We start from the raw sequence: 461,373 nt of genomic DNA, 5'->3' as shown, positions 1-461,373 counted from the left end.
TTTATACGAGGTTCAGTTTTTGCAGGCTTTCCGCGATTTGGACTGAGTTCCAAGCGGCGCCTTTTAACAGGTTATCAGAAACAACCCACAAATGAAAACCGTTTGCTCTGTCCAAATCTTTCCGGATTCTTCCTACAAATACATCGCGTTTGCCGACGCAATCAGCAGGCATCGGGTAAAGCTGCTCCGCCGGATCATCCTGAAGCGTAACACCCGGAGCTTCTTTTAAAAGCTGTTTAATATCTTCAACGGTTGCGTCATCACGGTCAAGCTCAATGTAAACAGATTCTGAGTGCCCTGTTTCAATCGGCAGTCTGACACATGTCGCAGCCACTTCCAGCTTCGGCATATGCATGATTTTTTTCGTTTCATTAATCATTTTCATTTCCTCAAACGTATAGCCGTTGTCTTGGAATTTATCAATTTGCGGAATGGCGTTAAATGCGATTTGATAATGCTTTTTGTCGCCTTTAACCGGCATAATAGACGGTTCTGCGGGTTCATTGTTTAAAATCGCCTTTGTCTGGCTGTACAATTCCTTCGCCGCTTCATTGCCGGCCCCGGACACAGCTTGGTAAGTAGATACAATGACTTTTTTCAAACCGTACGCTTTGCGGATCGGTTCAAGCGCAGCCACCATCTGAATCGTTGAACAGTTAGGGTTGGCGATAATGCCGTTATGTTTGTGCAGATCACCTTCGTTCACCTCAGGCACCACGAGCGGTGTATTTTCGTCCATCCGGAATGCGCTGGTATTGTCAATCACGATGGCTCCCCGTTTTACAGCCTCAGGCGCCAAGCTTTGTGATACGCTTCCGCCGGCGCTGAATAACGCGATATGAACGCCTTCGAAGCTTTCAGGAACAGCTTCCTGCACTGTATATTCTTCGCCTTTAAACATTACTTTCGTACCAGCAGAACGCTTTGAGGATAGTAGTGTGAGTGTTTCGATTTCAAAGTTTCTGTCTTCCAGTGTTTTCAGCATTTGCTGTCCTACGGCTCCCGTCGCTCCGACAACTGCTACGTGTAATCCTCTTCCCATCTGTAAAACTCCTTCCGCCAATTAAGCATCATTTATTGAATTGACTTTGCATTTTACGTTTTATTTTACCATAGAATAGTCACGGATTGACCGAATTTTTTTATTCCGGAATGATTTTCTGTCATCATTCATGATGGTGTACGAGCACCGGCTGAACCTGCTGGTGCAAAAGAGCTTTTTCTACCGTAATCGGAAGAAGATCCATTCTTGCGACGAGCGATGTCGGTTTTTTCACGTGGTCATCCTGGCCGAACGGGATGAAATATATGTTTTTTGCGGACATCAGCCTCATTAAATTCGTTCCGTTTAAACCGAGTCCGTCGTTTGTCGAAATTCCGAGCACGACCGGGCGGCCGTTGCGGATCGTGGCTTTCGCAGCCATAAGGACGGGGCTGTCAGTCATCGCATTTGCGAGTTTGCTCATTGAATTTCCGGTTAAAGGGGCGATGACCATGCAGTCGAGCGGAAGTTTCGGCCCGAGAGGCTCCGCTTTTACGATGGAATCAATCGCCTCAAAGCCTGTTGCTTCTTCAATTTTTCTGACCCAATCTCCCCCCTCCCCAAAGCGGGTATCGGTCGATTGAACGGTTGACGTCACGACCGGCCGGACTTCAGCTCCTTGACTGATAAGCGCCTCTATTTGCGGAAAAACTTCCTCATATGTGCAATGCGAGCCGGTTAATCCGAATCCGATTCTTTTCCCTTTCAGAGACATGGTTATTCCCCCTCTTTCTTTAAGTCTGCCAAAAGCTTGCTCAATACGTTCGCAATAATCTGTCCGGCTGTTTTCGGGGCCACAATTCCCGGAAGACCCGGGGCAAGCAGCGCTTTAATGCCTTGTTTTTCAGCATATTTGAAATCCGTTCCGCCCGGGCGGGATGCTAAATCCAAAATCAAGGTCTTCGGCGTCATGCGCGATAAAACGCTTTGATTCAGAATCAAGCTCGGTACGGTGTTAATGCAGATATCAATATCATTTACATGTTCAGTAAGCTCTTCAAGTTGAAAAGGAGAAAGCCCCATTTCCGTTATACGGGCCAAATGAGCCGAACTCCGCGCGCCCACTTTTACCTTCGCCCCTAACGCCGCAAACGTCCGGGCGATCGTCATACCGGTGCGCCCCATGCCGAGAACGGCGACATTTGATCCGTGAATGGTATAATCCGTATGCTGAATCGCCATCATGATTGTTCCTTCAACAGTGGGAATCGAGTTGAATATCGCGATATCGTCCCGTTCAAATAATTTCACAAGTTTGCGGCCCGCTTCGCTGGCGATCCCCTCAAGATACGCGTTGGAGATGCCTGAATAAATGACGCAATGCTCCGGTGTCCGCTCAAGATAGCTCTGCTTTAATATCACTTCTTCATTTGAAAAAACCGTGGAAACAACGCCTTCTCCGGTCGTTGCCGATACGGGCAGGATGATACTGTCTATTTTTTTAAAGGGAATCTCATCGATTTTGCATTTGACAGTTCCTGTAAAACCGTCATCCAATTGGTCAAACCCTGCAAGATAAATATCGGCATGCTGTTCTGTCAGCTTTCTTATAATCTCAAGCTGTCTTGCGTCACCGCCAATGATCGCAATTGTCAATCCGGTTAACATCTGAAACGTTCACCTTCTTTACAGTTACTGGATCTTTTAAGTGTCATCCTCCTCTTCATCGTATGTGCGAAGAGAAAGGGCGGTGAATGTACAGCGTCTTTTTCATAAAAAAAGCACCGGCTGTATGAGCCGGTGCTTGCAACAATTGAATAAGATCTACTCTTCGGGAGGCGTGATCTCCCCCGGAACGTCTAAAATGATCATGTCTGACCCGATTTTTTGGATATGGTTCCAGGGGACGCGGATGTCGTGGCCTTGTTTTCGCAATCCGAACCATTTTACCGTCGGTATCAACAGCGCGGTAATTTGTCCGTCCTGTTCATTAATTTCCAAATCGGTCTGGCCGAGCACGCCGAGCCGCTCTGCCCGTTTAATGTCCACAATTTCTTTACCTGACAGTTCACTGAGCCTCATGATAGCCACCCCCTTGTACTATATGACCCGGAGCAAAAAAAAATGCCTGCCCCGTATAGAGGCAGACTGCTTTTCCGCTTAAGATGAAGCCGGCATATTGCCGGTCGGGCTGATGAGCGATAGTGCGTAATCATCCGTAAATAAGCGGCGGCTGAGGCCGTTGACGCTTTCCAGGCTGACCGCATTTAATTCAGTGATAATTTCATCCATGGTCTTATGCTTTCCGAGCAGGAGTTCGTTTTTCCCGTTCCGGCTCATTTTGCTGTTTGTGCTCTCTAAGCTGAGCATTAAGCTCCCCTTCATTTGCTCTTTGCTGTTTTCCAGCTCTTTCGGGGTGATACCATCACGTTTTAGAACCGATAACGTTTCCTGAATGGTTTCAGACAGAAGTCCGAGCTGATTCGCGCCGGTGCCTCCGTAAATCGTCAGCATACCGCTGTCTTCATAGGAACTGTGATAGCTGTATACAGAATAGGCCAGTCCTTTATCTTCGCGCACATCCTGGAAAAGACGGCTGCTCATGCTTCCGCCCAGCACGTTGTTTAAGACGATCAAATCGTAAATGTCCGCATCTCCGACTTTCAGGCCTTTGAAACCGAGACAGAGATGCGCCTGTTCGGTGTCTTTTTTTCTGGTCAGCTTTTCATAATGAAACTCAGGCTCGCTGATGCCGCTTGCTTTGCCCTTCGCTTCGTATGTACCGAACCATTTCTCCACGTCTTTAATGAATTGTTCCGTTACATTTCCGGCGACAGAAATGACGACGCGGTCCGGCGTGTAAAAGTCATCCATATGCTGTCTGAGAGAATCACCGTTAAATGACGAAAGCGTTTCCTCCGTCCCGAGAATCGGGTAGCCGAGCGAATGATTGCCGTATGTCGCTTTGCTCAGCAGATCGTGGACAATGTCATCCGGCGCGTCTTCATACATTTTGATTTCTTCATATACGACGTTCTTTTCTTTTTTGAGCTCATCTTCGTCAAAAGCAGAATGAAAGAACATATCAGCCAGCACATCAAGTGCGTAGTTTGCATGCTCATCCAGAACTTTGGCGTAATAGCACGTATATTCTTTTGAAGTGAAGGCATTCACTTGGCCGCCTATCCGATCGAAGGATTCTGCGATTTCCCGTGCGGACCTGGTATTTGTTCCTTTAAAAAACATATGCTCAAGAAAGTGCGAAATACCGTTTGTCTCCGGCGTTTCATGACGTGACCCCGTCCCGATCCAGACGCCGATTGCCACAGACCGCACCGTTGGATTATTTTCAAGCACAACTCTTACACCGTTTTGGCATGTATAGCGTTTTATCAAGTCTGTTCCTCCTATTCAAAGACAGGCAAACTGCCGCCTGCTACTTCATCAGCCTGTTTTCATCCATTAAGTCAGACACTGAGCCGAGCGCGTAGCCTTTTTCTTTGATTTTTGCAATCAGTGTATCCAGGCTTTTCGCAGTCGGATCAGTCGGATGCATTAAAATCATGGCTCCGTTATGTATTTTGCTCAACACCCTTGTTTGTAAAACAGCCGGAGACGGTTTTTGCCAGTCAATGGTGTCAACGGTCCACATGATGGTGCCCATTCCTTTTTCCGCCGCAAGGTCGACCACAGCTTTTCTGAAGCTGCCGCTTGGCGGCGCAAACCATTTTGGCTTTATGCCGAGCGTCTCGCTGATTTGTGCATTGGTTTTGTCAAGCTGTTCGGAAATGCTTCCTGAAGTCAGTTTGCTCATATCAGGGTGATTGTATGAATGATTTCCGATTTCATGTCCGTCTGCCGCTATTTTTTTCCCAAGTTCCTGATTGTTTTTCAGCCATTTCCCTTCAAGAAAGAAAGTTGCTTTGACCTGGTGCTGCTTCAGAATAGGCAGCATTTGCTCCACGTATTCATTTCCCCAGGCGACATTTATCAGGAAAGCGACCATCGGTTTGTCGGGATTTCCTTTATAAATGGGTTCGGGCGCGAGAGAATCAAGATGGACTTTCGGTTTCACCTGCTCATAGACAAGGTCGTCTTCGTGAAATTCTCCGTCCTTTTTCATTTGCTTATAGGATTTTTCCACATTGACTTTTAAACCGTTATATCCTGGTATACTCTTCCATATTTTATCAATCCGCGCGTCTTGCGGCTTTACTTCATACTCTGACGCTTTTTGCAGTAATTCTTCATAGAGCGGATCTTTTGATGCTGACACTGTTACAGCGTCTTTTTTCATTGCGTCTATGTAATCAACTGTATACGGATTTTTTAACATTTCAAACGAAACAAAAAAAAGAAATAAAAAAACGGCAAACGGCACGAATTTTTTCAACATGTCCTTCCCCCCTCATCACACATTATGTATGAGGAGGACAAGGTAGAACCCGTCTGTTGTCTTTCTCAAAATAAAGAAGCCGGGTCTCCCAGGCTCCTTGTTAGGTTTTCATTTAAGATTGTTGTTGTTCCTGTTCTTTTTCTTTCTCTTCGCGCAGCACTGCTTTACGCGACAGATTCACTCGTCCCTGTTTGTCAATTTCAGTTACCTTCACAAGGATTTCGTCACCGATTTTCACAACATCCTCAACCTTGCCGACCCGTTCGAGCGCTAGTTCAGAGATGTGAACGAGACCGTCTTTTCCGCTGAAGATTTCAACGAAAGCGCCGAATTTCTCAATCCGTTTGACTTTACCGAGGTAAAGCTGGCCGACTTCGACTTCTCTGACAAGATCTTCGATGATTTTTTTCGCTTTTTGGTTGCTGCTTTCATCAGTAGAAGAAATAAAGATGGTGCCGTCTTGTTCAATGTCAATTTTAACACCGGTATCTTCAATGATTTTGTTGATTTGTTTACCGCTCGGTCCGATAACGTCACGGATTTTATCCGGATTAATGTTCATCGTTAAAATTTTCGGCGCATATTGAGAAAGTTCTTTTCTTGATTCACCAAGCGTGCTGAGCATGCTGTTCAAGATTTCCATTCTTCCTTTTTTCGCCTGCTGAAGCGCTTCTTCAAGAATTTCTCTTGAAAGGCCTTCAATTTTAATGTCCATTTGCAGCGCTGTCACGCCTTTTTCCGTGCCGGCTACTTTAAAGTCCATGTCACCGAGGGCGTCTTCCATCCCTTGAATATCCGTTAATACCGTATAGTACTCGCCTGATTTCACAAGTCCCATCGCGATACCTGCAACAGGGGCTTTAATCGGAACACCTGCGTCCATCATGGCAAGCGTGCTCGCGCAAATGCTGGCCTGTGAAGTGGAACCGTTTGATTCAAGCACTTCGGATACGAGGCGGACCGTATACGGGAAGTCTTTTTCATTCGGAATGACCGGCTCAAGCGCACGCTCTCCAAGAGCGCCGTGACCGATCTCACGGCGTCCTGGTCCGCGCATCGGGCCTGTCTCCCCAACGCTGAACTGCGGGAAGTTATAATGATGCATAAAGCGTTTTGATTCTTCCACGCCTAAACCGTCAAGAATCTGAACGTCCCCAAGGGCGCCTAATGTACAAACGCTGAGCGCCTGCGTCTGTCCTCTCGTAAACAGCCCGGAGCCATGCGTTCTCGGCAGAAGGCCGACTTCTGAAGAAAGCGGGCGGATCTGATCAACGCCGCGGCCATCCGGACGGACTTTTTCTTCTGTGATCAAACGGCGCACTTCGTTTTTCACGAGTTTAGACAGTGTCTGTTTCACTTTTTTAATCGTATCTTCATCATGCTCTTCTTCTTCGAATTTCGCGACAACTGCATTTTTCACTTCATTGATCGCGTCTTCGCGAGCATGTTTTTCGTGAACCTGAATGGCGCTGAGAAGATCCGGCTCCGCAAGGCTTTTTACTTTTTCGCTGAGCTCTTCGTCAATTTCATACAGTTCGATTTCTGTTTTTTCTTTGCCGACTGCTGCGACGATTTCTTCTTGGAATGCGATCAGGCGCTTAATTTCTTCGTGACCGAACATAATCGCCTCAAGCATGATTTCTTCAGGAACTTCATCTGCTCCGGCTTCCACCATGTTGATGGCGTCTTTTGTGCCTGCAACGATGAGGTTGATATCACTTTTTTCAAGCTGGTCAACCGTCGGATTGATGACGAATTTCCCGTCAATGCGGCCTACCGTCACACCCGCGATCGGGCCTTCAAACGGGATATCGGAAACGCAAAGAGCGAGTGATGAACCGAACATTGCAGCCATTTCAGATGAGCAGTCCTGATCAACACTCATGACAATGCTGATGACTTGTACTTCGTTACGGAATCCGTCTGCGAAAAGCGGGCGGATCGGACGGTCGATCAGACGGCTGGCTAAAACGGCCTTTTCACTTGGACGGCCTTCTCTTTTAATAAAACCGCCCGGAATTTTACCTACTGCGTATAATCTTTCTTCATAGTTAACGGTAAGCGGGAAAAAATCTAGCGGTTTCGGTTCTTTTGATGCGGTTGCTGTGCTAAGCACTGCGGTATCGCCGTAGCGGACCATGACAGCGCCGTTTGCCTGTTTGGCAAGCTGGCCGGCTTCTACTGTAAGCTGTCTGCCGGCCCAATCTATGGTAAAGACATGTTTCTCTTGTCCCATTCGATTACGAGCTCCTCTCTTAATGTGTGAAATAATCAATTACTCCTATTATGAACGAAATGAATTGAACATATCAATGTCAAAGTAGTATGTAAAAGGATTTCATTGTTTTTTTATCATTATTTTTTTCGCTTTAATACGATAAAAAAGCGGGAATCCTCCCGCTTTTTACGATTATCGACGTAAGCCTAGTTTGTTAATTAACTCACGGTAACGAGTTACGTCTTTATTACGCAGATACGTAAGAAGATTACGACGTTTACCTACCATTTTAAGAAGACCGCGACGTGAGTGGTGATCTTTCTTGTGAGTACGCAAATGCTCGTTCAAGTTGTTAATTGAGTCTGTTAGGATAGCGATCTGAACTTCTGGAGATCCAGTATCAGATTCGTGTGTTTTGAACTCGCTGATGAGTTGATTTTTACGCTCTTGAGTAATTGCCATCCTGTTTCACCTCCATATCATAATTAGCCCCAGTTACCTAGCAACCGTCGGTGACTTCGGATTGCCAAGCAATGGTTTTAAGACTACGAAACATATGATACTAAAAATCGCGCCCATATGCAAATCTTTTAGAAGAAAATTTGTGTACTTTTGATGTTTTTTCCGTTATTTGCTGAAAAAACGGATCGCTTCTTGTTTGTCTTTCCCGATCTGAGCCGTCAGTTCATCGATGCCGTTAAACTTCCGTTCGCTTCGGATTCGTTTGTACCACTCGATTTTAACGTCTTCTCCGTATACATCCTGTTGAAAATTAAACAAATGCACTTCAATTGACGGCTGATCGGGACGCTTTTCATAAAAGGTCGGTTTGTAGCCGATGTTGCAGACGCCTTCATACACCTCGCCTTTTATTTCGGCTTTCACTGCATACACGCCTGTCGGCGGCACGATATAGCTGTTGTGCAGGCCGACATTCGCGGTCGGAAAACCGATGGTGCGGCCTCTTTTGTCTCCGTGAATCACAGTGCCCCGGATAAAATACGGCTGGCCGAGAAGAGTGTGCGCCAGTTCAACGTCACCATCCTGCAGCGCTGACCGGATATAAGTGGAGCTGATCTTTCTGTCCTGCTCGGTCTGTTTCTCGACAGTCGTGCATCCGGCCTTGCCGTTTAAATCGTCCGGCAGCGTCTCCATCGTGCCTTTTCCGTATTTTCCGTACGTAAAATCGAAGCCTCCCACAGCGTGCCGCGCGTTTAACCCTAAAATATACTCCTCGGCAAACTGTTTTGGAGACAGAGACGCAAACGCTTCATCAAACTTTACGACATACAGCACATCAGCGCCTAAACGTCCGATCTGGCTGATTTTATCTTCAAGCGGCGTAATCAGATCCTTTGGCTCTTTGTCCCTGCCCAATACATGGGAAGGGTGGGGATGAAACGTCATAACGGTCAGCGACAGGCCTTTTTCTTCGGCAATTTGTCTGGCTGTTCCGATTACTTTCCGGTGTCCCAAATGAACGCCGTCAAAGTAGCCGAGCGCCATGACAGACGCCGGCTGCTCTTCTTTTTGTAAATGATGCGGATGAGAAATATGTATCGTCTTCACAGAACGGTCACCTTTTTTCTTATTGTTCGCTTTTTTGCATGAGCACTTTAGCCGGTTTCAGCAGTCCTTTTTTTGAAGGATGCGGCATATAAATGGCCACACATTCTCCGTCTTCAGTACAGACCGCTATACGGGCGTCAGCTGTCATTGCAGAAAATTCCGCCGGGATGTCAAACACTGACCCGTTTTCAGCTTTCTTAGCTAATGTATCACTTATGACCCATTTCGGCAAATGATTGAGCGCTCTTTCAATCGGCACGGTATGCTCTGCAACCGTTCCGTCTGAAACCTGCTGTTCAAGTTCCTCAAACGTGAAACACTCATCAAGGCTGAAATCGCCGGAAGCGGTGCGGATGAGATGAGACATATGCGCGGGATAGCCGAGTTTTTCACCGATTGTCACTGCCAATGTTCTCACGTAAGTGCCCTTTGAGCACTTGACTGTAAAGCGGAATGATGCTGTGTCTTCTTTATAAGTGACAGGGGAAGTGAGCGCGATATCTTCAATCGTGATATTCCGCTTCGGCCGCTCCACTTCAATACCCGCCCTGGCGTATTCATAGAGCTTTTTTCCGTTGACCTTTACAGCGGAATACATCGGCGGCACTTGCTCCTGCGGTCCCTTCAGTTCGTCTAAAACGGCTTTGATATACGCTTCTTTCAGCGGCTCCTTGACAGGTTTTACGCTGACCGTTTCTCCAGTCTGGTCTTCGGTCGATGTGGAGAAGCCGAGAGTGATCTCAGCATCGTACGTTTTTGACTTGTCGGTGACGTACTCAACGATCTTTGTAGCCCGTCCGACACAGATCGGCAGTACGCCTGACACTTCCGGATCAAGCGTTCCCGTATGCCCGACTTTCTTTGTTTTTAACAGTTTTCTTATTTTCATTACACAGTCGTGAGAAGTCATGCCGACCGGTTTATGTAAAAGGAGAACTCCGTTAACCATCTGTCTTTCGCTCCTTTGTTATCAATTGTATCCCGTAAAACGCAGAAAAGAGGACAGACGACACTCGCCCATCCTCTTTCCTTGTTATTCAGACGGTTTATCTGAATGCAGTTCGTGAATCAATGTTTCGATACGGTTGCCGTACTCAATTGATTCATCAAATTCAAATTCAAGCTCAGGCGTTTTGCGGAGTCTGATTCGGCTGCCGATTTCAGAACGGATAAATCCTTTCGCTTTCTCAAGCCCTTTCAGCGCCTCCTCTTTCTTTTTCTCACCGCCGAGAACGGAGATATACACCTTCGCTATTTGTAAATCACCTGAAACACGTACGTCTGTTACAGTGAGAAATCCGATTCTCGGGTCTTTCAGCTTTCGGCTGATAATATCCCCAAGCTCTTTTTTCATCTGCTCGCCGACACGGTTTGCTCTCATACTCAATTCAATCACCTCTAAGTTAAAACCACTCTGTTCTAGTGATCGTCCGTTCTATTTCGGGAAAGGAGTCAATAAACGCGAGTACGCGCTGGATCTCCTTTTCCGCCTGAACGTGAGAGGAGGAGACGACGGCGATTCCGAAGCTGGTCCGCTGCCAAGTGTCCTGATAGCCGATTTCTGCGGCCGACACGTTGAACTTATTCTGAACCCTCGTTATAATCCGCTTCAGAACGGCTCGTTTCTCCTTTAATGATCCCGCATCATAAATGATGCATTCACATTCCGCAAATCCGATCACTTTCTTTCGATTTCCTGCATGACATACGCTTCAAGGATGTCGCCTTCGCGAATGTCATTGTATTTCTTAATTGTAATACCACATTCATATCCTTGTGAAACTTCTTTCACATCATCTTTGAAGCGTTTCAGAACGTCTACTTCCCCTTCGAAGATGACCACGCCGTCACGGATCAGGCGGAGTCCGCTGTCACGTGTAATGTGGCCGTCTGTTACATATCCGCCGGCAATCGTGCCGATTTTCGACACTTTGAATGTTTGGCGCACTTCAACCTGGCCGATGACTTTTTCTTCGTATTCAGGATCAAGCATTCCTTTCATCGCCGCTTCAATTTCTTCGATGACTTTGTAAATGATACGGTGAAGACGGATATCTACATTTTCAGCTTCAGCCGTGCTCTTAGCATTTCCGTCTGGGCGCACATTAAACCCGATAACGATTGCATTTGAAGCAGATGCGAGAATGATGTCTGATTCCGTAATCGCACCGACGCCTGTGTGAATGATTTTCACTTTTACGCCTTCTACTTCAATTTTTTGAAGAGCGGCTGTTAACGCTTCGGCTGAACCTTGAACGTCAGCTTTTACGATTAAATTGATGTCTTTGACATCGCCTTGTTTAATTTGTTCAAACAGATCATCGAGGCTCAGCTTCGCTTTGTCGCTGCGCTGTTCTTCCAGTTGCTTGGAAGCGCGTGCTTCACCGACAGAACGGGCTGTTTTTTCGTCTTTAAAGACGAGGAATTGATCGCCAGCCTGCGGTACGTCGTTTAAGCCCGTGATTTCTACAGGTGTGGACGGTCCGGCTGTTTTCACGCGGCGGCCGAGATCATTAACCATGGCCCGCACGCGGCCGAATGTATTTCCGACAACGATTGGATCTCCGACATTCAATGTTCCCGTTTGAACGAGAAGTGTCGCGACAGATCCTCTTCCTTTATCGAGCTCAGCTTCAATAACCGTTCCTTTTGCCTGACGGTTCGGATTGGCTTTCAGCTCTTCCACTTCACTGACAAGCAGAATCATTTCGACAAGCTCGTCAATTCCCTTGCCTGTAAGAGCGGACAGAGGAACGAAAATCGTTTCTCCTCCCCATGCTTCAGGAACGAGTCCGTATTCAGTCAGCTCCTGCATGACACGGTCAGGGTTCGCGCTTTCTTTATCCACTTTATTCACGGCAACGATAATCGGAACCTCAGCCGCTTTCGCATGGTTGATGGCTTCGACTGTCTGCGGCATAACGCCGTCATCAGCCGCTACGACTAAAATGGTAATATCAGTTACTTCCGCACCGCGCGCCCGCATTGTTGTGAACGCCGCGTGTCCCGGAGTATCTAAGAACGTGATTTTTTTGCCGTTTTCTTCGATCTGGTAAGCCCCGATATGCTGGGTGATTCCGCCGGCTTCACCTTCAACAACTTTTGTTTTTCTGATGCTGTCAAGGAGGGTCGTTTTCCCGTGGTCAACGTGGCCCATGATCGTCACGACAGGCGGACGGATTTGAAGATCTTCTTCTTTGTCAGCCTCTTCATATTTTTCAAGCTCAGTTTCTTCAAGCACAATCACTTCTTCTGTTTCTACACCGTATTCAGATGCGATCAGTTCGATTGTGTCTTTGTCAAGCTCCTGGTTAATGGTAGCCATTACGCCCAGAAGCATCAGTTTTTTAATGAGTTCAGACGGCTCTTTGCCCAGTTCCTCGGCTAAAGCTCCGACTGTTAAAGAGCCGGAAAACGTAATTTTCTCAGGAAGCTCTTTTTTCGGCTTCAGCGGTTTTTGCTGATACTGATTTTTGTTGTTATGATTGCGTTTGTTTTTGTTTTTGTTGTTGTTGTTATTCTTCTTGTTTTTGTTAAATTGATTATTCTGCACGTCATTCTTCTTTCCGTCTCGAATTTTGTTTGGTTGATTCCCAGCAGGCTGCTGATTAATCCCTTGCGGCTTGTTTTTGTTCGTTTCCGCAGGCTTCTGAGATGTAACGCCGGCGCCGCCTTTTTTAAATTTCGCATCAAGCTGCTTAATGGTCTTTTCTTCAAGCATTGCCATATGGTTATTTACTACTATATCCATGTTTTTCAGCGCAGTCAAAATTTCCTTGCTTGAAACATTGATGGCTTTTGCATATTCGTAAACTCTCATTTTAGCCATTCGTTCACCCCCAAAAATATTAATCGAGCAAGCTGATCAGCTTATTCGCAAAACCTTGGTCAGTGACGGCGACAACGACACGTGATTCCTTGCCGATAGAGCGGCCGAGATCCGCGCGGCTTTCGACTTTTTTATAAGGCACTTTATAATAATTGCATTTATCGGATACTTTTTTTGCAGTATTCGCAGATGCATCTTCTGTCAGCAGAACAAGTTTTGCACGCGCATTTCTAATTTCTTTTATAACCAAGTCCTCGCCCGACACGACCTTACGAGCTCGATTGGCCAGACCCAGCAAGGGAAACCATTCCATTCCAGACATGTTATTTTTTCACCTTTTCCGCCAGTTCCAGCAATTCTTCGAAAATCTGGTCATCGATTTGTGATTGAAATTGATTTTGCAATGTGTTTTTCTTTTTCGCAGCTAAGATGCATTCTTTCTCAAGGGTGATATAGGCACCCCGCCCGTTCTTCTTTCCGGTCGGATCGACTGAAATCTCTCCTTCTTTAGAACGGACAATTCGGATCAGTTCCTTTTTAGGCTTCATTTCCCCCGTTACCACGCATTTGCGCAGAGGAATTTTTTTTCGCTTATTCACCTAAAGTCACCTCTTATTCATCCGATTCGGCTGTTTCAGGCTCCATAAAGAGCGGCTCTAAATCGTCATCTTCTTCATGCTCTCTCGGATAGATGCCAAGGTCTCTTGCATCCGTTTCACTTTTGATATCGATTTTCCAGCCTGTCAGTTTCGCGGCTAAGCGGGCGTTTTGCCCTCTTTTTCCGATTGCCAGAGAAAGCTGGTAATCAGGAACGATGACAGTCGTGGCTTTTTCTTCTTCGCTGACGATGACATCCAGCACTTTAGACGGGCTGAGCGCATTGGCAACAAATTCAACCGGATCATCAGACCAGTTGACGATATCAATTTTTTCGCCTTTCAGTTCATTGACGATCGCCTGCACGCGCTGGCCTTTGGGACCGACGCATGAACCGACCGGATCAACGTCAGGATCATCAGTGCGGACGGAGATTTTAGAGCGGTCGCCCGCTTCTCTGGCAACGGATTTCAGTTCGACCGTTCCGTCATAAATTTCCGGCACTTCGATTTCAAAAAGACGCTTCAACAGACCAGGATGCGTTCTTGATACATAGATCTGCGGCCCTTTTGTCGTTTTTTCGACTTTTGTGATAAATACTTTAATCCGATCGTGCGGTTTATAGCTCTCATTCGGCATTTGTTCATTGACGGGCAGCAGCGCTTCAATCTTGCCGAGAGACACGTAAATAAACTTGCTGTCTAAGCGCTGTACAATTCCCGTCATGATGTCTTCTTCACGATCGATAAATTCTGAGTAAATCACGCCGCGCTCAGCTTCACGGACACGCTGCGTCACCACTTGTTTCGCCGTCTGCGCAGCAATGCGGCCGAAGTCTTTCGGCGTTACTTCTATTTCAACGACATCTCCGACAAGGTAGTTCGGATGGATGTGCTGGGCGTCGTCAAGCGAGATTTCAAGTCTTGAATCGTATACCTCGTCTACGACATCCTTTCTTGCGAACACGCGGATCGTGCCCGTCTCACGGTTCAGATCGACCCGTACGTTTTGCGCCTGGTTAAAATTTCGCTTATACGCGGAAATTAAGGCAGCTTCAATTGCTTCGATGATAATGTCTTTACTGATGCCTTTTTCTTTTTCAAGAATAGTGAGAGCATCTAATAGTTCACTGCTCATGTTAGCGGTCTCCCCCCTTAAACACTAATACTTCATTCATTAAAATGTTACAGCTAATCTTGCGTTAGCTATTTTTTCATACGGAATATTGACCCGTTTCTTTCTTGTTTTGACCGTCATCTCTATTGTAACAGTTTGTCCATCAAATTCAGCCAATTTGCCTTCAAACACTTTTAAACCGTCAATCGGTTCGTACGTTTTCATGTACACATTTTTGCCCAGTGATTTTTCGAAGTCGGCTTTTTTCTTTAATGGACGCTCGGCTCCAGGAGAAGATACTTCAAGAAAGTAGTTCTGGGTGATCGGATCGGCCTCATCCAGCTTTTCGCTTAACGCTTCGCTGACTTTGGCGCACTCCTCAATATCAACACCGTTCTCGGAATCAATAAACACGCGAAGGAACCAGTTTTGACCCTCTTTGACAAATTCAATGTCTACGAGTTCAAGCTGAAGGTCATCCAGTATGGGCTGAGCCATTTCTTGAACGGTATCAGTCACTTTTTTGCTCATGTTTTTCCTCCTTGTGCTGTCGATATCATATCAGCCGTTCCTCTGCATAAAAACCCTGCTTCAAAAGAGCAGGGGCATTGAGAAAACGATGGACATGTCGAGGCAAAATTGCCTGTTCAATACAAAAGAGCGGGTTTCCCCACTCTTTGCCTCGGTAATCGTTAGCATTTCCAATAAAACTATACCATAACCATATATTTAATGCAAATCAAACTCCGCTCGGAGGCTGTGCACAAAGCTTAAAACAGAGACAGCTGATTTTGGTCCGGAAGCGACTCAAGACAGCCGTGACGGTCTAAATACTCTAAAATGGTTTTTGACACTTTTCCGCGTTTTTGAAGATCCTCTTTTGAAAGGAACTCTCCTTCTTCCCGCGCTTTCACAATATTGAGAGCGGCGTTGGTTCCCAGTCCCGGAATTGAGTTGAACGGCGGGATGAGACTGTTGCCGTCAATGATAAATTCCGAAGCGCTCGAACGGTATAGATCGACCTTCTGGAAGGAATAGCCGCGCTCACACATTTCAAGAGCAAGCTCTAACACGGTAAGGAGGTTTTTCTCCTTCGGCGAAGCATCAAGCCCTTTAGAGCTGATATCATCCATCACCGCTCTGATAGCGGTCGAGCCTTTAATCATTGTATCAATGTCAAAGTCATCTGCGCGGACGGTAAAATACGCAGCATAATATAAAAGCGCGTGATGCACTTTAAAGTATGCAATCCGCACCGCCATCAGCACGTATGCGGCGGCGTGGGCTTTCGGGAACATGTATTTGATTTTTTTGCATGAATCAATATACCAGTTCGGCACATTGTTCTTTTTCATTTCTTCTTCCCATTCCGGCGTCAGGCCTTTGCCTTTACGGACGAATTCCATGATTTTAAAGGCCAGTGAAGGCTCAAGGCCCTGATAGATCAAGTAAACCATAATGTCATCACGGCAGCCGATCACTTCGCTCAGTTCACACGTATTGTTGTGTATCAGTTCCTGCGCATTGCCGAGCCATACGTCCGTTCCGTGGGAAAGCCCGGAAATCTGGACAAGCTCGGAGAACGTCGTCGGCTTCGTATCCTCAAGCATCTGCCGCACAAATCGCGTCCCGAATTCAGGAATGCCGAGCGTCCCCGTTTTACAGCCGATCTGCTCTTCAGTGACGCCTAGCGATTCTGTACCTTGGAAAATCTTCATAACTTCCGGATCATCTGTCGGAATCGTCTTCGGATCAATTCCGCTTAAATCCTGAAGCATCCGGATGACTGTCGGATCATCGTGCCCCAATATATCAAGCTTCAGCAGGTTGTCATGAATGGAGTGGAAGTCAAAATGAGTCGTTTTCCATTCAGACCCCGTCGCATCTGCCGGGAATTGTATCGGTGAAAAATCGTAAATATCCATGTAATCCGGGACAACGATAATCCCCCCCGGGTGCTGGCCGGTCGTTCTCTTAACGCCGGTGCAGCCTTGCACCAGACGGTCGATCTCCGCGCCGCGCATGTGTAGGTTGTGATCGCCCGCATAGCCTTTCACATATCCGTAAGCCGTCTTTTCCGCGACGGTGCCGATCGTTCCCGCGCGATACACGTTATCTTCACCGAACAATACTTTCGTGTAGTTATGGGCATGCGGCTGATACTCACCTGAGAAGTTCAAGTCGATATCGGGTACTTTGTCACCTTTAAAGCCTAAGAACGTTTCAAACGGGATATCATGTCCGTCCTTTTTCAAAGGCGTGCCGCAAGACGGGCAGGTTTTATCCGGAAGGTCAAAACCGGAACCGACTGATCCGTCATTAAAGAATTCGGAATATCGGCAGCTCGGGCACACATAGTGCGGAGCGAGCGGGTTCACTTCAGTGATTTCCGTTAAGGTCGCCACAAGCGATGAACCGACGGACCCCCGGGAGCCGACGAGATAACCGTCATCCAGAGACCGTTTTACAAGCTTATGAGAGATGAGATAAATAACGGCGAATCCATGGCCGATGATACTTTTTAATTCTTTTTCTATTCTCGCTTCCACAATTTCGGGAAGCTCTTCACCGTAAATGCTTCTGGCGCGCTGATAGCTCATTTCACGGATTTCTTCATCAGCCCCGTCAATTTTCGGCGTGTACAGATCGTCTTTGATCGGTTTGATCTCATCGATCATCGAAGCGACTTTCTGCGTATTGTCAACCACGATTTCTTTCGCTTTTTCTGCACCAAGGAAGGAGAAAGCCTCCAGCATTTCATCTGTCGTTCTGAAGTGCACTTTGGGCAGTTCGTGTCTGTTTAACGGGTTGGCGCCGCCTTGGGAAGATATTAAGATCTTCCGGTAAATTTTATCCTCATCGTTTAAATAGTGGACATTTCCCGTAGCCACGACCGGCTTATTCAATTTTTCTCCGAGCTTCGTAATGTTGGCGATGATTTCTTTCAGCGCTTTTTCATCCCGGACGAGCTCAAGCTGCAGAAGGTGTCTGTATACTTCCGGCGGCTGCACTTCAAGATAATCATAGAAGGATGCGATATCTTCAACCTCTTCAGGAGATTTTTGCATCATGCCTTCAAAGACCTCACCCCTGTCACAGGCAGAGCCGATTAACAGACCTTCTCTGTATTTATTAAGCTGCGACCTCGGAATGCGCGGCACTCTGTAGAAATATTGAATATGAGAAATGGACACGAGCTTAAACAGATTTTTAAGGCCGGTCTCATTTACGGCAAGCAATGTAGCGTGATAAGGCCTTGATCTTTGATAAGCATTGGATTGTCCCATATTCTCATTCAGCTGATCATGATAAAAAATGTCTTTTTCAGCGGCATCTTTGAGCATTTTCAACAGCAGGTAGCCCGTTGCTTCAGCGTCAAAGACCGCTCGGTGATGCTGGGTTAATTCGATATCAAACTTCTTACATAACGTATTTAAGCGGTGATTTTTAAACTCAGGATACAGGAAACGCGCGAGTTCCAGCGTATCAATGACCGGATTTTTCGCTTTTTCCGTTTTCAAAAGACGCTTGTACGCCACATTTAAAAATCCCATATCAAAGCTGGCGTTATGAGCCACAAGCACTTCATCGCCGATCCATTCTTTAAAATCCCGGACGACGTCAACGACATCGGGAGCGTCGCGGACCATGTCGTCCGTAATCCCGGTAAGCTCTATCGTCGTTGCTGACAGCGGATGGTGCGGATTGGCGAACGCTTCGAATTTATCGATGATTTCTCCGCCTCTTATTTTGACTGCGGCAAGCTCAATGATGGTGTCATACACTGCGGACAGACCTGTCGTTTCAACGTCAAAGACGACGTATGTGTCTTCTTCCAGGAGACGGTGAGCTGGATTGTATGCGATCGGAACACCGTCATCTACGATATTGGCTTCCATTCCGTAAATCATTTTAATGCCGTGTTTTTTCGCGGCGGAATAGGCATCCGGGAAAGACTGCACAACGGCATGATCAGTTAACGCAATCGCTTCATGTCCCCATTTTTTCGCCTGTTCGACAAGCTTTCCGATGCCCGTTACAGCATCCATTTGGCTCATCGGAGAATGCAGATGAAGCTCAACCCGTTTTTCGCCTTCAGGAGCGGAGTCTTCACGGGTTTTGGCTTTTATTTCATTCACGTCATTTGCAATCATGACGAGGTCTCTGACGAATGTATCGTTTTGAATGCTTCCCCGCGCCTTCACCCACATGCCTTTTTTCAGCGTTTTCATCAAAGCGGCGTCTTCTTTTTCTCTGGCGAACATTTTTACTAAAATGCTGTTTGTATAGTCCGTGATTTTGAAAATGCAGAGCGTGCGTCCGCTTTTCAGCTCGCGTGTTTCAGCATCAAACACAAACCCCTGCACCGTAATTCTTCTTTCTTCATCCATGATGCTGTCAAGCGTCCGGATTTCTTCGTTCTCTTTAATTTGATAGCCGATGACAAGCGGTCCGGACGGTGCCTGATCCTCATCGCCCTCTTTTTCCTTCTTCTCCATCTCGATAAGCGCCTGCATCGCCCGCTCCTGATCTTCAGCAAGCTTTTGCTCGCGGAATTTCTGGACTTCTTGGTCAGATACGAAAATTTCGGTATCCAGCTGCAGTTCCGGAAAGCCGAATTGGCGATAGCTGTGCTGAATCAGTGCGCTGTATTTATTTTTGAGCGCAGATGCTTCTGTATCTGTTTTTGTTTTCACGATCAGCTTGTTTCCCTTGAGCTTCGGCTTCTGCTGATTCAAAAGAGCCACCATCGGCGGCGAGGTTCCTTCAAGCTCTTCAATACAGCGTGTCCAATAATCCTGTACAAGCTCCTCTGTCACTGTGGGGTCAATGACCTGAACAGACGATGTGACACGGGCGATGTGAGCAAACGATTGTGTTAACCTCATCATGAATGAGTCATATATTTGATACGGCAAAAGAGCCTTAAAGCGAAATTGGAAATGCCAGGCTTTTTCTGCTTTATGGATTGTCAGTTTATCAATCTCTCCGTCTTCAAAGTATGTCATGAAGGTATCATCTGTCATATTAAGCTGCTGCAGAAGAATCTGAAACTGTCTTCTGTTTACTGATAACTGTTCCATTCAGACAGTATCCCTCCCTTAAAACATCATAAGTGAAGGTACCTCCGCAGGTGATGAGGTACCTTCTTTTTTCTCTATTTTAACATGATTTTGTGTGATTCGTTATGGTGATTACTTCGTCTTGATAAATTCAGAAAGCTCATCCACTGAAACTTCGGCAGATTCACCGGTTTTGCGGATTTTCACTTCTACGATGCCTTCGTCGGCACGTTTTCCGACAGTAATGCGGATCGGAAGGCCGATCAGATCAGAATCAGCAAACTTCACGCCTGCGCGTTCAGCGCGGTCATCGTATAATACCTCATAACCTTCCGCCTGGAATTTGCCGTAAAGCTGTTCAGCAAGCTCTTTTTGCGCTTCGTTTTTCATATTCAGCGCCAAAATATGAAGATCATACGGAGCAACGCTTTTCGGCCAGATCAAGCCTTTTTCGTCGTGATGCTGTTCAGCGATGGCTGAAAGCGTTCTGGACACGCCGATTCCGTAACATCCCATCAGCATCGGCTGCGCACGCCCGTTTTCATCAAGGTATGTCGCATTCATCGCTTCAGAGTAACGCGTGCCGAGTTTAAAGACTTGTCCGACCTCAATCCCTTCAGCGAAACGGATCGTGCCTTTTCCGTCAGGTGACGGATCGCCTTCCTGAATGATTCGAAGATCGGCATACGCTTTTACAGACGCGTCACGTTCGATGTTTACGTTTCGGTAATGACGGTCTCTTTCATTCGCGCCGCTAACAGCGTTTACCATTACTTTCACGGCTTGGTCGGCATAAATCTCAATGTCGCCGGCAGCGCCGATCGGCCCCGCAAATCCCGGCTCCGTGCCAAGTTTCTCCGCTACTTCTTCATGAGACGCAAGCTCAACCACTTCCGCGTTCAGAAGGTTTTTCACTTTCACGTCATTGACCTCATGATCGCCTCTCACTAACACGAGAACAAATCGGTCATCAGCTTTAAACAGCATTGATTTGATGCAGGCGCTCGGCTCGATCTGCAAGAACGAAGCGAGCTCTTCAATGCTTTTGACATTCGGCGTATCAATTTTCTCCAATGCCTCGGGTGTTTCATCTGACGGCTCGCTGTTCATGACAACTTCCGCCATTTCTGTATTGGCTGCGTAAGAGGATCCATCGGAATAAGCGATGGTATCTTCCCCTATTTCAGAAAGAGCCATAAATTCATGCGTATCTTTTCCGCCCATCGCGCCTGAGTCGGCAATAACGGGACGGACGTTTAATTCACAGCGTGCGAAAATGCTGCTGTATGCGCCGTACATGTTTTGGTATGTTTCCTCCAGACTTTCTTCAGAAGCATGGAAAGAATACGCATCTTTCATGATGAATTCGCGTCCGCGCAATAACCCGAAACGCGGGCGTTTTTCATCTCTGAATTTAGACTGGATCTGGTAAAGAGTGAGCGGCAGACGCTTATAAGATTTCACCTCATCGCGCACGAGAGAAGTAATGACTTCTTCATGTGTCGCGCCTAAAGCAAATTCGCGGCCGTGGCGGTCTTTCAGACGCATTAATTCAGGCCCGTACGTATACCATCTGCCTGATTCCTGCCATGTTTCAGCCTGCTGAAGGGCCGGCATCAGCATTTCCACCGCGTTGATTTTTTCCATTTCTTCACGCACGATCTTCTGAATGTTTTGAATGACCCTGTAAGCCAGGGGCATGTAGCTGTAAACCCCGCTCGTATTTTGTCTGATAAATCCCGCTCTCAGCAGAAGCTTATGGCTTTTTGCTTCAGCATCAGCCGGCACTTCTCTCAGGGTCGGAATAAGCGTCAAACTTTGTCTCATGTCTTCGCACCTCTGATTTTTTACTAGTCAATTATAAGAATAAACGCTGGATATCGTTCCATGTGACAACCAGCATAAGAAGCATTAAGAAAGCTACGCCGATAAATACGACAAATGCTTCCTTGTCACGGTTTATCGGCTTGCCGCGGATTGCTTCAATGAATAAAAACAGCAGCCGCCCGCCGTCAAGCGCCGGTATCGGCAGCAGGTTGACGATTCCCAGGTTGATGCTTAAAAACGCCGCAAACCGCAATAAGTTGATGATGCCGGTTTTTGCAACTTGATCGGTCATATCATAAATGCCGACAGGACCCGAAAGCATATCAAGCTTAAACTGGCCTGTCACAATTTTGCCCAGATTGGTCAGAATCGCTTTTGTGACATCAACGGTAGATGTCGCGCCGTAGGCGATCGCTGCAAGCGCGCCTTTTTCAGTCGGCGCATAAGAGCCGAAGCGGCCGATTGTTTTTTTATTTTCATCTTTTACAGCTTCAGGTGTAACCGAGATATGAAACGATTTGCCGTCCCGTTTGACGGCGACATCGATTTTTTTCCCGGGATTTTCTTTTACCGCTGTCACGATGTCGGTCCATGACCTCATTTTTTCACCGTTAATGCTCTGGATATAGTCGCCTTCTTTTAAACCGGCAGCCGCTGCGCGTCCATTGTCTGTCAGCTTCCCGAGCTCAGGCTGATTCGAAGGCACGCCTTGAATGAATCCAAGCATGACGAGAATGACATACGCTAAGATGAAGTTCATTATCGGACCGGCAGCAATCGCCTTAATCCGCTTCCATACGGGTTTAGACCCGAATTGTCGATTGTAAGGCGCAATCTGCACTTCTTCTCCGTCTACGATAAAAAAAGAGGTCTGACTGACAGTAAAGCCTGCCAGTTCATCTTCTTTCCCCTGCTCGTACCCGGTAATCTTCATTTCGTGCTCAAGATCAGCCGTCTCCACCTCGATAATTAAAGCGTCGGGATATTTTTCCTTTTGATTAATGATGACTTTTTCCACTTCGTCATCTTTATTAAAAAGAAGTCCGACGGTATAACCGGGTTTAACTTCGATCATCTCCGGGTCTTCACCGGCCATGCGGACGAACCCGCCGACCGGAAGGAGTCTGATCGTATACACGGTTTCATTCTTTTTAAATGAAAAGATTTTAGGGCCGAAGCCGATCGCAAATTCACGGCAAAGGATTCCCGCTCTTTGGGCGAGCAATAAATGCCCCAGCTCATGGAAAAAAACGAGCGTTCCGAAAATAATAATAAACGCGATAACTGTATTCACGAACATACCACCTTATGTGAGTATTGAATTAACGTATCCCCGGGTGTCTTTGTCCACTTCTTGGATATCCGCAAGACTCGGATCCTGAATTACGCTGTGGCGGTCCAATGCTTTTTCAATCAGGTCCTCAATCGATAAGAATGAAATCCGTCCGGCAAGAAAAGCGGCAACGGCTTCTTCGTTGGCCGCATTTAAAACCGTCGGCATTGTTCCCCCTATTTTACCTGATTCAAAGGCAAATTGTAAGCAGCGGAACCTTTCAAAGTCAGCTTTCGCAAAATGAAGGCTTCCGATCTCCCATAATTCAAGCCTTTTTGTTTCAGGCAGAGGCAGCCGGTCCGGATATGTCAGCGCATATTGAATCGGCACCCTCATGTCCGGATTTCCGAGCTGGGCGATGACGCTTCTGTCGTGAAATTCAACCATCGAATGAATGATGCTCTCCTTATGTAATACAACGTCAATCTGTTCATACGGAATGTCAAACAGCCAATGCGCCTCAATAACTTCAAGTCCTTTATTCATCATTGTAGCCGAGTCAATCGTAATTTTTGCGCCCATCGACCAGTTCGGGTGGTTAAGGGCGTCGGCAATCGTTACAGACTCAAGCTCCTGCCGCGTTTTATCTCTGAAACTGCCGCCGGATGCCGTAATGATCAGGCGCTCGATATTTTTGCTCTGTTCGCCTTGCAGCGCCTGAAAAATAGCGGAATGTTCGCTGTCGACCGGAAGAAGAGGAACACCGTATCGTTTTGCGTGTCCTTTCACTATATGCCCGGCAGTGACAAGAGTTTCCTTATTTGCAAGCGCAATTGTTTTTTTCTGTTCAATCGCTTTCAAAGTCGGGATTAAACCGACGCTTCCAAGCAGCGCATTGACCACGATATCCACTTCGTCCATGACTGCCGCTTCAATCAGGCCTTCTTCTCCGATGCCGATTTGACATTCATGAGAAAAAGACGCTTCTTTCACTTTTTGATATGTATCCATGTCGCCGACTGCTACATATTTCGGCTGAAACGTTCTGATCAACGGGATCGCTTTCTCGGCGTTTTTACCGAAAGTCATCGAGACGAGACGGAACTGATCTTGATGCATGCGCAATACGTCTAACGTCTGCTCCCCTATTGATCCTGTTGCTCCTAAAAGACAAATATTCTTCAAAATGCCACTCCCATTCTATGCGTCCAGATCGGTCTTATTTTCATATTAGCCTTTCTCATGAAAAAAGCGCAAGCAGAAAGTATAAGAACGGCATGACAAACAAAAAGCTGTCAAATCGATCTAAAATGCCGCCGTGCCCGGGAAGGATTTTTCCCGAATCCTTCACATCATAGTGCCGCTTAAGCGCTGATTCAACCAAATCCCCGATCTGTCCGAACACAGACAAAACAAGCGTGATGACCAAAAGAACCGGGTATGAAATCGGAAGGTGCGCAAACAGCTGAAAAACAGCCGTAAAAATAAGGGCGATGACAATACCGCCGAGAAACCCTTCCACTGTTTTGTTAGGACTGATTTCGGGCCACAGCTTCCGCTTCCCGAGCGACTTTCCGACGAAATATGCGCCTGAGTCCGTTGACCATATGACAACGCAGGCATAAAAGATATACAAAAGCCCGTTTGTTTCAATGTTTCTGATTTCAATAAAATAATGAAAACACAGTCCGATATATACCGTCGCGAGAACGATAAACCCGACTTCGTCAAACGTAAAGGTGTTTTTCACGAGCACCGTATAGCTGAGCAGAATCAATACGGCGAAAATCGTTACTTCCATTTTCGCATCGAAAAAATGATACTTGTCCGGCATCATATACAGCCATAACAACAAGAGGCTGATCAGACCCGGAAAAGAAAAAAATCTGAGCTTTTTCATCCGCAAAAGCTCAAAAAGCGCTATACTTCCCATCACGTAAACAAATACGGTGAACGGCAATCCTCCGAAAATAACCAAAAATAAAAATAGTGCCGCTGCCAGAACACCTGTTAACAATCTTTGTTTCATTTCCACCATCCTCTAAATTCCGCCAAACCTCCGGCCCCGCTGCTGAAATTCTCCCACTGCCTGCAGAAAGTGATCTTCTTTAAAATCGGGCCACAGGACATCTGTAAAAACAAATTCACTGTAAGCCACCTGCCAAAGCATAAAGTTGCTCAATCTGATTTCTCCGCTCGTTCTGATGAGCAGCTCCGGGTCCTGGATTGATTCCGTCATTAAATGCCCGGAAAAGAGCGCTTCATCAATGTCTTCGATATTCAGCGTGCCGCTTTTCACCTGTTCGGCCAGTGCTTTTGCCGCATTGACGATTTCCGTGCGTCCGCCGTAGTTCAAAGCGAAATTGAGAATCATCCCGTCATTTTGTTCTGTATCTTTTACGGCTTTCTCAATCGCCCTGTACGTATGAGAAGGGAGCGCGGATTCATCTCCGATAATTTTCACCTGTACATTTTCCTCTATCAATTCAGGAAGATACGTATTCAGGAACTCTTCCGGAAGCTTCATCAAAAAGTCGACTTCCATCTTCGGGCGCTTCCAGTTCTCCGTTGAAAACGCATAAAGAGTCAGAACTTTAACGCCGAGCTGACTTGCGAGCTTTGTCACCCTTTTTACCACTTTCATTCCTTCATGATGTCCGGCAATCCGAGGGAGTGAGCGCTTCTTCGCCCAGCGTCCGTTTCCGTCCATAATAATAGCAATGTGTGCGGGAATTTCACCCTTCAGTATGTCTTCTTTTGTATACCGTTCTAAGTTGGAAGCCGCATTCTGCTGATTCTTCCAATTTTTGAGTATGTTGAGCATGAGATTCCTCCGTCACCCAAAAAGGTTGCGTTGCTGATGATCAATGTAATCAACAGTATTAACAAAAAAACCCCCTGTAAACATGAGAGGGTCTTTTCACATTATCTATTGTACATAGTTTTTCATTAAACTTCCATGATTTCTTTTTCTTTGTCCTTTGTGACGCTGTCAATTTTTGACACATATTCATCTGTCAGCTTTTGAACGTCTTCACTGGAAGCACGAAGCTCGTCTTCTGTAATGTCTCCGTTTTTCTCAAGTTTTTTGAGGTCATCGTTGCTGTCACGGCGGACATTACGGACTGCTACTTTCGCCTCTTCCGCGTATTTTTTCACGACTTTGACAAGTTCTTTACGTCTTTCTTCCGTCAGAGCCGGGATCGCGATGCGGATAATTGTGCCGTCACTTGTCGGCGTTACGCCAAGATCAGCTTTCAGGATCGCTTTTTCAATATCGCCGATTGCCGTTTTGTCATACGGTGTGACAACAAGCATACGCGCTTCAGGCACATTGATGGAAGACAGCTGGTTTAAAGGTGTTTGGGCACCGTAGTATTCTACTGTCACTTTATCCAATAGAGATGGGTTGGCACGTCCTGCGCGGACTGACGCCAATTCGCGTGAATAAGCGGCAACCGCTTTTTCCATGCGTTCTTTTGTTTGTGTTAATACTTCGTTTGACAACGTTATTTCCCCCTTACGATCGTTCCGATTGATTCGCCGATTACGGCACGCTTAATATTTCCTTCTTCCATAATAGAAAAGACGATCAGCGGAATATCATTATCCATACATAATGAAGAAGCCGTAGAATCCATGACTTCCAGCCCGTCTTTTAACACATCGAGATAAGATAATTTTTCGTATTTAACGGCTGACTCATCTTTTCTCGGATCAGCATTATACACACCGTCGACATTATTTTTCGCCATTAAAATCACGTCCGCTTCGATTTCAGCGGCACGCAGCGCTGCGGTTGTGTCCGTAGAGAAATAAGGATTTCCTGTTCCCGCGGCAAAAATAACAACGCGTTTTTTCTCCAGGTGGCGGATGGCTTTTCTTCTGATGTAAGGCTCAGCGACCTGACGCATTTCAATTGATGTCTGCACTCTGGACTGAATTCCGAGCGTTTCCAGGCTGTCCTGCAGGGCAAGTGAGTTCATGACAGTAGCAAGCATGCCCATATAATCGGCCGTCGCACGGTCCATTCCTAAGTCACTGCCTGTTTTTCCGCGCCATAAGTTGCCGCCGCCTACGACTACGGCCACTTCGACGTCAAGCTCAGCGATTTCTTTTACCTGTTTAGCGATGGATTGGATGACAGTCGGATTAATGCCGTTTCCCTGCTCTCCTGCCAATGCTTCTCCGCTAAGCTTTAAAACGATACGATTGTATTTTGGTTTTTCCATAATAACCTCCAAGTGTAAACATTGCCGTTTCCTATTATGCAAGAGAAAAAAAGGTTTGTAAATATAGTTTTAAAAATAGGGAACACAAGTAGTGTCCCCTATACTGCCTGAAAAGCCGCGAAAGATTCGCCAAGGCTTTCCGCCATTATTTTTTCACTTGGTTCATAACTTCTTCAGCAAAGTTTTCTTGGCGTTTTTCAATACCTTCTCCAACTTCGTAGCGGACGTAAGTTTTAACAGATGCGTTTTTCGCAGCCACAACTTGTTTCACTTTTTCGTCTGGGTTTTTAACGAAAGCTTGGTCTAATAAGCAAATTTCTTCGAAGAATTTGTTCAGACGGCCTTCAACCATTTTAGCTACGATGTTTTCCGGTTTGCCTTCTTGAAGAGCTTGCTGAGTCAGGATCTGACGCTCATGGTTTGCTTCTTCTTCAGACACTTGGTCGCGGGAAATGTAACGAGGATTTACCGCTGCAACATGCATCGCGATGTCTTTTGCAAGATCTTCGTCAGTTGTTCCGCTAAGAACGGATAATACGCCGATGCGGCCTCCCATGTGAAGGTAAGCACCGAACGCTTCGCTGTCTTCTTTTGAAATAACAGCAAAACGGCGAAGAGTGATTTTCTCTCCGATTTTAGCAACGTTGCTTGTGATGTATTCTTCAACAGTAGAACCGTTTTCCATCTTTTGACCCATTGCTTCTTCAAGATCAGCAGGAGCGTTTGCAAGAAGGTGGTCAGCAAGCGTGTTCAGAAGCTCTTTGAAGCCTTCGTTTTTCGCAACGAAATCAGTTTCAGAGTTTACTTCTAAGATAACGCCTTTGTTGCCGTCAGTTTTAATAAGAGTAGAACCTTCAGCAGCGATACGGTCAGCTTTTTTAGCCGCTTTCGCAATTCCTTTTTCTCTCAGAAGGTCGATTGCTTTGTCCATATCTCCGTCAGTTTCAGTCAATGCTTTTTTACAGTCCATCATACCAGCGCCTGTTTTTTGACGCAGTTCTTTTACCTGCTGTGCAGTAATAGCCATTTGAATTCCTCCTTATATGTGTAAACAAGATATGTATAGATACATTTTTCTTGAAAAAAGGTGATAAAAGGCAGTCCCTTCTATCACCTTTTGATTAGGTTACGCAGTTGTCGTTTCTGTTTCAGGTGCAGTCTCTTCAGCAGCTTCCGCTTCTTCTTCGCCTTGCTTCGCTTCAAGAATAGCATCTGCCATTTTAGAAGTAAGAAGTTTAACAGCGCGGATTGCGTCATCGTTTGCAGGGATTACGACATCAATTTCATCAGGATCACAGTTTGTATCTACGATTCCGATGATAGGAATGTTCAATTTGCGAGCTTCCGCAACAGCGATGCGCTCTTTGCGAGGATCGATGATGAATAATGCATCAGGAAGATCCTTCATGTCTTTAATTCCGCCGAGGAATTTTTCAAGACGCTCTAATTCTTTTTTCAATTGAACAACTTCTTTTTTCGGAAGTACTTCAAATGTACCGTTTTCTTGCATTTTCTCGATGTCTTTCAGACGCTTAATGCGTTTTTGGATTGTTTCGAAGTTTGTCAGTGTACCGCCCAACCAGCGTTGGTTGACATAGTACATGCCAGAGCGTACAGCTTCTTCTTTAACAGAATCCTGAGCTTGTTTTTTTGTGCCGACGAAAAGGATTTTTCCGCCTTCAGCAGCAAGGTTTTTCGTGAAGTTGTAAGCTTCCTCTACTTTTTTCACTGTTTTTTGAAGGTCAATGATGTAGATTCCGTTACGCTCCGTGAAAATGTAACGCTTCATTTTTGGGTTCCAGCGGCGTGTTTGGTGGCCGAAGTGAACACCAGCTTCAAGCAATTGTTTCATAGAAATAACTGACATGTGATTTCCTCCTAATAAAATGGTTTTTTTCCTCCGCTTAGGTCATTTTTGTGCAGAACTGCCGTTTGCAGCACCCTCTGCATAAATCGTTAAGCGTGTGTATTTAACACCAAGAAATAATATAACACAGCTTTATGCGACAATCAAGAATCCTTTACAGCTTTGCCGCGAAATTTTAAAAACAGCTCGATTTCTGTCTTTCCGCTCTGCATCCGTTTGGCAATTTCCGCGGGGGTGAGCCCTTGTTCATATAATTCTGAAACACGTTCTTCAAACGAATGCGCGCCGCTGTTTTCGTCACTTTCAGCCCGTTCCGTTGCACTGATGAGCTTTTCCATGTGGTCCGGAATATCAGGCTCTTCTTTCGGTTCCGGCCGGGGTTCGGCGTCTTCTGCGTCCGGCGCTTGATCATTCCGGCTTTTTGCGTCTTCGAGTCTTTCATTTTCTTCTTTCAGCTCAAGCAGAAACGCTGCAAGGGTGTTTTCCGTCTCTTCAAGAATCTTCTTCTGCTGGCGCTCCGTCTCCTTGAGGGCTGAAAACCTCGTGTACAGAATAATGACGGCATAAAGCAGTACGCCGTGAAGCACAAAGCTTAAAAGCCATAATAGTGTTGACATGTTTTTCACTCGCTAACCATGAGTTCATTATTGAATTACTTTTTCAAGCAGGTGCTTTAATTTGAACAGCGCCTTTGAATGAATCTGTGAAATCCGCGACGTCGAAAGGTTCAGGACTTGTCCGATTTCGGTCAAAGTCAGTTCTTCTTTATAGAATAAACTGACGACAAGCTGCTCTTTTTCAGAGAGCTCGTGAATTTTGCCCGCAAGCTGAGCGATCAGCTCGTCCTTCATGATTTTTTCTTCCGGCGGCACATTTTTGTCATCTCTGATCATCACTTGAATATTCTCACCGTCATCCTGGTCGTGAAGCTTTTCATCAATGGATAAGAGATTGGCAAAAAATCCTTCATTCATCGTTGATACTACGTCCTGCTCCGTCATCCCCAGCTCTTCTGCGATCTCTGAAGGCGTCACATTCCGAAGGTAGCGCTGTTCAAGTTTTTCGATCGCCGCTTCGACTTTTTTTGTCTTCTCCCGTGAAGTTCTGGGCAGCCAATCTTCTTTACGCAGCCCATCGATGATTGCACCGCGAATTCTAAACGAGGCATAGGTATCAAATTTTAAATCCCGGCCGGGGTCAAATTTTTCTAGGGCATCATATAAACCAAGCATACCAAGGCTCATTAGATCGTCTTTATGCACCGATTTCGGCAGTCCGACGGAAATTCTGCCGACATGATATGTGACCAGCGGCATGTAACGGCGCATTAAATCATCACCGGCTTTAGGATCTTTCCACTCTTTCCAGCGCGACCAAAGCACCTGATCTTCATAATTCAAGGATTGCATTGTTATCCCCCTACCTCATACCTTTATTAAATCGTTGTTTCACCTTGTTTAACAGTTCGAATGTGCAGCATGCAGGACTTTGGCTCAAATTCAATCGTCCGGCCGCTTGAGCCGCCCGTATCTTCACTGATGACCGGAATGTTATACAATGAAAGCTGCTCTTTGATGGCCGCTACATTCCTCGGACCGATTTTCATCAGGTCATTTGTCATTTTAAACTTAAACATCTCCGCTCCCCCGGCGAGTTTTGCCTTCAGGGCAAACTTGCGGCAGCCGGCTTTCAAAAGCATATCAATCGTCATCTTAACGGCGGTGTCCGCGTATTTTGCACGGTTGAGCTCCGCCGTTTTTGATAAACCGGAGTCCGGCAGCATGACATGAACGAGTCCTGCCGTTTGTTTGTCTTTATCGTATAAAACCAGCCCCACGCATGAACCGAGTCCCGAGGTCCGGATTTTATCCGGGTAACGCGCGACTTGAACATCCGCAATCCCCACTTTAACGACTGCGGCTTCCGCACGGCTCATAAAGCCGCACCCAATGAGACGAAGAGCTTTTCAAAAGAATCATAGTCCGGGAGCATAAACATGTGGGCTTTGAGCTCCTGCCGGCTGCCCTGGTCAAAAATAGAAGTATCCACGACAATGGCATGCTCTCCGACTTGACTGAGCTCCATCAGCCCTTCACTGATAACTGCGCCGAACATATCAAGTGAGATTTCCGGCACGCTCGGGTAAATCTCAAGCTTTGTCAAATCAGCCAATGCCGTTAAATAGGAACCAGCTAAAATATTGCCGAACTCATGTAAAGCAGAAGAACTCAAATGATCTTCGCCCAGCTGGTCAATATCAAAATCCGGATTTCCGATCAGCTCTCTGATAAACTGTTCCGCCTGATCAAAAGGCATGATGAGAAAGATAGAGCCGGTCATGTCGCCTTCCATTCTTAAAAAGATACTGGCGACCGGCGTTTCAGCCCCTCCGAAAAAATCAGCGAGCTCATCAAATGTCAATAAAGTCGCAAACGGCACTTCCATGTCTATCTTTCTGTTCAGCAGCTGAGCCATTGCAGAAGCCGAGTGACCCGCCCCGATATTTCCGACTTCCCGCAAAATATCCATCTGCTCTTCTTTGATCGCTTCAAACTTACTCATGTTGTCTTTTCCCCTTTAAGCATTAGGCTCTCCGGACGCAGATGCCGAAGCACCTTTATCCAGCACCGCATGCGCATCGATAATATTGAGGAGCCTGTTATCTTGCTTAACGATCTGTTTAATCCACACATCCGTTTCCTTTGTCTGGCTTTCAGGCGCGGATTCGATTTCATTTTCATGCACGGTGATGACGTCATTGGCCTCATCCACGACCCATCCGACATCAGCGTCACGGTAAGAAATGATGATAATCCGAGTCTCTTCTGTGATGTCCTGTTCAGGCTGGTTCAGACGTTTTCTTAAATCAAGAACCGGGGTAATCACTCCGCGCAGATTGATAACCCCGCGGATATAAGATTCCACACCCGGGACCCTCGTCGGTTTTTGCCACTTTTCAATTGATTTCACCTGGGAAACTGAGATAGCGTATTCTTTCCCGTTTATCATAAACACAATCATTTTTTCACCTGTTTTGATTTCAGCAGTCATTCGGGCACCTCCTCGTGTCGTTTTAGTAGATCAGCGCATTACAATCAATAATCAGCGCCACTTCTCCGTTTCCGAGAATCGTAGCGCCGGAAATCGCAAAGACGTTCGTCAAATAGTCGCCGAGTGATTTCAGTACGACTTCCTGCTGTCCGATAAAAGAGTCCACGACAAAAGCAGTGGATTTATCGCCCTTTTTCACGACGATTACATGGAACTGATCGGCATCCTGTTTTGAATCCGTAATGCCGAATTCTTTTTTCAGATAGACGATCGGAACGATTTGGCCTCTGAAATCAATCACTTCTCTGTCATGCGTCTGCAGGATATCTTTCTTATCAATAACAGCCGTCTCTATAATAGAAGAAATCGGTATCGCAAACGTCTCTTCTTCCAGTTTAATGAGAAGAACAGATATAATTGAAAGTGTCAGCGGAAGCTGGATACTGAAAAGAGAACCTTGGCCTTCCGCGGATTTGACACTGACAGAGCCGCCGAGTGATTCGAGTTTATTTTTCACAACATCCAGACCGACGCCCCTCCCTGAAATGTCAGAAATTTGATCGGCAGTCGAGAAGCCCGGAGCAAAAATAAGCTCGTAAATCTCATTATCTTCAAGCGTTTCAGCATCACGTTCGGTGATTACACTCCGTTCGAGCGCTTTTTCAAGAATTTTCTTTCTGTTCAAGCCGGCCCCGTCATCTTCAACCTCAATAAAGACGTGATTGCCGCTGTGATATGCCTTAAGCACCACATGACCTGATTCCGATTTTCCTTTATTCACCCGCACTTCAGGCGATTCAATGCCGTGATCGATGCTGTTTCTGATTAAATGGACAAGCGGATCGCCGATTTCATCAATCACCGTACGGTCCAGCTCCGTTTCAGCTCCGATGATGGACAATTCGATTTTCTTGTTTAATTCCTTTTGAAGCTGGCGGATCATTCTCGGGAAACGGTTAAAGACGGTTTCTACCGGCACCATCCGCATATTAAGAATAATAGACTGAAGGTCGCCCGAGATTCTGGTCAGGCGTTCAACGGTTTCAGTCAGCTCATTGTGGTCAAGCTCCTTGGCGATCTGCTCAAGACGTCCGCGGTCAATGACAAGTTCTTCAAAAAGGTTCATTGAAGAATCCAGTCTTTCAATGTTGACGCGAATCGTTTTCGAGCCGCTGTGATGCTTCGGCTGTTCTTCCGTTTTCGCTTGCGGCTTTGGCTGTTTCTCAGCCTTTTTAACCGGAGCTTCCTTCACCGGTTCAGCCGCTTGCGGTTTTTCGGCCGTTTTTAACGGCTCACCGGCAGAAATTTCGACATTCTCCACTTCTGAAATGCCGCTGATGAGTTCTTTAATTTCTTCAGCAGGCTGCTTTGTCAAGAAACACACCTGAAAATCCGTTCCGAAATCTTCCGTCTCAAGCACTTCCGCGGCAGGTATCGTTTTTGCGACTTCTCCGGCTTCATTCAGCTTTTCAAAAATCATGTACACCCGCACGGCTTTCAGCATGCAGCTTTCATTCAGGGAAACCGTTATTTCATAGCGGCTGAATCCTTGCTCTTCCGCCTCTTCAATAACAGTCCGTTCGAACTCATCATAATTCCATTCAGTTGAAGCCTGTTGTTTTGAAGCCGGCGGTTCTGCTGTTTCGGCTGAAGCCGCAGTCTCATGCACCGCATTTACGTCGAGCTTCGCACTCACTTCAGAAATATCACGTTTGCCGTCTCCTCCGTCAATAATGGACTGCACCATCTCTTCAAGATGATCAAGCGCTTCAAACAGCACATCCAGCCAATCTGATGTAACGGGCATTTCTCCGTTGCGGATGGCGTCCAGCACATTTTCCATCAGGTGGGTTAAATGCGCCAGATCTGTATATCCCATCGTTGCGCTCATGCCTTTCAGCGTATGGGCAGCTCTGAAGATGTCATGCACAAGCTGAAGGTCTGCCGGATCTTTTTCCAACAGCAGCAGCTTTTCGTTACATGTCTGTAAGTGCTCTTTACTTTCATCAATAAAGACATCTAAATATTGATTCATATCCAATTGATTCACACCCTCTCTTTTTTCACACATCCGGTGATGGATGCCGCGATATCTTCCACATGTTTAATCTCATGAATGAGGCCCGCCTTTATCGCTGACTTCGGCATTCCGAACACAACACAGGATTCGTCCGATTCCGCAATCGTTTTAACGCCGCCTGTTCTGAGCATTTCTTTTACGCCTTCGGTTCCGTCGCTGCCCATGCCGGTCATAATGACGGCTACCTTTTCGTAATCGGATAAGCGGCTTGCCGACCGAAACAAATAATCGGCTGACGGTTTATGCCGGCTTTCCGTATCATGAACGTCAAGAATGATGCGGAGCCTTCCGCCTTCCTCTGCAACCGTCATATTTTTTCCGCCGGGCGCGATGTACACCCATCCGTCTTTCGCTTCTTCACCGTTTTCCGCTTCTTTGACCTGAATATCTGACAAATGGTTGAGTCTGTCTGCAAGTGAAGCGGTGAAGCCTTCAGGCATGTGCTGAACGACAAATACAGGCGCCTTTAAATCCTTCGGCAGTTTCGGAATCACCTTTTGCAGAGCCCGCGGTCCGCCTGTAGAGGTCGCGATGAATACGGCCTGCTTGGCGGATTTTGCTTTCGGTCTTTCAAATCCCACTAAAGCCGGACGTTCCGGGATAGAAGACTCTTTCACTGCCGCCTCAGGTTTTTGTTCGCGGGACAGCCCGGCTGCAATCACCCTCTCAATCAGCTGCTCTTTAATTTTATAAAGATCAAGTGAAATCGCTCCGGAAGGCTTGGTGATAAAATCAAAAGCGCCCATTTCCAGGCAGTTGATCGTTCGGTCCTTCCCTTGCTGTGTCTGGCTCGATACCATGATTACGGGAAGTTTATATATGCTGATGATCTTCCGCAATGTATCCGTTCCGTTCATGACCGGCATTTCAATATCAAGCGTGACAACATCCGGTTTGAGAAGCTCTATTTTCTTCAGCGCCTCTTCCCCGTTTCTGGCTGTCCCGATGACTTCTATCTGCACTTCCGCAGCCAGAAAATCGGTAATCATCTTTCTCATAAAAGCTGAGTCATCAACGACAAGCACACGAATCACTGTAAAGTCCTCCTCAATAAAAAAGAAGATAATCTCTCAATAAATGCCGGTTTCTCTTCTCTTGGTTTGTTTTCTTCCGTTTGAAACAAGACATCCGTCAGAAGACGGACGGACCTGCTGGCTTTTGCTTGAGGACTTTTTATTAAAAAAGGCACCTGGTCAATGACGGCTTGACTTACTAGCGGGTCATCGGGTATGGAGCCGGCGAAACGCACTTCCGCGCCTAAAAACGTGTGAATCGCATGAGAAAGGCGGTTGTACGTGTCCAGCGCCTGTTTTTGGGAGCGGGCGCGATTGACGGCAATGTTTACGGTCAGCCGTTCATCCGCGAGCAAAAGATGTTTGATCGCGCTGTAGGCATCCATAATGGCCGTCGGCTCAGGCGTTGTCACGGCGAGAATGTCTTCCGTCGATAAAATAAACGGCAGCTGTTCTTTTGAAAGTCCCGCTCCCATATCAAACAGAACGTAATCAAAATCGCTTAATACAGCGGAAAGACCATTCATAAAAGCCGCCCACTTCTCTCCGTCAGCTTGATAGATCGCCTCAAGCCCCGTTCCTCCGGATATGTAGCGAAGGCCTTTCGGACCGGAGGACAGTGATTGCGCCAATGCGTGCCGATTCTCCATCACATCAATAATGGTGCGGGAAGAAGCAGCGCCGATCAGCACATCAATGTTGCCCATTCCGATGTCAAGATCAATGATGAGTGCTTTTTTCCCTTTCTCCTGCAGGGCAACTGCCATGTTTAATGTTAGATTAGATTTTCCGACGCCGCCTTTACCGCTGATGACGGCTAATGTCTTCGCTTTTTTCTCATAAAGCTCCGGCTTGATCATTTGCCGCTCTCTCATTTTCCTTCTTAATGACTCTGCCTGATCGGGTTTCATGTCAAAAGCATCCTTACAAACTCTTTTGGTGAAGCCGATAGGATGTCTTCAGGCACATCCTGTCCATTTGTCAAATAGGCGGCGCCGATTCTTGATTCCGACAGCACTTGAAACACGGAGCCGAGTGAGGCGGTTTCATCCGTTTTCGTGAAAATGAATTGACTGACCGGCACACCGGAAAAACGTTTCAGCACCTGTTTCATATCTTCATATTTTGCAGATGCCGATAATACGAGAAAGGATTGTAAGCCTGATTCAAACGGAATCATCTCTTGTAATTCCGTAATATACTGCTCTTCTTTAAAGTTTCTACCGGCTGTATCAATGAAAACATGGTCATATTCAGCGAATTTTTCCAGTGCCTTCAGACATTCTTCCTTTGAATAGCATACTTCAAGAGGAGCCTGAAGCAGCTCCGCATATGTCTTCAGCTGCTCGACCGCGGCAATCCGGTAAGTATCCGTCGTCATAAATGCAATTTTTTTATGCTCTGTCAGCATTGATGAGGCCGCGAGTTTCGCAAGTGTAGTCGTTTTGCCGGCCCCGGTTGAACCGAAAAGCACGACGTATTTTGATTGAATCCCTTCCTGCCACCTGTCTGCCGAAGGGAGTTTTTTCACTAACAAATCCTGCAGTTTTGAGCTGACATTATCTTCAGTTAAATCTCCGGAAACAATTGAAGAACGGAGCAATTCACTGAGCACGGCGTTTTGCGTATGATCAGGAAGCCCGGCTTGCTTCAATAGTCTCTCGGCTTTTTTTAATGGTTCAGGGAGCACTTCTTTATAATGCGCCAGTTCGCCGGAAATGCTTTGATCCGGAAGACGCGGCGGCTGAACAGGCTCAGCTTTCTCCGCCGTTTCCGTCTTTTTCATTTCTTCAGCGGCAGCCGGCGGCGTTTTTCTCGCTTCCCTGACGTCACGATCTAAAACCGCTATCACTTCAACGGCCTGCTGCGGCCGCAGCCCCAGCCATTTTCGTTTCTTTACTTGTTTGGAATGTAAAATAACGGCATCATTGCCGAGTTCCTTTTTGATTTGCTTCGCGGCATCCTGCATTGAAGCGGCTGTAAATTTTTTTATTTTCATTAAATATCCACCACTCCAATGCTCTGTACTTCAACATTTGCTTCCAGCTCATTATAAGAAAGAACCGGAAGATCAGGGAAATACCGTTCTAACAGCTGTTTAACATACATTCTGACAGCAGGCGAGCAAAGAAGAATCGCTGACTCCTGACGGATGGAAAGCTGCTCGGCCTCTTTAGCGACAGAACGGATGATGCTGTCTGAAACCTCAGGGTCGAGTGACAGGTAATTGCCCTGTTCAGTCTGCTGTACCCCGTCTGCAATCGCTTTTTCCACCCGGCCTGAGCATGTGATGACCTTCAGCGTTTCATGCTCTCTCGCATATTGTGCCGTGATTTGTTTGGCAAGCGACTGTCTCGCGTATTCTGTCAAAAGGTCTGAATCTGTCGTTAATCTTCCGTAATCGGCAAGAGTTTCAAAAATGGTCACCAAGTTTCTGATTGACACTTTTTCTCTCAGCAATTTGGCAAGCACCTTTTGAATATCGCCGACAGAAAGAGGGTTTGGCGTGACTTCCTCAACAAGCACAGGATAATTTTCCTTCAGATGATCGATCAGCTGCTTTGTTTCCTGTCTGCCGACCAGTTCATGGGCATGCTGCTTAATTTTTTCTGTAATATGCGTAGATACGACTGACGCCGGGTCAACAACTGTATACCCCAGCATGTCCGCTTCATCTTTTGCAGCTTCGCTGATCCATTTTGCGGGAAGTCCGAACGACGGTTCAATCGTTTCAATTCCTTCAATGACGTCATCTTCAGGCGTCGGTGACATCGCTAAGTAATGATCCAGCAGGAGCTCTCCTTTAGCGACTTCATTGCCTTTAATTTTCAATCTGTATTCATTCGGCTGGAGCGCGATGTTATCCCTGATGCGCACAACCGGAATGACAAGTCCCAATTCAAGCGCAAGCTGACGTCTGATCATGACGATGCGGTCAAGAAGATCACCGCCCTGCCCCGCGTCTGCAAGCGGCACGAGTCCGTATCCGAACTCAAATTCAATCGGATCAATATGTAAAAGCTGCACGACGCTTTCCGGGCTTTTCAGTTCATCCGCCTGAGCCTCTTCTTCAAGAATTTCTTCCTCTTCTTCGCTCGGCTTATCCGTTTTGGACAGCATGTAAGCGCCGAATGCAAGCAGACCGGCGATCGGTCCCGTCAGCAGAATGCCGATCGGTGTAAGAAGACCGAGCAAAAGTACAGTTCCCGCGGCTACATACAAGAGCTTCGGATAAGCAAACAGCTGGCCTGTAATATCATGACCGAGGTTTCCTTCAGATGCCGCTCTCGTCACGACAATCCCCGTAGCCGTTGAGATGAGCAAGGCCGGCATTTGAGAAACGATACCGTCACCGACCGTCAGCATTGTAAAGTGAGACGCAGCTTCTTGTATGCTCATCCCCTGCTGCAGCATGCCGATTACAATTCCGAAAATAATATTGATCATCACGATGATGATACCCGCGATGGCATCTCCTTTGACGAATTTGCTCGCACCGTCCATGGCGCCGTAAAAATCGGCTTCCCGGGCGACTTTTTCACGTCTGTGCTTTGCATCCTGCTCCGTAATCATGCCGGCATTTAAATCCGCGTCAATACTCATTTGCTTTCCGGGCATCGCATCGAGCGTAAATCTCGCCGCCACTTCCGATACCCGCTCGGCGCCTTTTGTAATGACGATAAACTGAATAATAATCAAGATAATGAAGACAACAAGCCCTACCAGCACATTTCCGCCGACAACGAAATTCCCGAATGTCTCAACAACCTTTCCTCCTTCTCCGTTAGAAAGAATCGAACGTGTCGTCGACACATTGAGCGCAAGCCGAAACAGCGTCAATAACAGCAGTAATGACGGGAATATCGAGAATTGCAGCGGTTCTTGCATATTCATTGTGGTGAGAAGCACGATCAACGCAAGAGAGATATTAATGATGATCAAAATACTTAACAACCATGGAGGGAATGGAATCACCAGCATTGCCACAATGAGGACAACACTTATTAAAACCGATAAATCTCTTGTTGACATGCTGTTTTTCTCTCCTTTTGAATCTGAAATTCACTATACTTTTTGTTTCGTTTTATATACATAAGCCAAAATTTCCGCAATGACTTTGAAAAACTCTTCCGGCACAGCCTGGTCAATGTCAACCTGATCATATAACGCACGCGCGAGCGGCCTGTTTTCAATCGTCATGACATCGTGTTCTTTGGCGATCTGCCTGATTTTTAATGCGAGATGGTCGACCCCTTTGGCAACAATGTAAGGGGCGTCCATTTTCTTTTCATCATATTTTAAAGCTATCGCATAATGGGTCGGGTTGGTAATGATGACATCCGCTTTCGGCACTTCCTGCATCATCCGCCTCATCGCCATTTCCCGCTGCTTCTGCTTAATTTTGGACTTGATTATCGGATCACCCTCCGATTTTTTGTATTCATCTTTTATATCCTGCTTTGACATTCTGATATTTTTCTCATAGTCAAAACGCTGATATAAATAATCAAGCCCGGCCAGCAGCATTAAAGCCCCTGATCCCGCAAGCCCCATCCAAAGCGTGAGCTTAGAAACGAAAGTGAGCACTTCCGCAGGCGTTAAAAGCGGAAGGCGAAGAATATCGCCATAATGAAGCCAGAGCACCATAAAGGCGGCAAAACCGACCACAGTAATCTTCAAAATGGATTTGACCAGTTCAACAATCGCCCTCATGCTGTAAATCCGCTTAAATCCTTTCAGCGGGCTGAGCTTATTCAAGTCAGGCTTGAGGACTTCCGCAGAAAACAGAAAACCCACCTGCATGTAATTGCTCACGACACCTGCCACAAGCGCGACCAGCATAATCGGCGCGAGGATGAGGCTGATATCTTTCACCGTATCCACGAACAGTTCATGCACGGCAGATGCTGACAGGTGTAATGTTATCGATTTCGTATAAAACGTTTTAATAAAGGACAGCAGCCTGTCCCGCATATAAGGACCGAGCGCGATCAGCGAAAGAAAGATAATCAGTAAAGAAACGGCTGTATTCACATCCGTACTTTTCGCGACCTGTCCTTTCTTTCTTGTATCCTTCCGTTTTTTCGGAGTGGCTTTCTCCGTTTTTTCACCGGCAAAGAATTGCAGATTCAGTCTGAGTCTCATCATGTCACACCGACCAATGCCAATAGATTCCGCATGGTTTCAACGGTAAGGCTGAAGATGTTGCGGACGACGACAAACATCACCGACATACAAACGATCAGCATAATAAAGCTCACGGCTATTTTCAGAGGAAGCCCGACAACGAAAACATTCAGCTGCGGCACCGTTCTCGCTACAATACCGAGCGCCAAATCAACTAAAAACAGACTGGCCACAACCGGCGCAGACATTTGAAAAGCGATAATAAACATGGCATTGAAGCTTTTTGCGATAAAAAGTCCAAACTGATCATTTCCAAACGACGGAAATGCCTGGTCAAGCGGGATATACTGAAAGCTGTAATAAATCCCGTCCAATAAAAGATAATGGGCGTTTACGCTGAGCATAAATAACAGCGCAAGCGTATAAACGAATTGTCCGATCAGCGGGCTTTGCGTTCCTGATTGCGGATCAATGACATTGGCGATGGAAAAGCCCATCTGAAAATCAATAAAGGAACCTGCTATCTGAATGGCTGTCATCATCATGAAAGCGATCAGCCCGAGGCTCAAGCCCACAACGGCCTCTTTTATGACAAGCAGCATATACTGTTCCCCTATTTCTATTTCCGGCGCATGTTTCAGCGTGCTGAAGCAGATCACCGAAAGAAAAAAAGCAAAGCCGATTCGGTGAACCGCCGGCAGATTCCGATGTCCGAACACCGGCACCGTTACAAAAAAAGCAGAGATTCTGATAAAGACCAATAAAAAAGCGGGAAATAAATCAATGATGGAATTCATTTGATTCTACCCTGCAAATCGGTTCAGATGAGAAAACAGATCAGTTGTGAACGAAAGAATCGTCGACAGCATCCAAGGACCGAAAAAGATCAGTCCAAGCATCACCGCCACGATTTTCGGAATGAACGCAAGCGTCTGTTCCTGTATTTGAGTTGTCGCTTGAAAGATACTGACGAGCAAACCGACGATCAGCGCGATCGCAAGCAGCGGCCCACTGATCATTAGTGTTACATATACGGCTTTTTCCGCCATGGAAATTACAAATTCTGAACTCACAATTAGCACCTACCCTAAAAGCTGTCAAGCAAAGATTTCACGATTAAATACCATCCATCGACCAAAACGAAAAGCAATATTTTAAAGGGCAGAGAGATCATAACCGGCGGAAGCATCATCATTCCCATTGACATTAAGACGCTCGCCACGACCATATCGATAATTAAAAACGGAATAAAAATCATAAAGCCCATTTGAAAAGCGGTTTTGAGTTCTGATATCGCATAAGCGGGCACCATCGTCGTCAAAGGAATATCCTGAATCGATTCAGGTTTTTTCATCTTGGCATAGTTCATAAACAGCGCCAGATCCTTCTGCCTTGTATGCTTGCTCATATACTCTTTAATCGGCTTCTCGGCTTTTGTATATGCTTCATCGAGACTGATTTTGTTGTCCATCAGCGGCGTTAAGGCTTCCTTATTAATCTCTGAAAAAGTCGGCGCCATAATAAAAAACGTCAAGAACAGCGCAAGGCCGATTAAAACCTGGTTGGGAGGCATGTTCTGCGTCGCCAGTGAGGTTCTCACAAAAGACAGGACGATGACGATTCTCGTAAAGCAGGTCATCAAAATCAGAATCCCCGGCGCCACTGAAAAGACAGTCAAAAGCAGCAGTAATTTAACAGTGGAGCTGACTTCGGTCGGACTGCTTGAATTAAAAAGATTAATAAATTCATTCATGATGATAAGGGCCTTTCTTCTTTCCTTCAGAACGGCTTTGTTTCAGCTCGTTCAACTGTTCTTTCAGCGCTTTTGAAAACGACGGAAGCATCGTTTGCGGCTTTTTTTCTCCATCCTTACGCGGATTTACGAGCTTGGTCCATTCCACTTTTGAAGACATCGACTCTTCGTATTGGCTCAGAATCGCCTCGCGCTCTTTTTCATCTTCAATTTCTTTTAAAAGCTGTATCGTTTCGCCCACACCGACTACGAGAACGCTGTTTCCCACTTTAATCAGCTGCACGGAACGGTTTTGGCCGACTGACGTTCCGCCGATATTTTCTACATATTGAAACGGCTTCAGCAGACGGTTTCTTCTATTCATCAGTTTGACAAATCCATAGATCAGCAGAATGACGAATAATAACGCCCCAATCATCTTTACAAAATCAAAAGCGGAGACAGAAGATGCAGAAGCATCCCCTATCTCTTGATCAGCCGTTTGTTTCGATGTATCGCTTTTTTTCTCTGTTTTGTTTGTTGATTGTTTGTCAAACCATTCGTTGACGGTGGAATTGTCAGACTCCGCCGCAAAAGCAGGGAACGGATGTACATTGAGTAAAACGAAACAACAAATCAAAGCTAGTAAACCATGACTCTTTTTCAACAGTCGTACACCCTTTAGCTTAATGTTTTATTAATGGCTTCGAGCACGCGGTCCGCTTGGAACGGTTTCACGATAAAGTCTTTTGCGCCGGCTTGAATCGCGTCAATAACCATTGACTGCTGGCCCATAGCCGAACACATGATGATTTTCGCCTGCGGATCGATTTGTTTAATTTCCTTTAGAGCTGTAATCCCGTCCATTTCAGGCATTGTAATATCCATTGTCACAAGGTCGGGGGAATGCTCTTTGAATTTTTCGACCGCCTGCGCTCCGTCTGAAGCTTCAGCTACAACGTCAAAACCGTTCTTCACTAAAATATCTTTGATCATCATTCTCATAAATGCTGCATCGTCTACAATTAAAATTCTGTGTGCCATAATCTGTTTCTCTCCTCTATGTTCGCTTATTTTAAATTGTTAAGGCGGTCTGCCTGACTTAAAATATCAGTGACTCTCACGCCGAAGTTTTCTTCTATAACAACGACCTCGCCCTTTGCCACGATCCGCTGGTTGACCAGGATGTCAACGGGTTCACCAGCCAGCTTGTCAAGCTCAATAATACTTCCCGCAGAAAGTTCAAGGATTTCTTTGACGCTTCTCTTCGTTCTGCCGAGCTCAACCGTAACGGAAAGCGGAATATCCATCAGCATATCAAGGTTATTCCTTGATCCTTGCGCCGCTTCGTTATGATCAAACGCCTGGAATTCCACCGGAGCGACTTGAACAGGAGCAGCTTTTTTGGCGGTTCCCTGTCTCTTCGGAAGCTCGGGTTTTGCCTGCGGCTCCGGCTGCATGGCAGGTTCCGGCTGCGGCGTTTCGTATGTTTCCTGTGGTTCTGATACGGTTTCTGCGGCCTCGGACTCATGCTGGTCCGCAGTCATTAGTTCTGCGATCAGATCTTTCGCAAACGTAATCGGATAAAGCTGCATGATGCTCGAATCGATTAATTCACCGACTTTCAGACGGAATGACACTTTTACGAGCAGGTCATCCTCAGGTATTCTGTCGGTCCCTTTTTCTTCTGTCACATCCAGAAGTTCAACCCTTGGCGGAGAAATGTCAATCTTTTTACTGAACACGGTCGACATTGACGTCGCAGCCGAGCCCATCATTTGATTCATTGCTTCCTGCACGGCGCTCAGGTGGATTTCACCGAGTGACGGATCGGCGCCCAGGCCGTCTCCGCCGATCATCAAATCCGCGATGATGGCCGCGTCGCTTTGTTCGACGACGAGCAAATTGCTGCCGTCAAAGCCTTCTGTGTAGTTCACTTCAATGGCAACATACGGATGAGGAAATTCATCACTGATTTTGCTTTTTGAAATGACGGTCACACTCGGCGTCGTAATGTCCACTTTTTGATTTAAAAGAGTGGACAGCGCCGTAGCCGAGCTGCCGAACGAAATATTCCCGATTTCTCCGATCGCATCGCGCTCAAGTTCAGACAAGTTCGCCTCTTGAGGCTGTTCTGTATCCTCTGATTGACTGCTTGTGCCGTTAAGAAGAGCATCGATTTCATCTTGAGATAATCTATTGTTCATCTTGTTCACCTCTTATGTCGTGATCTAAAATTTGCACTGCCTGTCTTCGATTCACCCGGCCGGCCTGCCCTAAAAACTTCGGTTTGTTTCCGACCAATACAGTAAGAGGATCAGTCACTGATTTGTCCAGAGTTATACAGTCCCCGACTTCCAAACTTAAAAATTCTTCTATTGTCAGTTCAGAAGCGCCCAAGAGAGCCACAACGGGAATTTGAGCCGTCATGATGCGCTTTTCAAGCAACTTCGTTTCTTCGGGCTTCGCTTCATTCCGGTCTGATTGCATCCAATAATGTACGGAAAGCTTAGGGATAATCGGCTCAAGTACGACATGGGGAATACAAAGATTAATGACACCGCTGATTTCACCTATCTGTGTATTGAGAGAAATGACAACGACTGTTTCATTTGGGGAAACCATCTGTACAAACTGAGGATTCACTTCAAATTCAGTCATTTCAGGGTCAATATCAGCAATCGATTGCCACGCTTCTTTGTAGTTGCCCAGTGCATTTTCAAATAAGTTAGAAATAATATTCGTTTCAATTTCCGTAAGGCTGTCAGCTTTGTTATGAGTGATGCCGATGCCTCCCATGACGCGGTCAAGCATTGCGTATGCGATGGTGGGATTAACCTCCATCATGATTCTGCCTTCCATCGGATGGACATCGAATAAATTTAAAATCGTCATGTTCGGTATGGAACGGATAAATTCTTCATACGGCACCTGATCAACTGAGCTGACGGATATATGAATATACGTTCTGAGCTTGGCGGAAAAGTGTGTTGTGAGAAGCCTCGCAAAGTTATCATGTATCCGGGTTAAACTGCGTATCTGATCTTTCGAGAATCTGAGAGCCCGTTTAAAATCATATACCTTTACTTTTTTCTCTTTTACTTCCTTTTTCAGCTCTTCCGCATCCGCCTCACCCGTGGAAATGGCGGAAAGCAGTGCGTCTATTTCATTTTGGGAGAGAACTTCTCCTGACATTTTCTTCACCTCCGTATTCTGTCAAATTTGTTTTTATTGCAGATTAAAGGAGGTAATGTACACTTTCTGAACTTTTCCTTCTTGGAGATAGCTGTTTACTTTCTCTTTTAATGATTGTTTAAACGCTTCTCTTCCTTTATCTCCCTCAATCTCTCCGGCGCTTGTGTCGGCTAAAATGGAAATGATGTTGTCTTTCACCTGAAAATCGCGTTTTTCAAGTTCTTCCTTCGCTTTAGCCGAGTCGGTTTCAAGCTTGATGCCGATACGGATGATGCTGTCAGACTTTAAGTTTGTCGTAATATCGTCGACAGACACAGTGGCTGCAACGACTTCGTCAATTGTCGGCTTTTTATCTTTGCCGGAATTTCCGCTGACGACAAAATATGCTGCCGTTCCGAGGCCGGCGATGACAATTAAAATAATCAGCAAAATGATGACTAATTTTTTCTTCATTCTTCTTCCTCTATTCCCTGATCCAGTGAAAATATTTGTATGCTATGGTAAAACGATATGACTTTTTTGAGAACTGCTTCTTCCGGTTCTTTCACTACGAACTTTTTACCGTTGGACAGTGTAATCGTCGTGTCGGGGAAGCACTCAATCTGTTCGATAAACAGCGCGTTCAGCGTAAAAGGCTGGCCGTTTAAACGGGTGACTTGAATCATGCAATCCGGAGAAGCGGCCTAACCGCCTCTCCTCCCTCCTTACCGTTTCAGATTAACCAGCTCCTGAAGGATTTCATCTGAAGTCGTAATGATTTTTGAGTTTGATTGGAAACCCCGCTGAGCAACGATCATTTCGGTAAATTCATCTGTCAGATCTACGTTTGACATTTCAAGATAGCCTGCCAAAAGCTTACCCGTTCCGTTTTCGCCCGGAGTGGTGACTGCGCTCGCAGCTCCTGAACTTAATGATTCTCTGTAAAGGTTGCCTCCGATTTTTTCCAGACCGGCGCTGTTAGGGAACGTGACCAGACCGATTTGTCCGGCATCATGAACTTCATCCCCTGCATCAGTGTATGTAACGGTTCCGTCTGCACCGATGCTGTAATCTTTCGCATCAGTCGGAATATTGATTTTGCCGCCGCCGATTTTTTCAAGGTAGTACCCGTCAGTCGTAACAAGGTTCCCTTGATTGTCCTTTCCGAAATTCCCCGCACGTGTGTAAACAATTCCCGCACCTGTATTAATCTGAAAGTAGCCGTCTCCGTCAATGGCTAGGTCGGTTTTATTCTGTGTAGCCTGCGGGGCGCCGGTTGAATGAACGACATCAATGGAAGAAGTCGCGGCACCCAAGCCGATTTGTTTTGAATTGGTCACGTTTGAACCGCCGGCGACTGTCTGGCTGATCATATCTTTAAATGTAACGCGGCTTTTCTTAAATCCCACTGTGTTGACGTTGGCGATGTTATTGCCGATTACATCTAGTTTTGTCTGAAAGTTTTTCATGCCGCTGATACCGGAATATAATGAACGTAACATGTTAAATTCCCCCTGGGTTTCTTTTTATTTAGATGTTTCGCTGACGGCCGTGACATTCCACGGACTGACCTCTTTGCCATTTTCAAGCACGAGCACGTAATTGCCGTTTGAATGCTTGACTGAATTGACCGGGCTTGTCTGATCCTTCCCGTCGCTGTCGCTGAATGTGACATTTTTGCCGATCCAGTTCACATACATCGTAAACGGATCTTGATTTTCTACAAATTTAGTCATCGTCGTATTCATATTCATCATTTGCTCCAATGAAGAAAATGTCGCCATCTGGCTGATGAATTCTTTGTCATCAACCGGATTGAGCGGGTCCTGGTTTTGAACCTGTGTCATTAAGATCTTCAGGAATTCGTCTTTCCCTAAATTCGTGCTGCTGTTTACTGCGGAGGTGCTCTTCGCGCTTGAAGTGGCTGAAGCGCCCGCCGCGGCATAATCCGAGTTTACTGATGTCAACTATTCTTCCTCCATTTCATTGAGAGAAAGCTCCTCCAGCATATCTCCGAAATCGCCTGACTGCTGCTGGTTCTTCTGCTCTCTCTGTCCCTGATGCTGCTGTTTATTGTGATCGGCCGTCTGTCCGTAAACAGGCTGCTGATCCCCGCTTTGAAGCGGGACTGTAAAACGGTCGACTTGGACCGCCATATTCGGAAGCGACTGTTTCAGCTGAGGAAGATGCTGTTCCAGCAGCTCTTTCGCAGACTGGCTGGATGCGATTATTTTGCTTTGAAACATCCCGTTTTCGTTTGTCACCTTAATTGTGACAAATCCGAGGTTCTCGGGATTAAGACGAATCGTAAAGCTTCCGGTTGTTTTCCCGAAAGGCGTGTATTTCATCTGTTTCCAGCCGCTGATGACCTGATCCGTTAACGGTTTATTTTCTGCCGGCTGCTGTTCAGCTCCTGCGGACGTTTGCTGAATGCCGGCAAGGCTTCTCGTTCCCGAAAACAGTATATGTGCAGACAATTTGCTGTCAGGCGCATTTGCGTGAGAAACCGTGCCGCCGTTTTGCTGTTCTGTTTTCCCGGCTGACTCTTGGGATGATTCAGATGATTGAGATAACACAAAAGCTTTCAGCTCAGTTTCAGCCATATCCCAATCCTTTGTTCCCTTTTGAGAAAGGCCCGCAAGCTGCTCCGTGACGCTTTGAAAGCTCTTCAGCTCAGCGGCTGTCATGGAGTAAAGTTTAGATGCAGATTCGTTTTTCGGAAAAAATGTCTGCCGCAGGTCTTGAATCACGCGGTCCGGGACACCTTGTTTTTTCAATGCCTCTAATAAACGGGCGCCTTCCTGGTAAACCGCCTTTGCCTGCGCGCTGTCAGGCAGTTCCTGCTGAGATGTGAAGAGCTGGGATACGGCTTCTTGAATGAACAGCAGCCCCTTCTCAAGCGCATCCTTGACGGAATCCCCGTCTTTTGCGGAAGAATCCGGCTCATCCGTTTCAGGCTTCTCCCCATGCTGTTTTCCCGCTAACATGTCTTCAACAGATTCGGCAAGCTGTTTCAATAAAGGAAGAGCTGTTTCAGCCGTCTGCTTTCCTTCAAGAGCTTTTACCGCCTCAAGCAGCTGTTTCAGCTGCAATTCTTTATCTTCCGGGCCGGCTTTCAGCCAATCACCGATTTTCGATAGGGCATCATTCAGCTCTGCGTCACTTGTTTTTGTTTCATCTCCGGGCTGCCGGGGACAAGTGATTTCCGACAGGAGCCAGTTCTGAAATAGACCTAAGCTGTTTACATTCATCTTCACATTGCTGTTTTGCGCAGTCTGCGTACGATTACCCGTTAATTCAAGCAGCTTCAACTTACATCACTCCTTATTTCCGTCAGCGGATAGTTTTTCTGTATATTTAGCCGCTTGTTCAGGAGTCATTTTCGTCAAGATTTCAGCAAGCTGCTTTTTACTTAATCCGTTTAAAATATCGAGGGCTTCTTTTTCTTTCAGCTTTACGATAATGCTTGCCGCTTTACCGCTGTCCATACTTTTATAGATGTTGATCATTTTATCTTTTCCGGCTGAATCCGAAGCGTCTTTTTTCGTTTCATCCGTCTTCGTTTTCTGCTGCTGTTCAGCTTCCTGTTTCAGTGAACGGATTTTCTGATTTAGATTATCGATTTCGGACTTGCTTGTGTCTAAATCTTTATTCAAAATGTTAATTTCACTTTTTTGTTCCTTTATGGTCTTTTCAAGAGAAGCCGTTCTGTCTTCCTTCTGCTTTTCCGCCGCGCTTTTCATTTCTTTCGTTTCGGGAACCAATTCTTTTAAAACAGGCGTTTTAGCGGCTGTTTCCTGAATCGGCTTCATCACATCAACGCCGGCAGCCCAAAGGATGATGCTTGCGACGATGATCAGAAAAATCAGCGGGATCATGATAAAAAGCAGGATTGAACCGAACTTTCCAGATCTCTTTTCTTTATCGGCCATTTCATTCGCTCCTAATGCCCCTGAATCATAAACTGCTTGATTGAAATGTCGTCCATTTCCCTCATCTCTGCAGCTTTGTCTTCAAGTGCGAACATATTAAATTGTTTTTCCCGCATTTTTTCAAATTTCTTTACTTCAATGTTTTTTTCGGTGAGCTGTTCCTGCTTCTCATTCATTTCATTTCGTTTCATGATGACAAGCTTTTGATAATGATAGATGGTGTTCTCAAGATTGGAAACGAATTGCTGATAATGTCTCATTTCCTGAACGCTCATCCCGCATTTCAGCTTTGATTCTTTGTCTTTTTCGAGCAATTCTTTTTTGCTCATATTTTCATATAGTTTTTCAGCCACTGTCTCAAATTCAGAAACCGATTGTCTGTATTCAGTCAATGTTTGGTCTTTTTCATTTTCTTTTAATTCCAGCAGCTTTTGAAATCTGAATTGGTATGCCACGATGTTTATTCCTCTTTTCCTGTCAGACTCGTCAATGCCGCAATGCTGTCTTCCAATTGAGCAGGTTCTTCCGTTCCTTGTTTTAAAAATTGAATAAGCTGCGGATAAAACTGAATCGCTTCATCAATTTCTCTTGATGACCCTCTTTTGTAAGCTCCGATATTAATGAGATCTTCAGAGTTTTGATAAGTTGACAGAAGATCGCGGAATTTGTTGGCCGCCTCTATATGCGATGTGTCTGAAATATTAGACATGACCCTGCTGATGCTTTTCAGGATATTCACGGCCGGGAACTGCCCTTTGTTGGCAAGCGCCCGATCGAGAACGATATGCCCGTCTAATATTCCGCGCACCGTATCGGCAATCGGTTCGTTCATATCATCTCCGTCAACGAGAACCGTATAAAAAGCGGTTATCGTTCCTTGTTCATTCGCGCCCGTTCTTTCCAGCAAACGGGGCAAAATAGCGAACACGGAAGGTGTATATCCTTTTGTTGTCGGCGGTTCTCCCGCTGCCAGGCCGATTTCCCGCTGAGCCATCGCGACCCTCGTGACGGAGTCCATCATGAACATCACATTCCGGCCTTTATCGCGGAAGTACTCTGCAATGGCGGTGGCCGTATACGCCGCTTTCAAACGCATTAAGGCGGGCTGATCAGAGGTCGCGACTACGACGATCGAGCGTTTCAGGCCTTCTTCGCCTAAATCCTTCTCGATGAATTCACGCACCTCGCGCCCCCGTTCACCGACGAGTGCGATAATGTTTAAATCAGCTTCAGTCTGCTTCGCGATCATTCCCATCAGGGTGCTTTTTCCGACCCCGCTTCCGGCAAAAATCCCGATTCTCTGCCCTTTTCCTACCGTCAGCAGACTGTCAATCGATCTGACGCCGACACCCATCTTTTCCCGTATCGGCGGGCGTTTCATCGGGTTTGGAGGCGGCTGTTCCGTCGAAACGGGGGACAAACCTTTCGGAAGCGCCCGGCCGTCAAGAGGTTCGCCGAACGCGTCGACAACTTGTCCGATTAAACCCGCGCCTACTTTGATGCGGAGCGACTCCCCAGTGGCCTCCACAATACTGCCCGGCGCGATGCTGGCCGCTTCCAGATAAGGCATTAACAGAATGTTTTCATCCTGGAAGCCTACAACCTCAGCTTTAATCGCTTTTTTCGCATGGCCTTTCGGATAAATGAGACAAACATCTCCGATTGAGCTTTCGGGCCCTTTTGATTCAATCATCAGCCCGATGACCCGTTTAACCTTGCCGTAGCGTTTGTACGGATCCGCTGTTTCAATTGAGTCTATTAAATACTGTGTCTTCATTGCTCCGCTCCCGCCTCAAGCGCCGTTAAAAGTTTTTGCTTTAATTGCATCAGCTGGGTGTCTATGCCTGCATCGACACGTCCGAACGGAGTTTCTATCGAGCACGTTCCCTTCGCGGCTTTTTCATCGGCATATAAGCTTAATCTGCATTCTTTGTATAACAGCTGCTGAATTTCGTCCATATGCTGATGAACCGTCTCATAATATTCAGGGTCCACATAGATGGAGATGTCATCATAATCTTTTACTTCGGCTACTACCTGTTTGACCAGCAGAAGGAAAGCCTCTTTATCATCACTTTTTTGCCGCCATACTTTTTTAGCGAGCGCAACGGAAAGCTCAATGATTTCTTCCTCAGCGCTTTCCAGTTTTTCCTCGACTGACTGTCTTGCCATTTCCATAACGGCATTGGCCCGGCTGATGAGATTAGCGTATTCAGCTTGAGCCTCGGCTTTTCCCAATGCCATGCCTTCTTCATATCCTTCTGCCTTTGCTTCTTCTATCAATCTTTGTTTTTCTTCCGCCCAGCGGTTTTTCTCTTCTTCAATCTGCCGAAGAGTGTGCTCTAATTGATTTTTCGCTTCTTCAGACACCCTGTCGGCTTCGGCCTTGGCAAAAGCCATGAGAGCCTCTGGATTTTCGGGTTCCTCCCGGTCTGGCTGGGAATGTGTTTTCCTGACTTCCTGCAAGGAAAGCTTGCGCCGTTTTTGTTCAGGAGAAAATGATGATTGCTGTTTAATGATATTAGACAATAATATCGTCTCCTCCGCCTCGCGCGATTACAATTTCTCCGGCTTCTTCCAGCTTGCGGACGACGCCCACGATTCTTGATTGCGCCTCTTCCACATCACGCAAACGCACAGGCCCCATAATTTCCATTTCCTCTTTAAACGTTTCAACCATACGCTGTGACATATTGCTGAACACGATTTCTTTGACTTCCTCGCTTGCAACCTTCAACGAAAGCAGGAGGTCGTCGTTTTCAACGTCTCTGATCACGCGCTGAATCGCACGGTTATCAAGGGTGACAATATCTTCAAAGACAAACATCCGTTTTTTGATTTCATCCGCCAACTCAGGATCTTGGATTTCTAATGAATCAAGAATCGTTTTTTCCGTTCCTCTGTCTACGCCGTTTAACACTTCAACAACGGCTTCTATGCCGCCGGTCTGCGTATAGTCCTGCGTAAAGGAGGAGGACAGCTTTTGTTCAAGGACCCGCTCCACTTCATTTATGATTTCAGGAGACGTTCTGTCCATAACCGCAATCCTTCTTGCCACCTCAGCCTGAACGTCCGGGTTCAGCTCAGACAAAATCTGTCCGGCCTGCACCGGGTCAAGGTAGGATAAAATCAGCGCCATCGTTTGCGGATGTTCCTGCTGAATGAAATTTAAAATCTGTTCGGGCTCCGCTTTTCTCGCGAAATCAAACGGCTTTACCTGCAAAGAAGAGGTGAGCCTGTTTAAAATGCTTACCGCTTTGTCTTCTCCGAGCGCTTTTTCAAGCACTTGGCGGGCGTAATTTAAACCGCCTTGTGAAATATAGTCCTGAGCGATTGCGATATTATGAAATTCTTCAATGATTTCATCTTTTCTTTGATGATCGACGCTTCTGACTCCCGAAATCTCGAGTGTCAATCTTTCAATTTCTTCTTCAGACAAATGCTTGTACACAGAAGCTGATACATCAAGGCCTAAGGAAATCATGAGGATGGCTGCTTTTTGTTTTCCTGTAAGCTTGTTCTGATCACGTTTCGCCATTTTCCATTCCCCCTAATCCTCGTCCAGCCAGCTTCGAAGCAATTTAGCAAAGTCTTCCGGTTTTTCTTTAGCCATTTTTTCAAGCTGTTTTCGTCTGACTGTTTCTTCCGTTTCAATTTTCTCTTCGTTGATATCAGGCAATCGAACCGGCTCCGGCGGTGTTTCATATTCATATTCTTCGTATTCATCCTCTTGTGAGCGTTTCTTTCTGATAAGGAGAATAATAAGCAGAATAATGGCCGCAAGCAGTACGCCGCCTGTAATGTATACCCAGATCGGAAGACCTGAAGATTGTGCCGAATCTGTGTTCAGGCTTGTTTTTCCGTCAAACGGCTGAACGGATACAACGATTTTATTGTTGATATCATTGTCTGTCAGGTTTTGATTTTGCGTTTCGTTTTTATCAAGAGACGTTCTGACGACCGTTCCTAAAATCTTCTGTATATCAGCCTGTCTCTGTGCTGATAAGGAAGCGGCATTTTTCGGATTAGGCGGCTCCACCATGACCTGAATGCCTAAATCACGCACTTTATACGGGCTTTCAGCGATTTCTTTATGAATGCGGTTGACTTCATAGTTGATTTTATTGCTGCTTTTTTCGTAGTCCCCGCTGTTTGAACCGTCATTTGTACCTGCATAATTTTTGTTCGCGATATCATCGCTTCCCGTTCCGGCCGTGCCGCCGTTGGCCGCACCGTCGCCTTTATACGTTTCCGCAACTTTTTCGGCGCTTACCGCTATGCCTTCCATGTTATCTTTATCGACAGGTTCGACAGTGTCTTCAGTGCGTTTTTCCTTCGTGAAGTCAATATCCGCCGTCACGGAAACAACGACCTTATCCTGCCCCATCATTGTGCCGAGCAGTGACTGAACATGTTTTTGAACGTCCTTTTCGACCTGCGACTTAATACCTTGCTGAGAAGCATAACTGTCAGAAACGGACCCTGCACCGCTGTCACTTTTGTCATAATATGTAGAATTTTGATCCATTATGACGATATTATCTTCTTTTAAGTTCGGAACACTTTTAGAAACGAGATGGTACAGCCCGTTGATCTGGTTTTGATCAAGCGAGTAGCCCGGTTTCATCTGCAAAACGATTGAAGCGGACGCTACCGGCTGATCTTCACCGACGAACACGGCTTCTTTCGGCATATTGATCATGACCTTCGAGCTTTTAATACCGTCCATTTCATTTATCAGGTTTGACAATTCGGTCTGAGTCGCCTCAACCTTTAAAACGTCAAACTCATTATCCGTCAGGCCGAAGCCCGCATTTTGTCCGAAAAACGAATAATCAATTGATCCCGTTTTCGGCAGGCCTTCTGCGGCAAGCTGGACTTTAAGCGAATCCACTTGGCTCTCAGGAACCTTAATGACCGTGCCGCCGTCAGCAAGTTCAGAAGACACCTTTTTCGTATCGAGCTCTTCTTTAATCTTCCCCGCTTCTTCCGCGGACAAATCTTTATAAAGAGGCACCATCTTTTCAGACGAAGTAAAAATAATAACGACGATGAGTAAAATAATGAATGCGGCCAAGCCGCTTACCATGAGTATCTTCTGTGTTTTTGATCTGTTGTTCCAAAACGCTGCCGTTTTGGTTTTCATTTGCATTAGAGTACGATTCATGTTAACCCCCGGTCATTCCAGTCATTCTCTTCAATCTGACCACTACATCTGCATTCTCATGATCTCCTGATAGGCTTCCACGGCTTTATTGCGGAATTCGGTAGCGGCCGTCAGAGAAATATTTGCTTTTTGGGCAGCGATCATGACCTCGTCAAGGTTTACATCCTTTCCTGCAGCCAGTTCGTTCGTTATTTGGTCAGATTTCACTTGTGACTCATTTAACGAATCAATAGAGTTTTTTAAAAGCTCCGAAAAGCTTGTTTGGTTTGAAGAATCAGTTTTTTGAGTTTGGTTTAATTGATTCGTTACGTTTTGAGTGTTTTGGGTTTGTTGAAGCTGAAAAGGAGTAATAGCGTTAACCACTTACATCACCTTACTTTCCGATTTCTAAAGCCTTCAAAAGCATGCCTTTGGAGGCGTTTAATGCAGTTACGTTTGCTTCATATGATCTCGTGCTGCTGACAAGATCCACCATTTCCTTTAATGGATCTACATTTGGTTTTTGTACATATCCGTCTTTATTCGCATCAGGATTCTCCGGATCATAAACGAGGTTAAAAGCGGACGGGTCTTCCGTAACACCAGATACCTTTACGCCATTTCCCGCGCTTCCTGTTCCGTTCATCTTGGAATGTAAAAGGGACGAAAATGATTCGCCTCCGGATTGGAGAGATACCAGCTTTCTTCTGTAAGGCACCCATTCGCCATTTACCTGCTTCGCTCTCGTTGTATCCATATTGGCCAGGTTGGACGATACGACGTCCATCCGGACACGCTGTGCAGTTAAAGCGGAACCCGAAATATTTAAGCTTTGAAAGCCACTCATTATTTTCCTCCTGTCAAGACGGTTTTCAGAGAATTGAATTTGCCGCTCATTCTTTCAACCAAAGCCTGATAATTAATTTGGTTTTCGGCTAAATCTGTCATTTCTTTGTCGATATCGACATTGTTTCCGTTTTGCTGGTACGATGTATCACTGCTGGACACGATAGAATAATCGTCCCCCGAACCCGTAAAGTCAACGTGCCGATAGTCGGTTTTTACAGCCTCAAGATTGGATGTTTCCTGATCTAACAAATTTCGGAAAGAGACTTTTTTTGCCTTATAGTTCGGTGTATCTATATTGGCGATATTATTAGTTAAGACTTTTTGCTTAATGTCCGCTCTCCCCAAGGCATTCTCAAGATTTTGTATAGTTCCAGAAAATAAGTCCAAATCCACTTACCTCCATTTCAGATATTTTTCTCCTAAAAATCCTTGTCGAGAATTGTAAAACCATATGCTTATTGTAAGAAATAACAGGCTTAAAGTCTATGAAGTTAGGCTAAAAAAAAGTGCTCAATTATATCTATTTTGCATGTGGGTATTAAGTCCTAGAATATTTGTACTACAAGGATTTGTTTAATATAAGACTGAAAATAGCAGAATTTCTGTATCTTCCTCCTTTTTTCACACAGCAAGATGGATTATCTCAGATCAGATTCCAATAAGCAACTTTAAACTGCAACTTTTCACCTATTGTCCATAAAAAAAGCAGGACCCCCATTTTCAGGGATCCTGCTTTTGTCTTAATGAGATTTAAGGTTTTCCAATTCAATAAGGAATTTGTTGTTCAGAACTTTAATGTACGTTCCCTTCATTCCCAGTGATCTGGATTCAATGACGCCTGCGCTTTCCAGTTTTCTCAGCGCGTTAACGATTACTGAACGCGTAATGCCGACACGGTCCGCAATCTTACTTGCCACAAGCAAGCCTTCGTTTCCGTCAAGCTCTTCAAAGATATGCTCAATCGCTTCAAGTTCACTGTAAGACAGAGAACTGATCGCCATTTGAACAACTGCTTTGCTTCGCGCCTCTTCTTCGATTTCTTCCGCTTTTTCTCTTAAAATCTCCATTCCTACAACGGTTGCTCCGTATTCAGCAAGAATGAGATCATCATCTTCAAATTGATCCTGCAGACGGGACAGAATCAGCGTGCCCAGTCTCTCTCCTCCGCCGATGATCGGCACGATCGTTGTTAAGCCCGCTTGGAACAGGTCTCTGTTTTCCACAGGAAACGCCGTGTATTCGCTGTTGATATCAAGGTTTGAAGACGTCTCCGGAACATTGAACAGATTTCTCGTGTACTCTTCCGGGAACTGGCGGTCTTCAAGCATTTTTTTCATGCGTTCATTTTCAATCTGCTGATTAATAGAGTAGCCCAAAAGCTTTCCTCTGCGGCTGACGACGAAAATATTAGAATCAATGACGTCACGAAGCGTTTCAGCCATTTCTTTAAAGTTTACGGGTTTGCCTGCCGCAGCCTGCAGCATGCTGTTAATAATTCGTGTTTTTTGTAGTAAAGCCATGATAAATAATCCTCCTAGAATTCCTCTTATTAAATTTTCACAATATAAATTGACTTAGATCTTTGTTGTTTGCAATCGTTCCGAGCTTTTCTTCAACGTATTGCGGCGTGATGGCTACTTTTTCCATCGTTACGTCCGGCGCTTCAAACGACAGGTCTTCCAAGAGACGTTCCAATATCGTGTGAAGCCTTCTCGCTCCGATGTTGTCCGTATCCTGATTCACATGATAAGCCACTTCGGCGATCTTACGAATAGCTTCGTCAGAAAATTCAAGAGATATACCTTCTGTCTGCAATAAAGCCTGATATTGTTTTAACAGCGCGTTATCGGGTTCGACGAGAATCTTCACAAAATCATCTACCGTCAGTTTGCTCAATTCTACACGAATCGGAAAGCGGCCCTGCAGCTCCGGAATCAGATCAGACGGTTTGGCCATATGGAATGCCCCGGCTGCGATAAACAGCACGTGATCTGTTTTGACGGAGCCGTATTTCGTGACGACGGTAGATCCTTCGACAATCGGAAGGATATCTCTTTGAACGCCTTCTCTCGATACATCTGCTGAGGAAGAAGCCCCTCCGTTTTTTGCGATTTTATCTATTTCGTCAATAAAGATAATGCCGCCCTCTTCAGCTCTTAACACGGCCTCTTGGCCGACTTCATCCATATCGATTAATTTGCCTGCCTCTTCATTGGTCAGAACCTTCCTTGCTTCTCTGACCGTCATTTTGCGGCGTTTTTTCTTTTTTGGCACCAGATTGCTCAGCGCATCCTGCATATTCATGCCCATCTGCTCCATCCCGGAGCCTTGCAGCATGTCAAACATCGACGGCTGCTGCTCTTCCACCTCTACGGAGACGTAATGGTCTTCGAGCTCTCCCAATGCGAGCTGATGCGCCATGCGCTTTCTTTTCTCTTCAAGGCTTGCTTCTTCCTGCTGGTCGGTTTCATCATCATTTGCCGCCTGGCTTCCTCCGAAAAGCATTTCAAACGGATTTTTCACACCCGCTTGTTTTTTCTTTCCCGGAACGAGAAGCCGCACTATACGTTTGTTTGCATTTTCTTCAGCCTGTTCTTTCACTTCGCTGATTTTTTCTTCTTTAATGAGCCGCACGGATGTCTCAACGAGGTCTCTGACCATTGATTCAACATCTCTGCCTACATAGCCGACTTCTGTAAATTTTGTCGCTTCAATTTTTATAAATGGCGCACCGGTAAGCTTGGCGATCCGTCTGGCGATCTCTGTTTTCCCCACCCCGGTCGGGCCCATCATCAGGATGTTTTTGGGAACGATCTCGTCTCTCAGTTTTTCATCAAGAAGACTTCTGCGATAGCGGTTTCTTAATGCCACGGCGACAGCTTTTTTCGCATCCTGCTGTCCTACAATGTATTGATCCAACCGATCTACGATTTGTCTCGGTGTTAACGGTTTGTTTTCCATGCGCCTCAAGTCCTTTCTATTCAAGTTCTTCCAAAATGATCTGATCGTTTGTGTACACACAAATCTCGCCCGCGATTTTCAAAGCGGCTTTTGCAATATCTTTGGCGGACAGATTCTCTCCGGCATAGGTTTTCAGCGCTCTTCCTGCTGACAGGGCGTAGTTTCCGCCGGAGCCGATTGCCAAAATGCCGTCATCCGGCTCAATCACTTCACCTGTTCCCGATACGAGAAGCAAGGTATCCTGGTTCATGACAATCAGCATGGCTTCCAGCTTACGCAGCACTTTATCGCTGCGCCATTCTTTCGCAAGCTCAACCGACGCACGTTTTAAATTGCCGTTGTATTCTTCAAGCTTCGCCTCAAACATTTCAAAAAGTGTGAAAGCGTCTGCAACAGATCCCGCAAATCCGGCCAGAACCTTTCCGTTAAACAGCTTTCTCACTTTTCTCGCGGTATGTTTCATGACTACAGCCTGACCGAATGTGACCTGGCCGTCTCCTGACATAGCGCTTTTCCCGTTATGCCGGACGGCAAAAATCGTTGTCGCATGAAAAGATGACATGAGAAGGGCCTCCTTTTAATTTTCTTTAAAAGCTCTCGGGTGGTGGGACATATATGTGTTTCTCAGCATTTCCTTCGATACATGCGTGTATATCTGCGTAGAAGACAGATTGGAATGGCCCAAAAGCTCCTGGACACTTCTTAAATCAGCCCCTTCATTCAGCAGATGAGTCGCAAACGTGTGCCGAAGCATATGCGGGTGTATATGTAAAGTGCCGGATGCTTTTTTTACAAGCCCGCTTAAAATATACCGGATTCCTCTGGCGGTCAGCGGGCCGCCTCTTTGATTGACAAACAGCACATCATGAGGCTCTTTTGCTTTTTCAAGCAGGCACTGCCTTCCGCTGTTGATATACAGCTCCAGCGCATCACGGGCATATGAGCCGAACGGGATATAGCGCTGCTTCTTGCCTTTCCCGTGAACGAGCACCGTATCCATGAACAGGTCAAGATCGCCGACAGTAAGCGTACAGCACTCACTGACCCTCATTCCGGTCGCATAAAGAAGCTCAAGCAGGGCCTGATCGCGCATCCCTGACGGCTGACTTCTGTCTGAAACAGCGAATAGTTCCTCAAGTTCTTTTTCATAAAGAAACTTCGGAATCCGTTTCTCTTGTTTCGGCAGATGAACAAGCTGAAACGGATTCTCTTCAACAAGCTTTTCCCTCATTAAAAATTTATAGAAGCTTCTCAAAGCTGAAATTTTCTTGCTGATTGTTTTTCTTGACAGGCCTTTTTCATAAGCCTCTGTCAAAAATATTCTCACATCATGATATGCAGCTTCTTTCATTCCATTTATATTTTGAGCATGCAGAAACATCCCAAATTCTTCAATCGAATTAACATAATTCACAATAGTATATTGTGAATAATTTTTTTCAATTTGTAAATATTCAACGAATAACTTTAAAAAAAAGTTAACATTCTCAGTCATTATGAAGACCTCCCTCTCCGAAGGGCTTTTAAATGGTATCATATAATGCATCGAAGTTGCAATGAAAAGCTATATCGTTTTCGAAATAGTTTGAATAGTCTCAATTGCGCGTTTAGCGTATTCTTCATTTCGTTCTTTTTTGTTTTTAATTTTTACAGGCAATTCTTTTAAGAGGCCGAAGTTTGCATTCATCGGCTGGAAGTTCTTCTGATTTGTCGTCGTAATGTAGTGAGCCATGCTTCCGATCGCCGTCTCCTGCGGGAATGTCACAAGATCCTGACCGAGCACAAGTTTGGCGGCATTGATTCCCGCTACAAGACCTGAAGCGGCAGATTCAACATAACCCTCTACGCCGGTCATTTGGCCCGCGAAAAACAGATCGTTCCGCTGTTTAAATTGATATGTCGGGTTCAAAAGGCTCGGCGAGTTGATAAATGTGTTTCTGTGCATGACGCCGTATCTGACGATATCAACATTTTCAAGGCCGGGGATCAGTTTAAGCACTTCTTTTTGATCTCCCCATTTTAAATGTGTCTGAAAACCTACAATATTATAAAGCGTTCCCGCCGCATCATCCTGTCTGAGCTGAACGACTGCATAAGGGCGCTTGCCTGTTTTCGGATCTTCCAGTCCGACCGGTTTCATCGGTCCGAACAGCATTGTTTTCTTGCCTCTTTTCGCCATGACTTCAATCGGCATGCAGCCTTCAAAGAAGATTTCTTTCTCGAATTCTTTTAAAGGTACCGTCTCAGCAGTCGTCAATGCTTCATAGAAACGGTCGAACTCTTCCTCTGTCATCGGGCAGTTTAAGTACGCCGCTTCTCCCTTGTCATAACGGGATTTTAAGTACACTTTCTCCATATCAAGACTGTCTTTTTCGACAATCGGCGCCGCCGCGTCATAAAAATACAGATACTCTTCTCCCGTGAGCTCTTTCAGCTGCTGTGAAAGCGATTCTGACGTAAGCGGTCCGGTCGCGATAACCGTCGGGCCTTCCGGAATCTCTGTTACTTCCTCAGTAAGAACCGTTACGTTCTGATGGTTTTTCACGAGATCCGTCACGCTTTGCGCAAATTCATGACGGTCAACGGCAAGCGCTCCTCCGGCCGGAACCGAGCATTTATCAGCAGATTGAATGATTGCCGAGTCAAGCGCCCGCATTTCTTCTTTTAATACGCCTACCGCATTGGCGAGTGTATTTGAACGGAGGGAGTTGCTGCATACCAGTTCGGCGAATTTATCAGTATGATGGGCTGCCGTCTGCCTGACGGGCCGCATTTCATATAGTTTCACTTGAATTCCTCGTTTTGCAAGCTGCCATGCCGCTTCACTTCCGGCAAGGCCTGCTCCGATTACATTAACTGTTTGCTGGTTCATTTCTTTTCATCTCCTGTTGTTTGTCCCTTCCACACAAAGAAGGTGAGCAAGGCTCTGCTCACCGCTACTTCTGTGGTTCTTCCTTATAATCGCATTCGACGCATTGGACTTGTATGCCTTTTTTAAGCTTTTTCTCTACGAGCATATTTTCACATTTCGGGCATTTTCGTTCAATCGGTTTGTCCCAAGATACGAAGTCGCATTCAGGATAACGGTCACAGCCGTAAAAGACGCGTTTCTTTTTTGATTTTCGTTCGACAATGTTTCCTTCATGGCACTTAGGACATTTTACGCCGATTTGTTTGACAATCGGTTTTGTATTCCGGCAGTCAGGGAAGTTGGAGCACGCCATAAATTTGCCGTATCGGCCCATTTTATAAACCATCCGGGAGCCGCATAATTCACAATCTTCATCGGCGTATTCAGGTTCGATTTCCACTTCTTTCATTTCGGCTTCCGCTTTTTTCACGCGTTTTTCGAAGTCGGTGTAGAAGCTGTCAATGATTTGAACCCATTCTGTCTGGCCATCTTCAACATGGTCAAGGTCTCTTTCCATTTTAGCCGTGAATTCAACATTGATGATTTCCGGGAAAAACTCCATGATAAGATCCAGCACGATCTGCCCAAGCTCAGTCGGCACAAACCGTTTATTGTCTAATCCCACGTAACCGCGGCGCTGGATGGTGTCAAGAGTCGGCGCATATGTCGAAGGACGGCCGATCCCCAGTTCTTCAAGTGTTTTAACCAGGCGCGCCTCTGTATAACGCGGAGGCGGCTGAGTAAAGTGCTGCTCAGGCTCAATATCTTTCGATAAAACCGTATCTCCCTCTTTAAGGTCCGGAAGCATGCGGTCTTTTTCTTCCAGCTGATCGTCTTTACCCTCTACATAGACTTTCATGAAGCCGGCGAATTTGACTTTACTTCCGTTTGCCCGGAATGTCAATCCGTTATTGCTGAGATCGACGCTCATCGTATCAAGGACGGCAGGCGCCATCTGGCTTGCAACAAAGCGCTCCCAAATCAGCTTGTATAATCTGAGCTGGTCTCTTCCAAGCACCGCTTTTAAGTCGGCAGGTTTTCTGAGCACCGAAGTCGGGCGGATTGCTTCGTGGGCATCTTGAGCGTTTTCATTTTTCTTTGCCGGTTTCCGTTTTCCCGCTAAGTACTCTTTTCCGTACGCCTGATCAATAAAAGCTGACGCTTCTTCAACGGCTGTATTGGAAATCCGCGTTGAGTCCGTTCTCATATACGTGATGAGCCCGACTGTTCCTTCTTTGCCGAGATCAATTCCTTCATATAATTGCTGAGCGATCATCATCGTTTTCTTCGCTCTGAAATTCAGCTTCCTGGCAGCCTCCTGCTGCAGAGTGGACGTTGTAAACGGCAGAGCGGGATTTCGTTTGCGCTCTTTTTTCGTAACCTTGTCAACTGTATACTTATTCCCTTTCAGCTGAGCAAGGACGGCTTTTACGTCTTCTTCACTTTTTAAAGGAAGCTTTTTGCCGCTTTTCCCGAAAAATCCGGCTTCAAACGTCTCTTTTCCCTTTAAAAATGAGCCGGTAATCGTCCAGTACTCTTCAGGTTTAAAGTCGTTGATTTCCTTTTCCCGGTCGATGATCAGCCGGAGCGCAACGGATTGCACACGGCCCGCACTGAGGCCTTTTTTTACTTTTTTCCAAAGAATCGGGCTTATTTTGTATCCGACGAGTCTGTCTAGTATGCGGCGCGCCTGCTGCGCATCGACAAGATCCATATTAATCATGCGCGGATGTTTAAATGATTCTTTAATGGCGTCTTTCGTTATTTCATTAAAGACGACCCGGCAGTCCGAGCTGAGATCCAGATCAAGGCTGTGTGCGAGATGCCATGCAATCGCTTCCCCTTCTCTGTCGGGGTCGGCCGCGAGATAGACTTTTTTTGCTTTCTTTGCCGCTGTTTTTAATTCTTTTAAAACAGGGCCTTTTCCGCGGATCGTAATATATTTCGGTTCAAAGTTCTGTTCGATGTCAACTCCCATTTGACTTTTCGGAAGATCCCGGACATGTCCCATTGAAGCTTTGACTTTATATTTCTTCCCTAAATAACGTTCAATCGTTTTCGCCTTTGCCGGCGATTCCACGATGACTAGATAATCAGACATTTTCATCCCCCTCAAGAGGTGTTCTCTCTCTTTTCAAGTATCAATTCATTTTAGAGCTGCCTTTTTATGGCTTTCAACATTTCATTCTTTATGATGAACGTCATTTTATACATGAAAATAATGTGCAACTTTAAATCCTCACTATTATTAAATATTACAATACCGTTTGTCAAACGATATTTCAAAAGGGTTCCGTATACTGAACGCATCGGGCGGTCAGCTCTCCGTCAATATCCTCTGCGCATAATACAGCTTTCGCCCCTTCTTGAATGAGTTTTATAGGTCCTCCGGAATATGGATTAAATATGGAACCCGGAACGGCAAATACCTCTCTGCCTTGATCGAGGGCCTGGTAAGCTGTGATTAATGAACCGCTTTTTTCTTTTCCCTGCACGACCACAATTCCTTCACTTAGTCCGCTGATTATGCGGTTTCTCATCGGAAAGTGCCATTTTTTCGGCTTTGTTTCAGGAGGATGTTCTGAGAGTAGGAGATGGTGTTCAGCCATGTATTCTGCTAACAGGAGATTTTCCCGGGGATAGATATGATGGAATCCGCCGGCTATCACGCCGATCGTAAGCCCTTTTGCCCTGATGCTCGCCTTATGAGACAATCCGTCTATACCGGATGCAAGCCCGCTTACAATGACCCAGCCTTTTTTTGAGAGTTCGGCGGAAAGATGCCCAGCCGCTTTTATTCCGTCTTCCGTCGGTTTCCGCGTTCCTACAATCCCGATTTTTCTGCCTTTTTCAAGAAGCAGCGTGTTCCCTTTTGCATACAAGACAGCCGGCGGATCATAAATCGCTTTAAGCCATGTTGGATAACGGCTTGATGAAATCGGAATGACAGTAATGCCTTTGCGGCGGTAATCGGACAGAACTTCATCAAGTTCCGGTTCCTTGCGCTCTATTTCCCGAAAAATTGCTTCCGGGGCTGTTTTCCCTTCTGATAAAACAGTTAATGGATGCGGATCCGGTAAAAAAGACAGAGAGTGATCAGCTTTCCACCATTTTAATAGAAGAGACGGGGAAATGATTTGATTAATACTGCAGACCATTAAACAGCGCAATGCTTGATCCAAATCTGGCAACCTCCTCTTTTTTCAGCAAAAACAGGAACAGCCGTTACGGCTGCCCCTGCTTCGATCAGTGCGTTTTGCACGTTTCAAATAAGTCTTTTTCTTTCAACACCTTAATCAGCGTTTCACCCATTACAGAAGGGGTTTCCGCGACTTCAATTCCGCAGGCGTTCATCGTTTTGACTTTTTCTTCTGCCGTGCCTTTTCCTCCGGAGATAATGGCGCCCGCATGGCCCATGCGTTTTCCCGGAGGCGCGGTTTTACCGCCGATAAAGCCGACAACAGGCTTCGTCATGTTCGCTTTCACCCACTCAGCCGCTTCTTCTTCAGCTGTGCCGCCGATTTCTCCGATCATGATGACGGCATGTGTTTCTGGATCTTCATTGAACGCTTTTAACACGTCAATAAAGTTCGTGCCGTTGACCGGATCGCCGCCGATCCCTACAGCGGTAGATTGGCCTACGCCGGCTTCTGAAAGCTGATGGACGGCCTCGTATGTCAATGTTCCTGAACGGGATACAACGCCTACATGGCCCTTTTTATGAATGTATCCCGGCATAATGCCGATCTTGCATTCTTCAGGTGTAATAACACCCGGGCAGTTCGGCCCTATTAATCTCGTTTTCTTGCCTTCCATAAAGCGCTTCACCTTCACCATGTCCAAAACCGGAATGTGCTCAGTGATACAAATGACAAGATCAATTTCCGCGTCAACCGCTTCCATAATTGCGTCCGCCGCAAACGGAGCCGGCACGTAAATAACTGACGCATCAGCGCCCGTTGTATGAACCGCTTCTGCGACCGTATTGAATACCGGTACGCCTTCCGCTTCCGTTCCGCCTTTTCCAGGTGTTACACCGCCAACGATATTCGTGCCGTATTCCAGCATCTGCTTTGTATGAAATAAAGCGGTAGAACCTGTAATCCCCTGTACAATAACTCTTGTATCTTTATTGATAAAAACACTCATTATCTGGTCCCCTGCCTTTCATTCTTTCCTAAACTAAGGATACGATTTTCTGTGCGCCGTCTGCCATTGATTCCGCAGATGTGATGTTTAAGCCTGATTCATTCAGGATTTTCTTTCCTAAATCTACGTTTGTCCCTTCAAGGCGCACGACCAGCGGCAATGTCAATCCGACTTGTCTCGTCGCTTCAACAACGCCCTCGGCGATGACATCACACTTCATGATGCCTCCGAAAATATTAACGAAAATTCCTTTTACGTTTTGATCGGAAAGAATGATTTTAAAAGCTTCCGTCACTTTTTCTGCGGTTGCGCCGCCCCCGACATCAAGGAAGTTTGCAGGTTCTCCGCCGTAGTGTTTAATGATATCCATTGTAGACATTGCAAGACCCGCGCCGTTTACCATGCAGCCGATATTTCCATCAAGGGAAATGTAGCTTAAATCGTATTTTGACGCTTCGATTTCTTTCGGATCTTCTTCATCTAAATCTCTGTATTCCATAATGTCTTTTTGTCTGTATAACGCATTGCTGTCGAAGTTCAGCTTAGCATCCAGCGCCATGACGTTTCCGTCCCCCGTAACGACGAGAGGGTTGATCTCGGCGATGGAGCAGTCCTTCTCAACAAATGCTTTATATAAGCCGAGCATAAATTTAGCGGCTTTGCCGACAAGCTCTTTCGGGATGTTAATTGCGAATGCAATTTCCCTTGCCTGATAGCCCTGAAGGCCGACAGCCGGATCAATTACCGCTTTTTTAATTTTTTCAGGTGTTTTTTCCGCTACTTCTTCAATCTCCGTTCCGCCTTCTTCAGACGCCATTAAAACGATTCTTGAAGTAGCGCGGTCAAGTACAAGCCCGACATAGTATTCCTTTTTAATATCGCAGCCTTCTTCAATAAGTAAGCGTTTTATTACTTGTCCGTCCGGACCCGTTTGATGTGTGACGAGCGTCTTGCCTAACAGTTCTTCGGCATACTCTTTCACTTCATCTTTTGTTTTTGCAATCTTTACCCCACCAGCTTTGCCGCGGCCGCCAGCATGGATTTGCGCCTTTACGACATAAACCGAGCTTGACAGGCTCTCTGCTTTTTCAACTGCTTCCTCTGCTGTAAAAGCCACTTTACCTTCAGGAACAGACACCCCGTATTTTCTGAGGACTTCTTTTCCCTGGTACTCATGGATATTCATTTCCCATCCTCCTAACTTATGTAGCAAAACTAAAAATAGACTGCGCTTTCATTCTATATAATACTGGAAGAATTGTCTAGGGTTCAAAACAAAATCTTTATATCCTTCCAAACATTCTAACTTTTATTTTATTGAAAATATAAATTTAAACGGAGTCCGGGAAATGAATGGTCCTTATTTTTCGTTTTTCAGGGTTTCGTCCAGTCTGTAAACAAATGAAAAAATTTCGGCAACGGTTTCATAAAGCGCCTCCGGTATCTGATCGTCAACCGTCAAATGGCGCATTAATTCGACAAGGGTTCTGTCTTCCTGAATGGGGACCCCAGCCTTCTCAGCTTCTTTTATAATATTTTCCGCCACGTGCCCTCTGCCTGTTGCGACAACCTTTGGAACTTGGTCTTTCTGCCGGTCGTAATGCAGGGCGACAGCTCTTCTTAACGGCGTTTGCTCTTTCATATTTTCACATCCACTTTTCTTCCGCCGTCTTTTTCTATAAACTCTTCCACAAGAGCGCTCTGGTCTTTCGGGCGCCGTTTTTTAGCCGTGACGCCTGACAGGCTGAAGCCCGTTTCTTTTACGGCTTCTTTTAAAGCCGGTACGAGAGGGTCGATGGCCGCCTGAAGCTCAAAATCAGTCTCAACCGTAATGGTCATTACATTTTGCTGAATCATGCAGTCCACAACGGTTTCTTGCAGTGTTTCAAGATGCAGCAAAAACAGGAGCCTGCAATGTGACGGATCGAGTTTTCCGTCCGGCTTCTTCCGTCCTTTAAAGAGAACTGTGATGTCATTCTCATACGCGGACGCTCCCAGCGGAAATGACAGTACCATCTGCGTAAAAGAAGGGTTATGCTGCTCAATAAACAGCTGGCCGTTTAATTTATGAATAAGCGGTTCCGCCTCTTGTTTAACGGATTGGGGCGCTTCTTGAAGCGTCCGGACGGCTTGGAGGGCTGTTTTCAGCGCTTGTTTCTCCGGCTGCGGAGACATGCCTTTTTCAAGCGCTGTAATAAATGATAATTCATCACGCGTGCCCAGTCCTTTTTTGATTTTCTGCAAAAGGCTTAATACATCATGTTTTTCCGCATATTTCAATTCGGTGAGCTGAACGGCTTTTTCGAAAACAGCCGCCTCCTGTTCTGTCAGACGTGCGTTTTGAAGAACAGGTGCTGTTTTAAATGTTTTTTCTTGAGAAATGAAAGCCTTAATGATCTCCGCCGTTACTTTTACGGGACGGTTTTCAGTTTTTTCTGCCGATGTCATTAATTTCTCTATAATCTGTTTTGCCGTTTTTTCAGGCAGTTCCGGATCTGTCCGTGCACTCGGAGGAGAAGGTTGGCTTGAGACTGCCTTTCCGTTTTCACGAGTCTCTCGGACAAATAGTGATTGTTTTGATTCCGTCCGTTCTCCTTCATCCATCAGCCCGGTTTCTGAGATCGGCATGCGTGCAGCCTCGGCAAGCTTCTTCAAGAGACGTTCTGCATGTAGATCCGTTTCCGCGTTTAACACGTCAGAAACCGCCTCTTTGAGCACAGACAGCTCTTTTGCCGATTGCGGAGCCTGATTGATTGCCTGAAGCAGTCCTGAGAGGAGGCGACGGGCCGGAACCGGATATTTAACGGCATGAATGGCTGACAAGACTTCCGGATGTGCGGGCAGTTCCCGTTTCAGCGCAAATACGATTGTTTCCGCCGCTTTTTTCAATTCGGCGGCCGGAAGCGATTCAGCCCAGCGGATGCAAGCTTTGAGGCTGTTTTCCGTCATCGGCAGCTTCTGCTGCATAAATGTTTCGGCAATCTGCAGAGACACAGGGCCCGGTTTGACAGAAAGAGCGTTTAACAGTCTTCCCGCCGCTTCCTGAACGGTTTTCGGGCTTCCTTCGAATTGGTCAATGACATGAAGCCGGCCCGTTTTTTCCGCCGGCTGTTTGTCATAAGAAAACCAGTAATACGCCTGCGGACGAAGGGCGGTTTCAAGTTTTCCCTGCATCGTCCGGCCGCCGATTTGGATAAGGGCGCTTTGATCGTCCAGCAAACGGAGAACCTTCCCTAACAGCAGCCTTTGAGCGCCGCTGTCTTTACCGCCGTCTTGCCGGTCCGGAGGGATTTCCGCCGTCAGCTGTCTGAAAGCCGCTTGGATTTCGCCGCTTATGTTCATGTCTTAAGCCTCTTTTCTAACAATAAGATTGAACGGGAGCGAACGTTTTTCGGTGAATAGTTGTCGGTCCGTATGCCTGAAGAGCTTCAAGATGTTCTTTCGTTCCGTAGCCTTTATTTTTTTCAAAGCCATACATGGGGTAGGTTTTGGCGTACTCAGCCATGAGACGGTCCCGCGTTACTTTTGCTATGCAGGCTCCGGCGGCAATTGACACACTTTTGGCATCCCCTTTTATAACTGATGACTGCGGAATGTCAAGCGGAAGGGTCATGGCATCAACAAGCAGATAATCAGGTGTTTCCGTTAAAGCATTGACGGCTTTTACCATCGCCAGTCTCGCGGCCTCATAAATGTTGATCCGGTCAATGACGTCCGCATGGACAATGCCGACTCCTACAGCCGCCGCTTCTTCCGTGATCCGGCTGTAATACTCCTCGAGCTTCTTTTCCGACAATTTCTTCGAGTCCGTGAGACCGAGAATCTCGCATTCTGCCGGCAAAATGACGGCGCCGGCGACAACCGGTCCGGCAAGCGGCCCTCTTCCGGCTTCGTCAACACCCGCAATCAGGCGGAAGCCCTTTTTGGATGACAGTCTTTCGTATGCCGTCATGTTCAGCCATTGCTCTTTAAGAGCTTTTTCCTTCGCGTGCTTTTTCAGCCATTGCTCTAAAAGCGTCTGTACGCTTTTTCTCGGGTCTTTCTCACATTGGGCAAGGAAGGGGTCGCTTTCGTCCCTGACCTCTTGCAGGCGTTCTTTTACGCTTTTTACGGTTAATGTATTCACGTTCTCTTCTCCCTTACATTATGTATATCGGTATTCTGCGGAAAAAATAAAGACCCGCATCGCTGCGCGTCTTTATTCTGATGGTGTTTCAAATGAAAGCCTGCCGAATTTTTCCGTCCGGATGTCCCGAATGATGACTTCCGTTGTTTTATCATAGTCAACCATTCCGCCGCCCATCAAACAGCCGCGTTTTTCACCGATCGCGTCGAAAAGAGCGGCGATATCCTCAGGGATTTCCTGAAGTCCGTAGCGCTCCTTCAAGCGGTCGGGATAATGCTCTTCCAGAAAGCGCAGCCCGAAGACGGCCACATCCTGCAGGTTGATAATCGTATCTTTAATCGCCCCGGTGATCGCCAGGCGCAAGCCGACAAGCTCATCTTCAAATTTAGGCCATAAAATTCCCGGTGTATCGAGCAGCTCTAATTCCTTGCCTACCTTTACCCACTGCTGTGAAGTGGTAATGCCGGGCCTGTCTCCCGTCTTGGCAATGTTTTTCTTGGCCAGCCGGTTAATGAGCGTAGATTTGCCGACATTCGGAATGCCGATGATTAATGCGCGGATTGCTCTTGGCCTAATGCCTTTTGCTTTCATTTTATCGAACTTATCTTTCAGCAGCTCTTTCGAGGACGGCACGATTTGATGCAGTCCCTGCCCGTTAACGGAGTTTATTGAAAGAGAGGGAATGCCCTGTTCCTGAAAGTGGTCCTTCCACTGGGCAGTCACAGCCGCATCCGCCTTATCGGCTTTATTTAAAAGCATAATGCGCGGCTTATTTTTTAAAATCTCCTCAATCATCGGATTTCTCGATGACATCGGGATTCTCGCATCCACCAATTCGTATACGATATCAATTAATTTCAGTTTTTCTGTTACTTCCCGTCTCGCTTTAGCCATATGGCCCGGGAACCATTGAATGGTCATGTGACTTCGACACCTGCCTTATTTACCGGAACCGGATGTTCCGATGATCTCTTATGTATTTTACGTTGCTTGTTCTGCTTTTACAAATTTCATATAAAAAAAGAGCCTGTTACGGGTAACAAGCTCTTTTCGTTCGTTATCATTATCGTCTGATTTCTTTAATACGAGCCGCTTTTCCGCGAAGTTCACGCAGGTAGTAAAGCTTAGCGCGACGTACTTTACCGTAACGTACAACTTCGATTTTCGCGATTTTTGGTGTGTGTACAGGGAATGTACGTTCAACGCCAACACCGTAAGAAATCTTACGAACTGTGAACGTTTCGCTGATTCCACCACCACGACGCTTGATCACAACACCTTCGAAGATCTGGATACGCTCACGGTTACCCTCAACAACTTTTACGTGTACACGTAAAGTGTCACCAGGACGGAACGCAGGAAGATCAGTGCGAAGCTGTTCTTTTGTGATATCTTGAATTAGTTTTTGCATCGTTTTCAACTCCTTCCAACAGATGCTCTTGGCCACAACTGCAAGGCACAGCGGAACATCGTTTTCAAGCTTCTGAAGGATAAGCCTCCTTAAGCCACAAGTAGTATCTTATCATATCTTCATCGCCTGCGCAATAGAATCTATTCGTTTTCCCACTCGGAAATCCATTTTCTTTGCTCATCAGTGAGAGGATAGTTTTCAAGAAGATCCGGACGTCTTAAAAAGGTTCTTCTGATTGATTCTTTATTGCGCCATTCTTGTATTTTGGCATGGTTGCCGGACAGAAGGGTCTCAGGCACTTTTAAGCCTCTATAATCTGCAGGCCTCGTATAGTGCGGATGCTCTAAAAGCCCCGTGCTGAAGGAATCCTCCACGTGGGATGCTTCTTTTCCGAGGACGCCCGGCAAAAGCCTGACAACGCTGTCGGCGATCATCATGGCAGGGAGCTCTCCCCCGGTCAGCACAAAATCCCCGATGGAGATTTCATCAGTGACAAGATGTTCCCGGATCCGTTCATCATACCCTTCATAATGTCCGCAAATAAACATGAGATGTTCCTCTTCCGCCAGCTCCTCGGCTTTCTTCTGCGTATAACGCTCACCTTGCGGGCAGACGAGAATAATGCGCGGCTTGGCGTCCGTACCGGCTGTCAGCTTTTCAACCGCATCAAATACGGGCTGCGGCTTTAACACCATCCCGGCTCCCCCGCCGTACGGGTAATCATCAACCGTTTGGTGTTTATTATCCGAAAAAGCCCGGAAATTGATGACGTCAAAACGGACAGCCTCTTTTTCCTGTGCTTTTTGCAGAATGGATGAGCCGAGCACCCCTTGAAACATTTCGGGAAACAGTGTTAAAAAGTCGATTTTCATTCGTCTATTAACCCTTCCATTACATGAATCTTAATTTTCTTCTCATTTATATTAATATCCTTTACCACAGAAGCAATATACGGAATGAGCGCATCTTTTTTGCCTTTTCTTGCAACCACCCATACGTCATTAGCCCCGGGCGTCAAGATTTCCTTCACTGTGCCGATCAGTTCCCCGTCTTCTGACACAACCTCGCAGCCGATGATTTCATGAAAATAAAATTCATCTTCTTCAAGCTCTCCCAAGTCTTCTTCAGGGACTTTGATCACCATGTTTCTCAGGTGCTCGACTTCATTGAGACTCGGCATTTCTTTGAATTGCAGCAGGTGAAACTGCTTGTGAAGCCTGTGGGCGCTGACCGTTACTTTGACAGGCTCCGCAGCCCCTTCCGCAAACAAATAAAGCGTATTGCCGGGCTTGTACCGTTCTTCGGCAAAGTCCGTTTTAGAAATGACCCGCACTTCGCCTTTAATGCCGTGGGTATTTACAATTTTGCCTACATTAAACCATCTGTTTGTCATATTATCACCTCGGGCGGATTTCAATTACTACCCCGTCTTTTATGACGATGGTATTTGCCGCTGTTTTTTCATGCCAGTTATCACCGACGTTGATTGAAAGCAGCGCATCGATCTCCTTTTCCTTCACTTCGCTTCCAAGCGGGAGCGACTCTGTCTGGCTTATTTGGAAATCGATCATTTTGATTTTGTCTTGTCTTTTTTCAATGGCTTTTTTAAAAGATTCCGCTACATCGGGATTCTGCTGATCTTTTTCATGTTTTCTAAGCTGAAAATAGAGCTGGCTGCATTCTCGTTCAAGCGTTTGCTTTTTTTCTGCAAAAGAGGCCAAAAGCTTTTCCTTGCTTTGCTCGGTCAGAACCTGCATAACGGTTACCCTGTGAATAATCTGCATAGGACCAGACTCCCCACTCTTCCAACATATTTCTGTTCATTTGCCTTTTTTACGTGTAAAAAAAGGGGAGGTGCCGGCCCTCTCCCTTTTTCAGTCAAATATTTCAAATTGAACTTTCTTAGAAGACTGTGCGCCAGCTGCAAAAACGACGGTTCGAATCGCTCTTGCAGTCCGGCCTTGCTTTCCGATAATCTTACCGGTATCTGACTTATTGACAGATAAGCGCAGCGCAATCTTTTGATCAGTCTCTTCCTTTGTGACCATTATGTCTTCCGGATGGTCGACAAGCGGAGCCACAATGCTGACAATCAAATCTTCCAAGTTCTGATCAGTCATTACTTGCCTTGTTTAGCGTTGTGGAATTTTTCCATAATTCCTTGGCTTGAGAACAAGTTGCGGACTGTGTCAGAAGGTTTAGCTCCTGTTTGAAGCCATTTAAGAGCAAGCTCTTCGTTGATTTTCACTTCAGCCGGCTTTGCAACCGGGTTGTATGTGCCGACTGTTTCGATGAAACGGCCGTCACGCGGTGAACGAGAATCTGCTACAACAATACGATAGAAAGGAGATTTTTTTGCTCCCATACGTTTTAAACGAATTTTTACTGCCATTTTACTAGCACCTCCGAAAATATTTCAACAAGATAGTATATTAACAATGATAAAAGTGTTTGTAAAGTGTTTTTTCTTAACAACGGTTTTATCATGTATAACCGATTACATAAAAGGTAATTTAAAGCCTTTTTTCTTCCCTTTTGTCATGTTGGTCATCTGCTTCATCATTTTTTTCATTTCCTCAAACTGCTTTAAAAGACGGTTGACTTCCTGAACGGATGTTCCGCTTCCTTTGGCAATCCGCTTCCGCCGGCTGGCGTTAATGATATCCGGCTGTTCTTTTTCAAGAACAGTCATTGATTTAATGATCGCTTCCACATGATTCAGCTGTTTTTCATCGACTTGGATGTTTTTTAAGCCTTTCATTTTGCCTGCGCCGGGCATCATTTGCAGCAGTTCGTCAAGAGGCCCCATGTTTCGGACCTGGCCGAGCTGCTCCAGAAAATCATCCAATGTGAAGCTCATCGTTCTCATTTTCTGCTCAAGCTCTTTGGCTTTGTCTTCATCAACGGTCGCCTGAGCTTTTTCAATCAGCGTCAGCACGTCACCCATTCCGAGAATCCGGGATGCCATCCGTTCAGGATGGAACGCTTCAAGAGCATCGAGCTTTTCTCCCATTCCGGCGAATTTAATCGGCGTTTCGGTGACCGCGCGGATAGAAAGCGCCGCACCTCCGCGGGTATCCCCGTCAAGCTTTGTTAAAATGACACCCGTTAAACCGAGCTGGTCATTAAAGCTTTTGGCGACGTTTACCGCATCCTGACCGGTCATTGAGTCGACGACAAGGAAAATTTCCTCAGGATTTGCGACTTCCTTTACGCCGGAGAGCTCATCCATCAGTTCATGATCGATATGCAGCCGTCCGGCGGTATCTAAAATCACATAATCATGATGCTCTTCCTTCGCTTTTTCAATCGCCTGTCTGGCAATTTCCACCGGGCTGACCTGATCGCCAAGCGAAAAGACCGGCATATCAAGCTGTTTCCCCAGTGTTTCCAGCTGTTTAATCGCGGCGGGGCGGTAAATATCCGCAGCCACGAGCAGCGGTTTGCGATTATGTTTTTTGCGCAGCAGGTTGGCAAGCTTCCCCGTGGTTGTCGTTTTACCGGCACCTTGGAGCCCGACCATCATAATAACGGTCGGCGGGCGTTTGGCGACGGCAATTTTGCTTTCTTCGCCGCCCATCAGCTCGGTAAGCTCTTCTTTTACGACTTTAATAACCTGCTGACCGGGTGTCAGACTCTGCATGACGTCCTGTCCGACAGCCCGTTCACTTACTTTTTTCACAAAATCCTTTACGACTTTAAAGTTAACGTCAGCCTCAAGAAGCGCAAGACGAACTTCACGCATCATCTCTTTTACGTCTTGTTCGCTGACTTTTCCTTTTCCGCGGATTTTTGAAATCGTCTTTTGCAGTCGGTCGGCTAATCCTTCAAATGCCATTGTTTGCCGCCTCCTAATCTAATTTCTCAAGCGCTTCAATCAGAGCCGTCATTTTTTCCTCTTCCTGCAACCCGGAAGCAAGCTCTTTCAGCTTTGTAAACATTTCTTTACGCTCCTGAAACTTTTTAAAAAGGAGCAGTTTTTCTTCATATTGTTCAAGCATCGCTTCAGTCCGTTTGATGTTATCGTAAACGGCTTGCCTTGAAACGTCATACTCTTCGGCTATTTCACCAAGGGAGAAATCGTCCAGATAATAAAGCGACATATAGCTCTTTTGTTTTGACGTCAGCAACGACTGATAGAAGTCAAATAAATAGTTCATTCTCGTCGTTTTTTCGAGCGACATTTGAGCTCTCCCCTTTGTTAAGTCAAATCCCTTTACAAAAACTTAGTTTACATGGTTTCAGAGCGTGTGTCAAGTTTTTATCTTGTCAAAGCATGATGCTCTTTTTACATCATAAGTTTTTTCAAAAAGATTCATATAGACCGTCGTTAAAATACTCGAATTCTTGTTTTGATACACGGTAGCGGCAATAGCCTTCGTAAAAAGCATTGAGGCATGCTTCATTTGTGACAAAATGACTGATCGCTAATGATTCATCATATCGCGGATCTCCCGCCGATATTCCCGCAGCATCGATAAACAGATAGACCTCTCCGTCTTTCACCAGCACATTATCAGTCGTGCAGTCACCGTGAATCATTGTCTGCTGAACAGGAACAGGCCTGTACCTGTCCAATTCCTTCAAAAGCTCTGCACTTCCTTCAGCCTGTCCTTTTTTGACATATTCTCCGGCTCGTTTGATTTGCAGATCGAGCCAGTCTGTTTCCGGCTGTAAACCAGGGACCATTTCGGTTTCATGCAGCCGTTGCAGAAACCGGCCGAAACTTTTGATCAGCTTTTTCTTTTCAGTATTCCCTTTTGCTTTTCTTAAAGCCGAAGTCAGGGTGATTCCATCCTCAAATGACATGATGATATGGCTGGCATGCTGTTCCTGTATCATCCCATAATAAACAGGAACAGGCAGACGACGAGTTTCCGTCAGTTTTTGTAAAACGAAGGCTTCTCTCATTAACCATTCCCGATACTTCTGTTGAAAAGAACTTTTCAGCAGAAATGCGTCTTGACCGGTCACTATTTTTCGAACGGTTGAAGTGCCTCCCTGTTCATCCAACAGCGACATATGGTTTATTGCGCCGATCTTACTTTCCAATTCAGCTTTCAGCCATTTGTCCAACAATTGCCCCCTCCATTCCGATCTATCAATGCGTATAAAAAAACGAGTATAAAACCGTCCATTTTATACTCGTTTTTTATTCATTAATCCTCGGCTTTTTCAACTAAATCAGAAAAGAGACCGTATACGTAAGATTCTGCATCAAACCGCTGGAGGTCGTCAACCTTTTCTCCGAGGCCGACAAGTTTCACGGGGATGTGAAGCTCATTGCGGATTGCCAGGACGATACCGCCTTTTGCGGTGCCGTCAAGCTTCGTTAACGCGATACCCGTCACATTCGTCGCTTTGGAGAATTCTTTCGCCTGCGCCATCGCATTCTGGCCTGTCGTCGCGTCCAGCGCAAGGAGAACCTCATGCGGAGCCTCAGGCACTTCGCGTTCGATGACGCGTTTGACTTTTTCAAGCTCTTTCATTAAGTTAACTTTATTCTGAAGGCGGCCTGCCGTATCACAAATCAGCACATCCGCTCCTCTTGCTTTAGCCGCGTGTACGGCATCATAAATAACCGCCGCAGGGTCGCTTCCGGCAGCCTGCTTAATGACAGGCACGCCTGTACGCTCCCCCCACACTTCAAGCTGTTCAATCGCCCCGGCTCTGAAGGTGTCTCCGGCAGCGAGCACAACGGATTTGCCTTCATTCTTCAGCTTATGGGCAAGTTTTCCGATCGTTGTCGTTTTTCCGACGCCGTTTACCCCGACAAGCAGAATAACGTTCAGGCGCCCGTCCTGAATATTTAATTCAGAAATCTGTTCGTCGCCGCTGTTATAAATGTCGACAAGCTTTTCAGAAATGACGGACTGCACTTCCTGAGGATCCTGGATGTTTTTCAGCTTCACTTCTTTTTTGAGCTCATCAATCAGCTCCATGACGGTTGTAAAACCGACGTCAGCGCCAATCAGCACTTCCTCAAGCTCCTCGAAGAAATCCTCGTCGACTTTCCGGTAGCGGGAGACGAGTTCGTTCACTTTATTCGAGAAGGAATTTCTTGTTTTTTCAAGACCATCTTTAAATTTTTCAGAGACGGAGTCTGTCTGTTTCGTGATTTTCTCTTTTAATTTTTTAAAAAAGCTCATCTTTCAACCTCTTTCCTCGTTACTGAACGAATTCTTTTGTTTCTTCCAGTTTGACCGAAACCATTCGGGAAACGCCGGATTCCTGCATCGTAACACCGTAGAGGACATCCGCTTCTTCCATGGTGCCTTTTCTGTGGGTGATGACGATAAACTGGCTGTCGCTGCTGTATTTTTTTAAATATTGCGCAAACCTGAATACATTGGCTTCATCAAGCGCAGCTTCCACTTCATCAAGGACGCAGAACGGCACGGGCCTTACTTTCAGAATGGAGAATAAAAGGGCAATGGCAGTCAGCGCCCGTTCTCCCCCTGACAAAAGATTTAAGTTTTGCAGTTTTTTGCCCGGAGGCTGCGCGATAATGTCCACCCCGGAGTTAAGAAGATCATTCGGCTCAGTCAGCTTCAGTTCAGCCCGTCCTCCTCCGAATAAAGAACGGAACACGTCGTTGAATTGAGAACGGATCTGGATAAACGTTTCATGGAATCGCTTCGTCATTTCAGAATCCATTTCTTCAATGACTTGAAACAGTGTGTTTTTCGCTTCCGTCAGGTCATTTTTCTGCTCTGTTAAAAACTGATACCGTTCGTTTACTCTTTCAAATTCATCGATGCTGCCGAGATTGACCGTTCCGAGCTCTTCAATTGAAAGCTTGATCAGTTTGACCCGTTTTCTCGCCTCTTCAGGCTCGAGTTCGAGCTGATATTGTTCTTTTGCCCCTTCAAAGGATAAGCTGTATTCCTCGCGTAAATATTGCAAGAGATTATCAAGCTCAACTTCCATCCGGCCGAGTTTTACCTCTTCATCTTTCAGAATTTCTGTTTTTTGCTTGTAGAGACGCTTCATCTCTTTCAGCTCAAGTTCGTTCGTATCAAGCGCCCGCTGGAGCTTCACACGCTGGTCGCGCCTGCTGGCGATCAATTCAATCGTTCTCGTTTTATCGTGAAGCTTGTGATGGGCTGCTTCTTCAAGCTGCTCCTCACCGCTTGTGCTGGACGTCATCTCTGAGGTCAGGAGGCTTAAATCTTCCCGTGTTTCTTTCAGAGCGAGCTGCGTTTCCTCAAGCTCTTTTTTCAGCCTTTTGAGGTTGTCTTCTTCACTCGAGCACGCCTGTTCTTTTTTCGCAGCGGCCACTTTACATTCCGTCAGTTCATGAGAGAGCGTTTCTTTTGTTGAGGATAGGGTCTGCTTTTGTTTTGTCAGCCTTTCCATCTCTTCCTCAAGCTCTTTCAGCTGGCCGGATGCCTCACTCAGCTGTTCTTCCAGAGCTGATTTGCGCGTCTCTTTTTCCCGGCTGCTTTCCGTCAGTGATGCTTTCTCCTGATCGTAAAGCTCCAGATGGGTATTGATGTTCTTTTCAGCGACTTCGAGTTCATACAGCCTGCCTTTTACATCCTGCTGCTTTGTTCTGAAAGCTTCACCGTCTTCACGGAGACCGCTCAGCGTATGTTCAAGCTCTTGAATGGCCTGCTTCAGCGTTTTGACCTCTTTTTCGAGCAGAGCTGTTTTTTCTTCCATTTCGGCAAGCCGCGCAGTCACCGTCTCAAGCTCACGGCTTCTGCCGAGCAGAGAATTGTTTTTCTTTTTGACCGCGCCGCCTGTCATTGATCCGCCTGGATTGACGACATCGCCCTCAAGCGTCACGATGCGGTAGCGGTGCCCGAGAAGCTTGGCCAGTTCATTCGCGCCTTTTAAATCTTCAGTGATCAGCACGGTGCCGAGAAGGTTTTGAATAACATTCCGATATGCCGCATCATATGTGACAAGCCCGCTCGCTGTGCCGAGGAAAGACGGATGCTTCTGAGCCGTCTGTTCATCACGGGTTTGGAGCTGGCGCGGTTTCATAACCGTAAGCGGCAGGAACGTCGCGCGGCCGAAGGAATTCTGTTTTAAATATTGAATCGCTTTCCGCGCCGCCTGCTCATCGTCTGTGACAACGTGCTGCGCCGCTGCGCCGAGTGCAATCTCGATCGCCGTTTCATATTTTTGTTCGGTGGCAATCAGTTCGAGAACGGCGCCACGGATGCCGCCAAGCTGCTCTTTCTGTTTCAGCACTTCTTTTACGCCTTGGTAAAATCCTGAAAAATCGCCTTGCATCGTTTCAAGCATATCTTTTTTGGATCTGGCCTGCTGGACGAATTGATATGCCTGATACAGCGCAGATTCTTTCTTTTCATATTGGCGTTTTTTCTGTTCATATGCTGTCTGGACTTCACGAAAGCGGACGACCTGATTGTGAATATCCTCTTCAACGGAGGCCAATTCTTCTTCGCACGCCGCTTTGCGGACTGCAATATCGTTACGTTCTTCAAGGTATTTTTCATTGTTTGCTGTCAGTCTCGCCTGCTGGACCGCAGATTGGGACATCTGGTCATCTAAAAGCTGCAGCTCGTTGCGAATCGACGCCTGACTGTTTAACAATTCAAAGTAATCGCTTTTTAATTGTTCGATTTTCTCATCTACATTTTCATTATGCAGACTGAGAGCCTGCTGCTTTTCTTTCACCTGGGCGTTTAATCGCTTCACTTCCGCACGAAGTTTATCATAGACGGCAGACTGTTTTTCAATGTCCGCTTTCAGTTCGGCTTCTTTGTTCGTGTAATGTGTAACGGATTCCTCAAGCTGTTCCCGGTTTTGCGCGGCGTTTTTTTTACGCTCTTTCAGCACTTCTTTCCGGCCTTCCAGCTTTTCCAGCTCTTCACTTGTCACGAGCAGAACCTGCTGCAGTTCGTTGACGGATTCATCAAGCGCGTGGATTTTATCTCTCGTCTCTTCTATCATCGCTTCTTTTGCGGACAGAGCCGATGATTCCGCCAATTCTTCTTCTTTTGCCGCCTGCACCTTTTCTTTTAAACCCGACCATCTGCCATGCAGTTCTTCGATGTCAAAGGCGGTAAGGGCGATTTCGACATGTTCAAGCTCTTTCTTTTTTTCTAAGTAGTCTTTGGCGATTGAAGCCTGGATTTTCAGCGGTTCGACCTGATCTTCAAGCTCGTGGAGAATATCTTCCACCCTGTTTAAGTTATCCTGCGTCTCAAACAGTTTGTTTTCCGCTTTTTTCTTTCTTGTTTTATATTTCAGCACGCCGGCCGCTTCTTCAAAAATACTGCGGCGGTCTTCCGCTTTGCTGCTGAGAATCTCTTCGACTTTCCCCTGGCTGATAATAGAGAATGCTTCTTTCCCGAGCCCGGAGTCCATAAATAAGTCAATGATATCTTTCAGGCGGCACTGCTGATTGTTGATGAGAAATTCACTTTCTCCGGAACGGTACACCCGTCTCGTCACGCTGACTTCGTGGTAATCGATCGGGAGAAAATGATCTTCATTATCAAGCGTTAACGTGACTTCGGCAAGGTTCAGCCGCTTGCGCGAATCACTTCCCGCAAAAATGATATCTTCCATTTTTCCGCCCCGAAGCGAGCGGGCTGATTGTTCGCCGAGCACCCAGCGGATGGCTTCGGTAATGTTGCTCTTTCCGCTGCCGTTCGGACCGACAACGGCCGTGACGCCTTTTACAAAGTCAACGGATATCCGTTCTGCAAATGATTTAAATCCTATAACGTCTAAACGTTTGAGGAACATCCCAGATCCTCCTTATCGTATAAGTATCTCAATATTATCATAATCACCCGCTTATATCAGGCGCAGACATACTGAAATCCCCCTAGGGAAACAGGGGGATTTTATTGTTTCGTATGATGTTTTTGCATTTTTGCAAGAGCTTCCTGTGCCGCATGCTGCTCGGCTTCTTTTTTGGAACGTCCGTTCCCGATACCGAGCGCCTCACCTTTAAGAGAGACAAGCGCCTCGAATTCCCGGTTGTGGGCAGGCCCTTTTTCATTGAGAATTTTGTACTCAAGCGATCCTTTTCCGTCCCGCTGTACAAATTCTTGAAGCTGGCTTTTGAAATCCATCACATGAGAAAAAGCACCATCGTTTATTTTAGGGAACACGTACACTTTCAGGAATTGCTGAACCGGCTCAAGGCCCTGATCCAGATACAGTGCGCCGATAAACGCTTCAAACACATCCGCTAAAAGCGCAGGACGCTTTCTGCCGCCCGTCATTTCTTCTCCTTTTCCCAAGAGAACAAGGTCGCCGAATGACAATTCATGGGCAAGTGAGACGAGTGACGGCTCGCATACGATAGCGGCTCTCAGCTTCGTCAAATCTCCTTCACTCATGGCCGGATATTTGGCAAATAAGAATTGGGAGATCGTCAGTTCCAAAACAGCGTCACCTAAAAATTCAAGCCTTTCATTGTCTTCATACGGCTTTTTCCGATGCTCATTCACATAAGATGAATGTGTAAATGCTTGATACAAAAGTTTCTCGTTTTGAAAATGAACCGAAATCCGTTCTTGGAACTCTTTAAATTGCTCTATTTTTTTATAGAACTTTTTTTTATCTTTAAAATGTGAGTGTTTTGACATAGTAACCTCCATAGGCACATCAGGTTCACCGCGCTCCCCGCCGTAAACGGAATCGGCAGCGCGTACAGCGTCAGACGCCGGTAACCGAACGATTAAAGGGCTAAAGCCCCGCTGTCAGGCGGGACTTTTAGCATCAGCTTATTGCTGGTTTTGTATGTAGTTCACAGCGTCGCCGACTGTTGCAATCTTTTCAGCATCTTCGTCAGAAATCTCCATATCAAACTCGTCTTCAAGTTCCATAACAAGCTCAACTACATCTAGGGAATCAGCACCTAAGTCTTCCTTGAAAGAAGCTTCAAGTTTGACGTCAGCTTCATCAACGCCAAGGCGGTCTACGATGATTTTCGTTACACGCTCTAATGTATCTGCCATAGCAATTCACCTCCCCTCAAGTATTATAGTGGATTCGTTTTTAAAAAACTAGAGAAACTAGGATGAAATTTTAAAAACAAATCTTTACATCACCATTCCGCCGTCAATATGAAGGGTTTGGCCCGTCATATAACGCGATCCTTCAGAAGCAAGGAACGTAACAACGCTGCTGATATCGGAAGGATCACCGAAACGCGCGAGCGGAATCTGCTTCAGCATTTCATCTTGGACTTCTTTAGAAAGCTTGTCCGTCATATCCGTGGAAATAAAGCCCGGAGCAATGGCATTAACCGTAATATTGCGGCTCGCAAGCTCTTTGGCTGATGACTTCGTTAAGCCGATTACACCGGCTTTTGCCGCCACGTAGTTCGCCTGGCCGGGGTTTCCGCTGACGCCGACGATTGATGATACGTTGATAATCCGGCCGGAGCGCTGTTTCATCATCTGTCTTGTAACGGCTTTCGTGCAGTTGAATACACCTTTTAGGTTAATGTTAATGACATCATCCCATTCATTTTCTTTCATTCTCATCAGAAGATTGTCTTTTGTGATCCCCGCATTGTTCACGAGAATGTCGATTGAAGAAAATGCAGCGACAGCCTCTTTCATCATGTTTTGTACTTCTTCGGAATTTGATACATCGGCTTTTACCGCGATCGCGTTTCGGCCCAAAGATTTGATTTCATCTACGACTTCGTTCGCTTTCGCTTCATTCCCGGAGTAGTTGACTACTACGTTACAGCCGTTTTTCGCAAGATCAAGCGCGATCGCCCGCCCGATTCCGCGGGACGCTCCCGTTACCACTGCTGTTTTTTCATTAAGCATCCTGATTCTCCTCCTTCAGCGTTTGAATCGCCAGTTCGATGGTTTCATGGTCAGAAACCGCGATTGTTTTAAGGCGGCGGTTCACTTTTTTCACAAGGCCTGAAAGCACTTTTCCGGGCCCGATTTCAACAAACGTCGTGACACCTTCGTCAATCAGTTTGTTAATGGTTTCTTCAAAGCGAACAGGTGAATACAGCTGTTCGATCAGTTTTTTCTTGATATCGTCTTTTTCTGTCATAACGTCAGCCGAAACGTTTGAAATCACGGGAACAGCCGCATTTTTCAACTCACAGGCGCTGAGCACCTCCTCGAGTTTTTGCGCTGCCGGCTTCATTAATTCAGAATGGAACGGTCCGCTTACTTCTAATGGGATTGCCCGTTTTGCTCCGTTGTTTTTCGCTTCTTCTGAAGCCAGCTCCACGCCTTTTGCCGTTCCGGAAATTACGATCTGGCCGGGGCAGTTCAGGTTTGCAAGCTGTACGAGATGACCGTTTTCCGTCACTTGATCCGTTACCTTTTTCAAGGACTCTGCATCCATTCCGAGAATCGCTGCCATGGCGCCTTCTCCGGCCGGCACGGCTTCATTCATGAATTCTCCCCGTTTTCTTACCGTGTAAACGGCATCTTTAAATGTCATCGCTCCCGCCGCAACAAGCGCCGAATATTCTCCGAGGCTGTGGCCGGCGGTGAAATCAGGGGTGATGCCGGATTCTTTAAACTTTTCCAATACGGCGATGCTCGTTGTCAACAGCGCGGGCTGCGCATTGTATGTAAGGGTCAATTCTTCGGCGTCACCTTCAAAAATGAGCGAGCTCAGCTTTGTTTCAAGCGTTTCATCCGCTTCATCAAAAATACGTTTTGACGCTTCTTCGCGTTCGTACAGGTCTTTTCCCATACCGATATATTGTGATCCCTGTCCGGGAAATAAAAATGCAATCTTACTCATGATGCGGTAACCTCCAGACTACTCATCTGTTTTTTCTTCTTTTACTTCTTCTTCTATAAATGCGGCCACGTTTTGGCTGACCATTTCTCTCGCCTGGCGCAGCGCATGGTAAACAGCGCGTGCGTCAGAAGAGCCGTGCGCTTTAACGACGGGCGCTTTCAAACCGAAAAGACTCGCCCCGCCGTACTCAGAATAGTCCATTTTCAGTTTCATTTCCATCAGCTTCGGCTTCAGCACTCCCGCTGCGAGCTTAGTAACAAAACTTGAAGTCAGTGTATCTTTCAGCATTTTGAAAATCGATAACGCTGAACCTTCCAATGTTTTCAACGTGACGTTGCCCGTAAAGCCGTCTGTGACGATGACGTCAGCAGCGCCTTCGAGCAAGTCTCTCGCCTCAACGTTTCCGACAAAATTCACGTTTGTTTCTTTTAATAATTCAAACGTCTTTTTTGTCAGGTCGTTTCCTTTCTTTTCTTCCGTGCCGACATTTAACAATCCGACGCGGGGCGAGCTGATTCCGAGAACCTGCCGGGCATATACAGATCCCATAATTCCGTACTGGACGAGATGCTCCGGTTTGGCATCGACATTGGCTCCCACGTCCAAAAGAAGGAAACCGTCGCCTGAAACGGTCGGAAGCGTCGGCGCAAGCGCAGGCCGGTCGATTCCTTTAATTCTGCCGACGATAAACAGTCCCGCTGTCATGAGTGCGCCTGTATTCCCCGCTGAGATGCAGGCGTCCGCTCTGTTTTCAGCCACTTCCTGCGCCATCAGCACCATAGAAGAGTTTTTCTTTCTGCGTACGGCGCGGACCGGTTCATCCGTCGGTTCAATCACTTCATCGGCGTGCAACACAGTGATGCGGTCTGATGTTGTTGGCAAGTGTGATTCTATCGTTGTCTTGTCACCGACCAGCGTAATATGAAGATCGTCAAATGCCTCAATACTCTTCATTACTCCGTCAATAACAGCTTTGGGTGCGTTGTCGCCTCCCATTGCATCTACAGCTATTCTCATGCATGCTCCACCTTTATGATTGTTTTGAACGGTACATGTCAAAGCTGCCGGAGAACACGACTTCTTCTCCCACATAGCTGTTGACTTCAACTACCGTTCTGCCTTTTTCTTTTTCGACTGCCGTCACTTTGGCTTTCGCAACGACGCGCTCGCCTTCTTTCACCTGTCTTGTAAAGCGGATATTTGCGCTTGCGGTCAGCGCCAGCTCATCATCAATGACGGCTACGGCGAGTGAGTTCGCCTGCGCAAACAAATGATGCCCCCGCGCAATTTGATTGCGGCTGAAGACATGTTCGCGTCTTACTTCTAATATGGAAATGGCCTGGCCGTCAAGCTCCAGATCAATAATTTCACCGATCACTTCGTCTAACGACAGTGATTTCACTTCATCATCAAGCGTTTGTTCTGCCACGTTTTTAATTCTTTCCCTCAGCTCCGGTATTGAGAGCTCTAAGCGGTCTAAACGGATCGTCTGAATGCTGACGCCGAATTTCCCCGCTAATTCTTCATCTGTGATGAAGGGTGTCGATTTGATCGTCTGCTGCAATAATTTTTGGCGTTCTTTCTTGCTTCTTCTCATCTGTAAACACCATCCGGACAATTAAGACTAGGTACTAATAGTAGTATATAATCTCATAGATTGGAATGCAATGATTGTTTTTTGAAAGCCGCCGAATTTTACAGAATCAGCTTAATTTCTCCCCTTCTAGGACGCCGCTTGAAAGTAATTGACCGCGCAGCATGCGGTATTCGTCATCTTTCCAAAAAGCCTCTGAAGACACCAGATTGGCCGCATCCTGGCGGGCCGTTTCCAAAGCTCTGTAGTCATGAACCATATCCGCCACCTTGAACTCGGGCATACCGCTCTGTTTTTTTCCGAAGAAATCCCCGGGGCCGCGCAGTTCAAGGTCCTTTTCAGACAGCTCGAAGCCGTCGTTTGTCTCCGACATGATTCTCATCCGTTCCTTCCCGGTTTCGGATTTCGGATCGGCCATCAAGATGCAGAAAGATTGGTGGTCTCCCCGCCCGACCCGGCCGCGGAGCTGATGAAGCTGAGATAATCCGAAACGGTCGGCGTCATAGATGACCATAATCGTCGCATTCGGCACGTTCACCCCGACTTCTACGACGGTTGTTGACACAAGTACCTGACATTGATTGGCGCTGAATTCTCTCATCACCTGATCTTTTTCATCAGAATGGAGCTTCCCGTGCATCAGGCCGACATTCCATTTACCGCGGTAAACGTCAGACAGCATGTTATATACGTCAATCGCATTCTGCACATCCAGTTTATCCGACTCTTCAATGAGCGGGCAGATAATATAGGCTTGCCTTCCCTGTTTCAGCTCTTTTTCTATAAAAGCCAAAATCCGCTCCAGCATGTCGTGTTTCACCCAATACGTTTCGATTTGTTTTCGCCCCGCGGGCATTTCATCTATCACGGAAACATCCATTTCTCCGAAGACGGTAATGGCCAACGTTCTCGGAATCGGGGTGGCTGTCATAAACAGCACATCCGGATCCTGACCTTTATTCTTGAGTTTTTTGCGCTGTTCGACCCCGAACCGGTGCTGCTCGTCCGTAATGACAAGACTCAGCGCTTTAAATTCCACTTCGTCCTGGATTAAAGCATGGGTCCCTACTAAAATATCAATCTCTCCGAGAGCAAGCCGCTCCAGAAGCTCCCTGCGCCGCTTTCCTTTTACAGAACTCGTCAAAAGCGCGATATTTACATCTTCATTTGCAAACAACGATACGAGAGAATCTGCATGCTGTTCGGCCAGAATTTCAGTCGGCACCATTAATGCCCCCTGATACCCCGACAGAATCGCAGCGTACAAAGCGATGGCGGCGACGGCCGTTTTCCCTGAACCGACATCACCTTGCAGCAGACGGTTCATTCGGTAAGGGGATGTCATATCAGCGGTAATTTCCCGAAGCACGCGCGTCTGTGCGGTCGTGAGCGAAAACGGAAGGCTGTCTGTGAAAGCGGCGAGCTTTTCAGCAGGAAACACATGGCTGATGCCTTTTGACTGTTCCCTTTCCGCTTTACGGAACGCCTGCATTTTCAGCTGAAATAATAAGAATTCCTCGTAAACAAACCGGCGTCTGGCCTGCTGTAACGATTCCCTCGTTTCAGGCTGATGCATCGTCTGCAGGGCATGTTTGTAATCAGGCAGCTTGTAGCGGATTCTCAATTTTTCAGGAAGCGGATCGGCCGCACTGTCCAAATGATGCTGCAGCGCTTCCTTAATAAACCGTCTCATCATTTTTACGGTGACGTTTTCTTTAACGGAATAAACAGGTTCAATGCTTTTATCTTCTTGATGAGGACCGTTTTTTAATTCCTGCACGGAAACAGTCTGTCTGTGTTTATCCCATTTCCCGGATATCGTGACGACAGAACCTAACGTCAGTTTCTTTTTTAAGTAGGGACGGTTAAAGCAGACCGCGGTAATTAAATAATTGCCGACAAGCACCCTGAATGTCAGCCTGTTTCGTTTTTTGCCGTAATAGGTAAGAGAAGGTTCTGAATGAACCTTCCCTTCTACCGTCACTCTTTCTTCATGTTTTACTTCTTCTAAATCCCTCAGCTCATAGTCGTCATAACGGTAAGGGAAATAATTCAGAAGATCAGAAATGTCACAGATACCAAGTTCGTGCAATGTTTTTTCTGTTTCCGGCCCAATGCCCTTAATCTCCGCTATACTAGTTTGCTGATGGTGTGTCACTTGATTTCAGCGCTCCTCCGAAAATTTTTTTCTCTAATTCTCTTCCCGTCGGTGTCGCGGCTAAACCGCCTTGTCCCGTTTCACGCAGTGCTGTCGGCATTGTCTGGCCGATTTTGTACATCGCGTCAATCACCTCATCGCAAGGAATGCGGCTTGTAATCCCGGCCAGCGCCATATCCGCCGCGATCATTGCGTTGGATGCTCCCATTGCGTTTCGTTTGACACACGGCACTTCTACCAATCCGGCGACCGGGTCACATACGAGACCGAGCATATTTTTCAGTGTAATCGCCATTGCTTCCGCTGATTGCTGAGGCGTTCCGCCCGCCATTTCCACAATCGCAGCCGCTGCCATGCCTGATGCTGACCCGACTTCCGCCTGACAGCCTCCTGCCGCTCCTGAAATACTCGCATTGTTTGCTACGACAAAACCGAACGCGCCGGCTGTAAACAGAAAACGGATCATTTGTTCTGTCGTAGGGTTCAGCTTATGCTTTACGGCGAATAACGTTCCCGGCACGACCCCGGCAGAGCCGGCGGTCGGTGTAGCGCAGATCGTTCCCATCGCCGCATTGACTTCATTTGTCGCCACAGCTTTAGAAACGGCGTCTAAAATCAGATTGCCCGACAGGCTTCTTCCCGATTGGATGTATGCCTGAAGTTTCACGGCATCTCCGCCTGTTAAACCGGTCTGGCTCGTGACGCCCTTCAGCCCTTTTTCAACAGCTGCTTCCATGACGGAGAGATTGCGCTCCATTCCTTGAAAGATTTCTTCCCGCGTTTTTTGCGTCACTTCCATCTCTTGCGTGATCATCACTTCCGAAATCGGAATTTGTTTTTCTCGAGTGATTTCTATTAATTCTTTTACATTACGAAACATGTCATTTTCCTCCTGACTTTTTAGTCAGCTATCTTAGTAACCTGTATAATATTAGGAAGTGTTGAAAGCTCGTCAAGCACTTCTTCTTCAATATTCTGATCGACCTCAATCGTCATCAGCGCAAGCTGGCCGACGTCCTTACGCGCCACTTCCATATGTCCGACGTTGATGGAGAATTTCGCCAGCACATTGGCGACGCCTGCAATCGTGCCGAATTTATCATTGTGAACGACTAAAATAGCCGGATGGTTTCCGGAAAGACGCAGCTCAAAGCCGTTGAGCTCCGTGATTTCTATTTTTCCGCCGCCGATGGAAATACCGGTAAGGGCAAGCTCTCCCTCATCATCAGAAATGACGATACGCGCCGTATTCGGATGAACGGGCACGGCATCCTCTGTACGGAACTCTACATATATGCCCTTCTCTTCCGCAATTTGAATCGCTGTTTTAATCCGTTCATCAAATGTATCAAAATCAAGCAGGCCGCCGATAATCGCGACATCAGTGCCGTGACCCTTATACGTCTCCGCAAATGATCCGTAAAAAGACACAATGATCCGGCGGGGCTCCCGCCTGAATAGGCTTCTGGCCACTCTGCCGATCCGGGCGGCGCCTGCGGTATGTGAACTGGACGGACCGATCATTACCGGGCCGATAATATCAAAAACGCTTCTATACTTCATGCTGGTTTGTTCCTCCTTAACATCACTTCATTCAGCGCTTTTCTTTAGACTAATTGAACATTTCTCAATTGGCAAGCAGGCACACTGCCGCACTGCCGCAGGTAAATAAAGACATAAGAATAGAAGGGCCTGATAAGCCCTTCTATTCTGCCGCAAATATATATGGATACAGAGGCTGTCTGCCGTTATGGATTTCAACCTCGATATCTTCACAGACGCTAGCAATATACTCAGCGAGTTTCTCAGCTTCTTCTTCCGGCGCGTCCTCTCCGTACAAGATGGTGACAATTTCATCTTCTTCCCCGATCATTTCATCCAGCAGCAATTTCGCCGCACTTATCCGATCTTCGGCGCTGCCGATAATTGAACTGTTTAAAATGCCGATAAAATCACCTTTTTTAATATCTTTGCCGTCAATATGGGTGTCTCTGACTGAATATGTCACCTGTCCGCTTTTCACATTCCGGATGGCCTCAAGCATATTGGCTTCATTTACGTCAGCCGGCTGGTCAGGGTTAAACGCAAGCAGGGCGGTCATGCCTTGAGGGACCGTTTTTGCCGGAATGACAATGACATTTTCTTCAGCCACGCTCGCCGCCTGATTGGCAGCCATCACAATATTGGAATTGTTCGGAAGAATGAAAACCGTCTCCGCATTGACAGACTGAACGGCTTCAACAATATCTTCCGTGCTCGGATTCATTGTCTGGCCGCCTTCGGTTACGTGTGAAGCGCCGATGCTCGTAAACAATTCAGAAATGCCCTCTCCCATTGCCACAGTCACGATGCCAAAAGGCTTGCGGGCTTCTTTCATAACGCCGGCCGGCTTTTTTTCATCATGTTCTTGGCTGATGATTGAAGTATGCTGTTCCCTCATGTTTTCAATTTTAATTTTAACCAAATCGCCGTAACGCTGTGCGAGATTGAGTACGTTCCCTGGTTCTTCGGCATGAATATGGACTTTCGCCAGCGTATCATCAGCCACGACCAGCAGTGAATCGCCGAAACGGCTCAGTTCGTTTCTGAACGTCTCTTCCTTGAACGTCCGTTTATCTTGATCCAGCTTCACCATCACTTCCGTACAAAATCCGAATTCAATGTCTTCTGTACTCAGCATGCTCTGCGCGCTTTTATGATGCTCGGCATTCACCATATCATCGAGTGCCGGAAGAACCGCTTTTTTCGGTACGGCCTCTCCTTTTAAAGCAGCCAAAAAGCCTTCATATACACAAAGCAGACCTTTTCCGCCGCTGTCAACGACACCGACGTCCTTTAAAACAGGAAGCAGATCCGGCGTACGGTTCAGCGACGCTTCCGCTTCTTCAATAACGGCCTCCATGACCGAAATAATATCGGTTTCTTCTTTGGCCGAGGCGACCGCTTTTTTAGCCGCATCCTTGGCCACGGTTAAAATCGTTCCTTCAACCGGTTTCATGACCGCCTTATATGCCATATCCACTCCCGCTTGGAGTGCTGCGGCAAATTCTTGGGCGTCTATTTGGTTTTTGTTTTCAATGCTCTTTGTGAAACCTCTGAACAATTGGGACAAGATCACCCCTGAGTTTCCTCTCGCTCCCATAAGCAGGCCTTTTGACAGGGCGATGCCGACTTTGCCGATGTCGGGTGAGTCAATGTGCTCTACCTCTCTTGCACCGGATGACATCGATAAATTCATATTTGTTCCGGTATCGCCGTCAGGCACGGGAAACACGTTCAGTGCATCCACCGCGGATGCGTTTTGAGACAATGTCTCAGCCCCCGCCAGAATCATTGCCGCAAAAGCTCTCCCATCTAAGTTTCGTCTAGACAATACTCATCCTCCTCACTACGGGTTCGTTACTCGTACGCCTTGGACATAAATATTTACAGAATCAACTGCAAGTCCGATTGTTTGATTTACTGTGTATTTTACCTTCGTCTGAACATTGTGGGCTACTTCGGATATTTTAGTGCCGTAGCTGACAATAATGTACATGTCGATATGTATTTGTTCGGCTTCCTGACGGACATGTACGCCTTTTGCGAAGTTCTCTCTCCGGAGGATTTCAGACAAACCGTCTTTAATCTGGTTTTTTGAGGCCATCCCCACTATTCCGTAACAGTCAATGGCAGCGCCTCCGGCAACCATTGCGATGACTTCGTTGGATATATCAATCTGTCCGTATTTTGTCTTCATTTCAATGGACACACAGGTTCCTCCTTCAGGTGCATAGAGTTATCATTATTCTACTATATGTATCCCATTATGAAAAGAAAAGATACAGACAGCGGCCTTCAGCGCGGAAATGTGATTGGTTTTACATGTCAAGTGATTTTTCTTGAAAGTAAGGGAAACAATAGTTGCAAACGGTTTTTAGCTGTGGTAAATTATTTAAAGTATTGTATAACGAAAGCATCTGAGAAACTATGTTTGAAAAGATGTTTCGCGCAGTTAGGAGGGAAACAAATGGCACGTAAATGTTTTATTACAGGTAAAAAAACAAAAGCCGGAAACAACCGTTCTCACGCAATGAACGCTTCTAAGCGTACTTGGGGCGCCAACCTTCAAAAGGTCCGCATCCTCGTTGACGGCAAACCTAAAAAAGTGTATGTATCTGCCCGGGCTTTAAAATCCGGTAAAGTTGAGCGTGTATAAGCAAAAATGAACGCCTGCCCTTTTATGCGGCAGGCGTTTTTTATGCGTTCAAAGAGGGCAATTTCAGCTTCTTGGGCTTATTCTTTTCTAAATGAGCCCAGCATCGCCCGGACAATTCCTCCTAAAAACTTCGGCAATTTAATGGTATAAAATTTCATTTTGTCCCCTCCTATAAGTCCCGTATCCGCTGCGTTCATCACTTTAGGATTCATGGTTTTTTCCGCATATGGCAGAAGCCGCTTTTCTAATCCGCGCTCCTTACCATTATTAATATGCCTTTTGCAAACGAAAAAGTACCTCGTGAATGAATGAGTTCGTTACTAATACATAGTGTTGAACCCAGAGGAATATGACAATTTTCAAGGGGATATTTAAAACCGTCGAGTGTCAGGCCGTCTGCCGCTTCCGTAAACGGAATGAAAGAAATATAGCGTCTGCGCGCTTTTTCTTCAATTGTATAACGGCCGGATCCGAACATCTGAATGTCATTCTGCCGGTCGATCAGCACGACATCGGTATTCTTATGTAAGGCTTTATACAGCAGCTGGATGTTCCCTAAAAAGTGATCGGCTCTTCCGCCCGTCACACCGAACATCCGAATGGTTTCCGGTTCTTTTTGTAAAGCCCAGTCAAGGGCGAGTTCAAGATCGGTATAATCTTTTTCCGCCTGATACACATGGAGGGCCGGCGCCGCTTTTTGAATCTGCATGAGCTCCTCTTCCGTAATGCTGTCAAAATCACCGAAAGCTTCCTGCGGAATGATTCCGGCTACCAAAAGAGAAACCGTCCCTTTATCGACTCCGACCCACGTCGTATCTCCGTCTGTGTATTCGGATAGATCGGGAATAAGTTCCCGCGGGCCGCCCGCAACGATATTGATTGTCTTCATATGTTTTCCTCTCTCTTAGACGCGAAAAGAGCCGGCGGCTTTCACCGGGCTCTTTTTCAGCATGTTTATTACGCGTTTCGGATGTCAGCGATGGCTTTTTTCCGATCCGGCTGATTATATACGGCAGACCCGGCAACAAGCAGATTGGCGCCCGCTTCAGCGCATAAAGGGGCTGTTTCTTTATTAACGCCTCCGTCCACCTCGATTAAAAGCTCAGACAGGCCTTTCTCCTCAGCCAGCTGTTTGACCTGACGGATTTTCGGCAGAACCGAATGAATGAAGCGCTGGCCGCCAAAACCGGGGTTAACCGTCATTAACAGCACAAGGTCAAGCTCCTCGATCACATGTTCAATCATTTGGACGGGCGTATGCGGATTGAGCACAACTCCCGCTTTTACCCCCTGCTCTTTTATCAATTGAATGGTCCGGTGAAGATGCGGACACGCTTCAGCATGAACGGAAAGGATGTCCGCACCGGCTTTTGCGAATGCCGGGATGTAGCGGTCCGGGTTTTCAATCATAAGATGGACATCCAGCGGCAGATCAGTCACCGGACGGACGGCTTCAACGATAAGCGGCCCGATTGTAATGTTAGGGACGAAATGGCCATCCATGACATCAATATGGATATAGTCCGCCCCTCCTTTTTCCACGTCTTTAATTTCCTCGCCCAGTGAAGCAAAATCGGCGGAAAGAATTGATGGCGCAACCTTAATCATATTAATACCTCGGCTTTCTCTCTTTTATTTCCTGCATAAATTCTTTGTAATGTTCATAGCGGTACGGCTGAATCTCTCCTTCTTCCACCGCTTGCTTTACCGCGCATTTCGGCTCCTTAAGATGCAGACAGCCTCTGAATTTGCAAGAGGCGCTTATTTCTCTGATCTCAGGGAACGTGCTGCCCAGCTCATCTTCCTCAATGCCGGTAAATTCAAGCGAACTGAACCCCGGAGTATCCGCAACCAGACCGCCTGATGTATGAATGAGCTCCACATGACGCGTCGTATGTTTTCCGCGTCCCAAATGCGCGGAAATCTCGTTTGTTTTCAGCTCAAGCTCCGGGCTGATCGCATTTAAAAGCGAAGATTTTCCGACTCCGGACTGACCGGCAAACACCGTCGTTTTGTTCTCGAAGTGTTTCACAATGCCTGTTAAACCGCTGTTTTCTTTTGATGACGTCACATATACGTCATAACCGATCCCCTGATAGTCTTTCACGTAAGAAAGTATCGCCTCTTTCGATTCCCCGTCTGCAGCTAAGTCCATTTTGGTTATGCAGATGATCGGGTGAATGCCGTTGGCTTCCACAAGGACGAGAAAACGGTCCAATAAAGACGTGCTGAACGCCGGCTGAACGGCAGAAAAGACGAGAACGGCCTGATCGACATTTGAAATCGGCGGCCTGATCAGCTCGTTTGTTCGTTCTTTGATTTCCAGCAGGTAGCCTTCTTTATCATTTTCAGCCTGATAAACGGCATAATCGCCGACCAGAGGCGTTATTTTATTTTTTCTGAAAATGCCCCGGCCCCTGCATTGAATGATCTTGTCCTGTGATTCATCCAAGACATAATAGAATCCGCTTAACGCTTTTATAATTTTGCCCTCAGGCATAGGGTCCCTCCTTGTCAGTCATTATCTTTCGGGTATTCAATCGTTTTGTAGCTGACGACTTTATGATCGACCATCACTTGATAATACCCCTTCTGTCCCTGATCAATCTTCAGTTCAATTGTTTTTTCAGTCGGCTCTTTTATTTTAAACGAGTCATACGTATCAGAGATGCTGTGATCCTTATCATCGATGGCGATTTGCACTTCAAGCTCGTCCCCTTCATGTTCGGGTTCGTAAGGGATGCTGATTTTTTCTTTTACCGTTTTCGCCGGTTTTTCTTCAGGTCCGAGCGAGAACGTCACTTCAACATTACTTCCCGGCTTAACCGCAGTGCCGGCTGCCGGCTCTTGCTTCATGACTTGTCCTTTTGGCACGTCATCTGAATGGGCTTGTTTTTCAACAAGCTGCAGGCTGTTATCTTCAAGATACCCTGAAGCCGCTTCTTTGCTGTAAGTCTTTAAGTCCCTCAGCGTAACGTCCGCCGGGCCGAGGCTGACCGTTAGATTGACTTCATCGTCGCTTGCGACCATGTCGGTGCCGGCTGACGGGTCCTGATCAATTACGGTGCCGGCCTCGCTGTCATCGTTCTCTTCTTTGACATTGACATGTTTGAAGCCTTTTTCCTTCAGCGCTTTTTTTGCGTCGCCGATCTGCCGCCCTTTCACGTCGATCAGCTGGGTTTTCGGTTTTCCGATGCTTTTGTACAGTTTTACAGAAGAGCCTTCTTTAACGGTAGACCCCGCTTTTGGGTCCGTTTTGACCATTAATTCCTCTTCTATTTTGTCATCTTCAATGTCCGTTATATCAGGATCCGCCCGGAGCCCGTTCTTTTCAAGCAGGGCTTCCGCTTTTTCGTACTTCATGCCCCGTACGTCGGGGACGCTTACATCTTTAGGCATAAACAAAGACGGGAACACGGTGACCGCAAGAACAGCCGCCATAATGAAAATGAAACAGACGGCCAGCAAAACCCACGGCCATTTCCGTTTTTTCTTTTTGGCGGGCTGCTGTTCCTTATCGTCCGTCTCCCCCGGCGTTTCCGCCTGAGGCGCGGCTTTTGCGCCGTCAGTAATAACGGGAATGGCTTTTGTCATTTCCTCATCATCCTGAACGGAAAATTTTTGTTCATTCAGCCTGCCGGCGTCAAAAGCCGTTCTGATGTCCGCTTCCATGTCCTCGGCGCTTTCATAGCGGTGAAACGGGTCTTTGGCGGTTGCCTTTAAAATAATGTTTTCGACGCTCTGCGGAATGGAAGGGTTCCACTTTCTGGCGGAAGGCGTTTCTGTTTGCAGATGCTTTAGCGCTATGCTGACGGCTGATTCTCCGTCAAAAGGAATTTTACCTGTTAAAAGCTCAAACAGCACGATGCCGAGCGCGTAAATATCTGATTTTTTCGTTGCCAGACCGCCTCTCGCCTGCTCCGGAGACAAATAATGAACCGAGCCCAGCACAGAATTCGTATGTGTGATTGTCGTAGACGTAAGCGCTGTGGCGATGCCGAAATCCGTCACCTTGATATGCCCTAAATGATCTATCAATATATTGTGCGGTTTAATATCCCGGTGCACGATATGGTTTTGATGGGCATGGGCGATGGCCGAGACGATCTGCTCCATAACGGACAGCGCTTCTTTCGGATGAAGCGGCCCGTGTGCGGTTATGTATTCCTTTAATGTCATGCCTTCCACATATTCCATGACAATGTAATAAATATCGCCTTCCTCCCCGATATCGTAAATACTGACGATATTCGGATGATCGAGGCTTGATGCCGACTGTGCTTCTCTTCTGAAACGCCTGATAAAATCAATGTCATTCACAAAGTCAAACCGCAGAATTTTAATTGCGACTTCACGTTCGAGAATGATGTCCTCAGCTAAAAAAACGTTTGCCATTCCGCCGCCGCCAATGGGCCGGAGGATATGATAACGCCCGCTGATCCGCTTGCCGGTTAGCACTTGTCTTCACCCTCTTTTGCATCTGCGGAAAACTCAATCAACACAGCCGTGATGTTATCTTCGCCGCCGTTTTGATTCGCTTTGCTGATGAGAAGGTCTACTTTTTCCTGAGGATCAGATTCGGCTTGAAGCATTTGTTTGATCTCGTGATCTTCTATTTTATTTGACAATCCGTCAGAGCATAAAAGCAGCTGATCGCCGTCAGACAGTTCAAAAGAACGGGCGTCGGGACTGATGGTTTCATCTGTCCCCAGCGCTCTCGTCAATACATTTTTCCGCGGATGGTGCTCGGCGTCCTCTTTCGAAATTTCCCCCGTCTTGACCAGCTCATTCACAAGCGAATGGTCTTCAGTCAGCTGAGTGAATTCCCCATCTTGAAGCAGGTAGCACCGGCTGTCTCCGATATGAGCCACAGTGACAAACCTCCCCGTGAATAAGGCGCAAACAACGGTGGTGCCCATTCCCCGGCATTCTTCATTCGCTTTAGCGTGGTCATGTACTTTGACATTCGCCTCATGAATCCGGTCTTTCAGCCAATCCTCGCAAGCAGACGGCAGAGAAGGAACCGTTTCGGTCCGGTTCCACTGCTCTTCCATCGCCGCAACCGCCATCCTGCTCGCTACATCTCCGGCAAGATGACCGCCCATGCCGTCGGCGACAACCGCAAGCACCGCGTCTTCTTTTGTGAAAATGCCCGCCGCATCTTCATTATGCCGGCGGACTTTACCTGTATCTGTTTTCAAGGCTGTAATCAACCTCTTCACCTCGTCTCGTCTTGACGCTCCTTCGCGCGAAGCTGACCGCAGGCCGCGTCAATGTCATGGCCTTGCTCTCTTCTGATCGTGACATTTACACCGCGGGATTTTAACGTTTTTTCGAATGCGAAAATCTGATCTCTCGGTGTGCGGACGTAATCCCGTTCAGGCACATAGTTTACCGGAATTAAATTGACATGGCATTTCACGTCTTTTAACAGTTCTGCAAGCTCTTCTGCATGTTCGACCTGATCATTTACGCCGCCGAACAGCCCGTATTCAAAGCTGATCCGTCTGCCTGTTTTCTCGATGTAATATTTGACGGCCTCCATAAGGTCAGGAAGCTTATAGGCTTTGTTAATCGGCATCAGACGGCTTCTGATTTCCGTATTCGGAGCATGCAGAGAAATCGCGAAATTGATCTGCATTTTTTGATCGGCGAAATCGTAAATCTTCGGAATGATTCCGCTGGTGGAAACTGTGATGTGACGCGCTCCGATGTTCAGCCCTTTATCGTGGTTAATGATTTTCAAGAAAGCGAGCATTTCGTTAAAGTTATCAAAAGGTTCACCGATTCCCATGATCACGACTGAGCTGACGCGTTCATCCGTTTCATCAAGCGCCTTTTGCACTTTCACGACTTGAGCGACGATTTCTCCCGCTTCAAGATTCCGTTTCAGACCGCCGAGCGTTGACGCGCAAAATGTGCAGCCGATCCGGCAGCCGACCTGTGTCGTTACACATACAGAATTACCATACTCGTGTCTCATTAAAACCGTTTCGATCGTATAACCGTCATGAAGCTCAAATAAAAATTTCATCGTGCCGTCTTGAGATGTCTGTTTTACAGCCGTTTTCAGCGTTGTCAGCACAAAATGGCTCTCGAGTTTTTCACGCAGGCTTTTTGAGAGGTTTGTCATTTCATCAAATGAAGAAACCCGCTTTTCATAGAGCCATTCAAAAATCTGTGCCGCGCGGAACGGCTTTTCGCCATTCTCGGTCAGCCATTGTTTGATTTCATCTAATTCAAAAGAGTAAATGGACGGCTGCTCAGTCCGCAGCTCTTTCCGTACGCTTGTCTTTTTTAATTGTGTCATTTTTTATCCCTTCTTTCTCATGCTGCTAATAAAGAAACCGTCTGTTCCGAAATAATGCGGAAGAATTTGAAGGCTTCCATCCTGAACAAAGGGTCTCGCCTTTTCAGGCAGCCGCTTTTCAAGAGACAAATCGGGTTCAAACTCAGGGTGTTCTTGTATAAACGCATGCATAACTTCTTCATTTTCTGTCCGGTCCATTGTACACGTACTGTATACGAGTGTGCCACCTTTTTTTACTAATGGGGCGATTTCCCTTAAAATGCCGAGCTGGATTTCTGACAGCCGTCTGCTGTCCTCCGGCGTCTTCGTATATTTCATATCGGGTTTTCTTCTGATGACGCCGAAACCTGAGCAAGGGGCATCAACGAGAATACGGTCAAACCGTTCTGCGCCAAAGGCCTCTCCCGCTTTCCGCGCATCCATCGTTTGTGCGTCGATGATCGTAAGTCCGAGCCGTTCTGCGCCCTCTTTAATCAGCTTCACTTTATGGCGGTGAAGATCAAGCGATGTGAGGCTCCCCTCGTTCTCCATCAGTTCCGCAATGTGAGCCGACTTTCCGCCCGGTGCGGCGCATGCGTCTAAAACGGTTTCGCCCGGCTTCGGGTCCAGCGCCCGCGCGACAAGCATTGAGCTTTCATCCTGTATGGATACCCGGCCGTTTTGGAAAAATGCCGTGTTCGCGATGCTTCCTTTTAAAAGCTTAATCGCATCAGGAGAAAGGTCTCCGGCTTCTGCTTCCAGACCGGCATTCTTCATCTCATTCAGCACCGTTTCCCTGTCGCTCTTTATGTGATTGACACGGAGCGTCTGCTTCGGCGGAATGAGATGAATCCGGCAGATCTTTTCAGCCGCCTCAAAGCCGTACGCCTCGACCCACTCTTTTACGAGCCATTCGGGATGGCTTGTCTCTGTAGAAAGACGGAGAACCGGGTCTTCAATTTCAGCGAATGACGGCGCCCCCTCACGCTGCAGGGAGCGGAGGATGCCGTTGACAAAGGACGCAATGCCCTTATGCCCGCGTTTTTTGGCGATTTCAACCGCTTCATGGATGGCGGCGCGATCCGGAATTTTTTCTAAATACTCCATTTGATACGCGGACAGACGAAGCAGCTGAATCACCCACGGCTTCACCTTATTCGGCTTGCGGATAAAAGGCTTCAGCATATAGTCTAAGGCGATTTTATTTTGCAGCGTTCCGTAGACAAGCTCTGTCAGCAGCCCTCTGTCCTGATCGCTGAGCGTGTTCGTTTTGATAACCGATGTAAGAAGCAGGTTGCTGTATGCCTGATTTTGCTCAAGCTTCTCAAGCGCTTCAAGGGCGAGCTCCCGGACATTAATTTTCTTCATTTGCTTCTCCTAACACGTCACCGGGCTGCACATTTTTGCCTCTTACAAAATCTTCGCCCTTCATCCGTTTTTTTCCCGCCGGCTGCAGCTCAGTGATTAAAAGGGCTGTGCTGTTTCCTGATGCGACGACAATGCCGTTTTGCTCCGTGCGGATGACTGTTCCGGGCGCAGCTTCAGTTTTTGCCGCAACTTTTTCAGAAGCCCATACTTTAATATTTTGACCGTTCAAAGTTGTATAGGCGACAGGCCAAGGGTTTAAACCTCTGATCTGGTTGTAAATCTCTTCTCCGGGCTTTGCCCAATCAATCCGCTCCTGATCACGCTTAATGTTAGGCGCGTAAGTCGCTTTTGATTCGTCCTGTTTGATCGGTTTAATATTTCCGGAAATGACGTTCGGAACGGTCTCTGACAAAAGCTTTGCCCCCGCTATGCTTAATTTGTCGTGAAGCGTGCCGACGTTATCCGCTTCATCAATTTCCACTTCGATTTTAGAAATCATATCGCCCGCATCAAGCTTTTCAACCATATACATGATCGTCACGCCCGTTTTCTTCTTGCCTTGGAGAATCGAATAATGTATCGGCGCTCCGCCTCTTAATTCAGGCAATAGCGACGCGTGTACGTTGATACAGCCGTATTTCGGGCCGTCCAGCAGCTGCTTGGGCAGGATCTGTCCGAATGCCGCCGTAACAATCAGGTCCGGCTTCAGGCTGAGCACTTTTTCTATTTCTTCTTCGAGCCTTACTTTTTCGGGCTGAAGTACGGGAATGCCGTGACGTTCAGCTTCAGCCTTTACAGGAGGGGGCGTCATGATTTTTTTTCTGCCTTTCGGGCGGTCAGGCTGCGTAACGACACCAACCACTTCATACCCGTCTTCAATAAGCGTGCGCAGGACGGGAACTGAAAAGTCGGGCGTTCCCATAAAAACGATCCTTGTCATCCAATCATCCTTCCATTTCTGCCAGTTCTTCTTCAGTGTAGTAAGCCGTAATTTTTGATGTGAATAAAATGCCGTCTAAATGATCCATTTCATGCTGAACGGCTCTGGCCAAAAAACCCTCCGCTTCTAAAATAAACGGTTTTCCTTTACGGTCGTGGGCTTTTACCTTTACGTAATCCGGGCGGGTGACATCGCCGTAAACCCCGGGAAAGCTTAAGCAGCCCTCGACTCCGGTCTGTTCACCGCTCTTTTCAAGAATAACCGGATTTATAAGGTCGATCCGGCCGCTTTCTTCACCGATGTCCACGACGGCCGCTCTTTTTAAAATGCCGATTTGCGGCGCGGCGAGGCCGACGCCATCCATTTCGAGCATCGTATCGTACATATCGTCAAGCAGTTTTTTTAATTTTTTATCAAACACTGTCACTTCATCGGCAGGTGTTTCCAGAACCTCCGCCGGGTGTGTGACGATTTTTTTCACAGCCAAAATTTTGCCCTCCAAAAACTAATGTTACATCAGCATGTACGGATTCATATCGATTGAAATCATTACATGCTTTTGCGCAATGTCGCGTTTATAGTGCTCCAGTATCTTTTTCAACTGAATCTGCAACTCGTTTTCCTGTCTGTATTTTATCACGCATTGATAGCGATATCTATCTTTGATCCTGGCGATCGGGGAAGCCGCCGGCCCGAGAATTTTCGTGTCAGGCCCGCATCCCGCTCTTAAATAGTTTGTAATCTTTTCTGCGGTGACCGCGGCTTTTGCCGCCTCTTCATGAGAAACAGTCACCAGCGCCACGTAATAATAAGGCGGGTATGACTGGGCCCTTCTGTGCGCCATTTCCTGCTGAAAAAAAGTTTCATAGTCGTGCGTTTTCGTCAGCTGAATGCTGTAATGAGACGGTGTATACGTTTGAATGACCACCGTTCCCGGCTTTTCATGCCGCCCGGCCCGTCCGCTTACCTGCGTCAGCAGCTGGAATGTCTTCTCCGCAGCCCTGAAATCAGGGATGTGAAGCGTCGTATCTGCGCTTAATACTCCGACGAGCGTCACGTTCGGAAAATCAAGCCCTTTTGCGATCATTTGCGTACCGAGCAGGATATCCGCCTTCCCTTCACCGAACGCTGACAACAGTTTTTCATGGGCGCCTTTTCTTGAAGTGGTGTCCACATCCATCCTGATCACGCGCGCCTGAGGCAGCACTTTGGTAAGCTCCTCCTCCACACGCTGCGTGCCCGTGCCGAAAAAGCGGATATGTTCGCTGCCGCATTCCGGGCATGTTCCCGGGACAGGTTCCTCATGGCCGCAGTAATGGCATTTCAGCCTTTGTCCGTAGCGGTGATAAGTCATTGAAATGTCGCAATGCGGACATTGCGGCACATAACCGCAGTCCCGGCACATCACAAACGAGGAATACCCCCGTTTATTCAGGAAAAGGACAGCCTGCTCTTTTTTTGCAAGCTTCTCTTCCAGCTGTTCCATCAGCTCTCTTGAAAACATTGATCTGTTGCCGTTTCTCAGTTCTTCTCTCATATCAACGAGAGAAACGTCAGGCATGAGCTGGCGATTTACGCGATGTTTTAACGGTAGCAGCTCATAAACGCCTTTTTTCGCCCGCGCAAATGATTCCAATGTCGGGGTGGCGCTCCCGAGGACGACCGGACAGCTGTGATGCTCGGCCCGGCGGATGGCTACGTCCTTTGCATGATACCGCGGCATTTCCTCCTGCTTATAGGAAGATTCGTGTTCTTCATCAATAATGATCATGCCGAGATTTTCAAACGGGGCAAAGATGGCCGATCTGGCTCCGACGACAAGCCGGACTTCCTTGCGCTGAATCTTCCGCCATTCATCGTATTTTTCACCTGTGGATAATCCGCTGTGCATGACCGCAACCTGTGAGCCGAAGCGGCCTTTAAAACGGTTGACCATTTGCGGTGTCAACGAGATTTCCGGAACGAGCACGATGGCTTCTTGTCCTTTTGCCAGCACTTTTTCAATGGATTGCAGGTAAATTTCCGTTTTGCCGCTTCCCGTGACGCCGTGAAGCAGAAAGACGTGATGCACATGGTCGGCTACAGCTTGTTTAATCGGCTCAAAAGCGGCCCGCTGCTCTTCTGTAAGAGAGAGCGGCTCTGTTTTTTTGAACATTCTGTCCTGATAAGGATCGCGGTAAACCTCCTCAAAGCTTTCCGTAAGAAGCCCCTTTTTAAGAAGCGTTTTCAATGTCGCTGAACTGGAATCGGTCTTTTTGCAAAGCTCGGCCGCGGAAATCTTTGCTCCCCCGCCGATAAAATAAGTAAGCACGGCGAGCTGTTTAGAAGCCTGTTTTGTCAATGAACCTGCGTGCCGGGCGAGTTCTTCTTTGTCTGCCCCCGCTTCGATCATGCGGATCATTTTTTTATTCGTTTTTTGGGCGACTTTATATGTGACATCAATGCTTCCTTTGCGCACGAATTTCTGAAGTGACGAAAGAATGCTTTCATCGGTAATATCCGAGTACAGAAGACTTTTTTGATCCCTGAAAAGCTGTTTGATGTCCGGTGTCAGCGCTTCTTCGTCAACGACTTTCAGCTCTTTCTCGTACTTCGCCTTCAGTGCGGCGGGCAGCATTGCCTGAAGCGCCGTAATTTTAAACGACAGCGTTTTGTCAGAAAGCCATGAAGACAGCTGCATCAGTTCCTCAGTCAGAACGGGCGTCAAATCAAGAAGCTTCTCGACTTCCTTCATTGAGCCGCCGTTTAATTCAGACGAATCTTTCAAACCGGTCACAAATCCTTGAAGCTTGCGCGGGCCAAACGGGACAATCACCCGCATGCCGACTTCGATCATCCCTTTTAAATGATCGGGAATTTTGTAATCAAAGGGTCTGTCAATGTTTTTGGAGCTGACATCGACAATGACTTCTGCTACATTCATACCGGTTTTCGGTCCTCGGCTTTCAAAGCGGTCATTTCCTTCAGCATTTCAAAGGAAACGTCAAGTTTAGACATAAGCGCAAGCTCCCGTTTTCTTCCGTCCCGGAAATAGAAGGTGACGACATTCGTATCCGTGCCAAATCCGGCTCCTTCCGCTTTCACATCATTTGCAACGATCATATCAAGGTTTTTCTGTTCGAGTTTTCTGCGCGCATAGCGTTCGACGTCTTGCGTTTCAGCCGCAAATCCGACCAGCAGCTGGTGTGTTTTCCGTTCGCCGAGTTCTTTCAGTATGTCTGCCGTACGGTTGAATTCGATCACGAGCGAACCGTCTTTCTTCTTCATTTTGTGATCAGAAACAGCCGCCGGCGTAAAATCGGCCACGGCCGCCGTCTTAATCACCATGTCGCATGAATCAAACAAAGAAAGCACGGCTTCTCTCATATCGGCTGCCGATTGCACAGGAAGAAACTGATACAGCCCGACTGGCGGCTCTATTGACACCGGGCCGGAAATCAGCGTCACCCGCGCCCCGAGACGGACGGCGGCTTCAGCAGCGGCGTAGCCCATTTTGCCGGTGGATTTATTTGTGAAGAAGCGGACAGGGTCCACGGCTTCGCGCGTCGGACCGGCCGTAATGACAATATGTTTTCCTTTCAGCGGCGCATCGTCTTCAGGCTCCTTAAAATGCTCTCTGACACGCTCAACAATAAGCTCCGGCTCCTCCAGCCTTCCTTTGCCGACATATCCGCATGCCAAATAGCCTTCACTCGGCTCGATAAAGCGGACCCCGTCCTGATAAAGCACAGAAATGTTCCGTTTCACCGCCGGATGATCATACATATGGACATTCATCGCAGGCGCCACCCAGACCGGGGCCTCAGCCGCCAGCACCGTCGTTGTGAGCATATCGTCAGCAATTCCGTTGGCAAGCTTGCCGATGATATTTGCCGTAGCGGGCGCGACAATAATTAAATCCGCCCAGTCAGCGGCATCAATATGAGAAATCACCTTCGGATTTTGTTCATTAAATGTATCTGTATACACTTCATTCCGGCTCAGCGCCTGAAATGTCAGCGGAGAAACAAACTCACGCGCGGACTCAGTCATAATCACTTTGACGTTTGCGCCGGCCTGAACCAGCTTGCTCGTGAGTGCGGAAGCTTTATAAACGGCAATTCCTCCGCTTACGCATAGCAGAATGTTTCGGTTTTTCATGAAGTCTTCTCCCCTTTATGAAAGCATTGGACAAATCCCAAACGGAAAAAAATAACAACCTATGTAGAGATAGGTTGCTACGTGTGCTTGTTATTCGCTGTCTTCTCTTTCAAACGAAAGCAGGCCCGCGTCAATTTCTTCTAAAGCTTTGCCTACATATTTGTGAGAAATGGTATGTTCAATCTGCTGGTCTTTTTTGATCTGCATTTCACGCGCGCGTCTTGCAGACACGGTCACCAGCGTATATTTAGAATCTAATTTATTCATTAAAGAGTCAATTGACGGATCTAACATAAGTTATTCTACCTCCAGCATTTTCTTATATCTCGGAGCGACGCGTTCACGTTTTAAGTGCTCGGCGAGAACGATTGCGTTAATCTTATCGCAAGCCGTTTGGATATCGTCGTTTTCAACGACATAATCATACGCGTCCATCATTTCGATTTCAGCTTTTGCGGCATTCATTCTGTTTTCGATTAAATCGTCGGTTTCAGTCCCTCTTGTCACGATTCTGTTTTTCAGTTCAGAAAGACTCGGCGGCGCTAAGAAGATAAACAGGCCTTCCGGAAATGCATTCCGCACTTGGAGCGCGCCCTGCACTTCAATCTCTAAGAAGACGTCTTTTCCTTCTTGAAGCGTCTGTTCGACATAATCAACGGGCGTTCCGTAATAGTTGCCGACATATTCCGCCCACTCAAGCAGTTTGTTGTTTTCAATCATGCGTTCGAATTCATCTCTAGATTTAAAGAAATAATCGACGCCGTCGACCTCGCCCTCTCTCGGGTTTCTCGTCGTGACTGAAATTGAGTATTCAAATTTTGTGTCCTGTTGTGAAAATATTGCTTGCCGAACCGTTCCTTTTCCAACTCCGGAGGGACCTGAGAGAACGATTAATAACCCTCTTTCTTTCATGCGGCAATTACCCCTGCCCTTCATCCATAATTTCTTCTTTCACAGAAAGTCTGTGTGCAACTGTCTCAGGCTGGACGGCAGATAAGATAATGTGATCACTATCCATGACGACAACTGCACGGGTTCTTCGTCCGTATGTAGCGTCTATTAGCATTCCGCGGTCTCTTGCATCCTGGATCATTCGCTTTATTGGCGCAGACTCCGGGCTGACAATCGAAATCATCCGATTGGCGGAGATGATATTGCCAAATCCGATATTAATCAGTTTAATCGTCATCTTCTACGTTCCCCCTGTAAAATAGACGTCTCTAGTGTAACCTGAAGAGACCGTCTGTAAACAATACGCACAGTCGCTATTCTATATTTTGCACTTGTTCCTTCAATTTTTCAATAGAACTTTTCATTTCAACGACAAGCTTTGTGATTTGATGATCATTGGCTTTTGAGCCGATCGTGTTCGCTTCCCGGTTAAGCTCCTGAACAAGGAAATCAAGTTTGCGGCCGACTGCCCCGCCTTCTTTTAATATATCACGGAATTGAACAAAATGGCTCTTCAATCTGGTAATTTCTTCCGTAATATCAGAACGGTCGGCGAAAATGGCGCATTCCGTAATCAGCCTGCTTTCGTCGAGTGCGTCCTCCGTCCATTCCTTCATTCGGGCGTAAAGACGCTCGCGGTATTGAATAACAACGGCCGAAGCGCGCTCTTTCACCTGTTCGGACAGCGTCTCAAGCCGCTCAATGTGCCGAAAGCAGTCTTCCGCCAAAAGCCGTCCTTCTTTTTCCCTCATGTCACAAAGTTCCTTTACAGCCAGCTCAGCGGCTTCCCTGATGACTTCTTCAAGCTTGTCATCACGCATCTGTTCTTCGTGTATCTGCGCAATATGTTCAAATTTAAAGAAATCCATTGCATCGGGTTCTGCGGCCAGGCTGTAGCGCTCTTTCATGACGCGTGCGGCGCTCACATATTCATCAAGGAGCTCCCAATCGATGTTCAGGCTTCTTTTTATGAGCGCGTCACTGTTTACAGTGAGAAACAGCTCTACTCTTCCGCGCTGTATATGCTGCAATATCGTTTGTTTCAGCTTATCCTCTACATATAGCAAAGGCCGTGGCAGGCGGGCGTTCACTTCTTTGAACCGGTAATTGACGGATTTCAATTCAACGGTTGCCGAGAGATCGCCTTTTGTGCTGCTTGCGCTGCCGAAGCCTGTCATACTCCGTATCATATGAAACACCCAATTCTTTCCCGTTATCAAAATAAAAGGGCAATAGACATGCTATTACCCCTAAGATTATATCATATGGAATTATTTTTTTCTTGTCAAAAGTGAACCCGCCAGCAAAAAAGTAGGTATGCCCGACATACCGATAATCAGCATCCAATCGCCCGGCGTAATCGGCACTGTTTTGAAAATCGGCTGCAGCGGCGGATAATAGATGACGATGACCATCAGGAAGATAGAAGAAATGATGGCGCCGAGCAGATAGATATTTTCAAACGGATTCCGGGAGAAAACAGACGTTTCACTCCGGCAGTCAAACACGTGTATAAGCTGAGCCAGGACAAGAGTCGCGAATGCAACGGTCTGTGCGTAGGGCAGATTTTCAGGATTGCGGTGATAGACGATGATAAACGCTAAAATGGTTGCGGCTCCGATTAAAAACCCTCTTGATACGACTTTCCAGCCCAGTTTTCTCGCAAACACTCCTTCTTTCGGATGCCGCGGCTTCCGCCTCATCAGATCTCCTTCCGGCTGATCCATACCGAGGGCCATCGCCGGCAGCCCGTCAGTGACTAAGTTCACCCACAGTATCTGAATCGGAACGAGCGGCAGCGGCAGAGCGAGAAGCATCGCAAACAGCATCACTAAAATTTCACCGACGTTGGAGGCGAGCAAATACCGGACGAATTTTCTTATATTTTCATAGATATTCCGTCCCTCTTTTATGGCTGATTTAATCGTAGCAAAGTTATCATCTACCAGAATGAGAGAAGAGGCTTCCTTTGCCACATCCGTTCCCGTCACGCCCATGGCAACACCGATATCTGCCTGCTTTATGGCCGGAGCGTCATTAACCCCGTCTCCCGTCATGGCGACGACGTGTCCGTTTTCCTGGAACGCTTTGACGATTTTCAATTTATGTTCAGGCGACACGCGTGCGAAGACGTAGACATCATCGACCGTTTCGATAAGTTCTTTCTCCGTAAGCTCATTCAGCGTCTTGCCGTCCATCACACGCCCCTTTTTCGGAAGAAGACGCAAATCTTTTGCAATGGCCTTTGCCGTTTCGACGTGATCCCCTGTGATCATAACCGTTTTAATGCCGGCTTCACGGCATTCTTTAATCGCCTGTCTGACCTCCGGACGGGGCGGATCAATCATGCCTGACAAGCCGAGCATCGTCAGATTTTTTTCCGCCTGCTCCATTGTCGGCTTTTCTCCGGGCTTAAGCGGTTTATAAGCAATCGCGATCGTACGCAAAGCTTGCGACGCCAGCTCTTTCAGAACCGCTTCCGTTTCTGCTTTCTTTTCTCCTGAAAATGGCGCGCTTCTTGCGTCGTACATCAGATGTGACGAGCGGTCAATCAGCACATCGGGCGCTCCTTTAGTGATGACGAACTGCTTTTTTTCCTTATCCTCTACAATGACGGTCATCATTTTGCGGACGGAGTCAAACGGAAACTCGGCAACCACGCGGTATTGCCCGCTGAGCCAATCGTTTGAATAGCCGCCCTTTCTTGCAGCCGTCAGCAGCGCTCCTTCTGTCGGATCGCCGTCGAGTACATAATGGCCGTCTTTCAGTGCGATTTCGGATGTGTTGCACAACGCGCCGAAAACCAGCATCTGTTCAAGAATCTTCTCATCTTTCAGCTTGATTTCCCGCTCATCTCGGGTGAAAACGCCCTCCGGCTCATAGCCGATGCCTGACACTTTAAATGTTTTTCCCCCTGACCACATATGGGTGACGGTCATTTTGTTTTGTGTCAGCGTGCCGGTTTTATCAGAACAAATGACAGAGGCGCAGCCCAATGTTTCAACCGCCGGGAGCTTTCTGACAATTGATTTTTGTTTGATCATGCGCTGGACGCCGATTGATAATGCCACCGTAACAATGGCGGGAAGCCCTTCCGGAATCGCGGCGACGGCCAATGACACCCCGGCCAAAAACATGCTGTAAAGCTCATGTCCCTGTAAGACGCCGACTGCAACGACCAATACCGTTAAAAGGAGCGCGACGATAATTAAAATTTTGCCGAGCTCTTCAAGTCTTCGCTGCAGCGGTGTTGAAAGGCTTCCGGCGGATTCCAGCATATCGGCGATTTTCCCCATTGCCGTATTCATTCCTGTACCGACGACGACGCCGACACCGCTGCCGCGCGTTACGATCGTACCCATAAACGCCATATTGCTGATGTCGCCTAACGAAACATCCGGCTTTCTCAGTTTATCAGCTTGTTTAACCACCGGAATTGATTCCCCGGTCAGCGCCGATTCCTCAATTTCAAGGCTTTTCGCTTCAACGATCCGCACATCCGCGCCAATCCGGTCGCCGCTTGAAAATTTCATGATATCGCCGGGAACGAGCTCCTTGGACTGAATTTTCTTCCAGCTCCCGTCCCGCAACGCTGACACATACGGCGTTGACAGCTCTTTTAATGCGTGTAAAGACTTTTCCGCCCGCCGCTCTTGAAAAAAACCGAGAACCCCATTGACAAATACAATCGCCATAATCGCTACGGCATCTACATATTCGCCTAAAAACCCGGATATTAAGGTTGCCGCCAGCAGCACGAGCACCATAAAATCTTTAAATTGGGCGAAAAACACGGCGATCGCCGGTGTCCTCTTGCCCTCCTGAAGCTCGTTCGGTCCGTGCTTTTCAAGGCGTTTTTTCACCTCTTTTTCGGTCAACCCCTGTTTAATGGACGTATTTGTTGCTTTCAGCAAATCGGTTTGTCCCATTTCATGAAACTTCATTCTTCTCGTCCACTCCCCTGCCTCGCTTTAGAGATGTCACTCTGTAAACAAGCTTATTCTGACTCGTCCCTTTTCATGCTATAATTATCGAATGCAGGAAGAAGGAAAGGGTGTTTTATATGTCTTTTGATGGCATGTTTACATACGGAATGACACATGAATTAAACAGCCGGATTGCCGGAGGCCGGATCACGAGAGTCCATCAGCCTTTTAAGCACGATGTGATATTCCATATCCGCGCTAACGGAAAAAACCATAAATTATTATTATCGGCGCATCCGAGCTATTCACGGGTGCACATGACGAATCAGGCCTATGAAAATCCGAGCGAGCCGCCGATGTTTTGTACGCTGCTCAGAAAGCATATAGAAGGCGGATTTATTGAGAAAATAGAACAGGCCGGATTAGACCGGATTATGATATTCCGCATAAAAAGCAGAAATGAAATCGGCGACGAAACCGTCAGAATGCTGTATGTTGAAATTATGGGACGGCACAGCAATATTATTCTGACCGACGGAGAAGGAGCCATCATCGACGGGCTGAAACATTTATCTCCGTCGATGAACAGCTACCGGACCGTTCTGCCGGGCTATGATTACAAGCTTCCTCCCGCTCAGGAAAAAATTTCGCCGCTCGCCGCGGATGAAGAAGACGTTTTGCGTTATCTCAGTTTTCAGGAAGGACGTCTTGACCAGCAGATCGTCAGACATTTCTCCGGTGTTTCTCCGCTGTTTGCAAAAGAAGCCGTTCACAGAGCGGGTCTCGCTAACAAAATAACGCTGCCGAAGACGCTGATTGAAATGTTCCATGCCGTGAAAGATTGCAGGTTTACACCAAACATTACAACAGCCGGCGGAAAGGAATACTTTTATCTCCTGTCTCTCACACATGTAAACGGAGAGGAGCGCACCTTTCACTCACTGAGTGAGCTGTTGGACCGGTTTTATTTCGGCAAGGCGGAACGCGACCGCGTCAAACAGCAGGCTCAGGATCTCGAGCGGTTTGTCGCAAATGAACGGAAAAAGAACGCCAATAAGATAAAAAAGCTGGAAAAGACGCTCGACTACTCAGAAAATGCGAAGGAATTTCAGCTATACGGCGAACTGTTGACGGCGAATTTATATATGCTGAAAAAAGGTGACAAAGAAGCGGAAGTCATCAATTATTATGATGAAGAAAGTAAGACGGTGACCATCCCTTTAAATCCGAACAAAACACCGTCAGAAAACGCGCAGATGTATTTTACAAAGTATCAAAAGGCGAAGAATTCCGTCGAAGTGGTAAAAGAACAGATCCGTCTGGCCGAGGAGGAAATCGCTTATTTCGATCAGCTGATCCAGCAGCTCTCCTCCGCCTCCACAAAGGATATTCACGAAATAAGGGAAGAGCTTGTGGAAGGCAAATATCTGCGACCGAAACAGCAGCGAGGACAGAAAAAGCAGAAGCAGCACGTTCCTGTTTTGGAGCAATATGAATCTTCACGGGGATTGACGATTCTTGTCGGCAAAAACAATAAACAAAATGAGTACTTAACGACAAAAGCTGCCGCAAGGGATGATTTATGGTTCCACACGAAAGACATTCCGGGTTCCCACGTTGTGATTAAAAGCAGCGATCCGGATGAACAATCCATACTGGAGGCGGCTGCGATCGCCGCTTATTTTTCCAAGGCGAAAGATTCCGGCTCCGTTCCGGTTGATTATACAAAAATCAGACACGTGAAAAAGCCAAACGGCGCAAAGCCCGGATTTGTCACCTATGACAGCCAGCACACCGTATTTGTCACACCTGATGCCGACCTTGTCATACGGCTGAAAAAATAAACGCACCTCCAAGCTGAAACCCGCACTCAGCTTGGAGGTGTTTTTTATTACTTATAAACGGAGACGAAACTCTCCCAGCCGTCAGAACCGATCTTTACAGTATCTGATCAGTTTCCCGTCATGTCTGCCTGATCCGCCGGGGCCGTCTCTGATTAAAACGGTCACACCTGATTTGGCGGCGGATACTGTCACCTTCCCTCGCCGCACCTGAGCACATCCGGGCGGGTCTCTGACCTTTCCTTCGTATGCGGGCGGAATCCAGGCGGCATTGGGATCAGATACATATTCCGCATCACTTCGCAATCCTGACCGCTTGTCGGCATATACCATCAAACTGCCCGCTTTCGTTTTGAATTGTTCACATTCGGGGACTGTCAGGACAGTATAAAAAAACACCCTGCCTGATGACAGACAAGGTGTTTTTTATGGTCTTCTTCTTTTCTCAAATAATCGATCCACTTCTTCAGCCAAATCAGCAGTAATGAGAGGCTCTATGTCCTCAGCCAGTCTTTTCGTATGTGCCGGGCTTGCGCCGCTTGTTGATACGGATACTTGAATGCGCCCTTTGCGGATGATCTTCGGCATATACACGCTGCCCTGTTCAGCATCGCTTACACAATTGACCAGCTGCGTTTCAGAAGCGCTCGCGGCTATCTCCTGATTCACGCTGCGGTCATTTGTCGCGGCAATGATGAAAAAAGCGGGCGCGAGATCCTTCATTTCAATTTTACGGGAAACCCAGCGAATACGTCCTTCATCCGCCAGCTGTTTAATTTCAGGCAGGGCATCGGGACTGATTACAGTAATATCCGCGCCTTCCGGAAGCACCGTTTTGAGCCTTCTTAAGGCAACATTGCCTCCGCCCGCGATGATAATTCTTTTTCCGCTTAGATTAATGTGCAGAGGCAGCATACTGTCCCCCCTTAAAATCAAACTGGCCGCCGGGGTTTCGAACAGCTTCTGACACACGGTTCAAAAACGCCTGCTTAATATGCGGGTGAAAACCTAAGTATGAAGCGAGATGAACATTTTGATTGATCGTTTGAAGCTTTTGAACTTCCCGTTCAATCTCAGTCATTAAAAGCCCGGTAAACAGAAGATATGGAACGATAAAAACGGGTGCTCCGTCATCCTCTTCAAGGCCGGCAAACACTTCTTTATAGTGCGGGTCACATGCTGTTAAAAAACAAGGGATGACTTCTTTAACAGGTGTAATCGCCTCAAGTTTTCCGGCAATCTTACTGACTGCGTTTTTAACTGCCGGATCTGTGCTTCCTCTTCCGATCAGCACCACTTTCGCCTGCTCAATGGGCACTCCGGTATCTTCAATGCGATGATGCACCGCTTTTACAACTTCATCGTCCACTCCGATCGGAACACCATATGTCACTTTTATATCGGGATGCAGGGCCGCCGCACGGGCGATTTCAGCCGGAATGTCATGTTTTGCGTGGGCAGCGGTCAACAGCAGCAAAGGCACGGCCGCAATATGAGTGGCGCCTTGTCTGACACATGCTTCAAATCCCGCTTCAATAGACGGTTCCTGCAGTTCTAAAAAACAGATTTCCTGAATGGGAGCGTCAGCGTGCGGCATGCACCCTTTTAAAAACGCCGCCGACTCTGTCTGCGCTTTTTTCAGCCTGCTTCCGTGCCCGATGTATAAAATCGCCTGCTTCATTTACAACGCCTCGCTCAAATCCAGATTTTTCTGTTCAGATGCATACCAGTCCAGTTTGCAGTGATAATTGACGACATCACCGATAACAATTAAGCTCGGGTTTTTGATTTCTTCTTTTATCACTGTGTCTGAAAGCGTGCCGACGGTGCAGACGACTGTTTTTTGCCTGTCCGTCGTTCCCCAATGAATAAAGGCTGCCGGGGTGCCGGCGTCTCTGCCGTTTTCCAGCAGCATTCTTTCTATCTGCCGGATATTTTTAATTCCCATATAAATCACCAGCGTATCAATGCCCGTCGCCAGCGCTTTCCATTTTTCTTCAAAGTCGTCTTCTTGTTTATAATGCCCCGTAACGAATGCGACATTGGAGCTCGCCTCTCTGTGCGTCACGGGAATGCCGGCATAAGCAGCAGCCGCGATTCCTGATGTAATGCCGGGAACGATCTCAAACGGAATGGCGTTTTGCGCGAGAGCCTCCGCTTCTTCGCCTCCGCGGCCGAAAACAAACGGGTCGCCCCCCTTGAGCCTTACAACGGTTTTTCCTTTTTTCGCATACTTCACAAGGAAACGGTTGATCGTATCCTGTTTCATAATGTGAAAATCCGGGAGCTTGCCGCAGTAAATCAGATCCGCTTCTTCTCCGGCATACTGTAAAATCTCTTTGCTTACCAATCTGTCATATAATATAACGTCCGCTTTCTGTATGGCTTTCATTGCCTTCACCGTTAATAAGTCCGGATCTCCCGGACCGGCTCCAACGATAAATACTTTCCCCATAGCATGTCTCCCCGATCCGTTTTGAAATCTTCCCAGAACAGCCGCGAGGCCGCACTTCAGCTATTTTACCATATCCCGCCATTAGGGGGGATATCCGGCTGATTGCGCGGCCTTTTTGGACCTATTATGCTAAGCTGTTTTTCACAAAGTCAACCAGTCTTCCGGTGCATTCTTCGCGTTCACATTTGCCTGAATCAAGTACGAGCTCAGGCGCTTTCGGCTCTTCATACGGTGAGTCGATCCCCGTAAAGAACGGAATTTCACCATTTCTTGCTTTTTTATATAAACCTTTCGGATCGCGCTTTTCACATATATCGAGATCGCATTTCACGTAGATTTCATTAAATTCGCCCTCTGCCACAAGCTCTCTCACCTGATCTCTGTCCTCACGGAACGGAGAAATAAACGCCGTGATGACGATGGTTCCCTGCTGAACGAAAAGCTTCGCCACTTCCCCGATGCGGCGTATATTTTCCTTGCGGTCATCATCCGAAAAACCTAAGTCCTTGTTTAAGCCGTGGCGGATGTTATCACCATCAAGCACGATGACTTGATAGCCTTGTTCAAACAGCTCGCGCGCTGCGGCGTTTGCAATCGTGGATTTCCCTGAACCGCTTAAGCCCGTCAGCCAGAGGATAGAGCTTTTATGCTTGTTTTTCTGCTGGTATTCTTCTTTCTTTATTGAGGCTTCATGCCACACGATATCACGATTTGTCACTCTATTTTCCTCCTTAAGAAGCGCCTGCTTCTTCTTTCGTTTTCAGCCCTTTAATCAACACCTCGACAACTTCAGGACGGCTGAATTCCGCCGGCGGCATGACGCCGCTTCGCAGCATTTCTCTGACCTTTGTTCCTGACAGAATGACGTGGTCTTCTCTGTCATGCGGGCATGTTTTGGCCGTTCCCATGTTGCCGCATTTCCGGCAGAAGAAGCTGTGCTCGAATTTCATCGGTGTAATCCCGAGTTCATCCGCTGTAAATTGATCAAACAGCTCTTGCGCTTCATATGTGCCGTAGTAATCACCGACGCCGGCATGATCGCGGCCGACGATAAAATGCGTGCAGCCGTAGTTTTTGCGGACAAGCGCGTGGAAAATGGCTTCTCTCGGCCCCGCATATCGCATAGCCGCCAAAAATACGCCGAGGAAAACGCGGTCTTTCGGATAATAATGATCGAGCAGCACCTGGTAGCTTTCCATTCTGACATCCGCCGGAATGTCATCTGATTTTGTTTCACCGACGAGCGGGTTCAAAAACAGGCCGTCAACCGTCTCAAGCGCGGTTTTTTGGATATATTCGTGGGCGCGGTGAACCGGATTTCTCGTTTGGAAACCGACGATGGTTTTCCAGCCCTTTTCTTCGAAGCTTCGTCTTGTATCGGCAGGTTCAAATGTAAACTCGGGAAACTGCTTTGACGCTTTTTTAACCAATGTGATCGGCCCGCCGACATACGTATCACCGCGCGAAAATAATTTTTTCACGCCCGGATGCGCGGCATCATCGGTTTTATATACGTGAACGGCTTCTTTTTGTTTATCCGGCGTATAAATATCTTCGATGTCGACGACGCCATATGTTTCTCCGCCGTAAGTCAGTTTCACCGTGTCGCCGACGGCAAGCTCAGCCGCTTTTTCTGAATCGACCGGAAGCGTGATCGGCAGGGACCAGACAACCCCGGATGCCAGACGCATATTTTCAACGACTGACACGTAATCTTTTTCTGTGAAAAATCCTTCAATCGGGCTGTACCCCCCGATGCCGATCAGCTCTAAATCAGCGAACGAAATCAAATCAAGCTCAATTTCTTTTTGGACGGATGTAAGATCATACTGCTCATTCACCCGGTTAATTAATGTTCCTCCGTGCGGTGCTAAACTCATAATACATGATTCCTCCCAGTTAACAGATAAATAAACTCAGATTAATAGTTAAATGCCCCCGCCTTGTTCATGGACAGAGCGTTTCTCTTTTCGGATGGCTTTCATCAGACTGGCGGCTCCGCCAGCTGCCAAAAGCACGCTGGCCATCATAAAGATGGAATAGTAATCTCCTTTTAACAGCAGGGAGACAAGCAAATACGAAATCGACAGTGACAAAAACGGCGAAACGACCCATACTTTGAGCATCGTTTTCACGACTTCTTTATGAAAAACGTTCGGCCCGTTTTTGGCCATTCCGATACCGATAATTGATGATGATGTGACTTGCGCCAATGGGACCGGCAGACCGAAGACGGAACTGATAATGACAAGCCCCGCGCCGGTTCCTGAAAGCAGTATGCCTTCTCCGGCTGAAAATCTCGTAATCTTTTTCCCGTTGGTTTCAAGCACTTTACGTCCTAAAAGCAGAGCGCCGAGAGCGACAAAGATGCCTCCGTACAGCGTTCCTTTGGACACGCTGAGCACGCCCGCAGCAACCAAAGGGCCCACCGCATTTGCGACATTGTTCATTCCGGCTGAAAAAGCTTCCCAAAACCCCGCAATCAGCAGCACAATCCCCAAAATCTTCTGTTTCCGATTCGAAATGACTCGAATATTCAGAGAACTGAATACCTTCGAGACGAGAAACGTGAAACAGAACGCGACAAACGGTACAAGCACCCAAAAACTCACGATGACCAAAAGATGCTGTAAAAACAATACTTTGTATGCGACGCCGACACCGACAATCGCCCCGACAGTGACCTCACTCGTCGACAGCGGAATGCCGAGCACATTCGCCGTGAATAACGATAGCGCCGCCGATCCGATAATAATGCAGACAATGGTGAGCGTAATGGTTTGTTCGGGAATGATTCCGCCGCTGATCGTCTTAACGACTTCACCGCCGCCGATAACCGCCCCTGACAGGACTCCGGCCGCGCAGATGATCAGCGCATACGTTTTCTTTTTAACGGCGCCGGACCCGTAAGCGACTCCCATTGAAGCCGCGGCTCCGCTGGCTCCGATATTCATGGCAAAAAACAGGCAGAATAAAATAGCGGCTAATTCCATCGTGCGACTCCTTTATTCATGCAGTCCGCATTCTGTTTTCGCCATGCCGTTCCATCTGCCACTCCGCAAATCTTCCGCGGTAAATGCAGGTGAAGTGCACGGTTCACAGCCGATGCTCGGATACCCCTGATCGTGGAGGATATTGTAATCCAGCTCATGCTTGGAAGTATATCTCCAGATGTCTTTCCATGTCCAATGGATCAGCGGGCATACTTTAATCGATTGAAACTTGTCGTCTTTATTCAGGAAATTCGTATTCGCCCGGCTCGGCCCTTGATCCCGGCGAAGACCGGACAGCCATGCCGGATGCCCCGCGAGCGCTTCTCTTAACGGCAGAATTTTTCTGATGTAGCAGCACTGGTTCGGTTCTCTTTCCCACAGTTTATCTCCGTGAGCCTCGGCCTGTTCCTCAAGAGTAAGGCTTGGCTTTTTCAGGATAATGTTCAGCCCCGGGTAACGTTCTTTCACTTTTTCGATCGTTTCATATGTTTCTTTAAAGTGAAGACCCGTATCAAGAAACACGATTTCCGCGTCTTTCTTTACTTTAGAAATTAAATCGATCAGGACGATGCCTTCAATCCCGAAGCTGCACGCGTAAACAAGCTGGTCTCCGTAGTGGCCGTATGCCCATTTTAAAACGGACAGCGCGCCTTTATAGGAATCGTCTTCCGGAAATGTAATCGCCGGCTCTTCCCATGTGTCATACGTTAGCATTTTTTCTTTCCTCCTCCCGGAGACAATCAAACAGCTGTTGTTTTCTGCCGGTTGTCTTATCCCTCAATCTTTTTTCATATAAAAAACTTTCAATCCAGCGGAATGAAAGACAGTGACCCGGTATAGCCCTTATCTTCAAAATGCTGTGCATTTTTCTGGATGCGGCACCTTGCAATACACGCAGGTTGCCGGGCGTCATCGGTCCAGTCCCTCAGCCGCTCTTGATAAGCTTTTTAGATTTGTACTAAATTTTAGCACAATTCTAACAGAAGTCAACCCGAGTTTTTTGATAGGAATAATAAAACAGGCCCTGAGGCCTGTTTTTATTGTCATTATTTTTTAAACCAATCTTTTGACTCGGGATTCAATTTCCATGATTTCAGTTTTTCAATGTCAGCTGAATGAATCGTTCCGTTTGCAAGCGCGACTTCAATCAGCGTGTCATAATCCGTTAACGAGTAATAAGGAAGACCCGCTTTTTTAAAGGCTTCTTTTGCTTTCGGCAGTCCGTATGTAAAAATGGAAATGACGCCGAGGACTTCCGCGCCCTCTCTTTGAAGGGCCGCCGCAGCTTCAAGCACGCTGCCCCCGGTAGAAATCAAGTCTTCAATCACGACTGTTTTTTGTCCTTTCTTAATGGCGCCTTCTATTTGATTTCCTTTGCCGTGCGCTTTCGGTTTGCTTCTGACGTAGCACATCGGCGCGCCTGTACGATCTGCGAGAAGCGCAGCATGCGGAATGCCCGCCGTTGCAGTGCCCGCGATCATCTCCGCCTCGGGGAAATGCTCTTTCAGCAGTTTGCCGAGCCCGTCCGCCACATCATTTCTCACTTTTGGATACGACAATGTCAGACGGTTGTCACAATAGATCGGTGATAAAATGCCGCTCGCCCACGTAAACGGCTCATTCGGGCGTAAAAAGACAGCTTCAATGTGTAATAGATGTTTTGCGATAGCCTGTTTCATCGGCGAACGCCCTCCCATTCCAGTTTAATTGCTTCATATGCTTTAACGGGGTTTTCCGCTTTTGTAATTGAGCGGCCCACGACGATGGCTGACGACCCGTTTTCTTTCGCAAATGACGGAGTCGCCGTCCGGACTTGATCGTCAGCTGCGTCACTGGCCGTGCGGATGCCCGGTGTGACTGTCAGAAATGAAGGCCGGACCGCTTCATAAATGGCTTTTGTTTCATGTACCGAACATACCACTCCGTCCAGCCCGCACTCTTCCGCCATTTTGCCGTAATGCACAACCGTTTCTAACAGCGGCTTATGCAGCAGAAGCTCTTCCTTCGCCACCTGCTCTGAAGTGCTGGTCAGCTGAGTCACCGCGATTAAAGACGGTCGTTTTCTGCCTGCCGGCGTGCCTTCTTCAAGCCCCTCTAGGGCCGCGCGCATCATGCGTGCGCCCCCTGCCGCATGCACATTGACGAGATCAACGCCGAGGCCGGCAAGCCGCTTCATCGCTTTATTGACCGTAGTCGGGATATCATGAAGCTTTAAATCTAAAAATATATCACAGTTCCGTTCTTTTAATTGGTGAATGATGGCGGGGCCTTCCTGATAAAAAAGTTCCATCCCCGTTTTGACAAAAAGCCTTTCCTTTTCAAACAAGTCTAAAAACGTTAAAGTCTCTTCCCCTGATGCAAAATCAAGCGCGATGATGGGCAGGTTGTTTTTCATGTTTCCAGCTCCTTCCGATGCATTCACTTACAGATTGAAAGCCGTGTTGGCGCAGCACACGGGGGAGCTGTTCTATGATTTCCGGGCAGACGAACGGATTGACGAAGTTCGCCGTGCCGACGGCAACCGCACTCGCTCCCGCAAGAAGAAATTCTAATGCATCCTCTGCGGTCTGAACGCCGCCCATCCCGATAATCGGGATTTGAACGGCCTGGCTGACTTCGTATACCATCCGGATGGCGACCGGTTTGATCGCCGGGCCTGACAGTCCGCCCGTTTTATTTGCTAAGATCGGCCGTCCCGTCTTGAGATCGAGCCTCATCCCGATGAGTGTATTAATCATCGTCAGACCGTCAGCACCGGCCGCTTCAATCACTTTGGCAATTTCGGTTATGTTTGCGACATTAGGCGAAAGCTTCACATACACAGGCACTGCGGAAACTTCTTTCACCGCTTTTGTCAGTTCGGCCGCCATGACGGGATCAGTGCCAAAAGCAATCCCCCCCGTTTTGACATTCGGACATGAAATGTTAAGCTCAAGCGCATGCACATTCGGCGCTTGGCTGATGTGCTCGGCCACTTCTTTATAGTCGTCCACCTGAGAACCGGCGACATTTGCGATAATCGGCGTGTCAAATTGTTCGAGCCAAGGCAGCTCATGATTGAGCACATGCTCAAGCCCGGGATTTTGCAGTCCGATGGCATTCAGCATTCCCGCGCTTGTCTCCGCCACTCTCGGTGTCGGATTTCCGAAGCGGACTTCGTTCGTCGTGGCTTTAATCATAATGCCTCCGAGGCATGATAAATCGTAAAATCCGGCATATTCTTTCCCGAAACCGAAACATCCGGAAGCGGGGATGATCGGATTTTTCAATTGGAGACCCGGCAGATTCACTTCTAACATTACAGCGCCACCTCCTCAGCTTTAAATACCGGCCCGTCAAGGCAGACCTTTACATAGGATGTATCGCTTTCACCCGTGCGGCACACGCAGGCGAAGCAGGCCCCGATGCCGCAGCCCATCCGCTCTTCCATCGAAAGATAAACCTCTTTATGGCCGTACTGCTGCTTCAGAGCTTTCAGCATCGGTGTCGGTCCGCAGCTTAGCAGGACATCGAATTCGAGCTGCTTTTCACGGATGACATCGGTGACAAATCCTTTCTCTCCATATGTTCCGTCAGCCGTCGCCACATAAGTGTCTCCGTACGCACGACATTCCTGTTCGTAAAAAACATCCTTTGCTGATTGAAATCCAAGCACATGAATGACGTTTACGCCTTTTTCCGTCAGGCGCTTTGACAGTTCCTGCAAGGGCGGAACCCCGACTCCGCCTCCGACTAACAGCGCGGTTTTGCCGGGTTCAATCCGCCGGACGGGGAATCCGTTGCCGAGAGGGCCGAGAACGTCTATCCTGCCGCCCTCTTTTTTCCCGGACAAAAGACGCGTTCCCTCACCGTCAGCTCTGTAGATAACGGATACTTCATTCGCGGCGAAATTGACGTCCGCAATGCTGAGCGGTCTTCTTAATAGCGGCGTGACCGCGTCACTCACCTTCAGATGAAGAAATTGACCCGGCTCGGTAAGGTGCCGGACAAGCTCTCCTTTCAGCACCATCTTATAAATCCGGTCGGCAATCTCTAAGTTGGATTGAACAGTCAAATGCGCTTTTTTCATATCGTGACTGCCGCCTTTTGATTGGTTTCGGATGCAGGCATATGATCCGCCCGGAATGTCATGCTTTCCAGTACCCGCAAAATGGCTTCGGCCGTATCTAAAGATGTCAGGCAGGCGACTCCGTTCTCAACGGATTCGCGGCGGATTCTGAAGCCGTCTCTGGCCGGCTGTTTGCCCTTTGTCAGCGTATTGATGACAAATTGCGCTTCGCCGTTTCTGATGACATCGAGCAGATTTTTCCCTTCTTCGCCGATTTTTCCGACGACTTGAGCCGGAATCTGAGCGTCTTTCAAATAAGCCGCCGTTCCTTCCGTTGCCAAGATTTTATAGCCGATGGCGTGGAACCGCTTGGCGATCAGCAATCCTTCTTCTTTATCTTTATCGGCAACAGTCAACAGCACTGAGCCGTAGTTCGGGATTTGAATGCCAGAAGCAATCAGCGCTTTATAGAGCGCTTTTTCAAGGGTTGAATCTTTGCCCATGACCTCTCCCGTCGACTTCATTTCAGGGCCTAACGTAATATCCACTCTTCTCAGCTTCGCGAATGAGAAGACAGGCGCTTTCACGAATACCCCCTGCTGTTCAGGCTGCAGCCCCTCTTGATAGCCGAAATCAGCAAGCTTTTGGCCGAGAATGACCTTTGTCGCCAGGTTCGCCATCGGGATTTTTGTGATTTTGCTTAAGAACGGCACGGTTCTGCTTGACCGCGGATTTACCTCAAGCACATACACCTCACCTTGCGACAGGACGAACTGGATGTTCAGCAACCCGATGATGTTAAGGCCTTTTGCCAAGGCTACAGTGTATTGTTCGATTTTTTTCTTAATGTCTTCGCTTAAAGACTGAGGCGGATAGACGGCGATTGAATCCCCTGAATGGACGCCGGCCCGCTCGATATGCTCCATAATTCCCGGAATAACGACTGTTTCGCCGTCAGATACGGCATCGACTTCGATTTCTTTCCCCGTCAGATAACGGTCGATTAACACCGGATGCTGCGGGTTGATTTTGACAGCATTTTTCATATAGTGAAGCAGCTCTTCTTCGTGATAGACGATCTCCATCGCCCGGCCGCCGAGCACATACGAAGGGCGGACAAGTACCGGATAGCCGATGGAGGCGGCGATTTTGACCGCTTCGTTCACCGACACGGCGGTTTTTCCGAGCGGCTGCGGCACATTCAGCGCCTCAAGCGCCTGCTCGAACTTATCCCGGTCTTCCGCACGGTCTAAATCTTCAAGTGATGTGCCGAGAATTTTGACGCCGCGGGCGCTCAATTCTTCCGCAAGATTGATCGCCGTCTGCCCGCCGAATTGGACAACAACGCCTTCCGGCTGTTCCAAATCAATGATGTGCATGACATCTTCAACCGTCAGCGGTTCAAAATACAGTTTGTCTGATATGCTGAAATCAGTAGACACCGTCTCAGGATTGTTGTTGATAATAATCGCTTCATAGCCTGCCTGCTTGATTGCCCAGACAGAATGAACGGTCGCATAGTCAAATTCGACGCCCTGTCCGATACGGATCGGGCCGGAACCGAGGACGACGACGCTTTTTCTTGAAGTAACCTCAGACTCGTTCTCTTCCTCATATGTGCTGTAGAAGTACGGGGTTTCTGATTCGAATTCCGCCGCGCATGTATCCACCATTTTATATACAGGCTTGATGTCTGCTTCTTTTCGCATTTGATACAGCTCTTGTTCCGGCATATTCCATTCCCGGCTGATATATTTGTCGGAAAAACCGAGTTCCTTCGCTGTCTGAAGCACGGCGAGGCTGCCTTTTTCCGCTTTCAGCTCTGTTTCAAAAGCGACCAGCTTACAGAGCTTGTGCAAAAAGAATACGTCAATTGCGGAAAACTCATGAAGCTGCTCCACTGTATAGCCTCTTCTGAACGCTTCAGCAAGATAAAACAGGCGTTCATCCCCGGCTTTTCTGATCCGTTTTTCCAAAAGCCCGTCCGAAATCTCTTCCGCATCCTTCAGTTCCAGGTGATAGACATCGGCTTCCAGTGAGCGGACCGCCTTTAACAGCGATTCTTCAAGGGTGCGTCCGATGGCCATGACCTCTCCGGTGGCTTTCATTTGCGTCCCGAGCCTGCGGTTTGCCGACTCAAATTTGTCGAACGGCCAGCGCGGGATTTTAGAAACGACATAGTCAAGCGCGGGCTCAAAAGCCGCATATGTTTTTCCCGTTACGGGATTCATCATTTCATCAAGAGAAAGCCCGACTGCGATTTTCGCCGCAAGCTTTGCGATCGGGTAACCCGTCGCTTTTGAAGCGAGGGCAGATGAGCGGCTCACCCGCGGATTCACTTCGATAATGTAATATTGGAAGCTGTCGGGATCGAGCGCGAGCTGAACATTACAGCCGCCTTCAATGCCGAGCGCGCGGATCAGCTTTAATGAAACATTGCGCAAAAGCTGATATTCCCGGTCGCTCAAAGTCTGGCTCGGGGCAACGACGATGCTGTCGCCCGTATGGATGCCGACCGGATCGATATTTTCCATGTTGCAAACGACGATCGCGTGATCTCTGCTGTCTCTCATGACTTCATATTCGATCTCTTTGTAACCGGCAATGCTTTTTTCCAGAAGGCACTGATGGACGGGGCTGAGTTTTAATCCGTTTTCGACGATCTCTTTCAGTTCTGCTTCATTCGAGCAGATGCCGCCGCCCGTTCCGCCTAATGTGTAAGCGGGGCGCACGATAACCGGAAACCCGATCCGGCCGACAAATTCCTCGGCTTCCTGTAAAGTGCGGATGATCTCACTTTCCGGCACCGGTTCATTCAGCTCATTCATCAGCGTACGGAATAAGTCGCGGTCTTCCGCCTGCTGGATGGCGGACAGCTTTGTGCCGAGCACTTCCACCCCGCATTCCTCAAGAACCCCGAGTTCAGACAGCTCGACGGCAAGGTTCAGTCCGGTCTGTCCTCCCAGAGTCGGCAGGATGGCGTCCGGCCGTTCTTTTCTGATAATACGCGTGAGAAACTCCGGCGTCAGCGGCTCTATGTATACCCGATCAGCCATTTCCGTATCCGTCATAATCGTTGCCGGATTCGAGTTGACGAGAATGACTTCATAGCCTTCTTCCTTTAAAGCGAGACACGCCTGTGTGCCCGCATAATCAAATTCCGCCGCCTGTCCGATAATAATCGGGCCTGATCCGATCACTAAAATCTTTTTAATATCTACGCGTTTTGGCATACCGCTTCCCCTTCTTTCTCAGTTGTTTCGATCAAGTCAATGAATCTGTCAAATAAATGATTGGCGTCTTCCGGCCCCGGTGAAGCTTCAGGGTGGTACTGAACCGTAAATGCCGGCAATGTTTTATGCTTGAGTCCTTCGATCGTTTGGTCATTGATCGCAATGTGCGTCACTTCAAGCTCTGTCTCATCTATTGAAGAAACTGTATATCCGTGGTTTTGGGCGGTTAAAGCGACTTTCCCTGTCGCAAGCTCTTTAACCGGATGATTGGAACCCCTGTGTCCGAATTTCATTTTTTCCGTTTCCGCTCCGGATGCCAGCGCAAATAATTGGTGGCCGAGGCAGATTCCGAATAACGGCACCTTCCCGAGTATGCCTTTTATCATTTCAATGGCTTCCGGCACATCTTTCGGATCTCCGGGTCCGTTAGAAAGCATGATGCCGTCCGGCTTGAGCTGAAGCACTTCTTCCGCCGTTACATTGTACGGCACAACGATGACATCGCATTTTCTTTTGTTTAACTCTCTTAAAATGCCGTGCTTCATACCGAAATCGACGAGTACGATGCGTTTGCCGCGGCCCGGACTCGGATATGCCGTTTTCGCAGATACTTGAGCGACTTGATTTCTCGGCAGTTCCGTTTCTTTCAGCCTTGCAAGAACCTCTCCGACATTCTCCTCACTTGAAGCAAACGTTCCTTTTAATGCGCCGGCCGTGCGGATCATTCTTGTGAGCTTTCTCGTGTCAATCCCTTGTAAGCCGGGGATATTTTTCATTTTCAAATACTCGTCAAGCGTGTAAGCCGAACGCCAGTTGGAAGGCAGCTCGCACAGTTCTTTTACGATCAGCCCTTTTACAAAAGGAGTGATGGATTCAAAGTCATCTCTGTTAATTCCGTAGTTGCCGATCAGAGGATACGTCAGCGTCACGATCTGCCCGCAGTAAGAAGGGTCTGATAAAATTTCCTGATAACCGGTCATTCCCGTGTTGAATACGACTTCACCCGCGGTATGTTCCAGGCTCCCGAATGCTTCACCCTCAAATACCGCTCCATTTTCCAGCACTAGTCTTCTTTTCATTTGACGAGTCTCCCTTCTTCGTATGCAAGCTTACCGGCAGCCATCGTTGCAACAGGCCAGCCGAAGCACTTCATCTTGTTGAATGGCGTATTTTTTCCTTTAGATAAAAATGTATCTTTGTCAATGGCCGCTTCTTTTTCCAGATCAATCAGGGTGATGTCAGCAGGCGCGCCCGGTGCAAGCGTTCCGTACGGAAGGCCGAATGCCTCGCAAGGTTTTGCCGTCATGAAATCAACCAGCTGCTTCAGCGTCCAAGTCCCGTTTTTCACAAAATGTGTGTACAGAAGCGGAAAGGCTGTTTCTAAACCGACGATACCGAAAGGCGCAAGCTTCATATCCGTGTTTTTCTCTTCTTCTGTATGCGGCGCATGGTCAGTGGCGATGAAATCAATCGTACCGTCTAAAAGCCCTTCAATCAGCGCCTCTCTGTCCTCTTTGCTGCGAAGCGGCGGATTCATTTTAAAATTGGTATCAAGTCCCGGGATATCTTCGTCACAAAGCAGCAGGTGGTGCGGCGACACTTCCGCCGTCACGCGGATTCCCGCTTTTTTTGCGTCTCTTACGGCTCTGACGGATTCTTTCGTGCTGATATGACACACATGGTAATGGCAGCCCGCCGCTTCCGCCAGCAGGACGTCACGGGCGATATGTACCGCTTCACAAATGGAAGGTATGCCGTTCAGGCCGTTCGCTTTTGAAAAAGAACCTTCATGCACGCTTCCACCGTAAATCAGTGAGTTATCCTCACAATGAGCGACAATCGCTTTATTTATTGAAGCCGCCCGTTTCATGGCTTCATACATCATTCCGGCCGTCTGAACGCCGACGCCGTCATCGGTGAAGGCGAATGCGCCGGCTTCATGAAGCGCCTCAAAATCTGTCATTTCTTCGCCGGTTTGTCTGATCGTAATGGATGCGTAAGGAAGGACCCTGACAGATGAGGTTTCTTTGATCCGGTTTTGCAGCCATTCCATCTGCTCTTTCGTATCCGGCACCGGCCTTGTATTCGGCATGGCTGCGACTGTAGTAAAGCCACCCCGCGCCGCGGCTTTAGAGCCCGTCTCAATGGTTTCTTTTTTCTCGCCGCCCGGTTCTCTGAAGTGGACATGAAGGTCTACGAGCCCCGGTGAAACGAACAGTCCCTCAGCGTCGATCACCGTTTCTCCGTCTTTCGCTGTCAGAAGCCCGGTTTCCGTAATGAATTCACCCGTTACCCGGATATCCTGTGCCACTTTTTCTCCCTGTTCATTTAACATCCAGCCGTTTTTAATGAGATAAGACATAAGCCGCTTCTCCCCTTTTCACATTGGTTTGCAGTGCTCTTTTTAAGACTGCCATTCTGATATAAACGCCATTTTCCATTTGTTTAAAGATTCTTGATTTTCCGCATTCCACTAATGTTGTGTCAATTTCGACTCCTCTGTTCACCGGTGCGGGATGCATGATGATGGCATGCCGCTTCATGCTCTCCGCCCGCTTTGCGGTCAGCCCGTATGCTTCCAGATAGCCTTTTTGGTCGGCTTCTGTCTGATGCCTTTCATTTTGGATGCGGAGCAGCATGACGACATCTGAAGCTTGTATGGCTTCATCCGTCTGAACACAGGTGCCGAAGGCGTTTTTCTCATCCTGCCATTGCGGCGGACCAGAAAACAGCACACGTGCGCCGAGCCTTGTCAGCACCTCGGCATTCGACCTTGCCACCCTGCTGTGTTTGATATCGCCATGAATGGAAACCGTCAGGCCCTGAAAGGTCTCAAATTCCTCTTGAATCGTCATTAAATCGAGTAATGACTGAGTCGGGTGCTGGCCGCAGCCGTCGCCGGCGTTTAAGATCGGAATATTGACTCTGCCGGTCAGATCTTTGTAATATTCATCCGTGCTGTGCCGGATGACGCAGGCGTCCGCTCCGATTGATTCCAGTGTTTTGACCGTGTCATATAAGGACTCGCCTTTTTGAACGCTTGTGCTCGTATCGTCTAAGCTGAGCACGTTCATTCCGAGTTTCTTTTCCGCCACTTCAAAGCTGAACCGCGTTCTCGTGCTCGGTTCAAAAAACAGATTCGCAACAAATTTTCCCGCGAGATCGGGGCGGACTGTTCCCTCTTTTATCGCTTTTGCCTCACGCAGCAGTTCTGTAATTTCAGCCGTGCTCAGTTCAGACATCGCCGTTAAATGATTCATGTTTTTCTCCTCCGTTTCCGCTTGAAGGCCGTAAAAAACACCCCGGTCTATAGACTCGGGGTGCGGTTAAAGAGAGAAGCAGCGTACAGCTTCTTCCCGTTATAACCCTTCCAAGCCTCTCTGGACTTTCTTTAAAAGGTTTTACATATGATTTTGTTTTTCTGATGCAATCGCGTCTTCTTCATTTGCATGCGGCAGGATGAGGTTCAGGATGACTCCGACGATTGCCGCAAGCGCCATGCCGGATATTTGGAACCCGCCTTTTGATACTTGAATAAAAGCCCCTCCGACGCCGATCACGAGAATGACGGATGTGATAATTAAATTTCTCTTGTTTTCATAATCAATGTTGTTGTCAATCAGCATTCTTAAGCCGCTGGAGGCGATAATTCCGAAGAGCAGGAAGGAAACGCCTCCCATAACCGCGGACGGAACAGAGCTGATCAGCGCTGATACTTTTCCGATAAATCCGAAGCACAGCGCAATCACACCCGCGCCGCCGATGACAAAGACGCTGAAAACTCTCGTAATTGCCAGTACACCGATGTTTTCGCCGTATGTTGTCGTCGGCGGGCCGCCGATTAACGAAGCGATAATCGTCGCTACGCTGTCCCCCATTATGGAGCGGTGCAGTCCCGGCTTTTTAATGAAATCCTGTCCGACGACTTTACTCAGCACCATTTGGTGGCCGATATGTTCTGACATCGTCACGAAAGCGACCGGCACCATCGCAGCCGCAATGCCCAATGTCACTGACGGCGTATAGTCTTTGAAAGGGATGATAAATTCAGGAGCGGCGAACCATTTTGCATCAATGACCGGCTGAAAATTGACGATACCCTGTGTCAGCGCAAACAGATATCCGCCTATAATGCCGATCAATACCGGAATCAGGCTTAAAAATCCCCGTAAAAAGATGGCGCAGATAATGGTGATTGCCAAAGTGACGCCGGCTACACTGAAATGTTTCAAGCTGTAGACGAGTTCCTTCGCATTCGGATCAGCATACATTGCCATATTGACGGCTGTGCTTGCCAGTCCGAGGCCGATGACGATGATGACCGGCCCGACGACCACCGGGGGCAGCAGCTTCATCAGCCACCCCGTTCCAAGCTGCCTGATGAGAAGTGCGATCAGGCCGTACACAATTCCCGCCAGGAAAGCGCCGACCATGGCAGCCCCCGGCCCTCCCGTCGCCTTCACCAAGATAATCGGTGATATAAAGGCGAATGATGAGCCGAGATAAGCGGGAATCTGGCCTTTTGTCACCAAGAGATAGGCGAGTGTCCCGATTCCGCTCGTGACAAGCGCCACAGCCGGGCTCATTCCGACCAGTTTCGGCACGAGTATGGTTGAACCGAACATGGCGAATAAATGCTGCAGGCTGAATGACAGCCAGGACAATGGATTGGGGACGTCCCTGACTCCCAGGTTTACTTTTTTCTTACTCATGGCGTTTTCCTCCCGGTTGACTTTCAAATGGTATAAAAAAACCTCTTTGCTTTTTGCGCAAAGAGGCATACAAAACCCGGCCGCGTCGATCCGCCCGGCTTTGTGTTTTAAAATCCTCTTTGCAAACTCTCTGGAATGCATTTAAAAAGGGTGGTTATTCATTTTCATAAATGGCGACCATATCAGTCTGATCAACTTCGCTCAGCTGAACCATCACTTTTTCAGCTTTTGAGGTCGGAATGTTTTTCCCGATATAGTCCGCTCTGATCGGCAGTTCCCGGTGCCCTCTGTCGACAAGCACGGCAAGCTGTATCGATGACGGCCGCCCGACATCAACGAGGGCATCCATCGCAGCTCTCACCGTCCGGCCGGTATAAAGCACATCATCAACCACAATGACCTTTTGGTCTGTGATATCGGCCGGAATGTCCGCGCCTTTTACAAGCGGCTCTTCATTGCTCGTTTTTTTCGTGAGATCGTCACGGTAAAGGGTGATATCGATTTCCCCGACGGTGACCGGATTCCCTTCAATCTGTTCGATCCGCTCGGCCAGCCGCTTCGCTAAATAAATGCCTCTTGTTTTAATCCCTACAAGAATGCAGTCATTCATTCCTTTATTCCGTTCGATCATTTCATGGGCTATCCTTGTGAGCGCCCGCCTGATCGCCTGTTCGTCGAGAATAACAGCTTTTTGATTCACTCGTGACACCTCTCCATTCGTATATAAGAAGAAAAAACCCCTCCTGCCAGAGCATAGAGGGGTTCCTTTCCAGGACGAAGACACATGCGTATCTCTTCTGTCCTATCCGTTATCCTTCTCAGCCTCTCTGGACTGTGTTAAAGAATCTATTCAGCTTGTTTTTATTATTTCAGAAAAGAAACTCGCTGTCAACGGCTATTTCTTAAATCTTCAATGAGTTTTTTCATATCTTCAGGAAGGGGCGCTTCAAACTCCATGTATTCGCCCGTCCGGGGATGATCAAAACCTAATATTCCGGCATGAAGCGCCTGACCGTTAAAATCAACGGTTTTTCTCGGTCCGTATTTCGGATCGCCCGCCAAAGGAAATCCGATATATTTCATATGAACACGGATCTGATGCGTTCTTCCGGTCTCAAGACGGCACTCTACGAGCGTGAAATCTTGAAAACGCTCAAGCACGTGGAAATGCGTGACGGCGTTTTTGCTGCTTTCTCTTGTTACGGTCATGCTTTGACGGTCTTTTTTATCTCTCCCGATCGGAGCGTCAATCGTTCCGTCATCATGTGAAATCATCCCGTGGACAACCGCTGTGTACTTTCTGGTCACGGTTTTATTGACGAGCTGATTAACGAGTGATTCATGCGCCATATCGTTTTTAGCGACCATTAACAGACCGGAAGTATCTTTATCAATACGGTGGACGATTCCCGGGCGCATGACGCCGTTAATGCCGGAAAGGTCGTTGCAGTGAGCCATCAATCCGTTTACAAGCGTCCCTGTCACATGGCCGGGCGCCGGGTGTACAACCATGCCCCGCGGTTTGTTCACAACCAAGACGTCCTGATCCTCATAGTAAATGTCCAAATCCATCGGCTCCGCAAGCACGTCCAGTTCTTCCGGTTCAGGAATGGTGACGTTTACCTGATCGCCGGGCTGCATTTTGTAGTTCGCTTTTACGGATTTGCCATTAACGGATACCAGTCCCTCTTTTACCCATTGCTGCACTTGAGTGCGTGACCAGTTTTCTCCCGTTGAAGCCAAAAATTTATCAATCCGTTCGCTCTTTTGTTCAGGCTGAACGGTTATCTCAAATTGATTCATGTTATTGCTCCTTCTTTTTACCGCTGTCAAACAGCATATGAATAAATAAAAGTATTACACCGACGCACAGTGAGGAGTCCGCGATATTAAAAATCGGATAGTGATAATCCACGATGATGACATGAATAAAATCCACCACTTCCTGGCGCGCCGCCCGGTCAATAAAGTTTCCGGCCGCACCGCCCAGCATTAAGCCGAGAGAAATTCCGAGTAACATCTGCCCTTTTGCATAACGCTGTATGTAATAAACGATTCCGATAATCACGGCGATGGTAATGACGTAGAAAAACCACATTTGGCCGGCTAAAATCCCCCACGCCGCTCCCGTGTTGCGATGAGATGTGATATAAAGCACCTGATTGATGACAGGTATGCTTTGTCCCAATTCCATATGGCTGACGACAAGCCATTTGGTCAATTGGTCGGCAATAATAATAAAAAGAGCGATAAGATAATAAAGCACACACGTTCCTCCAGTATACAGTTACTTTTATCCTTTATGAATTTTATCAGTAAAAGATGCCAGAGTAAAGGCAGATCATAAGCGCATGCAAACAGACGCTGTCACTCATACAGCGCCTGATCATATGCATAATCTCCGGGTTCCCAATATGGAAGGGTTTTCTTTTCAAATTGAGCGGGATAATAAAAATCATCAGCGGTTCTGGCCGTCGGCAACACCGCAAGTTTTTCAATCGGAATGGGGGCGCCTGTTTTTTCACAATAACCGTACGTATTGTTTTCAAACTTAGACAGGGCAAGAAGAACGTCCTGAAGTTCTTCTTTTATATGATAGATCAGAGTTGCTTCTTGGTCGTTCATTGAAGGTTCAACAGATGCTGACATTTGAAAGCAAGAATATTCGAATAATCTTGATTGAAGTTCTTCTTTCATCATGAGAAGCTCCGTGTGGATTGCGGTCAGTTGATCATTCATTCATCACAACTCCTGCTCTTGATGTTATGGCTTTATTGTTGCCCCCAGAGCGCCATTTGAAGCCCATAAGATTTTTCCTGTCGTTCTAATCGATGACATTGCTGGCATGTAAAAAAGCGCCCGGCTGACACCGGGCGCTTCTCATTTATTATTTTTGATAATATTTTTCAACGATTTCCGCATTGCGCAGTGATAATGTCGGATATTTCGGATTGGCTCCGACATCTTTAGAAATGACGCGAGAACGTTCACACATCTGGCCTTCCGCTTTTTCTACGGTCATTTTTCCTGTTGTGAAACTTTGCGCGTTTTCAGGCGCTTCACTTTCGTCTTTTACTGTCAGTTCTGAGACGATAAACAGCTGCGCGATATTTTCTTTAATGGATGACAAGAGGTCGCGGTTTTCTTTGTTCGGATACAAAGTCAGGCTCGCTTCCAATGATCTTCCGATAATTTTTTCGTTACGGGCTGTTTCCAAAGCTTTCAGCACGTCGTTTCGAAGCTCCATGAAGCGGTCGAATTTTTCTTCTGTCGCTTGACTGTCCGGAACTGCAATGGTTTCCGGCATATCTGTCAGCTGCACGCTTGCTTCTTCAACAAATGATAAGTGAGACCACATTTCATCCGCCGTATGCGGGAGAATCGGCGCCGTCAGCTTCACTAACGCCAGCAGCGTTTCATAAAAGACGGTCTGCATGCTGCGGCGGTCCGGATGATCCGCATGCTCGATGTACACAACATCTTTTGCAAAATCAAGATAGAAGGAGCTGAGCTCGATCGTACAGAAATTGTGAATGCTGTGATAAACCACCGCAAATTCATATTCATCGTACGCTTTTTTCACCTTATCAATCAGCTTATTCAGCTTGATCAGCATATATTGATCCACTTCGCGGAGATCTTTTACATCAACGGCATTGACACTTGGATTGAAATCGAACAGGTTGCCGTGAAGGAAGCGGAACGTGTTGCGGACTTTCCGGTATACTTCCGCGACCTGCTTCAGAATGGCGTCAGACACGCGAACGTCCGCCTGATAATCCACTGACGATACCCATAATCTTAAGATGTCGGCACCAAGCTGTTTCATGACTTTAGCCGGAACAACAACGTTACCGATTGATTTACTCATCTTGCGTCCTTCTCCATCCAGTGCGAACCCATGGCTGAGCACACCTTTATACGGCGCTTTTCCTGTTACGGCTACTGCTGTAGAAAGAGAAGAGTTAAACCAGCCGCGATATTGGTCAGATCCCTCTAGGTATAAATCAGCCGGGCGAACGAGGTCATCACGTTCTTCAAGCACTGCTTGATGTGAAGAGCCTGAATCAAACCAAACATCCATGATATCCTGTTCTTTTGTAAATGTGCCGTTCGGGCTGCCAGGATGCGTAAAGCCTTCCGGAAGAAGATCCTTTGCTTCTTTTTCAAACCAAATGTTTGATCCGTGCTGTCTGAACAATTCAGAAACATGTTCAATGGTTTCATCTGTAATAATCGGTTCTCCGTTTTCAGCGTAAAATACCGGAATCGGCACACCCCACGCACGCTGTCTGGAAATACACCAGTCTCCGCGGTCCCGAACCATGTTGTGCAAACGCTGCTCGCCCCATTCAGGAACCCATTTGGTTTCTTTAATGGCATCCAGCAGGTCTGATCTGAAATCTTTAATAGACGCAAACCATTGCGCTGTCGCTCTGAAAATGGTTGGTTTTTTTGTTCTCCAATCATGCGGATAAGAGTGAGTAATGAATTCAAGCTTCACAAGTGCGCCTTTTTCATCGAGCTGCTGTGTGATCGCTTTGTTTGCATCATCATAGAACATGCCTTCAAACCCAGGAGCTTCGCTAGTCATTACACCTTTTTCATCGACCGGGCAAAGCACATCTAAACCGTATTTTTGGCCAATGATAAAGTCATCTTCCCCATGTCCTGGCGCTGTATGAACACAGCCTGTTCCGGCATCAGTTGTTACGTGTTCACCAAGCATAACGAGAGAGTCTCTGCCATATAGCGGGTGTTCAGCGATAATGTTCTCAAGGTCTTTTCCTTTGACCGTTCTTGTCACTTCATACTGATCAAATCCGCATGCTGAGGCAACACTTTCGACTAAGGCACTTGCTACGACAAAGCGGTCTTCACCTACTGCAATCACGCTGTACTCAAGATCAGGGTGCACTGAGATTCCGAGGTTCGCCGGAATTGTCCAAGGCGTTGTTGTCCAAATGATGATGCGCTCGCCGTTTTCAAGAACGCCTTTTCCGTCTTTTACACCAAAAGCGACGTAAATAGATGCTGAACGTTTGTCTTGATATTCGATCTCGGCTTCAGCCAGAGCAGACTCACTTGAAGGTGACCAGTTAACCGGTTTAAGGCCTTTGTAAATGTAGCCTCGTTTTGCCATTTCACCAAATACGCGGATTTGCTGCGCTTCGTATTCCGGTTTTAATGTCACGTATGGGTTTTCCCAGTCACCGCGGACACCAAGACGTTTGAATTGCTCACGCTGTCCCTCGATTTGCTTCCAAGCGTACTCTTCGCATAGTTTGCGGAATTCCGCTACTGACATTTCTTTCCGGTTTACTTTTTTGTTTTTCGTCAGAGCTGTTTCAATCGGCAGTCCGTGCGTATCCCAGCCCGGCACGTACGGTGCGTTGTAGCCGCTCATTGATTTATAGCGGACGATGAAGTCTTTCAGGATTTTGTTCAGGGCATGGCCCATGTGGATGTCTCCGTTTGCATAAGGAGGTCCGTCATGCAGCACGAATTTCGGGCGGTCTTTCGTCCGTTCTTGAACAAGACGGTAAATGTCCTGCTCCTCCCAGTCTTTTTGCATGTCCGGCTCACGATTCGGCAGATTTCCGCGCATCGGAAAATCTGTTTTCGGCATTAACAGCGTATCTTTGTAATCCATTTTCATTCCTCCACAACATTTATCAGAAAATAAAAAAAGCCCTCTCATCCCATAAGGGACGAGAAAGCTTATCTCGCGGTACCACCCTTTTAGAAAAAACGGATCATCCGTCTTTTCCTCTCGAACATCGTAACGTGATGGAACGTCCTTTCCTACTCTCGGTTCAGAAAGGAAACTAAAGGGCTGATCTGCATGATTCCGGCCATCCCGGGCTTTCACCTTCCCCGGGTCGCTTTATAGCCTGTTTTGAGTCATGCCGGTCCCTTTCAATCGTCTTTTCATCTGAATTTATGAACGTATTATATTCGAACGGGCCGGAGAATGTCAAGAAAATCAGAAAATTATTCTTTTTCCTCAAAAACCGCGTCGACTTCGTATTCCAGCAGATGATCCCAATCATCGTTCTTCAGCAGGTCGAGCTGCGCCTCAATCAGCATTTGGAAACGCGTTCTGAAGACTTTAGACTGTTTTTTCAGCTCTTCAATTTCCATTGCGATTTTTCTTGATTTGGAAAGCGACTCATTGATGATGCGATCAGCATTTTTTTCTGCTTCACGGACGATCAGCTTCGCTTCTTTCTGCGAGTTGCGCTTTACGTCTTCTGCGGCTTCCTGAGCTACGAGAATTGATTTATTCAGCGTTTCTTCGATATTGGCAAAGTGGCCGATTTTTTCGTCCAGCTCGTTCACTTTCGCCTCAAGCTCCGTTTTTTTACGGAGTGCGATTTCGTAATCTTTTCTGACCTGCATTAAAAATTCATTTACTTCATCTTCATCATATCCGCGAAAACCTTTTGTAAACGTTTTGTTATGGATATCATTCGGCGTTAATGGCATATTGCCACCTCCATTTTTACATTTCAGTACGGTTATCTAGTTCACATTATAAAACAAATACGGCACAGATGGAGAAAAAAACTGAAAAAACGACTCATTTTTGCCGTTCAAATGTAACTTTCCATTTGTCTTTTTTCGTTTTTCCGTCAACTTTTGCCAAACTGCATCGTCCGAAGCCGCGAATCGAGAGCATGTCCCCTTCAGCAACCTGATAAGACGGATCTTCAATGGCTTTCCAATTCACCTTAACGAGCCCGTTTTTCACAAGCGCCTGCGCTTTCTGACGGGATTGCCTGCTCATTGAAGCGCAGACGGCGTCGAGACGCAATGAAGAAACCGTGTCATCCCTTATTTCGACATCTGAAGCGGGAATGTGAAGAGCGGAAAGCTCGATTTTCTCAAGCTTTACCGGCGCTTTGCCCGCTTTGGTCAGCTGAGTGCTGACAAAATCGGCGATTTCACCGGAGACGATGAGCTGCACGGCTTCCTCTGAGAAAATCAGATCGCCGTATTTCTGCCGCTTTAAGCCGATCCCCATTAATGATCCGAGAAGAGAGCGGTGGTCAATGCTGACGAATTTTTCAGCGTATTGAACGTCAAAAGCCCGAAGCTCAAAATCATCCTGTTCAGGTTCCATATATTCAGGGTATAAAATCGCGCGTTTGCGCTCAGCTCTGTCATATCCTCCGAAAAACGCAAGACCGCAGGCGTCGCCGATAACGGCTTTTACAATCACCTGTTCTCTGGGATCTAAGAAATCAGTCAGCTTCATCCGATACTGGTCCAGGACAATCTGTTTCCATTCAAGCGCCTGATCAATAAAAGGCCGCTCGTCTTGTCTGAAGTGCTGGTAAATATCGCTCATGTTCTTTCCTTTCTATGTAAAGAGGCTTGGCTGGTGCCAAGCCCGTATCAAACTGTCGCATTCAAGTATACATTGCGATCATGCGGTATAGGCCCCAAAGTCCCGTCGTGGCAAACCGAAGCACGATAATCGCTACAATCGGGGATATATCCAGCATGGCAATGGGCGGAATGATCCTTCTGAACGGCTCTAAATACGGTTCGCAAATCGCTGCGAGAAACCGTCCGACCGCCGTTTCTCTCGTACTCGGCACCCATGACATAAAGATATAGATGATCAGGGCAAACGAGTAGATGTAAATTAAATAACTCAGAACGGAAAAAATTTGATAAAGAATCATCCTGCTTTACCACCTCTGATGTTCGTCTTCATTTATAAGCTCCGAAATCGTGCCGGAAACGTCGACATTATCAGGCGTGCACAGAAAAATATCTGAACCGATTCTCTGAATGTCGCCGCCGATGGCGTAGACGGTACCGCTTAAAAAGTCGACGATTCTTTTCGCCTGATCATGCTGGATGCGCTGCAGATTGACGACAACCGCCCGCCTGTTCTTTAAATGATCGGCGATTTCCTGTGCTTCCGCATATACACGCGGTTCACTCAACACCACTTTAGAGGATTTCTGAACACTTTGCAAGCTTACTACGTTCTGCTTGCCCTGCGGCTTCTGAGCGTAAGCAGGCTGTTTATCTTTCTGCTGTTCATGCTCTTCCGGATGATCCTGCTCCGTTTCAATGTATTCGTACTCGTACTCCTCCTCATCCATTGAGAAAAAGTTTTTCAGTTTATTTTTCATGCTCATTGGTTTACACCCCCCGGTTCATTTCCGACTAATGAAGAGCCGATTCTGATAAAAGTTGCGCCCTCTTCAACAGCGATTTCATAATCATTTGACATGCCCATTGACAGTTCCCGGCACGGTGCGTTTGTCTGATTCAGTTTTTGCACCTGATCCCTCAGATCACGCAATTGCCGGAAGCAGGCTCTGATCGTTTCTGTATCGTCTGTCAGGGGAGCCATCGTCATCAGGCCCTCTACAGAAATGTTTCTAAACTCAGAAAGCTCTCTGATAAAGGGGATGACCTCCTCTGTTTTCAAACCGTGCTTTGACGGCTCAAGCGAAGTATTCACCTGCACAAAACAGCGAACCGCATGCTGCGCCCGTTTTTCAATCTCTTTTGCCAATGACAGTCTGTCTAAGGAATGGATATAAGATACACGGTCAACGACGGCCTTCACCTTTCTGGACTGAAGACTGCCGATAAAGTGCCACTCCGGGCTGCCTTTGATGACTTCCTGCTTATGGATAAGCTCGGCATCCCGGTTTTCTCCCAGACTTGTAATACCGGCATCAACGGCCTCTTGAGCCCTTTCGGCTGATACGTATTTTGTAACCGCGATGACGGTAACATCTTCGGGGCTTCGGCCCGATCTGTTACATGCTTCGTTTATTCTTTCGTTTATATGTCGTAATTGATCAGCAACACGCAAGATCTTACGCCTCCTTCATTCCGATAAAGGACATCATGCGTCCCGTTTTCCCTTTGTCGCGGCGGTGTGAAAAGAATAGTTCACGCTCTCGTTCAGTGCATAAACCGCTGACTGAAATGTTTTCTTCCGGAATGCCGCAATGTATCAGAAGAAGACGGTTGACCTCTTTTAAATCAAGCTGATACTGGCCTCTTTCCGTTTCGCATATGGCGGATTCAGCCGTAAAAGGCAGCGCCCGCACTTCATTGATGACGCGGTCGTCGACTGTATAGCTTCCCGCGCTGATGGACGGACCGATGACAGCCTGAATATCTGTTAAACGGGAGCCTTCTTCGTTTACCCAGCGTTCCGTCATGATGCGTCCGATTTGTTTGACCGTCCCCTTCCATCCGGCATGGGCAGCGCCGATAATGGATTTCACCGGGTCATAAAAATACAAGGGCACACAGTCCGCAAAACAAAGGGCCAAAAAAAGATTCGCATCTTTCGTGTAGAGCCCGTCCGTCCCGCGGAATGCGGAAGAATAGTCTCTCGCTCCTTTTCCTTTATCCCCGGCTGTCACGCGCCGGACGCGGTTTTCATGTGTCTGGTCGGCGAACACCCAGGAATCCAGATCAGTACCGCATAAGGACGCTATGACTTCACGGTTTGTCACAACATCATGAGCTTCGTCCCGGACGTGCAATCCGGTATTTAATGACTCATACGGAGGATTGCTGACCCCGCCGTTTTTCGTCGTGAATCCGGCGATGACCTTTGTGTTAAGCTGATTCACACAGTTCCAGTCTTCTATCATGAGTGCCGAGGGGGTGGTAAGACTAAACGGGTGATATGTATTCATGGAGATCCAACCTTTCGACAAACATTAAAAAAGCGTAATTTCCCACTCATTTTAACACAATTTTAAGCATACGTTTAGCGGCTGATTGAAAAATGAGATAAATAAATGTGCCGGAAACATTGAGATTTCCGGCTTTTTACAAGTGAAGGGAGGATTACGCTCCCCCCTTTGGTTCATTTACACGCACTAAGATGACATCTTCCCCAATTTTAACTATATTTCGCCAAGGAATGATCATTTCCTCTTCTTTTCCGAAAAAACCGAGAACTTTTCCGCTTCCGCCTAAAATAATCGCCTGAATTTTTCCCGTTGTCACGTTAATATCAATATCACCGATGCTTCCGAGTTTTTTTCCGTTCGACACGTTTACCACATCTTTTATTTGAAATTCAGATATGCTGATCATCCGTATCACGCCCTTTGCCCGTTCTTTTTCCTATTATATGAACGGCCGGGCTGAACCTTGTCACATCGGGCAATCTTTTTTGCGGCTGCACCAGCCGAGGATAAATCTCAGCATGATTTTCGTATAGTCCATAAGCTCATCAACGGACACTTCCTCGTTTACGGAGTGGGCGTTTTTTAAATCGCCGGGACCGTATATGACGCTCGGAATCCCGGCATGATAAAGCCACCCTCCGTCAGTTACGGTTTGGGAAACATCAATGACGGGCTCCTGTTTTTTGACGGCTGAGTGTGATACAGCCAAGACAGAAACTGCCGGATGGTCCGGGTCGATTTCCAGCGCCGGAAACACCTCTCCTCTGTCTTCAATCATCGAAGATCCGCCCCATTTGAACACCGGCCTGTTTTCTTTGAGCCACAGATCACTGTCAGCGACACGATTAATATAGTCTTCGATTTCTGCGGCTGCTTGTTCGTGCGTTTCGTTCGGATAAAAGTGGACGGTGATCCATAACCGGCATTCATCGGCGACAAACGCTGCGTGTCTTCCGCCTTCAATGACGGCGGGGTTGATCGTATTGGTGCCGGGCGCAAAGCCGGGATAGCTTTTCGTTACCGCCCAGTGGCGCTCCAGCTCTCCCAAGGCAGCAATGATTTTCGCCATTTTTTCGATGGCGCTCGCTCCGAATGTGCCTCCGCCTGCATGAATCATATTGCGCCTCATGCCGTCATGAAATGTTTGTTTGCTTTTCAATTCTATCCAGCCGGTGATGACACCGCCCTGCCCTTGAATATGCAGGCTGCTCGTATCCGCGACAACCGCAAAATCCGCGTGATAGCCGCGTTTGCAGCATTCCAGCGTCCCCGCCTCACCGACTTCTTCTCCGATTACAGACTGTACAATGAGGTCGCCCGGAAGCTTAATGCCGGCATCATGGATCAGCTTCAGAGAGAAAAGAACACACGCCAATCCCCCTTTCATATCAGCGGCGCCCCTTCCGATCAGCATGCCGTCTTTTACGAGCGGCTGAAAAGGATCAGAGTGCCAGTCTTCGCCCCCGGCTTCTGCCACATCAATGTGTCCGTTTAAAATCAGGCTTTGATGCCTGCTTGAATCTGTCCCTTTTAAAACACCGACTACATTCGGGTCTTCCGGATACACATCCCACATATCGACCGAGCAGCCCGTTTCTTTTAAAAAGCCGGCCACCCACTTTTGGGCTTCTGCCGTATTTCTTGCTGGCGGGGCCGGAGTGGGAAAGGCTATCAGTCTTTCAGCAATATGTATGAAGTCGTGCCGCCGTTTCTCCGCCTGGTGTAACAGCATATCAATCTGATGCATTGGAAATCTCCCCTTTGGCTGTATCAAAAAACCCGTTCATTCATGAAATGAAACGGGTAAAAAACGGATCTTCCTCCGCTTTTTTCACCGCTTCCCTCCGCCGGCATGATCCGGATCAGGTCCGTTAAGGGTTGAGACAACGTCTCTCTCAGCCGCATGGCAGCACCCCCAGGGTGAATTTATGTTATTTTACGGATGATGCCTCTTTTGCACGTGTTAAAAACGGGCGGCCATTGTTCCATAAGACATTGACAGGCATATCGAAAAACGCTGTAAGCCGCTCGTCAGAAAGCATGTCCCTGATTTTCCCGGAGGCGAACACCTCGCCCTGTTTTAAAAGAAGCGCCTGATCAAATACCGGCAGAATTTCTTCAGCGTGATGGGTGACATAAAGGATGGACGGCGCATTTTCTTTTTCGGCGATCGACGTAATCGTGTCCAGCAGCTGCTCCCTTGCCATAAAATCAAGACCCGTCACGGGTTCGTCCAAAATCAGCAGTTCCGGATCAGCCATAAGCGCCCGCGCAATCAGCGCTCTTTGTCTTTCCCCTTGTGATAATGTTTCATACCGTCTGTCGGCGTAACCGATGGCGCCCAAATCCTTCAGAAGACCGATCGCTTTTTCCCTTACTTGCTCACTCGGAGTTTCGTACAGCCCGATTGAGGCGTACGCGCCGCTGAGGGCGATTTCAAAAGCGGAGTCCGCGGCATATAATTTGTGCTGAAGACCTGCCGAAACAAGGCCGATTTTCCTTCTGAGCCTGTCACCGAGCTCTGTTTTGCCGAATTGATGGCCGAGCACCTGCATCTCTCCTGAAGTGGGGAAGTAATAAGAGCATAACATATTCAGCAAAGCCGTTTTCCCGGCTCCGTTTAATCCGTACAGCACCCAATTTTCGTTTTTCTCGACGCGCCAGTTAATATCTTTCAAAATCCATTTCCCGTTTCTTTTTAATGACACACTGTCCAGCTGTAAAATCATTGCAGTTTCCCCCGTTTACTTTATTTAAATTTTCTAAAAACTTTTACACATTAGAATACATCACTTTTTTGCAAACGTAAACCATCGCATGAAAAAAGCCTTTAAACAAGGTTTAAAGGCTTTTTCCGTTATTGATGGATATTCTTATTCATTTGTTTAATGGCTGCCTTTTCAAGCCTTGAGACCTGAGCTTGGGATATGCCGATTTCTTCAGCGACTTCCATTTGGGTTTTCCCTTGGAAAAAGCGCTTTCGCAAAATCATTTTTTCCCGTTCGTTCAGTCTTCTCATGCCTTCTTTCAGAGCCAGCTCCTCAATCCATTGTGTATCCTTATTGCGCTCATCGCTGATCTGGTCCATCACGTAAATCGGATCGCCGCCGTCATTATAAATCGGCTCAAACAGTGAAACCGGATCCTGGATGGCGTCAAGGGCAAACACAATTTCTTCATGGGGCACTTCAAGAACTTTGGCGATTTCCTCTGCTGTCGGCTCCCTGCTTGTCTCACTGATTAACCGCTCTCTTACTTGAAGCGCTTTATATGCGATATCGCGAAGCGACCTCGAGACGCGGATCGGATTATTATCCCGCAAATATCTGCGGATTTCTCCGATGATCATCGGTACAGCGTATGTTGAAAACTTAACATTATGGCTTAGGTCAAAATTATCAATGGATTTCATTAGTCCGATGCAGCCGACCTGAAATAAGTCATCAACATACTCTCCTCTGTTGTTAAACCTCTGAATGACGCTTAAGACAAGGCGCAGATTGCCGTTTACAAGCTTTTCCCTCGCTGAATCATCGCCCTCATCCTGTAATTGCCTAAACAGCTTTCTCATCTCTTCATTCTTGAGCACCGGTAATTTGGAGGTATCCACCCCGCAAATTTCGACTTTATTTCTTGACACGTTTTTCCCTCCCACTAGGAGCTGCTGTACAACGTTAAGTATCTCCTCGGGTGGGAAAAATATGCACCGCCATTTTACAGAAATAAACATCCGGCTGCGGCAATCCTTGCAGCAGTAAGGGCTGTCAGATGGAAAAAATTTTACACCATTTTGTTAAACTCTTTTCTCAGTCTTTTGATAATCCGCTTTTCGAGCCGGGAGATATAAGATTGTGAAATCCCCATCATGTCGGCTACATCTTTTTGTGTTTTTTCTTCTTCTCCGACAAGCCCGAAACGCAGTTCCATAATCTGCTTTTCTCTTTCGTTTAATTGCTCAAGCGCTTTTTTCAGAAGTTTTTTATCCACATTGGCTTCAATGTCTTTTGTAATAATATCATCATCTGTGCCGAGCACATCCGAAAGCAGCAGTTCGTTTCCGTCCCAATCAATATTCAGCGGTTCATCAAAGGACACCTCTGAACGGATTTTGTTGTTACGGCGCAAGTACATTAAAATTTCGTTTTCGATACATCGCGACGCATAGGTGGCGAGTTTGATTTTCTTTTCCGGATTAAAAGTGTTTACCGCTTTGATCAAACCGATGGTGCCGATGCTGATTAAGTCCTCGATATTGATGCCGGTGTTTTCGAATTTGCGGGCAATGTAAACGACAAGACGTAAGTTTCTCTCAATCAGGATGGCCCGCGCCGCCTGATCCCCGCTCGGCAGCTTTAATAAGAGCACCTGCTCCTCTTCTTTAGACAAAGGCGGCGGCAGCGCCTCGCTTCCTCCTATGTAATATACTTCATCGCTTTTCAGTCCGAGTTTCATCAGCCATTTATACCACAAATATGTCAGACGCAGCTTAAGTTTTTTCATCTTCCTCCCCCTTCTAAATACAATGCATTTTGAGTATGATGAATAACAGACTTTTCGTCAGGAAACATGTTTTACAGCCTTCCCTGTCAGCATCTTCGGATGAACGATTCCGTCAAATTCACCGTCCGCGGATAATGGTTTCGTGCTGATGCCGATCAGGCATTTTTCACAAGCGATCATTTCGTCTTTTGTTAAAATCGTGACGTAATCCGGCTTTAAACAGAGTAAAAATTGATTGTCCTGGCCGACGCCCCTGTACGGAATCAGCCTCAGCTTATCCGCATGGCGGAACGAATCATCAAGCTGCTCTATCACTTCAAGCGGACTGGCGGATTTGATGAGGTCCGTTTCCTTTTCGCTGAGAATCGGAGCGAATTTGTCAATGCAAAGGATCATGACCGGCGTTTTCGTCAGCGGATCATACAGCTGATTCCCGGAATCCACCAATCCTTTCGCGCGGATTGTCTGTCCGCTGAATTCCGCCTGCACCATGACAAGTTCATCGTACTGAATGGACTTCGTCTCGATGTCTTCAATTCTCTTTTTCGAAAAAAACCATATGGCCGGAAATCCGATAACTACAAACATCCAGCTGATCGGGTCGCCGAATCCGGTCTGGCTTGTGACCATTACGCCTTGCTGCACAATTGATTCTGTCTGCAGCAGGGAATGTACGCCGATCATTCCCCCGCCGACGAGAAAAGTCGCGAAATAAAAGGCGAACAAATTTTGAAAAAAGTATCGGAACCGTTTAAAGCCAAAAGCCGTAAGCACGATGACTACTGAAAACGCCATTTTTCCCGCCGGATGCTCCACAAAGGGAGAAACAGGCGTAAACATCAGAAGCACAATGGCTGACCCGATGAAACCGCCGGCGGCCACTCTTCTTTTTTTCACCTGGCGTTTTAAAATAAAGGCGGTCAATAAAAGCAAAAGAGAATCAAAACAAAAGTTCAACAGCCAAATGACATCCAGATAGATTTTCACATCTGACCCCTTTCCTCTTTTGTCTTACTTATCTGTTTCTCTCTCTTGTTTCATAAGTATAAAGCAAGCTCTGTGGGAAAGTCTGTCAATTAATGTTGAGGGTAAAGTACAATTTTTAAGGGATAACCGTTTTATTTGTCGAGAGCCGAAAGGGTTGATTTCCTATTGTCCCCTTCAACTAAAAAAGCGCTGCCGTGATTTGGCAGCGCTCTGTTTTTACTCATTGATATAAAGTTTTCCTTTAGCCGTCTGTCTCGTTTCATTTCCGTAGTCATCTCTTGCGATAACGTCAATTTTTGCTCCGCTTGCTTTGATGGAAGAAGTCGCCGTCCAGTAACCCTCATATCGTCCCGGAGAAATTTCTCTCAGCGGAAGCTCTGTTGCGTTTTGGCTCCCTGCCCGGGCGTTTGTCAGAGGCAGACGGATCACGAAGGAAGCGTCTAATTTCTTTCCGCTTGAAAAAGCGATTTTCACTGATTCTCCGGCTTTTAATTCCTTATCCGCTCCGGGAACCAATCCGGAAATGACGGGAGCATTGTAATTGACATCGATTACCGTCTTTTTCGTTGTTTTGTTACCCGCTTCATCTGAGGCCGTGACCTTGATCTCATTGCTGCCGTTTTCCAGAAGGGTTCTCGCTTGATAAGAACCGTTATTTACTTCAGCTTTTTTTCCGTTCACCTTTACCCATTTTAAATGGGCGTCGTGCACTTTTCCTTTTACAGTCACTGCTTCTTTATTTGTTTTATCACCGTTTGCCGGACTGTCAATCGTCACATCCGGCTTATCCTCATCTAGTATGACCGTGACAGGGCGTGACTCATCGGTTGACCCGCTGTCTGTCACAGATGCCGCCGTCAGCCGATTGGCATCTTTAGTGAGTGTGACATCGGCCTGGAAATTGCCGTCTGCATCTGCTTTCGTTTCTGCGGCGGTTTTACCGTTATTGGTAAGACGGACAGCGGTTTTTGGTGAAGCCGTTCCCTTCACCGTGATTGACTTCTTGTTTGTAAATGACCGATCTTCAGGCGACGTTATGTCAGGCACAGAAGCTTCGTAGTCGACCAAAGCTCTGATCATAAAGTTTCCGTCTGATTTATCGGTTTTAGACCAACGGCCGTCGAGGTATTGCCAGTTTCTGTTCGAGTACGGACTGCCGTCATCAGATGACAGGGCAGGTGTATAAGGGTCAGGTTTCGTCTGGCGGAACACAAGATAAAAATCCTTTCCGACCTCGATTCCTTTTGAGCTGAGATCCACTTTGGTCCATTCTCCGTTTCGAAGCGCTTCAGCTTGGAACGGGCCGGCAATTTTGCTGCCCGGAGCTCCATCAGGGCCGGATGCATCATATACTTCTGCTTGAAATTCGGTACCTCCCGGATCAGGCCAGTCTGCGCCCCAAAATTTAAAAAGGCCTCCCGTCAGCATACCGTGTTCTTTTCCGTCTTTAAGCGTCATCTTAACGGCAGATTTGCTGCCGGCTTTAAAATATGACAGCGCGGCTTCTTCTGTCCCGTTATCATAGGCAATTTCCCCTTCATAACCGATATACGGCTTAAGCTTGACGTTTTTTTCAGCATCCCCTTTGATGTCAACAGAAAATTCGCTATTGTAAAAGCCTTTTGCCGCTACTTTGATTGTGTAGGAGCCTTCGTACGCCTTAAGCGAATATTCCCCTTTATCGTTTGTCACCGCCGGTTCAATTGCGGCATCCTCAGCCACATAAAGCGCAGCCCCTTTTACCGGTTTACCTGTTGACTGATTGGTGATGGTTCCTTTTAGCGTGCCGGACGGCATTTGCTCCAGTGTAAAGTCCGCCTGTGCGGTTTTGTCTGATTGAATAGAAACTTGTTTCGAAGCGGACTTAAATCCGTAAGCCTCGGCTTTCAGCGTATAGCTTCCCGCCTTATGTGACAGGCTGTAGCTTCCGCTTGCAGGGTCGGAATATACGGATTTCCCCGTCTCGGAGACACTGATTTGCGCTCTGAGCGGCAGGAGGTTTGTTTCACGTTTCACTCTTTTTCCGGGTGATTTCACTGCCGGTTTGGCCTGTTTCGGACTGACGGCTTTTTTCTTCAGGTGGCCGGGAGGTGTTTGTCTTTTGTGTTTATTTTTTTTGGCCGCCTTGCCGAGAGGGCTGCTTGAAAGCCGGACATCATCGATATACCATCCGTCTTCATTCAGTACTTCGTCTGACTGCATATTAAACATGAGCTTTATGTTTTGGCCTTTATACGCAGATAAATCAGCCTCTTCATCGTTCCATCCTGCGGAGTCACCATTGTAAACGGCCGCCTGCTCCCAATTTGATTTTCCTTCCGGCAGAACGAACACATACCCGTAATCAAAAAATTCTTCGAGCTTGTGCCAGCTTTTAAATTGCAAAAACAGCCGTCCTGTTTCCGGAACTTGAATCGGAGGCATCACCAAATTCATGTTGGCTGAATCGGCATAAGGGCCGGACAGATTCGTCGCATACACTTTATCTCCGGAAAATGCGGTGCCGGGCCCTGAACCCGGGGTACCCCATTCCCATTGGTCATGTGTCCCGTAACTGGACCAGCCCGCCGGCTGTGATTCAAAATCCTCTTTGTATCCCGCCGTAATGCTCGGTTTCACGTCAGCCCGGTACGTATCAGATTCTACAGAATGACCTCCGAAATCTTTTATGGTCCATTTATAACTTATCTTGCTTCCCGTTACATCCGGAATTTCCGCCTGGTATGTTCCCTTTTTTTCATCACCGCTTTTTTGAACGGCGGCTGTCGTTTTCCACTCTCCTTCATCAAACTGATAGGAAAGGATGACTTCAGTTACGCTTACATCGTCTTCTGCTGTAACCGTTAACGGAAGGTTTGCCCCTTTGTAAGCCACTGAGACCGGTTCATGATGAAAGCTGGGCGGATTGTGGTCTTCGCCCGCAGAAGAGACCTTGCCTTCTACGCTTCCGATTCCGTCCGTTACGGCAGAAACGGCATCAAAAGCGTTAACGAGACCGTGGCCGTAACCGTTATTCGGTGATTCCGGAAAAACGGAATCTGTCAGCTTTTCCGCGGTGCGCGTCAAAACGTCTTCCATTTCATCGACCGTAATAGAGGCGTTCGCCTGCCTTAACAAAGCCGCCGTCGCCGCCACATGGGGCCCGGCCATTGAAGTTCCGTCCCAGCCGCCTTCGTATGTTCCTCCAGGAATCGAAGAACGGATATTCACTCCCGGAGCCGAAATGTCCGGTTTTGTTTCATGATACGGTGAGGGGCCTTGAAGTGAGAAATCAGCGAGTTTCTTGTCGATGTCAGTCGCACCTGTCGCAAATGCTTCAGGATAATTGGCCGGATTTGCGATTGAACCCGGTCCTCCCGGTGTAAATAAGTCTTCATTTCCCGCAGAGAATTCCGGAAAAATCCCTGCCGCTCTCCACGCATTCACCATATCGCGGTACCACTCGTCCATTCCCGAACCGCCTGCCCAGGAATTATTAACAACATCCGGCGCCATCTCGGGATGCGGCGTGCCGTTTTTATCTTTAGGCGCGAGCACCCATTCACCGGCATCCAAAATATCGGCATCGGTTCCTCCGTCATCTGAAAATGCTTTTACTGCGATCCATTTCGCCCCCGGAGCCACACCGATTTGATTTGAGCCGTCAGGTTCTGAACCCGTCATGGTCCCTGTTACATGAGTGCCGTGTTCAAGATCATCGTAGGGAGCGTCTTTATGGGACACGGCATCATACCAGTTCATTTCATGATTCGGCGCTGCGGGATTTGCAGGATCGTAACCCCGGTATTTTTCCTTAAGCGCCGGATGATCCCACTGAACTCCCGTATCAATGGAGGCGACAACCGTGCCGGTTCCGTCGTATCCTGAGGCCCAGGCCTGCGGCGCATCAATTTGGCTGATATTCCATTCGATGCCTTCCTTTGCTTTGATCTCTTTTTGTTTTTTCTTCATTTGAAAAGGAGCTTTTGATTGTCGTTGAGTAAGCTGACGTTTTTCATTCGGAAGAACTTTTTCTACTTCAGGAAATGAGGCGGCTTTTTCCATTACCTCTTTCGAAGCAGTGACTGCCATTCCGTTAACAATATAATAGGAATGGATGTGATCAGCCTTGCCTTTCTTTTTTTGTTTTTCCAAATATGTTTTCAGATTCTGCTGCGCATCATGAGCCGCCAGTTTTAAAGAAGAAACGACGGCTGACCGCTTTTGATATTCGGTTTTTGCTGCGGAAAGCGATTGGGACTTGGCGTTTTTTTCTGCTTCTTTGACCGCTTTTTTCGTATTGGCTTTCTCTTTAAATTTGATAAGAAACGTGACTTTATCATTTTTTTCAAAACGCTTCTTGACTGAATCGGAAATCTTATGCTGAATGCTCTTAGAGGAAGAAAGATCTTTGGTGAAAGAAACTGCCCCCGGTGTGCTGTTCGCTCCGGCTGCACCCGGAAACAACAGTGAACTGACGACAATCGCGCTTAAAACGGAGCCTGTCCATCTGTTTCTCGTTTTTTTCTTCAATCGTATCCCCCCTTATTTGGTAACGCCCTATAAAATGTGTATCCCTCCTTCATAATTGGAATCGTTTGTCATTTTCGATGCTGTACGTTAAATGTAGACAATCTTCCATCCAGATATTGTCACATTCTGTAGAAAGCCGTATAAAACTAAAAAACAATCAATTCGTCATAGGTATAAAGTTTCTTTTTTCACTGTATAGATCATGGGGATAGGAAGGAAGACTGGCACAAAAAAGAAAAAGGACAAAACCATGTGGTCTTGTCCTTTTTTACATCAGCCGCGTTTGTTGCGGTTTCTTAAAAATGTAGGAATGTCGAGGGCATCATCCGCCGGCTGTGATGTATGGCGGTTCGCCGTGTTTTGATGCTGTGTTTCTTCTCGTTTCGGCTCACGTTTCGCAGCGTTTTGGCTTTGAGACTTCAATCCTTGGTTTAAAGTCGGGCGCTGCGGTTTTGAGTCATCTTTTTCCTGTTCGATAAAACCGGTCGCAATAACGGTGACGACGATTTCATCTTTCAGATTTTCATTGATAACTGAACCGAAAATCATGTTGACATCAGGGTCAGATGCAGAAGCGACGATGTCGGCTGCTTCCTGCACTTCGTAGAGGCTCAGGTTTGTACCTCCCGTAATGTTCATCAAAACACCTTGCGCTCCGTCGATTGCCGCTTCCAGTAACGGACTGGAGATCGCCTTTTTGGCGGCTTCAGCAGCACGGCTTTCGCCCGTAGCGATCCCGATACCCATCAATGCTGAACCTTTGTTGGACATGATGGTTTTGACATCGGCAAAGTCCAAGTTGATTAAACCAGGCGTTGCGATGAGGTCAGAGATACCTTGCACCCCTTGGCGAAGCACGTTATCAGCTTCACGGAATGCTTCAAGCATCGGTGTGTTTTTATCGACAATTTCAAGAATGCGGTCATTCGGAATAACGATCAGTGTGTCAACGGCTTCTTTCATTGCCGTGATACCGCCTGCAGCCTGCAGCTGGCGTTTTCTTCCTTCAAATGTAAACGGTCTTGTTACGACACCGACAGTCAAAGCGCCTAAGTCCTTTGCGATTTGCGCGATAACCGGTGCGGCTCCCGTTCCGGTACCGCCTCCCATTCCGGCTGTAACGAACACCATGTCAGCGCCTTTTAGCGCTTCTTCGATTTGTTCCTTACTTTCTTCAGCGGCTTTTTTGCCGACTTCCGGATTCGCACCCGCTCCGAGACCGCGGGTCAGCTTTTCCCCGATCTGCATTTTCACTTCCGCTTTTGACAGGTTAAGAGCTTGCGCGTCCGTGTTTACCGCAATGTACTCTACACCCTGTACTTCATTTTCAATCATTCGGTTGACCGCGTTATTACCGCCGCCTCCTACTCCGATTACTTTAATTGATGCTAAGCCGTCTATGTTTGTTTCGAAATCCAACATGCTAAATCCTCCTAATCTGCCGAATGACTATCAATCTATTCCCAAAACATGCTTAATAGTTTTTTCATTTTGCTCGGTTTGTTGTGTTCGGCTTGTGTTTTTTGTTTTGCTTTTGGACGCTGCTGCGCCTCTGGCCGCTGATGATGTTCTTCTTCGTGAGAGACCGCGATTTCCTGCACGGCTTCTTCCGGCATATGAAAGCCTATTTTTCTTCCCTGAATTCTGGCATTTCGGCAGGCAAATTGTATCAAGCCGACACCCGTCATATACTGAGGGTCTCTTACACCGATATAATTCGGGCTTGCGACCCTTACATTGTGCCTCAGCACTTCCTGTGCCAATGAAAGCACTCCGGGCATTGCGGCCTGTCCGCCGGTCAGCACAAAGCCGCCGGGCAGATCTGTAATTCCCATATGCTCAATTTCGGCTGCGGCAATCTCAAGAATCTCTTCCACTCTTGCTTCAATAATATTGGCAATTTCCTGCTGTGTAAAAGATTGCTTTTGATTCGTTCCTATGACGGTGACTTCAAATACTTCATCTTCTGAAGCCTCATCATAGAATGCATGTCCGAATTGTTTTTTTACTCTTTCAGCCTCTTCGGTGGAAGTGCGCAATCCGATCGATACATCTTTCGTGATGTTTTCGCCTCCGAGCGGAATGACGGCTGTCTCCTTCAGGTGCCCCTGTTCAAATACCGCCACCGTCGTCGAGCCGCCGCCGATATCAATCATGGCGACTCCGAGGTTTTTTTCGTCTTTTGACAAAGCCGCCGAACCGGCCGCAAGCGGCTGCAGGCAGATATCAGTAATTTCAACGCCCGCTCTCTCCACACAGCGAAGTAAATTATGTAAGATCGTTTTGGAGCCGGTAATCAGCGTGCCTTCTACTTCCAGGCGCACTCCGAGCATTTTTTTCGGATCGGTAATTTCGTCTCTTCCGTCAACGATAAACTGTTTAGGAACGACGTCTACGATCAGCTGCTCATGCGGAACTGACACGACCTGTGCCGCTTCCATTACCCTGCGGACGTCTTCAACGTGAATTTCTTTGTTTTCACTGGAAACAGCGACAACGCCGTTCGTATCTTGAATATGAATATAATTTCCATTAACGCCGACAATGGCTTTTTTCAGCGGAAAACCTACCATTCTTTCAGCTTGGTCAAACGCTTTTCTTATAGAATGAACGGTTTCATCTATATCAACGATTGAGCCTTTTTTCAACCCTTCAGACGGTACATTTCCCACTCCGATAATGTTAAGGGAATCATCTGTCATTTCTCCGACGATCACTTTTGTATTGGACGTACCGATGTCAAGACTGACGTAAAGTTCATTGTTGTTCATTCTATGGCACCTCCTCACATTTCGATCAAATTCTATTCTATTATTTGCGGAACAACAATACAATGAATGTGGCTTTACAAGTGTGTAACAAAAACAACAGCATCAACAAATTCTTATCTGATTTCTCACAATTTATGTTTAATGAAACTATTCGTTATATTCTATGTATATCCTCTTTTATATCGCATTTTTTTTATTTTTTTTAGAGACGGCCCACCTTACCGTAAGATTTCCTGTCACGGTGCCATAATGTGCAAACCAGATGCAAATATACCCGCTTTCCATTAGTCTACACTAAGATGAACCTCCAGAAAAGCTATAGATATTGCCAGAAACATCCGAAAAAAGAAGAAACAGGAGGAAAATTCCAAATGCAATGCTCATTGCAGAAGACACGCCCATTGCATTGAGAATTTTCCGCTTGTCCGGCAGCCATATCCCGGGCAAAAACAAACATAGTCATAATGATTCCGCTATCGGTTATATCGGCTGCCCCGCTGATTGTAATAGATTCTTTTGAATCACCTTTAAATTAGTTCTTTAGAACTATTAATCATTTTCTTTTTTCTTGGCGGATTTACCTTTGTTAAATTCTTCAAAATACGTAGCGACTTCTAAGTGGATAATCCCCTTTTTCCCGCCGTCCAGCTGGGAAACGATAGAAGGATAGGTCTTCATCCGGCCGGCAAACGTTTTAATAGAAGCGGTAACTACATACCCGTCGTTCATATACAGCTTGATCCGGTCCTGATCCATTTTTACCGGTGTATAATAGATTTCAGAAATCGACTGCTTAAGCGAACCGGAAAGCTTATCAAGCTGCTCCGCCATTTTGACCCGCTTTTTCGCGTTTGTCCAGTCAACCAAAATCGGGCCCGCGTCATCCGGTGTGACTTCGTTCGGCAGCACAGTGCCGTTTTCGAGCACTTCATAATACACATCATGTCGCTGCAGATACGCGATCGTCTTGTATTCTTCAATGTGAATGCTGACTTTGTTAGGAAATACTTTTGAAAGTTCCGCCTTTTTCACCAGCTTATTCTGCTCAATCTTTTCTTCTGTTTGTTTCTTGTTCAGACTCCAGAACTCGGTTTGTCCGTTATGTATATCAGAAAGCGCGTTGATCTCTTTTACAGACACGTTTTCGTTTCCGGAAACGGTGACAGAAGACACTTTGCTGATCGGCATCTGCAAGTACACGATGATCAGCACCATCATAAAAAAGAGCACAATGAATGAAATCAGCCGGCGGTTTGCTTTTTGTTTCCGCTGCTCTTTGATTTTCGGAATCCGCTCTTCAATATTTACAATTTTTTCTCTTTCATGATTTGGGTTCACTGCCTGTCCACCTCACTAAGAATGAAACAGCTTGACATTCGTCTGATTGAAAAACAAACGGCATGCTGTGATGCCGTTTGACATTTGTTAAAAGTATATCACATGAGCTCATGTAAATCAGAGAACCTTTTAACGATTCCCTCCGATGATTTCAACTTCTGTATGCATGTCAACATCATACTGCTCACGGATTGTCTTTTTCACATACTCAATCAGGTCGAGAACGTCCTTGGCAGTCGCTCCGCCGGCATTGACGATAAAATTCCCGTGCATTTCGGATACTTTCGCTCCGCCGATCTGATGTCCTTTTAATCCCGCTTTTTCAACGAGGTTTCCGGCATGATTCGGCAGCGGATTTCTGAATATGCTTCCGGCGCATGGGCTTGAATACGGCTGAGTATTTTTTCTGTAATCTTTGTTCTGCTGCATTTGCGCCGTAATGGCTTCCCGTTCCTTCTGCTCAAGCTGAAGAACTGCCTCGAGACAGACGCCGGGGCGTTTTTTCTGCAAAACAGACGTTCTGTAGCTGAAATCCATCTCTTCGTTTGTCAGCCATTCGATTGTGCCGTCTTCAAATAAGATACGGGCTTTCACAAGAATCTCACTCATATCAGATCCGTGCGCCCCGGCATTCATATAGACGGCTCCGCCGATTGATCCGGGAATGCCCGCTGCAAATTCGAGACCGGACATTCCTTTTTTACTCATGGAAGTCGCAAGCCGGACGACCGAATAGCCGCCTCCGACCGTCACTTGATCACCGTCAATCTCCAAATGATCCAGACCCGCGCCCAGTTTGATGACAACTCCTCTTATGCCTTCATCAAGCACGAGCAGATTTGAACCGCGGCCGATAACCGTCCATGGCAGATCATGTTTCTTCACAATATCCATAATATCTTTGACCGCTTCCACACGGTTGGGGATGATCAAAATGTCCGCCGGACCGCCGATTTTCATCGTTGTATGGTTCGCGAGCGGTTCTTGTTCCAGCACTTTGCCGACTTCGCGGTCTCTTAATTCCTGAATTACGTTCTCCATCATAAACCTCCGCATTCCATTTGCTCTATTTTTTTATGTCTTCCATGATACTGTACAGTCTGGCTGCCGCATCCGGAACACCGAGTGATTTTGTCCGCTCACTCATGTCTTTTAAGGTTTCTTCATTCATGACGATTTTGTCCAGCGCAGCGATCAGTTTTTCTCCGCTGAGCTCGGTTTCCTTCAGTACGATTGCAGCGTCATGCTGGCTGAGCGCCTTCGCATTGACTTCCTGGTGATTGGCTGTCACATACGGGCTCGGAATAAGCACGCTCGGAATGCCGAGAGCGGTGATCTCCGCAATCGTCGTCGCTCCGGCTCTTGCCACAATGACATCAATTGATTGTAAGTACTCCGGCATTTGGTGCAAAAACGGTTTTGTCACCATATTATCAGCGGCTTTTCCGCCTTTCAGCTCAGCCGTTACCTTCTCGTAATGCACTTCCCCGGTAATATAAAGGACTTGGTAAGGTCTCGTTTTCAATTCTTCCTGCATATCTATAACGGCACGGTTAATGGGAGCCGCGCCTCTGCTTCCGCCGAAAATGAGCACCGTTTTTTGATTGTCTTTCAGCCCGAACTCAGTTAATGAACGGCCTGTCTTAATTGAGACGACTTCAGAGGCTCTCGGGTTTCCCGTAAACACAACTTTTTCAGCAGGAAAATGCGATTTTGCCTCTTCAAAGCAAATTGCCACCTTATTAACATATTTCGAGAGAAACTTATTTGTGATGCCGGGCAGGCTGTTTTGCTCATGAATGATCGTTGGAATCCCCATTTTTGCCGCCGCGTATACAACCGGACCGCATACATAGCCGCCTGTACCGATAACGGCATCCGGTTTAAACTCTTTTAAATATGATTTGCTTTTCGTCACGCCTTTTAAGAAACGCATGACGGTTTTTACATTTTCAAAAGAAAGTTTTCGTTTGAAACCTGTAATTTCAATGGCGCGGAACGGGATATTTTCCCGTTCAACAATTTTTTTCTCCAGACCGTTCTCTGTTCCGATATACAAAAATTCCACATCCGGATGCCGGCGCTGAACTTCTTTAATAAAGGCCAGGGCCGGATAAATATGTCCTCCGGTTCCGCCTCCGCTTACTGCAATACGCATTCGTATGTCCCCCTTAATCACATAGCGATAACCCTGTTTTTTAGGACAGGGTTATTGATGTTGTCTGTTTTTTTATAGATAACGAATAGATCATGAGTGATGAGGCAAGATACAGATCAATACCTCGAGTACCGGCTGACATTTAAAAGCACGCCGACCGCTGCGAGCATCAGCGTCAGTGATGAGCCTCCGTAGCTTAAAAACGGCAGCGTAATTCCTGTTACCGGGATCAGCCCCGTCACAACGCCGATATTAATCATGACTTGAATAGCTATCATAGAAATAATACCGATGGCGACAAAGCTTCCGTATAAATCCGGCGCGCCGAGGGCAATCCTGACGCCCCGCCATAATAAAATACTGAACAGCAGCAATATGAGCGAACCGCCGATAAAGCCGAGTTCCTCAGATAAAATAGCAAAAATGAAATCGGTTTGCGGCTCCGGCAGGTAAAAAAACTTTTGCCGGCTTTGGCCCAGCCCCATCCCGAACAGTCCGCCCGGACCTACGGCATAGAGCGACTGAATGATCTGAAATCCGCTTCCAAGCGGATCCTCCCACGGGTTTAAGTAAGAGGTAATCCGTTTAATCCGATAAGGAGCGGACAGAACTAGTGCCGCAAATCCGCTTAAACCGATGAGTCCGAGGAACGCAAAATGAGCGATTCGCGCACCGGAAACAAAAATCATCACGATGCACGTGCCCACCATTACCGTCCCCGTTCCCAGGTCTGGCTGGCACATAATAATAATAAATGCAGAAAACACGATTCCGAGCGCGGGAACGAATCCGCGTCTGAATGACGTAATATTCTTCTGTTTTTCAGAAAGAAATTTAGCCAGAAACGCAATCATCGCGAGTTTCATAAACTCCGAAGGCTGAATGCTGAACGCTCCCACTCCGATCCAGCTTCTTGAACCGTTCCGCACCATTCCGACTCCCGGAATCAGCACAAGCACAAGCAGAAAAAAACAAATAATCAGAAGCAGCTTCGACCATGTGCGCCATGTCCAATAATCCACATTCATAATGAAAAACATGGCAATGACGCCGATCCCCGCAAACAGCAGCTGCCGTTTCGCGAAGAAAAACGAGTCGTCAAATTTATAATCCGCCCATACCGCACTTGCACTGTAGACCATAATTAATCCTATTGTTAAAAGCAATAACGTAATGATAACTAATAACAAATCAGGCGCTGTTTTTTTAGTAGTCAAAGCAATCGACACCCCAAGCATAAGTCATTTAGGGCTGCCGATGAACAGAGACAAGCCCTTACTTAAGCATATGCACGGCATCTATAAACATGTCACCGCGTTCTTCAAATGTTTTGAACTGATCCCAGCTTGCACACGCGGGTGACAAGAGGATGACGTCTCCTTCATTTGAGAGCGCAAACGCCGCAGATACTGCTTGTTCAACATTATCGACACGTTTGACATGTTGTATTCCCAGCTCATTGCCCAGTTTTTCTATCTTCGGCGCTGTCTGTCCGAACGTCAGAACCGCTTTGACATTGTCCATATACGGTTTCAGATCGTCAAAACCGTTGCCGCGGTCCAGTCCGCCTGCAAGCAGAATAACCGGTGCTTTGAATGCGGAGAGCGCTTTGCTTGTGGCCAAAATATTCGTCGCTTTGCTGTCATTATAAAATTTACGATTCTGGATCGCAGTTACATACTGCAGACGGTGTTTGACACCGGTAAAGCTTGTCAGCACCTTCTGAATCGCTTTATTAGACGCGCCCGCCGTTTTTGCCGCGGCTACAGCGGCCAATATATTTTCTAAATTGTGCGCGCCCGGCAGTACGATGTCATCAACAGGCAGAATCGCTTCATCGCCGAACATCAGCATTCCGTCTTTAATGAATGCGCCGCTTGACAGTTCCTGGTGAACTGAAAACGGAACGGTGCCGGCTTTTCCGCTTTCGGCAAGCCGCACGACTGTTTCATCGCTTTGATTCACGATGGCCGTATCACTCTCAAGCTGATGAAGATACACGTTCTGCTTGGCTTTTTCATAATTTTCACGGCTGTGATGGTAATCCAAATGAGCGTCGAACACATTTAAAATCAGGCCGATTTCAGGTCTGAACGCATGAGTCCCCATAAGCTGGAACGAAGAAAGCTCTGTGACGATCCATTCATCACCGTCAGCATGATAAGCCACTTCACTGGCGACAGTGCCGATATTCCCTGCGATCAGCGTCTTTATCGAATCAGCTTTCAGCATTTCATAAATCAGGGTCGTCGTTGTTGTTTTCCCGTTTGAACCTGTAATGCCGATGAATTTTGCATTGGTGATATAATACGCAAGCTCGATTTCCGTCCAGACCGGGATGCCTCTTCTTTGCGCTTCCTCCACCATGATATTTTCATACGGGATTCCGGGATTTTTGATCAGAATGGTGATGTGATGCTGATCAAAAAGTGACGTCGGATGCTCACCGCAGATGACTTCAATTCCTCTTTCTGAAAGCCTTTGGGCAGGTTCGTTCTCTTCAAAGGCTTTTTGATCATTCACGACGACGTTAACGCCTTTTTCATGAAGAATCGACGCAGCCGCATATCCGCTTTTCGCCAGTCCGAGGACCAGAAAGTTTTGTTTTTGCAAAAAAAGTTCGTTTTCCACTTATAACCACACCTCGATGTAAATTCCTAAAACGGCAAGCAGCAGTCCCGCAGTCCAGAATGTGACGACAACTCTCCATTCAGACCATCCGACCAATTCGTAATGGTGGTGAAGCGGACTCATCTTAAAGATTCGTTTTCCTGTCGTTTTAAAGCTGATGACTTGTAAGATAACAGATAAGGTCTCAATAACAAATACTCCGCCGATAATGACGAGCAGAATTTCAAGCTTCGTCAGAATGGCAACGGTCACGATCGCTCCTCCGAGCGCAAGCGAACCGGTATCCCCCATAAATACCTTGGCGGGATGGGCGTTGAATACAAGAAAACCGAGAACGGCGCCGACAACGGCAACCGAGAAAATCGCAACGTCATATTGTGACTGGTTCCACGCAAGGATGGCGAAAGCGCCGAATGCGATAGCCGCGGTACCGGACAAGAGACCGTCCAGACCGTCTGTCAGGTTGACGGCATTTGAACCTCCGACAAGCATAAAGAGAACGAGGATAAAGTATCCCCAGCCGAGATCGATTGACAGATGTGTGCCCGGCACCCTGATGCCGGTTGAAAAATGGCAATAATGATATACTCCGTAAAATACAATGGCAATAATGATCTGGCCGATCAATTTCTGCTTCGACGTCAATCCGAGATTCCGTTTCATTACTACTTTAATATAGTCATCCAGAAAGCCGAGCAGGCCGTATCCGATCGTGACAAACAGCAGAAGAAACATTTCCGCGCTCAGATGCGAAAATTTCTGCGTCATGACAATCGCCGTAATGGCGATGGATACAATAATCATGACCCCGCCCATCGTCGGCGTCCCTGATTTTTTCATATGTGATTTCGGCCCCTCTTCCCTGATACTTTGGCCGAATTTTAAACGTCTTAAAAACGGGATAAGAATCGGAGATATCAGAACACTGATTAAAAATCCCATTATTATTGTAAATAAAATCACTTGCTCAAGCATTGCTCTTTTCTCCTCCCGTTTCGTTCAAACGACATACGTATTTATCATATTCACATTGTGTCCCCGTAATTCTTTTCATTTCCCTCATTCTAACACTCTTTCCTGTTTTACTTTTTATTCAGCTCAACAATAGCTCTACCCGCTACTTCGGCGTCATCAAAGTCGAATGTTTCATTGCCGATCTGCTGATAGGTTTCATGCCCTTTCCCGGCAATCAGAACCACATCTCCCTTTTTCGCGTTGGCAATGGCAAAAAAGATAGCCTGCTCGCGGTTTGCGATACTGTGATAGTAAGTGCCTTCTACCCCTCTTTCCATATCTCTTAATATGGCCAGCGGGTCCTCGCTTCTCGGGTTATCTGAAGTGAAAATCGGTTCGTCGGCAATCCGCACCGCAATTTCGGCCATTTTCGGGCGTTTCGTTTTGTCCCGGTCTCCGCCGCAGCCGACGACGACGAAAAGCTTGCCCTCTGTCATGTCTTTACATGTATTCAGAACGTTTTCCAGACTGTCAGGCGTGTGCGCGTAATCGACGACCACAGGAAACGGCTGATTATGATTCACCAGTTCAAACCGGCCTCTGACACCTTGAAGCTCTTCAAGAGCGCTTGCGATCGTATCAAACGGCAGTCCCGCTGCGATCGCTGTCGCCGCTGCAGCCAGTACGTTATACACGTTGAAGCGGCCGACGAGTGAAACCGTGATCTGCTTTGTTCCTTTTGGCGTAACGAGTTCAAAGCTTGTGCCTTGCGCAGAGATCTCGATTTGTTTCGCCATGACATCGGCATCGTTCTCGATTCCGTATGTAAGGATGTGCGCCGCCGTCACTTTTTCAAAATAAGCACTGGCTTTGTCATCTGCGTTTAAAACGGCCCGCTTCGGCTTTTCGTGGTTAAAGGAGCCGCCCAGCTGGGAAAACAGGAGGCTTTTAGCCTGTCTGTAGTCTTCCATCGTCTTGTGATAGTCTAAATGGTCCTGCGTCAGGTTCGTGAATACGGCGATATCATAATCGCAGCCGTGAACCCTGCCGAGTGACAGAGCGTGAGAAGACACTTCCATAATAGCTGTGTCAACATGCTCATCATTCATTTTCTTGAACGTTTTTTGCAGTGTGACGCTTTCGGGCGTTGTATTTTTGACCGGGAATGTCTCATCCCCGATTTTAATGTACATCGTTCCGATTAAACCGGTCTGCCTTCCCGCTTTTTTGAAAATCTCATCAACCATGTGCGTCGTTGATGTTTTGCCGTTTGTGCCGGTGATGCCGATAAGCTGAAGCTGCTTTGTCGGCTGCCCGTAAAACGCGTCAGAAAGAACGCTGAGCGCCCGCTGTGACCGGCGGACGATAATGACAGGAACATCGACGTCAAGCTCTTTCTCGGCAACGATGGCCGCTGCGCCGTTTTCTGCGGCTTTTTGGGCGAAATCATGTCCGTCTACCGTATACCCTTTTATACATACAAAAAGACTCCCTTTTCTCACTTCCCTGGAGTCCATCTCAATTGAAGTTATGTCAGGGTCATGAAAGTCATTTTGAACAGGTTCGGCCATTAAATATGTAAGCAGCTTTGTAAGTTTCATTGTATCAAACCTCTCAGAAATTCTATTCATTCTTTTATCATGATAACCGTTTATAAAAGTCAGAATGGCTTTTAAACATACAGTTCATATTTTAGCGTAAATAAAAGGATACATCCAGTTAATCTTAAAAGTTATCTTCTTTTTTTCTCTTTATGATAAGAGGCAGCCGAAAACAATCGGCTGCCTCAAAAAGACTCATTCTTCACTCAAGTAAACACGGATCTTTGAGCCTTCTTTTACTTTCGTTCCGGCTGCAGGTGATTGTTTCACAATTTTGCTTCCTTTTCCTGAGGAGTCTATATTCAAATTGACAAGCAGCGACTCAAGATCAGAGACAGACATCCCTACAACATTCGGAACCTCTATTGTTTTTGTGTCGTTCCATTGATATTTTTTCTCGATTTGATTTTTTCGCGGTTTGACGCCGAGCTCAGGCAGACTGTCTCTCATCATATTTCCGACAATCGGCGCGGCGACGGTTCCCCCGAATTGAATCGTGCCTTTCGGATTATCAACCGCGACATATACGACAAGGCTCGGGTCATCAGCCGGCGCAAAACCGATAAAGGAGACGATATGGTTGTTTTCGAGATATTTGCCGTCTTTAACCTTTTGTGCGGTACCTGTTTTTCCGCCGACGCGATATCCTTCCACAAAGGCATTCCGCCCCGTTCCCTGAGCGACGACGCTTTCTAAAGCATATCTGATCTGCTTTGACGTTTCCTGGGAAATAACTTGCCTTTTCGCAATCGGCGATTGTTTCTTAACGGTTTTTTTCGTAACGGGATCAACCCACTCTTTGGCGATAAACGGAGTATAAAGCGTTCCGCCATTTATTGCTGCGGAAACGGCTGCCACCTGCTGAATCGGCGTGACGGAAACCCCTTGTCCGAAAGCGGTTGTCGCCTGTTCGACCGGTCCGACTCTGTCAAGCGGGAATAAGATCCCCGTTCCTTCCCCTTGCAGATCAATGCCTGTTTTCTTTCCAAAGCCGAAGTCCTTAATATATTGAAACAGCTTTTGTTTTCCGAGCCGTTCCCCCAGCTGTACAAACCCGGGGTTGCAGGAATTTTGAACGACTTCAAGATAAGATTGCGAACCGTGGCCGCCCTTTTTCCAGCATCGGAGGCGGGCGCCGTCGACCTCGGCAAATCCTTTGTCATAAAAGTGGTCTCTTTGCAAGTTTACTTTTTGCTCTTGGAGAGCCGCCGCAAGCGTAATAATCTTAAAGGTCGAACCCGGTTCATATGTGCTCCATACCGGCAGGTTCCGGTTGTAAACGGACGGATCCACCGATTGATAGTCAGCCGGATCAAAATCAGGACGGCTTGACATGCCGAGCACTTCCCCGTTTTTCGGATTCATTGCGACCGCAATCATTCCGTCCGGGTTATATTTCGCCGCTGCATTGTCGAGCTCCCTTTCTATAATCGTCTGAACCTTGGCATCAATCGTCAATTTCATATCAAGTCCGTCTTTCGGAGGGGTGTAATCATCCGCTTCATCAGGCATTTTCTTCCCCTTGGCATCCGTATAAAATTTCACAGATCCCTTGACACCTTTTAAGTCATCATCATAATAAGCCTCCAATCCGAGAAGGCCCTGGTTATCAATACCGGCAAAACCGAGAACATGGGACAAAAAGCTTCCGTACGGATAATGGCGGATGCTGTCTTCAGCCACATAAACCCCCTTTAAGTCGAGCGCTTTGATTTCTTTCGCTTTTTTATTGGAAATTTTCCGCCCCTCGGGTGAGATTTTTTCTATGGAGGTTTTCTTAGTAATGTGTTTGTAGACCTTCTCTTCCGACATATTTAAAACTGACGCGAGAAGCTTGCCCGTTTTTATGGGATTTTGGATCTGGCGCGGTACGACAAAGACGGTCGGCGCGCTTTTATTAGTAGCCAGCTTCACGCCGTTTCGGTCAAGAATCTCTCCCCGCTCAGGCTCAAACGGCAAATTCCGGCTCCAGGAATCCTTAGCCAGTGAAGTCAGCTTTTCTCCCATCACAAATTGGACATAGCCTAATCTGCTGTCAATGATCAAAAAAATGATTACGCCAAAAAGCAAAACCAGTAATAAACGTTTTCGAACCGTTACATTTGAAACGCGCAAGGGACCGTCCACTCCTTATTTAGGCTTGTTTCAATTTATGCCTCAGCTTGGACACATAGAACGGCGGCGCATAAAAAAGAAGCCCGCGGGCATCCGCGGACTTCTCTGTCCCGTTAATCAGGATTTTTAAATTTCACCTTGATCACGGTATTTTCTTTCAGTTCTTTGCCTTTTTTCACACTTTGGCTTGAAGCGTAACCTTCACCGCTCACATCAATGTGAATGCCTGATACTTTGCTGAATTGAAGCACTTCCCGTCTCGACCATCCGGACATATCCGGCATCGTCATCTTTCCGTCTGTTTTTAAGAAGATTTTCTGATTGGTGATCACATCTTCTCCGGCTGTCGGATACTGCTCTTTTACGGCAACATCGCTGCCGATGACAATCGGTGTGAGATGTTCATTTTTCGCTTCCTTCTCAGCGCTCGTGACCGTCTTATCTGTCAGGTCAGGCATCTTTTGGCTTTTCGTTTCTTCCTGACCGGAATCTGTTTTTTCCGTCGGTTCAATATTCAGGTAGTGGAGGCTGTTTTTCATCGTCGGGTTAAAGATTTCCGCGACAGGATCAGTGCTGCTTTGGCCCGCTTTTAATTGCGGCTGCTGCACGGCTACATAGATGACGAGCTTAGGGTCATTTTTCGGCGCCATGCCCATGAATGAAAACACATAGTTGCTCGTTCCCTTTAAATATCCGCCCGTCCCGGCGATTTGTGCGGTTCCCGTTTTACCCGCGACGTCAAATCCTTCAATTTTATAAGGTTTTCCCGTTCCGATGTCTGACGTCACGACTTCTCCGAGCAGATTCCGGACTTTTTTCGCCGTATCGGCTGAAATCGGCGTGCCTACTTGCTCTGGTTTTGTCTGCTTGACGACTTTTTTCGTATCGGGGTCGACAATATGATCAATGATGTAAGGTTTCATCATTTTGCCGTTATTGGCAATCGCCGTGACGGCCTGAAGCTGCTGGATCGGCGTTATCGCCGATGCTTGGCCGTAAGCCGTAGACGCTTTGTCAAAATCATATTTGTAGTTAATTTTACTTGATACTTCACCGGGCAGATCAACCCCTGTTTTTTGATAGAGCCCGAATTTGTGCAGGTACTCATTAAACCGGTCAAACCCCAGTTTTTCGTTGGCCAGTTTGGCGAAAGCAACATTCGATGACCTCATGAGGCCGTCACGGAAGCTTGTCATACCCCAGCCGGCGCCTTCGTTCCAATCTTTAACAGGTTTGCCTCCCACTTTATATGTTCCTGATTTATATTTCTCGTTTGCAGAAAACACATTTTCCTGAATCGCCGCGGCAAGCGTAAAGATCTTCATCGTTGAACCCGGTTCATACGCGTACGACACTAAGTCATTGTAATAATTGGTGACGTTTCTGATATTCGGGTCAAAACTCGGACGCTGCCCCATCGCGAGCACTTTGCCTGTTTTCGGTTCTACGACAGCCGCCATGATTTTTTTCGGTTTGTATTTTTCCGCTACTTTCGTCATGCTGTCTTCTAAAAAAGTTTGAATTTTCTGATCAATGGTTAAATATACATTGTCACCGTTTTTAGGTGCGGTGATTTTTTCTTTGCTGTTCGGAAGTTTCCAGCCGGATTTATCACTTTCGTAAGTGACGGATCCGTCGCGTTCCGTCAGATAGTTGTTCAGTATTTTTTCAAGCCCTAAAGAGCCCTGTATCTCGTTTGTTTTTTCATTCACATCGGCATAGCCGAGAACATTTGACAAAAATACACCGTTCGGATAGTAGCGCTTCGTATCTCTTAAGAAAGAAATACCCGGAAGATTCATTTTTTCGATCTTTTGTTTTTTCGCATAAGAGATATCGCGGCCGGCTGAACCGAATTCCACCTGCTTCGCGCCATCCCTGTTTAAGATGTCCAGAATCTCGCTTTTATCAAGATTGATAACGGTCGCCAGTTTTTCCGCCGTTTTCTCTTTGTCTTTGACATGCTGAGGATGCTTCTTGTCGGTCGTCATCTTTTTATCAAGCACGGCAATGAGCTTATATGTCGCCGTGTCCTCTGCAAGCACTTTGCCGTTCCGGTCAAGAATAGAGCCGCGGCTCGCTTCTATTGTCCGCTTTTTTTCGTGCTGCTCGGTCGCTTTTGTTGCAAGTTCTACACCGTTTGCTTTACCGGTTAATTGAATGTACGCCATTCTCCCGAGAATGACAAAGAAAAAGAGAGCGAAACAAATACTGAGTATCGCTGCTCCTCTGTTCATAAACTTATTTTTTTTCGGCATGGGTTATCATTCCTGTATGTTTTTCACTTTTTTATCTTTCAGATTCAAACCGTGCTTTTTGGCGATATCCATCAGGCGCTGCGGCTGGCTTAAGTCAGCAGCCGTCTTTTCGAGATCACCGATCTGCTTATTCTGCTCAGATACTTTCTCCTCCAGTTTTTGCACCTCAATATTGGATTGGTACGCCGCGTATGCCTTTGATACGATAAACATTGATGTGGAGAGAACGGCAATGGCAAACAGGACGAGCAGCACCTTTTCCCCGAGTGTAATGGAAGCCCTCTTTTTGACAATCACCTTTTTTTCGGGACTTATCACTGGCCGTTGTTGTTTTTCCTGCTGGTAAGCTAAGTTGCTCATAGGCTGATGACCTCCTTTAATGTTGTCATTTGCTGCCCGTTATTTTCGTTTCTCCGCAATGCGGAGCTTCGCTGACCGGGCGCGGTTATTTTCTTCAAGCTCCTCTTTTGATGCCGTAATGGGCTTTCTCGTAATCAGTTTTAATTCCGGTTCAAATTCTTCCGGTATCACGGGAAGACCCGGAGGCAGTTCGGGAAGTGATGATTTTTCCTTGAATGTCGTCTTGCACATTCTGTCTTCCAGCGAGTGAAAAGTGATCACAGACACCCTTCCGCCCGGCTTCAGCACCTCTATCGCTTGCAAGAGGGCCTCTTCAAATACTTGAAGCTCGTCGTTTACGGCGATTCGAATGGCTTGGAATACACGTTTGGCCGGATGACCTCCGCTTCTTCTCGCCGGAGCCGGTATCGCGTCCTTTATTAGATCGACCAGTTGGCCGGTTGTTTGAATAGGCGATTTTTCTCTTGCCTCTTCAATTTTTCGGGCGATCTGCTTGCTGAATTTTTCTTCTCCGTATTTAAAGAAAATCCTCACAAGGTCCTCATACCGCCATTCATTTACGACTTCTTTCGCCGTAAGGGCGGCCGACTGGTCCATCCTCATGTCCAGCGGTGCGTCATGATGATAGCTGAATCCCCGTTCCGGTGTATCAAGCTGCGGAGAGGATACTCCTAAATCAAATAAAATTCCGTCGACACTCGTAATGCCGTGTTCATGTAAACACTCTTTTAAATAACGAAAGTTGCTTTTCACCAGAATGAGCTGTCCTTTGTATTCGGACAATGTTTTCTTTGCGTTTTCAAGTGCTGTGTCATCTTGGTCAAAGGCGATCAAGCGTCCTTTTTCCGATAATTGCTGCAATAAATATGTACTGTGCCCGGCGCCGCCAAGGGTGCAGTCCACATAGGTTCCGTCCGGTTTGATATTTAAACCGTCGACGGTTTCACGAAGAAGTACTGTCTTATGCTGAAACATTTGTGTCGGTCCCACCTTTATCAGGAATGAATTGAATTGTCAGTTGTTGTTGTGATGCACGAAGATCCATTATATATCAAATCCAATCATGTTTTCAGCAATTTCAGCGAATGAATCTTCTTGCTCTTCTGTGTATTGTTCCCATATTACCTTACTCCACAATTCAATTCGATTGGAAACCCCGATGACAACACATTCTTTTTCCAGTTTTGCGTAATTCAGAAGAGATGACGCAATATTAACCCTTCCCTGCTTGTCCAGTTCGCATTCGGTCGCACCGGAAAAAAAGAATCGGGTAAATGCGCGGGCGTCTTTTTTGGTGAGCGGCAGAGCCTTCAGCTTTTCTTCAATCAGCTTCCATTCATTCATCGGATAGCCGAAAAGGCATTGGTCCAGTCCTCTGGTCAGCACAAACTGCTCACCGAGGCCTTCTCTGAATTTTGCGGGTACGATCATGCGGCCCTTTGCATCAACAGTATGCCGGTATTCACCCATAAACATGATAAGGACCCCCACTTTCTCCCCTAAACTCACCACTATCCGCCACTTCTCTCCACAACCTCATTTTACACTGTTTACACATAAAAAAAAACCCTGAACTATTCAGGGTTCTTTAAAACTTTATTTCAAAGTTTGACAATCTGATGTTGGTTTTGAAAAGAAAATGGCAGATGTTTGAAGGTTGTGAAGAATTTTGGACCGTAGCGGTTCAGATAATACATCACATTCCAAATCCGTTCCTGCGGAGCGCCGAGCGGTCTGATGCTGTTTTGGATTCTTTCATAGTCACGCAGCACAAAGCCTTCTTTTTCTTCAATTCTTTTCGTTACCATCCGTTCTAAAAACAAGAGCTGATCTTGAATGAAGGCGGCATTCTTCTGTAAGAGCGGCTCAAGGCTTGAATCGACCTTCAGCGCTTCGTCCCTTGCGCTTTTATGGACAGCTTCAATCTGCGACTTCGCCTGCTCCATTACAGAAGAAAACTCTTCCGGAATCTGCTCTTCAAAATAAGTGTCTTTCAGGTGTCCGGTGCCGTGTTCGATCGCTTCCTGAAGCGGGATATTCCGTTCTGAAAGCTTCTTTTCAATATGGCGCTCAAGAATCGTAATGTTCAGTCTCGGCACTACCGGCGTCATGCGAAAGCCCATTAATGAGAAAGCCTGCTTCAGCTCACCCCAATAATTGATCTCCCCCGGTCCCGCGATAAACGCCAGAGTCGGGATGAGAAACTCCTGCATAAGCGGCCTTGTCACAACGTTATTGCTGAAACATTCCGGTTTTTCTTCCATATGGGTATGAAGCTCGTCGTTCGTCCACTTCAGGTCAAGCTCTTTAATCATAAAAACGCCGTTTTCTTTTTCAATTAAGAAACGCTCTCCCTCGTGTTCGTAAAACAGATTGGCCTGATCTTTGTCCGATTCAATAATCGGGTGATAACCGGCTTCCCGCATAAAACGCTGCTGGTCTGAAACGGCTTTGGCAAGCTCATGATTGTGTTTTAAAATCTGCTGAAACATACCCGTTTCCAGCTTTTTAATCCCCGGATCTCCCGAGTTCATCAGAATAAGGCCTTCTTCTTGAAACAAGTCGGCGATCAACAGCTCAAAAAAGTCTGTGAATGTCTCTGATGAGCGTAAACATCGCTTCACGTTTTGAAGGAGTGTGTTTGTGTGATCCGTTTCCTCAAAAGCAGCGAACACTTCATCAATCCAAGCCGCGCATTTTTCCTGATCAAGCTCGGTTTTAGCCGCCGATGTTTTTTTCCAGTACGACTGCGGCAGTTTCTGTTTCACCGGACCTTTATTCTCTGTTGACGTATGCACAAAATTGATTTCTTCCAGATCGTGATCTTCACCCGCCACCCAGAAAATCGGAACGACAGGAATCTGTAACGCCTCTTCCTGCTGTCTGGCAAGTACGATAATGGAGATAATTTTATGTATGGTGTAAAGAGGCCCCGTTAAAAGACCGGCCTGCTGGCCGCCTACAACCGCTGCGCTTTTTGGATCTCTCAGTTTTTCGATGGAGGCCTGCATGGCGGCGGAGTGAAATTTTTCGTGATAGGAGGATAAATAATCCGCTAATTCCTCTCTGGCAAACGGCCGCGAAGACAAGTCATGAAGCCGCTTTTGCCATACGTCCTCTGAATGAATATCATAATCAAAAAATGAAGACATGTTTTCTCCATCTATATAGTGCTGCACAAACTTATTTTGACTTTTGATGGAAAGTTCAGTTAGCTGCATCTGTCTGGAACTTCCTTTCTCCAATAAATAGTTAGGTTTCCGAAATGAGTATAGCATGTTACCGGAAAACCTCAAAAGACTTTGTTTCAGTTTCTTTCTAACGCTTTTATGCTGCGGTGTAAAAACGTGAGATGAACGGCCGGCAATCCGCGGCTTTCCGCTTCTTTTACAAGGTAGCCGATAATCGCATCAACCTCTGTCCGCCTGCCTGCCATGATATCGACGAGCATGGAAGAATGATTTTTTTCCGTCAGTCTGCACACTTCGCAAACCTTGTTCCACGCTTTTTCTCTATCGGCGAGGCCAAGAATTGTCTCCGCTTCTTCAAATACGTTTCTCATATACTTTTTGTAAGCGTCATTTCTTAACAGCTCTCCGTTTTTCACGCGCAGCAATGCAGTTAACGGGTTGATGCATACATTTATGATCAGTTTTCCCGTTAACAGCCGATACCAGTCGTTTTCATCATATACGGGAAAATCCCGGTGCATGCCGGAAAAGATGCTTTTGATCGTTTCCGGCCGGGATGCGCTGAATACACTCCATCTTACGGCTCCCGCTCCCGTATGTTCAACGGCATGATCTGATATCTTTTTTGCTCCGTGCTCAACAGTGCCGACATAAAGCGAATGATCTGTTTGCCAATCTTTCATGTCGTGTATGTGTCCCATGCCGTTTTGCAAAAACAGCACATTCGTCTCTTTTATCGTCTCAAGATCCCGCAGCACAGCACTGAGCTGGTGCTGTTTAACGGCTGCGATTAAGAGGTCGAATCCGGAAGTGATGCCCGTTTGCGCTCTGCATGCCGCCGTACATTCTATTCCGTCTTTCACAAGCCGTATACCGCCTGAGTTAATCGCATCAGCCTGCTCCGTCCGCCGCGTAATGACCGTTACCTGATGGCGGGACGATAAGTAGTAAGCACATAAAAGGCCTACCGCTCCGCCGCCGATAATTCCGATTTTCACACTGTCACACCCTATATCTGCATTTTTCCATATTATCATAGCAGAAGCCGCCGCAAATTACTTCAATTTCGTTTTGAGCAAAAAGACTGGCAAGCATATTATAGTTGGAATTTTCAATTAAAGCGTTTACAATAATGGTAGAACACAACAAAGGGGGAGTTTGTGTTGAAAATAGAGCGACTGCTCATCAACTTTAAGACACTCGAAGAATTTAAAAGGTTTAAGGAATACGGGATGCAGGAGCTGTCGATGCTTGAAGATCTTCAGGATAATATCATTGAAAATGACAGCACCTCGCCTTTTTACGGGATTTACTTCGGGGATAAACTAGTGGCGAGAATGAGTTTATATCAGGTAAACGGAGGTGCGAATCCGTATTTTGATCAGCGTCAGGACTTTTTGGAACTTTGGAAGCTTGAGGTTCTTCCGGGCTATCAAAATAACGGATACGGAAAAGCGCTTGTTGATTTTGCAAAATCCTTCAGAATGCCGATCAGGACGAATTCACGCATGAAATCAGCGGATTTCTGGGATAAGATGAATTTTGAGCCCGTTAAATATGATATGGCGCGTGATAAAGGAGAAAATCCTTATATCTGGCATCCCGATATGGACGGTGAAATGACATCCGGAGAAACGGCATAATAAAAAACCGGCCGGGCCGCCGCCCCCAGGCCGGTTCATTTTACAGGCTCTGCGCCGATTTCCTGTCGTCTTCTTTTGAATTAACCATCCTTCTCGCTCTGTCCATAATGTCAATTAACGCTTTATAATCTTCTTCCGTCATCTCCAGCTTGTTTCTCAAGCTTTCATTTTCCTCACGCAGATCCTCGACTTCTTTTTGCAGCGCGGTCAGCTGTTCTGTGAGTTTTTCTTTTTCATGACGCACATCCGCTGCGGCCGGCGACTCTTTAAATTGCTGCAGAAACAAAATGACATCATCAATGGACAGCTCTTTTTCTCCTTCCGCCCTGCGGATCGGAGGCTGTTTGACGGTTCCCGGCAGATTGGCGGAATGCACCCCGATCTGCTTTCTTAATTCCTTCCGCTGTTTTTTCGCCAGTTCTATCCCTGACTGATATTGTTTTCTGACATAAGAATTCCATCTGAACCCGCAGGCGGCAGCCGTTCTCGTCAGCGCTCTGCCGACTTCTTCAAAAGCGGAAAGCTGGGTCCCGCCTTCCCGAATATGCCTGAGCACCACTTCGGCCAGCAGCAAATCTTCATCTTGCGTCCACGCGTCTTGTCTCGTTATCGTCAATCGTATCTCCCTCCATATTTGCTCATTTACCTCATACATATGCCGCTGATAGATTAGATAGACTACTGGCGCTCACAATTTTTTCGGCGGAAGCAGGCCGGAGGGGCAAAAAAAAGAAAAGCGCAGGAACCGAGATTCCCGCGCTTTTCTTCATACATTAATTGCTTTTAACATTTATGTCTTTGCCGTTGTATGATCCGCATGCTTTACATACACGGTGAGACAATTTCATCTCTCCGCATGACGGGCATTCTGTCATACCAGGTACATTTAGTTTGAAATGTGTACGGCGCAATCTTTTTTTCATTTTAGAAGTTCTTCTAAAAGGTACAGCCATTATTCCCACCTCCTTAAAGAGTTAAGATTCATCATCTTGTGTTAAGAGCTTTTTCAGATCCGCAAGTCTGGGGTCGATTTGATTTTTCTTGTCTTCCTCAGAAATCACTTGCCAATCCTTCCCCACTTGGGGAGCGGCTCCTTCTTTTTGTTCAGTTTCACAAAAGACTTGCATAGGAATTTCTAAAAGAATCTCTTCTTTTACGATCGGAGTTAAGTCGACGGTATCGTCTTCAGCAATATGAACGTCCTCATCTTCTATATCATCCGATTTATGAAATCTAAACAGTTCTTTTGTCGCGATTGTAAATGGATACGGCACATCAACTAAAGTTCTTGAGCACGGCAAAACCATTTCGCCTGAAATCGTAAAGTCAAACGAAACTTGCTTGGATTCAATCTCCGCGCGGCCCTTCACCCGGACGGGAGAAATGCGGCGGATGCCAGAATTCAATTTTGTCAGCTCATTTAACTCAACTGTTTCATCAAATTCAAAGCTCTTTTTCGCCATTTGATGAAGCTGATAAATCGTCCATTTCATTTGTATCACCTCAGGAAAGCAACAAACATGATTATAGCTTTTCAAAATGTTTTTGTCAATATTTTTTCTTTACAGCATAATGCCGCCGTCATGCAATCGTTGACAGCCGGATAGGCTATGCATACACTAAACGAAACGGACTAAAATATGCACTTCATTTGCAAATGTACCACACGAAGCAAAACATAGCAAGAAAGGCGGGACAAATATGAAAGCAGTCGGCCTGGTTGTTGAATATAATCCCTTTCATAACGGACACCGCTATCATGCGGAACAAGCAAAAATCAAAACGGACAGCAGCGTCGCGGCGGCGGTGATGAGCGGCCCTTTTTTGCAGCGCGGGGAACCGGCCGCCGTCTCAAAGTGGGCCCGGACAAAAATGGCGCTGGAAAACGGCGTGGATATCGTCATTGAGCTCCCTTATATATATGCCGTACAAAAAGCGGAATTATTCGCGCGCGGCAGCGTTTCGCTTCTTCATCATTTAGGATGCAGCAGCTTGTTTTTCGGCAGCGAAAACGGGCGGATCGAACCCTTTATTGAAGCGTCTGAAGCGTTCAGCCGAAAGGAAGATGACTGCAGCCTGATTCTGAAAGAGGAGCTGAAAAAGGGTCTCAGCTATCCGGCCGCCGCCTCAAAAGCTTTTTCACACATATTCAAAGGGCGGGACATGCTCGATTTGTCCAAGCCGAACAATATTCTCGGTTTTCACTACGTTAGAGCGATACACACTTCCGGTTCCGCTATGAAGCCTTATACGACAGCCAGAATCGCTTCCCAGTATCATGACGCCGAGCTTCCCGGAGATAACAGCCGGATAGCCAGCGCAACAAGCATCCGGAAAGCGCTGATAGAAAAAGGAACGGCGGCCGCAAGGAGCTTTCTCCCGGAAGCGTCTGGGCGTGAGCTGGAGGCATACAGAAATTCATACGGAATATGGCACAGCACGGAAGACTATTTTTCATATGTAAAATACAGCCTCAGCACTCTTTCCGCTGAAGAATTGAGCCGAATCTATGAAGTGGAAGAAGGCCTTGAGCACAGAATTCTGCGCACCATCAGACAAGCCCGATCCTATCGCGAAATGATGGAACGATTGAAAACAAAACGATACACGTGGACGAGGCTGCAGCGGATGAACACGCACATTCTGACACGGACGAAAAAAGAAGACATGCATCGGCTCTTGCAGCCTTCAAGCGCTCCTTATATCCGTCTTCTCGGAATGACGAAAAAAGGACAGGCGTACCTGTCGGCAAAGAAAAAAGAGCTTACCGCACCTCTCGTCAGCAAGCTCTCTTCTTTCTCTCATCCCGCTCTGGATCTGGACATACTGGCGGGACGGGTTTACAGCCTGCCGATAAAAGAACCTGAACGCACATTGTTTGAGAAGCAGGAATTTTCACAAGCGCCGATCCGCTATGATGAAGACGAAAAGCGTTTTTTGAATGCGTAAAAAAAGCACCTGACTGTATCAGGTGCTTTTTACTTTCATCTGATCCAAATAGTCAAGTGCGTCCTGCATGGTGTCGACAGGGACGATCTTCATATCGGACTTGATTGCTTTCGCCGTTTTTACCGCATTTTTGTAATCAGAATTTTCAGCTCCGTTTTGATTCGGCGCAAAGAAAATATCTTTTCCCGCTTTGTCTGCGGCGACGACTTTCTGATCGATTCCGCCGATGGGTCCGACTTTGCCGTCCACGTCGATTGTCCCCGTTCCGGCTATATTATAGCCTTTTGTTTCGTCAGGTTTTGTCAGCTGGTTGTAAATTTCTAAAGACATCATGAGACCCGCAGAAGGCCCGCCGATGTTTTCAATGCTGAAATGAAGATCCGGCTTCACTTTCACGTTCCGGTCCGTATATAACGCGACGCCGATTCCCGCTCTTTTCGGGTCGTCCGGGAATGATTTCAGCACAATGTCAACGGTCTTTTCTTTCGTGTCCCGTTCAATGTGAAACGTTACTTTTTCCCCCGCTTTTTTGCTGCTGATATAATCAATCAGCTTTTCAGCGGAATCATATGTTTTCCCGTCCGCGCTGATGATTTTATCACCGACCTCTATTTTTCCTTTTGCCGGCATGTCAGAGACGACTGAGCTGGCATAAATGCCGTTAAATGAGTATTTCACCTGTTTCCCGGCTTTTTGATAAGCGGCAATGACCGCGTTTTCTTGGGAGCTTTTCATCATTTGCAGCTGGCGCTTCATATAATCCGAGTCCGATTCGCCCTCTTCTTTTATGCTTTCGTCAGGGACGATTTCATCGTAAGGATGCACTTTCGCCCAAAGATATGTATACGGATTGGCGGGGCCTACTTTGACAGTCATCAAGGAAAGGCTTCCTTTTTCAGGATAGCCTCCGTCCACCTTAATCAGCGGTCTCAGCTCTGATGCTTCTCCCGGCTGTGTGATGTAATACGGAAGCTTAATAAATGTAACAGCGATTAATAAGATCAGGATGATAAACACCCAGCGAAAATGTTTTGCTTTCATATGAGCTAGCCCTCCCAGTTCTCTATTTCTTGTTTAATCCGGCCGATCATCCGGTCTGCGGCTTCTTCGCCCGCTGTGATCATATGATCAATGTTGGCAAAAGAACTTGAGCTGAATGATTCAAGAGAAGGGCGGATCATGACGTCTGCGGCAATGGTCTGGTGACGGACCAATTCATTTTGCAGTATATCCATACTTTGCATGATTACATCAAAAATATGTGCCGCCTTTTCCGTTTTTTTCACCCGGGATACGTCAGAGGCGATGACGATATCAGCACCCATATCTTTTACGGCGGAAACCGGTATTCTGTCGACCACCGCGCCGTCGACTAACATACGTCCGTTCATTTTTTGCGGGACGAAAACGCCCGGTATGCTGATGCTCGCTCGGACGGCTTCGGATACTGAACCTTTCGTAAAAACAAGCTTTTCGCCGGTCTGAAGGTCGCAGGCCACAATGCCGAGCGGGATCCGCAGTTCTTCTATCGGCTTGCCGTACGTATAGGCATGAACGAGCTGCCTGATGCGGTCTCCTTTTAAAAAACCAAGCCTCGGCATCGTATAATCCGCGTACAGCCGCCGCCTAAATGCTTTAGCGACTTTTTTCATCGTGGCCACGTCATGCCCGGCCGCATAAAAGCTCCCGACTAATGCTCCCATGCTGCTGCCGGCAATCATATCAATTGGAATTTGATGCTTATGTAAACTGGATAACACTCCGAGATGAGCGATGCCTCTTGCCCCTCCCGAACCTAACGCTAACCCGATTGTAGGTTTAGCCAACGCGACGAACCCCCTAATAGACATCCTATACATGAATTCTATGGTCTAAATTGAACCCCTATGCTCGTATATTAGTACAGGATGACAAATAGGTACTTGCCCGGCCGCCTTTAAGGTCTGTTCTATATTTTATCATGATATAAATGTCAGTGTGCAATTTTAGCATCGGGGAGGTAAGAATGAATTTGTCTAAGTTTCATACATTTTTGATTTCATTGTTTTTCATTTTTTTGACGGCGACGGTTATTTCACACCCTCAGGCCTCATTCGAAGCCTCCAAAACCGGTCTTTCCATGTGGTGGGAGGTAGTTTTTCCTTCATTGCTTCCGTTTTTTATTCTATCTGAGCTTTTAATCGGATTCGGCATTGTCAAGTTTGTCGGCCTTTTACTCGAACCCTTTATGCGTCCCATTTTCAGAGTGCCGGGGGTCGGCGGATTTGTACTGGCTATGGGCATGGCTTCAGGCAATCCGGCCGGCGCGAAGCTGACTGCACGGCTGCGCCAGGATAAACAAATCTCCAGAGTAGAGGCTGAACGCCTCGTCTCTTTTACCAATTCATCCAATCCGTTATTTATATTCGCTGCTGTAGCGGTCGGCTTTTTTCATAACGCGTCTCTCGGCATTCTGCTGGCATCGGCTCACTATCTCGGAAACATCGCCGTCGGCCTGACGATGCGTTCATACGGACGGAAAGAAGAAGCAGCGTATACCGGTAAAAAGACGATCGCTCTCCCTTCTCTGAAGGAAGCATTTCTGGCCCTCCACAAGGCGCGGCTTTCGGAAAAGCGGCCGCTCGGAAAAATTTTGGGCGACGCCGTCACCTCTTCTGTACAAACCTTGCTGATGGTGGGCGGTTTTATTATATTGTTTTCGGTTTTCAGCCGGTTATTATCAATCGTACAAGTCATGGATGTGCTTTCTGTATTTACAAACGCGCTGCTTTCGCTTTTTCATCTTCCGGCAAATCTGGACATCCCTCTTATCAGCGGGATGTTTGAAATTACACTTGGGAGCAAACTGGTCAGTGAAGCTGATGCCGACTTGCTGCCGAAAGCCATGATTGTGAGTTTTATTCTCGGGTTCAGCGGCCTTTCCGTACAGGCCCAGGTAGCCGGCATTTTATCGGAAACAGATATCCGCTTTAAACCGTTTTTCGCGGCGCGTATCCTTCAGGGCATTTATGCCGCACTCTTTATTCTCTTACTGTGGAAGCCGCTTTACCTTGCGTTGGACGAACCTTACCAGTCCGTATTCCTCCCTTTCCGCGATCAGGAAGCGGTATCTGCTGCCGTCAGCGGTTGGAATACACTTGTTGAAACCGGTCCCGCCATCACGCTGACAGCTCTCGCCGTATACGCATTGATTTATTGCTACAGGCTGTCAGCACGGACAAAAAAAGGATGAGACGCCAATCAGCGCTTCTCATCCTTTAAATTTCTGCTTCAGCGCCTGTTCAACTTCCGGAGGAACAAACTCTGAAACAGGCCCGTTATATTTTGCGACTTCTTTTACGATGCTTGAACTTAAAAAAGAATACTGATTGTTCGTCATCATAAAAAAAGTTTCTATTGATTCGTCGAGCACGCGGTTGACGGAAGTCCCCTGCATCTCATATTCGAAGTCAGAAACGGCTCTGAGCCCCCTGATAATCGCCTTCGCCCGCTTTTTTTTCGCATAGTCGATTAACAGTCCCTGTGACGTCTCGACCGTAACATTCGGTATGTCTTTTGTCACTTCTCTTAACAGCTCACATCGTTCCTCCACTGTAAACAGCGGCTGCTTAGAAGAATTATTGAGCACGCATACGTACACCTGCTCAAACACGTTTGCCCCCCGTCTGATAATGTCCAGATGTCCGTAGGTAACGGGATCAAAACTTCCGGGACATACAGCTATACTTGCCACATCACTACCCCCTATTTCGGTATATCGTCACTCCTGTAAGCCCGTAAATTTCCCTTCTTGTTACGGAAAGCGCGCCGACGGCTTCAGGAAGCGCAACGGCTTTATCATGCTCGGCTACGACAAAACCGTCTTCATTCAGCATGTTCTGCTCATCAATCATTTCGATAAGCGCTTTCAGCTTTTGTTCCTTATACGGAGGATCTAAGAAAATTCCGTCAAAACCTTTTTCCCGTTTCGCAGCGGCATAGAGAGCCCGCTCTGCATCATTGCGGTATACTTCCGCTGAAGACAGCAGATCAAGCGCTTTGATATTCGCTTTTACCGTTTGGATGGCTTTGAAATCACGATCCACAAAGATACAGCGGTCAAATCCGCGCGACAGCGCTTCAATCCCGAGACCGCCGCTCCCCGCAAACAAATCCAGCCCCGTTCCTCCGTCAAAATACGGGCCGATCATATTAAAAATAGACTCTTTTACTTTATCCGTCGTCGGCCTTGTTGATGTGCCCGGCACAGCCTTTAAGGCTCGTCCTTTTCTTGAACCGGAAATTACTCTCATTATTCACACCACTTTTTCTGAAAACTTTGATGTTTCTCATCGGCTGAGCCGTTATGTATCAAAACAATCCCTATCTTATCATAAAGCATTCTTTCAAACAATGAACGTGAAACCGTGTATACATATTCACATTCCTGTCAAGACTACGTGTAACAGCATCAATGAATGATGTTGTTGCCAACCGCGGAGAAGACTTACGTTTCCCCATAAGTTCTTCCTCCGGTTTCTCCTCTCCCTTTTCCTTCTCCTTAACTTGTTAAGGAATAGAAGGACCCCGCAGGTATCTGCGGGGATTTTTTTATATGCCGATTTTATAATCGTACTCTTTCGCTTTATCAAGCTTTGATTCAAATTCCAGCTTTAAAAAAGGTTTATAAGAAGGCTCTACCTTCTTCACATAAGAATAAGAAGAAATCTTTTCCATTGTTTTTTCGATTAGGTCCATATCGCAATACAGCACAACGTATTTCAGCCGCTTGGAAACATAATGAACGTTGCCGAATTTTCTCAGCATTTTGCTGTGTTTTAAAGAATGCAGATATACGATTATGCCTTGGCGCTTATTTTCCATCATGATCACCCGCCTGACTTTCTGTTCATTTTATGTAAAAGACGAGACGGCCGTCTCGTCAGGAAACTTTGCATCCGCAGCCGCCGCCGGAACCGCAGCCGCCGCCGCAGGATGACAGGCCGTCAAAATAAGGATTCCCCGTCGGAACTTTTACATGCTCCGAGACGGCCGTTCCGAGTTCAATGCTGATCTCGTCAAGCAGCGACTGAAGCTCAGTCTCCGCTTTTTTAAATTCGGCCACCTTATCGTTTAAATCCAGTTCCCGCTTCATTTCTCTCATTTTGCGGGAAATCTCTCTATAATCAGGATGGTATTTGCCAAAGCGCTGCACATCCTCATACTGCTCTTTAACGCTCATAAAAGAACGAATGATCCGCCCTGCCTCTTCATCTTCACGGAGACGCTTGTAACAATCGCGGTAATTTTCAGCCGTCTCAGACTGCAGAATCATGCCGGCAAGCTGCTCCGCTTCACTTTGAAGCTTGACGGACTCAATTGTTGCATACATAAATACGCACCTCCAGTTGCTAGTTTACCATGAAACCACCCAATTGGAAAATGCGGCGTTTAAACGCTTTTTAATCCTGTGAACGCATGGCGTGAACCATCTGCATCATCATCTGCGCCATTTGAATCCCGTTTGAGAATTGGCTTACCCGATGCGGTATCGTCTTTTCATAAAAATTCATCATGTCAAGCTGAAAGGAATTGAGATCGTCCGGTTTTCTCGCAAGTCTGCGGTACCAGACGGGACGCTGCCGTATAAACCGTTTCCGTTCCTCATCTGCGGATATGAATTCCTGAACCTCTTTTCGCATACACGATCCCCTTCTTTAATCCTTCCTGAACGAAAAAGGATGTTGTCCGGAGCCTTGCCGGGGCTGCTTCGTGCTGCTCCCCGAAAATTGGCTTAAAAGGCTTTGCAATGATGAAATGGATTGGCTCATTTTATTGATCTGCTCATTCATTTGGTTGATATCCATCTTTTTGACGGCAGTGACCATTTTTGAAACGAAATCGTTTTTTTCAGCTGGTTCCTGTTTGGTTTCCGCGTCGGAAGAAGGCTGAACGGCCTCGTCTTTAAAAGGGTCCCATATCGGATCATCCCCGCCCAGAAGAACCCAATTTTCATAGACTTCCTGCCAGCTCCTTTGTTCCTTGCGAACATTTTGGATCAGTTTGGGATGCTTTTTTACGAATTGTTTAAAATCATCGATTGATTGCCGTGATTGCTGATTCGCCACAATTCTCACCCCCTCCGAAAAGTTTTGCCTGCTATAATGTATCGGTTCATGCGCCTTAATGTTCGCCTAAATTGCGAAAAACAGCAGGTATATATAAAAATTGTTTTTTCGGCAGGAGCGCCGCTCGCGAAAAAACATAAAAAAACCGCGGGGGACGCGCCCCTCTGCGGTTTTTCACTGCCAAGGCTTAATGAAGTTTTGCGTATAATACTTCCGGTCCACGCCGACACCGAGGTGCGTATAATCCGGGCTTAACAGCGCCTTTCTGTGGCCTTCGCTGTTCAGCCAGCCCTCCACGGCGGCAGGACCGTCCACATAGTTGTAGGCAATATTTTCACCGGCCTCCCGGTATTTCACATCGCCTTTTTCTAAGCGGTCCTTCAGAGTCCCGTATTTCTTTGAAACGTGAGAGAAATACTTGTTATCCTTCATGTCCTTGCTGTGGCCGAATGCCACTTTTGCGGCGCCTTCGTCCCATTTCAGCCTTGCAAGTCCGTGTTTCACGCGGATGACATTTGTAATGTCGAGAATCTGCTGTTCACTCGCTCGTTCAATGTCGTTCCATTTTTCATCAGAAACTGGCTCGGGTTCTGTCAGCTTTCCTCTGTACATGACTTCATACGGCCTTTGTTTCACAAGCGTTTCCGCATCAAATGCCCTGATGCTTGAGAGATTCCCGTCAAATTTGTCCATGTACAGCTGAACATACATCCCGCCTATCTTAACGGTGGGACGGGTATTGATATCTTCTTCAGAAAACTCGAACCGATACGTGTTTCCCTTGTCAGTCACATTGACAAAAGGAGAAACCTGCGTCGTTTTAAAAACTTCGCCCGTCGATTCGCCGATCTTAAACGGTTTTGCGTTGATGCCGCTTCCCGAAGCGTATAAAGTCACGGCTTTATCATTCAAAATACCGACTTGTACGTATTGGTCTTTCCCCTGGTTGTACACCCACCACTCGTAATCGTAGGCAGAAGGATCTTTCCGGGACGGTTCCCCAAGTTTCTTTTTCACATCGGCGGCAGATTTCCCCATGAGAGAAAGCAGTCCGGATGACGGCATTTTCAGCCGTTTTCCGCTCTCTTCTTCATTGGAAACCTGAGGCTCCTCCTGATCCGTCTTTTTCTGAGGAGCCGATCCATATTGTATAAACAGAACATACGCTCCGTAAATAAGCAAAAGGATAACGAGAGCCCTTGCGATATTTTTCAACCTCTCACCCCCATATGTTCAAACCGTTCTGTTTTTGTTTACTCTTATACAGTACAGCCTATTTGCATCGTCCGTGATTTATGTTTAATGGATAAACCCCTCCGGACCGCCGTCTTCAGAAATGTCAGACAGCGCCCGGCCTGCTTGCTCATTTGATTGCTCGGCCAGCGAAAGATCGCCGAGCGTAACAATGCCGACCAGTTTTTTATCCTTTGTGACGGGAATTCTTCTGAGCTGATGTTCAGCCATCAAATGGAGCACCTCCTCCACAGAGGCGTCTTCTTCTGCACTGATAACCCGCTCTGTCATTGCGTCGGTTATTTTTTGAGAGTTCGGCTTTTTTGAAGCAATTCCCCGTAATACGAGATCTCTGTCTGTCACGATCCCGACAAGGGTCGCGCCGTCTTCATCCACTATCGGAACGGCGCCGACATCCGCGTCTTTCATCTTCACCGCAGCTTCATATACATTATCTAATACTGTACAATATTGCAAGTCTGACGTCATGAGCTTATTGATCTTTGTCATTGCGGAATTCCTCCTTTTTTCTGCTACTATTGTCGTCAAATTTTTCTTTTTGCATACTTTCACCGTATGAATCATTGAAAGTGTAACGCTTTCATACTATGATTGTCAGGAAAGGGCATTTTTAAAAGGAGGGGGAAGGTTTGAAGTTTGAAAACAGCGGTCTTGAAGGGGTAACAGCGGAGCTCAGCCGCTTGAATGATCTGATGGAAGGTAAAGGGCTCATTCTGGCTGGACAATGGGATTATGAAAGAGTGACTTACGACAAAAAGTTTTCAGTACCTGAGGGGACATTTTATCTGCGGATTCAAGGAACGGCAAAAGAGGGCGATGTCGGCGGCAGCCGGGCCGTGATTCAGCTGAAGGCCCCTCTTTTAGGAAAGCATTATTATCCGCACGGCGTAGAATACGGCAGTGCTGAAGAATTTCCGGAACATGTTGTCGCTGAAAGCAAAGCTTTACTGCTTGAATTGGAAGAGTCATTAAAAACAGTGCAAATGTAATAAAAAAGTACAGCATATTCTGCTGTACTTTTTTTATGAGACGGTATGCTCGATATACGGCGGCTCTGACAGCGTATCTTTTTCCCGTTCCGTTCTGACCCACTGAAAAAAGATGACAGCCAAATATGTTCCGTAGACCGCCTCTTGAATGATTTTCATCAGCACTGCCCCAAGCTGCTGATCTTCCAGAGGAGGCAGCGTGTTAAACATCTCCGGTCCGGATAAAGGAATCTCCTCCAGCAAATCTAAAGGAACGCAAAGCTTCATTGCTTCGGCCCAAGCCGCCGGATCTGTATACGTGGCATACATGGGCGCCCCGCTGAACATAATGAGCGCGCAGGCCGGCGTTAACAGAATCCCGTCTGCCATAATATACCCCAGCTTCATTAAACCGCTGAGACGGGGCAGACCGTCCACCTTATGCACAAGCGGCCACCACATAAAAAACGCCGTTACAAAGATGAGTCCGTTCATCAGCGTGTGATACAGCGAATCCGTTTTGACGAAATCAAATATAAACGGGATGTGATACAGTGAAAAAATACCGTTAAACAGCACTAATGCGATAAGCGGCATTGAAAAGAACGAAAACAGCGGCTTTACGACAGGACGGAAGATCAGTTTTTTCCATGCCCAGCCGGGAATTCCGGAAATCAACAGCGGCGGTACGACTAAAAACAGAACCGCCATCTGCGCCATATGGGCGCTGAACATCACATGGCCCAATAAATCAACCGGACTTCCCGCAGCCGCGTAAAAAAACAGCGCGGAAAGCACAAACAGCACCTTCTCCTTAGCGGCCACACGTCCTTTATGCCGGCTGCACCAGTAAAAGTAAACACCTGTTATCACGGCAGTTATACAAAACAGATACGGGCTCCACATTGCGCGAAACCCGAACATTTCCAAATTAATCAAATCTCTCACTCCCCGCCGCCCCGATTACCACCAAATAATCGTGACAAATGCAAGCACGGTGATAAACGCGACAAATATTCCCGAATACAGAAATAATGACGGCGCTTCATGCCCCTTTTGGCTCATATGCATAAAGTAAAACAGCTGAAAGATGACCTGGATGACCGCAAGCAGGATCAGAAACGGCATCGTAAACCATCCGGCAATGCCGTCAGCAGCCACCGTCAAAAACGCGACAAGCGTAAGGCCGATCATCAAACCGAAGGATATGACCTGATATTTCATCTCCTCGGCATTTTTCTTTTTTCGATATTCGAGATCCGTACTGACAGTCCCTCTGTTTTTGTTATCGTCCATCGTTATCCCACCATCCCCATCAAATATACAACGGTAAAGATAAAGACCCACACGACATCGATAAAATGCCAATATAAGCTGGCCACATAATATTTCGGCGCATTATAAAGGCTGAGCCCTCTTTTCGCATTCCGGATCATCAGCGCGCTGATCCACAACAGCCCGAACGCCACGTGTGCTCCGTGTGTGCCGACGAGCGTGTAAAACGCTGAGCCGAGCGCAGAGCTTGTAATGGTAAAGCCGAATTCGTGAGTGTAATGCATAAATTCATAGATTTCTACCCCTAAAAATCCCGCTCCCAATAATACGGTAACCAGAAGCCACACCTGCATTTTTTTAAAGGAGAAATTTTTCATATGATACATCGCATACACACTCGTTAAGCTGCTCGTTAAAAGAAGCATCGTCGCGATAAACACGATCGGCAGCTCAAACATCTCAGCCGTTGACGGCCCTCCGGCTTTAGATTCCCGTAAAGCAAGAAATGTCGCAAATAGCGAGGCGAACAGAACCGTTTCGCCGCCGAGAAACAGCCAAAATCCCAAAAACTTATTTTTCCCCTCCAGCGTTGCTTTTTCAGGAGAAGCCGGAAAGGTTTCAGCCGTCATTTTTTCCTGCAGCTGCATTACGCCTTCACCCCTTTATCATCATTCGGCAGATCTTCTTTGTGAATATGATAGCCGTAATCATCGACCACAGAGCGAAGCAGCATGGTAAAGAATGTGATGCCGAGCCCTATGAAGATAACCGGAAGCCCCCATGAATAATCGGAGTGGTATAAAAACCCAAACGCTGCGACAAACAGCCCGAAAGATATGATAAACGGCATGATGGAGCCGTTCGGCATATGAATGTCCTCTACAGGCTCTGCAGGCGCCATCCCTTCATTTCCGGCCTGCTTTTCAATCCACAGCGGGTCAAGTCCCCGGACAAACGGAAGCTGTTTAAAATTATATTCCGGCGGCGGCGAAGAGACCGCCCATTCAAGCGTACGACCGTCCAGCCACGGGTCGTTCCCGACGTATTTCCCCTTTATTGAGGTATAAATAATATTGACGACGAGTAAAGCAGCCGCGCCCGCCATGAAAAACGCGCCGATTGAACTGATCAGGTTGCCGGTATCAAGACCCTGGCCGGGCAGATATGTGTAAACGCGCCGCGGCATTCCCATCAAGCCGAGGAAATGCTGAATGAAGAAGGTAAGATGAAACCCGATAAAAAATAAGACGAATGAAATTTTCCCCATCGTTTCATGAAGCACCTTCCCGAACATTTTCGGCCACCAGAAATGCACACCCGCCAGGATGCCGAACACAACGCCGCCGATAATGACATAGTGGAAATGCGCTACGACAAAATACGTATCATGGAACTGATAATCTGCCGCTGCGGCCGCCAGCATGACACCCGTGACTCCTCCGAGTACGAAAGAAGGAATAAAGGCGACGGCATACAGCATAGGCGTCGTGAATTTGACATTTCCTCCCCAGATGGTCAAAAGCCAGTTGAAAATTTTAATGCCCGTAGGCACCGCGATCGCCATCGTCGCAACCGCAAATATCGCATTAGCGATCGGTCCGAGTCCCGTCGTAAACATATGGTGAACCCAAACCATGAACCCGAGAAAGCCGATCAGCACGATCGCAAAGACCATAGACGAATAACCGAACAGACGTTTCCTCGCAAATACGGGAATGATTTCTGAAAAAATCCCAAAGGCGGGAAGAATTAAAATGTACACTTCCGGATGCCCGAAAATCCAAAACAGATGCTCCCAGATTATCGTATTGCCGCCCAATTCAGGATTAAAGAAATTCGTTCCGAACAAACGATCCAGCATCATCAGCGCCAAACCGACGGTGAGCGGAGGAAATGCGAATAAAATGAGTGCCGACGCCACAAATGTCGTCCACGTAAACAGCGGCAATCTCATATACGTCAAACCCGGTGCCCTCATATTAATAATCGTGGCGAGAAAATTGATCCCCGCAATCAGCGTACCTAAGCCTGATATTTGCAGGCCGAGCACGAAAAAGTCTATGCCGTGCCCTTTCGAATTCAGCGCAAGTGACGCGTACGACGTCCATCCTGCATCAGGAGCGCCCCCTAAAAACCAGCTCAGATTCAAAAAGATGCCTCCGAAGAAAAACAGCCAAAATCCGAGCGCATTCAAAAATGGGAACGATACGTCACGCGCCCCGATCTGCAGCGGCACAACCGCGTTCATCAGCCCGAATAACAACGGCATCGCCGCCAGGAAGATCATTGTCGTACCGTGCATCGTCATAATTTCATTAAACTGCTGCGCACCCATAAAATCGTTCCCCGGCCTCAAGAGCTGAATCCTGATAAGCATGGCCTCAAGTCCGCCGACGACGAAGAAAAATCCCCCGGCGATCATATATAAAATCGCGATTTTCTTATGGTCAACCGTCGTCAAATAATCCCAAAGCAAAGAGCTTTTTCTTTGCTGTCCTGTAAGCGTATTCATCATTTGCGACCTCCCCCCTGATATCTCCCTGTCCTCACTTGTTCTCCGCTTTCAGCCCTTTTAAATATTCATACAGCGCATCCGTTTCAGCGTCCGAGAGCTTCGGATAAGTGCCTGTCATTTTATTGCCCGGTTTAATGCTGTCCGGATTTTTCAGCCAGGCTTTTATATTCTCTTTATTCGCATCCTTAATGCCGGCCACTTTGACCCGTTCACCGAAGGTAGCGAGGTTCGGAGCCGTTCTTGCCGCTTCAGCCCGTTTATCATTGGGCTCAACCGCATGACAGCTCAGGCAGTTTTTTTCCTTAAAGAGCTCTTCTCCTTGCGCGGCTAAACCGGAATCTGTTGTATGCTTATAATTTTTCATCGCTTTCGTCCATTGTTTAAATTCTTTTGACGGCAGCGGTTTCACTTTGAAATCCATCAGCGCATGTGAAGGTCCGCACAGCTCTGCGCATTTCCCGAAGAAATATTCTCCCGCTTCTTTGCTGCGTTTAGAATCGAAGGTCAGAAAGAAAGTATTGTCATTATCCGTATTCGTATCGATTTTCCCCCCGGCTGACGGAATCCAGAAAGAGTGTTTCACATCTGAGGACTTCAGCTTGAAATAGACGCGTTCATCTGTCGGAACGATCAGCTCCTGACTTGTCACAAACCCGTAATCAGGATACTCGAATTCCCACCAGTATAAATTCGCCCTTACATTAATCACGAGCGCATCCTCTGCTTTACGGTTTTTCTTATCCATCGGCGACGTATCCGCCAGCGCCAATGTGTCGATGACAACCGGAATGACAAGAATAATCAGAAGCAGGATCGGAATAACGGTCCAGGTGATTTCTAAAAAACGGTTCCCCTCCACCTGTTTCGGTATCGTGTCTTCCCCTACACGCGACCGTCTGAATCTCACAATGACGTAAAAGAAAATAACTGCTACGACCGCAACGACGACAACCATGATAAGTGTGCTGAGCACCGTCAGATCATATTGTTTATCAGCCACTTCGCCGGCAGGCTTGAGTGTGGACAGAAACGGTTTTCCACAGCCGCTCAATAAAAGCGGCACTAAGGCTAATAATGATAAAAGACGCCAACGCTTTAACATTTCACCCAACCCCTTTTTTGAATCAGTACGAGATGCACAAGCAGTAAATCTGCTTCCAGCCGAAATACTTCATTTCCTCATTTCTTAAAATATGAGATTTTTTACTTAAAATTCCATCTATGTATAAAAGCAAAGCCGCCTGATTAAACAAAAGGTCAAGGCGGCGTTTACTAGTTGTCATTGTTTGTTTTGGCGATCAAACAAGCTCATTATTCAATTAAAACAGCGTGAAGACCACCATCGCTACAAAATAAATGGTCATGTAATTAAGCGAATAGACAAACATAAGAGTTGCCCACTTCATGATGTTTTTCATGCGGAATCCCATCAGTCCGAGAACAAGCCATCCGACATTCAGCAAAGTGCCGAGAATGACGATCGGAAGACCGAGACTGCCGAGGAAAAACGGAAGCGGCAGCAGGCATGCGACCCAGACGATAATCTGTCTTTTCGTCACTTCAAAGCCGTGCACTACCGGAAGCATCGGAATATTCGCTGCTCTGTAATCTTCCGTCTTTTTAATCGCAAGCGCTAAAAAGTGCGGAATCTGCCAGATGAATAAAATCATGAATAAAACCCACGCGACAACACCGATGTGCCCTTCAACCGCTGTCCAGCCGATTAACGGCGGCACGGCGCCTGATACACTTCCGACAACCGTATTAATCGTATAACGGCGTTTCGTCCACATTGTATAAAGAACAACGTACGTAAACACGCCGATAAAACCGATGACTGCTGCCATCACAGTGGTCATCAAGAGCATGATAAGTCCTAAAGCAATGAGTAAAATTCCTGACCACAGCGCTTGATTCGGCTGAATCTTTCCGGTTACCGTCGGTCTTACTTTCGTGCGTTCCATTAAATGATCAATATCACGATCGTAATAGTTGTTAACCGCACAAGAACCGGCGATGATCAAAGAAGATCCTATTAATGTAAGAAGCACGGTGTTTAAATTGCCTAAAAAACTCAGACCGGATATATGTAACGCAAGCCACATGCCGGTAAAAGTCGTAATTAAATTCGAATTGACGATTCCTATTTTGATAAGCGAAAGGAAATCCTTCCATGCCGTCGTCTCTTCAATCTGTCCGTCTATAGCTGTATCGTTTAAAATTCTGGAATTAGCCATAACGTAAACCTCCCTTACAAACCTAAAGCAGGTTTTTTAAGACCTGCAACTCTATCATACAAGATAATGACCTGTAAAAAAACATCCTCTTAAATATTAAACGAGAAACAGGAATTTATTTGTGAACTTTTTATGAATTTTACCAAATCCGCCGGTTTCTTAATAAAGCGGTTACTTTATTTCTATCAGACCCATCTGGAATAATCAACCCCATTATCTAAGAAGTCCTGATTCTATTATATTTTTGTGAACAAACAGAATTGAGAATTGCCACAAAACACATATTCGCTTACACTTGGTACGTATATCATTTTGTCCAGTTTGTTAAGAAGGTGAATGTAAAATGAATAAAGCTTTGAAAGCGCTCGGCGTACTGACGACATTCGTCATGCTCGTCGTGCTGATCGGCGGCGCTCTTGTCACAAAGACAGGATCGGGTCTCGGTTGCGGAAGGCAGTGGCCGCTTTGCCACGGCCGGTTTTTCCCGGAGCTTAACGCCGCTTCTATCATTGAATGGAGCCACAGACTCGCAAGCGGTGTCTCAATCGTTCTCGTGCTGAGCCTCGCTTTTTGGGCATGGAGAAAAGTCACGCCTGTTTTCCGTGAAACAACCTTTCTCGCCATTATGTCCATTATCTTTTTATTTTTACAGGCGATTCTCGGCGCATTAGCGGTTGTTTTCGGATCAAATGCGCTCGTTATGGCGCTTCATTTCGGCATATCGCTGATTTCTTTCGCTTCTGTTCTAATTTTGACGCTGCTCATATTTGAAGCTGATAAATCAGACAAAAAGCTCGTCAAGCCGCTCAGAATCGGCAGGAAAATGCAGTTTCATATGATCGGTCTTTCGATTTACACGTATATCGTCGTTTATACGGGGGCTTATGTACGCCATACGAAATCAAGCCTTGCCTGCCCTGACGTTCCGCTTTGCAGCAGGCTGAACCACGGGCTTCCGTCCCATTTTCAGGAATGGGTGCAGATGGGCCACAGAACGGCAGCGCTGCTTCTGTTCGTATGGATTCTTGTCGCTTTTGCACATGCGGTGCGCTCCTACAAAGATCAAAAACAGATTCTTGGGGGCTGGATAGCGGCTCTTGTCTTTGTTTTATTACAGGCGCTGTCCGGAATCATGGTTGTTTATTCAGAAATGGCCACCGGTTTTGCACTTGCCCATTCGCTCTTTATTGCCGGCCTGTTCGGCGTCTTATGCTATTTCTTATTATTAATCGCCCGCTTCCGCTATGAATCAAAACAGCGGAACATCTGAGGCACATGAAAAGGCCGAAGCATTAGAGCTTCGGCCTTTTTACATATAAAAAAACCTGATCGCACACGGGGGCGGATCAGGTTTTTTATATTCATTTTACGCTTTTTCAATTTCGATCAGTAAATCACCTGTCTGAATCGGTTCACCGTTTTTCACATGAATCTGCTGTATCGTCCCGGAGAACGGCGCCTGTACCGTCGTCTCCATTTTCATCGCTTCATTAATCATCAGATGATCGCCTTTATTTACCTTTGCCCCGGTTTCCGTTAACAATTTAATGACGGTTCCCGGCATGGATGCCGCAATGTGGCTTGGGTTTGTCCGATCTGCTTTTAATTTTTCCTGTACGGACGATTTAATGCTTTCATCTTTAATGACCACCTCACGCGGCTGGCCGTTCAATTCGAAATAAACGACACGTGTCGCATCTGGCTGCGGTTCACCGATAGATACAAGCTTCACAATCAGCGTTTTTCCGCGCTCGATTTCCACTTCGATTTCTTCACCGAGCGTCATCCCGTAGAAGAAAGTCGGTGTGTCTAATACGGAAATATCACCGAAGCGTTCAGCCGTTTTAACATATTCAGTAAACACCTTCGGATAAAGAGCATACGCGATTGCGTCCTGATCACTCAATTCCATCTGATGTGTTTCTTTCCATTCTTCTTTAATACCTTCAAAAGATACCGGTTCAAGCAGCTCACCCGGTCTTACCGTGATCGGCGTCTGTCCTTTCAGAACGAGCTTTTGCAGTTTTTCCGGAAATCCGCCGTGCGGCTGGCCGATCTGCCCTTTAAAGAGCTCAACGACTGAATCCGGAAAATCAAGCATTTCGCCTTTATCATAAACATCTTGTTCTGTTAAATTGTTTTGCACCATGTAAAGCGCCATATCTCCGACGACTTTGGAAGAAGGTGTTACTTTCACGACGTCGCCGAACATGCGGTTGACGACGCTGTACATGTCTTTCACCTCATTCCAGCGATCACCGAGGCCGACTCCTTTTGCCTGCTGCTGCAGATTGCTGTACTGGCCGCCCGGCATTTCATGATTATAAATCTCAGTATGAGGAGACTTCATCCCGCTTTCAAATTCACTGTAATACTGACGGACGGATTCCCAGTATTGCGACAGTCTTTCCACCTGCCGGACATCCATTTCAGGACGGCGGCTGTTTCCTTCAAGGGCATGATAAAATCCGCTTGCGCTCGGCTGTGAAGTCAGACCCGCCATTGAGCTGACGGCGACATCCACGATGTCCACACCCGCTTCAACAGCTTTGGCATAGAGAAAGACGCCATTGCCGCTCGTATCATGCGTGTGAAGATGAACGGGAATATCAATCGTTTCCTTCAGCGCTGAGATAAGTTCGTATGCGGCTTGAGGTTTCAAAAGACCGGCCATGTCTTTAATACCGAGAATGTGTGCACCAGACGCCTCAAGCTCTTTCGCCATAGAAAGATAATACTTCAAATCATATTTCGTCCGGGTCTTATCAAGAATATCTCCCGTGTAACAAATCGCAGCCTCCGCCACTTTTCCGGTTTCACGGACGGCATCGATGGCCAGCGTCATCCCTTTTACCCAGTTCAGGCTGTCAAAGATCCGGAATACGTCAATACCTGACTCCGCTGACTGCCGGACAAATTTTTGGATGACATTGTCCGGATAGTTTGTATAACCGACGGCATTTGATGAACGAAGCAGCATCTGGAACAATGTGTTCGGCACTTCCTTGCGGAGATCTTCAAGGCGTTTCCAAGGGTCTTCTTTTAAGAAACGGTACGCTACATCAAATGTCGCGCCTCCCCACATTTCAAGGCTGAACAATTCAGGCCACAGGGCAGCCGTAGGATTCGCGATTTTTTTCAAATCATTGGATCTGATCCGTGTTGCGAGCAGGGACTGATGGGCATCCCTGAACGTTGTATCGGTCAGGAGCACGGATTTTTGCTCTTTCACCCAGTCTGCAAGCCCCTCGGCGCCTCTTTCATCAAGGATCTGTTTCGTACCGCTTGCCGGCTTTTCCCCGATATCTAACGTAACGGTCTGAGGCTTATCAAATGCAGGTTTTTCTTTTTTCCCGATTCCCGGAAAACCGTTCACCGTGACATTGCCGATATAGGAAAGCATTTTTGTTCCGCGGTCCTTCTGTTTTGGGAAAACAAACAGCTCAGGCGTTGTGTCGATAAATGATGTGTCGTATTGGCCCGTCAGAAATTTTTCATGCTTTGCCACGTTTTCAAGAAACGGAATATTGGTCTTAATGCCCCTGATCCTGAATTCCTGCAGGTTGCGGACCATTTTTGCTGATGCCTGTTCAAATGTCAGCGCCCATGTCGACAGTTTGACGAGCAGTGAATCATAATAAGGCGTGATGACGGCGCCCTGGAAGCTGTTTCCCGTATCAAGGCGGACGCCGAAGCCGCCGCCTGAGCGGTAAGCCATAATTTTACCCGTGTCAGGCATAAAGTCATTCAGCGGATCTTCAGTGGTCACACGTGATTGTATCGCATACCCGTTTGTAAAAATGTCTTTCTGCTCAGGGATATTGACGGCACGGCTGTGCAGTCCGTGGCCCTGCGCGACGAGGATTTGCGTCTGAACGATATCAACCCCCGTTATCATTTCCGTAATCGTATGCTCCACTTGCACGCGCGGGTTCACTTCAATAAAGTAAAATTCACCGCCCGCTACGAGAAATTCCACGGTCCCCGCGTTGATATAGCCGACATTTTTCGCAAGCGCCACAGCCGCTTCACAGATTTCGTCCCTTAATTCAGGCTGCAAAGATACACTCGGCGCCACCTCAATGACCTTTTGATGGCGTCTCTGAACGGAACAGTCCCGCTCATACAGATGGACGACATTGCCTTCTTTATCTCCGATCACCTGAACTTCAATATGCTTAGGATTTTCGATCAGTTTTTCAACATACACTTCATCGTTTCCGAATGCAGCTTTCGCTTCTGATTTGGCCCGCTCAAACGATTCTTTCAATTCGCTTTCGCTTCGGACGATTCTCATTCCGCGGCCTCCGCCTCCGAGCGATGCTTTAATAATAAACGGAAATCCGTGTACTTTTGCGAATTGTTCGACATCTTTTAATGTTTCAGCCGGTCCGTCACTCCCCGGAATAACGGGGATGCCGGCTTTTTCTGCCTGCTCCCTCGCCTTTACCTTATCTCCGAACATATCCAAATGCGCTGACGTCGGTCCGATAAATACGATGCCCTCTTCTTCACAGCGCCTCGCAAATTGGATATTTTCAGAGAGAAATCCGTAGCCCGGATGAATGGCATCTACGCCGTTTCTTTTTGCGATCTCAATAATCCCTTCAATATCAAGATACGCGTCAATCGGTTTTTTGCCTTCTCCCACAAGATAAGCTTCATCCGCTTTATAGCGATGATAGGAGCCCGAATCTTCTTTTGAATAAACGGCTACCGTTCTGATGTTCAATTCTGTGCACGCCCGGAAAATCCGGATCGCAATTTCTCCCCTGTTTGCTACTAACACTTTTTGGATGGATTGTTGTGACAAACTTTTCTCCCCCTTGGCCTAATAAATATGTAGTTTATAATAAAGGAATATCCGTCCTGTGTATACACTTGTTTTTTAGAGATACACAGATTTTTCCGTCTGCCGTCTTTTTACCCCCTTAGACGGAACGGGCTCCCTCTTTTTCTTCTTTTCTGAGTACTTGACATGCATGCTGACATTCACCAATATACCGGCGCTCGTTAATAACAAAAACATTGATGAGCCCCCGTAGCTGATAAATGGCAGCGGAACACCTGTGATCGGAATTAAACCGCTGACACCGCCGAGATTGATAAAGGTCTGAATCGCAATCATGCTGGATATCCCGATTGCCAAAAGGCTCCCGAACGGATCTTCACATTTTCTCGCAATATAAAAACCTTTTAACACGACAAAAGCCAGCAGCACAATGACAAACAGGACGCCGAAAATGCCGAGCTCCTCTGAAATAACCGCCATAATAAAGTCTGTATGCGATTCAGGCAGATAACCGTATTTTTGAATGCTTTCTCCAAGACCGAGACCGAAAAAACCGCCTGAGCCGATCGCATAATACGAATTTATAATCTGCAGGCCTGATGTGCTGGCATATTTAAAGGGATTTTCAAGGCTTTCAAACCGGCTCATACGCCCGGGTGTCAAAATATCGTCCCATTTCAGATAGATGATCGGGCTGACAAGGAGTAATACGATTCCCGCCATGAGAACCAGCTTGAGCAGGGTCCTTCCGCTGAATCCCGAACACATAATGACGCAAAGCGCGATCAGACCGATAATCATCGCCGTTCCGAAGTCAGGCTGAATAGCGATAAGCGCACAAATGACTACGGTGACGATCACCGGCGGCGCAACCCCCGTCAAAAGCTGATCGATATAGCTTTGTTTCTTTGCGTATACCGCGGCAAGGTACAGTATCAGGGTCAGCTTGACAAATTCCCCCGGCTGAATGGCCATTCCGCCGATTTTAAACCAGCTTTGCGCGTTTCCGGCAACATGTCCGAAAACAAACAGCGCGCAAAGCGCAGCCACTGACGCAAGCAGTATGAATTTCTGAATCTTTTGATGGGCGAACACTTTGTACGGAAAAACGGCCGCGATAATAAACAGCACAAACCCCGCGATGACGGCGAACAGCTGCCGTTTAAAGAAATAGTCGCTGCTCACGCCGTAACGCATAACGGCGGTAATCATGCTTGAGCTGTATACCATGACCAATCCGAAACTGCACAGCAGAATGATAGCGCATATCAATGAATAATCGTAAGATTTTAACATTCTTTTAAACATAACATCCTCTTTCCTGCTTAAAGCTTACGTTTAATACCTATTGCGTATTATATTTTACTATAATTCATAAACAATTTACGCAGTTTCTTTATAGTTTTTCGGATGAAATGCAGATTAAGAGACCGTCTTACGAAAAGAAGATGCAAAAAAACGGTTTACGGTTATAAAAAAACCCAAACCGTTGAATAGTTTGAGTTTGATCATTTATTTTCCTGTAAACGCGTCATGCAAAGCAGACAGTTCTCTTTCAAGTCTGTCCAGCAGCTCTTTGCCGTCGTTTTCGTCAACTAATCCCAGGCGGACAGCAAAATCGATTTCCCTCGACAGTCCGAACATCTGAGTATCCAAGACCTCTTCATACAGAGGACATTGAGGCATCGTTAAGTTATCCATTTGTACTCGGATCAGCTTCAAAATCTTCTCAGCATCTAACTTCAACAGCTCGAATGCTTTCTGCTGATGGTCAACTATAATCTCTGAAGCCAAAAGTATCCCTCCGTTCCCCAGGCGAGTACCTAATTCTTCTATTTATCATAAAGGGTATCAGGTGAAATTGCAAGAGGATTTAAGCAGATGTTATGATAAAAAATGTTTCAAAAAATACTCAGCCTGTATTTCTCAGACATGATTTCCAAAAGCTTCACACCCGCGATGCTGTTGCCTTTTTCATCAAGCGCCGGGCCGAATATACCGATTCCGAAGTTGTACGGCGAAATGCCCATGATTCCTCCCGAAACGCCGCCTTTAGCGGGAATGCCGACCTTGATTGCGAATTCCCCGCTCGCATTGTACATGCCGCATGTCACCATAAACGTCTTGCAGATTCTCGCCACATCTTTTTTAATGACCTGCTCCCCGGTTTCCGGATGCTTGCCGTCAAGGGCGAATACACAGCCGATTTTGGCTAAATCCAGACTGCTCATCTTAATCGCGCACTGTTTTGTATACAAATCCATGACCTCTTCAACATCACCTTTAAAAATGTCATACTGCTTCATGTAATAACACATGGCCCGATTAATCATGGATGAACTGAATTCCGATTCCGCGACATGGCTGCAATATGTAATGTCCTGATTATTCGCAAGTCTTCTGATGAATCCGAGCAGGTAATCCAGGCGGTCTTTCGGCGAATGCCCTTTAATTAAGCCCGTAACGACGAGAGCCCCTGCATTAATCATCGGATTTAAAGGCTTGCCCGGATTCATTGTTTCAAGCTTAATCATGGAATTAAACGGGTCGCCGGTCGGCTCCTGACCCACGCAGCTGAACACCTTTTCCTTTCCGTAATCCATCAGTACGAGCGCCAGAGAAAGCACTTTCGAAATGCTCTGCAGCGTAAATGTCCGGTCGGCGTCTCCTGCCGACAGACATGTATTTTCCGCATGATAAATCGTGACCGAAAGGCTGTCTTGTTCAGATTCAGCCAGAGCTGGAATATAGTCTGCCACTTTGCCTTCTTCGGTCCTTTTTTTCGCTTCCTGAACTAATGCGTCCAGCTCTTGGTAATGCCGGCATACCATGTCGATCACCCTCACTTCGCTGCCGTTGTATACATCTAATTTGCGACGCAAAGTGACAATTCATGCGAAAACTTTTATACTTTAAGTAAAGGGGGGCTTCACCATGAGCGTTATTCAAGTAAAAGGCAATGTTACATACCCGATTACAATTGATCCGAGTGTCTGGATTTTCGATGACCGTAAGTTTCCGTTTGAAAAAAATCAGCCCGTTCATCCGGACGGCTCTGCAGAAACCCAGGAGCATACGCTTGATTCGGAACGGGTGATCAGAGAAGGGCGCATTTCGCCGCCGACTTTAAAAAGCGAAAAACGTTATGAAAAAGAAAGACTGATGAACGGCAGCTTCGCCATGAAGCTCGGCGCTGTTTTAGCAAATGCCGAGCCGAAAGAAAGCGCTGTCCTGTGCGCATTTATTTCAAAATCAGAAAGAACCGAAGTGCCGCTCGAAAAGGCGATGGACGCAATCGCGCATTTCAGCGATGCGGGGAAACCCCTTCAAGACGGCGGCCCGGTTCATTTTTACGTGGACGGAGACTTTGAAAAACCGATAACGGGCGTCACAGAAATCGAAGTTTTATAACAAATCGGCGGCAAGCTGTGCAAGGCCGGATCTCTCACCTTTCACAAGCTTCACGCTGCCGGAGACGGTTTGTTCTTTAAACCGTTCTACAACATAAGCAAGTCCGTTGTTTAAACTGTCTAAGTATGGGTGATCTATTTGCTCCGGATCGCCCATCAGGACAATTTTGCTGCCCTCTCCCACCCGAGTCAAAAGCGTTTTGACCTCGTGCCTCGTCAAATTCTGAGCCTCATCAATAATAATAAATTGATCCGGAATGCTTCTTCCCCGAATGTATGTCAGCGCCTCCACCTGAATCGATCCGATTCCTGCCAAAATCGCTTCAAGTTCACCCGGCTTTTTCGCATTGAATAAAAATTCAAGATTATCAAAGATCGGCTGCATCCACGGCTTGAGCTTTTCCTCTTTTTCGCCCGGCAAATATCCGATATCCTTTCCCACCGGGACGATGGGACGCGCGACGATCAGTTTTTTATAAATACCGAGATCCTCCGTCTGCAGAAGCCCTGCCGCAAGAGCAAGCAAGGTTTTTCCCGTTCCCGCTTTTCCGATCAGGGTGACAAGCGGGATATCTTCCCTCAGCAGGAGTTCAAGCGCCATTGTCTGCTGGACGTTCTTCGGCCTGATACCCCATACGTGCTCATCATCGAAAACGAGTCTTTTTACGGTCTCGCCTTTCTTATCTGCCATGCCGACCGCAGACGAAGATCCTCCTAATTCATCTTTCATCAGCACAAATTGATTCGGATAAACTTGATGCTGCTGAAGCTCCTTAACTGAAATTTGTTTGTTTTTATAAAACGAGGCAAACCGCTCTTTATTCATAAATATATCTTTGTACCCGCTATATATTTCATCATGATCAACGACTCTGTCGTTTAAAAAGTCCTCCGCCAAAAGCCCGATGGCATCCGCCTTTACCCTGACAAGCACATCTTTGCTGACCAGGATGACGAGGCGGCCGTTTTCTTTCGTTTCCTCCTCAAGGCTTAAATTTTTTGCCACCGCCAAAATGCGGTTATCATTCGTTTTTTCGATAAAAATTTCTTGGAGCTGGTGAAATGACCGGTGGTTCAGTTCAATTCTGAGCGTTCCTCCGCTTTCAAGCGGAACTTTCTCGTGCAGCCTTCCTTTCTCCCTGAGCCCGTCTATCAGCTTAGATACGTGCCTCGCATTTCTCCCGACCTCGTCCATATACCGCTTTTTTGAATCAACCTCTTCCAGCACGACGGCGGGGATGACAACTTCGTTTTCTTCAAAGGAAAAAATGGCGTTAGGATCCTGCAAAAGTACATTCGTATCTAACACATAAATTTTACTCAAGTCTCAGCCTCCTGAAATAAGGATCAAAGCCCATCGTGTGCTTCTCTTTCCGCGAAAAACGGGGATGCCTGCTAAAATATATGATTTGGTGAATAAAGATAGAAGGTTAATTCAACAATAAAATAAATGAAAGCATTCAAGGAGGAAATCTGACGTGCGAATTCTTTTCATTATCATACAAGCCTTGTTTATCCTTACCGGCTGCACTGCTGTACAGGACGGCCGCGGCCGCAATATTCAGAACGAATCAGCCGATCAGCGCGATGCAAAACCGATCCATGTGAAAAATACGGCTCCTGAGACAGCTGAAAATCCCGGCCGGACAGACATCGCTAAGCATCTCGTCGAGGTAACCGAAAAAATCCCCGGCATTTCAGATGCCACCGCGGTTGTACTCGGAAGATACTCCGTTGTCGGAATCGATGTGGATGACAATTTAGAAAGAAGCAAAGTGGAGAGCATTAAATACACGGTTGCCCAGGCGTTAAAAAACGATCCTTACGGCGCCAATGCCGTTGTCGTGGCTGATCCTGATACGGTTTCCCGTCTGAGAGGCATGGGCAGCGACATTAAGGCCGGCCGCCCTGTTTCAGGCATTTTGGACGAACTTGCCGCCATCGTCGGCCGCGTCATGCCGGAAGTCCCGAATGATGTGACCGACAATGAAAAAGAATCACCGACTCAATCGAATGATGATCAGCTGAACCAAAGAGACCAGAACAAGCTGCAGAACGAACAGAACGATCAATCGGATCATCATATGAAAAACCGCCGGTAAAAAGCAGCGCCCGCTCCAAAGGAAGGGCGCTGCTTTCTTTCCCTTTGGCAGGAGGGGCATCCATGATATAATGCTTGTCATAGTGAAAGAGGTGAAAAATCAATGAGAGTAAAATGTTCCATTTGCGACAAAATCGAACAAATTGATGATGAAACACTGACAGCCAAACGCCTCCGCAATCGTCCGATTCATACATATATGTGCCGGGGATGCCATGACCGAATCAAAGTCAAAACGGAGGCGCGGCTGAATACCGGACACTTTTCCTTTCATCCCGGACAAAAAGCGAAAAAAGATAAACTGAAAAAATAAACCGAATAAAAAATGACCCGCCGGAAGGCAAGGTCATTTTTTTATTGCGGTTTAGTTGACTGGCTTTTTTTGGACTGGTGCAGACGGATTTTGTAAACGATCAAAATCAAGGCGGCGACAACCAGCCCTTCTCCGACCGGCAGAAACACACCGAAAAAAGTCAGCACGGTGCAGCCGAGCACGAGAAAGAGATAAACTGCCGCAGCCTTCAACACCGGCAGCCGTTTGGCAAAGCCGAGTTTAAATACAATCACCGAAAGCACGACGATCGTTCCGTATAACAGCCACATTCCCGTCAGCGGATGCTCATCCACTTGGTAAAGAGCCGCAAAGAACGACAGCCGTTCACTTACTTCATTCAAAAGGATCCCCCTCCCCTTTTCCGTTCGGGTTCTACCTTTTCAAATTCTGCAAGTGATTAAGACATTCCTGCTGTTTTTTTCTTTTTCGCCGCTTTTTCACGTTCGTTTTTGTTCAGGATTTTCTTTCTTAAACGGATGGATTCCGGCGTTACTTCACAGTATTCATCCTCGTTTAAGTACTCGAGTGATTCTTCAAGCGACATAATGCGCGCTTTCTTAATCGTAGTCGTTTGATCCTTCGTAGCGGAACGGACGTTTGTCTGCTGTTTCATTTTGCTGACATTGACGACAAGGTCATTGTCACGGTTATGTTCACCGACAATCATGCCTTCATATACTTCTGTTCCAGGCTCAACGAAGATGACGCCGCGGTCTTCAATACCTTGAATTCCGTAAGATGTCGCTTTTCCGTTTTCCATGGAAACGAGCACACCCTGACGGCGGCCTCCGACTTGGCCTTTTTGCATCGGCTGATAGCTGTCAAACGTGTGGTTCAGGATACCGAAACCGCGTGTCAGTGACAGAAACTCAGTAGAATAGCCGATGAGTCCGCGTGAAGGTACGGTAAAGATCAGGCGGACCTGGCCGTTTCCGTTATTAATCATATCAAGCATTTCGCCTTTTCTCGCACCCATTGATTCCATAACAGAACCGGTATGCTCTTCAGGCACGTCAATCTGCACGCGCTCAACAGGCTCGCAGCTTACGCCGTCGATTTCCTTAATGATAACTTCAGGCTTAGACACTTGAAGCTCATAGCCTTCACGGCGCATGTTTTCAATTAAAATGGACAGGTGAAGCTCACCGCGTCCTGAAACAACCCATGCGTCAGGTGATGCAGTCGGTTCGACACGGAGACTGACATCTGTTTGAAGCTGCGCGTTCAGACGCTCTTCAATTTTACGGGATGTGACATATTTGCCTTCACGACCTGCAAACGGGCTGTTGTTTACGACAAATGTCATTTGGAGCGTAGGCTCATCAATGCGCAGAACCGGCAGCGGCTCATGGTGTTCAGCCGGACAAACCGTTTCACCGACGTTGATGTCTTCCATGCCCGAAACGGCAACGAGGTCTCCCGCTCTCGCTTCTTCAATTTCCACGCGTTTCAATCCTTGGAAACCGAAGATTTTCGTTACGCGGAATGATTTTACCGTTCCGTCAAGTTTCATCAATGAAACCTGCTGACCCACTTTCATCGTGCCGCGGAAAACGCGTCCGATACCGATACGGCCGACATAATCATTGTAATCAAGCAGCGCCACTTGGAATTGAAGAGGCTCTTCGGCGTTATCAACCGGGGCAGGGACATGTTCAAGAATCGTTTCATACAGTGATTCCATATTTTCGTCCTGCTTTTTCGGATCCAGACTTGCCGTTCCGTTAATCGCAGAAGCATAGACGACAGGGAACTCAAGCTGTTCTTCGTTTGCGTCAAGCTCGATGAACAAATCAAGCACTTCATCAATGACTTCTTCCGGACGGGCGAAATCACGGTCGATTTTGTTTACGACGACAACCGGATTTAAGTTCTGCTCAAGGGCTTTTTTCAGTACAAAACGGGTTTGCGGCATGCAGCCTTCATATGCGTCAACGACTAACAGAACGCCGTCAACCATTTTCATAATCCGTTCTACCTCTCCGCCGAAGTCGGCGTGTCCCGGAGTGTCCAAAATATTAATGCGTGTATCTTTATAGTTAATCGCAGTATTTTTCGCAAGAATTGTAATACCGCGTTCACGTTCAAGATCGTTTGAATCCATTGCGCGCTCGGCAATATTTTCGTTGGCACGGAATGTTCCGGCTTGGTGAAGCAATTGGTCTACCAAAGTCGTTTTCCCATGGTCAACGTGGGCAATAATCGCGATGTTGCGAAGATCGTTTCGAAGTTTCACATTTTCATCTCCTAAAAAAATTAGATAACTTTCATATTATACCACACATCCTCTTTAAAAGCGTTACGTTTTTCTGTAAACTGAAAGTATGACGTTAAAGGGGATGGAAATATGAAAAAATTGAATTGGCTCTTATTATTATTTGCATTCGCAGCAGTCTTCAGCATGATGCTGATCGGCGTATCAATCGCTGAGAAAAGCGCATGGGGCATCATCGGAAGCATTGTTCTCGTTATCGCCATGATGGGAAGCGGTTTCACCGTAAAGAAAAAAATGCGCGAACAGGGACTGCTTGATTAAAAGCATGACCCTTTGCAAAATTCCGTAAACATGAAAAGCACAATATCTAATAAAGCCTGAATCAAAGATTCAGGCTTTTTTACATCCTCAAAACAGGCTTTAGATGTAAGGCTTATCTCCCCCGCCGCCTAGTCAGGAAGCCGGAAATGACGGCCCCCACTCTAGTTACATCAGCAGATTCCCTCAGAAAATGAAGTCTGAAATAGTCCGGCATCGTTATGCAGAAAATACCATACCTCCTATATCAATTCCATCATTGTCTTTTTATACTTGTGGCTGTAAGCAAATACACATGACAAGGAGAGAACGAAATGAAAACATCTTTTTTGAAGAAAACCGCTGTAACTGCCGCCGCAACCGCCTCAGCCGCCTTGCTTGCATTCAGTCCGCTTGATTCTGCCGGCGCAAAAACGATCCAGGCAAATGAACCGCATATCCTGCAGGCTTCCGCAGAGAAAACACCGGAAGACGCGGCAAAACTCATTGACATCATCAGCCAATCGATTTACGAAAAAGACGGTGTCTATTATTTTGACAGCGAAAAAGCGGTGGAATTGGGATTAGATCAAGAACAAGCCCAGATCATTCAAAAGCTGTGGGACAGTTCAACCGAATTTTTAACCGTTCTTTCCCAATGTATTGAGAAAACGGACGGCGAATATACATTTAATAAAGAAAAAGCGGTGGAGCTCGGCTTTACGGAAAAAGAGGCCCTTATCGTTGATCAGCTGTTCACCGCTTTTTCCCAAAGTCTTCATATCCTTCAATCTGCGCTGATTGAAGAAGACGGTGAGTATACGTTTGATCAGGACCTTGCTGAAAAAGCAGGAGCAGGAAAAAAAGAAGCAAAGCTGTGTGCCGGATTCTTTAATTCACTGCCCCAGGAATTGCTTGAAGGCATTTATACAGCCTTTCATCCGGCTGAGTAAACGGATTAAAACGCCCGGTCATTCAGCCGGGCGTTTTTTTAAATCAGCAGTTTAAGGATCAGCATGATAAAGAAAACAGCGCCGAACAAACAGGCTGCTTTTATCAGCAGCTTCCCGTAATACCGTTCCTTAAACCGCCTTTCTTCTTCTGCATAACAGGCTGGCGCCTTCATCTCAGGGCTGCCGAGGTCAAGCGGCTCCTTCATCATATGATATAAACTCCCGCACTTACCGCATGATTCAAGATGGCGGGAAATAAACCGCTCCGTTTCTGTTTCACAATCGCCTTCAATATATAAAGGGAGTAAATCTCTCACTAAACAGCAAGTCATATCTGTCCGTCCTTCCTTTTTTCCGCCAAATGCTGTTTCAGCTGCATTCTCGCCCTGTACAGGGTGCTCTTCACCTTCGAAAGACTCCATTCCAAAACATCAGCAATCTCTTCGTAAGACAGCTCTTGAAATTCCCTTAAAATTAAAACGGTCTGCTGATCGCTTTTCAGACGCTGAATCTGCCCGGTCAGCGCATTCTGAGTGTCTGTCCGGGCGACGTAATGCTCCGGCAGTTCATATGTTGTTTGCTGAAGCCCTTCATTCAGGGTGATATCTGAAAATTGATATTTTCTATCACGTCTGTACCAATTGATGAAGGTATGATGGGCAATTGCATAGAGCCACGTTCTGATAGACGAATGGCCCTTAAACGACTCAAGCCCGTTAAATGCTTTCATAAATGTATCCTGAGCGAGGTCTTTAGCGGTCTCAGCATGTTGTGTGCGTCTGTAAAGGTAATACATAATATCTTGATAATGTTCACGGTACAGCTGTTCAATTGACATCTTGTTTTTCATTTAAAAGTAAAACCACACTGTCATCCAGATTGAGAGCACAATGAAGAATCCGTACAATCCATACGTCAGGCATTTCATGTACTTAATCTGGCGGATATCGCCGGACGGCGCATTCAAACCATGTTCATTCTGCCCTTTTCTGTTTTCCGCCTCAGCTCCGAATAAAGGCTCATGTTCTTTCATCCACTGGAGCGTGCCGCCTTCGAGTTCCCCCTCCTTATATAGGTCGTATAAATCGAAGAAGACAGCCTTTTTTTCTTTATTGTTCATAAAGGTTCACCGCCTCGTAAGTATCCGCGTTCACTACATATGCGTCATGACGGTTTGAACCGAACGGCTGAATAATGACAAGCCATGCGTTATATATTACGCCGTCTTTCACCGCTATGACAGGCTTCACCCGCTTTTTGTAAATGATGCCGTTATAAGCTGCCGCCACTTTTTTGAATGCTGTTTGTCCGTCTCTGTATGTATGCGGGAATGTTTTGGCACTTCCCTGTCCGTAGAATGAGGCCTCTTTCATGCCTTCTTCATTCCGGAGCGTATAAACGAATGTGCCTTCAGAGTTTTCAAAAACGAGATTGCCTTCCGATTTATCAATTTGTCTAAGCTTTGAAGTATCCGCGTCCAGCAATGAAAAAAGCTTCTTCTGAAGTTCTGTTTTTGTTAAAACGGTACTGTCAGGTGAGACTCTGATTTTCATAAGACGTCCGGATACTGCATCAAATATCAGCTCCGTTCCGTTATTCGCAGTTACGGTCAAACTGCTGCCGATCAGGCTGTTTATATCTGTATTTGTGATTTCAAATGTCTGATCAGGCATTTGAAGCGTACGAAAGGCGGCTTTTGATGCTTTGACTATGTCTTTTTCCGTCATATGCACCTGCGGTAGTGACTCAAGCTGATAAATAGACGGATCTTCTGAAAAACCCATAATGGTGTCTTTTTCCCAGTAAAATACTGTGCCCGAATCTTCGTGTTTCGTCCCTTGTGTTTTCGGCGCAATCTCCACGACAAACTGTCCGTTTTCTTTTCTCACTGTTGTCTGAATGCCTTGTGTTTTTATTTTTCGGCCGTGTGCCGATAAGAAATCCAGCGACTTTTTCCGGTATTCCTCTTCTGTTAAAGTGCGGCCTTCCGGTTTTTTAAGATATTGATAATTTGTAATCAATCGGGAAACCTCGTCCACTTCCGCTTCGTAATCTTCCGTTTTAAAACGGTAAAAGTAATGGAGGTCCTGATTGGTTTCTGTTAAATAAATCGGATTCTCAGCCGGAAAAAATGAAGTAAGGATCCGTTCCGCTTGGTCTGAAGTGATATGTTCACCCACATTATCAACAGAATCTTCAGCTATCGGCTTTGAAACCGCAAAAGCTGCATCGCCCGCATTGTATACCGGATTCAAAAAGACAATAAAACCAGCGGCCGTTGCCGCCGCAAGAAAGCTTTTCGTCCGCTGTCTGATCCTGTCTGACCGATGAAATAAATGATGGGTCATCAGAAAACCGGCCATCGTTAAATACACCGTAAATGGGAGAAGTCTGCCGTAATCTTTTGTTACACCTGCCGAGGGCGCAGCGAGCACCCACACCAACAGCCCGATGACCCCGGCATAAAACACGCCGATAAAAACGGGTCTCGGTTTCCAATACATTTTAAAGAATAAAACATTCATAGAAATCAGCAGAAGTAAAACAACCGTAATAAAACATAGCATCGAAACTATATCCTCCCCCGCCATCGCATCGGGACTGATATTCCAGAAAGCGAAAAAGCTGAAGATCAGCTGAATGACGGGCAGTGTCACCACAGTGAGATCAAACGTATAAAACATGCCCTTTCCCCTCTGCTCCTGCGGCATGAGGATATAGTGAAACGCGGTGAGCAGCACATACCCATACATTAAGAGATGAACGATCGGCAGAAGCTCGCTTTCTTCCGATATCAAATAGTGCGCGCTAAAGTGAGTACTCTGCACCTGATGAACCAATTCAACTGTTATGCCCGCTAATAATACGGCCCTGAGCAGAGTTCCTGAATAAAACCAGACTCTCTCACGGCTGATTTTCGGATGAAAAGTCAGCGCGTATAAAACAGCAAGGCAGACGGCTGACCACTGAATGATCAACACGCTCTGTCTGCTTAAAATGAAATATCTGTCGAAATGCTGAATAAAATGACTGAAAATCTCTGACATCTGAAACAATCCTTTTCGTTTATTAAGGCCTCACCCGTTTAGACAAACGGCTATAAAAAAAGTTTTACAAATCGGAACATTTTTCCCCTATCATTTTTCCCGACTTCATTTGTCATTTTTTTCAGAATAAATCGCATCATTCGACTCATGTCTGATTCAACACGTGCCTCTCGGCTTATCCCCCGATGCTGGCCGCCGGAAGCCTTTCCGGGACGATTCTATCAATTCATCAGCGGAGTCTAGTTTTATATTGCAGAATGAGAGAATGCTGGTTTATTATAACAATATAAGTTTTCATTATTTTCAAAAAGGGGGATTTATTGTGGGTTTAGGTAAGAAATTGTCTGTTGCTGTCGCCGCTTCCTTTATGAGTTTAACCATCAGTCTTCCGGGTGTTCAGGCCGCTGAGAATCCTCAGCTTAAAGAAAACCTGACGAACTTTGTGCCGAAGCATTCTTTGGTGCAATCTGAATTGCCTTCAGTCAGTGACAAAGCAATCAAGCAATACTTGAAACAAAACGGCAAAGTCTTCAAAGGCAACCCTTCTGAGAGACTGAAGCTGATTGACCACACGACCGATGATCTCGGCTACAAGCACTTCCGTTATGTGCCTGTCGTTAACGGTGTGCCTGTGAAAGACTCGCAAGTCATTATTCACGTCGATAAATCCAACAATGTCTATGCGATTAACGGTGAATTAAACAACGATGCTTCTGCCAAAACGGCAAACAGCAAAAAATTATCTGCAAATCAGGCGCTGGATCATGCTTTTAAAGCAATCGGCAAATCACCTGAAGCCGTCTCTAACGGCAACGTTGCAAACAAAAACAAAGCCGAGCTGAAAGCAGCGGCCACAAAAGACGGTAAATACCGCCTCGCCTATGATGTAACCATCCGCTACATCGAACCGGAACCAGCTAACTGGGAAGTAACCGTTGATGCGGAAACAGGGAAAGTCCTGAAAAAGCAAAACAAAGTGGAGCATGCCGCTGCAACCGGAACAGGTACGACTCTTAAAGGAAAAACGGTCTCATTACATATTTCTTCTGAAAGCGGCAAATATGTAATGCGTGATCTTTCTAAACCTACCGGAACGCAAATTATTACGTACGATCTGCAAAACCGACAATATAACCTGCCGGGCACGCTCGTATCAAGCACTACAAACCAGTTCACAACTTCTTCTCAGCGCGCTGCCGTTGATGCGCATTACAATCTCGGCAAAGTGTACGATTATTTCTATCAGACGTTTAAACGCAACAGCTACGACAATAAAGGCGGCAAAATCGTATCTTCCGTTCATTACGGCAGCAAATACAATAACGCGGCCTGGATCGGCGACCAAATGATTTACGGTGACGGTGACGGCTCATTCTTCTCGCCTCTTTCCGGTTCAATGGACGTAACGGCCCATGAAATGACACACGGTGTTACACAGGAAACAGCCAACCTGAACTATGAAAATCAGCCGGGCGCTTTAAACGAATCCTTCTCTGATGTATTCGGATACTTCAATGATACTGAGGACTGGGATATCGGTGAAGATATTACGGTCAGCCAGCCGGCTCTCCGCAGTTTATCCAATCCGACAAAATACGGACAGCCCGACCATTACAAAAATTATCGAAACCTTCCGAATACTGATGCCGGCGACTACGGCGGCGTGCATACAAACAGCGGAATTCCGAACAAAGCCGCTTACAACACGATTACAAAAATCGGCGTGAAAAAAGCGGAGCAGATTTACTACCGTGCACTGACGGTATATCTCACTCCGTCATCAAGCTTTAAAGATGCAAAAGCAGCTTTGATTCAATCAGCGCGGGACCTTTACGGCTCTCAAGACGCTGCAAGCGTAGAAGCGGCCTGGAATGCGGTCGGCTTGTAAACAAGAAAAGAGACCGGAGAAATCCGGTCTCTTTTTTATATCTGAAACATTTCACAATGGCTTCACCATGATCATATATGTTTTTTCCCGATCGTCTTTTTCAAGCTTAAGCTGTTCAAAGCCGCATTGGCTTAAAAACAAAACCCATTCCTGCCTGTCCAGGGGAACGGCTGAAAACATCGCTTTATGCTCCCCTCTCAGCCGGCCCGCAATCTCTTCAATGACCGCGCGTCCGATTCCTTTCTCTTTTGCCTCCGGAGCGACGGCCACGGTTCCGAGCCACGGTTTTCCGTTTGAAGGCGCCCATTCCAAATGAAAACTGACGGCGGCAGGAGCGCCGTCAATCTCCCATACGAGCCACGTTCCATTGTACATGGAGTATGCAAGCATAAACTCCGCCGCATTTTTTGTTCCGAACTCTTCGCTTTTCCACACCGGGTGTGATGCCGCCAGCTGCTCCAGAAACCCGAGATCTTCTTCTTCAAAATCTCTACCTGTCAGCATGTAAATAGTCGTCAAAGATAATTTTATGTATTGCCGGATTGCCCGCAAGCACGCTGTGGTTATCTAAAAACGTAAACGGTTCGCCGTCTGTGGTCGTGTAAATGCCCCCGACTTCGTTCAGCAGCACGCAGCCGGCAGCGTAATCCCACGGCGCGAGCCTCATCGTAATGTATGCGTCAATGCGGCCGGCCGCAACACTGGCCAGCTCAAGTGCCGCCGAACCGTAGGAACGCGTTCCTCTGACCCGTTTTACGAGCGGCGCCAAAATACTCGGGTCAATCCTTCTGTTTTCCGTCACCCATGTGGCATTGATTGCAATAATGGCTTCTTCAATGGAAGCTTCTTTTAAAGGAGCAAGCGGCGTATTGTTCAGATAAGCCCCTTTTCCGCTGAATGCGTGATACAGTTCGTCCTGCATCACATCATAAATTAAGCCGATTTTGCCTTTTCCGTCTTCAAAGATGCCGATGGAGATCGCGAAATGCCGCTTTTGATGGACAAAATTCATCGTTCCGTCAATCGGATCAATGATCCAGACAATTCCGTCAAGGGAGCGGAGTTTATCCCCCTGCCCTTCTTCTCCGAGAATCCGGTGTCCGGGAAAAGTTCCCTGTATACGGTCAATGAAAAAGCGTTCCGTCTCTTTATCAATATTTGTGACTAAATCATTCGGATTTGATTTTGTTTCAATCGTCAAGCTTTCCTGCATGGATTGTCTGATTCTCGTTCCGGCTTCTTTTACCCATTTTTTTGCGATATCATCAATTTCCGTCCAATTTGTCATACCGTGTACCTCTTTTCTATGTATAGCTTATTCTATAGCATACTGATAAAGGCGATGAAAAAGCAAGGAAAATGAAAAAAATGCCTTCTCACGTAAAAACGAACCATTTCCTGCGGTTCGTTTTTACTATTCTTTATCCGTTAAGCCGAATCCATTCTTTTCTGAGACGTTCCAGTTTTCTTTTGCTGAGATCGATTTGATCTTCATTCTCTTTTTGCATGGCCTCATACAGGGTTGCCAATTCATAATCAACCTCTAGTCTCCAGACAGCTACACGGTTATTTTTTTCCTCCCTGAATCCTTCCTTCACCACTTGCCTCATTGTCTTTCGCCCCTTCCAGAGATCATTTGTTAAAAAAGCATCCCATTTTTCCAATTTATTAATGATACTTCTTATATCGTATGGAAACTTATATTCGGCTGTAACAACATTCTTAAAATTGTGTGTTTACCTATTCGTTTTTTACCCCAATCCTCTCGGCTCAAACGTTCTCAATGTTTTTGCGGCCGGCGGCGGCTGTGGTAAAATATGAATACTTACGATAAGGAGGAAAAAGATGACTCAGATGCGTTTTACAAAAGAAGACTTCGATACATTTACAATAGAAGGTTTAGATCCGCGCATGGAGGTGTTAAAAGAACAAGTCCGTCCGAAGCTGACCTTGTTAGGAGAGCATTTCGCACCGACATTGTCAGCATTGACAGGAGATGAAATGTTCCCGCATGTCGCCAAGCACGCGAGAAGATCTGTCAACCCGCCGGCTGACAGCTGGGTTGCCTTTGCCAACAGCAAACGCGGGTATAAGAAACTCCCTCACTTTCAGATCGGTTTATGGGACACCCATATGTTTGTATGGTTTGCCATCATTTATGAATCTCCGATAAAAGAGGAATACGGCAGATTGCTGGAAGCGAAGCAGGAGGACATCACAAAACAGATTCCCGGTCATTTTGTATGGTCGCCGGATCATACGAAGCCAGGTGCGTACAAGCAGTCCGACATGGATCAGGAGCAGCTGAAAACATTATTTGAACGCCTGCAGACAGTGAAAAAAGCAGAGCTTTTGTGCGGCATTCAGCTGCAAAAAGAAGACGTGATCAACATGAACAACAATGAATTCCTGCAAACCATTGAAGATGCTTTTAGGAAGCTTTCCTTTTTATACACACTGACTCAGAAAGTCTCATAACATAAAAAGCGGGCCGATTGCCGGCTCGCTTTGTCTACATTTTGATAATCGCTTGATCTGATTGTTTCGCCTGTTTCACAGTCCGATACGGGGAATAGGTGCTGTCAGCTTCAAATTGGCTGCAGATTTTCTTTTCTTCCGCTTTCCCGGGAACGATTTCTTTAAAGCGGCGGTACGCATTCAGAAGTCTGTCTCGGTCAGCTCCTTTTTCATAGGCGTTTTCCACCTGCTGAAAAAAAGCAATGACATCCACAGCCTCCTCTGTCGTCCAGTCCTCATTCATCGGATATTGATATTCCAAATGTCTTCACTCCTTTATAATCATGCTCAAAATAAGCATCTTCCATAGATCATAAATTGTTCTTTACTTTCTTTCAAGTTCATAATATAATTCATTTGTTTTACGTTTAAAAAATGGGTAATAAAACTGAATGTAATACAAACTAATCCGTAGGTATTATGATAAAGGTGGGAAAACAATTGCCGCAACATGAAACACCCCTGTACAGCGGACTGAAAAAGCACGCGGACAGACAGCCTGTCCAATTCCACATTCCGGGCCATAAAAAAGGCGCGGGAATGGACCCGGAATTCAGACAATTTATCGGAGAAAACGCGTTAAGCATAGATTTAATTAATATCGAACCTCTGGATGATTTACATGCGCCAAAGGGCATCATTAAAGAAGCACAGGATCTGGCCGCTCGAGCATTCGGCGCAGACCATACCTTCTTTTCCGTACAAGGGACGAGCGGCGCCATTATGACGATGGTCATGGCCGTATGCGGACCCGGAGATAAAATCATCATCCCGAGAAACGTTCATAAATCCATTATGTCGGCCATTGTATTTTCCGGAGCGGTGCCGATTTTTATACACCCGGAAATTGACGATGAGCTCGGAATTTCTCACGGCATTACGCTTGAGTCCGCCGAGCGGGCTTTGACGGAGCACCCTGACGCAAAAGGCCTGCTTGTCATAAATCCGACGTACTTCGGTGTGGCAGCGGACTTGAGCAGCATTGTAAAGCTCGCGCATTCTTTCGATGTGCCTGTGCTTGTCGATGAAGCGCACGGCGTGCATATTCATTTTCATGATAAGCTTCCTCTGTCCGCCATGCAGGCGGGCGCTGATATGGCAGCCACAAGCGTGCACAAATTGGGAGGCTCCCTGACGCAGAGCTCCATTTTAAATGTGAGAGAAGGCCTTGTTTCTAAAGAAAGAGTACAGTCGATTTTAAGCATGCTGACGACAACGTCAACATCCTATCTGCTTCTCGCTTCACTGGATGTCGCAAGAAAACGCCTCGCTACAGAAGGCCGCGATCTTCTTGACGATACGATTCTGCTGGCGGATCAGACACGGGAACGCCTCAATCAAATTGAAGGCATCCGCTGTGTCGGCGAAGAAATCACAGGGTCTAAAGCTGCCTTCAGTTATGATCCGACTAAATTAATCATTTCGGTCAAAAACCTCGGCCTGACGGGTCATGACGTTGAAAAATGGCTCCGCGAATCATATAATATCGAAGTCGAGCTGTCCGATTTGTATAATATTTTATGTATTTTCACCCCCGGAGACAGAGCAGGGGATGCCGACCGTCTTGTAAGCGCGCTTACAGACATTTCAAAGCAGGCTTCCGCCAATGACTATGCTCATCAGCAAACCGAAGTTCTGCTTCCTGAAATTCCTCTGTTAGCGATGACGCCAAGAGACGCGTTTTACGCAAATACGGAAGTCATTCCGTTAAAAGAATCCGCGGGACGGATCATCGCAGAGTTTGTCATGGTGTACCCGCCGGGAATTCCGATCTTTATTCCGGGTGAGATTATTACTGAAGAAAATATCAGCTACATTTTTAAAAACTTGGACGCCGGCCTTCCTGTGCAGGGTCCCGAAGATGCAACGCTTGAAATGATCAGAGTCATCAAAGAGCAAAAAGCCATCCAATAAATATAAAGAAGCCCGAAACGAAATCGTTTCGGGCCTTTTTACGCTTTTTACTCTTCTTCAAGATGACACTGGCATTGTCCGCAGCATGTTCCGTATAACGTCGTGACCTTCTCATCCTCAAAGTAATGAATCGCTTCGTTACAGTCTTGGCAAACAATTGTACCCATCTGTCATTCCCCATTTCTCAGAATTTGAAAACGCTTAATTTTTACTTGTTGTTATTATATTATTATGTCACATTTAATATGTCAACTGATAAATTGTATAACACATTTATTTTTTACGGTCTTTTTATAGCTCGAGGGTCAATCACGGTATATCCTTTATGACGCAATCCTTTTACAATGTCCGGCATGGCTTCCGCCGTCCATTTGCGGTCATGCATCAATATGTTGGCCCCGTCCCGCAGATAAGGACTGCTCAGTGTGATATCGGTAAGCGCTTTTTTGGATTGATATTTCTGATCCCAATCATACCCGAAGGTCCAGTTCATTTTCACCATACCTTCTTTTTTTATAAGTCTGTCACTGTAGTCCGTATTGCTTCCGAAAGGCGCCCTGAAAAATGCGGGTTTCTCTCCTATTACCTTTTCAACCTCTTTATTGACGCCAATGATTTCTTCCCGTTGTTTTTGTTCGGAAAGATCTTTTAAGTTTTGATGAGTCATTGTATGATTTCCGATCATAAAACCTAACTCATGAATATGCTTAAGCGCTTTCTTATTTTCATCTTTTTTCAAAAAATGTCCGTTTACAAAAAAGATCGCTGACGCATTGAGATCATGCAGTTTGTCCGCAATCTCAGCGGCATGCTGATCAGGCGCGTCATCGATCGTTACCAATGCGATCGGTTTTTTCTCTTTCTGTTCATCCATTTTTTCCACAGAAAAGGTTTTCGGATTGATATAGTAACGGGGCTCCGCCTTCTGTTTTTCCTCTTTTGTATGGTGGTTTTCCCGTTTGGCATGATTGGCCGCGGCTTGAGAATGGGGTTTGTTTGTTTGCATTTTTTCATTTGATTGGCAGCCGGCGAGTAAGCACATACATACGACGGCTGCAGCGGCTTTATACATGACAATCCCTCCTGATATGGTTTTGCCCCCAGTATAACGAAAAAACAGCGCTCTCACGAAAAACAATGTGCCTTTTTTACACATCGGCTGCGCAAGTTGTCACACGTATTATTTCTTCATTAAAAACGGTTTCAATTATATAACAATTCAGTAACAAGCCTTAGGTTTTTCACCTCTCGTGATACACTTGATATAGTCCTTATAAATGGATGAACCAATATATTATATAAAACAGAGGAGTAAGATAGATGCGCTACCGTACGGTGATTCCCTTTTTTTTGATGCTGTTCGTTCTGTCAAGCTGTTCGGTTTCTACTGTCAGTCCATTCAAAAAAAACCGGATCGACAGCATTCATCACACTCAAATCTTGTTTTTTTCCGATGAAAATCATATAGATAAAGAAGTGCCTTATTACGATGCGATCCTTGATTTAGAAAAGAAATATCCCCATCATGTCGATCAAATGAAGGTTTATGACAACAGAAAGGGATGGGAAGAGGAAATCAATACGTTCCCTGCGCTGATGGTGATCAATCATCGGCATGTGGTCATGAAGATTGAGGGATCCGTAAAGAAAAAAGAGGATATCATCAAACCTATGCAGCATGTGCTTGCACAATAAAAACAGCCCCCGCTTTTACAAACGGGGGCTGTTTCTTTGTTACATTATTATTTTACGATATGGATCGGGCTTCCGATTGCTACTTCGGCAGCTTCCATAGTGATTTCGCCCAATGTCGGGTGAGCGTGAATTGTCATTGCGATATCTTCAGCAGTCATTCCGCCTTCGATCGCCAGGCTCAATTCAGAAATCATGTCAGAAGCGCTTGCGCCGGCAATTTGCGCACCGATTACAAGACCGTCTTCTTTACGAGTGATCAGCTTCATGAAGCCGTCAGTTTCGTTAAGAGACAGCGCACGTCCGTTTGCTGCAAACGGGAACTTAGCTGCAACGACTTCAATGCCTTCTTCTTTCGCCTGTGCTTCAGTGTAACCGACAGAAGCCAGTTCAGGCTCAGAGAATACAACCGCCGGAATACCGAGGTAATCGATTTCAGCCGGCTCTCCTGAAATAGCTTCCGCAGCGATTTTACCTTCGTAAGACGCTTTGTGAGCCAATGGAGGTCCGTCAATGATGTCACCGATTGCGTAAATGTTCGGTACGTTTGTGCGGCACTGCTTGTCTGTTTTAATGACACCGCGGTCAGTCATTTCGATACCGACTTGCTCAAGGCCGAGCTCGTCAGTGTTCGGACGGCGTCCGACAGTGATTAATACGTAATCAGCATCAACCGTTTTTTCTTCGCCTTTTACTTCGAATGTAACTGTTACGCCGTCAGGTCTTTCTTCAACGCCTTTAGCCATAGCGCTTGTATGGATTTCAACGTTGCCTTTTTTCTTCAGTCTGCGGGTAACGAGAGAACTCATTTGTTTTTCGAAGCCAGGAAGAATTTCATCTCCGCCTTCTAAAATAACCAATTCAGTTCCGAAGTTCGCATACGCTGTTCCAAGCTCAGTACCGATATATCCGCCGCCGATAACAACGAGCTTTTTCGGAATTTCTTTAAGCGCAAGTGCGCCTGTAGAGTTCAGAACGCGTTCGCTATATTTGAAGTTTGGCAATTCGATAGGGCGAGAACCGGTAGCAATGATTGCGTTTTTAAATGTGTATGTTTGTGCAGAGTTCTCATCCATTACACGGACAGAGTTGCTGTCTACGAAATAAGCTTCCCCTTTTATAACGTCCACTTTATTTCCTTTTAAAAGACCTGCAACACCGCCGGTAAGCTTATTTACAACAGAAGCTTTCCATTCTTGGACTTTTGTAAAGTCAACTGTTACGTTCTCAGCAGTGATTCCCATGTCATCTGAATGTTTTGCATTCTCGTAACGATGGCCTGCATTGATGAGCGCTTTTGAAGGAATACAGCCGACGTTCAGACAAACGCCTCCAAGAGTTGCTTTTTCAACGACTGTTACTTTTTGTCCAAGCTGAGCAGCGCGGATGGCAGCTACATAGCCGCCAGGTCCCGCACCAATCACAAGAGTATCTGTTTCAATAGGGAAATCTCCTACTACCATAACATTACGCCTCCATTAAAATAAGTTGTGGATCGTTCAGTAAACGCTTGATGTGGTTTAACGCATTTTGTGCAGTTGCTCCGTCAATCATACGGTGGTCAAAGCTGAGAGAAAGAGCTAAGACAGGAGCAGCTACAATTTCACCGTCACGGACGATCGCTTTTTCAGCAATACGGCCGATACCGAGAATCGCAACCTCTGGGTGGTTGATAACCGGTGTGAACCATTGGCCTCCGGCAGAACCGATATTTGTGATCGTGCAAGAAGCGCCTTTCATTTCCGCAGGTGCAAGCTTGCCTTCACGCGCTTTTGTAGCAAGGCTGTTGATTTCATCAGAGATTTCGAAAACGGCTTTACGGTCGGCATTTTTCACTACCGGCACAAGCAGGCCTTTTTCGGTATCCGCTGCAATTCCGATGTTAAAGTAATGTTTTTGGATCACTTCATCTGTTTTATCATCAATAGATGTGTTTAAAACAGGGAATTTTTTCAAAGCGGATGTTAATGCTTTGACGACGTAAGGCAGATAAGTCAGCTTGATGCCTTGATCAGCAGCAACTTGTTTGAACTGTTTGCGGTGAGCAACAAGATTTGTTACGTCAACTTCATCCATAAGAGTTACGTGCGGTGCAGTATGCTTAGAGTTCACCATTGCTTTCGCGATCGCTTTACGGATACCGCTCATTTTTTCGCGTGTTTCAGGGAATTCGCCTTCAGGAGCCTGAGCCGCTGCAGGTTTAGCTGTTTCCTGAGGTGCAGCTGTTTCTTGCGGTGCCGCTTCTTGAGCCGCTCCTCCATTTGCAAAGCTGTCGATATCTTCTTTTACAACACGTCCGTTATTGCCTGAACCTGTTACTTTACGGATATCCACGCCTTTTTCACGGGCATATTTGCGTACGGAAGGCATCGCGATCACGCGTTTGTTCGGATCAGCTTCCGCTTGGTCCTGCTGTCCTGCGCCGGTTTCTTTTGCAGGCTCTTTAGGAGTCTCTTCTTTAGCGATATCCTGCCCTGCTTCAGCAGACGACTGAACTTGAGCTTCAGTTTTCGCATCTCCTGAATCATGGCTTCCTTTAAATTGAAGATCTTCGTAACCAGGTGCGTCAAACGTAATAATCGTTTGTCCAACAGTTGCAACTGTTCCCTCTTCAACTTTTAATTCTAATACTTTTCCTTTAACAGGTGAAGGAATTTCTACCACTGCTTTATCATTTTGCACTTCAGCCAGAACATCGTCTTCTTCTACCTCGTCGTTCGGCTTAACAAACCATTTTACGATTTCGCCTTCGTGGATACCTTCCCCGATATCCGGAAGTTTAAATTCAAATGCCACAGTTTTCGACCTCCTAGTTGATTAAGCAAATTTTAGTTATGCATTCGCAAGCATTGAACCTAGTAAACAGACTCCTTCATATAGAGAAAAGGACTCTCTTTACCGTCTTTTATGATGCCTGATTAAAATTCAAGAACTTTTTTCGCAGTTTCAAGAACGTCTTTATGATTTGGAAGCCATACGCTCTCAGCAAGCGAGAAAGGAAATACTGTATCAGGCGCCGCAACACGCAGAACCGGAGCTTCCAGGCTCAGAATCGCGCGGTCATTGATTTCAGCTACAACGTTGGCAGCGATGCCGGCTTGTTTTTGAGCTTCTTGCACGACAATTGCGCGGCCTGTTTTTTCAACAGAAGCAATAATCGTATCAATATCAAGCGGACTTACAGTGCGAAGGTCGATAACTTCAGCAGAAACGCCTTCTTTTTCAAGCTCTTCAGCAGCCTTAAGCGACTCATGAACCATCGCGCCGTATGTGATGATAGAAAGGTCAGTACCTTCGCGTTTCACATCAGCTTTGCCAAGCTCGATTGTGTATTCCTCCTCAGGAACTTCCTGACGGAAAGAACGGTAAAGTTTCATATGCTCTAAGAAAACAACCGGATCATTGTCTCTGATAGAGGCAATCAGCAGTCCTTTTGCATCGTAAGGAGTGGAAGGGATAACAACTTTAATACCCGGCTGCTGAGCGATAAGGCCTTCCAAACTGTCAGCGTGAAGTTCAGGTGTATGAACCCCTCCGCCGAATGGAGAACGGATTGTCACCGGAGAAGTCCAGCGTCCGCCGGAACGGTAGCGGAGACGAGCCATTTGTCCTGAGATTGAATCCATTACTTCATATACGAATCCGAAGAATTGGATTTCCATAACAGGACGGTAATCTTGCAGGCCTAAACCGAGAGCGAGACCGCCGATACCGGATTCAGCAAGCGGCGTGTCAAATACGCGGTCCTCACCGAATTCTTTTTGAAGGCCTTCAGTTGCACGGAATACGCCTCCGGCAACGCCTACATCTTCCCCGAAAAGCAGAACGTTTTCATTGTTTTTCAGTTCTGTGCGTAACGCATCAGTGATCGCTTGAATCATTGTCATTTGCGCCATGGCTTACTTCGACTCCTTCGCTTTGTAAATTTCAAGTTGTTCTTTTAAGTTGAACGTCGGCTCTTCAAACATATTCTCAATCAGCTCTGTTACTTTCGGTTTTGATTCGCCGTCAGCCTTTTTGATAGCTTGTTTGATTTCTTCTTTGGCCTGTTCAATCACTTTGTTCTCTTCTTCTTCAGACCATAGTCCTTTGTTTTCCAAGAACTTGCGGAAACGTACGAGCGGGTCTTTTTGCTCCCATTCATTTTCTATTTCTTTCGTACGGTATTTAGTCGGATCGTCACCGGACATTGTATGAGGTCCGTAACGGAATGTAAGAGTTTCGATCAGAGTCGGACCTTCACCGTTAATTGCGCGCTGGCGTGCTTCTGCGGTTGCAGCGTAAACGGCAAGTGCATCCATTCCGTCTACTTGAACACCTGTAATACCGACGGCAACTGCTTTTTGGGCAATTGTCTGTGCGGATGATTGCTTTTCTACAGGAGTTGAAATCGCATAGCGGTTATTCTGAACAACGAAGATCGCTGGCGCTTTAAATGCTCCGGCAAAGTTCATTCCTTCATAGAAGTCACCTTGAGAAGCTCCGCCGTCACCAGTGTAAGTAATAGCTACCGCTTTTTTACCGCGCTTTTTAAGACCTAAAGCTACACCTGCGGTTTGAATAATTTGAGCACCGATAATAATTTGAGGTGATAAAGCATTTACTCCCTCAGGCATCTGATTACCTTTAAAATGGCCTCTTGAGAACAGGAATGCCTGATGTAAAGGAAGCCCGTGCCAAATCAGCTGAGGAACGTCACGATAACCCGGAAGGATAAAGTCGTCCTGTTCAAGCGCGAAGTGTGATGCAATTTGAGAAGCTTCCTGGCCCGCTGTCGGTGCATAGAAACCTAAACGTCCTTGACGGGAAAGAGAAATTGAACGCTGGTCTAAAATGCGGATATACACCATTCTTCTCATTAATTCCTTTAACTGATCATCTGAAAGATCAGGCATTGCGTCTTTATTTACGACTTCTCCTTCAGCATTTAAAATTTGGAACGTTTCAAACTGCTTATGAATAGCATCAAATTGTTTTTTGCTATCAACAATTGAAGTTTTTGTCTTTGCAGCCATTTTTTAAACCACCTCTTCTTTTGATTTAACAGGGTTAGGATACCGTTTAGCCATCCGTATTAAAAACAGTCTTATCATGCTCTGCAATTCTAAAATTAATCATTCAGAAATTCACATAGCGCTTAAGCAAAGATAATGACGTTTAAACTGTACTAATAAAAAAAGATTTTTTATTAGTACAATATGATCAACAACCATAGTTTACAGTAATTAAACAAAGCCGTCAATTATTTATAACCTCATTTTGAAACCGCTTATAAAACTTAAGACCATATTGCGCCAAACTGTACTATAAAAGACTTTAAACTGTATTATAAAAATACTCTACTGTACTATAATTAAAAAAAATTACAAAGAGTAAATTAAGTTATTTAACTTAGGGGCAGGCTTTGAAAAGATGCCGCGGGATAAAAACGGGCAGTTAGCAATCGTCCCGCCTGCCGAACAGACGGGACGATGCTTTTGTCTAATTATTCAATACCCGCCCACACGATATTCAGCGGCGTCAGCACGGCATGAGGATGAAACTCGGAAATCGGAGTGAAAAATACATACGTAAAATCTTCGGCTGGATCAGAAAACATGCCGCACCAACCCATTCCAAGATGTGAGAAGGTGCCTTCTGTCATGAAATAATGGTCACCGGCCGGCCACAAATTAACGCCTAAACCAAAGCCGCCTTCCTCTCTGGGCGCTCCGAAGAAGTAAAAAGGAAGACCGGGCTTTATTTGATTTCTCAGCATGGCCTCGACTGTTTTTCTTCCAAGCAGCTTCTTATCTTTCAATCTGCCTTTATTTCTAAACATTTCAGCCAACTTCCAAATATCCCGCAACGAAGAGTACAGACCGCTTGTCGCTTTATTCGGAAAATACGGGTGATGACTTTTTTCCAGCTGTACGCACTCGTGTTCATTGATCACACAAACTTCTTCTTTTAAAGCATCAGGCACATAAAAATACGTTCTTTCTAATCCGAGCGCTTCAATAATATGCTTTGTTACATACTGTTCGTAGGATACGCCTGTTACTTTTGAAATAATGATGCCAAGTATAACAAAACCGGTTCTGGAATAGTTCCATGCTTCATCCACTCCGTACTCCAAAGGCGTACTGACCAGATAGTTTATCCATTCTTCCTCATTCGTTAAGTCAATGCCTTCAGCCTTTTGAATATCCAGCTCAAAACTTAATCCCGCCGTATGAGTCAAAAGGTGCAAAATTTTAATTTCTCCGAAACCCGGTTTATCAAACGCAGGCAAAATGAGCTTGACCGGCATTTTCAGATCGAGCAAACCTTTTTCGACGAGCTGCATGACGGCTACAGCGGTAAACACTTTTGTCAAAGAACCGATTTCTCTGATTGTATCAAGCTGAAATGTTTGCTTTTCGTTTTGTCCGCCGGTAAATTCCCCTAACGACTCAGCTGCAAAAACCTCACCTCCTCTTGACATCATATAACTCGCACATTGCAGATCTCCATTGTCTATCATCGTCTGATAATGGCTGTTAAGAGCGTTAATTTGTTTCATATCAAATGCCGGATTGCTTATTGTTTGTTTCATTGTTTTCTCCCCCTGTACTGTATGTATCGTTTTCATCACTTACTTACTGATTTCTTGATGAATTCTGACACCGCTTTATTAAATTCTTCCGGATGTGTGAGGTTCGGAAGATGCCCCGCTCCCTTAATTTTCTTTAATTCTGCATTGCTCAGCAGTTTCTGCAGCCTTTTTGTTTCTTTCTGATCAACTACGCTTTCCTTCTCACCCGTAAGGATAAGCGTTCTTGTATGAATGTCTTTTAAAAAGCCGGTTGTAGAATAGCCTTCTTGTTGATGTATCTTCATAAAACGTTCAATAGAAGCATTTAAAAATTGATTACTGTATAAACTTTCATATTCATGCGATTTTCCTATAGCTATAAAATCATTTTTCAGTTTTTCCTCGACACTGCTTTCAGGGTCTTCTTCGTATTCGGTGTAACTTCCGGAAAGAATGAGTGTTTTTACTTTTTCAGGGTATTCATAGGCTATCCTCTGCCCTATCATGCCTCCCCAAGAAGCTGCCGCAATGTGGATCGGCCACGCAACCCCTATCTCGTTCAGCACTTCGATAAAAGTCTGAGCCAGCCCGCTCAGTGTAAAATCGGCGCTCCCCTCACTCAGCCCGTAACCCGGTGTGTGTATGACAATTACATTAAATTGATCTGCCCACTCTTTCATTTGTTCTTTCCACATGTAAGCAGTGGTAGCAAAACCGCAAATCAGTAAAATTGTTTCGCCCTTACCGCTCATCAATATCTCCATATGCCGGGCATTTTCTGTGTTTGCCAGAAAATGAACGGTTTCCGTTTCTTCTGTCTGGTAAAAAGCGATGAGTTTTTTTGCGGCATCGCTTTGATTGTGCTGAAGGGCTCCTTTCTTCAGTCTGCTCCAATAATGCAAATAATCGTCGAGATGACGATTGGAAGCTGTGCCGAGTATTCGGAAAGGACTTTCAGCTCCTTCCGTAACGACTGACGAAGCATCAAAATCGGCTGCAATCGCTGAATCTCTTACCAGAGGCGGTGCTGAACGGGCGGATAACGGCTTGAAATCGTTTTGTATTTTTTCTTTTTCTCCGTATAACACGATCAGCTGGTGGCCTTGGCCGAGAAGCGAGTGTTCAAAAGCTTTGATTCCGGCAGTATTTTCTAATGGGTGAAGTCCGTACTCCCTTTTCATAATATCTTGGATGCCGGGATCAACTGACATGCCTCCGTCTTTCCAGAAAGGCCAATTTACAGCGATGGTTTTTCCTGATCTTCCCCCCGCCTTTCTCATACATTCCCTCCACTCGGCAAAATGCTCCAGAAAACGATTGGCGTAGGCATAATCGGCTTGACCCAGACTTCCGATTTCTGAGGAGATGGAAGAAAACAAAACAAAAAAGTCTAAAGGCATATCTCTGAGCGCTTCATCCAAATGAATCACACCATTGACCTTTGATTGCAGCACCGCTTGAGCTTCCGCGTCTGTTTTATTCATAATGAGAGAGTCTTTTAACACGCCTGCACTGTAAATGACCCCGTTGATTTCGGAATAATCAGCACGAATTTTTTCCGCTAACTTGATGACCTGCTGCTTATCTGACATGTCAGCCTGGATATAAGAAATGCTTGCCCCGTCATATCGGATGCTGTCTAATTTTTCTTCCATGTCTGCTGTCATTTTCGATCGCCCGGCAATGATAACGCTGGCTCCGTGATTTGCATAAAGAAACGCTGAAATAATCCAGCCGATGCCGCTTAACCCTCCGATGATGAGATACACCCCGTTTTTTGCAAACTTTGCGGCCTTTTGTCCTGTTTGCAGCGAAGCGTCTCTATATGCTGTCACCCACCTTTTTTGATCGCCGTCATATTTCACAGCCTGATGATGTCCGGCACTTAATTCATTGAGAAGCAAAGGTGCTTTTTCAATGGTTTGTCTTGAAGAAATCTCAACCGTTTTACACTTTATATTCGGCTGCTCCGCATTCAGCGTTTTAAAAAAGCCTCCAATCGCGGCGTAAACCGGATTTGTATATTGATCCTTGTCATGTACGTACAGAATGTTGATGTTTTCTTTTGTTTTTTGACGGATCAAAGCTTTACTTAAATAAAGGATTGAATAAAAGCTGTGAGTCAGGTCTAACGCCGCTTCAGTATAAGCTTTTTTTGACAGGTAATGAATGATTGACGCCGGAAACGCTCCGGACTTTTTAAGATCATCTAACAGTCTGGTGTAATGAGCAGACTGCTCCGGGTTAAATTTATAATGCTTTTCATTTACCATTTCATATTCAGCGGCGGCTTCCGCATAAATAACATTTTCACTGCCGGTGTAGTTGCGGATTTCATCACTCAATGAACTGTCGAAATCGAAAATCAAAGTATTTTCCTTAGACACTTCTCCGGACTTTAATGGCGACTCAATCCATTCTTTTTGTAAATACAAAGATTCAAGCATCGGCTTTTCAGACGGCTCTTTCGTTTGCGTTTTTTCTTTAAAAGCTGCAGCCGGTGTATTACGCACATCATATTTTTCTTCTAAATAAGCCGCTAAATCATGAATATTGTTATAATCAAAAAGCAATGTCGGATACAATTGTGTATCTAATCTTTCCTCGAGCATTTTCGATATATGCAGCAGCTGTTTTGAGTCAAGACCCAGTTCGTAAAAAGATTGGTGTTTGTCCGCTTTATTTGGCGGTGTGTTTGTAACCTCTCCAATAATGGATGACAGCTCATCTGTTAATGTTTTTTGACTGTCTTGGTGCAAAACTGTATCAGAGATAGAGTCTGTAATGTCAGCTCCGTATTTCTCCTGCAGATATTCCGTCAATTCACCGATTGTGGAGTAATCAAATAATAAAGTCGGGTACAGCTTTGTATCTAACATCAGTTCTAATTTTTTGGATAAGTCTAATAATTGTTTAGAATCCAAGCCCATCTCATAAAAGGAAATATCATTCTTCACTGTTTCAGCAGGTTTTTCAATCATGCCGGCTATCTCTTGGATCAAATTATTTCTGATCATTTCTTTATTGTTCGTTGCGCTGCCAACCTCTTTAGCTTTTTGGGAATGCTCCAGCCTTTGTATTGATTTTTCATTTCTGACTCTTTTCACACCGAATCGCTCATAATAAAAAGCAAGCTCTCCATCAGGCCTGTATACTTCTATGTCCGCATATAAAATGTCTTTAGAAGGCGGCTGCGTTATACTGTTTTTATCAATATACACAAAACAAGACCCAGTTGTTTTATGCAGTGCCCGGAATGTCTCAATATATATAGGGATAAACGCATTTTTTCCTTCATCCGGCAAGTCTGATGTAAGGATTCCCAACAAGCTGAGAGACCCATCCAAAAATGCGGGATGCATGTAAAAGTCATCTGTATATTCTTTTGAAAGTCCGCTTAAACTGACCTCTCCCAGAATATAATTTTCACCTTCATATACCGTACCTTCCAATTTCATAAAATCTTTATGAATCAGGCCGCCCCTGCGCAAATTACGATAGGCGGATTCAGCATCCGAAATCCGGACGGCTCCTTTCTTTAATTCTTCGATTGAAATTGTCTTTTCGTTTATCGCATTTTTTCTTATAATTTCCGCCTGCAAGTTGACTGACGCTTCACCTTCCGCCTTTTCAGCGACCCATTTCCTGCTTGTTGTTTCAACAAGCCAGCCGTTTTCTTGTTCCGTAAACTGGAAGGTGACTTTTTTATCAAAATGGACTGACGTCGCAACAGGTTCACGGAATAAAACATGTTTGATTTCAAAACTTCGGGGGGATATCCCTTTCTCAGCTAAAAATCGTGTTATTAAATCCAGATACGTTACGCCGGGTATCGTACGCACTTGATGAAGGACATGGTCTGAAACAATATAATCGTCATGTTTGACTAATACGCTGAACCTCATGCAACTCGACAACCTTTCTTCTTTTACAAAGTAAAGAAACAGAGCAGGTGCTACTCTGTTTCATCAATAATTTCAAGAAGCCGTTTTTTATTCTGTTTGATTTGTTTTTTCCGATTTGAATCCGGCCAGTACTCTTTTCTGACAAACTCGGCAGGCGGCAGCGGAGTTCTGACGGAATGATATGAATCATCCAGGCCGCTTACCAAAAGGTGGGCGTTTGTTCCGCCAAAACCGAAAGCGCTGATGCCCGCCCTCCGTTTTCCATCCTTCCAGCTTCTCAGCTCTGTATTCGGATAAAAAGGCGACTTTTCAAATTCAAAGCGGGGATTTGGCGTTTCACAATTCAATGTAGGCGGAATTTCCTTATGCCATATTGATAAAATCACTTTAATGAAACTTGCCGCTCCGGCAGCGCTTAATAAGTGTCCGATATTGGTTTTTACACTTCCTACTCCGCAAAATTGCGTTTTGTTTGTGTCTCTTCGGAATACTTTTGTCAGAGCCTGTAGCTCAATCGGATCTCCAATCATCGTGCCTGTGCCGTGAGTTTCGACGTAGCTGACTGATCCGGGAGTGATATCGGCTTTTTCAAATGCATCTTGAATAACCTGCTCTTGAAGCTTAGGATTCGGGGTCGTAATTCCCATTGTCGCACCGTCGTTATTAATAGCTGATGCTTCAATGATACCGTATATCCGATCTCCGTCCGCTTTCGCTTTCTCGAGCGGTTTTAACAGAACAGCGCCAAAACCCTCTCCGGGTACAAAGCCGTTTGCCCTTTCATCAAAAGTAAAACACTGACCGTCCGGCGAAAGAGCTCCTCCTTCTGTTAACATCAGGTAAGGAATTTCATCCAAAAGCAGATCCGCCCCTCCTGCCAGCGCCATCTCTGAATCACCGTTTTTTATGCTTTGGCAGGCTAAATGAATGCTGACTAATGAAGAAGAACAAGCGGTATCAGAAACCATGCTTGGACCGTGAAAATTAAAGAAATGCGACACATGTGAAGCAATAAAGTTTTGACTAAGCCCGACGATGTGGCTGCTGCTTTCTTTCGGCAGTTTGTGACCGTAGCCGCCCATTCTGGAACCGACAAATACGCCGACTTTTTTTCCCGATAATTCCGTTTCTTCATAACCGGCATCCCGTACAGTCTGTACACTCGTTTCTAAGAAATGTCTTATCAGCGGGTCCGTTTGGATGGCTTTCTCCTCTTCCATGCGGAAATACTCCGGATCAAAGCTGCCGATTCCATTGATAAATCCTCCCCATTTGCTGATGCTTTTTCCCTTTTGCTGCACCGGAGAGTAATTTTCTTCTATATTCCACCGGGAATCAGGTACTTCTTTAATATGATTCTTCCCTTTTCTCAGATTGTCCCAAAATTCCTCTTTATCAGCCGCTCCAGGGAACTTACATCCGATTCCGATAACAGCTATCTTTGCAGAGGAAGCCGTCTGCGGTTCTGTATTTCGGCTCGTCACAGACTGCATATCATGCTGATTGCTGCTTTGAGAATCAGTCTGTTCGATTTGTTTTTTCAACGGCGGCGCCGTCTTACCGATATATTCCGCAAGACCATGAATCGTGTTGTGTTCAAGAAGCACAGTAGGGTCAATTTTTTTCTGAATCATTGCTTCTATACGATGTATAATGCTGACAAGAAGTATAGAATCCACACCGTATTCCTGAAAATCCGTATTTGGGTTAAGCTTTTCAAGGGGAATGCTCAATTCCTCGGCAAATACGGCAGAAAGTTCACTGACAAGCCTTTCTGAACGATCAAAAGTGTCGGGAGTCTCCTGTCTTCGCACTGGAAATGAAGCTCCGCCGGTTTTATTGATATTCAGGAGACTGTCTGCATGAAACACTGTTCCTTTTTTCACGATAGGAATGATATTGGCCGATTTTCTCTCCAGTGCATGATACAAAACCGCCAGTCCTTCCCGTGTGGAAAGAGAGTCCAATCCCAATTCATCATATAAAGGACTCGTCACAGTACCCATTCCGACTTCTTTCCAGCTCGGCCAATTGATGGACGTGAAATACGTTCTCCCCTTTTGAAAATGATAAGCCGCGAAATAGTCCATATATGCGTTTGCAGACGCGTAATCAGTCATTCCTTTCGACAGTTTGGGTGACTGTGCAGCAATTGATGAAAATAGAATAAAGAAATCCAGCGGCCTATTATTAAAAATCCGCTCCAAATTCTGAAGTCCAGTGACTTTCGGCCCGTACACCGTCTTAAATTCACTCATTCTTTTATGAATAAAGGCCGGATTTCCGCCGCTGTGCAGTCCGGCACAGTGTATGACACCGCTTATATCTTTAAATTCAAGGCTTACTTGGTGAAAGAATGAACGCAGCTTCTCTTCATTTGTGAGAGAACCGCTGTAATACAGATAGTTGACACCTTTCTCTTCAAAACTTTGAAACAGTTTGATATTGCTGACTGTCTTTTCGTCCTGTCTGCCCTCTTTCAGCAAATGATCCCATTCACTTCGCAAAGGTAATGGACGCGTCCCCGTCAGCACGAGTTTTTTCACTCCCCGTTTCACCAAATCTTCAGCTATTGCTCTGCCAATACCCCCTGTCCCGCCGGTAATCACGATGGCTTTATCCGCAGGAAATGAAACAGGCCCGCCGGTATGGATTCTTTCTTCTTCAAAATACGGAACATATCTGACGCCGCTGCGGTAGCATACTTCATTCTCTCCGGTACATTGCGCCCTTTCATTCTCAAAGATTTGTTTCAGCTCATGCGTTTCTTTCATGCTGTCTATATCTATTGTTTTCACATGAACAAAGCCGTATTCCGCAGAAAGGGCTTTCAGAAAAGCCGCTGATTCCGCCCCCGTCAGCTTTGGTTTTTCCGCTTTAAATACCTGCAAGCCATTGGTGATTTGTAAAATGGATAATGGTGTTTCCTTTTTACTCCGCTTAATTATTTCTTGTATAAATAAGAATTTACCATATGGGATGCCGTTCTGATTTTCACTCTGGTTTCCGATATCTGAGAAATCAAATATATTTTCGACCTGCCGCTCACCGCCCGAGAAGATCTCACGGATAACGTCGTATGCGTGGTTTTCATCTAATAAAGAACACTCAAACATTTGATCAGAGTGTTTTATAAATGAAGAGTGATGTTTTATGACAATCAGATTCTCCTGATCTATATCCGAACAAATGGTGCGGGCAATTGATTCTGTGTCTTGATTTACAAATGCTACTGTTAGTCCGTAACCTTTTGTTTCGGATGGATTTACAAACGGATTCTCCCTCCATTTTTTTTGCAAGTGATGTTGAAAAGAATGCTGAGGGATCTCTGTCTTCTCAGTCCTGGACGGAACCCAATAACGTTCTTTTGCAAACGGATAAGTCGGAATTGAGATCCGTTTACCCGGCTGCTGTAAATGTTGATGAACGGATTTCCAGTCGATATCCGCCCCCCAAACCCATAATTGAGCCAGCTTTTCCTCTTCACCGTTCTCATTAATGGTCTTTACAAACAATTCACCTGCTCTGCCTTCCGTTAACGCCTTCATTTTTTCAGCAAATGCATCTGCTGATGGCTGATTAACATATACGCCTGGAACTTGCTTGTCACCGCGGCAAAACTCAAATAATTTATCTTTCATTTCTTTAAGAGAGGTACCGGTAATCGCCGCTCTGGCCTCCATCGCTTCTCTGCCCGATTGTGTAGTGTATGCCAGATCCCGTAAAACAACGCTTTCCGATTGGCCGGCCTCCATCACTTCATTTGGGAACATGTTTCTTATCGCTCCGGCATATTCCTTCAATAAGTATTCAGTAACCGCTTGAATGGAGGCGCAATCAGTTAATTCATACATCGTGAGTTCAATATGAAACATTTCGTTAATAAAATCCGCCATCCGGCTTAATTCCAAAGGCCCTACGCCAAATTCACTCAGGTGATCAGCAATATTAATTTCTTCCGGATGGATATGAAGCAATTCCGAAACAAACGGTTTGAGTACTTCATTCACCTTTTCTTTCATATCAGGCTGTTTATCCTTTACTTCAGTACTTAGTGAACGTTGAATAAAATCTTTCATGTTTTCGGCATACTCAAGAAGACGTTCATTGTCTTTGGCAGATAACAGGACAATATGCGGTTCGTTCTCAACATGTTCTGTTGAGACGTTTGTTTCTTCATATTCTTCTATAATGATATGAACATTCGTTCCTCCGGCTCCGAATGAGCTGATCCCCGCTCTTCTCGGAACAGTTACTGTTTTTCCGTTTTCCTGCAGTTTCGGTTTCTTCCAGTCTTGCAATGACCGCTGTACATAAAAGGGAGATGCTTTAAAATCAATATTTGGATTCAACGTCTCCGCATGTATGGAGGGAAACAGTTTTTTCAGTTTCATTTGCAAAAGAACCTTTGTCAAACCGGCAATTCCCGCTGCGGCCTCAAGATGGCCGATATTTGATTTGACAGAACCGATTGAACAATATTGAGTGTGCTCCGTAAATTCCCGAAACGCTTTTGTTAATCCGGTGATCTCAATCGGGTCTCCCAGAGAAGTTCCCGTTCCGTGAGCTTCAATATAACTAATTGTACGAGGGTCAATACAAGCTTTCTGAAGCGCGTCCTGTATCAGTTCAGACTGACCATTCGGATTAGGAACCGTAAAACCGTTTGTTCTCCCTCCGTGATTGACCGCTGTCGCTTTAATCAGCGCATAAATATGATCTCCGTCCCTTACCGCTTCCGCCGCCTGCTTTAAAAGTACGGATCCCACTCCTTCTCCCGGTACATAACCGTCACCGCCCTCGCCGAATGTACGGCACCGGCCATCACTTGCAAAGAAGCGGCTTTGATTTAATAATGTATATTTATTCGGATGAAGCGTAAGATTGACCCCGCCCGCAACAGCAAGGGTGCTTTCTCCTCTTCGTATACTTTCACAGGCTAAGTGAATGGCGTTAAGAGAGGATGAACACATTGTATCAACCGCCATACTCGGTCCCTTAAAGTTAAAGAAATATGATATTCTGTTTGCTATTGCAGAAAATGGAGACCCGACGGCCAGTTCATTTCCTTTAAGTGATTCTTCAACGCCGAAAAATTGATAGCTTCCATATGTGACGCCTGCAAATACTCCGACCTTTTTGCGGGTCAGATCTGAAGGTTTATAACCCGCATCCTCTATGGTATTGTACACTGTCTCTAAAAAGAGGCGTTCCTGAGGATCAAGAAAAGCCGCTTCTTTCGGTGATATCCGGAAAAATAAAGGATCAAACCGGTCTGGATTTTTCAGAAAACCTCCCCACTTATAGCAGCTTCCCTCCAGCATTTCCTTCCGGTCATCAGGAATTTCGCTTACGCAATCCCGTCCATTCATCAGCACATTCTGGAACTCCCTGATGTTTTCCGCACCCGGGTATCTGCCGCTGACACCGATAATCGCTATATCAGCAGAAAGGGGGTCGGCCGCAATATGCTCTTTTGAACCTTCTCCTTCAGAGCGTACCGGCGCTTTTGTTTCCACTGGTTTTCTTTTTTGCTTTTTTTGATATGAAACAAGTTCAGATCTGCCGGCCGGTTTCAGCAGTTTCATCATTCGTTCGCTGTGATGACTCAGGAAATATTCGGCTAACTGCGATATTGAATGATATTCAAAAAATAATGTTTTCGACAATCTGCCGATACTTTGCTCCAGCTTTTTGGTCAGACGCATGATCATCACTGAATCAATGCCGTATTTCTCCAGATATTGTTTTTCATCTATGAGTGAGGCCGGTAATTTCAATTCCTCTGACATTATATTTTTCAGATAACTGATTATATTTTGTCTTAATTCATCGTTTTGCAAATCGGCATCTTCCTGCTGCTCTGAATGAAAGCTGATTGTGCCGGCACGCTTCAGCACATCCTCAATCTTTTCTTTACGGCCTTTCAGGGCAATCAGCTGTTCAGATGATTGACACAAGCTGTTCTCCAGAGCCTGTATTCCGTCACTATCATCTAACGGGTCAAGACCGAGTTCCTGTTTCATGTAGGATACTCCTTCATCGTCAATATTCATCCCGCCGGAAGTCCATAGCGGCCAATTGACTGACACTACCCTTTCGGCAGACTCTTTTGCGGTCATAACTGCTGCATACTGATCCAGAAAGGCATTGGCGAAAGCATAGTCACATTGGCCGGCTGAGCCGAAGACTGCCGATGTGGATGAAAACAAGACAAGTAATTCAACTTTCATTTTTTTGATTTCTTCCGCCAGCCACAGCGTGCCATAAACTTTCGAACCTGTGACTTGATCAATTTCTTCTTTTGTCTTTCTTAAGATAAAAGAGTCACGGAGTACGCCGGCACTGTGAAATACTCCATGTAAGGTGCCGAACTGCTCTTTTGCAAAAGCAAATATCCGTTCAGCATCACTTTGTTTTGAAACATCAGATCGGATATATTCAACTGTTGAACCTGAACTTCTTAAATATTCGATCTTTTTCTCCTGCTCTTCAGTTAAATCAGAGCGCCCCGTTAATATGAGATTCGCTTTCCATTTTTCCGACAGATGTTTTGCCAGAATATAACCGAGACCGCCCAGGCCTCCTGTAATCAGATAATTACCATGATGTTTCAGCGGCTGAGTTAAATCGAATGAGCCGGCTTTATTATAGCTTTTCGTAAAACGTCTGCCGTTTTCATAGCGCACTTCAAAATGGATATCCCGTTTTTCGTCACACTCTCTCTGATATATGTCCGCTATTGCTGGAAGAGCGGCTCCCGTACCCTCTGATTGCGTGATATTGATAATCTGATAGTGAAAATTGGGGTGTTCCTGGTGAACGGTTTTCACCAATCCGCCGAGCGCATGATGCAGCGGCAGTTGTTCTTTATTCTCAGTTTGAAAAATATGCGTCAGCTTTATTATCTTTTTCCATTTTAGTTCAATCAGCGCCTGTGTAATATACAGAAGAGAAAACAATCCGTTTTCCAATTGTTTCTGTATACCTCCTTTACTCATGTCAGCCTGAGAATCAGACCACAAGTGAAGAATCTTTTCGGGCAGCTGATAATGATCATGAATGTATCGGAACAGCTTTAGATAATCGTGTTTTTTCACGTGGTTCATACAAATCGTATCATCATGTAAAACAGCAAATTCTTTTCCGCGGATGACGAACAAGAGAGTACAGCCCTTAAACAAACCGCTCAATTCTTGTATTTGCCGTTCATTTTCTGCAAAAATCAGGAGCAATCCCGTCAAGGATACGCTCTTCTTATTCGGAATGAACGATTCTGTCCATTCCGGCTTGTAATAAAAAAGCGGATGGTTCGATGCCCGTGATTTTTGATTCTGAATGGATGTCACACGGGCATAGCCTTCGTCAGCCGACATTTGTCCTGTTTGAATCAGATCAAGAATATCGCTGATTTGTTCACGTTTTCCGTTCATCATTCTTCCCCCATTAATTGTTTCAATACAGCCTTCTGATCAATATCATTGGTTTCCAATTGACGCAGGAGACGAATGAGTTCATCGTCCGTCTGAACAGTATCTTTTTCATGACCATACCTGAATCTCACATCTCTGCACTCTGCCAGAATGCTTCCGTTTCCATCTGTAAATGTCATATGACACGTTACATCACGGCTGTTCTGCCGGTTCTCTTTTTGAGTATAGACATAAAAATTTTGAGCGAGAGGCTGATAGACATCCGCCGCTCCCATTCCGATCAATTCCGGGAAGGTTTCTCCGCTGACAAAAAACGCACTGGCTTGAATCGCGGACTCAAGCGCTTCAGGAGAGATCGTAAAATTCTCTCTTTTTGCATAAAGCTCATCCGGCAATGAATGAAGCGACAGCATTCCGTCACTGTTTTTCGCTGCTTCAATGACAAAAGGCGCTTCAGCCGAATGTTCAGTCATTTCTGATTTGATTTCAGCAATATCAAGCGCTTCAGGAAGCATACCGCTTTCAGGCTTAACAATATGCGCATTTCCCCTGGCAAGACGTACTTTATTCTCACTTTTTGTGTTTGCATATATGTCAAATCGCGCAAAGTCGCGCTCAGGCGTCAGCGTAATCATCAGTTCCCGTATATCAGTCATTCCGTTCATGCTTTCGGTCCACAGTAAATCAGTTAATGTATGAACTGGTTGTCCAAATGCCTCCGCTGCATTGACGATAGCCATTTCAGCCAAAGATGCATAAGGGAAAAAGGACACGTTTCCTTCAGACAGACTTAGTGCAAACGGATGATTACGGCTGATTTTTTTCGTGAAACTGAACTGATTAAAATCGGACGTGTTACTCCCCAAGAAAGGGTGACCCGGCTTACTCACATCCGCTGAAACAAGTGCATCCCCTTTTTCCGCTATCCAATACCGCTGTTTGATCAGCGGTTGTCCCGGAATAGAAATCCTGCGAGCATTCCGATTCACCTCAAAAGTCTCCCAATCTATCTTTCTTCCATTTACCCATTTGGATGCTGCTTCGGCGTAATCTGAACAAACGTGAGGCATTTCATTGTGAACTTCTGATTCGAATGTATGACCGGTATGGCTCAAGCTGCTTTTTTCACCCCTGATATAAGCTGAAAGCTCTTCAGCAATGACCTGCCCGGAATCTGCCACTATCGCCAGCCGTTCTTCCATATGATCGCGTCCCGTCTGAAGTGTATAGGCAATATCCTGAAGACGCAGTTTATGATTGTTATCCTTCGATTCATTTTCTGATAGAAAATCAGCCATAACCTTTGCATATTTTATCAGCCGTTGTTTGTCTTGAGCCGATAAAACAAAGATCACTCGGCCGCTTTGATGATCAAAAGCTTTTGGCGGCTCATACGCTTCCAATATAAGATGCGCGTTTGTCCCTCCTGCCCCAAAAGCGCTTACCCCGGCTCTCAAAGGATGAACAGCATTGCTGTTTTGCGGAATATTCCATTCAGCCGCTTTCCGCTGCACTTGAAAAGGAACCTGATCAAAATCTATAAACGGATTAACAATATCGGAGTGCAGAGAAGGAACAAGCTGCTTATTCTTCATTTGGAGAAGCACTTTCGTTACCGCAGCGATTCCTGCCGCAGATTCTAAATGTCCGATATTTGATTTCACCGAACCGATGGCGCAAGGATGGTTCAATTGATAGGAATCTTTCAGTCCTTGAATTTCAATCGGATCGCCTAATGACGTCCCTGTTCCATGCGCTTCAATATAATTGACGGTATTCGGATCAACGTCAGCTTTACGAAGCGCTTCTGAAATGACCTCCGCCTGCGCATCCGGATTCGGTATGGAATATCCGCTCGTCTTTCCTCCGTGGTTAACGGCGCTTCCCTTAATCACACCGTATATTTGATCTTGATCTTCTATTGCTTTTTTCAATGGTTTTAACAATACGGCTCCGACTCCCTCACCGGGAACATAACCGCTTCCGTCTTTTCCAAAACTCCGGCATCTGCCGTCACTTGATAGAAACTGTCCCATGCTGAGGAACTTATATTTATTCGGATGTATTGACAAATTCACTCCGCCGGCTAATGCCATATCGCTCTCTCCGCAATGTATGCTTTGGCATGCGTAATGAATAGAGGTCAGTGATGAAGAGCACATTGTATCCAGAGCCAAACTCGGACCTTTTAAATGAAAATAATAAGACACCCGATTGGCTATTGAAGAATAGACGGAAGCCGGCGAGAAAGCCACTCCATTTTCTTCCCCTTCAAATAGTTGATATTGGCCCCACATTGCACCGACAAATACACCGACTTTCATCTTTTCCAGCATGTTTCTCGGGTACCCTGAGTCTTCAAAACAATTTTTGGCCGTTTCTAAAAAGAGCCTTTCCTGGGGATCCATAAGTTCTGCTTCCCTTGGGGAAATATGAAAGAAAAGCGGATCAAATTGATCGGCTCCGCTGATAAAACCTCCCCACTTGCTGTAAGACTTCCCTTTCATATCTCTGTCTTCGCTGAAGAAATCATCCATATTCCAGCGGTCAGGCGGGATTTCTGTAATACAATCTTTTCCGCTCTTTAAATTCTCCCAAAATTGAGATAAGTCTTCAGCCATCGGATACTTCCCGCTTAATCCGATAATGGCAATGTCCTCATGCCTTGTATCAGCTGTTTCATTTATTTGGATCTCATGGCTTTCATCCTCCATGAAGGTATCTTGAAGTGCAGATTCCAATTTTTCTTTGTCACCTTCAAACACTATCAGCTGTGATGCATTCAGAGAGAGTGAATCTTGAAAAGCTTTGATCCCATTGGTTTTACTAAGGGGAACCATACCGATTTTTTGTTTCATCCATTTTTCAGTTTGTTTATCCACTTTCATGCCGCCGTCTTCCCATAGCGGCCAGCCGATGGCTACTGAGACGCCGGAGCGTTCTTTTTTCCGCCTCATTCCTTCACGCCACTCAGCGAAAAGATCAATGAACCGGTTGGCCAATGCGTAATCCGTCTGTCCGATATTCCCGTACATCGAGCTGCTTGATGAAAACATCACAAAGAAGTCCAAAGGTTCGGTTTGCAGCAAGCTGTCCAATAAGACCGTCCCATTTATTTTCGGAGCGATCACTTCCTGAATTTCATCTTTTGATTTTTGAATCAATAAAGCGTCGTGCGTCACACCGGCACTGTGTATCACACCGTTGATTTCTCCGAATTGCCTTTTAATGGTTTTTATGATTCGCTCTGCATCGCGGCTATCTGAAAAATCACCTCTTATATATTGAACCGAAGAACCGCCTGCTTTCATTCGGCTGATTTTGTTCTTTTTGTCTTCCGTAAGTTCAGAACGGCCCGCTAAAATAATATTGGCTTTCGTTTGGGCTGCGATATGTTCTGCAAATATAAGGCCTAAGCCGCCGGCCCCTCCTGTAATCATGTATACTCCGTTTTCTTTAAAGGAGAAATCTGAGTTTGGAGCCGGTTCCGCTTCCCGTAAGGCTCGGACCCAGCGCACATTTCTTTCATAATAAAGATCGGTTTCTCCCGGATGCGCTTCCGTAGATTCGACTCTGATGATTTCAGCTGTAAGTTCCGGCAACGATGACTTGTCTGAAACTGATATCCCGATTGTCTTAAGGGCCAGTTTCGGGTTCTCAAGCAAAATAGACTGCCCTGCGCCATGGACTGAAGCGTAAAGCGGCTGATCATTTTTATGGTCCGCTGGATAAAGGAAAAGCGATACAACCTTTTTTTCCGCCTTGCTGCGCATCAATGCCCGACTGAAAAAGAATAGCGGGTAAGCCCCCTTAGAAAGCTGTTCACTTATTTTTTCCGGGCCGGCAAATGACCCTTCCGGCCACCCGTAAACCACGGTGTCGGGCATTTGCCCCCTTTTTTTCAGATCAGCTGCAAGCCTGTCAAAGTGAGCTTCCTCCCTGTGATCTATCTCATAAACACCGTCTCCGTGATAGGAGAAACGATTCCCTGATAAAACGAGAATGATCTGTGTATTTTCGAATCCATTTTCAGCATTTTCCCGCATAAAATGAAAAAGCTCTCTGTCATATTGAAACAGCAGGCATGTTCTTTTCTTTTTATTTCCGCAATTCGGGTCCCAAGCGGCAGCCTTTTGTCTCCAATGCGGCGTTAAATAGGTCAGAGCCGTATGATTCTCTCCATGATGAAGAGGGAGGTCTTTGTCAACGGAAGTCTTTTCGCCGCTCTCTGCAAAATAATTTGCAAGTTTTTGAATCGTCGGATACTCAAACAATAAAGTAGGGTACAGTTCCCTGCCTGTTTTCTCTTCCAATGCCTTTACGGCTTGCATAAGTGTTACGGAATCGAGGCCTTGTTCATAAAAACCTTTTACAACAGAGAGTGTTTCAGGAGCAGTCCCTTTGATATCTGCGATCAGCTGCTGAATGTCTCCTTCTGTTATAAGAGCGGAAAGATTTTCGTTCTTACTTTCTTTCAAGTCAGGCTTTTCAGCCGGTAGATTTCGCGTTAAGAAATAACTGGACATTTTTTGATTTTCTTTAATATACGCGGCGAGTTCCCGGATCGTTTTCTGCTCAAACAGGAGTGTAGGATACAGCTGTTCCCCTGTTTTGTTTTCAAGTTCTTTGACAATGGCAAGCAAAGAAGCTGAATCCAGGCCCTGTTCATAAAAACCAATGTCTGTCCTTATGTCACGCAGATCTATATTTGAAACCCCGGATATTAATTCTTTAAGGTGTGTCTCGATGCTTTCGCTTCGATTTATGATTGAATCTTTTCTGATCAGGCTGTCTTTTGGCTGAGAAGCCGCTTCAGTTTCCAAACGAGTCTGCTTCAGGTTTTCAATTAAATCTTTTGAGCGAATATGTTTCACAGACAGCCGCGTAAAATAAGCGATCATCTCCCCGTGTGCATCGTACAAACCGTAACTTACTTGGATGACATCCCCTGAATCATGATTTTGGTCTTGCTTCTCTATGTACACATAACACCTGTCTTCCAGGCGCTTCGTCATACGGAAAGATTCAATATGAATGGGAATATACGTTTTCATCCGGCTTGCCGGAGATCCTTGAGTAAAATATTCGGGACATGCCTGATAAAGGATCGATATGATGGTAGACGCATCAAGAAAAGTGGGATGCAATTGAAAATAGCCGGTATATTGATTGGCAATTTGGCTGAGCGTCAACTCTGCAAGTACAGAATGGTCAGACGCATAAACCTTCCCCAGACTCTTCATAAATTCAAAATGTTCTATATCGACCTTTTTTAAATAGTCATAACATATCTCCATATCGGCTTCACGGACGGAGGCATGTTTGATTTCATCAATATTGATTGAACTCATGCTTTCCGGGATTTTCGGCATGAGCCTGCAGTTCATATTCTCATCCCAGCTTTCATCCAGAATGCAGTCATCTTTTACTTTTCTGCTCTTCGCCTGAATTTCCCATCCCTGTTCCAATCCCTGAAAACGGATGCGGATTTCTCTGTCAAAGGTATCCGATGTTGCTACAGGTTCCAAATACAAAATATTCTGACACTCGAGTTCTTCAATAGGCAAACCTTTGCTCAGCGCCATACGGTATATCATATCTAAAAATGTGACACCGGGTATAATCCGGGTGCCATGCACCCGGTGATCCCTGACAATATAGTCCGTATGTTTAATTGTTAATGTGAACTGATAGTTTTGATTACTGGCCACCTGTCTCATTCCTTTTCTTTTCTTTATAATTCTTTGAAATCAAGTAAAGGAATCAGCAATTCTGACTCTTCCTTTTCTGGAGTTTCTCCATTGTCGATCCAGCATTGTTCCTTATTGAATATAACCGGAGAAAGCGGGTGTCTTTTTGTCTCTCCATATCCTAATGTGAGATGGCTGTCGCTCAATATCATATGTGCGTTCGTGCCCCCGAATCCAAAAGAACTGATTCCGGCTCTCAAAACCCCTTTTCTAGGACGCCATTCTTTTAAGGACGTGTTCGGAAAGAATGGAGACTGATCAAATTTAAAACGCGGATTTGGCGTTTTACAATGTAATGTCGGCGGGAGTATCTGATTTTTTATGGATAAGGCAACCTTTATAATACTCGCTATCCCCGCTGCGCTCATTAAATGTCCGAAATTCGTTTTTACGCTGCCTACTCCGCAAAATTGCGTTTCTTCCGTAACCTCCCGGAACACTTCAGTCAGCGCTTTTAATTCAATCGGATCTCCTATCATCGTACCGGTGCCATGCGTCTCGACATAACTGAGAGTATCTGCATCAATTCCGCCTTTTTTCAGGGCTTTTTTTATCACTGCGCTTTGCGCTTTCGGATTAGGTGTTGTCATTCCCATTGTCTGTCCGTCATTATTAACCGCGGATGAGTCAATTACCGCGTAAATTCTGTCACCTTCGGCAAGGGCGTCATCAAGTCTTTTCAAAAGGACTGCGCCGCATCCCTCTCCCGGTACAAATCCATCTGCCTTCTCATCAAATGTATGACATTTTCCTTCAGGTGAAAGCGCCCGAGCCTCACTCAGCATGACGTAAGGCTTTTGATCCAGCAAAATGTCAACCCCGCCCGCAATCGCCATATCTGACTCTTTTGACATCAGGCTTTGACAAGCGAGATGGACGCTGACCAATGAAGAAGAACAAGCCGTGTCTACAACCAGATTCGGTCCTTTCAGATTAAAAAAGTGTGAGATATGCGCGCCTATGAAATTTTGTCCTATACCCACGATCGTATTTTTTGAAGGGGAACCTATTTTGGACATAAACGTCCCGGTCCGCGAACCGATGAAGACGCCGACTTCTTTGTTTGATACTTCTTCTTTTGTATAGCCGCCGTCTCTCAATGTCTGGACGCTGACCTCAAGGCATTTTTTGATTAACGGATCAAGCTCTGATGCCTCACTTTTGTTCATATTAAAAAACGCGGGATCGAAAGACTCAATATCTTGAAGAAATCCGCCCCACTTACTGATACTTTTTCCTTTTTCATAGGTGTCAGAGTAGTATGAAGAAATATCCCATCGCGACGCCGGGACTTCGCGGACACTATTTTGTCCTTTCTTCAAATTTGTCCAGAACGTTTCTGTATCCGGAGCATCCGGAAACTCACAGCCCATTCCGATAATAGCGATTTGGTTCAGACTGGTTTGTTGTATTTGTGATCCGTTGTCCCGTATTTCGGAAGCATTTTGATTTATATGTTGCTCTTTTTTCCGAACCTCAATGTTTTCCGAATCAATTTGAGGACTGATCCCCTCACTTGCAAATAACTCGTTCAAATAGACGCCCAGTTGTGAAAAACTCGGATACTCCAGAAAAGCTGAAGGTTCAATTTTTATTTGAAATACATCTTCCGCTTTTTTGACAAGCTGAACCAGTAAGATTGAATCAACTCCGTAATCCGCAAAAGACGTATCCTGATCTAAATTCCCGTAAGGTATTTTCAGCTCTGCGGAAAAAATCTCCATTAACTTCCTGATCATAGCTTCATTGTCTCCCTGACCAGATATCACTTTTTCCTCAGCATCCGGGTTATTTTTAGCAGCTTGAATTCTTGTCTGAAGCAGCTGCTGCAGCATGAATTTCTCCGGATGTGTCTTTGCCGGTATAAGGCAGGGGTATCCGTTTATCGTCATCATTTCATCCAGCATGGCAATACCTGATTCTGTTGAGTGTGAAAGTAAACCAAGTGCCTGATATGATGGACTTGTCACCTCGCCCATCCCAATGTCCTTCCAGCTCGGCCAGTTAATTGATTGATAATATGTTCTGCCGGCTGCATGCTGATACGCCGCAAAGTAATCCATAAAAGCGTTCGCCGCGGCATAGTCACTTGTTCCGGCGCCTAATAAAGGAAAAGCGCTCGCAACAGATGAAAACAAAATGAAGAAATCAAGTTCGTCATCAATAAAAATATCATGAAGTACCTGCATCCCCTGCACCTTTGGCTCAAATACTTCTCTTATTTCTTTATCAGATTTATGAATAAAAGCCGGATTCGAATGATTGGCTGCACCAGCGCAATGAATCACCCCGCCGATTTTGCCGAACTTCAGTCTCACCTCTGAAAAGAAGCGATGTAATGTTTCTTTTTCCGTGAGCGGCCCGGAATACACTTCCACCTGAACTCCCTTTTGATCCAACTCATGCAGCAGTTGTAATTTCGAATAAAGAGGTGACTTTTCATCGGTGTCTTTTAACATGCCGGCTATTTTATCAGATTCCGGAAGGTCGGTTACTCCCATCAACACAAGTTTTTTGACTCCCTTGCCGGCATAATGTCTGGCAAGTTCTGCTCCGATCCCTCTTGTTCCCCCTGTAATAACCAGGGTTTGATCCGTACGGCATACTGGCAGACCGGATAGTTTCCGGTTTATTTCCGCTGCATGTAATTTCTCGACGTATGGAATATAACGTTCACCGTTCCGGTAGCAGATTTCACTATACAGACCGTCAGCGCAAGCTTCATCTGTGATTATCTGTCTCAGTTCCGCCGCAGTCCCGACATGCCCGTCTACATCTATTGTTTTTGATTTTATCTTTTGATACTCCGCACTCAGCATTTTATATAGTCCGGCTGTTTCGGCTCCGGCTAACGACGGCTTGTCATTCAGAAATGTCTGCAGCCCTCTGGTCACATGTAAAACAAAAAGCTGTTTACGTGTCTTTATGATTTCCTGCAGCAGTGTCAGCTTCCCGATTGTGCCGGTGCGTGCCCCGTTTTGATCACTCCGCAAATCTGACAGGTCAATCATGCCGATGATTTCCGGATTTTCTTCTATGACCGCTAGAGCCGTTTTTTTGGCTTCCCCATCCGAATGATCCCAGTTATCTGCGCAAATGACAGCGGATTCAATCAGAGGATCTGAATCAAACAATTCGAATGCAAGCCGCTCACTTTCACTATTAGCCAGGATCATCACCTGTCCTTTCGTAAAAACGGAAGGGGCAGCCTTTTGTTTTTTCCACGATTTTTTTAATACATCAAATGATAAGTCAGTCGGTGCGTGTGGCAAACTCTGCGGTACGCCTGTTTTCTGTTTCTGTGCTGCTTTTGCGGCAGGTACCCAATATCTGTTCCGTTCAAAAGGATATGCAGGAAGAGAGATAAGCTTCGGTAATTCTGAAGTGTACATCTCTTCCCATTGAACGTCTCCTCCGTTCACCCAGTGAATGGCCATTTCTCTTGCACTATTAAAGTGAGCGGCTGACAGGGCATCCTTTTGACCAGAGCCTCGGCGGGCCTTTCCCCTATATAAACCGTTTAACTTATGATCTGACCGCAAATACATCGTCAGCTTATTGCGAAGATCGTCAATGCTGCTAACCTCAACAGCGAGCCGCTCTTCCATAGCGTTTCTCCCGGTCTGCGAGGTGTACGCAGCATCAGCTAGTGACGTTTTTGGCTCCAGTTCTTTTATATATGCATCAATCAAGAGTCTGAGCCGTTCTTCATTTTTGGCAGAAAGCAGAATAATTTGCGTCTTGTTGCTCTGTACCGTTTCCATCTTTTCTTCATTCTTATACTCTTCGATGATAATGTGGGCATTAGATCCTCCAGCGCCGAAAGAACTGATGCCTGACCTTCTGGCTTGATTTTGCGGCGTCTCCCAATCGGTCAGTTCAGACTGCACGTAAAACGGTGTTTCCCCAAAATCAATATTAGGATTTAAGTGATCGGAATGAAGGGAAGGAGCAAGCTGTTTATACTTCATTTGCATCAGCACTTTTGTAATAGAAGCAATTCCCGCCGCAGCCTCTAGGTGTCCGATATTTGACTTAACCGAACCAATTGCACAACGATAATCGCTTTTCGAGCTGTGCAAAGCTTTGGTTAATCCTGAAATTTCAATCGGGTCTCCCAAAGATGTCCCGGTGCCATGCGCTTCAATATAACTTATGCTGTCTGCATCAATCCCCGCCTTATCAAGAGTTTCACTGATGACGTTTGCCTGCTCGCCCGGATTTGGCACAGTGTATCCGTTTGTTTTTCCGCCGTGATTTACAGATGTTCCCTTAATCACACCGTAAATCCTGTCCCCGTCAGCCTTTGCGGCAGAAAGCGATTTCAAAAGAACGGCCCCGACTCCTTCTCCCGGCACATATCCGTCTCCTCCCGCTCCAAAGCTTCTGCAGCGCCCATCGCTTGAAACAAAATGATTTTGTGAAAGCAAAGTATATTTATCAGGGTGTAAGGATAAATTCACTCCTCCGGCAATAGCGAGGGTGGATTCTCCCCTTTTTATACTTTCACATGCAAAATGAACAGCAGAAAGTGAAGAAGAACACATTGTATCAATTGCAAGGCTGGGTCCGTGCAGGTCAAAGAAATATGACACCCGGTTTGCGATAGACGAATAAGAAGACAGGAGCGCCTGACGTTCCTCATCATCTGAAGCACCGGCTGCAAATAACTGATAGTGGCTGTAGGTGACGCCGACAAATACACCTGTCTTATGCCGTTTCAACTTTTTCTTTGTGTAACCCGCATCTTCAAACGTGTGCCACGCTGTCTCTAAAAATAACCGTTCCTGAGGATCAATTAACTCGGCATCACGGGGCGAAATTGAGAAGAACAGCGGATCGAATTTATCAGCGTCTTTTATAAAACCTCCCCATTTGCTGTCATGACGGGCATTGTCACCTGTGTGATAATATTTCCGAAAATCCCAGCGCTCTTTCGGTATTTCCGTTATACAATCTTTTCCGGAAGAAATATTTTCCCAAAACTGTTCCACATCCTTCGCCATCGGGTAGCGGCCGGCTATACCGATAATTGCAATATCTTCCTCGGAAGGTGCGGATGGTATGCGGGAAACGGAAAGCTTCTCCCGTTTCGCCGGCGCCGAATGATCAATTCGCTGTTCGGCTGCCGGTAAAAACGCCTTCTTCAACTCATGATGATAGTGTTCAAGAAAATACTCTGACAGCTCTTCAACACTGCTGTATTCAAAGAAAAGAGTCTTAGACACTCTTCCAAAATATTTTTCCAGACGGGAGTTAAGACCTAAAATCGTTAGAGAATCAATTCCGTAACGGTCAAACGTATCCTCGGGTAAAATACTGTCCGCCTGTCTTCCCGTTTCCGCACCGACGATCTCTGTCAAAAGACGGACCGTTTGCTTTTTCAGATCTTTTTCATTTAATTGCGGCAGATTACTGTTGTTTTCAGGCACAGTCTCTATTTCTTTATGATCAGTTGAGAGTAATTCACTTATTCTATCTTTGTCTCCGCTGATAACAGCCAGCTGAGAAGCAGAGCGGCTCATACTGTCCTGAAAAGCGGCAAGCCCTGCTTGGGCGGATAAAAGTTCCAGCCCTGCATGTCTTAAAGCTTGCAGCTCTCCCGGCCCGACTGTCATATTCCCCGCATCCCATAACGGCCAATTAATAGAAAGTGTTTTCCCGGGACGTCCTTTAATGCTTCGATACTGAGTGAATCCATCCATACATCCGTTAGCGAAGGCGTAGTCGCTTTGACCCGCATTAGGCAGAACGGCCGAAAGGGACGAAAACATAACGAAGAAATCAAGAGGCTCTTCTTCAGCTGCTTTATCCAGCCAAACGGTTCCGAATACTTTAGGCGCTATAACTTCTTCTATGCTTTCTTTCGTTTTTTTTATGATAAATGCATCCTTAACAAGTCCGGCACTGTGCAAAATTCCGTTTAATTCTCCGAATGTCTGCTTAATGTGCTTAATCAAAGCGTCCGTCTCTTTTTCCTTTGAAATATCTGCCGGGACATATAAGGCTTCAGCGCCAAGATTTTCAAGAGCGCTCAATTTTTGCGCCGTTTCACTGGAGGCCGGGGAACGCCCGGTTAATACCAGCTTGACTTCTGCCTGTTTCGCCAGATATTCAGCAAACAGATACCCAAGACCGCCGGCTCCTCCCGTAATTAAATACACACCGTTCTTTTTTACACTGAAACTATGTTTCTCCCCATCTTCTTTTTTTACTCTTTGAAGCTGCCTTTTATAATAATGCCTCGGCTCATAGCAGGTAAAGTGGTCCGTTTTACATTGATTGTTCCATTCAAAAGAGATGACATCTGCAATATGCTGCTTTGTAAACGGCTCGTCAAACATTGATTTCAGCTCTGCAGCCTTACATGTGAAATTCGGATTTTCGGCCTGTACGGTCTTAAGAAAACTTTCAACCGCGTTATAAATCGGCTGAACCTCGCCCTCGGTATTTTCATACAGGTACAAAATTTCTGCTTTCGGACAAAGTTTGTTCTCCATGAAGGCCTGAAACATTTGAAACAAGGAATACAGACTTTTATTGAGCTGCTTTCTCATTGCATCTTCTGTATTTTTGAAGATCCCGGCAGCCAAAAAATGAATAATATGGCGGGGTCTTATATTTTGAGAACGCAGAACCCCGCATAACGCATCATAATCCTCACCTTTTGTAAAGTTCATTGTAAAACGACCGTTCCGGCAATCTTCGAAACGCTCGCCGGAAGTCACGTAAATGAAAGGTGCCTCATAGCCTTCAAGCTGTCTCTTCATTACGGTATACATGCTGTCGTCTTCGCAAAAAAATAAAATTGGCTCTTTCGTATGCGGGAATTTTTCACTGCCTTTAAATTCATGTCTATCCCATACCATTTCATATAGATGGGTTTTCCCCAAGCTCTTAATGAATTCCAGCCCTTCTTCAGGCGTCAGGCTGCCTTCTTTCACCTTTTTCACGATTTGCTCAATTTGCATCGTTTTTTCATTCATGGAAAAGCAACTCCTCTATCAGCTCTGACGTCTCTTTCGTATTCATCTCACCTGTTTGTGCTTTTTCAAGAAGCGACATGATTTCTCCATCTGCTGTATCTTTATTTGAGTTGTGAAGCTCAGTGTTCGAGAAAGCCTCAGCCTTCTGCGCTTCATCTTTATTTAAATGAATCCAATGTCTGTTCTTGCTGAAAGGATAAAGAGGAAGAGACAGTTTAACCGGTTTGAGTTCCTCCTCATACAAGTCTTCCCAGCTGATTTCACAACCGATCGTCCACAACTGAGCCAGTTTGGCCGGCTTGTTTTGCTGAATCAGTGATTGAACATATGCATGACCTTCGGGGCCGCCGAATAAAGGAGCGTACAGACTATCAAAATCCGTTACATTTCCTTCATAAACACCTTGCAGCCTGCTCCCCTGGATGTAACCGTTTAGTTTTTCAAGAAGATCTCCGGTATTCGAGCAAGTGATCGCAAGGCGGCATTCAAATGGTTCCCTTCCGGTTTGCAGCGTATATGCTATTTCTTCAAGACCGAATCCGGACTTTTCTCTAAAATTGCCGTTATGCGGTTTATCAGCTGATCGATTCCGGATGCGGCTGATATAGCGGCACAGCTCGCTCAGTGTCTTTAATTCCTGAAATATGTCAAGTGATATTTCTGTGCCGTACATTTGGTTTATAAAAGAGATTAATTCGGAATAAGCCAACGGATCAAATCCGAATTCCGAAAGAGGTGTCTTTGCATCTATATCTGCGGTATCTAAACGCAGGATACCCGCTGCCGCTTCCCGAACCGCCTCTTGTAAATCACGTTCCTGCACCTCTTGCTGACTGAATTGAACTGATCGTTCTTCATGTAAAAATGTTGTTAACTCTTTGGCTTTAACCATCAGCCTTTCCTTTGTTTTGGCCGATAGAACAATGATTTGTTCCCGCTCGGCAGTTACTGCTTTATCTTGGCCGTATTCAAATTCTTCCACGATGACATGAGCATTTGCCCCGCCGAATCCAAAGGAACTGACTCCGGCACGGCGCGGAATTTCATTTCCTTTTCGATCTTTTAATCTGGCCCACTTCATCGTTTTATTGACAATATGAAACGGTGTTCCGCTTAATTGAATGTAAGGGTTCAGCTCCTTGACATGAAGTGTGGCAGGCAATGTTTTATACTTCATGGATAGTAATACTTTAATCAGCCCCGGCATTCCAGAGGCGGGCTCTAAATGACCGATATTCGTTTTTACTGAACCGATGCCGCAATATTGGTCATGATTCTTTCCTGGATGCGGCTCAAAAGATCCAAACGCTTTTTTCAAGCCTTCAATCTCAATCGGATCTCCCAGTTCTGTCCCGGTTCCGTGTGCTTCAATATAAGATATCGTATCAACAGGAATACCGGCATTTTTGTAAACAGACGTTAACAGTTCAGCCTGAGCTTCCGGGTTCGGAGCGGTCAATGAAGCAGATCTTCCTCCGTGATTTTCTCCGGTTCCTCTCAGGACTCCGTAAATATTGTCTCTGTCATTCATTGCCGCTTGCAATGGTTTCAATAACAGAACAGCTGCACCTTCACCGCGGACATAACCGTCGGCAAGTTTATCAAACGTCTTACACCGGCCGTCCCTAGACAAAATACCGAGTTTATCAGTATACATATGCGTGACTGGATCTAAGAGCAGCGAAACCCCGCCTGCTACCGCCAGCTCACTTTCGCCATTTTGAATCGAGCGCACAGCTCTGTGGATTGCTGCAAGACTGCTTGAGCAGGCTGTATCAATGGACTCACTCGGACCTCTGAAATTAAAATAGTGGGATACACGATTGCTGATGAGCGCCTGGCTGTTTCCGGTTCCCGCAAACGCATGCGCCCCGTCCGAATGCCTCATCAGCAGCTGGCGGTAATCATTAAATTGAATGCCCGTAAACACCCCGATATTTTTTCCAGACAGCTTTGAAGCTTTGTAACCCGCATCTTCTATCGCTTTCCAGGTTTCCTGCAAATAAATTCTGTGCTGAGGATCCATGAGTTCTGCTTCCCGCGGATTAATATTGAAAAACGCCTCATCGAATTTATCGGCATCTGTGATAAAGCCGCCCCATTTCGAATGTACTTCGCTGCTTCCTTTGCCTTCGGCGTATTTTTTCCAATCCCAGCGATCCGGGGGAATTTCCTGAATCAAATCTTTTTCATTGATTAAATTGATCCAAAACTCATCTGCATTTTTTGATCCCGGAAAAACACAACTCATCCCGATAATGGCAACTGGCTGCTTCTCTGGATGATGGTCAGCCTGTCTTGTTGTCTTTTTTTCAAACGGAAAACTTCGCGGCGGCTTCACGGTTTTCCCGGCGGTTTTCCCAGCGTGCACTACTTTCCTTTTTTCAGAAATGTTTTTTTCTGCATCTGTATTCCCTTTTGCAACAGTACGCAGTTCACTGTTTAGAAATTCTGAAAGAGATTTTATATGGCTGTAAGTAAAGAAAACGGCAGGTGTCAGCTTAAGCTTGTATTTTTTATTCAGTCGGACAGCTAATGTTTTCAAACTGATAGAATCAAAGCCGAGATTGCCGAAATTCTCTGCCGTATCCAGCTGTTCAATGTTAATTTTCAATAATTCCGATACCATTTGCTTCAGTTCTTCCAGGACATTGTCTGCAGACACCGGTGCTGTATAAGAAATTTCCTCTTGACGAACCGGAAGCGTATTTACTTTTTGATGCGGCAGGTCTTTTTTTGCTGGTGTTGTTCCGGCATCCCCGGTAACAACCGAAATTTGCGGACAGTCACTTGCCAAAATCGTCTCAAAAGCCGCTATCCCTTCTTCCGTTTCCAAATAATCAAACCCGGATGCGGAAAGATATGCTTCTTCAGCTTCTTTGTTTAAATGCATTCCGCCTTTACGCCACAACGGCCAGTTAATCGAAATGCTCTTGCCTTGTCTCTCTTGCCGGCGGCTCTGTTCGGATCTCCAATTTATATATTGATCTTGAAAATAATTGCCCAACGCATAATTAACCTGTCCAAAATCTCCGAAGACCGCAGAAATAGAAGAAAATACGATAAAGAAATCAAGCGGCTCATCTTTCGTTAATTCATCTAAGCATACCGTTCCTTCAATTTTAGCAGTCATGCCTTCTGAAAAATCAGTCAGATTCATCTCTGTAAATAACCGATCATCGGCATGACCAGCTGAATGAATAACGCCTTGAATGGAGCCCCAAGTCCGTTTCGTTTCTTCTATGACCCGTCCCATCGTCTTTTGATCTGCGGCATCAGCTTGATAATATACCGCATCTCCTCCAAGCGCCTGCAGCCGGTCAATGTTATGTCGTTTATCAGCTGTTAACGGTGACCTTCCCGTCAATACTAATTTTGCTTGATATTGAGAGGCTAAATATTTGGCGAAAATCAGGCCCAGACCGCCCAAACCGCCCGTTATGAGGTAAATCCCTTTCTGTTTCAGCTGATGAGAGTGCTCTGTATGATTGAATACATACTCCTTTAATGTCTTAACATACCTCTTGTCATTTATATATTTAACTTCTTCCGCCTGCCGTTCCACGCCTGAAACCATTTCGTTAAGACAAAATTCAGCCATTTTTTCAATTGATATACGTTCTGAAAAACCGATTGACTTCACATTCTCTGCGGATGGCACCAACATATTTGCCGTTTTTAAACAGCCTGCAAGAGCGCCCGTATACGGATCATTCACGCCTTCTTTAAAAGAGTGAACAAGAAGCAGAGAATGAAGATAAAGAGAGGCGTCACTGCGGGCGCTCAGCGCTTTTAATAAATAAAAAATTGATTCCAGGCCGCTGAGAAGGCGGTCACCCGCGTAAAATGTTTCTCCCGTGTGCAAGATGACATCAGGAGAAAACCCCTTTTTCTCCAATTCTTCGAATAAACGAATGTAATCTGACGTCACTTCCGGGTTTATACAGAATGTCAGCAGATTTTGATCGGTCTGCCGCTGATCCGGCGTGACGAGAATGACACGGCTGTCTGATTGATTTTTCAGAGCTCCAGCCAATGCTTCATCTTTTGCAAAGACCAGAATTGTTTTAGGCTCCCTATCTTTCATTTCAATCAGAGGGTTTTTTTGATCCCACTTATGCTCATAAAAACGTACATTTTTATTAGGCTTTTCGCCAAAAACCAGTCCGCTCAGTTCCATCAAAATCCCGCCGGCATTGTCTAATATATACACATCATAAGCCGAATCGCTTTCTTCAGTTTGTTCTGCATATACATAAACGGGTTCAGTCTCATGATCAAAAATCGTACATTCTTTAATGTTTTCCGGGAGCTCGCCGGCATTTTCCCCCGCAAGGTATATGACGGCTTGATATACGCTCTCAATAACTTCCGGTTTGATTATGCACCCTTTCGGCTCGGCCTTTGCTTTTATCTTTAAAAGTACCTGTCCGTTCCTGCTGACACATTGCTCTGCGGCTTTCAGACTGTCACTGCAGCTGTATCCGAATTCGGCAAGCCGCTGATAAAACGCTTCATACGGTATGCGGTCTGCGCGCTGAGACAGAAACGGCTCAAGATGAATATTTCCGTTCTCGTACGCCCCGCCTTCTAATTCGAGCCGCCCTGAGGAATAAATGGATGAGTCGCTCTGTTTTTCTATAGAATACGATGCACCCTGATTATCCGCGGTTAATACAATCCGGATCTGCTCATTGCTTCCGCTTTGTAACATCGGTTCTCTAAAGGAGAGCTCTGTTAATTTAATAATCGGATTCCCTGAAGCCATCGCTCCGGCAGCTCTCGCCATTTCAATCTGGCTGAGAAACGGAAACATTTCCTTGTCTTGATACTTTGTTTTTATATACAAATCGGTATCGCTTACATTGATAAGAAACTTCTGTGCTTTAAAATCAGATATATTGCATGAAATGTAAGGATGCAGATCGTTATTACCGTTCATCCGGCGGCTTCCCGTATTTTGCGCATCTATTCTGCATAGCTCTTTGGCAAATGGATATCCGGGTGCTGATACCCGTCTCAGGGTGGCACCTTTATAAAGTGACGGCCAATCTACCCCGTTTCCGGCAACCCAGTATTCAGCAATCTTCACAAGATCCCTGTTTGCGGCTGCTTCTTCAATCTCAGCTTTGTTCATCCTTTTTGCTTCTGTTGTGTCTTTGCCGCTTGTAAAAATATGATCCATCGCGTTTCCGAGGGTATAGTCTGTCAGTCCTTTAAGCAATTCATCTCTTGTGGAGGCGATAACAGCCAATCTGTGCGGCATTTCTTCTCTGCCGGTTTGTAAAGTAAATGCTGTATTTCTAAGTGTTTCTAATGGATAATCTCTGGCTGCTATATGTTCTTTTGCGCGTTTTGCATATTCTGCCAGCCTGTCGGCATTTTTTGCGGAAAAAACAAATAAAAGCTGTTCAGGTTCTTCAGCCGCGAGAGGAGAGATAGCTTCATCCGCAAATTCTTCTAAAATAACATGGGCATTAGCTCCTCCTGCCCCGAAAGAACTGATTCCGGCACGCCTGGGAACGGATGACTCCCATTTTTCGGCACTGTCCGGTACATAAAAAGGTGTTTTTTGAAACGGTATATTTTCATTCAATTCAGCAGAATGAGTCAGTGACGGAACAATTGTTTTATGTTTCATTTGAAGAATAACTTTCGTAATGCCCGCTATGCCTGCAGCAGCCTCAAGATGTCCGATATTTGATTTAATCGACCCGATCGCGCATGTCTTCTTATCGCGTTCGGCACCTGAAAATGCTTTGGTCAGACCGGTGATTTCAATCGGATCTCCTAACGCGGTGCCTGTTCCGTGAGCCTCTATATAGCTGATGCTGTTTGGATCAATAAATCCTTTTTTTAAGGCTCTCGTAATGACCTCACTTTGAGCTTTGGGATTCGGCACGGTATATCCATTCGTCTTAGCACCGTGGTTGATGGCTGTTGCCTTAATAACTGAATAAATCTGATCACCGTCGGCAATAGCCTTTTTTACGGGTTTCAGCAGCACGGCACCTGTCCCTTCTCCCGGCACATAGCCGTCTCCTCCTGAACCGAAGCTTCTGCACCGGCCATCACTGGATAAAAATCCGCCTTGAGTCAGGAGTTCATATTTATGGGGATGAATGGATAAATTGACGCCTCCTGCAATTGCAATTTCACATTCATTCCTGATTAAACTTTCACAGGCAAAATGAACAGCCGTTAATGATGAGGAACACATCGTGTCCAAAGCAATACTTGGCCCGCTGAAATTAAAGAAGTAAGATACCCGGTTGGCGATTGATGCATATGAGGAAGAAACGGCCGCTTCGTGACCAACGCTGTACAGCTGATATTGGCCGTACATAACCCCTGCAAAAACACCGACGTTTTTTCTTTCAAGCGTTTTCTTTGCGTACCCCGCATCTTCTATGGTGTGCCAAACCGTCTCTAAAAACAGTCTCTCCTGCGGATCAATTAATTCAGCTTCGGCAGGAGAAATATTAAAGAACAACGGATCAAAATGATACACATCGTCAATAAATCCCCCCCATTTGCTTTGGTTTTTTACTTCATCGCCCGCTGCGGGCTGATAGTGCAGCCCCGAATCCCACCGATCCTTAGGTATCTCAGTTATACAGTCTTTACCGTTCAATAAGTTTTCCCACAGAGTATCAAGATCATTTGCCATCGGGTAACGTCCGCTGATACCGATAATCGCGATATCATTGTCATGATACTTCTCCTGCTGCTGCACCTGATTTTTCATCTGGATTTTCTGTTTCCCGTTAACTTCGGCTGTCTGTTTATTGTCTTTTTTCTTCTGAGATGGGGTGCTGCTCCTGTTTTCTCCTAACCGGAGTTTATGAAGAAGAGTATCCCTGTGCTCCTCAACGAAATACTGTGACAATTCTGCCGCAGTCTGATATTCGAATAACAGCGTTTTTGAGAGCGCGCCGAAATGTTTTTCAAGCTCATTCGTCATATTGATAATCATAACGGAATCAAGTCCGTATTTTTCCAATGCCTCTTCTGCATCTATTTTGTCCGCAGGCATCCTGAATTCTGCAGCAATCATTTTTATAATAAAATCAGATGTTTCAGCTGTCAGTTTCTCTGAATCAAATGATTCGATATTTCTCCCTGTTCCTTCATCTGCCGGAATATTGTCTTTTCGTTCATATAATTGATGAACATGATTGTCAATTTGCTCATCTCCGTAAAATACAGTAAATTGCGAAAAACCGGAGGACAATGCGACTGCAAACGCTTCTTTACCTTCTTCTTTTTCTAAAGGATAAAAACCCGCCTTTTTCATTGTCTCTACCGTGCGCTCATCCACTTGCATGCCGACTTCTTTCCACAGAGGCCAGTTCAGAGAGAGAGAAATCGTATCAGAATCCTGGGCAGAACGCATATTCATGAAATGATCCATATAACTGTTTCCAAACGCGTAATCAGATTGCCCGACATTTCCCAACACTGCGGAAGTAGAGGAGAAGCAAATGAAAAAGTCAGGATTTTCTTTCTCAACAGCATCATTCAGCCACATCGTACCCAATACTTTCGGTCTGATTACCTGATCGAATTCCTCTCGTGACTTGTTAAGAAGGAAAGAGTCACGGATGATTCCCGCGCCCTGAATGACCCCGTTTACTTTTCCATAAGAAGTTTTGGCTTTTTTGACTACATATTCGGCTTCTTCCTTATTGGTAATATCAGCCTGAACATAAACAGCTGAAGAACCGGCATCCTCTAATCGTCTCAGCTGTTTTCTTATATGATCTGAAAGCGGAGATCTCCCCGTTAAAACAAGGCAGCATTTTGTTTGAAAAGCCAAATATTCTGCAAAGGTAAATCCTAATCCGCCCGCGCCTCCCGCGATAATATATACTCCATTTTCTCTCAGCGGCACATCTCCGCTTCCGGAATTTTTTTCGGGTTCATACGTTTTGAGCTGTTTAACATAACGCTGCATGTCTTTATAACGGATCTCTACATCTGAAGGCTGGAAATCACTCAGCTCATTGCGTATGATATCAGCTGCGTGAACGGCTGCTATTGACTGCTCCATTTCAATGCTTTTTGCTGAGATTAACGGATTTTCCAGCTGCAATGTCCGCAAAAATCCGCTTGCCGCCGCGTAAAGAGGCTGTTCTCCGGAAAGATGCGAAAAATATCCATATAACAGCTTGATCGGTTTGCGGCAGTTATTTTTGAAGAGCGCCTGTTGCAGTAAAAACAAAGAATAGACTCCGCTGTCGCATTGTTCACGAATCGCTCTCTCAGTCTTTTCAAACGGCATGTCTGACCATAAATGCACCGCTTCCCGTATATCTGACTTCTCTTCTTCTATAAGCCATCCTAACAGGTTTATGTAATCTCTTTCAGAGCGGGGGTCGATTTCAAATACACCGTCCCCGGTTTTTCGAAACTCTTTCCCCGGCTTAACCAAAATAACCCTTGTATCATGCAATGCAGCAAGTTCATTTCTCACAATTTCATTTTTATCAAATAATAAAAGGCTGCCCTCACGTCGGCCGCCTTTTACATGAATGCTGAGATCTGTCCGCTGCCAGACCGTCTGATAATATATCGCCTGTCCGTTACCCCCTGCGGAATGAGAACCAAGCTGCTGTATCCGCTTTACTCCTTCTTCCAAAGAAATGATGCCGCTTTCTATGTCAGAAAGTACTTTTTTTCTAATATGACGGGCTTCTTTCATAAAAATCTTCATCCCCTTTACAAATGGCACTGCCGCAAAATGATAAACTAATCCTGCATACGCTCCAGCGCATAATCTGCTTCCTCCGCAGTCAGTTCGCCCGCTTTTAATTGTCTGAGGAGCTCTTTTACTCTCTCGTTCTTTCCATTGGAATCCGCTGTTGCACGAGTCTGTGTCTCCGCGGAAAACGTTTCTTTTTTACGAATGGTTACATCCTTCAAACCTGCAAGTCTCTCTCCGTGTTCATTAAGCAGCTGAATATCGTAAATAAGCTCGGATTGACCTTTTTGGCCTGTTTTACGCGCATAAGCCCAGCATTCTGCTGAAACTTTTTTCCGAATCGTAATCTCTCCTATTGAAAAAGGAACATAAACAGATGCCTCTTCTCTTCCGTCGGTAATTCCGAACAAAGATTGCAGAGCCCCATCAATTAAAGACGGATGCAATGTATAATTTTCAAGAGCATATGCGGCTTCTTTTGGCAGCAATAAGTGTGCAACCGCTTCCGTTCCGCCGCCCCATAAACGTTGAATCGGCTGAAAAGCGCGCCCATACAGGAACCCGTTTTCCCGAAAATACTCGTAACATTCATCTTGTTCACGGACAAAAGCACTTCTGTTTATCATCTCTTGTCTGTCGATGTTCTCTATATCATCATCACTGTAATGATGATCATAATCTAATTCCCCCGTCACAAATCCAGTCCTTACAGCAGCATCCTCGTCAGGTGACATGTTAAATAATATGCTGCTGTCTTTTACGGAAATGTGAGTGTAAATGGTCAGGCTCTCTTGCAAAAGCATGGCCGGTCTGGCAAATATCACGTTTTTTAAACGAGTGACCTTTTTCTTTCGATATGACCGCGTTCCCGCTGCGCATGCCATTTCAAGAAAAGCAGCTGCCGGGAGAATGCTCTTATTTTTTACGATGTGGTCTTTTAACCAAATCTCATTTTCTCTTAATGTCGTTTTAAAAAACTGCTGTTCCAGAGTAGATTCATTCGAATCCAGAAGCGGGTGCAGTGAAGACTGTTGCGGCAATATTTCCGGAAATACTGCACTTTGGCTTCCAGGCACCCAGTAAGACTCCTCAGCAAATGGATATAAAGGAAGCTTGACCTTTTGCGGGGTATATTCTTCATATAACTCTCTCCAGCGAATATCAGCCCCGAAAGACCATAATTTTGCAAGAAGATTCAAGTCCTTTGTCTCCATCATCACCTCGAGGAATTTATCTTTCATCTTTTGATCATGAAAGATAAAGACTTTATCAAAATCTTTCGTAACATTGCCTTTGTATACGCCCTCTCCAATTGTTCCTTCAGTACAGAAAGTTCTCAGCTTCTCCTTAAGTTTCGGCAAATCGGAAGCTACAACAGCAAGTCTGTCTTCCATCGGCTCCCTGCATGTCTGCAATGTAAAAGCGATATCAGCTGCCGAGGCCTTTGTCTCCCGCTCTGTGAATTGCAGAAGGCGCCGAGCGTATTCTTTCAGTCTGTCTTCATTTTTGGCAGAGAGAACTGCGGCAAACGGCCCGCTTATTGTTTGTGTGTCCGCATGGTTTTGATATTCTTCCACAATGACATGGGCATTTGCTCCTCCCGCTCCGAACGAACTGATTGCTGCTCTCCTGTTGGAGGCGCCTGATTCTTTCGGCCACTCTTCTTCTTTCCGCTGAACGTAAAAAGGCGTCTTTTCAAATCGGATATTTTGATTCAGCTGTTCCGAGTGAATGGATGGCGCCAATTTCTGGTGCCTAAATTGTAAAAGAACTTTTGTAAGGGCTGCTATACCTGCAGCAGACTCCAAATGTCCGATATTAGACTTCACTGAACCTATGGCACAAAATTGTTTATCGTCCGTAAATTTCTCAAACGCTTTTGTCAATCCTGCGATCTCAATCGGATCTCCGAGCGAAGTACCCGTTCCGTGTGCTTCCAAGTAGCTGACGGATCGCGGACTGATGCCCGATTTCTTGAAATTTTCAGCAATCAGCTCAGCTTGTGCATTCGGATTCGGAACCGTAAATCCATTGGTTTTTCCGCCATGATTTACAGATGTTCCTTTAATCACTCCGTATATATGATCCTGATCAGCAATTGCTTTTTCCAGAGGTTTCAACAGGACGGCTCCCGAACCTTCTCCCGGGACATAGCCGTCTCCGCCCTCTCCGAAACTTCTGCACAATCCTTCGGTGGAAACAAAATTACCTTGACTCAGCCAAAGGTATTTGCTGGGGTGTATGGATACATTAACGCCGCCCGCAAGCGCAATTTCACTTTCCCCTCTTTTAATACTCTCACATGCCAAGTGAATGGCCGTCAGCGATGATGAACACATCGTATCCAGTGCAATGCTCGGGCCGGAGAGATTAAAAAAGTATGAAACCCTGTTCGCAATAGATGAAAAGAAGGAACTGAGCGCGATCGGATTGCCCCGCGCAGTTTCTTCTGCGCCGAATAATTGATATTGTCCGTACATGGCTCCGACAAACACACCGGCTTTCATACCGTCAAGCTTCTCTTTTGTATATCCTGAATCTTCAAACGTATGCCAGGAGGTTTCGAGAAAAATTCGCTCCTGAGGGTCCATCAGCTCAGCTTCTTTATGAGAAATGTGGAAAAACAGCGGATCGAATTGATCAACACCGCTGATAAAACCGCCCCACTTACTGTTGATTTTCCCCTTCTCCATTCTGTCGGAACTGTAATTCGATCTGAAATCCCAACGTTCCTCGGGGATTTCAATAATACAGTTTTTCCCTCCGGCAATGTTTTCCCAGAACTCCTCAAGAGTATCGGAATTCGGATATCTTCCGCTCACACCGATAATGGCAATATCCTCACCCGGCGGAACCATGCTCGGTGCAGATGTATCCTTCTGCTGCCGGTGCTGTTTTTTACTCAGATTTTCTCTTTTCTTCGGCACTCTTGTTACCGGAGCTGCCCCTGCGGCCTTAAGCACTTTTTCTTTAAAAGATGTTAGGAAGAAGTTTGAAAGCTCTTCAATGTTCTGATATTCAAAAAAGATTGTTTTTGGAAGATCCCCGAAAGTATCTTCAAGCTTTGAAATAAGTGACATGATCATAAGTGAGTTGATTCCGAATTTCTCAAAAGAGTCCTTCGCATTTATTTTATGAGCTTGGATTTTCAAGACACCGCTGATGATCTTGATTAAATAGTCATTGACTTTTTCTTTCGCAGCATATTCCTCTTCTTCATCGTGTTCCGCCGTGAGTGTATCTTGATCTGCTGCAGCTGTATTTCTTTGAATCGAAAGCGCTTTTATCATTTTATCCCGCTCTCCTTCTGCAGGCATTAAGCTGGTAAATGAAGACCGCAGCATTTTCAGAAACGCTTCCAAAACAGAGGAAGTTCGCATCGGAGTCATTCCGTATTTTTCTTTTATTTGAATGATTCCACTGCTGTCGAGACTCATCCCGCCATCTTTCAATAACGGCCAATTGATTGAAAGGGTTTTTCCGTTTCGGGAGAGCTGAGATCGAAGCACTGCAAAACTGTCCATAAAATGATTTGCGTACGCATAGTCACTTTGGCCGGCATTTCCGTAAGCCGAAAAAGAAGAAAAAAGAACAAAAAAATCAAGATCTTCGTCTTTTGTCAGCTCATCCAGCCAGATTGTCCCGTAAACTTTCGGTTTCAGTACGTCCGTAAAATCACTGAGGCTTTTGTTTACAAGAAATGAGTCACGAAGGATGCCGGCAGCATGAATGACCCCGTTTATGCTGCCATACCGCTGTTTAACGCCGAAAATGAATCGCTCTGTCTCTGTTCGATCTGTTATGTCCGTCCGCTGATATTCAACAATAGAGCCGCTCTCATTAAGCTTACTGATCCGTTCTTTTTGATCAGCTGTTAAAAAAGAACGGCCTGTAAGTATAATCACGGCTTGGTTTTCTTTAGCGATGTGTTCCGCAAACAGCAGCCCGAGTTTTCCCGCTCCTCCGGTAATGATATATATGCCGCCTTTTTGATACGTTACAGATCCGTTATCGTGTTCCGGATTATCAATATGCTGCAGCCCTTTCACATAACGGGTATGTGAGTCTATTAAAACCTCACATTCATCGGATTGAAAGTGCTGTATTTCACTGATTGCAGCATCCCACACCTCGGAAACCGGAGGATTTATCTCAGAATGCTCATGGCGAATCTGTATGGTTTTCGCTTTAAGCTTGGAGCTTTCCATGTTTACCGTTTTAATGAACCCTCCGACAGCTTCATGAAACGGCTGATTCAGACCGCTTGTCCAATAAATATGCAATAACGTAACAGGTTCGTTTCTTCGCATTAAAGCTTTTGATAATAAAAAGAGCGAGTTTATCCCTCTGCGAAGAGTTTCGTTAACGGATTCTTCAGTGAATTCTCTGATTTCTCCGTTCCATAAATAAAGCACGACATCAGGTGTAAATCCGGTTTCAGCCAAATCAGACAGCAGCATTTTGACATGATTTTCATCAGAAGGATTGATTGTGCATCTATTCCGTTCAATTCTATAATCAGAATCGGGCGTTACGAGAATGACACGGTTACGTTCTCCATTCATCATCTCGGCATGCTGAAAAAGACGGTTATCCTGATCAAAAATCAGCATATTTCCTGGTGCCTGCTGATTCGGCATATCAATGTTATTTGTCCTTACCCATTCGTTCTTAAAAAAAATGGTTGGGGACGGAGCTTGTGATTCCGGCTCCGCCTTTTTTTCCATTTGTTCTTTTCTGTAAGTGCGAATTAGCTCCAGTCCTGCATCAGGAGACATTTGCTGTTCTTCAATTAAGGAAAGTATTTGTTTGATCTGCACTATTTTCCCTCCAGCAGCTGATAAACTTGGTCAGCAGAAAGTTCACCGTTTTTCAATCGTTCTAATAAGAAGAGAATTTCCTGATCTTCATTTTTACGTCCTGCGGTTAATTCTCCCCCGGTCACTTTTCTGACAGAAAAGTCTTTCATGCTCACGGCTATTTCGCCGCTCTCGTTAATAAAATCAATGTTATACGTATAAAAACCGGTTTCTTTCACCGAGACATGGCATCGGGCAGTAAGCGCCCTCTTAATGTGAAGCTCTCTAAGTGAATATGGAACAAATAAGCCCTCTTTCTCATTATCTCTTAACAAAAATGCCGCCGCTTGAAAACCGCCGTCAATTAATGAAGGATGAAGTGTAAAATGTGAAAACCCGTTCGCTAAATGAGCAGGAAGCTCCAATTCTGCCATTAACTCCATATCACCGCGATATACGGCTTTCAACGTTTGAAAACTGCTATGATATGTCAGGCCCATACGGCTGAAGCGGTGATAACACTCTTCCCGGCTTATGACCGGCTCACTGCTGCGTATGAACTGATCAATATCGACATACTCAGGATTGCTGTTTATGTCTCCGAATACTGTTTCACTTTGTGTGCAGATTTGCTGCACGCCATCCGGACCCTCTTTACATATCATTACGTTCAACTTATCTTGTTTCATTTCCAAGTCGGTATAAATGTGCAGCGTTTTTCCTTTATATAATATAGGTCTGTTCCACATCACGTCTTTTATTTTATATACTTTACTTTCTCCGCTTATTTCCGCACAAACAAGAGCCATTTCAAGCGAAGCGGCTCCTGGCAGCACATAGTCTCCTGAAACAAGATGATCAGTGACGAAAAATTCAGTTCCGGAAATAACAGTTTTAAATGCTTGTTTCTTTAATGTTGAGACATTCTCGCTGATTAATGGGTGAAGACTTTTGCTATTAACCTCGCTTTTGTTCTTTTTCGGGGTGAACCAATAACTCTCTTTTGCAAACGGATAAGTTGGCAGCGGCACTCTATTCAATTTCTTATTGCCGATTGTCTTCCATTCAAACTCGGCTCCATTGGCCCACCATTGTGCGAGCAGCTCCTCTTTTCCGCTTTGAAGAGCCTCCTGAATCATATATTCAGAAACAGCTGTGCGCTCTTCAGTGTTTTCGCTTATAAATACGCCTTTTTGCACCTTGCTGTCATCAAGAAAGCTGACGTATTTATCTCTCAGCTCAGTCAGACTCGCTGCACATACGGCAATTCTTTCGTTCATTGCTTCCCGGCCGTTTTGCAATGTAAATTCCATGTCACTGGCATTAACGGTCATGTCTCCGGCAATCACACGATCCAAGTACTGAACCATAAGCCGGATATACTCAAGTAATTGATCTTTGGTTTTTGCAGATAAAACAAAAATATGTGTGTTACCGTTGTTTTCCGGCACTTCTTTTTGAGGTTCCCTATATTCCTCTAAAACAATATGCGCGTTCACACCGCCGAATCCGAATGAGCTGACACCTGCTCTCCTCGGCAGATCGTTGTTCTCTTCATCTTTTATCGGATTCCACTTTTGAGCGGTTTCTGTGATATAAAATGGGGTATTTTCCAGTTTGATGTATGGATTGAGTTCTGAAAAATGGGCGAGTCCCGGAAGTTTGCGATATTTAAAAGCCAGTAACACTTTCAGCACTCCGGCTATTCCGGCAGCGGTTTCGAGATGGCCGATGTTTGTTTTCACAGACCCGATCCCGCAGCATTTCTGTTTCGCAAAAGGAATGTCCCATTCTTGATATAACGTTTTAAATGCCTTTATGATGCTGTTCACTTCAATCGGATCGCCAAGACTTGTCCCTGTGCCATGCGCTTCTATATATCCCGCAGTGGCAGGGCTGACCCCCGCCTTCCGCCAAGCTTCGGTTAATAAGTCCGCCTGTGCGTTCGGATTCGGAGCTGTCAAAGAATTGGCGCGGCCGCCGTGATTTATAGCTGACCCTTTAATCAAACCATATATATGATCACCGTCTGCCTGTGCTTTGCTGAGCGGCTTGAGCAATACTGCAGCCGCCCCTTCACTCCTTACATAGCCGTCAGCGCTTTTATCAAACGTTTTGCACTTTCCGTCTTTGGAAAGCATCCCTGCTTTATCAAAAGCTATAAACAGAGTAGGGCTTGTCATAATATGCACTCCGCCTGCAATCGCCATTTCAAAATCGCCTCTTTGAATCCCCTCAGCCGCACGATGAAGCGCAACTAACGAACTTGAACAGGCAGTGTCAATCGGTTCGCTCGGACCCGTCAGGTTCAGCTGGTAAGAAATACGATTTGCCAATATACAATGATTTAAACCGGTTGCGGTCTGCGCCTGAACAGAGACGCCATTTTCATTCAGACGTTCAGCATAATCCGTTGTGGCGACCCCTGCAAACACCGCGGTTTTCGTCCCTGCCAAATCAGACGGCTTATAGCCCGCATCTTCTATTGTTTTCCATACAGTCTCCATAAAAATTCTTTGCTGGGGATCCATTAATTCTGCTTCGGCGGGAGAAATCCCGAAAAACAACGGATCAAAACTGTCCGCGCCTTTGATAAATCCGCCTTTTTTTATTTTTGTTCTATTGACGTCCCTGATCGGATCGCCGTCAAACTCTTTCCAGTTCCAACGGTCTTCAGGAATGTCTGTAATCATATCCCGGCCTTTTTCAATTCCTTCCCAAAAGTCTTCCAGCGTATCTGTTTGGGGGAAACGGCCGCTTATTCCCACTATTGCCACCGGCTCATTTATATGTCTTTCCTCTTGCCTAGTTTTATTTTCAGGCTCAGGGGAATGTTCATAAGATTCCGGCGGAGGCGTGCTGTACAATGTTTTTTCGTCAGCTGCAGAAAAAGATTCTGTCTCAGCAAAAAGGATTTCTCCGTATTGCTCGATTACATAATCAGTCATTTCAGCCAGTGAATTGCATTCAAAGAAAATGGACGGCAATAATTCCGTACCATATTGTTGATTGATTTCATTTCCGAGTCTGGTAAACGTAATAGAATCAAATCCGTACTCGCCGAATGAAGTCTCTTCTTCTATTTCCTTTCTGTCAATCTTCAAAATACTTGACATCATCTTTGCGATGCCCTCAATCAGATTTTCTCTCCGGTCTTTCGCCGCAGATTCATCTGAAGAAAAAGAACCGCAGAGATGAAGCTCCTCGGAATACTCACTCTTTAAAAACTCAAGAAGTTCATTAAAATCAGTAAGACCGAAAAAATCTGACGGCATCATTGATATTCCTAATGACTCGTTTAATTCGTTGCCCAACATTGTAAACATAATTGAATCAAATCCGTATTCACTTATCGGCAGTTCAAAATCAAATTCCCGTTCTTCAATTTTTAATACGCCGGTGATGATGCGCGTCAAAGTGCTTTTTAAAGATCCAGTTATTGACAGATCTTTCGGTTCTTGATTTTCGTCGGCGATTGCCGGGTCACTTTTTCCGCTGTCAATCGTTATCATTCGTTCCAGCTTTAATTCATTACCGCTAAATACCATTATTTGATGTTCACACCCTGTCATTGCTTGATCAAATGCTGCAAGGCCTTCCCGTTTTTCCAGAGGCAGCATTCCGAAACGGTCATAAAGGAACTTTTCTGAATGAATGTCAATTTGCATACCGCCTTCTTTCCATAAAGGCCAATTAATCGAGACTGTTTTTCCAGGTTTATTTTCCGCCGCTCTCATTTCCGCAAAATAATCCATAAACCGGTTTGCATAAGCATAATCGGTTTGTCCGGCATTCCCGATTATTGCGCTGATAGATGAAAACATAACAAAAAAGTCCAGAGGTTCTCTGTCTGTATACCGGTCAAGCCATATCGTTCCGTAAACCTTGCTGGCCAAGACTGAATCGAGATCCTCTTCACGCTTATTGATGAGTAATGAATCTTTTATCACACCGGCGCTGTGAATAATTCCTTTAACAGGACCTAATTTGTTTTTGACGAGGTTTATCAGGTTATTGACATTTTCCTTATCAGAAATATCGGTTCTTACATAAAAAACCTCTGATCCGTTTTTTTCCAGCTCTTTTACATTGCTTACGGCTTCCTCAGAAAGCTCTGACCTGCCGATAAGGACAAGTTTTATTCTCCCTTTTCGCACAAGATGTCTGGCGAAAATCAGTCCCAGACCGCCCGTTCCTCCTGTAATGAGGTAAACTCCCCCTTCTTTTACTTCCATCTTTTTGGGGGGCTCGGCACTTTCAATTTCTGCAGAGTGCTTGACCTGCCTGATTCCATCTCTGTATCTGATTTCTGAAGTATCATCGCTGATGATTGTTTCTTTCACAAGGTTTTTTAATTCAGGCAGACCGGTGTTCAGCTGTAACTGAATTTCACCGCTTTGTATTTCAATATTTTTACCGGACAACATTGGATGTTCCAAATGAAGCGACCTAAAAAAGCCGCTGATTGCCATTTGATAAGGTAAGATTTGATTTTCCCTTGTGAAAAATACATGTGATATCAGGATTTTATGTCTTGGGATTGTTGCTAGCAGAGCTTTCGTTACATTGAAAACCGGCAAAACAGCCTCTTCCAGCTTTTCATGAATGTTCTGCTCAATTCCCGTTTCAGGGCTCATCCCGATTAAAATGACGCGGTCAATTGTCACTTGTCTTTCTTTAAGAATCGCCAGCAATTTCTGATAGCCGTCAAGTTTGACGCTGTTCAATTCAAAGGAATCAGCTCTTTTTTCTTGAAAACTGCCGCCATGACGGACAAAGATCATGTTCAAGCCGATATCTTTATATGCCTGGCGGATCAGCGGTTCTGATATATCCCGACGGAGTGAAATCACAAGGCAGCTGTTTAAACCGCTGGCTTCAGGCTGATGAAGCAGAGGGGCCCGCTTCCACATATCAGTGTAATACTTAACTGAATGCCGCTCATCCTGAGTCTGCGGTGCAGCCCTTAACGCCTTTAACGCTAAGTTTTTTATTTTAAGACTTACAGATCCGTTTTCATCCATAAATAATATATGAAACCTTTTGACATCATCATGTTGTCTTTCATCGGCAGCTGTAATGTAAGCATAGCCGTTTGCCGAAGGTGCATGAAGAATCTCCAGCTCACCTAATTCAAAAGGCAAATATGCGGTGTGATCTCCTTCTTGACCGGACGTAAACCCGGTTGTGGATTGAAAAATGCCATCCAATAAACACGGTTCCAGCAGCGTGCCGGATTTTTTATGAATGCTCTCAGGAAGTGATATTCGTGCAAGAACAGCATTTTCATGGATAAACAGCTGTTTTATTACCTGAAAACTGGTTCCATAGTCCAAACCGCTCTGCCGGAAATCCCTGTAACACTCAGCGCCGCTGATTAATCTTTTCTGTCCGGTTAACCAGCTGTCCAATTGAAAATGCTCTGTATGAGAGGCATCTTGATCTCCGCATGTGATAATGTTTCCTTGGCAGTGAACTGCCGCTTCAGGTTGCATATCGGTTTTTACCACAAATCTGCCGTCTTTTTGATTCGGCAGCAGATCTATCATTACCGTCTTTTCTTTCTCAACGGTTATTGGAACCGGCCATACAACCTGACTCAGTTTTATGACTGATTTTCCGTACAGCCTCTCTCCCGCTTCTCTGGCCGCTTCGATGATTGCCGCTCCTGGCAGAACCATATTCCCATGCACAACATGATCTTTTACATAATATTCAGAATCTGAAAGCGTTTTATAAAATCGGCACTCACCTGCAGAAAAATCAAATAAAGGAGCTTTATCAGCTGTTGATTTTGATTGCGCCTTATTTGACACCCACAGTCTGTTTTTTAAGAAAGGGTAAGTCGGCAGGGTAATTTTCGCCGGTTTTCTGCCAGTGCGGAAATCTTCCCAGCTTAAATTGCCTCCTGATACCCAGAATTCAGCCATTTCGGCTAATGTGGTTCTGCCGGATTTGAGCGGAAGATCCGATTGCTGCTGTCTGCGTTTATGATTCGGTTTTTTCCCTCTAAATATTTCGTGATCGTCAATTCCATTATAAAAGTGATTTAATTTCAACATCAGATCGTCGATATTATTTGAAATGACAGCAAGCCTTTCCGGCATGGCTTCACGCCCTTCAAGAAGGGTATACGCAATATCAGAAAGGTGAAGCGGCTTGTTTGTTCCCGCTTGCTGCAAAAACTCGCCCTGTTGTTGACGGGCCTTTTGAAGATATTCCTCCAGCTGTTTTGCTGATTCCCGTAAACTCAGTGAATGCTTGGCTGAGAGTACGATAAGTTCCTCACTTTCCTCACAATCCGTATGACAGTCAGCAGCAGACTCATACTCTTCCACAAGAATATGAGCATTCGCCCCGCCCGCTCCGAAAGAACTTAATCCCGCACGCCGCGGATATTTGCTGTCAGAATGTTTTTCATTCGCGGGTTTTATCCAGTCGGCGGTTTCCTGCTGAAGGCAAAAAGGTGTCTCTTCCAGATAAAGATCCGGATGCACCCGTTCAGCATGCAGTGTTGCGGCTATTTTTTTATACTTCATTTGTAAGATAATCTTTGTCAGGCCGGCAATACCCGCAGCCGCTTCAAGATGACCGATGTTAGATTTAATCGATCCGAGAGAGCAATATGAAACATCTTCGGTATGAGCTCTAAACGCCTTGGTCAGGCCTCGGACTTCAATCGGGTCACCCAGCGGCGTTCCAGTGCCGTGGGCTTCAATAAAGCTGACACTTCTGGCGCTCCAACCGGCCGCTTTAAGAGCTCCTTGGATTAAATCGGCCTGTGCGGCAGGATTAGGCACCGTATAGCCATTCGTCTTTCCGCCGTGATTAATTGCCGTTCCTTTAATGACGGCGTACACAGTATCATTATCACGTATGGCATCTTTAAGCGGTTTAAGAATTACGGCCCCGACACCTTCCCCGGGTACGAAACCGTCGCCGCCTTCTCCAAAACTTCTGCATTTTCCCGATTTTGAAAGCATCCCCATCTGACATCGGTATAAATAGTCAGAAGGATGAAGATACAAATTTACTCCTCCCGCAACCGCAACCGAGCACTCACCTTTTTTTAAACTTTGGCAAGCCATGTGAATTGCCGTTAAGGATGAAGAGCAAGCCGTATCTACAGGGACACTGGGACCTGTAAAGTCAAATGTGTAAGACACTCTGTTCGCGAGAGACCATGGGAACGAATTTGGAAGTACATCGTTTTTGTCCGTCGGTATTCTTTCGCCGAGCAGCTTGTAGGAATTGGTCGTCACTCCCGCAAATACACCGACATGTTTTTCGGTCTGCTTTCTCAACCCTTCAATGGTATATCCCGAATCTTCAAATGCTTTCCATACGGTTTCGAGAAATATTCGTTCCTGAGGATCCATCGCTTCTGCTTCTCTCGGAGATATTTGGAAAAACAAAGAATCAAATGATTCAGCATTCTTTAAAAATCCGCCCCATTTGCAATAAATTTTCCCCTCATGCGCTTTAGCGGGGTCTGGATCATAGTAGGTCTCATAATTCCATCGTTCTTTCGGAATTTCTGTGATTGCGGTTCTCTCTTTTGATAGAAGCTCCCACAATTCTTCGATATTTTCAGCCCCGGGATAACGGCCGCTGATACCGATCACCGCTATCCCGTCAAGATGTTCTTTTTCCTCCGCCGCAGGTGCAGTGATGTTTTGTTCCGGCCTGGCAGGGGTAATGCTCTGAATCTGTTTTCCTTTTTCCTCCCGTGAAAATAAACGCCCCAGCCGATCCGGATATTCCTTTACAAGATGATCTGCTAAATCTCTGATTGTATGAAATTCAAATAAAAGCGTTTTCGAAATTGCTCCCAGTGACTGCTCCAGCTTTGTGTTGCATTGATGAATCATAACCGAATCCATTCCATATTCAGCCAGATGCACATCTTGATCGATCTCTTCCCGTTCTGCACCGACCTCAGAGGAGATGATATTGGTTAAAAACAAAACTGTCTGATCCAAAATATCGCCTTGAGCCAAAGGAATGGCACTGCCTGTCTCTGTTTCGTCCGTCAAAAATCTCTGCCGCATAAATTGTTCAAAGCGCTCATGATCACCGCAGACTGCAATATTATGCAGCTGACCCGAAGTTACAATCCGCGAAAACCATTGCGTTCCGTCTTCAGCAGGAAGTTCTTCGAGCCCGGAACCATGAAAAAGAGACGTCCGCCCTTGACCTGACAGGTTCGCCCCCATTCCGATGTCTTTCCATAAAGGCCAATTGATTGTCAGCGTACGGCCGCTGCGCAGAGAATTTTGCCGTTTCCATTCCCGATATTCTGCAAAATGATCTAAAAAGCCGTTTGCATATGCATAATCACACTGGCCTTCGTTCCCTGCAATAGAGACGACTGAAGAAAAAACGGCGAAAAAATCCAATTCCAGCGACTTCGTTGCATGATCAAGATTCAACGCACCATGAACTTTTGGAGCAATCACCTCTGAAAGTTCCTGCTTTGTTTTTTGAAAAAGCAGCGAGTCTCTGATAACTCCTGCGCAATGAATGACGCCATGAAGACCTGCATGCTGATCGGTAATACCGTCAATCATTTTTTTTACCGCTTCTTTATCGGATATATTCGCCTGTATATAATAAACCTTGGCTTTAAAGCTGTTCAGGTATTCTAAATGTTTCTGCTTATCTCCGTTTAAAGCAGATCGCCCCGATAGAATAATGGTGGATCTTTCAGTTTTCGCGCAATATTCAGCGACTTTACTGCCAATCCCCCCCAATCCCCCTGTAATTAAATACACTTTATCTTTTTCAGGGTATTGAATGGCCTTTGTGTATGTTTCTCGCTGCTTCTCTAACATCCGTGCATATCTTACGCAGCCTCTGTAAGTGATATGAATATACTGATCAGGCGCTGTGTTTATTTCTTTATGAAGAATGTCAGCCCTTTCTGAAAATGAAACGGATGCAGAATCATGTTCAAAGCAAACCGTCTTACAATGCAGCTGCGGATATTCTTGTTTTACCGATTTTAAAAAACCGTTCACACCTTCAAAATACGGCAATTTTTCTTTTTGATCTGCGCTAAATGTATAAATGAACGTTACTTTGTTTATAAGGTTCTCGCTGATTAAAGCCTTAGTCAGATAAAACACGGAATAAATTCCTGATTCGAGTGTTTCTTCCAGTTCAGGCCGTTTTTCAGACCACGTATGCAAAATTGCATCAGGCGCTGCGCCTTTTTCTTTTAACAGACGAATGACACTTTGATAATCATCGGGACGCTGCCTGTTGATCGTGAAAACACTGTCGCTTATCTGCTCTAAACGGTCACCGGGCATAATAAGATATGCGGACGTATTCTCTCTTTTTTTCAGCTCTTCAAAATAGTCTTTGTTACCGGAGAACAACAAAATAGTACAGGCTTGTCCGCTGTCCGCTTCATTCTCAAGTGCGGTTTCTTTCCATACCGGCGTATAAAGTGCCTGATTCTTCTTTTCTGAAAAAGCCGCGTCTGATTTTACCTGCTGAGGGTTTAAAGAAAATTGAGAGCGCTCAAACGGATAAGGCGGAAGCGGGGCTTTTCTTTTATGATAGTCACCTAGTTTCGCCCATTCAATCTCTTCTCCTGAAAGCCACATTTGCATAAATGAATGATAAAGAGCCTCATCAGCTGCTTTGTCCGTTTCAAAAGCAGCCGCTTTGTTTAGTTTTGCTGATGGAGGGAGCGATCCGAATTGGAAAACTGAAAAATCAGAAATATCCACATCCGGCTCCGTTCCCTTTTCTTCCGTGTGATGCGGCATATGATCAGCTATCTCCTGAGACACGGCATCCATTTGATTGTATTCTGTCATCAACGGAAAACGAGTCTTATCATAAAAACCTGCCGGCTGCTCATTAATACAAACAACAGCCTGTTTAATTCCGTCTTGCTTTTTCAATAACATGCTCAGAAAAAGTTCTTTAGACAAGATTCCTTCATCAAGTAAATTTAATATTTCCAGAACATAATCATTATTAAAGAATCCATCATAATCTGTTAAATCCCATCTCTTATACAGTCTTCTCATAGAGGCAAGGATAGCCATGATCGCTGCTTCCTCATCAGCCGGCAATGCATTTCTTTTAACCGCCGTGCGATTCACAATATAAGATAAAATCTCGATTTCCTGAGTCTTCCCCGCTTTATCCCACTCTTCTAAAAACCCTTTAAACGTATATTGGTGCTCAAGAAGCAGCCGTGTTTTCCCGTACAGGCGGTCTGTAAAATCAGCCGGGAAGCTCAGACCGTTCAGCAGCATCCTTACATAATCTTCATTTAATCGAACCGGCGGGTACGTTTTTGAAGTGTACGGATTGACAAATGGAATGGACGGCGGCTCACAGGATATGTGCGAAGTTTTTTCAGCGCCTGTGATGACAGAAATGGCCTTTTCAATTTTGATGATATCCGCTGCTGCAAGAGCGACGTAATATCCGTCTCCGGCGCCTGTAATGAGGCTTGGCTTAAAACCGGATGCCAGGATACTTTTTATGATTTCCGTATTGATAACTAAAGAATACAAGCGGATTTTCTCAGGTGTCCATTTTCTTTTAAATGAACTGTGCAATGTTGGTATATCTTTCAGCACCGACCTTACGTTCTTTTCTAAATCAGGGAATACCCGTTTCAAAACGGCAAATTGTTTATAACTTTCCCATTTGAAGTCACCGATGGCAAGCGCCCATTCAGAATCTTGTTTCCTCCGAAAACTTAATCCCTCTTTAAGCTGATTTTTAAATTCCTCCTTGCTGCCTGCCAATAAACCAGCCCTGTAATCAAACGATGTCCTCCCTGTTAAAAGGGTGCTGCTGATCACTTCATTTGATATTTTGCAAAATTCCTCTGAATCATCAGAAAAGGTTCTCCAATGATGTATCATTTGTTTCATGCTTTCTTCACTTTTAGCGGAAAAAAGGAAGGGTACCCTTCCTTTTCTGTCAGATTCGTCTTTTGTATGTATAAATTCTTCGATGATGACGTGAGAGTTAACACCCCCAAAACCGAAGGAGCTGATTCCCGCCCTGAGCGGAGCCCCGTCTGCCGCCTTCCAATCACTTGAATCAAGTGCCGGCCTAAACGGTGTTTTTTCAAACTGTATAATTGGATTTACCGTATGTACATTCAGGCTTTTCGGCACCCTCCGGTGTTTCATCATCATTAGAACTTTTATCAATCCGGCCATTCCCGCTGCTGCTTCTGTATGACCGATATTTGTTTTCACACTTCCGATCCTGCAATATTGAGTATCCTCAGTATATTGCCGATACGCTTTTGTCAATGCTTCTATTTCAATCGGATCGCCCAGAGATGTTCCAGTGCCATGTGCTTCTACATAAGAAACCGTCGCAGCATCGACAGCAGCGTTGTGTAAAGCTTCTGAGATGACCCGGCTCTGCGCTTCTGCTCTGGGAGCGGTTATGGAACGGGATTTACCGCCATGATTAACAGCTGTCCCTTTTATGATCCCGTATATATGGTGACCGGCTTTTACTGCATCACCAAGGCGCTGCAGCAATACAACGCCTGCCCCTTCTCCGGGAACGTACCCGTTCGCCGCTGCGTCAAAGGTTTTACATTTGCCGTCAGGACTCAGCATTCTGGCTTTGGAAAAAGAAATATATTTTCCGGGTTGGAAATTCAAGTTTACTCCCGACGCGATTGCATACTCGCTTTCTTTTGTCCGCAATGACTTAACCGCTTCATGTAAAGCAACAAGCGATGATGCACAAGCGGCATTTACAGACATGCTTTTTCCGGTCAAACCGAATGTGTATGAAAGCCGGTTGGAAAGCATAGCTTCGAAACTTCCTAAACAGGCGTAACTGTCGATTTCCGATTCAGCATGACCTGTCTGCCGGTAGTCAGAATTCATAATACCCGCAAAAACAGAAGTGGTTTTACGCTGGAGATCCTGCAAAGAAACCCCGGAATCTTCGATGCACCGCCAAGTTTCTTCTAAAAGGATTCTTTGCTCAGGGTCCATGTTTTTCGCTTCCCGGGGAGAGATATTAAAAAACTTATGGTCGAAATGGTCAGCTTTATGAATAAAACCTCCCCACTTGCTGATTGTTTTGTTCGGTATACTGATATCGACTGAATAATAAAGATCGGGATCCCACCGTTCAATCGGCACTTCCCGGATGGAATCTTTGCCGCTATTTATGTTTTCCCAGAATTCATGATAATGATCTGCATCGGGGAATCTGCAAGCAACCCCGATTATCGCGATATCCGCACTCTGTTTATTCAAATGAACCATTGGCCTCCACCCGCCCCTTCTTTAGTGTAGAAATAACGTATCCAATCTGCGCCTCAGCAGACTTTCGGTCTCATTCATCAATTTTTCACCAATGTCATCGACATGTCTGTTTCTCCATGATTCCAAATCCGTGCCCTTTACCCAATGATTAAAAGCGCCTAAAGACGGGCCGCAATGAACTTGGAAATTCACCTTTTGTTCTTCCTGCCCTTCCAAAGCAAGCAGACATCCTCTCTGCAAATACCACTTAAATAGTAACAGCATCTTATATTTTTGATTGCGCTCAGCTTTTCGGGCCAGGTTCGGCTGTTTTTCTATTATGCTTTCGTAGATTTCATCAAAAGTCTTGTTAAAATAATCATTTTCGAGCTGAATCTTTGTCTTTTCATCTATCTCACTCAAAGACTCGTATTGTTGGTAGATTTGAAATAATTTATTTGCCCTGACCGGAAACAGCGTGCCCTTTTTCAGCACCTGAACCTTTGTTCCGAACTCAAACAGAGTCTCCGAAGGCGCATAAGCAGTATCGCATATTCCTGTCTCACTCAGCATTTCTTTAACAAAACCGCTTGTTTCGGCTTCAACTGTACATTGATTAATGGATCCCGTCATAATAAAATCAGCGCCCATTAAAAAAGCAGACGCGGCAGACTCGGGAGTCCCGATTCCTCCCGCAGCCCCGATCCTTATCTTCCTTGCGTATTTGTGTGTTTCCATCATTTCATCCCGCAGGTTAACAAAAAACGGCAGCATCGCCGTCAATGAGCCCTGTTCGGTATTACTTCCGCAATCTGCTTCAATAATGATATCGTCTGCTGCCGGAATACGGCTGAGCCACTCCGCCTGCTCTTCCGTCAGCATACCGTTCTGACACATTCTCTTTACGATACTTTGAGGAGGCGGACTCAGAAATGCGGCCGCAACTTCCGGCCGTGAAACTTTGGCAATGATCCGATTATGAGGTATGACGCTGCCGCTTTTGTCTATCTTCAACTGATGCGCTTTGTAATAAATTAATGGCGCGCTGACGGAAAGATACGAAGACGCTTCTATTACTCGTACGTCATGCTTGATATTTAAATCTATCAATTCCTTTTCTCTATCTTGATGATCCGGCTCAAATCGCAGATTCATTCCGTAGGGCTGGCCATTTTTGAGTGTCTTCTTAATAGAAATAAGGGCCTGTTCAATTTCCCTTATCGTTAAACCTGCTGTTCCAAAGAACCCCAGCATTCCTTTCTTCCCGAGGCGGATCAGCATTTCAGCGGAAGAGATCCCTCTATGCATCGCACCTGCCAAATACGCGTATGTCAAACCGTAATCTTCTTTGAAAGATTGATCACCCAACCGGGACACCGGTGAAGCTGCACCGCTCTCTATATTTTCGGCCAAGAGGCTATGCTCTTTCCCGCTTTCCGAATTGTCCTTGTTCCCTTCAGAAAAGAAGAGACTGTCTTCCGGCGCACTGATAGTAAGCGGTTCCTCATCTCTTTGTATGGTTTGAATTAATTTAGTCAGAATGTTGCCGGGACCGATCTCTTCAAACACAGTAACGCCTTGTCCCATTAGATACCTGATGCTTTCAGTCCATTTTACCGAGTTTGTTATTTGTTCAATTAAATTCCGTTTGATATCTTCTTGTTTATAAGGTCTTGCCGTGTAGTTAGAAATGACCGGGAAATTCAATTCAGAAAATTGAACCCCCTCGATAAATTCCGCAAATTCACGCTGTGCACTTTCCATGAAACGAGAATGAAAAGCCCCGCCGACCTGCAATACGATATAAGCTTTCGCCCCTTCTTTTTCAAAAAAAGAGGCTGCCCGCTTTATCTCTTCTGCAGCCCCGGCTATCACAATTTGTGAAGATGTATTGTAATTGGCGATATCTATTTGGCCGAATTCATACTTTTGAAGTATTTTTTTTATGTGATGCTCATCCAGTCCGATCACGGCAGCCATTCCGCCCTCGGAAGCCTCACTCATTAACTCGCCTCTTTTAGCAACCAGCCGGAGACCTGTTTCAAAATTAAAAACACCGGCCGCAAAAAGCGCAGTATATTCACCCAGACTATGTCCTGCAACAGCATCTGGGCGTGTATGACCTTCTTTTAAACCCTTTAAATATTGCAGTGCGCTCACTGTATAAATTGCAGGTTGTGTATACTTCGTATCAGTCAGCCTCTCTTTTTCGTCTGAAAGGCATAAATCCTTTATGGAGTATCCTAAAATATGATCTGCCTTTTTAATGAGCTCACTGAATTCATCGAATAAGTCTCTGCCCATTCCTTTAAACTGCGCTCCCTGTCCGGGAAAGACGTAAGCAAGCATTTGTTTTCCTCCTGTTCCGTATTTCTGCCGTTTCTTTTCGTTCCGATTTTGATAAACGTTTTTCACTTCAATTTTAAAATTGTCGTTTACTTTCAGCACCCTTACTTAATAAGCATTACTAAGCAAAATAAAAAAACCTTTATGCCGGATAAAGGTTTAAAAGCAAAAAGCATGTACAAATATCATATTGCCGTAAATATAGATAGATAGAATTTTCTGATAATTAAAATCGCATTTTCATTCTGTTTTATATATATATATCAATATAATAAAAACATTCCAACGTGCCGAAACAACGATTGGTTTTATGTGAATATTTCCCTAAATAAATACTATACTATGATTTACTTGTTGTCAATGGGAAACACACGTATATACCAATTCTTCAGCCGCCTTTTTACAGGCGGCTGAACTCGGTTGTTATCGGTTCATCAGCCCATGCCGATATGCCTTCACTATACTATTTGCGGAATAATAGTTCTTTCTCTTTGTTGTAGTCTTTAGTAAATTGATTGAACTCATCTGCTTGTTTATGCACCTTTTCGTAAACTGAGTTTACTTTGCTGATTTGCTCTTCCAGATCCGCTAATGTGAGCTTTTTATCTTTAATCAGTTTATAAAGGTCCTTATCAAGTGAAATGGCTTTTTCGTACTTTTTGTACAAAAGGTCATAAGATGCATACCTTTTCTCCATTAAAGCGACCGCATGACCGGCTTTTTCTTTTACTTTCTTATCCTTTATTTCTTGAGAAGTTTTTTTTGCGGATTCAAACGCTTGTTTTGAATCATCAATACTGTCTTTTTCTGCTTTCAGATGTTTTTTTCGCTGATTTGCATTGCTCAGAGCCTGATCAGACAGTGTGACAATTTTCTGGTAATCATCCATATTCAGTTTAACCGCGCTATCATATAGATGATGCTCTTTTTTCTCCAATTTTTCTAATGTTTTCTGCTCTTTTTGAAACGGTTTTTCCGCTTGAACGGCTTTTTCCATCGAGTCATGAAGCGATTCAACCGGATCTTTTCCCCCGCAGCCGGCAAGCAGCATACTTGCGGCGCCGAGCGCTCCGATTCCTGCTAATACCTTTTTTTGAATCATATTCACTTAAAATCCCCCAATCTTGACAATTTCCACTATAGAAGCCCGAACGCTTTTTGACAATAGCTGAGCTGTAATTGGCATGACCGGGTAAAGACGCTTACGGTGCTTTCAAAGAATACTTGCGTAAAAAATTGAGAAAACAGGGCGGATGACCATACATCTTTTTGGCTTTTACATAGTTTATAGTAGACGCCGGCCCTGCTGACAGAGGGTCAGCGTAATTAAAAGAGGAGGTTTTTTTATGTACGGATATGGATTTGGCGGCGGATTTGGCGGCGGTTGTTGCGGCGGCGGATATGGTTATGGCGGCGGTTACGGTTACGGCTGCGGCGGCGGATACGGCCGCACATTCGCATTAATCGTCGTATTGTTTATCTTATTAATCATCGTCGGTGCCGCTTATTTAGGCTGCGGCTGCTGACCTTATACACCATGAACATCGGCCGGCCTGCTATGGCCGGCCAATTGTTTCGTTGCGCCGCGATAAAGAAATTCGCTATAATTTACATATTAAGCTTTAGGAGTGAAGTTTCTTGATTACTATGGAAAATATTGTACGCGACGGACATCCCGCGCTCAGAGAGATCGCTGAAGAGGTTCAGCTTCCCGCTTCTGACGAAGAAAAACAGCATCTTGCTGATATGATTGAGTTTGTGAAAAACAGCCAAAATCCTGAATTAGCCGAGAAATACAAGCTTCGTCCGGGCGTCGGTCTTGCCGCTCCGCAAACAGACGTAAAAAAACGGATGATCGCCGTCCATGCAGAAGATGCGAAAGGCACTTTATACAGCTATGCTCTTTTTAACCCTAAGATCGTCAGCCACTCAGTGGAAAAAAGCTACTTGACGAGCGGAGAAGGCTGCCTGTCGGTAGACGAACCCATTCCCGGCTATGTGCCGCGCTACGCACGCATCCGCGTAAAGGCGGTGACGCTTGAAGGAGAACAGATTGACATCCGCCTCAAAGGTTTTCCGGCCATCGTGTTTCAGCACGAAATCGATCATCTGAACGGCGTGATGTTTTACGACCATATCGACAAAGAAAATCCGTTCAAAGAACCTGAAAACGCCATTGCCATTGACCGTTAAAAATAACCGGCACTTCCCAAAGTGCCGGTTTTCTCTATTTCAAAAGGCCCAGTTCTTTGACGGCCCAGCTGATTCCTTCCTCATCCACCGGCTTTGTGACGAAATCAGCGGCAGCTTTTAATTCCGGAACCGCATTTCCCATCGCCACCCCGGTGCCGACAAAACGGATCATTTCAAGGTCATTTAGTCCGTCGCCGAATGCATAAGTGTCACTTACCCCGTACGGAAGCCGCTCAAGCACTCTTTTAATGCCTTCCGCTTTTGAACCGCCTTTCGGAAGCACATCCGTTGACAATTCATGCCAGCGGACATAATCAAACTCCGGAAAAGCGGCATATGCTTTTTCTTCATGACCGCGGCAGAATAAAAGCAGCTGATAAATTTCTTTTCCTTTATAAAATGTTTCATCAACTTCGGGATAAGGCGCTTTCAGACTGCCGATTCCTTCCGAGACGTGCGGATGTCCGGGGACGGTCGTTTTCATCGTGTCTTCCGCCATAAATACGACGGGGTGCTCCCCTTCTGCCGCCTGCTTTAATAAACGCGCAACCGCATCTTCAGGAAGCGGATTTTTATAAATGACCTCACCTTCAAATACGACATACTGGCCGTTGTATGAAATAAATGATTCAATCTCAAGCTCTTCCAGAATCGGTTTTACCATAAACGGGGACCTTCCGCTGGCGATAAAAACGTGATGGCCAGCCTCTTTAAGCGCCTTCACGGCGTTTCTTGCGCTATCGGGAATATGTTTATCATGGTCATAGATCGTGCCGTCAATATCAAAAAAAATCAATTTTGGTTTCATGTCAATTTCTCCTTTTTCCCGTTTATCAGTCGTGTCTTTTTCAATATCATCATACATAAAGTTTTTCTTCCGGAAAACCGCATTGATGAAATTCCAGTTTTACCCACGAAAACAAATTCATTTTTTCCGCATACTACTGCTATAAAGGGCTTTAAAGGAGGTATACGATGCTGCGCCGATTACGGAAGAAACTCAGAAGACAGTGGGGCGGAATGCTCCGGAAAAAAGTCATCGCGTAGAAGGGATCTTTCGGTTTTTGAAAGTCCCTTTTTTGCTCGAGACTTTCCTTATAATCCGTTTTCGAATATAATAGAATAAGCGAGTCTAACATACGGCATTTAAGGAGAGATTTGGATGATTTATAAGGTATTTTATCAAGAGAAGGCTGACGAAGTACCTGTTCGGGAAAAAACAGATTCACTTTACATTGAGGGCGTTTCAGAACGGGACGTCAGAACGAAACTGAAAGATCAGAAATACAACATTGAATTTGTTCAGCCTGTGGACGGTGCTTTTTTAGAATATGAGAAGCAGAGCGAAAATTTTAAAGTATTGGAGTTATGAGCGGAATGAAATTTGTAAAAAATGACCAGACTGCCGTTTTCGCCCTCGGCGGATTGGGCGAGATCGGGAAAAATACGTACGGGGTGCAGTTTCAGGATGAAATTGTACTGATTGATGCGGGAATCAAGTTCCCGGAAGATGAACTTCTCGGCATTGATTACGTAATCCCCGATTACACGTATTTAGTAAAAAATGAAGATAAAATTAAAGGTCTGTTTATCACCCACGGTCACGAAGACCATATCGGCGGTATTCCGTACCTGCTCAGACAAGTAAATATTCCCGTTTACGGCGGTAAACTCGCGATCGGCTTACTTCGGAATAAACTTGAAGAGCACGGGCTGTTAAGACAGACCAAATTAAACATCATCGGTGAAGACGACATCGTGAAGTTCCGCAAGACGTCTGTATCCTTCTTCAGAACGACACACAGCATTCCGGATTCATACGGAATCGTCGTCAAAACACCGCCGGGCAATATCGTACATACCGGGGACTTTAAGTTCGATTTCACACCGGTAGGCGAACCGGCAAACTTGACAAAGATGGCTGAAATCGGGAAAGAAGGCGTTCTGTGCCTGCTTTCTGACAGTACAAACAGTGAGGTTCCTGATTTCACCATGTCAGAACGCCGCGTAGGCGAAAGCATTCACGATATTTTCCGAAAAGTGGACGGCAGAATTATATTTGCGACATTCGCTTCAAATATACACCGTCTTCAGCAGGTGATTGAAGCAGCCGTTTTAAACGGCAGAAAAGTTGCCGTATTCGGACGCAGTATGGAATCGGCTATTGAAATCGGACAAAATCTCGGTTACATTACCTGTCCTAAAAATACGTTTATTGAGCATAACGAAATCAATCGTATGCCTGCCAATAAGGTAACGATTTTATGTACGGGAAGCCAAGGTGAACCGATGGCGGCGTTATCACGCATCGCTAACGGGACGCACCGGCAGATTTCCATTAATCCCGGAGATACGGTCGTCTTTTCTTCCTCTCCGATTCCCGGAAACACAATCAGCGTAAGCCGCACCATCAACCAGCTGTACCGTGCGGGCGCAGAAGTCATTCACGGTTCATTGAATGACATTCATACATCCGGACACGGCGGACAGGAAGAGCAGAAATTAATGCTCCGCCTGATCAAACCGAAGTTCTTTATGCCGATTCACGGTGAGTACAGAATGCAGAAAATGCACGTCAAACTCGCGACTGATTGCGGCATACCTGAAGAAAACTGCTTTATCATGGATAATGGCGAAGTGCTGGCCCTCAAAGGCGAAGAAGCCGCTGTGGCAGGCAAAATTCCGTCCGGCTCCGTTTACATTGACGGAAGCGGAATCGGTGATATCGGCAATATCGTGCTCCGCGACCGCCGCATTCTTTCAGAAGAAGGCCTTGTTATCGTTGTTGTCAGCATCAATATGGACGACTTTAAGGTTTCGGCGGGACCTGATTTAATCTCAAGAGGTTTTGTTTACATGAGAGAATCCGGTGATTTGATCAATGACGCGCAGCAGCTCATTTCGAACCATCTGGAGAAAGTAATGGATCGGAAAACAACGCAGTGGTCCGAAATTAAAAACGAAATTACCGATACGCTTGCTCCGTTCCTATACGAAAAAACAAAACGCCGCCCGATGATCCTTCCGATCATTATGGAGGTCTAAAAAAAAACTGCACTCATTACGAGTGCAGTTTTTTTATTGCAGCGGAATATGCTGAAAGGCTTTGACATCAAACAGACCGGCCGCTGTCATTTTAATATCCGGAATCACCGGAAGCGCTAAAAACGATAATGTGAGAAACGGATTGAAATCACCGGTGAATCCCAGCAGAGGAAGCTTTTCATGAAGCACGCCCAAGCTGTCATTGACCCATTCCGCCGACTTATCAGACAAAAGCCCGGCGATCGGAAGCGGAACGGAGTGAAGCAATTCTCCGTTTTTCACGGCTGTTAATCCTCCTCCGGTGTCACGGAGCCTGTTGATTGCTTTTGCCAAATCGGCATCGTTTGTACCGACGGCGATGATATTATGGGAATCGTGAGAAATGGTTGTGGCGATGGCGCCTTCTTTTAACCCGAACCCTTGTACAATCCCGAGCCCTATCATTTTTTCGCCGCTGTGCCGCTCTGCGACGGCGATTTTTAATAAATCATTTTCTGTATCAGGACGAAACGCGTCAGCAGACGGTGCAGGCACTTCTTTTTTTCTCGTCTCCAAATGATTCGGTATCATTTCGATTACATTCATTTTCTTGCCCTCTTGAATCGGTATATGAAAATCCGATTCAGTCAGCGGCGCTTTCAGCCGCACTGTATCCAACAGCGCCTGGTCCGGCGAATAGGAACCGGCAGACTGTTCATAAACCGTGCGTCCATTCTCGGCAACGGTCCGGCCGGCGACCATGGTCTTCGTGACGGCAGCCTCCCGTACATCTGAAATGAACAGCAGATCTGCGTCAAAACCCGGCGCTACCGCCCCTTTTGTTTCAAGACCGTAGCACTCAGCCGCATTTAAACTGGCGAGCTGATACGCAAGGAATGGATCAAGTCCCGCCTTTATCGCCATTTTGACTTGGTGGTTCACACTTCCTTCTGAAAGCAGATCATCTACATGCTTATCATCCGTGCAAAAGAAAAAGCGCCGCGCGTTTTTTTCATTCACCGCCGGCAGCACATTGAGCGTATTTTTTGCCACCGATCCTTCGCGCAGCATGACATACATTCCCCGTCTGATTCTGTCCAGCGCTTCTTCTTTTGTCGTCACTTCATGATCATTTGACACCATTGCGGTTCTATATATATTGATGATATCTGAAGAGAGTCCGGCTAAATGCCCGTCGATCCGTTTTCCGTGACGCTTGGCATCAAGCAGTTTCTGAAGCATATCCTCTTGACCTTCCGCAACAGACACATAATCCATTACTTCCGCAAGTCCGAGCACCTCTTTCTCCTGATAAAAAGGCTTTAAATCCTCGGCTTTTAATACGGCTCCTGAGCGTTCAAAGCTAGCGGCGGGAACACAGGAAGGAAGCATGAAACGGATGTTCAGCGGCGCCTTTTTCGCCTGCTCTATCATAAATGAAATGCCTTTTGCTCCGGAAACGTTCGCAATTTCGTGAGGATCAGTAATGACCGTAGTCACTCCGTGTGGGAGGACGGCTTTAGCAAATTCAATCGGAGTAACCATAGAGGACTCGATATGAACATGTCCGTCAATAAAGCCCGGAACGATCATTTGACCTTCTGCATCAATGACTTCTTCCCCTTCATATTCGCCCAGCCCGACGATCACTCCGCCCGTAATGGCGATATCTGCAGAAATCCATTCCTGGTTAAATACATCCATGATTTTTCCGTTTTTAATGACGGTATCGGCTTTTTGTCTGCCGGCTGATGCATTCAGCCGTTCAGCCAGTGTTTCTTTGTTCAAAATGAGGCCTCCTCTTTTTCTTTTTATGGTACAATATGCTATCGGATCGCCTGATCATAGTCAATAAAAATCGCAGAAAATACCGCTTACACGATAAATGTCTTATTATTCTGACATAATAAAAGACCGTCCTTTTACGGACGGCTTTTCACTTTGTGTGAAGCACTCTTTTTTCAAATCGGGAAATGTCCGTAAGAGAGCCGATAACGATGAGAATATCTTCTTTTTGGATCATCTCATTCGCAAGCGGAGATACGATCACTTCTTTTTCTCTCTTGATGGCCACGATATTAATGCCGTACTTCGCCCGGATGTCCAGATCAAGCAGTGTGTTGCCCGCAAGCCTGCTGTTGGCCACGATCTCCACAATGCTGTGTTCGTCGGACAGCTCCAAATAATCAAGCACATTATTTGATACGATGTTGTGGGCGATGCGTTTTGCCATGTCACGTTCAGGGTGGACGATGTGGTCGGCGCCGATTTTCGCAAGCACTTTCTCATGATAATCGTTCTGCGCTTTAACCGTGATCGTGTTCACGCCGAGTTCCTTTAAGATCAGCGTCGTTAAAATGCTCGCCTGTATATTTTCGCCGATTGCCACAATGACGTGGTCAAAGTTGCGCAGCCCTAAGTTTTTCAGCACCGATTCATCGGTTGAATCGCCGATGACCGCGTGTGATGCGATTTTGGCGTATTCATTTACTTTATCTTCATCAATATCCATCGCCATGACCTCAAGGCCTTCTTCACTTAATGCTTTGCAAATACTTCCGCCGAAGCGTCCGAGACCGATAACGGCAAACTCTTTTCTCATAACAGTACTCCTTTAAACAATATCTCTAATAGGAATAGTATCACATTTTCGGCAATGAGTTCATATAGCGTTTAAGCTTTTCTGAAAAGGCGGGCGATAAATACAGGTCCGCTCCGCGTTCGATTTCTTCCTGATAGTGACCCGGAGGCGCAATTTCCTCAGCTTTATCAAGAACGAGAAACGTCAGGACGCCTCTGTATACACGGCCGCCGGCACACACTTCTATGAACGCGGGACGGTATGTGTGGTTATCAACACCTTCTCTTTTGTACAGATAGGTTGCCGCTTCAAACGGGAGCTTGTACAGCACGCCTTCAGTTCGTCCCCCGTCTTCAACAAGATCGGCTCTGGAACCGTCAGGACGCCTTAACGTGAATCTCGTCGAATACCCTTCAACAACCGCCCCTCCGACCGGCTCGGCAAAAAAGTGGTCGACCCCCGCCTGTTTAAACCGGGCATTGTCCATACAGGAGCCGTAAGCGAAATAATAAACCGGACTGTCATCCTCCCGTTTCATAAAACGGTATTCTTTCCAGTCTCCGCTTTTGATACGGCTGAATGAGGCACACTGGCCGGGCTTTACGACATATGCGAAGGCGGTTTTATTCCCGGCATCCGTCGTCACGGCAACCTCTTTCCGATCAAAATCAGCATAATACGCATCCAGCTTACGGATCATCTGATGATCTGTTTCATACAATTCCCCGTACACAAAAGCTGTTTCTGCTAAAGACGCCGCAGGCTGACCTTTATCCGTTTCGTACAGCACACCGTTTATCGCGGCCTGCTCGCACACACACGGAGCGCCTTTCAGCAGTTCATGGTTTTCTTCACGCTTCCGTAACAAACCGTATACAAAAAGAAGCAAGTTATTTTTCCTCCTTTTGGACAGCAGCCGCTTCTAACGGCAGAATCACCTGAAACGTACTGCCTTCTCCATTTTTGCTCTTAATGTTAAGTTTACCATTATGCTCCTTCAGAATTCGTAAACAAATCGGAAGACCGAGACCCGTTCCCTGATCTTTTGTTGAGAAAAACGGTTTCCCGATGTTTTCAAGCTTTTCTTTCGACATGCCGTTTCCTTCATCCTGTATGCTGATCACCGCGTATTCTTCATCCCGTTTTGTATAAATATGAATATTCCCGCCGTCAGGCATCGCTTCAATCGCATTTTTAATAATATTGATAAATACCTGTTTCAACTGGTTTTCGTCACCGTTGACCATACAGGACTCAGTCTGCCTGAAATCCTTCTCAATCACAGTGTTCGACAGCACCGCGTTCGTGTCAAGAAGCGTCGCCACCTGCCTTAAAATATGGTTGAGATGATGAGCGGTAAACGTCACGGTCTGCGGCTTGGCGAGCAGAAGCAGCTCCCCCAGCACGAGATCAATCCTTTTAATCTCCGAAAAAATAATATCAAAATAATCCGTTCTTTCCGGATACTGGGCTTTCATCAGCTGGAGAAAGCCGCTGACTGACGTTAAAGGATTTCTTACTTCATGGGCGATTCCTGCCGCAAGCTCCCCGGCAATGGCCAGCTTTTGAGATTGCATGGCAAGGCGTTCGTTCGTTTCCAGAAGCTCGTCGACCGCTTTTTTCCGTTCACTGATATCAGACATCGTCCCCAGGCTTCCGACAAATTTCTGTCTGCGGTCATAATACAGCTTATAATGGACTTCTCCCCAAAAGATCGTGCCGTCTCTTTTAATATATTTGGCCGTAAACATTCCTGACGGGGACTGCTGCTTGATTTGGGAGATAATATAATCAATGATATGTTTTTCTTTTATAAAATAATCATTATACATCGTGCCCATACATTCGCTGATGGAGTGGCCCGTAATCGCCGTCCAGGCTTGATTCAAATATGTAATATTCCCTTGTGCATCCGTCTGAAAAACGATTTCCTGCAGATTGTCCATGATCCGGTTTTTCTCATCTGAAAGCGCCTTTGCTTTCTGCTCGCTGTCCTTCAGCTCCGCCAGCAGCTGCTTTTTATTGTCCACATAATAAGCCAGCAGCCAGACGCCGATTAATGTGACGGCGGTAAAGGTGATGTCAACTGGCCAGTTAATCGGATTCCGTTCAATCATATAAAATAAATAATCCCAAAACATAATAAAAATCATTGCCAAGATTAAGGAAATGATACGCGCTTGATATTTTCCCATTGTCCCACCTGCCGCTAGCATTTCTACATATATTGTAACATTGTTGACTGCATTATTGACTAAAAAATGATAACTATTCCCAATTAATTGAGCAGGTTCGCTTACTTTTCCCGTGAGTTTTTGCACAAGTTCATAATAAAAGGACGGAATGATGCTCCGCCCTTTTTGCTGATTATGATCTATCTTTTAACGCTTCCTCGATTTCCTCAAGCAGCATTTTCGCTCCTTCAGGACTTAAAATAATTTTGCCGTTGCCGTACTCCTGATTTTCGGAGGTAATTTCCCCCGTCATTAAGCAAATGCCGTGCGGCTTGTATTTTTTTAAGACAATTTTGTCTCCGTCAACGAAAAATTCAATACTATCTTTAATAGCGATATCCAATGCTCTTCTCAATTCAATCGGCATGACAATACGCCCGAGTTCGTCTACTTTTCTTACTACACCAATTGATTTCATAGAAATCCCCTACTTCCTTTAATGTCTCTTCTTTATGTCCAAGGAAAATCCTTCATAAACGTAGACGAAAGGAACGGAGCAAAAGTTTCTCAGCATCCGGAACTGAATGTTTTTTTACAGAAGAAAATCCTTTTGAAATATGGGATACAGACTTTCCCTCCTTTTTTACAAAAACATTTCATTCCCGGCGGAAACCCCCAAAAATCGTGGTTTTTCTCAGAAACTTTAAATGTAGAATCAATTAAATCAGGATAGGGATTGGGTGAAAACATGTTTCAATCAACTGAGATCGGAATCGACTTAGGAACCGCTAATATACTTGTTTACAGTAAAAATAAAGGAATTATTTTAAACGAACCTTCCGTTGTCGCTGTAGATACAACAACGAAAGCGGTGCTTGCCATCGGAACGGATGCCAAAAGCATGATCGGAAAGACGCCGGGGAAAATCGTCGCCGTACGGCCGATGAAAGACGGTGTCATTGCTGATTATGATATGACAACTGACTTATTAAAACACATTATGAAAAAAGCCGGAAAAAAAATCGGAATGACTTTCCGCAAACCGAATGTCGTCGTCTGCACGCCTTCAGGCTCAACAGCCGTTGAACGCCGCGCCATCAGTGACGCTGTCAAAAACTGCGGAGCGAAAAACGTTCACTTGATTGAAGAACCCGTAGCCGCTGCAATCGGGGCCGACCTCCCTGTTGACGAGCCGGTCGCAAACGTCGTCGTAGATATCGGCGGCGGTACGACTGAAGTCGCCATCATCTCATTCGGGGGCGTCGTATCCTGCCATTCGATCAGAATCGGCGGCGACCAGCTTGATGAAGATATCGCCTCGTTCGTCAGAAAAAAATACAACCTGCTGATCGGGGAACGTACAGCAGAACAAGTGAAAATGGAAATCGGTTTTGCATTGATTGAACATGTGCCGGAAACGATGGAAATCCGCGGCCGTGACCTTGTAACCGGTCTGCCGAAGACAATCAGACTGCAGTCTAATGAAATTCAGCACGCGATGCGTGAGTCGCTCTTACATATTCTTGAAGCGATCAGAGCGACACTTGAAGATTGTCCGCCGGAGCTCAGCGGTGATATTGTTGACCGCGGCGTCGTGTTAACCGGCGGAGGCTCCCTTTTAAACGGGATGAAAGAATGGCTGACAGAAGAAATCGTCGTTCCCGTTCATTTGGCGGCAAATCCGCTTGAATCAGTGGCTATCGGCACGGGGCGTTCATTAGACGTCATCGACAAGCTGCAAAAAGCGATTAAATAATAAGATTGTGCTTCTTTTTTCTCCGGCCGGCTCATATTGTGAGAACTGGAGAAACATTAAGGAGGAAGCATATGCTTAGAGATGTGGGAAGACGCGTAGCAGTAGCCGTCATTTTAAGCGGAATTATTTTGGGGGGGATGAGCATTTCACTGGCCAATATGCCCCATTCTCCGGCCGGCGGCGCCGTAAAACTGAATCACCCGTAAAGACGCAGCAAAAGCTGTGTCTTTTTCGTTTGTGCTCCTTTCTTTCCTTTATGAGGCGATATTTGATATGATGAGAAAAACCGATGAGGAGGAATGAACGATGAGTTCGTTTACTGAAAAGTTACATACATATGCTCAGCTGGCGGTAGAAGTCGGCGTCAATGTCCAAAAAGGACAGCATGTCGTAATCAATGCCTCAACTGATGTTAGGGAACTTGTCAGACTGCTTGCCAAACATTCTTATGAAAAAGGCGCAAAAAACGTCACCGTAAATTGGCAGGACGATGAACTGTCCAGATTAAAATACGAGATGGCACCGTTTGAAGCGTTTGAAGAGTATCCTGAATGGGAAGCAAAAGGAAAAGAAGAGCTCGCGAAAAAAGGGGCTGCGTTTATTTCTGTCGTCTCATCCGACCCCGACCTGTTAAAAGGCACTGACGGCAAACGGATTGCAGCGTTCCAAAAAGCCGCCGGAAAAGCATTGCATACATACAGACAATATATTCAATCAGATAAGGTCAGCTGGACGGTGATCGGAGCGGCTTCAACAGGCTGGGCGAAAAAAGTGTTCCCGGATCAGCCGGAAGAAACAGCCGTTCAGCTTTTATGGGAAGAAATTTTCAAAACGACCCGAGTAAATGAAGAAAACCCTGTGGAAGCATGGAAAAAACATGATCAAAATCTTCATGAAAAAGTGGAACACCTGAACAAAAAACATTACAGCGCCCTGCATTATCAGGCTGAAGGAACAGACCTAACCATTGAACTGCCGAAAAAACATGTATGGGCAGGCGCGGGAAGCGTGAATGAAAGCGGGCACGAATTCATGGCCAACATGCCGACAGAAGAGGTTTTCACCCTTCCGCAGCGTGACGGGGTGAACGGCACGGTTTCCAGCACGAAACCGCTGAGCTACGGCGGCAACATTATTGATAACTTCACTCTTACCTTTGAAAACGGCCGCATTGTCGATGTGAAAGCTGAAAAAGGCGAGGAGATTTTAAAAGGCATCGTCGAAACCGATGAAGGCTCACACTATCTCGGAGAAGTGGCCTTAGTGCCGTACGATTCACCGATTTCACAATCAAATATTTTATTTTACAACACACTGTACGATGAAAACGCCTCTAACCACTTGGCGATCGGCAGTGCGTATGCCTTTAATATTGAGGGCGGCAAACAAATGACACGGGAAGAGCTTGTCAAAGAGGGCTTAAATGAAAGCATTACACACGTAGATTTTATGGTCGGTTCCAAAGATATGAATATCGACGGCATTACGGCGGACGGCAAAAGAGAACCGATCTTCAGAAACGGAAACTGGGCATTTTAATAAAAAAGGAGGCGATCAGGCCTCCTTTTTATTTCGCTTCATACATTTGCAAGTTGGCGCAGACGGTTTCCAAAACAGGTGTATCAACTGACAAGCCTTTCGCTTTCTCAAGCAAAAATCCGTGTAAATGATCACCTTCCGTCACCCTGCCCTTTTCCATATCTCTCAGCATCGACGATTTCATATCGTAAGACATGCTTGTCAATGTGCGATAACTCTCTTCTTCCAGACCAGGATCTTTCGGGATGCCGGCAGCCTTGAAAATGGCTCCGATTTCAGCAAAGAGGCGCTTTGCCGTGTTGCGGCCGCCTTCTGTTTCTAAAATCGGTCCGACCGGCTGTTGAAACAGAGTGGTCACTCCCGCCTGCGCGGCAATAAACATATATTTTTTCCAAATGTCCTTTTCAATATCCCGGCTGATGATGACATCCGCTTTCACACCTGCAAATGCGTTTTCCAGCTCGTTCATACGTTCTGTGCGTTCCCCGTTCCATTCACCGAAAACAAAGCGGTGGGCAGCGCTCGTATGAAGAATTTCCCCTTTGTCGTTAAGGGCGCTCTCAATAAAGCAGAGGCCGCCCAGCACCTGCCGTTTTGAAAAAGCTTCAAACAGCTGGTTATAGTGCCTGTATCCGTTTAAAAAAGGAATAATGACCGACGAAGGTTTGACAAACGGTTTGACATCCCGAATGACGTCCTGCAAAGAATACGCTTTTGAAGCGATAATAACGGCGTCAAATGCTCCTTCTTCGCCCGCCATCATTAATTTCGGCTTGATTGAAACATCACCTTTTGCACTTTTGACGGTCAAACCCGTTTCTTGTAATTGTTCCGCCCGTTTCTTGCGGACGAGAAACGTAACGTCATTTCCCTTTTCTGCAAGACGCGCGCCGATATATCCGCCCACTCCTCCAGCTCCGACAATTAAAAACTTCATGATGCATTCCTCCGTCTCTTTTCAAGTTATGTATTCATTTATTGTAACGGGAAGTCAGAAGATTGAAAACTTTTTTCATAAATAAAAAAGCAGAGTCTCCCCTGCTTCTTTATTACGCGTATAGCTCTTCAAGCTTTTTCTGTACATCCGCGTTTTCAAGAAATTCGTCATAAGACATTTGTTTGTCAACAATGCCTTTAGGCGTTAATTCAATGATGCGGTTGGCAATTGTCTGTACAAACTGATGGTCATGAGATGAAAACAGCATAGCGCCTTTAAAGCTGATTAAGCCGTTGTTAAGCGCCGTAATGGATTCCAAATCTAAGTGGTTTGTCGGTTCATCCAGAATTAAAATATTCGCGCCGGAAAGCATCGCTTTTGAAAGCATGCAGCGCACTTTTTCTCCTCCGGAAAGAACGTTTGATTTTTTGTTGACTTCTTCTCCTGAGAACAGCATGCGTCCTAAGAAACCGCGCAGAAAACTTTCGCTTTGGTCATGCGGCGAGTATTGGCGGAGCCAGTCAACAAGGTTCGCATCGCTGCCGTCAAAATACTCGCTGTTGTCTTTAGGGAAGTACGCCTGAGAAGTGGTCACGCCCCATTTAAATGTGCCGCTGTCTGCTTCCATTTCCCCGGAAATGATTTTAAACAATGTCGTAACGGCAAGTTCGTTGCGGCCCGTAAAAGCGATTTTATCTTCTCTGTTCATAATAAAGCTGACGTTATCAAGCACTTTTACCCCGTCAATCGTTTTTGTTAAGCCTTCAACCCGCAGCACGTCATTTCCGATCTCGCGTTCCGGCGTGAAATTGACATAAGGATAACGGCGTGATGACGGTTTGATATCATCAAGCGTGATTTTATCAAGGAGTTTCTTTCTTGATGTCGCCTGCTTTGATTTAGAAGCGTTGGCGCTGAATCTGGCCACGAACTCCTGAAGCTGTTTAATCTGCTCTTCTTTTTTCTTGTTGGCTTCCTGAGAAAGCTTTAAAGCAAGCTGGCTGGATTCATACCAGAAATCATAGTTGCCGACGTACACTTGAATTTTATTAAAATCAAGATCGGCGATGTGCGTGCACACTTTATTTAAAAAGTGACGGTCATGGGATACGACGATGACTGTGTTCTCAAAGTTGATTAAAAACTCTTCCAGCCACTGAATCGCTTTCAGATCCAAGTGGTTGGTCGGTTCATCAAGCAGCAGAACGTCCGGCTTGCCGAACAGCGCCTGTGCCAAAAGCACTTTCACCTTTTCTGAACCGCCTAAGTCCGCCATTTTCTTCGTATGCAGGTCTTCAGAGATGCCCAGGCCCTTTAACAAAATAGCGGCTTCACTTTCAGCTTCCCATCCGTTTAATTCCGCAAACTCTCCTTCAAGCTCAGCGGCGCGGATGCCGTCTTCATCTGAAAAATCAGGCTTCATATAAATCGCGTCTTTTTCCTGCATAACTTCGTATAAACGTTTATGTCCCATAATGACGACTTTCAGCACTTCGAAGTCTTCATATTCAAAGTGGTTCTGCTTCAGAATGGCAAGACGTTCACCCGGGCTCATATGGACATCGCCGGTCTGCGGCTCCAGCTCACCGGATAAAATTTTCAAAAATGTTGATTTTCCGGCACCGTTTGCGCCTATTAATCCGTAGCAGTTGCCCGGCGTAAATTTAATATTGACATCTTCAAATAACTTGCGATCCGCAAAACGCAAGCTCACATTATTTACAGCAATCATTTAGAATCCTCCATCGTGTCTATCATCATTAAAAGTATACCATGAATAAAGGGGAAGAGAAATGTTTCCCTGCGAATATACGGGTTTGAAAAGATGCAGGCGTCAAACCCGGAGCGCTGTGATACAATAGATATATATACATATTCATCACGGAGGAACAAGTTGAAGCTTTTAACACTCACAGAATACTGTCTTATGATTTTCTTCACCGGGGTTTTTCTGGCCGTCACAGGCTTTACGGCCCGTGACATCGGCTTGTACATCGGAATCGCCCTCATTTATACGTTTTCGCATCTCTTTTCAAAACGGATGCTTGAAAAACGCGGCAAAGAGAAGAAGCAGGTGAATCTTTTTTTCAGCGTTCTGGCCATTGTCGGATCAGTGCTGGCCACGGTATTGTTCATTGCCGTCGCCGCCTCGTTTGCCAAATAAAAAACGCCTGCTGTCCAAATCGGGCAGCGCGGCGTTTTTATTTTGTCTGACGCATATCATGAAACGGGAAGAACACAAACTTCGAGGTGCCGACGATCCGGTTTTCGGCAATTAAACCGAGTCCGTTCCGGCTGTCCATTGAGTTCAGCCGATTGTCACCCATGACGAAGTATTTGCCTTTCGGAACCTTTACGGGGCCGAAATCTCCCGTCAGGTTGACTCCCAGTTTTTTCGCTTCTTTTTTATTGCTCGCGAGGTACGGTTCTGCGATTTTTTTGCCGTTTATATAAAGCGTGTCATTTTTCATTTCCACCGTTTCTCCCGGTTTTCCGATGAGCCGCTTTACATAATGGACTTTCGATGTATCGCCGTTAATAATGACGATGTCCCCCCGCTCGATTTCTCCGATATAATTGACGCTTTTGTTGACAAACAGCCTTTCACCGTCATGTAATGTCGGGTACATTGATGATCCTTCCACTAAGTACGGTTCGAACAGGAAATGGCGGATTAACAGCGCAAGTGCGACCGCTATAATGATGGCCTTTCCCCATTCCCAATATGTGTTGGATTTTCTTTTTACCGATTTTTCAGAAGTAGGTTTTTGTTCTTCAGTCAACGTGGTTCCTCCTAGACGATCACTGTTTCAGTTCATGTACCATCTTTACTTTATCATAACTCATCACAAAATACATAACGCTTCTATGCGTACATGATTGAAAAAAGCGCCCGTAAAGGACGCTTTTTGCTTATTTCTCTACAACCGGTTTTTTGACGATTCCCAAGATAACAGCCGTTACAATCGCTCCGATCACGATGCTCATTAAGTAAAGCAGCGGATGGTTCGTAATGAATGCAACGAATATTCCTCCGTGCGGTGCAGGAAGCGTTACACGGAAAAACTCTGTCAACCCGCCAGCTACCGCAGAACCGACAACGGCTGCAGGGATGACGCGAAGCGGATCAGCCGCTGCAAACGGGATGGCGCCTTCTGTAACGAAAGCTGCTCCCATGAAGTAGCACGTAATACCGGCTTCACGGTCACGTTTAGAGAATTTGTGTTTAAAGAATGTTGTCGCCAGTGCGATTCCAAGCGGCGGAGCCATTCCGCCCGCCATGATGGCCGCATGCGGCGCATAGTTTCCGGCATCGATCATCGCAATTCCGAATGTGAACGCCGCTTTATTGAGCGGGCCGCCCATGTCGATAGCCATCATACCGCCTAAAATAATACCCATTAAAACAAGGTTTCCAGTTCCAAGGCTTTCAAGCCAATTTGTTAAGAAATTCATGAACGCTGCTACAGGTGTGTTAATGACAAATTGCATCAGAACTCCTGTGATAAAAATACCGAGCAGCGGATAAATCAATACAGGTTTTAATCCGTCAAGAGTCTGAGGAATAAAGACAAACAGCTTTTTCAGCAGGATTACGACATAACCGGCTAAGAATCCGGCAATCAGTCCGCCCAAGAATCCGGCATTCGCCTGCGTGGCCATAAATCCGCCGACCATACCCGGCGCAAATCCCGGACGGTCCGCAATACTCATTGCGATGAATCCGGCAAGAACTGCAACAATCAGCTTTAACGCATTATCGCTGCCGATAAAGTTCAGTGCTGCAGCAAACGTGTTGTATGTCGGGTCTTTCGGATCAGCTGAATGAATGCCCCAGAAGAATGAAATCGCAACGAGAATTCCGCCGCCGACGACAAAAGGCAGCATGTTGCTGACACCGCTCATTAAGTGTTTATAGAAAGTGCTTCCGATGCTTGTTCCTGATTTCTCTTTCGGGCCGTCTTCATTTGAAGCGGAAGATCCTCCGCCGCTGCCCTCGTAAATCGGCGCATCTTGGTTAACGGCTTTTTCAATCAGCTCCTGAGGACGTCTGATACCGGCCGTTACAGGCACTTGAAGAACATGTTTGCCTTTAAAGCGTTCCATTTCAACCTGTTTATCAGCCGCCACGATGATCGCAGGCGCGTCTTCAATTTCTTGAGCCGTCAGCTTATGTTTGATACCGCTTGAGCCGTTTGTCTCGACTTTAATGTCAACGCCGAGCTCTTTCGCTTTTTCCTTCAGTGCGTCAGCTGCCATGAACGTATGGGCGATACCTGTCGGACATGCCGTAACGGCAAGGATTTTGCCTTTTCCTGACGGCGCTGCCTGTTCTTCCTGCTCTTCTTCTTCCTCATCGTCATCTTTGTCATGCTGATTGATGATGTCAATGATCGCATCTTCTGATTCAGCTTCAAGAAGCTGTTTGCGGATTTCCTCACGCATAAGAAGCGTTGAAAGTCTTGATAATGCCTCAAGGTGCGTATTATTCGCTCCTTCGGTTGCCGCAATCATAAAGACCAGGTGTGCCGGCTGACCGTCTAATGATTCATAATCCACACCATCTTTTGAACGGCCGAATGCGATGGCCGGGTTAATGACGCTCGCCGTCTTCGCATGAGGAATGGCAATGCCTTCGCCGATTCCCGTCGAGCTTTGGCTTTCACGATTTAAAATGGCTGCTTTGTAAGCCTCTCTGTCATTTAATCTGCCGGCTTTGTCAAGCACTGTCACCATTTCATCGATAACGTTTTCTTTCTCTTTACTTTCTATATTGAGATGAATTGTATCTCTTGTTAACAGCTCAGTTATCTTCACTTTTCTTTCCTCCTCTATAGACGTGTGACTTTAACTTCAGGAAGAAGCTGCTGTACAAACTCTTCAGTTCCGAGTTCTTCAGAAAATGCCGTCGCGCTTCCGGAAGCAACTCCTAAACGGAACGCATCTTCCAAAGGCAGCTGTTTTGAAATTCCCGCAAGGAATCCCGCGACGACGGAATCACCCGCGCCTACCGAATTGACAAGCTTTCCTTTAGGAACATTGGCGAGGAAAACCGCCTCTTTCGTAAATAAAAGCGCACCGTCTCCAGCCATCGAAACAATCGCGTGTTCAGCGCCTTGTTCAATTAATTTTTTACCGTAAGGAACGGCAGCTTCGGCTGAATCAATGACCGTATTGAACATTTCCCCAAGCTCATGATGATTCGGCTTCATCAAAAACGGTTTCATTTCTGTCGCTTTCATCAGCGCTTCACCGGAGATGTCCACCACTACCCGGGCATTCTGCTTTCTGCATGCCTCAGCAATTTTTTCATACGTGTTATGCGGCAGGGAAGAAGGAATGCTTCCCGCTAAAACGATGATGTCTCCCTCTTCCAGAGCGGAGAACTGTTCTAAAAAGGCATTGAACACTTCATCTGAAATCGTCGGGCCCTGTCCGTTAATTTCCGTTTCATCGCCCGTTTTCAGTTTTACATTTATACGCGTGTCTTCATCTACCTCAGAAAAAGCCGTTTCCAGACCTTCCTGCTGCAAAAATGACGTGATATAATTTCCGGTAAATCCGCCGACAAACCCCAATGCTTTTGACGGCACATGGTGTCTTTTCAGTAATCTCGAAACGTTGATGCCTTTTCCGCCGGGATACTTCGTGTCATAGCTGGAACGGTTTAAACCGCCTACGGCAAAATCTTCAACGTGAACGATATAGTCAACAGACGGATTGAGGGTTACAGTGTAAATCATGGTTTCACTACCTTTACGACAGTTTTTTCTTGGTAATTATCGAATGCAAGTTCTTCAGCTTCAGTGGTAATGATAGCGGCATCGCCCAAGGCGGCGAACGCTGCGAAAGAAATCTCGCCGAATTTAGAAGGATCGGCTAAAACATACGCATTTTTCGCCTGTCTCACAGCCTTTGTCTTCAGAAGAGCCTCATCCGGATCGGGTGTTGTAAAGCCGGCTTCAATGTGCACGCCGTTCACCCCGAGAAAGCTTTTGTCAAAACGGTACTGGCTGACCGCCGTTAATGAGGCGCCGCCGATCATCGCACCTGTTCTATGCTTCACATATCCTCCGAGAAGATAAAAAGGAATCCCTTTCCTTATTAAAGCGTCGATATGCATAACTCCGTTTGTGACAACCACAATGTCCTTTGTATGATCTATAAAATCAATCATGTGCAATGTAGTTGTTCCCGCATCGAGGTAAATACAGTCACCTTCTTCTAATAAAGATGCCGCTTCTTCTGCGATCTTCAGTTTATCTTGAAGGTTTTTGGAGGATTTTTCAAGCATATCGGGTTCTTGCCTGCTGTTGGAAAGTTTAGACGCCCCGCCGTGAACGCGCTTTAAAAACCCGCGCTCTTCAAGTGTTGATAAATCTCTTCTGATCGTTGATTCAGAAGCGTTTGTCATGCTTATCAGCTCTTGAATCTTCACCACATCTCGCTTTTCAATCTGATCCATAATCAGCTGATACCTTTCAGGAGTAAGCATATTCCGCCTCCTTTGAAAACGTATTCATTTCGGCTGCAAGATAATTGTAAACGCTTTTTTTACTTCAAGCAACTAAAATCACTCAAATTCATTCAATAACTATCAAAATCTTTCACATTTGTTCATATTAACGTATGTACATAGGGTTTGTAAACTGTAAATTCGACAAAAAGGGGGACAATTGTATGACATTTTCTTTTTATCATAAATGAAAAAAGTCTATTATATTCATTCAATCATTAAAACACAAAAAACCCCATGCAGACTGCATGGGGCGCAGGTTATTCATACCTTAATGCTTCAATCGGATCTAAGCGTGATGCTTTGTTGGCGGGCAGCATGCCGAAAATGACACCGATCAGCATACTGAACAGCACACCGATACAAACCACCTGCCAGGAAACGAGCGACGGCCAGCCTGCGATAAGGGAAACGAGTGATGCTCCCCCGTAGCCGAGACCGATTCCGATTAAGCCGCCGATTAATGTAAGCACAACAGATTCAATTAAGAATTGTGTCAGAATCTGTCCTCTCGTGGCACCGAGCGATTTGCGGATGCCGATTTCTCTTGTCCGTTCCGTCACTGATACGAGCATAATATTCATGACCCCGATCCCGCCGACAATGAGAGAAATACCGGCGATCGAACCGATGATCGTCGTCATGACGGTCGTGACCTGACCGATGCCCGCCGCGATTTCTTCCATATTCATGACTTGATAGGCCTCTTTTGTACCGTGATTGTCATTTAAGAGACGTGCCGCTTCTTTTCCTGTTGTTTTGATTTGATCAGCGGACTCCGTCTGAACGGAAACGTTGCTGTAGTCGTTAGTACCGAAAGACGTTTTCAGCATGTTGAACGGCACATACATTTCACTGAGTCCTAACGATAAAAAACCGCTCTCTTCTTTCAGTACGCCGATTACTTCAACGGGCTGTCCGCCGGCCCAGACGATTTTTCCGAGCGGAGACGTTTTCCCGAACAGCTTTTCAGCCATTTTTTTCGAGATGATTCCCGCTCTTTTCCCGGAAAGAAAATCATTGTCCGTAAATGTCCGTCCATCTTGAACGTCCAGCTTTTTTACGTCCATGTAGCCGCTGTTAATGCCGTTCAGCGTAATATCCGTGTCTTCTTCATGGTAACGGGCCGTCATGGATTTTACCGCGGAAGCGACAACCTGCTTTACGCCGTCCACTCCTTTTAATCCATTAATATCTTCTTCTGTAAAACTCGCTTCCTGTAAGGCGTTCGGATTGGCTGTTAATTCTTCATCACTCGGAAGGTAAAACAATTCAATCGTATTGCCCGGCCCGCTGATGGATTGCTTCAGCATTTGCTCTCCGCCCTGGCCGACAGCCACAACCACGATTACTGAACCGACGCCGATAATGATTCCGAGCATTGTCAGGATCGATCTCAGCTTGTGAGCTCTTACGGAACTGAGGGCCATCCGGAGATTTTCTAACAGGCTCATTCCCCCACTCTCCTCTGCTCAGCATCGCGGGAAACGATCATGCCGTCACGGACGAAAATCACTCTGTTTGTACAGTCCGCCACTTCAGGCTCATGAGTCACAAGCACCACGGTCACGCCCTCTGCATTAAGCTCTGTGAACTGCTCCATAATGGATATGCTTGTTTTCGTATCCAGCGCGCCGGTCGGTTCATCAGCTAAAATGAGCTTCGGTTCGTTCACGATGGCTCTTGCAATCGCGACACGCTGCTTCTGGCCGCCTGACAGCTCATTCGGCATGTGACGCATCCGATCCGCCAAACCGACTTTTTCCAGCGCATGCTCAGCCCGTTCCTCACTCTCTTTTTTGCCGATACCGGCGTAGATCATAGGGAGTTCGACATTTTTTCTTGCATTCAATCGCGGCAGCAGCTGAAATTGCTGAAAGACAAATCCGATTGATTTGTTCCGGACCGCCGCAAGCTCTTTTTCGGTACATGAAGAAACATCTTCGCCCGCAAGCCTGTAACTGCCGGACGTCGGTCTGTCCAGACAGCCGATGATATTCATGATCGTAGATTTCCCCGATCCCGACGGTCCCATAATTGACACATATTCTCCTTCTTCAATCGTCAGGTCGATTGAACGGAGAACATCAAACGTCTCCTTGCCGATCTGATAGCTTTTTTTCACCTTTGAAAGCTGAATCATCTATGCTTTCACATCCGTTCCGTCAGTCAAACCGTCAGCCGGATTCAGAATGACTTTATCATCCTTTGAAAGCCCCTCTTTTATCTCCGTAAGCTGATTTGCGGTATCGCCGACTTTAACTTTCACGCGTTTGGCCTTCCCGTCTTTTACCGTAAAGACCCAGTGCTCATCTCCGTCTTTTTTGACCGCGGAGGACGGCAGCGTATCGGCTTTCCGTTTGTCGGTTTCAATGTTCATAATTAATTTAAACCCCGGCTTGCCCTCCGGAAGGTTTCCGATCAGCTTAACCTGAAACGGATACTGCACAGCCTGTTCCGTGCTTTCCCCCGAAGCAGCGCTTGACTTTTGATCAGGAACGAGGCCGACAGCCGCCACTCTCCCTTTCCACGTTTTACCGGGGATGGCGTCTGAGGTAATCGTAACGCTTTGGCCCTTTTTCACTTTCAGCGTGTCGTATTCGGACAAATTGCCGGCAACGATCAGGTGTTCCGGGTCTCCTATATGTATAACCGGTTCTTGAATATCCGATTTTTTAGAAGCCGCTTCTTGATTTACCGAGATTACCGTCCCGTCCATCTCACTCTTAACATTGAGATTCGCCACTTGATTTTCAAGAGACTGCTTTTGCAAATCAGATTGCTTTAATTCGATTTCCGCCGTTTTTTGCTGAAGCTGCAGATCAGTCCGTTCGGATTCAATTTGTTTTTTGGCTTCCGTTTCTCCAACTTGTTTTGCCAGATCTTGTTCCTTGCTGTTTAATGCTCTGAGTTTTTCTTCAACTTGTTCGATTTGCATCCGTTTTGATTGTTCTGTCAACTCATTTTGTTCTTTATCAAGATTGAGCTGCTCATTTGTATACGTGACTAACGACGACCCTTTTTTTACTTTGTCGCCTTCTTTTACTTTCACTTTATCAAGAGTTCCTTTATCCGCTTCATAAAAAACATACTGTTCTTTAGAGAATTTAAGTGTTCCCGGAACCATGACCGTAGAGGAGATTTCTCTGTTTTCCATGGTTCCGGTTTCGATTTTTTTCCCGGCGCTGCCGCCCGCGGGAGCGGCAGACTTATAAATATTGATACCGATGAATACTGCAACAATTACGGCGATGCCGATTCCGATCCAAATTTTTTTCATGTTATACACCTGCTGTCACTGAACTTAACAGTCCTCCGACTGCCGAAACCAAAAGCATAATAACAAACAGGACAATCGCGGAAGTCCAGGCCGCTTTTTTCGAAATGCCGCCTGTATAGCGAAGACCCAAAGCGAGCAGAATATAGCTCCAGATGCTGAAAATGTCGAACGCGCTTAAAAAGACCGCGACGCCGTCTCCGGCCGGTATGATACTCGCCAAAGATGTAACGGCGTGCAGGGAGCCCGCTCCGGTAAAATAAGTGACAAGACCGTTAATGACTAAGCCGATATTGGTAATAAATGCCGTGAACAGGCTGAGTGAGAGCATTTTTTTATAAGTTGTTACGCCGCCTGAAATTTTGACGCACAGCCAGTAAATGAGCGGAACGATAAACAGAGCGATAATGCCCCCGAAGATTCCTCCGAACATCGAGCCGAATTTAGCAATGGTTTTGGTCATTTCAATCTGATCATCCGACAATCCGTCAAGAGATGTGCTGTTCAGCACTTCTTCATAATTCATCCCCAGTCCGCGCAAAATACTGCCGGCCGCGATGAGAATGATGACAATCAGGAGAGGAATGCCGATGACCGGCTTTTCTTTTAATCTTTTAAACTGCACAACAGGACTTGTAATGACGCCGAAAATTGACGGCTTTTCCGTTACTGCCGTATTGCTTTTTTCCAGGTTTGGTTCCATATTGCTGATGCCTCCTATGTATTATTCTGTTTATACGTACGCTTTAGGCTGAGAGAAGTTTCAATTTTTTTGCCGTTTGCGTATTTATGCTAAATTGTAACACAAATTCTCAGCTTTACGTTCCATAATTATGTAAAAAAAAGTATTGTCAGACCGGTATGACGGGAGGCTCAAAGCCTTGTGAAGGCACTGTCTTCAGCCTATTCATCTAATCAAAACCGTCTCAATCACAAATTCCTTTAAATCCCATTTAGATATTCTCTGGAATTCAGCTCCTATATACAAAAAAGCCGGATGGCAATGATGCTCATCCGGCTCTTTTTTCACCCTCCGCTTACAGGAGGGATAAAGGCAATGGTATCACCTTCTGTTACGATGCTGTTGTCTTTTACATATGTTTCATTGATTGCGATCATGGCATTGTCAATCGTCTGAAGTCCGTACCGTTCCTTTAACAGTGTTTTTACAGCAGACGCCGCCGTCTCTTTTTCGTCAAGTTCAATGACCGGTGTTCCCGCCTGCTCCGCAAGCCCGGCAAACAATAGTACTTTAATCATCGCGATTCCCCTTTATCCAAATCCGGTTTTCCGTTCGGATAGGGCGTTGTTTCCAGCTGATCGCCTATCCATTCTTCGCCGTCTTCCCAGATTTCTTTTTTCCATATCGGCACAATCTGTTTTATCCGTTCAATTGCATATTCATTCGCCTCATATGCCGCCTTTCTGTGCGGTGAAGACACGGCGATTACGACCGCTGCTTCTCCGATATCAAGGACGCCGACACGGTGAGTGATTGCAGCTTCGGCTCCTTCCCATTTCGCACTGATTTCATCGCCGATTTGAGAAAGCATTTGAACAGCCATCGGTTCATACGCTTCATATTCGAGCCGTACCGTCCGCCGTCCTGCAGTCCACTCTCTGACCGTGCCGATAAACGTTGTGATGGCGCCGGCTTCACGCTTTTCAACTTTTTTTACGATATTTTCCGCAATGATAGGTTCCCTTGTAATTTGAAAACGTTCCATTTATGCAGATTCCCCTTTCAGCTGCGAAAGCACAAACATAATGGCAGCCGGATCATCCGCATGGAATACGGGCATGCCTGCATCTGCCGGCATATGCTCCATATTTCTGCTGATAACCGCGATCACGCGCTCCAAATGTTTGAGCTTTTGCCAATCTTCGCTGTCTTTGATCATAATGATTTTCGGATGCGGCGCATGTTTAAATCCCTCTATGAGAAGACCGTCAATTCCCAGACATTCATACAGACTGATCAAACCCGCCAGATCCCATTTTTTTCGCGCCGTAAGCTGCAGGACGCCGTCCCCTTCTACTGCCGTAACCGCGGCTCCGGCTTTTGAAAAACGCTCCGAGTCCTTTCCGTCAGAAAAAGGTTCCGGTTCTCCGCCATGTCCGTGATGTTTTAAACATCCAATATCGCACTCTTTCGGCGCCGCTTTCAGCACACGTTCAATAAACGTTGTTTTACCGCTGTTTTGAAAACCTACGATCTGGACGATCGGGAAAGAATTGACCACGGCCATTCACTTCCATTCTCATCACGGATGAGGAGCACGTGAACCGTCCGTCCCGCTTCATACCCCCTCGTTCCTCCCGGCAGAAGGATAAACGCGTTTGCTTCGGCTAGAGATGTGACTGAGCTTGATTTGTCGAGACCGACCGGTGACGCCATCATCTTTCCGTCCTTATGATAAACAAATGCTCTCACAAATCTCGTAAACGGATTCGGTTTCGGAAAGTCGTTTGTTAACACGGCTTCCGCCCATCCGGAATGAGGTTTTTCATTCAGAAGCCACGTCTGAATCATCGGTTTGACAAACAGGGTGAATCCGACATAACATGCGGACGGATTGCCTGAAAGGCCGAACAGCAGCATGTCATCGGCCCGGGCGACAGTTGTCACGCTCCCCGGGCGCATTGCCACTTTGTTAAAAAGAACTTCCGCTCCGAGCTTATTATAAATGTCTGGAAGAAAATCAAAATCGCCGACTGACACGCCGCCGGTCGTGATCAGAAAATCAACTTTTTTCATAGCTTCCTTCACCGCAGCATAGCTGTCATCAAAATCATCGGAAATTTTCCCTAAGTTCAGCGGTACCGCGCCCGCTTCAATGACCTGGGTATACACCATGGCAGCGTTGCTGTTGCGGATTTTCCCCGGCTCAAGCGGATCGCTGACATGAAGAAGCTCGGTTCCCGTTGCGATAATGCCGACAACCGGCTTTCTGACCACGGGAACGGAAGCATAGCCGAAGGTTGCTAAAAGAGCGGTTACGCCCGGCGTGATTTTCGTCCCTTTTTTTAATAGCGAGCTGCCCTTTTTCGCATCTTCTCCTTGATATGAAATATTATCACCCGCATGAAAAGGGCGTTTCACTGACATGTAATTCGTCCCGTTTTCAGAAAACGTTTTTGTCAGTTCAAGCATCACTACGGCATCCGCGCCTTTTGGAATCTGCGCCCCCGTCATAATGCGGACCGCTTCATAAGGCCCGAGTTCTTTTTCTGACACGGCGCCGGCTCCGATATGGTCAATGACTTCAAAGGTGACGGCATTGTCACGGGAAGCCGTTTTTGAATCGCTCGCCCTGATGGCAAACCCGTCATACGGGGAACGGTTAAAGGCCGGCACATCATGATCCGCCTTAACATCCTCCGCCAAATAGCGGTGGAGACTGTCCTCAAGCGCCACCCATTCGGTATCCCCCTGTTTTTTATACCGGCTCACCCGGCGGACTGCTTCGTCCACCTGAATCGGCGTTCTTTTTTCAAGCATAGCAATATCTCCCCTTCCTACAGTCCGATCACCCTGGCCAGAACTGAATTTGCTTCTTTTATATCGTTTGTACCGTGAATCAGAGCCCGTCCATCCTGAAAAATAACGATTCTGAAGCGCTCATACGCCATGTGCAGCAGAAATTCATTTGCTTCCACTTTACCGATCTGCTTCAGACGTTTGACAAGCTCTTCTTTATCCAGCCTCTTTAAGGCTTCCGATCTGATTTGAACGGTGTCTCTTCCGCACAGCACGCTTGCTTTCGGCCTGTTTTCAGGCTGCAGATACGGATATACGGGCTCCGCGCCGCAGGAAGGGCAATGATCCCGTTTGATCTGATCCACATTTATGCTCATATTGGTGTTATTCCACACGTCAAACGTGAAAAAGCGCCGATTTACCGCCGCATGATTTCCTGTCAGCAATTTCAGCGCCTCAGCCTGCTGATAAGCGGAAACGATATGAACCGCCGGAGGTATGATGCCTGCTGTATCACATGTCGCTCCGCCCACGGGCATTTGCTCAAACAGGCAGGATAAACACGGCGTAACCCCCGGAATAATCGTCATGCACATTCCCTGACTGCTGACACAGGCACCGTAAATCCAAGGTGTTTTCGTTTTCAGCGCCAGATCATTGATGACCATTCTCGTTTCAAAATTATCTGTCGCATCCACGATGCAATCCGCTTGTTCGATCAGCGGTTCGAGCGTTTCCGCCGTACCTTCCGCCGCGTAAGCATCGATATGTATATCACTGTTTACCGCCAAAAGACGCGCCTTGGCCGCCATTGCTTTCGGCAGGCGCTGTCTCGCGTCTTCTTCTGTATACAGCTGCTGTCTTTGTAAATTGCTCCATTCCACATAATCCCGGTCAATAATCGCCATACGGCCCGCTCCGGCTCTTGCCAAGCCCTCTGCCGCGGCTGTTCCGAGGGCTCCGGCTCCGACAATCAGGACACTGCTGTCAGCCAGCGCCTGCTGCCCTTTTTCCCCTATCGGCTTAAATCTTGTCTGCCGCGAATAGCGCTCTTCCATCTGTGTTGTCCCCTTGCATTTTTATTTCCATCATACCATGTTTCTTCCCGATCAGTCCTGATTTGAAGACTCGACATGCGCCAAAAGTCTGGTGTAATCGTCCCGTGTGTTGATATTAGCGAACTCCTCCGGCCCGGCGCCGATGTCTTCAGCCTGCACATAACAGACAGACAGCCGTTTCAGCGTGTCTGTCATTTTCAGTTTGTTTTGTGTCAGCTGATCAAAAAGCACACCCTGCACCCGTTTATGGTAAACCGCCAAGAGGGGATGCTCTCTGTTTTCACAAACCGGTATGACAGCGTCCAGATTTCCGGTCAGCTTCATTTCAAGTGCAGCCATCGTCTTTCTTGTCACGAGCGGCGTGTCACAGGATATGACCGTGTATGTTTCGCCTTCCGTTTGTTTCATTGCCGTATATATGCCGGCCAGCGGGCCCATTCCCCGAAACCGCGGCTCATCGGCAAAAACATGCCGCTCCCTGTTTGATAAGAACTTTTTTATATGCTCAGGGCGGCTGATAATTACCGTTTCTCCGCCGCCGAAGGCTTTTTTCGCCTGTTCATAAAACATGCCGCCCTTCCACTTTGCAAAAGCTTTCGGTTCTCCGAATCTTCGGGAAGCTCCCCCCGCTAATATTACATTCACCCATTTCATGTCATCTCTCTCCCATTCTATATAAAAGCATAGCAAACGCCTCAGCCGAAATACAATATTACGGTGCTTGTCTGTTTAATTAAGAGGAATAGCCGTTGATCCTTTCCCATATTGTAGTGTTAACATCATGAGGGAGATGGTTCTTATGAAAATATCCGGTCCGTTTTTCCACGACACTTCTCAAGAGAACCTTTACTTGAAATCCGAACTTTCCAGATGCAGAAAATTAATTTCAGAATTTGAAGCAAGCTACTTCCATCAGAAAAATAATAAGCTTCAGGAGGAAAACGCCAATATTAAAGAGCGGCTTCACAAGCTTTCTGACGAATTGGAAGCCATGGCTCAAAAACACAAACAGACAAGTGACACGGAACGTTCTTTGCATGAAATCAGAGCCGGGCTGCTCGATAAAATCGTCATTCTGCAAGAACTGCTTCAGCAGGAAACGTTTCGGCGGAAAAATGAGATGGAAGAAAAGCACCGTCTGCATCTTACAAATGTAAAATTTGAAGAAGAAAATAAAAACTTACATACCCGCATCCGCTCACTTGAGACCGCCATTCAAACTGAACGGACTTCTCACGAAGATATGAAACAGCGTTATCATGCCGCTGCAGACGAAAATACCCGGCTCCAAACACAAATGATAGAAAAAGAATACCAGCTCAAACATATTAAAATAGAAATTAATCATATGAGAGATCGAATACTAGAAACAAAAGAACGGCTTGTAGAAATAGAAAAAACGAAAGAAAAGTTATTTCAAGAAACCATTCTTTCGTATAAACGGCAGCTGGACGAAAGTGATGCTTGGATTGCCGGCCATTTTGCTGATATTGACAGCCGCACGGCGGAACCGGCGGAACAAGCTCTGGAAATCCCTTCTGTTTCGAAAGAGACTGTTCAGGCAGAAGACTTGCTTAAAGCCGTTACCGAACAAGTCATCTCCCTGCAAAAACAATTTGTACAATCAGAGTCCCGCGATCAGTCGTTTGATGAAAAACTGGATGCGTTGAAAGAACGTGCTGACGGCGAAAAGCCTTTCCAAAAATATGTCGTCAAGCTTGAAAAAAAGCCTGGAAAAGATGCGTCACTTCCGCAGAATAAGCGGGAAAACGCAAAAAAACTGCTTGAGTAACGCAAGCAGTTTTTACTGTTTTATTCAGCAGCCGTATCATTTGCCGTTTCTGCTGTTTCCTGAGAAATTTCTCCCTCAAGAATATATTGGCCGCGGTATGGTTTTTTCACTTCCGGATACATTTTAATTAAGCTTTGCATAAATGTTGTCATATTAGGAATTTCAAGGCCGCTTTCCTTTTCAATTTCCTTTTGCAGTTCGGAACTTTTGATCGCTGCATTGTGGCGTTTCAACGTTTTAATCGCTGCTTCGCGCAGTTTTGCCGCTTTTGATCCCGGTCTCGCCGTCCCTCTTCTTCTTCTTGTAGAACCGTCCGGAATGCCGGCGGGAAGAGACGTAATAGACTGCATCTGCGGCTGGGAGGATTGAGGCTGTGTCTGCGGCTTTTGATAGCTTCTCATTTCCTGTGCTGCAAGCTCTGCAAGCACCGGGAGAGAGTCACTTTTTTTCTCCGGACGAAACTCTTTTTTTGTATCGGACAGGCTGCCTGTATTGTCTAATTCTCTCAGTTTTGCATATATTTTATCACGTTCTATTTGATATTCACGAATGACTTTTACCTCTGCTTCGTTCAATTGTTCTAAACGTAAGCGCAGCGCTTCTCTTTCATTAAACATGTGTAAAACCCCCTGTCAAAAATTTAAACGCTTTTATTAAGATATTAGATTACAAAAGTAATTTTATCAACTATTATTTTATCATTTTACTATTTTATTTACTCTATGAAAAATTGCTTATTTTCTGAAAATGGTACTTTATATACAAAAATCCTTATCATATAGGGGATTCTGGACAAAGTTCCAATTTATTCAACCATTTCAAAATATAACTTGAAATTACTTGTTTAATGAAAATTAGCGTGATATCTACAATTTTCGACTATAATATGTAAAAGATAATGATATGGATAAAACAAGCGGTACAGCGTGTTTACGGCTGTTTCTCTTATTTTTTAAGCCACACATGTCATATTGGAATTTTTTATCCAATAGGCACAAAAAAACCCTGTTACCTAAACGGCAAAGGGTTTGCGGAACCGAGACAATAGTCCGACGGAGATTGTCCCGATTACTCAGAAGCCTGCTCCGTTTCTGAAAGTACTCGGCTGACGCGTTTTTCAAGCATTTTCATCCCGCTTCCTCCCGCTTGAAAATGGCGGAGCTGTCCGCTTTTATCAAAAACGTAATAAGCCGGCACATATTCATTTTCAAATGCTTCAGTCAGCGTATGATCGCTGTCGACGTAAATCGGCTGAGAGATATCATGTTCAGCCGCTGTTTTCTTGATTTTCTCAAGATCAAGATCGTCTTCGGAACGGGGCATGTGAACGGCCACCACATTCAGCTGATCTTTATATTTATCACGAAACCCGTTCACCTCAGGCATCGCTTCTTTACACATGCGGCAGCTGGCGGACCAGAAGTGAATCAGTGCCGGCTTTCCGCCGACCAGCTGTTCCTTCGAGACTTCTCTGTTAATCCATGCTTTAGCGCCTGTCAATTCAGGCATTTGCTGACGTAATTTCATCTTATTTCCCTCCTTACGAAAAAGGTTTTTTGCCGGGGCTTTCAGTCCGCCGGGCAACGTTATCCTGTTTTCCCTCCAAAGGATATGATTTGGCTGAATCACCATGTTAAAATGAGTGTGGCGATTCCTTAGTTCATATCTTCACAAAAATGATGATATTGAAACCGGGCAATATGAACAAATCATAAATGAAATAACTGATTTCTATTAAAAGGTTTATTTTATTTTAAAAACGGGTATATCACTTTTAGCTTTTTCCGCAATAGACTTGAAAGGAAGACATCACTATGATTGATCTAAAACACTTTGATTGGGCCGGGCTTCTCACATCTGCCGGGATTTTCATCATAAAGCTGGCTCTCATTATTTTAGCGTATTTTATTTTCCGGACGGCAGGAAAAAAGCTGATCAAGCATCTGTTTCAGAAATTCGAGCAACAAAACAACCTCTCTACAGGCCGCGCTTATACTTTGCGAAGCCTGGCGCTTAATGTATATGGATACATCCTGATTTTCGTTTTTATCGTAATGATTTTGGATTTATTTCACTACAATCCGAGCGCTCTCATTGCCGGCGCCGGCGTGGTCGGTCTCGCAGTCGGCTTCGGGGCTCAGGGGCTTGTCAGTGACATCGTCACCGGATTTTTTATCCTTTTGGAAAAACAGATCGACGTCGGTGATTATATTACGGTTGCCGGCTACAGCGGCATTGTCGAGCAGGTCGGTCTCCGTACGACGCAAATCCGGAGCTTTGACGGCACGCTTCACTATCTTCCCAACCGGGGCATTACGAATGTGAGCAACCATTCCCGCGGAACGATGCAGGCTCTTGTCGATATTAAAGTGCCGCTTGAAAAAAATCTTGATGAAACCATTCAAATCCTGCAAACCGCGTGTGACAAAGCAGCCGCTGAGCTCCCGCAGATTAAGGAAGGGCCGGACGTCATCGGGGTTCAGGATTTAAGCTCGTCAGAAATGGTGCTCAGAATCATTGCCAAAACAGAAAATATGGAGCAATGGCGGGTTGAACGCGTACTGCGGAGAGAAATGAAAATCGCGCTCGACCGTTTTAAAAACGCCGCTTCCGCCGAATAGAAAAACCGAAGCGTAAGCTTCGGTTTTTCTTTTTAATGAAATTTTTTTTCCACTTCGCTGCAGATTTCGTCGGCGGTCATTCCGGAAGCCGTAATGACGGGAGCCTGAGTTGACGTATCGGCAATTCCTTGGACATTGCTGTCAAGTCCGGTTACGACACAGCAGTCACAATTCTTCGCATCCTCAGGAGTCTTCATCATCACTACGTCATATCCTTTTTGTTTTAACGCCTGTTCTACATCCGATAAAGATTGTTCAATTCCAATTTTTTTCATCATATTGAACACCTCCGTTATGTAGAATGCTCAATTTTTGTTAGATTATTCTTCTTTTCGGATTTAATTGGCATACTTCGAAAAATATCCGACCATGACATTTACCGCGGTTTCCATCGCATCTTCATCCGGGTTCAGCTTTGCGTGATGAAGCCCGTGGGATGAATCGGCCCCCAGCCAGAACATAAAGCCGGGATATTTTTTCAGCATATATCCGAAATCTTCTCCGGTCATCGCTTCTTTCGCCGTTTTCACGTCAGCAAGCTGATGATCGCTGACAAATTGCATAAATTCTTCGGTCAGGCCGCTTGTATTATAAACTTGATGATAAACGGACGGATACGTGACTTTTCCTTTGCATCGGAAGCCGATTTCAATTCCTTTGACAAGCTCTTCAATCCGCTTTTTCACCATACGCATTGATTCCTCGGAAAGCGTCCGGATGGTTCCCTCCAGATGAGCATGCTCTGCGATGATATTTTGCGCCGTGCCCCCGGTAATCGTTCCGACAGTTATCACAGCGCTGTCAAGCGGATCCGTATTTCTGGATATGACCGTTTGCAGCTGCGTGACAAGCGTGCTCGCGGCAACGACCATGTCGTCTGCTGTATGCGGATATGCCGCATGTCCGCCTTTCCCCTCAAGATCGATGACGAGCTCGCTCGTATTGGCAAACAGCAATCCGCTTTTGGTGGAGATTGTGCCTACAGGAAGCTCAGGTGCTATATGGAGAGCGGTAATCAAATCCGGCGTCCATTTTTTCAGCACATCGCTTTCAAGCATCGGTTCCGCTCCGCCCGGTCCTTCTTCAGCCGGCTGGAATAAAAAGAGCAGATCATGTTTGACGGGATGATGGACAAAATGATCAATAATGCCGAGCGCGATGGTCATGTGCATATCGTGGCCGCATGCGTGCATAAAACCGGGGTGTTCAGATGCAAACGGAAGTCCCGTCTGTTCTTCAATCGACAGAGCGTCTATATCCGCTCTGTAGGCGAGCATTTTTTCCGGAGCCGTGCCGTTGACTTTGACAAAGATGCCGGTTCTCCAAGTTTCGATTTCAATTCTTTCTTCCGGATATTGGTTTAATAGATTCAGCAGGTACTGCTGGGTTTTATATTCCTGAAAGCCGATCTCCGGAATGCGGTGCAGATCTCTTCGGATGGCAATGAGCCGCTCTTTTTCCATATGTATTCCTCCTTGAGATAAGAATAAGGCGTGGATTTTATCATCCACGCCCATTCTATCAAACCATTCCTTACAGCTGGCGTAATTCCTGTTTGATTTCTGTTTTGCCTTTTGTTTTTTCATCGATATCTTTGATTTTTTTCGCAGGTGTTCCCGCTACAACGGTATATGGTTCGACATCGTTCACAACGATGGCTCCCGCAGCGACAACCGCGCCTTTACCGATTGTTACGCCTTCAAGCACAACCGCATTTGCGCCGATCACAACGTCGTCTTCCACGACAACAGGCTTAGCGCTAGGCGGCTCAATAACGCCCGCTAATACAGAACCCGCTCCGATGTGGCAGTTTTTGCCGACAGTTGCGCGCCCACCGAGAACAACGTTCATATCAATCATCGTACCTTCGCCGATGACTGAACCGATATTAATAGACGCACCCATCATGATAACGGCATTGTCGCCGATTTCGACTTGGTCGCGGATAATAGCGCCGGGCTCGATTCTCGCTTTAACATCTTTTAAATCAAGCATCGGGATCGCAGAGTTGCGGCGGTCATTCTCAATGACGTAATCCTCAATTTTGTCTTTGTTTTCTTCGATTGCGCTTTTAATTTCAGCCCACTCGCCAAAAACGACGCCGGATTGGCCGTTCAGGAATGTTTTAGCGGAATCGCCAAAGCTGATTCCTTCGAGATCGCCTTTTACATACACTTTTACAGGCGTTGATTTTGTACTATTTTGAATAAATGAAATAATTTCATTTGCATCCATCATTTTCATATGTATTGTCCTCCTCTGATTTTCTACCTCATTACTGTAACAAAGGAAGGATACAAAGACAAGAAAAAAAGGAACAAGCCTTTATTCTGCCGGCTGGCTGCACAGCGCGGCAAACTGTCTTCCGAATTCCCGGAGCTCTTCTTCCTCACTGCCCTCAGGGTTGTTTTCAATTTTGACCGACGGCAGCACCACCCGCCCGCCGCGGGCCGTGATTACTTTTTCCAATTCGTCAACCGCTCCGCAAAAAAACTCATAGGACGTATCTCCGGAACCGAACAAAGCAAATGTTTTTCCCGTAAACTCCAGGTTTTCCATATCTTCAGCAATATCGAGCATTTCATCAGGAAGATCCCCGTCTCCCCACGTATATGTGCCTAATAAAATATACTCGTAATCATTAAAAAGTTCGGCATGAATATCCATCGCTTCATATCTGTCTACGGATGCTTGTGCTTCGATCAGCCCTTTTTCAATTAAATCCGCCATCGCCTCGGTGTTTCCTGACATTGTAGCGTAAACAAGCAATACATTCCCCATCTTCGTCTCTCCTTTTGCATAAAAACTAATGTGCGAGCTGTACCGCCTCATACGGTCTGACAAACTTACTTTCGTAAAGGCCCGCGCAAAAAAAGTTTTCTTCCCGGTTGGCCACCCGCCATCCGTGACCGCGGATCGTATCAAACCACTTTAATTCACCGGCGGCGAGATCAGCTTGATAAATACGCGAAAATCCGTTTTCGTCCTGTGACGATGTGACATAAATAATCCCGTTATCCTCAGAAACGTCGAGAAATGATTTTTCCCGTACGGCGGGCCCGGCTGTAATGGCAAACTCCTCTTGCGTCCGCACGTTTCGGACGGCAACCTCTCCCCGTTCTCCCTTTGCCGCGCCCTTTGCTGCAATGAGCCAGTCATTCTGATACATCATCATTGAAGCCGTCATGCGCTGCCTTTCGCGGCTTATACGCCGGATGCGGTCTTCCGTCAGATCATACGCCCAAATGCCGCCATGATTCATATGAATCCGGGTGCCGATATAAATCGTCTGACCGTGTAAACAAAGCGAACGGATGACAGGCGGCTCCTTTAATTGTGAAAAGGGCTTAGCCACATGCCAAGTGACGCCGAAATCATCAGATAAGTAGAGGCAATATGTGCCGTGCGCACAGACAAACCCGTCATTCCGCCCGGCAACGGCCCATACGGAGGCGCTGGTCGGAAATCGGGAGGCCGTCCAAGTCTTTCCCTGATCGGCTGATCTGAGGACGGCGCCTTTTTCTCCAGCCGCGAATATGTAGGGCCCTATGTAAGTCAGCACATGAATTCTGCTTTTCACTCGGAATAGTCTTTTCCAGCCTTCTTCCGCGGAAAAATGAAAAATACCTTCGTCTTTCACCGCGACAAAATATCCTGAAGTCACTGATGCCATGACAGCCGTCGCGCCTTTATGAAACATGGCACCGGTCTCCGTGGTGAGCGGCCCATGCAAGAAAACCGCGGACAAATTCTTTGCAGCATTCCTGATCCTCAGCCGTCTCGGGCGCCAGCTCGATTTTCAGCGTTTCCGGATATAAATTGGCTCCGGCCTGTTCAAACGCATCGCAAAACAGCGTGACCGCTTCGCAAAACTTCGGGTAGGCGTGATCGCCTGAACCGAAACAGGCCGTTTTCAGTCCGTTGAGCTGGCTGTGCAGAATATCTTCGTAAAAATCTTCCGCTTCGTAAGGAAGATCACCATCCCCCCATGTGTACGTGCCGACAAAAACATAATCATATGCTTCGAGAGAATCCGCATCTGCCTCATCCATGTCGAGACAGTCAACTGCTATCTGATGCCCGCTCAGTGTTTCTTTTATAATGCCGGCAATATCCTCTGTATTCCCCGACATGCTTGCGTATATCATTAATGCTTTCTGCATATGATCACCTCGTAATTGATAATGATTTTCATTAACATATATAACACTTTAAATGATAATGATTTTCATTGTCAATAAAAAATAAAAAAAAGACAGCATGATTGCTGTCTTTCTAAAATGGGCGTTCCTGCTTCAGCATATCTTTAATGACAGAAACAAAAGCCTGCACCTGTTTTAATTCAAATGCCGGCTCATAACCGAGCAGCCATGTGTCACGGCCGATCGGGTGATCTTTTGTATCAAGCAGGGGCATTTTATTTACTTTGTCTTCCTCTTCTAAAGTGACTGACGGCAGAATGGCATAACCGATCCCGTGCAGCGCCATCTGCTTGCACGTTTCAATCTGATCGACGAGGATGGTCTGTTTCGGCGAGGTTTTGAATTTTTGATGCCACCAATGCTGAATTTCCTGAAAATATGTACTGTCACTTTTGAATTGGATAAACGGCCGATCGGTATGGGCAATATCATCAATACAGGAAATTTCCGTATCAACCAAATATAAATGATCGGTCATTAAATAATCTTTCCGGCCTTTCCATTCCGGATTTCCCCGGATAATGCCGATATGTACCTGATCTTCATACAGACTTTTCAGCATTTCGCTGCTCCACCCTGTAATGAGAGAGACCTTTGCATTCGGATATCGTTCCACATATGTTTTTAACACTTTCGGAAGCCAGTGCTGCCCGATAATGGAGGCGACGGCAAGCTTTAATGTGCCGTGAATCTCACCCTCAAGTTCATCAATGTTTTCTCTGATTCTTTCTTGCCGATCCGTGACGTCATTTGCAAATTGTATGATTTTTTCTCCTGCCGGCGTTACCGTAAGTCCTTTTTGAGATCTTAGAAAGATCTTTGTTCCCCAGGCTTTTTCAATGGTCTGCAATCGCTGGGACAGAGCCGGCTGTGACACGAATAACCGTTCGGCAGCCTTCCTCATGTTTAATTCCTCAGCCAAAACTACGAGCATATGAAGCTCTTGAAGCTGCATGTCGTCCTCCTTTTCAATGCCTTTTCGTATTTCTTATCTACCATTCTAATAAAATAAAGGCTGCCGAGGCAAGCGCCACTCATATGTATGCGTTTTCTTTTTCCCGCATGCAAAAGAACAAATAGGCTGATCGTGCGAGCCTACTTATTCAATGATCTGATATGGCTGCTTAACTGTTTTAACACGACTCTTCTCGTGAAAATGCCTTCAAAGACGCCTTCATCATTTTCAACGCAGACAAAGCCGTTGTTAATGACCATGCTGAACCCGTTGATAATCGGATCATTGATGTGGAGACGGGGAATGTCTTTCAGCATGACTTCCTCAACCGTAATTTGATCCAGCTTCTCAAACTCGATCCGTTCAAGTCCGAAAATGCTGTTCATAATCATATTTGTCCCGATCAAACCGTGCAGACGGTACGAAGCGTCGAGGACGGGAATGGCGGTATAGCCGGTTTTGGTCAGCACTAAAAGAGCATGCTCAAGGTTGTTTCCGACTTGAACGTGCGCCACTTTATCCGCCTCGATCATAAATTGTCCGACTGTTGCATCAAGAAGCTGATCTGATTGTAAGCTAATCATGTCACTTCGACCCCTTTACATTTTTCATCAAAGCATGTATTCCCTATATTGCAATAATATAAACATTATCATTTTTTGTCGAAAAGTTTCCGTCAATAAAAAAGATACTCTTTACAATCGAGTATCAATTTATAGGCCGCTGATTAATTTTCATTCCGAAAACGGTCATAGAGCGTTACGAGTTTTTTATAAGTGGTTCCATCAACGCTTTTTGACCCTGCTTCTATATCGTTGATTTCGCTGGTCAAAAGCTCAATGGCATATTCTTGATTGATCAGGATATTCAGCAGAAGTTTCTGTTCTTCTTCCGTAAATCGTTCACTGATAAGACTCATACGTAATCAGGCCCCCTATTTTTAACTGAATACCTCTGAAAGCAAGGTGAAATTTGCTTTCAGCTCTACCGCTAGAATAAGTAAACAGAAAAAAATCGTCAACCGCATAATTCGACATTTTGCGGATTCTGTATGAAATATTATTTTGTGTAACGATTGGCATAACTGAATGCTGTGCAGGAATCGGGCTTGATTTTCGCTTCAATGCCCATCGAGGTAATGCGGCCGGTCATTTCTTGTATCAATTCTTTTGTCAGCCCTTTTTGACCGATATCCAGATGCACTTCAAATGAAAGATCCGCCCCTTCATCCGCAAAAGGCAAGAGTAAATCTGTCATTTCCATAAGACGGCCGTCGAGGATATGCGCAGCCATCTCCTGGCTGAACGCGGTTTCCAGCGAAATTTTTTCGCGAAGGCTATGTATCGGTCTTGCAAGATCGTGATTTTTCAAACAGCCCCAAGCTCCCTTGCCTGTACGGTGCAAGTGTATAGCCGTAATAAACTTTGTGAAGTCGCGGTAAACTTGTGAATCAGTCCCTACAGACAGCACGTATGCTGAACGGGGGTCTTTATTGACAAAGCGTTTCAGCCGCTCCGTCACGTCTTGAAAGGTCATCTGTGCCTCAGAAAGATTATAAAACAGAAAAGAATCAGCCATGTACGGACACTCCTCTTTCCAGAGTCTACAACCAAACGAACAAGCACGTTCCTTTGCATAATTTAATAAAGCTCCGCTTGCGGAAGACCGGAAGCTTGGTCAGCCTGAAAAATCAAATCAAATTACTGAAGGAGCTCAAAAATTTCAATAGAAATCATGTCAATGTTATCAAACGGATATGTGTTAGGTTTTTCACCTTTTTGGAAAACCGTCAGTTCAAACGTTTGATTTTTTTCGAAATATTTAACACTGCAAATTTTTTCGCCGTTAACTTCAAAATAACGCTGCATCGGCTCGTTCGCCGCTTCCGCTGTTTCTTGCAGACTTTGCAGCCGCGTGATGATACCCATTAATTGTGACATTCTAAAAAAAGACTCCTTTCAAAAAACAACTTCAAATCAACAAGTATTTATTATAATACAAGTTCTACAGAGCATCATACCATAAAGTAGACCGGGATGGCATTTTCCCGCTGGATTTTCAAAAAGAAATAAACGGGAAAACCGTGTTTTCGAATAGTTTGAAGCTTTTTTCGGAATGTCATACACCTTTCAAAAAAATTTTTCGCTTTTTGAGCCGCCATTGTCAGATGTATGTGAAAAGAAGCCTTTTTATGCGACAGACGGCATAAAAAAACTTGGCGGGGGTAGCGCCAAGTTTTTTCGGATCTTGATCTGATAGAGGGGTTGGGGAACAGAGAGTAACTTCTCTCTATAACTAAATGATAATGATTATCAGTATCATTGTCAATCGTTTTTTAAAACTTTTTCACACTTATAAAAAAAAAGCGGCATACAGCAGCCGCTTTAAAGTAACCCGTCCTGTTCATATAAATAAGAGTAAGGCAGATCGATAAATAAATACATATTGTCATCCATCGGGTATGAAAAGGTTCTGATCATCTCACCTGTCTCAATATCACTGTACAGATCACTGAAAAAACCTTTTCTTGAATTCCGCATCTTCATGATGTTTTCTAAAAAGTACGGACGCCAGCTCCAGTTTTTCTCCATGTATTCAGGCTGATAAAGCCATTCGCCGGACTGCTTGAACACATTTCCCGTCAGCTGATAGCCTTCTTCATCACACATATAAATTCTGAAGCAGCAGTCGGTCAGGTTTTCCGCCAGTTTTTTAATAAACTCATCGTCCGCCTGATGGGTTTTCTTCAGCTCGGAAACTGCCTGATTGACCCGCTTATAAAAATTCTCAGAGTGTTCATATACCGTTTCCAGCTTCTTTTTTTCTCTCGTAATAAATTGCTGAAACTCCGTTTTCAAGCGTGCTTTTAACAGGCTCCGGTCTATAAAATCGCCGCTCGGCGCCTGCAGATAATAGCCTTGAAAAAATCGGCCTCCGTTTCTCCATGCGTACTGGAGCTGGAAATCAGCTTCTATATCTTCATACAGCAGCGCGGCGCCGATTTTTCTTGCCAGCAATGAAATGCTGTACAGCACATGCTCATATGATGGTGACGGCTGAGATACCTTCAGCGCCTGCAAATCTATTTTCAGAAGGTCCGGTGAAAGGAGCGCGATTCTGTCCAGGTTGCTGCTCTCCTTACCTATATTGTCCACCGCGATTTTAATGCCGTATGTACGATAATAGGCAAGCATATGGTACAGCTGTTCAATGTCGCCTTCGAAATTGTGCTCGGTGATCTCAAGCACAATACGGTTCAATTCAATGCCCTGCTCTTCGTATTCTTTCAAAAGCTCAAGAAAGCTTTCGCCGTGGTCAAGCATCAATACATTCGCATCCTGATTGATAAAAATCAACAGATCACGGTCAGCTTCTTTAAACCGCTCCAGCGCCTGCCTGATGACTCTGTCATCGACCTCAAGCTTATATTCTTCCGGAATGCCGGAATCTAAGAAAAACGACCCGAGGCTCTCAATCTCCGCATTTGCCAAAATACGCCCAAGCACCTCATAGCCTACGACTCTTTGTTCTTCAGCGTTAAAAATCGCTTGGTAATACGGAATGACATCATCAATATTCGTCAGTATATCAAGTGGGTCCAACATGTTATCACCTGCTTCTCTATCTTTGTCTGATTATACACAATTATATCAGCACCACAAATGTTTAGATTAGGGGAAAAGGAGGCAGTATGGCAGCAGCTTAAAATAAAAGGGGGACATTTTTAAGATCACTCTTCAGACCGGTTAATTAAGGACGTTATTCATTTGTTTCACAATCACAAATAAAAGGATAAATATAAGAGCATTATAACCGGCAGCTGTCCAAAAATAATGGCTCCAATCAGTGCTGTTAAATATCCAATCATCATCATGTTTCAACTGAAAGAAAGTTCCTTTTTTATCTAAAATGCCAAATGTAAGAGTTGTTAACCCGCCAACACTCTCGGAAACGTCAACTCCATACATTGAACCGGCATGATCAGTATGATTTATTGGCATATACGTATAATCAGATAAAATTGTTTCCGCCAGCTTGGTTGGCAGAGACACATATAATACAGCCGATGTATCGCCTCCGAGCCCACTCAAATACTCCCTGGCTTTAATACATTTCGTTTCATCAGGAAAATCTATGTGATATAGCTTTTCAAATCTGATTATTTCATCAGATGTAAGATTGGTATTTTGATAATACTCCGGAGTAAAAGCACAAATAATAAAGTACCAAATATTAAAGATGATAGCTAAACTGCTTACAAATAGTACAACGAACCATTTTAATAATTTCTTCAATTAATCGCCCCTTAATCTTTCAAAATTATATCATAATTTCGAATAGAAAATAAAACAAGCGAACGGCGGCTTTAACGTTCGCTTGTTTTGCAAAATCATCAATATCTGAAAAATTAAAACGGATAAGGATTCAGCCATTGCCCCCCGTCCATTGTGATACAATCCCCGTTTATATAGGACGCTTCATCAGATAGCAAAAACGCTGCCAACGCGGCGATTTCTTCCGGTGTGCCCAGCCGGCCGAGCGGCACACTGTTCATAGTGCGGGACGCCGCTTTTTCCGATTCAAACAGCTTCTCCGCACCGCCTGTCCGTTCAATCGGGCCTGGGGCTATCGCGTTTGTGCGGATGCCGTATTTGCTCCCCCATTCAACGGCCAGCGTTCTTGTCAGTGACAATACCCCCGCTTTGGCTGCAGCGGAATGAACGACACCCGCTCCCGCTCCCCATGCGTATGTAGCGGCCATATTTAAGATGACGCCCTTCTGCTCCTGCTCGATCCAATGCCTTGCCGCGGCTTGGCTGCAGAAAAATGTGCCGTTTAAAACAATCTCAATAACAGCTTTCCATCCATTGGGCGTCAGCTTCTCTGCCGGGCAAATAAAGTTGCCGGCCGCATTGTTAATCAGCGCATCGAGCCGGCCAAAGACTTTTTTCGCTTCTGTAATCATGTCTGAAGCGGCGGAATCAGAACGGACATCCATTTGAAAACAGGCGACCTGCCCCTCAAAGGTCTCAATTTCTTTTTTTGTTTCCTCAAGTGCTTCATGGTTCCTCCCTGTCACCATGACGTGCCATCCTAATTCAGCCTGTTTTTTCGCCATTGCTTTTCCCATGCCGCTTGAACCGCCTGTAATGATTACCGCTTTCTTATCCATAACAAACCCACCCCTTTTATTGAATGAATAATCATTCATAATTTTATCATAGATGTCTTTCCGCGTCATTACATGCTGAGAAGGGATTTTTCAGCCAAGCTGATGATATAATAGAAAAACTCTGACAAAGGTTGGTTTTACATATGGAGAAAATGACCAGAAGAACATTTTTAAAAAGAGGATTCGGTGTTTTGGGTGCAGCTCTTGCAACGGCTTGCGGTGGCTACGGCTATGCCCGGTATATTGAACCGCGCATGATTGAAATCACCCGGCATACAATCACCAACCGCCTGATCCCCCGCGGCTTTGACAATTTTAAAATCGTTCAATTCAGCGATACGCATCTCAGTGATGTGTTTACATCCGGTGACTTGAATAAAGCAGCGGAAAAGATCAATCAGCTGAAACCCGATCTGCTCATCTTTACGGGAGATTTAATTGATAAGCCGCATTTATTTAATGATCACCAGCATGCACTCGCCGTCCTGCAAAATCTTGAAGCTCCCTTCGGCAAACTTTGTGTTTACGGAAACCATGACCACGGAGGCTACGGTACGAACACGTACAAGGCTCTGATGGAAGCTGCTGATTTTCAAGTGTTTCGAAACGGCTATCGTCAGGTGCAGCTGACAGACGGAAGCCGGATTGAACTCGCGTTTTTGGATGATGTAATGCTCGGAAAACCCGATTATGAAGGCACCCTGTCCCGCCTTTCCGAAGATGCGTTTTCCATTTTAATCGTCCACGAGCCTGATGCCGCTCTCGAGATAGGCGGATATCCCGTAAACCTCCAGCTGTCGGGACACACTCACGGCGGCCAGGTCCAGCTCCCGTTTTTCGGCCCTCTCATTACGCCTCCTTACGGAAAAACGTATACCGACGGCATGTATACGCTGCATGACAGAGCCGTTTACGTCAATCGCGGGCTCGGTACGACAAGACTGCCGTATCGTTTTTTAGCCAGACCGGAAATCACGCTGTTCACATTGAAAACCGAGCAAAAATAAGACTTTTATCCTGATGCACAGACACCCCCTCCGTAATATGTATATGGAAAAGAGCAAAAAGGAGGGTGATGAAACTGCTGACATATCAAGTGAAACAAGGAGAAACCATCTCAAGCATTGCGCAAGACTTCAGAATAAGCACTGCTGCTCTCCTTCAGGCAAATCCCTCAATCCAATCGGTCATATACGCGGGACAGCACATTATCATACCGAATCTTCCTGACCCATCCACCATTCCCTACTCCATCATCGTGTATATCGGAGCGAAGAAACTGGAGTTATACCGCCTTGGCAGGCTCATCCGTACGTACCCCATCGCAGTCGGAAAAATATTGACGACCACGCCGACCGGAGAATTTTACATCGTGAACCGTCAGCCTAAGCCCGGAGGCCCGTTCGGCGCTTATTGGCTCAGCCTCTCTAAAATTCATTACGGCATTCACGGAACAAATAATCCTTCCTCCATCGGCAAAGCGGTATCAAAAGGATGCATCCGGATGTATAATCAGGACGTCACTAAACTTGCCGCTGCCGTTCCTAATGGAACAAGGGTGACTATTATAAGATAGAAAGATCTTATTTGTTAATGGAACGAGCTGATGATAATATATTACAGTGGGACCTTTAGGGTAAGGAGCGTGTTTATGGATATATTTAAAAATCGCAATTTTGTTCGTCTCTTTTTCGCAGCACTCGCTTCTCAAATGGGAACGACTGTAGGTAATATGGCTTTCGCTTTTTACTTGCTGGACCATTTTTCAAATCAGCCGGCATACACGACTTTGGCTGAGCTGATGTATTCACTGCCGACAGTTTTCGTATTTCTGATTGTCGGTGTCGCAGCTGACCGGCTTGACAGGAAAAAGGTCGCAGAGAATTGTGACTGGATCAGAGCCGGACTGACGATCGTATTGTTTGCCGCACTATACACCGGGAGCATCCCTCTCGTGTTCTGTATTTTGTTCATCAGAAGCGCCGTGACCAAGTTCTTTTTCCCGGCGGAAGCCAGCCTTGTACAAGCTATTCTGCCTAAGGAGCATTACGCGAAAGCGGCGGGACTTAACCAGATCCTGTTCAGCATCTTCATGGTATTCGGCGTCGGTATAGGCGCGTTTATGTATAAAACGATCGGTATTCACGGAGCCATTATCCTTGATTTTGTCAGCTTTATTGTATCAGGCTTTCTGATCCGCGCCTGCCGCATTCCGAAAGAAGCCCGTCAGCCGAACGGCCCTTTTAAATGGGGAGATTCGTTCCTGAAAGACTCGGTCGCTGATTTTAAGGAAGGGATCGTATATATTGTTAAAAACAAATTGCTTGCTTCCCTTATTTTCGGCTTTTTTATCTTTGGTTTTGTCAACGGCGGCTTTGCCGTACTGCCGATGTTTACGATGAAATACGGACTTGCGCCTGATCATTACGAATCACATACTTCCATCTTCACCGTCGCACTCGGCTTCGGCCTGCTTGCAGGAAGTGTGATCGGAACGATGATCGCGAAAAAAGTCAAACCGCATCATTTGATGTCGATTCCTATTTTGGCAGCCGGACTGCTCATTTTTGTCCTCGGCTATACGGATAAGCTGTGGATTTATTATGCGGCGGCTTTCGTCCTCGGCATGTGCATCGGCCCTGTCAATATCGCCATCGGCGGCTGGATGCCGAAAATTGTTCATCCGAAAATAATGGGCCGGGTCAGCGGCTGGCAGGACCCTTTTATGATGTTTGCCCAATCGATTACACTCGGACTGGTTGCCCTGTTATTTCCGAAATTCGTTTCCAATATTGATTACCTTTATTACGGCATGGGAATCGTGATTTTAGCGGTATTTGTGTTCTATTTTATCGCTCTTCCGAAATACAGCGCCGAGGCAGCAGAGGTCGATGTGCAGCAATCATTAAAGGCTGATTCCGAAAAACATGCGAATCCTGTCTAATAAAGGAAAAAGATGCGCCCTTTTCATCAGAAAAAGGCGTATTTTTATAATCAATATTTGCATTTCAACGCTAAAAAAGTATAATCTATATATGAACTTGATCAATGCAAAGGAGAGAAATAATGGACGACCACGCTTATTCGAAAGAGCTGCAGCCAACCATCGAGAATCTTTCAAAAGCTGTTTATACTGTGAACCGCCATGCAAAAACCGCCCCCAACCCTAAATACCTTTATCTGCTGAAAAAACGGGCATTACAAAAGCTTGTGAAAGAAGGCAAAGGGAAAAAAATAGGGCTTCACTTTTCAAATAATCCCAGGTTTAGCCAACAGCAGTCAGACGTACTTATCTCTATCGGAGACTACTATTTTCACATGCCTCCAACAAAAGAAGACTTCCAGCATCTTCCGCATTTAGGTACGTTAAATCAATCGTACCGCAATCCTAAAGCACAAATGTCTTTGACAAAAGCGAAAAACGTATTGCAAAAATATGTGGGCTTAAAGGAAAAACCGCTTGCCGCCAACAGGCAGCAGCCCGCTTATCATAAACCCGTATTTAAAAAACTTGGTGAGAGTTATTTTTAATTCCGCCGCAAAAAAGCCGATGCGTCATGCATCGGCTTTTTTCTATTCAATCACGTACGTATCCACTTTTTTAATGAGCTCGCTGATTTCAGGCTTGCTGATCTGTTCATCCGCTCCGACTACTTCGCCCCGGTGGCGCAGGTCGTCCGTAATCAGGGACGAGAAAATCATAATCGGCACATCAGAGCTTTGCGGGTTATCCTTAAGGAGCTTCGTCAAACGATGCCCGTCCATTTTCGGCATCTCAATGTCACTGATAATCATGTCAATATGGTCTGACAGGTTTTCTCCGTTATCCGTCAGTTCCACGACGTAATCATACGCTTCTTTTCCGTTTTCAAACGTAACGATTTCACTGTACCCCGCCTCAGTCAGCTCATCCGTCAAAAGACGCATCAGAAGCGGCGAATCTTCAACGATGATCAGTTTTTTACCCGCCCGTCTTTCATCAAATCCTTCCTGATGGACATGATAAGTCTCAACTCCCGATGCCGATTCAATATCGTAAATGATCTTTTCATAATCAGGCAGAAAGATCATCGTGTCTTCCAGTTTGATGATTCCCGTTAAATGCCGCTCCATGCCCTGGTTCAGGGAAGTCGGCTTTTCAATCGCCTCCCAGGACACCCTGTGGATTTGTGAAACGGAACCGACGTGAAAGACGATTTTCCGTTTGTTGAATTCCGTTACGATATATTTATCGTCTTTTGCTCCTTCGGCATCAACGCCGAAAAAGGAATACAGACTGATGACGGGAAGAATTTCGCCTCTCAGCTTAATCATCCCTTCTACGTCTTTATGAGACTGAGGCACAGATGTGACATCTACCGGCTGAATGATTTCCCGGACTTTCATCACATTTATGCCAAATGTATTGACGCCTACTTCAAATTTGACGATTTCTAATTCGTTTGTGCCTGAATCCAATAAAATATCGTATTGTTGTAAAGACAATTCAATCCCTCGCTATCCGCATTCAGTATTGTACTGTATATATCGGCTGTAAACGGAAAAAGTGAATGTATTCGGTCCAACTGGCCAAAAACTCTTTATAAAAAAATGCTTTTTTCTGATATCCCATTGACTTTTTGACATCGAGTGGTAAAATAGTCAAGGATTTTTCAGGAAGAAGGGTGTAATAAATGGGTACAGTAGTCATATTCGACCAAGATCAAATGACGGTGTTAGAAGATATCAGCAAAACGGCTTACCTGCAAATGAAAAAAGAGGCGAAAGAGCGTCCCGACAAGCCCGCTCCATACATCTTATGGCGGGAAGACGTCAGCTTTGAATACGGGTATTAATGACATTCGCCACATATCACAATAGATAGATCATGATACAATGAAGACAATCATTTCAGCTGGTTGTCTTATTTTTTTCTGAAAGAAGGTATGTTTTCACATATCGGACATATACTCGGGATAGTTCAATAAAAAGATGACAAATGCTCAGCTAGTGGTAAAATAGGATAAACTCAATATATAGTATAAGGTGATGAATTATGGAACATTTGCTTAATCCGAATGTAAAAGAAATTGAAATTTCAGGAATTCGCAAATTCTCAAATCTTGTAGCTCAGCACGACAATGTCATTTCGCTTACGATCGGTCAGCCGGATTTCTTCACGCCGCACCATGTCAAAGCGGCTGCCAAAAAGGCAATCGACGAGAACGCAACGGCGTATACTCCGAACGCGGGCGGACTTGAGCTGAGACAGGCCGTACAGCTTTATATGAAGAAAAAAGCTGACTTGAATTATGAAGCTGAAACTGAAATCATCGTCACAACCGGAGCAAGCCAAGCGATTGACGCGTCTTTGCGGACGATTTTATCTCCGGGCGATGAAGTTATTCTCCCCGGACCGATATATCCGGGCTACGAACCGATCATCCGCATGTCGGGCGCCGTTCCGGTCCATGTGGATACGACGACACACGGATTTAAGCTGACGGCGCGGCTCATTGAAGAATCGCTGACACCAAAAACAAAATGCGTCATTCTTCCTTATCCGTCAAATCCGACCGGAGTGACATTGTCTGAGGAAGAGCTGCAAAACATCGCAGCCGTCCTGAAGGGCAGAAATGTTTTTGTCCTTTCTGATGAAATTTACAGCGAATTAACCTATGACAGACCGCATTATTCGATCGCGTCTTATTTGAGAGACCAGACGATCGTCATCAACGGCCTGTCAAAATCACACAGCATGACGGGCTGGAGAATCGGTTTCATTTTCGCACCGAAAGAAATTGCCAAGCACATCTTAAAAGTTCACCAATACAGTGTGACATGCGCGTCTTCAATCTCTCAGAAAGCGGCTCTTGAAGCGGTGACAAACGGTGTTGATGATGCGCTTATTATGAGAGAACAGTATAAAAAGCGGCTTGACTATGTATATGACCGTCTTGTTTCAATGGGGCTTGACGTCGTAAAGCCGTCAGGCGCATTTTATATCTTCCCTTCCATTAAGTCATTCGGAATGTCATCGTTTGATTTTAGTATGGCTCTTTTAGAGGATGCAGGTGTGGCTCTAGTGCCCGGCAGCTCGTTTTCAAAATTGGGTGAAGGGTATGTGAGGCTGTCATTCGCATATTCACTGGATACATTGAGAGAAGGCTTGGACCGGCTGGAAGCATTTATTTTAAAAACGAGAGAATCCATGCAGACTATTTAAACAACGGCATAACGCCGTTGTTTTTTATTGTTTCGGGAATGTAATATGAAAGGCCGTGCCTCTATCCGGTTTGCTGTCTACTTGGATAGCTCCCTGGTGGTTTTTAATAAGGTTGAATGTGACCATCAGCCCCAGGCCGGTTCCTTTTTCTTTCGTTGTCAAAAACGGTTCGCCTATTCGTTTCAGCACGTTTTCCGGTATCCCGTCACCCTCGTCTTTCACCGTCACATTAACGGAATACTCATCTTCTGTCATAAGAATGTGAACCGTTCCCCCATCCGGCATCGACTCAACGGCATTTTTAATCAGATTGATAAACACCTGTTTCAGCTGATTTTGATCACCGTTAATATACATGCTGTCATGTTCATAATCCGTTTTGATAAAAATTCCTTTCAGATTTGCCTGCGTCTCTAAAAGAGCGGTCACTTCACTTATAATTTTCTTTAAGTTTACACGCTCTTTCACGGCGTTTTGCTGAGGTTTGGCAAGCATTAAAAGCTCACTTAAAATTAATTCGATTCTGCTCAGTTCAGAAAACACAATTTCAAAGTAATGTTCGTTTTCCTCCATCGTCGGCTTCATGAGCTGTAAAAATCCTTTGATCGCCGTCAGCGGATTGCGGATTTCGTGAGCGATTCCCGCCGCCAGCTGCCCTGCGATAGACAGCTTTTCCGACTTCAGCATTAATTCCTCCGTCTGCTTCCGCTCAGAAATGTCACGCAGAATGACCTGCACGGCCGTTTCTCCGAAAAACGTCGTCGGAATGCAGACCATTTCCGTGTAGATCAGCCGGTTTTTAAAGGTAAACCACGATTGCTTAATAATTTCTGACTCGGTCTTTCGGTTGATAATATTTTGGATCCGCTGTTTCACGCCGTCATGATCACAGGGATGAAGCTGATCATAGACGTTTTTCCCGATTAAATCTTCATATGTTTCAGCCTCAAACAGCGAAATGCCCGACTCATTCATGAATACCCATTTATCATTGTGAATCACGGCGATCGTATCAATTGAATTCTGAATGAGGAGCTGATAACGCTCTCTGCTTTTTTGCAGAATCGTTTGGAATTTTTTTCGTGAAGAAATATCAATCAGAAGCAGCAATTCCGCCCGCTGATTTTTATATGTCGTCGGTGCCGCCTTTACTTCTAAATGAACGGGCGTGCCGTCGAGCCTTCTCCACGTCTGTTCGATCATTCCGACTTCCATTCCTTTTTGCATCCGCACAATTCGGTTTTTCACAATGTCGTGATACTCTTCTTCAATAAACTCATAAGAGCGCCTGCCGATTACCTCGTCTTTGCTTTCGGCTCCCAGCATGGCAAGCATCGCGTTGTTGGCGTATGCGATTGTGCCGTTGATGCTGACATATAAAGGATTCGGCAGCATTTCGACAAGACGCTCGAATTCGCCGTTTCCAGCCGCATCTTCCGACTGTTGTTCTGCCTTTTGCTTCTTTTGTTCATACATATAAGGCCGGCGGGGCGTCTTCTCTTCAAGCACCTTGATTTTGAGGATGATTTCCCGATCCGTCCCCTCCATTTGCGGTGTGACAATTTCCACACCCGCTTCAAGCCATACGATGGTATGATCTTTTTTAATAAGACGAAAGGTGCAAGGCATCAAATGATGCTCATTATAGAAGTAACTTTCAACCAAAAATTGATCTTCTTCATGCAGGAACGTTTTGAGAAATGATCCGATCATCTCTTCCTGAGAATAACTGAAGTACGATTTGCAGTTTGCAGAAATATACATAATACGCCCGTTAGACGTCAAAACGGCATGAAGATCGGTTTTCGATTGAAACTGTTTGACATGCTGAGTATCCTGTTCCACAGAATCCCTCCTTTGCATTATACTCGCACTGCAGGCTGGACACGGACTGATATAAAAAGAAATTCCACTAGATTGATTCGCTAAAAAATGAGCATTCTCCTTCTATTCTTATTGTGAACGTCAATTTTCCTGAATGAAAGAAAGGGCGCACGAGATGTTCGGCCGCCCTTTCTTTTGTTATTTTTTATTGTATTTCTTTTCAAGCTCTTTGTAAGCGTCAATTGCTCCTTTGGCAATGTTTTTACTTACATGATCTTTATCATCTCGAACAGACGGAACGACGACGCTGAATGCCACTCGTGGATGTTCTGATGGATAATAGCCGACAAAGGTCAGGTTATACGTGTCTTTCCCCCACCAGTTTTTGTTCGTGCCGTAATAGTGCGTCTGCGCGGTTCCCGTTTTACCGGAAACATCGGCGCCGGACCCCTGGAATGTTGAATAAGCCGTTCCTTGAGGTGAGCTTGTAACCAATTTCATCCCTTTATGAACTTGGTCAAAATCGCTCGGACTGTTATTTACTTTGTTCAAAATTTTAATATCTCGCTGTTCAATCGCTTTTCCAATCTTGTTTTTGCTGTCCGGTTCATGAATGCTTGTGACGATCCGCGGCTGGACGCGATACCCGCCGTTTGCGATGGCTGAAATATATTGAGCCATTTGAAGCGGCGTATACGTATCAAACTGTCCGATCGCAAAGTCAAGCAGCAATCCCCCGACCATTTGCGGATTTGACTGCATGCCCGCTGATTCCTGCGGAAGATCAATCCCGGTCTTCACACCCAAGCCAAATTGGGCGTAATAGTTGCGCATTTTCTTAATATCGTCTAATCCGGCCGGCAGCGTGCCGTGCGGGACGTAGGTAATGCCCGCGATATGCATGGCCACATGAAACATATATACGTTTGAACTTCTTTGCAGCGCGGTCAGCTCAGTAATGGCTCCCATTTGTGTCCACGATTGTTTTTTCGTGTCGCCTTTAAATACAAGCGGCGCATCGACAAACGTTTTATAATGCGGGAGGCCGCTTTGGTAACCTGCGAGAACAGTCGCTCCTTTAACAGAAGAGCCCATCTCATATTGGGTCGTAAATGCTCCGATCGCAAAATCCTGTGTTTTATTTGTTTCGAGATCGATTCGTTTCCCCGCCATTGAGAGAATGTCCCCGTTGTTCGGGTCCATCATGACGGCAAATCCTCTGTCAACCATATAGTTACCTGCGGCTCGGCTTCTTCTCAGCTCTTTTTCAATGACTTTTTCGACTTTCGACTGTAGTTCCATATCGAGCGAGAGCTGCAGATCGTAGCCTCTGCTGCCTTCATCGACGGGCTTTTGGCTGACGACCTCACCTTTGCTGTTTTCCACATACTCTACTTTTTCTTTATGCGCGTTTAAATAGTCTTCATACTGATATTCGATGTAGCTTTTTCCCACTCGGTCATTCAGTGAATAGCCTCTTGTGACATAGTAATCTTTCCGTTCGCCCAACAATCCCTGTTCCGGTGTCGTCACACCGCCGAACAGAGAGTACAGTGTTTTGTCGTACGGATATTTCCGCGTCCAGTCATTGATTACGTCAATGCCGGGGAGCTCTTTCAGGTGCTCGGATACGACGGAAACTTCTTCATATGTCAGGTCGCTTTTCGGTTTTTGCTTGTTGTTGTCATGCTCGTCAAGCAGTGAACCGCTGTTTCCGTTTCCGTTCAGCTTATTCGGGTCCATTGATTTGACGACTTGCGGCTGATAGGCGTTGCCGCTTGAAAAACGCGTATAAATCGCCGCGATTTCCAGCTCTTTTTTATTTTGTTTGATCGCATCAATCTCTTGCTTCGGGACGCGTTCAATCTGGCGTTTGTATACTTCTTGCGGCTTCAGGCTGTTTTCTGAATCCTTCATAAGCTTTTCCGCCTTCTTCGGATGTGCCGCAAGCCAGTAATCAATGATATTTCGATCCTTCATAAATTCAGTATCAATATGAATCAGTGCGGCGAGATTTTTTGCCGTTTTCAATTTGTCCTTTGCCGAGGTTTTTGAGGTGGATACATATACAATTTCGGGCACGGCCTGGTTATCAACCGCCACTCTGTTCCGCTTGTCATACATCTTTCCCCGCGGTGTCGGATAATAGGCGGTTTTTGCGTTTGCCTTCTCCGCATCCTGGCGGTGTTTATCCCCTTCGACAATCTGGACGATGCCGAGTTTAAAAATCAGTGCCGTAAAGAGAAGAAAAACAATCAAAAAATAGAGATTCATTCTCAGCGCTCTGTAACGTTTCGTTTTTTTCTTTGGTTCGCGCGCGACTTCAGCCACTTTCTGTTACACCTCTCAAATCATTGAATATATTTACATAAACAGATTTTAATTGTAACATTTTTGTAAAAGTTGTTACAGCGAAAACGGGTAAAAAAAACTGTCAAGATCAAATTATCTTAAAATATATCTAACACTTCAAATAATTTGAAGAGATGTAACGGATTTTAAAAAATAAATACAGATCGTTTTTCCTGATATAAGGCCATTTTTCTGTGCTCAATTACAATTATGACAAACGTTTGTTGTCAAAGGAAATGGCTGCCTGCATTATGACAAAAAAGCTGTGATAAGATTTTTCATGTAGAAAAAAACAACTTCTCTGGGAGGCTATAAACTTATGAAAAAAGCATTTCTCTTATCTGCCGCCGCGGCAGTCAGTTTGATTACATTCGGAGGCATTCAGCAGGCATCTGCCAAAGAGCTGTCATGCCAGCACGTCGTTACTGTGAAAAAAGGAAACACTGTACAGCATCTGACTCTTCAAGAGGCTGTTGAAAAACTACATATGAAAACGAGCGTGAAAAAGCTGAACGTTAAAAATGAGAAAGAACTGACTCAGCTGCTGCAAAAACACGCAAAGCATTCTGATTTGACAGTTAAAGACGTTCAAAAAGAAACACCGGCAAAAACGGCTCCGACAGCTGCCGAAAAACCGAAAGCCGATCAAAACCAGACGGCTGACAATGCAAAACAGACAGATAACACAAACAACAGCAGCGAGAAAACTCCTTCTTCTGTCAGTGCGTACGAAAAGAAAGTCGTTGAATTGACAAATGCAGAGAGACAAAAGCAAGGCTTAAAACCTCTGCAGATTGATGAAAAATTAAGCAAATCAGCTCACGCAAAATCACAAGATATGAAAGACAAAAACTATTTCGATCACCAAAGTCCTACTTACGGCTCACCGTTTGATATGATGAAGTCTTTCGGAATCACTTATAAAACCGCCGGTGAAAATATCGCCAAAGGACAGCCGACTCCTGAAGCTGTCGTTAAAGCTTGGATGAACAGTGAAGGCCACAGAAAGAACATCATGAATCCTGAGTTCACTCAAATCGGTGTCGGTTACGTAGAATCAGGAAACATCTGGACACAGCAATTCATCGGAAAATAAATAATAAAAAAGTGGCTGAGACGGCACAAAAAGTGCTCAAAACCGGTGAACTCGGAGACGGCAAAATCTTTATTTACGAAGTTCCCAACACAATCAACATCCGTACGAGCGAAGAAGAGCCTGACACTTTATAAATTTATAAACTTTTTAAGCTCCCGGCACAGAGGTGTCGGGAGCTTTTTTGTAAAATCTTAAACGTGATGATTAAATTGGTTTTGCTCAGCCTTTCACTTCTTTAGTAATACTTTATTTAATAAAAAGTAGAATTTACCTATTTTCTGTTTAATTTTTCAAAATTTAGTAATATATTGAATGGGTTTCTAAATGAATGGAGAGAGGAAGTTTAAATTGAAAAAAATTGTAATGACACTATTCACAGTTGCTCTATTGACATTCGGGATTTTCTCAAACAGTTCAGAAGCGTTAGCCATGACTTCAAAAGGAGCAATTAAATTCCAAACAGATGCTAATACTTACTCAAAACACGCTACTTCTATTGTCGTAACAGGTACTGTGCCTTCAAAATATGAGGTAAACTGGGGTGTTACAGTTTTTCTTGAAAATAAAAAAGGAGATATAGTCAAATATATAGTTGTTAATAGACATAATGTTCGCAATTTTAAAGTAAGCTTTTTGACGAAAAATATTCCAGCAGGCAAGTATGATGTGCAAGTAGCATTGACCTGGGGAACTCAAACCCATATAGGAGAACTGAAACACTATATTACTGTACAGCATTAAAATTCATATTGCTAACAAATGGATTTAACGTTGATTTTATCTGGAATTCTCAAAAAACAACATGTAATGATAAAATCTCTGGATCGAGGATGTTTTCGTAAATCTCTTGGATTTTTTACGATACATCCTCTTTTATTTTTCAGTTTTGCTAGAAGGTTAATCTATAAAATTTCAATTTCGGATGCCAAATTATTTGGTTTGAATTGCGGGAATACGAACTCGATTTATTGCTATGTACATTTGGGTTACTCGAATTCATAGTTGAATCAAACATGATACATCCTACTGTTGGAAAGTTGTATTAATCCTAATCATTATTCGGAAATCCCCCTTTTGATTTATAATAGACAGTCTGCATCAAACAAGGGGGATTCCAAACAGTAGAATATTATAAACGGATACACATTAATACATTATCCTGCCAAGTTCCTGTCTTCATTAAGGCCCTAAGAATACAAGATTTGCAGATCATTGTTTATAAAACATTACCAACAATACCGTAAGTATTCGCTTCCTCAGCATCCATAAAATAGTCGCGTTCGGGCAATCTTTTTTATTTCACCCAAAGCTTATAAATGCTTTGAGTTCCGCTGTTTTCTTCACCTTGCGCGGAAAGCTTGTCGTATAATGATTTGGCGAGCGCCAATCCGGGCATCTCTTCTCCCATGAGCTCCGCTTCTTCAAGAGCAATTCCCATGTCTTTAATAAAGTGTTTCACGTAGAATCCTGGTGCAAAATCGCCTTTCAGCATACGGGGGGCGAGATTTGACAATGACCAGCTTCCGGCAGCTCCGGTTGTAATGCTTTTCAGCACTTGTTCCGGGTTCAGACCGGATTTTTCAGCGTAAGCCATCGCTTCAGCCACTCCGACCATTCCCGCTGCAATCGCGATCTGGTTGCACATTTTCGTATGCTGGCCGCTGCCAGCCGGTCCTTGATACTGAATGTTTTCCCCCATAACGGAGAAAAGCGGCAGGCATGCTTCAAACGCTTCTTTTTCTCCTCCGGCCATAATGGCAAGCGTTCCGTTCCTCGCGCCGATGTCTCCGCCGGAAACGGGTGCATCCAGGGCGTGAATGGACTTTTCTTTGGCCTGCTCCGCAATCTTTTTCGCCAGAGACGGTTTTGATGTCGTCATATCAATGACAAACGTCCCTTCTTTTGCGTGCCGGAGAATGCCGTTTTCGCCGAGATAGATTTCCTCGACATCACTCGGATAGCCGACCATGGTAATAATGATGTCTGCTTTCTCTGAAAGGTCTTTGACCGTCTCCTGCCAGACCGCTCCCTTATTCAGAATCTCTTCCGCTTTTTGTTTCGTCCGCGTGTAGACTAAAACGGGATAGCCCGCTTCTAAAATGTGCGATGCCATACTGTTTCCCATGACGCCCAAACCGATAAATCCGACCGTTTTGTTCACTGCGCTTTCCTCCCCTGATGCGATTCATATATCACTCTTTCATGTCTATATTACCATATTATAGGCTGATAGAGTCCGCGTTACAAGGTGAATTTAGAAATAGCGCTGATCAGATCTTCGCTTGCGCTCTTTAACATATCAGTCGATTGCTTCACTTTTTCAAGCGTAACGAGCTGTTCATCAGTAGAAGCATTCACTTCTTCCGCCGCTGCCGCTGATTCTTGAGAAATGGCGGAGATGCTTTGAATCGCTTCTTGAATCGCGGCTTGTTCTTCACTCATTTTTTGAATGTCATTGTAAATATGATCTATACCTTGAACGAGAGACTGCATTTCCGTCGTAATCAGATTGAGAACCTCACCCGTTTCATGAATGGCGCTGTTTTGTTCATCATTCATTCTGCTTGCCTCAATCATCGCGTGTGACGCTTCTTTTGTCTCAGATTGAATCAGACGGACCGTCTCACTGATATGGCCGGAAGAAAGAGCTGATTGTTCAGCAAGCTTGCGGACTTCTTCAGCGACGACGGCAAAGCCTCGTCCGCTTTCTCCCGCTCTAGCGGCTTCAATACTCGCATTCAGCGCCAAGAGATTCGTCTGGTCTGAAATGGCGGATATTGCCGTCACGACTTCTTCTATGTTTTTCGTTTGTTCTTCCAGGTCATTCAGCATTGCCTCTACTTTTTTCGTTTCTGAATTGGCTTCGTTTGACTTCATCAGCAGCTGCCCGAGCGCGTCCAGTCCTTTGTAGCTGGCATCCTCTGAAGATTTTGAGAGTTGTTTTATGCTGCCCGCGCGATCTGCGATTCCTTTTATTTTGACTGAGAGATTTTCTGATTTTTCGTTGATCGTCTCAACCTCTGACGCTTGCTCTGTCGCTCCGGCGGCGACTTCCTCTATCGCTTTTGCGATTTGTCCGCTCGTTTCATTTGTTTCTTGTGAAATGACGGTTAGCTGGTCAGATGTATCAGACACATTTTCTGAGGAGGCCTTAACCTGTTCGACCATCTCTTTCATATTTTCAACCATTTGATTAAAGTCTTTTGTTAACTCGCCTACTTCATCTTTTGATTTCGTCTGGGCGCGGACGGTTAAATCTCCGGCTGAGACTGAATTTGTTTTGGCGATCAGCTGCTGAATCGGCCCGGTTATCGTTTTTGCTAGTAAATAGCTGAGTCCGATCGTAATCACAAGGGCGATCAGTGACATAAAAATGCTCACCGTGTTCATTTTGTCGGCTACTCCCATCAGCTGATCTTTTTCAAACTGCGTTCCGACTTTCCACCCTGTTTCTTTTACCGTTTGGTAGACGACCATGTTCCCCTGCAGCTCTTTGATGCCTTCTTTGTCCGTAGTGATGTCTTTTAACGTCTGATCTTCCGAAATATTTTTCCCCTGTTTTTCCGGATGCGCCAGCAGAGAACCGTTTTCATCCGCCAAAAACGCAAATCCTTTATATGGAACCTTTTGCTCGTTGACCATGCTCTGAATGGAGGACAGCTTCAGATCTAAGCTCGCCACTCCGACGACGGTTCCGCTGTTTTGAATAGCTTTTGACGCCGTCACAATCATGTCTCCCGTCACTGCATCTTTATAAGGATCAGTCCAGACAACTTTATCGGGTTTTTCGGCCGCCATCTTATACCACGTTCTATTTGTCGGATCATAGTCTTTGGCAAATTCGGCCTTTGGATATGTAAACATTTGTTTGTTTGCGGTTCCGACATACGCAAGCGCGACATATTTGTCATTCCGTCCGATCTGTTTTAACTCATCGTTAAAAAGCCGCGCGGTTTCTTTCTTCCCATCTGATAGAAAAGACCGGGACAATTCACCGTCTGCTAATCTCATTAATACGGTCTCATCATTTTTCAGCTGAAGCTCAATGTTCTGACCGAGTGAATTGGTGACATTCTCTGTCGTACGTTTTGCTTCCTCCGTCATCATCGGCTTTAATGTCAAATATGAAGAAACCGTTAAAAAAACAACCGTTACGATAAGCATTACCGATACAAACACAGCAATTTTGATGTGCATTTTTTTAAACATAACCATCCCCTCCTGAGAGTTATATCGGTCTTTCGGCCAAGAAAATGAATAAACCTTGAAATAAATATCAAAAATTTCCGCCATTTGGCGCAGCAAAAAAAGAGCCGTCATGCCGACAGCTCCGCCTTACGTAAAATATTCGATTTTCGCTTTCGGGAAATAGGTTTCGATATAAGACTCCAGTGTTTCCCTTAAAGCATGCTCTTCGTCTTTTTGGTATATATACTTGCCGATTCCGTAGCGTCCCCATTTGTATCTGCGCTTTTCTTCATCAAGCTCAAGCTTTGTTTTCGGATAGTTCTTCTCAATCACCCGTTTGGCCGGTTTTGTAAAACGGTGCTGGATCAGTTCAAATGTGATGTCATGCCGAACGTCTTCATCAAGCGCCGCGTCAAGTTTCTCAAACAGTTCCTTATAGCCTTCCTCCCAGCCATCGTGAATATAAATCGGCGCCACGATGAAACCGAGCGGATAGCCCGCTTTAGCGACTTTGACGGCGGCTTCTATCCGTTTGTCGAGCGGAGAAGTTCCCGGTTCAAAGTTTTTAATGACATAGTCCGCATTGATGCTGAATCTGAACCTAGTCTTTCCGTTATGTTTTGCATCAAGCAAATGATCGACGTGGTGAAATTTAGTCACGAATCTGAGCTGTCCCAATTCGCTTTGTCCGAAATGTTCAATGGCTCTTTTTAATGTATGTGTCAGATGATCAATTCCTACGATATCAGATGTACAAGAGGCTTCAAATCTTGTAAATTCCGGCGCCCGTTCTTTCATATACTCATCAGCCTGATCCAGAATCTCTTCCACATTGACATATGTCCGGATGTAAGGTTTTGATCCCATCGTCGTCTGCAGGTAGCAATAGTGACAATGCCCCATACAGCCCGTCGCAAATGGAATGGCATATTCGGCGGACGGCTTTGAAGAATCGAATTTCAGTGTTTTCCGGACGCCGATTACCAATGTTGATTTCGCGTTCCGGTATTGCTGCAAGTGATTTTTTCCCGGAATATTCCGGACTTGATTATGCGATGTCGTTTCTCTGATCTCAAGCCCCATGTTTTCAAACTTATTTTTCAGCTCTTGTCCTAACGGGTATTCGAGCGCTCTCGGTTCTATATAAACAAGCTGGGGAACAAACGGCTTCAGCATAGACAGACACTCCCTTTACATATTCTCATGTTGTTACTTTCCGTCCAAAAGAGAGTGAATATGCGTTGTAAACATTTCCTTTGATCAATGATACCGGTCTTCTTCAAAAAGCTCGCTGTAAAGCGCTTCCGCTTCCTCATATGTCGAAAAGACCGCGTCATCTTCGGCCAGCGGATGATAGGTTTCGTATAAAAACAGAGAAAGTTCTCCCTCATGATACGGGTGATGGACGATCTCCGCCTCTTTAATATGGGCAACATTGGCGGCATGCGGATTGCGGTAAATCACATAGACCGTATCCCCCGCTGCAAATGATTTTGTCATAATAATCCCTCCTGTTGAAAGTTATTGTTCCCCCCTTTTTTCCGAATATGAAAAAAACCAGACGGCTTACACCGTCTGGCTTTTGTATTACTTATTGAATGTTTCTTTAACGAATGCGACAACCTCTTCTGTCGTGCTCATAGACAAGATTGTTTCTTTGAATGATTCAGCTTCTTTTTTAGAAAGCTTGCTGATCTGCGTTCTTGCCGGAAGGATGGATGTAGCGCTCATTGAGAACTCATCTAAGCCTAAGCCGAGAAGAATCGGAATCGCAATTTCGTCTCCCGCCATTTCTCCGCACATGCCGACCCATTTGCCCTCTTTGTGAGCAGCTTCAATAACAAGGGTGACCAGACGAAGGATCGCCGGATTGTATGGCTGATACAGATAAGCTACGCGCTCGTTCATGCGGTCAGCAGCCATCGTGTATTGGATCAAGTCATTTGTTCCGATACTGAAGAAGTCAACTTCTGCGGCAAACTGATCTGCGATAACGGCTGTAGACGGAATCTCTACCATCATACCGACTTCAATATCGTCAGAAACCGCTACGCCGGCTTCAACGAGTTTTTCTTTTTCTTCGAGAAGAATCGCTTTCGCCTGTTTAAACTCGTTTACTGTCGCAATCATCGGGAACATGATTTTTAAGTTTCCGTATGTACTTGCACGAAGCAGCGCACGAAGCTGAGTTCTGAAGATTTCTTGCTCTTCAAGGCAAAGGCGGATGGCTCTGTAGCCTAAGAACGGGTTCATTTCTTTAGGGAGCTGCAGGTATGGAAGCTCTTTGTCGCCGCCGATATCCAATGTCCGCACGACAACTGATTTTCCTTCCATACGCTCAAGAACCGTTTTATAAGCGTCAAACTGCTCGTCTTCCGTCGGAAGCTGGTCGCGTCCCATGTAAAGGAATTCCGTACGGTAAAGCCCTACAGCTTCTCCTCCGTTTTCAAGAACGCCTTTTACATCGTCAGGTGTGCCGATATTTGCGGCAAGCTCTACATGATGGCCGTCTTTAGAAACAGTCGGTTCATTTACGAGCTTCGCCCACTCAGCTTTTTGCGCCAGGTAAGCACTGTGCTTTTCTTCATATTTCTTTAACGTTTCACTGGAAGGATCGATGATCACATCACCATCGATGCCGTCTACGATTACCGTAACACCGTTTTCAATTGTCCCTGTAGCCGCTTTTGTGCCGACAACAGCCGGAATTTCAAGCGAACGGGCCATGATCGCGGAGTGTGAAGTGCGTCCGCCGATATCAGTTGTAAAACCTTTTACAAACTGGCGGTTTAATTGCGCCGTATCAGACGGTGTTAAATCTTCAGCCACGATAACAACCTCTTCTGAGATCATGCTCGGGTTCGGAATTTCCACGCCCAGCAGGTGCCCCGTCACACGTTTTGTTACGTCACGGATATCCGCCGCACGCTCTTTCATGTACTCGTTATCCATTGATTCAAACATAGTAACGAACATGGAAGCTGTTTCTTTCAGAGCGAATTCAGCATTGACTGAATCGGTGCTGATTTTCTCCTTTACCGGGTTCAACAGCTCAGGATCACTCAGAACTAAAAGGTGCGCGGAGAAAATGTCAGCTTTGTCTTGTCCCAGTTCTTTTAAAGCATGCTCTTTAATTTTTTCAAGCTCTTCTTTAGAACGTACAATCGCTTCATCAAAACGGCTTACTTCAGCCGCAGCATCAGCAATGTTTTTCTTTTCAACCGTTAAGTCCGGCTCTTCAAGCCGGTATGCTTTCGCAATCGCAATTCCGGCTGAAGCGCCTATTCCTTTTAATTCTTGCATTACTCGCCGAGTCCTTCGCTTTTCATTGTTTCTTCTAAAGCGTTAAGAGCATCGTTTTCGTCAGCGCCTGAAGCGGAAATTGTGATTTCAGCGCCTTTAGCGATACCTAGAGACATAACGCCCATGATTGACTTAAGGTTTACTGTTTTGCCGTTATATTCTAAGTTTACGTCAGCATCGTATTTGCTTGCAGTCTGTACAAGAACTGTCGCAGGACGAGCGTGGATTCCGGAATCTGCTGTTACTTTAAATGTTTTTTGTGCCATGATTATCATTCTCCTTTAAATTAAAGCTATTTTACTACACAATATTATATCATACAGCCGTACTTGTCATCTGACAAGCACGGCGTATTTATATGCTTATTTTCCGATTTTCACAATATCTTTTTGTTCCCGTTTTACGGTACCTTCGGCCGAAAGGGAAATCGCTTCACCCTCGGCAAGATTTGTAAAGACAATCGGTGTCATTAATGAAGGAACATGAGGTTTAACCGCTTCAAGATCAACTTCAAGCAGTTTTTGCCCCGGTTCAACCCGGTCACCCTCAGAAACAAACGAAGTGAATCCTTCACCTTTCAGGCTGACTGTGTCGATTCCGAAATGAATGAGGATCTCTCTTCCGCCGTCAGACTGAAGGCCGATCGCATGTTTTGTCGGGAAAACATTCAGCACTTTTCCGCGGACAGGCGATACGACGATTCCTTCTTCAGGAAGAATCGCAAAACCGTCACCCATCATTTTTCCTGAGAACACCTGGTCAGGCACATCGGTAATCGGATGGATTTCGCCGGTGATCGGAGAAGCGAACACTTCTTCACCCTGCTCGTTTCGGAGCGGATCTGCGATAACCTCTTCAACCTGCTGGCTGACTTCTTCTTGCGCGGATACTTTCGGTTCAGGGCGCGGCGTGCGTCCGGCAATAATATCCTGCATCTGTGTTTTTAAACCGTCAGAACGCGGGCCGAAAATGGCCTGAATGTTGTTTCCGACTTCAAGAACGCCTGAGGCGCCAAGCTGTTTCAGACGGGCCTTATCCACTTTCTTCTGGTCGTTGACCGTAACGCGGAGTCTCGTGATACAAGCGTCAAGGTGCTTAATGTTTTCCTGATCACCCATTGCCTGCAGGATTTCATAAGGAAGGTCGCCGGCTTCGCCTGAGGCGCCCGCACCTTCATCCGCAGCCTCTTCTTCACGGCCCGGCGTTTTCAGATTGAACTTTCTGATCGCAAACCGGAAACCGAAGTAGTAAATGACGGCTAATCCTAAGCCGACCGGAATGACAAGCCACCAAGCCGTCCGGTTAGGCAGAATTCCGAACAGGAAGTAGTCAATCAGACCGCCTGAGAAGGTCATACCGATTTTTACATGCAGCAGCTGCATGACCATAAAGGAAAGCCCCGCGAAAACGCAGTGAATCGCAAACAGGATAGGAGCCACAAACAAGAATGAGAATTCAAGCGGCTCGGTAATTCCCGTTAAGAAACTTGTCAGAGCGGCAGAACCCATGATTCCGGCTACAAGTTTTTTCTTTTCAGGCTTCGCTTCATGATAGATTGCAAGCGCTGCCGCCGGAAGACCGAACATCATAAACGGATATTTCCCCGTCATAAATGTTCCCGCCGTCAGCTGCACGCCGTCTTTGATCTGAGCCATGAAAATCCGCTGATCTCCGCGGATGATGTCTCCGGCGGCATCTTTATAGCTGAAAAATTCATACCAGAACGGCGAGTAGAAAATGTGATGAAGACCGAACGGAATCAATGACCGCTCAATCATCCCGAAAATAAAGGCCGCCAAGGTTGGATTCGCTTCCACAAGACCCGTGGAGAAGGAATTCAGACCGTGCTGGATCGGAGGCCAGATCACTAACATAATAAGACCGAGAATTAATGCGGAAATTGATGTGATAATCGGGACGAACCGCTTACCCGCAAAGAATCCGAGGTACTGCGGAAGTTCAATTTTATAAAACTTGTTGAACAATAACGCGGCCAAAACCCCGACGATAATACCGCCGAACACGCCCGTCGCCAAAGTAGGTATCCCCAGCATGTTAATATAGGCCGGATGGTTTTCCGCAAAAAACTTTGCCCGTTCAATTTTGTCAGACGGAATACTGCCGTTTGCCATAAGCACGGCGCTCATGGATACGTTCATGACCAAGTATCCGATAATAGCCGCGATTCCGGCAACACCGTCTCCGTTGGCAAGACCGATCGCAACCCCTACTGCAAAAAGAAGCGGCAGGTTGTCAAATACAATTTGGCCGGCGCTTTCCATGACGTTCGCCACAAGCTGAACGTTATCATTGCTTAAGAAATGCATGACTTGAATCATATCTTTGTTCTGCATGGCATTCCCTAACGCAAGCAAGATCCCCGCAGCCGGTAAAATCGCAACCGGAAGCATAAGAGCACGGCCGATTTTCTGGAGAACGCCGAATAATGCTTTAAACATAAAAGATGTACCTCCTCTGTTAGCTAGTGTGACCTTACAGCGAAAATTCATGACAACGAATTCACTGGCGCAAGTCTTCAGTTTAACCGTTTACATTTGCCCTTTTACACAACAAAAAAGGCATGAGTAAAAAGGGTGTGCAAAATAACGGGATCGTTCTTCCCGTTTTTTTACCCTCAATCACTCATGCCTGATCGAATCAGTGACACGTTTTTAAGGTTTCAACTGAAATTATGAAATTTTATTGGTTAATCGGTACAAATGAAGCGTGAGATAAACCGCTTCCGCCTCATGAACTGGTTTTTTCAGTATTTGCTGCAAGATTTTTATCAGTTTCCAAGCAGTATTGTAGCATAGCGGGTATTCATTTTTCAATAATAACATTAACTTTTCTGGTTCTTTTGTCTGCTCTTCCCGATTAATCCTGTCTATGGTAAATCTGATATGCCGGATCAGCCGCAAATAGTGGACGCTTTCTTTATTCACTTTCATCTGGAAAGATTCCTCAATCACCTGAACGAGGCGGGACATCAGCTGTGAATGCTGATTGACCTCTGAAAGGGGCCGATTCGTCAGGGCGGAATGGATATGCAGAGCGATAAAGCCGATCTCTCCTTCCGGAAGGCAGATTCCCGTCTTTTCATTAATCATGCCGACGACTTCACGGGCAATTTGGAATTCTTCCGGATAAAGCGTTTCGGTTTCCATAAGAAACGGGTTTTTAATGTCAAAACCCTGCTGCAGCCGCTTTACCGCAAAGGCGATATGGTCAGTCAGCGCAATATGGATATGCTCATTTAACGGTTGGCTTGTCCGCTTCTTGATATGATAAATGACGTCATTGGAGATGTCGACAAGTGTCTCGTCCACATAACCGAGGAGCTTTTTAAATTGTTTTTGTTCTTTTTCATCCTTTAAGATGAACATCTTGTCATACCCTTTATCTTCAATGACATCCGCTTGTTTTTTTCCAAAGCCGATCCCTTTTCCGATTAAGACGACCTCACTGTATCTATCATGTGTTGCGATGAGCACATTGTTATTTAATACCTTTTCAACTGTAAAGGACCCCTTCATGATCCTCAGCTCCTTTGTCATTCAATACCTCATATCGTACAAAACGAACGGAAAGCGCGTCAATTCTTTTTTTAGACGGTTGATCGTTCAATAAGGCGGTAATCAAGAACTTTCCTTGCCGGAGGCCCGCCGCTGATCCGGTTCTCAAGCATGTGAAAAGCCTGCTTTCCCATTTCTTTTGTTTGTATATCTATTGTGGAAATACCTAACATCTTGCTGATATCATGATTGTCGATGCTCAAAATCGCAAGCTCTTCCGGGATGCGTGTCCCGTTTGCCTTAGCTTCAAGGTAAAGACCTGCGGATACTTGATCATTCGCCGCAAACAGCGCAGTCGGTTTGTCATCCCAGCTCTTCCATCTATGAAAAAGGGCTTTCCCGTCAAGCAGCGTCAGCGCCTTTTCCACAACCAGCTCTTCCCTGAAAGGCTGCCCGATCTTCTTCAGCGCCTCTTTGTATGCGGCAATGCGTACTTGACTGTTTTTTCCCTTTTTTCTGGCCAGGCTGATCGCTATTTTCCGGTGTCCCTTTTCTATCAGATAATCCAGACCGTGCCGAAATGCTTCCCGATGCGGATTACTGATGGAGGAAAGCCCCGCCGCATCAGTGTATTGGCAGAGGATGAGCGGTTCTTTCACGGTAAGCAGATGCTCATCAGGAATTGCTTTGGAGCAGATAATCAGGCCGTCCACTTGGCGCTCCTGTAATTGTGATAAAGCAAAACGTTCTTTTTGCTGCTGATAATCTGTCTGGTATAAAGAAAGATGCACGCCTGACGCTTCGGCAGCCTCGGCAATACCTGCAACAAGGTCTGCAAAATACGGCAGATTCACCGACGGAAGCACAACGCCGATCATATCGGAAAAACCTTTGGATAAATGCACAGCATGAATATTGCGCGTATATCCGAGCGATTGCATCGCTTTTTTCACTCTTTCTCTTTTGTCCTTACTTACATAAGGATGATCGTTTAACACTCTTGATACCGTGGTAACGGAAACCCCGGCAGCGCCGGCAATGTCTCTGATCGTAGCCATGGCGTCCCCCCTTTCTTTTTTTCCCTTGATCTGGAATGCGTTTCATACAGTAAGCTAGAAACAGATACAGCCTATTCGTTTGAAAGGAGAAGAACAGCGATGGGGATTCTTTGCTTAATCGGTTTGTGTCTGGCCATAGTCGGCGGCAGTTACCTTGCCATGCGGCCCCTGAATGAAAAGCATGACATCAAACCATTTCAGCATTTTGATGATTTTTTCATTTAAAAGGTGATAAAAAAGGACGCTGCGTTCCAGAACCGTCCTTTTTTATCACAAAGCTTTCTATTTCAGAATCGTTAATTCTTTCGGATACTGCGTTAATGCTTCGGCGCCGTCTTTTGTGACGAACACATCGTCTTCAATGCGCACGCCGCCGACATCCGGCACGTAAATCCCCGGTTCTATCGTGTAGACCATGCCTTCTTTGAGGACTGTGTCGTTCGCGCTGCTCATTGATGGATATTCGTGAACCGAAATCCCGAGTCCGTGGCCGAGGCGGTGCGGGAAATAGTCTCCGTATCCTGCTTTTTCAATAATGCCGCGGGCTTTTAAATCAAGATCGCCGATTCTGACGCCGGGTTTGCTTAATTGAAGCGCCGCCTGTTCAGCTTTAAGCACCGTTTCGTAAATCTCTTCCTGTTTCGGGCTGATTGATTGGTATGCGAATGTTCTCGTAATGTCTGAACAGTAGCCGTCAAGAATAACGCCCAGATCAAACAGAACGAAATCGCCTTTTTTCAACCGGTCTGCACCCGGATTTCCATGGGGCTGGCCTGATTTTTCCCCGAACAGCACCATCGTTGAAAATGACATGCCCTGCACGCCTTTTTTCTTCAGCTCAAACTCAATCTGCGCGAGTACTTCGGTTTCACTCACACCCTCTTTAAGCGCCGCGACACCGACTTCAACTCCGTAATCCGCGAGTTTTGCCGCTTCCCTGAGAATGCTGATTTCCTTCTCATCTTTTACGAGACGGAATTGGTTGAGCGTTTCTTCTGCCGAAACAAATGCCGCGCCCCCTGAAGCTTGTTTGAGCTGTTCTGAGCGGGAAAGAGAGATCGAATCCTTTTCAACCGCGATGGAATCAAGCCGCACATTTCGTTTTGTGAGCTCGGCTTTGATCAGCTCCCACGGATCTTCGTGATCGCCGTAGCCGATAATACCATGCTCCCACCCGGCGCTTCGGGCTTGTCCGGCTTCCATTCCCGGACAAACGAAAAACGGCTCCTGTTCCTGAAACAGGAACAATCCCATTAACCGCTCATGCGGATCCGTGTAAAAATCAGTTAAATAAAATACGTTTTCCTTTGTATGTATAAACGCCGCATCATGTCCTTCTTTTTTCAGCCAAGATGAAACACGTTCTAATCTGTTCATTTTTTGCTTTTCCTCCTTACCAAAGTGACTCTTTATTCATTCTATCAGTTTTCCGGCGTTTATGCTGTGAACGAACATTAAAAAAACAGCCGCCTGTGTGCGGCTGTCATGTTTATTTTAATAATCTCAGTCCGTTCAGTATGACCAGAATCGTGCTCCCCTCATGCCCGATCACGCCAAACGGCAGTTCCATCACCTGCAGAAAGTTAGCGCAGATCAAAAGGCAGATGACCGAGAGCGAGAAAACAATATTCTGCTTAATAATCCGGTTCATTTTCCTTGAGAGTCTGCACATTTTCACAAGCTTGTGAAGATCATTTTTCATAAGGACTAAGTCAGCCGTTTCAAGAGCCACGTCCGTTCCCCCGCCCATCGCGATACCGACGTCAGCGGTTTTCAGAGCGGGAGCGTCATTAATGCCGTCCCCCACCATGGCGATTGTGCCGTACGTTTCTTTCAGCTTCTTCACTTCTTTTGCCTTTTGGTCCGGCAGACAATCGGCAACAACCGTCGTCATGCCCGCCTCTTTTGCAATGGCAGCCGCAGTTTCAGACTGATCGCCAGTGAGCATGGCTGTTTTAATGCCCAGTGATTCAAGCTCAGCCATCACGGCTTTGGCTTCAGGTCGGATTTGATCCTTTAAGGCAAAGCAGCCCGCAATCCGGTCATCTTTTTTAACAAAGACCAGTGTAAAACCTTTATCCTTTAATTCTTTTCCCGATGTCTGCAAAAAAGCATCTGCCGCATCTTCACCTGCAAACCCCGCTTTTCCGACCATCCATTTGACGCCTTCTATTTCAGCCTGAACACCGAATCCGGACGTCTCGTCAATCGATAGATGTCCTGCGGGCGCGGCGCCCCGGCTTTCGGCAAATTCAGCTATCGCTTTTGCAAGCGGGTGGCTTGATTGCTTTTCTATCCCATACACCGCCTGCATGATCTCATCTTCACTCACATTTTCCGCAGCTTGAAATGCCGCGACTGCCGGCTGTCCCTTAGTGACCGTGCCGGTTTTGTCAAAAGCGATCATCCGTACGCTTCCCAGCTGCTCTAAAAACACACTTCCTTTAACCAATAATCCGTTGCGGGCCCCATTTGAGATAAGGGAAAGCGCAGCGGGCATAATAGAAGCGACAAGCGCGCACGGGGAGGCGACCACCATAAACACCATCGCCCGGTAAAAGGTTTCACTCCAGCTCCAGCCTAAAGCGAAATGAGGAACGAATAAAAGCAAAGCCACGGCTAACAGCACGCCTTTGACATAGACACTTTCGAACCGCTCAATAAATGCCTGAGCCGGTGACACGCTGTTTTGGGCTGATTCCACCAGCCGGATGATTTTTCTGAATAAAGACTGTTCATTTGTTTTCGTCACACGGACCGTTAAGGAGCCGTTTCCGTTTACCGTTCCTGTAAACACAGAATCTCCGGCTGTTTTTTCCGCCGGCATCGCTTCACCCGTAAGCGCCGATTCATCGAGGCTCGTCACGCCAGACTCAATGATCCCGTCTGCCGCTACGCGTTCGCCCGGCTTAATGACGATCATGTCACCGATCTTAAGTTCAGCAGCCGGCACCCGCTTTTCCCGTCCGTCCGCAAGCAGGGTCGCTTCCTCCGGTTCCAGTTTCATCAAAGAGGTTAAATCACGGCTGCTTTTATTCATCGTATATGTTTCGAGCGCGCCGCTTAACGAAAAAATAAAGATAAGAACAGCGCCTTCAGCCCAGTAACCGATCAGGGCGGAGCCGACAGCCGCAAAAATCATCAGCAGTTCCACATTTAACGCCTTCGTCTCAATGGTATCCTCAATACCCTCTTTCGCTTTTGCAAATCCCCCGATCAGGAAGGCAAGGATATACAAAGTGACGGACAGGCCTTTTGTTTCGGTAAAAAACCAGGCCGCAAGAATAAGGACGCCGGATACGAGCGCCGCAATGAGTTCTGCGTGCTGGAGCCACTTTTTTCCGGCCCGCTCTTCTTGTATGTGCTGTTGTGAATGGGTTTGTGTCATCACTTGTTCATTCATTATGAATTCTCCTCTCTAATTGAGAACGCAAATCATCTTCAATTCCCCGATAAAAGCAAAACAGCCGCCTGACAGGCAGCATTTTCACAGTGTTATCGCAGTGTTTTCTTTATTATAGCATGCCGGCGGAAGATTTCAATTATAATTGTTTTAATTTCTTTTTGATAATAATTATCATTAGTGTTTCTTCAGCTGTTCATTATATGCAAAAAAGGTGCGGGAGGAATTCCTCCCGCACCTTTTTATTTCTCTGACCATTCTTTTAATTGTGAGGCGGTCATCGGACCGACGATCTTTTTTTCGATTTCTCCTTTTTCATTCAGCAGAAATGACGTGGGAATCGTCATGACATCGTATTCCTTCATAAGCTCGCCTTTCGTGTCAAGAACAATCGGGAAAGTGAGATGGTGCTGACTGACAAAGTTTTGAACGGTTTTTTTGTTTCGCTCGGCATTCATCAGATTTACCATTACAAGGCTTACATCATCGGACTGATGCTGTTCATAATACGTTTGGAATTGCGGCAGTTCTTTTTTGCACGGCGGACACCACGATGTCCAAAAATGCAATATCGTTTTCTGCCCTTTATTCGGAATCGATATTTCGTCTCCTTCAATCGTCTTCATCAGAAACACGGCGGGAACTGCCTGTTTTTCTGATGAGGCGTTTGCTTCAGGCATCCAGACGGCGGCAGCTATCAAAAGGACTGCACATACAATTAGGCGGTTTTTATGCATATGATCTTCCTTTCACGCGTTTCGGATAGCTTGCCCTTCCTTATTGAAATGTATCAGCCTTTTCAGCTTTCGATCCGGGGCGCTGTTCTTCCGCCGCCCGTCAAAAACACGGAGACACCGAGGTCTTTGCAAATCGTCGCGTAATGTAAACTTGTCAGAAGAATCATGCCGGTATTCATGCCGAGTATAATGCCGAGCATTTGCAATTCCGGCATAGAACCGAGCACATACATCATCGAAAGCCCTACAATGCTGCTCCATACGTTATGATAAAACGCCGTTTTCACGTGGCCGATGCCGATCAGACAGGCCTGAAGCGGCATCACAAACAGGTGAAAAAGAAAAAACGGCCACAAAAGCTGCAAATAATACTGCGCTTCCGGAGACTGAAAAAACAAATGGGTCAGCGGGCCCGCGAACTGAAACATGACCCAGACTGCCGGAATGCCGTAGCCGAATGTAATAAAAATCGCTTGTCTCAGCCGTTTCAGCACAATATCATATTGGGACAGCGCATACGCTTCTGAAATGCTGGGAATCATGACGACCATCAGCGAATGGGCGATAAATGCGGGAAACGAACCGATTGTCATCGCTACACCGGCTAGCATGCCGTATTGATCAATCGCGGCTGTCCCGGCTGCCCCGGACGCCAGCAGCGCTCCTTTCACTAAAAAGGGTTCAATGGCGTTTGTCACCGCATGAAATATACGAAGTCCCGTTGTCGGGATGGATACGGCCAGGAGGCGTTTCCGCACGTCTTTCCCGCGAAGATGAATGTGCTGATGGCCGGAAAGCGCCCTCCGCGCCAAAATAAACTGCGTATACAAGTAAACGAACACCACAACATCGCTTGCGACCAGCACAAATAACGAAATGAGCACGGCCATATCAATTTCAAAAGAGTACCATTGAAAAAAGATAAACAGACAAAGCACTTGAATGATTTTTTTCAAGACATTCGCAACCGCGATTTTTCCCATTTGCTGCACACCCATAAAATAACCTCTGGCGATGGATGTAAAAGCGACGACTGGAATCAGCCCGATGACAATCCCTTTAATAAACGGGTGATACGTATCGAATACAGGAATGAACGGCAGCGCGATGCTTGCGGCCGCGGTTGAAAACGCGGTAAAAACGGCGGTCATTCTGAAGGCATGCCGGAGCATGCTTTCATGCAGCTTCTGATTGGATTCCGCGATGAATTTTGAAATAGAGATCGGAAGCTCCAGACTGGCGATCACGATAATTAAAAAAATGGTGGGCAGAATGCTCATGTAAAGCCCCATCCCATGCTCGCCAAGCTCCCGCGCCAGTATCATATTCACGACAAATTCCAGACATTCCGCGAAAAAGGCGGCGATGGATAAAAGAATGATCCCTTTCACAAATCGATTCATGGTGTCTCTCCTTGTCTCTCGTTCTTCCATCATCATATGAGACAAGTTCTGAAAATATTTTCGATTTCTCAAAATTGAAAAAAGCATAGCCGGGATATTTTTGATCCCGCTATGCTTACATCGCAAATACGTGTCTGCCGATCCGCTCGATAATTTTTCGCGAACGGATCCAGTGGTCAGATGCCGTTTTCGGATTGTAGAAAAACAACGCGTTCGTTTCTCTGCCCGGATGATCAAGCGCCTCATTTGCGGCGGCGACGGAATCCTTATCCGGCTTTTGATTAATGCTTCCGTTTGCTACCGGTTCAAATGCATTCCTTTGATAGATCACGCCCCGAATGGTATCCGGGAAGCCGTTTTTTTCAGTGCGGTTCAGCACTACGCTGGCTACGGCAACCTTCCCTTTATAAGATTCACCTTTCGCTTCTGCGTGAACGAGACGTGCCAGAAGTTGTCTGTCAGCGCGGGAATACGTTTTTTTCGGCGGCTGATAAGCCGTCTCTTCCGGTTTGGCTTTCTTCTCTTGGTGAGATGACAGCTTTATCGGTTGGATAGAATGCTTATGATCCGTTTTTGAAAGCTTCGGAACCGAGCTTTTTTTATTTAAATCAGCAACCAGTGTGCTGGGTTCTTGCTTTGGCTTCTTCGCAAAAGTAAACAGAGCTTCTGTATGTTCAATTTTTGATGCAGGCATAAAACATAGAAAAAAGACAGCCAAGGCAGCAAATTTTGTCGTCATACGATTTCCTCCTTAAAATACTTCACTACCTTAACAAGAGCTGTGCGCAAATTCACGGTTAAAGATTTTCCAGTGCTCCCAATCAGCTTTTATGATGGAAGAAGTTCGTTAACAGCCTTGTTATTGGCAGGAAAACAGCCGTCATTTTCACAACATTAACCAAATAGCAGTAAAAGTATCCATCGGAGGGATTTTACATTTTGTTTACATCTGTTACAGCCAGATGAAATGAGAAACTGAAACCCAAAAAAAGACTCCTCAAGTGCGAGGAGCCGTCAGCTTCTTGGCTGTTCTAAATACTGAAATATAACATCTCCGCCCTGCTGGGCAATACCGCGGAAATGCTTAAAATCTTCCTGCTTCGACAAAACCGCTCGAAATGCAAGAAAATGTTCTTTCTGCACCCTGAATTCTTTGATTTCACCGGTGCGCATTTGGTTGATACGTTCTGAAATTTCCTCAGGCAGCAACGAATACAGCCTCCTTTTCTCGGCTTTTTCCCGAAAAACAATATACCATCTTTCCCCCGCCGGGACAATGATTGAGCGGGCTGATACCCATATCGCTTTACTTCTTAAAGAAAATACTGCAAAATATTTTCAAACAGGATTTATGATAAAGGAGAGGAAGCTCGTGAAAATTGCTAAGGTTGGAAACGTCATTGAATTTAAAAACGGATTAACCGGTATTGTTGAAAAAGTAAATGAAAACTCCGTCATCGTTGATGTAACCATCATGGATAATTATCGTGACCTTGAATTAGATTCCCTCACTGTCGTCAACCATAAGAATTATAAAATCATCAGAGACTCCTATTAAACCCCCCCGAACATCTGAACCATTTACATATCCCGCACAAAAGCTGCCGCCCGGCAGCTTTTTCAAATGAATTCAGATCTCGGTCATTTCTACAAAAAAATCACCTGTCTCATCTTTATTGTAAAGATTTGTGACGGATGTATAGTAGTTGGTTATTTTACCGCGGAATTCAAGCCCGCACTCGGGCGCCTTGATGTCAAATGTTTTTTCATACAAAAGAACGGCAATATCATGATACGTTTCAGAGGTCACCTTCAATACAAATGAAATCATGCGGCCGTTTTTGCCCGCACTTTCTTTACAATCATACATTTTCAGCCTTACACCGTTTAACTCTAACGGCTCCATAACGAACACTCCTTCTTTTTACAGGACATGCTATCATGCTGACCATTCCTTTACAATTGATCCGCTCCGAATGAGAAAAAACAGCGCAGGTCTTTACAAACATACGTTCCCTATTTTATAATGAAACAGACGAGCTGCCATCCAGCACCCGTCACGTAATGAAGCGGCGAGTACACTCCCCCCGGGTTTACTCGTCTTTTTCTTTTCTCCAAATGATCTCTCTTTTCCTTATAGAAGTTCTGTGCAAATATCATGCACCTTTTTGGCGGCATGGCACAGACGAAAAATACCCCCGCTTAAAAGGCGGGGGTATTTAGGTTATATTCCGAGACCGTACTCCTTCTGAAAATTAACGGTTGTTAATCGTCTCCGGATACATATCATGATTCATCATCCGATGTTCGGCCATTTTTTCATATTTTGTTCCCGGTCTGCCGTAGTTTGTATACGGGTCAATGGAGGTTCCGCCTCTTGGCGTGAATTTGCCCCATACTTCGATATAACGCGGATCCATTAATTCAATCAAGTCATTCATGATGATGTTCATGCAGTCCTCGTGGAAGAAAAGGCAGGTCAAAGTCTTGTCCCATAAGTACTTGCTCTAGACATTAATCATAAAGTCACACCAATTTCACACCTTACCGAACGATTGATTTTAACCTTTTTGGGGACTATTTGTAATCTCTGCGCAGTGAAATTATACCTGTGCTAGCCCGCCATCTACGAACAATTCAACACCCGTCAAGTAACTGCTTTCGTCTGAAGCAAGGAAAGATACAGCGTTTGCTACTTCTTCAGGTGTCCCAACTTTTCCAGCTGGAACAGTATTTCTGGTATTTTCCATTGCTCCTTCAAGTGCATCACCAAAAAGCTCATCGTATGCAGGTGTAAGAATAGCTCCTGGACTAACCACATTTACACGGATTTCAGTACCTTTTAGGTCAAGAATCCAGTTGCGAACTAGTGCTCTTAATGCTGCTTTAGATGCTCCATATACACTAAACGCTGGGTTGCCAATTGATCCAGCAGTAGAGCCCGTTAAAATAATAGAACCTGCTTTGTCCGGGAATAGTGATAACGCTTTTTGAACAGTAAAGATGGTTCCTTTAACGTTAATGTCGAACGTTCTATCAACCTGCTCTTCAGTAATTTCACCTAATGGAAGGAAGTTGCCGGTGCCTGCATTAGCAAAAAGAATGTCCAACTTACCTTTTTCCTGCTTTATAATGTCATATAGTTTGTCTAAGTCTTCAAGCTTAGAAATATCACCTTGAACACCGGTTACGTTCTTGCCAATTTGGTTAACTGCTTTATCAAGTTCGTTTTGTCTGCGTCCCGTGATATAAACATATGCACCTTCGCTTACAAATTTTTGTGCTGCAGCAAGACCAATCCCACTTGTTCCACCCGTTACAAGCGCTATTTTACCTTCAAATTTACCCATACTTAACACTCCTTTAGAATTAATTTTATTTTATGTCTAGTACCTTTAAGTACTTGAAGAACAACTTACAAGATATAGTATCCTTCAGTAAGCACATTATCGGAAGTACCCACTTTTTTGTGATATAGTAACTAAAAAGTAATAAATGTGGAATGGAGAGCTTTAGACATGAAAAAATTTAGCTGCGGGTTTGAAGTGACAAAGGAAGTTATTGGCGGAAAATGGAAAGGCCTTGTATTATACTTTTTAATGAATGGACCAAAGAGAACGAGTGAATTAAAGCGCATTATCCCAAATATAACTCAGAAAATGCTGATTCAAACACTTAGAGAGCTTGAAGCCAGTGGACTTGTAAGCAGAAAGATGTATAATCAAGTACCGCCGAAGGTTGAATATTCATCCACTGAACTTGGAGAATCTCTTAAACCTATCTTGCAGGAGCTCTGTCAATGGGGAAGCCATTATGCGGAGCAAGAGTATGCAGAAGGTGAATATGAAATTGTACGTTAGGATTGATGTAGCTGCTGAAGTAAATGCTAAACAACTTCAATACCATCACCTAACAGATGAAGAACAGTCAGAAATAAATGAGATATTCAATTTTGAAAGTGAAGTTCTAATAAGAAGTGTCATCGACTATATTCAGGAGAACTTTGATGAAATTCAAAAAAGAGCTGTTTCAAATGTTAAAGAGAAGGTTCAGAAACTTAGCCAAAAAATAAATGAAGATATTGATAATAATATTTAATGCCTATGATCTCTAGATAGGCATTTTTTCTTTCGGATAAAAAAGAAAAGACGTACAAATTGTACGCCTTAATCTGCTTCTGTACTATCAATTTTTCACTGCATAAAAGTCACAGTTCAGGTTGCACCAGGTCACACTTTTATTGAGCTTAGTGCGGGTCACACTCCGTATCACACAACGGAATAATTACCGATTATCAATCGTCTCCGGATACATATCATGATTCATCATCCGATGTTCGGCCATTTTTTCATATTTTGTTCCCGGTCTGCCATAGTTTGTATACGGGTCAATGGAGATCCCGCCTCTTGGCGTGAATTTGCCCCATACTTCGATATAACGCGGATCCATTAATTCGATCAAGTCATTCATGATGATGTTCATGCAGTCCTCGTGGAAATCTCCGTGGTTGCGGAAGCTGAAAAGATACAGCTTCAGCGATTTGCTTTCCACCATTTTTTCGTCCGGAATATAGCTGATGTAAATGGTTGCAAAATCCGGCTGTCCCGTTTTCGGGCAAAGCGACGTAAATTCCGGGCAGTTGAATTTAACGAAATAATCACGGTTCACGTGTTTATTCGGAAATGATTCCAAAACCTCCGGCGCATATTCAAATAAATAGTTTGTCCCTTGATTCCCCAGGAGCGTAACTCCTTCTAATTCTGATTCTTTTCTTGTCATATAAATCTCCCTTTCTATTAAACTCCCCGTTTATTGCCCCAAAGCAGCGTATGCAGCTGAGGCAGGACTCTGACGAGATTCAGATCCGAATCGGCTGAAACCTTATCAACGAGTGTTTCGTATTTTCCGAGCAGATGTGCGATTAATGCCCGGTCGTCCGTCGTATGGACGTTATCGTTTCCGACCTGAAGATAAAACGGGATATTCGGATACCGCTTGTGCACGGTTTTCGCGAATTGCAGATCTTCATCATTAAAAATGACGACCTTTAAGCTGACCGCGTTAAGCCTTTCTGCCGCATCAAGCGAAGACACAATGTGATCGAGCTTTGCAAAATCGGTTGTCATCCCCGAACTTGGCGGCTTCGGTGAAATCGTCAGGTCGTTAATCATTGTGAACCAATCCTGATAGACCGTTCCCTGCGTTTCTAAAGCGGCGCGCACCCCGTGCTCTTTCAGCAGCAGAATCAGCGCGTCAAGCTGCTTTAACAGCGCCGGGTTTCCTCCTGAGATGGTGACATGGGAAAAGGCGTCTCCGCCGATTTCTCTCAGCTCGCGGTAAATGTCTTCCGCCGTCATCCAGCGGATATCTTTTTTGGCTGAGCCGTCCCATGTAAAAGCGGAGTCGCACCAGCTGCAGGAGTAGTCGCATCCCGCCGTGCGGACGAACATGGTTTTCTGGCCGATAACCATGCCCTCCCCTTGTATCGTCGGTCCGAAAATTTCTAAAACCGGAATTCCTTTAGCCATTCCTATCACCTTTTTTCGGGCGGTATACGCAATAGCTTGTCGGGGTTTCCCTGACAAAAATCTGCACGCAGACCGGCTGATTCTCCAGTGTTTCAAGGTAGGACTGCACCTTATCGTAAATCGTTTTGGCCACGACCTCGGTCGTCGGCAGTGAATATCTGTCATCATCAGAAAATTCCTCATGGTCATTCAGCAATGTATGGTCATAAGCGCCGTGCACCAATTTCTTCAGCACGCTGAAATTCACGAGAAAGCCTGAATCGTCCAGTTCATCCCCCGCAACTGTAATATTTACTGTATACGTGTGCCCGTGGACTCTGCTGCACGCTCCGGCGCTTTCGCGGGGAATAAAGTGCGCGGCTGAAATGTGCATGTCCTTATTCAACTCAAACGAATAAGGATGCTGAACCTGCGGGTAAATTTGAGAAAGCAATTAGTTCCGCTCTCCTTTCATTTTCATATATTCATCATATCCTTTATTGCGGAGCAGGCATGCCGGGCATTCGCCGCATCCGTCCGCAATGATGCCGTTATAGCAAGTCAGTGTGTTATTCTTTACAAAATCAAGCGCGCCGAGCTCATCCGCAAGTTTCCACGTTTCCGCTTTGTTCAGCCACATAAGCGGCGTATGAATGACGAACGGCTTTTCCATCGCCAAGTTGACGGTGACATTGCAGGATTTGACAAACTCGTCACGGCAGTCCGGGTAGCCGCTGAAATCAGTCTCGCAAACACCGGTGATAATGTGGCGCGCGCCGATTTGATATGCAAGAATCGATGCAAAGGATAAAAATACAAGGTTGCGTCCCGGCACAAAGGTTGTCGGCAGTTCCCCGTCCTTCGCTTCAATTTCGATATCATCTCTTGTCAGCGCATTCGGCGCAAGCTGATTTAAAAGAGACATATCAAGCAAGTGGTTTTTGACACCGAGCTTTTCGGCAATCGATTTTGCCACATCGATTTCTTCTTGGTGACGCTGATTATAATGGAATGTAACGGTTTCCACTTCTTCAAAGTTTTGCAAAGCCCATAATAAACAAGTCGTGCTGTCTTGGCCTCCGCTGAACACCACAACTGCTTTTTCTTTTTTCATGTCTTTCTCTCCCTTATCTATCATTCCATAAAAAAAGCGCCTTTTTCGGAGAAGGCGCCCTAAAAAACATAAAAAAACCGTATCCAAGGATACAGCTCGTCCTTAGTTTTTTATAGAGGGTGTAGCTAGAACCTCTCCCGCATCAATACGGATTTTCTTCTTTTTTCACTTTTGCTATCATACCATAATGTTGTTTCCCGTGACAATAAAAAAACAGCCTGAACCCTGTGTCAGGCTGCAAAAGCGGGTTTAAGCCCCGCGTTTTTTCCCCGGAAATACCATCAGCGCAATCCCGATCAGAACAAATAAAGCAGGCCAGAAAACAGAAACCGGAATGATCGGCTGATTCGTCATCATAAAGCAAAGTGCTGTCAAGGTCAGCACCGCAACCGGGATGAGCAGCGCCTTCTCTTTCCCGCCGAACAGCCACAGCTCAAATAAACCGAATGCCGTTGCAAGCAGGTAAACAGGCCATGTCACACCGGAGTAGGACCAATTGGTTGCCGTTTCAAAGACAAACAAGATCCCCGTAATCAACAAGATGCCGCCCGGTACGAGAAGTCCCGCGTTTTTGACAGGTTTCGGGCCGAAAATCGGAATGTGAAAAGCGGCGCCCAGCAAAAGAATGAGAGCGGGCCAGCCGCGTTCGCTGATGACTTCATTTGCATTGGTGAATATGCCGAAAATGCCCGCGGCGCACAGAACCGCAGCAGCGGTCAAAAGCCCCCTTTTCCTTCTGCCGAACAGCCAGGCTTCAAACAGGCCGAACGCAACGGCAAAGAGGTAGACAGGCGATGTCATACTTGCGTATGTCCAATCCGTCAGCGTTTCAAACCATAACAAGCCGCCCGTCACAAGCAAAATGCCTCCCGGAATAAGAAGGCCCGATCTTTTTTTCGGCTGCATAAAGGCAGCGGCGTGAAACAAAAGCGCGGCTGCGATGATCAAAAGCGGCCACAGCCCCGGCATCAGCATACCGGCAAAGCATAGTGCTCCCACGGCAGTCAGGATGAAAGCAGGAATCAATACACCTAACTTCCTCCCGCCGAAATACCACAGCTCAAACAGACCGAGAGCAGGCGCCCATATATAAACAGGCCACGTCACGCCTGAATACGTCCATCCTGTTGCCGTTTCAAAACAAAACAGGCAGCCCAGCACAAGAAACATACCGCCCGGAACGAGCAGTCCCGCCTGGTCAGGCGTTTTTTTCGCAAAAATAAATCCGGCGTGAAACCCTGCGGACATTATAATGAAAAGAAACGGCCACGCCGAACCTGCGGATACATGTATAACTCCCGCCTTCTGTAAAAAAAACGCAATGCCGATACAAATAAAAATAAATCCCAATAATACACGTCGAGCTTTCATCTCTTACTCCTCCCCATCATTTCCCAATTCATTATACAGAAATGTCAGGAAAAAAGAAGGGGAATTCCCAAAAAATACAGACATTTTCCTTATATCCTTATTTTTCTTTCGGGATTTTTTTGCAAATCAATGCGCCGATGAAAGCGAGGCTCACATATCCAAACACCGGATAAACGGTGGAAATCAGCTGTCCGTAGCCGATTTGGCTGATAATGAAAGCAAACGCCAAAATGCCGCCGTAAATATATGTACTTTTTATATGAAGAAAACTGTTTAATTGTTTTTCCAATCCGTATAGATTGCCGATGACTGACGTAAACACTTCCCCGAAAATAATAAACAAATAAATGATATGAAGCGAACGCGAATACGAATAGACAACTTGAGCCATCGGAATGTCAAACTCCAGCACATCCGGCAGCACCGATAATGATAAAAAGCTCGCGGCAAGCACCAGTGTCAAAAGAACGCCGCCTAAATAAGCCCCCTTTCTGATCACCTTCTCTGAAGACATTTCGTTCGCAAGCGGCACAAGGACGGCTTGGGCGAGCGATAAATTTAACGCGCCGTAAGAGACGGCGGACAAAAGCCAATTCCACTCGTCAGGCCATACCCATTCGTCCGCGTTTCTCGTGCTTGTAAATACAAATGAATCAGCTGTCACGATAAAAGAGAAAGAAATTAAAAGCGGCACAACCAATATATTGACGCCGAACACACCTTTAACACCGCTTGTCATGACGGCAAAGCTCAGTACGATCGTCAAAAGGATCCCCGCTTGTGCGGACCATCCAAGCTGTTCATGAAACAGCGCCCCCGCTCCGGACAGCATGACAGAGGTCACTCCCAGCAATATAAACATCATAAACATGTTTACGGCACGGCCGATGGACTGGCCGAATAAATATGTGTTCAATTCCTGATAAGATGCTGCGTGAATCCGTTTGGAAATGATCATGATTTTGGCGCCTAAATATGTAAACATCAGACCGCTTACCACGATACCGAACAGACCGATCCAGCCAAACTTCAGAAAAAACTCAACGATTTCCCGTCCCGTGGCAAAACCGGCTCCTACAACCGTGCCTACGTATACAAATGCAAGCTGACTTGCAGAACCTTTTGTTTGTCCCATTTCACCCTCCGGCTAAGCGCAGATTTGTCCAGGCCTTTATATATGCTTATGAGACAAGTCGCCCGAAAAGACGAACAAATCGTCCTTCCCCGGAGAAAACAGATTCAGCTCTCTCCTCTAAGCAAAAATATTGAAAGAAAAAAAGGGCCGGCGTATACTCTTCATCAAGAAAGGTCAAAGCATTTCATTTCCTTTCTGACTATATTGGTCAAAAATAATCAAACCTCACAAATATCACTTATCATGCTGTAAACATTTATTTTTCGGGGTTTGAAACAAAACACTTGAAAGTCAAAGAAGGTCAAAGTATACTATTAATCAAAGAAGGTCAAAGTTAAGACCTTATTTTCTAATTCGTTTGGTCAAAGATGATCAAACATTTTCCAAGGAGGTTTTGGCAAATGCGTTGTCAACATTGTCAGAAAAACGAGGCGACGATTCGCCTGAACATGCAAGTCAATTCCATTCAAAAACAATTCGTTTTATGTGAAACATGTTATACAGAATTAACCCGAAAACCGTCTATGAGCATGGGGCCGCAATCATTCGGATTCCCGTTTGAGCAAGGTTTCGCTCCCAATCAAAATAAACAGCAGGCCGGCCCTGAAAAAGGCCTGCTCGACGAGCTCGCTCAAAACGTCACAAACGGCGCAAAAGCAGGTCTGATTGACCCTGTGATCGGCCGCGATAATGAAGTGGCGCGCGTAATTGAAATTTTGAACCGCCGGAATAAAAACAATCCGGTGCTGATCGGTGAGCCGGGCGTCGGTAAAACGGCTATTGCAGAAGGCCTCGCGCTTAAAATCGCTGAAGGCGATGTGCCGAACAAATTGAAAAACAAAGAGCTTTACCTGCTTGACGTCGCTTCTCTCGTCGCCAATACAGGGATCAGAGGCCAGTTTGAAGAAAGAATGAAACAATTAATGAACGAATTAAAAGAACGGAAAAACGTCATCTTGTTCATTGATGAGATTCATCTTCTTGTAGGCGCCGGCTCTGCCGAGGGATCAATGGATGCCGGGAACATCCTGAAACCGGCGCTTGCCAGAGGCGAGCTGCAGGTCATCGGGGCGACAACGCTGAAAGAGTACCGCCAGATTGAAAAAGATGCGGCGCTTGAAAGACGCTTCCAGCCCGTCATGGTTCACGAGCCTACAATAGAACAAGCCATCAGCATTCTGGAAGGCATTAAAGATAAATATGAGAAATACCACGGCGTCACATTCAGCAATGAAGCGATAAACGCCTGTGTTACGCTTTCATCCCGTTACATTCAGGACCGCCACCTGCCGGATAAAGCGATCGACTTATTAGATGAAGCCGGCTCTAAGGCGAACTTGGAGCTTGATACCGTAAATGAAGAAGATGCGGCTGAGAGACTCAAAGCAATTGACGCGGAGAAAACAAAAGCGCTTCATGAAGAAAATTATGAGCTTGCCGCGAAACTGCGTGATGAAGAAGCGGCGTTGGAAAAGCAGCTGGCGCATGAAACACCGGCCTCTTCACCTGAAATCGGGGCGGAGCATATTCAAGCCATCATTGAACAGAAAACAGGCATTCCGGTCGGAAAACTCCAGGCTGATGAACAAGTCAAAATGAAGGAACTTGAAGAGCATCTTCATCAGCGCGTCATCGGTCAGGAAAAAGCCGTGAAAAAAGTGGCGAAAGCGGTCAGACGAAGCCGCGCCGGCTTAAAATCCAAAAACAGACCTGTCGGCTCCTTCCTCTTTGTCGGACCGACCGGAGTCGGAAAAACCGAGTTATCAAAGACACTCGCAGATGAACTGTTCGGTACAAAAGATTCCATTATCCGTCTCGATATGAGTGAATACATGGAAAAACACGCCGTATCAAAAATCATCGGTTCACCGCCGGGATATGTCGGACACGATGAAGCCGGTCAATTAACGGAAAAAGTGCGCCGCAATCCGTACAGCATCGTGCTGCTCGATGAGATTGAAAAAGCCCACCCTGATGTCCAGCATATGTTTCTGCAGATTATGGAGGACGGCCGTCTGACAGACAGCCAGGGCAGAACGGTCAGCTTCAAAGATACCGTTTTGATTATGACAAGCAACGCTGGAACCGGCGAAAAACAGGTGAAAGTCGGATTCCAATCTGAAGAGAGCGTCCTGGAAGAACAAACGCTGATTGATTCACTGAGCGCGTTCTTCAAACCGGAGTTTTTAAACCGATTTGACAGCATTATTGAATTCCAATCCCTGAAAAAAGAACATCTCGTGAAAATCGTCAGCCTGCTTCTCACAGAGCTTGAAGACACATTAAAAGAGCGCGGCATCAGCCTGAGCGTCACCGATGATGCGAAAGAAAAAATCGCTGAAATCGGCTACCACCCAGCTTTCGGAGCACGCCCGCTCAGAAGAACCATCCAAGAATTGATCGAGGACGAAATGACAGATCTCTTATTGGATGACAACGAAATAAAAGCCTTCCATGTCGTAATGGAAGAGGACGGCATCAAAGTCCGGGCACAATAAGAAAAAAGCGGTCCCCTCCTTTCGGGGAGCCGCTTTTTTGTTTCTTTCTCCATGCCGGAAGGGAGAAACTGTGAAGAATTCGGGAACAATTTCTCAATCACCCTAAAGTTCCATGCACTGCCACCGATATTAACCATAGAAAGCTAGTATAAAGGATTTGGTGAAAACTATGGATAAAACATCGATTATCGGTATCATCCTCGCCTTGATTGCTTTAAGCGTGGGCATGGTGCTGAAAGGGGTCAGCTTAAGCGCACTCGCTAACCCGGCAGCTATTCTGATTATTTTGTTCGGTACGATTTCTGCGGTGATCATCGCATTCCCCGGAAAAGAAATCAAAAAAGTGCCTGCCCTTTTTAAAGTGCTGTTTAAAGAAAACAAACAGCTGACAATTGCGCAATTAATTCCTATGTTCTCTCAATGGGCGCAAATCGCCAGACGTGAAGGTCTGCTCGCATTGGAAGCAAGCATTGAAGACGTGGATGACGCATTTTTGAAAAACGGCCTGAGCATGGCGGTTGACGGACAAAGCGCAGAATTTATCAGAGATATTATGACTGAGGAAGTTGAAGCGATGGAAGACAGACACCAGGCCGGCGCAGCCATCTTTACACAAGCCGGCACATATGCGCCGACACTCGGCGTTTTGGGTGCGGTCATCGGCCTTATCGCCGCTCTTTCCAACATGAACAATACCGAGGCGCTCGGACATGCCATCAGTGCGGCGTTTGTCGCCACCCTTCTCGGGATTTTCACAGGATATGTACTATGGCATCCCTTCGCCAACAAACTGAAACGCAAATCAAAGCAGGAAGTCAAACTGCGTGAAATCATGATCGAAGGCGTTCTGTCAGTGCTTGAAGGACAGGCTCCGAAAGTGATCGAACAAAAACTTCTCATGTATCTTCCTGCGAATGAACGCGCAAAAGTCGCTGAACAAGAAGGAGAGGCAAACAATGGCGAGAAAAAAGAAGAAGAAGCATGATGACGAGCATGTGGATGAGTCTTGGCTGATCCCGTACGCGGATTTGCTCACCCTTCTTTTGGCTCTGTTCATTGTATTGTTCGCCATGAGCTCGGTCGATGCGGCGAAATTCCAAATGCTGTCTAAATCATTTAACGCCGTGTTTACCGGAGGCACGGGTGTTCTTGAATATTCAAGCCTCACCCCTCCTGAAAACGAAAAAGACGGCGTTGATCAGTTAAAAAAAGACAAGGAAAAAGATAAAGAACAGAAAAAGAAAGAAAGAGAAGCAGCCGACCGCGAAGAACTTGAAGGCGTGCAAAAGCAAGTCAATCAATTTATAAAAAATAAAAAGCTTGAAACTCAGCTTGAAACAAAGCTGACTAAAGAAGGACTCTTAATTACGATTAAAGACAGTATCTTTTTTGATTCCGGACGGGCGGATATCCGTCAGGAAGATATTCCGCTTGCCAAGGAAATCTCGAATCTCCTTGTGCTGAATCCGCCGAGGAACATTATCATCAGCGGACATACGGACAATGTACCGATTAAAAACTCACAATATCAATCTAACTGGCATTTAAGCGTCATGCGGGCCGTCAACTTCATGGCTATTCTGACAGAAAACCCGAAACTTGACGCAAAAGTTTTCAGCGCCAAAGGTTTCGGAGAGTATAAACCGGCCGTGTCGAACAAAACCGCTGAAGGGCGCAGCAAAAACAGGCGCGTCGAGGTATTGATACAGCCTAGAAACGCCGCGACTGACCAAAATCAGTAATATAAAAAAGGAAGCCTTTCAAATGGCTTCCTTTTTTATTTCTGATGAAAATGTTTAGCGTTTAATCCCACTCTTTTCAGCATTTCCGTACACATTTCTATCTCTTCATCACTCAGCACACTGATCATTTCTTTAATTTCTTCAGCATGATCAGGGAAAATATCGTCCAAAAGACGGATTCCCTTTTCGGAAATCTGTGCGAAAGTCACTCTTCTGTCAGTCGGCGAGGCTTTTCTGATGAGAAGTTCTTTTTTCTCTAATTTGTCAACAACGTATGTAATACTTCCGCTCGCTAATAAAATTTTGTCGCCGATCTGCTGAAGCGGCTGGTTGCCTTTGTGGTACAGCAGCTCAAGCACCGCAAATTCCGTCGGGTTCAGGCCGTGCTTATGAATATGTTTATTCATATGGTCGTTAATAGATCGGTACGCACGTGACAGTACAATAAATAATTTCAATGAGTTTTCTGTTTTATCCGTCATACATTCAATCATCCTTTTACAAAAGAAACCGTTACAGAGAAACATTAATAAACAAAATGAAAAATGTCAACAAAAATGTTTCCAAAATTTCTCTTCTTTTTGTCTGACCTTAATAAAATAATTTGTTTTTCTATCATTTTGGTTATTTTTTCTTATTAAAGAAGTATAAAAATGATATAATACCTCTATTCAAGTGTAATGTTGGAGCGATGCAGAGTGAATACATTTAAAGGTGCCCGGGGAAAGATCAAGCTTTATCTCATATTGGTGATCATCCCGGCACTTATTATCAGCTTTTTCATTTATGAAAAAGAAAAGCAGAAAATAGCCGATAAACACATACAGGAAGCCAGTATGATGCTCAACCTTCACCGCAATAAGCTCAATTATTTAATCGGTGAAACAAAAGCCCGGATGACAACACTTGCGATCGCTGTCGATAAGCCTGTCAATGAAGAAAAGATCATTGACATTCTCGATCAGGCTTTTGAGGATGAACCCAGATTCAGCGGTCTGTATATGCTGAATTCCAAAGGTGATGTCATCGCAAGCACGACTGATCTGAAATCAAAGGTGAACTTGGCCGACAGACCGTATTTTACGAAGGCGAAAAAGACGAAAAAAACAGTCATCACAAATGACTACTCCAGCAGAATTACAGGCCAGCGCATCTTCACGATCTGCGTGCCGGTGTTAGACGCAAAACGGGAAGTCACGGATTATTTAGTAGCCGCCATACAAGTCGATTATTTGAGAAATATGATCAATATGCTGAGCCCTGACGTTTATGTCAAGGCAACCAATCAGAATAAAGTGATATTTGCCAGCGGACGGGCTGATCAATCAGAAGGTGTGAAACCGGTCAGCGGCTATCTGGATGATATTAATTGGAATATCAATGTTTATCCGAAACCGGTTGAGCTGAATGAGCTGACCAAAAGCGTGCTGCTGCCGATGTCCAGTATTGCCGTGCTGCTGAATATTCTGTTCATCCTTGTTCAATATTATCTGCTTAAGCGCAAGACCCAGCTGGAGCGCGCTCAAAATGAAGCGCAGAAATTGGAGCTGATCGGAACGCTTGCCGCCAGCACCGCCCATGAAATCCGCAACCCGCTTACAGGGATCAGCGGCTTCATTCAGCTTTTGCAGAAAAAATACAAATCGGAGGAAGATCAGCTGTATTTCTCAATTATTGAGCAGGAGATTAAACGGATCAATCAGATTGTCAGTGAGTTTTTAGTGCTCGGTAAACCCACTGCTGAACGGTTGGAAGTGAACTCGCTGCAGGATATTCTTGATGAGATTATGCCGATTATTTATTCTGAAGGGAATCTGTATAATGTGGAAGTGAATGTGGAGATTCTCGTCAATCGGCCGCTCAAGGTCAACTGCACGAAAGACCATATTAAACAGGTGATTTTAAATGTCGCGAAAAACGCGCTGGAATCCATGCAGGAAGGCGGCCGGCTGTCCATCTATTTAGAAGCCCGCGATCATAAAGCAGTCATTAAGGTGGCCGACAACGGAATGGGCATTTCTGAAGATATGCTTGAACACATTTTTCTTCCGTTTGTAACGTCAAAGGAAAAAGGCACCGGCCTCGGCCTTGTCGTATGTAAACGAATCATGCTGATGTACGGCGGTTCGATTGACATTCAAAGCGAAGTCGATAAGGGCACAGAGGTCACCATTGCCCTCCCTGCCGCTTCTCGATGAAAAAAACACCCTGGATCGGGGTGTTTTTTATTTAAAGAAGAATATGTGTAAGAGGATATACCAGAGGAACGGCATCATAGCCGGCAGATAGTACGAGGCGCTTCGTGAGCCGTGTCAGCGGAAAAATCTGCTGACTGTACGCGGTCATCTTTCGGATGCGGCGCTTGATCAGGAAGCGCATTCAGTCTTCGTTATCTGTTTTATCATCAATCATTTGTTTGCTTCATATGCAGGCATGACGTCACCGCGGGAGAACAAGCCTATTTTCTTCACAAGGCCCTGTATTCCTTGGTGATGTGTACGATCACGGTTTACCAGCTGCTGATACGCGTTCATCAGACAGTCCAGTTCCTGGCTGTGCCTGATCGTGTCATATCCTGTAAACCCTTGCCTGTTAGCTGCATCTATCATCATTTTTCTTTTTTTATCAATAGATACAAGCAATTTTTCTTGTTCAGAATAACTGCCCATTCACTTCACCCCTCACCGCTAAAAGAATAGGAAACAAGTTTGATTGGGTTATTGAGCATTATTACAGATTATACTTTATTTGTAAACATTTTTTTACTAAATAACTTATTTTTTCATTTCATATTGGAATCTTTGCATGAATACGAGAATAATACCCATTCGGGTAATGATATAAACAGAATGCGGCATATTCAAGATTTAAAAAACAGCCACAGCTGACTTTATATTACAATAAAAAACCTCTCATGCCGGTGGGTGCATGAGAGGTTCGGGCGTCTATCAGTTTTGCACACTTTCATTTTCGTAAATCGGCACCCAGCCCTCAGTCGTCACAAAGATTCGGATTGCGACGACCCGGCGGTCTTCCTGAAGCGTAAAGTAGTGGCGGATGTTCTCCGGAACTGAAATCAAATCTCCCGGATTTAAACGGACGTCGAAAAATGTGCCGTCTTTGCCTTGAATGACGAAGATGCCGTGTCCGCTGACGATAAAGCGGACTTCATCATCCGTGTGGTGATGTTCTCTTTGGAAATTTTTTAATAATTCATCAAGATTCGGCGTGGTATCTGATAAAGAAATGACATCCTGAGACTGATATCCGCGCCGGGCTGAAATGTCCTGAATCTCCGTGTCAAACGCCGCGAGAATCCGTTCTTTTTCATCTTCAGTTAGATCGTATTTTTCCGAAAGCTCAGACGGAAGTTTTTCAATGTTCCACTGCTCATAGATCACCTCTTGCTCGTCTAAGAAGCGCGCTACTTCTTCCTGATGTTCAATGATCGTATTCTTTTCGTCATGAATTCTGATGGTCGCCATTTTCTATTCCTCCTTTTATTTTACCAGCTGCGGACGAAGTGACAGAAGCTTGAGGTGACAGCTGAATAAAAATTCATAGGCTTCCAGCACTCTTTTCGCTTCAAATGCGGTCCGTCCCCATGCCGTAATGCCGTGATTGCGGATTAACACCGCGCCTGATCCGGCGTCCGCATGGTGCGCGAAATTTTCGGCCAATGCCGGGATGTGCGCCGGATTGTCAATGATCGGAACGGTCACGGACGCGTTTTCCTCCCATAATCCGAGCGCCTTAATCATCTCCTGCCCCTGAAAAGTGATTTGTTTTTCATCCCCGTAAAGCTCTGAGATGACATTATTATTGACGGTATGGACATGCAGACAGCAGCCTGCGTCTGTCTTTTGGTATAAGTAAGTATGGAGAAGCGTTTCCGCTGAGGGTTTTAAAGAATGGCCGGTCTCAGCGGGCTTCCCGTTCTCATCGATCAAGAGAAAATCTTCGTCTGTTTCTTTTCGTTTGTCTTTTCCGCTCGCCGTAACGAGAAAAGTCAGCGGCCCGTCAGATACTTTGATGGAAAGATTCCCGCTCGTTGCCGGGAACCAGTCTCTTTCGGCCAGCTCGCGTTTTACCTCGGCAAGTTCGCGCCAGCGTTCTTCTTTTGCAGCCATGCCTGCACCTCCCCGATGTTTTCAATGCCTGTTTTCACCTCATGAAAATCTTGAAAAGGCAGATGCCGGAGGCCGAGTTCTTTGCATTCAGTCAAAAGATAATCTCTCGCAAAACACATATCGGATAACTTTGCAGCCTCGACATCCGTGACCGAATCACCGATCATAACGAGAAATTTCTGCTGATCGGATAGCTTCCGGATGACTGACGGTTTGCAGCAGCCGCATTGATTGGTGCAGTCTCCGTCACAGGCGTGCGGCCAGTCTATATGAATATATTCATTGTCAAAGGATGCATGATTGCAGAAAATCCGCTCCTTTTCTACGATCCCTTCCAAAAGCGGATGCACAAAAAAGTCCATTCCTCCGCTTACGATATAAAACGGGAGGCCGTTTGAGCGGACAAACGAGACAAAATCAAAAAAGCCGTCCCGTATTTTCGCATCCTTCAGGATAAAGCCGGTCAGTTCTTCTTTTAAGCTGCTCGGCAGCAGTCCGAACATCCGTCCGACTCCTTCTTGGATTGATATGCTTTTAGACAGAACACCGTCTTTTAATTCAAGCCACTCAGGAGGCGCGAATTCTTTCATCATGCTGACAATGTTGTCGTTCATGGTGACCGTTCCGTCGAAATCACAAATAATCAGCGGTGTGCGGGTCATACGGCTTCCACCCTTCCCCATTTGTCTAATGCGAGCTGAAGATCTTTGCACGACGCGGCTTTTTCTTCAATCGGCTGCGCTTCAAGCACCGCATCAATGACGGCGCGGAACGCTTTTCCGCCACCCTCGGCTCCTTTCGGGTGGCCGTGAATGCCTCCGCCGGCATTGATGATGTGATCGATGCCGAAATCGCGCATCAATAATGGCACCATACCGGGATGAATGCCTGCTGACGGGACGGCAAACGACGGATGAAAGACATCGTCTTTTACACATTCATCATGGATTGCAAGCGCGGACTCCTTCGGAAGAGCAACGGTTCCGTAAGGTGACGGAAATAAGCTGAAATCAGCGCCGCAATAGCGGTTCAGCTTGCCGAGCAAAAGCGCATGCGACAAGCCGTAAACGGGAGATGATGTGAACGCGCCGCTGACTGCCGGATGCGCCATGATCGGAAGCGGGATTTCCCTGTCTTCAGCAAGGCTCTGCATCACATCTAAACCGTAAGCGAACACATTCAATAAAAGCGCGTCCGCCCCGAGTTCTGCCGCGCGCCTCGCTTTATCCCGCAATTCAGCGGTCCTTCCCGTAAGGTTTACGGCATACAGCGTTTTATGCCCCGTCTCCTCCCGGGTTTCCTTCAGGACTTGTTTTCCTTCGATAATGCGGGTTTCAAACGGAGCCAGTTCATTTTCAAAGAAAATTTCGTCATCTTTAATAAGATCCACGCCGCCGAGCGCCTGCTGTCTGAGCTGTTCTTTAATGTCGGCGAGATCCCGTCCGATCACGCCTTTAAATATGCTCATCAGAAGCGGTCTTTCAAATTCGCCCAGCAGTTTGCGGATGCCGTATATACCGAATTTCGGCCCGGGAAGGGAGCGTTTAAACCCTTCGGAAAATTCAAGATCAGTCAATTTTATTTTTCCGTCCAGTGACAGCTTTCCGAATACCGTCGTCAGGACGGCCGGAATATCTCTTGAAAAGTTCGCCTCGGGATAGGCGATGGTGATGACGGATTGTGTTTCGTTTTCTGAGGTTCCTTCTTTCTCCTCAACTTTTACGACCCGCCCTTTATGTTTTCTGAGCTGTTCCTGCTTTACCAGGGGCAGGTCAGTCCAGGAGCCTACCGTCAGCCCCGCCGCAATCTGTTCCGCCCGCTTTTCACTGTCCGTTGTGTCTGTCAGAAGATATGTTGCCAATACTTCGCTCATGCGTGAACGCCTCTCTTTCTTTCGCAAAACATAAAAAAACCTCTTCCGTATGAGCAGAAAGAGGCTTCGTGTTATGTCCGAATCTTATCTCTCAGCTCCTGCTGCAAGAATTAGCACCGTGCTTTATCAGTCGGTTGCCGGGCTTCATCGGGCTCGTCCCTCTGCCTGCTCTTGATAAGAATAATGATTTTATAAAGTATTTTGAATTATCGCATTGTTATCCTGATATGTCAATGCTTTTTCGGGTGAAAAGATTCAGTTTCCCGATCCGTTCCGCAGCTTCTTTAAGTCTTTCTTCACTTGTCAGAAGACCGACTCTTATATAGCCTTCCCCCCATTTTCCGAACCCGTTTCCGGCAGCGACCGCGACATCCGCTTTCTCGAGCAGCAAGTCTGAAAACGACTGTGACGTATAACCGTCAGGCACAGGGAGCCATGCAAAAAAGGAGCCCGCCGGAGCCGTCACATCCCAGCCGATATCGCGGCAGGCTTCAATCCATGCATTGCGTCTCGATTCATATCTGTCATTTTGCGCTGCGACGCATGCCTGATCCGCTAAAAGAGCGGCTGCCGCCGCCTGCTGCGCCGCGGGAAACAAACTGACAAACATATGATCCTGATAAAGGTTGATCGCTTCGATGACAGAAGCGTTTCCGACGGCAAATCCGACCCGCCAGCCCGCCATATTATAGGTTTTAGACAAGGTATAGATTTCGATTCCCGTCTCTTTTGCGCCTTCGGTCTGCAAAAAGCTCAGCGGTTTATGCCCGTCAAAGCCGACGGCTCCGTACGCGAAATCATGAACGACACAAATGCAGTTTTGCTCCGCAAAACCGACCGTCTCCTCGAAAAACGCCTCTGTCGCCACAGCGCCGGTCGGATTATTCGGATAATTGAGATACAGCAGCTTCGCCTCGCTCCGCACCTTTTCAGGAATTACGCTGTAATCAGGGAGAAACCCTCTTTCCTCCGTCAGCGGCATCATTTCCATTTTCGCTTTCGCAAGGGCGACGCCTGACCAGTAATCAGGATATCCGGGATCAGGCACCAGAATGGTATCTCCAGGGTTTAAAAGACATTGCGGAAGCTCAACAAGTCCCGCCTTGCCTCCGAACAGCACGGCGACTTCCGTTTCCGGATCAAGCGTGACCCCGTACTCCCTTTCATAAAATGCAGCGGCTGCTTTTTTGAAGCTGTAAGCGCCCCGGAATGATGAGTATTTATGATTTTCCGGCCTTTCGACGGCGCGCTTCATTTCTTCAACGATATGCTGAGGCGTCGGCTGATCAGGGTTTCCCTGCCCTAAATTGATGACGTCTCTGCCTTCTTTCAGCTTTTGATTCACTTTTTGCACCAATGATGCGAAAAATTGTTCCGGCAGCTGTTTGAGTACATCTGAGATTTCAAAGTTCATATTTTCACCTTCTAAAAATGTCTTGAAATGATAGTCCATCATCATATATGGTTAAATAAAAAAAGTAAAGAGAAACTTGAGGTGTTAAAAAATGAAATGGACCGTTTCCTGTTTGCAATTTGATATTTCATACGGAAATCCTTCAGAAAACTTTAAAAAAGCAGAATCTTTGATTGAGCAAGAAAGCCGCCATGCGGATGTAATCGTGCTTCCTGAGTTGTGGACGACCGGCTATGATCTCACACGGCTAGATCAGCTGGCGGATGAAAACGGCAAAGTTTCGGAACAATGGCTTAAAGAAACGGCAAAAACATACAACGTACACCTCGTTGCCGGATCTTTTGCGGTCAAAGAAGGCGAAAATGTCTATAACACCATGTACATCGCCGATAACAGCGGACAGATCGTGAAGCGGTATCAGAAAGCACATCTGTTTCAGCTGATGGATGAACACCTTTACTTGTCAGCAGGAAACAGTGACGGTTCCTTTGAGCTTGACGGTGTCAAGTGCGCCGGGCTGATCTGCTATGATATCCGTTTCCCCGAATGGATCAGAAAGCATACGTCCCAGGGCGCGAATGTCCTGTTTATCTCTGCTGAATGGCCTCTGCCCCGCCTTGATCATTGGCGAAGCCTGCTTATCGCCAGAGCAATTGAAAACCAATGTTTTGTTGCAGCCTCTAACTGCACGGGGTCCAATCCCGATAATGAATTTGCCGGCCACAGCCTGATTATTGACCCGTGGGGCCGGATTTTAGCCGAAGGAGACCGGACGGAAGGCGCAGTCCGGGCGGAAATCGATGTGTCAGAAAGCGCGGCCGTCCGCGGAACCATTCCGGTTTTCCAAGACTTGCGGCGTGATTTATATTAATTTTCAAAAAAACGTTGACAAGAATATCCGGCACCTGCTAATATTTTCATCAACTGATTAATCCGAATTGTGATACAAATCAATATTTTTTTCTCTTATCGAGAGTTGGGCGAGGGATTGGCCTTTTGACCCCAACAGCAACCGACCGTAATTCCATTGTGAAATGGGGCGCGTACATTTTGCGCCGAGACGATTGTCTCATAAGGCACGGTGCTAATTCCATCAGATGTTATCTGAGAGATAAGAGGCGGACTGCACTGTTTCAGCCTCCTTCTCTTTCAGAGAAGGAGGCTTTTTTTCGGGCGTATTCTCCGTCACGCTCTCTTACTGCCACTACATAATTGGAGGGTAAATCCATGTCAGCAACTAAAACAAGTCTTTATGAACAATTAACAGAAAGCTCCGCCGCCGCGTTAGCCGTCAAGCTCGGCTTATTCCAAAGCAAAAGCACTCTGACATGCCGTGAAATCGGCGACGGCAATTTAAATTACGTCTTTCATGTTTACGATAAAGAAAACAAAAAAGGACTGATTATTAAACAGGCAATCCCTTACGCGAAAGTCGTCGGTGAAAGCTGGCCGCTTACAATTGACCGGGCGAGAATCGAAAGCAGCGCCCTCATCCGCCAGGGCGAACACGTGCCGCACCTCGTTCCGGCCGTTTACTATTCCGATACTGAAATGGCCGTCACGGTAATGGAAGACCTCTCCCATTTGCGGATTTCAAGAAAAGGGCTGCTGGAAGGGCAGCATTATCCGAACTTATCGGTTCATATCGGTGAATTTTTAGGGAAAACGCTTTTTTACTCATCCGATTATGCGCTTGATGCGAAAGTAAAGCAGCAGCTCGCAAAGCAGTTTACAAATCCTGAGCTTTGCAATATTACAGAAAGGCTTGTGTTTACAGAACCGTTTCTCGACCATGAGACAAACGATTTTGAAGAGGAGCTGCGCCCATACGCAGAAAAAGTTTGGAACAATTCCCGGCTGAAAGAAGGCGCTGACGAATTGAAAGCCATCTTTCTGAATTCCGCGGAAACATTGGTTCACGGCGATCTGCACACGGGAAGCATCTTCGCCGATGAACATGAAACAAAGGTGATTGATCCCGAGTTTGCTTTCTTCGGACCGATCGGGTTTGACATCGGCCAATTTATCGCCAATCTGCTGTTAAACGCCCTCAGCCGCGACGGTGACGACAGACAGCCGTTATATGACCATACCGCCGCCGTATGGGATACATTTGTGAAAACATTCAGTGAAGCATGGGAGAAAGACTGCTTGCCTTCCCGCAGACACCTGCTGGAAGACACACTGAAAAACGCATTTGAGGAAGCGGTCGGTTTTGCGGGATGCGAATTGATCCGGCGCACGATCGGACTCGCCCATGTGGCTGACTTAGATGAAATCACTCCGTTTGACAAACGAATCGAACGGAAGAAGCTGGCGCTTGACATCGGCGCCTATTATATCGAAAACAGAAAAAAACTGAAGCATATCACCGAGGTTCTGGACCAATTTAAGCTCCGTGTAAAGGAATGATGCAGCATGACCAATGAATTTGCCATCCCCCGTTCTGTAGAATGGAAAGAAACCTACATCCGCATTTTAAATCAGCAAAAGCTTCCCGACGTCACTGAATATGCGGAACTTGAAACAAAGGAAGATGTATTCGACGCAATTGTCACGCTGAAAGTAAGGGGCGCCCCGGCCATCGGTATAACCGCGGCGTTCGGACTCGCGCTCTCCGCCAAGTCATTTGAAGCCCGCGACCTTTCAGATTTCCGACGTCAATTCGCGGATGTCAAAGCGTATTTAAACAGTTCGAGGCCCACTGCCGTCAACCTTGCGTGGGCGCTTGACAGACTTACGGATTCGATCAGGGATGCGATCTCAATCAATGAAGCGAAGACAACGCTCGTTCATGAAGCCATTCAAATTCAGATTGAGGATGAAGAAACATGCCGAATGATCGGCCAAAATGCTCTGCACCTTTTTAATAAAGGCGACCAGATCATGACCATCTGCAATGCGGGCTCGATTGCCACAAGCCGGTACGGTACGGCGCTTGCTCCCTTTTACTTAGCGAAACAAAAAGACCTCGGCCTTCATATCTACGCATGTGAAACAAGACCCGTTCTTCAAGGATCACGGCTGACGGCGTGGGAGCTGATGCAGGGCGGAATTGATGTCACGCTCATTACGGACAGCATGGCCGCCCATACAATGAAGGAAAAACATATTTCTGCGGTCATTGTCGGCGCTGACAGAATTGCAAAAAACGGTGATACGGCCAACAAAATCGGAACGTACGGCCTCGCTATTTTGGCAAACGCCTTTCAAATTCCGTTTTTTGTGGCCGCACCGCTTTCGACATTTGACTTGCAGATTGAAAACGGCGATCAGATTCCGATTGAAGAAAGAGATCCGGATGAAGTCAGACAGATCTCCGGCATACGCACCGCTCCCGAGGATGTTCCGGTCTTCAATCCGGCCTTTGACATCACACCGGGCAGCCTGATTTCCGGCATAATAACCGAGAAAGGAATTGTGACCGGTTCTTACACGGAAGAAATTGAACAATTATTCGCTGACTGCCAGCTGAGCTGAAAAACCGCTGATGATATTGCCTCAGGCAATGTCAGCGGTTTTTTTGTCTGCACAATGTAATCACTTCATCTTTTTGGGCGGCTGTAATGAGATGCATTTTAAAAAACAGCTCTGCATAACCGGCTATCTTTTGCGGACGGCTCATTTTCATCAGGCTTCGTCCTCCTTTTTCATCAGGGCAACTTTTTTCACTTAATAAAATGATATGTCGGACGCGAAAAAACGGAACGTGCCATACGCTTTATTTTTCTTTATAGGATATTTGTTCGATGTTCAGCAGCACCGCTTTTACATCCGTCTTCGTGCCTGCGTATCCCGTTAAGGCGCTGTTTTTGCCGATTACCCGATGGCACGGGATCAAAATCGGCAGCCGGTTTCGTTTATTGGCTTGTCCGATGGCGCGCACCGCTTTCGGTTTTCCGATCGCTTCAGCCATATCGCCGTAGCTTCGGGATTCCCCGTAAGGAATCATCGTCAGCGCGTTCCACACCCTTTCCTGAAAGGGTGTGCCTTTTTGTCTCAGAGGCAGAGAGAATTGCTTTCTTTCTCCTGAAAAATATGATGCCAACTGCTGTTTCGCCTCCGACAGCAAAGCGGTTTCGCACGGCTTTACGCCGGGCGCGTCTTTCCGCCATTCCTCAAAATCTTCCCCGGTGAGAAACAGGCCGGTAATAAAGCTCTCTTCCTCTGTTACGATGACGGTTCCAAACGGCGCTCTTACACTTGTAAAACAGATCATTCCCCGCTCCTTCTTTCTTCCGTATTCTGCCGGATCGGAAGCGTCAAATGAAAAACGGTGCCCTTCCCTTCTTCACTTTCCACATGAATGCGGCCCTGATGCTCTTCGATGATTTTATAACTGACCATGAGGCCGAGGCCCGTTCCCCTGTCTTTTGTCGTGTAAAATGGTTCACCCAGACGTTTTAATTTGTCTTCGGAAATGCCTGTTCCTTCATCTTGAATAGAAATCAAAATGTGGTCTTGATCAGAAGACTGAATGGTCACGTAGATATTGCCGCCGCCCGGCATGACTTCAATGGCATTTTTTAAAATATTGATAAACACCTGTTTTAATTGATTCGGTTCACAGTAAATCGGCGGGATGTTTCCGGTCAGGTTCAGATGGATCTGCACATTGACAAGATTGGCCTGGGCATTCAAAAGATCAGCCGTGTCTTTCATAATCTGCGTCACGTCTTTTTCTTCATATAATATCGCCTGGGGTTTCGCTAAAATTAAAAATTCAGTGATGATAGACTCGATGCGTTTTAATTCTGAGGTAATGACGTTAAAGTACAGAGAATATTCGCCTTCAATGCTTCCTTGAAGAAGCTGAATGAACCCTTTCAGCGCCGTCATCGGGTTTCTGATTTCGTGGGCGATGCCCGCCGCCAGCTCCCCTACAACATGAAGAGTATCGGATTTCCGCAGCCTCTCTTCAAGCTCTTTGGCCTCTGTGACATCTTTAAAGATGGCCAGATTCATATTTTGAATGATATTTCTTTTGAAGGAGAATTCCAGTTTGCGGCTGTCGCTGCTGCTTAACAGGAAGGGGATTTCATTATCCATTCCTTCTAAATCAATCTTTCTGGCGGGAACACCCGCGTTTTCAATATCAAATAAAGAAAGAATATCCGGAACGGTGTACGCTCTCAGCTCCTCATCCGGCATACCGAGTATACGGCTTGCGAGAGGATTCGCGTCAATAATGCGGAATTGGTTGTCAAATAAGACCTTGCCGTCCATTGAGCCGTTGAATACTTTTCTGAATTTCAGCTCGCTTTCCCGCAATTCTTTTTCCATGCGCTTACGATCGCTGACATTTCTTAAAATGGTTAAATGCTGACCTTCAAGTATGGTTCGTTTTGATGTGAATTCCAGCTCTTTAAATTGGCCGTTTGCCATCTGAAACAGCATTTCTTCACGGATTTCCCCGTATTTTTCATATTTTCTCTTAATCTGCTTGTATTTTTTCTGCGGATCAACGATAAACGTACATAAATTCGTCTCCACCAGCTTATCCATCGGCAGTTCGAAAATGCGGCACGCCGATTCGTTTGCTTTGGCAATCTTTCCGTCATCAGACCAAATGACAATCGCGTCCATGGCGTTTTCAAAAATTTCGCGGAATCGCTCTTCGCTTTTAAAGAGTTTCAATTCCATCAGCCGTTTCTCTGTTATGTCTCTCATAATGGACATGTAGAACCCGCTGATTAAGTTGGACGTAATCGTAAATTCAAACAGCTTCTCTTCGCCGGACCGAAGCTTGACGGGCAGTTCTCCTTTGGCGTTTCCTTTTCTGCGGAGGGTTTCCCAGATTTCTTTCAGATGCTTTTTGTTTTCTCCGTCGGTAAAATGGCGGAGCGACAGATGGGACAATTCATTCTGGCCGATCTCAAAGCTTTTGCAAAAAGAGAGGTTCGCATCAATAAACCCGCCGTCCTTATCAAACAGCACGATGCCGTCGACAGCCCTGTCAAACAAATCTTTAAACAGCTGCTCGTTCATGGAGAATTCGCGCTCTAATATTTTTTTAGAGGAGATATCCCTCATCACCACAAAAAAATAATCCTCCCCAATTCCGTCTCTGGCGAGGAATTCAATGTATTTCGTCGCGCCGCTGTCAAGCTTAATCGGCACCTCTTTCCACAGATGGCCTTTTTTTAAAAACTTTTTCACGGCCTTATTCAGTTCTTCCTGAGGCACGGAATATAAAAAATCCAGGACGGAGCGGTTAATGAGGTTCTCTGCCTCAATCTGCATCATCCGGGCCGCAGCCTCGTTCGCCTGGACGATTTTCATTTCCTTACGGCATATAAAAATGGCATCAAGCGTGTTATTCATAATCACGTGATACCGGTTCAAATCACTCTTCAGGCGGTCATTTTCCTCTTTCATCCGCTTCAGCTGCTCTTTCAGCGACTCGTTTGTTTGCAAATCCAGAGTTTCAGCCATTCAGTACACTCCTTCTTCAAAAACCTATCCTTCAATATTTCTACAAAATACCTCATCTTCCTTCATTCGCCCTATACATTTCAGAAAATTTCAATGATATGACAAGTTAAAGTCTTTTTCTACGATCCTTACCTCCCCGTTACATCATCCTAACAATCCCTTTTGTCCTCCTTCAATTTTTTGTTTTTTATTTTAAAATGAACACCAACAGGAAATAATCATGCAGTGGATGATTTTTGAAGAGAAGGTGATGCTATGACAAAATCGCGAGACAGTTACTTTGACAACGCCAAGTTTATCTTGATTTTTCTGGTGGTGTTCGGCCATATCCTCCGGTCATTTATTAACGGAAATGAGTTTATGCTCCATCTCTACAAATTCATTTATACTTTTCATATGCCGGCCTTTATCCTGGTTTCCGGCTATTTCGCAAAAAACTTTAAGCGGACAGGTTATGTGAAGAAGCTGGCTGTGAAGCTGATTATTCCGTACCTGATTTTTCAGGGCATTTACTCAGTTTTTTACTATTTGATTCAGGATGAAAGCATGGCAAGCGTCAATCCGATTGATCCGCAGTGGTCTCTCTGGTTTTTAGTCAGCTTATTCTTTTGGAATCTGCTGCTTTATCCCTTTACGAAGCTGCCGAAAATGTGGGCGCTTGGGGCGAGCTGCGGGCTTGCCGTCATGATCGGGTATCTTGATTTTATCAGCAGCACGCTGAGTCTTTCACGGACGTTTGTTTTTCTTCCGATGTTTCTCGTCGGGTTTTATTTAAAGAAACAGCACTTTGATTTGCTACGGGCTAAAAGAGGCAGGCAGATTGCCGCGGGCGTGCTGGGGATTGTTTTCCTGTTATGCTGGTGCATTGACTTTGATTACTCGTGGCTGTTCGGATCGGAGCCTTATTCCACATTCGGCACAGTATCGCTGTTGAGCGGTCTGTCGCGCATCGGCTGGTATGTTTTGGCCTTTGCCGCCACTTTCAGCTTTTTGGCGCTCGTTCCGCAAAGGCGTTATTTCTTTACGAAATGGGGGACGAGAACGTTTTACGTGTATCTGCTGCATGGATTCATTATAAAAACGCTGCGGCAGATCGGGCTTGAAGATCACTTGTCTGATTATCAGAATTTAGTCATACTCTTAATGTTAACGGCCGCTCTTACGTCCATTCTCTCCAGCAATGCGGTGAAAACGGCCGCACAGCCGTTTATTGAGCTGCGGATAACCGGCTTGCTTGAAGCGGTGAAAGGAACAAGAAACGGTGCTTATTCGAAATAATGCAAAATACCTCTTAAGCGTTGCCGCCTAAGAGGTATTTTTTATTGTTTGCCGTCTTCTTTTTTCTTTGGCTTCGTCTGTTCAAGCGTTTCAATCCATTTTCCGGCGTTATAATCACCGAGCTCGCTTGCAAACTCTTCTTCAAGCAATTTAGGGTCCATCGGCTTTTTATGGTTTTGCATGTCTTTGCTGTGGCGGTTTTTTTTCGTCATGTTACTCGCCTCCTTGTTTGCCGTGTTTTGATTTGCGGTTTGCGCCTCTCAGTCCGGGATCACCGTCATATTGTGTTTTGTATGCATCTTTGTCCATGCTCTCAGTCGGTGTGTTGTTGTTGGTCAAAGCTTCATTCTTTGCTGCTTTGCGTTTCATTTGATTTCCTCCTTCTGTCAGCAAATCTGTTTTGAATTCATCAAGCATTTTTTTCAAGTCGCGCACTGTCACGTTTTTGGCCTCATCAATGAGTTCATAGCCGATCTGTCCGTTCGGCTCAAGCAGCACATATTTAAAATCTTGAATGTCTCCGAGGCCTTCCTGCCTGATCCTCATTGACAGCTGATCTTCGGTAAAACGCATTTTTTTTAAGTTTTCCGGGATGATTTTTCCGTTTCTGACAACGGCGACGGTTTTTCCTGAAAATAAAAACTCAAAAAAGCTTGATTTGATTTCTAAATATTCCATCAGGATTAACACCGCAATAAAAATCGCCGCCGCGAAAATAGTTTCCCATAAATTATGTTCAATAAACGGCTGAATAATAATCGAGCCGATCGAAATCATGATGACTGTCTGGGTCACCGACAGCTGGCTGATTGATTTCCGTCCGGCAATCCGCAATAAAAAGGTACCGACCGCTATCATAACTACCGACTTCCAAAATACGGCAAACAATGACGTCACCTCTTTACAAGTAGAATCTCCAAAGAAACTGTTTCCACACATCCATTTTACGGCAATAAAAAACACCGCTTTCTGAAAAGCGGTGTCAGCCGATAATCATTCTTTCCTTCGGATAGTGATAATTTGCTTCGATTTCTTTTCGGCCGATCAAATAAAGGAACGTCAAAATGCCGATCCGGCCGATAAACATGACAATCATGATCACGCATTTTCCGATGTCGCTTAAATGCGGAGTAATCCCGAGCGACAGGCCGGTCGTTCCGAAAGCGGAACACACTTCAAAAAGCAGTCCGAGCAGCGTCTGATTTTTCTCCGTCACGGCCAGAATCAGCGTCGATCCGAACACGAGCAGAATCGCCATCATCGTAACGACCAGCGACTTCATGACATCAGCCTGGTGAAGCTCGCGTTTAAAGACCTTGACCGCTTTATTCCCCCGTGCAAAATGAAACAGAGCAAGAAGGTTAAGCGCAAACGTCGTCGTACGGATTCCGCCGCCGACCGAGCTCGGTGATGCGCCGATAAACATGAGGGCACAGATGAAAAATAATGTCGGCGCCGACAGCTGGCTGATATCAATTGTCGCAAGCCCGCCGCTTCGCGTAGCGGTTGATTGAAAGAGACATAAAAATAAAACATCATGCCAGCTTTTCCCCTTCATGACATGGCTTGCTTCAAGCGCGTAAATGCCCACGGCTCCGAACAAAACGAGCATTCCGAACGTAACGGTCGTAATTTTCGTAAACAGCGTGAATGAATATCTGCGCTGTTTTGAAAACAAAAAGTCCTTTACTTCTACGAGCACCGGAAAACCGATCGCACCGAAAATAATCAGAAGCATCGTAATAAACTGCACGAAATAGTCATGTCTGAACGGGACGAGTGAATTTCCCGTAATATCAAAACCGCCGTTTGTCGTGGCGCTGACGCTCGCAAAGAATCCGTGCAAGTACGCCTGTTCAAACGAATCATAATACGTTAAAAAATATGTTCCTAAGATGATGCCGCCTAAAAACTCGATTAATAAAATCAAAAACAGCACTTGCTTCATCAGGTTGACGATACCGGAAAACTGCGATTGATTCTGATCCACCATGATGAGCTTCCGTTCCCGCAGACCGATCCGTTTGCCCATAATGAGCCAGACGAATGTTCCGAGCGTCATGATGCCGATTCCGCCGAATTGAAGCACGAAAGCCAAAATGACAATCCCGGCCGTGCTGAATGTATCAGCCGTGTTGACGACCGTTAAACCGGTGACACTGACTGAGCTGACAGCCGTAAACAGCGCGTCTATAAACGACCAGCTGGCCCCTTGTTTGTGGGCGGCCGGCAGACTTAGCAAAATAAATGCCACCGTCACAGCAAGAAAATAATATAATGCAATCAGCTGTGCTGGCGACAAGATCTGTATGAATTTCTTCAGTTTTAATTTCATAAGATAGTTCCTTCTGCCTCTCAAATGTAGTACGTAATTATTCTAATGATATTGGGAGAATTTTTAAAGGTCTTTTTAGAAAGATTTTTCATTACCTTATGTAATTTGCCGATCTTTAAACAAAAAACCTCTGAAACGATTGTCAGAGGTTTTGTTGATTATTTTGCTTCCAGCCTGCGAATGCGCTCATCGAGATCAGGGTGTGTGGAGAACAATGATGAATGCTTTTTGCCGTTAATTTTTAACGTCTGCACTGCCGTCTGGTCTTCTTCATTCACATGTCCTGTATAAGACTTCAGCGTACGCAGGGCGTGAATCATTTTATCCTTGCCGGCAAGGTCTGCACCGCCGCGGTCAGCGTGAAACTCTCTGTGGCGCGAGTAGGCGAAGACGACAAGACTGCCGAGAATGGAAAAGATAATCTGAAACACGATCATCGCGATAAAATGCACGACCGGCGCGAGGTCTTCTTTGACAAAGCGGCTTGCAACCCATGCCGCGATTCGGGAAAGGAATACGACGAACGTATTGACGATTCCCTGCAGCAGCGTCATCGTGACCATATCACCGTTTGTGATGTGTGCGACTTCATGGGCAAGAACCCCTTCCACCGCAGCATCATCCATCTGCTGCAATAAACCTGAAGAAACCGCGACAAGCGAACGGCGCTTAGAAGGCCCGGTCGCAAAAGCATTGACCTCCGGGGAATGATAAATGCCGACTTCAGGCATTTTCGTCATCCCTGCGGCACGGGACAATCTGTGCACACGGTCAACCAATTGCTGCTCTTCATAGCTGAGCGACTGTTTCTTCGGATTTAACACCCGGACGCCCATCATCGTTTTGGCCATCCATCTGGACATTCCGAGAGAAATAAAAGAACCGACAAAACCGACGACAAGACTGAACACGAGCAATGCCATCAGATCAATGCGGCCATTTTGTATATACGAGCCGACACCGGTAACGCTTGTAATAATCGTAAGCACAATTCCGATTGTCGTAATGACCAAAAGGTTCGTTAAAATAAACAGAAATATTCTTTTCGCCATAATTACCTCCGTCTTTTTTAAGATCAAAAGAACTTATTTACTTAAATTATAAATGATCTGTTTGAAAATGCAACAATTTCGACGTATGATGTTAATGTAATTCTCAGTGATATTAAAAAGTGAACACGTAATCAATCAGAGGTGAACCATGAACACGTTTAAACTGACCCGAACTGATATGGTCCGGCTTCTTTACGCATTAAAAGGCCAAGGAGACGCAACCCCTCTCCAAATCTTATTGCAATCAGCGGATATGACCTTGGATGAAGCGGAAAGCCGTCTGCATATCCCTGAATTTCTGACGAGATTCGAACGAAAAAAAGAGAAAAAGGAATACGGGCTTTCAACTAACGAGATTGTCGAGCTGGGAAATCTGTGCGAGCTGACGTCTTTAAAATCAACCGCCGTCCAAAACTGGGTGAAGCGCGATATTAAAGATTTAATCGGCCACCCCTTACTCGGCAAAAAATATACAATTGAACAAGCTGTCATCCTTCTCATTGTACGTGATTTAAAATCAATTTATGACTTCGAACATATACGCGGCATATTAAAAATCGCTTTTAACACGATCACAGACAGATCAGACGACGTCATCAGCCCGATCAGCTACTATGAAAGCTGCGCCCAAGTGATTGATTATCTTCATCATAAGGCAAACCCGCCGATGAAGGAAACGAGCCTGCAGGAGCTCGTCGAAGAGCAGACGGACAAGCTCAAAGGCTGCTTTAAAGAACTCGGAAGCGGACAATGGAACAATATCAGATCCATAATCGCCGTCACGGTGCTCTCCGTTTTGACTTTCCATATTCAAGCCTCAGCCTACAAAATGATCAGCCATTTATTATAATTCATAACGCTTCTTCGCCCCGGTGTCTGCGCCGGGGTTTTTTTGCTGTACAACAATTGCCAGCATAATCAATACCGTTCCGTTTGAAACTAAAATGCGAAAACACATCTTGCCAGAGAAAAGGAGATGAAAAAGATGGCGAGCAGAAATAAACTCTTAGTTCCAGGGGCTGAGCAGGCACTTGACCAATTTAAATACGAAGTGGCTCAAGAATTCGGCGTGAACCTTAGCTCTGATACAGCAGCACGCGCAAACGGCTCTGTAGGCGGGGAAATGACAAAACGTCTTGTACAGCAGGCTCAATCACAATTAAACGGGAAAAATCAATAATGCAGCTTATTCGCCGGGACTTCTCGGCGAATTTTGATATTTATCGGCATTCTCCTTTCCGTGCCGGTAGCCGTTCGGATTCCTTCGGTCTGACGAATCTTCATGATGCCGATAGGATTCCCAATGTTCATTGCGATCATGATTCCAGTAATGATTGTAATACTTTTGCTTAGGCTCTTTGTCATTTCCGTTTTCCTGAGGATTTTGTGTTGGGGGCTGCTCTGTTTCCCCATCTTGTTCCTTCTGTGTGTTTTCCTCTGATCCGGAAGCTGCATTTTTTTCGGTTTGCTGATTGCCGTCCTGACTGTCCGGCTTCGCTTCTTCCGTACCGGGCGTTGTTTCATTGTTTCCCGGCTTCTCTGCTGCCTTGTCTTCATCAGGAGCTGTCTTTTCATCAGCCGCCGGCTTATCTGTGTCCGGCTGCTCGCTTTGATCAGCGTCTGTTTCGGTATCTTTTTGATCTGTTTCATTACCGTCGGTTTGCTTTTCAGGCTGTTTTTCTTCTGTTTTCTTTTCGTTTCTTCTTATGTAGCTGCCTGTTGACATCCCTTCCTGTTTTGCTTTTTCTCTTGTTTCCATATCAGATTCAAGCGATTGGACCTGGTAGGTGCCCTTATATTTTTCAGTCATGTCGGCCAGCTGTTTTTTAACGCCTTTTTTATATGTATTGTCATCTGTATTTTCATAAACCGTGGAAATTAAAATCTCTTTTGATTCCTTTACATATCCATGCTTGCTGCAATCGGTAATAATATTACTGATGACTTCCTTAAAATCGCTGCTTTTCCAATCTCCGATGTCACTGATGACCTGTTTGGCGTCATGGTTCAGCGGTGTCAGTTCAATGACTTCATATTTGCTGTTTAAAGCCATTTCAATACTGGGATTAATGTCAAGCGTCATATACGCGTAAGCTTTGTTATCAGAAAAAACCGGGAGCAAAATTAAAATAAACAAAATAATAGCAGTCATCGTAAACACTCCCAATTTAAAAGGGCGCAGTTTCAGAAAATCAAAAAAGCTGGCCCTTCTTCCCATACGCGTTTCGCCTTCGAACGTAATTTCCTCTCCGATTTCACAAGTGCGGTGATCATTTTTTGTTTTTAAAAATTGTCCGTCAGGGGTTAGCAACGTGACGAATTTTTTATTTTTCTCTACTATGATCCCTCTTCTCATGAGTGCAACACCCCTTTAAGATAATCTTTTAAATAAATATAATCACCGGTAATAATAATACTCATGGCGATGATATATTTTCGGTTCCGTTCGATCGTTTTTCTGCTGACCGACACGAGCTGCTCCAGCTGTTTGACAGGAAGCTGTTTTTTCTGGTACAAAATGGACGCCAGCTCTTCATTTTCAACAAGCGTGTAGGCTACCTTAATCGCATTCTGCCTCGCATCTGTATGCTTCGGCGATTGTTCCAGCAGCTCTTTAAAAGACAGCCCGTATTCTTTGAGCTGCTTCTGAAAAAAAAGAATTTCTTCCCGGCGCTGTTCCTGCTCTATCTGTTTGCGGTATTCATCAATGGAAAGCTCCGCTTCGATAAGGCTCTGCGAAGATTCCTGGTCGTCGCCTTCCTGCACATCCATATTGATATGCTGAGCGGTTCTTGCTTCTTTTCTGATATAGTCTATCACTTTTCTTTTTATAATCAGCTCTGCAAATGCAAGCAGCGAATTACCTTTTTCAGCCGAATACTTTTCAATGGCTTCGTTAAACGCGATCAGCCCGATGCTGAATTCGTCGTCTTTTTCATCTATATATCGTTTACAAACGGATGAAACCGTCTTCGCGATAAAAGGCTTATATTGCTGTATTAAATCGTTCTGCAGATCTTTGTCGCCTTTTTGTATTTTTTCAACAGATGTTTCAAGCGTTTGCTTCTTTTTTCCCAATTTAAACAAAAGGCTAAGCACTGGTTTCACCTCAGTTCCTCCCTATAACTACTCATAATCATAGCTAATTTAGTAGGGATTCGCAAAGGAAGAAAAAGAGAAATCGATTCCATTTGTCTCAATTATGACAAGCCAATAAGACGTACTATACATGATTTCGTGCCCCCATGCAGAATTAAGGGGGTTTTCTCTGTGTTTTTTGTAACAATGCTGTTATAAAATTGTTATCATATGTCTTAAATGTAAGCGTTTCAAACAAAAAAGGGAACCTGCTTTTTAAAAAGCCAGACTCCCTTTTTGATCATTTTACGCGTGTTCCCTTTTTTCCGATTCCGCGCCAGACTCTATTTGTTTTGCTCCTGACATAAACCATCCGCAAACCGCGATGGCAGCCAGAACCGCCCAGAAAATGATTTTCCAGGCCGCCGAATGGATGACATCTGCCGGAATTATATCGAGTTCCTCATGGGCCAACGTATAAAGAGCGAGCTTCACGCCTACCCATCCGACAATCACAAATGCCGCCGTTTCAAGGCCCGGCCTGGTTTTCAGTAAGGATACGAACATTGATGCCGCAAAACGCATAATGATTAAACCGATTACGCCGCCGGCTAAAATAACGAGAAACTGACCGCCGTCCAAGCCGCCGATGGCAGGAAGCTCTGTTCCCGGGAGCGTTACGGCAAGCGCGACCGCCGCTAAAATGGAGTCAACGGCAAAAGCGATGTCCGCGAGCTCCACTTTCAAGACAGTCTGCCAAAACCCGCTTTCTTTCTGCGTTTTCTCACCGGCGTTATCTTTAAATACATACCGCTTCAGCAAATGGCTGACCGCAATGTAAAACAGATATAAAGCGCCGACGGCCTGGACCTGCCAAACATTCACCAGAAAAGAAATGGCGAACAGCGACCCGAAACGCAAAATAAATGCGCCCGCCAATCCGTAAAATAAAGCCTTCTTCCTTTGTTTTTCAGGAAGATGCTTCACCATCACAGCCATCACCAGCGCGTTATCCGCCGCCAAAATCCCTTCCAGCCCGATTAAAATGAGAAGAACCCATCCATACTCCAATAATAATGCAAAGTCCAATCCATTCCCTCCGTTTCTTTTTTCTATCATCCGAGCTTATACCGGCGGTTTTTTTACGCAAAAAAGACCTTTGCCGATATAAGGCAAAGGTCTTGCTAGACATGAATGATTGGCATGCCAACAAAGCCGATGGATATGATCCATGAATTGACGACTTTGTTTCCGGAATATCCGGACGCTACTCCCCTTTGGGATTTCAAGAAATATTTGTTTATACGCTCATGATAAAGCCTGTTTCATCATTTGTCAACGCTTAACTTTTTTAACAAATTGAGAAATTTTTTCTGTTTTGGCCCGCTGTTTTCTTCTCTTTAAAAACATCCAAAGAATGAGAAGCAACACAATGAATATACCGAGCGGCAGCATATATTGATCGAGAATGGAACCGACGCTTTTCCAATTTTCCCCGAGTTTCATTCCGAGGTATACGTAAGCAAATGTAATCGGCAGCATCGCCGCATATGTATATAGAGAGAACACCCAGACATTCATCTTCGCAATGCCGCACGGCAAAGAAATCAGCGTCCTGACCCCCGGTATAAAACGGCCGCTGAACGCGACCAAACCTCCGTGCTTCTGAAAGAAATCATCTGATTTCTGCAGGGATTCGGGTTTTATCCATATATACTTTCCATATTTCAGCAAAAACGGCCGACCGCCCAGCCTGCCGATTCCATATAAGACAAGCGGACCTGAAACACCGCCGAGCGAACCGGCAAACACGGTCCCGGCAAGCGTCATATCCCCTTTTGAGACCCAATAGCCCGCAAGCGGAAGAACAATTTCCGCCGGGATGAATTCTATACTGAGCGCCAAAAAAATCCCGGCGTAAGATAAGCTTTTAAACGCCTCTATTATTGATATGATGAAATCTTCGATGATCTATCACTCCCGGCTTACGTCTATATTCCGAAACTTAAGAATGATTTTAACACAAAACCTTGAGGCTGAAATATCTTTTAGACATGCCCGTTATAAATGTGAGTCGTTTCAGATCGGTATAGCGGGAGGGAATAAGCGCAATACAACGTCCCGCCTGTCTCCTGATTGCTTGTCTGGCGGCGGTTACATAACTTAAGTTCTCCGGAAAAGTTACCCTTCGCGGTAAGCGGCGGCTGACCGCGGATTCAGTTCATATGGGAGCGGGAAATTCTCTCAGTCACTACATGGGAATGCGTGGGCATTTCCCGGGGAATGATTTTGTATAATCTTTTTGATTACCACTGATGATTTTCAGGGACTTCAGCGCTTTAAAGAACTTACCGATTCACTGATTGTAAATAGAGAATTCATTTGCTTTTCAGCCGACCATTTCCGCCTGAGGAAATGGAACAGCCGCTCCATGAAGCGGCGCAACACCCATAAGTTGCTACACATGGAACGGACCCGTTTATCCACAATAAAGACAAAAAGGAGTTTTTATTCATGCACACGATGTGGAAGGGTTCGATCAGTTTCGGCCTCGTCAATATCCCGGTCAAGCTCTTCGCGGCCACTGAAGATAAAGATATAAAATTCCGCAGTCTTCATAAAGAAGACCATGCGCCGATTAAATACGAAAAAATCTGCACCGGATGTGAAAAAAGTCTGGAACCTGATGAAATCGTGAAAGGCTATGAGTATGTAAAAGGGAAATACGTCATTATGACAGACGAAGACTTGAAAGACGTAAAACAGGAACATGAAGAAAAAGCGGTTGAGATTGTTGACTTTGTCCAGTTGCAGGAAATTGATCCGATTTATTTTAACCGGTCGTATTATGTCGGGCCGGGAGATAACGGTACAAAAGCCTATACACTTCTGCGGGAAGCGCTGAGAACGACGGGTAAAATCGGGATTGCCTCCATTACGATCCGCTCTAAACAGCAGCTTGCGATTCTTCGCGTGTATGACAACTGCATCGTGATGGAATCCATTCATTATCCGGATGAAGTCAGAAATGCCGGACATGTGCCGGGCGTTCCCGAGCAGACAGCCGTTAATGAAAAAGAGCTGCAGACGGCGATTACGTTAATTAATGAACTGACAACCGAGTTTGACCCGGAACAATACGAAGACACATACCGGAAAGCCCTTCTCGCTAAAATTAACGATAAGCTCGAACATGAAGAAGCGGGCGTGACACCGGCTGCTGCCGGTCCGCGCGAAGATGTCATCGATCTTGTCAGCGCGCTTCAGGCAAGCATTGACCGGACGAAGCGGCCGGATCGCGAACAGGCTGCACCGGCGCGGACAAAAGACGCCGCTTCAGCAGGCGGCGGAGGCAAAAAGCAAAAGACGACCAGACAAAAAGCCGGAACGTCTTAATCATGGTGCTGACGATGCAGCCGATTTTGACCTCTGTACCGCCTGAAGGCAGTGAGTGGCGCTATGAGGTAAAGTATGACGGATTCCGCTGTCTTCTCCGCATAGACGAAAGCGGCGTTACATTAACCAGCAGAAACGGACAGACGCTGACGAATCAATTTCCGGAAATCACGGCTTTTGCGGCCCGGTGTTTTCAGCACATGAAAGACAGGTTCCCCATTACGCTTGACGGAGAGCTTGTCTATTTAATCAATCCGTACAGAGCGGACTTTGAGCATCTTCAAATCCGCGGACGTTTAAAACGGACAGAAGCAATTGAAAGCACCGCTGATAGACGGCCGTGCCGCTTTCTGGCATTTGATCTCCTCGTTCTGGAAGGCGCCGGCACCGTCTCATTACCGTATGTGAAACGAAAGCGCGCCCTTTCCAAACTGTTTAAAGAAGCAAATCTTCCCGCCTGCCCTCATCACTTAGCGGAAGAAGCGATTCAATACATTCCGGAGCACACTGATTTTGATGCGCTTTGGGACAAGGTCGTCCGCCATGACGGAGAAGGCATCGTAGCAAAAAGGGCTTCCAGCGGCTGGGCGGAAAATAAACGCTCTCCCGACTGGCAAAAGTATAAACATATGAAAACGGCTCACGTGCTATTAACCGGATTCAATCCGAAGAACGGGTATGTGACGACCTCGGTATTAAAAGACGGCACCGTCGTCCCGATCGCTTCCGTTTCCCACGGCATGCAGGCGGAAGAAAAAAACGCCGTCAGAACCATTATGGAGACCCACGGAAAAAAACTGCCAAGCGGCGAGTATACACTTGAGCCTTCTATCTGCATGACCGTGCAGTATTTAACCATATTGCAGGACACGCTGCGTGAAGTATCCTTTGTGTCTTTTCAGTTTGAAATGGATTGGACGGAATGCACGTATCAGCAGCTTATCCTCCGCTCTAAAACGCTGCCGCCGAAGCTGCAGTTCACAAGCCTGGATAAGATCGTTTTTAAAAAACGTGAAAAAACGAAAGCAGATTTCCTTAGTTATATGGTGAAAATGAGCGATTTTCTTATGCCCTTTCTTAAAGATCGGGCCGTCACGGTGATCCGTTATCCGCACGGCGCGCCTGGCGAATCTTTTTTTCAAAAAAACAAACCGGACTACACGCCGGACTTTGTCTCAAGCGTGTTTGACGGGAGCCACGAGCACATCGTATGCAGCAGCATACCGTCACTTTTATGGCTGGCTAATCAGCTGGCGCTTGAATTTCACGTTCCGTTTCAGACAGTGCATTCTGAAAGGCCCGCAGAAATCGTCATTGATCTTGATCCTCCGTCAAGGAATGATTTTCCTATGGCAGTGGAGGCTGCGCATGTGCTGAAACAGCTGTTTGACTCATTCAGCATTACGTCATTCCCGAAGCTCTCCGGAAATAAAGGCATTCAGCTCTACATCCCGCTTTCACCGGAAGCATTCACCTATGAAGAAACCCGTGCGTTCACAATGCTCATCGCCGATTATTGCGTCAGGACGCGCCCGGATCTTTTTACGACAGAGCGGTTTATCAAAAACCGAAACGGCAGGCTCTACCTAGATTATTTGCAGCATGCCGAAGGGAAAACCATTATCGCCCCCTATTCGACCCGGGGCAACGAATTGGGAACGGTTGCGGCTCCCCTTTATTGGAGCGAAGTCAACTCCTCTTTAACACCTGATGATTATACGATCGATACAGTAGTGAACCGCGTCAGGACAGAGGGAGATCCGTTTTATGATTTTTACCGGAATCCGCAGGACGGCCCGCTTTCAATCGTGCTTGAGCAAATCAAGAGGAAGAGCTGACGCTTTTTGTCAGCTCTTTTCAGTCTGATACGTGCACATCAATTTTTCTTTGGAAATAAATAAATAGCAGGAGTAAGGAATGTTTTTGAGGGTGAGCTGTTTTGCAGTAAAGTATAAAATCGGAATATGGGCCGCTTTCTTAAACAGCCTGTAGCAGCCGCTGGACGGTTTTATCACATCAAAACCGAGTCTCGCCGCTCCTTTATGAAGCATTGTAATGCCGACGACTCCCTTAATCTCGTCTTTCCGTTTATGCTGGTTAATATAATCCGCTAAATGAGGCATGGATTGATATACCTTCTGATATAGCATAATCCCCCTTCTGACCGCGCTTTCAATAGGCTGCAGCTCTTTCAGGAGTTTGACATTATGAAGATGAATCTTAACTAACACGTCGTTTTTTTTAATTCTGGTTCCGTCGCTCAGGATGACTTCTTTTCCTTTATATCTTGTCAAACGGACGCGGAATACATTCGATTGCCGTTTATCAATCAGCGTCAGCCGGGTAAAGAAGAAATAAAGCGGATCAAGTAAGTACCATATAGACAGCAGACAGCTTCTCACATGTTCACCTTCTTTATATTCAAAGCACCCTCATATTTTGGCATGGGGCATGTCACATTATGATTGGTAAATAATGATGCCGACCTGTATCAGCTTATGCAAAAACCGCTTCAGGCTCTACTGTCCGGAACAGAAAAAAACACTCTTCGTGAAGAAGAGTGTTTGTATCCGCTTTCTTTTAACGGAAAAGCAAATGCTGGCTGTGAATTCCCGCTTTTTTCAGTAAGGCTATCAGCTGTTCCTGTTCTTCAGGCATAAGTCCTGAAAACGCTCTCGCAATTCTCAATGAATGAATCGGATAAATTTTATCCAAATACTCGTTTCCTTTATCAGTTAAATGGGCGTAAACAGACCGTTTGTCCTTCGGGTCTTGTTCTCTGACCAAAAACCCGTTTCTTTCAAGCTTGTCGATGACATAGGTGACATTCCCGCTGACAAGCAAAAGACGCGACCCGATTTGCTGAAGCTTTTGCGGTCCTCTCGTATAGAGCAGCTCCAAAACGGCAAATTCAGTCGGATTAAAACCGTGTTCTTTACTGTCGCGGATGCTGTGTTCAGACACACTCTTGAAAGCCCTTGCAAAAACTTTGTACAAATTCATCGAACGCATCACTTCTTCTTCGTTAAATGATAATCTCATCATATCTACCCCGTATTTAAGATTTTTATAAAAAAATAATGTAAACCCTTACAATTCATAAGAGTCGTTCTTTGTTTTATATTCTATTCGTGCCGTTTTTCAGAATTCCTTCTTTTTTATATAAAAAAATACCCTTATACATCATTTAATTTGTATAAGGGTTCCGTTCTTTATAGGGAATGTTCCGAAAAAAATACGCGTATTCCTTTCTCAGCTCCGTAATTGTCATGGAATTGAGTATTTCTTTCGTATAGACTCCGATCTGAAGAAGCTTTTTGGAATAATGGTTTCTCTCTTTGTCCAATGCATTTTGAAGCAAACGACTCATGGCGGCCTCCTTTGTTTTCCGTTATTCTATGATCAGAATAACGCTTTTATATCAAAGACGTATAAAGCCATTGTAAATCTTCTGTGGATTATGATGTTTTTCGGTAAAGTCCGTTCTGGACGGCTCTGAGCAGCGGAAAAGCATGTTCCCCGGCAAGCTGCATGAACGCCTCCAGCATTTCATCGCGTTTCATATCTAATTCAATGATTTCTTTTGCCAGCGAAACCGCTTTTTCTTTCTCCATTCCTATCCTTCCTCCTCATTGTGTCTGTACAGTAAGCATAAAACGGGGCAAAGGACCATGCATTAACCTTGTCAATTTTTCTGCCGCTTTTTTTCTAAAATTTTCTATTCCGCGTCAGAAAACCTGACAAGCGTCAGGTTTTTTCTCTTTTTTTCTTATATAATATGAGTAAAAGACATCCAGGGGTGGAAAAATGACGACAGACGAACAATCTTACAAAGATAAAAAAGTAATCTCGATCGGCATTGTAAGCGAATTAACCGGATTGTCAGTCAGACAGATCAGATACTATGAAGAACGGAAATTAATCTACCCGCAGCGTTCATCACGGGGAACGAGAAAGTATTCCTTCGCGGACGTTGAGCGGCTGATGGATATTGCCAACAAGCGGGAAGACGGCGTGCAGACGGCTGAGATTTTAAAAGACATGCGAAAAAAAGAACAGGCTCTCAAAAACGACCCGCAGCTCCGCAAAAAAATGCTGGAAGGACAGCTTAATGCTCATTTTAAGTATAAAAACCGCTGATCAAAAAAGTCCGCCTCCTGTGAGACGGACTTTTTTTATAAAGCATGAAGAAATGCAGTTGCAATGCCGAAATAAATTAATAAGGACAAAATATCGTTCAGCGTCGTAATCAGCGGTCCTGATGCAATCGCCGGGTCAATGTTCAGTTTATGAAGAATAATAGGGACAATCGTTCCGGCCATCGTACCGATAATCAACGTTGCAAGCAGCGATGAACCGACGACAAAACCGAGCGTTAAGTCTTTCTGCCAGACGGTTGCGACAATCGTAATCGCGATCGCACAGACGATGCCGATATAGATACCGGTTCTTAATTCACGGAAAATCAGTTTAAAGATGGTTTTTTTATTCATTTCTTCTTTAGCCAGTCCTCTGATGACGACGGCGAGTGACTGTGTGCCTGTATTACCCGTCGTTCCCGCAATCATCGGCATGAAAAATGCGAGGGCGACTACTTTTTGCAATGTATCTTCAAAATAATTCAGAATGCTTCCGGAAATCAATCCGATAAACAAAAGCAGAATGAGCCACGGCAAACGGCGGTACGCCGCAACGTACGCTTTCGTATCAAATGTAATCGCCTTACCGGAGGCTGCGAATTTTTCGTAATCTTCATCGGCTTCTTTAATCACGACGTCAATAATATCATCGACAGTGACAATACCGACAAGCACATGATTTTCTTCCACGATCGGAATGGCTAAAAAGTCATACCGCTGGATCAGCCGGGCGACTTCTTCCTGATCTTGGAGCACCCCGGCCGAGATGACACGCGTAAACATGAGATCCTGCACTTTATCCTCAGGCTCGCCAAGAATTAAATCTCTGTAAGAGAGCACTCCGACAAGCTGCTTGCTGTCATTAATCACGTACAAATAATTTATTGATTCTGCGATTTCTGCAAAGCTTTTCAGCTTCACGACCGCATCTTTTACTGTATAATGCTGCGGAATCCAGACGAAGCGGTTCGTCATCATCCGGCCCGCCGATTCTTGCGGATAGTTCATCAAAAGCTGTACGGCCTTTGATTCCTCAGCTTCCATGCTGGATAAAAGCTGTTCTTTCAGTTCTTCATCCATCTCTTCCAGCAATGCGGCGAGATCGTCGTTATCCATTTTATTCATTGCGAGAGTGGCTTTCGTTTTACCGACTTTATGCAAAACGGCAAGCTGAAATTCCCGCTCAAGCTCTCCGATCATGTCGGTGATGTCATCAACCGTCATATATGACAGATAGCGGGCCCGGTGCTTTTCCGGCATTTCTTTAAACAAAAATGCCATGTCATAGGGCTGAAGCTCATCTATCATGTTTCGGAATTCTTTTATTTTTCCGTCCCGCAATAAAATGATAATGCGTAATATGAGTTCGTCATAGGTCATGTTTTGGACCATCGGGACTCGTACCTCCTTTACGGAGACGCGCCGTCCGTCAAGGGAAGTGCGGCGGTTTGTCTCCTCATCATGTCGTCACTGGTTATCTGGCTGTATATGGGTACTTCTTCTGACATACTCGAATGGGGAGAATCCATACTCCGCACCTCCTTATCATGCTCAGTCGTGTACGTTTTGAGGCATAAAAAAAACCTTCCGATATGAAGGCGAAAACAAGCACGGCAAATAAACGTGCGGGGCCTCCAATCGTAGAGCTTTAGCACTGTATGGCATAGGACAGCCATCCAGCTGCGTTAAGAATCACCTTATGTCGATGATTCCTGTTGACCCATTGGCGTCTTTGGACATTTTTGGGCAGCAGCGTATCTCCATACAGGAGCCTCACCTAACGAAGTTCTTATTTGAATTGACACACTGAGATTACAGAAAAAAAAGGAATGTGTCAACCTTAAATTTGTGATTTCAGCACATGCCTATAAAATAAACGGAATAAAGGCATAAAGCCCTTATTCCGGCAAATCGCTTTCATCCTCTTCTGAAAGGAAATGATAGGATTCATGCAGCATGAGCGCGTACTCCCCTTCTTTTGTCGGATGCGGTACATACTCAGCCTCGTTGATATACTGCTCTTCCCTTTTCTTCATATGACAGACCTCCTGTTCAATTTTAGATTGTCCAAAAGAAGACCCGTTATCATAGGAAAAAAATCACTTGCGGAGCGGGACATGCAGCTATATTTTTCGGATCGTGAAAAAGTTCCTAAGCAGCCACGGGCCCGGTTTGAAACCGAGCGTTAATTGCCACGCGCCGATCGCCTGCAGTCCGAACTCCCGAACGAGAACCATTTTTTCACTCATGCTCCGCACATCCTCAAACCACACTTCATGCGTTCTTCCATTTTCATCAGTATACCGGAAGTAAGGGGAACGCTCCTGCTGGGAATAACGAATCACTGATTGATGCTTCATGGCCGTTTCCATGGCGCGCTGATTGGAGATGGCGGATCCGATCGTTCCCGGACGGTACGGAATCACCCAATCATACCCGTACAGCGGAACACCGAGAATCACTTTTCTTCTCGGCACCCTGCTGATGGCAAAATTGATCGTTTGCCTGACCTCTGTCAAAGGCGCCACGGGTCCCGGCTCACTGCCGGCGTGGTGCCAGTCGTACGCCATAATGAATATATAATCGACGACGGCTCCGATTCCGCCGTAATCATATCCCCTCAGCCACGGCACTGCATCACTTGTTTTTGCCGGAACCGATATTGTTAACGCGAGCTGATGCTCTGAAAGCCGGGTTTTTAACTGCCGGAGAAATCCTGTGAAGAGGTCCCTGTCAGCTTCTCTGACCCGTTCAAAATCGATATTTACACCGCCGTATCCCTTTCTTACGGTTAAGGAGACGATATTGTTGACGAGATTCGTTCGTGCCGTCGGATTTTGCAGCACTTGATGGGCTAATTCCGGACTGAATCCCCCTTCTGTCAGATTCGTAATGACGGCAAGCGGGCGCACTCTGTTCTGCCATGTGGTTTCTATTGCGGTTCTGTCGTTTAAATCGTTAATGATATCTCCGTTCGGGCCAAAATGATATTCAAACAAAGAAATCGCCGAAGAATACGGCGCAAAATCATTAATTAACTCTCTATCCGCTTCAGGCGTCCGAATGACATAAAATTGCAGGGTTCCCGCAAGATAGTTAGAGATATCAGGGATCTTCACTTTCATACCCGCCCGCAGCCGGTTCGGCGGAATATCCGGGTTTGCCTGCATCAGCTGCATCTGCGTCACATAAGCCTTACCTGCGATAACGGCATACGTATCATTCGGCTGAACCGTATATTCATTAAGAGGGATTAAAAGCGCCTGCCCCGGAACGATATTCGTTTCCTCAAGCCCATTGACGCTTCTGATGCTGTCAACAGGGTATCCGTACTTTCTGCTGATGGAAAATAACGAGTCGCCAGACTGCACTGTATGAACAAACATAGATGTCCTCCGTTTCCTTTTGATCAAAAGGGCTCTTCTTATCTTTATGAATGATCATCCGGTCCGATTCCAAACACTGTTTGGAGAAAGGCTGTTTACAAAACAGACATGATCAACTATGATGATGTCATCATAAAAAACTGTATAGGAAACGCACTAGGGGTGCTGTTATCGGCTGAGATAAAACATGCGGCAGGCGTGTTTTGATCCCTTATAACCCGATCTGGATAATACCAGCGTGGGGAAGTGCAGATTGACCGGAGCGCAGGGTTTTTCCCCATGCGTTTTCGTTCTGCTGCTGCATATTCCCTCGGATATGCAGTTTTTTATTTTTCATTAAAAAACGGGGGAGGACACCACAATATGAAACTGAATATAAACCGCCTGTAAAATCATCTCTTTCATACATACGACTATCCGATAAGAAAGCAGGAGATCACAATGAAAAATTGGAAAATGAGAGAAATTGTCGTCATGTCCGTCATCAGTGTAGTATTTGCTGTCATTTATTTAGTATCAACTCATGCAAGCAATATAGCGGCAGGGTTTTTCGGCCGGATGAGCTACGAACCGATTTACGGTATCTGGTTTATCGTCTCGGTAATTGCCGCGTACATTATTCAAAAACCGGGAGCGGCTCTTGTTTCTGAAATCATCGCCGCGTTTGTGGAGTGCTTACTCGGAAATCCGTCAGGACCGATGGTGATTCTGATCGGGATCGCACAGGGAATCGGTGCGGAAGCGGTCTTTTTTGCGACACGCTGGCGGATTTATACCCTGCCCGTGCTTCTTTTATCCGGTATGGGGTCTTCTGTGACGAGCTTCATTTATGACTTGTTCGTTTCCGGATACTCTGTTTTGAATCCGGGTTTATTAGCCGTCATGCTTCTTGTCCGTCTGATCTCAGGTGCGCTTCTTGCCGGCCTTCTCGGCAAAGCAATCAGTGATGCGCTGGCTTACACAGGGGTGCTGAACGGCATGGCGCTCGGAAAACAATTCAAGAAGAAAAAGAAACAGGTGAACCAAGATGCAGGCATCTGAGCCCCTTCTATCGGCCGGCTGTCTTACCTTTTCTTATGATCAGGATGAAAAGCCGATTCTTCAAAACGTGTCCTTTCAGCTCCGCAAAGGAGAGCGGGCTTTATTGCTCGGGCCGAGCGGATGCGGCAAAAGCTCGCTCGCTCTTTGTTTAAACGGTCTGTACCCGGAAGCATGCGATGGGGTTCAATCGGGCACCGTTTCTTTATACGGAACACCTCTTTCACACCTGACAGAACCCGCCGCCAGATCCATCGGCGTCGTGTTTCAAGATCCGGACCAGCAGTTTTGCATGCTGACGGTTGAAGATGAAATCGCCTTCGGCTTGGAAAATTTGCAATATACAAAAGAAGATATGGACGCAATCATCAATGACGTTTTAGAAAAATTAGAGATCACTCATTTGAAAACGCGAACGATCGCTTCGCTGTCAGGCGGTTCAAAACAAAAAGTGGCGCTTGCCTGTATCATTGCGATGGAACCGGAACTCATTATTTTGGACGAACCGACGGCACAGCTTGATCCATATTCCGCACGTGAATTAGTGTGGCTGATCAAAGATCTTCAAGCAAAAAAAGGCTTCGGCCTTCTCGTTATCGAACATCAGCTTGATCATTGGGCGCCGTGGATGGACAGGACGATTGTCCTTGACGAAATGGGTCAGAAGGTGATGGACGGAGAGACGGACGTTATCTTTGAAACAAAGATTGAAGAGCTGATGCAGCTCGGCATTCCGATTCCGCGTGTGATCTCATTGCAGGAGCACGTCAGCATTCCTTTTACATTGTGTAAAGAAAAGCTGTTTCACGAACCTGTACCATCTCTGCCCGAACCCCGGCCCGCCGCGCTTTCGGCAGAAGACGCGCTGAGCGTTCACGAGCTGTCATTCTCAAGAGGAGCAGACGTCATTTTTCAGGATGTGAGCTTTTCCGTAAAAAAAGGTTCAATCACCGCGATTGCCGGCCCTAACGGAACAGGAAAATCCACGCTCCTTTCTGCCGCGGCCAAGCTCATCCGTCCGCTGAGCGGAGACATCAAAATAGACGGCAGACCGATTGATTCCTATTCTGAAAAAGAGCTGCGGCGGCTGATCGGATATGTTTTCCAAAATCCTGAACACCAATTTGTCACAGATTCCGTCATTCAAGAGCTGATGTTCGGTTTTGAAAGCAGCAGAGCCGCAAAGGAGAAAGCTCTTCAGCTGTTAACCCGATTCGGCCTGAGACGCCATGCCTCACAGCATCCGTTTTCTTTAAGCCAAGGACAAAAACGCCGGCTCAGCGTCGCGACAATGCTTATGCACAATGTGAACGTTTTGATGCTTGATGAACCGACTTTCGGACAGGATGCCAAAACGGCGCGGGAGTGTATGCAAATGCTCCGTGAGATTCAAAAGGAAGGAACGGCTGTTTTGATGGTGACACACGATATGGAACTCGTCTCAGATTATGCCGACACGATCCTTGTGCTCTGCGGCACGAAACTGGTATTCCGGGGAACTCCCGACGCTTTATTTTCTGATAACACCGGGATCGCCGAGCAAGCGCATTTGGCTTTGCCGCTGCGGTATGAATGGATGAAACACGACAGGAGGCGGAGAAATGAACTTGCGGCTGGAGGCTGTTAACCCGTCAATAAAGGCGGCGGCTGTATTGTTATGCGTCATTATGCTGTCGTTTATTTATAATCCGTACACCCCTGCTTTGTTTTATATCATCATTGCGGGAGGCGTCCTCTCGGCGGGGCGTGTGCCGCTGAAAAAATGGCTGCTGTTCACGATTCCGTTTGTCATTCTGGCCTTCGGTTCTTTATGGACAGCCGCCGTATTCGGAAACGTCCCGACAACCGGAAGCAATCTGCTGTTTAAGCTCGGGCCAATTGCCGTCAACAGTGATAACGCGGCGCTCGGGATTTCTATCGCGTTTCGTATTTTATGTTTTTCCGCTTTGTCGATGATGTTTCTTTTCACAACCGATCCGATTCTGTTCATGCTCAGTCTGATTCAGCAGTGTAAGCTGCCGCCCAAGCTTGCATACGGCGTTATCGCGGGGTTCCGGTTTCTCCCTCTTCTGAAAGATGAAATCCTGATCATCCGGCAGGCGCACAGAATCAGGGGCGCGGCGTCTGATTCCGGGCTGAAAGGAAAGCTCTCCGCCGTCAGGCGCTTCACCATTCCACTATTGGCAGGCGCAATCAGAAAGGCGGAACGCACGGCGATCGCGATGGAATCTAAAGGCTTTACGGGGAGCCGAAACCGCACGTTTTACAGAACTGTTACCGTGCGCCGCGCCGACTGGTGCTTTTTCCTGCTCGTGCTTCTGTTATTCGGCGCAAGCTGGCTCATTTCATTGTTGTTTGTATAAAAACAGGCCGCCGGAGTGATTCGGCAGCCTGTTTTGTTATGTATGTTATTGATGATAATTGAGAGCCTGAGCGAGATTGGACTTGATCGTAATATCTGAGAAATTAATGCCGAGCTGTACGGCGGTTTGAGCCATTTCCGGCCTGATTCCGGATAAAGTGGACGTGACGCCGATCAGGTTCAGCGCCTCAATTAATTTAAAAATCTGATGCGCCACCATCGTATCGACAACCACTACACCCGACAGGTCAATAAACAGATGTTCAATCAGCCGTTTTGCACATGTGCTCAGCGTATTTTCAAGAATGAATTTGGCGCGCTCCGTGTCAATATCGCCGACAAGCGGCAGCAGCGCCGTCCGTTTGCTCAGCGTGATAACCGGCGAGCTTAACTCCAAAATCATTTCTCTTTGCGCGTTCAGCTGCATTTTCGAGTTATGCTCGGCATGATCGACAAACGTGTAAATCGTAAAATCAAATACTTGTACAATTAAATTCTCCCATTTCTTCCTTTCTCCCTGTGCAAACGAAGATTCATGTTTATCGGCAAACGCATCATAATAAGTGATGTATAGTCTCCGGTTTCTCATGAATTCACGGACCACATACTGGACGGGTGTATCCAGATGCTTCTGGTCTTTCGCGAGCTCAATCACCCACTGCTCGAACTCTTCTAAAAATTCTTTTTCCGGCATGATATACATTTTATTAATATGCCGGTAAAATTCTTTATCCTGCTCCGTCAGTTCTTCTGTGATGACGGGGTTTGTCAAAGAATAAATCGAATTCGGGTCCGAATCTTCCATCGTTTCGATCCACTCTTTCGCAATTTGATCCGCTTGTTCTGTAAAATAGTCGTATAATGCTTCATTTATCTTCATATCTCTTCTCCTTTCCCATTTCCAATTATAGCGTCAGCGGGTCATGAATGAAAATAAAAGCTGTTAAACTATCCATTTATTTGAAATTTTTTAGTGCAATAGATTACGCCTTTTTTATGAAAATGCTTCAAATGACTCTTTCCGGCCGGCATGCTCTGCCATAAAATAGTAGCAACACCCTTGTATCCACTCGCAAGCATAAAAAAGGAGGGCTTTTTTATGAATGGTGAAATGCATTTGATTCCTTATGTCACGGACGAACAGATCATGGATGTGAACGAGCTTCCGGAGGGGATTAAAGTGATTAAGGCGCCAGAGTTGTGGGCAAAAGGGTTTAAAGGCAAGGATATTAAAATCGCGGTGCTTGACACAGGCTGCGACATCAATCATCCTGATTTGAAAGACCGGATTGTCGGCGGGAAAAACTTCACCGATGATGACGGAGGCAAAGAAGACGCGATTTCCGATTATAACGGACACGGGACACACGTTTCCGGAACGATTGCCGCCAATGATTCAAACGGCGGAATTTCGGGTGTCGCGCCGGAAGCAAGCCTCTTAATTGTTAAAGTTCTCGGCGGTCAAAACGGCAGCGGCAAATACGAATGGATCATTAACGGCATCAACTACGCCGTTGAACAAAAGGCCGATATCATTTCCATGTCACTCGGCGGGCCAAGCGATGTGCCTGAATTGAAAGAAGCCGTCGCAAATGCGGTAAAAAGCGGTGTTCTGGTCGTTTGCGCGGCAGGAAACGAAGGCGACGGAGACGAGCGTACAGAGGAACTGTCGTATCCGGCCGCTTACAACGAAGTGATCGCAGTCGGATCAGTCTCAATCGCCCGTAAATCGTCTGAATTTTCAAACGCCAATAAAGAGATTGACCTGGTGGCTCCGGGAGAAAATATTCTCTCCACCCTTCCCAACCATAAATACGGGAAGCTGACGGGCACTTCAATGGCCGCCCCGCATGTGAGCGGAGCGCTTGCCTTAATAAAAGGGCTTGAACAGGACGCGTTTCAGCGGACGCTTTCTGAGGCTGAAGTCTACGCCCAGCTCGTGCGGCGGACCCTTCCTTTGGACATCGCCAAAACATTGGCCGGGAACGGGTTTCTGTATTTAGACGCGCCTGAAGTGCTGATGGAAAGAGCCGAACAGGCACAGCTGCTGTCTTTCTGATATTTTTCTCATATAATGATTGATCAGCTTGTCACATCACCAATTTTTAAAATGTGAGATTTTCTATTGACAGTGATCTGAATAAGCTGATAAGATAACCAACAAATGATGTAACTTTTCAAAAAAATTGAAATACTTTCTCTTATCGAGAGTTGGGCGAGGGATTGGCCTTTTGACCCCAACAGCAACCGACCGTAATTCCATTGTGAAATGGGGCGCGTGATTTTTGCGCCGAGACGACTGTCTCATAAGGCACGGTGCTAATTCCATCAGACGTGATCTGAGAGATGAGAGAGGCTTACATTTTGAAGTTAAAGCCTCTTTCTCTCATGAGAAAGGGGCTTTTTTGTTACATCTCACTTAAAGGAGGAAACTTAATGACAACAATCAAAACTTCGAACCTCGGTTTTCCGAGAATCGGCTTGAACAGAGAATGGAAAAAAGCGCTTGAGGCTTATTGGAAAGGAAACACTGACAAAGAAACGTTTCTTAAAGAACTTGACGGTTTATTCTTATCAGCTGTCAAAACACAGCTTGACCAGCATATCGATATCGTGCCGGTCTCTGATTTCACCCATTATGACCATGTGCTTGATACAGCCGTCAGCTTTAACTGGATTCCGGAAAGATTCCGCAGCATCACGGATCCCGTTGATACATACTTTGCGATTGCCCGCGGTGTAAAAGACGCCGTTTCCAGTGAAATGACGAAATGGTTTAATACCAACTACCATTACATCGTTCCTGAATATGACGAAAGCATTGAATTCCGTCTGACGAGAAACAAACAGCTTGATGACTACCGCCGGATCAAAGAAGAATTCGGAGCGGAAACGAAACCTGTCATCGTCGGTCCGTACACATTCGTCACGCTTGCGAAAGGATACGAAGAATCAGAAGCGAAAGCGATTCAAAAACGCCTTGTTCCTCTTTATGTTCAGCTGCTGAAAGAGCTTGAAGCAGAAGGCGTCAAATGGGTTCAGATTGATGAGCCTGCCCTTGTGACAGCTTCTTCTGAAGACGTCTCTGCCGCCAAAGACCTCTATGAAGCGATCACAAAAGAGCTTTCAGGACTGAATGTTCTCCTGCAGACATACTTTGATTCGGTTGATGCATATGAAGAACTCGTTTCTTATCCCGTACAGGGAATCGGGCTTGACTTCGTGCATGATAAAGGCAGAAACCTTGAGCAGCTGAAAAAGCACGGCTTCCCGAAAGATAAAGTGCTGGCAGCCGGTGTGATCGACGGCCGCAACATTTGGAAAATCGATGTTGAAGAACGCCTTGATGCGGCTCTGGATATCCTCAGCCATGCTGACGTTGAGGAATTATGGATTCAGCCTTCAAGCAGCCTTCTGCACGTGCCGGTGGCAAAACACCCTGACGAGCACCTCGAAAAGGATTTGCTGAACGGCCTGTCATACGCTAAAGAAAAACTGGCGGAACTCGGCGTCTTAAAAGAAGGGCTTCTGTCCGGCAAAGCGGCCGTCAGTGAGCAGATCGAAGAGTCAAAAGCGGCACTTAAGGCTTTAAAAGCATTCGCAACAGGAGCGAACTCAGCTCAAAAAGAAGAGCTGAATCAGCTGACGGAAAAAGATTTCTCCCGTCCGGCAAACTTTGAAGAACGATTGGCGCTGCAGAATGAATCACTCGGTCTTCCCCTTCTGCCGACGACGACAATCGGAAGCTTCCCTCAATCTGCCGAGGTGCGGAGCGCACGGCAAAAATGGCGGAAAAAAGATTGGACGGATGAACAGTACCAAGCCTTTATTAATGCGGAAACGAAGCGCTGGGTTGACATTCAGGAAGAAATCGGCTTAGACGTGCTCGTTCACGGAGAATTTGAGCGGACGGACATGGTCGAATACTTCGGTGAAAAACTGGCCGGATTCGCCTTTACGAAATATGCATGGGTGCAGTCTTACGGTTCACGCTGCGTACGTCCGCCTGTCATTTTCGGAGATGTCGAATTTATCGAACCGATGACGGTAAAAGATACGGTCTACGCCCAATCGCTGACGGAAAAACACATGAAAGGCATGCTGACGGGACCTGTCACCATCTTAAACTGGTCATTCCCGCGTGTGGATATTTCAAGAAAAGAAATCGCCTTCCAGATCGGGCTTGCCCTCAGAAAAGAAGTAAAAGCGCTTGAAGATGCCGGTATCCAAATTATCCAAGTGGATGAACCCGCGCTCCGCGAAGGACTGCCGTTAAAAACGCAGGATTGGGATGAATATTTAACTTGGGCCGCAGAAGCATTCCGGTTAACGACGTCTTCTGTGCAAAATGAGACGCAGATTCATACGCATATGTGTTACAGCAACTTTGAAGATATCGTAGATACGATCAATGATCTTGACGCGGATGTCATTACAATCGAACACAGCAGAAGCCACGGAGGATTTTTAGAATACTTGAAAGAACATCCTTACGTGAAAGGCCTCGGACTCGGTGTATACGACATTCACAGCCCGCGTGTGCCGGCAACTGAAGAAATCTATCAAATTATTGATGACGCGCTTGAAGTGTGTCCGACTGACCGCTTCTGGGTAAACCCGGACTGCGGACTGAAAACAAGACAGCAGGAAGAAACCGTTGCGGCATTAAAAAATATGGTCGACGCCGCGAAACAGGCACGAAAAAAACAAGCTCAGCTTGTATAAAAAAAACAGCCATCCGCAAATTGCGGGTGGCTGTTTTTTCTGGGGCGTGCTACTTATTCTTCAGCGCTTCTGCAAGTTCACTTAGTGAATCATACTGCTTAATTTGATAGCCCCTCCCTTCTTTTTGCAAATACCCTTTTTGGCAGAATTGCGTCAGCACATGCAAGAGATGACGGTAAGATACACCCAAATAATCACAGACCGTTACGTGCTTCTCTTTATAAACCCCTTCATAAGCCGTCTGCAAAATAAAATCAGCAAGCCGGTTTTCAAGCGGGAACGCCAGACTTTGTGAATATTTCGAAGCCATAAGCGTTGCCTTAGCACTTAAAAACTTAGCCAACTCACGCAGGAATTTCGCATCCTGCAGCAATTGCGCGCGGCAGCGGTAAATAGGCAGAGCAAAACAAACAGTCTTCGCTGAGGCTTGAATTCCTTTTGTGTAATACACTTCATGTAATAGTTCCATCTCTCCGATGTAATCATTTTTGTTGATAAAATTAATTAAAGAAACTTTCCCGTTTTGATGGGTTACATATATTTTCGCTTTTCCTTCAATCACGTAAAACAGGAAGTCAGGCCTCCTGCCCTCTTGAATAATCCATTCGTCCCGCTCATATTCGCGCACTTCCATAAACTTTTCAGCGGGGAAAGAGAATAAATGCGCGATTGAGTGTTTTTCTAACTGATGCCGCTTTTTCTCGCCTTTATAAATTTCCATCGTCCACCCCAAAAATATGAGATATCTCATATTGTCTTTATGTCTTTACATGATAACATGCCAATTAAAGGAGGAACGGGAATGAAAGCATATCGCTGGATGAGTCTGCATTTTTTTAGTTTTTTTATGACATGGGGTGTTTTTCTGCCCTATTGGACGGGATGGATGGTGCATATAAAAGGGGTTTCCGTATCCGAAGCCAGTTTCATTATGAGCCTGGGCTTGGCGGCAAGAGGGATTTCCACATTATTTTTCTTCCCTTATTTATCAGGAAAATTCAGCAGCAAAGCCTTATTAAACGGCGCAAGAATCGGGACGCTTCTCGCACTTTTATGTTATATTCCCGCTGATTCTTTTCAAAGCCTGCTTCTTGTCACATTAGTGCTGCATGTGTTTTACCCTGCTTTAATGCCTGCTTTAGACAGCGCTTGCGGCGTCCTTGTACAGCATAACGAATTAAAGGCTTATGGGACAAGCCGCCAGTGGGGGTCCGCGGGTTTTGTTTCAGCCGGCGTCATCCTGTCCGTCTTTACAGGTATATTCGGAGATCAAGCGATTTTATGGGCACTGCTTTTGGGCACCCTGATATTCGCATGCCTCAGCTTTATGCATGCGCCAGCTGTTCTCTCGAAACGGCCGGAAACAGACCGCGCAAGAAAAGAGGGTATGTTTGCCTTATTCCGCATCAAATATTTCGGTCTGGTGCTCGCAATCGTTATCTTACTGCAAGCGGCACATGCATCTTACTACAATTACGGTTATCTCTTTTTACAGGAAATCGATGCGCCCGCATATGCCATCGGAATCATCATCAACATCGCCGTTATCGCGGAGATTATCTTCTTTGCAATCGCTGACCGATACTTTCATCAATTTACGGCAGGCTCTTTGCTCGCCTTAGCGGCGCTTGGTGCTACCGTACGCTGGATACTCGTATTTGCCTTTCCGCATGTCATCATTTTCTGTATTGCGCAGACGCTGCATGCCTGTTCATTCGCGATGGGACACTATGCATTTATGAAATACTTAATTAAGAATATTTCACCGGCGCAAATCCCGAAAGCCCAAGGCATATATTCAGCGCTTGCTCTCAGCTGGAGCACTGCGGTATTTACTATTTTCGGGGGTTTTTTATATGAAATTGAGCCCCGGTATGCCTTTATCGGAATGATTGTTTGTACGATACCATCCATGCTTCTCGCCCTTTTATACAGAAAACTTGAAATGAAAAAGAGAGTTTTTGCAGGAAACGCTCAAGATATGTAGCCATCGCTTTATAGACGATCACATGTCCCGCTGTCATTTTGACCGATTTGCGAATGCTGTGCGATGTATTTTCTCTATATTTAAAGTATTTCCTTCATATATGATGAATTTAATGCGGGAATTCGTTCAGAAACTTGGACAGAGTCAGTGAATATACTGATACAGTACTGCTTACGCTTATTTTCGGGGAACTTTGTTCGTAATAAAATGATTTTCAGCCAACTCATAAGGAGGGACATTGTGTCACAGCCTAATTTGCCTAATATCACCCCTGTCGTTACACTTTCCAGAGACGATACCATTAACCTTCTTCTTTCGTCAATTGCTATGGAAGAGCTGGGAATGGCACATATTCTGAATGCGGAAGGGGAAAAAATCCAATACGCGCTCGGAACGATTCCCGGATTAACAGGGCCCCCGTCAAGTCTTGCGGATATTCTGAACTTGAATGAGAGCGTCCGTGATACGCTTGACAGCTTAATGAAACAGGAGCTTCTTCTCGGTTCAAAATTGGACAGTATCTCAAATATCCCTACACTGGCGGGACCTACTGGTGCTACGGGGCCGACGGGACCAGCCGGCGGGCCCGCAGGACCGACGGGAGCAATCGGCCCGGCCGGAGCGACAGGGCCAACCGGACCGACCGGGCCGACGGGGGTCACCGGTGCGGGTCTTCAAGGGATTGTTGCTTTTAATCCGCTGATTGCTCCCACTTATACACCCGGACAGGTTGTATTGTATAACGGAAGCTCCTATGTCGTGAACACACCTTCGCCGGCAGGGATTCCGGATACGTCTGCCGATTATACGCTTTTAGCTGCCGCAGGATCAACCGGGCCGATCGGACCAACAGGCGCTACAGGAGCCGGATTGACAGGATTGACAGATTTTGATCCCGCTGCTGCACCTTTTTATACAGCGGGGCAGGTTGTATTGTATGAGGGTGCTTCTTATGTCGTAAATATCAATAACCCTTCAGGCATTCCCGGGACATCGCCGGATTATACACTGCTTGCCGCCGCGGGGCCGACCGGGCCGACAGGGGTCACGGGCGCCGGACTGCAAGGCATCGTACCGTTTGATCCCCTCGCCGCCGCTGCCTATACCGCCGGACAGCCAGTTACTTTCAACGGCAGCTCTTACGTCGCAAACGTAAACAGCCCGGCGGGAACCCCTGGAGCCTCAGCTGACTATACACTTTTAGCTGCGGCGGGAATCACTGGCGCTACTGGCGTTTCCGGGCCGACCGGATTTACCGGTGCTACTGGCGTTTCCGGGCCGACCGGAAGCACCGGCGCTATTGGCGAAACCGGGCCGACTGGAATTACCGGCGCTACCGGCGTTACCGGACCGACCGGAATTACCGGCGCTACTGGCGGCACCGGACCGACTGGAATTACCGGCGCTACTGGCGGCACCGGACCGACTGGAATTACCGGCGCTACTGGCGAAACCGGACCGACCGGAATCACCGGCGCTACTGGCGAAACCGGACCGACCGGAATCACCGGCGCTACTGGCGGCACCGGACCGACCGGAATCACCGGCGCTACTGGCGTTACCGGACCGACTGGAATTACCGGCGCTACTGGCGGCACCGGACCGACCGGATTTACCGGCGCTACTGGCGAAACCGGACCGACTGGAAGCACCGGCGCTACTGGCGTTACCGGACCGACCGGAATCACCGGCGCTACTGGCGGCACCGGACCAACCGGATTTACCGGCGCTACTGGCGACACCGGACCGACCGGAATCACCGGCGCTACTGGCGTTACCGGACCGACTGGAAGCACTGGCGCTACTGGCGGCACCGGACCGACCGGAATCACCGGAACAAGTCTGACAGCAACTTCCGGCTATGCAAGCAATACGGGCGGCGGTGTTGTCGCAGTTATTGTCGGCGGCACGACCATTTCTTTACCGAATGAACAAAACCTTTCGGCGGATATTACGGCTAATGCCGCAAATACCATATTTACCGTTGCTCCGGCGGGACGTTACTATATCTCCTACCATATTAATTTAACGGCCGGCCTGCTTGTAAGTTCGCGTATTTTAATCAACGGCACTCCTCCTGCAAGTTCGATTATCGCCCCGGTCGCGTCTTTGGCAAACTTTAATAACTCCTTTATTGTGACTTTGCCAGCAGGCAGCACCATCCAGCTTCAGCTGTTCGGATTATTGGGTGCGGCCACATTGCTTGGAGGAAGCGTCGGTGCAGCTTTAAACATTATTCGATTATCTTAATGGAACATGCAAAAAAAGGATCAGGCGTTTGTCCGCTGATCCTTTTTTAATTGAGACAGAAGTTCTTGCGCGGGTTTAAATTGAGGATTGAACTTCACGGATTTTTTGGCGTAAGCGATGGCCGTCATATCATGGTTTAATTCAGCATGGCATTTTGCCATATAATAAAAGGCTCTGAAATCGGCGGCACCTTTTAAAATTAAGTGATCAGCGTTTTCTCCTTCAACCTGCGTTCCGTTTTCAAATGCTTTGATTGCCGCTCTGTACTTTTCCAAATGATATAATACAAGGCCTTTATAATAATGAAGATTGCTGTAATCAGGATATAGCTTGAGCACTTTTTCAATCCCTTGTTCGGCTTCTTCATATCGTTTGAGCTCAAGCAATATTGTATATTTCAAATAATACAGGAGAGACGGAGGCATTCGTTTTTCGCTTAAAAATTGAAAAATTGAGCCGTTGACAAGATGTAATGCTTTTTCATAGTCTTTTATTCTGTAGCATTCACTTGCCAAATGATAGACAAGCCACGGATCAGGATTTTCCTCTGAAAGCTCTTCATTTAAAATGCTGATATTCCGTTTATGTTTTTGCTTGATCTTTTCTTCCTGCTCCAAGTAGCCGTAGTGATGAATCACACATGGGAGCGTGAAAAAAGCATTGTTTTCTTCCTCATTGGGAGCCGAGATATTCTCGTGAATTCTGCCTTGATACAGAAGGCCTTTATGATTGCGGAACAGTCTCGGCTGCATGCTTTCAAACGCTTCGTTTTCATCGAGCTGCTTCCCCGTATAATTGATGATTTTCAAAAGGCCCCGGCTCGGTAATCCGTCATGAAGCAGCGAAGTTAAAAAACGGCCCGTCTCCTGATCGAGCTCTTCATCCGCGTCAAGCATTAAAATCCAATCCCCTTCGGCATGCTGCAGGGCGTAATTTCTGGCCTTTGCGAAATCATTCTCCCATTCGAAATCAAACACTCTTGCCTGAAAGCTTTTGCATATATCTTTTGTATTATCTTGTGATCCGGTGTCTGCGATGACGATCTCATCAACGATGTCTTGTACACTTGATAAACAACGGGAGATGTATCTCTCCTCGTTTTTCACAATCATGCAAAGAGTCAGTTTACATTCAGCATTTCCGCTCATTTTCTCACCTTTCCCGATTTTGGAGTTGTTGATTGAACCAAGGCCGTTCAGGAGTGCCGTTCATCGTTATGATGACAGGCCGCACCCATCTGACGGCAGGTTCGGCAGTTGATTCTGCATCCCATTCCTGAAGCTGCCTGACAGCCCGCTTCGTAATGGGATGCGCCCGGAATTCGCGCGGGCTTTCAAAAATGAATTTTTTCGTTCGTTCCGTCACTGTCTTCATTTCATGAAAGTGCCGCTCATACATCTGCTTCTGCTCTTCTTCCAGGCTGATCATTAAAAACAGACGGCCGCCAGTTTCCATCTGCCAGCGGCACAATGCGGAGAACAGCCTGATTTCTTCTTTGTAATCTGAATCCCTTCTTTTATCCACGGTCACAGATAATATATTTAACAGCGCAATCGTGAGGCAATGCATGGCTTCAAAAGATGTCTGTTTCGCTTTTGAGATGCTTGGATACGGCATATGCTTCACCCGTCTCTTTTTTTATGAACGCTCCCCGCCTTTTTTCTTCCAACCGCAGTCCTCACAATCCCCGCACTCACAGCAGCCAATGCGGCCGTAAAACAGGCCGTCACACGGATCTTCAGGATGCGGATTCGGAAAGCACGGGTCGCATGGATCTTCCGGATCACTGGGATCGTCCGGATTCCACGGGTCATCAGGATCGCCCGGATCACTCGGATTACTTGGGTCGTCCGGATTCCACGGGTCATCAGGATCGCCCGGATTACTCGGATTGCTTGGATCGTCCGGGTCCATACAGGCTTCAGAATCCTGTAAGAAGATAATGTCCTCAAGCTTCGTCTGCAAAAGGAGTTGTGATTTCATGACGGTGCGCAGGAGCCGTTCAGTGCTTCTATTGATTGATGACAATTCCTCCAAGGAGGGATCGCCGGAAGCGCCGAGAAACATTTGAATCCTTTCCGCTTCCGCCTGCAGAATATGGGATAGTCCGATTTCTTCCATAGCCACGGATGAAAGAAGGAGGTTCAGGGTCTCACATCTGGAGAGTGTAATGTCGGGGGTGATGTTCGGTATGTTTGGAAGAGACATCGATTTCTCCCTCTTTTCTCTTGGTGTCATTATGCAAAAGTGCTATATCGTATTCTTATTCCGGGAGAGAAGAGATCATTACTGATGTTTTCGTTAATAAAATATCCCGGATATAAAATCCGGGATATTCGTTCGTTGATTTATTTTAATTCAAGTTTGACGTCTACATTTCCTCTTGTTGCTTTTGAATACGGACAGAACTCGTGAGCGGCGTGCACTAGCTTCTCCGCCGTTTCTTTGTCAAGATCTTTTGTATCAATGACGAGCGTTACGCCGATTTTGTAACCTCCGTCACTCTCATCTTTTAAAAGGCTGACCTGTCCTTCAATTTCAGAGGTCATGTCGATTTTTTGTTTTTGGGCGGCAAGCTCAAGCGCTCCCCCGAAGCAGGCAGCATACCCTGCCGCAAAGAGCTGTTCAGGGTTTGTGCCGGTTTCTCCGTCTTTTTTTGCATTCGGCATGATGATGTCAAAATCCAGCACCCCGTCTTCGGATTTAATATGTCCTGCTCGTCCGCCGACTGCGGTCGCTTTTGAAGTAAATAATGCCATTATTATCAGCCTCCTCATTGTACTTACTGTATATATTGCCCCTGCTCATATTTTTAAACATGAGGAATAGGAAATGGACCGTTTTTCGGCTACAATAGGGGTAACGTTAACAAACAAAGAGTTGGTGAAAGAAGTAATGGCAGAAAAAGATTTTGAACATATGAAACTGGAGAATCAGCTTTGTTTTTTGCTGTACGCAAGCTCAAGGGAAATGACGAAACGGTACAAACCGCTGCTTGATAAGCTCAACGTAACTTATCCCCAGTATTTGGCGCTGCTTTTATTATGGGAGCACGAAGAACTGAATGTGAAACGGATGGGTGAGCTTTTGTACCTGGATTCCGGAACGCTGACACCGATGCTGAAACGGATGGAGCAGCACGGAATCATCATGAGAAAGCGGTCGGCTGAAGACGAGCGATCCGTGACGATCAGGCTCACAGATGAAGGACGGGCCTTGCAGAAAACAGCGGCGGATATCCCCATTGCCATGCTGGAACAGACGGGACGGTCAAAAGAGGAATTAAAGCAGTTAAAGCAGTCGCTTTATGAGGTTTTGAATACGCTGCACGGCAAAAAATAAGGATGCCCCGAATGGGCATCCTTATTTTTATTCTGCTGCCAGAAGCTTCACTTCAATATTTCCCGCTGTCGCTTTTGAATACGGGCAGACACCGTGCGCTTTTTGAATAAGGGCTTCAAGCTCCTGTTTATCAATGCCGGATGCTTTGACCTCAAGCGTAACGCCCAGTTTATATCCTTGGTCTGCTTCATCTTTCAGCAGACTGACATGCGCAGTGACCTCTGTTTCAATACTCAGACGCTCTTTTCTCGCTACGAGCTGAAGAGCGCTGTCAAAGCAGGCTGAATATCCTGCGGCAAACAGCTGCTCAGGGTTAGTGGCATGTTCGAGCTTTTTTGCTCTTGGCGTTCCCGGCATGGCAACATCAAGATTCAGCACTCCGTCAGAAGACGTGACTTTCCCTTCACGTCCGCCGGCGGCTGATACGGTTGCAGTAAATAATGGTTTTGTCATGTGAATTCACCTCTATTATATTGTGTACAATTTAATATTACACAATATAATAGAAACCGTCAATCTTTCCGCATAAAAAAAGCCTACCCTTTTTGAAGGATAAGCTTAAAAGATTATACGCGGATTTGTCCGTTTCCTTTGATGATGATTTTTGTAGATGTTAACGCCGGAAGCCCCATTGGCCCTCTCGCGTGAAGCTTTTGCGTGCTGATGCCGATTTCGGCTCCGTATCCGAATTCAAAACCGTCCGTAAACCGGGTTGAAGCATTATGATACACGGCGGCGGCGTCAACGGCGGTCTGGAAGTAAGCCGCATGCTCGGCGTTCTCCGTCAGAATGGCTTCTGAATGGTTTGTGCCGTACTGCTGAATGTGGCGGACCGCCTCCTGTACGTCCTGCACTGTTTTCACACTGAGAATCGGCGCCAGGTACTCCGCTCCCCAATCGGCTTCTTCTGCTTGTTTCGCTTGAGGCTCCAGTCTGCAAATCACCTGGTCTCCTCGGAGCTCCACCCCTTTTGCTGTCAGCTGATTCAGCAGCTTTCGTCCGTGTTCTTCGGCCCATTTTTCATGAATCAAAAGAGATTCAATCGCGTTGCAGACCGAAGGACGCTGTGTTTTGGCATTGATGACGACCTCGCTTGCCATTTGAGGATCTGCTGACTCATCTATGTACACGTGGCAATTGCCCGCTCCGGTTTCTAAAACGGGTACGGTTGATTCCCTGACAACAAGATCAATTAAATTTTTACCGCCGCGCGGGATCAATACATCCAGCCCGTCATTTAATGTAAAGAGCTGTTTGGCGGTTTCTTTGCTTGTATCTTCTATGAGCTGAACAGCATCAATCGGAAGCTTTGACAGCCCCAGTGCGCGTTTCATCACACTGACAAGCGCTATGTTGCTGTGGATGGCGGAAGAACTTCCTCTGAGCACAACCGCGTTTCCGGTTTTCAGGCAGAGTGTCGCCGCGTCTACGGTAACGTTCGGTCTGGCCTCATAGATCATGCCCACTACTCCGAGGGGCACGCGGATTTTTTCAATAGATAATCCATTCTCTTTTTGAATGGTCTCCAGCGATTCACCGACGGGATCTTCAAGACCGATTAGCAGTTCCACGGCGTCCGCTATATCGAGCAGGCGTTTTTCATCAAGAGTCAGCCTGTCAATAATGTCAGGTGTCAGTCCTCTGTTCCGTCCCGCTTCAATATCTTTCTGATTCTCTGTTAAAATCAGCCGGCGTTCATTTCTGAGTCCGTCTGCAATACATTGGAGCGCTTCGTTTTTTTCAGCCGTCGTTTTCATGACCATTTCGGCAGCCGCTTCTTTTGCCAAGGCTGCTTTTTGCAATACTTCACTCATTTGTGTTCCCCCTCGTCAAATAAATTCACCCAATCATCTCTGTGAATCACTTCCACCTGCTTCGTTCCTGAAAGCTGGTCGCTCCGCTTCCCTTTGACTTCTAACATTTCATCGGATGAGTACTGCGTCTGCCCTTTGCCGATAATGCCGCCGGGCCCTCTGACTTCCACTACGGCCCCTTTCGGAAAACTGCCGCAGACACCGGCGACGCCGGCCGGGAGGAGACTTGACCCGTTATGGATCATCGCCTGCTCCGCTCCCCCATCAATGATGATTTCCCCTGATATCGGAGAATGAAACATGATCCATTGCCGTGTATTATTCACTGAGGACAGGTCTTTATCGCCGATATAAGTGCCGTCGCCTTTTCCGTCTAAAATTCCCATCAGTTTTTCCCGTCCGGAGCCGGTTCCGATAAACACCTTCACCCCGAGCGACAATGCGGTCTGGGCGGCGAGAAGTTTTGACTTCATGCCTCCGGTGCCGACCTTTGAGCCTGCTGATCCGGCATACCCGAGCAATTCTGGTGTGATGTCATTCAGATAGTCGAACCGCTTTGCGTCCGGGTTTTCATTCGGATTGGCATCGTACAGCCCGTTAATGTCTGTGAGAATCATTAATTGGTCTGCATGAATCAACCCGCTTACAAGCGCCGACAGCATGTCGTTATCACCGAACGTCAGCTCTTCGACTGATGTGGAATCATTCTCATTAATAATCGGCACGACGCCACGCTCCAACAGTTCCATTACAGTGGCATAGGCATTTCTGTACCGCTCTCTTTTTGAGAAATCATTTCTTGTTAATAAAATTTGTGCCGGCGTCAGTCCGTATCTTTTTAAATGGTCCATATATTGCTGCATTAAAAGCGTCTGGCCGACTGCGGCAGCTGCCTGCTTCCCTTTTATCGTAACGGGTCGCGACGGATAGCCGAGAGCGGAAAAACCCGCTGCCACCGCGCCTGAGGTAATGAGGATCACTTCATGCCCGTTTTCTTTTAATAAAGAAATGGCTTCCGTATGTTCCTTGATTTTTGCTTCATCAATACTTCCGTTACTGTTGGTGAGCGAGCTGCTCCCGATTTTCACAACAATTCTTTGTTTTTTCATCATTTCTCCTCCGTGGCAATCAATCCAAACCGGCTCTCGTCAATAAAAAAAGCCCATTCCGTCCTGAAAAATAAGGACGAAATGGGCTTTCCGTGGTACCACCTTGTTTGAACGCGTTTTTCACGCGTCCCGCTTTCCTGTAACGCCAGGTTATCGCGCCTGAGTTTTCCCCTCAGGACTCCAAGGCAGGTTCGGCAGGTTTCATGCGGCAAAATGTTTCAGCGGGCCATTTTGCTCTCTGTCACAGAAAGTTCTGCGTACTGATCCTCTTCAACGCTCAATGATTTTTTTATATTATGCAAAGAAAACAGGTTCTTGTCAAGACATTTTCATCCATAAAAAACAGCCCGCCTCCCCGGCGGACCGTCATTAATTAAATACGATCGTTTTGTTTCCGTGAACGATGACGCGGTCTTCCAGATGCCATTTTACGGCTCTTGCCAACACGCTCCGCTCAATCGTTCTGCCGATATTCTTCAGATCCTCTGCGTGATCTCTGTGATCGACGCGTTCAATATCCTGTTCAATAATCGGCCCTTCGTCAAGATCGTCCGTCACATAGTGAGAAGTCGCGCCGATTAATTTCACTCCGCGCTCATAAGCCCGTTTATACGGATTAGCGCCGATAAAGGCCGGCAGAAATGAATGGTGGATGTTAATAATCCGATTCGGATGGGCAGATACAAAATCAGACGTCAAAATCTGCATGTAGCGGGCAAGAACGATCACATCAATCTTATACTGCTCCAGCAGCTCAAGCTGGCGCCGCTCCACTTCGGCGCGGATGTCTTTGTTAGCTTTCATGTAATGGAACGGAATATTCAGCGGTTCGACCACTTCTTTGGCCTCTTCGTGGTTGCTGATGACGACCGCAATTTCGGCCATCATATTGCCGCTTTGCCATTCCCAAATCAGTTCATGAAGGCAGTGCAGCTCCTTCGATACAAAGATCGCCACTCGCTTCAGCTCACTTGCCAGAGACAGGCTCCATGTCATGCCGAATGTCTGGGCGATTGAGGCGAACGCTTGCTGTAAATCCTCTTTTTTCTCACGAATGCCCTTGCAGTCGAATTCGATCCTAAGAAAAAACCGTCCGCCTTCAGGGTCAGTCGTATATTGATTTGATTCAATAATGTTTGCGCCATGTTCAAACAAAAACGCCGACACGGCCGATACAATTCCCGGCTGGTCGGGGCAGCTGACGAGCAGGCGCCCTTTTTCCTCATTCCCGCGGCGGTATTCTTTCAGCCGCTGTGTCATATATGAATTCATCTGTTTTAATCCCTCGTATCTTCATAATTCGTAACTTACTAATAGATTATACTGAAGATTTGATAAAAATCAATTTACGAAAGAATTTTCAGCCCTACGGCAGCGCATAAAATAAGCGCAATAAAAAAGATGCGCTTCGCATCCTTCTGCTCGCCGTAGAAAAGAATGCCGGCTAATGCGCCGCCCGCTGTGCCGATACCGGTCCAGATCGCATAGGCCGTGCCCATCGCGATCGTCTCCATCGCATAAGAAAGCAGGGAAAAAGAAGCCGCAAATCCGGCGATAATGAAAAGAATCCATTTGACTTTCTTTTCTTTTTGAAATTGATTCATTAAAATGACCCCGAGCATTTCACAAAGACCCGCGGCTATCAGGCTGATCCAATGCATTACGCCTTCTCCTCCTTCGTCTCAGGCTTATCCTGTGTGACCAGCTTTAATCCGATGACACCGATCAGCAAAACGCCGATCAGCACGATTTTCACCGGATCGGCCTGTTCTTTGAAAAGCAGGATTTCACTGAGCACGGTGCCCGCTGTCCCGAGTCCGGTAAAGACCGCGTATACCGTTCCTACGGGCAGGCTGTCTGTCGCCTTGATTAATAGATAAAAACTGATGATGATTCCCGTAATCGTGCCGCTCCACGCCAGTGCAGAATCAGCATGTTTCAGGCCGGTGACCCACACCACTTCAAATACGGCCGCTATGACCACTAAACCCCATTTCATGTTCTTCACCCTTTCTGTATCCGGACAATACAAAAAAGCCCGGATAGTCGTCTCACATGAGATTGACTCTCCCGGGCTTTTTTCCCTCCGTGTGCATATGCGGGATATGTCCGCATATGTGTTTTCTCTCGGACCAGGCCATGTATGAACATGCGGAACCCTAGAAAACATGTCTGTTCGTATCATACTACATTTCGCCGAAACGTTCAACGTCAGATGTGATGTCAAAAACCGTCAGCTGCCTCTCCCATTTGGTAACGGTCTCACCGGGCACCATACCGATTTTTTCCGCGACACGGACGGAGGCAGCGTTTTCCGGATCAATCAGCGCCGCTATGCGTCCGTATTGCTGCATATGAAAACCGTAGTCCAGACAGGCGTTCGCCGCCTCTGTCGCATAGCCGCAGCCCCAGTGGCGGCGGGCAAACATATAGCCGATTTCCATCAAAGTGTTTCCGTTTACCGTTTGCGGAACGATTCCGCATTGACCAAGAAATGCGCCCGTCTCTTTATCCTCTGCGATCCAAAGACTGACGCCGTATCCTTTCGCCAATCGTTTGTTCCAGGCAATCCATTCCTTCGTTTCCCGTCTGCTTTTGAGAGAAGGATAATATTTCATGACCTCTCTGTCGGTAAACAGCCCGTACAAATTTTCTTCATCGTCATCCCGCATAGTCCGCAGACGGATACGCCCGGTTGTCAGGATGGTGTCGGAAGACTTATGTTCCATCATGCACGCCACGTCTCCTTTCCCTGTAATAGATTATGGATCCGGCAGGAAAAGTCCTTTCTCAGCATAAAAAAACCGCTTTTTAAAAAAGCGGTTTGACGATTACCAAGGTTTATCTGTTCCGAGCGCCTCGGCCAGGGCCTTGCTGTGTTTTAAGCGGTTTTTTCGTTCTCCGGCGCGCTGAACTGCCGTATTGTGAAGCATGACTTCTTCCTCGGTTTCCGGCACGATCCGCGGAACGGGTACCGATTTCCCGTTTGAATCAAGCGCGACAAAGGTCAGAAACGACGTTGCCGCAAGCTCGCGTTCGCCCGTCATCAGATGCTCTTTAATGACTTTGACAAACACCTCCATAGACGATGTGCCGACCCATGTGACGTAAGATTCAAGGCATACGGAATCCTGTTGGCCGATGGGGCGCAAAAAATCTACAGAATCCATTGAGGCCGTGACTGTTTCACACCGGCAGTGGCGGGCCGCGGAAATTGAAGCGATATCATCAATGTAGCTCATCAGCTTTCCGCCAAACAGCGTATTGTGATTATTCGTATCAAGCGGAAAAACCCTGCTTGTTTTAACAACCCTTGTTTCTTTGCAAAATCTTGATTCTGGCAACTTCATATTATTTAAACTCCCCTTTGGTGTCTGGTCGTTTTGACTCATTCATCTGTACCCTATTAAACAATACTTTGACCGTTTTGTCTAAAATTTTAAATATTAAGTTGGTTAGATATTCTCTCAGAAATGTTTCATTATTCACCACATACGGGAATAATAAACGCACATTGAATACCGATAGGAGGATATCACATGGACGTATCCATTCCCAAATCCACGCGGAAACCGGCTTGCCGCAGTGAATTTGATGCTTTGCAGACAGTCATCTTATGCCGGCCGGAACACATGGCCATCAAGGATATTATTAACGGAACGCAGAAACATTTCAAACAAGAAAATATTAACATACTCGTTGCCCTCAAACAGCATAGCGAGTTTATTGACATTTTAAGATCTCATCAGATTGAAGTCGTCCTGCTGCCTGCCGATCCCGCATTGCCTGAGCAGGTATTCACCCGGGATATCGGATTTGTATTAGGCGAGACGGCGTTTATTTCAAACATGGCGGCTTCAGTCCGGCAGGGAGAAGAAACAGTGTTTCAAGGCCTGCTTGACAATAAGAAAATCCCTTATACGCGACTGAAAAAAGCGAACATTGAAGGCGGCGACATCTTGATCGCAGACGGCACCGTTTACGCCGGGCTGAGCAAGCGCACGGATAAAGCGGCTGTCCGGGAGCTGCAGGAGGCGCTGCCGGAGATGACGGTTGTGCCGATCCCTCTCAAGGAGGATTTCTTACATTTGGACTGTGTATTTAATATGATCTCGGAAACGGAAGCGCTATACTGCAAAAATGGCTTGCGGCAGAAAGAAATTGATCTTCTCGCCGAACGTTTTGAGATGATAGAAGTGCCTGAAGAAGAGCAATTCACGCTCGGCCCGAATATCCTGTCAATCGGCAATCAGACAATTATCAGCCTGCCGCAGCACCGTCATACGAACCGCGAGCTCAGAAAAAGAGGTTATACGGTCATTGAAACCGAGTTTTCCGAAATTATTAAATCAGGCGGTTCCTTCCGCTGCTGCACCTTGCCGCTTGTCAGAACATCTTAAACATTTACAAGGCAGTTTCCTTCAAGATACGTTAATATAGAGAAGACAAGACTCTAAAGGGGGAAACCGAATGGCTAAGTACATAGGATACGCGGGAACATATACAAAAGGCGGAAGCGAAGGCATTTATTGTTTTGAACTTGATACAGAAGCGAAACGGCTCAGCCGGCCGAAGCTGGCAGCAAAGCTCGGCAACCCGACATACGTCACTCCGAATTCTGATAACAGCATGCTGTATTCCATTGAAAAGACAGACGGAAAAGGCGGCGTCGCAGCCTATCAGATTCATCAGAACAGCGGGGAATTAACTTTTGTGAACCACCAGCTGATTGAAGGCCCGTCTCCATGCCACGTCAGCATTGATGATAAACATGAATATGTGTTAACCGCTAATTACCACAGCGGAAAAGTGCACGCCTTTCCCGTCAATGAGGACGGAAGTCTGCGGGAGCCGGCTGCCGAAGCCGCTCATACGGGAACAGGTCCTCATGAAAGACAAGAGAAACCGCATACCCATTTCGCAGGCTATACACCTGAGCATAACTACATTGCAGCCGTCGATTTAGGGACGGATACGCTGTATACTTACCAAATGAAAAACGGTTCGCTCACAGAGGTGAAAACTCATTCTTTCGCACCGGGTTCAGGGCCGCGCCACATCGTTTTCCATCCGGCGGAAAAATACGCCTATGTCATGACGGAAATCAGTAATGAAGTCATCGCGCTTGAATACAACCCGACCTTAGGTGAATTCAGAGAGCTGCAGGTCATTTCCGCTTTGCCTGAAGGCTTTACGGACAAATCGCAAGGCAGCGCGATCCGCATATCTAAAGACGGCAGATTTCTTTATGCCGCCAACCGCGGACATGACAGCATCGCCATCTATAAGATCAACCAATATTCCGGTGAATTGTCTCTTATTGAATGGGTGCCGACAGAAGGAAACTGGCCGCGTGATTTCGCGTTTGACCCTTCCGAGACATTCCTTGTCGCGTCAAACGAAGAAACGGGAAATCTGGTTTTGTTTGAACGCGACTCCGAAACGGGCAGACTGACTCTGCTCCAATCTGACATTCCGGTTCCGTATCCGGTCTGCGTGTCATTTCTGCATCAGGTTTAATCAAAAAAGAAAGCTGACTTTATATTGTCAGCTTTCTTTTTTGTATAAATGGCAGGCGACAAAACGCCCCGCCTTCACTTCTTCAAGCTCAGGCGTTATCTTACCGCAGAGCTCCATCGCTTCAGGACACCGCGTCCTGAATACACAGCCGCTCGGCGGGTTAAGGGGGCTCGGGAGCTCCCCTTTCAGAATAATCCGTTCACGCTTGTCCTCAAGAAGCGGATCAGGAATCGGGATTGAGGATAAAAGCGCCTTCGTATAAGGGTGAAGCGGTTCCCGGTAAAGCGCAGCGCTTTCTGTAATTTCCATCATGCGGCCCAAATACATCACGCCGATCCGGTCGCTGATATGCTTGACCATTGATAAATCGTGGGCGATAAATAAAAATGTCAGCCCTTTCTCTTTCTGAAGCCTTTTTAAAAGGTTGACGACCTGAGCCTGTACCGACACATCCAGCGCTGAAATCGGCTCATCCGCCACGATAAATTCGGGATGCAGAGAGAGCGCTCTGGCAATCCCGATTCTCTGCCTCTGTCCGCCGCTGAATTCGTGGGGATACCGGCTGCCGAAATCCGGATGGAGCCCGACAGCTTCAAGCAGTTCATCCGCCATCATCAGACGGGCTTTTCTTGTATTGTAAAGATTGTGGATTTCCATCGGCTCCATAATAATTTCCCTTACGGTCAGGCGCGGATTTAACGAGGCGTAAGGGTCTTGGAAAATCATCTGCAGCTTGCGGAAGAAGACAGACCGCTGTTCTGCCGCGGCACGGTGTATATCCGTCCCTTCATATGATACCGAACCGGCCGTCGGGTCATACAGACGGAGAATAACCCTTCCGAGCGTCGATTTACCGCATCCCGATTCTCCGACAAGTCCGAATGTTTCCCCTCTTTTAATGTGAAAACTGACACCGTCGACTGCTTTTACGGCTTTCTTTCTTCCTGCGTCAAAATGCATTTTCAGCCCGCTGACTTCAAGGAGCGGAGATGCCGACATTTTCTATTCCCCCTTTTCGCTTATACAGCGGCGTACGGTGCATAATTCTTTTTGATAGACGGTTCCTTCCAAAGACAGCACTTCGATTGTTTTTCCCGTTTTCGGGGAGTGCAGCATTCGGCCGTCTCCCAGCGCCAAACCGACATGGTGGATCGCGCCTTTTCCTTCTTCATAGGCGAAAAACAAAAGGTCAGCCGGCCGGATATCGTTTACCGCCGCGCCGCACCCGGCTTTTGCTTGGTCCTTTGCATCACGGGGAAGGGTATAGCCGTTTGCTTTAAATATCGAATACATAAACCCGGAACAGTCAAACCCGAAACCGCTCAGTCCTCCCCATAAATACGGAAGCCCGAGAAACATCATGCCCGTTTCGATGACATCGGCCGCCCGTCCTTTCGTATGCCGGCACTCGTCTGCGTCAGCTTCATTTACGAACCGTTCTCCGAGCGGCGTCACCACCCGGAAAAAACCTTTTTCACGTCCTGGAGCCGGAAGACGCGTTAAGAAACTTACTTCCAAGTCCGGTTCGCCGTTTGTGTGATATAAAAAAGCTGTCGGTTTGGTAATCCAAACGGCGGGGGAAGATGTATGAAAGCCGTCTTTTGAAAGCTGGTTTTTTTTCATCCAGCCCGGATATCCGCGCGCGTCCTTGTTTGAAGGCTGGCCGGGAACGGCGACAAAAGCCCATTCCCCTTCCTCTTTGAGAATGATCACTTCTTCTCCGAAAAGCGCTTGCGTTTGGACAAGGTTGTCTGTGCATAATTGCAGCCGCTCTTCATATCCCATAGACGCTAACCATTTTCTGATCTGCGGCGGGTTTTCAAGCATCGGCGCATCATCCGAACGGGGAGATGACGGCAGCGTCCATACGTTGGCTGCCGCCGCTGTAACGGCTGCTCTCATCCTTTCGCCTCCTCTTGTATCGACACACCGGTAATGCCGAGACCCGGTTCATCGGGAATCGTAATCTGACTGCCGCTGTATGTGATGCCGCCTTGAATCAAATCATCTTTCAGCATAAGCGGCGCATCAAAATCAAACCTTGTCACATTCCGTTTGCCCGCGGCAAAATGAGCCGCGGCGGTGATGCCGAGCTTGGTCTCAATCATGCTGCCGACCATGCATTCCACGCCGCACGTTTCGGCCATCGCATTGATTGTTTCCGCCTGCTTTATGCCGCCCGCTTTCATCAGCTTAATATTAATTAAATCGGCGCTTCTCGTCTGCAGCACGTGAAAGGCCTGACGGGGGGTAAAGACGCTCTCATCCGCCATAATCGGCGTGTCTACGGCATCTGTGACCTGCTTCAGCCCGGCGATATCGTCTTTATGAACAGGCTGCTCGACCAGCTCAATGCCCAGGCCGGCGTCTTCCATCTTTCGGATCGCAGTCACGGCTTCTTTCGGCGTCCAGCCTTGGTTGGCGTCCAATCTCAGTTTGACGTTTCCGCCGACACGTGATCTGATCGCCTGAATCCGGGCAACATCGTCCGATATGTCACCTATACCGACTTTTATTTTTAAAATATGAAATCCTTTGTTCACATAACGGTCTGCATCCCCCGCCATCTCCTCAGGAGAATTGACGCTGACGGTAAAATCTGTTTCCAGTGTATTCCGATAGCCTCCGAGAAGCCGGTAAAGCGGCTGTCCGTGCATTTGCGCCCATCCGTCATATACAGCCATATCCACCGCGGCTTTTGCGCTTTGGTTTCTTTCCAACAGCCGGCTGATATCATACAGAACAGCTTCCCTTTCAGAAAGGCTCCGTCCCAAGAGAACGGGCTTCAGCACATCGTGGACGGCGCTTTCAATACCGGCCGTGCTGTCGCCTGTAATGACAACCGTCGGCGGCGCCTCCCCCCAGCCGGTCAGACCGTTGTCAAAAGTGAGCTTCACAATGACCGATTCAGCATTGTAAACCGTGCGCAAAGCGGTCTTAAACGGCTTTTTCAGCGGCACGGACATCCGTCCCGTTTGAATATCTGTAATCTTCACGCCTGATCACTCCCTTCCGGAAACCCCCGATTCAATCGTTACCGCTTTGGCCGCCGTATCCATAACCGCGCGGGCTCCGATCGGAACGGCGAAGCTCGGTGAACAATGGCCGATTTTAAAGCCTTTAAGCGCGGGCTTCCCTGATTTGACAATGTAATCATTCAGCACTTGCTCTAAGGTAAGGGACTTTTCTTTGTTTTTCGGTTCGCATTGATGAAAATCACAGACCAGGATTCCGGCTGCATCTGACAGTTTTCCTGCCATCTTTAATTGATTCAGCATTTTGTCGATTTGATACGGCTCCTCATCAATATCCTCGATAAACAGCAATTTGTCTTTCGTATCAATTTCAAACGGCGTGCCGAGCGTGGACGTAATGAGCGACAGATTGCCGCCCGCAAGCTCTCCCTCGGCCCCTCCGCCTGTCAGCACCTCTAAGGGAGAAATGTCCTCCGTATAGGTGAATTCCGTTTCTGTAAAAAGCTGATGATACGACGCTTTTGTCAGGGGATCAGCATCTTCAAGCCCGACATCCGTGCTCAGCATCGGGCCGTGAAATGTGACGAGCCCCGTATTTTGATGAATGGCGGTATGTAAAAACGTAATATCACTGTATCCCCAGAAAATTTTCGGATTGCGGCGGATTAAGCCGAAATCGATGTCGGCGGCAATGCGGCCCGTGCCGAATCCTCCGCACGCGCATATCACCGCTTTGACATTCTGATCACTAAACATGTCATGGAGATCATCGAGACGCGCCCGGTCTTCTCCCGCCAAATAGCCGTGACGGGTCTTCAGCGCCCGGCCGAGTTTCACATGAAGGCCAAGCTCATTCTCTAAAAACAGCAGCGCGGTTTGCAGCGTCCCGCTCTCAGGCGGGCTTGCGGGCGCAATCACACCGACCGTGTCGCCTTTTTGCAGTGCTTTCGGTTTATGGTTCATAACTTTTTCAATCTCCTTTCCGGATTGAAAAGTGAAACACGCCGCTCCTTTAATGGATAAAGAGCGGCATATGTTTCCGCTGTAAGATCAGGACTTTTCCGCCCATTTCAGATCAATGTAACCGACGGGGTGCCGAACAATGCCCTTCACGCCGCTGTTCTGCAGATGCACCTGATTGTAAAAGTAAATCGGAATGATCGGAGCCTCATTCATGAGCAGCTTTTCCGCTTTATGCATGAGCGCAAAACGTTTTTTGGCATCGGCCTCCTGTTTTGCCTGCTTGATGCAGCCGTCGTATGCCGCGCTGCCCCAGCCGGTGCGGTTCATGGAATTATCCGTTTGGAAAGCCTCAAGAAAACTGATCGGATCTGCGTAATCCGGTAAAAATGAGCTTTGAGAGAACTGGAACTTCAGTCCTTTCTGCTCTTCTAAAAAGACGTTCCATTCCATATTGGCGAGCTTAACGTCTATACCGAGCACACTTTTGAGCTTCTGCTGAACCGCTTCCGCTATTTTCTTATGATCCGGTTTTGTGCTGTATGTCAATGTAACGGCGGGCATCTTGTCATAATGCTCTTCCGCCATGCCTTTTTCCAGCAGTTTTTTAGCTTCTGATTCATCCGGATTTAATAAACTGCCGCCCGCTTCGCGGAAATCTTTCCCGTTAGGCTGAGTAAATCCCGGGGATACAAAGGCATGTGCCGGCTTTTCACTGTTTTTGGTCACATAATCCGTGATTTCTTTCTGATCAATCGCTGCCGCGAACGCTTTTCTGAGCTTCTCATTTTGAAATGGCTCCATTTTTACGTTAAAACGATAGAAATAGAGTCCGGCCTGATCCCACGTGCGGACATTTTTTCCTCCCATCAGCTGCTCGCTCAGCTCTGCCGGCACAAAGGCGGTATCCAAATCCCCCGACTGGAACATCTGATAGTCGGTATTCCGATCACTGACCATCGCCCATGTGACTTTATCCAGTTTCACCGTCTTTTTATCCCAATACGTCTCGTTTTTGACCATCGTCATGCTGTCGTCATGCTTCCATTCCGTCAGTTTGAACGGCCCGTTGCCGACAAAGGTTTTTGCTTCAGTGAACCATTTCGGATCAGCCTTGGCGACCTTCTCATTAATCGGGAAATACGCCGGATTGGACACGACGCTCAGAAAATAATCCTGCGGTGCCGCCAATGTGACGACAAGCGTTTTTTTATCTTTTGCCGTGACTTTCACTTCTTCTTTTTTGCCTTTTCCGCTGTTAAATTCCTCCCCGCCTTTGATCATATAGCCGAGAAATGCGGAAGATGCGCCCGTTTTCGGATCGAGCATCCGTTTCCAGGCGTACACGAAGTCTTCCGCCGTAACGGGATCGCCATTTGTCCATTCGGCGTTATCACGGATATTGAAGGTATATGTCAGCTTATCAGCGGACACCTTCCAGCTTTCCGCCATGGCCGGTTCGGGTTTATTATCTTTTCCGAGCCTCGTCAATCCTTCCATGATGTTATTCAGCGGCTGCCAGGAAACATTATTAAATCCGATCGGCGGATCAAGTGAGGTCGGCTCATTTTCGTTATTGAGCCGCAGCACCGTTTCACCCCCCTGTTCTTTTGCTTTGCCGGGTTCTGTCCCCGCCTGTTCATTGGCTGTACAGCCCATCAGAGCAAACGAAACAACAGCAATCACACCGATCGCCCATCTCTTTTTCATTTCAATCCCCCTTTTTCCTCTGCTGCCGTCAGCTGCTGCTTCAGCCGCTCTGCACGGTCATCCTGAAGCCAGCAGTTGACGATATGGCTTTTGGATTTCACGGTTGTTGCCGGGTATACCTTTTCACAGACGATCATCCTGTCCGGGCAGCGGGCGGCAAACGGGCAGCCCGGCGGCGGATCGAATAAATCAGGCGGCGTCCCGTCAATCGGCGAAAGCTCACTATCCTCCATATCCAGCCGCGGCACTGAACGAAGCAGCCCCTTTGTGTATGGATGAGCCGGACGGTAAAAAATATCATGCCTCGTGCCGATTTCGGCGATTTTCCCCGCATACATGACGGCGACTCTGTCGGCGGTCTGAGCGACGACGCCGAGATCATGCGTGATCAGAATAATAGACACGCCTGTTTTTCTTTGAATCTTCTTAAATAATTCAAGGATTTGTGCTTGAATCGTCACATCAAGAGCCGTTGTCGGTTCATCGGCGATCATAATTTCCGGCTCGCAGATCAGAGCCATCGCGATCACGATCCGCTGCCGCATGCCCCCGCTTAATTGGTGGGGGTACTGCTTCAGGCGGGATTTCGAGTCCGGGATACCGACCAGATCCAGCATGGCGAGAACTTCGGATTCAGCTTGTTTTCTTGTCATGGCGCGGTGTTCCAACAGCGCTTCTGAGAGCTGATCCCCTATGGTCAAAGTCGGATTGAGCGCCGTCATCGGGTCCTGAAAGATCATAGAAATATCGCGCCCCCGGATTCCCCGCATTTCCCGATCCGACATTTGGCAAAGGTCTTTCTGTTTAAATTGTATGCTTCCGGATTCAATCTTTGCCGAATGTTTCGGAAGAAGGCCCATCACGGCTTGTGACGTCACGCTTTTTCCGCAGCCCGATTCACCGACGATCGCAAACGTTTCACCTTTATATAAATCGAAGCTGACGCCTCTGACGGCTTTTACAGTGCCTCCGTATGTTGAAAAAGTAACATGCAGATTTTGAACGGAAAGAACTTGCTGCGCCATTTTTCCTACCTCCTCAGTTTCGGGTCTAACGCGTCCTGCAAGCCGTCTCCAAGTACGTTAAACGCGTACATCGTCAAGGAAATGAAAAAAGCGGGAAAAAACAGCCGCCACCAATGGCCTGATAAAATCGCCGGCAGCCCGTCGTTTGCCATGACGCCCCAGCTTGCAAACGGCGCCTGAATGCCGAGTCCGAGAAAACTTAAAAATGATTCCGCAAAAATCGCCGCCGGCACCGTAAGCGTCATTTGGACAATAATGGCTCCCATCGTATTCGGCAGCAGATTTTTCTTAATGATCCGAAATGTTTTCGCTCCAAACGTTTTCGAAGCCAATACGTGTTCATCATGCTTCATCCTCAGCACCTGTCCTCTGACGATCCGCGCCATGCCGACCCATCCCGTCACGGTCAGAGCGACGATAATGGAACTGAGCCCCGGCCCCATCAGCACCATTAACAAAATGACAACGAGCAGATACGGCAATCCGTAGAGAACCTCGATGATTCTCATCATGGCGCTGTCTGTCCGGCCCCCTTTGTAGCCGGCGACGCCTCCGTAGATAACTCCGATCAAAAAGTCAATCAGCGCCGCCATCACACCGACAAATAAAGAGATCCTCGCTCCGTACCACGTTCTTGTAAACACATCCCGGCCAAGTTCATCGGTTCCGAACCAGTGTGAAAAAGACGGCGGAAGATTCTGCTCGGCGAGCGTCTGCCTTGTCACGCTGTGCGGTGATATCAGCGGACCGAACACAGCCGATAGAAACAGGCAGCATAATATCACAAGGCCGGCCATCGCCAATTTGTTCTTTTTAAGCCGCCGCCACGCATCCTGACTGTAAGACAGGCTCGGACGCTTGACCGACTCGGTTTCACCCTTTCTTTCCGCGCCCGGCTGAAACCAGTCATCAGGCACTTCTGTGTGTTTTACCGTTTCTTGCGGGAGATTCATCAGGATCACCCTTTCTTATGAAGTTTTATGCGCGGGTCTAACAGGCCGTATGCCAAATCAACCAGAAACAGCAGGACGATCAGAATCACACTGTAAAATACGGTCGTTCCCATGATGACCGGGTAATCACGCTGATTGATGCTTTCTACGAAATATTTGCCCATTCCCGGTATGGCAAAAATTTTCTCGATGACGAAACTGCCCGTTAAAATACTTGCGGCAAGCGTCCCGAGTACTGTCACAACAGGCATAAGAGCATTTTTCAATGCGTGTTTGATCACAATTTTGACGGGAGAAAGCCCCTTTGCTTTTGCCGTGCGGATGTAATCCTGAGTCAGCACTTCGGCCATGCTTGATCTTGTCAGCCTCGCGATAATGGCCATGGGACCGACGGCAAGCGCAACAGTCGGCAGGACCATGTGAACGGGACTCGTCCAGGTAGCTGCCGGAAACCATTTCAGATGAACCGCAAATTGCTGAATCAGCAGCGTAGCCATAATAAAATTCGGAATGGAAATCCCGAGCACCGCAAGGCTCATGGCCGCATAATCGAGAAATCCGCCGCGCCTGAGAGCGGCCATTATGCCGAGCGCGAGCCCGGAAATAACAGCGATGATGATCGCCGTTATCCCAAGCTCAAATGAGACCGGAAACCCGCGTTCAAGCATAGCGTTTACACTGTCTGACGGTTTTTTAATTGAAGGACCGAAATCAAAGGTAAGAATGGATTTTAGATAGATGGCGTATTGAGTGATAAGAGGTTCGTTCAGATGGTAGTAGGATTCGAGATTTCGCTGGACCGCTTCGTTTGTGCCCCGCTCTTCGTTAAAAGGCGAGCCGGGTATCACTTTCATCATGACAAATGTCAGAGTAGTGATGACGAGGACGGTCATAATCATGGCGATAAAACGTTTGATAAAATACCGCAGCAATGCCGTTCACCCCTTTAACAGAATGTTGTTCTCATGGCGAGTTCTGTCATGACGAGCATGGCCTGATAGGCTTCCGGCATGTCTTTTGCCTGAAATTGAACGATTGTCGTTCCCGGGATGATTTCTGTGCCCGGCATTAAATGGGCCCATTCAGCCTGTCCGTAGTTGGCAAATTCAATGCCTAATACAGGTCTTTCAGGCGGAGTCAGCGGTTTGACCTTATCTTTATTTTTGAGCGCATAGGCTGTTTTTTCCGTCAGGAGCCGTCCGGCTTTTTGAGGGGACAGGCATTTGACCGCGGTTCTTGAAATGGTTTGTTTGACGGCGGCAGTCGTCACATTCGGGATCAGCTCCTCCGCTTCTTTTGCGGCGCAATCATCTCCGGCAGCCATGATGACCGGGACATCGTAAAATCCGGCGAGATAGGCATTTAACCCCAGTTCACCGACCGGCTTATCATTTATGTAAAAGTGGCGGACGCCGAATATCATGCTGTGCGACATAACGCCCGGCATCGACGCTCTCGCATGATAGCCGATAAACATCACACCCGAATACGATTCATCAAGCCCCTGCATCATGGAAAACGGCTTGACATCCCCCGTAATCAGCTCTGCCTCAGGGTGAAGTTTTTCCGCGAGCAGATTATTCATCTTTGAGTGGCTGTCATTCACGGTCACTTCCGTGCATCCGTTATTAAACGCTTCTGCGATGCACCAGTTTGCTTCTTCGGTCATCAGAACTCTGCCGCGCTCATAATTGTGCATGCGGGAATTGACAAATGTTTCATCAGGCAGTCCGGAAATCCCTTCCATATCCACAGATAGATACAGTTTCATGTAATGCCTCCTTTTTTACTTAAAATTTCGATATTAAATTATGAATATTCTAACAAATTATATTAAAAAAGGATGAAACATGCAATATACCATTCTGCTATTATGGGAAAAAACAAACCCTTTTCACCGGGAAAAGGGTTTGCTGATAGAAAAAGTTACATACTGTTTTTGCTTATATGATGACGCTGAAACTGTCTGACCGCACTTCTGTATTCACGATCGGGAATGACCTGATGCCTGATCGGTTCAGGAGCCTGCGGCGAAGGCTCTTCAGCCGCCTGCTTACGGACGGCATGCGGTTTATGCGCCAGCTTATGTCCCATGCCGGTCGCATTCATGACAAATGATAAACACACTAAAAGCAAGCTTAAGATGAAAGCAATAAGAAACAAATCGCTGTATGTCCCCATCAGCAAGTCATGCGGCGATTGTGTGCCGCGCGCGCCCCGAAACATGCCGGAAGCATCTCTTTTCGTAAAATACCCTATTAAAACAGGTGCGCCCATATAAATGAACAGCCTTAAAAACTGAACTGCCGTCATGCGTTTCACCAGTTCCGGAAGCGGTCCGCCCAACGCGGCTCCCATCAGTCCGGCTGCCACAATAAGCCCTGTCCCGGCCGCCAGCATCACGAAAAGCCCCGCAAATAGAATAAGGGGTATATGATGATCCGCCGTCATCCATTGAAAATTCACGAACACCAGTATAACAGAGCCTGTTATGCCGAGCATGCCCGGACCGACTTTATCATATGCTAATGCACTGATAACAGCGGCGATGGCCACGCCTCCCAAAAGGCTCGCATATAGGAATATCAGTTGAGTTTGTGACATATGATATGCGGTCTGAAGCTCCCCGTGAAATGCAGAAAGACTGACCGCTATGGAAATACTGCCCGCAGCGATCATGAAAACACCCAGAATCGGCTTTGGAATCAGCATAAGTTTAATCGAAATCAGCGCATGTTCGTTTCTGTACTGCATGATCAGCAAGATCAGAAGAATGACGATGCTTCCTCCAAATCCCGCCAATGTCTGCCATGATGAAAAGCCCCATTTCGGCAGATGAATAAATGTATAGGCGGTCAGCACGGCTGATACACCCGCTAACAGAAAACCGATGCCGTCAAATGGAGATTTTTCAGCATTTTTATGAGCGTCATCCCGCAGCCACATATAACTGAAAATGAGGCCGAAAAAAGACAGCAGGCCAAAAATGCCGAACAGCCAATGCCAATGGCCGGCGCTTGCCGCCGCCGTGCCTAAAACGGTCCCCATAATGACGGACCCGTAAAATCCGCCGATTAACACAAATAATGCGTAATTCCGGCGCTCAATCGGAAACGAAAGCACCAGCATCGGGATCATAATCATCAGCATAGTGCCCGCCGCAGCTCCCTGTAAAAAACGGCCCGCGGCGAGCGGATAAATATCATTTGTCACAGCAGCAAGGAGCGCTCCGATGACACCCGCGGCCATCGAAATCATATAGACAGGCCGGGAGCCGAATCTTTTTCTTAAATACGGCCCCGCCGGCACGAATAAGGCAAATGCCATATTACCGATAATAATCGGATGAAAAGAGTCAAAGTTTTCCCCGCCGACCGTCTGCCGGACAAGGCTTTGGACAGCCGAAAGTGCGGTATTCGACATCAGCCCCGGCCCGACCGCCAATACAGCGAGCAGAGAAATAATCCAATGATGTTTTTCTTTCATTTGACAACTCCTTTCTGACTATTTAACAAAGTGAAAAAGCTAACAGATTTCCCCCATTAGCTTGACAGAATTTTTCATATCTTTTCATGTGAAGGATTGAACATAATATCTCATTTATTATTTCAAATCCGATGGAAATTGTCAATATAAAGCGCCTCCGTCCGATTACGCCTTTTTCACAATTTCCCACAATCTTTTCATTATTATCCCACACTTTTTGTTTAAGATGGAGTCAGTAATAATAGGCAAATCATGCTATGATGAAAATAGAGAAACGGAGTGAACATGATGGATAACTATCGTGATGAAAATCGGACAGACCAAAAAGAACAGGAAGTCCTTTTAGTAAAAGAAAACCCGCAGCCGGCCGGATATTCCGCGTCGGACGAGGACAAGAAAAAACGAAGCTTCGGCTGGTTCAGACCGCTTCTCGGCGGAGTGATCGGCGGAGGGCTCGCCCTCGGCATCTATACATTTACGCCGCTTGGAGACCATCAGACTCAAGATACTTCCAATACGGCTCCCGCTCAGGAAACGTCATCGGTAACCGCCAAGCAGACATCTTCTGATTCCGGCAGCAGCAAATCGGCAAACAGCTCATCGGCAAATTCAAGCAGCATTTCGAATATGGTGGAAGACATTTCACCGGCGATCGTCGGAATCACCAATCTGCAGAAGCAGCAAAGCAGTTCCGATTTATTCGGATTCGGATCAAGCTCAGATTCAAACTCAAATTCATCGGGTGAAGATGCGGAAACGGGATCGGGTTCAGGCGTTATTTTTAAGAAAGCAAACGGCAAAGCGTATATCATTACGAATAACCACGTGGTCGAAGGCGCCTCTTCCCTTAAAGTGTCATTATATGACGGCACCGATGTAACAGCTAAACTCGTCGGCAGCGACTCTCTGACAGACTTGGCCGTTTTAGAAATCAGTGATAAACACGTGACAAAAACGGCAAGCTTCGGCAGCTCATCCGCTCTCAGAACGGGTGAATCCGTCATCGCCATCGGTGATCCGCTCGGAAAAGACCTTTCCCGCACCGTCACACAGGGCATCGTGAGCGGCTTAAACAGAACCGTCTCGATCTCTACGTCAGCCGGTGAGTCAAGCATCAACGTCATCCAAACCGATGCCGCCATCAATCCCGGAAACAGCGGCGGACCGCTCTTGAATACAGACGGCAAAATCATCGGCATCAACAGCATGAAAATCAGCGAAAGTGATGTAGAAGGCATCGGCTTTGCTATCCCGAGCAACGATGTAAAACCGATCGCCGAAGAGCTTCTCACGAAAGGACAAGTGGAGCGCCCTTATATCGGCGTGAGCATGATCGACTTGGAACAAGTGCCGCAAAACTATCAGGAAGGCACACTCGGGCTTTTCGGCAAACAGCTGAATAAAGGCGTTTATATTCGCGAAGTGGCGCAGGGCTCACCTGCAGCCAAAGCCGGATTAAAAGCAGAAGACATCATTATCAGCTTAAAAGGGAAAGAAACCGACACGGGCAGCGAACTTCGCAATATTCTCTACAAGAATACGAAAGTCGGCAGCACCGTTGACGTGAAGATTATCAGAAACGGCAAGGAAATGACGAAAAAAATGAAACTGACTCAAAAAGAAGAAACATCTTCTTAACAAAAATCCAAGGCAGCCGCCTTGGATTTTTTATATACGGATGAAACTTTAGGCCTGGATCAGCCGTATGACTTAGTGTACAAAGGAGGATACATACACATGAAACAAACCGGACTTTTGCTGGTCGTTACCGGTCTGATCTTGCTGCAGCTGAGCATTCAGCTTCCTCAGCAAAACGCTGCTTGGGGAATGACGCTTAGTGCAAGCATTTTACTGAACCTTTCGGGAACCGGACTGATCATGCGCTCTCTGCACACGCAGACCGGCCGCAGATGAATAAAAAAAGCCGCGGGACATTCTGTCATCCCGCGGCTTTTATTTCACATAAAAGCACCCTGTCCGCTGGCCGGACAGGGTGCTTCGGTTAAGACATATGCTGGTCCCGATAAATCTTTTCGTTTTTAATGCCGTACGCTTTTTGCACGATATAGAGCGGACGGTCTTTTGCTTCGTCATAAATCCTTCCGATATATTCGCCGATCATTCCGAGCATTAATAGAACGATGCCGCTGAATAACAGCTGTATCACAATCAGAGAGGACCAGCCCGTAATGGTGCTGTTCGTAAACAGCTTCATGTATAAAACGATAAACATATAGAGAAAACCCGCTCCGGACATGATCATTCCCGCATAACTTGCCGCCTTGAGCGGTTTATGAGAGAACGTTGTGATCCCGTCCATGGAAAGCTTCAGCATTTTTTTAAGCGGGTATTTCGTTTCCCCCGCAAGCCGCTCATCTCGTTCATATTCTACAGCAGTCTGCTTAAAGCCAACCCAGCTGACGAGCCCTCTGACAAAAGGATTTTTTTCTTTTAATTTTTTCATCTCATCACAGACTTTTCTGTCCAGCAGGCGGAAATCTCCGGTGTCGAGCGGAATATCAATATCAGTCACGTTCCGCAGCAGCCGGTAAAACATAGAGGCCGTCTGTTTCTTGAAAAAGGTTTCTCCCTTTCGTTTCGTTCTGACGGCGTACACCACATCGTAGCCTTCTTTCCACTGCTCAATCATATCAAGGATTAATTCAGGAGGGTCCTGCAAATCGGCGTCAATGACGACGATTGCATTCCCCTCTGCATAATCCATACCCGCTGTGATCGCGATCTGATGTCCGAAGTTTCTGGAAAAATCAATAATTTTCACTCTCGGATCAATCAGACTTTGCTCTCTTAAAATCTCAATACTGCGGTCTTTGCTTCCATCATTGACAAAGATCAATTCATAATGCTCTTTTGTTTGATCCATCACTTCTTTCAGACGCTGATAGGTTGTCTGAATGACGAGTTCCTCGTTATAAACCGGGACGACTATTGAATATTGAATATGTCTGCTCATGTTTTTTCCTCCTATTCATCAGATTGAAGTTCGTATAGTGAAGCTGATTGATTCATTCCGCCCGGCCCGCCGCTCATTCGGCTGTTTTTACCTGAGGCCTTGCTGCTTTTTTTATCAGCTGCATCACTATTTTTCGTTTTCTGATCTGTGTTTGATTGCCATTTATCTGAAGATACTTTCTTTCCGTTTTTCTCAACCCACTGCACAATATCGTTATTTCCGCCTTTGCCCATTCCGGATGCTAAGAAGTATTTTACTTTCCCTTCTTTTACGAGCTTTTTAAATTGGGCCAGCGTAATGGCCGGGTCAGAACCGCTGTATCCGCCGATCGCCATGACCGCTTTTTTCGTTTTAATAATGTAAGGCGCCGCAGTGTTGGAATCGGTTGTTGCAAATAGATAGTCCGCTCCGGCGTTGTGCTTCTCTAAATAGTTGATCAGTTTTGTATTGACAGATGCGTTATCCATTCCCATGCCTTTTCCGCTTGTTGAAGCGAGCTGAGGGCCTGTTTCAGGCAATGAGCTGTTGCCTCCGTACAGAAGCGGTGTGCTCGCCCAATAAATCGGCATGACCATCAAGACGAGAAGGGCTGCAAGTGAAACATAATAACTGAGCGGTTTTTGGCGCTGTTTGAATACGAACAGAGCGATTGCTGCCACTGCGCCGATAACGCCTATTCCGATGCTCCAGCCTGCGCCGATTTGATCATTGTAGTTTCTGAGGATAAACAGCTCAAATCCGGTTGTCACAAGAATAGCGGCCGGCAATAGCCAAGTTTTCCATCCCGCCTGCTTGCGGTACAGATGAACGAGGGCGACCCATCCCGCACCGACAAGTGCCGCGATCGGAGGCGCCAGCATAATGAGATAATAATGGTGGAAAAATTCTGCGACACTGAAGAATCCGGCAATCGGCACAAGCCACGCTGCCCAAAAGATCGTTTCCTTCTGTTCTGCTGATAATCGTCTTCTTTCTCTCGCCCCGGCGATCAATAAACCGGCCATTCCAAAAATCGCAAACGGCAGGAGCCAGCTGATCTGATCAGATAATTCCGTTTGGAAAAGGCGCAGCGGACCAGGGGTTCCCGTACCGAACATTCCTGAACCTGATTGCATTTTCGAGCCGGTGCCTGCACCGCTTTTTCCTCCGCCGCCGGGACCGCCTCCGCCGCCATCTCCGCCGCTTGGAGGGCCTCCTTGACCGCCGCTTGGCATTTCGCCGCCGCTTGGCATTTTCCCGTTAGATGGAGGTGCCGTCATACTGCCGTTTTGTGATTTGTCTCCGCTTGCTGAACTGCTGCTTGAAGACTGGCCAGGCGGTTTTTGCATTTGTGAAGAACCGCCGGAAGAAGACATCTCTTTCGATGCATTTCCGTCCGGCCCGCCCTGGCCGCCGCCGGAACTTTGCCCTGTCAGCCGCTGAATCCCGTTATATCCGAAAGCCAATTCCAATACGGAGTTTGTCTGGCTGCTTCCGACATATGGCCTTTTGCTGGCAGGAATATTGTCAACAATGAGCGGCCATGACAATGAAACGGCTGCTAAAACGGCTAACGCGCTTACCAATGAAATGATTTTTTTCTTAATCGTGGTGTTTGCCGCAATCATATAGAACAGCAAGAAGGCCGGCAAAATCATATAAGCCTGAAGCATTTTTGTGTTAAAGCCTGCTCCGACGACAAAAAATGCCGCCAAAAGCCAGATCAGTCTGCCTTTTCTGATTGCTTTAAAGAGAAGCCATGTGGCGAACAAGAGGAAAAAGACCAGTAAAGCATCGACATTGTTCGTCCGCGCGACCGCTACTGCGATCGGTGTACACGCCATGACAAATGAGGCGATGCGCGCCGCCGTTTTTCCGAACGTCGGCTTTATTAATAAGTACATGAATAGAACTGAACCTACACCCGCCAATGCCTGAGGCAGGATGACGCTCCACCCGTGCATACCGAATATCAGCGCGCTGATCGTTTGAATCTGGTATGTAACAGGCGGTTTATCTACCGTGATAAACCCGGCTGCGTCAAATGAAGCGTAAAAGAAATTATGAAAGCTTTGAAGCATACTCGTTACCGCTGCGGTGTAATAAGGATTCACCGTATCGTCATTCCAGATGTTGTACATATTCAAGAATGCGGAAACGAGTAAAATGAGAATTAAGACTGCGTCTATCTCGCGTTTTTTCATTTTCACTTGTGTTTTCACTCCTTTTGTTTAACTTTGAACAAGTGTAACAACCAAATGTGAAAAATTTATTAATAAACAAAGACAATTATTTTGCCGTTTACAAATAGGTAAAAAGAATGACAAAACGGGTAAAAAAGCAAAAAAAAGATGCCCCCGTCAAGCCGGGAGGCATCTGTCATGATTTCTGATTTACTGAATCGGTTTCAGCCGTGCTTCTATTTCAGAACGGCGGTGTTCGAGATAAGGCGGGAGCGCAACCGTTTTGCCCAGCTCTTCAGGTTTTTCATCAACCATAAATCCCGGACCGTCCGTTGACAATTCAAACAGAATTCCGTTCGGCTCCCGGAAGTACAGCGCTTTGAAATAATAACGCTCTACAATGCCTGAGTTGCTGAAACCTTCTTTCGTAATGATGCGGTGCCATAAAGCAAGCTCCTCTTCATTCTGGACGCGGAAGGCCACATGGTGCACGCTGCCTTTTCCAGGACGCTCGCGCGGAAGATCGTTTCTTTCAATGAGATGGACTTCTGTACGCGCGCCTCCGTTTCCGGATTCGAGCACCGTAACCGTGCCCCGGTCTTCATGCGTTTCTTTCCCGATTTCAGTGAAGCCCAGCACATCGGTTAACACACGCAGCGTCGGTTCTGCATACGGGACGGTCAATTCAACGGGACCAAGACCGCGGAAAGAATATTCTTCCGGTATGCCGCTTTGCTTCACCGCTTCACCGATGCCTTTTCCTTTTTCGTCAGCTGTCAGCACAAGCCGCTGTCCTTCATGATCCTGAAAAGCGAGTGTGTCCCTGCCCGCTATTTTCACGATCTCACTGTGAGAGACCTGATGCTCTTCAAATCGTTTTTTCCAATATTGGAGCGCTTGTGCATCCGGGACACGCAGGCCGATTGAAGAAATACTGTTTGTTCCCGCATGAAACGGCGCAATCCGCGGAATCTCGAAAAACGTCAATTCAGATCCCGGATTGGCTGTTTCATCACCGTAAAACAAATGATACATCGTCGGTTCATCTTGGTTTACGGACTTTTTCACAAGCTTCAGTCCCAGGATGTTCCGATAGAAATCTAAATTTTTCTGCGCATCAGCCGTCAATGCTGATACATGGTGTATTCCATTAACTTTCATTATGTTATCCTCCAGTCAATTATCTCGATTTCGAGATATTTATATATACAATTTATGTTATCCGGATCGTAAAGTCAACCCATCTGCTTCACAGACGGTCTGCAGACTGCCGCTCCCTAAATAACGAACCTTTGATATAAAAAAACCATTAATGTTCGCTTTTAAAACGGTATTTTTTCCTTCTCAAAAGCAGAAACCTTTATCTTTTAGGGAAAACAACAAAATCAGAAAATTTATTTTATTCGTGTTTCAGCAATTAGGGTTTACAATATGGAAAATAGTTTTTTCATCATGACGATTTTACATCTGGAGGGAAAGGATATGCAGATTGAAGAGAACGGACTTAAAAAAGAGATCGGCCTTACCATCGCCCTCTCACTTGTTATCGGCACCATCATCGGTTCCGGCGTATTTATGAAACCAGGCGCCGTGCTTGCCTACTCCGGTGATGCGAAAACCGCGCTTATCGCGTGGCTGTTAGGAGGTATTTTAACGCTTGCAGGCGGATTGACCGTTGCGGAAATCGGCACTCAGATTCCGAAAACGGGCGGACTTTATACATATCTCGAAGAAGTGTACGGCGAATTTTGGGGCTTTTTGTGCGGATGGGTTCAAATTATCATTTACGGCCCCGCCATTATCGGAGCAATCGGCCTGTATTTCGGCTCTTTGATGGCGCACTTGTTCAATTGGGATTCCGGCTGGTCTAAATTGATCGGGATTTCAGCCGTTTTGTTTTTAAGCATCATTAATATTATCGGAACGAAATATGGCGGCATCGTCCAGGGAATTACGACTGTCGGCAAATTGATTCCGATTATCTGCATGATCGTGTTCGGCCTTTGGAAAGGCGATCAGCATATTTTCACAGCCGTCACAAGCAGCATGTCGGACATGAATTTCGGCGCTGCCATACTGGCCACCTTGTTTGCTTATGACGGCTGGATTCTGCTTGCGGCACTCGGCGGCGAGATGAAAAATCCGGAAAAGCTGCTCCCGAGAGCGATGACGGGCGGACTGCTGGTCGTCACCGCCATTTATCTTTTCATTAACTTTGCGCTGCTGCACATTCTTCCTGCGACCGACATCGTCAAACTCGGTGAAAATGCGACCGGCACCGCTGCCGGAATGCTGTTTGGCGACATCGGAGGAAAATTGATCAGCGTCGGAATCATCGTCAGCATCTTCGGCTGTTTAAACGGAAAGATTCTCGCTTTTCCGCGTGTCTCGTTTGCGATGGCGGAACGGAAACAGCTGCCGTTTGCCGGACAGATTTCGCGGGTTCATCCGACGTTCCGCACCCCGTGGATTGCCGTGTCATTTCAGATCGCGCTGGCCATTATTTTTATGATCGCCAGCAATCCAGATAAGCTGTCTGAAATCTCTATTTTCATGATTTATATTTTTTACGTCATGGCCTTTTTCGCCGTGTTTATCCTCAGAAAAAAAAGCGGCGGAAAACCGCGCGCCTACAGCGTGCCTTTGTATCCGATCATTCCTGTTTTGGCCATCGCGGGTTCACTGTTTGTGCTGATCAGCACGATCATTACAGATACACTGAGCTGCGCGCTGTCCCTCTTGATCGGCCTCGCCGGGCTGCCGCTTTATTTTTGGCTGAAAAACGGCAGAAAAAACTGATAAAAACGGTTCCTTTTACGGGAGCCGTTTTTTTTTCTGGCAAAATCACGTGCAAAAGTTGACAGCAAATTCACATCTTTTGTTATACTTTTTAAGCAAGATGTCTGAATTCGAAGTATGTTACGTTTTTTTGGCGAAGTGGGTAACATAAGAAAAACAGGATGAGACACGTTTTTACGAAAAAATCAAGAGGCGTTTTTTTCGACTTTATCTGTTTTTTTTCGACAAAAGGCTATATAATAATTTGATGTGTGCATTGTCTCATTCAAACAATGGAGGGTTTTTAATGATAAAAAGAAAAAAAGATAAGTTCTCACTCCTTTTAACAGAAATCGCAAAAAACATAGACGAAACCGCAGAATACTTTGTCAACTTTAAAGTGACGAACCAGACGACTTTAAAGGAATTTGCCGATACGTTAAAAGAGTTTGAAACAAAAGGAGATAATCATGTTCATGTCATGATTAAAGAGCTGAACAAAGCTTTTATCACTCCCATTGAACGTGAAGACATCCTTGAGCTGACAAACAGCCTCGATGACGTGCTTGACGGAATCGAACATTTTTCAGCAATGATGGAGATTTTCTCGATCACTTCTTCCGATGAGCATATCGATAAGTTCAGCGGATACATCAGAGAGTGCGCGAAGGAAATTTTAATCACGATTGAGCTGCTTGCAGAAAACCGATTGAAGGACATTCACCCTCACGCCATTAAAATTAAGGAATACGAGCACAGCTGTGATAACCTGCACCGTAAATCATTAAAAAATCTGTTCGGCACAGAAACCGATCCGATTAAAGTGATTCAGTACCGCGAGATTTACGAAACGCTTGAGGAAATTGCCGACTCTTGCCAAAGCGTTGCCAATAACCTTGAAACCATTATTATGAAAAACGCGTAACGAGGGGTTATAATGGATACTCTATTACTTTTAACGATATTAATTGTCATATGCGCTTTGGTATTTGACTTCATTAACGGATTTCACGATACCGCAAACGCAATCGCCACCTCAGTTTCGACAAAAGCGCTGAAGCCGCGGCACGCAATCGTCATGGCCGCCATCATGAACTTTCTCGGAGCGATGACATTTACCGGTGTGGCGAAAACCATTACAAAGGACATTGTGAATCCTTATACATTAGACAATGGGTCAGTTGTCATTCTTGCGGCTCTACTCGCCGCAATCGCCTGGAACTTGATCACATGGTATTTCGGCATTCCGAGCAGCTCTTCACATGCGATTATCGGAGCGATCGCCGGAGCGGCCATTGCAGCGTCAGGTTTTGCGACGCTTAATTATAAAGGGTTCATTAAAATTATCGAAGCACTTATTTTATCACCGATCATCGCCTTTGTTCTCGGCTTTATCGTATATTCGATCGTGAAGCTGATTTTTAAAGACAGCAATCTGGCGAAAACAAATAAACGCTTCCGCAGAGTGCAGATTTTGACGGCTGCCATTCAGTCCTATACACACGGAACGAACGACGCGCAAAAAGCGATGGGTATCATTACGATGGCGCTTATGACGGCCAATTTACATAAAAGTGATGCCATTCCTTTTTGGGTGCAGCTCTCTTGTGCCCTGGCAATGGGTCTCGGCACATCCATCGGCGGCTGGAAAATCATTAAAACCGTCGGCGGGAAAATTATGAAAATCCGTCCGGTAAACGGCGTATCTGCCGACTTAACCGGCGCAGCCATTATTTTCGGGGCCACGTTTATTCATCTCCCTGTCAGCACGACACACGTCATTTCGTCTTCCATTCTCGGTGTGGGCGCTTCCCACCGCGTAAAAGGCGTAAACTGGGGAACGGCTAAACGGATGCTCATTACATGGGTCATCACCCTGCCGATTGCAGGTACACTCGGCGCCATCGCCTTTTTCATCTTAGATCTGTTTTTCTGATGACATCCGCTTCTTTACAGAAGCGGTTTTTTTTGTGACAGGAAAATGATGTCATGACATAGAATGAACATAGCAGACCATTTTTCAAATTGTGAGGGATGCTCATGCTTTTGTTTTTTCAGATTATGGTGTGGACGATGGCGGCCGCACTCATTTTATATGTGTACGCATCCTGGCGGTATGAGGCAAAGGTAAAAGAAAAAATGTTTGCCATCCGTAAAACGTGGTATTTACTATTTGTACTGGGCTCCATGGTCTATTGGACATATGATCCCGAATCGCTCTTTGCCGCATGGAGACAATATTTGATTGTTGCCGTCTGCTTTGCCCTTATTGATGCGTTTATCTTTTTGAGCGCGTATATCAAAAAGCTCGCCGGCAATGAATTAGAGACGGATACGCGGGAAATTTTAGAAGAAAATAACGAAATGCTTCACTCCTATCTTGAAAAACTGAAAACCTATCAATATCTGTTGAAAAATGAACCGATCCATGTATATTATGGAAGTACAGAAGCTTATGCGGAAGGCATCAGCAGACTGCTGGCCGCTTATGCCGAAAAAATGAATGTCACGGCTTCCTTGTGCGACTATTCCGCACAATCGGATAAGGACCGCTTGACGGAGCATATGCCTGATGCGGCAGACGTTCAGTCCCGTCTTAACCGTAAAGACGTCTACTATGATCAAAAAGGCAGGCTTGTGCTTATTCCGTTTACAGTCCAAAACCGCCATTACGTGATCAAACTCACGTCGGAAAACCTGTTGACGGAATTCGATTATTTGCTTTTCACATCGCTAACGAGCATTTATGATTTAATGCTGCCAATAGAAGAGGAAGGTGACGGTTAAATGGAGCAGGCATTTCAAAACGGGCAGCCGGAACAAAGAGCGAAACCGTTCAAAATGTTTAAAAAACGTTCAATGACAAGTATCGCAAGTTACCAGGTCAGCCCTCATACCGCCAGAATTTTCAAAGAAAACGAGCGGCTGATTGACAAGTATAAACAAAAAAAAGCTTGATTACACTAAGGACAGGAGACACGGCTCTTGTCCTTATTCCTTTTTTCCTTATCTTTCATATAATAAAACTAACAAAGAGATGCGACAGGTGATGATGTGAAGAAAATTGTCAGGCGCGTAAAGTTTGTGGATTACGGACGCTTCGGGCTTTCCGCTTATTCGCTGAGGATGCGGGCGAGGAATCTCGGGCTATTGAACCGGTTAAAAAAGAAAAAAGGCTGAATCCCGCAATGTGAACGGGACTCAGCCTTTTTTGTTAAAGCTGCATCAGAATTTTCGCTTTTACAGCGGGACCGTAGACGCCGTCAGACGTCAGTCCGTTTACAGATTGGAAGCGGGCCACGGCATCTGCGGTTTTCGGACCGTAGATACCGTCAATGCCGTTATTGACAGCTCCTTTTTCAGGATAGAAATAAAGCGCGGCGAGCGCGTTTTGCACCTGGTATACCTTTTCACCGGACGTGTACGGCTCTGTCAGCTGAATCACCTCGTCCGGAAGAGAATACAGTGCTTCAACCGGCGGGCTGACGATCAGTACTTGTCCGACTTTAATCAGGTTCGGGTCAGCGATGTTATTCCATTTCTGCAGATCGGCCACGCTGACGCCGAATTTCCGCGCGATCGCTGACAGCGTATCTCCTTTTTGGACGGTATACGTCTGTCTTTCCCCAGAACCGATTCCCGCTTTAAACTCATCCCATGTATCCAACAGTCTTCTCGGACAAAGCTTTCCTGACCAATGCTTGTGCGCAACGACATTTGCAAGCGGGATGCCGTGCGACGTCATTAATGTGCGGATGAGCCATTGGGCGTTTGCCACGGCCTGTGAAAAGTTGCCGTCTGCGTTTTCACAAATTTCAATACCGATGGATTTACGGTTGCCGTCCCCGTTTCCGTCACCGGCATGCCAGCCGTTTTCGTTCAGCGGAAGATGCTGATAAATTTCCGTATCATCGACTGTGAAATGCCAGCTTGTCGGTGTATCGGGATTTTTCACATAGCTTGCGTGACTTTTGGCGTTAGCTCCGACTGCGGTATTGGCTGTATTGTGCACCGTAATGTAAATCGGTGTCATTGCATAGCCTGGGCGGTTATTGTTTCCTGCCGGGATAAAATCCTGTGTGATTTTTACCATATTCTCATCTCTCCTATTTCGATAAATTGTTTATTTTTAATAAAGCCTGCTGTTTTTTCCCTTTTGCTGTAACGTAATTGTTTTTAAACCAGGCGGCGGCAGTCGTTATGATTGTAAAAACGGCCGACCCGGCGGCATACAGCGTATCTGCAAGCTGGCTGACCTGGTCCTCCTGAATATTCAGCGGCGATTTGCCGAACATCAGCAAAGTTTGATTCAATAAAGCAAGCAAAAGAAGCACCGTCCTGACGACCGTGCCTTTGTCCGCGAATTTCATATCGGTTTCCCCCCTACTTTTGCAGCAGATTGTACATGATGGCGATGGCTCCGCCAATGACGCCCGTGCAGATTGCTGTCACGATCGCTCCTGTAATGGTCCGCTTAATCCATGTTGTGTTTTCGTCAATTTTGTTCAGTTTTTCATTCAGCGTCATGATTTGCTGATCCTGCCGGTCGGATACCCGCTCTAATGCGGCCACCCGCTGTTCAAGCACCTTTTGTTCACCTTTGATGCCTGCGAATTCTTTTTGCACCGCTTGTTCATCCAGAAGCACTTCCGCTCCCCCCTCTTACATTGTTCTCACCTCCCTTCGGAAGTTTCATTCTTAAGAAAATGCCGTGCCTTTGACAGAAAGGCTCCCGCCGGAAATGCTCTTGATTTCCATGACGATTTCCTTAAAGCCGGCAATATCAAATAACCACACTTCTTCTGTGCCTGATGTACCGGCGGCTGATGTTCCGTCTTCAGACCTGATTCCTCTGATCGGCACATTTTTTCCCGAGATGGATCTCCCCCAAAACGCGACATGGCCCGACTCAGCCGTGCCGGTGATTTCGACGAGAAGTTTTTTCCAAGCGCCCGCTGAGAAGATGCTTCCCTCGCCCGCCTCTGCTGCATTTTCATGAAAAATCACGTCTGTATATGAAAACGCCATATCACCGCCCGTACCGACAGATTGGTATAAAACAAATTCGGACTGCTTTTGATTTCCATTTTCAAAACGGAACCGGTAATATCTTTTTGTCAGACTGACCCACCCCGAAGCGGTCAGCACTCCGCCTTTGACTGCGACAGAATGTGAAGCCGTCCACGAATTGTTATCCACGCTCTCTTCGATAAAAAGAGTTCCGCTGCGGTCCGAATAAGCCCACCCCTGTGCTCTGTCTATTAAGACGGCTCCTAAACGGTCTTGTCCGAATTGGCTGTATACTTCAATCGCTTCTAGCGGCGTATTGGTAAGAAGCTCTGTCATTCCGGACAAATCAGCAACCGGTGTGACATAATCGTTTTTGTTACCGCGATAAGCTTTTACTGCGCCGGGTCTGCCAAGTTGATCGGCGGGAAATTCAAATGAATGCTTTTTCATCGGCCGTCCTCCTTTTCTGATTTATTAAAAATGACAAATAAAAAAAGCCGTTCGGCTTATGACACAGCATTTTTATAGTTTTCGTATGTTTCACCCGTTATTTCTTGAAATTCCTCAGGCGTGATATACTTCGCGGCCACACCTTCCGCCAGATCTTCGGCAGAGCAGTCATCATAGCCCATAGCCTGTTTTACCATTTCTATTGAGGCCCACTTATAAAACAAAGCGTAAACCCAAAAGTTAAGTCTCTTCATTTTTTCATTCTCCTTTTACGTTTAATAATTCTAATTTTAAAGATACTAATTGTTCACCTAAAGCTTTATTCAGCATCTCTGTTTTCTCCCTTGCCACCACTTCGGCAGACAATTGTACACCTAAAGCATTTTGAGCTTGTTCTGCTTGTTTTCTCACAAGTTTTTCATCTGCCAGTTGCTGTCCGATTTCTTTCAACTGTTCCACGATGGGATCCGGCTCCACCACATCCTGATACTTGTTTTTTTGATTTTCCTTATATTCTTTATCAGCAGATTCGTTCCAAATTTTATTTACTTCATCAAACTGCGGTCTCCATAAGCCGTCCGGAGGTTTTATGGTTGTTGAGTTTTGCGGCATTGAACTTGATGTACTGTTTAAGATTTCAGGCCTTTGAAAATAAAAATTCTCATCATACAAAAAGACTTGCATATTCATCCCCCATTACAAAGTGAAATTATTATCTATTGAAATCCCTGTAATATTCCCCTCTATTTTGGCGTATTTTCCGTTAATTCTCAGTTCTCCCGTTGGTTCGGCATAATATTTTGTTATCCCGGTTGTTCCAAAGAGTGGGGCAGCCATTGATTTCTGTGTTGAAGGGTGAGCTTCAGAAGGAAGTACAGCGAAAATGCTGTCGAAATCTGGAGGAACCACTTCACCACGAGTGAATACCTGGTTGCCCCACACTGCATACTGAGGATTTCTTGCGCCAGCCTTATGCCCATTAATTAGTGTTAAATCATACCAGGTCATTTTATTAAATTCTTCTTCAGTAAATAGACGTTTCCACCCCTTAAAAACACCGTCTGTATGAACAGTCGCAATCCATACATTATTATCGTAACTTCTCCAAGCCAAAATCGACTTTCTACCTGACTCACTCTCAATCACATCATAGTTAAAAAAGGAATTATCATTTTCAACCGGATTGTTTTTCAGCTGAGCACCCATTCCATAATAAAATCCCGAGCTCAGTGCCAGTATGTCTGATCCGCTTTCTAAGCGTGTCCGTTTCCCATCATCCTTTGTCAATTTCGCCAACTGGCCGCCGTTCCATTTGTCTCTTTCGATAGGACTTATATGAATTGATGAATCTATCGCATGTGCATCGACCTTTGACTGCGCTCCAGCTATGGATTCAATTGGATACCAATTGATTGCTGTTTGATTAGAGTTATAGTAAAACCACCATGCGTTACCCTTTACGTCTACAGCATAACCATTACCTATTCCCGGCTGCCCCACTAACTGTATACCGCGCAGACTCGTATTTGACGGGTTGTCTGTTACTGCATTGGTTCCGTAAAATGTTACAGAACCAACGTCTTTTAACGAGTCATAAAACGAGCCGGAAGTTAAATTGATTTTTTGGGTGCCATTATCGGCGGTGATTTTAAACAGCTGGCCTGCGTTCCATGTATCCTTCTCAGCTTTCGTTACATGGATATCAGTCTGCTTTGTGTGGGCATCGACTTTTTTTTGGGCGCCTTCCGAAGTTTCTAACTGAACCCAATCAGTCCAGCCGGAAGCTTTAAGGGTTTTTCTCCATGTGCCGCCTTCATAATCCATCGCCAGAGCCTCACCATAAGACTTGAATCCGATATATAAACCTCTGGTGGATAGCGGGGGAGTATGAACTCCCGTGTTATTTGTGTAAAAGAAAAAAGATTGATTAAGCTGATCTACAATTTGATGAAAATCCAAGCCATCTTGTATACTTATTAAATATTTCCCTGAATCATCCGTCAGCTTTGTTAATTGCCCGTTATTCCACTTCTGGCGCTCTTCCTTCGTCACATGCCGGTCCAGATCTTGATTGTGCCGGTCGAAATCTTTTTTTGCTGCCTGCTGAACGTTGTCCACGTTTCCGAGGCCGATTTGGGCCTTTGTCGTTTTGTGCGGGTTGTTCATGTCGTTTTTATGGGCCGCCAGATCCGTGTGGGCGTCTTTTATGCCTTTTTCCCAGCGGTTGACGTCATCTTCGTTAATCGGATCGTCCGGAAGCCAGTCTGTTTTTTCTTCGTAAGCCATCGTTACACCACCTCAAAGGTAAATCTTAAATCAAGCGTTCTGTTATTGCTGAGATCTAAATTTGTTTTTCGTTCTGTGATGACGCTTCCTGTTTCGTCAAGCATCTGCACGGTTTCAATGTGTTTGACGTCTTCTTCCCTGCGTGTGAGAACGGTGACTGCGGCATCTTTTACGGAAATATCCGCAATCGGAGTTTCTTTGCCGTTTAACAGCACTTTTGTGATCCTGTTTTTCAGATCGGCTGCGGCACGCTGTCTGTAAGCGGCTGATATCATGGTAAGACCACCTCGTTATTGTTGAGTGTGACGGAATAACCGACCTTCAGTTCACTGACTTTTCGGTATCTCCGATTGTTGAGAATGACCCGGTCTTTGATTTCCAGTGTTTCGTTTAATGCGGCTCTCAGTGTATACGCCAAATGAGCGGGTTTGATTTTTTCAAGCGTTTCAATCAGCTCGTTCATGTGCTGCAGGTCATCAAGCCCGATATCGGCATAAAAACGATACTGCCCCGGAAACATCCGAACGTAAGCTGACGGATGTTTTAAAAAACGGTTTAGCGCCTGCTCGATCGCTTGATGTGTGATGGGCGGAATATTCGACATCTTCGAAATCAGCCTGAGCCGTCTCATATCCTCCGTGTCACCTGATTCCCGCGGTATTTTTAATATTTTTTCCCAGCGGTCAAGCCCCCACGTCGCCGTCGTGATAAAGAGCTGATCTGTCAAATCGAAAATATCGTTATTCTGCCGCTCAAACTCAGGAGCTTCCGCCTCAAGCAGCTGTGCCATCTCTTTTAATCGGGTTAAAAACGGCGGGAGGTACGCCGTCATCTCATCGAGTCTGCTCAAGGATTGTCACCTCTTTGAGTTTAGGAATTTCCACGTCACTGAGCACGAGGTTTTCCGCCGCACCGTTCATTTTGATATCGGCGTAGTCACTGACGGATGCCGAGTTATAAACGATGTTGTTAATTTGTGATAAACGGACGGTGTTTTCTTCGAAGGCCATTTTCTTAAATAAATTCAGGACGCCTTTTTCAATCTCCGCTTTTACGTCATCGATCGAGCTGTTCAGCTCAGGCAGCACGGAAGCTGAGATTTCGATTTCCTTCCATACGGCGCTTTCCACCGTTACTGCCGCTCCGATCGGCGCCTGTCCTTCTCCCTGCCCTTCGTCCGGATCAATATAATCCTTTACTTTCTTGATCAGAATATCTGATGCCGGTTCCAAATTCGCATTTGTGATGACAACCTTCACCGTTCCGGCTCCGTTCCAAAGCGGGAAGATTTTCGCCCTGCCGACGCCGTCAACCTCTTCGGCCCATTGTTTATAATGCTGTTTATTTGCGCTGACTGCTTCCCGGCGGACACGGGTAAAATAGCGCGCCCTTAAGCTGTTGTCATCTTCTTCCTCACGGCCGGGAATTAATATATCGCGCATGACTGCTTTCTCAAGCCCGGGTATCGTATCAAGCGGCAGCAGGTTCTGCCCTGAAATGCCGGCATTGCCCGCTTCACCGGCTGTTTCACATTCAAGCGTTCCATCCCCCGTATATTGAAAATACAGGTTATCAACGAAGAAACGGGAGCCTGGCGGAATGGTGATGCCCGCTGTGAATTCTCCGGCTCTGACCGCTTTTGTGGCAGGTGTTCGTTCAATTCCCGCTTCAGCAGCACGCCTGTCCAGAAATTCTCCCTGAGCCGTATCGGAAAACACGAGTTCCAGCACGGTATCAAGCCAAATATAAGACTTTGCGAGCTCAGCGGCCGCAGGCGCGAGCGCATTGTAAATGACGCTGCCTTCTCTCGTATCAATATCCGCCGTAACGCGCGCCAGCATTCTGTCCATAATGTCGTCAAACGTCTGAGCTTCAAACATCCTCACCCAGCACCTCCTCTATCTCAAGCATGCCCTCATCAGTTTCAACGGTAAAAGAGACGGTGAAGGCATCATCTTTTTTCTCAATCTCAAAATTGGTAACGGCCAAAATACGGTCATCATACAGCAAGGCTTCTTCTATCAGTCTTGGAATCTCCATTTTTTTATAAGCATCCGTCGTGTTCTGATCTGAAAGCACTTCCTGCAGTTCATTTCCGATATCATGGCTGAAAACCGAATATGAATACCGTTCTGTGTGAAGAGCGATATAGACGAATTGTCTGATTGCGTCCAGTCCGTTTATCAGTTCATTGGTAATCCGATTGTTTTCAAAATCAATTCGGTAGGTTTGTGAAGTCTCAACGGCCTCACTCGCATCCTCCAAATCTTCAAATTCGATTTCCGGTGTCAGGGCCATTGCACCCGCTCCTTTTAGATTTGATCATGTAAAAAAGCCCTCTTCGGATGATGAAGCGGCTTTAATAGGCTGATATTCTCGTACATTTCCGTCCGGATGCCGGTTAAATTTTGTCCAGTACAAAGAAAGACTGTCCTCCTGTTAAAGCGGCGGTCATCACCCGATCTCCCGCTTGGAGCTGATCATCTTCTCCGGATCTCAGCCGCTTCGGCAAAATGAGTGCATCAGACGGAATCAAAAGTTTGTCGTGATCTTTCAGTTTCAGCTCGAGCGGCGAAATGGAGGTCACTTCGGCCGGCATCAGCTCCACCGGCGCTTCGGCGTCAACCGCTCCGACGGCTAAATGTTTAATGGCATCACTTAATCTCATCAGGATGTCCCCTCCGGAAGTGAATTTTTCTCCGTGACGTCAATCGTCATGGTATGTTTTGTTCCTTGGAATTCATGGCGGTCCGTATCTACATAATAGGTTTTCTTCAGCCCGATTTCCGGAATTGAGATATAGACCGGCAATCCGCTTTCCAACCCAGGAATACCGATCGCCTGTATATTTTTCAGCTCTTTCTTTACGCCTTTTTTCTCAGCCTGCTTCACTTTTGCGCGCTGTTTCAGCTGGGCTTCATTAATGTCGTCAGAAACCGTTTCGGTATACTGCAAAACGCCGAATGTTTTCATGCCCGCGCTGTCTGACGCGGAAGCCTTCACGGTTTTATTGTCTTTTTGCAGCCGCATGACGACACGGGTTGCGGTGTCATCAATTGAGGTGCTGTATTGATACCCTGTGATATTAACTCCTGTTTCCAGCACCCATATGTCAGACGGCTCCGGCCATTCACGCAAGCCGAGCCTGCCTTTTTCTGAATAGAGCTGATAATTGCGCCCCGTCTGGCTTTTTGTCTGCTTTAAAGCTTTTAGCATCATATCGTAAAGGCTTGTATCATTTTTAAAAACGAGTGATTTAATGGTATGGCCTGTGTTGGCAATGGATGTGACGGGAATTTGAAAATCGCTGGCGATCCTTTTTAATATTTGATCGGCGCGCTTGTTGGAAAACACGTAAACGTCCTGGTTTTTCACAAGGTATTGAAGCATATCGTATGCGGTGAAGGCGACGGTATGCTCATCGGGCGTTCTTGCAAAAACAACGCCGCGGAACAGCTCTTTTCCGTTCCATTTGAACAAAACCGTGTCCCCTTCTGATACGCCGTAATACGTCTGGCTGCCCTGCTTTACGACAATCTTCGCTTCGATGGAGCGGGGCGCCTGATATCTGTGTCCTTCCAGCGTGACGCTTTCTGTGACAAGCTCGAGCCACTCCGTTTCTTTTATGACAAATAGTTCAATCATCTTTTCACCCGTTTCATTGCGGTATCTTCAGCTTCTGCCCCGGGAAGATCCAATGCCCCGGCTGCCGGATATTCCGTTTGCTGCGCTTAATCATGGCGGTTTTATTCGCGTTCCAGATTTTCCGCCACTCCGTGTGTTTTCCGTAAAACTTGCCGGCGATGTCCCAAAGCGTATCCCCTTTTTTGACGGTATATGTTTTGGGTGAAGCTTTGGACGGGCGCTTCGCTTTCGTTTTTTTCTTTTGTTTGATTTTTCTTGGCGAAGCGGTTTTATATTCTTTCAGTACGATATCAAAATTCCGGTCGCCGATTTCATTGTCACCTTCGCTGTAATTAAAGCTTTCAATGCTGCATGTGACATTGATTTTTGTCCCTGTAATCAAAAACTGAACGGGTTTTTTCGCTTTCATCCATGCTTCAATGACTGAAATGGCTTTTTCCGGCGAAGGGATGCTTTGATATTCGGCAATCGGGCTGTACCGTTTCGGAAAAAAAGAAGAGAACGAAATTTCTTTCGCTCCCGGTTCTTCGATAAACGTCACCTCTCCAAGTCCGGTGACTTTCACGGAATCATTCTGCACGCTGTTTGCGATATCAATCGCTTCAGGGAGAACGGGAAGCCGGAGCTTGTCCTTTCCCTGAGACAGCCAAAATTCGTAAACAGATTTAGTCAAAAGCAACGGCCTCCTTTGCTCCGGTATAAATGTCTTTTTGCAGTTCATCAATCAGCGCCTGTTTGATTTTGGCGGCGAGGCTGTCGGCGTCCTGTCCGTTATGGAAATGCTGATCGCCGCTGAATTCGATTTTAATTTCTTTTGTTCCCGTTTTTTGAACGGTTTGTCCGCCGCCTTTAACGGCTGCGGAAACCGTGCCGGCTGAAAGCGCCGCCGGTTCCGTCTGTGACGGGTCGGACACTTCCATGCCGAGCGCTTGAGCCGCTTTTTGCAGCAGATAACGGCCGCGGATGCCCCGCTCTTCAGGGATGATCCACTCCCGTTTGTTCCCTTCGCCGACACGGGCGATCTGCTCCTTGGTAATCAGACCCCCATTGGCATAACCGACGTAAGGGCCTCCATGAGCCATACTTTTAATCCCGGGGACATTGCTGATCGAGCCGTATCGGCTTTTAATATAGCCGATAGCGGCAGCGGCGTTGTGAATTGGATTTCTGATATCATTCATGCCCGGCGCTTTGTGATCTTCAAAGGTGCTCGGAATCGTCTGCATAAGCCCCTGTGACGGGTGTCCGGCTTTGGCGTTGCTGTCCCATAGATTAATGGAATTAGGGTTGCCGCCTGACTCATGCTGTGCGATCGTCATTAATCCCGGAAGCCAGCTGATCGGCGTATTGGTTGCTTTCATTGCGGCCAAAAGCCACTCTTTGACGCTTCCTCCCGCTGCACCCATGCCGGAAAAGGCTGCTGCAAGCGAGCCTGCCTGTTTTTCGGCGTATTTTTTTACGTCAACTGAGCTGAGCCCTTTGACGACGCCGACTGAAGCAAAGCGTCCGAGACTCATCATGACACGGGAAGGAGAGTGAATATCAAGCTCTTCCCTGAATGCGTCCTCGACTTTTTTGGCCATTTCTTTGGCCGCCTGTTTGACTTCGCTTCCTTTTGCAGTCATCCCTGATACAAAGTGTCCGATCAGGCCTGACCCCCAGCCGTTCGCGGAATCTCTTGATTGCACAAACGGTTTATTGATATGTGTGCTTACGTATTGCGACGTTCCCGTATCTTTTGCATTCTGTCCGGCCGAATATCCTTTCACCGTTGCGGCGCCCCATGATGACGATTGATTAACCGCCGATTGATAAGGTGTTTTCACCTTTGTTTTTAAAAATGAATCGGTGCCCGTCGGCGAAGTATTCTGACCTTTGGCATAGCCCGCAACGACTTGCTTTCCGTAACCGGATGAAGACGAAATGAGGGCATTGAACGGCGTTCCGATGTTTTTTTCCTTCCAGCCGTCCATATCCACCGCTTTTTTGCTGATTCCGCTGTCAAAGCCTTCAGTAAACTGTTTGCCGAGTGATGAAGCCGTCCCGGCAAATCCGGAAGAATCCACAGACGCTGCGGCCGATACAGATGCAGAAGAAGAAACACCGCCCGCTCCCGCCGGCACAGCAGAAGACTGAGCCGAAGCCGCGCCCATATCATCGACAACACGCATGCCGAGCTTAGACGCAGCTTGTGAAAGCAGCATCTTCCCGCGGCCGCGATTGTTGTCGACGGGGATGACAAATTCTTTACCGGCTTCACCGATCCAGGAAATGGTCGGCTTTGTAATGTAGCCGCCCGTGGCGTTTTTGTCCGTTTTTTTCTTTTTATCTCCGCCGCCTGTGACAAAGTTCATTATGCCTGAAATCATTTTGCCGCCGGTTTTATCCCAAATCTTTTTCACCCAGTCGAATGCTGCAGAAAAAGCATCTGATATGGCCGTTCCCACTTTTACAAGAGGTTCTTTTATATGTTTCTCAAACCAGCCGCTTAACCCTTTCCATATATTCTTTACCGTATCTAAAGCAGTCTGGAAAGCATCTGATATTCCTTTACCGACATTTTTCACCATGTCTTTCACCGGATTCCAGACAGTATCCATGAACCAGCCGGAAACCGTACTGAAAACGGATTTAATTTTATCCCAAGCTCCTGTGATTTTACTCCAAATGGACGTCGCCACTCCGACGACAGCCGATTTTACGGGGGTCCACACGGTGCTCATAAACCAGCCGGATACTGTGCTGAAGACACCTTGAATCGTCGTCCACGCATTCACGATATTTGACCAGATGCTGGTTGCCACTCCGACGACAGCCGATGAAACCGGCGTCCATACATTTTCCATGAACCAGGATGACACCGTGCTGAAAATCCCTTGAATCGTCGTCCACGCATTCACGATATTTGACCAGATGCTTGTCGCCACTCCGACGACAGCTGATGAAACCGGCGTCCATACATTTTCCATGAACCAGGATGAAACGCTTCCCCAAGTATCTTGTATTGTTGTCCAAGCACTTTGCGCCGCTTTGGAAATATCATTCCACGTGTCCTTCAAAGCCCCTGAATCAAAGGCCTCTCCCAAGCTGGAACCGCCTAAACTGCCGGCGATGCCGCCTACCGCGCCGCCGATTAATGTGCCCACTCCGGGAACAACGCTGCCTATTGCCGCTCCGGCCGCAGCTCCGGCAAGACCGCCGCCTGCTGAGCCGACCTTCTCTCCTGCATTATCTTTATTGATGCCGGCTAAATCAGTAAGTGATAACAATTCACCTATGCCGGGAATTCCTTTAGCGGCACCTTTTAACCCTTTCAAACCGCCTTTTAGCGCCTTTGAATCTCCCAGGCCTTTCAAAAGCGCGCCGATGCCTTTACCTGCCCCTTTTGTTTTCGGCGTGTTTACGGATGCCTGTTTGCTTTCCTTTACGGAGGAACCTCTTTTTGAGGATTTATTTCGCCCTTCGACTTTACTGCTTTTGCCCCTCGTCACTCCGGTACAGCAGCAGCAGCCCCCCAAAGCCCCGCCGGTTTTTTTGGCTGACTTTCCTGAAGATTTTGGCGCTGTTACCGTGCGCTGTGAACCCTTTGTCAGATCAGGACGCTTCGGGCCGTTGGAGCCGCCGGCAGTAAGGCCGCCCTTACTCTTTTCTTTTTTCGTGCCGCCTCCTAATAATCCGCCAATATTGAGTTTGCCTAATTTTTCAGCGATTCCTGAAAATATTTTTTCTATTAATTCCCCGGCTTTTTCGATGATTTTGTCCGGGCTGAATTTCTCAAATTTCTTGGCAATCTTGCTGACAATTTTATCAACAAATGCCTCGGCTTTTTCGATGATCGCATCAGGACTGAATTTGCCGAACTTTTTATCAATGCCTCCAAACAGTGAGGATGTAAACTGCTCCACTTTTTCCAAAATCTTATCCGGATTGAGAAAATCGAATTTCTCAGAAATTCGGTCAATCGTGTCATTTACAAATTGTTCGGCGCGGTCGATTAGCTTATCAGGACTGAATTTACCGACAACGTCGTCGACTTTCTTCATAAACGAATCAGTAAAATGATCCAGCTCTTTCAATATGGTCTCCGGACTGAATTTGCTGACAACGTCATCTATCTTTTTCATAAATGAATCAGTGAATTTATCCAGTTCTTTCAATATGGCTTCCGGACTGAATTTACTCACGACCCCGTCTACCTTTTTCATAAACGAATCAGCGAATTTGTCCAGCTCTGCTAAAATTGTCTCAGGGCTGAATTTACTTGCGATCTCATCTACTTTTCCCATGAATGAGGTCGTGAACTTGTCCAGCTCTGCTAAGATTGTTGCCGGACTGAATTTGCTTGCGATTTCGTCTACTTTTCCCATGAATGAGGTCGTGAACTTGTCCAGCTCTGCTAAAATCGTCTCAGGGCTGAATTTGCTCGCGATTTCGTCTACTTTTCCCATGAATGAGGTCGTGAACTTGTCCAGCTCTGCTAAAATCGTCTCAGGGCTGAATTTGCTCGCGATTTCGTCTACTTTTCCCATGAATGACGTTGTGAACTTGTCCAGTTCGGCTAATATCGTCTCCGGGCTGAATTTGCTTGCGATTTCGTCCACTTTTCCCATGAATGAGGTCGTGAACTTGTCCAGTTCGGTTAATATCGTCTCAGGACTGAATTTGCTTGCGATTTCGTCTACTTTTCCCATGAATGAGGTCGTGAACTTGTCCAGCTCTGCTAAAATCGTCTCAGGGCTGAATTTGCTCGCGATTTCGTCTACTTTTCCCATGAATGACGTTGTGAACTTGTCCAGTTCGGTTAAAATCGTTGCAGGGCTGAACTTACTCGCGATTTCGTCCGCTTTCTTCATAAAGCTTGCAGCGAATTTATCCAGTTCCGCTATGATTGTTTCCGGATAAAATTTGGATGCGATGTCATTGACTTTTTTCATGAAGGTGTCTGCAATGGAGTCAAGCATTGAAAAATCGTTTTTCGGCGAAGCAGGAGCAGCAGATGCAGAAGCTTTTCCGACGTCCGGCATATTCTTTTGCATTGCAGCCAGCTGTGCTGTCACCTTTTCGTTTAACGATAATTGAATGACATTGTTTTTTCCCGTCAGCGAATCAATGCCCGCTGAAATTCGGCCGACTGTTGTCATGACGTGATCTATGACGCGTATAGTGACAGAGTACCCGTTCTTTAACGCAGATTGCATGTAGCGTTTGATGCGTTCCATGGCAGGGGTCACTTCGTCTGACGCATAAAGTGAAACGGTAAATCCTTTAAAACCGGCAGCCAGATCCCGCAATCTCTCAAATGCCGCTGTCGCGCTGTCTTTTGCTCCTATTTTAATGGTTAAAGACGCAGGCAGACCCGCTAATTGGGCTTGCACCTTTTGAATGACGGCACTGGCTCCGTCTTCAGCTGAAATAGAGATCATTTGTGCGCCCAGCTTTCTTTTCATAGAGCGCTGAATGCGGTCAATTGTTCTTAAAACAGATTTACTCTCTTTGCGTATATCAATTTCACTTTGGCGTTTTGTCATTTTCCTGTATTTCTCAAGCGCTCTGAAGCCATTTTGGATTTTCCTTATTTTCTTTGAAACCCGATCTTCCAATTCAAAACGGGCGGTCAGCTTTGCCATGATGTCGCTCCCCCTTTCTTCGCTTGTTTTTCAAGAATGTCCAGCTTGTAACCGATTAAACCGTACAACAGCGCCTTAAAATGTCTCGGTGCTTCATATAACTCTTTCAGTTCTGATGGAGAATAATGAAGCTCATGCATCGCGTAATAGAGATACACGGCTTCCTTATTCCCATCTTTTATCAGTTTTTTGCTTCTTGCTCCAGATCTTCTAATTCATCTTCAAAACCGTTGATCTCAATCGCTTTATTCAGCCAATTTGCATACTCACCGCCGACTGAAAGAACGCGTTTTGCCACCTCGACCGGATCTGCCGTTTTGTAAGCGTCGCGGAGCTCCTTAGAACGGAAATCAGGGTAAATCGTAGATTCAACCGCGATCCGCGCATAAAAGCGCTGGCTGTCTAAGTCTTTTACGCGGCCTCTGCCCTTCACATTTTTATATGTCGTGCTTTCCTTCTCCAGTTCGTCAATGCGCTCAGTCGTAATGGCTTTAAAAATAAAAGGCACGATGTTTCCTTTTTTATCGACAAAGCGCTTTGAAAGCGGAACCCGAATCTCCTCAGCCTCGACTGTTTTACCCGGCATAAAGAATGACAGATCATATACTTGCTCGTTTTTTTCGCTCATGATGAAAACTCCCTTACTTTTTTTTTTATAAAAAACAGGCCTGTAAAAAGGCCTGTTTCACTCATACCGATCTTAATTAAAACGTTTCAGAAAGCTTTTCCGGCACATCGAAATCTTCAAAGGTAAACGGCACTTCTTCTTCGAGTGCTTCTGAGTCTACGTCCAGTCCGGCGATTTTTGCAGAATCAAAGTTGACGTCATACAGAGTGACGCGTTCTGTTCCGCGGCCCGATGATTTGTCATCAAGTACGGCTTGCAGCGTAAAATACGGGTCGCTGCCTTTTTTGACGTAATCCATCATAAGGACGGCGAATTTGGATGTGACCTTATAGAATGTTGCCGTGCCCGTTCCGTTGGCGCCTGTTGTTTTATGTCCCGTCATGCGGCGGCCCATGATGTTTACTTCTGATTTGTTTTTTTCCACGTTTGCTTCAAAGGTTTTAATATGCGCCATCTCTTCTCCGTCGAGAAATAAACGGCCTTCTTTTCCTGAAATCGTGTTTTGCGCTTTTAATGCCATCTTAGTTTACCTCCACGTTAAAGTAGAATTTTTCTGCCGCATCCACAGGCTGTACGGCGAGATCGATTAAAAAGCCGTCGCGGTCTTCATTCAGCCCGATTGTAATGTCTTTGTCTGAATCAAAATTTGCGATGCCGCCCGCATCCTGAAGCGTAGTCAAATATTGAATGATCATCGTTTTGACGAATTGAAGGCCGTCATTTGTCGCAGGAAGATCGCTGCCCGTGCCTTTTTTCGATTTAATTAAGGCTTTCAGTTCACGTGTCAAATCGTTATTCACCGCATCAAGCACACGGACGATTTTGTTTTTCGCGAACTTTTTGTTTTTCTCTGCCGTAAATGTCACCAATGAGTTGATATCTTTTTCAACGCTGACTGACTTATCACGGGCATCATAAGAGAAAAGGAATTCACCTTTAGAAAGACGTTCGATCACTTCATCATGAGTCAGGCGGTGCAGCACATCGACGGCGCCTTCGTATTCAACGAATGTTAAGGATTGATTAAATGCGGCGCTGGCACTTGCGCCTGCCACCCAGGCGGTCGCATCTTCAGCTTTAATCTCGGTTCCGTCTTCCAGCAGCACACCTTCAGTAACATTGATAATGCCTTCATAATCCCCGCTGTAATGGGCGGTCACCCCTTGTACTTTCTGTCCCTGCGCATCGCGAAGGCGTTTAATGAATGCGGCAAATGTCGCTTTCAGCTGATCGTTTTCCGCTACAGGAAGAGCGATGACATCGAAATTCTCCGTTTCAGCCGCAGCTAAAAAATCCGTATAGTCTGAGTTGACCGGTGCTTTATCAGTTCCGCCCGCAAGACGGATGCCTGCCTGCAGGTTTAACGTTTCCCCGGATTCTTCTTCAGTGCCTGTCAGCGGGATGGAAGCCGACAGTTCGCCCGTTCCCGTGAATGTGACATAGCCGTTTGCTTTTAATTCTTCGGCTTTTTTCACCGTTTGTTTGTCAACTTCCGCTTCATCCATGTAAGTGGTCACATCGAAAGCGGTCTGATCAAGGACGTTTTCACTGATGCGGATGATGATGTCATTTCCTTTTGACCCGCCGTACAAAGCGGTTGCTTTAACACCTTGCGAAAGATCGGCGCTCGCTCTGATTCCCTCTGTCAGACGGTACATCAAAACGGTTTTTGCTTTCTTTTTCGCCTCACGAAGCAGAATCAGTGACGGATCTTCAATACTGAGCCCCACTTTTTTATTCAAATCTTCAATGCTTGAAATGGAAACGAATGTTTTCGCTTCCCCCCAGCCGGATGCGACGGGAAGGGCGACAATCCCGCGTTCACCGATCGATACCCGCTCCTGGGCGGTTGTTTTAAAGTTAAAATAGATTCCGGCACGTTCTTTTTCTTTTCCTTGCGTAAATGTTCCGCCGTTCATTATTGCATGACCTCCTTGGTTAAAAATGCTTCAATGTAAGACTTGGCTTGCGCTTTTGTCATTTGTTTTTGCTTCACGCCGAATAAAGCCCCCTGGAGAATCTCAGGTTTTACGCCGAAAAGCTCCTTCGCGTGCTTTGTTAAATCCGCCGTGTCATAAAGAACCGCTCGTTCCGCCGCTGCGGCGTTTTTCTTTTTATGTTGTTTCACTTTTGTTTCACCCCGCTGTTAATGTCCACATCCCGCAGTGCGGGAGATGTTTGTTTCTGATAGTAGTAGCGGCTCGTCCAGCGGATTGTGATCACTGCCTCGCCTTTGTCTCCGACTCTTGTTTCGATACGGCTGATGCGGACGAAATCACCGGTATCCTCCCCTGATTCCGTTAGCAGCGGAATCAGCTGTCTTGATTCTCTCACCGCATCGGCGATCCGGTCGGCTGCATAGAGCGCCTGCACCGAGTCGGCATGGAACAGCTTCACATTCAGACTGTACGTTTTCTTATAAGTGGAGACTGTGTCATTTTCGTCAAAAACAAATGGGGGCGGAATGTATAGTGACGGCACCTGAAATTGTTCAGGCAGTTCATTTTCATATACGGGCACGCCGCACTGCTGATACAAAAAAGCGGCGATTGAACCGGTTTCGCGATTCATCCGATATCTCCCCCCAACGTGTTAAGCCACTGATCGAAACGCTTGTCCAGCGATTCGGCGAAGAGTGTTTCATACAAAAGAAGGGCTTTGTCCCAAAACCCATTCCCGCTGATCCACTGTTTTTTGAGCGCCATTCCCGTTGAAGCTGACGGATCATAGATGAACCGGGAGCCTTGAAAATACCCGGGCACCCATCTGACATTTTCATCTGAGACGGTCCAATGTCCGTCATTTATGAATGAGGCGTACTCTGCATTGGTGCCGATTTCAAGGGTCAGTCCCCCGTTTTCAATGATCCATATATGATCCTGCGCTCCTTTTCGGAAAGAAGACAGCAGGTTTTCTGTATCAATCCCTCCCGAATGAATAAGCTCCTCCCGTACCAAGTCGAGAAAATCCTCTCCTGACTGTTCCAGCCATTCGCCTGCCTGACGGGCAAATTCTCCGGATGATGCCTTTTGCAGCGACCGATTCCATTGTTCAAGGTTTTTTATGCTCATAGTCTGTCATCTCTCACAGCGATAACCTCCCAATGGTGCTGTCTTGCTTTCTTCGGCATTTCCAGAATATACGCCTGTCCTTCCCAAATGATTTTGTCATTGACACGCACAACGGCCTCTTTCGGAAAATGAACGAGAAACCGCTGATATACCTTATGATCAGGATCAAGCTGAATAAGCTGCTGCTGTTTTTCAACAAACAGACACGGCACGTCTTCAGCATCGGGAACTTCCCGATAAGAAAAGACAGGCTGGAGCTTTTCGGCGGGAATCCCGAAGCGTCCGGCCTTCGGAACTGACACCGTCTCATGATAAATATCGCATCTGTCAGTGAGCAGCCGTTCGTAGCTCATAACGGTCTCACCTTTGCGTTTGCAGAAACCGGGGAATAACCCGGCGTGATATATTCACAGAGAAGATGGCGCACCGCCGGTTTTCTGATCCCGCCTTCACCTGCCACCGTATAGGAATAGTCACCTATCTTTTCAGATTGATAGGCGGAAGCGGCTGCTTCATTCTGGTTGATCAGCGCAAAATATTGAGAAAGCTTTAATAACGCAAGCTTAATCTTTTCGGGAAGCGGTGAGTAAATAGGGTCAGTGAACGAATGCCCCGCCATTCTGGCCGCTTCCGCCTCCGCCTCCAGAATGTCCTGTATAAGAAGCGGCTCCGGCCTGTTTTTGACTTGATCATAAACTGAATATGAAACAACGTCAGACGGCTGAATTAACATAACTGCCACCCCCGTCTTATTCTTTAACGTTTACGATTTTGGCGCTTGCATCTTCTTCTTCAAATTTGCTGTCAAGTTTAGCCGTCAGTACGATAATAAATTTGCGGCTGCGAATATCTTTATCTACTTCGATTCGGATATTCCGTGAAAAACCGAGAATGATATTTTTCGGGTGAGTCAAAATGATGTCAGACGCATCGTACTGGAAATCACCTTCTCCGACCGAGTACGGCTGCAGATTGGACACTCCTTTGACCGGAACGCCGAATGCTGAAGACAAACCGCCCTGCACCGCAAGATCCCCCAGATTGGTCTGACGGTCAGCCACACGGTCTTTCCATTCAATCTCCATGCCTTGAGATGTGTAAAATCTGAATTCCTGAGGCAGGCGCAAATATTTTGCCGGAATGGCTTTTAAGCCTTTTTTAAATGTGGCTCTGGACAGCTCTTCCCCGTTTCCGTCAATGACATGAGATACAGTCTGCTTACGGATTCCGTCAAGCTGTGCCAAGTACGGATCAGAAGAAGATGTATCGCCGTTTACGACAAGCTCCTCAATATCGACTGCCGCCCGCTCCGCCAAAATCTGCATGATCGTCTGCTGCAGGCCGTCTTTTTCAATATTGTTTTCAAGCGTGTCATAGGTGATATTAATTTCCGCAATGACTTCTTTCGTATTCAGCTGCACCGTACTTGTTGCCGGGACGGTCAGCTGATCGTCAGTTAAGGCTTTTCCTTCCTCAGCGGCACGCAGAATACGCTGGCCGAAACCGATTTTTTCAAATTTCTGCGAGTCATTTTCCATTTGAATCACACGCGATTCGCTGAAAATGGTCGGCGTGTTCTGCACCATGCGGATAAATGCTGAAGCTTGTGCGGGGTTCATTAAACCGCCGCTTTTTAAAGCGGAAAGTGACATTTCCGCCTTTCTGATGATATCTTGATTTCTCACTCTACAGTTCCTCCTTCTGACTGGGCTTAAAGCAGTCCGCTCCAAATGGATTTTTTAACAGGCTCTTGGCCGCCCGTCTCTTCTTCCGGCTGCTTTGATGCGCCTCTTACTTTTTCAAGCGCTTCAATGCGTTTAATAATCGGCGCAAGCATGTCCTCAACAAGCGTTTTCAGCTTTTCTTCATCAGACGGCGCAGCCGCCCCGTCTTTGTCTTCCGTGTTTTGGTCCAAGCTGTCAAGCCGCTTTAAAAGCGGGTGCAGCGCGTGTTCAATCGATTCTCTTACGTCTTCTTTTCTCATCTTGTTCAAGTCCTCTCCCTTGCGGTTTCTTGATTTGCGGTCACGGTCGAGAAATTGCTTGACCGCGCCGAATAAGCCGGCTTGCTTTTCTGCCGGCTCTTCGTAAACGTCAGCGGTTCCCGCCATGCTGTAGCCCGTAATGATACCGGCTTTAATCTGATCCCATACTTCATCGGAAGCTTTGGTGACAAGCACCCAAGATCCTTTCCGGATCACAGCATTCCCGATTTCAAAGTCATCCGGGGCGACGTACGACTCCACCACCTCGCCAGTCCCGCCTTCAAAATTATGATTTGTATCGATGTTGCGGGCGTCCGCCAAAAAACCGTGAGCGGCCTTTTCAATTTCTTCAGCCGTCATATAATCGCCATGTGCATCCGGGACATCCGGCTCGTAAACGATGCCGTAAACAAGCTTCTGCTCATCCGATTCGCTTTTTGTAAACACCTGCACCTTTTTTTCAAATGACGGAAGGCCTCCGGCTGATTTTGTAAAAAAGAATTCCGTTTGGTTCGCCGCCTTATCGACATAGCTCACAAAACTGATGACGGCATTTCTCAATTCTCTCGGCACGAGATGTTTTCACCCCCTTTCAGGATTGCTCCTTTTTCCCTTTCAGCACCGGCCGGCTGTAGTACTCTTCAGGCCATTCCTCAAGCGTCTTCCCGAGCACTCTTCCCGCCAGATCACGGAGGTCATTAGGAGAGACCGCGCCGGCGGAAATAAATGGCGTAAGCACCTTCGCAATTTCAAGCGGATCGCGAAAATCAGGCCCTTTTAATGTGAGCTGTACATCGTGGAGACCCAATTCAGGCAAAAATAACGTGTTGAGCTTATTAATCAGCGTTTTCCGCTCCGGCTGAAACACCTGCTCCTCCGTTATTTTCCGTGCCGTATCGGCGGTGGCTTTGTTGTATTCCTGCGCCTCGCCCGTATAAAGCGGCGGGAGACGGAAAGCGGAACGGAGTTTATTTCTGCTTTTGTCGTCATATTCAAGAAACAGCGCATCATCCTGCAGAATTTCCGCAAGTGATTTAATTTCCACAGACACGGGCGTAATGTCTTCGCCTCCGTGAAGGTCTTTTTCCTTCGCAATGCCTTCCGCCTCAATCAGCAGAAATTTGTGGGCGTTTTCCACCCCTTCCAGGTCATTCATATAATCCTGGAGCTCTTTGTACGAGGTTTCTGACAGCATGCCGTTTTCAACCGTAATGGCGGCCGGCACGTGACGGCCCTGCTTGAAATACATAAAATTCAGTTCTTCCGCTTTCCGGGCGCCGTACAGATTGACGATATTGCCGACCCAGCGCGGAATTCCGTAAGTGCCGCTGCCGATTTTTAAGTGAATGGCTTCATTTGCCCGATATTCTTCAGACAGGGTCTTTACGTATTCGCCGGTTCTCATGTCCATCATGCGGGGATCGCCGTATTCTTTAAAAAACACTTTCCGACCGTTCAGCATCTGAACATATTTACGAAACCGTTTTTGCCTTTTAATCGTTTTGGATGCGCCGTTTTCTTCATATGAAAATGTGACTTCAACGGGATCAGTCACACCGCACACGCGCATATGTTTCACATCCAGATATTCAATCCCCGCCGGTTTTCCCGCCCCGTCCCGAAGCACTTCGAGAAAACCGTTGCCCGTTTTTTCGCGGTCTTCTATCGCATATCCGAGGATCGTCTCGGCCGATTCATCAAAATGAAGACATTTGTAAAAGCTCTCCAGCTTCATCCAGTTTTTTTCGGCCCGGGCCTTTTTTGTCGGAGAGCAATCTGGGCTATTTACATCAAAGGTATATTCCACATCAAACCCAAAACCCGTAATATTGACCCGATACGCGTCAATGCACTGCTGAAGAATCGTCGAATATTCGGCGATTGTTTTCAGTTCAATGAGATTATAGGGCGGTGAAATGATGTCTTCGCCGTACAGATCGGCAAATTGATCTTCGTTCATCTGCCTTGCCTGCGGCGCGGCCATTTTTGATTTAAAGACGGTGGCTCTAACGTTTTGATAGTTCGGCAACACCTACCTCCTCCTTTCCCGATTCGGACGTCTCCGTTTTTGTGATGCATCTTTCAGATCCGCCGCGTCATAGTCATCCAGCGCATACCAAATGGCTGAAAGTGTGTGGGGATCAATTGAAAACTCATCTTCCGACAGAACGCCGTTTTTGTTTTTTGCGTACGTTAAGTTCTGCAATTCGCGGATCGTATGTTGACAGCTGTCTGAGCAATAGATATGTTTGAACCGTTTCAGCTTTTTTGTATACTGAAGTCTTGAGCCCGGAAACTTTTTGGCCGCAACCATGCAAAAGCCCTGCCTGCGAAAATATTGGATGCTTTTCGGCTCAGCCGAATCCGCTTTGATCAGCTCTTTTTGATCCGCCAATTCCTGAAGCTCCTCAGCTGTCTGATCATCGGTCATTTTGTTTTTGTAATACTCCCAGAAAATATAAAGGTCTTTTTGATCCGGATCGACGGCAAGCCGGATGACCGCATTGTATGACTCTTCAAAACCGAAATCCATGCCCGTCCGAAACAGGGGGCGTCTGATGGAAGCAATCCGCTCCGTTACTTCGTTGTGCTCCATGACCTGAAACTGCGGAAACACGCGGATGCCGTTAACGCCGAACTGTCCTTTGCGGGCGATCCGGTATAAATCGGGATCGTAATGCCGTAAGCTGTCCAGCTGCTTAATATAGCTTTTCGGCAAAAACAGATTATCGCACGCTGTGGAATGGTGGTAATACGTATCTCCCTTAACGACGGTGCCTTTTTCATACAGCGTCTGATCATCCAATACGAACCGTTTTTTTTGGTCATCACGGAAAAAATGCCGGTACGTCCAATTGGAGGTGCCGACGGGATTTGTGGTGCATATCATATGAAGCGAAAGCTCGGGATGGCGCAGACGGCCGATCAGCTCCTTAAAGCCTTCATACTTCACTTCAGAGCATTCTTCAATCCAAATCAGTGAAATATGATGAATGGATTTCAATTTGGCCGGGTTGTCCATCCCTTTAAACATAATCCGGCTTCCGTTTGAAAATCTCAGCTGCATCGGCGAAGACACGGCCTTTACGGCATGTTCCAGTTCAAGCTCCCCGATAATATCTTCAAACAAGGCAAAAGTAGAATCTCTGTGCGTATCGAAAACTTCCCGCACGACAAGCGCCGTCCGCTTTTCACGAAGCAGCTTCAAGATGATTTTCAGCGCGGTATGATAGCTTTTTGACGAGCCGTAGCCTCCGACGAGAAATTGGTACGTTTCATTCCAATTGAACAAATAATCTTCAAAGCGCGGGTTGACCGCTTTTTCAATCATGACCGTTCCTCTTTCCGCGTAATGACAATGTCAATCGGCTTTTGGCTGTCTTCTGTTTTTTCCATCTTCTGCTGTGCCAGCTTTAATTTTTCATTTTCGATTTTTTGTTTAAATTGATCGGGGAAAAGGTCAAAGTACAAGGACAGCTTTTCAAGAGCCTTCATCTTGTCGGCAAGCTTTATTGCAATGCCCTCTTTTCCGAGTTTTGCTTCTGTGACGATGGTTCCGTCCAGAAGGTGCGAATCTTTAACGTCAACGTAGCTGATTTCCTGCATAATCGGATTATCATTTTCGTCAAAGAGCGGCCCTGATTTTCCGAAGGCCTGAACCTCTTTTTTTCCGAAGGTTACATAATCGGTAATGTCGGCGAAAGCGATTTTCACATAGACTTGAAGAACGTCCATCGCTTCGACAAACACTTTATTGACCATTTCCTTTTTCATGCGGCTGATTTCTTTGGCGACTTTTCCGTTTTTTAACAGCCTGCTTCCCGTCACATGCGCGCTTTCCGGTGAATACCCGGCTTTTATCGCAGATTGGGTGGCGTTAAAGCTTTTCACATAATAAAGACAAAACAGCCGCTGACGTTCGTTTAACTCATCACCTTCGCCCGGGTTGTTTTTTCCGCCGCTTTCCGCGTTCTTATGGAGCGCCTCGTCCCAGCGCCCTTCTTTTTTCCATCTGCCGATCGTTCTTGCGGATACGCCTGATTTGCCGGCAAGGGCGCGATTTGTGATGCGGCCTTTATGAGACTGATAGATTGTAAATGCCTGTTCTCTTTTTGCGTTTTTCATGCTACGGCATCACCGCCACCTCCGACATGATTGTCTATAATAAAAAGCGGCTTCTAATCGGGCCGCTTTTTGTGATCGTCTGTTCACTTCTAGGTGGCAAACGTATGACAACTTATGAAGCAGGCGATTGATTTCTTTGTTCCTGCTGTTTTTGAATTTTTAGAAGCGCCCGTTTGACCGTCGTCTGTACGGTAGATTTCTTTACATTCAGCAAGGCGGCGATCCGTTCATATGAAAAGCATTCCGCTTTGTGGAGCAGCAGCATTTCTTTTTCTCTATCCGTTAAAACGGCTAATGCGTCCCGCAGTCTGATTCTGTCTTCTTCAGTCACATTCCCGGAAGGTTCAAACATCAGCGCCTGTGAATAGGTTTCTATAATTCTCGGATCTTTAATCAGCATTCTCTGATAAGCGTCTCTGCGGTCTATCGCTCTTCTTATGCCGGGCTGCCGGCCTTTTTCAAGCCATTCGATGACATATTCCACATCTGTAATGATTGTTCTGATGATTTTTTTATCTTTCAGTTCTTCTGAAGTAAGCACCGTTTCATCGGCTTCCTCCAGCTGCTTGTACCACTTTTTCGTCTCTTTCAGCGTGCGTTTATATTCAAATAGTAAGTCTTCCATGTAGATCCTCCTCTTTTTCGGAACAAAAAAAGGACACCAACCAATGCGCAGCATGTGCGCGATTGATCAGTGTCCGCAGGCTTTCCGTCTTGGACGTATTCTGTTTTTAATTCAATTTAAAGCCGATTTCATATTCGACCCGGGCCAGATCCCCTTTTCGCGTTTCGACAAGCGTTTTGCCGTGCTCCGGCGCTTCGGCGAGCCATGCTTCCTTTTTCAGTCCGTCTACAATAATCACCCGAACCTTGCCTTCTTCCAGCTGGCTTTTTAATGTTGTATGTTCAATGTCGGTCAGTTTTTTAGGATTCATGTTTTACGTCCTCCGTCTTTTTCAGGATGTTTACTTCATGTATGAGGCTTTCGAGCTGATTTATAAACGCTTCTTTTTCTTCAGAACTTTCTCCCCGGAGCAGGCGGAGAGCCGTTTCGGCCGCCTCAAAAAGTTCCGGAGCTTTCGCCATCAATGCCGCGTTGATCTGCTGAGAGTATGAACTTAAGTTGAAAACGGCCGCGATGAGCCTTCCGTTTGAATAAGGGAACTTCTCTTTATCCGCTTCGCTGTAAGCGGAATAAATGTAAATGGGTTTTTCTTCTCCGCTGTGTACGGCCCGCCATGGAGCGGGGCTGTGTTTTTCTTGCAATGGTTATCCTCACTTTCCATCAGCCTCATGCCATGCTTCAATTTGCTTTTCTATCCGTTTCGCCCTGAACAGCAGGCAAAAAAGCCATTTGATATATTTATACACGTGCATCAAGCCTCGCTTTTGCGTCTTGAACCATTCGCTCAAGACGTTTAATGACCGGCGTTAAATCAGTGCCTGTTTTGCAGTTCGGGCAAGGGTGAAAGACAGCGCCGAAACCCGTTTCCGTCACAATGACCTTCTTCGGCCCGCACAGTTTACACATTATCTCGCCCCCTCTAATCTGTGGTTTACGTCAAATGAATTGCCATTAATGATGACTAAATAATCGCTGCACATCTCATAAATTCTTGTGCCCAAGGCTTCATCAACCTGCACCAGTCCGTCACAGGCCAGCTCGCTCGAGATAAGAACCGGCTTATGATTTAAATAGCGGTAATTCACGACGGCGTACATTTGTTCAATCTGCCAATCGGTCGCCCGGGGTTTTCCGTTCAGCGGTTTGAACAGATCGTCAATAAAAAGCACATCCGCCTGTTTCATACGGCCAAGCTTTGCATCAAGCAGATCAAAATCATTTTTTAAATCCGTAAAGCCCTCCACAAAAGGAAAATACAGCACCGGTGTCTGCTTCTGTCTCATGACATAATTGCTGAGAGCGGTCAAAAGATGGGTTTTTCCCGATCCCGGACGCCCTAAAAGGGCAATGCTGTTTTTCCGGCAGTTTTTAATCTTGTCGAAGTTTTCAACATATTCAAGGGCGCACTCATATGCGTCGACGACTGCCTGAGGCTTGCCCCGCGTGATAAATCCTTTGAAATCCAGCTTCCGAAAGGCATCTGTAATCTCACTTGCGCTGAGGATGCGCTCTGCTTTTCGTTCGGCGGCGCAGCGGCACTTAACCCACACATCCATTCCCAGCTGGTTTTTGAGATAACCGCCCTGATCTTTACAGAGCGGACAGTCAAAGCGGCTTTCGTCTGATTCTTCCGGTCTGTCCGCCAGTAATGGACGTTTTCCGTTTTTCAGGTCGGCCAGTATCTGCTCGATCGTTCGTTTTGTCATGTATCGTATTCCTCTCTTTTTTTGTTGTGATTGTCCTTCCCGCAATTCGTGCATTCAAGCGGTCTTCCATATACTTGGCGCAATAGCTGAAAGCCTTGATCGTTTCAGCTGAAGAGGTGCGCCGCTGTTCAAAAGCGGTAAAGCATTCGCCGAGCCATTTGATTGCTTCTTGTGCTGACGCACCGAGGGAAACAATACGGGCGATGGCCTGATAATCCCGGGGCGAGGGGTATACGCTCCGCCTCTCCTGTGCAGACCTTAATCTGATAAAATGGGCGGCAATGTCGTTAATCGCTTCTTCAGCAGTATGATTTTTTGTTATATCTATTTCTCTCCGGACATTTTTGTCCCGGTGATCCGCCGATATTGTCCGGTCTGTGACTTCCGGGCGGGTCAATGTCTTTTTCGGCGTGAATCTTTTCGAGTGCTTTACGGAGACGATGAGTCCGTAAGGGGCGCGGACGGTTTTGATATATTCATGCTGTTCCAAAACCTCAAGCCACCGTCTGACGGTTTTTTCGCTGACGGCAAATACGTCGGCCATTTCTTTTGCTTTTACGGGCTTATGACCGAGGACGATCCCCCACTTTACGCCGTCTTTTACGTGTTCCTTTGTCGTTGAGCTGATGAACCATAAAAACAGCCATATGGCGGACCCTATTTTTTCATAATGTTCTGAATTCAATAATC

431 protein-coding genes, 3 pseudogenes, 9 riboswitches and 2 other annotated features (1 of these 445 running past the window's edge) are annotated in these 461,373 nt (G+C 46.2%); of the genes and pseudogenes, 70 read left to right on the top strand and 364 right to left on the bottom strand.

Annotated elements, in window-relative coordinates:
• Window position 1 precedes the first annotated feature (1 nt).
• From asd to J6600_RS08015, 94 genes are all read right to left on the bottom strand, one after another.
• Window positions 2-1,042: an aspartate-semialdehyde dehydrogenase gene (gene asd, locus J6600_RS08480; protein WP_014417793.1), complete on the bottom strand. Its 1,041-nt coding sequence runs from the start codon at window positions 1,040-1,042 to the stop codon at window positions 2-4.
• A gap of 124 nt (window positions 1,043-1,166) precedes the next feature.
• A complete protein-coding gene (gene dpaB / locus J6600_RS08475; protein ID WP_007409809.1) occupies window positions 1,167-1,757 on the bottom strand; it encodes a dipicolinate synthase subunit B in 591 nt (196 codons plus the stop codon).
• Window positions 1,758-1,759: 2 nt separating this feature from the next.
• On the bottom strand, window positions 1,760-2,650 hold the full coding sequence (gene dpaA, locus J6600_RS08470; RefSeq protein WP_209388246.1) for a dipicolinic acid synthetase subunit A: 891 nt from the start codon (window positions 2,648-2,650) through the stop codon (window positions 1,760-1,762).
• 156 nt (window positions 2,651-2,806) lie between these two features.
• Window positions 2,807-3,064, bottom strand: a complete 258-nt coding sequence (locus tag J6600_RS08465; protein WP_003154176.1) for a YlmC/YmxH family sporulation protein — start codon at window positions 3,062-3,064, stop codon at window positions 2,807-2,809.
• Window positions 3,065-3,142: 78 nt separating this feature from the next.
• Window positions 3,143-4,378: a M16 family metallopeptidase gene (locus J6600_RS08460; protein WP_014417791.1), complete on the bottom strand. Its 1,236-nt coding sequence runs from the start codon at window positions 4,376-4,378 to the stop codon at window positions 3,143-3,145.
• 40 nt (window positions 4,379-4,418) lie between these two features.
• Window positions 4,419-5,378, bottom strand: coding sequence for a polysaccharide deacetylase family protein (locus tag J6600_RS08455; RefSeq protein WP_209388245.1), 960 nt, complete (start codon window positions 5,376-5,378; stop codon window positions 4,419-4,421).
• A 112-nt stretch (window positions 5,379-5,490) separates the two neighbouring features.
• On the bottom strand, window positions 5,491-7,614 hold the full coding sequence (gene pnp / locus J6600_RS08450) for a polyribonucleotide nucleotidyltransferase (RefSeq protein ID WP_007611468.1): 2,124 nt from the start codon (window positions 7,612-7,614) through the stop codon (window positions 5,491-5,493).
• Window positions 7,615-7,788: 174 nt separating this feature from the next.
• Window positions 7,789-8,058, bottom strand: a complete 270-nt coding sequence (gene rpsO, locus J6600_RS08445) for a 30S ribosomal protein S15 (RefSeq protein ID WP_003154182.1) — start codon at window positions 8,056-8,058, stop codon at window positions 7,789-7,791.
• 165 nt (window positions 8,059-8,223) lie between these two features.
• The gene (gene ribF, locus J6600_RS08440; protein ID WP_209388244.1) at window positions 8,224-9,165 is read right to left on the bottom strand and encodes a bifunctional riboflavin kinase/FAD synthetase; all 942 of its coding nucleotides are present in this window, start codon (window positions 9,163-9,165) and stop codon (window positions 8,224-8,226) included.
• A 19-nt stretch (window positions 9,166-9,184) separates the two neighbouring features.
• On the bottom strand, window positions 9,185-10,114 hold the full coding sequence (gene truB / locus J6600_RS08435) for a tRNA pseudouridine(55) synthase TruB (protein WP_209388243.1): 930 nt from the start codon (window positions 10,112-10,114) through the stop codon (window positions 9,185-9,187).
• An 84-nt stretch (window positions 10,115-10,198) separates the two neighbouring features.
• Complete coding sequence (gene rbfA / locus J6600_RS08430; RefSeq protein ID WP_003154185.1) at window positions 10,199-10,552, bottom strand: 30S ribosome-binding factor RbfA; 354 nt, start codon at window positions 10,550-10,552, stop codon at window positions 10,199-10,201.
• Window positions 10,553-10,568: 16 nt separating this feature from the next.
• On the bottom strand, window positions 10,569-10,847 hold the full coding sequence (locus tag J6600_RS08425; protein ID WP_003154188.1) for a DUF503 domain-containing protein: 279 nt from the start codon (window positions 10,845-10,847) through the stop codon (window positions 10,569-10,571).
• Complete coding sequence (gene infB, locus J6600_RS08420) at window positions 10,844-12,994, bottom strand: translation initiation factor IF-2 (RefSeq protein WP_015417484.1); 2,151 nt, start codon at window positions 12,992-12,994, stop codon at window positions 10,844-10,846. Before infB ends, J6600_RS08425 begins: the two co-directional genes overlap by 4 nt.
• Before the next feature lie 19 nt (window positions 12,995-13,013).
• A complete protein-coding gene (locus J6600_RS08415) occupies window positions 13,014-13,316 on the bottom strand; it encodes a YlxQ family RNA-binding protein (RefSeq protein ID WP_003154192.1) in 303 nt (100 codons plus the stop codon).
• Between the two features lies 1 nt (window position 13,317).
• Window positions 13,318-13,593 (bottom strand): glucose-induced regulator RulR, encoded by a 276-nt coding sequence (gene rulR, locus J6600_RS08410; RefSeq protein ID WP_003154193.1) that lies wholly within the window; start codon window positions 13,591-13,593, stop codon window positions 13,318-13,320.
• Window positions 13,594-13,606: 13 nt separating this feature from the next.
• On the bottom strand, window positions 13,607-14,728 hold the full coding sequence (gene nusA, locus J6600_RS08405; protein ID WP_003154195.1) for a transcription termination factor NusA: 1,122 nt from the start codon (window positions 14,726-14,728) through the stop codon (window positions 13,607-13,609).
• 39 nt (window positions 14,729-14,767) lie between these two features.
• Entirely contained in the window at window positions 14,768-15,238 is a 471-nt protein-coding gene (gene rimP, locus J6600_RS08400) for a ribosome maturation factor RimP (RefSeq protein ID WP_007409801.1), read from the bottom strand.
• Between the two features lie 239 nt (window positions 15,239-15,477).
• Complete coding sequence (locus tag J6600_RS08395; RefSeq protein ID WP_209388242.1) at window positions 15,478-19,791, bottom strand: PolC-type DNA polymerase III; 4,314 nt, start codon at window positions 19,789-19,791, stop codon at window positions 15,478-15,480.
• A 111-nt stretch (window positions 19,792-19,902) separates the two neighbouring features.
• Window positions 19,903-21,597, bottom strand: coding sequence for a proline--tRNA ligase (proS, locus tag J6600_RS08390; RefSeq protein WP_017417785.1), 1,695 nt, complete (start codon window positions 21,595-21,597; stop codon window positions 19,903-19,905).
• Between the two features lie 31 nt (window positions 21,598-21,628).
• Window positions 21,629-22,897 (bottom strand): RIP metalloprotease RseP, encoded by a 1,269-nt coding sequence (rseP, locus tag J6600_RS08385; RefSeq protein WP_014721183.1) that lies wholly within the window; start codon window positions 22,895-22,897, stop codon window positions 21,629-21,631.
• 6 nt (window positions 22,898-22,903) lie between these two features.
• On the bottom strand, window positions 22,904-24,055 hold the full coding sequence (gene dxr, locus J6600_RS08380; protein ID WP_003154208.1) for a 1-deoxy-D-xylulose-5-phosphate reductoisomerase: 1,152 nt from the start codon (window positions 24,053-24,055) through the stop codon (window positions 22,904-22,906).
• Window positions 24,056-24,110: 55 nt separating this feature from the next.
• Window positions 24,111-24,908, bottom strand: a complete 798-nt coding sequence (locus tag J6600_RS08375; RefSeq protein WP_007409796.1) for a phosphatidate cytidylyltransferase — start codon at window positions 24,906-24,908, stop codon at window positions 24,111-24,113.
• 3 nt (window positions 24,909-24,911) lie between these two features.
• Window positions 24,912-25,694: an undecaprenyl pyrophosphate synthase gene (locus J6600_RS08370; protein ID WP_014417783.1), complete on the bottom strand. Its 783-nt coding sequence runs from the start codon at window positions 25,692-25,694 to the stop codon at window positions 24,912-24,914.
• A 125-nt stretch (window positions 25,695-25,819) separates the two neighbouring features.
• Window positions 25,820-26,377: a ribosome recycling factor gene (frr, locus tag J6600_RS08365; RefSeq protein WP_003154212.1), complete on the bottom strand. Its 558-nt coding sequence runs from the start codon at window positions 26,375-26,377 to the stop codon at window positions 25,820-25,822.
• A gap of 2 nt (window positions 26,378-26,379) precedes the next feature.
• The gene (gene pyrH / locus J6600_RS08360; RefSeq protein ID WP_003154213.1) at window positions 26,380-27,102 is read right to left on the bottom strand and encodes a UMP kinase; all 723 of its coding nucleotides are present in this window, start codon (window positions 27,100-27,102) and stop codon (window positions 26,380-26,382) included.
• Window positions 27,103-27,247: 145 nt separating this feature from the next.
• Window positions 27,248-28,129, bottom strand: coding sequence for a translation elongation factor Ts (gene tsf / locus J6600_RS08355; protein ID WP_007611455.1), 882 nt, complete (start codon window positions 28,127-28,129; stop codon window positions 27,248-27,250).
• A gap of 99 nt (window positions 28,130-28,228) precedes the next feature.
• On the bottom strand, window positions 28,229-28,969 hold the full coding sequence (gene rpsB / locus J6600_RS08350; RefSeq protein ID WP_003154215.1) for a 30S ribosomal protein S2: 741 nt from the start codon (window positions 28,967-28,969) through the stop codon (window positions 28,229-28,231).
• Window positions 28,970-29,112: 143 nt separating this feature from the next.
• A complete protein-coding gene (locus J6600_RS08345; protein ID WP_151276303.1) occupies window positions 29,113-29,586 on the bottom strand; it encodes a DUF6115 domain-containing protein in 474 nt (157 codons plus the stop codon).
• A gap of 27 nt (window positions 29,587-29,613) precedes the next feature.
• A complete protein-coding gene (gene sigD, locus J6600_RS08340; protein WP_003154217.1) occupies window positions 29,614-30,378 on the bottom strand; it encodes an RNA polymerase sigma-28 factor SigD in 765 nt (254 codons plus the stop codon).
• A 26-nt stretch (window positions 30,379-30,404) separates the two neighbouring features.
• Complete coding sequence (cheD, locus tag J6600_RS08335; RefSeq protein ID WP_003154219.1) at window positions 30,405-30,905, bottom strand: chemoreceptor glutamine deamidase CheD; 501 nt, start codon at window positions 30,903-30,905, stop codon at window positions 30,405-30,407.
• The gene (cheC, locus tag J6600_RS08330; protein ID WP_014417781.1) at window positions 30,902-31,531 is read right to left on the bottom strand and encodes a CheY-P phosphatase CheC; all 630 of its coding nucleotides are present in this window, start codon (window positions 31,529-31,531) and stop codon (window positions 30,902-30,904) included. Before cheC ends, cheD begins: the two co-directional genes overlap by 4 nt.
• Before the next feature lie 15 nt (window positions 31,532-31,546).
• Window positions 31,547-32,020, bottom strand: a complete 474-nt coding sequence (cheW, locus tag J6600_RS08325) for a chemotaxis protein CheW (protein WP_003154225.1) — start codon at window positions 32,018-32,020, stop codon at window positions 31,547-31,549.
• 22 nt (window positions 32,021-32,042) lie between these two features.
• Window positions 32,043-34,061, bottom strand: a complete 2,019-nt coding sequence (gene cheA / locus J6600_RS08320; RefSeq protein ID WP_209388241.1) for a chemotaxis protein CheA — start codon at window positions 34,059-34,061, stop codon at window positions 32,043-32,045.
• Window positions 34,062-34,066: 5 nt separating this feature from the next.
• Window positions 34,067-35,134: a protein-glutamate methylesterase/protein-glutamine glutaminase gene (locus J6600_RS08315; RefSeq protein WP_209388240.1), complete on the bottom strand. Its 1,068-nt coding sequence runs from the start codon at window positions 35,132-35,134 to the stop codon at window positions 34,067-34,069.
• Window positions 35,131-36,024, bottom strand: a complete 894-nt coding sequence (locus J6600_RS08310) for a MinD/ParA family protein (protein ID WP_209388239.1) — start codon at window positions 36,022-36,024, stop codon at window positions 35,131-35,133. The genes J6600_RS08315 and J6600_RS08310 overlap by 4 nt, the downstream gene beginning before the upstream one ends.
• The gene (flhF, locus tag J6600_RS08305) at window positions 36,021-37,112 is read right to left on the bottom strand and encodes a flagellar biosynthesis GTPase FlhF (protein ID WP_209388238.1); all 1,092 of its coding nucleotides are present in this window, start codon (window positions 37,110-37,112) and stop codon (window positions 36,021-36,023) included. Before flhF ends, J6600_RS08310 begins: the two co-directional genes overlap by 4 nt.
• Window positions 37,112-39,145: a flagellar biosynthesis protein FlhA gene (flhA, locus tag J6600_RS08300; protein WP_129092165.1), complete on the bottom strand. Its 2,034-nt coding sequence runs from the start codon at window positions 39,143-39,145 to the stop codon at window positions 37,112-37,114. Before flhA ends, flhF begins: the two co-directional genes overlap by 1 nt.
• Window positions 39,146-39,178: 33 nt before the next feature.
• Window positions 39,179-40,258, bottom strand: a complete 1,080-nt coding sequence (gene flhB, locus J6600_RS08295; RefSeq protein ID WP_014417776.1) for a flagellar biosynthesis protein FlhB — start codon at window positions 40,256-40,258, stop codon at window positions 39,179-39,181.
• Entirely contained in the window at window positions 40,258-41,037 is a 780-nt protein-coding gene (gene fliR, locus J6600_RS08290; RefSeq protein ID WP_014417775.1) for a flagellar biosynthetic protein FliR, read from the bottom strand. The genes flhB and fliR overlap by 1 nt, the downstream gene beginning before the upstream one ends.
• A gap of 6 nt (window positions 41,038-41,043) precedes the next feature.
• Entirely contained in the window at window positions 41,044-41,313 is a 270-nt protein-coding gene (gene fliQ, locus J6600_RS08285) for a flagellar biosynthesis protein FliQ (protein WP_003154234.1), read from the bottom strand.
• Between the two features lie 14 nt (window positions 41,314-41,327).
• Window positions 41,328-41,993 carry a flagellar type III secretion system pore protein FliP gene (fliP, locus tag J6600_RS08280; RefSeq protein WP_007409786.1) on the bottom strand — a complete coding sequence of 222 codons (666 nt, stop codon included), beginning with the start codon at window positions 41,991-41,993 and terminating at the stop codon, window positions 41,328-41,330.
• Window positions 41,986-42,639: a flagella biosynthesis regulatory protein FliZ gene (fliZ, locus tag J6600_RS08275; protein ID WP_003154237.1), complete on the bottom strand. Its 654-nt coding sequence runs from the start codon at window positions 42,637-42,639 to the stop codon at window positions 41,986-41,988. Before fliZ ends, fliP begins: the two co-directional genes overlap by 8 nt.
• A 14-nt stretch (window positions 42,640-42,653) precedes the next feature.
• Window positions 42,654-43,016 carry a chemotaxis protein CheY gene (gene cheY, locus J6600_RS08270; protein WP_003154238.1) on the bottom strand — a complete coding sequence of 121 codons (363 nt, stop codon included), beginning with the start codon at window positions 43,014-43,016 and terminating at the stop codon, window positions 42,654-42,656.
• A 26-nt stretch (window positions 43,017-43,042) separates the two neighbouring features.
• Window positions 43,043-44,179, bottom strand: a complete 1,137-nt coding sequence (gene fliY, locus J6600_RS08265; RefSeq protein ID WP_014417774.1) for a flagellar motor switch phosphatase FliY — start codon at window positions 44,177-44,179, stop codon at window positions 43,043-43,045.
• Window positions 44,169-45,167, bottom strand: coding sequence for a flagellar motor switch protein FliM (gene fliM / locus J6600_RS08260; RefSeq protein WP_003154240.1), 999 nt, complete (start codon window positions 45,165-45,167; stop codon window positions 44,169-44,171). Before fliM ends, fliY begins: the two co-directional genes overlap by 11 nt.
• Window positions 45,168-45,200: 33 nt before the next feature.
• Complete coding sequence (gene fliL, locus J6600_RS08255) at window positions 45,201-45,620, bottom strand: flagellar basal body-associated protein FliL (protein ID WP_014417773.1); 420 nt, start codon at window positions 45,618-45,620, stop codon at window positions 45,201-45,203.
• A complete protein-coding gene (gene swrD, locus J6600_RS08250) occupies window positions 45,617-45,832 on the bottom strand; it encodes a swarming motility protein SwrD (RefSeq protein WP_003154243.1) in 216 nt (71 codons plus the stop codon). The genes fliL and swrD overlap by 4 nt, the downstream gene beginning before the upstream one ends.
• A gap of 39 nt (window positions 45,833-45,871) precedes the next feature.
• Window positions 45,872-46,648, bottom strand: a complete 777-nt coding sequence (gene flgG / locus J6600_RS08245) for a flagellar basal body rod protein FlgG (protein WP_007409783.1) — start codon at window positions 46,646-46,648, stop codon at window positions 45,872-45,874.
• A 24-nt stretch (window positions 46,649-46,672) separates the two neighbouring features.
• The gene (gene flgD / locus J6600_RS08240) at window positions 46,673-47,113 is read right to left on the bottom strand and encodes a flagellar hook assembly protein FlgD (protein ID WP_029973465.1); all 441 of its coding nucleotides are present in this window, start codon (window positions 47,111-47,113) and stop codon (window positions 46,673-46,675) included.
• Window positions 47,114-48,457, bottom strand: a complete 1,344-nt coding sequence (locus J6600_RS08235) for a flagellar hook-length control protein FliK (RefSeq protein ID WP_209388237.1) — start codon at window positions 48,455-48,457, stop codon at window positions 47,114-47,116. It lies immediately after the preceding gene.
• A 6-nt stretch (window positions 48,458-48,463) separates the two neighbouring features.
• Complete coding sequence (locus J6600_RS08230) at window positions 48,464-49,078, bottom strand: MotE family protein (protein WP_015388236.1); 615 nt, start codon at window positions 49,076-49,078, stop codon at window positions 48,464-48,466.
• Between the two features lie 11 nt (window positions 49,079-49,089).
• Window positions 49,090-49,533, bottom strand: coding sequence for a flagellar export protein FliJ (fliJ, locus tag J6600_RS08225; RefSeq protein WP_003154253.1), 444 nt, complete (start codon window positions 49,531-49,533; stop codon window positions 49,090-49,092).
• Between the two features lie 5 nt (window positions 49,534-49,538).
• Window positions 49,539-50,855 (bottom strand): flagellar protein export ATPase FliI, encoded by a 1,317-nt coding sequence (gene fliI / locus J6600_RS08220; RefSeq protein WP_007611430.1) that lies wholly within the window; start codon window positions 50,853-50,855, stop codon window positions 49,539-49,541.
• Window positions 50,852-51,607 (bottom strand): flagellar assembly protein FliH, encoded by a 756-nt coding sequence (fliH, locus tag J6600_RS08215; RefSeq protein WP_038458013.1) that lies wholly within the window; start codon window positions 51,605-51,607, stop codon window positions 50,852-50,854. The genes fliI and fliH overlap by 4 nt, the downstream gene beginning before the upstream one ends.
• Entirely contained in the window at window positions 51,600-52,616 is a 1,017-nt protein-coding gene (gene fliG / locus J6600_RS08210; protein ID WP_003154256.1) for a flagellar motor switch protein FliG, read from the bottom strand. The genes fliH and fliG overlap by 8 nt, the downstream gene beginning before the upstream one ends.
• Before the next feature lie 12 nt (window positions 52,617-52,628).
• Window positions 52,629-54,245 (bottom strand): flagellar basal-body MS-ring/collar protein FliF, encoded by a 1,617-nt coding sequence (gene fliF, locus J6600_RS08205; protein WP_209388236.1) that lies wholly within the window; start codon window positions 54,243-54,245, stop codon window positions 52,629-52,631.
• Window positions 54,246-54,287: 42 nt separating this feature from the next.
• Window positions 54,288-54,608, bottom strand: a complete 321-nt coding sequence (gene fliE, locus J6600_RS08200) for a flagellar hook-basal body complex protein FliE (RefSeq protein ID WP_007409777.1) — start codon at window positions 54,606-54,608, stop codon at window positions 54,288-54,290.
• A gap of 10 nt (window positions 54,609-54,618) precedes the next feature.
• On the bottom strand, window positions 54,619-55,071 hold the full coding sequence (gene flgC / locus J6600_RS08195) for a flagellar basal body rod protein FlgC (RefSeq protein ID WP_003154259.1): 453 nt from the start codon (window positions 55,069-55,071) through the stop codon (window positions 54,619-54,621).
• Window positions 55,071-55,460, bottom strand: coding sequence for a flagellar basal body rod protein FlgB (gene flgB / locus J6600_RS08190; RefSeq protein ID WP_003154260.1), 390 nt, complete (start codon window positions 55,458-55,460; stop codon window positions 55,071-55,073). The genes flgC and flgB overlap by 1 nt, the downstream gene beginning before the upstream one ends.
• Before the next feature lie 353 nt (window positions 55,461-55,813).
• Window positions 55,814-56,593 (bottom strand): GTP-sensing pleiotropic transcriptional regulator CodY, encoded by a 780-nt coding sequence (codY, locus tag J6600_RS08185; RefSeq protein WP_209388235.1) that lies wholly within the window; start codon window positions 56,591-56,593, stop codon window positions 55,814-55,816.
• Between the two features lie 37 nt (window positions 56,594-56,630).
• Window positions 56,631-58,034, bottom strand: coding sequence for an ATP-dependent protease ATPase subunit HslU (gene hslU / locus J6600_RS08180; protein ID WP_017417774.1), 1,404 nt, complete (start codon window positions 58,032-58,034; stop codon window positions 56,631-56,633).
• A 16-nt stretch (window positions 58,035-58,050) separates the two neighbouring features.
• The gene (gene hslV, locus J6600_RS08175; RefSeq protein ID WP_014417767.1) at window positions 58,051-58,596 is read right to left on the bottom strand and encodes an ATP-dependent protease subunit HslV; all 546 of its coding nucleotides are present in this window, start codon (window positions 58,594-58,596) and stop codon (window positions 58,051-58,053) included.
• Window positions 58,597-58,611: 15 nt separating this feature from the next.
• Window positions 58,612-59,529, bottom strand: a complete 918-nt coding sequence (gene xerC / locus J6600_RS08170) for a tyrosine recombinase XerC (protein WP_007409774.1) — start codon at window positions 59,527-59,529, stop codon at window positions 58,612-58,614.
• Window positions 59,530-59,598: 69 nt separating this feature from the next.
• Window positions 59,599-60,906, bottom strand: coding sequence for an FADH(2)-oxidizing methylenetetrahydrofolate--tRNA-(uracil(54)-C(5))-methyltransferase TrmFO (trmFO, locus tag J6600_RS08165; protein WP_209388234.1), 1,308 nt, complete (start codon window positions 60,904-60,906; stop codon window positions 59,599-59,601).
• A 64-nt stretch (window positions 60,907-60,970) separates the two neighbouring features.
• Window positions 60,971-63,046, bottom strand: a complete 2,076-nt coding sequence (topA, locus tag J6600_RS08160; RefSeq protein ID WP_014417765.1) for a type I DNA topoisomerase — start codon at window positions 63,044-63,046, stop codon at window positions 60,971-60,973.
• Window positions 63,047-63,227: 181 nt separating this feature from the next.
• Window positions 63,228-64,127 (bottom strand): DNA-processing protein DprA, encoded by a 900-nt coding sequence (dprA, locus tag J6600_RS08155; RefSeq protein ID WP_209388233.1) that lies wholly within the window; start codon window positions 64,125-64,127, stop codon window positions 63,228-63,230.
• Between the two features lie 64 nt (window positions 64,128-64,191).
• Complete coding sequence (gene sucD, locus J6600_RS08150) at window positions 64,192-65,094, bottom strand: succinate--CoA ligase subunit alpha (RefSeq protein WP_209388232.1); 903 nt, start codon at window positions 65,092-65,094, stop codon at window positions 64,192-64,194.
• 28 nt (window positions 65,095-65,122) lie between these two features.
• Window positions 65,123-66,280, bottom strand: coding sequence for an ADP-forming succinate--CoA ligase subunit beta (gene sucC, locus J6600_RS08145; protein WP_003154283.1), 1,158 nt, complete (start codon window positions 66,278-66,280; stop codon window positions 65,123-65,125).
• A gap of 174 nt (window positions 66,281-66,454) precedes the next feature.
• Entirely contained in the window at window positions 66,455-66,736 is a 282-nt protein-coding gene (locus J6600_RS08140) for a FlhB-like flagellar biosynthesis protein (protein WP_014417762.1), read from the bottom strand.
• A complete protein-coding gene (locus J6600_RS08135) occupies window positions 66,733-68,436 on the bottom strand; it encodes a glycosyl transferase (RefSeq protein ID WP_209388231.1) in 1,704 nt (567 codons plus the stop codon). Before J6600_RS08135 ends, J6600_RS08140 begins: the two co-directional genes overlap by 4 nt.
• Window positions 68,437-68,452: 16 nt before the next feature.
• Complete coding sequence (locus J6600_RS08130) at window positions 68,453-69,220, bottom strand: ribonuclease HII (RefSeq protein ID WP_007611398.1); 768 nt, start codon at window positions 69,218-69,220, stop codon at window positions 68,453-68,455.
• Between the two features lie 72 nt (window positions 69,221-69,292).
• Window positions 69,293-70,141 carry a ribosome biogenesis GTPase YlqF gene (ylqF, locus tag J6600_RS08125; RefSeq protein WP_007611396.1) on the bottom strand — a complete coding sequence of 283 codons (849 nt, stop codon included), beginning with the start codon at window positions 70,139-70,141 and terminating at the stop codon, window positions 69,293-69,295.
• 142 nt (window positions 70,142-70,283) lie between these two features.
• Window positions 70,284-70,631: a 50S ribosomal protein L19 gene (gene rplS / locus J6600_RS08120; protein ID WP_003154288.1), complete on the bottom strand. Its 348-nt coding sequence runs from the start codon at window positions 70,629-70,631 to the stop codon at window positions 70,284-70,286.
• Between the two features lie 140 nt (window positions 70,632-70,771).
• The gene (gene trmD, locus J6600_RS08115; RefSeq protein WP_022553353.1) at window positions 70,772-71,503 is read right to left on the bottom strand and encodes a tRNA (guanosine(37)-N1)-methyltransferase TrmD; all 732 of its coding nucleotides are present in this window, start codon (window positions 71,501-71,503) and stop codon (window positions 70,772-70,774) included.
• Window positions 71,500-72,024 carry a ribosome maturation factor RimM gene (gene rimM, locus J6600_RS08110; protein ID WP_072176999.1) on the bottom strand — a complete coding sequence of 175 codons (525 nt, stop codon included), beginning with the start codon at window positions 72,022-72,024 and terminating at the stop codon, window positions 71,500-71,502. Before rimM ends, trmD begins: the two co-directional genes overlap by 4 nt.
• A gap of 4 nt (window positions 72,025-72,028) precedes the next feature.
• On the bottom strand, window positions 72,029-72,415 hold the full coding sequence (locus J6600_RS08105; protein ID WP_003154291.1) for a YlqD family protein: 387 nt from the start codon (window positions 72,413-72,415) through the stop codon (window positions 72,029-72,031).
• Window positions 72,416-72,505: 90 nt separating this feature from the next.
• Entirely contained in the window at window positions 72,506-72,751 is a 246-nt protein-coding gene (locus J6600_RS08100) for a KH domain-containing protein (RefSeq protein ID WP_045926116.1), read from the bottom strand.
• Window positions 72,751-73,023, bottom strand: coding sequence for a 30S ribosomal protein S16 (rpsP, locus tag J6600_RS08095; RefSeq protein ID WP_003154296.1), 273 nt, complete (start codon window positions 73,021-73,023; stop codon window positions 72,751-72,753). Before rpsP ends, J6600_RS08100 begins: the two co-directional genes overlap by 1 nt.
• Before the next feature lie 105 nt (window positions 73,024-73,128).
• Complete coding sequence (ffh, locus tag J6600_RS08090) at window positions 73,129-74,469, bottom strand: signal recognition particle protein (protein WP_007409763.1); 1,341 nt, start codon at window positions 74,467-74,469, stop codon at window positions 73,129-73,131.
• A 13-nt stretch (window positions 74,470-74,482) separates the two neighbouring features.
• Entirely contained in the window at window positions 74,483-74,815 is a 333-nt protein-coding gene (locus J6600_RS08085) for a putative DNA-binding protein (protein ID WP_003154299.1), read from the bottom strand.
• 121 nt (window positions 74,816-74,936) lie between these two features.
• The gene (locus J6600_RS08080; RefSeq protein ID WP_209388230.1) at window positions 74,937-75,707 is read right to left on the bottom strand and encodes a phosphotransferase family protein; all 771 of its coding nucleotides are present in this window, start codon (window positions 75,705-75,707) and stop codon (window positions 74,937-74,939) included.
• Window positions 75,708-75,790: 83 nt separating this feature from the next.
• Window positions 75,791-76,780, bottom strand: a complete 990-nt coding sequence (ftsY, locus tag J6600_RS08075; protein WP_003154301.1) for a signal recognition particle-docking protein FtsY — start codon at window positions 76,778-76,780, stop codon at window positions 75,791-75,793.
• A 19-nt stretch (window positions 76,781-76,799) separates the two neighbouring features.
• On the bottom strand, window positions 76,800-80,360 hold the full coding sequence (smc, locus tag J6600_RS08070; protein WP_209388229.1) for a chromosome segregation protein SMC: 3,561 nt from the start codon (window positions 80,358-80,360) through the stop codon (window positions 76,800-76,802).
• A 101-nt stretch (window positions 80,361-80,461) separates the two neighbouring features.
• Window positions 80,462-81,211, bottom strand: coding sequence for a ribonuclease III (rncS, locus tag J6600_RS08065; protein ID WP_014417754.1), 750 nt, complete (start codon window positions 81,209-81,211; stop codon window positions 80,462-80,464).
• Window positions 81,212-81,349: 138 nt separating this feature from the next.
• Entirely contained in the window at window positions 81,350-81,583 is a 234-nt protein-coding gene (acpP, locus tag J6600_RS08060) for an acyl carrier protein (RefSeq protein ID WP_003154310.1), read from the bottom strand.
• Window positions 81,584-81,667: 84 nt separating this feature from the next.
• Window positions 81,668-82,408 carry a 3-oxoacyl-[acyl-carrier-protein] reductase gene (gene fabG / locus J6600_RS08055; RefSeq protein ID WP_003154312.1) on the bottom strand — a complete coding sequence of 247 codons (741 nt, stop codon included), beginning with the start codon at window positions 82,406-82,408 and terminating at the stop codon, window positions 81,668-81,670.
• Window positions 82,401-83,354: an ACP S-malonyltransferase gene (gene fabD, locus J6600_RS08050; protein WP_007409759.1), complete on the bottom strand. Its 954-nt coding sequence runs from the start codon at window positions 83,352-83,354 to the stop codon at window positions 82,401-82,403. The genes fabG and fabD (J6600_RS08050) overlap by 8 nt, the downstream gene beginning before the upstream one ends.
• An 18-nt stretch (window positions 83,355-83,372) precedes the next feature.
• Window positions 83,373-84,371: a phosphate acyltransferase PlsX gene (plsX, locus tag J6600_RS08045; RefSeq protein ID WP_017417766.1), complete on the bottom strand. Its 999-nt coding sequence runs from the start codon at window positions 84,369-84,371 to the stop codon at window positions 83,373-83,375.
• A 13-nt stretch (window positions 84,372-84,384) separates the two neighbouring features.
• On the bottom strand, window positions 84,385-84,951 hold the full coding sequence (fapR, locus tag J6600_RS08040) for a transcription factor FapR (RefSeq protein ID WP_003154320.1): 567 nt from the start codon (window positions 84,949-84,951) through the stop codon (window positions 84,385-84,387).
• 106 nt (window positions 84,952-85,057) lie between these two features.
• Window positions 85,058-87,106, bottom strand: a complete 2,049-nt coding sequence (gene recG / locus J6600_RS08035) for an ATP-dependent DNA helicase RecG (RefSeq protein WP_209388228.1) — start codon at window positions 87,104-87,106, stop codon at window positions 85,058-85,060.
• Window positions 87,084-87,986: an L-serine ammonia-lyase, iron-sulfur-dependent, subunit alpha gene (sdaAA, locus tag J6600_RS08030; RefSeq protein WP_209388227.1), complete on the bottom strand. Its 903-nt coding sequence runs from the start codon at window positions 87,984-87,986 to the stop codon at window positions 87,084-87,086. Before sdaAA ends, recG begins: the two co-directional genes overlap by 23 nt.
• 20 nt (window positions 87,987-88,006) lie before the next feature.
• Entirely contained in the window at window positions 88,007-88,669 is a 663-nt protein-coding gene (gene sdaAB / locus J6600_RS08025; protein ID WP_017417764.1) for an L-serine ammonia-lyase, iron-sulfur-dependent subunit beta, read from the bottom strand.
• Window positions 88,670-88,811: 142 nt separating this feature from the next.
• The gene (locus J6600_RS08020) at window positions 88,812-90,479 is read right to left on the bottom strand and encodes a DAK2 domain-containing protein (protein WP_209388226.1); all 1,668 of its coding nucleotides are present in this window, start codon (window positions 90,477-90,479) and stop codon (window positions 88,812-88,814) included.
• A 15-nt stretch (window positions 90,480-90,494) separates the two neighbouring features.
• Window positions 90,495-90,857 (bottom strand): Asp23/Gls24 family envelope stress response protein, encoded by a 363-nt coding sequence (locus J6600_RS08015; protein WP_003154327.1) that lies wholly within the window; start codon window positions 90,855-90,857, stop codon window positions 90,495-90,497.
• Window positions 90,858-91,115: 258 nt separating this feature from the next.
• Between J6600_RS08015 and rpmB the strand changes: the two genes are divergently transcribed.
• The gene (rpmB, locus tag J6600_RS08010; protein ID WP_003154328.1) at window positions 91,116-91,304 is read left to right on the top strand and encodes a 50S ribosomal protein L28; all 189 of its coding nucleotides are present in this window, start codon (window positions 91,116-91,118) and stop codon (window positions 91,302-91,304) included.
• A 77-nt stretch (window positions 91,305-91,381) separates the two neighbouring features.
• On the opposite strand, the gene spoVM is transcribed toward rpmB, so the two are convergent.
• The 17 genes from spoVM to J6600_RS07925 all read right to left on the bottom strand — a co-directional run bounded on the left by spoVM (window position 91,382) and on the right by J6600_RS07925 (window position 108,936).
• The gene (spoVM, locus tag J6600_RS08005) at window positions 91,382-91,462 is read right to left on the bottom strand and encodes a stage V sporulation protein SpoVM (RefSeq protein ID WP_003154329.1); all 81 of its coding nucleotides are present in this window, start codon (window positions 91,460-91,462) and stop codon (window positions 91,382-91,384) included.
• Window positions 91,463-91,548: 86 nt separating this feature from the next.
• Complete coding sequence (locus tag J6600_RS08000; protein WP_209388225.1) at window positions 91,549-92,193, bottom strand: thiamine diphosphokinase; 645 nt, start codon at window positions 92,191-92,193, stop codon at window positions 91,549-91,551.
• Between the two features lie 68 nt (window positions 92,194-92,261).
• Entirely contained in the window at window positions 92,262-92,912 is a 651-nt protein-coding gene (gene rpe / locus J6600_RS07995; RefSeq protein ID WP_014417749.1) for a ribulose-phosphate 3-epimerase, read from the bottom strand.
• Between the two features lies 1 nt (window position 92,913).
• Window positions 92,914-93,804: a ribosome small subunit-dependent GTPase A gene (gene rsgA, locus J6600_RS07990; protein WP_014417748.1), complete on the bottom strand. Its 891-nt coding sequence runs from the start codon at window positions 93,802-93,804 to the stop codon at window positions 92,914-92,916.
• Window positions 93,805-93,818: 14 nt separating this feature from the next.
• Complete coding sequence (gene pknB, locus J6600_RS07985) at window positions 93,819-95,762, bottom strand: Stk1 family PASTA domain-containing Ser/Thr kinase (protein ID WP_209388224.1); 1,944 nt, start codon at window positions 95,760-95,762, stop codon at window positions 93,819-93,821.
• Window positions 95,756-96,517, bottom strand: a complete 762-nt coding sequence (locus J6600_RS07980; RefSeq protein ID WP_209388223.1) for a Stp1/IreP family PP2C-type Ser/Thr phosphatase — start codon at window positions 96,515-96,517, stop codon at window positions 95,756-95,758. Before J6600_RS07980 ends, pknB begins: the two co-directional genes overlap by 7 nt.
• A 5-nt stretch (window positions 96,518-96,522) precedes the next feature.
• On the bottom strand, window positions 96,523-97,614 hold the full coding sequence (gene rlmN, locus J6600_RS07975; RefSeq protein WP_014417746.1) for a dual-specificity RNA methyltransferase RlmN: 1,092 nt from the start codon (window positions 97,612-97,614) through the stop codon (window positions 96,523-96,525).
• A gap of 3 nt (window positions 97,615-97,617) precedes the next feature.
• Window positions 97,618-98,961, bottom strand: coding sequence for a 16S rRNA (cytosine(967)-C(5))-methyltransferase RsmB (gene rsmB, locus J6600_RS07970; RefSeq protein WP_209388222.1), 1,344 nt, complete (start codon window positions 98,959-98,961; stop codon window positions 97,618-97,620).
• A complete protein-coding gene (gene fmt, locus J6600_RS07965) occupies window positions 98,948-99,901 on the bottom strand; it encodes a methionyl-tRNA formyltransferase (protein ID WP_209388221.1) in 954 nt (317 codons plus the stop codon). Before fmt ends, rsmB begins: the two co-directional genes overlap by 14 nt.
• A gap of 4 nt (window positions 99,902-99,905) precedes the next feature.
• Window positions 99,906-100,388, bottom strand: coding sequence for a peptide deformylase (def, locus tag J6600_RS07960; RefSeq protein WP_095271945.1), 483 nt, complete (start codon window positions 100,386-100,388; stop codon window positions 99,906-99,908).
• A 24-nt stretch (window positions 100,389-100,412) separates the two neighbouring features.
• Window positions 100,413-102,824, bottom strand: coding sequence for a primosomal protein N' (priA, locus tag J6600_RS07955; protein WP_209388220.1), 2,412 nt, complete (start codon window positions 102,822-102,824; stop codon window positions 100,413-100,415).
• Window positions 102,821-104,041: a bifunctional phosphopantothenoylcysteine decarboxylase/phosphopantothenate--cysteine ligase CoaBC gene (gene coaBC, locus J6600_RS07950; RefSeq protein ID WP_209388219.1), complete on the bottom strand. Its 1,221-nt coding sequence runs from the start codon at window positions 104,039-104,041 to the stop codon at window positions 102,821-102,823. Before coaBC ends, priA begins: the two co-directional genes overlap by 4 nt.
• Window positions 104,042-104,131: 90 nt before the next feature.
• Window positions 104,132-104,335: a DNA-directed RNA polymerase subunit omega gene (gene rpoZ / locus J6600_RS07945; protein WP_003154346.1), complete on the bottom strand. Its 204-nt coding sequence runs from the start codon at window positions 104,333-104,335 to the stop codon at window positions 104,132-104,134.
• 3 nt (window positions 104,336-104,338) lie between these two features.
• A complete protein-coding gene (gene gmk / locus J6600_RS07940; RefSeq protein WP_003154347.1) occupies window positions 104,339-104,953 on the bottom strand; it encodes a guanylate kinase in 615 nt (204 codons plus the stop codon).
• Window positions 104,954-104,960: 7 nt separating this feature from the next.
• Window positions 104,961-105,230 (bottom strand): extracellular matrix/biofilm regulator RemA, encoded by a 270-nt coding sequence (gene remA, locus J6600_RS07935; protein WP_003154355.1) that lies wholly within the window; start codon window positions 105,228-105,230, stop codon window positions 104,961-104,963.
• A gap of 76 nt (window positions 105,231-105,306) precedes the next feature.
• Window positions 105,307-106,182 (bottom strand): YicC/YloC family endoribonuclease, encoded by an 876-nt coding sequence (locus J6600_RS07930; RefSeq protein WP_209388218.1) that lies wholly within the window; start codon window positions 106,180-106,182, stop codon window positions 105,307-105,309.
• Window positions 106,183-106,263: 81 nt separating this feature from the next.
• A complete protein-coding gene (locus J6600_RS07925) occupies window positions 106,264-108,936 on the bottom strand; it encodes a calcium-translocating P-type ATPase, SERCA-type (RefSeq protein WP_061862180.1) in 2,673 nt (890 codons plus the stop codon).
• Window positions 108,937-109,055: 119 nt separating this feature from the next.
• Between J6600_RS07925 and J6600_RS07920 the strand changes: the two genes are divergently transcribed.
• A complete protein-coding gene (locus J6600_RS07920) occupies window positions 109,056-110,762 on the top strand; it encodes an Rqc2 family fibronectin-binding protein (RefSeq protein WP_095272133.1) in 1,707 nt (568 codons plus the stop codon).
• An 81-nt stretch (window positions 110,763-110,843) separates the two neighbouring features.
• Here the strand turns inward: J6600_RS07920 and J6600_RS07915 are convergent, their stop codons facing one another.
• The 51 genes from J6600_RS07915 to J6600_RS07665 form a co-directional block, all read right to left on the bottom strand.
• Window positions 110,844-111,092: a hypothetical protein gene (locus tag J6600_RS07915; protein ID WP_209388217.1), complete on the bottom strand. Its 249-nt coding sequence runs from the start codon at window positions 111,090-111,092 to the stop codon at window positions 110,844-110,846.
• 93 nt (window positions 111,093-111,185) lie between these two features.
• Complete coding sequence (locus J6600_RS07910; protein WP_015239834.1) at window positions 111,186-111,674, bottom strand: precorrin-2 dehydrogenase/sirohydrochlorin ferrochelatase family protein; 489 nt, start codon at window positions 111,672-111,674, stop codon at window positions 111,186-111,188.
• Window positions 111,655-112,440, bottom strand: a complete 786-nt coding sequence (locus tag J6600_RS07905; protein ID WP_014417735.1) for a sirohydrochlorin chelatase — start codon at window positions 112,438-112,440, stop codon at window positions 111,655-111,657. The genes J6600_RS07910 and J6600_RS07905 overlap by 20 nt, the downstream gene beginning before the upstream one ends.
• Window positions 112,441-113,214, bottom strand: coding sequence for a uroporphyrinogen-III C-methyltransferase (gene cobA / locus J6600_RS07900; protein WP_007409740.1), 774 nt, complete (start codon window positions 113,212-113,214; stop codon window positions 112,441-112,443). It lies immediately after the preceding gene.
• Between the two features lie 124 nt (window positions 113,215-113,338).
• Entirely contained in the window at window positions 113,339-113,932 is a 594-nt protein-coding gene (gene cysC, locus J6600_RS07895; protein ID WP_029973489.1) for an adenylyl-sulfate kinase, read from the bottom strand.
• Window positions 113,933-113,945: 13 nt separating this feature from the next.
• The gene (gene sat / locus J6600_RS07890; RefSeq protein WP_209388216.1) at window positions 113,946-115,094 is read right to left on the bottom strand and encodes a sulfate adenylyltransferase; all 1,149 of its coding nucleotides are present in this window, start codon (window positions 115,092-115,094) and stop codon (window positions 113,946-113,948) included.
• 48 nt (window positions 115,095-115,142) lie between these two features.
• On the bottom strand, window positions 115,143-116,207 hold the full coding sequence (locus J6600_RS07885) for a sulfate permease (protein WP_012117522.1): 1,065 nt from the start codon (window positions 116,205-116,207) through the stop codon (window positions 115,143-115,145).
• A gap of 12 nt (window positions 116,208-116,219) precedes the next feature.
• Entirely contained in the window at window positions 116,220-116,921 is a 702-nt protein-coding gene (locus J6600_RS07880; protein WP_003154369.1) for a phosphoadenylyl-sulfate reductase, read from the bottom strand.
• Between the two features lie 126 nt (window positions 116,922-117,047).
• A riboswitch (SAM riboswitch) is annotated at window positions 117,048-117,152 on the bottom strand.
• A gap of 101 nt (window positions 117,153-117,253) precedes the next feature.
• Complete coding sequence (gene pyrE, locus J6600_RS07875) at window positions 117,254-117,886, bottom strand: orotate phosphoribosyltransferase (RefSeq protein ID WP_348633730.1); 633 nt, start codon at window positions 117,884-117,886, stop codon at window positions 117,254-117,256.
• Complete coding sequence (pyrF, locus tag J6600_RS07870; RefSeq protein WP_024085288.1) at window positions 117,883-118,602, bottom strand: orotidine-5'-phosphate decarboxylase; 720 nt, start codon at window positions 118,600-118,602, stop codon at window positions 117,883-117,885. The genes pyrE and pyrF overlap by 4 nt, the downstream gene beginning before the upstream one ends.
• Window positions 118,571-119,506: a dihydroorotate dehydrogenase gene (locus J6600_RS07865; RefSeq protein ID WP_209388214.1), complete on the bottom strand. Its 936-nt coding sequence runs from the start codon at window positions 119,504-119,506 to the stop codon at window positions 118,571-118,573. The genes pyrF and J6600_RS07865 overlap by 32 nt, the downstream gene beginning before the upstream one ends.
• A complete protein-coding gene (locus tag J6600_RS07860; protein ID WP_209388213.1) occupies window positions 119,506-120,276 on the bottom strand; it encodes a dihydroorotate dehydrogenase electron transfer subunit in 771 nt (256 codons plus the stop codon). The genes J6600_RS07865 and J6600_RS07860 overlap by 1 nt, the downstream gene beginning before the upstream one ends.
• Window positions 120,273-123,488, bottom strand: a complete 3,216-nt coding sequence (carB, locus tag J6600_RS07855) for a carbamoyl-phosphate synthase (glutamine-hydrolyzing) large subunit (RefSeq protein WP_020955795.1) — start codon at window positions 123,486-123,488, stop codon at window positions 120,273-120,275. Before carB ends, J6600_RS07860 begins: the two co-directional genes overlap by 4 nt.
• Window positions 123,473-124,567, bottom strand: a complete 1,095-nt coding sequence (locus tag J6600_RS07850) for a carbamoyl phosphate synthase small subunit (protein ID WP_007409730.1) — start codon at window positions 124,565-124,567, stop codon at window positions 123,473-123,475. The genes carB and J6600_RS07850 overlap by 16 nt, the downstream gene beginning before the upstream one ends.
• A complete protein-coding gene (locus tag J6600_RS07845; RefSeq protein ID WP_209388212.1) occupies window positions 124,564-125,850 on the bottom strand; it encodes a dihydroorotase in 1,287 nt (428 codons plus the stop codon). Before J6600_RS07845 ends, J6600_RS07850 begins: the two co-directional genes overlap by 4 nt.
• Window positions 125,834-126,748, bottom strand: coding sequence for an aspartate carbamoyltransferase catalytic subunit (locus tag J6600_RS07840; protein ID WP_014417729.1), 915 nt, complete (start codon window positions 126,746-126,748; stop codon window positions 125,834-125,836). The genes J6600_RS07845 and J6600_RS07840 overlap by 17 nt, the downstream gene beginning before the upstream one ends.
• 141 nt (window positions 126,749-126,889) lie before the next feature.
• Window positions 126,890-128,200 carry a uracil permease PyrP gene (gene pyrP / locus J6600_RS07835; RefSeq protein WP_025649477.1) on the bottom strand — a complete coding sequence of 437 codons (1,311 nt, stop codon included), beginning with the start codon at window positions 128,198-128,200 and terminating at the stop codon, window positions 126,890-126,892.
• Window positions 128,201-128,354: 154 nt separating this feature from the next.
• Window positions 128,355-128,900, bottom strand: a complete 546-nt coding sequence (gene pyrR / locus J6600_RS07830) for a bifunctional pyrimidine operon transcriptional regulator/uracil phosphoribosyltransferase (RefSeq protein ID WP_003154392.1) — start codon at window positions 128,898-128,900, stop codon at window positions 128,355-128,357.
• Between the two features lie 188 nt (window positions 128,901-129,088).
• Window positions 129,089-130,003: an RluA family pseudouridine synthase gene (locus J6600_RS07825; protein ID WP_014417727.1), complete on the bottom strand. Its 915-nt coding sequence runs from the start codon at window positions 130,001-130,003 to the stop codon at window positions 129,089-129,091.
• Between the two features lies 1 nt (window position 130,004).
• Window positions 130,005-130,466, bottom strand: a complete 462-nt coding sequence (lspA, locus tag J6600_RS07820) for a signal peptidase II (RefSeq protein ID WP_014417726.1) — start codon at window positions 130,464-130,466, stop codon at window positions 130,005-130,007.
• A 101-nt stretch (window positions 130,467-130,567) separates the two neighbouring features.
• Complete coding sequence (locus tag J6600_RS07815; RefSeq protein ID WP_003154399.1) at window positions 130,568-130,939, bottom strand: TraR/DksA family transcriptional regulator; 372 nt, start codon at window positions 130,937-130,939, stop codon at window positions 130,568-130,570.
• A gap of 148 nt (window positions 130,940-131,087) precedes the next feature.
• The gene (gene ileS / locus J6600_RS07810; protein ID WP_012117512.1) at window positions 131,088-133,853 is read right to left on the bottom strand and encodes an isoleucine--tRNA ligase; all 2,766 of its coding nucleotides are present in this window, start codon (window positions 133,851-133,853) and stop codon (window positions 131,088-131,090) included.
• Window positions 133,854-133,904: 51 nt separating this feature from the next.
• Window positions 133,905-134,133 (bottom strand) — a binding site (T-box leader).
• 61 nt (window positions 134,134-134,194) lie between these two features.
• On the bottom strand, window positions 134,195-134,689 hold the full coding sequence (gene divIVA, locus J6600_RS07805; RefSeq protein WP_003154406.1) for a septum site-determining protein DivIVA: 495 nt from the start codon (window positions 134,687-134,689) through the stop codon (window positions 134,195-134,197).
• A 94-nt stretch (window positions 134,690-134,783) separates the two neighbouring features.
• Window positions 134,784-135,554, bottom strand: coding sequence for a YlmH family RNA-binding protein (locus J6600_RS07800; RefSeq protein ID WP_007409722.1), 771 nt, complete (start codon window positions 135,552-135,554; stop codon window positions 134,784-134,786).
• A 61-nt stretch (window positions 135,555-135,615) separates the two neighbouring features.
• Window positions 135,616-135,894: a YggT family protein gene (locus J6600_RS07795; RefSeq protein ID WP_003154408.1), complete on the bottom strand. Its 279-nt coding sequence runs from the start codon at window positions 135,892-135,894 to the stop codon at window positions 135,616-135,618.
• A 6-nt stretch (window positions 135,895-135,900) separates the two neighbouring features.
• Window positions 135,901-136,359, bottom strand: coding sequence for a cell division protein SepF (gene sepF, locus J6600_RS07790; protein ID WP_007409719.1), 459 nt, complete (start codon window positions 136,357-136,359; stop codon window positions 135,901-135,903).
• Window positions 136,356-137,048 carry a YggS family pyridoxal phosphate-dependent enzyme gene (locus J6600_RS07785; protein ID WP_209388211.1) on the bottom strand — a complete coding sequence of 231 codons (693 nt, stop codon included), beginning with the start codon at window positions 137,046-137,048 and terminating at the stop codon, window positions 136,356-136,358. Before J6600_RS07785 ends, sepF begins: the two co-directional genes overlap by 4 nt.
• 4 nt (window positions 137,049-137,052) lie before the next feature.
• Window positions 137,053-137,889 carry a peptidoglycan editing factor PgeF gene (gene pgeF / locus J6600_RS07780; RefSeq protein ID WP_245207609.1) on the bottom strand — a complete coding sequence of 279 codons (837 nt, stop codon included), beginning with the start codon at window positions 137,887-137,889 and terminating at the stop codon, window positions 137,053-137,055.
• 154 nt (window positions 137,890-138,043) lie between these two features.
• Window positions 138,044-138,295 (bottom strand): YlmC/YmxH family sporulation protein, encoded by a 252-nt coding sequence (locus J6600_RS07775; protein WP_003154415.1) that lies wholly within the window; start codon window positions 138,293-138,295, stop codon window positions 138,044-138,046.
• A 60-nt stretch (window positions 138,296-138,355) separates the two neighbouring features.
• Entirely contained in the window at window positions 138,356-139,636 is a 1,281-nt protein-coding gene (locus tag J6600_RS07770; RefSeq protein ID WP_209388210.1) for an acetylornithine deacetylase, read from the bottom strand.
• A gap of 75 nt (window positions 139,637-139,711) precedes the next feature.
• A riboswitch (TPP riboswitch) is annotated at window positions 139,712-139,816 on the bottom strand.
• Window positions 139,817-139,820: 4 nt separating this feature from the next.
• The gene (locus J6600_RS07765) at window positions 139,821-140,618 is read right to left on the bottom strand and encodes an ABC transporter ATP-binding protein (protein WP_007611292.1); all 798 of its coding nucleotides are present in this window, start codon (window positions 140,616-140,618) and stop codon (window positions 139,821-139,823) included.
• Window positions 140,619-140,746: 128 nt separating this feature from the next.
• Complete coding sequence (gene sigG, locus J6600_RS07760; RefSeq protein ID WP_003154420.1) at window positions 140,747-141,529, bottom strand: RNA polymerase sporulation sigma factor SigG; 783 nt, start codon at window positions 141,527-141,529, stop codon at window positions 140,747-140,749.
• 140 nt (window positions 141,530-141,669) lie between these two features.
• A complete protein-coding gene (gene sigE / locus J6600_RS07755) occupies window positions 141,670-142,389 on the bottom strand; it encodes an RNA polymerase sporulation sigma factor SigE (RefSeq protein WP_007409714.1) in 720 nt (239 codons plus the stop codon).
• Window positions 142,390-142,446: 57 nt separating this feature from the next.
• Window positions 142,447-143,376 (bottom strand): sigma-E processing peptidase SpoIIGA, encoded by a 930-nt coding sequence (gene spoIIGA, locus J6600_RS07750; RefSeq protein ID WP_014417723.1) that lies wholly within the window; start codon window positions 143,374-143,376, stop codon window positions 142,447-142,449.
• 216 nt (window positions 143,377-143,592) lie between these two features.
• Entirely contained in the window at window positions 143,593-147,888 is a 4,296-nt protein-coding gene (locus tag J6600_RS07745) for a S8 family peptidase (RefSeq protein ID WP_209388209.1), read from the bottom strand.
• Between the two features lie 273 nt (window positions 147,889-148,161).
• A complete protein-coding gene (gene ftsZ / locus J6600_RS07740; RefSeq protein ID WP_014417721.1) occupies window positions 148,162-149,310 on the bottom strand; it encodes a cell division protein FtsZ in 1,149 nt (382 codons plus the stop codon).
• Between the two features lie 35 nt (window positions 149,311-149,345).
• Window positions 149,346-150,659, bottom strand: coding sequence for a cell division protein FtsA (gene ftsA, locus J6600_RS07735; protein WP_003154425.1), 1,314 nt, complete (start codon window positions 150,657-150,659; stop codon window positions 149,346-149,348).
• 549 nt (window positions 150,660-151,208) lie between these two features.
• Window positions 151,209-151,997: a cell division protein FtsQ/DivIB gene (locus J6600_RS07730; RefSeq protein ID WP_021493717.1), complete on the bottom strand. Its 789-nt coding sequence runs from the start codon at window positions 151,995-151,997 to the stop codon at window positions 151,209-151,211.
• Between the two features lie 129 nt (window positions 151,998-152,126).
• Window positions 152,127-153,038, bottom strand: coding sequence for a UDP-N-acetylmuramate dehydrogenase (murB, locus tag J6600_RS07725; RefSeq protein ID WP_015388267.1), 912 nt, complete (start codon window positions 153,036-153,038; stop codon window positions 152,127-152,129).
• Between the two features lie 25 nt (window positions 153,039-153,063).
• A complete protein-coding gene (gene murG, locus J6600_RS07720; protein WP_014417719.1) occupies window positions 153,064-154,155 on the bottom strand; it encodes an undecaprenyldiphospho-muramoylpentapeptide beta-N-acetylglucosaminyltransferase in 1,092 nt (363 codons plus the stop codon).
• A 116-nt stretch (window positions 154,156-154,271) separates the two neighbouring features.
• A complete protein-coding gene (gene spoVE / locus J6600_RS07715; protein ID WP_003154430.1) occupies window positions 154,272-155,372 on the bottom strand; it encodes a stage V sporulation protein E in 1,101 nt (366 codons plus the stop codon).
• A gap of 58 nt (window positions 155,373-155,430) precedes the next feature.
• Complete coding sequence (gene murD, locus J6600_RS07710; protein ID WP_007611280.1) at window positions 155,431-156,786, bottom strand: UDP-N-acetylmuramoyl-L-alanine--D-glutamate ligase; 1,356 nt, start codon at window positions 156,784-156,786, stop codon at window positions 155,431-155,433.
• Window positions 156,787-157,761, bottom strand: coding sequence for a phospho-N-acetylmuramoyl-pentapeptide-transferase (gene mraY, locus J6600_RS07705; RefSeq protein WP_007409707.1), 975 nt, complete (start codon window positions 157,759-157,761; stop codon window positions 156,787-156,789).
• A gap of 107 nt (window positions 157,762-157,868) precedes the next feature.
• Window positions 157,869-159,341, bottom strand: a complete 1,473-nt coding sequence (locus J6600_RS07700; protein WP_017417733.1) for a UDP-N-acetylmuramoyl-L-alanyl-D-glutamate--2,6-diaminopimelate ligase — start codon at window positions 159,339-159,341, stop codon at window positions 157,869-157,871.
• 195 nt (window positions 159,342-159,536) lie between these two features.
• Window positions 159,537-161,456 (bottom strand): stage V sporulation protein D, encoded by a 1,920-nt coding sequence (locus J6600_RS07695; RefSeq protein WP_003154438.1) that lies wholly within the window; start codon window positions 161,454-161,456, stop codon window positions 159,537-159,539.
• Between the two features lie 113 nt (window positions 161,457-161,569).
• The gene (pbpB, locus tag J6600_RS07690) at window positions 161,570-163,714 is read right to left on the bottom strand and encodes a penicillin-binding protein 2B (protein ID WP_209388208.1); all 2,145 of its coding nucleotides are present in this window, start codon (window positions 163,712-163,714) and stop codon (window positions 161,570-161,572) included.
• Between the two features lie 6 nt (window positions 163,715-163,720).
• Window positions 163,721-164,074: a cell division protein FtsL gene (gene ftsL / locus J6600_RS07685; protein WP_017417731.1), complete on the bottom strand. Its 354-nt coding sequence runs from the start codon at window positions 164,072-164,074 to the stop codon at window positions 163,721-163,723.
• Between the two features lie 39 nt (window positions 164,075-164,113).
• Window positions 164,114-165,049, bottom strand: coding sequence for a 16S rRNA (cytosine(1402)-N(4))-methyltransferase RsmH (gene rsmH, locus J6600_RS07680; protein ID WP_007409704.1), 936 nt, complete (start codon window positions 165,047-165,049; stop codon window positions 164,114-164,116).
• 69 nt (window positions 165,050-165,118) lie between these two features.
• Window positions 165,119-165,550, bottom strand: a complete 432-nt coding sequence (mraZ, locus tag J6600_RS07675) for a division/cell wall cluster transcriptional repressor MraZ (protein WP_007409703.1) — start codon at window positions 165,548-165,550, stop codon at window positions 165,119-165,121.
• Between the two features lie 125 nt (window positions 165,551-165,675).
• Window positions 165,676-167,295: a bacillithiol biosynthesis cysteine-adding enzyme BshC gene (gene bshC / locus J6600_RS07670; RefSeq protein ID WP_209388207.1), complete on the bottom strand. Its 1,620-nt coding sequence runs from the start codon at window positions 167,293-167,295 to the stop codon at window positions 165,676-165,678.
• 86 nt (window positions 167,296-167,381) lie between these two features.
• Complete coding sequence (locus tag J6600_RS07665; RefSeq protein ID WP_014417713.1) at window positions 167,382-168,263, bottom strand: 2-dehydropantoate 2-reductase; 882 nt, start codon at window positions 168,261-168,263, stop codon at window positions 167,382-167,384.
• A 162-nt stretch (window positions 168,264-168,425) separates the two neighbouring features.
• Here J6600_RS07665 and J6600_RS07660 point away from each other — a divergent pair, with 162 nt between their 5' ends.
• Window positions 168,426-168,908: an N-acetyltransferase gene (locus tag J6600_RS07660; RefSeq protein WP_007611262.1), complete on the top strand. Its 483-nt coding sequence runs from the start codon at window positions 168,426-168,428 to the stop codon at window positions 168,906-168,908.
• Window positions 168,909-168,948: 40 nt separating this feature from the next.
• Here J6600_RS07660 and gerR read toward each other — a convergent pair whose 3' ends face one another.
• The 3 genes from gerR to J6600_RS07645 form a co-directional block, all read right to left on the bottom strand.
• On the bottom strand, window positions 168,949-169,524 hold the full coding sequence (gene gerR, locus J6600_RS07655; RefSeq protein ID WP_003154450.1) for a sporulation-specific transcriptional regulator GerR: 576 nt from the start codon (window positions 169,522-169,524) through the stop codon (window positions 168,949-168,951).
• Window positions 169,525-169,681: 157 nt separating this feature from the next.
• Window positions 169,682-169,861 carry a 50S ribosomal protein L32 gene (rpmF, locus tag J6600_RS07650; protein ID WP_003154457.1) on the bottom strand — a complete coding sequence of 60 codons (180 nt, stop codon included), beginning with the start codon at window positions 169,859-169,861 and terminating at the stop codon, window positions 169,682-169,684.
• Between the two features lie 21 nt (window positions 169,862-169,882).
• Window positions 169,883-170,401, bottom strand: a complete 519-nt coding sequence (locus J6600_RS07645; RefSeq protein WP_209388206.1) for a YceD family protein — start codon at window positions 170,399-170,401, stop codon at window positions 169,883-169,885.
• A 208-nt stretch (window positions 170,402-170,609) separates the two neighbouring features.
• On the opposite strand from J6600_RS07645, the gene J6600_RS07640 reads away from it, so the two are divergent.
• Entirely contained in the window at window positions 170,610-171,857 is a 1,248-nt protein-coding gene (locus J6600_RS07640; RefSeq protein WP_209388205.1) for a nucleotidyltransferase, read from the top strand.
• An 18-nt stretch (window positions 171,858-171,875) separates the two neighbouring features.
• Here J6600_RS07640 and J6600_RS07635 read toward each other — a convergent pair whose 3' ends face one another.
• Window positions 171,876-172,898: a SepM family pheromone-processing serine protease gene (locus tag J6600_RS07635; RefSeq protein ID WP_014417709.1), complete on the bottom strand. Its 1,023-nt coding sequence runs from the start codon at window positions 172,896-172,898 to the stop codon at window positions 171,876-171,878.
• Window positions 172,899-172,903: 5 nt separating this feature from the next.
• A complete protein-coding gene (locus J6600_RS07630; RefSeq protein WP_061862165.1) occupies window positions 172,904-173,683 on the bottom strand; it encodes a patatin family protein in 780 nt (259 codons plus the stop codon).
• 179 nt (window positions 173,684-173,862) lie between these two features.
• On the opposite strand from J6600_RS07630, the gene ylbJ reads away from it, so the two are divergent.
• Window positions 173,863-175,089, top strand: a complete 1,227-nt coding sequence (gene ylbJ / locus J6600_RS07625) for a sporulation integral membrane protein YlbJ (RefSeq protein ID WP_022553383.1) — start codon at window positions 173,863-173,865, stop codon at window positions 175,087-175,089.
• A gap of 18 nt (window positions 175,090-175,107) precedes the next feature.
• Here ylbJ and coaD read toward each other — a convergent pair whose 3' ends face one another.
• The 8 genes from coaD to J6600_RS07585 form a co-directional block, all read right to left on the bottom strand.
• Window positions 175,108-175,590, bottom strand: coding sequence for a pantetheine-phosphate adenylyltransferase (gene coaD / locus J6600_RS07620; protein WP_014417707.1), 483 nt, complete (start codon window positions 175,588-175,590; stop codon window positions 175,108-175,110).
• A gap of 4 nt (window positions 175,591-175,594) precedes the next feature.
• The gene (gene rsmD, locus J6600_RS07615) at window positions 175,595-176,149 is read right to left on the bottom strand and encodes a 16S rRNA (guanine(966)-N(2))-methyltransferase RsmD (protein WP_007409693.1); all 555 of its coding nucleotides are present in this window, start codon (window positions 176,147-176,149) and stop codon (window positions 175,595-175,597) included.
• Window positions 176,150-176,447: 298 nt separating this feature from the next.
• Window positions 176,448-176,720, bottom strand: coding sequence for a YlbG family protein (locus J6600_RS07610; protein WP_014417705.1), 273 nt, complete (start codon window positions 176,718-176,720; stop codon window positions 176,448-176,450).
• Between the two features lie 58 nt (window positions 176,721-176,778).
• Window positions 176,779-177,228: a regulatory iron-sulfur-containing complex subunit RicF gene (ricF, locus tag J6600_RS07605; RefSeq protein ID WP_003154472.1), complete on the bottom strand. Its 450-nt coding sequence runs from the start codon at window positions 177,226-177,228 to the stop codon at window positions 176,779-176,781.
• Between the two features lie 70 nt (window positions 177,229-177,298).
• Complete coding sequence (locus J6600_RS07600; RefSeq protein WP_003154475.1) at window positions 177,299-177,538, bottom strand: YlbE-like family protein; 240 nt, start codon at window positions 177,536-177,538, stop codon at window positions 177,299-177,301.
• 15 nt (window positions 177,539-177,553) lie between these two features.
• A complete protein-coding gene (locus J6600_RS07595) occupies window positions 177,554-177,964 on the bottom strand; it encodes a YlbD family protein (protein WP_014417704.1) in 411 nt (136 codons plus the stop codon).
• Between the two features lie 174 nt (window positions 177,965-178,138).
• Window positions 178,139-179,179: a CAP domain-containing protein gene (locus J6600_RS07590; RefSeq protein ID WP_014417703.1), complete on the bottom strand. Its 1,041-nt coding sequence runs from the start codon at window positions 179,177-179,179 to the stop codon at window positions 178,139-178,141.
• 84 nt (window positions 179,180-179,263) lie between these two features.
• Window positions 179,264-179,707, bottom strand: a complete 444-nt coding sequence (locus tag J6600_RS07585; RefSeq protein ID WP_209388204.1) for a CBS domain-containing protein — start codon at window positions 179,705-179,707, stop codon at window positions 179,264-179,266.
• Window positions 179,708-179,847: 140 nt separating this feature from the next.
• On the opposite strand from J6600_RS07585, the gene J6600_RS07580 reads away from it, so the two are divergent.
• The gene (locus tag J6600_RS07580) at window positions 179,848-180,207 is read left to right on the top strand and encodes a YugN family protein (protein WP_007409688.1); all 360 of its coding nucleotides are present in this window, start codon (window positions 179,848-179,850) and stop codon (window positions 180,205-180,207) included.
• Between the two features lie 33 nt (window positions 180,208-180,240).
• Here the strand turns inward: J6600_RS07580 and ctaG are convergent, their stop codons facing one another.
• From ctaG to cyoE, 6 genes are all read right to left on the bottom strand, one after another.
• Window positions 180,241-181,125 (bottom strand): cytochrome c oxidase assembly factor CtaG, encoded by an 885-nt coding sequence (gene ctaG / locus J6600_RS07575; protein ID WP_021493723.1) that lies wholly within the window; start codon window positions 181,123-181,125, stop codon window positions 180,241-180,243.
• A 24-nt stretch (window positions 181,126-181,149) separates the two neighbouring features.
• Complete coding sequence (gene ctaF, locus J6600_RS07570) at window positions 181,150-181,482, bottom strand: cytochrome c oxidase subunit IVB (RefSeq protein WP_007409686.1); 333 nt, start codon at window positions 181,480-181,482, stop codon at window positions 181,150-181,152.
• A 2-nt stretch (window positions 181,483-181,484) separates the two neighbouring features.
• Window positions 181,485-182,108 carry a cytochrome c oxidase subunit III gene (gene ctaE, locus J6600_RS07565; RefSeq protein WP_003154482.1) on the bottom strand — a complete coding sequence of 208 codons (624 nt, stop codon included), beginning with the start codon at window positions 182,106-182,108 and terminating at the stop codon, window positions 181,485-181,487.
• Window positions 182,108-183,976, bottom strand: coding sequence for a cytochrome c oxidase subunit I (ctaD, locus tag J6600_RS07560; protein ID WP_007611227.1), 1,869 nt, complete (start codon window positions 183,974-183,976; stop codon window positions 182,108-182,110). Before ctaD ends, ctaE begins: the two co-directional genes overlap by 1 nt.
• Window positions 183,977-184,007: 31 nt before the next feature.
• On the bottom strand, window positions 184,008-185,078 hold the full coding sequence (gene coxB / locus J6600_RS07555) for a cytochrome c oxidase subunit II (RefSeq protein ID WP_014417699.1): 1,071 nt from the start codon (window positions 185,076-185,078) through the stop codon (window positions 184,008-184,010).
• 217 nt (window positions 185,079-185,295) lie between these two features.
• The gene (gene cyoE, locus J6600_RS07550; protein WP_003154486.1) at window positions 185,296-186,213 is read right to left on the bottom strand and encodes a heme o synthase; all 918 of its coding nucleotides are present in this window, start codon (window positions 186,211-186,213) and stop codon (window positions 185,296-185,298) included.
• Between the two features lie 343 nt (window positions 186,214-186,556).
• On the opposite strand from cyoE, the gene ctaA reads away from it, so the two are divergent.
• The gene (ctaA, locus tag J6600_RS07545) at window positions 186,557-187,483 is read left to right on the top strand and encodes a heme A synthase CtaA (RefSeq protein ID WP_209388203.1); all 927 of its coding nucleotides are present in this window, start codon (window positions 186,557-186,559) and stop codon (window positions 187,481-187,483) included.
• Window positions 187,484-187,579: 96 nt separating this feature from the next.
• Here ctaA and pyc read toward each other — a convergent pair whose 3' ends face one another.
• From pyc to glsA, 4 genes are all read right to left on the bottom strand, one after another.
• The gene (pyc, locus tag J6600_RS07540; protein WP_167409073.1) at window positions 187,580-191,026 is read right to left on the bottom strand and encodes a pyruvate carboxylase; all 3,447 of its coding nucleotides are present in this window, start codon (window positions 191,024-191,026) and stop codon (window positions 187,580-187,582) included.
• A 75-nt stretch (window positions 191,027-191,101) separates the two neighbouring features.
• A complete protein-coding gene (locus J6600_RS07535; protein WP_014417696.1) occupies window positions 191,102-192,313 on the bottom strand; it encodes an FtsW/RodA/SpoVE family cell cycle protein in 1,212 nt (403 codons plus the stop codon).
• A 204-nt stretch (window positions 192,314-192,517) separates the two neighbouring features.
• Entirely contained in the window at window positions 192,518-192,799 is a 282-nt protein-coding gene (locus tag J6600_RS07530) for an Fpa/YlaN family protein (protein ID WP_003154494.1), read from the bottom strand.
• 107 nt (window positions 192,800-192,906) lie between these two features.
• Window positions 192,907-193,836, bottom strand: a complete 930-nt coding sequence (gene glsA, locus J6600_RS07525; protein WP_209388336.1) for a glutaminase A — start codon at window positions 193,834-193,836, stop codon at window positions 192,907-192,909.
• Window positions 193,837-193,939: 103 nt separating this feature from the next.
• Here glsA and J6600_RS07520 point away from each other — a divergent pair, with 103 nt between their 5' ends.
• Window positions 193,940-194,416, top strand: coding sequence for a peptidyl-prolyl cis-trans isomerase (locus J6600_RS07520; protein WP_209388202.1), 477 nt, complete (start codon window positions 193,940-193,942; stop codon window positions 194,414-194,416).
• Here J6600_RS07520 and J6600_RS07515 read toward each other — a convergent pair.
• Window positions 194,411-195,739: a PhoH family protein gene (locus J6600_RS07515; protein WP_014417660.1), complete on the bottom strand. Its 1,329-nt coding sequence runs from the start codon at window positions 195,737-195,739 to the stop codon at window positions 194,411-194,413. The two genes, J6600_RS07520 and J6600_RS07515, sit on opposite strands and share 6 nt — an antisense overlap.
• A gap of 154 nt (window positions 195,740-195,893) precedes the next feature.
• Here J6600_RS07515 and J6600_RS07510 point away from each other — a divergent pair, with 154 nt between their 5' ends.
• Window positions 195,894-196,517 carry a YhcN/YlaJ family sporulation lipoprotein gene (locus J6600_RS07510; RefSeq protein ID WP_012117484.1) on the top strand — a complete coding sequence of 208 codons (624 nt, stop codon included), beginning with the start codon at window positions 195,894-195,896 and terminating at the stop codon, window positions 196,515-196,517.
• Between the two features lie 102 nt (window positions 196,518-196,619).
• The gene (locus J6600_RS07505) at window positions 196,620-196,829 is read left to right on the top strand and encodes a YlaI family protein (RefSeq protein WP_209388201.1); all 210 of its coding nucleotides are present in this window, start codon (window positions 196,620-196,622) and stop codon (window positions 196,827-196,829) included.
• A 41-nt stretch (window positions 196,830-196,870) separates the two neighbouring features.
• Here J6600_RS07505 and J6600_RS07500 read toward each other — a convergent pair whose 3' ends face one another.
• Complete coding sequence (locus J6600_RS07500) at window positions 196,871-197,191, bottom strand: YlaH-like family protein (RefSeq protein WP_209388200.1); 321 nt, start codon at window positions 197,189-197,191, stop codon at window positions 196,871-196,873.
• 56 nt (window positions 197,192-197,247) lie between these two features.
• On the bottom strand, window positions 197,248-199,086 hold the full coding sequence (gene typA / locus J6600_RS07495; RefSeq protein WP_014417657.1) for a translational GTPase TypA: 1,839 nt from the start codon (window positions 199,084-199,086) through the stop codon (window positions 197,248-197,250).
• 111 nt (window positions 199,087-199,197) lie between these two features.
• Between typA and J6600_RS07490 the strand changes: the two genes are divergently transcribed.
• Both J6600_RS07490 and J6600_RS07485 read left to right on the top strand, forming a co-directional pair.
• On the top strand, window positions 199,198-199,386 hold the full coding sequence (locus J6600_RS07490) for a YlaF family protein (RefSeq protein ID WP_003154504.1): 189 nt from the start codon (window positions 199,198-199,200) through the stop codon (window positions 199,384-199,386).
• A 311-nt stretch (window positions 199,387-199,697) separates the two neighbouring features.
• Window positions 199,698-200,315 (top strand): hypothetical protein, encoded by a 618-nt coding sequence (locus J6600_RS07485; RefSeq protein WP_014417656.1) that lies wholly within the window; start codon window positions 199,698-199,700, stop codon window positions 200,313-200,315.
• A 38-nt stretch (window positions 200,316-200,353) separates the two neighbouring features.
• On the opposite strand, the gene J6600_RS07480 is transcribed toward J6600_RS07485, so the two are convergent.
• Genes J6600_RS07480 through J6600_RS07465 form a run of 4 tightly spaced genes read right to left on the bottom strand, consistent with a single transcriptional unit; the run spans window position 200,354 to window position 203,362 of the window.
• Window positions 200,354-200,647: an anti-sigma factor family protein gene (locus J6600_RS07480; protein WP_007409673.1), complete on the bottom strand. Its 294-nt coding sequence runs from the start codon at window positions 200,645-200,647 to the stop codon at window positions 200,354-200,356.
• A complete protein-coding gene (locus J6600_RS07475; protein WP_209388199.1) occupies window positions 200,644-201,165 on the bottom strand; it encodes a sigma-70 family RNA polymerase sigma factor in 522 nt (173 codons plus the stop codon). Before J6600_RS07475 ends, J6600_RS07480 begins: the two co-directional genes overlap by 4 nt.
• A complete protein-coding gene (locus J6600_RS07470; protein WP_017417713.1) occupies window positions 201,166-201,435 on the bottom strand; it encodes a hypothetical protein in 270 nt (89 codons plus the stop codon).
• On the bottom strand, window positions 201,425-203,362 hold the full coding sequence (locus tag J6600_RS07465; protein WP_209388198.1) for a hypothetical protein: 1,938 nt from the start codon (window positions 203,360-203,362) through the stop codon (window positions 201,425-201,427). The genes J6600_RS07470 and J6600_RS07465 overlap by 11 nt, the downstream gene beginning before the upstream one ends.
• A gap of 322 nt (window positions 203,363-203,684) precedes the next feature.
• Here J6600_RS07465 and J6600_RS07460 point away from each other — a divergent pair, with 322 nt between their 5' ends.
• Window positions 203,685-205,250, top strand: a complete 1,566-nt coding sequence (locus J6600_RS07460; protein ID WP_100261765.1) for a M4 family metallopeptidase — start codon at window positions 203,685-203,687, stop codon at window positions 205,248-205,250.
• 51 nt (window positions 205,251-205,301) lie between these two features.
• Here the strand turns inward: J6600_RS07460 and J6600_RS07455 are convergent, their stop codons facing one another.
• The 3 genes from J6600_RS07455 to J6600_RS07445 form a co-directional block, all read right to left on the bottom strand.
• Window positions 205,302-205,754 carry a GNAT family N-acetyltransferase gene (locus J6600_RS07455; RefSeq protein WP_014417654.1) on the bottom strand — a complete coding sequence of 151 codons (453 nt, stop codon included), beginning with the start codon at window positions 205,752-205,754 and terminating at the stop codon, window positions 205,302-205,304.
• Entirely contained in the window at window positions 205,741-206,538 is a 798-nt protein-coding gene (suhB, locus tag J6600_RS07450) for an inositol-1-monophosphatase (RefSeq protein ID WP_017417710.1), read from the bottom strand. Before suhB ends, J6600_RS07455 begins: the two co-directional genes overlap by 14 nt.
• Window positions 206,539-206,671: 133 nt before the next feature.
• On the bottom strand, window positions 206,672-206,860 hold the full coding sequence (locus J6600_RS07445) for a hypothetical protein (protein ID WP_003154513.1): 189 nt from the start codon (window positions 206,858-206,860) through the stop codon (window positions 206,672-206,674).
• 235 nt (window positions 206,861-207,095) lie between these two features.
• Between J6600_RS07445 and J6600_RS07440 the strand changes: the two genes are divergently transcribed.
• Window positions 207,096-207,728: a DUF1054 domain-containing protein gene (locus J6600_RS07440; protein ID WP_007409668.1), complete on the top strand. Its 633-nt coding sequence runs from the start codon at window positions 207,096-207,098 to the stop codon at window positions 207,726-207,728.
• Window positions 207,729-207,762: 34 nt separating this feature from the next.
• Here J6600_RS07440 and J6600_RS07435 read toward each other — a convergent pair whose 3' ends face one another.
• Window positions 207,763-208,029 carry a UPF0223 family protein gene (locus tag J6600_RS07435; protein ID WP_007409667.1) on the bottom strand — a complete coding sequence of 89 codons (267 nt, stop codon included), beginning with the start codon at window positions 208,027-208,029 and terminating at the stop codon, window positions 207,763-207,765.
• Between the two features lie 179 nt (window positions 208,030-208,208).
• On the opposite strand from J6600_RS07435, the gene J6600_RS07430 reads away from it, so the two are divergent.
• A complete protein-coding gene (locus J6600_RS07430; RefSeq protein WP_209388197.1) occupies window positions 208,209-209,681 on the top strand; it encodes an aminotransferase class I/II-fold pyridoxal phosphate-dependent enzyme in 1,473 nt (490 codons plus the stop codon).
• 47 nt (window positions 209,682-209,728) lie between these two features.
• Here J6600_RS07430 and J6600_RS07425 read toward each other — a convergent pair whose 3' ends face one another.
• Window positions 209,729-209,848 (bottom strand): GapA-binding peptide SR1P, encoded by a 120-nt coding sequence (locus tag J6600_RS07425; RefSeq protein ID WP_003154518.1) that lies wholly within the window; start codon window positions 209,846-209,848, stop codon window positions 209,729-209,731.
• 113 nt (window positions 209,849-209,961) lie between these two features.
• A complete protein-coding gene (locus J6600_RS07420) occupies window positions 209,962-210,753 on the bottom strand; it encodes a polysaccharide deacetylase family protein (protein WP_209388196.1) in 792 nt (263 codons plus the stop codon).
• Between the two features lie 248 nt (window positions 210,754-211,001).
• Between J6600_RS07420 and J6600_RS07415 the strand changes: the two genes are divergently transcribed.
• Window positions 211,002-211,376: a hypothetical protein gene (locus J6600_RS07415; protein ID WP_014417650.1), complete on the top strand. Its 375-nt coding sequence runs from the start codon at window positions 211,002-211,004 to the stop codon at window positions 211,374-211,376.
• Window positions 211,377-211,423: 47 nt separating this feature from the next.
• Here the strand turns inward: J6600_RS07415 and lpdA are convergent, their stop codons facing one another.
• The 14 genes from lpdA to J6600_RS07345 all read right to left on the bottom strand — a co-directional run bounded on the left by lpdA (window position 211,424) and on the right by J6600_RS07345 (window position 271,211).
• Entirely contained in the window at window positions 211,424-212,836 is a 1,413-nt protein-coding gene (gene lpdA, locus J6600_RS07410; RefSeq protein ID WP_007409663.1) for a dihydrolipoyl dehydrogenase, read from the bottom strand.
• A 4-nt stretch (window positions 212,837-212,840) separates the two neighbouring features.
• A complete protein-coding gene (gene pdhC, locus J6600_RS07405) occupies window positions 212,841-214,169 on the bottom strand; it encodes a pyruvate dehydrogenase complex dihydrolipoyllysine-residue acetyltransferase (RefSeq protein ID WP_014417649.1) in 1,329 nt (442 codons plus the stop codon).
• A gap of 122 nt (window positions 214,170-214,291) precedes the next feature.
• Window positions 214,292-215,269 carry a pyruvate dehydrogenase complex E1 component subunit beta gene (gene pdhB, locus J6600_RS07400; protein ID WP_003154528.1) on the bottom strand — a complete coding sequence of 326 codons (978 nt, stop codon included), beginning with the start codon at window positions 215,267-215,269 and terminating at the stop codon, window positions 214,292-214,294.
• Between the two features lie 3 nt (window positions 215,270-215,272).
• Window positions 215,273-216,388 carry a pyruvate dehydrogenase (acetyl-transferring) E1 component subunit alpha gene (gene pdhA, locus J6600_RS07395; protein WP_007611171.1) on the bottom strand — a complete coding sequence of 372 codons (1,116 nt, stop codon included), beginning with the start codon at window positions 216,386-216,388 and terminating at the stop codon, window positions 215,273-215,275.
• Between the two features lie 470 nt (window positions 216,389-216,858).
• Window positions 216,859-217,950, bottom strand: coding sequence for a serine hydrolase domain-containing protein (locus J6600_RS07390; RefSeq protein WP_014417648.1), 1,092 nt, complete (start codon window positions 217,948-217,950; stop codon window positions 216,859-216,861).
• Between the two features lie 35 nt (window positions 217,951-217,985).
• Window positions 217,986-221,834, bottom strand: a complete 3,849-nt coding sequence (locus J6600_RS07385; RefSeq protein ID WP_209388195.1) for an alpha/beta fold hydrolase — start codon at window positions 221,832-221,834, stop codon at window positions 217,986-217,988.
• Window positions 221,835-221,884: 50 nt separating this feature from the next.
• Entirely contained in the window at window positions 221,885-229,267 is a 7,383-nt protein-coding gene (locus tag J6600_RS07380; RefSeq protein ID WP_209388335.1) for an SDR family NAD(P)-dependent oxidoreductase, read from the bottom strand.
• A complete protein-coding gene (locus J6600_RS07375; RefSeq protein ID WP_209388194.1) occupies window positions 229,267-234,978 on the bottom strand; it encodes a type I polyketide synthase in 5,712 nt (1,903 codons plus the stop codon). Before J6600_RS07375 ends, J6600_RS07380 begins: the two co-directional genes overlap by 1 nt.
• 23 nt (window positions 234,979-235,001) lie before the next feature.
• Window positions 235,002-242,003, bottom strand: coding sequence for an SDR family NAD(P)-dependent oxidoreductase (locus J6600_RS07370; RefSeq protein ID WP_209388193.1), 7,002 nt, complete (start codon window positions 242,001-242,003; stop codon window positions 235,002-235,004).
• A complete protein-coding gene (locus J6600_RS07365) occupies window positions 241,996-250,707 on the bottom strand; it encodes a type I polyketide synthase (RefSeq protein ID WP_209388192.1) in 8,712 nt (2,903 codons plus the stop codon). Before J6600_RS07365 ends, J6600_RS07370 begins: the two co-directional genes overlap by 8 nt.
• A gap of 47 nt (window positions 250,708-250,754) precedes the next feature.
• Window positions 250,755-255,527 carry a type I polyketide synthase gene (locus J6600_RS07360; RefSeq protein ID WP_209388191.1) on the bottom strand — a complete coding sequence of 1,591 codons (4,773 nt, stop codon included), beginning with the start codon at window positions 255,525-255,527 and terminating at the stop codon, window positions 250,755-250,757.
• Entirely contained in the window at window positions 255,527-267,784 is a 12,258-nt protein-coding gene (locus tag J6600_RS07355) for an SDR family NAD(P)-dependent oxidoreductase (protein ID WP_209388190.1), read from the bottom strand. Before J6600_RS07355 ends, J6600_RS07360 begins: the two co-directional genes overlap by 1 nt.
• 21 nt (window positions 267,785-267,805) lie before the next feature.
• The gene (gene fabD / locus J6600_RS07350) at window positions 267,806-270,112 is read right to left on the bottom strand and encodes an ACP S-malonyltransferase (RefSeq protein ID WP_209388189.1); all 2,307 of its coding nucleotides are present in this window, start codon (window positions 270,110-270,112) and stop codon (window positions 267,806-267,808) included.
• Window positions 270,113-270,572: 460 nt separating this feature from the next.
• Window positions 270,573-271,211 (bottom strand): YkyA family protein, encoded by a 639-nt coding sequence (locus J6600_RS07345; protein WP_209388334.1) that lies wholly within the window; start codon window positions 271,209-271,211, stop codon window positions 270,573-270,575.
• 244 nt (window positions 271,212-271,455) lie between these two features.
• On the opposite strand from J6600_RS07345, the gene J6600_RS07340 reads away from it, so the two are divergent.
• Window positions 271,456-271,635 (top strand): YjcZ family sporulation protein, encoded by a 180-nt coding sequence (locus J6600_RS07340; protein WP_007409651.1) that lies wholly within the window; start codon window positions 271,456-271,458, stop codon window positions 271,633-271,635.
• Window positions 271,636-271,747: 112 nt separating this feature from the next.
• Window positions 271,748-272,302, top strand: coding sequence for a peptide deformylase (gene def / locus J6600_RS07335; RefSeq protein WP_003154544.1), 555 nt, complete (start codon window positions 271,748-271,750; stop codon window positions 272,300-272,302).
• Window positions 272,303-272,336: 34 nt separating this feature from the next.
• Here def (J6600_RS07335) and J6600_RS07330 read toward each other — a convergent pair whose 3' ends face one another.
• Window positions 272,337-273,110 (bottom strand): Cof-type HAD-IIB family hydrolase, encoded by a 774-nt coding sequence (locus J6600_RS07330; RefSeq protein ID WP_015239775.1) that lies wholly within the window; start codon window positions 273,108-273,110, stop codon window positions 272,337-272,339.
• A gap of 354 nt (window positions 273,111-273,464) precedes the next feature.
• On the opposite strand from J6600_RS07330, the gene J6600_RS07325 reads away from it, so the two are divergent.
• Both J6600_RS07325 and rnjA read left to right on the top strand, forming a co-directional pair.
• Window positions 273,465-273,674 carry a DNA-dependent RNA polymerase subunit epsilon gene (locus J6600_RS07325; RefSeq protein ID WP_003154548.1) on the top strand — a complete coding sequence of 70 codons (210 nt, stop codon included), beginning with the start codon at window positions 273,465-273,467 and terminating at the stop codon, window positions 273,672-273,674.
• A gap of 5 nt (window positions 273,675-273,679) precedes the next feature.
• Complete coding sequence (gene rnjA / locus J6600_RS07320) at window positions 273,680-275,347, top strand: ribonuclease J1 (RefSeq protein ID WP_003154550.1); 1,668 nt, start codon at window positions 273,680-273,682, stop codon at window positions 275,345-275,347.
• Between the two features lie 33 nt (window positions 275,348-275,380).
• Here rnjA and ade read toward each other — a convergent pair whose 3' ends face one another.
• The 5 genes from ade to J6600_RS07295 all read right to left on the bottom strand — a co-directional run bounded on the left by ade (window position 275,381) and on the right by J6600_RS07295 (window position 280,559).
• A complete protein-coding gene (gene ade / locus J6600_RS07315; RefSeq protein WP_209388188.1) occupies window positions 275,381-277,114 on the bottom strand; it encodes an adenine deaminase in 1,734 nt (577 codons plus the stop codon).
• A 148-nt stretch (window positions 277,115-277,262) separates the two neighbouring features.
• Window positions 277,263-277,928 (bottom strand): Ktr system potassium transporter KtrC, encoded by a 666-nt coding sequence (ktrC, locus tag J6600_RS07310; RefSeq protein ID WP_100261756.1) that lies wholly within the window; start codon window positions 277,926-277,928, stop codon window positions 277,263-277,265.
• A 40-nt stretch (window positions 277,929-277,968) separates the two neighbouring features.
• Window positions 277,969-278,796: a gamma-glutamylcyclotransferase family protein gene (locus tag J6600_RS07305; protein WP_014417635.1), complete on the bottom strand. Its 828-nt coding sequence runs from the start codon at window positions 278,794-278,796 to the stop codon at window positions 277,969-277,971.
• A gap of 1 nt (window position 278,797) precedes the next feature.
• Entirely contained in the window at window positions 278,798-280,102 is a 1,305-nt protein-coding gene (locus tag J6600_RS07300; RefSeq protein ID WP_095271806.1) for an ATP-binding protein, read from the bottom strand.
• 172 nt (window positions 280,103-280,274) lie between these two features.
• Window positions 280,275-280,559 (bottom strand): transcriptional regulator AbhA, encoded by a 285-nt coding sequence (locus tag J6600_RS07295; RefSeq protein ID WP_024085249.1) that lies wholly within the window; start codon window positions 280,557-280,559, stop codon window positions 280,275-280,277.
• 270 nt (window positions 280,560-280,829) lie between these two features.
• On the opposite strand from J6600_RS07295, the gene mreBH reads away from it, so the two are divergent.
• The 3 genes from mreBH (at window position 280,830) to J6600_RS07280 (ending at window position 283,376) form a co-directional block, all read left to right on the top strand.
• Window positions 280,830-281,837 (top strand): cell shape-determining protein MreBH, encoded by a 1,008-nt coding sequence (gene mreBH, locus J6600_RS07290; RefSeq protein ID WP_014417632.1) that lies wholly within the window; start codon window positions 280,830-280,832, stop codon window positions 281,835-281,837.
• A 71-nt stretch (window positions 281,838-281,908) separates the two neighbouring features.
• On the top strand, window positions 281,909-282,043 hold the full coding sequence (locus J6600_RS07285) for a protein YkpC (protein WP_003154559.1): 135 nt from the start codon (window positions 281,909-281,911) through the stop codon (window positions 282,041-282,043).
• Between the two features lie 100 nt (window positions 282,044-282,143).
• The gene (locus J6600_RS07280) at window positions 282,144-283,376 is read left to right on the top strand and encodes an aminopeptidase (RefSeq protein ID WP_007409644.1); all 1,233 of its coding nucleotides are present in this window, start codon (window positions 282,144-282,146) and stop codon (window positions 283,374-283,376) included.
• A gap of 28 nt (window positions 283,377-283,404) precedes the next feature.
• Here J6600_RS07280 and J6600_RS07275 read toward each other — a convergent pair whose 3' ends face one another.
• The gene (locus J6600_RS07275; RefSeq protein ID WP_209388187.1) at window positions 283,405-284,313 is read right to left on the bottom strand and encodes a ketopantoate reductase family protein; all 909 of its coding nucleotides are present in this window, start codon (window positions 284,311-284,313) and stop codon (window positions 283,405-283,407) included.
• 112 nt (window positions 284,314-284,425) lie between these two features.
• On the bottom strand, window positions 284,426-286,045 hold the full coding sequence (locus J6600_RS07270) for an ABC-F family ATP-binding cassette domain-containing protein (RefSeq protein WP_007409642.1): 1,620 nt from the start codon (window positions 286,043-286,045) through the stop codon (window positions 284,426-284,428).
• A 162-nt stretch (window positions 286,046-286,207) separates the two neighbouring features.
• Here J6600_RS07270 and J6600_RS07265 point away from each other — a divergent pair, with 162 nt between their 5' ends.
• Window positions 286,208-286,477: a hypothetical protein gene (locus J6600_RS07265; RefSeq protein WP_017417691.1), complete on the top strand. Its 270-nt coding sequence runs from the start codon at window positions 286,208-286,210 to the stop codon at window positions 286,475-286,477.
• Window positions 286,478-286,514: 37 nt separating this feature from the next.
• Here J6600_RS07265 and sipT read toward each other — a convergent pair whose 3' ends face one another.
• The 14 genes from sipT to J6600_RS07195 all read right to left on the bottom strand — a co-directional run bounded on the left by sipT (window position 286,515) and on the right by J6600_RS07195 (window position 299,300).
• Window positions 286,515-287,096, bottom strand: a complete 582-nt coding sequence (sipT, locus tag J6600_RS07260) for a signal peptidase I sipT (protein WP_003154568.1) — start codon at window positions 287,094-287,096, stop codon at window positions 286,515-286,517.
• Window positions 287,097-287,226: 130 nt separating this feature from the next.
• Window positions 287,227-289,131 (bottom strand): PTS fructose transporter subunit IIABC, encoded by a 1,905-nt coding sequence (locus tag J6600_RS07255; protein WP_205160640.1) that lies wholly within the window; start codon window positions 289,129-289,131, stop codon window positions 287,227-287,229.
• Window positions 289,132-289,145: 14 nt separating this feature from the next.
• Window positions 289,146-290,057 carry a 1-phosphofructokinase gene (gene pfkB, locus J6600_RS07250; protein WP_014417628.1) on the bottom strand — a complete coding sequence of 304 codons (912 nt, stop codon included), beginning with the start codon at window positions 290,055-290,057 and terminating at the stop codon, window positions 289,146-289,148.
• Entirely contained in the window at window positions 290,054-290,809 is a 756-nt protein-coding gene (locus J6600_RS07245) for a DeoR/GlpR family DNA-binding transcription regulator (RefSeq protein ID WP_014417627.1), read from the bottom strand. The genes pfkB and J6600_RS07245 overlap by 4 nt, the downstream gene beginning before the upstream one ends.
• Window positions 290,810-291,090: 281 nt before the next feature.
• Entirely contained in the window at window positions 291,091-292,284 is a 1,194-nt protein-coding gene (locus J6600_RS07240) for an ABC transporter permease (RefSeq protein WP_014417626.1), read from the bottom strand.
• Window positions 292,281-292,973, bottom strand: coding sequence for an ABC transporter ATP-binding protein (locus J6600_RS07235; protein WP_209388186.1), 693 nt, complete (start codon window positions 292,971-292,973; stop codon window positions 292,281-292,283). Before J6600_RS07235 ends, J6600_RS07240 begins: the two co-directional genes overlap by 4 nt.
• Entirely contained in the window at window positions 292,974-294,110 is a 1,137-nt protein-coding gene (locus J6600_RS07230; RefSeq protein WP_061862144.1) for an efflux RND transporter periplasmic adaptor subunit, read from the bottom strand.
• 1 nt (window position 294,111) lies between these two features.
• Entirely contained in the window at window positions 294,112-294,810 is a 699-nt protein-coding gene (gene yknW / locus J6600_RS07225) for a YknW family membrane protein (protein ID WP_014417624.1), read from the bottom strand.
• Between the two features lie 323 nt (window positions 294,811-295,133).
• Entirely contained in the window at window positions 295,134-295,367 is a 234-nt protein-coding gene (moaD, locus tag J6600_RS07220; protein WP_007409633.1) for a molybdopterin converting factor subunit 1, read from the bottom strand.
• Entirely contained in the window at window positions 295,364-295,834 is a 471-nt protein-coding gene (locus J6600_RS07215) for a molybdenum cofactor biosynthesis protein MoaE (protein ID WP_007611116.1), read from the bottom strand. Before J6600_RS07215 ends, moaD begins: the two co-directional genes overlap by 4 nt.
• Entirely contained in the window at window positions 295,835-296,356 is a 522-nt protein-coding gene (gene mobB / locus J6600_RS07210) for a molybdopterin-guanine dinucleotide biosynthesis protein B (protein ID WP_029973679.1), read from the bottom strand.
• Window positions 296,317-297,609 carry a molybdopterin molybdotransferase MoeA gene (locus J6600_RS07205; RefSeq protein ID WP_209388185.1) on the bottom strand — a complete coding sequence of 431 codons (1,293 nt, stop codon included), beginning with the start codon at window positions 297,607-297,609 and terminating at the stop codon, window positions 296,317-296,319. The genes mobB and J6600_RS07205 overlap by 40 nt, the downstream gene beginning before the upstream one ends.
• A gap of 17 nt (window positions 297,610-297,626) precedes the next feature.
• A complete protein-coding gene (locus J6600_RS07200) occupies window positions 297,627-298,646 on the bottom strand; it encodes a molybdopterin-synthase adenylyltransferase MoeB (RefSeq protein WP_007611113.1) in 1,020 nt (339 codons plus the stop codon).
• A 51-nt stretch (window positions 298,647-298,697) separates the two neighbouring features.
• Entirely contained in the window at window positions 298,698-299,300 is a 603-nt protein-coding gene (locus J6600_RS07195) for a molybdenum cofactor guanylyltransferase (RefSeq protein WP_025649507.1), read from the bottom strand.
• Window positions 299,301-299,445: 145 nt separating this feature from the next.
• Between J6600_RS07195 and J6600_RS07190 the strand changes: the two genes are divergently transcribed.
• Window positions 299,446-300,438, top strand: coding sequence for a coiled-coil domain-containing protein (locus J6600_RS07190; protein WP_021493753.1), 993 nt, complete (start codon window positions 299,446-299,448; stop codon window positions 300,436-300,438).
• Between the two features lie 20 nt (window positions 300,439-300,458).
• Here the strand turns inward: J6600_RS07190 and rok are convergent, their stop codons facing one another.
• Both rok and J6600_RS07180 read right to left on the bottom strand, forming a co-directional pair.
• Window positions 300,459-301,055 carry a transcriptional regulator Rok gene (gene rok, locus J6600_RS07185; RefSeq protein ID WP_003154591.1) on the bottom strand — a complete coding sequence of 199 codons (597 nt, stop codon included), beginning with the start codon at window positions 301,053-301,055 and terminating at the stop codon, window positions 300,459-300,461.
• Between the two features lie 451 nt (window positions 301,056-301,506).
• Window positions 301,507-301,965, bottom strand: coding sequence for a TlpA disulfide reductase family protein (locus J6600_RS07180; RefSeq protein WP_014417617.1), 459 nt, complete (start codon window positions 301,963-301,965; stop codon window positions 301,507-301,509).
• 287 nt (window positions 301,966-302,252) lie between these two features.
• Here J6600_RS07180 and J6600_RS07175 point away from each other — a divergent pair, with 287 nt between their 5' ends.
• Window positions 302,253-303,059, top strand: a complete 807-nt coding sequence (locus J6600_RS07175) for a mechanosensitive ion channel family protein (RefSeq protein WP_021493755.1) — start codon at window positions 302,253-302,255, stop codon at window positions 303,057-303,059.
• A 32-nt stretch (window positions 303,060-303,091) separates the two neighbouring features.
• Here J6600_RS07175 and J6600_RS07170 read toward each other — a convergent pair whose 3' ends face one another.
• The 14 genes from J6600_RS07170 to fadH all read right to left on the bottom strand — a co-directional run bounded on the left by J6600_RS07170 (window position 303,092) and on the right by fadH (window position 313,389).
• Window positions 303,092-303,337 (bottom strand): YkuS family protein, encoded by a 246-nt coding sequence (locus J6600_RS07170; protein ID WP_209388184.1) that lies wholly within the window; start codon window positions 303,335-303,337, stop codon window positions 303,092-303,094.
• A gap of 60 nt (window positions 303,338-303,397) precedes the next feature.
• Entirely contained in the window at window positions 303,398-304,522 is a 1,125-nt protein-coding gene (locus J6600_RS07165; protein WP_017417680.1) for an N-acetyldiaminopimelate deacetylase, read from the bottom strand.
• 70 nt (window positions 304,523-304,592) lie between these two features.
• On the bottom strand, window positions 304,593-305,303 hold the full coding sequence (gene dapD, locus J6600_RS07160; RefSeq protein WP_007409623.1) for a 2,3,4,5-tetrahydropyridine-2,6-dicarboxylate N-acetyltransferase: 711 nt from the start codon (window positions 305,301-305,303) through the stop codon (window positions 304,593-304,595).
• An 81-nt stretch (window positions 305,304-305,384) separates the two neighbouring features.
• Window positions 305,385-305,840 (bottom strand): flavodoxin, encoded by a 456-nt coding sequence (locus tag J6600_RS07155; protein ID WP_007409622.1) that lies wholly within the window; start codon window positions 305,838-305,840, stop codon window positions 305,385-305,387.
• Between the two features lie 25 nt (window positions 305,841-305,865).
• Window positions 305,866-306,759 (bottom strand): WD40/YVTN/BNR-like repeat-containing protein, encoded by an 894-nt coding sequence (locus J6600_RS07150; protein ID WP_029973678.1) that lies wholly within the window; start codon window positions 306,757-306,759, stop codon window positions 305,866-305,868.
• Window positions 306,749-307,222 (bottom strand): flavodoxin, encoded by a 474-nt coding sequence (locus J6600_RS07145; RefSeq protein ID WP_012117440.1) that lies wholly within the window; start codon window positions 307,220-307,222, stop codon window positions 306,749-306,751. The genes J6600_RS07150 and J6600_RS07145 overlap by 11 nt, the downstream gene beginning before the upstream one ends.
• Before the next feature lie 112 nt (window positions 307,223-307,334).
• Window positions 307,335-308,216 (bottom strand): transcriptional regulator CcpC, encoded by an 882-nt coding sequence (ccpC, locus tag J6600_RS07140; protein WP_007611101.1) that lies wholly within the window; start codon window positions 308,214-308,216, stop codon window positions 307,335-307,337.
• Between the two features lie 140 nt (window positions 308,217-308,356).
• Window positions 308,357-308,800 (bottom strand): cyclic-di-AMP-binding protein CbpB, encoded by a 444-nt coding sequence (gene cbpB / locus J6600_RS07135; RefSeq protein ID WP_209388183.1) that lies wholly within the window; start codon window positions 308,798-308,800, stop codon window positions 308,357-308,359.
• A 143-nt stretch (window positions 308,801-308,943) separates the two neighbouring features.
• Window positions 308,944-309,135 (bottom strand): antirepressor AbbA, encoded by a 192-nt coding sequence (abbA, locus tag J6600_RS07130; protein WP_003154609.1) that lies wholly within the window; start codon window positions 309,133-309,135, stop codon window positions 308,944-308,946.
• A gap of 140 nt (window positions 309,136-309,275) precedes the next feature.
• Window positions 309,276-309,794: a ribonuclease H-like YkuK family protein gene (locus tag J6600_RS07125; RefSeq protein ID WP_012117439.1), complete on the bottom strand. Its 519-nt coding sequence runs from the start codon at window positions 309,792-309,794 to the stop codon at window positions 309,276-309,278.
• Between the two features lie 122 nt (window positions 309,795-309,916).
• Window positions 309,917-310,156, bottom strand: a complete 240-nt coding sequence (locus J6600_RS07120) for a YkuJ family protein (RefSeq protein WP_003154613.1) — start codon at window positions 310,154-310,156, stop codon at window positions 309,917-309,919.
• A gap of 444 nt (window positions 310,157-310,600) precedes the next feature.
• Window positions 310,601-311,821 (bottom strand): EAL domain-containing protein, encoded by a 1,221-nt coding sequence (locus J6600_RS07115; protein ID WP_209388182.1) that lies wholly within the window; start codon window positions 311,819-311,821, stop codon window positions 310,601-310,603.
• Window positions 311,822-311,962: 141 nt separating this feature from the next.
• Entirely contained in the window at window positions 311,963-312,511 is a 549-nt protein-coding gene (locus J6600_RS07110; RefSeq protein WP_014417610.1) for a hypothetical protein, read from the bottom strand.
• Between the two features lie 113 nt (window positions 312,512-312,624).
• A complete protein-coding gene (gene fadH, locus J6600_RS07105; protein WP_014417609.1) occupies window positions 312,625-313,389 on the bottom strand; it encodes a 2,4-dienoyl-CoA reductase in 765 nt (254 codons plus the stop codon).
• 143 nt (window positions 313,390-313,532) lie between these two features.
• Between fadH and J6600_RS07100 the strand changes: the two genes are divergently transcribed.
• The 4 genes from J6600_RS07100 (at window position 313,533) to J6600_RS07085 (ending at window position 316,920) form a co-directional block, all read left to right on the top strand.
• Entirely contained in the window at window positions 313,533-314,396 is an 864-nt protein-coding gene (locus J6600_RS07100) for a metallophosphoesterase (RefSeq protein WP_209388181.1), read from the top strand.
• A 74-nt stretch (window positions 314,397-314,470) separates the two neighbouring features.
• Entirely contained in the window at window positions 314,471-314,965 is a 495-nt protein-coding gene (locus J6600_RS07095) for a L,D-transpeptidase family protein (protein WP_088056573.1), read from the top strand.
• A 75-nt stretch (window positions 314,966-315,040) separates the two neighbouring features.
• Entirely contained in the window at window positions 315,041-316,333 is a 1,293-nt protein-coding gene (locus J6600_RS07090) for an MFS transporter (RefSeq protein WP_014417606.1), read from the top strand.
• Between the two features lie 122 nt (window positions 316,334-316,455).
• Window positions 316,456-316,920 carry a YkyB family protein gene (locus J6600_RS07085; protein ID WP_003154622.1) on the top strand — a complete coding sequence of 155 codons (465 nt, stop codon included), beginning with the start codon at window positions 316,456-316,458 and terminating at the stop codon, window positions 316,918-316,920.
• Window positions 316,921-316,962: 42 nt separating this feature from the next.
• Here the strand turns inward: J6600_RS07085 and cheV are convergent, their stop codons facing one another.
• Window positions 316,963-317,874, bottom strand: coding sequence for a chemotaxis protein CheV (cheV, locus tag J6600_RS07080; RefSeq protein ID WP_014417604.1), 912 nt, complete (start codon window positions 317,872-317,874; stop codon window positions 316,963-316,965).
• Window positions 317,875-318,062: 188 nt separating this feature from the next.
• Here cheV and J6600_RS07075 point away from each other — a divergent pair, with 188 nt between their 5' ends.
• A complete protein-coding gene (locus J6600_RS07075) occupies window positions 318,063-318,224 on the top strand; it encodes a hypothetical protein (protein ID WP_007409608.1) in 162 nt (53 codons plus the stop codon).
• A gap of 200 nt (window positions 318,225-318,424) precedes the next feature.
• Window positions 318,425-319,638 (top strand): annotated as a pseudogene (locus tag J6600_RS07070) (aminotransferase A).
• Here J6600_RS07070 and J6600_RS07065 read toward each other — a convergent pair.
• Both J6600_RS07065 and J6600_RS07060 read right to left on the bottom strand, forming a co-directional pair.
• Entirely contained in the window at window positions 319,619-321,439 is a 1,821-nt protein-coding gene (locus J6600_RS07065) for a PAS domain-containing protein (RefSeq protein ID WP_021493759.1), read from the bottom strand. The pseudogene J6600_RS07070 and the gene J6600_RS07065 sit on opposite strands and share 20 nt — an antisense overlap.
• 177 nt (window positions 321,440-321,616) lie before the next feature.
• Complete coding sequence (locus tag J6600_RS07060) at window positions 321,617-323,749, bottom strand: peptidoglycan D,D-transpeptidase FtsI family protein (protein ID WP_209388180.1); 2,133 nt, start codon at window positions 323,747-323,749, stop codon at window positions 321,617-321,619.
• 340 nt (window positions 323,750-324,089) lie between these two features.
• Here J6600_RS07060 and J6600_RS07055 point away from each other — a divergent pair, with 340 nt between their 5' ends.
• The 3 genes and pseudogenes from J6600_RS07055 (at window position 324,090) to J6600_RS07045 (ending at window position 325,607) form a co-directional block, all read left to right on the top strand.
• Window positions 324,090-324,866: a CAP domain-containing protein gene (locus J6600_RS07055; RefSeq protein WP_209388179.1), complete on the top strand. Its 777-nt coding sequence runs from the start codon at window positions 324,090-324,092 to the stop codon at window positions 324,864-324,866.
• An 11-nt stretch (window positions 324,867-324,877) separates the two neighbouring features.
• A pseudogene (locus J6600_RS07050) lies at window positions 324,878-325,000 on the top strand (P-II family nitrogen regulator); the annotation flags it as partial.
• Between the two features lie 214 nt (window positions 325,001-325,214).
• On the top strand, window positions 325,215-325,607 hold the full coding sequence (locus tag J6600_RS07045) for a hypothetical protein (RefSeq protein WP_079891065.1): 393 nt from the start codon (window positions 325,215-325,217) through the stop codon (window positions 325,605-325,607).
• Between the two features lie 475 nt (window positions 325,608-326,082).
• Here the strand turns inward: J6600_RS07045 and J6600_RS19810 are convergent, their stop codons facing one another.
• The 10 genes from J6600_RS19810 to J6600_RS06995 form a co-directional block, all read right to left on the bottom strand.
• Window positions 326,083-326,154 carry an ATP-dependent Clp protease proteolytic subunit gene (locus J6600_RS19810; protein WP_481748178.1) on the bottom strand — a complete coding sequence of 24 codons (72 nt, stop codon included), beginning with the start codon at window positions 326,152-326,154 and terminating at the stop codon, window positions 326,083-326,085.
• A gap of 6 nt (window positions 326,155-326,160) precedes the next feature.
• Window positions 326,161-327,027 (bottom strand): NAD(P)-dependent oxidoreductase, encoded by an 867-nt coding sequence (locus tag J6600_RS07035; RefSeq protein ID WP_043021224.1) that lies wholly within the window; start codon window positions 327,025-327,027, stop codon window positions 326,161-326,163.
• Window positions 327,028-327,107: 80 nt separating this feature from the next.
• On the bottom strand, window positions 327,108-329,075 hold the full coding sequence (locus tag J6600_RS07030) for a methyl-accepting chemotaxis protein (RefSeq protein WP_209388178.1): 1,968 nt from the start codon (window positions 329,073-329,075) through the stop codon (window positions 327,108-327,110).
• A 126-nt stretch (window positions 329,076-329,201) separates the two neighbouring features.
• The gene (gene splB / locus J6600_RS07025) at window positions 329,202-330,230 is read right to left on the bottom strand and encodes a spore photoproduct lyase (protein ID WP_003154644.1); all 1,029 of its coding nucleotides are present in this window, start codon (window positions 330,228-330,230) and stop codon (window positions 329,202-329,204) included.
• 84 nt (window positions 330,231-330,314) lie between these two features.
• Window positions 330,315-330,554, bottom strand: coding sequence for a splAB operon transcriptional regulator SplA (splA, locus tag J6600_RS07020; protein ID WP_003154646.1), 240 nt, complete (start codon window positions 330,552-330,554; stop codon window positions 330,315-330,317).
• An 87-nt stretch (window positions 330,555-330,641) separates the two neighbouring features.
• Window positions 330,642-332,357, bottom strand: coding sequence for a phosphoenolpyruvate--protein phosphotransferase (ptsP, locus tag J6600_RS07015; RefSeq protein ID WP_159354085.1), 1,716 nt, complete (start codon window positions 332,355-332,357; stop codon window positions 330,642-330,644).
• Window positions 332,357-332,623 (bottom strand): phosphocarrier protein HPr, encoded by a 267-nt coding sequence (locus J6600_RS07010; protein ID WP_003154654.1) that lies wholly within the window; start codon window positions 332,621-332,623, stop codon window positions 332,357-332,359. The genes ptsP and J6600_RS07010 overlap by 1 nt, the downstream gene beginning before the upstream one ends.
• Window positions 332,624-332,719: 96 nt before the next feature.
• Window positions 332,720-334,816: a glucose-specific PTS transporter subunit IIBC gene (gene ptsG, locus J6600_RS07005; RefSeq protein ID WP_007409599.1), complete on the bottom strand. Its 2,097-nt coding sequence runs from the start codon at window positions 334,814-334,816 to the stop codon at window positions 332,720-332,722.
• 231 nt (window positions 334,817-335,047) lie between these two features.
• Window positions 335,048-335,914: a glucose PTS transporter transcription antiterminator GlcT gene (gene glcT, locus J6600_RS07000; protein WP_012117426.1), complete on the bottom strand. Its 867-nt coding sequence runs from the start codon at window positions 335,912-335,914 to the stop codon at window positions 335,048-335,050.
• Between the two features lie 50 nt (window positions 335,915-335,964).
• Window positions 335,965-336,930: a LacI family DNA-binding transcriptional regulator gene (locus J6600_RS06995; protein ID WP_209388177.1), complete on the bottom strand. Its 966-nt coding sequence runs from the start codon at window positions 336,928-336,930 to the stop codon at window positions 335,965-335,967.
• Between the two features lie 99 nt (window positions 336,931-337,029).
• On the opposite strand from J6600_RS06995, the gene J6600_RS19680 reads away from it, so the two are divergent.
• Complete coding sequence (locus tag J6600_RS19680) at window positions 337,030-337,155, top strand: hypothetical protein (protein WP_014721086.1); 126 nt, start codon at window positions 337,030-337,032, stop codon at window positions 337,153-337,155.
• 57 nt (window positions 337,156-337,212) lie between these two features.
• Here the strand turns inward: J6600_RS19680 and J6600_RS06990 are convergent, their stop codons facing one another.
• From J6600_RS06990 to J6600_RS06965, 6 genes are all read right to left on the bottom strand, one after another.
• On the bottom strand, window positions 337,213-338,307 hold the full coding sequence (locus tag J6600_RS06990; RefSeq protein WP_209388176.1) for a M24 family metallopeptidase: 1,095 nt from the start codon (window positions 338,305-338,307) through the stop codon (window positions 337,213-337,215).
• Window positions 338,308-338,419: 112 nt separating this feature from the next.
• Entirely contained in the window at window positions 338,420-340,333 is a 1,914-nt protein-coding gene (locus J6600_RS06985) for a heavy metal translocating P-type ATPase (RefSeq protein ID WP_202331656.1), read from the bottom strand.
• 242 nt (window positions 340,334-340,575) lie between these two features.
• The gene (gene stoA, locus J6600_RS06980; RefSeq protein ID WP_209388175.1) at window positions 340,576-341,070 is read right to left on the bottom strand and encodes an endospore biogenesis thiol-disulfide oxidoreductase StoA; all 495 of its coding nucleotides are present in this window, start codon (window positions 341,068-341,070) and stop codon (window positions 340,576-340,578) included.
• 62 nt (window positions 341,071-341,132) lie between these two features.
• Entirely contained in the window at window positions 341,133-342,473 is a 1,341-nt protein-coding gene (locus J6600_RS06975) for a polysaccharide biosynthesis protein (RefSeq protein WP_003154663.1), read from the bottom strand.
• A 115-nt stretch (window positions 342,474-342,588) separates the two neighbouring features.
• On the bottom strand, window positions 342,589-343,212 hold the full coding sequence (locus J6600_RS06970; RefSeq protein ID WP_014417591.1) for a cell wall hydrolase: 624 nt from the start codon (window positions 343,210-343,212) through the stop codon (window positions 342,589-342,591).
• Window positions 343,213-343,487: 275 nt separating this feature from the next.
• Window positions 343,488-343,682: a hypothetical protein gene (locus tag J6600_RS06965; RefSeq protein ID WP_014304905.1), complete on the bottom strand. Its 195-nt coding sequence runs from the start codon at window positions 343,680-343,682 to the stop codon at window positions 343,488-343,490.
• A 163-nt stretch (window positions 343,683-343,845) separates the two neighbouring features.
• On the opposite strand from J6600_RS06965, the gene J6600_RS06960 reads away from it, so the two are divergent.
• Window positions 343,846-344,031 carry a YkvS family protein gene (locus J6600_RS06960; RefSeq protein WP_003154669.1) on the top strand — a complete coding sequence of 62 codons (186 nt, stop codon included), beginning with the start codon at window positions 343,846-343,848 and terminating at the stop codon, window positions 344,029-344,031.
• Between the two features lie 72 nt (window positions 344,032-344,103).
• Here the strand turns inward: J6600_RS06960 and J6600_RS06955 are convergent, their stop codons facing one another.
• The 3 genes and pseudogenes from J6600_RS06955 to J6600_RS06945 all read right to left on the bottom strand — a co-directional run bounded on the left by J6600_RS06955 (window position 344,104) and on the right by J6600_RS06945 (window position 345,823).
• A complete protein-coding gene (locus J6600_RS06955) occupies window positions 344,104-344,379 on the bottom strand; it encodes a DUF3219 family protein (RefSeq protein ID WP_209388174.1) in 276 nt (91 codons plus the stop codon).
• 349 nt (window positions 344,380-344,728) lie between these two features.
• Window positions 344,729-344,941, bottom strand: a pseudogene (locus tag J6600_RS06950) (tunnelling fold family protein); the annotation flags it as partial.
• A 135-nt stretch (window positions 344,942-345,076) separates the two neighbouring features.
• Window positions 345,077-345,823 (bottom strand): SDR family NAD(P)-dependent oxidoreductase, encoded by a 747-nt coding sequence (locus tag J6600_RS06945; protein ID WP_209388173.1) that lies wholly within the window; start codon window positions 345,821-345,823, stop codon window positions 345,077-345,079.
• 168 nt (window positions 345,824-345,991) lie between these two features.
• Between J6600_RS06945 and J6600_RS06940 the strand changes: the two genes are divergently transcribed.
• The gene (locus J6600_RS06940) at window positions 345,992-346,333 is read left to right on the top strand and encodes a winged helix-turn-helix transcriptional regulator (RefSeq protein ID WP_007611023.1); all 342 of its coding nucleotides are present in this window, start codon (window positions 345,992-345,994) and stop codon (window positions 346,331-346,333) included.
• On the top strand, window positions 346,317-346,571 hold the full coding sequence (locus tag J6600_RS06935) for a hypothetical protein (protein ID WP_209388172.1): 255 nt from the start codon (window positions 346,317-346,319) through the stop codon (window positions 346,569-346,571). The genes J6600_RS06940 and J6600_RS06935 overlap by 17 nt, the downstream gene beginning before the upstream one ends.
• A 186-nt stretch (window positions 346,572-346,757) precedes the next feature.
• Here the strand turns inward: J6600_RS06935 and queF are convergent, their stop codons facing one another.
• From queF to J6600_RS06905, 6 genes are all read right to left on the bottom strand, one after another.
• On the bottom strand, window positions 346,758-347,252 hold the full coding sequence (queF, locus tag J6600_RS06930; protein ID WP_003154673.1) for a preQ(1) synthase: 495 nt from the start codon (window positions 347,250-347,252) through the stop codon (window positions 346,758-346,760).
• A gap of 17 nt (window positions 347,253-347,269) precedes the next feature.
• Entirely contained in the window at window positions 347,270-348,001 is a 732-nt protein-coding gene (queE, locus tag J6600_RS06925; protein ID WP_003154676.1) for a 7-carboxy-7-deazaguanine synthase QueE, read from the bottom strand.
• Window positions 347,994-348,434: a 6-carboxytetrahydropterin synthase QueD gene (queD, locus tag J6600_RS06920; protein ID WP_014417585.1), complete on the bottom strand. Its 441-nt coding sequence runs from the start codon at window positions 348,432-348,434 to the stop codon at window positions 347,994-347,996. Before queD ends, queE begins: the two co-directional genes overlap by 8 nt.
• Window positions 348,435-349,094, bottom strand: a complete 660-nt coding sequence (gene queC / locus J6600_RS06915) for a 7-cyano-7-deazaguanine synthase QueC (RefSeq protein ID WP_003154679.1) — start codon at window positions 349,092-349,094, stop codon at window positions 348,435-348,437.
• A 96-nt stretch (window positions 349,095-349,190) separates the two neighbouring features.
• Window positions 349,191-349,235, bottom strand: a riboswitch (PreQ1 riboswitch).
• Between the two features lie 108 nt (window positions 349,236-349,343).
• The gene (locus J6600_RS06910; protein WP_209388171.1) at window positions 349,344-350,465 is read right to left on the bottom strand and encodes a hypothetical protein; all 1,122 of its coding nucleotides are present in this window, start codon (window positions 350,463-350,465) and stop codon (window positions 349,344-349,346) included.
• 97 nt (window positions 350,466-350,562) lie between these two features.
• Window positions 350,563-351,600 (bottom strand): YkvI family membrane protein, encoded by a 1,038-nt coding sequence (locus tag J6600_RS06905; protein WP_209388170.1) that lies wholly within the window; start codon window positions 351,598-351,600, stop codon window positions 350,563-350,565.
• Between the two features lie 401 nt (window positions 351,601-352,001).
• Between J6600_RS06905 and clpE the strand changes: the two genes are divergently transcribed.
• The 3 genes from clpE (at window position 352,002) to motB (ending at window position 355,840) form a co-directional block, all read left to right on the top strand.
• Window positions 352,002-354,098 carry an ATP-dependent protease ATP-binding subunit ClpE gene (clpE, locus tag J6600_RS06900; protein WP_017417653.1) on the top strand — a complete coding sequence of 699 codons (2,097 nt, stop codon included), beginning with the start codon at window positions 352,002-352,004 and terminating at the stop codon, window positions 354,096-354,098.
• Window positions 354,099-354,267: 169 nt separating this feature from the next.
• A complete protein-coding gene (motA, locus tag J6600_RS06895; protein ID WP_007408461.1) occupies window positions 354,268-355,083 on the top strand; it encodes a flagellar motor stator protein MotA in 816 nt (271 codons plus the stop codon).
• Window positions 355,055-355,840 (top strand): flagellar motor protein MotB, encoded by a 786-nt coding sequence (gene motB / locus J6600_RS06890; RefSeq protein ID WP_017417652.1) that lies wholly within the window; start codon window positions 355,055-355,057, stop codon window positions 355,838-355,840. Before motA ends, motB begins: the two co-directional genes overlap by 29 nt.
• A gap of 35 nt (window positions 355,841-355,875) precedes the next feature.
• On the opposite strand, the gene mhqR is transcribed toward motB, so the two are convergent.
• Window positions 355,876-356,322, bottom strand: a complete 447-nt coding sequence (gene mhqR, locus J6600_RS06885; RefSeq protein ID WP_003154686.1) for a MarR family transcriptional regulator MhqR — start codon at window positions 356,320-356,322, stop codon at window positions 355,876-355,878.
• Window positions 356,323-356,520: 198 nt separating this feature from the next.
• Here mhqR and J6600_RS06880 point away from each other — a divergent pair, with 198 nt between their 5' ends.
• A complete protein-coding gene (locus J6600_RS06880; RefSeq protein WP_029974827.1) occupies window positions 356,521-358,038 on the top strand; it encodes a sporulation kinase KinD in 1,518 nt (505 codons plus the stop codon).
• 210 nt (window positions 358,039-358,248) lie between these two features.
• Here J6600_RS06880 and spo0E read toward each other — a convergent pair whose 3' ends face one another.
• From spo0E to J6600_RS06850, 6 genes are all read right to left on the bottom strand, one after another.
• On the bottom strand, window positions 358,249-358,509 hold the full coding sequence (spo0E, locus tag J6600_RS06875) for an aspartyl-phosphate phosphatase Spo0E (protein ID WP_003154690.1): 261 nt from the start codon (window positions 358,507-358,509) through the stop codon (window positions 358,249-358,251).
• Window positions 358,510-358,788: 279 nt separating this feature from the next.
• Window positions 358,789-359,325, bottom strand: a complete 537-nt coding sequence (locus J6600_RS06870; protein ID WP_029974828.1) for a 1,2-dihydroxy-3-keto-5-methylthiopentene dioxygenase — start codon at window positions 359,323-359,325, stop codon at window positions 358,789-358,791.
• A gap of 15 nt (window positions 359,326-359,340) precedes the next feature.
• Window positions 359,341-359,970: a methylthioribulose 1-phosphate dehydratase gene (locus tag J6600_RS06865; protein ID WP_022553436.1), complete on the bottom strand. Its 630-nt coding sequence runs from the start codon at window positions 359,968-359,970 to the stop codon at window positions 359,341-359,343.
• Window positions 359,928-360,632 carry a 2-hydroxy-3-keto-5-methylthiopentenyl-1-phosphate phosphatase gene (gene mtnX, locus J6600_RS06860; protein WP_209388169.1) on the bottom strand — a complete coding sequence of 235 codons (705 nt, stop codon included), beginning with the start codon at window positions 360,630-360,632 and terminating at the stop codon, window positions 359,928-359,930. Before mtnX ends, J6600_RS06865 begins: the two co-directional genes overlap by 43 nt.
• Complete coding sequence (gene mtnW, locus J6600_RS06855; RefSeq protein WP_029974834.1) at window positions 360,629-361,843, bottom strand: 2,3-diketo-5-methylthiopentyl-1-phosphate enolase; 1,215 nt, start codon at window positions 361,841-361,843, stop codon at window positions 360,629-360,631. Before mtnW ends, mtnX begins: the two co-directional genes overlap by 4 nt.
• Before the next feature lie 81 nt (window positions 361,844-361,924).
• Window positions 361,925-362,024: riboswitch (SAM riboswitch) on the bottom strand.
• 36 nt (window positions 362,025-362,060) lie between these two features.
• A complete protein-coding gene (locus tag J6600_RS06850; RefSeq protein WP_209388168.1) occupies window positions 362,061-363,257 on the bottom strand; it encodes a pyridoxal phosphate-dependent aminotransferase in 1,197 nt (398 codons plus the stop codon).
• A 91-nt stretch (window positions 363,258-363,348) separates the two neighbouring features.
• On the opposite strand from J6600_RS06850, the gene J6600_RS06845 reads away from it, so the two are divergent.
• The 3 genes from J6600_RS06845 (at window position 363,349) to mtnA (ending at window position 366,737) form a co-directional block, all read left to right on the top strand.
• On the top strand, window positions 363,349-364,128 hold the full coding sequence (locus J6600_RS06845; RefSeq protein WP_003154702.1) for a carbon-nitrogen family hydrolase: 780 nt from the start codon (window positions 363,349-363,351) through the stop codon (window positions 364,126-364,128).
• Window positions 364,129-364,220: 92 nt separating this feature from the next.
• A riboswitch (SAM riboswitch) is annotated at window positions 364,221-364,375 on the top strand.
• Between the two features lie 109 nt (window positions 364,376-364,484).
• A complete protein-coding gene (mtnK, locus tag J6600_RS06840) occupies window positions 364,485-365,669 on the top strand; it encodes an S-methyl-5-thioribose kinase (protein WP_014417574.1) in 1,185 nt (394 codons plus the stop codon).
• A 6-nt stretch (window positions 365,670-365,675) separates the two neighbouring features.
• The gene (gene mtnA, locus J6600_RS06835) at window positions 365,676-366,737 is read left to right on the top strand and encodes an S-methyl-5-thioribose-1-phosphate isomerase (RefSeq protein ID WP_017417644.1); all 1,062 of its coding nucleotides are present in this window, start codon (window positions 365,676-365,678) and stop codon (window positions 366,735-366,737) included.
• A 241-nt stretch (window positions 366,738-366,978) separates the two neighbouring features.
• On the opposite strand, the gene J6600_RS06830 is transcribed toward mtnA, so the two are convergent.
• Both J6600_RS06830 and J6600_RS06825 read right to left on the bottom strand, forming a co-directional pair.
• On the bottom strand, window positions 366,979-367,476 hold the full coding sequence (locus tag J6600_RS06830; RefSeq protein WP_007610941.1) for a methylated-DNA--[protein]-cysteine S-methyltransferase: 498 nt from the start codon (window positions 367,474-367,476) through the stop codon (window positions 366,979-366,981).
• Window positions 367,473-369,692, bottom strand: a complete 2,220-nt coding sequence (locus J6600_RS06825) for a PAS domain-containing sensor histidine kinase (RefSeq protein ID WP_209388167.1) — start codon at window positions 369,690-369,692, stop codon at window positions 367,473-367,475. Before J6600_RS06825 ends, J6600_RS06830 begins: the two co-directional genes overlap by 4 nt.
• A 255-nt stretch (window positions 369,693-369,947) precedes the next feature.
• Between J6600_RS06825 and J6600_RS06820 the strand changes: the two genes are divergently transcribed.
• On the top strand, window positions 369,948-370,970 hold the full coding sequence (locus J6600_RS06820) for an acyltransferase family protein (protein ID WP_021493788.1): 1,023 nt from the start codon (window positions 369,948-369,950) through the stop codon (window positions 370,968-370,970).
• Window positions 370,971-371,011: 41 nt separating this feature from the next.
• On the opposite strand, the gene J6600_RS06815 is transcribed toward J6600_RS06820, so the two are convergent.
• From J6600_RS06815 to htpX, 4 genes are all read right to left on the bottom strand, one after another.
• On the bottom strand, window positions 371,012-371,182 hold the full coding sequence (locus J6600_RS06815) for a hypothetical protein (protein ID WP_007610936.1): 171 nt from the start codon (window positions 371,180-371,182) through the stop codon (window positions 371,012-371,014).
• A 1-nt stretch (window position 371,183) separates the two neighbouring features.
• The gene (locus J6600_RS06810; RefSeq protein ID WP_072177543.1) at window positions 371,184-371,858 is read right to left on the bottom strand and encodes a DUF421 domain-containing protein; all 675 of its coding nucleotides are present in this window, start codon (window positions 371,856-371,858) and stop codon (window positions 371,184-371,186) included.
• A 94-nt stretch (window positions 371,859-371,952) separates the two neighbouring features.
• Window positions 371,953-373,305: a TrkH family potassium uptake protein gene (locus tag J6600_RS06805; protein WP_007408478.1), complete on the bottom strand. Its 1,353-nt coding sequence runs from the start codon at window positions 373,303-373,305 to the stop codon at window positions 371,953-371,955.
• Between the two features lie 158 nt (window positions 373,306-373,463).
• Window positions 373,464-374,357 (bottom strand): protease HtpX, encoded by an 894-nt coding sequence (htpX, locus tag J6600_RS06800; protein WP_007407207.1) that lies wholly within the window; start codon window positions 374,355-374,357, stop codon window positions 373,464-373,466.
• Window positions 374,358-374,505: 148 nt separating this feature from the next.
• Here htpX and J6600_RS06795 point away from each other — a divergent pair, with 148 nt between their 5' ends.
• Entirely contained in the window at window positions 374,506-375,207 is a 702-nt protein-coding gene (locus J6600_RS06795) for a DUF1836 domain-containing protein (protein ID WP_012117404.1), read from the top strand.
• A gap of 135 nt (window positions 375,208-375,342) precedes the next feature.
• Complete coding sequence (locus J6600_RS06790) at window positions 375,343-375,537, top strand: alpha/beta-type small acid-soluble spore protein (RefSeq protein WP_003154717.1); 195 nt, start codon at window positions 375,343-375,345, stop codon at window positions 375,535-375,537.
• Between the two features lie 6 nt (window positions 375,538-375,543).
• Here the strand turns inward: J6600_RS06790 and J6600_RS06785 are convergent, their stop codons facing one another.
• From J6600_RS06785 to J6600_RS06770, 4 genes are all read right to left on the bottom strand, one after another.
• Window positions 375,544-376,713, bottom strand: coding sequence for an anti-sigma factor domain-containing protein (locus J6600_RS06785; RefSeq protein ID WP_103526947.1), 1,170 nt, complete (start codon window positions 376,711-376,713; stop codon window positions 375,544-375,546).
• Complete coding sequence (sigI, locus tag J6600_RS06780) at window positions 376,710-377,465, bottom strand: RNA polymerase sigma factor SigI (protein WP_209388166.1); 756 nt, start codon at window positions 377,463-377,465, stop codon at window positions 376,710-376,712. The genes J6600_RS06785 and sigI overlap by 4 nt, the downstream gene beginning before the upstream one ends.
• A gap of 276 nt (window positions 377,466-377,741) precedes the next feature.
• The gene (locus J6600_RS06775) at window positions 377,742-378,524 is read right to left on the bottom strand and encodes a TerC family protein (protein ID WP_209388165.1); all 783 of its coding nucleotides are present in this window, start codon (window positions 378,522-378,524) and stop codon (window positions 377,742-377,744) included.
• 246 nt (window positions 378,525-378,770) lie between these two features.
• A complete protein-coding gene (locus J6600_RS06770) occupies window positions 378,771-379,406 on the bottom strand; it encodes a DedA family protein (protein WP_369878818.1) in 636 nt (211 codons plus the stop codon).
• A 543-nt stretch (window positions 379,407-379,949) separates the two neighbouring features.
• Between J6600_RS06770 and ku the strand changes: the two genes are divergently transcribed.
• Window positions 379,950-380,831 carry a non-homologous end joining protein Ku gene (gene ku, locus J6600_RS06765; RefSeq protein ID WP_007610913.1) on the top strand — a complete coding sequence of 294 codons (882 nt, stop codon included), beginning with the start codon at window positions 379,950-379,952 and terminating at the stop codon, window positions 380,829-380,831.
• 2 nt (window positions 380,832-380,833) lie between these two features.
• On the top strand, window positions 380,834-382,669 hold the full coding sequence (locus J6600_RS06760; protein ID WP_209388164.1) for a DNA ligase D: 1,836 nt from the start codon (window positions 380,834-380,836) through the stop codon (window positions 382,667-382,669).
• A gap of 9 nt (window positions 382,670-382,678) precedes the next feature.
• Here the strand turns inward: J6600_RS06760 and J6600_RS06755 are convergent, their stop codons facing one another.
• The 4 genes from J6600_RS06755 to J6600_RS06740 all read right to left on the bottom strand — a co-directional run bounded on the left by J6600_RS06755 (window position 382,679) and on the right by J6600_RS06740 (window position 384,445).
• The gene (locus J6600_RS06755; RefSeq protein WP_007407215.1) at window positions 382,679-383,233 is read right to left on the bottom strand and encodes a YkoP family protein; all 555 of its coding nucleotides are present in this window, start codon (window positions 383,231-383,233) and stop codon (window positions 382,679-382,681) included.
• 178 nt (window positions 383,234-383,411) lie between these two features.
• Window positions 383,412-383,876: a MarR family winged helix-turn-helix transcriptional regulator gene (locus tag J6600_RS06750; protein ID WP_007610911.1), complete on the bottom strand. Its 465-nt coding sequence runs from the start codon at window positions 383,874-383,876 to the stop codon at window positions 383,412-383,414.
• Window positions 383,877-384,018: 142 nt separating this feature from the next.
• Window positions 384,019-384,201 (bottom strand): Fur-regulated basic protein FbpA, encoded by a 183-nt coding sequence (fbpA, locus tag J6600_RS06745; protein WP_003154731.1) that lies wholly within the window; start codon window positions 384,199-384,201, stop codon window positions 384,019-384,021.
• Between the two features lie 88 nt (window positions 384,202-384,289).
• Window positions 384,290-384,445, bottom strand: a complete 156-nt coding sequence (locus tag J6600_RS06740) for a hypothetical protein (RefSeq protein ID WP_003154733.1) — start codon at window positions 384,443-384,445, stop codon at window positions 384,290-384,292.
• Between the two features lie 193 nt (window positions 384,446-384,638).
• Between J6600_RS06740 and J6600_RS06735 the strand changes: the two genes are divergently transcribed.
• Entirely contained in the window at window positions 384,639-384,971 is a 333-nt protein-coding gene (locus J6600_RS06735; RefSeq protein ID WP_003154734.1) for a MerR family transcriptional regulator, read from the top strand.
• 35 nt (window positions 384,972-385,006) lie between these two features.
• Here the strand turns inward: J6600_RS06735 and mgtE are convergent, their stop codons facing one another.
• From mgtE to J6600_RS06720, 3 genes are all read right to left on the bottom strand, one after another.
• The gene (gene mgtE, locus J6600_RS06730; protein ID WP_012117400.1) at window positions 385,007-386,362 is read right to left on the bottom strand and encodes a magnesium transporter; all 1,356 of its coding nucleotides are present in this window, start codon (window positions 386,360-386,362) and stop codon (window positions 385,007-385,009) included.
• Window positions 386,363-386,596: 234 nt separating this feature from the next.
• Window positions 386,597-386,762, bottom strand: a riboswitch (M-box (ykoK) riboswitch).
• 106 nt (window positions 386,763-386,868) lie between these two features.
• Window positions 386,869-387,006, bottom strand: a complete 138-nt coding sequence (locus J6600_RS06725; RefSeq protein ID WP_003154740.1) for a transcriptional regulator SplA domain-containing protein — start codon at window positions 387,004-387,006, stop codon at window positions 386,869-386,871.
• A gap of 87 nt (window positions 387,007-387,093) precedes the next feature.
• Window positions 387,094-388,356, bottom strand: coding sequence for a glycoside hydrolase family 18 protein (locus J6600_RS06720; protein ID WP_095271697.1), 1,263 nt, complete (start codon window positions 388,354-388,356; stop codon window positions 387,094-387,096).
• A gap of 148 nt (window positions 388,357-388,504) precedes the next feature.
• Window positions 388,505-388,618: riboswitch (TPP riboswitch) on the top strand.
• Window positions 388,619-388,797: 179 nt separating this feature from the next.
• Here J6600_RS06720 and J6600_RS06715 point away from each other — a divergent pair.
• From J6600_RS06715 to J6600_RS06705, 3 genes are read left to right on the top strand one after another with little or no spacing between them, the layout of a single operon-like run.
• On the top strand, window positions 388,798-389,397 hold the full coding sequence (locus J6600_RS06715) for an ECF transporter S component (protein WP_014417560.1): 600 nt from the start codon (window positions 388,798-388,800) through the stop codon (window positions 389,395-389,397).
• A complete protein-coding gene (locus tag J6600_RS06710; protein ID WP_209388163.1) occupies window positions 389,384-391,021 on the top strand; it encodes an ABC transporter ATP-binding protein in 1,638 nt (545 codons plus the stop codon). Before J6600_RS06715 ends, J6600_RS06710 begins: the two co-directional genes overlap by 14 nt.
• Window positions 390,996-391,757 (top strand): energy-coupling factor transporter transmembrane component T family protein, encoded by a 762-nt coding sequence (locus J6600_RS06705; protein ID WP_053285014.1) that lies wholly within the window; start codon window positions 390,996-390,998, stop codon window positions 391,755-391,757. The genes J6600_RS06710 and J6600_RS06705 overlap by 26 nt, the downstream gene beginning before the upstream one ends.
• Window positions 391,758-391,802: 45 nt before the next feature.
• On the opposite strand, the gene J6600_RS06700 is transcribed toward J6600_RS06705, so the two are convergent.
• Window positions 391,803-392,636 (bottom strand): STAS domain-containing protein, encoded by an 834-nt coding sequence (locus J6600_RS06700; protein WP_209388162.1) that lies wholly within the window; start codon window positions 392,634-392,636, stop codon window positions 391,803-391,805.
• A gap of 219 nt (window positions 392,637-392,855) precedes the next feature.
• On the opposite strand from J6600_RS06700, the gene J6600_RS06695 reads away from it, so the two are divergent.
• A complete protein-coding gene (locus tag J6600_RS06695; RefSeq protein ID WP_014417556.1) occupies window positions 392,856-393,815 on the top strand; it encodes a S8 family peptidase in 960 nt (319 codons plus the stop codon).
• 139 nt (window positions 393,816-393,954) lie between these two features.
• A riboswitch (SAM riboswitch) is annotated at window positions 393,955-394,109 on the top strand.
• Window positions 394,110-394,192: 83 nt separating this feature from the next.
• Window positions 394,193-396,481 carry a 5-methyltetrahydropteroyltriglutamate--homocysteine S-methyltransferase gene (metE, locus tag J6600_RS06690; RefSeq protein ID WP_209388161.1) on the top strand — a complete coding sequence of 763 codons (2,289 nt, stop codon included), beginning with the start codon at window positions 394,193-394,195 and terminating at the stop codon, window positions 396,479-396,481.
• A gap of 49 nt (window positions 396,482-396,530) precedes the next feature.
• On the opposite strand, the gene yeiL is transcribed toward metE, so the two are convergent.
• On the bottom strand, window positions 396,531-397,202 hold the full coding sequence (yeiL, locus tag J6600_RS06685; protein WP_209388160.1) for a transcriptional regulator YeiL: 672 nt from the start codon (window positions 397,200-397,202) through the stop codon (window positions 396,531-396,533).
• A gap of 81 nt (window positions 397,203-397,283) precedes the next feature.
• On the opposite strand from yeiL, the gene J6600_RS06680 reads away from it, so the two are divergent.
• Together J6600_RS06680 and J6600_RS06675 are read left to right on the top strand one after the other, a co-directional pair.
• A complete protein-coding gene (locus J6600_RS06680; protein ID WP_014417553.1) occupies window positions 397,284-398,468 on the top strand; it encodes an MFS transporter in 1,185 nt (394 codons plus the stop codon).
• A gap of 240 nt (window positions 398,469-398,708) precedes the next feature.
• Window positions 398,709-400,718, top strand: a complete 2,010-nt coding sequence (locus J6600_RS06675; protein ID WP_209388159.1) for a BclA C-terminal domain-containing protein — start codon at window positions 398,709-398,711, stop codon at window positions 400,716-400,718.
• Between the two features lie 20 nt (window positions 400,719-400,738).
• Here J6600_RS06675 and J6600_RS06670 read toward each other — a convergent pair whose 3' ends face one another.
• The 4 genes from J6600_RS06670 to ohrB form a co-directional block, all read right to left on the bottom strand.
• Window positions 400,739-401,866 carry a glycosyltransferase gene (locus J6600_RS06670; protein WP_094295707.1) on the bottom strand — a complete coding sequence of 376 codons (1,128 nt, stop codon included), beginning with the start codon at window positions 401,864-401,866 and terminating at the stop codon, window positions 400,739-400,741.
• 4 nt (window positions 401,867-401,870) lie between these two features.
• The gene (locus J6600_RS06665; RefSeq protein ID WP_209388158.1) at window positions 401,871-402,335 is read right to left on the bottom strand and encodes a hypothetical protein; all 465 of its coding nucleotides are present in this window, start codon (window positions 402,333-402,335) and stop codon (window positions 401,871-401,873) included.
• Between the two features lie 21 nt (window positions 402,336-402,356).
• A complete protein-coding gene (locus J6600_RS19560; protein ID WP_014417549.1) occupies window positions 402,357-402,926 on the bottom strand; it encodes an alpha-helical endospore appendage domain-containing protein in 570 nt (189 codons plus the stop codon).
• Between the two features lie 140 nt (window positions 402,927-403,066).
• Window positions 403,067-403,477: an organic hydroperoxide resistance protein OhrB gene (ohrB, locus tag J6600_RS06655; RefSeq protein WP_003154758.1), complete on the bottom strand. Its 411-nt coding sequence runs from the start codon at window positions 403,475-403,477 to the stop codon at window positions 403,067-403,069.
• Window positions 403,478-403,550: 73 nt separating this feature from the next.
• Between ohrB and J6600_RS06650 the strand changes: the two genes are divergently transcribed.
• A complete protein-coding gene (locus J6600_RS06650; protein WP_014417547.1) occupies window positions 403,551-404,060 on the top strand; it encodes a MarR family winged helix-turn-helix transcriptional regulator in 510 nt (169 codons plus the stop codon).
• 27 nt (window positions 404,061-404,087) lie between these two features.
• On the opposite strand, the gene J6600_RS06645 is transcribed toward J6600_RS06650, so the two are convergent.
• From J6600_RS06645 to J6600_RS06610, 8 genes are all read right to left on the bottom strand, one after another.
• Window positions 404,088-404,513 (bottom strand): organic hydroperoxide resistance protein, encoded by a 426-nt coding sequence (locus J6600_RS06645; RefSeq protein ID WP_007610880.1) that lies wholly within the window; start codon window positions 404,511-404,513, stop codon window positions 404,088-404,090.
• Window positions 404,514-404,626: 113 nt separating this feature from the next.
• Entirely contained in the window at window positions 404,627-405,874 is a 1,248-nt protein-coding gene (gene proA, locus J6600_RS06640; RefSeq protein WP_209388157.1) for a glutamate-5-semialdehyde dehydrogenase, read from the bottom strand.
• A complete protein-coding gene (proB, locus tag J6600_RS06635) occupies window positions 405,871-406,983 on the bottom strand; it encodes a glutamate 5-kinase (RefSeq protein WP_209388331.1) in 1,113 nt (370 codons plus the stop codon). The genes proA and proB overlap by 4 nt, the downstream gene beginning before the upstream one ends.
• Window positions 406,984-407,052: 69 nt before the next feature.
• Window positions 407,053-407,266 (bottom strand) — a binding site (T-box leader).
• A gap of 86 nt (window positions 407,267-407,352) precedes the next feature.
• The gene (gene purU / locus J6600_RS06630; protein ID WP_003154764.1) at window positions 407,353-408,255 is read right to left on the bottom strand and encodes a formyltetrahydrofolate deformylase; all 903 of its coding nucleotides are present in this window, start codon (window positions 408,253-408,255) and stop codon (window positions 407,353-407,355) included.
• 74 nt (window positions 408,256-408,329) lie between these two features.
• Complete coding sequence (locus tag J6600_RS06625; protein WP_007407235.1) at window positions 408,330-408,644, bottom strand: DMT family transporter; 315 nt, start codon at window positions 408,642-408,644, stop codon at window positions 408,330-408,332.
• On the bottom strand, window positions 408,644-408,982 hold the full coding sequence (locus J6600_RS06620; RefSeq protein ID WP_007407236.1) for a DMT family transporter: 339 nt from the start codon (window positions 408,980-408,982) through the stop codon (window positions 408,644-408,646). The genes J6600_RS06625 and J6600_RS06620 overlap by 1 nt, the downstream gene beginning before the upstream one ends.
• 66 nt (window positions 408,983-409,048) lie before the next feature.
• A riboswitch (guanidine-I (ykkC/yxkD leader) is annotated at window positions 409,049-409,157 on the bottom strand.
• A 12-nt stretch (window positions 409,158-409,169) separates the two neighbouring features.
• Window positions 409,170-409,715, bottom strand: coding sequence for a GNAT family N-acetyltransferase (locus J6600_RS06615; RefSeq protein ID WP_209388156.1), 546 nt, complete (start codon window positions 409,713-409,715; stop codon window positions 409,170-409,172).
• A gap of 99 nt (window positions 409,716-409,814) precedes the next feature.
• Complete coding sequence (locus J6600_RS06610) at window positions 409,815-410,333, bottom strand: acyl-CoA thioesterase (RefSeq protein ID WP_021493808.1); 519 nt, start codon at window positions 410,331-410,333, stop codon at window positions 409,815-409,817.
• 189 nt (window positions 410,334-410,522) lie between these two features.
• On the opposite strand from J6600_RS06610, the gene J6600_RS06605 reads away from it, so the two are divergent.
• Together J6600_RS06605 and J6600_RS06600 are read left to right on the top strand one after the other, a co-directional pair.
• Window positions 410,523-411,383, top strand: coding sequence for a dimethylarginine dimethylaminohydrolase family protein (locus J6600_RS06605; RefSeq protein ID WP_209388155.1), 861 nt, complete (start codon window positions 410,523-410,525; stop codon window positions 411,381-411,383).
• Window positions 411,384-411,453: 70 nt separating this feature from the next.
• Entirely contained in the window at window positions 411,454-412,503 is a 1,050-nt protein-coding gene (locus J6600_RS06600) for a lactonase family protein (RefSeq protein WP_094295704.1), read from the top strand.
• Window positions 412,504-412,530: 27 nt separating this feature from the next.
• Here J6600_RS06600 and J6600_RS06595 read toward each other — a convergent pair whose 3' ends face one another.
• From J6600_RS06595 to J6600_RS06550, 10 genes are all read right to left on the bottom strand, one after another.
• Entirely contained in the window at window positions 412,531-413,502 is a 972-nt protein-coding gene (locus J6600_RS06595; protein ID WP_209388154.1) for an ABC transporter ATP-binding protein, read from the bottom strand.
• Window positions 413,503-413,505: 3 nt separating this feature from the next.
• Window positions 413,506-414,405, bottom strand: a complete 900-nt coding sequence (locus J6600_RS06590) for a C40 family peptidase (protein ID WP_209388153.1) — start codon at window positions 414,403-414,405, stop codon at window positions 413,506-413,508.
• Complete coding sequence (locus J6600_RS06585) at window positions 414,402-415,499, bottom strand: mandelate racemase/muconate lactonizing enzyme family protein (RefSeq protein WP_209388152.1); 1,098 nt, start codon at window positions 415,497-415,499, stop codon at window positions 414,402-414,404. The genes J6600_RS06590 and J6600_RS06585 overlap by 4 nt, the downstream gene beginning before the upstream one ends.
• Before the next feature lie 6 nt (window positions 415,500-415,505).
• Window positions 415,506-416,441, bottom strand: a complete 936-nt coding sequence (locus tag J6600_RS06580) for a S66 peptidase family protein (protein WP_481748176.1) — start codon at window positions 416,439-416,441, stop codon at window positions 415,506-415,508.
• 87 nt (window positions 416,442-416,528) lie between these two features.
• Window positions 416,529-418,148, bottom strand: coding sequence for a peptide ABC transporter substrate-binding protein (locus J6600_RS06575; RefSeq protein WP_209388151.1), 1,620 nt, complete (start codon window positions 418,146-418,148; stop codon window positions 416,529-416,531).
• Window positions 418,145-419,173, bottom strand: a complete 1,029-nt coding sequence (locus tag J6600_RS06570) for an ABC transporter ATP-binding protein (protein WP_209388150.1) — start codon at window positions 419,171-419,173, stop codon at window positions 418,145-418,147. Before J6600_RS06570 ends, J6600_RS06575 begins: the two co-directional genes overlap by 4 nt.
• Before the next feature lie 5 nt (window positions 419,174-419,178).
• On the bottom strand, window positions 419,179-420,126 hold the full coding sequence (locus J6600_RS06565) for an ABC transporter permease (protein ID WP_003154782.1): 948 nt from the start codon (window positions 420,124-420,126) through the stop codon (window positions 419,179-419,181).
• Between the two features lie 5 nt (window positions 420,127-420,131).
• Window positions 420,132-421,058 (bottom strand): ABC transporter permease, encoded by a 927-nt coding sequence (locus J6600_RS06560; protein WP_007610853.1) that lies wholly within the window; start codon window positions 421,056-421,058, stop codon window positions 420,132-420,134.
• A 14-nt stretch (window positions 421,059-421,072) separates the two neighbouring features.
• Window positions 421,073-421,897, bottom strand: coding sequence for a M55 family metallopeptidase (locus J6600_RS06555; protein WP_007407248.1), 825 nt, complete (start codon window positions 421,895-421,897; stop codon window positions 421,073-421,075).
• A gap of 155 nt (window positions 421,898-422,052) precedes the next feature.
• A complete protein-coding gene (locus tag J6600_RS06550; RefSeq protein WP_209388149.1) occupies window positions 422,053-423,612 on the bottom strand; it encodes an MFS transporter in 1,560 nt (519 codons plus the stop codon).
• A gap of 288 nt (window positions 423,613-423,900) precedes the next feature.
• Here J6600_RS06550 and htrA point away from each other — a divergent pair, with 288 nt between their 5' ends.
• Window positions 423,901-425,250 carry a serine protease HtrA gene (gene htrA / locus J6600_RS06545; protein ID WP_025649642.1) on the top strand — a complete coding sequence of 450 codons (1,350 nt, stop codon included), beginning with the start codon at window positions 423,901-423,903 and terminating at the stop codon, window positions 425,248-425,250.
• Window positions 425,251-425,349: 99 nt separating this feature from the next.
• Window positions 425,350-425,526, top strand: coding sequence for a hypothetical protein (locus J6600_RS06540; protein WP_164906833.1), 177 nt, complete (start codon window positions 425,350-425,352; stop codon window positions 425,524-425,526).
• Between the two features lie 88 nt (window positions 425,527-425,614).
• On the opposite strand, the gene J6600_RS06535 is transcribed toward J6600_RS06540, so the two are convergent.
• The 3 genes from J6600_RS06535 to J6600_RS06525 form a co-directional block, all read right to left on the bottom strand.
• The gene (locus tag J6600_RS06535; protein ID WP_025649641.1) at window positions 425,615-426,586 is read right to left on the bottom strand and encodes a glycosyltransferase family 2 protein; all 972 of its coding nucleotides are present in this window, start codon (window positions 426,584-426,586) and stop codon (window positions 425,615-425,617) included.
• A gap of 11 nt (window positions 426,587-426,597) precedes the next feature.
• Window positions 426,598-428,775 (bottom strand): ArnT family glycosyltransferase, encoded by a 2,178-nt coding sequence (locus J6600_RS06530; RefSeq protein ID WP_209388148.1) that lies wholly within the window; start codon window positions 428,773-428,775, stop codon window positions 426,598-426,600.
• A 183-nt stretch (window positions 428,776-428,958) separates the two neighbouring features.
• Window positions 428,959-429,909, bottom strand: coding sequence for a ring-cleaving dioxygenase (locus J6600_RS06525; protein WP_209388147.1), 951 nt, complete (start codon window positions 429,907-429,909; stop codon window positions 428,959-428,961).
• A gap of 321 nt (window positions 429,910-430,230) precedes the next feature.
• Between J6600_RS06525 and J6600_RS06520 the strand changes: the two genes are divergently transcribed.
• From J6600_RS06520 to J6600_RS19555, 6 genes are all read left to right on the top strand, one after another.
• Window positions 430,231-431,547, top strand: coding sequence for an APC family permease (locus tag J6600_RS06520; RefSeq protein WP_007610842.1), 1,317 nt, complete (start codon window positions 430,231-430,233; stop codon window positions 431,545-431,547).
• A 286-nt stretch (window positions 431,548-431,833) separates the two neighbouring features.
• Window positions 431,834-432,451 carry a DUF47 domain-containing protein gene (locus tag J6600_RS06515; RefSeq protein WP_003154804.1) on the top strand — a complete coding sequence of 206 codons (618 nt, stop codon included), beginning with the start codon at window positions 431,834-431,836 and terminating at the stop codon, window positions 432,449-432,451.
• A 12-nt stretch (window positions 432,452-432,463) separates the two neighbouring features.
• A complete protein-coding gene (locus J6600_RS06510; RefSeq protein ID WP_003154805.1) occupies window positions 432,464-433,462 on the top strand; it encodes an inorganic phosphate transporter in 999 nt (332 codons plus the stop codon).
• A 104-nt stretch (window positions 433,463-433,566) separates the two neighbouring features.
• Window positions 433,567-434,313 carry a type II toxin-antitoxin system SpoIISA family toxin gene (locus tag J6600_RS06505; RefSeq protein ID WP_007407256.1) on the top strand — a complete coding sequence of 249 codons (747 nt, stop codon included), beginning with the start codon at window positions 433,567-433,569 and terminating at the stop codon, window positions 434,311-434,313.
• Entirely contained in the window at window positions 434,314-434,484 is a 171-nt protein-coding gene (locus J6600_RS06500) for a type II toxin-antitoxin system SpoIISB family antitoxin (protein ID WP_003154807.1), read from the top strand.
• Between the two features lie 96 nt (window positions 434,485-434,580).
• Window positions 434,581-434,706 carry a hypothetical protein gene (locus J6600_RS19555; protein WP_003154809.1) on the top strand — a complete coding sequence of 42 codons (126 nt, stop codon included), beginning with the start codon at window positions 434,581-434,583 and terminating at the stop codon, window positions 434,704-434,706.
• 34 nt (window positions 434,707-434,740) lie between these two features.
• On the opposite strand, the gene J6600_RS06495 is transcribed toward J6600_RS19555, so the two are convergent.
• The 35 genes from J6600_RS06495 to J6600_RS06325 all read right to left on the bottom strand — a co-directional run.
• Entirely contained in the window at window positions 434,741-435,619 is an 879-nt protein-coding gene (locus J6600_RS06495) for an N-acetylmuramoyl-L-alanine amidase (protein ID WP_007407257.1), read from the bottom strand.
• A gap of 13 nt (window positions 435,620-435,632) precedes the next feature.
• Window positions 435,633-435,896, bottom strand: a complete 264-nt coding sequence (locus J6600_RS06490; RefSeq protein WP_003154813.1) for a phage holin — start codon at window positions 435,894-435,896, stop codon at window positions 435,633-435,635.
• 13 nt (window positions 435,897-435,909) lie between these two features.
• Window positions 435,910-436,173 (bottom strand): hemolysin XhlA family protein, encoded by a 264-nt coding sequence (locus tag J6600_RS06485; RefSeq protein WP_003154815.1) that lies wholly within the window; start codon window positions 436,171-436,173, stop codon window positions 435,910-435,912.
• 51 nt (window positions 436,174-436,224) lie between these two features.
• A complete protein-coding gene (locus tag J6600_RS06480) occupies window positions 436,225-436,986 on the bottom strand; it encodes a phage portal protein (protein WP_209388146.1) in 762 nt (253 codons plus the stop codon).
• Window positions 436,987-437,042: 56 nt separating this feature from the next.
• Window positions 437,043-437,240: an XkdX family protein gene (locus J6600_RS06475; protein WP_007610833.1), complete on the bottom strand. Its 198-nt coding sequence runs from the start codon at window positions 437,238-437,240 to the stop codon at window positions 437,043-437,045.
• 4 nt (window positions 437,241-437,244) lie between these two features.
• The gene (locus J6600_RS06470) at window positions 437,245-437,670 is read right to left on the bottom strand and encodes an XkdW family protein (RefSeq protein WP_029973065.1); all 426 of its coding nucleotides are present in this window, start codon (window positions 437,668-437,670) and stop codon (window positions 437,245-437,247) included.
• Between the two features lie 12 nt (window positions 437,671-437,682).
• On the bottom strand, window positions 437,683-439,272 hold the full coding sequence (locus J6600_RS06465) for a hypothetical protein (RefSeq protein ID WP_209388145.1): 1,590 nt from the start codon (window positions 439,270-439,272) through the stop codon (window positions 437,683-437,685).
• A 2-nt stretch (window positions 439,273-439,274) separates the two neighbouring features.
• A complete protein-coding gene (locus J6600_RS06460; protein ID WP_003154822.1) occupies window positions 439,275-439,547 on the bottom strand; it encodes a hypothetical protein in 273 nt (90 codons plus the stop codon).
• A complete protein-coding gene (locus tag J6600_RS06455) occupies window positions 439,544-440,122 on the bottom strand; it encodes a YmfQ family protein (RefSeq protein WP_007407262.1) in 579 nt (192 codons plus the stop codon). Before J6600_RS06455 ends, J6600_RS06460 begins: the two co-directional genes overlap by 4 nt.
• Window positions 440,106-441,152, bottom strand: coding sequence for a baseplate J/gp47 family protein (locus J6600_RS06450; RefSeq protein ID WP_021493826.1), 1,047 nt, complete (start codon window positions 441,150-441,152; stop codon window positions 440,106-440,108). Before J6600_RS06450 ends, J6600_RS06455 begins: the two co-directional genes overlap by 17 nt.
• On the bottom strand, window positions 441,145-441,570 hold the full coding sequence (locus tag J6600_RS06445; protein WP_020955689.1) for a DUF2634 domain-containing protein: 426 nt from the start codon (window positions 441,568-441,570) through the stop codon (window positions 441,145-441,147). The genes J6600_RS06450 and J6600_RS06445 overlap by 8 nt, the downstream gene beginning before the upstream one ends.
• A 103-nt stretch (window positions 441,571-441,673) precedes the next feature.
• Window positions 441,674-441,940, bottom strand: a complete 267-nt coding sequence (locus tag J6600_RS06440; RefSeq protein ID WP_209388144.1) for a DUF2577 family protein — start codon at window positions 441,938-441,940, stop codon at window positions 441,674-441,676.
• Window positions 441,940-442,917 carry an XkdQ/YqbQ family protein gene (locus J6600_RS06435; protein ID WP_209388143.1) on the bottom strand — a complete coding sequence of 326 codons (978 nt, stop codon included), beginning with the start codon at window positions 442,915-442,917 and terminating at the stop codon, window positions 441,940-441,942. Before J6600_RS06435 ends, J6600_RS06440 begins: the two co-directional genes overlap by 1 nt.
• A 13-nt stretch (window positions 442,918-442,930) precedes the next feature.
• Window positions 442,931-443,590: a LysM peptidoglycan-binding domain-containing protein gene (locus tag J6600_RS06430; protein ID WP_209388142.1), complete on the bottom strand. Its 660-nt coding sequence runs from the start codon at window positions 443,588-443,590 to the stop codon at window positions 442,931-442,933.
• The gene (locus J6600_RS06425) at window positions 443,583-448,544 is read right to left on the bottom strand and encodes a transglycosylase SLT domain-containing protein (RefSeq protein ID WP_209388141.1); all 4,962 of its coding nucleotides are present in this window, start codon (window positions 448,542-448,544) and stop codon (window positions 443,583-443,585) included. Before J6600_RS06425 ends, J6600_RS06430 begins: the two co-directional genes overlap by 8 nt.
• Complete coding sequence (locus tag J6600_RS06420) at window positions 448,532-448,684, bottom strand: hypothetical protein (RefSeq protein ID WP_015239684.1); 153 nt, start codon at window positions 448,682-448,684, stop codon at window positions 448,532-448,534. Before J6600_RS06420 ends, J6600_RS06425 begins: the two co-directional genes overlap by 13 nt.
• A gap of 41 nt (window positions 448,685-448,725) precedes the next feature.
• Window positions 448,726-449,172 carry a phage tail assembly chaperone gene (locus tag J6600_RS06415; protein ID WP_003154836.1) on the bottom strand — a complete coding sequence of 149 codons (447 nt, stop codon included), beginning with the start codon at window positions 449,170-449,172 and terminating at the stop codon, window positions 448,726-448,728.
• A gap of 76 nt (window positions 449,173-449,248) precedes the next feature.
• A complete protein-coding gene (locus tag J6600_RS06410; RefSeq protein ID WP_003154837.1) occupies window positions 449,249-449,692 on the bottom strand; it encodes a phage tail tube protein in 444 nt (147 codons plus the stop codon).
• Between the two features lies 1 nt (window position 449,693).
• A complete protein-coding gene (locus J6600_RS06405; protein ID WP_209388140.1) occupies window positions 449,694-451,091 on the bottom strand; it encodes a phage tail sheath family protein in 1,398 nt (465 codons plus the stop codon).
• A complete protein-coding gene (locus tag J6600_RS06400) occupies window positions 451,091-451,300 on the bottom strand; it encodes a YqzN/YkzM domain-containing protein (RefSeq protein ID WP_007610809.1) in 210 nt (69 codons plus the stop codon). The genes J6600_RS06405 and J6600_RS06400 overlap by 1 nt, the downstream gene beginning before the upstream one ends.
• Window positions 451,297-451,743 (bottom strand): hypothetical protein, encoded by a 447-nt coding sequence (locus tag J6600_RS06395; protein ID WP_029973074.1) that lies wholly within the window; start codon window positions 451,741-451,743, stop codon window positions 451,297-451,299. The genes J6600_RS06400 and J6600_RS06395 overlap by 4 nt, the downstream gene beginning before the upstream one ends.
• Window positions 451,740-452,243, bottom strand: coding sequence for an HK97 gp10 family phage protein (locus tag J6600_RS06390; RefSeq protein WP_128496595.1), 504 nt, complete (start codon window positions 452,241-452,243; stop codon window positions 451,740-451,742). The genes J6600_RS06395 and J6600_RS06390 overlap by 4 nt, the downstream gene beginning before the upstream one ends.
• Window positions 452,240-452,596 carry a DUF3599 family protein gene (locus J6600_RS06385; RefSeq protein WP_022553487.1) on the bottom strand — a complete coding sequence of 119 codons (357 nt, stop codon included), beginning with the start codon at window positions 452,594-452,596 and terminating at the stop codon, window positions 452,240-452,242. The genes J6600_RS06390 and J6600_RS06385 overlap by 4 nt, the downstream gene beginning before the upstream one ends.
• Window positions 452,593-452,976, bottom strand: a complete 384-nt coding sequence (gene yqbG / locus J6600_RS06380; RefSeq protein ID WP_015417287.1) for a protein YqbG — start codon at window positions 452,974-452,976, stop codon at window positions 452,593-452,595. Before yqbG ends, J6600_RS06385 begins: the two co-directional genes overlap by 4 nt.
• Before the next feature lie 16 nt (window positions 452,977-452,992).
• A complete protein-coding gene (locus J6600_RS06375) occupies window positions 452,993-453,928 on the bottom strand; it encodes a phage major capsid protein (RefSeq protein WP_053104250.1) in 936 nt (311 codons plus the stop codon).
• A gap of 26 nt (window positions 453,929-453,954) precedes the next feature.
• Entirely contained in the window at window positions 453,955-454,800 is an 846-nt protein-coding gene (locus J6600_RS06370) for an XkdF-like putative serine protease domain-containing protein (protein WP_007407275.1), read from the bottom strand.
• Between the two features lie 19 nt (window positions 454,801-454,819).
• The gene (locus J6600_RS06365; RefSeq protein WP_094296112.1) at window positions 454,820-456,211 is read right to left on the bottom strand and encodes a phage portal protein; all 1,392 of its coding nucleotides are present in this window, start codon (window positions 456,209-456,211) and stop codon (window positions 454,820-454,822) included.
• A 48-nt stretch (window positions 456,212-456,259) separates the two neighbouring features.
• Entirely contained in the window at window positions 456,260-457,558 is a 1,299-nt protein-coding gene (locus J6600_RS06360; protein ID WP_209388139.1) for a PBSX family phage terminase large subunit, read from the bottom strand.
• Window positions 457,555-458,352, bottom strand: a complete 798-nt coding sequence (locus J6600_RS06355; protein WP_072177407.1) for a terminase small subunit — start codon at window positions 458,350-458,352, stop codon at window positions 457,555-457,557. Before J6600_RS06355 ends, J6600_RS06360 begins: the two co-directional genes overlap by 4 nt.
• Before the next feature lie 112 nt (window positions 458,353-458,464).
• Window positions 458,465-458,977 (bottom strand): sigma-70 family RNA polymerase sigma factor, encoded by a 513-nt coding sequence (locus J6600_RS06350; protein WP_007407279.1) that lies wholly within the window; start codon window positions 458,975-458,977, stop codon window positions 458,465-458,467.
• Between the two features lie 106 nt (window positions 458,978-459,083).
• Window positions 459,084-459,287, bottom strand: coding sequence for an XtrA/YqaO family protein (locus tag J6600_RS06345; RefSeq protein WP_003154859.1), 204 nt, complete (start codon window positions 459,285-459,287; stop codon window positions 459,084-459,086).
• Window positions 459,277-459,618 carry a hypothetical protein gene (locus J6600_RS06340; RefSeq protein ID WP_014417522.1) on the bottom strand — a complete coding sequence of 114 codons (342 nt, stop codon included), beginning with the start codon at window positions 459,616-459,618 and terminating at the stop codon, window positions 459,277-459,279. Before J6600_RS06340 ends, J6600_RS06345 begins: the two co-directional genes overlap by 11 nt.
• Before the next feature lie 97 nt (window positions 459,619-459,715).
• On the bottom strand, window positions 459,716-459,883 hold the full coding sequence (locus J6600_RS06335; protein ID WP_003154863.1) for a hypothetical protein: 168 nt from the start codon (window positions 459,881-459,883) through the stop codon (window positions 459,716-459,718).
• Window positions 459,883-460,683, bottom strand: a complete 801-nt coding sequence (locus J6600_RS06330) for an ATP-binding protein (RefSeq protein WP_044802859.1) — start codon at window positions 460,681-460,683, stop codon at window positions 459,883-459,885. Before J6600_RS06330 ends, J6600_RS06335 begins: the two co-directional genes overlap by 1 nt.
• On the bottom strand, window positions 460,583-461,373 hold the 3' portion of the coding sequence (locus tag J6600_RS06325) for a phage portal protein (RefSeq protein WP_209388138.1). It continues 37 nt past the right edge of the window; 791 of the gene's 828 nt are visible here — the last part of the coding sequence; its start codon lies beyond the right edge, outside the window; it ends in the stop codon at window positions 460,583-460,585. Before J6600_RS06325 ends, J6600_RS06330 begins: the two co-directional genes overlap by 101 nt.

Source organism: Bacillus sp. LJBV19, from assembly GCF_017797845.1.
Classification (GTDB): domain Bacteria; phylum Bacillota; class Bacilli; order Bacillales; family Bacillaceae; genus Bacillus; species Bacillus velezensis.
This window is presented reverse-complemented; position numbering and strand designations above follow the sequence as displayed.

What these genes read in the sequence shown, in the direction of transcription:
- asd (WP_014417793.1), bottom strand. Translation starts at nt 1,042, where the DNA reads ATGGGAAGAGGATTACACGTAGCAGTTGTCGGAGCGACGGGAGCCGTA.
- dpaB (WP_007409809.1), bottom strand. Translation starts at nt 1,757, where the DNA reads ATGTCTCTGAAAGGGAAAAGAATCGGATTCGGATTAACCGGCTCGCAT.
- dpaA (WP_209388246.1), bottom strand. Translation starts at nt 2,650, where the DNA reads ATGTTAACCGGATTGACAATTGCGATCATTGGCGGTGACGCAAGACAG.
- J6600_RS08465 (WP_003154176.1), bottom strand. Translation starts at nt 3,064, where the DNA reads ATGAGGCTCAGTGAACTGTCAGGTAAAGAAATTGTGGACATTAAACGG.
- J6600_RS08455 (WP_209388245.1), bottom strand. Translation starts at nt 5,378, where the DNA reads ATGTTGAAAAAATTCGTGCCGTTTGCCGTTTTTTTATTTCTTTTTTTT.
- pnp (WP_007611468.1), bottom strand. Translation starts at nt 7,614, where the DNA reads ATGGGACAAGAGAAACATGTCTTTACCATAGATTGGGCCGGCAGACAG.
- rpsO (WP_003154182.1), bottom strand. Translation starts at nt 8,058, where the DNA reads ATGGCAATTACTCAAGAGCGTAAAAATCAACTCATCAGCGAGTTCAAA.
- truB (WP_209388243.1), bottom strand. Translation starts at nt 10,114, where the DNA reads ATGGTTAACGGAGTTCTCCTTTTACATAAACCGGTCGGCATGACTTCT.
- infB (WP_015417484.1), bottom strand. Translation starts at nt 12,994, where the DNA reads ATGGCTAAAATGAGAGTTTACGAATATGCAAAAGCCATCAATGTTTCA.
- J6600_RS08415 (WP_003154192.1), bottom strand. Translation starts at nt 13,316, where the DNA reads ATGTCTGGAATGGAATGGTTTCCCTTGCTGGGTCTGGCCAATCGAGCT.
- nusA (WP_003154195.1), bottom strand. Translation starts at nt 14,728, where the DNA reads ATGAGCAGTGAACTATTAGATGCTCTCACTATTCTTGAAAAAGAAAAA.
- rimP (WP_007409801.1), bottom strand. Translation starts at nt 15,238, where the DNA reads ATGAGCAAAAAAGTGACTGATACCGTTCAAGAAATGGCTCAGCCCATA.
- J6600_RS08395 (WP_209388242.1), bottom strand. Translation starts at nt 19,791, where the DNA reads ATGGAACAGTTATCAGTAAACAGAAGACAGTTTCAGATTCTTCTGCAG.
- proS (WP_017417785.1), bottom strand. Translation starts at nt 21,597, where the DNA reads ATGAGACAAAGTTTGACGCTTATTCCGACCCTGAGAGAAGTGCCGGCT.
- rseP (WP_014721183.1), bottom strand. Translation starts at nt 22,897, where the DNA reads ATGTTCGTGAATACAGTTATCGCGTTTATTATTATTTTCGGAACGCTC.
- J6600_RS08375 (WP_007409796.1), bottom strand. Translation starts at nt 24,908, where the DNA reads ATGGTGGAAATGAAACAAAGATTGTTAACAGGTGTTCTGGCAGCGGCA.
- J6600_RS08370 (WP_014417783.1), bottom strand. Translation starts at nt 25,694, where the DNA reads ATGCTCAACATACTCAAAAATTGGAAGAATCAGCAGAATGCGGCTTCC.
- pyrH (WP_003154213.1), bottom strand. Translation starts at nt 27,102, where the DNA reads ATGGAAAAACCAAAATACAATCGTATCGTTTTAAAGCTTAGCGGAGAA.
- tsf (WP_007611455.1), bottom strand. Translation starts at nt 28,129, where the DNA reads ATGGCTATTACTGCACAGCAGGTAAAAGAACTGCGTCAAAAAACAGGC.
- rpsB (WP_003154215.1), bottom strand. Translation starts at nt 28,969, where the DNA reads ATGTCAGTTATTTCTATGAAACAATTGCTTGAAGCTGGTGTTCACTTC.
- J6600_RS08345 (WP_151276303.1), bottom strand. Translation starts at nt 29,586, where the DNA reads ATGTCAACACTATTATGGCTTTTAAGCTTTGTGCTTCACGGCGTACTG.
- sigD (WP_003154217.1), bottom strand. Translation starts at nt 30,378, where the DNA reads ATGCAATCCTTGAATTATGAAGATCAGGTGCTTTGGTCGCGCTGGAAA.
- cheD (WP_003154219.1), bottom strand. Translation starts at nt 30,905, where the DNA reads ATGAGCCGTGCGGAAGCCGCAGTCGTTAAAGTGGGGATTGCGGATGTT.
- cheC (WP_014417781.1), bottom strand. Translation starts at nt 31,531, where the DNA reads ATGAGTAAGTTTGAAGCGATCAAAGAAGAGCAGATGGATATTTTGCGG.
- cheW (WP_003154225.1), bottom strand. Translation starts at nt 32,020, where the DNA reads ATGACTGCTGAAATCAAAACAGGTGAAAAAATGATTGTGTTTATGATA.
- J6600_RS08310 (WP_209388239.1), bottom strand. Translation starts at nt 36,024, where the DNA reads ATGAAACCCGATCAGGCAGAGTCATTAAGAAGGAAAATGAGAGAGCGG.
- flhF (WP_209388238.1), bottom strand. Translation starts at nt 37,112, where the DNA reads ATGAAAATAAAAAAATTTACAGCCGCTTCAATGCAGGATGCCGCGAAG.
- flhA (WP_129092165.1), bottom strand. Translation starts at nt 39,145, where the DNA reads ATGTCAACAAGAGATTTATCGGTTTTAATAAGTGTTGTCCTCATTGTG.
- flhB (WP_014417776.1), bottom strand. Translation starts at nt 40,258, where the DNA reads ATGAGACTCAGACTGAATCTGCAATTCTTTGCCGGTGAAAAAACGGAG.
- fliR (WP_014417775.1), bottom strand. Translation starts at nt 41,037, where the DNA reads ATGAATTCCATCATTGATTTATTTCCCGCTTTTTTATTGGTCTTTATC.
- fliP (WP_007409786.1), bottom strand. Translation starts at nt 41,993, where the DNA reads ATGAATGAATTTATTAATCTTTTTAATTCAAGCAGTCCGACCGAAGTC.
- cheY (WP_003154238.1), bottom strand. Translation starts at nt 43,016, where the DNA reads ATGGCACACAGAATTTTAATTGTAGACGATGCAGCATTTATGAGAATG.
- fliY (WP_014417774.1), bottom strand. Translation starts at nt 44,179, where the DNA reads ATGAACAATAGATTATCTCAAGATGAAATCGATGCTCTTCTTAACGGC.
- fliM (WP_003154240.1), bottom strand. Translation starts at nt 45,167, where the DNA reads ATGTCAGGAGAAGTTCTCTCCCAAAATGAAATAGACGCACTGCTTTCC.
- fliL (WP_014417773.1), bottom strand. Translation starts at nt 45,620, where the DNA reads ATGAAGAAAAAATTAGTCATCATTTTGCTGATTATTTTAATTGTCATC.
- swrD (WP_003154243.1), bottom strand. Translation starts at nt 45,832, where the DNA reads ATGATTCAAGTCACCCGTTTAAACGGCCAGCCTTTTACGCTGAACGCG.
- flgG (WP_007409783.1), bottom strand. Translation starts at nt 46,648, where the DNA reads ATGTTACGTTCATTATATTCCGGTATCAGCGGCATGAAAAACTTTCAG.
- J6600_RS08230 (WP_015388236.1), bottom strand. Translation starts at nt 49,078, where the DNA reads ATGGCCGATAAAGAAAAGAGATCTGGAAAGTTCGGTTCAATCCTGCTT.
- fliI (WP_007611430.1), bottom strand. Translation starts at nt 50,855, where the DNA reads ATGAAGACACAGTATTTAATAGACTCAATTGAAACAGCGGATCCGTAC.
- fliG (WP_003154256.1), bottom strand. Translation starts at nt 52,616, where the DNA reads ATGGCGAAACGTGATCAGAACAAGCTTACAGGAAAACAAAAAGCAGCC.
- fliF (WP_209388236.1), bottom strand. Translation starts at nt 54,245, where the DNA reads ATGAATCGTACTCTAATGCAAATGAAAACCAAAACGGCAGCGTTTTGG.
- flgC (WP_003154259.1), bottom strand. Translation starts at nt 55,071, where the DNA reads ATGAGTGGCTTTCAAAGCTTAAATATTTCGGGTTCCGCTTTAACTGCA.
- codY (WP_209388235.1), bottom strand. Translation starts at nt 56,593, where the DNA reads ATGGCTTTACTACAAAAAACACGAATTATTAACAGCATGCTGCAGGCT.
- hslU (WP_017417774.1), bottom strand. Translation starts at nt 58,034, where the DNA reads ATGGAAAACAAACCGTTAACACCGAGACAAATCGTAGATCGGTTGGAT.
- hslV (WP_014417767.1), bottom strand. Translation starts at nt 58,596, where the DNA reads ATGTCATCTTTTCATGCGACAACGATTTTTGCCGTCCGGCATAACGGG.
- xerC (WP_007409774.1), bottom strand. Translation starts at nt 59,529, where the DNA reads ATGACTGAGAATGTTAACTTTTTTTTAAAGTTATTCGTTGAATATTTA.
- trmFO (WP_209388234.1), bottom strand. Translation starts at nt 60,906, where the DNA reads ATGAACCAGCAAACAGTTAATGTAATCGGAGCAGGCCTTGCCGGAAGT.
- topA (WP_014417765.1), bottom strand. Translation starts at nt 63,046, where the DNA reads ATGTCTGATTATCTAGTCATCGTGGAATCGCCGGCAAAGGCGAAAACG.
- sucD (WP_209388232.1), bottom strand. Translation starts at nt 65,094, where the DNA reads ATGAGTGTTTTTATCAATAAAGATACAAGAGTTATTGTACAGGGGATT.
- sucC (WP_003154283.1), bottom strand. Translation starts at nt 66,280, where the DNA reads ATGAATATCCATGAGTACCAGGGAAAAGAAGTCCTCAGAAAATACGGG.
- J6600_RS08140 (WP_014417762.1), bottom strand. Translation starts at nt 66,736, where the DNA reads ATGAAAGAGCAAACGCCGTTAAGAAGAGCTGTCGCCCTGCATTACGAC.
- J6600_RS08135 (WP_209388231.1), bottom strand. Translation starts at nt 68,436, where the DNA reads ATGAACATAAGCGGCGAAATCCAAGCGGCTTTCAGACAGCTGACGGCG.
- ylqF (WP_007611396.1), bottom strand. Translation starts at nt 70,141, where the DNA reads ATGACCATTCAATGGTTCCCGGGCCATATGGCTAAAGCGAGACGGGAA.
- rplS (WP_003154288.1), bottom strand. Translation starts at nt 70,631, where the DNA reads ATGCAAAAACTAATTCAAGATATCACAAAAGAACAGCTTCGCACTGAT.
- trmD (WP_022553353.1), bottom strand. Translation starts at nt 71,503, where the DNA reads ATGAAAATCGACTTTTTAACACTGTTTCCCGAAATGTTTCAAGGGGTG.
- rimM (WP_072176999.1), bottom strand. Translation starts at nt 72,024, where the DNA reads ATGACAAACAGATGGTTTAATGTAGGCAAAATTGTAAATACCCACGGC.
- J6600_RS08105 (WP_003154291.1), bottom strand. Translation starts at nt 72,415, where the DNA reads ATGCAGATTATTCACAGGGTAACCGTTATGCAGGTTCTGACCGAGCAA.
- J6600_RS08100 (WP_045926116.1), bottom strand. Translation starts at nt 72,751, where the DNA reads ATGACTGATCAGAACTTGGAAGATTTGATTGTCAGCATTGTGGCTCCG.
- rpsP (WP_003154296.1), bottom strand. Translation starts at nt 73,023, where the DNA reads ATGGCAGTAAAAATTCGTTTAAAACGTATGGGAGCAAAAAAATCTCCT.
- ffh (WP_007409763.1), bottom strand. Translation starts at nt 74,469, where the DNA reads ATGGCATTTGAAGGATTAGCCGACCGACTGCAAAAGACGATTTCAAAA.
- J6600_RS08085 (WP_003154299.1), bottom strand. Translation starts at nt 74,815, where the DNA reads ATGTCGCTCGAAAAAACGACGAGAATGAACTATTTATTTGACTTCTAT.
- ftsY (WP_003154301.1), bottom strand. Translation starts at nt 76,780, where the DNA reads ATGAGCTTTTTTAAAAAATTAAAAGAGAAAATCACGAAACAGACAGAC.
- smc (WP_209388229.1), bottom strand. Translation starts at nt 80,360, where the DNA reads ATGTTCCTCAAACGTTTAGACGTTATAGGATTTAAATCATTTGCAGAA.
- rncS (WP_014417754.1), bottom strand. Translation starts at nt 81,211, where the DNA reads ATGTCAAAACACTCACATTTTAAAGATAAAAAAAAGTTCTATAAAAAA.
- acpP (WP_003154310.1), bottom strand. Translation starts at nt 81,583, where the DNA reads ATGGCAGATACATTAGAGCGTGTAACGAAAATCATCGTAGACCGCCTT.
- fabG (WP_003154312.1), bottom strand. Translation starts at nt 82,408, where the DNA reads ATGCTTAATGAAAAAACAGCAGTGGTAACGGGAGCGTCCCGCGGAATC.
- fabD (WP_007409759.1), bottom strand. Translation starts at nt 83,354, where the DNA reads ATGAGTAAGATTGCATTTTTATTTCCCGGACAGGGATCACAATATATC.
- plsX (WP_017417766.1), bottom strand. Translation starts at nt 84,371, where the DNA reads ATGAGAATAGCTGTAGATGCAATGGGAGGCGACAACGCACCCAAAGCT.
- fapR (WP_003154320.1), bottom strand. Translation starts at nt 84,951, where the DNA reads ATGAGAAGAAGCAAGAAAGAACGCCAAAAATTATTGCAGCAGACGATC.
- sdaAA (WP_209388227.1), bottom strand. Translation starts at nt 87,986, where the DNA reads ATGTTTCGTAATGTAAAAGAATTAATAGAAATCACTCGAGAAAAACAA.
- sdaAB (WP_017417764.1), bottom strand. Translation starts at nt 88,669, where the DNA reads ATGAAGTATAGAAGCGTTTTTGATATTATCGGCCCGGTAATGATCGGT.
- rpmB (WP_003154328.1), top strand. Translation starts at nt 91,116, where the DNA reads ATGGCACGTAAATGTTTTATTACAGGTAAAAAAACAAAAGCCGGAAAC.
- spoVM (WP_003154329.1), bottom strand. Translation starts at nt 91,462, where the DNA reads ATGAAATTTTATACCATTAAATTGCCGAAGTTTTTAGGAGGAATTGTC.
- J6600_RS08000 (WP_209388225.1), bottom strand. Translation starts at nt 92,193, where the DNA reads ATGAAGACAATCAATATCGTTGCGGGCGGCCCGCGGGAACTTATTCCC.
- rpe (WP_014417749.1), bottom strand. Translation starts at nt 92,912, where the DNA reads ATGATTAAGGTTGCGCCATCAATTCTTTCCGCCGATTTTGCTTCACTG.
- rsgA (WP_014417748.1), bottom strand. Translation starts at nt 93,804, where the DNA reads ATGCCTGAGGGCAAAATTATAAAAGCGTTAAGCGGATTCTATTATGTC.
- rlmN (WP_014417746.1), bottom strand. Translation starts at nt 97,614, where the DNA reads ATGACACAATTAAAAAAGACAAGCGTACGGAAAGAGCTGCGGACTGAG.
- rsmB (WP_209388222.1), bottom strand. Translation starts at nt 98,961, where the DNA reads ATGAAGAAAATTAATGTCCGGGAGCTCGCCCTTGAAGCGCTTGAGAAG.
- fmt (WP_209388221.1), bottom strand. Translation starts at nt 99,901, where the DNA reads ATGACAAGGATCGTTTTTATGGGAACGCCCGACTTTTCAGTTCCCGTC.
- priA (WP_209388220.1), bottom strand. Translation starts at nt 102,824, where the DNA reads ATGAATGTAGCAGAAGTCATTGTCGATGTCAGCTCCAAAAACATTGAC.
- coaBC (WP_209388219.1), bottom strand. Translation starts at nt 104,041, where the DNA reads ATGAAAAACCGAAACATTCTGCTATGCGTAAGCGGAGGAATTGCCGTT.
- rpoZ (WP_003154346.1), bottom strand. Translation starts at nt 104,335, where the DNA reads ATGTTAGATCCGTCAATTGACTCTTTAATGAATAAATTAGATTCTAAA.
- gmk (WP_003154347.1), bottom strand. Translation starts at nt 104,953, where the DNA reads ATGAAAGAAAGAGGGTTATTAATCGTTCTCTCAGGTCCCTCCGGAGTT.
- remA (WP_003154355.1), bottom strand. Translation starts at nt 105,230, where the DNA reads ATGACGATTAAACTGATTAATATCGGATTTGGCAATATCATCTCCGCC.
- J6600_RS07930 (WP_209388218.1), bottom strand. Translation starts at nt 106,182, where the DNA reads ATGATACGGAGTATGACAGGCTTCGGCAGCGCAAGCAGCACAAAAGGC.
- J6600_RS07925 (WP_061862180.1), bottom strand. Translation starts at nt 108,936, where the DNA reads ATGAAGTTTCATGAAATGGGACAAACCGATTTGCTGAAAGCAACAAAT.
- J6600_RS07920 (WP_095272133.1), top strand. Translation starts at nt 109,056, where the DNA reads ATGTCTTTTGATGGCATGTTTACATACGGAATGACACATGAATTAAAC.
- J6600_RS07915 (WP_209388217.1), bottom strand. Translation starts at nt 111,092, where the DNA reads ATGGTATATGCCGACAAGCGGTCAGGATTGCGAAGTGATGCGGAATAT.
- J6600_RS07910 (WP_015239834.1), bottom strand. Translation starts at nt 111,674, where the DNA reads ATGCTGCCTCTGCACATTAATCTAAGCGGAAAAAGAATTATCATCGCG.
- J6600_RS07905 (WP_014417735.1), bottom strand. Translation starts at nt 112,440, where the DNA reads ATGAAGCAGGCGATTTTATACATCGGGCACGGAAGCAGGCTGAAAAAA.
- cobA (WP_007409740.1), bottom strand. Translation starts at nt 113,214, where the DNA reads ATGGGGAAAGTATTTATCGTTGGAGCCGGTCCGGGAGATCCGGACTTA.
- sat (WP_209388216.1), bottom strand. Translation starts at nt 115,094, where the DNA reads ATGAGTTTAGCACCGCACGGAGGAACATTAATTAACCGGGTGAATGAG.
- J6600_RS07885 (WP_012117522.1), bottom strand. Translation starts at nt 116,207, where the DNA reads ATGGAATTAGCCGCTATTTTATTCTGCCTGTTTTTTGCCATGAATATC.
- J6600_RS07880 (WP_003154369.1), bottom strand. Translation starts at nt 116,921, where the DNA reads ATGCTAACGTATGACACATGGGAAGAGCCGGCGATTACATTTCCGGAA.
- pyrE (WP_348633730.1), bottom strand. Translation starts at nt 117,886, where the DNA reads ATGAAACAGGCTATCGCAAAACATCTATTACACATTGAAGCTGTCTTT.
- pyrF (WP_024085288.1), bottom strand. Translation starts at nt 118,602, where the DNA reads ATGAAAAACAACCTGCCCATCATCGCGCTTGATTTTGCATCAGGGGAA.
- J6600_RS07865 (WP_209388214.1), bottom strand. Translation starts at nt 119,506, where the DNA reads ATGTTAGAAGTGAATCTGCCGGGTCTCCAATTGAAAAATCCGATCATC.
- J6600_RS07860 (WP_209388213.1), bottom strand. Translation starts at nt 120,276, where the DNA reads ATGAAAAAAGCGCATTTGACTGTTCAATCCAACTTAGAGATTGCCGAC.
- carB (WP_020955795.1), bottom strand. Translation starts at nt 123,488, where the DNA reads ATGCCAAAACGCGTAGATATTAAAAAGATTTTAGTGATCGGATCAGGC.
- J6600_RS07850 (WP_007409730.1), bottom strand. Translation starts at nt 124,567, where the DNA reads ATGAAAAGAAGACTAGTGCTGGAAAATGGAGCGGTATTTGAGGGTGAA.
- J6600_RS07845 (WP_209388212.1), bottom strand. Translation starts at nt 125,850, where the DNA reads ATGTCTTATCTCATTAAAAACGGCTGGATGTTAAATGAACAGGGAGAA.
- J6600_RS07840 (WP_014417729.1), bottom strand. Translation starts at nt 126,748, where the DNA reads ATGAATCATTTAACGGCGATGTCTGAACTGAGCACGGCTGAAATTACA.
- pyrP (WP_025649477.1), bottom strand. Translation starts at nt 128,200, where the DNA reads ATGAGTAAGAAAAAAGTAAACCTGGGAGTCAGGGACGTCCCCAATCCA.
- J6600_RS07825 (WP_014417727.1), bottom strand. Translation starts at nt 130,003, where the DNA reads ATGAATCAATTTGAGATAACCGTTCAGCCTGAACAAAAGAGCGAACGG.
- J6600_RS07815 (WP_003154399.1), bottom strand. Translation starts at nt 130,939, where the DNA reads ATGAATGATCAACTGACCGCAATCCACACGGAGCTTCTCATGATGAAA.
- ileS (WP_012117512.1), bottom strand. Translation starts at nt 133,853, where the DNA reads ATGGATTACAAAGATACGCTGTTAATGCCGAAAACAGATTTTCCGATG.
- divIVA (WP_003154406.1), bottom strand. Translation starts at nt 134,689, where the DNA reads ATGCCATTAACGCCGAATGATATCCATAACAAAACGTTTACAAAAGGT.
- J6600_RS07800 (WP_007409722.1), bottom strand. Translation starts at nt 135,554, where the DNA reads ATGAGCGATATTTACCAGCACTTCAGACAAGACGAGCGGCCTTTTATT.
- J6600_RS07795 (WP_003154408.1), bottom strand. Translation starts at nt 135,894, where the DNA reads ATGATTCTTTATCAAATTTTTTCCGTTCTGAGTTATTTAATTTACATC.
- sepF (WP_007409719.1), bottom strand. Translation starts at nt 136,359, where the DNA reads ATGAGCATGAAAAATAAACTGAAAAACTTTTTCTCAATGGATGAGGAG.
- pgeF (WP_245207609.1), bottom strand. Translation starts at nt 137,889, where the DNA reads ATGAATACATATCACCCGTTTAGTCTTACCACCCCCTCGGCACTCATG.
- J6600_RS07775 (WP_003154415.1), bottom strand. Translation starts at nt 138,295, where the DNA reads ATGATCAGCATATCTGAATTTCAAATAAAAGATGTGGTAAACGTGTCG.
- J6600_RS07770 (WP_209388210.1), bottom strand. Translation starts at nt 139,636, where the DNA reads ATGCATCAGATTGATATGCTGTTACACCAGGCGGAGAAACGGCGGCAC.
- J6600_RS07765 (WP_007611292.1), bottom strand. Translation starts at nt 140,618, where the DNA reads ATGATTTTACAGCTGGACAGTGTGTCATTAAAAAGAAACGGGAAATGG.
- sigE (WP_007409714.1), bottom strand. Translation starts at nt 142,389, where the DNA reads ATGAAAAAACTTAAGCTGCGTCTGACATATTTGTGGTATAAATGGCTG.
- ftsZ (WP_014417721.1), bottom strand. Translation starts at nt 149,310, where the DNA reads ATGTTGGATTTCGAAACAAACATAGACGGCTTAGCATCAATTAAAGTA.
- ftsA (WP_003154425.1), bottom strand. Translation starts at nt 150,659, where the DNA reads ATGAACAACAATGAACTTTACGTCAGTCTTGACATCGGTACGTCCAAT.
- murB (WP_015388267.1), bottom strand. Translation starts at nt 153,038, where the DNA reads ATGGAGAACGTAATTCAGGAATTAAGAGACCGCGAAGTCGGCAAAGTG.
- murG (WP_014417719.1), bottom strand. Translation starts at nt 154,155, where the DNA reads ATGCGTATTGCAGTAAGCGGAGGCGGAACCGGAGGACATATTTATCCG.
- mraY (WP_007409707.1), bottom strand. Translation starts at nt 157,761, where the DNA reads ATGCTTGAGCAAGTGATTTTATTTACAATAATAATGGGATTTTTAATC.
- J6600_RS07700 (WP_017417733.1), bottom strand. Translation starts at nt 159,341, where the DNA reads ATGAAACTTACAAAGCTGCTTACATATTTAATGGCCGAACCTGTTCAA.
- pbpB (WP_209388208.1), bottom strand. Translation starts at nt 163,714, where the DNA reads ATGCCGAAAAAAAATAAGTTTATGAACAGAGGAGCAGCGATACTCAGT.
- ftsL (WP_017417731.1), bottom strand. Translation starts at nt 164,074, where the DNA reads ATGAGCAACTTAGCTTACCAGCAGGAAAAACAACAACGGCCAGTGATA.
- rsmH (WP_007409704.1), bottom strand. Translation starts at nt 165,049, where the DNA reads ATGTTTCAGCATAAGACAGTACTTCTTCGTGAAACCGTCGACGGTTTA.
- mraZ (WP_007409703.1), bottom strand. Translation starts at nt 165,550, where the DNA reads ATGTTTATGGGTGAATACCGGCATACTGTTGATGCAAAGGGCCGCATG.
- bshC (WP_209388207.1), bottom strand. Translation starts at nt 167,295, where the DNA reads ATGCAGCTAACTGAACTTTCCATCAAAAGTCAAAATAAGTTTGTGCAG.
- rpmF (WP_003154457.1), bottom strand. Translation starts at nt 169,861, where the DNA reads ATGGCTGTACCTTTTAGAAGAACTTCTAAAATGAAAAAAAGATTGCGC.
- J6600_RS07645 (WP_209388206.1), bottom strand. Translation starts at nt 170,401, where the DNA reads ATGAAATGGACGATTTATCAGCTTCATCAAATGGCGAAAAAGAGCTTT.
- J6600_RS07640 (WP_209388205.1), top strand. Translation starts at nt 170,610, where the DNA reads ATGAAAGCAGTCGGCCTGGTTGTTGAATATAATCCCTTTCATAACGGA.
- J6600_RS07635 (WP_014417709.1), bottom strand. Translation starts at nt 172,898, where the DNA reads ATGAAAGCAAAACATTTTCGCTGGGTGTTTATCATCCTGATCTTATTA.
- ylbJ (WP_022553383.1), top strand. Translation starts at nt 173,863, where the DNA reads ATGAATTTGTCTAAGTTTCATACATTTTTGATTTCATTGTTTTTCATT.
- rsmD (WP_007409693.1), bottom strand. Translation starts at nt 176,149, where the DNA reads ATGAGAGTAATTTCCGGTTCAAGAAAAGGACGAGCCTTAAAGGCTGTG.
- J6600_RS07610 (WP_014417705.1), bottom strand. Translation starts at nt 176,720, where the DNA reads ATGGAAAATAAGCGCCAAGGCATAATCGTATATCTGCATTCTTTAAAA.
- ricF (WP_003154472.1), bottom strand. Translation starts at nt 177,228, where the DNA reads ATGTATGCAACAATTGAGTCCGTCAAGCTTCAAAGTGAAGCGGAGCAG.
- J6600_RS07600 (WP_003154475.1), bottom strand. Translation starts at nt 177,538, where the DNA reads ATGCGAAAAGAGGTTCAGGAATTCATATCCGCAGATGAGGAACGGAAA.
- J6600_RS07585 (WP_209388204.1), bottom strand. Translation starts at nt 179,707, where the DNA reads ATGACAAAGATCAATAAGCTCATGACGTCAGACTTGCAATATTGTACA.
- ctaF (WP_007409686.1), bottom strand. Translation starts at nt 181,482, where the DNA reads ATGGACGATAACAAAAACAGAGGGACTGTCAGTACGGATCTCGAATAT.
- ctaE (WP_003154482.1), bottom strand. Translation starts at nt 182,108, where the DNA reads ATGCAGCTGCAGGAAAAAATGACGGCTGAAACCTTTCCGGCTTCTCCT.
- ctaD (WP_007611227.1), bottom strand. Translation starts at nt 183,976, where the DNA reads ATGATGAATACGCTTACAGGACAGCAAAGAAAAAGCTCTTTGCTTTGG.
- coxB (WP_014417699.1), bottom strand. Translation starts at nt 185,078, where the DNA reads ATGTTAAAGCGTTGGCGTCTTTTATCATTATTAGCCTTAGTGCCGCTT.
- cyoE (WP_003154486.1), bottom strand. Translation starts at nt 186,213, where the DNA reads ATGGCTAATTCCAGAATTTTAAACGATACAGCTATAGACGGACAGATT.
- ctaA (WP_209388203.1), top strand. Translation starts at nt 186,557, where the DNA reads ATGAATAAAGCTTTGAAAGCGCTCGGCGTACTGACGACATTCGTCATG.
- J6600_RS07535 (WP_014417696.1), bottom strand. Translation starts at nt 192,313, where the DNA reads ATGTTTAAAAGAATGTTAAAATCTTACGATTATTCATTGATATGCGCT.
- glsA (WP_209388336.1), bottom strand. Translation starts at nt 193,836, where the DNA reads ATGGTATGCCGGCATTACCAAGAGCTGGACGCATTAGTTCAGGAAGCG.
- J6600_RS07520 (WP_209388202.1), top strand. Translation starts at nt 193,940, where the DNA reads ATGAGCGTTATTCAAGTAAAAGGCAATGTTACATACCCGATTACAATT.
- J6600_RS07505 (WP_209388201.1), top strand. Translation starts at nt 196,620, where the DNA reads ATGAGAGTAAAATGTTCCATTTGCGACAAAATCGAACAAATTGATGAT.
- J6600_RS07490 (WP_003154504.1), top strand. Translation starts at nt 199,198, where the DNA reads ATGAAAAAATTGAATTGGCTCTTATTATTATTTGCATTCGCAGCAGTC.
- J6600_RS07485 (WP_014417656.1), top strand. Translation starts at nt 199,698, where the DNA reads ATGAAAACATCTTTTTTGAAGAAAACCGCTGTAACTGCCGCCGCAACC.
- J6600_RS07480 (WP_007409673.1), bottom strand. Translation starts at nt 200,647, where the DNA reads ATGACTTGCTGTTTAGTGAGAGATTTACTCCCTTTATATATTGAAGGC.
- J6600_RS07475 (WP_209388199.1), bottom strand. Translation starts at nt 201,165, where the DNA reads ATGAAAAACAAGATGTCAATTGAACAGCTGTACCGTGAACATTATCAA.
- J6600_RS07470 (WP_017417713.1), bottom strand. Translation starts at nt 201,435, where the DNA reads ATGAACAATAAAGAAAAAAAGGCTGTCTTCTTCGATTTATACGACCTA.
- J6600_RS07465 (WP_209388198.1), bottom strand. Translation starts at nt 203,362, where the DNA reads ATGTCAGAGATTTTCAGTCATTTTATTCAGCATTTCGACAGATATTTC.
- J6600_RS07455 (WP_014417654.1), bottom strand. Translation starts at nt 205,754, where the DNA reads ATGCTGACAGGTAGAGATTTTGAAGAAGAAGATCTCGGGTTTCTGGAG.
- suhB (WP_017417710.1), bottom strand. Translation starts at nt 206,538, where the DNA reads ATGACAAATTGGACGGAAATTGATGATATCGCAAAAAAATGGGTAAAA.
- J6600_RS07445 (WP_003154513.1), bottom strand. Translation starts at nt 206,860, where the DNA reads ATGAGGCAAGTGGTGAAGGAAGGATTCAGGGAGGAAAAAAATAACCGT.
- J6600_RS07440 (WP_007409668.1), top strand. Translation starts at nt 207,096, where the DNA reads ATGACTCAGATGCGTTTTACAAAAGAAGACTTCGATACATTTACAATA.
- J6600_RS07425 (WP_003154518.1), bottom strand. Translation starts at nt 209,848, where the DNA reads ATGGGTACAATTGTTTGCCAAGACTGTAACGAAGCGATTCATTACTTT.
- J6600_RS07420 (WP_209388196.1), bottom strand. Translation starts at nt 210,753, where the DNA reads ATGTATAAAGCCGCTGCAGCCGTCGTATGTATGTGCTTACTCGCCGGC.
- J6600_RS07415 (WP_014417650.1), top strand. Translation starts at nt 211,002, where the DNA reads ATGCGCTACCGTACGGTGATTCCCTTTTTTTTGATGCTGTTCGTTCTG.
- lpdA (WP_007409663.1), bottom strand. Translation starts at nt 212,836, where the DNA reads ATGGTAGTAGGAGATTTCCCTATTGAAACAGATACTCTTGTGATTGGT.
- pdhB (WP_003154528.1), bottom strand. Translation starts at nt 215,269, where the DNA reads ATGGCGCAAATGACAATGATTCAAGCGATCACTGATGCGTTACGCACA.
- pdhA (WP_007611171.1), bottom strand. Translation starts at nt 216,388, where the DNA reads ATGGCTGCAAAGACAAAAACTTCAATTGTTGATAGCAAAAAACAATTT.
- J6600_RS07390 (WP_014417648.1), bottom strand. Translation starts at nt 217,950, where the DNA reads ATGAAACAAACAATAAGCAATCCGGCATTTGATATGAAACAAATTAAC.
- J6600_RS07385 (WP_209388195.1), bottom strand. Translation starts at nt 221,834, where the DNA reads ATGAGGTTCAGCGTATTAGTCAAACATGACGATTATATTGTTTCAGAC.
- J6600_RS07380 (WP_209388335.1), bottom strand. Translation starts at nt 229,267, where the DNA reads ATGAACGGAAAACGTGAACAAATCAGCGATATTCTTGATCTGATTCAA.
- J6600_RS07370 (WP_209388193.1), bottom strand. Translation starts at nt 242,003, where the DNA reads ATGAATGAAAAAACGATGCAAATTGAGCAAATCGTGAAAAAGGTGAAA.
- J6600_RS07365 (WP_209388192.1), bottom strand. Translation starts at nt 250,707, where the DNA reads ATGAAAGAAGCCCGTCATATTAGAAAAAAAGTACTTTCTGACATAGAA.
- J6600_RS07355 (WP_209388190.1), bottom strand. Translation starts at nt 267,784, where the DNA reads ATGGTTCATTTGAATAAACAGAGTGCGGATATCGCGATAATCGGGGTT.
- fabD (WP_209388189.1), bottom strand. Translation starts at nt 270,112, where the DNA reads ATGCTTGCTTACGTCTTTCCCGGACAGGGAGCGCAGTTTAAAGGAATG.
- J6600_RS07345 (WP_209388334.1), bottom strand. Translation starts at nt 271,211, where the DNA reads ATGATTCAAAAAAAGGTATTAGCAGGAATCGGAGCGCTCGGCGCCGCA.
- J6600_RS07340 (WP_007409651.1), top strand. Translation starts at nt 271,456, where the DNA reads ATGTACGGATATGGATTTGGCGGCGGATTTGGCGGCGGTTGTTGCGGC.
- J6600_RS07330 (WP_015239775.1), bottom strand. Translation starts at nt 273,110, where the DNA reads ATGAAACCAAAATTGATTTTTTTTGATATTGACGGCACGATCTATGAC.
- J6600_RS07325 (WP_003154548.1), top strand. Translation starts at nt 273,465, where the DNA reads ATGATTTATAAGGTATTTTATCAAGAGAAGGCTGACGAAGTACCTGTT.
- rnjA (WP_003154550.1), top strand. Translation starts at nt 273,680, where the DNA reads ATGAAATTTGTAAAAAATGACCAGACTGCCGTTTTCGCCCTCGGCGGA.
- ktrC (WP_100261756.1), bottom strand. Translation starts at nt 277,928, where the DNA reads ATGAGAAAAGAGTTTGCCGTTATCGGTCTCGGACGCTTCGGCGGAAGT.
- J6600_RS07300 (WP_095271806.1), bottom strand. Translation starts at nt 280,102, where the DNA reads ATGGGAAAATATCAAGCGCGTATCATTTCCTTAATCTTGGCAATGATT.
- J6600_RS07295 (WP_024085249.1), bottom strand. Translation starts at nt 280,559, where the DNA reads ATGAAATCAATTGGTGTAGTAAGAAAAGTAGACGAACTCGGGCGTATT.
- mreBH (WP_014417632.1), top strand. Translation starts at nt 280,830, where the DNA reads ATGTTTCAATCAACTGAGATCGGAATCGACTTAGGAACCGCTAATATA.
- J6600_RS07285 (WP_003154559.1), top strand. Translation starts at nt 281,909, where the DNA reads ATGCTTAGAGATGTGGGAAGACGCGTAGCAGTAGCCGTCATTTTAAGC.
- J6600_RS07280 (WP_007409644.1), top strand. Translation starts at nt 282,144, where the DNA reads ATGAGTTCGTTTACTGAAAAGTTACATACATATGCTCAGCTGGCGGTA.
- J6600_RS07275 (WP_209388187.1), bottom strand. Translation starts at nt 284,313, where the DNA reads ATGAAGTTTTTAATTGTCGGAGCTGGAGGAGTGGGCGGATATATCGGC.
- J6600_RS07270 (WP_007409642.1), bottom strand. Translation starts at nt 286,045, where the DNA reads ATGATTGCTGTAAATAATGTGAGCTTGCGTTTTGCGGATCGCAAGTTA.
- pfkB (WP_014417628.1), bottom strand. Translation starts at nt 290,057, where the DNA reads ATGATTTACACTGTAACCCTCAATCCGTCTGTTGACTATATCGTTCAC.
- J6600_RS07245 (WP_014417627.1), bottom strand. Translation starts at nt 290,809, where the DNA reads ATGCTTACTCCTGAAAGGTATCAGCTGATTATGGATCAGATTGAAAAG.
- J6600_RS07240 (WP_014417626.1), bottom strand. Translation starts at nt 292,284, where the DNA reads ATGAGCCTGTTAGAAAATCTCCGGATGGCCCTCAGTTCCGTAAGAGCT.
- J6600_RS07235 (WP_209388186.1), bottom strand. Translation starts at nt 292,973, where the DNA reads ATGATTCAGCTTTCAAAGGTGAAAAAAAGCTATCAGATCGGCAAGGAG.
- J6600_RS07230 (WP_061862144.1), bottom strand. Translation starts at nt 294,110, where the DNA reads ATGAAAAAAATTTGGATCGGAATCGGCATCGCCGTAATTGTTGCAGTA.
- yknW (WP_014417624.1), bottom strand. Translation starts at nt 294,810, where the DNA reads ATGGAACCAAACCTGGAAAAAAGCAATACGGCAGTAACGGAAAAGCCG.
- moaD (WP_007409633.1), bottom strand. Translation starts at nt 295,367, where the DNA reads ATGATTAAAGTACTATTGTTTGCCGGGCTTGCGGAGCAGGCGGGAACA.
- J6600_RS07215 (WP_007611116.1), bottom strand. Translation starts at nt 295,834, where the DNA reads ATGGAACGTTTTCAAATTACAAGGGAACCTATCATTGCGGAAAATATC.
- mobB (WP_029973679.1), bottom strand. Translation starts at nt 296,356, where the DNA reads ATGGCCGTGGTCAATTCTTTCCCGATCGTCCAGATCGTAGGTTTTCAA.
- J6600_RS07205 (WP_209388185.1), bottom strand. Translation starts at nt 297,609, where the DNA reads ATGCTTGAAAAAAGAACGCCGATTCAGGTGGACGAAGCAGTCCGCCGG.
- J6600_RS07200 (WP_007611113.1), bottom strand. Translation starts at nt 298,646, where the DNA reads ATGGAAGAGCGCTATTCGCGGCAGACAAGATTTAAGCCGATAGGGGAA.
- J6600_RS07195 (WP_025649507.1), bottom strand. Translation starts at nt 299,300, where the DNA reads ATGAAATGGGTGAATGTAATATTAGCGGGGGGAGCTTCCCGAAGATTC.
- J6600_RS07190 (WP_021493753.1), top strand. Translation starts at nt 299,446, where the DNA reads ATGAAAATATCCGGTCCGTTTTTCCACGACACTTCTCAAGAGAACCTT.
- rok (WP_003154591.1), bottom strand. Translation starts at nt 301,055, where the DNA reads ATGTTTAATGAAAGAGAAGCGCTGCGCTTACGTTTAGAACAATTGAAC.
- J6600_RS07180 (WP_014417617.1), bottom strand. Translation starts at nt 301,965, where the DNA reads ATGAAATTACGTCAGCAAATGCCTGAATTGACAGGCGCTAAAGCATGG.
- J6600_RS07175 (WP_021493755.1), top strand. Translation starts at nt 302,253, where the DNA reads ATGATTGATCTAAAACACTTTGATTGGGCCGGGCTTCTCACATCTGCC.
- J6600_RS07170 (WP_209388184.1), bottom strand. Translation starts at nt 303,337, where the DNA reads ATGATGAAAAAAATTGGAATTGAACAATCTTTATCGGATGTAGAACAG.
- J6600_RS07165 (WP_017417680.1), bottom strand. Translation starts at nt 304,522, where the DNA reads ATGGAAAAAGAGCGGCTCATTGCCATCCGAAGAGATCTGCACCGCATT.
- dapD (WP_007409623.1), bottom strand. Translation starts at nt 305,303, where the DNA reads ATGAAAATGATGGATGCAAATGAAATTATTTCATTTATTCAAAATAGT.
- J6600_RS07155 (WP_007409622.1), bottom strand. Translation starts at nt 305,840, where the DNA reads ATGGGGAATGTATTGCTTGTTTACGCTACAATGTCAGGAAACACCGAG.
- J6600_RS07150 (WP_029973678.1), bottom strand. Translation starts at nt 306,759, where the DNA reads ATGTTTCATAAAGGCGCGACGGCTGTCATGGCATCAGTGACTTCAGGA.
- J6600_RS07145 (WP_012117440.1), bottom strand. Translation starts at nt 307,222, where the DNA reads ATGCAGAAAGCATTAATGATATACGCAAGCATGTCGGGGAATACAGAG.
- ccpC (WP_007611101.1), bottom strand. Translation starts at nt 308,216, where the DNA reads ATGCAGCTTCAAGAGCTTCATATGCTCGTAGTTTTGGCTGAGGAATTA.
- cbpB (WP_209388183.1), bottom strand. Translation starts at nt 308,800, where the DNA reads ATGATTAGCTTACAATCAGATCAGCTTCTTGATGCAACAGTCGGACAA.
- abbA (WP_003154609.1), bottom strand. Translation starts at nt 309,135, where the DNA reads ATGAGTCTTATCAGTGAACGATTTACGGAAGAAGAACAGAAACTTCTG.
- J6600_RS07125 (WP_012117439.1), bottom strand. Translation starts at nt 309,794, where the DNA reads ATGGCTGATTCTTTTCTGTTTTATAATCTTTCTGAGGCACAGATGACC.
- J6600_RS07120 (WP_003154613.1), bottom strand. Translation starts at nt 310,156, where the DNA reads ATGTCACAATTAATGGGTATCATCACGCGGCTGCAAAGTCTGCAAGAA.
- J6600_RS07115 (WP_209388182.1), bottom strand. Translation starts at nt 311,821, where the DNA reads ATGTTGGACCCACTTGATATACTGACGAATATTGATGATGTCATTCCG.
- fadH (WP_014417609.1), bottom strand. Translation starts at nt 313,389, where the DNA reads ATGGATAAGAAAGCGGTAATCATTACAGGCGGTTCAAGCGGCATGGGA.
- J6600_RS07100 (WP_209388181.1), top strand. Translation starts at nt 313,533, where the DNA reads ATGGAGAAAATGACCAGAAGAACATTTTTAAAAAGAGGATTCGGTGTT.
- J6600_RS07090 (WP_014417606.1), top strand. Translation starts at nt 315,041, where the DNA reads ATGGATATATTTAAAAATCGCAATTTTGTTCGTCTCTTTTTCGCAGCA.
- J6600_RS07085 (WP_003154622.1), top strand. Translation starts at nt 316,456, where the DNA reads ATGGACGACCACGCTTATTCGAAAGAGCTGCAGCCAACCATCGAGAAT.
- J6600_RS07075 (WP_007409608.1), top strand. Translation starts at nt 318,063, where the DNA reads ATGGGTACAGTAGTCATATTCGACCAAGATCAAATGACGGTGTTAGAA.
- J6600_RS07055 (WP_209388179.1), top strand. Translation starts at nt 324,090, where the DNA reads ATGAAAAAAGCATTTCTCTTATCTGCCGCCGCGGCAGTCAGTTTGATT.
- J6600_RS07030 (WP_209388178.1), bottom strand. Translation starts at nt 329,075, where the DNA reads ATGTTTAAAAAAATGCACATCAAAATTGCTGTGTTTGTATCGGTAATG.
- splB (WP_003154644.1), bottom strand. Translation starts at nt 330,230, where the DNA reads ATGCTGAAGCCGTTTGTTCCCCAGCTTGTTTATATAGAACCGAGAGCG.
- splA (WP_003154646.1), bottom strand. Translation starts at nt 330,554, where the DNA reads ATGACAAAATCATTTGCAGCGGGGGATACGGTCTATGTGATTTACCGC.
- ptsP (WP_159354085.1), bottom strand. Translation starts at nt 332,357, where the DNA reads ATGCAAGAATTAAAAGGAATAGGCGCTTCAGCCGGAATTGCGATTGCG.
- J6600_RS07010 (WP_003154654.1), bottom strand. Translation starts at nt 332,623, where the DNA reads ATGGCACAAAAAACATTTAAAGTAACAGCAGATTCCGGAATCCACGCT.
- ptsG (WP_007409599.1), bottom strand. Translation starts at nt 334,816, where the DNA reads ATGTTTAAAGCATTATTCGGCGTTCTCCAGAAAATCGGCCGTGCTCTT.
- glcT (WP_012117426.1), bottom strand. Translation starts at nt 335,914, where the DNA reads ATGACAAAGGAGCTGAGGATCATGAAGGGGTCCTTTACAGTTGAAAAG.
- J6600_RS06995 (WP_209388177.1), bottom strand. Translation starts at nt 336,930, where the DNA reads ATGGCTACGATCAGAGACATTGCCGGCGCTGCCGGGGTTTCCGTTACC.
- J6600_RS19680 (WP_014721086.1), top strand. Translation starts at nt 337,030, where the DNA reads ATGGGGATTCTTTGCTTAATCGGTTTGTGTCTGGCCATAGTCGGCGGC.
- J6600_RS06990 (WP_209388176.1), bottom strand. Translation starts at nt 338,307, where the DNA reads ATGAACAGATTAGAACGTGTTTCATCTTGGCTGAAAAAAGAAGGACAT.
- J6600_RS06985 (WP_202331656.1), bottom strand. Translation starts at nt 340,333, where the DNA reads ATGAATGAACAAGTGATGACACAAACCCATTCACAACAGCACATACAA.
- stoA (WP_209388175.1), bottom strand. Translation starts at nt 341,070, where the DNA reads ATGCATAAAAACCGCCTAATTGTATGTGCAGTCCTTTTGATAGCTGCC.
- J6600_RS06975 (WP_003154663.1), bottom strand. Translation starts at nt 342,473, where the DNA reads ATGAATCGATTTGTGAAAGGGATCATTCTTTTATCCATCGCCGCCTTT.
- J6600_RS06970 (WP_014417591.1), bottom strand. Translation starts at nt 343,212, where the DNA reads ATGACGACAAAATTTGCTGCCTTGGCTGTCTTTTTTCTATGTTTTATG.
- J6600_RS06955 (WP_209388174.1), bottom strand. Translation starts at nt 344,379, where the DNA reads ATGGAGCCGTTAGAGTTAAACGGTGTAAGGCTGAAAATGTATGATTGT.
- J6600_RS06945 (WP_209388173.1), bottom strand. Translation starts at nt 345,823, where the DNA reads ATGGGTAAATTTGAAGGTAAAATAGCGCTTGTAACGGGTGGAACAAGT.
- J6600_RS06940 (WP_007611023.1), top strand. Translation starts at nt 345,992, where the DNA reads ATGAAAAAATTTAGCTGCGGGTTTGAAGTGACAAAGGAAGTTATTGGC.
- J6600_RS06935 (WP_209388172.1), top strand. Translation starts at nt 346,317, where the DNA reads ATGAAATTGTACGTTAGGATTGATGTAGCTGCTGAAGTAAATGCTAAA.
- queF (WP_003154673.1), bottom strand. Translation starts at nt 347,252, where the DNA reads ATGACAAGAAAAGAATCAGAATTAGAAGGAGTTACGCTCCTGGGGAAT.
- queE (WP_003154676.1), bottom strand. Translation starts at nt 348,001, where the DNA reads ATGGCTAAAGGAATTCCGGTTTTAGAAATTTTCGGACCGACGATACAA.
- queC (WP_003154679.1), bottom strand. Translation starts at nt 349,094, where the DNA reads ATGAAAAAAGAAAAAGCAGTTGTGGTGTTCAGCGGAGGCCAAGACAGC.
- J6600_RS06910 (WP_209388171.1), bottom strand. Translation starts at nt 350,465, where the DNA reads ATGAAAGCTCGACGTGTATTATTGGGATTTATTTTTATTTGTATCGGC.
- J6600_RS06905 (WP_209388170.1), bottom strand. Translation starts at nt 351,600, where the DNA reads ATGGGACAAACAAAAGGTTCTGCAAGTCAGCTTGCATTTGTATACGTA.
- clpE (WP_017417653.1), top strand. Translation starts at nt 352,002, where the DNA reads ATGCGTTGTCAACATTGTCAGAAAAACGAGGCGACGATTCGCCTGAAC.
- motA (WP_007408461.1), top strand. Translation starts at nt 354,268, where the DNA reads ATGGATAAAACATCGATTATCGGTATCATCCTCGCCTTGATTGCTTTA.
- motB (WP_017417652.1), top strand. Translation starts at nt 355,055, where the DNA reads ATGGCGAGAAAAAAGAAGAAGAAGCATGATGACGAGCATGTGGATGAG.
- mhqR (WP_003154686.1), bottom strand. Translation starts at nt 356,322, where the DNA reads ATGACGGATAAAACAGAAAACTCATTGAAATTATTTATTGTACTGTCA.
- J6600_RS06880 (WP_029974827.1), top strand. Translation starts at nt 356,521, where the DNA reads ATGTTGGAGCGATGCAGAGTGAATACATTTAAAGGTGCCCGGGGAAAG.
- spo0E (WP_003154690.1), bottom strand. Translation starts at nt 358,509, where the DNA reads ATGGGCAGTTATTCTGAACAAGAAAAATTGCTTGTATCTATTGATAAA.
- J6600_RS06870 (WP_029974828.1), bottom strand. Translation starts at nt 359,325, where the DNA reads ATGGCGACCATCAGAATTCATGACGAAAAGAATACGATCATTGAACAT.
- J6600_RS06865 (WP_022553436.1), bottom strand. Translation starts at nt 359,970, where the DNA reads ATGGCTGCAAAAGAAGAACGCTGGCGCGAACTTGCCGAGGTAAAACGC.
- mtnX (WP_209388169.1), bottom strand. Translation starts at nt 360,632, where the DNA reads ATGACCCGCACACCGCTGATTATTTGTGATTTCGACGGAACGGTCACC.
- mtnW (WP_029974834.1), bottom strand. Translation starts at nt 361,843, where the DNA reads ATGAGCGAAGTATTGGCAACATATCTTCTGACAGACACAACGGACAGT.
- J6600_RS06850 (WP_209388168.1), bottom strand. Translation starts at nt 363,257, where the DNA reads ATGAACTTTGAAATCTCAGATGTACTCAAACAGCTGCCGGAACAATTT.
- J6600_RS06845 (WP_003154702.1), top strand. Translation starts at nt 363,349, where the DNA reads ATGAAATGGACCGTTTCCTGTTTGCAATTTGATATTTCATACGGAAAT.
- mtnK (WP_014417574.1), top strand. Translation starts at nt 364,485, where the DNA reads ATGTCAGCAACTAAAACAAGTCTTTATGAACAATTAACAGAAAGCTCC.
- mtnA (WP_017417644.1), top strand. Translation starts at nt 365,676, where the DNA reads ATGACCAATGAATTTGCCATCCCCCGTTCTGTAGAATGGAAAGAAACC.
- J6600_RS06830 (WP_007610941.1), bottom strand. Translation starts at nt 367,476, where the DNA reads ATGATCTGTTTTACAAGTGTAAGAGCGCCGTTTGGAACCGTCATCGTA.
- J6600_RS06825 (WP_209388167.1), bottom strand. Translation starts at nt 369,692, where the DNA reads ATGGCTGAAACTCTGGATTTGCAAACAAACGAGTCGCTGAAAGAGCAG.
- J6600_RS06820 (WP_021493788.1), top strand. Translation starts at nt 369,948, where the DNA reads ATGACAAAATCGCGAGACAGTTACTTTGACAACGCCAAGTTTATCTTG.
- J6600_RS06815 (WP_007610936.1), bottom strand. Translation starts at nt 371,182, where the DNA reads ATGACGAAAAAAAACCGCCACAGCAAAGACATGCAAAACCATAAAAAG.
- J6600_RS06805 (WP_007408478.1), bottom strand. Translation starts at nt 373,305, where the DNA reads ATGAAATTAAAACTGAAGAAATTCATACAGATCTTGTCGCCAGCACAG.
- htpX (WP_007407207.1), bottom strand. Translation starts at nt 374,357, where the DNA reads ATGGCGAAAAGAATATTTCTGTTTATTTTAACGAACCTTTTGGTCATT.
- J6600_RS06795 (WP_012117404.1), top strand. Translation starts at nt 374,506, where the DNA reads ATGAACACGTTTAAACTGACCCGAACTGATATGGTCCGGCTTCTTTAC.
- J6600_RS06790 (WP_003154717.1), top strand. Translation starts at nt 375,343, where the DNA reads ATGGCGAGCAGAAATAAACTCTTAGTTCCAGGGGCTGAGCAGGCACTT.
- J6600_RS06785 (WP_103526947.1), bottom strand. Translation starts at nt 376,713, where the DNA reads ATGAGAAGAGGGATCATAGTAGAGAAAAATAAAAAATTCGTCACGTTG.
- ku (WP_007610913.1), top strand. Translation starts at nt 379,950, where the DNA reads ATGCACACGATGTGGAAGGGTTCGATCAGTTTCGGCCTCGTCAATATC.
- J6600_RS06760 (WP_209388164.1), top strand. Translation starts at nt 380,834, where the DNA reads ATGGTGCTGACGATGCAGCCGATTTTGACCTCTGTACCGCCTGAAGGC.
- J6600_RS06750 (WP_007610911.1), bottom strand. Translation starts at nt 383,876, where the DNA reads ATGATGAGATTATCATTTAACGAAGAAGAAGTGATGCGTTCGATGAAT.
- fbpA (WP_003154731.1), bottom strand. Translation starts at nt 384,201, where the DNA reads ATGAGTCGTTTGCTTCAAAATGCATTGGACAAAGAGAGAAACCATTAT.
- J6600_RS06740 (WP_003154733.1), bottom strand. Translation starts at nt 384,445, where the DNA reads ATGGAGAAAGAAAAAGCGGTTTCGCTGGCAAAAGAAATCATTGAATTA.
- J6600_RS06735 (WP_003154734.1), top strand. Translation starts at nt 384,639, where the DNA reads ATGACGACAGACGAACAATCTTACAAAGATAAAAAAGTAATCTCGATC.
- mgtE (WP_012117400.1), bottom strand. Translation starts at nt 386,362, where the DNA reads ATGGTCCAAAACATGACCTATGACGAACTCATATTACGCATTATCATT.
- J6600_RS06725 (WP_003154740.1), bottom strand. Translation starts at nt 387,006, where the DNA reads ATGAAGAAAAGGGAAGAGCAGTATATCAACGAGGCTGAGTATGTACCG.
- J6600_RS06720 (WP_095271697.1), bottom strand. Translation starts at nt 388,356, where the DNA reads ATGTTTGTTCATACAGTGCAGTCTGGCGACTCGTTATTTTCCATCAGC.
- J6600_RS06715 (WP_014417560.1), top strand. Translation starts at nt 388,798, where the DNA reads ATGAAAAATTGGAAAATGAGAGAAATTGTCGTCATGTCCGTCATCAGT.
- J6600_RS06710 (WP_209388163.1), top strand. Translation starts at nt 389,384, where the DNA reads ATGCAGGCATCTGAGCCCCTTCTATCGGCCGGCTGTCTTACCTTTTCT.
- J6600_RS06705 (WP_053285014.1), top strand. Translation starts at nt 390,996, where the DNA reads ATGAACTTGCGGCTGGAGGCTGTTAACCCGTCAATAAAGGCGGCGGCT.
- J6600_RS06700 (WP_209388162.1), bottom strand. Translation starts at nt 392,636, where the DNA reads ATGAAGATAAATGAAGCATTATACGACTATTTTACAGAACAAGCGGAT.
- J6600_RS06695 (WP_014417556.1), top strand. Translation starts at nt 392,856, where the DNA reads ATGAATGGTGAAATGCATTTGATTCCTTATGTCACGGACGAACAGATC.
- metE (WP_209388161.1), top strand. Translation starts at nt 394,193, where the DNA reads ATGACAACAATCAAAACTTCGAACCTCGGTTTTCCGAGAATCGGCTTG.
- yeiL (WP_209388160.1), bottom strand. Translation starts at nt 397,202, where the DNA reads ATGGAAATTTATAAAGGCGAGAAAAAGCGGCATCAGTTAGAAAAACAC.
- J6600_RS06680 (WP_014417553.1), top strand. Translation starts at nt 397,284, where the DNA reads ATGAAAGCATATCGCTGGATGAGTCTGCATTTTTTTAGTTTTTTTATG.
- J6600_RS06670 (WP_094295707.1), bottom strand. Translation starts at nt 401,866, where the DNA reads ATGAGCGGAAATGCTGAATGTAAACTGACTCTTTGCATGATTGTGAAA.
- J6600_RS06665 (WP_209388158.1), bottom strand. Translation starts at nt 402,335, where the DNA reads ATGCCGTATCCAAGCATCTCAAAAGCGAAACAGACATCTTTTGAAGCC.
- J6600_RS19560 (WP_014417549.1), bottom strand. Translation starts at nt 402,926, where the DNA reads ATGTCTCTTCCAAACATACCGAACATCACCCCCGACATTACACTCTCC.
- ohrB (WP_003154758.1), bottom strand. Translation starts at nt 403,477, where the DNA reads ATGGCATTATTTACTTCAAAAGCGACCGCAGTCGGCGGACGAGCAGGA.
- J6600_RS06650 (WP_014417547.1), top strand. Translation starts at nt 403,551, where the DNA reads ATGGACCGTTTTTCGGCTACAATAGGGGTAACGTTAACAAACAAAGAG.
- J6600_RS06645 (WP_007610880.1), bottom strand. Translation starts at nt 404,513, where the DNA reads ATGACAAAACCATTATTTACTGCAACCGTATCAGCCGCCGGCGGACGT.
- proA (WP_209388157.1), bottom strand. Translation starts at nt 405,874, where the DNA reads ATGAGTGAAGTATTGCAAAAAGCAGCCTTGGCAAAAGAAGCGGCTGCC.
- proB (WP_209388331.1), bottom strand. Translation starts at nt 406,983, where the DNA reads ATGAAAAAACAAAGAATTGTTGTGAAAATCGGGAGCAGCTCGCTCACC.
- purU (WP_003154764.1), bottom strand. Translation starts at nt 408,255, where the DNA reads ATGAATTCATATATGACACAGCGGCTGAAAGAATACCGCCGCGGGAAT.
- J6600_RS06625 (WP_007407235.1), bottom strand. Translation starts at nt 408,644, where the DNA reads ATGCATTGGATCAGCCTGATAGCCGCGGGTCTTTGTGAAATGCTCGGG.
- J6600_RS06620 (WP_007407236.1), bottom strand. Translation starts at nt 408,982, where the DNA reads ATGAAATGGGGTTTAGTGGTCATAGCGGCCGTATTTGAAGTGGTGTGG.
- J6600_RS06615 (WP_209388156.1), bottom strand. Translation starts at nt 409,715, where the DNA reads ATGATGGAACATAAGTCTTCCGACACCATCCTGACAACCGGGCGTATC.
- J6600_RS06610 (WP_021493808.1), bottom strand. Translation starts at nt 410,333, where the DNA reads ATGAAGTTGCCAGAATCAAGATTTTGCAAAGAAACAAGGGTTGTTAAA.
- J6600_RS06605 (WP_209388155.1), top strand. Translation starts at nt 410,523, where the DNA reads ATGGACGTATCCATTCCCAAATCCACGCGGAAACCGGCTTGCCGCAGT.
- J6600_RS06600 (WP_094295704.1), top strand. Translation starts at nt 411,454, where the DNA reads ATGGCTAAGTACATAGGATACGCGGGAACATATACAAAAGGCGGAAGC.
- J6600_RS06595 (WP_209388154.1), bottom strand. Translation starts at nt 413,502, where the DNA reads ATGTCGGCATCTCCGCTCCTTGAAGTCAGCGGGCTGAAAATGCATTTT.
- J6600_RS06590 (WP_209388153.1), bottom strand. Translation starts at nt 414,405, where the DNA reads ATGAGAGCAGCCGTTACAGCGGCGGCAGCCAACGTATGGACGCTGCCG.
- J6600_RS06580 (WP_481748176.1), bottom strand. Translation starts at nt 416,441, where the DNA reads ATGAACCATAAACCGAAAGCACTGCAAAAAGGCGACACGGTCGGTGTG.
- J6600_RS06575 (WP_209388151.1), bottom strand. Translation starts at nt 418,148, where the DNA reads ATGAAAAAGAGATGGGCGATCGGTGTGATTGCTGTTGTTTCGTTTGCT.
- J6600_RS06570 (WP_209388150.1), bottom strand. Translation starts at nt 419,173, where the DNA reads ATGGCGCAGCAAGTTCTTTCCGTTCAAAATCTGCATGTTACTTTTTCA.
- J6600_RS06565 (WP_003154782.1), bottom strand. Translation starts at nt 420,126, where the DNA reads ATGAATCTCCCGCAAGAAACGGTAAAACACACAGAAGTGCCTGATGAC.
- J6600_RS06555 (WP_007407248.1), bottom strand. Translation starts at nt 421,897, where the DNA reads ATGAAACTGTATCTATCTGTGGATATGGAAGGGATTTCCGGACTGCCT.
- J6600_RS06550 (WP_209388149.1), bottom strand. Translation starts at nt 423,612, where the DNA reads ATGAAAGAAAAACATCATTGGATTATTTCTCTGCTCGCTGTATTGGCG.
- htrA (WP_025649642.1), top strand. Translation starts at nt 423,901, where the DNA reads ATGGATAACTATCGTGATGAAAATCGGACAGACCAAAAAGAACAGGAA.
- J6600_RS06540 (WP_164906833.1), top strand. Translation starts at nt 425,350, where the DNA reads ATGAAACAAACCGGACTTTTGCTGGTCGTTACCGGTCTGATCTTGCTG.
- J6600_RS06535 (WP_025649641.1), bottom strand. Translation starts at nt 426,586, where the DNA reads ATGAGCAGACATATTCAATATTCAATAGTCGTCCCGGTTTATAACGAG.
- J6600_RS06525 (WP_209388147.1), bottom strand. Translation starts at nt 429,909, where the DNA reads ATGAAAGTTAATGGAATACACCATGTATCAGCATTGACGGCTGATGCG.
- J6600_RS06520 (WP_007610842.1), top strand. Translation starts at nt 430,231, where the DNA reads ATGCAGATTGAAGAGAACGGACTTAAAAAAGAGATCGGCCTTACCATC.
- J6600_RS06515 (WP_003154804.1), top strand. Translation starts at nt 431,834, where the DNA reads ATGATAAAAAGAAAAAAAGATAAGTTCTCACTCCTTTTAACAGAAATC.
- J6600_RS06510 (WP_003154805.1), top strand. Translation starts at nt 432,464, where the DNA reads ATGGATACTCTATTACTTTTAACGATATTAATTGTCATATGCGCTTTG.
- J6600_RS06505 (WP_007407256.1), top strand. Translation starts at nt 433,567, where the DNA reads ATGCTTTTGTTTTTTCAGATTATGGTGTGGACGATGGCGGCCGCACTC.
- J6600_RS06500 (WP_003154807.1), top strand. Translation starts at nt 434,314, where the DNA reads ATGGAGCAGGCATTTCAAAACGGGCAGCCGGAACAAAGAGCGAAACCG.
- J6600_RS06495 (WP_007407257.1), bottom strand. Translation starts at nt 435,619, where the DNA reads ATGGTAAAAATCACACAGGATTTTATCCCGGCAGGAAACAATAACCGC.
- J6600_RS06490 (WP_003154813.1), bottom strand. Translation starts at nt 435,896, where the DNA reads ATGAAATTCGCGGACAAAGGCACGGTCGTCAGGACGGTGCTTCTTTTG.
- J6600_RS06480 (WP_209388146.1), bottom strand. Translation starts at nt 436,986, where the DNA reads ATGAAAAAGCATTCATTTGAATTTCCCGCCGATCAACTTGGCAGACCC.
- J6600_RS06475 (WP_007610833.1), bottom strand. Translation starts at nt 437,240, where the DNA reads ATGAAGAGACTTAACTTTTGGGTTTACGCTTTGTTTTATAAGTGGGCC.
- J6600_RS06470 (WP_029973065.1), bottom strand. Translation starts at nt 437,670, where the DNA reads ATGCAAGTCTTTTTGTATGATGAGAATTTTTATTTTCAAAGGCCTGAA.
- J6600_RS06465 (WP_209388145.1), bottom strand. Translation starts at nt 439,272, where the DNA reads ATGGCTTACGAAGAAAAAACAGACTGGCTTCCGGACGATCCGATTAAC.
- J6600_RS06460 (WP_003154822.1), bottom strand. Translation starts at nt 439,547, where the DNA reads ATGATATCAGCCGCTTACAGACAGCGTGCCGCAGCCGATCTGAAAAAC.
- J6600_RS06450 (WP_021493826.1), bottom strand. Translation starts at nt 441,152, where the DNA reads ATGTTTGAAGCTCAGACGTTTGACGACATTATGGACAGAATGCTGGCG.
- J6600_RS06445 (WP_020955689.1), bottom strand. Translation starts at nt 441,570, where the DNA reads ATGGCCCTGACACCGGAAATCGAATTTGAAGATTTGGAGGATGCGAGT.
- J6600_RS06440 (WP_209388144.1), bottom strand. Translation starts at nt 441,940, where the DNA reads ATGAGATTAAGTGATGCCATTAAACATTTAGCCGTCGGAGCGGTTGAC.
- J6600_RS06435 (WP_209388143.1), bottom strand. Translation starts at nt 442,917, where the DNA reads ATGATTGAACTATTTGTCATAAAAGAAACGGAGTGGCTCGAGCTTGTC.
- J6600_RS06425 (WP_209388141.1), bottom strand. Translation starts at nt 448,544, where the DNA reads ATGGCAAAGCTGACCGCCCGTTTTGAATTGGAAGATCGGGTTTCAAAG.
- J6600_RS06420 (WP_015239684.1), bottom strand. Translation starts at nt 448,684, where the DNA reads ATGCATGAGCTTCATTATTCTCCATCAGAACTGAAAGAGTTATATGAA.
- J6600_RS06415 (WP_003154836.1), bottom strand. Translation starts at nt 449,172, where the DNA reads ATGAGCGAAAAAAACGAGCAAGTATATGATCTGTCATTCTTTATGCCG.
- J6600_RS06410 (WP_003154837.1), bottom strand. Translation starts at nt 449,692, where the DNA reads ATGGCATTAAAAGCGCAAAACACGATTTCAGGAAAAGAAGGCCGTTTA.
- J6600_RS06405 (WP_209388140.1), bottom strand. Translation starts at nt 451,091, where the DNA reads ATGAACGGCGGAACATTTACGCAAGGAAAAGAAAAAGAACGTGCCGGA.
- J6600_RS06395 (WP_029973074.1), bottom strand. Translation starts at nt 451,743, where the DNA reads ATGAATCGCGAAACCGGTTCAATCGCCGCTTTTTTGTATCAGCAGTGC.
- J6600_RS06390 (WP_128496595.1), bottom strand. Translation starts at nt 452,243, where the DNA reads ATGAGCATAAAAAACCTTGAACAATGGAATCGGTCGCTGCAAAAGGCA.
- J6600_RS06385 (WP_022553487.1), bottom strand. Translation starts at nt 452,596, where the DNA reads ATGAGCTACGAACGGCTGCTCACTGACAGATGCGATATTTATCATGAG.
- yqbG (WP_015417287.1), bottom strand. Translation starts at nt 452,976, where the DNA reads ATGTTAATTCAGCCGTCTGACGTTGTTTCATATTCAGTTTATGATCAA.
- J6600_RS06365 (WP_094296112.1), bottom strand. Translation starts at nt 456,211, where the DNA reads ATGGCCGCGCCGCAGGCAAGGCAGATGAACGAAGATCAATTTGCCGAT.
- J6600_RS06360 (WP_209388139.1), bottom strand. Translation starts at nt 457,558, where the DNA reads ATGATTGAAAAAGCGGTCAACCCGCGCTTTGAAGATTATTTGTTCAAT.
- J6600_RS06355 (WP_072177407.1), bottom strand. Translation starts at nt 458,352, where the DNA reads ATGAAAAACGCAAAAAGAGAACAGGCATTTACAATCTATCAGTCTCAT.
- J6600_RS06350 (WP_007407279.1), bottom strand. Translation starts at nt 458,977, where the DNA reads ATGGAAGACTTACTATTTGAATATAAACGCACGCTGAAAGAGACGAAA.
- J6600_RS06345 (WP_003154859.1), bottom strand. Translation starts at nt 459,287, where the DNA reads ATGAATCCTAAAAAACTGACCGACATTGAACATACAACATTAAAAAGC.
- J6600_RS06335 (WP_003154863.1), bottom strand. Translation starts at nt 459,883, where the DNA reads ATGTGTAAACTGTGCGGGCCGAAGAAGGTCATTGTGACGGAAACGGGT.
- J6600_RS06330 (WP_044802859.1), bottom strand. Translation starts at nt 460,683, where the DNA reads ATGACAAAACGAACGATCGAGCAGATACTGGCCGACCTGAAAAACGGA.